This window comes from Comamonas sp. CMM02 (genome assembly GCF_014851485.1).
Classification (GTDB): domain Bacteria; phylum Pseudomonadota; class Gammaproteobacteria; order Burkholderiales; family Burkholderiaceae_C; genus Comamonas; species Comamonas avium.
This window is the reverse complement of sequence record NZ_JACUZW010000002.1, coordinates 56,159-517,531: the sequence shown is the minus strand read 5'-3', so window position 1 is coordinate 517,531 and position 461,373 is coordinate 56,159. Positions and strand designations below refer to the sequence as shown.

Genomic DNA, 461,373 nt, shown 5'->3' with positions numbered 1-461,373 from the left:
AGCTGGCGGCCCAGTTGCGCCTTGCTGGCGCGTGGCAACTCGCGGTAGCCATTGGCATCTACCAGCAGCAGCGCATTATCATCCTGCCCAAAAGTGGCGGGGCCGATATTACCCACCAGCAGCGGCACCCCCTTGCGCACACGCTTGACGGTGGCGTGCTGGAGCAAATCATGGCTTTCTGCAGCAAAGCCCACGCAATACAGCTCACCATTTTGCGCACGTGGCAGCTTGGCCACCGTGGCAAGGATATCGGGGTTTTCTACAAAGGCCAGCGCAGGTACATCGCCAGAGCCGTCTTTTTTGATCTTCTCGTCCGCCGAACTGGCAGGGCGCCAGTCGGCCACAGCGGCCGTGGCGATAAAAATGCTGGCGTGCTCTATCTGGCTTTGCACAGCCTGCAGCATTTGCTCGGCCGACTGTACGTTGATACGCCGCACACCACGCGGTGTCGCCAAGTGCACGGGGCCAGCCACCAAGGTAACGTTAGCACCTGCAGCCCTGGCCGCTGATGCAATGGCAAAACCCATCTTGCCGCTCGACAGATTGGTAATGCCGCGCACCGGGTCAATCGCTTCAAATGTGGGGCCTGCAGTGATCAGCACGCTTTGCCCAGCCAGTACTTTGGGGGCAAAAAAGGCGGCAATATCCTCCAGCAGCTCTTCGGGCTCGAGCATGCGGCCATCGCCAGTCTCGCCACAGGCTTGATCGCCCACGCCAACGCCCAGCACATGGGCACCGTCGGCGCTAGCCTGCGAGAAATTACGCTGCGTGGCGGGGTGAGCCCACATTTCGCGGTTCATGGCCGGAGCCAGCAGCAAGGGCACACGGTCAATGGGGCGAGCCACACACATCAGGCTGAGCAACTCATCGGCACGGCCCTGAGCCAGTTTGGCCACAAAATCGGCACTGCACGGGGCAATGACAATGGCATCGGCCTCGCGGCTGAGGTTGATGTGGGGCATGTTGTTGCCCTCGCGCGCATCCCATTGCGAGGTATAGACCGTGCGGCCCGACAGGGCCTGCATGGTGACCGGGGTGATGAACTGCTCGGCAGCCTCCGTCATCACCACTTGCACAGTGGCCCCTGCCTTGGTCAGCAGACGGCACAAATGTGCCGTCTTATAACAAGCGACGCCTCCTGAGAGGCCCAAAACGATGTGTTTGCCAGCGAGTTCTTGCATGGCGCGAATGTAGCAGAGGGACACGGGCCAGCGACGCTTATGACCGCACTACCCCTGGTTGCACAGCCCGCTTGCCAGGCCAGATGGCGACACGGGCAGCCATCGCTGCCGAACTTCAGGGCCGGCAGCAACAAAGTTGGGCGCCCAAAAGCTTCGTCTTTACGGGGGGTAAGGACTAGGACTTACAATCTCGGATTCAAACTACCTGAGAACGGTGTTGTGTTTGAGCCAGATGCGATGAAAGTCGAAAGTTCAGCTCTTAGGGTGTGGTCAGATTCAGCAATGAACAAGGCCGCCTCTCCCACCACCAAGCAAATAAGATGACCAAATTCGTCTTCGTCACAGGCGGTGTGGTGTCTTCCCTGGGCAAGGGAATCGCCTCTGCCTCCCTTGCTGCGCTGCTCGAATCGCGCGGCCTTAAGGTCACCCTCATCAAGCTGGACCCGTACATCAACGTGGACCCCGGCACGATGTCTCCCTTCCAGCACGGTGAAGTGTTCGTGACGGACGACGGCGCCGAGACCGATCTGGACCTGGGCCACTACGAGCGTTTCATTGAAACGCGCATGAAGCAGTCCAACAACTTCACCACAGGTCGCATCTACCAGACCGTGCTGGAGAAGGAGCGTCGCGGCGACTATCTGGGCAAGACCGTGCAGGTCATCCCCCACATCACCAACGAAATTCAGGAATACGTCAAGCGTGGCGCAGGTATCGGCACCGATGACGCTGTGGACGTGGCCATTTGCGAAATCGGCGGTACTGTCGGTGACATTGAATCGCTGCCGTTCCTGGAAGCCGTGCGCCAGCTGGCACTGAAACTGGGCCAGAACAACGCCGCCTTCGTACACCTGAGCTACCTGCCGTTCATTGCTGCGGCAGGCGAGCTCAAGACCAAGCCCACACAGCACACTGTGCAAAAGATGCGCGAAATCGGTATCCAGCCCGATGCACTGCTGTGCCGCGCCCAGTACGCAGTACCTGCTGAAGAGCGCGAGAAAATTTCGCTCTTCACCAACGTGCAAGAGTGGGGCGTGATCTCCATGTGGGATGTGGACACTATCTACAAGGTGCCCCGCATGCTGCACGAGCAAGGTCTGGACGGCCTGATCTGCGACAAACTGCGCCTGAACACGGCTCCTGCCAACCTCAAGCGCTGGGACGATCTGGTCTACGAAACCGAGCACCCCGAGGGCGAAGTCAACGTGGCCATGGTGGGCAAATACGTGGAGCTGTCGGACGCCTACAAATCGGTCAACGAAGCCTTGAAGCACGCTGGTCTGCGCAACCACACCCGCGTCAAGATCACCCACATCGACTCTGAAACCATCACCGACGACAACGCCAAGCAAGAGCTGTCCAAGTACGACGCTATCTTGGTGCCCGGCGGTTTTGGTTCGCGCGGCGTGGAAGGCAAGATCTCGACTGCCAAGTTTGCCCGCGAAAACAAGGTGCCCTATCTGGGTATCTGTCTGGGCATGCAGGTTGCAACCATCGAGTACGCACGCCACATGGCTGGCCTCAAGGGCGCCAACTCCACCGAGTTTGACCCCCACACCCCCAACCCCGTGATCGCCTTGATCAACGAGTGGAAGGACGAGGACGGCACCATCAAGACCCGTGACGAAAACTCTGACCTGGGCGGCACCATGCGCCTGGGTGCGCAGTCTTCAGACGTACAGCCCGGCACACTGGCCCACAGCATCTACGGCGACGTGGTCACTGAGCGCCACCGCCACCGCTACGAAGCCAATGTGCAATATCTGGACAAGCTGCGCGAAGCAGGTCTGGTGATCTCTGCGCTGACTCAGCGTGAGCAGCTGACTGAAATTGTCGAGCTGCCCGCCAAGGTGCACCCTTGGTTCATCGGTGTGCAATTTCACCCCGAGTTCAAGTCCACACCCTGGAATGGCCACCCTCTGTTCAACGCCTTTATCAAGGCGGCCATGGACGGCCAGAAAAAATCGGGCAAGAAGGCTTAATTTTTCGTTTATCGAAACAAGCCAGAAAAAGGAGCTGCCAGCGCTTGAAAAATAAAGACAACAGCATCAGATGGATGTGCAAGTCTTTAAAAAATCAACGCTAGCAGCTTCAGTTTTTGAAGCATGCGCGCATGCAATGAAGGAACACCATGAAACTCTGCGGCTTTGACATCGGTCTGGACAAGCGCTTTTTCTTGATTGCTGGCCCCTGTGTGGTCGAGTCTGAACAACTGCAGATGGACGTGGCCGGCCAGCTCAAGGAAATCACTTCCGAGCTGGGCATCAACTTCATCTTCAAAAGCAGCTTTGACAAGGCCAACCGCTCCTCGGGCACCAGCTTTCGCGGCCCCGGCATGGAAAAGGGCCTGGAGATTTTGGCCAAGGTGCGCAAAGAGCTGAACGTGCCCATCCTGACCGACGTGCACACCGTGGAAGAAGTGCCTTACGTGGCCTCCATCGTGGACATGCTGCAAACACCCGCCTTCCTGTGCCGCCAGACGGATTTCATCCGCGCCGTGGCCCAGTCGGGCAAGCCGGTAAATATCAAGAAAGGCCAGTTCCTGGCACCGCATGACATGAAAAATGTCATCGACAAGGCACGCGCTGCCGCCAAGGAAGTGGGCCTGCCCGAAGACAGCTTTACCGCCTGCGAGCGCGGTGTCAGCTTTGGCTACAACAACTTGGTCAGCGACATGCGCTCGCTGGCCATCATGCGCGAGACCGGCGCCCCCGTGGTGTTTGATGCCACGCACAGCGTGCAGTTGCCCGGCGGCAACGGCACCAGCAGTGGCGGCATGCGCGAGATGGTGCCCGTGCTCTCGCGTGCGGCTGTGGCCGTGGGCGTGGGTGGCCTGTTCATGGAAACCCACCCCGATCCCTGCAATGCACTGAGTGACGGCCCCAATGCCGTGCCCCTCAAGCACATGAAGACTTTGCTGGAAACTCTGGTGGCGCTGGACGATGTGACCAAGCGCAACGGTTTCCTTGAAAACAGTTTTTCAGCCTAAGTTTGCGTAAGATGCGCAGCGCGCGACCTGTGAACCCGCTTTAATGCCAAACAAGCACGCTCCGTGGGGCGTGCTTTTTCACATGTGTGCAAAAGATGCCCGGCAACCTGAGCAACAACACAACCAAACCGCTTGCGTTGCCCACCCGTTTTAAAAAACCTTCATAGGAAACACCATGAGTGCAATCGTTGACATCGTCGGACGTGAAATTCTGGACAGCCGTGGCAACCCTACCGTCGAATGCGACGTGCTGCTGGAGTCGGGCGTAATGGGCCGTGCAGCCGTGCCATCGGGCGCATCGACCGGTTCGCGCGAAGCCATTGAGCTGCGTGACGGCGACAAGAGCCGCTATCTGGGCAAGGGCGTGCTCAAGGCCGTGGATCACATCAACGGCGAAATCGCCCAAGCGGTGATTGGTCTGGACGCTGCTGAGCAAGCGTTCCTGGACAAGACCATGATTGATCTGGACGGCACCGACAACAAGAGCCGCCTGGGTGCCAACTCCATGCTGGCTGTATCGATGGCCGTAGCCCGCGCCGCTGCTGAAGAAGCCGGCCTGCCTCTGTACCGCTACTTTGGCGGCATGGGCGGCGTGCAGCTGCCCGTGCCCATGATGAACGTGATCAACGGTGGCGCCCACGCGAACAACTCGCTGGACCTGCAAGAGTTCATGATCATCCCCGTAGGGGCACCCACCTTCCGCGAAGCCGTGCGCTGGGGCGCTGAAGTGTTCCATGCACTCAAGGCCATCATCCACCACAAGGGCATGTCCACAGCTGTGGGCGACGAAGGCGGTTTTGCACCTTCCGTTGAAAACCACGAAGCAGCCATTCAGCTGATCATCGAAGCGATCGAAAAGGCTGGCTACAAGCCCGGCGAGCAAATCGCTCTGGGTCTGGACTGCGCCGCTTCCGAGTTCTACAAGGATGGCATGTACGTGCTGGAAGGCGAAGGCAACATGACGCTCAACGCCGTTCAGTGGACCGACATGCTTGCTGGCTGGTGCGACAAGTACCCCATCATCTCCATCGAAGACGGCATGCACGAAGGCGACTGGGATGGCTGGAAAGTGCTGACCGAGCGCCTGGGCGACAAGGTGCAGCTGGTGGGTGACGATCTGTTCGTGACCAACACCAAGATCTTGAAGGAAGGCATCGACAAGCGCATTGCCAACTCCATCCTGATCAAGATCAACCAGATCGGCACCTTGACCGAAACGTTTGCCGCCATCGAAATGGCCAAGCGCGCTGGCTACACCGCCGTGATTTCGCACCGCTCGGGCGAAACCGAAGATTCGACCATTGCTGACATTGCCGTGGGTTTGAATGCTGGTCAAATCAAAACCGGTTCGATGAGCCGCTCTGACCGTATCGCCAAGTACAACCAGTTGCTGCGCATCGAAGAAGACCTGGGCGAAGTGGCCGTGTACCCGGGCCGCGACGCGTTTTACAACCTGCGTTAATCTTCTGGCTCGCGCCTTGAACAAAAACCGGGGCTTGATTGCCCCGGTTTTTTAAATCTCAGTCATGGTTTCTCGCATCGTCACCGTCGTTTTGCTTTGTCTGCTGGCCATCACGCATGCCCAGCTGTGGCTGGGTGCAGGCAGCATGGACCGCGTGGCAGAGCTGCACGGACAAATCAATGAACTGCACGCGGCCAATGATGCTGCGCGCAAAGAAAATGAGCGCATGTCCTCCGAGATCAACGACCTGCGCGAAGGCAAGGACACGGTCCAGGAAAAAGCACGCAGCGAGCTGGGCATGCTCAGACCCAATGAGATTTACGTGCAAATCATGCGCCACTGATCACTGATCTGCGCACACCCCCGTTTTTTGCACTCTCTTGCGCAGCACGCACCATGCTGAACCATTGCCGCATCTTGCTGTGCGCCAGCCCCGGGCACTGCGCCCAGATCCTGCAGGCGGCCGCCCAGAGCCGCGTGAACTTGCACGGCTTGCAGCCGAGCACCCAGTGGCCGCAAGGTGACACGGCCCACAACGCTATCGTGCTTTGGGCCTTGCTGCCCCCCCAAGCCCAAGCCGTTGAATCCGCCCTGGAGCTACGCTGGCGCGAGCAATGGCTGCAAAACCCCGGCCCTTTGACCATTCAGATACTGTACGGCAGCGCCACCCAGCAGGCCGAGCAATTAAAGCCCTGGATTGCGCAAAAAAGGGGCAGTGAAAGTGCAGACATCGGCTCTGATTGCTTCGAGTGCCTGGATGCCTCCAGCGAGCAAAAGCTTTTCCAGCACTTGCTGCAGCGCACATAAAAAATGAGCTGCCAGCGCTTATCTGTACTTGATTTCAAATAGAAAACACTTTGAAATCAAGCAACCATCAGCGCTAACAGCTCTATTTATAAGAGCACAGGTACGCGATTACTGTACCGATGACGACCCAGGCGCCTGGCTTGGCGCATCCGTAAACAGCTGGGCAGCATCCACCGCATCAAAGCGGTATTGCGCCCCGCAGTAGTCGCAACCCACTTCCACACGGCCTTGCTCTTCGATCACGTGCGCCACTTCTTTTTGTCCCAGATTGCGCAGCATGTCTTGCACACGGGTGCGGCTGCAGGTGCAGGCAAAATGCGGGCCATTATCGCCATCCTGCGGCACAAAGCGCAGCAGCTTTTCTTCCCAGAACAGGCGGCGCAAGATGGTATCCACATCCAGCGTCAGCAACTCATCGCGCTTGAGGCTGGAGGCCAGTGTGGCAATGCGGTTGTACTCTTCGTTCAAACCGATGTGGTCGTGCTCGTCCTGCGCGCTTTCGGTCGCGCCGGCCAGATTGTCCTGTCCCTTCAGCGGCATGCGCTGAATCATCAGACCCGCTGCAATCTCGTCATTGGCCGCCAGCACAATGCAGGTATCGAGCTGCTCTGACTGGCGCATGTAGTGCTGCAGGACCTGAGAAATCTTGCTCAGCGGCTCGCCCTCTTCATCATTGAGTGGCACCACGCCCTGGTAAGGCTGCTGGCCGGGCAGGCGGTCTTTAGGGTCCAAGGTGATGGCGCAGCGCCCCAATCCATTGGTGTTCACCAGCTCTGCCAGCGTTGCACCTGCAGGCACCTCGCCATGCACAGACGCCGTGGCGCGCAAGCCCAGATCGGCCTGCACTTCTGCCACGATGACCTTGACAGGGCCTTCGCCAAAAATCTGAAACACCAGCGCACCATTGAACTTGATGTTGGACTGCATCAGCACACTGGCAGCGGTCATCTCGCCCAGCAATTCGCGCACGGCAGCCGGGTAGGCCCCCGTGTCGGTGTTGCTGGCACGGCGCTGAAGAATGTCTTTCCAGGCATCGGTCAGTCGCACGATCATGCCGCGCACAGGCAGGCCATCGAAAAGGAATTTATGGAGTTCAGACACGCTGTGTGTATCCCAGTCAGTGATTGCTAAATGCCGGGCAATCAACCCAGCTTGCGCAAACCCGCTTTGAAGCGGTGCGCGTTATCGATGTAGTGCTGCGCACTCTGGCGCAAGCCTTGCATCTGCTCAGGAGTCAGCTGCTTGACCACGCGGGCAGGGCTGCCGATGATCATGGAACCATCAGGGAACTCTTTGCCCTCGGTCACCAGTGCCCCTGCACCCACCAAACAGTTTTTACCAATTTTCGCCCCGTTCAGCACAATCGCGCCAATGCCAATCAAGCTTTCATCACCGATCGTGCACCCATGCAGCATGACCTGATGCCCTACCGTGACGTGTCGGCCAATGACCAAAGGCATGCCCAGATCGGCGTGCAAAACGCTGGCGTCTTGCACATTGCTGCCCTCGCCAATGGTGATGCTGGATGTATCGCCGCGCACAACCGTGCCAAACCAGATGCTTGCATCGCCGCCAATCTTCACCTCACCCATTACCTGGGCACTGTCCGCAACCCATGCGCTTGCGGCAATTTCAGGGGAAATGCCATCTAACTCATACACGGCCATCTTGTCTCCTTTTTTTTGTGCGTTCGGGAAAATACAATTGTAAATATGGAGCTACGACAACGCGCCCTTGAGGTTTTATGCCTCTGCGATCCCATTCATAAAGCCACCGCAGCCATGCAGATGCAACAGCAAGCTGCACAGTTTGCCATTGCGCCTTGCGCTCCCGTCCTTGAGGCAGGCATTGAGCTGCCCGGGCATCCCCAACGCCCTGCGCTGCTGCGCCACTCCGAAGTGGCCCGCCGCTCCCCGGCAACCCTGCAAGGGCGCATCATCTTGATGCACGCCATTGCACACATCGAATTTAACGCCATCAACCTGGCACTGGATGCCATCTGGCGCTTTGACGACATGCCCGTGCAGTACTACCTGGACTGGCTGCAGGTGGCAGGTGAAGAAGGCAAGCACTTCCTGCTGATCCGCGACTGGCTTTTAGCCCAGAACCATGACTATGGAGACTTTCCTGCGCACCAGGGGTTGTGGACCATGTGTGAAAAAACGGCACAAGATGTCACAGCACGTATGGCCCTTGTCCCCAGAACCCTGGAAGCGCGCGGACTGGACGCCACACCGCAGATCCAATCCAAGCTGCGTCAGGTCGGCACGCCAGATGCTTTATCTGCCGTCGATATCCTTGACATCATCTTGCGCGAAGAAGTGGGGCATGTAGCAATTGGAAACCTTTGGTACCGCTTCTTATGCCAGCGCAATAATCTGGAACCACAATCGCACTACACTGCACTTGCACACAAATATGAAGCACCACGCCCGCGCCCGCCTTTCAACACACGGGCTCGCCAGGCAGCAGGTTTCACGGAAGAAGAAATAGCCTGGCTGGAACAGCACTGACTTTCTCGTACTGATTCCACCGACAACGCACATCCCCAGACGCTCCGCAGACATGCTCGCTAATTTACCCACTTTGTCCTCCGTCACACCTGCAGCAAACGCGGCCAGCTCCATGATTGCGCGCCAAGCCATCGTGGACGTAGACAAAGAGGTCATTGGCTATGAGCTGTTCAACCGCTCCCGGGCCCCTGCCGAGCACACAGCAGCCACTGATGTCATTTTGCTGTTCACTGCGCTGTCTCACGCTGGCAGCGAAGACCTGGTGGGCACCAAGCTGCTTTTTGTCAACAGCACCCATGAAAGTCTGGCGGGCGGGCACCTGGAGCTATTGAACCCTGAAAAGGTCGTGCTGGAAGTGGAGTCTCTGGGTCACGTTGCAAGCACCGAAGCTGTCGCACGCCTGCCCATCTTGCGCGCGCTGCGTGAGCGCGGTTTCAAGCTGTCGTTCAACCACACTGTTTTGGAGTCGGCCTATGCCACGTGGATGCCGCTGGCAGACTACATCAAGCTGGACCTGACCGTCCTGCGCCCTGAGCAGCTTGCCGTGCTGGTCAGCTACGCAGCGCGCCACACCAAAGCGCAGCTGATTGCCACCAAGGTAGAGACGCAGCAGCAGTTTGACATGCTCAAAAGCATTGGAATTTCTCTGTTCCAAGGCTACTGGTTCTCTCGCCCATCGGTGGTGGAGGCGAAATTGCTGGCCCCCAACCAGGCCAGCATCATTCAGCTCATTAATCTGCTGCGCCGACAGGCCAGTACCGATGAAATTGAAGAGGTGCTCAAAAAAGATGCAGGTCTGGCCTTCAATCTGATGCGCCTGATCAACTCTGCCGGGTTTGCCACCTCGCGCGAAGTCACCTCATTTCGCCAGGCCGTGATGATCATGGGCCTTAAGAAACTCTTTCGCTGGGCAGCCTTGCTGCTGACAGCATCCAAATTTGGCACCACCAGCGCAGCCATCGGGCATACCGCCGTCATTCGCGGACGCCTGATGGAATTACTGGCTCGGGAGTTCATGAGCGAGGACGATGCCGACCAGGCCTTTGTGGTCGGTATTTTTTCGCTGCTCGATTCCATGCTCAGCATCCCCATGGAAGATGCACTGCACCTTATCAACGTTCCCACGCCAGTGCGGCTTGCCCTGGTGGAGCACGAAGGGGTCTTTGGTGAATTACTGCGTCTGGCTGAAGCCTGTGAAAACAGCAATGACCAGGCTTTTGACCATTCGGCTTCTGCCCTGCAGCTGACCAGCCAGCAAATCAACTGGGCACACCTGCAGGCCCTCGCCTGGTGTGACCAAATCACGCAATAGCTCGGCAGGTTTCACCACCAAAGAGACAGCTGGGCAGATTCGCTGACCCAAAGGGTACATGTGTATAGCGCGCATCACGTTACATTTACACACCTGCAGACTGCCCCGCGATCGCCTACATGAATTCTGTCAACAAAACCGCTACCTCCGCCCCCAGCTTGCCTGAAGGGATTCCCGACGCATCGGTTTCCATGATTGGGCGACAAGCCATCTTGAACGAGAGGCGCGAGGTCTATGGCTATGAACTCTTTGACCGTTCAACGGCCATCGATGCACATACGGCGGCCAGTGATGCCGCCATGCTTTTCAATGCCTTGTCTTATGCAGGTACGGAAGCGCTGGTTGGCCGCAAGCTCGTGTTTATCAACTGCACCCACGAAAGCCTGGCAGGCGGTCATCTGGAATTGATTCACCCAGACAAAGTGGTGCTGGAAATCTCTACCTTGGGTGAAAACGTCACACCCAACGAAATTGCGGCATGCATTCCTATTTTCGAAAGCTTGCGCCAGCGGGGGTTTCGCCTGGCTTTTGACCAGAATCTGCTGCGCCGTGCCTATGTGAACTGGCTGCCCATGGCCAGCTATATCAAGCTGGACATGCTCACCTTCCCGATAGACAACGCACAAGCCTTGGTGAAGTTTGCACGCACCCACACCATTGCCCAGATCATTGCGGAAAAAGTAGAGACCCAGGCACAGTTTGAACATATGCACGCGCTGGGCGTCAAACTCTTTCAGGGTTTTTGGTTTGCCAGGCCTGATGTCGTGCAGGCAAAAATGGTGCGCCCCTCGCAGGCGACCATCATGCAACTGCTCAATCTGGTTCGCAGCCAAAGCTCCACCGCTGAAATTGAAGAGCTCCTCAAGAAAGACCCCACGCTGTCTTTTAACCTGCTGCGCTTCATCAACTCTTCGGGGTTTGGGCTGTCGTGCGAAATCACATCGTTTCGCCATGCCGTGATGATCCTGGGCCTGAAAAAGCTGTTTCGCTGGGCGGCGCTCTTGATGACCACATCACGCGCTGGTGGCAGCGCTCCAGCCGTGGGTCAGACCGCCGTGGTCCGGGGCCGCCTGATGGAGCTTTTGGCAACAGAAATGCTGCCACCCGAAGAGTCTGACAACGCTTTCGTGGTGGGGGTGTTTTCGTTGCTGGATGTCATTTTGGGCATTCCCATGGAAAAGGCGCTGGAGTCCATCGCTCTGCCGCAATCGGTCGCTGAGGCGCTCTTGCACCGAACTGGGCCCTATGCCCCGTTTCTGGAGCTGGTGCTGGCCTGCGAGACAGGCGATGAAGTGACATTTGCCCGCAACTCTGATGCACTGCACCTGTCCAACCACCAGGTCAACTGGGCGCATTTACAAGCACTGGCGTGGGCTGACAACCTCAGCAGCGATAACGGATAGGCACGTGCGTGCGGCGCCTCTGTCACCAGAGGCTGAGTGGTACGCAGCGCAGCGACACCTGATAGCCCCGCGCCTTACTGGCTGGCAGCAAACGCCGCTGCTATGCGCCGCTAGCCTGCCCAATGCCCTCATCAATGCGGCTATCCACGCGGATGGTGCTGGGCATGCAGCTGCTGCAGGCGCTCCCTGGCAACGTGGGTGTAAATGGTGGTGGTGGAAATGTCTGCATGGCCCAGCAGCATCTGCACGACGCGCAAGTCCGCTCCGTGATTGAGCAGGTGCGTCGCAAATGCATGGCGCAATGTGTGCGGCGACAAGGGCGCTGTCACGCCGGCCAGCGTGGCGTATTTTTTCACCAGCATCCAGAACATCACCCGCGTCATGCCGCTGCCGCGCTGCGTGACAAACAAATCATCCGTTGACTGCCCTGCCAAGATGGCTGGACGCGCTTCTTGCAAAAAGCGAATCAGCCATGACTGCGCCTCCTCGCCAAACGGCACCAGGCGCTCCTTGCGGCCCTTGCCTTCGGTACGCAGCACACCGCTTTTAATGTCCAGCTGGTGCACCTTCAAACTGACCAGCTCGCTCACGCGCAAGCCACTGGCATACATCAGCTCCAGCATGGCACGATCGCGCAGCCCCAGCAGGCAGCTGTCATCAGGTGCCTGCAGCAAAGCTTCAACCTGTGCCTGCGTCAATGTGTGCGGCACCCGCAGCGGGCGCTTGGCTGCCAGCAATCGAACAGTGGGGTCGTGCTCTACACGTTTTTCGCGCAGCGCCCAGTGATAAAAACGTCGCAAAACACTGAGGCTGCGGTTGCTGGAAACCGCTTTCACGCCTTGCTCATGGCGCTGCTGGCCATACGCCTGAAGTTGCAGCTCCTGCGCGCTGAGCAGCGAACGCCCCTCCTCGTAGCCGGCAAGAAACTGGGCACAGCCTGACATATCACGCCGGTAGGCCTGCAAGGTATTGGCAGACAGGCCGTCTTCCAGAAACAAGGTTTCAATGAAGTCATCAATGGCCGAAAGGCTGCTGTGTAGTGCTGCGTCATTCATAGATGGATTGTTGCCATAAAAAAGGCGCTGCACCTTGCGATGCAGCGCCTTTTTGAGGCCACGGGCCAATTACTCCAGCGTCAGCTTCTGCTCCATCACGACCTTGCGGTAGACGTCATATTCAGCCTTGATCTGCTGCGCAAACTCTTCGGGCGAATTGCCGATCACCAGGGAGCCCGTGTCCTCGATGCGCTTGCGCACGGCAGGGTCCTGCAAGACCTTCTTCACCGCCGCGTTCAGCTTGTCCACGACCTCTTTGGGCATGCCTTTGGGGCCCAAAATGCCATAAAAGGCCATGCGGTTGACGGGCTCCAGGCCCACTTCCTTGAACGTGGGCACGTCAGGCAGAACTTCCAGACGCTGAGGCGCTGCCACCGCAATTGCCAGCAGACGCTTGTCTTTGATAAACGGCAGTGCCGAGGGCAGGTTGTCCAAAATAATCGGCACCTGACCAGCCACCGTGTCATTGAGCGCCGGGCCAGCACCGCGGTAAGGAATATGGGTGATGAAAGTGCCGGTCAGGTTTTTGTACAGCTCCATCAGCATGTGCTGGATACCGCCGGTACCCGACGATGCATAGGAGTACTTGCCTTGCGATGCCTTGAGCATGGCCAGAAAGCTTTTGTGGTCTGTCGGTCCAAATTTAGGATTGATGGCCAGCACATTGGGGGTGGCAGCCACATTGATCACCGGGGTGAAATCCGTCAATGTGTTGTAGGGAATCTTGGGATTGATGGCGGGGTTGGTGGCCGTCGAAGAGACGGTGGCAATACCCAGGCTATAGCCATCTGGTGCAGCGCGTGACGTCTCCAGAGCACCCACAATGCCGCCGCCACCGCCCTTGTTTTCCACAATCACGGACTGCCCCAGCTCGCGCCCTAAAGGCTCTGCAATCACGCGAGCGATGATGTCCGTCGTGCCGCCCGGAGCAAAAGGCACCAGCAACTTGATGGGTTTGGTGGGATAGCTCTGTGCAAAAGCAGTAGAGCCGGCGATGGCAAAAGCAAGACCCAGGCAGATACGACGTTTCATGCTGAATTGATCCCTTGTCAATTGTAAGTTTTAGTACAGAAATCGATGCTAATGGCGAAGCGCTTTTTCTGCGCCGCCCAATTCACGCTTTTTTCTCAGTGCATTCCCTATGCATAGAAATTTCGCAAAACGTGTCGCTAGGGTGCCAATTTCGTGACTAGCACGCCGCAAACGCGGGAAAAAAGGCAGTAGCCTCTGCACCCGTGAACTACGCCCAGCTCCTTTTTCCAGACTTCGCCCTGATCCTTCTGGGCTATCTGCTCTGCCGCTTCAGCCCACTCAACCGCCCAGTCTGGCAAGGCGCAGAAGCCTTGGTGTACTACCTGCTGTTTCCAGTACTGCTGTTTCACTCCATCGTCAAAAGCCCGCTGGACTGGGCAGCCACCTCCAGCCTGATTGCAGCGGGTGTCACTTCAGGCCTTGCAGGCATTGCACTGGCCTACAGCTTGCCCTGGTGGCCAGGCTTGCGCAAAAACGTGGCGGCACGTGACCACGCCAGCGCTGCACAGGTGGCTTTTCGCTTTAACTCCTTCATTGGTCTGGCACTGGCAGACCGGCTGGCTGGCGCTCAAGGGCTGTTTTTCATCTCGGTGCTCATCGGCTTTTGCGTGCCGATGTTCAACATTGCCGCAGTGTGGCCAATGGCACGTGAGAGCAAGCAAAGCTTTTTGGGTCAGCTGGTACGCAACCCCTTGATCGTGGCCACCGTGTGTGGCCTGACGGCCAACCTGCTGGGCTTTCGCATGCCGTCCTGGCTGGAGCCACCCGTGGCACGCATTGGTGCAGCATCGATTGCGCTGGGCCTGATGTCTGCAGGCGCAGGCATGCAACTGGGCCTGCTGACACAGGCCAAACGCCTGAGCGTGGGTGTGCTGGGTATTCGCCACCTGATTCAGCCACTGATTGCGCTGGGCGCAATCCATGTGTTTGGCCTGCAGGGTGACCAGGCGCTCATCTTGCTGCTGTTTTCTGCGCTGCCCACGGCATCGACTTGCTATGTGCTGGCCGCACGCATGGGCTATAACGGGCCCTATGTGGCAGGACTGGTCACGCTGTCCACGCTGCTGGGCATTGTCAGCCTGCCCTACGCCCTTTCCCTGGTGCCTTGAATTCACATGCACATGATTAATCGCCGCGCTGGTTTGCTTGCCCTGCTCTGCCTGCCATTGTTTACCGCATGTGGCGGCAAAACACCGGCTGCGCAACCGGTTGCGGCAGGCTCTGTGGTTGTCGCTCTGGGCGATTCACTCACTTCAGGCGTAGGTGCCAAGCCGGGCGAAGATTGGCCCAGCCTGCTTGCCGAGCTGACCGAGTGGGACGTCATCAATGGCGGCATCTCGGGCAATACCAGCGCACAAGGCGCGCAGCGCTTGCCAGAGCTGCTGAGCGAACACGCACCCAGCCTCGTGATTGTGGGTTTAGGAGGCAATGACTTCTTGCGCAGGCAATCTCCTGACATGACCCGGCAATCGCTCACACAGAGTGTGCGCAACGCACAAGCTGCGGGGGCTCAGGTGGTCTTGGTGGCTATTCCAGAACCCAGCTTGATGGCTGCCGCCGGTGCCGTGCCCAGTGATCACCCGCTGTATGCAAGCCTGGCCAAAGAGCTGAGCGTGCCGCTGATATCGGGTTTGTGGGGGCCTATCCTGGGCAATCCAGACTTGCGTGCCGACACCGTCCATGCCAACGCACAGGGCTATGCGGCATTTGCGCAAACCTTAGTACAAGCGCTGCGCAGCGCAGGTTTTTTGCAGCACTGAAATATAAAAATAGCTACCAGCGCTTGACACCAAACACTTTCAATATCTTTTCATATTGAAAGTGTTTAAAACAAAGCGTTAATAGCTCTCTTTTTAATTAGCCTGGCCTTGCGCCAGAGCCCATTGCACATGTTCACGCACCACTTCATGACTGTGCGCCGCCTGCCCCTGCAAGGCCGCTCGAATGGACGCATGCATGTGCGTATCTGCCAGATTGTTAAGCGCATTGCCCATGGCCACCGCAATGTTGCGCAACCAGCGCACATGCCCAATGCGGCGAATCGGACTGCCCTCGGTACAGCGCAAAAATGTGGCCTCATCCCAGCTGAACAGCTGCACCAGCGTGCTGCCTGCCAGACCGGCGCGCGCATCAAAGTCCGGCAAGGTGCTGCTTTGCGCAAACTTGTTCCAGGGGCAGGCCAGCTGACAGTCATCACAGCCATAGATGCGGTTGGCCAGCAGCGGGCGCATCTCCAGCGGAATGGCGCCATCGTGCTCAATGGTCAAATACGAAATACAGCGGCGTGCATCTACGCGGTACGGCGCAACAATGGCCCCCGTGGGACAGGCATCCATGCAACTGGAGCAACTGCCGCAGTGCGCAGTCACCGGCGCGGTCTCCGGCAAGGCCATGTCGATATAAATCTCGCCCAGAAAGAACATGGAGCCCGCATCGCGGTTGAGCACCAGCGTGTGCTTGCCGCGCCAGCCCTGACCGCTGCGCCGTGCCAGCTCGGCCTCCATCACCGGGGCTGAATCGGTAAATGCACGGTGGCCCAGAGCCCCTACTTCCTGGGCAATGCGCTCGGCCAGTTTTTGCAGACGGCTGCGCAGCACCTTGTGGTAATCGCGCCCACGGGCATACACCGAAATAATGCCTTCCTGCGGCCGCTGCAAACGCGCCCATTCCACGCACTGCCAGTCTTGCGGGGTGCTGCGCGGCAAATAATCCATGCGCACCGTGATCACACTCACCGTGCCCGGCACCAGCTCCGCCGGGCGCGCACGCTTGAGGCCATGTGCCTCCATGTAATGCATTTTCCCATGGAAACCCTGAGCCAGCCACTGCAGCAGCCCGTCCTCACAAGACGACAAATCCACACCGGATACGCCAATTTGGGAAAATCCCAATTCGCGGGCCCAGTCCTGCATCGAAAGAACCAATTGACTGCTGCAAACCATAACCCCCCGATTGTAGAAAGCGCAGGCGCTGCGCAACGTGTGCTGACCTGGCAAGACGAGTCAGACACTGAGGCCTTTGCAGCACAGCTGGCCGCTATGGCTGAAACACGCAACGCCTACATCACCCTGCACGGGGATTTGGGCGCTGGAAAAACCACCTTCGTGCGCCACCTGCTGCGCACTCTGGGGGTGCAAGGGCGTATCAAAAGCCCCACATATGCCGTGGTCGAGCCCCACGAAGTGCCGGGTCTGACGGTGTGGCACTTTGACTTTTACCGCTTCGAAGACCCCCGAGAGTGGGAAGATGCAGGTTTTCGTGACATTTTTGCCAGTGAAGGGTTGAAACTGGCAGAATGGCCGGAAAAGGCCGCTGCGTTGACTCCACCTGCGGACTTAGCTATTCATATTGAAGCAATTGACGAAACCCAGCGCCACGTCACTCTGCGCGCCAGCACAGAGCGAGGTCGGCGCATGCTGCAGCACTGGCCACAATGAGCGACGACGCCCCGTCCCCTATCTTTACCGCTTACCGTCCCAACCGCCGCACTTTGCTACAAGCAGGTAGCTTGGCCCTGCTGTTGGCTGGCAAACACCAGATTGCGTATGGCGCCTCCATCATGGCAGTGCGTGTGTGGCCCGCTGAAGATTACTCGCGCGTCACTCTGGAGTCTGACGTTCCGCTGGTTGCCAAGCAAACCCTGATCGAGTCCCCTCCCCGTCTGGCTGTGGACATTGAAGGCCTGCAACTGAACGACGCACTCAAGGAGCTGGTCGCCAAAGTACGGCCTGATGACCCCAATATTGCGGCCATCCGTGTCGGACAAAACGCGCCCAACGTGGTGCGTCTGGTCATCGACCTCAAGCGCGATGCCGTGCCCCAGGTCTTTACGCTCAAGCCCGTGGCGGCCTACCAGCACCGTCTGGTGTTTGACCTCTACCCGGCAAAAACAGTAGATCCACTGGAAGCGCTGATCCAGGACCGCTTGCGCGATGCCACCAGCAACCCGGACATTCCCGCAGCGCTGACGCCTCCCACACAGCAGGCCACGGCACCGCACGATCCTCTGGGCGATCTGATTGCCAAACACAGCAGCACAGCGCCCTCTGCCCCAGCAGTCTCGCCCCCTGCTGCCACCCCTGCTGCCACCCCTGCGCCACCCCAGACTGCTTCAAAAACGCCGGGCCCGCGCACGGAGGCATCCGCGCCCAAACGCACCGACCGCATCATCATCGTGGCACTGGACCCCGGACACGGCGGAGAAGATCCGGGAGCGATTGGCCCCAGGGGCACGTACGAAAAAAACGTGGTGCTCAAAATTGCCCAGTTGCTGCGCGACCGCATCAACAAAAGCTCCATCAACGGCAGCCCCATGCGTGCCTACCTCACGCGCGATGGCGACTATTTCGTCCCCTTGGGCCAGCGTGTGGCCAAAGCCCGGCGCGTACAGGCAGACCTGTTCATCAGTATTCACGCCGATGCGTTCACCAGGCCCTCCGCCAATGGCGCCAGCGTGTTTGCGTTGAGCCAAAAAGGAGCATCCAGCACCGCAGCGCGCTGGCTGGCTGACAAGGAAAATCAGGCCGACCTGGTCGGTGGTATCAATGTGCGCAGCCAGGATGCCGGCGTACAAAGCATGCTGCTGGACATGAGCACAACGGCCCAAATCAATGACAGCCTCAAGCTGGGCACAGCGCTGCTCACACAGATCGGCAGCTTTGCCAAGTTGCACAAGCCACGGGTCGAGCAAGCAGGTTTTGCGGTGCTCAAAGCCCCCGATATTCCCAGCGTCTTGGTCGAAACTGCCTTCATCAGCAACCCGCAGGAAGAGCAAAACCTGCGCAGCGCGGCCTACCAGACCAAACTGGCAGACGCCATGATGGAAGGCATCCGCCAGTACTTCATCAAGAACCCGCCGCTGGCACGCTCGCGCACCGTTTAAAAACCTCACTGTAAGTTTTCACAACTACTGAGAGGTTTTGCAAACGCCCCCTGCGCCTACAAGGGCACACTGGCCTCCCCGACGCGGGATCTTGCTCAGCCTTTGCATACTGCAAGTACTTCCAACCACTGGAGCAAAGGACTGGAGCAACGTATGAAAAAAGCAAACACCTATATTGCGGCAACCGTACTGGCCGCCACATTCGTATTGACAGGATGCGCCAACAATCAGCAACTGGGTACCGGTGTCGGTGCCGTTGCAGGTGGTGTCATCGGCGATGCGGTGCTCGGTGGAACCTTGGGCACACTGGGTGGTGCAGCAGCCGGGGCGGTAATTGGTAATCAGGTTGGTAAAAGCCAAGACCGCAAATAACGCATGCTTTCACACAAAAAAATGCCAGCAACTGCTGGCATTTTTTTTATGCTCTAAAGCTTCGCACTCAGCGATCAGCGATCTCAATCTGCTGGTCTTTACGGCCCGTTTTCCAGCCCCCATAGATCGCCAGCAATCCCGGCACCAGAATCAATGCCCAGATGATTTTTTCCAGGTGCTCTTTCACCCAGGGCAGGTTGCCGAAGAAATAGCCCGCTGACACGATGCCCAGCACCCAAAGAATGGCCCCGCCCACGTTAAACATCGTGAATTTTCCGCGTGACATATGGGCAACACCCGCAACGAACGGCGCAAAGGTACGAATAAAAGGCATGAAGCGCGCCAAGATGATCGTCACCCCGCCATAGCGTTCATAGAAGGCATGCGCCTTATCGAAAGCACGCCGGTTGAACCAGCGTGAATCGTCCCACTGAAACACCTTGGGCCCTATGTAGCGACCAATCGCGTAGTTGCACTGGTCGCCCGCAATGGCAGCCACCAGCAGCACCACACAAGCCAGCGAAAAGTCCATCATGCCCACACCGCACATGGCACCCACAATGAAGAGCAATGAATCGCCGGGCAAAAACGGCATGACAACCACGCCAGTTTCCACAAACACAATAATGAACAGCAACGCGTAAACCCAGGGGCCATATGCCACGACAAACGCCTGCAGGTGCTTGTCAATATTCAAAATGAAGTCGATCAAAAACGTGACGATTTCCAAAACCCAGCCCCTTGCAAATAAAACTTGCTGCACCACACACCAGCGCAGCCAGCAATTAATGTAGCGCCACAGACAGCAGCGTTCTTGCAGCGCTGAAGCCGGACAACACCTTTCTTCTCACATTCCGCAACACCGCCAACAAAAACCGGGTTTCACCAACAATTGCTTTCAAAGTCATGAACAACTTTGCACGCAATTCATCTGCCACCCGCTGCAGTGCAGGCACAGTCACCCCCGTCTTACTACATAGATATAAGCAGGTACATATGACACGAACACGCAGCACACTTTTGATAGCAACACTCTTGGGTAGCGCCCTCATGCTGGGTGGTTGCGCCCACCGTCCCAACAATGCCCAGCTGGGCACTGGCGTGGGCGCGGTCGCCGGCGGATTGCTGGGCGATGCCCTTTTCGGCTCTACGCTGGGGACTGTGGGCGGTGCTGCCGCTGGTGCCTTGATTGGCAACCAAATGGGGCAAAACAGTGACGGCAACCGCCGAGGACACCGCCACCACCGTTAATTGGTTTGTTGTGCCACCTCCCGCAGTGGCATGAACGGCTGCATACAATGAGGTCGATGACCTCTTTCGCACCAGCGCCGCAGCGCCGCGCCATCCAAGACCTTCCTGATGAACTGATTAGCCAGATTGCTGCTGGCGAGGTGGTGGAACGCCCTGCCTCGGTCGTGCGTGAACTGGTCGATAACGCGCTGGACGCCGGCGCAACACAGATTACCGTGCGCCTGCTGGCAGGCGGGGTGCGCCTGATCAGCGTCGAAGACGACGGCTGCGGTATTCCCCGCGAAGAGCTGCCCGTGGCGCTGCGCCGCCATGCCACCAGCAAAATCAGAGACTTGCAAGAGCTGGAGCACGTGGGCACCATGGGCTTTCGTGGTGAAGCGCTGGCAGCCATTGCATCGGTTTCTGAAACAGCCATCCTCTCGCGCCTGGATGGTGAAGACAATGGCTGGCTGCTGGAAGCGCGCAGTGGCGAGCTGCGCCCCGCAGCGCGCAGCCGTGGCACCACGCTGGAAGTCAAGGAGCTTTTTTTCAGCACCCCCGCACGCCGCAAATTTCTGAAAAGTGATGCCACAGAACTGGCGCACTGCATTGAATCTGTGCGCCGCCACGCTCTGGCGCGGCCCGATGTGGGGTTTTCCATCTGGCACGAAGGCAAGCTGGTTGAACAGTGGCGTGCAGTTCCCATGGGTGAAGGCACCGACCGCAACGAAGCACTGGCCCGCCGCCTCAGCGATGTACTGGGCGCTGACTTTGTCGCCAGCTCCATTGCCGTGCTGCGCACCTCGGCCTCCAGCGGCATCACGGTCTATGGCCGCGCCGGCCTGCCCGATGCTGCGCGCAGCCGGCCCGATCAGCAGTACTGCTACGTCAATGGCCGCTTTGTGCGTGACAAGGTGCTCACCCATGCGGCCAAGAGTGCCTATGAAGATGTGCTGCATGGCCACAAGCAACCCATCTACGCGCTGTACATGGAGATCGATCCTGCGCGGGTGGACGTGAACGTACACCCCACCAAGATCGAAGTGCGCTTTCGCGACAGCCGCGAAGTGCATCAGGCCATCAAGCATGCCGTCGAAGATGCGTTAGCTGCCCCACGTGCAGCCCTGCTGGCGCAGGCCGCCGGGCACACGGGCGCAGGCACGGCAGAGTCTGTGCCACTGCCATCTTCTGGTTCTGGCCATCCACTGCCCAGTTCAGCAACCAGCACAGGCTGGCAACCCGCAGTCAGCGCGCCGCGTCCGGCAATGCCAGCGCAAGTGCAATTTGCAATGCCACTGCAAGAAGCCGCGGGCCACAAGGTCAGCGACATGCAGGCACTGTGGGCACCCATGCGTGACAGTCAGGTTGCAGCAGCAACGCCACCGTCGACACCCGGCAACCCCGCAACTGCCAGCTCATCGCCGCAGGGCCAGAGCGCACCGCCCGTAACCTCAGATTCGTCCGTTGATGCTGCCGCCACCTGGCCCTTGGGCCGTGCCGTAGCGCAAGTGCATGGCGTCTACATACTGGCTGAAAACGCTCAGGGCATGGTGATTGTGGACATGCATGCCGCGCATGAACGCATCGTGTATGAGCGACTGAAAGACCAGCTGGGCAATGACCAGCCGATTGCCAGCCAGCCTCTGCTGATTCCGGCCACTTTTGCTGCAACCCCGCAAGAAGTCGCCACTGCCGAAGCACATGCAGACACCCTGCGCGTGCTGGGACTGGAGATCTCGCCGTTTTCACCCAAAACGCTGGCCGTGCGCGCAGTGCCTGCCACCTTGGCACAAGGCGATGCCGTTGAGCTGGCACGCAGCGTGCTGGCAGAGCTGGAGCAACAAGATGCCTCCGGCGTGATTCAGCGTGCACGCAATGAGATTTTGGCCACCATGGCCTGCCATGGTGCCGTGCGTGCCAACCGCCGCCTGACCATTGACGAGATGAACGCCTTGTTGCGCCAGATGGAAACCACCGAACGCTCTGACCAGTGCAACCATGGTCGCCCTACCTGGCGCCAGCTCAGCATGAAAGAGCTGGACGCCCTGTTCCTGCGAGGTCGCTAATCCATGGCCAGCGCCACCCCACCAGACAAAACCATGTCCGTACCTTTTTTTGCCCGCGTGCGCGCCGCGCTGGATACGTTCTCTCCCACTGAGCGCAAGCTTGGCCAAGTGGTACTGGACTACCCCATCAACCTTGCCGGCTACAGCGCCAGCGAACTGGCGCAACTGACAGGCGTGTCCAACGCCACGGTCACACGCTTTATTCGCCGTCTGGGCTATGACAGCTACGAAGAAGCGCGCCGCACAGCGCGCATGGAAGCCAGCACCTCGGGCCTGCCACTGCCCGGGGCTGGCATTGCCATCTCTTCCAGCACACCCAATTGCGCGCTGCTGTGGCAGCAATTGCAAGACAACCTGACGGCCACGCTGGCACAAATTCCCCCCAGCACCATGGATGCCATGGCCTCAGCGCTGCACCAGGCCCCGGCTATCTTTTGCGTGGGCCTGCAGCACAACCACATGCTGGCTCGTTCGCTGCGCGGACACCTGATGAGCGGGCTGGATAAACCCATCTACGGCGCACCCGCCGCCGGTGAAACCATTGAAGACGTGCTGGCACGCATTGCGCCGCGCGACATGGTGGTGCTGTTTGCCCTGGGCGGTATTCGCAGTGACATGGCCGACCTGTCAGAGCGTGCACGCAAACTGGGGGCCAAGCTCATTTGCATCACCGACCCTGCCAGCCACGCCCCCCCGTCTGACTGGTTGCTGCGCTGCCACACCACGCCCCATGCTGCTGACGTACGCCACCTGTGCGATACCAGCGCCGCGCAGGCACTGGCCTATGGTCTGGCGGCCCACACCATCCAGTGGGGAGCCATTCCGTTTGAGCTGATCTAGCCAATCATTTTTTTATAGCTGCTAGCGCCTGAGGTTGTTGAACTTCAGGCGCTTTTTTATTTGAAAACAAGCATACACAAGCGCAAGTCGCTATCAATCATGCAACCCTCATGTTGCGCCCAACCTCGCAAGACACCACCACCAGCATCTCCGCATACGACGTCGGTTTTACGAGACGCCACACACGCTATCAATTCACAAGCAACCAAAGCTTGAACAGCAATGCACCAAATACAAACAGAGCAAACCTCTTTTTGGTGCGCAATAGCACCAAGCCAAGGCATCTATGCACCAATCTTCTACAAGTCATGCTCAATTTGGTGCATACAGGTATACATTTTTGGCATAATTGTGAACATGCGCTGCTGCGCTTTTGTTTTGTGCCCTTGAAAGACTAGCCCTCCATGAAGTACGCCAACCTCGACCAATTTCTGCAAGACGTTGCTGCCCGCAACCCTGGCCAACCTGAATTTTTGCAAGCCGTCACTGAAGTGATGGAGTCGTTGTGGCCCTTCATCGAGAAAAACCCCAAGTACGCCGACAACGCGCTGCTGGAACGCCTGGTCGAGCCTGAGCGCATCATCCAGTTCCGCGTCAGCTGGATGGACGACAAGGGCCAGGTACAGGTGAACCGGGGCTTCCGCATTCAGCACAGCATGGCGATTGGCCCCTACAAGGGCGGCCTGCGCTTTCACCCCTCGGTCAACCAGTCGGTACTGAAGTTCCTGGCTTTTGAGCAGACCTTCAAGAACGCCTTGACCACACTGCCCATGGGCGGCGGCAAGGGTGGCTCTGACTTTGACCCCAAGGGCAAGAGCCCAGCCGAAGTCATGCGCTTTTGCCAGGCTTTCATTCAAGAGCTGTTCCGCCATGTGGGCCCAGATACCGACGTGCCTGCTGGTGACATCGGCGTGGGTGGCCGTGAAGTGGGCTTCATGGCAGGCATGTACAAAAAGCTGTCGAACAACGCCGCCTGCGTGTTCACTGGCAAGGGCCTGACCTTCGGTGGCTCGCTGATCCGCCCTGAAGCCACTGGCTACGGCACCGTGTACTTTGCCCAGGAAATGCTGGCCACTCGCGGCCAGACTTTTGAAGGCAAGACCGTATCGGTTTCCGGCTCTGGCAACGTGGCGCAATACGCCGTAGAAAAAGCCATGCAACTGGGTGCCAAAGTGGTGTCGGTATCTGACTCTTCGGGCACCGTGTATGACAAAGATGGCTTCACCACCGAGAAGCTGGCCATCCTCATGGACATCAAGAACCACAAGTATGGCCGCGTCAACGAATACGCCCAGCTGGTGGGTGCCGAGTTCTTTGCTGGTCAGACACCTTGGCACATCAAGGTAGATGTGGCCCTGCCTTGCGCCACACAGAACGAATTGAACCTGGACGATGCCAAGACCCTGATCGCCAACGGCGTGCTGTGCGTGGCAGAAGGTGCCAACATGCCTTCCACCATCGAAGCGGCCAAGGCCTTCGAAGCCGCTGGCGTGCTGTACGCACCGGGCAAGGCCTCCAACGCAGGTGGCGTGGCCACCTCCGGTCTGGAAATGTCGCAAAACGCTGCCCGCCTGAGCTGGCCTGCTGAAGAAGTGGACGCCCGCCTGCTGCAAATCATGCAAGGCATCCACGCCGCCTGCGTCAAGCACGGCAAGCGCGACAACGGCTCGGTCAGCTACATCGACGGTGCCAACATTGCTGGTTTTGTGAAGGTGGCAGAAGCCATGCAGGCTCAGGGCGTGATCTAAATCAGCCGCTTTAAGCTGCACATCAAAAAAGGAACCTCCGGGTTCCTTTTTTTGTTTCGCGCAATGAAAAGCCCAACCTCCTTGAGTGCTTGAATCGCCTTGCTGGAGCGCTACCAATGTCCTAGCAGCAGCAAGGACTGCCACAGGGCGCTATAACTGCGCCCCCCGGAATGCATGGGCATTCCAAAGCAAGTGCCAACCTGTGGTGGTGCTTACTGGCGCAACCCAAAAGGCTGTGCTTGCAGCGTAGCGACCTTCTTTGACAGCGCTTTTGACAGCGCTTTGAACGTGAAATTTTCTCTGAACAACATAGTGGCCGCTCTCGGCCTGCTCGGCGTTTGTGCCACCGCTGCAGCTGCTGACTCCAGCGTGACGATGTACGGCCGTATCGATACCGCCATCGAATCCGTCAAGACGGGCAATGACCGCATCAACGGCGTAAACAACAGCAGCTCTTACTTTGGCTTCAAGGGCCAGGAACACCTGGGCAATGGCCTGAAGATGGGCTTCATCCTGGAAAGCGCCATCAACTCCGATGACGGCAGCATCAGCAACACCGAGTTTTTCAGCAACCGCAGCGAGCTGAATCTGGAAGGTGCCTTCGGTACTGTGCGCATGGGCCGCTTTTTCAACCCCTCGTACTACGCTGTGGCTGACCGCACCAGCCTGCACAACGAGGACTACGGCATCACCGCCGATGCGCTGTACGCAGGTGTTGAAAACGCCAACAACCGCCTGGCTTACAAGTCACCCGCCATGGGCAGCCTGACCGTGGAGTCCTCCGTCAGCTTCCACGAACGCTCCGCTGGCAATCTGGGCAAGAACGCCTATGACATGGCCGCCAACTATGACCATGGCAACTGGTCGTTCGGTGCTGGTTACGGCGAATGGGCGCAAGCCAGGCAATACGCACTGCGTGCAACATGGTCAGAAGGTGGCTGGACGGTCTCCGGCTACCACCAGCGCAGCCAGGACGTGGTGGCTGGCGTGACACAAAAGGCCAACGCAAGCCGCATCGCCGTGGCATACGCGGTGGGCGCGGGCGACATTCAGGCCAACTTTGGCCATGCCAATGGTGCAGGCCCGGCACAAGCGCAGCAATGGACCGTGGGCTACAACCACCACCTGAGCAAGCGCACCAAGCTGTACGCCTTCTACACCGTGCTGCAAAACAGGCACGGTGCCAGCTTTGGCTCTGACGACATGGTGGCCAACGAAGACCTCAAGGCCGTGTCCGCGGGCATTCGCCACAGCTTCTAAAGCCCGGGCTTGAAAAGCACACAAAAAAAGCAGCCCTCTGGCTGCTTTTTTCATGGCCATTGAGTGCCCTGTGGCCTAGCCCTTGGCCCGCATTACTGCCGCATCACACCAGCGCTGTGCCACTTTGGGCGTGGTGATGCACACCGCCTCGTGCGTCACCGTTGTGACCGCACGCTCCAGCAACTGAATGTCGGCCTCGTGCTGGCGGGCCACGTGCGGGTCTTCAAAGAAGATAGCCCGCTGGCAGCGGCGCTCCAGCACCAGATCCGCAATCTGCGCATCACCGCCCAAGGGGCCGCTGTTGTAGCGATCCACCCAGGGCTTATCGGCCGGCCAGCCCTTGCTCCACGCCATTTCATTGAGTTTCTGGCCCGTAGTACCCGTGCCCACCCGGCGCTTGAAGCGCGAGAGCAGCTCAAAGTTGTGTGCCGCAAACTCCAGCATGGCGGGCTTCATGGCATCGTGGGCAATCAGTGCCAGCGTGTGGCTGGCATAGTCATGAAAGCGGTCTGCATGCCGGTCGCGCACCAGGCCTGCATGGATGCGCTCCATCTCTATCCAGTCGCGTGCACTGGCTACGGTCGACAAAAAGGGCTTGCCATGAATGACGCACTGGCGCTTCAAGGCCAGCGCTTCCGGAAAAATAGAAGACGGGTCGACCGGGTCAGTCAGGTAAATGGCACCATCGAGCGTGCGCCCCTCACCCATTCCGACCACCTCGGCCACCAGCTTCATCAAGCCGCCCTCGCGGCCATAGGGGTAGCGCACCAGCCCCGGGTAGCGGTGCATCATGTCTGCTGCAGCAATGGCATCGTAAGTGCGCCCCACAGCGTGCAGGCCCAGGTTCAATTCACGAATGCCTGACTCACACGCCCGCAGCAAATCAAACAGGGCGGCGTCTTCGGTCTGGTGATGGAGCCGGTTGGCGGCAAGGCCTAAAAGCATGGTCTGATTCATCCTTAACAACACAGGCACTTGGTCGTGCACACTTGCCGGCAAGCATAGACCCAAAATACCAACCTATGAAACTGTCCGGGATGACTTCGCCTCCAGCACTGCGCACCTTGGCGTGGACCTGCGCTGTTGCGCTGGCACTGACGATTGCAGGCTGCTCGGCCCTCGATGCCAAGCAGCGCGAGATGATCTTTCAGCCCAGCGACCGCATCTGGCAACGCGCCAATATGCAGGGCATGGACGATGTGTGGATCAGCTTTCGCAGCCAGCACGCACAGCAGGACGTGCGCCTGCATGGTTTGTGGCTCCCCCACCGCAACCCCGAAGCACCCGTGATGCTGTATCTGCACGGTGCCCGCTGGAACGTCACAGGCTCTACGCTGCGCATGCGCAATATGCACAGCTTGGGCTTTTCGGTGCTGGCCATTGATTACCGGGGCTTTGGCCAGACCAAACCCAAAGAGCTCCCCTCTGAAATCACCGCACGCGAAGATGCCTTGGCCGCATGGCAATGGCTAGCGCAGCATCACCCCGATCAGCCTCGCGTTATCTTTGGCCACTCGCTCGGTGGCGCCATTGCGATTGACCTGGCCACGCGCGTCAACGATGAGCAAGCGCTGATTGTGGAAGCCACTTTCACCAACATTCGTGACATGGCGCGTGGTTTTCAATGGGGCTGGCTGCCTGTGGGGCCGCTGATCACGCAAAAGTTCGACTCGCTGTCCAAAATCAAGCAAGTGGGCAGCCCCGTGGTCGTGGTGCATGGCAGTGCCGACGCCCTGATACCGCAGGCGCAAGGGCAGCAGCTGTATGAAGCCGCCATCGGGCCCAAGCAATGGGTTTTAGTAGATGGCGGCACCCACCACAGCACCAACAGCGCAGGCCTGCCCCAGTACCGCGCTGCATTAAGCCAGCTGCAAAGCTTAAAAAATCCATAGCTGCTGGTGCTTGCCAGACAAGCATCAACAGCATTTTTGGCATCTGTTCTATCCAAGCGACACCACGCCCAGGTGGTTCTGCTAGCCTGCGCAAGACCGTTGGTCGACGGTCTTTTGTTTGCTACCTGGTACGTGTCTCTGTGTCATCTTCTCCTGCTTCGGTTACCGCATCTACTGCGGCCATGTCCCCGCTTTTCATCATCGGCTTGCTGGCCCTGCTGCTGGGCTTTCAGCCGCTGACCACCGATTTGTACCTGCCCGCCATGCCACTGCTGGCGCAGCAGCTCGATGCCTCCGTGTCACAGACACAAACCACGTTTTATGCACTGATTTTGGCCTTTGGCTGCTCACAGCTGGCATGGGGCCCTGCGTCTGACCGCTGGGGCCGTCGCCCCATCTTGCTGACAGGCATTGGCTTGTATGTGCTGGCAGCTCTGGGCTGTGTTTTCGCCCCCGACATGGATGCCTTGATCGCTTTTCGCGCACTGCAGGGCGCGGCCATGGGGGCGGTTGTCATGGCCGCACGCGCCATCGTGCGTGATCTGTACCAGCCTGTGCAAGGCGCTCAGGTCATGTCCAAAGCCTTGTCTGGCCTTGGCGTGCTGGCCTGCTGCAGCCCTTTGATTGGCAGCTGGCTGGCCATTCATGTGGGCTGGCGCTCCACCATGGCGGTGCTGGCTGTGGTGGGTATTGCCACCTGGCTGCTGGTGTGGCTGCGCTTTCAGGAAAGCATGCAGCACTTCAATCCACACGCACTGCAGCCACAGCGGCTGTGGCACAACTGGAGCGCCATTGTGCGCAACCGCACCTTTTTAGCCTACACCGCCACCACCACCTGCTCCTATGCAGGGCTGGTCGTCTTTCTCACCGGCTCGCCCTTCACGTTCATCGATGCACTGGGCTGGACAGCCACCGACGTAGGCTGGCTGCTGGCTGCCAATGGCGTGATCTATATCGGCGGCACCATGCTGTGCCGCAAACTGCTGCCACGCATGGGCGTGCGCAATACCGTGGCTGTGGCCGGTGCGCTGGCCATGCTGTGCGCCGTGCTGCTCATCGCGCTGGCTTTGGCCGATGTACGCAACGGCATGGCCTACGCCTGCGTGTGCCTGCTGTTTCCCATTGCCCACGGCATTCAGCAACCCTGCGGGCAAAGCGGTGCTGTCAGCACCTTCCCCAAAGCTGCAGGCATGGCCTCTGCCCTGAACGGCTGCATCATGATGCTGTTTGCCTTTGCCACCGGGCAAATTCTGGGACGCAGCTTCAATGGCACTGTGTACCCCTTGGTTTTCGGACTGGGATTCTGGTGTTTGGCCGCAGCCTTGGCATCATGGACGCTGGTGCGCCGCCACGGTGCCCCCAGCGCGCATTAAGGCACGCTGGTTTGGTTTGAACCGCTTTTCGTTTGCTGATCTTGACTGCCTCCACCCACACACTGCCCTGCATTGCCATTGCAGGCCCGACCGCCTCTGGCAAAACCAATGCTGCACTGGCGCTGGCCGCCGTTCTTGCTCAACGCGGCCAGGCCAGCGAAATCATCAGCGTGGACTCTGCACTGGTCTATCGCACCATGGACATCGGCACTGCCAAGCCCTCCGCCCAAGAGCAGGCGGCGGTGCCCCACCACCTGATTGATATTCTGGACCCCCTGCAGTCCTACAGCGCTGCGGAGTTTGTTCAAGACACCCAGCGTCTGGCTGGTGAAATCCGTGCACGCGGCGCAATTCCACTGCTGATAGGTGGCACCATGCTGTACTTCAAAGCCTTGCTCGATGGCATAGATGACATGCCTGCCGCAGACCCCGAAGTACGCGCCCAGCTGGATGCGCAGGCTGCAGAAATAGGCTGGCCAGCCATGCATGCACAGCTGGCCAAGGTAGACCCGGAGACTGCAGCACGCCTGGCCCCAGCAGACAGCCAGCGCATTCAGCGTGCGCTGGAGGTGTGGCATGTCTCCGGTCAACCGCTGTCCAGCTTTCATCAATCCAAAAAAAGAGCTGAAAACGCACAGCCTGCGTTCGATTGCACCCTCTTTTCTTTAGAACCCAATAACCGCGCCTGGCTGCACGAGCGGATTGCCCAGCGCTTTGACGACATGCTGCAAGCCGGCTTTCTGGACGAGGTCAAGGCCCTGCGCGCACGCGGCGACCTGCACCTTGATGTCTCCAGCATGCGCTGCGTGGGCTACCGTCAGGTGTGGGAAGAGCTGGACTGGCAAGAACGTCAGGGCAAGCCGAGCATCAACATGCATCTGGTGCGTGAAAAAGGCATTGCCGCCACCCGTCAGCTGGCCAAGCGCCAGATCACCTGGCTGCGCAGCATGCCCCAGCGCCACACCATTGCCTGCGATGACCCCATGGCCACCATGCATCTGGTGCAAGCAGCCTTGTCTGTGGTGCAGGCTGCCCAGGCACCCTCCAAAGCCTGAATGACCTCATGTGCAGGGTGCTCAACCTACGTTCTGACACACGGCTGCGCCTTGTGCAGGCCTAGGATGCATGTATTTGCTGGATCAAGGAGCCGCCCATGCCAAGCCCCCGCTTTTCGTTATTACCGCGCTGTCTCAGCTATGCAGCGCTGGCTGCCAGCCTGCTGATCTTGTCTGGCTGCGCGCAGGACCATTACTACCAGCCCTCTGAAACATCAGCCAGCCAGAAAAGTGGCGTAACGGTGTACGGTGAGATTGACACCAGCGTAGTGCGTACACGCTAGCTAGCCCTAGAGCCTGCAGCTACAGGCCGTCAGCATTGCGCTGCGACGGTTACCAAACGCTACGTTATCATTCACTAACTGCTCCCAATAGGGAGCAGTTTTTACGTGATCGGTGCCCACAAGCTGTTCTAGCAAGGGTTAAACGGGAAACAGGTGCGCTACACCCACTGGTGCCAGCCATGCCTGTGCTGCCCCCGCAACGGTAAATGCGATTAACTGCGTCATCAAACCACTGGAGCCCTGGCTCTGGGAAGGGGACGCAGCTGCCTGACCAGACAACGCATGAGCCCGGAGACCGGCCGAAACGTACTTGAGCGGATGTGCTGCGGGGTAGCTCAGACGCGCACAGCATCCGCTGTGCGCTGAGCACCGGCCACGCAGCCCATCCATGTGCGGCACACCACATCTTGCGGGGACGCAAGCCGTGGTCAGATGGGTCTTCTTCATGTCATTCCGTTTTTCCCGGTGCTCACTGGCTGTGAGCGCCGCCTTGTCCGTGCTTGCGCACGGTGCCAGCGCCCAAGAAACTTTCAACACCCCGGTGACCGTGTCTGCTACCCGCATAGACATGAGCGACCAAGATGCGCCCTACGCCTCTGAAGTCCACACCCGCAGCGATATTGAACGCTCTGGCGCCAGCTCGCTGTTTGATTATCTGGCCCAGCAAACCTCGCTGCAGGTCACACCCAGCTACGGCAACCGCTACGCCCCCCAAATCAGCATGCGTGGCTACGGCAACGATGGCTTTCAGAACCTCGTCATCTCCGTCAATGGCCGCCGTCTGAACAATATCGACATGGCACCGCAGCTCATCGGATCGATTTCCCTGAGCGACATTGAACGCATTGAAATCACCAAGGGCAGCGGCGCTGTCATGTTCGGCGATGGCGCTACTGCCGGCACCATTCAGATTTACACCAAACCCCACAACGGCGTCAGTCTGGAGACCTATGCCGGCAATTACGGCAACCGTGGCGCGATTGCCACTGCAGGCCTGGTGCGTGAAAAGTTTGACCTCTCAGCCACGCTGGACCACAGCAAGGCCGGCGGCTTCAGCGACAAAGATCCTTCGGGCCACAAAGACCAGTCAGAAGCCAACACCTGGCGTTTCGCCGCTGGTGTCAAGCCCGTCGACAACCTGCGCTTGGACTTTGAAGCTGGCTCCTCGCACATTGATACGCGCTACCCCAGCTCACTGACACTCAAAGAGTTCAATGCCACGCCGGGCATGAACAAAAACAGCCTCTATACCCAGCAAAAACTGCAAACTGACCACTGGAGCCTGGGCGCTGACTACCAGCTCAACACGCAATGGAAGCTCTCTGCGCGCCACCACGCCGAGGACAAGTCTTCGCTGTACCCAGCCTCTAAGTTCGCCTCAGACTACCGCTACATCTCCAACGAGCTGGCCTTGCAATACCAAAATGATGCTGTGGTCATCAACGCAGGTTTTCAGGATTTTGATGGCGTGCGCTCACAAGTGGACAACCGCACGACCAAAGACAATCGCGCACTCTTCCTGCAGGGCCAGTACATGCTGGATGCGCTCACGCTGTCGGCGGGTGTTCGCCGGGAACAGGTCACATACCGCTACAGCCCAATCGCAGGCCAGTCCATTGAATCCGACAAACGCCTGACCTCTTGGGAGCTGGGCGCCAACCACCGCCTGTCGCCCCAGCTGGCCTTGTTCGCCAACTACAGCGATGCCTTTGTTACCCCCGATGTGGATCGCTTTTTCACCACAGACTGGATGACCGGCATCACATCCTTTAATGGTTTCATTGAGCCAGCCAAGGTACGAACGCTGACCGTGGGCGCCAACCACAACACCGAGCGCAACCGTCTGAAGTTGTCTGCTTTTTACGCGAAGCTTTCCGATGAAATCTATCTGGAACCCTTCTCGTTCAAAAACACCAACATCGACAAATCGCACAAATACGGTATTGAGCTGCAAGACCGCCTGCAAATCTCGCCCCGCGTGACTGGCCATATCAACTACGCATGGACGCGCGCCATCATTGACCGCGAGAACGATGGCGCCGGTGCATTCAACGGTAAGGAGCTGCCTGGCGTCTCCCGCCACAGCATTGTTGTGGGCCTGAATGTGCGTGTGGCAGAGCACGGCAACCTGCACCTGTCGCACACCTGGCGCAGCAGCACATGGGCAGCGGGTGACTTTGACAACAACAACGTGCAAAAACAGCGTGCGTTTCAAAGCACTGATGTCACCTACCGCCACCAGCTGGCCAAACACTTTGAGATGTACGCAGGCATCAGCAATCTGTTCGATCGCAGCAACGGCATCTGGGTGCGTGACGACGCCATTTACCCAGTGAACTTTGAACGCACCTGGAAACTGGGTGCGCGCATTCAGTTTTAAGCACCTTCACACAGGCTGATGTGCATGTCGCAATCCATGCAACATGCATAAAAACAGCTGCCAGCGCTTATGAAAAAAAGCACTGGCAGCTGTTTTTTTTAGCTCATTGCTTTGCCAGAGAAACTTCAGGGCAACGCAGCAGGCCTGCCTGCCAAAGCGGTCTCACTGCCCGTGCAGCGCCACTTCCTGCTCCACCTCGGCATGCATTTGATGCATGCGGCTCGAAGGTGCTTTGCCCAGCAGGCTGAACACCACCACCGAGATCGATGACAGCACAAAGCCGGGGATGATTTCGTACATGCGAAAGATCGGATACACCTCTTTGTGGGGCACGCCATACATCTTCCACAGCAGCACCGTGACGGCGCCCACAATCATGCCGGCCAACGCGCCATTACGCGTCATGCGGCTCCACAGCAGCGACAGCAGCACAATCGGGCCAAACGCGGCACCAAAACCGGCCCATGCATAGCTCACCATGCCCAGCACCATGGACTTGGGGTCTTGCGCAATCACAATCGCAATCACCGCAATCGCAAACACCATGGCACGGCCAAACCACACCAGTTGCTTGTCACTGGCTGTCTTGTGCAAAAAGGTTTTGTAGATGTCTTGCGTGAGGGCGCTGGAGCACACCAGCAACTGGCACGACAAGGTAGACATCACCGCCGCCAGCACAGCAGCCAGCAGCACGCCCGCAATCCACGGGTTAAACAGCAGCTTCACGGCCTCCAGAAACACCGTCTCTTCATTGGCATTCACCATGCCCGCCACATCAGGGCGCTGGCCAAAAAAGGCAATGCCAAAAAAGCCCACGGCCACCGCACCGCCCAGGCACAGCATCATCCACGTCATGCCAATGCGGCGTGCCTTGGGAATGGTCTTGACCGACTCAGCGGCCATAAAGCGCACCAGGATGTGCGGCTGACCAAAGTAGCCCAGCCCCCACGCCAGCAACGAGACAATCGCCACCACGTCCAGCTTGCCCACCATGTCAAACGCACCGGGGCGTGTGACCTCAATCACCGCTGCCGATGCAGCCACACCGCCATCGGCGTAAATCACCATCAGCGGGGCCAAAATCAGCGCCGTAATCATCAGCGCAGCCTGAATCGTGTCAGTCCAGCTCACGGCCAGAAAGCCACCAATGAACACATAGGCCATGGTGGCCAGCGCCCCCACCCACAGCGCAGTCTGGTAATCCATGCCAAACATCGACTCAAACAGCCGCGCCCCAGCCACCACACCGGAGGCGCAGTAAATGGTGAAGAACACCAAAATCACCACAGCAGTGACGATGCGCAGCAAGCTGCTGGTGTCTTCAAAACGGTTGGTAAAGTAGTCGGGCAAAGTCAGCGCATTGCCCACCTTCTCGGTGTACACCCGCAGCCGGGCCGCCACAAAGCGCCAGTTCAGCCACGCCCCCATACACAGACCTACGGCAATCCAGGCTTCTGACAGGCCTGACAGGAACACCGCACCGGGCAAGCCCATCAGCAGCCAGCCACTCATGTCAGATGCACCGGCCGACAAGGCCGTCACCACACTGCCCAGGCTGCGCCCGCCCAGAATGTAATCCGAAAGATTGGTGGTAGCGCGGTAGCCCATCCAGCCGATCAGCAACATGCCAATCAGATAGATGGCAAACGTCACCAGCGTCGGTAAGTTGGCTGTCATTCGAATCTCTCCTCCAAGTCTTATCAATGGCGACAGGGCTGCCGCACACGTTCACGGCACTGCAACCGTGCTGACACCCAGATACAGCCATCCAACTGGCACAAGGAATCCGAACGGGCGCTCACCACAGCCCCGTGCACCAGGCATTCAAACCTAGTGCAAACCCTTAATTTAAACAGGTGTTGCCACCGCCCGACGAATGGTCACTCCTATGCCGTCCGTCGCCGGTGGACATTGCTGCGACAGTCAACTCCCCATTGCCAAAGCACCCTTGCTGCACCTCAGCTTGCCGATTTGGGTACAGTAACCCCCCTTGCCAAGCCCGGCCCGCGCATCCGCGCATGCACACAAGAACACCATGACCCAAGATAACGACCGCATCAAAGAACTCAAAAAAATTGAAATGTGCGATGCCTGTGCAGGTATCCAGCGCAACTGGCGCAAGACCCCCGGCCATGTGGAACTGGCTCAGGGCACCAACTACACGCGCGAGCGTGAAACCGGCAAAGTCACCGTCACCCGCTATGTGTGCGAGCGTTGCGGCACCAACTGGGAATACGAAAACGACAAGAAGAACCAGCACGCAGGCTGGTCGCTCACCGGTCGCCGTGCCACCAAGAACTAAAAGCTATGGCTGCTCGCGCTGACTGCATCAGCGCCCAGTGCCAAAAGCCAAAAGCACCTTGAAAGCTGCCCTGCACACGCCAAGGCAGCTTTTTTTGCGCGCTGGCGCACCCAGCGGCAGTCACTCAGCCCACTCAACCTGCTTGGCAGGCTTTGACGGCGGCAGCCAGCCCTGCACAGGCACTGCTCAAAGGGCGTGGCCCGGCAGTCACCAACTGCGCCGCGCCCCCCATTGACGCCTGTGCCAGCACCACCTGCGCTGCCCCCTGCGCATACGCTGCATCTGCGGCACGGGCCACACAAACCCAGTAGGCTGACAGTTGCCCTGCTTTGAACAAGGCCCAGGCCCCCTCCACCAGACGCACATCCACTACCGCCAGGGGGTGATGGGCCGCAGCGTGCAAAAACAGCTCTGTGGTGGGCTGCACGGTGGTGGCCACTGCACACAGAACCACTACACGACCATTCACACGGGCCGCCGCTTGCGCCAAGGCAGCATCGGTGCGCAATACCGGCACCCGCGTTTGCGACAGCATGGTATGGGCCACCGGCCCCAGCGTAGAACACGTCAGCAGCACTGCGTCGGCTGAAAAAGCCAGCTCCATCAAGGCACGCTGCGTGGCATCCTCAATCTGAGCTGTCACCCCGCCAGCCGCTTCGGCATCAGCCAATAAATCGGGGCGCACGCCATGGCAAAGCACCCCGGCTGGCAGGCCCAGTTGCAGGGCCGCATCTTCAAAAACAGCCACATTGCTGTGTGCAGTATGCAGGCAGGCAATACGCATGAATGTTTCCTGTTTTTTTCTTAACAGCAGACATAAAAAAGCTGCCGTGCCACATGGCACAGGCAGCCTTGGTGCAGACCTGTCTTCAGTGCTTAAAAACCTGCGCCTGGCTGGCTCAGGTATTCTTTTTCTGCAGGGGTGCTTGCACGGCCCAAAATGCTGTTGCGGTGCGGAAAGCGTCCAAACTGCTCAATCACCACCTGGTGCTTGCGCGCGTAATCCAGCGTCATGCCAAAGAACTCCTGCAGCTCAGGGCTGGCCTCCAGTGCCAGTTGCTCAAACGCCACCACACTGTTTTCCTGCATGCCCGCATCTTCAGCATGCTCCAGCGGCAGGTACAAAAAGATGCGTGCCACGGTTGGAATGCTGTCATCCACATCCCAGCCCCGGTCAATCCCCTTCAAGGTCAATTGCAGCGCCTTGGCATCGCCTGCAAAGCTCTTGGGCGTGCCGCGATAGGCATTGCGCGTGAACTGGTCCAGCACAATCAGCACCGAAAGCAGCCCCAATGGCGACTCCATCGCCTCACCATCGAGTTTGCCCGCCAGCGCCTCCTGCAGCACTGCGCCAAACAGGTGGCGGATCTCTTCATCCGTGGTTTCCGACTTGGTGAACCACAACGATTTGCGCGACAGCGCACTCTCGTTGGTCGGCATTTCTGCGCCCAACCAGTACTCCAGCACCTGCGACAGGCGCGGGTCCAGCGCGTGTGCAATCGGCAAAGACAGTGGCTTGGGGGTGTCAGACATGGGCAATCCCTTTTCTCAGTAACTCAACCTATCTACTACGCCGACTGAGCAATCACAGTACGGCAGCCTGTGCGGGCATGGTGCATGGCTGTGTCACAAATGGCAAGGCAAGCAAGCCATAGGCGCACCCCAGCCAAGGGTTGCCACTTTGCTACACCAGCAGCGGCCAGAAGCAACGGCCTGTCGTGAGCATGCAACAACGTCATTTTAAAAAAGCAATAGCTGCCTGCGCATGCTGCCAAAGCGCTAACAGCCGAAAACACCATCAAACGCGGACAACACAAGTCAGACAGCCCACTCGACTATGACAGGGCACATCCATGCATTCCCCTATAAACCGAAACCAATTGATACAAACTGCGATCCAGCCTGCACACCCAGGGTTACACACACCACAGATACATGGCAACGCTGCTGATACCTGCACTGGGCACTTGTGCCAACCGCATGGCAACAGGTGAAAACAACAGAAGAAATAAGCCATGGAAACGCTGATCTCACCCATCCCGCTGCTCACGGCTTGCCTCTTCGTCATTGCAATTCTCGGCATTGCCTATCTGTGCTGGCGCGCTCAGTCGCTGCACTTTCTGTTGCGTCGTTTCTGGCTGCTGGTTCATGGCAACAAAGACATTCCAGACCCACGCATTCAAAGCTTCACGCAAGACCAAACCAGCCTCTACGCCTTTCGCCTTTTCAGCGGCACACAGGTACAAAGTCTGGCGCAAGCACACCAGTTGATTGCGTGGAGCGAAAAGCAGCTAGTACCCATGACCACCATCAGCGCTTGTGGTGACTACTTTGATTTAGAAAACCACCTAGTGCTCATTGACAAACTGCCGGGCAAGTTCTTCAGAGCTGCACTTGCCTTGTGGCTTGCAATACTCATTGTCGCCATTGGGGTGAGTATCTTTGTTGCCATCGCTAAACCTGGGCTGGCCACCCTCAAAGCCACTGACAGCTGGATTGTCTTGAATGAAGACAGCGTGGAACGCGTATTCGCATGGCCTTTGGTCACGCCTTCATTGGAGCGCGGTGATTGCCAAAAGCAAAACCCAGCCCGCTTACAAGCCACCGGTTTTACCCCACCAGAAATTCAAACCATCTGTGAATTGTTTGAAATCAAAGAATGGCGTAAACACATTGCACAAATCAAAAAAGACCAGCGCAACACTTTTCTAATGATGGCGTTCGTACTTGTGGCTTTTTTTTACATGCATGTGCGAAATGCCAACAAGCACTTTTACGCCAGAGAACTTCACAAAAAACTGACACTAACTAAGGAGAGAGAAATTGGAAACACAACACCTTGAATATGCAGGTTTCTGGGCACGCACCGGTGCTGGATTAATTGACGGATTTTTGCTCTTGCTCATCACCATGCCTGTTCTGATCTCTATTTACGGGTGGGAATATTTAGAAGCTGAAGACCTAGTGATGGGCCCGGCAGATTTCTTAATCAGTTGGGTGTTGCCCGCACTTGCTACTGTGCTTTTTTGGCTCTACAAAAACGCGACCCCGGGCAAGATGGCCATTAAGGCACAAGTGGTCGATGCCCAAACAGGTCACAGCATCAGCGTAGGCCAAGCCATGCTGCGTTACCTCGGTTACTTTCTTGCAATCCTTCCGCTGGGTTTGGGTATTTTCTGGGTCGCCTTCGACAGCCGCAAGCAAGGCTGGCATGACAAGATCGCAGGGACTGTCGTCGTCAAACGTACCAATACAGGGCCTGAGCCAGTGCGATTTCACTAGCTCTTAAATAAAATTCTGAAGTGACCGATGGTGGCGGTACTCACTTCAGAACTAAATGCGGGTCGATTCACTTCAAGTCACTCTTAGAAGAATTTTCTGTAGCTCACCGATAGCCCCATATTGAACTCACTGGAAAACGCATCCCGCTCAGCGCCAATGTCAACGGCCACTGCACTGGCAGCGTCCAGGTGGTAAACGTATCCGGCAGAGACGTATGGGCGCAGCGCTTTGCGCTTCAAAGCACTTTCCAGATTAAAGGTCTCGGCCCCTGGCACATCTGAGGTGCCAGCAAACTTCATGCGCTGAACGCTCAGGTCCTGCTCAACCCCCGCCGCCAGCCGAAGCTGTGTCTTACTGCCCACGGCCTTTTGCGCCGTCACACCCAGCCCCAGCACCGTGGCCTTGAGGCTGGCTTTTTGATAAGAGGCCCGGAAATCGCCATGGGCCTCGTCATAGGCGGCAAACTTGCTGCGCTGCTGCGTCAGGGCCACTTCTGGCGTGACCAGCCAGCCGTTTGCATGGCGCATGCCAAAGCCCAGCGCCACGCGGGCAGCCAGCGCATCTAAGTTTGCAGAGCCGCTTACCAGCTCAACGTTGCTCAGAGCCTGTCCCCGTGTAATGGTGTTTTTTTGCTGGCTGTATCCCAGCGAAGCTTGCAGCTGCCAGCCGTTGCCCGCCTGCCCAGACTGGCTATAGGCCAGCCAGCCGCTGAGGCCATAGGTGCTATCAGGGTTCACCGCGCTATGGCGCAAGCTGGCGTGCCCCAGCAGCAGGTTGCCGCCCCAGGTCCACTGCTCACTCAGGCCGTAGCCCAGCGTCACCACCCCCTGTGTCTGCTGCCGCCGGCCAATGCCTGCATCAGCGCCCACCGTATCAAAGGAGCCAGTCACTTTAAAACAGCTCACGCCGGCCTTGCCAGTGGCGCACTGCGTTTGCAGCAGATGGTCCATGCGCATTTGCTGCCGGGCTGCGGCCAGCTCTTTATCTGCCGCCAGCTTTGGCAGCGAAGACTGCAAATTACCCGTGTCTTGCATCTTTGTGCGGTAGATAAAGGCACGAGCTAGCCCTTGATCATTGAGCGAACTTCCCACCACAGTGCGGCCATCGGCACTGACCGCACTGGCCGTACTCCAGCCCGTGCCATCGGCTGTTAAATCGCCCAAGTCTTGTATGCCGCCATCACTGCTCCAGCGAAAAGCATGCTGACCTGCGCTGTAATTGCTCGCATCCCCCACCACCACACTGCCATCGGCACTGGCCGCAGTGGCCACACTCCAGCCCGTACCATTCGCTGTTAAATCGCCCAGCTCTTGCATGCCGCCGTCGCTGGTCCAGCGAAAAGCGTGCATATTTACTCCAGAGCCATAATCTGCGCTACCCACCACAACGCGGCCATCGGTGCTGACTGCATAGGCCTGACTCCAGCCCGTGCCGCTGGCCGTGAAATCACCCAGGTCCTGCATGCCGCCAGCGCTGGTCCAGTGAAAGGCGTGGTACTTCACGCCAGAGCCGTAGCCAGCCTGCCCCACCACCACGCTTCCATCGGCACTGACTGCGGAGGCCGAACTCCGCCCCGTGCCACTGGCCGTCAAGTCGCCCAGGTCCTGCATGCCGCCGGCGCTGGTCCAGCGAAAAGCGTGCGAATTGGCACCAGTGCCGTAATCAGCTCCACCCACCACGGTGCTGCCATCGGCGCTGATCGCATTGGCATAACTCATCCCCGTACCACTGGCCGTCAAATCGCCCAGGTCCTGCATGCCGCCGGCGATGGTCCAGCGAAAGGCATGCGGCCTCCAGTTTGAGCCGTAGCTAGCATTGCCCGCCACCACGCTGCCATCGGCACTGACCGCAGTGGCCACACTGATGCCCGTGCCGCTGGCTGTTAAATCGCCCAGGTCTTGCATGCCGCCAGCGCTGGTCCAGCGAAAAGCGTGTGCACCAATGTTGGAGTAGTCCGCCTGCCCCACCACCACGCTTCCATCGGCACTGACCGCACTGGCCACACTCCAGCCTGTGTTATTGGCTGTGAAATCGCCCAAGTCCTGCATGCCGCCATCAATGGTCCAGCGAAAGGCGTGGTAGTTCCCCCTTGAGCCGTACTCCACCCGCCCCACCACCACACTGCCATCGGCACTGACCGCATTGGCATAACTATCTTCCGTCCCGGCTGATGGGACGCCAGCCAAGTCTTGCATGCTGCTTAAACCTGCGGCATATACCTGCGCATGAGCAGTTGCTGCAAGCAGCGGTAAAAGAAAATTGGATAAAGTTAGTTTTTTCATAAGAAATAAACCTTCGCTCAATGAGCGCTGTATTTATGAAAACCTCTCTCAAATATGTATTGCCGCTACGGCAGCCATTAGCAGGAGAGAAAAGATAAAAATTCAAAGATGCAGCAGGGCATCAATCAAATTTGAGGTAAACGCCCTAAAAAAACCCAGCGGCTGCTATGCAACGGCTGGGGTCAGGGTGACGGCATTAATCACTGAATGAATTCAAGATGACTGCTCCAACAACAACAGCAGCAGGAGATGCATGCCATAACGCCATCAATGCCCACGTAGTGCAGGGAGCTGCCGCAAAAGTCTTCAATGTCTTACTGAATCAGGGCGTTCTGAAAATTCGCTTTTATTAGCGAGCCAAAATTCTACAAATATGAAAACAATTAATAAACAAGAAATTTCTTGATAACTAGCAAGAAATTTCCTAAATGCAAAAAACAAATATTTATTTGATTTTCTTTAATTCTTATTCATTAAAAATAATTTCATTAATTAATGAGGTTTTTAAAAATTTCAATATTAAACAGTTAAATATTTGGCTTCTACCGATCGATATCCAATTTGGCGAACCGTGGCACTAAATATTCAATCATTCGCAATGCATCAATTCCATCGTTTGTCACACCTGTGGCCCCAAAGCCAATGGCCAAAAAAGCTTGGCAAATGGCCTCGAAAATCAACGGATGATCATCAACAATCAAGGCTTTCTTCCTCATGGTTCATTGAAACCTTAAGAGGTACCTCTTTTCTCTAACCGCAAAGAGCATTAGGCGTGCCATGACCGGCTCAGCCGTGTCAATCGGCGTATCCGTCATAACTTAAATTTTGAAGAAATGCGGGTCGATTCACTTCAAGTCACTCTTAGAAGAATTTTCTGTAGCTCACCGATAGCCCCATATTGAACTCGCTGGAAAACGTATCCCGCTCAGCGCCAATGTCCACGGCCACTGCACTGGCAGCGTCCAGGTGGTAAACGTATCCGGCAGAGACGTACGGGCGCAGCGCTTTGCGCTTCAAAGCACTTTCCAGATTAAATGTCTCGGCCCCTGGCACATCTGAGGTGCCAGCAAACTTCATGCGCTGAACGCTCAGGTCCTGCTCAAGCCCCGCCGCCAGCCGAAGCTGTGTCTTACTGCCCACGGCCTTTTGCGCCGTCACACCCAAAGCCAGCACCGTGGCCTTGAGGCTGGCTTTTTGATAAGAGGCCCGGAAATCACCCTTGGCCTCGTCATAGGCGGCAAACTTGCTGTGCTGCTGCGTCAGGGCCACTTCTGGCGTGACCAGCCAGCCGTTTGCATGGCGCACGCCAAAGCCCAGCGCCACGCGGGCAGCCAGTGCATCTAAGTTTGCAGAGCCGCTTACCAGCTCAACGTTGCTCAGCGCCTGTCCCCGTGTGATGGTGTTTTTTTGCTGGCTGTATCCCAGCGAAGCTTGCAGCTGCCAGCCGTTGCCCGCCTGCCCAGACTGGCTATAGGCCAGCCAGCCGCTGAGGCCATAGGTGCTATCAGGGTTCACCGCGCTATGGCGCAAGCTGGCGTGCCCCAGCAGCAGGTTGCCGCCCCAGGTCCACTGCTCACTCAGGCCGTAGCCCAGCGTCACCACCCCCTGTGTCTGCTGCCGCCGGCCAATGCCTGCATCAGCGCCCACCGTATCAAAGGAGCCAGTCACTTTCAAACAGCTCACACCGGCCTTGCCAGTGGCGCACTGCGTTTGCAGCAGATGGTCCATGCGCATTTGCTGCCGGGCTGCGGCCAGCTCTTTATCTGCCTCCAGCCTTGGCAGCGAAGACTGCAAATTACCCGTGTCTTGCATTTTTGTGCGGTAGATAAAGGCACGATTTACTCCTTGATCATTGCTCGCAGTACCCACCACCGTGCGGCCATCGGCACTGACCGCATCGGCCTGGCTCCGGCCCGTGCCGTTGGCCGTCAAGTCACCCAGGCCTTGCATGCCGCCGTCACTGGTCCACAGAAAGGCGTGATTCTTTGAGCCGTCGCCGTAGTCAGCCCGCCCCACTACAGCGCTGCCATCGGCGCTGGCCGCCAAAGCCATACTGGAGCCCGTGCCGTGGGATGTAAAGTCGCCCAGGCCCTGCATGCCACCATCACTGGTCCAGCGAAAAGCGTGGTATTTGACTCCTGAGCCATAGTCAGCCCGCCCCACCACAACGCGGCCATCGGCGCTGACTGCATGGGCCTGACTCCCTCCCGTGCCGTTGGCCGTCAAGTCACCCAGGTCCTGCATGCCACCGCCAGTGGTCCAGCGAAACGCGTGGTCCTTAGCTCCCGAGCCGTAGCTAGCCCAGCCCACCAGAACGCTGCCATCTGTACTAATCGCCTTGGCCTGACTTTTCCCCGTATTGCTGGCCGTTAAATCACCCAAGCCCTGCATGCCGCCCTCGCTGGTCCAGCGAAACGCGTGATACCTGCTGGAGTCATATGCAGCCCGCCCCACCACGACATTGCCATCAGCACTGACCGCAGTGGCCGTACTCCACTCAGTGCCAGTGGCCGTCAAGTCGCCCAGGTCCTGCATGCCACCCTCGCTGGTCCAGCGAAACGCGCGGTACTTACGTCCTGAGCTGGAGGTCGCCTCCCCCACCACAACACGGCCATCGGCGCTGACTCCAGAGGCAAAACTCCCGCCCATACCGTTGTAAAAGTCGCCCAGATCCTGCATACCACCGGCGCTGGTCCAGCGAAAAGCGTGTGAAACTATGGGGGAGTAGCTCGCCCAGCCCACAATAACGCTGCCATCGGCACTGATCGCATTGACAACACTTTGCCCTGTCCCGCCGACTGTTAAATCGCCCAGGTCTTGCATGCCACCGTCAATGGTCCAGCGAAAGGCGTGATGCATCCAACTAGAACCAAAGGTAGCCCCGCCCGCAACAACGCTGCCATCGGCACTGACTGCGTTGGCATAGCTCCACTCCGTGCCCGTGCCGCCGACTGTTAAATCATCAAAATCTTGCATGACATTCCACCCCTGGGCATGTACCTGTGCATGAGCAGTTACTGCCAGCAGCGGTAAAAGCAGGTTGGCTAAGTTTAGTTTTTTCATAAGAAATAAACCTTCGCTCAATGAGCGCTGTATTTATGAAAGTCCCTCTCAAATGTGTATTGCCGCTACGGCAGCCATTAGCAGGAGAGAAAAGATAAAAATTCAAAGATGCAACAGGGCATCAATCAAATTTGAGGTAAACGCCCTAAAAAAACCCAGCGGCTGCTATGCAACGGCTGGGGTCAGGGTGACGGCGTAAATCACTGAATGAATTCAGGATGACTGCTCCAGCAGCAGAAGGCGATGCATGCCATAACGCTATCAATGCCCACGCAGCGCAGGGAGCACATGGAGCGCCGCAATAATCGTCAATGTCTTACTGAATCAGGGTGTTCTGACTATTCGCTTTTATCAGCGAGCCAAAATTCTACAAAAACGAGAAGAACTAATAAATAAGAAATTTCTTAATAACTAGCAAGATTATTCTTGAATGCAGAGAATAAATATGGATTTTAAAATATCCACTTTTCAGCAACGTGGTTGCATCCATCACTGTGCAATAGATTGTCGGCTCGCAGCATGGGTGCTGAGCTAGCGGCTTCAGTTTGCGGCACTAGCCACCGGAGGCAGCACGACACGGCGCTTAAAGCTCGTGGATCGAGATCAATAAAAGGGAAAAGCTCAAAGCGCCGCGAGGCACGGCATTTGATTTTATTTACTTTACCAAAAAATGTTTGGTTTGCAAAATCAAATAAATGCTTTAACAGCAAACATGATTTTTAAATCAATCCGGTCTCTCATATTTACAAGATGAATAACCCATACAAGAATAAAACACCGAATAATGTGCAGCTTAAATAACATCAAACCCTCACAATAAAAGATAAAAATCATCTGATATGCTGCAATCTGGATTGAAATGCAGGGTAGCAAGCAGCCAAAGCAATTAAATATTTGGGCTTTGACGAAGCATCAGCCGCATCTCAATGCTCTTCAGAAATTTTCAGAAGCAAGGTACCCATGCTCTCCCACCTTCTCCTTGGCACCAATAACCCCCAAGCCAGCCGCCAGTTCTATGACGCCATGCTGGGCGTTTTGGGCGCAGCCCCCAGCATTCACTTGAATGTGAATGGTTTTGAACGCTATGTATGGGACCACGATGGCACGCGCCTGATGGTTGCTACGCCGCGTGATGGCGAGGCTTGCACCCACTACAACGGCTTTACGCTGGGGTTCAAAGCCACGTCGATTGCGCAGTTGCACCAGGCGCTCGACGCCGCACTGGCCCACGGCGGCGTCGCTGTGGAAGATGCCCCGGGCTGGCGCAAAGCGCCGGGCAATGACCGCTATCTGGCCTATGTGCGTGACCCGGCAGGCCACAAGCTGTGCCTGATGTTCCGTGAGGCATGGGCAAAATCTGCATAAAACAGAGCAGCTAACGCTTGCTGCATTAATGCCAGAGGTCTATTTGGCTCTCGAGCTTGTACACCTGAGAGCAGACCAGCCAGCCATCGCAGCGGACGCCAGAGTCCTTCATTGCTGCGGCAACTGTTTGAACGTAACGGCCAAGCCGCGCAGTGCGTTTTGCCGGACAGCCGTCGGCAGACACGCTTGTTTGGTGACTTTGTTGTCGCGCACAACAAAGTTACTCGTCCGCCGGTGCGACAAACTGGCTCGAGCCCTGAGCGCAGGCATGGCGTGGTTACGCATAAAGATGATAGACAAATCAGCCTGCAGCGCAGGTACAGAAACCGCTGACTGCTATCAAATATAAAACCATCCATCACCTGCGCGACGCGGCTGCGCCGATTGCGCCACTAGCATGTTGCACGGGCAGCAGCCTTTAAAAAACCAAAGGAGACAGACACCATGTTCAGCCACATCATGCTCGGCGCCAATGACCTTGATGCATCCGTGAAGTTCTACAACGCGCTGCTGGGCGCAGTGGGCGGCAAGCCCGGCGTGCAAGACCGCCACCGCTATTTCTGGCGCCATGCAGGCAGCACCTTTAGCGTGACCACGCCCATCAACGGCGAGCCCGCTACGGTATCCAACGGCTTTACGCTGGGTTTTTCCGCTGATTCGGTCGAGCAAGCGACGAAAGCCTATGAAGCAGCACTGGCCGCTGGCGGCACCGCCATTGAAGACGCCCCAGGCTGGCGCGGCGATGAGCGCATGAAGCTGTATCTGGCTTATCTGCGCGACCCATCGGGCAACAAGGTGTGCCTGATGCACCGCCCACCTAAACCTCAATAAATCAAAGCGCCCAAGCACCTGCTGCACCACGCAGCTTGTGCCCCAGGCCACTGCCCAGCAGTGGCCTTTTTTGACTCAGCAACCAATTCAAGGTCCTTGACCATGGGCACTTGACCGCAGGCAGCGGCATGTCATATGCACGGCACCCTTTAAGACGTATCGCGCACAGCAAGCACTGCGCATGCACGCCAGATGCCCTATGGGCCAGCGGTTGCGCCGCAGGGGTGGCTTCTCCTTAGCGCATTCAGAACAAACGACAGGAATTTTTATAAATCAAACTGTCAGTTTCTAAAAATTATCGAAATATCATTTCTATCTGCCATCACAGATATTTATCTGAAGCTATGGCTTTGCTGAGTTTTTGCAATTTATAAATGAACATTTTGTTTTTTTGATTGCAAAATGTGCCAGTTCGCCAGTGCAATACCCGCACAACCGGGCACTGTCACAGCGTTGAGAGGCTTGCGTGGATTGGCGCCATCCACGGCATTTCATTAATCGCAACCCCTTTGGTGGGCATTTATGAATGAAATCGTAGTCACCGCTTACAACCCCTTCTATGTGGCGCTCTCTTTCTTTTGTGCATTCATGGGGGCCTATACCGCCTTGGCCTGTGTGTACAAATTGCTGGCCTACCAGAAGGCTCACATCAATCACCGCCTGGATCAGCTGACCGGCAAGCGCACGCAGCTAGCGGCGGTGCCCACCCCCAAGATGTACTTTGCCACCTTGCTGGTGGCGGGCATTGCATTTGGCGGGCTGGGGGTGTGGTCGATGCACTTCATTGGCACGCTGGCTTTGCGCATGCCGATTGCGGTGGATTACTCGATCGGCATCACCTTGCTGTCATTGCTGGCCGCCGTAGCTGCGGCCACATGGGGGCTGGGCATTGTGGCCGAGAACCCGCACAGCAAAACCCGGCTGGTATTAGCCGGTGCTATTTTGGGGCTAGGGGTGAGCGCCATGCACTATCTGGGCATGTACAGCATGAACTTTGATGGGTTCTTTTTATGGAATCTGGGCATGGTGGCGCTGTCGTGCCTGATTGCGTTTGTAGCGGCAACGGCTGCCTTGTGGATGGCTTTTGCCGCTTCATCCAACTACGCACGCTTGTTTGCGGCGGCGTTGATGGGTGTGGCCGTGTGCGCCATGCACTACACAGGCATGGCTGCGGCCGATGTGGTGTGCACCACCAGCACACCGCTGCTGCCACTGAACAGCGCCCGCGCCATTAGCGTGCCGCAACTGCCTGTGCTGCTGGTGATGCTGATTGTGGTGATTACCTTTATCGTTGCGCTGAACCGCATGTATACACGCCAGTTCAAGACTTAGCGCCGCGCATGCAGGCTGGCAGCCACGCACAGACAACAAAAAAGCCCGCTACGTAAGCAGCGGGCTTTTTTATTTGGAATTGGACGGCGATTCTTACGCGATCACCGTGTTACGGCAGAACGTCTCTGCAGCTGTCACTTTAATTTTTTTCGTCGAAGTGCACGACGTACTGGCGTGAGATACAGCATTGTTTGCGCAAACAACCTCGAAATTATAACTTAATTCTCAAAATTAAGCAATCGTACTAACTTTCAATGCTAAAGAGCGCTGTCTGTTGTGCAGAGGCCAGGCATGCAAGCTGGCTCAGCCTTCGGCCTTAAAGCCAGTACTTTTCACGACCGGGCCCCACTTTCCAATATCAGCTTTAAGCATTTGGGCAAATGCATCACGCGAAGATGGAGTGACGCCGAATGCCATTTCGGCCAAAGCTTTTTGCACTTTGGCACCCGAAAAACTGTGGGTGGCGGCCGTATGCAAGCGAGCCAGCACTTCCGGTTTGGTGCCCCTGGGGGCCAGCAAGCCAAACCACTCCTGTGATGTCATGTCACCCATGCCCAGCTCTGCAAAGGTGGGCACATTCGGAAGCTGGGCGATGCGCTTGGCGCTGCTGACTGCCAGTGTGCGAACCTTGGGGCTGTCTGCGTAGGGGATGGCTTCGCTCACGACATTAAAGCTGGATGAAAGCTGCCCACCCATGACATCTTGCAGGGCCAAGGCTCCGCCTTTATAAGGCGCATGCACATAGTTAGCACCCACTCTTGAAGCAAACATGGCACCCAGAAAGTGCGGCGTAGTACCTGCACCGGGTGAACCATAGGAGGCTTGCTGCGGATTGGCCACCAGCCACGCGCCAAACTCTTTGAGTGAGCGAACACTGTCTGGCACCAGAGAGCCAACATTCACGCTATAGGGCAAAGCGCACAAGGAGGCAATGGGGGCCAAATCGGTCAGCGGGTTGTAGCTGAGCTTGTCGTACACATGGGGATAGATGGTGAGGATGGAGCCGGGGGTGAGCAGCAGGGTCAGCCCATCGGGTTTGGCGTTCTTGACGGCGTCCACGGCAATGCGCCCGCCTGCGCCGGGGCGGTTGTCTACCAGCACAGGCTGGTCAATTTCATCGGCAAGGTATTGCGCCAGCTGGCGCGCCACGTAATCGGCAGAACCCCCAGCTGCAAAGCCCACGACAAGACGAACCGCTTGTTTGGCATGGCTGGTGTTGAGCATCCAGGGAGAAACGCTGAGCGCTGCGGCAGAGGCAGCAAGAAAATGGCGGCGCGAAGTCATGGTGAATGCTTTGTCTGGAATTATTCAAAATGCAATGAGAATTAAATGCAGAGAAATGGCATCGGACTGATGGCATTGCATCGGTGGCAGAAAAACATGCCCGGTGAAGCCCCCCATCACCGCCCTGCCCCATTTTTAGCTTCTCATTGTGATTGGGCGCGATTTTAGAAAGCGTTCTCGCACGTTCTTGCTCAATGAGGTCCAAGAGCAGCTAGGGATTACCAGCTTGCGGCATTGACATGAATAGATTAGGGTTAACCATTAATGCGCCATTAATACTGCATTCAGTTAAAACCTGCACCAGCCTCTGTCCGCACAACGATTTCATGCTTCATCAGGGCCAACCCACACGCAGGAAAAATGCACCAAATTCATCAAAAGCCCCTGAATTAGTCAAATATTGCGCAGCTGCTCACGCCACATTCAAATAAAAATCAAAGAAATGGGCTCGCACAGCCCATGAATAAAACGATATTCGCTATCTTTTAAATAGCATTTTTGCGACCCATATACCCGCTATGTTCAGCCGCGCCCGGTGGGCAGTGCTATGCCGCACTGCTGCATGCCGAAAAAGACTGTGCCCCATACTTGGGCCGTCTTTCAACCCTCGCCTGCCTGTAGAGCAGGTGGCGCACACAGGAGAATGCGTGCAATCAGCAAGCGACCAATGGTTCGACGAGGCGTACTACCAGCGCTTTTACTTTGACAAAAAGACCAGCGTGGTGGACCCCGAGCACATTGAGCGTCTGGGCACTTTTGTGTGCAGCTATTTGAAGTATTTGCGGGTTCCCGTTGCACGCGTACTGGATGTGGGCTGTGGCATTGGCCTGTGGAAGGATGTGGTGCAAAAGCAGTTCCCCGGCTGCAGCTACCAGGGAGTGGAGTTCAGCGAGTACCTGTGTGGCCGCTTTGGCTGGGAGCGCGGCTCTGTGGTGAATTACAAGTCCAGCGAACCCTTCGATCTGGTCATTTGCCAAGGCGTACTGCCCTACCTGAGCCCTGCCGATCTCAAGCTGGCACTGCACAACCTGGGCCAGCTCTCGCGGGGGGCGCTGTATCTGGAGGCAGTGGCACGCGAGGACTATGAGCGTGACATCATCGATGAAGACCTGACGGACCCCCGCCTCTTTCGCCACCGTGCAGCGCTGTACCGCCAGGGGCTGGCGCAGAACTTCAATGAACTGGGCGGCGGGCTGTGGCTCAGCCGCAAGGCGGCAGTGCCCGTGTTCGAGCTGGAGTGTGCAGGCGGCGGGCACTAAGACCTGCAAACGCCACGCTGGATACGTCGCTGCTTGGCCTTGTCGCACGCCTGTACTGCCTGCGGCTTCGCGCATCGCCTTCAAGGCAAATCAAAGATTTGCTCGATGGTGTGAACGGCTCTAAACGCTGCAGCCCCCACCCAGCAAGCCGCTGACTGGCGTTTGAGGCAAAGCAGCAATGCATCAGCTCCAAGCAGGGCAAGCACTTTGGTCTGCACCCCTGTGGGTAAGCAGCGACAATCCATCGCTTGCCCATGTCTGCTTTACCCCCACTCTTTCCTCATGCTGTTGCGCGTTTGCGTGCCGCACGCCTTGCGCTCAGCACACGGCCATTCTTGGCCCGTGGCGGCCCCAAAGGTGAGCGCTGTGACGGCTGCCGCCTGCGCCCCAGCCATTGCCTCTGTGCTCTGCGCCCTGACTTGAACACCCACGCAGGCATGTGCCTGCTGATGCACGATGCCGAGCCCATGAAGCCCAGCAACACAGGCTGGCTGATTGCCGACGTTGTGCGCAGCACCTTTGCCTTTGGCTGGAGCCGCACCGAAGTCAGCGAAGAGTTGATGGCTTTGCTGCAAGACCCGCAATGGCAGCCATATGTGGTCTTTCCCGGAGAATTTGTGCAGCCCCCAGAGCGCGTGATGCACGCACTGCCTGCAGCCTCTGCGGCGTCTGCGGGCTACGCTCGACGCCCTTTGTTTATCTTGCTGGACGGCACATGGTCCGAGGCCCGCAAGATGTTCCGCAAAAGCCCATATCTGGACGGTCTTCCGGTGCTGAGCCTCAAGCCTGAACAGATTTCGCGCTACCGCCTGCGACGCTCCAAACGCGAAGACCACTTTTGCACCAGCGAAGTGGCTGCACTGTGCCTGGAGCTGACGCAGCATCCGCAGGATATGCACGCAGGCCATGTGCTGGAGCACTACCTTGAGGTGTACACCCACCACTATCTGCAGGCCAAAAATCAGTTGCTGCCAGATACCAACAGCGTGGCACACACCGCTTTTCGCGCAGCACAGCAGCCATCGTGAATACAGCGGGCAGGCATGCCCGTGACCATAATTTGCATAACACCGGGATGTCTTAAGCCAGTGGGACAATTTGCAGCAACGGCTGCTGGATGTGCATGGCGGCCCATGTGAATGCGAACCCCCATGAAGTCTGTTGCGAAGTTCTCCCTGACATCGGTGGCTGTTTCTGCCGCCTTTTTTGCGTCTGCTTTAACGGCCGTGGCTGCCACGCCTGACTCCCCCACGCTGCAGCGCTGGCAAGCCGGTGGCACCGTAGTGCTGGGGGTTCGTGAAAGCGCAGCGCCCATGTCATATGCGCTGGGGGCCAATGAAAAGTTTGTGGGCTATCACACGGAGTTGTGCGAAAAAGTGGTGCATGCCATTGCGCCCAAGGCCAAGCTGAAATATATGGTGCTGACGGCGCAGAACACCATGCCCTTGATCCACAACGGCACGGCAGACTTCAATTGCGCCAGCATGACCAACAGTCTCAAGCGCCAGGATCAGGTAGCGTTTGGACTCACCACTTATGTCAGCGAAGTGCGCATGGCTGTGGCCAAGAGCAACCCCATCAGCAGTTTCAAGCAACTGGATGGCAAAAAGGTGGCAGCGATTACCGGCACCACGGCCGTACAGATTTTGCGCCGTTATGCGGCGGACAACGGCATTCAGTTTCAGACTTTGATGGCCAAGGACCACTTTGAAGCCTTCTTGCTGCTTGAGTCTGGCCGCGTGGACGCTTTTGTGCTGGACGACAACATGCTGGCCGGTGTGATTGCGCAAAGCAAAAACCCGCAAGACTACAAAATTGCGGGTGAAGTCATTGGCGCAGAGCCGATTGCCATTCAATTTAGCAAGAGCGACCCGGCAATCAAGCAGGCCGTGGACGATGTGATCCGCCAGTTGATTGCCAACGGAGAGATAGAGCGCCTGTACGCCAAGTGGTTTACGCAGCCGATTGCCCCCAAGAACATGAACTTGAATTTGCCGATGGGCATTACGCTCAAGAAGATGCTGGCTCAGCCCAATGATGTGCCGGTGGAGCAATTTGACAGCGTGCGATAAGCCAGTCTCTTGCAACGCAGTGGCCCGCAGTGCCCGCATTGCAGGCTCACAGTGCCCCAACAAAAAACCGCCTGCAAGGCGGTTTTTTGTTGCTTATTGCGCAGCCTTACAGCGACTTGCCACTGCCTCTTCGACGCGCCAGCCAGGCAATGATTTCTCCCATCACACCACGGCGGAATGCCAGCACACAGACGACAAAGATAAAGCCGGTGACGATGGTCACAGACTCGCCCAGCGTGCTGAACCACTCCACGCCAGTGAGCTTGGACAGGAAGCTGCCAAAGTCGCCAATCTTGTTTTCCAGCGCCACCACAATGGCAGAACCCACGATAGGACCCGACAAGGTGCCCATGCCGCCCATCAAGGTCATCAACACTACGTGACCTGACGATGTCCAGTGCACATCAGAGAGCGTGGCAAAGCCCAGAACCACGGTTTTGAGCGAACCGGCCAAGCCTGTGATGGCGGCAGACAACACAAACACCAGCAGCTTGAAACGGTTCACGTCATAGCCCAAAGAGATAGCACGTGGCTCGTTCTCTTTGATGGCCTTGAGCACCTGACCAAATGGCGAGTGCACGGTGCGCACGATGACCAGAAAGCCCAGCACGCAGATGACGAGCGCCACGTAATACATGGTCAGGTCGCTGCTCAAATCAATCACGCCAAACAGCTTGCCACGCGGCACGCCCTGCAAACCATCTTCACCACCGGTAAACGGAGCCTGCAGCGCCACAAAGAACAGCATTTGCGCCAGTGCCAGCGTGATCATGGAGAAGTAAATGCCCTGGCGGCGAATGGCCAGCCAGCCTGCGAGCAAGCCCAGGGCTGCACCACCCAAGGTGCCCAGCAGCATGCCCAGCTCTGGCGTAAAGCTCCACACCTTGATGGCATGGCCCGCCATGTAGGCCGCACCACCCAGAAAGGCAGCATGGCCAAAAGAGAGCAGCCCGGTGTAGCCCAGCAGCAAATTGAAGGCTGAAGCAAACAGTGCAAAGCACATGAGCTTCATGACGAACACAGGATAAGCGCCAAAGAAGGGGGCGAAAATCAGAGCCAGCAGCAACAAGCCGTAGCCAAAGAATGCAAGTTTCTTGGAAGTCATGGTGTGTGCCCCTTCTTATTTCTCTTTGCCGAACAAGCCGGCGGGGCGAATCAGGAGAACGATGACCATGATGACAAACACCACGGTGGACGAAGCTTCGGGGTAGAACACCTTGGTCAGGCCTTCAATCACACCCAGACCAAGGCCCGTGAGGATGGAGCCCATGATGGAGCCCATGCCGCCAATGACCACCACAGCAAACACCACGATGATCAGGTTCTGCCCCATGAGCGGTGTCACCTGGTACACCGGCGCTGCCAGCACGCCAGCAAAAGCGGCCAGCGCCACGCCAAACGCGTACGTCAGGGTGACCATCAGAGGCACGTTGATACCAAAGGCTTCAACCAGACGCGGGTTCTCGGTGCCTGCGCGCAGGTAGGCTCCCAGACGGGTTTTCTCAATCACGTACCAGGTGGCAAAACACACCACCAGCGATGCCACTACAACCCATGCACGGTAGTTGGGCAGGATCATGAAACCAAGGTTGGTCGCCCCCTCCAGCAGCTCGGGGGTGTCATACCCAAGGCCCGAAACACCGTAGATCGAGCGAAACACACCTTCAATCAGCAGCGACAACCCAAGCGTGAGCAACAGGCCGTAGAGGTGATCGAGTTTGTAGATCCAGCGCAGCAAGAACCGCTCAATCAAAACCCCAAATGCCCCCACAACGAGCGGAGCCAATATCAGCATGGCCCAGTAGTTGATACCCAAATAGCTCAAGCCCATCCAGGTGACCATGGCCCCCAGCATGAACAGTGCGCCATGCGCAAAGTTGATGACGTTGAGCAAGCCAAAGATGACGGCCAGCCCAAGGCTCAATATTGCATAAAACGAGCCATTGACCAGCCCCAGCAATAGCTGGCTGAGCAGGCCCGGCAATGAGACACCGAAGATTTCCATGAGAGAGACGCTAGTGATTGGACAGGTGTGCCCTGGTAGATGTGGAGCGCACGCCTGCGCAATGCAGGCGTGCTGCGGTCACATCACTTCCAGAGCGCGCATTTGGTGTCGGCCTTGGTCGTCCAGACGGTGTCTGCAGGCAATGTCTGCAGCACTTTCAGGTAGTCCCAGGGTTTTTTGGATTCGGCAGGTGACTTGGCTTCCACCAGGTACATGTCGTGGGCGTAGGTGCCATCAGGGCGAATGACACCCTTGCCGTAAAAGTCTGACAGCGGCGTGCTCTTGAGGTAGGCCATGACCTTCTCAGAGTCGGTGCTCTTGACTGCATCAACGGCCTTGAGGTATTGCATGACTGCGGAGTAATCCGCAGCCTGTACATCTGTAGGCATGCGCTTGGTCTTGGCAAAGAACTTGTCAGCGAACTTGCGTGACTCGTCATTCATGTCCCAGTACCAGCTGGTGGTGTGCAGCAGGCCTGCCGTGTTCTTGAGGCCCAGCGAGTGAATATCTGTCAGGAAGACGAGCAAACCAGCGGTCTTCATGCTCTTGTCGATACCGAATTCTTTGGCCGCCTTGATGGCATTGATGGTGTCGCCACCTGCATTGGCCAGCCCGAGAATGTGCGCTTTGGAGCTTTGTGCCTGCAGCAGGAAGCTGGAGAAGTCCGAAGCATTGAGCGGATGGCGCACGCTGCCCTTGACGGTGCCGCCCTTGGCCTTGATCACGGCAGTGGTGTCGGTTTCCAGTGCCTGGCCAAATGCATAGTCCGCCGTCAGAAAGAACCAGTCTTTGCCACCACGGTCCACCACAGCACCACCCGTACCCTTGGCCAGCGCCACGGTGTCATATGCATAGTGAATGGTGTAGGGGTTGCACTGCTCATTGGTCAGTGCAGAGCTACCCGCACCATTGTTGATGTGCAGGCGTTTTTTCTCATTGGCCACTTGCGAGACCGCCAGTGCGGTGCCGGAGTTGGTGCCACTGAAGATCAGGCTGATGCCTTGCGTATCAATCCACTCACGCGCCTTGCTGGCGGCAATGTCAGCCTTGTTCTGGTGATCGGCAGACAGCAGCTCAATGGGCTTGCCCAGCACCTTGCCACCAAAATCATCAATCGCCATCTGCATGGCCACTGCGCCGTTCTTGCCCTCTACGTCTGCGTACAGACTGGACATGTCCGTCACAAACCCGATGCGCACCTTGTCTTGGGGCTGCGCATGCGCCGTTGCTGCCATCAGGCCTGCGGCCCCCAGCATTAAAGCTAGTTGGGTGAAATTGCGTTGCTTGCTCATTGCCTTGTCTCCTTGGTGGATGTGGTGGCTTACGCCTTATGAAAACCATGCCCTGACACACTGCGTATACGGGCGGCAAACACTTGAGAACGCGAAACATTTGCGGCAAGGCGCAGATCCAGCCAGATCAGCACCCTGCCAGCATTCAGAGGGTTACTTCCACAGAGCGCACTTGCTCTCTTCCTTGGTGGTCCAGACCTGATCGGCCGACAGCTTGCTCACTACCTTGTAGTAGTCCCATGCTTCCTTGGATTCGGCCGGTGCCTTCACCTGCATCAGGTACATGTCGTGCGCGAAGCGGCCGTCCGGGCGAATCACGCCCTGGGCGTAGAAGTCCTTGATCGGGGTGCTCTTGAGTACAGCCATCACCTTGTCTGCATCGGTGGTGCCGGCCTTTTCAATGGCTTTCAGATACTGCGTTGTGGCCGAGTAGTTGGCGGCCTGAATATCGGTAGGCATGCGCTTGGTCTTGGCCTGGAACTTGCGGCCAAAGGCGCGCGTTTCGTCATTGAGGTTCCAGTCCCAGCTGGTGGTCAGCAGCAAGCCTTCGGTGTTCTTGAGGCCCAGGCTGTGCACGTCGGTAATGAACACCAGCAAACCAGCCATCTTCATGGTCTTGTTGATGCCGAATTCACGCGCAGCCTTGATGGCGTTGATGGTGTCGCCACCGGCATTGGCCAGACCCAGAATCTGAGCTTTGGAGCTTTGCGCCTGCAGCAGGAAGCTGGAGAAATCCGATGCGTTGAGCGGGTGGCGCACGCTGCCCTTGACGGTGCCGCCCTTGGCTTTGACGACCTTGGCGGTATCTGCCTCCAGGGCGTGACCAAAGGCGTAGTCTGCTGTCAGAAAGAACCAGTCTTTGCCACCGTTTGCCACCACCGCTGTGCCTGTGCCCTTGGCCAGAGCCACGGTGTCATAAGCGTAGTGCACGGTATAGGGGCTGCATTGTTCATTGGTCAGCTGCGATGCACCGGCACCATTGACAAAGTACACGCGCTTTTTCTCTTGCGCGACCTTGGCGAGCGCCAGGCCCACGCCAGAGTTGGTGCCACCAAACAGCATGGTGAGGTTTTGCGTATCGATCCATTCACGCGCTTTGGTCGCAGCAATGTCTGGCTTGTGCTGGTGATCTTGTGTCAGCAGTTCGACGGGCTTGCCCAGCACCTTGCCACCAAAGTCATCAATGGCCATCTGAATGGCCAGTGCACCGTTCTTGCCGTCCACATCCGCGTAGTTGCTGGACATGTCAGTGATGAAGCCAATCTTGACCTTGTCAGGCTCTTGCGCATGGGCCATGCCGGCCATGGTCAAAGACAGGGCCAAGGCGGTCAAGGGGGAAGTCATTGCGTGCATGTTGTCTCTTTGTCTTTATGAATGGGAGCAGGAAAAGCGAGCGTCTTGGTGCGGTTACACACCCAAGAGTTCATTGAGCACCGGCATCTTTGCGTCGAGCTGGGATGCAGAGAAAGTTTCCACAATGCGGCCGTGTTCCATGACGTAGAAACGGTCGGCCAGGGGCGCTGCAAAACGGAAGTTCTGCTCCACCATGACAATGGTGTAACCCTTGGCACGCAGTGTGTGAATCATGCGAGCCAGCGCTTGCACGATCACCGGGGCCAAGCCCTCGGAGATTTCATCGAGCAGCAGCAAACGCGCGCCTGTGCGCAAAATGCGCGCTACGGCCAGCATTTGCTGCTCACCGCCGGACAAGCGTGTGCCCTGACTGTGGCGCCGCTCGGCCAGATTGGGGAACATGGCGTAAATTTCTTCAACGCTCATGCCTTCATGGCCAGTCTTCAGCTGTGGGGGCAGCAGCAGATTTTCTTCGCACGAAAGGCTGGAGAAAATGCCGCGTTCTTCAGGGCAGTAGCCCACGCCGAAATGCGCGATCTTGTGAGTGGGCAAGCCGATGGTCTCTTGGCCATGGAGCTTGACGGAACCTTTGCGCGCGCCCGTCAGCCCCATGACGGCACGCATGGTGGAAGTGCGCCCTGCACCGTTGCGCCCCAGCAGCGTCACGACTTCACCCGGCTGCACCACCATGTCGACGCCATGCAGGACGTGCGATTCACCGTACCAAGCTTGCAGATTGCTAATTTCCAGCGCTGGGGCCGTGTTGTTCTGTTCGGCCATGGTTAGTGCGCTCCCTGCAGTTGACCGTCGGTGGTGCCCATATAGGCTTCCATCACCTGTGCATTGCTGGAGACTTCGGCGTAATTGCCCTCTGCCAGCACTGCACCGCGTTGCAGCACGGTGATGCGGTCAGCAATGGTGGAGATGACTTTCATGTTGTGCTCCACCATCAAAATGGTGCGGCCTGCCGAGACTTTTTTGATGAGCTGGGTGACGCGGTCTACATCCTCGTGGCCCATGCCTTGCGTGGGTTCGTCCAGCAGCATCAGCTCAGGCTCCATCGCCAGCGTGGTGGCAATTTCCAGCGCACGTTTGCGGCCATAAGGCAGGTTGACGGTGACTTCGTCTGCCATATCAGCCAGCCCTACCTCATGCAGCAACTCCATCGCACGGCCATTGAGCTGGTTCAGCGTGCTCTCGCTCTTCCAGAAATGGAACGCTGTGCCCAGCTTGCGCTGCAGCCCCACGCGTACGTTCTCCATCAATGTCAGGTGGGGAAATACGGCAGAAATCTGGAACGAACGAATCACACCACGGCGGGCGATCTGGGCCGGTGCCTCACGGGTGATGTCATGGCCGTTAAAGCGGATTTCACCCGACGTTGGCTCCAGAAACTTGGTCAGCAAGTTGAAACAGGTGGTTTTACCCGCGCCGTTTGGGCCGATGAGCGCATGGATGCTGCCGCGCTGCACCGAGAGATTCACATGGCTGACTGCCGTGAACCCTTTGAACTCTTTGGTGAGATTGGTGGTTTGAAGAATAACGTCGCTCATTGCGCCCAAGCTGCTCCGTGGTGGAGGTGCGGCGCTGGCAGGCTTTTGGCCTGTTCCAAGCATGCACCGAGTTCTATGTTGCGGTGCATCGTATGTGGGAGATTTCCGGCAACACACTAGGAGTTGTGCCTAAGCCTTACAACCTAAGCACTTACCCTATTGGGTGCGTATTGAGCATTAAATTCTTTTAAATCAAGCACATAAGCATTGACCATCGCGGCGGTCGAAGTCTCGCATGCTGTCGTCCTAGAACCTTCTCGGCAGCTTTTTGTCAGCTTCAGCGGTGCTGAAATGACCTGCATCAACCGGCTTTCAATAAAAATAGCTATCAACGCTTATCAGTAAACGACTTCAGATACAAAACTATCTGAAACGCTTGCTACATAAGCGATAATCGCTCATTTTTTAAATTAACTTATTGCAATGTTTCTTTACTGCCCTGGGGCAAGGCCAAAGGCATGACAGGCACGCCCTCTTCCAGCAGTTCCATCGCTTGTCTGGGTGTGGCTTGACCACGGATGGGCCGCTGCGGCTCTTCACCCTTGTGCATGCGCAAGGCTTCGTCGGCAAAACGATCGCCCACATCTTCGGTTTTTTGCGCAATCTCGCGCGAGGCTTGCAGCCAGGCAGCTTGCAAGGCTTGCTGCTTGCGGCGGTCGTCAGCGTTGATAGCAGGCGTTGGCGCTGGAGCAGTTGCCCCCACCACCGCGTTCGCTGTCGCTGCCGGTGCGCTGGCAGGTGCTTTGGCACCAAAATTCAAGCGCGGAGCACTCAGCCCTTTGCGCAGCTGCTGGCTGCCGCACATGGGGCATTGCACCAGACCCTTGTCCATCTGGTTGCGAAAATCAGCTTCAGAGCCAAACCAGCCTTCAAATACGTGGTCCAGCGGGCAGTGCAGGTCAAACACCTTCATGGCATCAAATCAAAAGGAGACGTTCAGGAGGAGACGTAAAAAAAGCAGAGACTAAGCTCTGCTTGATAGAAATGCACGCCAAGTTTAGCGGCTGCGGCGCTTGGTCAGGTAGCGCCAGACAAAGCCCGGAAAGGCCAACGTCACAAACAGCGTTGCTGTAATGGCGTAGAACTCCCAGCCTTGCGGATAGATCTGCCCCAGGCGGCGCTCCAGCGCCAAAGCCAGCAGGCCGACCAGAAAGTACAACAGCACCAGCTCAGCCAGCCTGCCCCACATAGGCTTCTCTTTAGAAGATGCCATGGGGCCAGCAGCAAGCCAGCGTTCATTCATAAAAGGCAAATTGGCGGCCACAAGGGCCACCAAAATTACAAGCCAGATGGAAGCGGTTTGAGTCACGCTTCACATTATGGGTCAGGATGCCAGGGCGCGGACAATGGCATCCGCACACAGCGACATCAAACCACCAGGAACAATGCCCAAGATCAAGACCAGTGCACCATTGACGGTCAGTACGGCACGCACATCCCATGGTGCCGAGATGGTGGCAGCGGTCACAGGCTTGTCAAAGTACATGACCTTGACCACGCGCAGGTAGTAGAAGGCGCCAATCAGCGACATCACCACGGCAAAGATGGCCAGACCAATGTAGAAGGTCTCACCCGAAGCAATCAGCGCTTGCAGCACGGACAGCTTGGCGTAGAAACCCACCAGCGGTGGAATACCTGCCATGGAGAACAGGCACGCGGCCATGATGCCGGCGTACAGGGGGCTGCGCTGGTTCAAGCCTGCCAGATCCGAGATTTCTTCGCTCTCAAAGCCTTCGCGTGACAGCAGCAACACCACGCCGAACGATGCCAGCGTTGTGAGCACATAGGTCACTACGTAGAACATGGAAGAGCTGTATGCATTGGCAGCGCGTGCAGGATCAATCTCGCCGTCAATCACGCCCGACAGCAGACCCAGCAGCACAAAGCCCATCTGCGCAATGGTGGAATAGGCCAGCATGCGCTTGAGGTTGGTCTGCGCAATAGCGGCAAAGTTACCCACCAGCAAGGAAGCAATCGCCAGCACAGCCAGCATTTGCTGCCAGTCAAACGCCAGCGGCAGCATGCCATCCACCAGCAGACGGATCACGATGGCAAACGCTGCCAGCTTGGGCGCGCCACCAATGAGCAGCGTCACGGCAGTTGGAGCGCCGTGGTAGACGTCCGGAATCCACATGTGAAACGGTGCAGCACCGAGCTTGAACGCCAGACCAGCCACGACAAAGACCAGACCAAATACCAGAATCTGGTGCTTGATTTCGCCGGAGCTGATGGCCTTGAAGATTTCACCGATGTCCAGCGAGCCGGTTGCACCGTAAACCATGGACAGGCCGTACAGCAAGAAGCCGGACGCCATCGAACCGAGCACAAAGTACTTCATGGCCGCTTCTGTGGCCAGCGTATGGTCACGGCGCAGCGCCACCAGTGCGTAGCTCGACAGGGTCAGCAGCTCCAGACCCAGGTAGATCAGCAGCAGGTTGTTGGCACTGATCATGATGAACATGCCCAGCAACGCAAAAGTGGACAGGCTGAACAGCTCGCCGCCGCGCAGCATGTCGCGATCCGCGGCATAAGGGCGGGCATAAACCAGCGTCACCATCATGGCCACGGTGGCAAAGCACTTGAGCCAGTTGCCCATGGCGTCAGAGACGACCATGTTGCCCCAGCCATAGAAGGTGTTGCCGCTGAGCGCGTAGTTGGCCTGCAAAACAGCTACCACTGCCAGCGTCAACATGGTCAGCACATAGGTGCCGGTGCGGCGGGCGCTTTTCACGCCCAGGTCCACCAAGGTAATCACGCATCCCATGACCAGGAGCACGATCTCAGGGTAGATCGAAAGCCAGCTGATGTTGTCAATCATCTCAATCTCTCAGTTCAGTCTGGTCAAGGAAGCTTGGATTGGGCGACGTGCTTGAGCAGCTCAGTCACCGACGGATCCATCACATCCGTGAACGGCTTGGGATAGATACCCATGGCCAGCACGGCAATCGCCAAAATGCCCAACACCAAAAACTCACGGCAACCGATGTCGTCCAGGTTCTTCACGTTGTCGTTGCCAATGGGGCCCAGATACACGCGCTTGTACATCCACAGGGTGTAAGCCGCGCCAAAGATCAGCGCAGTAGCAGCCAGCAGGCCCACCCAGAAGTTAAATTGCACGGCACCCAAAATCACCATCCACTCGCCCACGAAACCAGCGGTAGCAGGCAGGCCGCAATTGGCCATGGCAAACAGCAGCGCAAACGCAGCAAACTTGGGCATGGTGTTGACCACACCGCCGTAAGCGGCAATTTCACGCGAGTGCACACGGTCGTACAGCACGCCAATACACAGGAACATGGCACCTGAGACAAAGCCGTGGGCAATCATTTGCACAATGCCGCCCGAGACGCCCAGATCATTGAAGATGAAGAAGCCCAGTGTGACAAAGCCCATGTGCGCCACCGACGAGTACGCCACCAGCTTTTTCATATCCTTTTGCACCAAGGCCACCATGCCCACATAGACCACAGCGATCAGTGACAGGGCAATCATCAGCCATGCGTATTCACGCGCAGCATCCGGGGCGATAGGCATGGAAAAGCGCAGGAAACCGTAAGCGCCCAGCTTGAGCATGATGGCCGCCAGCACTGCAGAGCCGCCTGTAGGCGCTTCCACGTGCACATCGGGCAACCATGTATGGAATGGGAACATGGGCACCTTCACTGCAAACGCAGCAAAGAACGCAAAGAACACCAAGGTCTGAGGCAGCATGCCCAGTGGCAGCTTGTGCCATGTCAGGATGTCAAAGCTGCCACCCGACTGGTTGTACAAGTAGATGATGGCCACCAGGGTGAGCAGCGAGCCCAACAAGGTGTACAGGAAAAACTTGAACGCAGCGTAGATCTTGTTGGGGCCGCCCCAGATACCAATGATCAGGTACATGGGGATCAAGGTGGCTTCAAAGAACACGTAGAACAGCAAGCCGTCCAGCGCACAAAAGACACCAATCATCAGACCCGACAGCACCAGGAACGCACCCATGTACTGGTTAACGCGCTCGGTGATGTTTTCCCACGATGCAAGCACCACGATCACCGTGATGAAAGCCGTCAAAGGCACGAACCACATGGACAAACCGTCCAGGCCCAGGTGGTACTGAATGCTAAAGCGCTCAATCCACATGAACTTCTCTACGAACTGCATGTTCGCGGAGGTGGTATCAAAACCCGTAATCAACGGCACCGTGACCAGCAAGCCCAAGATGGAGCCAATCAACGCTACCCAGCGCACGCCACGTGCGCAGCTGTCCTTGCCAAAGGCCAGCAGGAGGACACCAAAGATGATGGGTGTCCAAATGGCAAGACTCAACAAACCCATTTTTGTTCTTCCTTACTTGTTGAGCCACACGAAGTAGGTCATGAGCAAGAAGATGCCCAAAATCATGACCAACGCATAGTGGTAGATGTAGCCCGACTGGAACCAGCGGATCACCGATGCGATCTTGCCTACCAGCTTCCAGGAACCGTTCACAACGAGACCGTCGATCACAGCCTGGTCACCGGCCTTCCAGAACACCGTGCCCAAGACACGCGAACCGCGGGCAAAGATGTTTTCATACACCCAGTCCACGCCGTACTTGCCTTCCAGCACTTGGTACAGACCAATCTTCTTGGAGAACGCCATGATGGCAGCAGGAATCTGTGGCTTGACCATGTAAAACACATAGGACACCACCACACCCGCCAGCGCCAGCCAGAACGGAGCAGTCTGGAAACCGTGCAGCGCCATGGGCAGCCAGCCGTGAATCTTCTCAGCCAGCTCAGTCATTGCGCCGTGCTTGGCATGGTCAATAAAGATCACACCATTGAAGAAGTCACCAAACAGCATGGGCATCAGCGCAATCGCGCCAATCACCACCGAAGGAATGGCCAGCAGCACCAGCGGAGCAGTCACCACCCAAGGCGACTCATGCGGCTTGGCATCGTGACCATGACCGTGGTCGTCGTGACCGTGGTGGTCATCGTGGTGCGCATCCGGATTCTGGTCGTAGCGCTCTTTACCGTGGAATACGAGGAAGTACAGACGGAAAGAGTAGAACGCCGTAATGAACACACCCGCGAGCACTGCAAAATTTGCAAAGCCAGACGCAGGCAGGTTCGATGCGTGAACCGCCTCGATGATGGCGTCCTTGGAGTAAAAACCCGAGAAGAACGGCGTGCCGATCAGCGCCAGATTACCCAGCAAGAACGTGATCCAGGTGATGGGCATGTACTTGCGCACGCCACCCATCCAGCGAATGTCTTGGTTGTGGTGCATGCCCATGATCACAGAACCGGCCCCAAGGAACAGCAACGCTTTGAAGAAAGCATGCGTCATCAGGTGAAACGTTGCCACGGAGTAAGCAGACACGCCCAGTGCAATCGTCATGTAACCCAGCTGCGACAGCGTGGAGTACGCAATCACGCGCTTGATGTCGTTCTGGATGATGCCCAGGATGCCCATGAACAAGGCAGTAATGGAGCCGATCACCAAGATGAAGTTCAACGCCACATCCGACAGCTCATACAGCGGAGACATGCGCGAAACCATGAAGATACCGGCCGTCACCATCGTTGCCGCGTGAATCAGCGCAGAAATAGGTGTGGGGCCTTCCATGGAGTCTGGCAACCAGGCATGCAGCGGAAACTGCGCCGACTTGCCCATCGCACCGATGAACAAGCAAATGGCAGTCACCGTGACCAGCAACCAGTCAGTTCCAGGCAAAGTGGTCGCCTGAATCTCTGGCAGCTTGGCAAAGATTTCGCTGTAGTTCAGCGTGCCTGTGTAAGCAGCAATCAAGCCAATGCCCAGGATAAAACCGAAGTCACCCACACGGTTGACCAAAAAGGCCTTCATGTTGGCAAACGTGGCCGAGGGCTTCTTGTAATAGAAACCAATCAGCAGGTACGACACCAGGCCCACCGCTTCCCAGCCGAAGAACAGCTGCAGCAGGTTGTTACTCATCACCAGCATCAGCATGGAGAAAGTGAACAGCGAGATGTACGAGAAGAAACGGTTGTAGCCGTCATCTTCTTCCATGTAACCCATGGTGTAGATGTGCACCATCAGCGACACAAAGGTCACCACGCACATCATCATGGCGGTGATGGAATCGATCAGAAAACCGATTTCCATCTTCAGGCTGCCCACGGTCATCCACTCATAGATAGTGGCATTGAAGGTTGCACCTTCAAACACCACGGCCTGGAATGTCAGCGCCGACAAAATGAAAGAAACCACCACGCCCAAGATGGTGAGCGAATGGCTCACCCCACGGCCGAATTTGTTGCCACCAAAAGCGGTGCCAAATATGCCCGCCAAAACAGAACCTGCCAGCGGAGCCAGAGGTACTGCCAGGAGCATGGATGCAGAAAGTGTTTGACTCATTCTTCAGAACCTTGCAAATACCGGCGACTCAACCCTTGAGGGTATTGAGATCTTCCGCATTGATACTGGACTTGTTACGGAACAGCAGCACCAGAATGGCCAAGCCAATCGCTGATTCTGCGGCCGCAACCGTCAGGATGAAGAACACAAACACTTGACCATGCATATCTCCCAGATAGTGAGAGAAAGCGACAAAGTTGGTGTTAACCGCCAAAAGCATCAGTTCAATGCACATCAACAGAACGATCAGATTTTTCCGGTTCAGAAAAATACCAATCACCGAGATGGCGAACAGCATGGCTCCCAGCGTTAGGAAGTGCCCGAGTGTGAGCGTCATTTTTTCTCCTCCACGGCAACCTCACCCTCAGCTGCTGGTGCAACTGCTGTTTGTGTTGGCGCCATCTTGACCAGACTCACACGGTCTTTAGCACGCACACGAACCTGAATGGCTGGGTTGATTGCCTTTGTGTCTTTGCGTTTGCGCATCGTCAGCGCAATGGCTGTGATCATCGCTACCAGCAACAAGATGGCTGCGATTTCAACGGGGTACAAATACTCTGTGTACAGCAGGCGACCCAAAGCCAGGGTGTTGGAATAAGGGATCACTTCACCGTGCTTATTCAACAACTCTGCCACCGGACGCGCTTCGTCCACCGAGCCAAAGCCTGCCATCAGTACCAGCGCCATCTCCAGTGCAACAACAGCACCCACAAAGGCAGCCACTGGAAAATGCTTCCAGAAACCCTGGCGAACGCGGTCAATGCGGATGTCCAACATCATGACCACGAACATGAAGAGCACCATCACAGCACCCAGATACACCACCACCAGGGCGATGCCCAGGAACTCGGCTTTGAGCAGCAACCAAATACCTGCGGCTTGTGAGAACGCAAGAATCAGGTTCAACACTGCGTGCACGGGGTTACGCGATGTGATGACTCGGAAGGCTGCAAAAAGCATCACCGCCGAGAAAAGATAAAAGAAACCAGTTTTGGCATCCATGATTCGAATCTTTCTGGATCAGGAGCCGCTTTAGCGGTACTTGGCATCCGCAGCCTTGGCTGCAGCGATGTCGGTTTCGTAGCGGTCACCCACAGCCAGCAACATGTCCTTCGTGAAGTACAAGTCGCCACGCTTTTCGCCGTGGTACTCAAAGATGTGCGTTTCCACAATCGAATCGACCGGGCAGCTTTCTTCGCAGAAACCGCAAAAAATGCACTTGGTCAAGTCGATGTCATAGCGCGTCGTACGGCGTGAGCCGTCATCGCGCACATCTGACTCGATGGTGATGGCCATCGCAGGGCAAACGGCTTCACACAGCTTGCAGGCAATGCAACGCTCTTCGCCGTTTTCATACCGACGCAGCGCATGCAGACCACGAAAACGTGGAGACAGAGGTGTTTTTTCTTCAGGAAACTGAATCGTCACATGCGGCGCAAACGCCTTGCGACCTGTCAGGGCCATGCCCTTGAACAGTTCCACGAGCATGAAGCTCTTGAAGAAATCCTTGATCGAAAAAGGTGTAGCAGCAACAGCAGCCATTGGTGTCCCCGCTTAATTCCAAATGTTCCAAGGCGAGTGCAACCAAGCACCCACGATGACCAGCCACACCAAGGTGACAGGGATAAAGATCTTCCAGCCCAGACGCATGATTTGGTCATAGCGAAAGCGTGGGAAGGTCGCTCGAATCCAGATAAACAAGCTGACCACGAAAGCTGTCTTTGCAGCCAGCCAGATCCAGCCGGGAATAAAGGACAAGGCTTCCACCGGTGGCAACCAGCCGCCCAAGAACATGGTGACGGCCAAAATGGACACCAACCACATGCTGGCGTATTCAGCCAGGAAGAAGATCGCAAAGCCCATGCCCGAGTACTCGACCATGTGACCCGCCACAATTTCCGACTCGCCTTCCACCACGTCAAACGGGTGACGGTTGGTTTCGGCAACGCCCGAGATCAGGTACACAAAGAAAATCGGCAGCAGCGGCAGCCAGTTCCAAGACAGGAAGCTCAGGCCCAGGTCTGCAAACTGCCCTTGACCCTGGCTCAGCACAATCTGTGTCAGATTCATGCTGCCAGTCACCATGATGACCACCAAGAAGCAAAAGCCCATGGCAATTTCATAGCTGATCATTTGTGCCGAGGCACGCAGCGCGCCCAAGAAGGCGTACTTGGAGTTGGAAGCCCAGCCCGCAATGATCACGCCATACACTTCAATAGAAGTAATCGCCATGACCAACAGCAAACCTGCGTTCACGTTGGCCAGTGCGACTTCGGGGCCGAAAGGCACAGCCACCCATGCCGCCAGAGCCGGCATGATCGCCATCACGGGACCGACATAGAACAGTCCCTTGGATGCCACTGTGGGCATGATCAACTCTTTGGTCAACAGCTTCAAGCCATCAGCCATAGGTTGCAGCAAGCCCCACGGACCCACGCGATTAGGGCCTGGACGCACCTGCATCCAACCAAGGAACTTGCGCTCCCACAGCGTGAGGTAAGCCACCGCAATCATCAGCGGGGCAACAATCGCGATGATGCCCAGCAGCACCCAGATAACGGGCCAAGCAGCCTCTGTCCACCAGGCAGCGTCCACCAGGCCAGCGCCTGAAATTTTGAGTGCATCAATCATGCTGCACCTCCCACTTGTGCCTGGCGCGCATCTGCCGTCAGTTGCAGCGAAGTTGCACGACGGACAAGGCTGTCCAGTTGATAAATGCTAGCCACGGCAGGTTCAGCCACGACTTCGCTGGGCACTTGCACTGCCACCTTGGTCACGTTGCTCAGTGCCTGGGCAGGCACCACCTGGGTGTCTGCACCAATCGCCATTGCCAGCACGTCTTGTGAAGACTCGTAATCGACGCCTTGCACGCCCAGCAGGTTGGCCAGTACACGCAGCACTTTCCAAGCTGGACGAGTTTCCGCCAAAGGCTTGACCACGGCATGGAAGCTTTGCACACGGCCCTCAGCGTTCACAAACGTACCTGAAGTCTCGGAGAAAGGCGCGATCGGCAGCAGCACGTCGCTGATTTCCATGTTGGCCTTGAAGGGACTGAGTGTCACGACCATCTCGGACTTGTTCAGACCCTGAAGTGCTTGCTGGCCAGCAGCCGAATCAAAAGCAGGCTCAGTGTTCAGCAAAATCGCAGCTTTGAGTCCGCCAGCAATCATCTGTGCAGCATTCAAACCGCTGGTCTGAGGCTGCGCCTTGACCCATTGCGCACCGACGGTGTTGGCCGCCTCGCTCAGATAGCCAACGCTGGCTCCTGTCTGCTCACCGATCCAGTTGGCCAGGGCCAAAAGCTCATCAGCGTGCGCATGGTGGGCTGCAGCATTACCCAGCAAAACGGCTTTACGCTCGCCAGCCAAAAGTGCATGTGCAATGGCGTCAGCTTCCACGTTGCTCTGCGCTGCTGCTGGTGCTTGCACACCCTTGATTTGCGCCACAGCTGCCGCAATGTCAGCCAAAGCTTGCGCCCAATCCTGAGCAGCCACGACAGATGCTTTAACGGGCATGGCCCAGTCATAGACCTTGCTGTTCAGTGCGAAGACCTGGGCACCCTTTTTCGCAGCTTGGCGAATACGTTGTGCAAACAGTGGGTGGTCTTTACGCAGATTGGAGCCGACAACCAAAACGGCCTGAAGCTCAGACAGCGATGCAATCGATGTGCCCAACCAGCGCACACCTTCTGCCGCGTTGAACTGCGCATTACGCAAACGCCAGTCAATGTTGTCGCTGCCCATGCCGCGCAACAGCTGACCCGTCAAGAACAGCTCTTCCAATGTGCTGTGCGGGCTCACCAAAGCACCAATGCTCTGCGCACCGTGCTGGTCTTTCACTTGCTTGAGGCCGTTGGCAACGTACTCCAGCGCAGTTTGCCAATCCACCGTCTTCCATTCGCCACCCTGCTTGATCATGGGCTGCGTCAGGCGCTCTTCACTGTTGAGCGCTTCATAAGAAAAACGATCACGGTCAGCAATCCAGCATTCGTTGATCGCCTCATTCTCAAAAGGAACGACACGCATCACCTTGTGGTTCTTGACCTGAACAATCAGGTTCGAACCGGTCGAATCATGCGGAGACACCGACTTGCGGCGTGACAACTCCCAAGTACGAGCGCTGTAGCGGAAAGGCTTGCTGGTCAAAGCGCCCACAGGGCACAAATCGATCATGTTGCCCGACAGCTCGGAGTCAACGGTGTCGCCAATCACAGTTGTGATTTCGGAATGCTCACCGCGGTTCACCATGCCCAGCTCCATCACCCCGGCCACCTCTTGGCCAAAGCGCACGCAGCGGGTGCAATGAATACAGCGGGTCATCTCCTCCATGGAGATCAGTGGCCCGATATCCTTGTGAGCGACAACACGCTTTTCCTCTTCATAGCGTGAACCAGTACCGCCATAACCCACGGCCAAGTCTTGCAACTGGCACTCACCACCCTGATCGCAGATAGGGCAATCGAGCGGGTGATTGATGAGCAAAAACTCCATGACTGACTGCTGCGCCTTGATAGCTTTTTCGCTCTTGGTGCGCACAATCATGCCTTGCGTCACTGGCGTGGCACAGGCAGGCATGGGTTTAGGGGCCTTCTCCACTTCTACCAAGCACATACGGCAATTGGCAGCGATGGAAAGTTTCTTGTGGTAACAGAAATGCGGAATGTAAGTGCCGGCCTTCTCCGCAGCATGCATCACCATGCTGCCAGGAGCGACCTCCACTTTCTTGCCGTCTAGTTCAATTTCAACCATATGTCTCTCGCGATCAGGCGACTGTGGAGTCGGTCTTTGTAGCCGCGGCAATCTTGGCTTCAAATTCGTGGCGGAAATGCTTGATCATGGCGCGCACAGGCATTGCTGCTGCATCACCCAGCGCACAAATCGTGCGGCCCATGATGTTGACGGACACGGAGTCCAGCAACTCGATATCTTCGGGACGTCCTTCGCCTTCCTGGATGCGTTTAACCACGCGCCATAACCAGCCCGTGCCTTCACGGCAAGGCGTGCACTGACCGCACGACTCGTGCTGGTAGAAATAGGACAAACGCAACAGACTCTCAACCATGTCGCGCGAATCGTCCATCACGATCACAGCCCCGGAGCCAAGCATGGAGCCTGCCTTGGAGATGGAGTCGTAATCCATCGTGCATTCCATCATGATGTCCGCTGGCAGCACAGGCGAGGACGATCCACCAGGAATCACAGCCTTAAGCTTGCGCCCAGTGCGCACACCACCGGCCAGCTCCAGCAACTTGCTGAAAGGTGTACCCATCGGAACTTCATAATTCCCGGGCAGGTTCACATCACCACTGACCGAATAGATCTTGGTGCCGCCATTGTTCGGCTTGCCACACGCCAGATACGCTGCGCCGCCATTGCGAATGATCCAAGGTACAGCAGCAAAAGTCTCTGTGTTGTTAATGGTCGTAGGCTTTCCATACAGACCAAAACTTGCAGGAAATGGTGGCTTGAAACGGGGTTGACCCTTCTTGCCTTCCAAAGACTCCAGCAAAGCAGTTTCTTCGCCGCAGATGTAAGCGCCAAAACCATGGTGAGCATGCAGCTGGAAACTGAAGTTGCTGCCCAAGATGTTGTCACCCAAATAGCCAGCAGCACGAGCCTCTTGCAGTGCTTCTTCAAACCGCTCATAGGCCTGGAAGATTTCACCGTGGATATAGTTGTAACCCACATTGATGCCCATCGCGAAAGCGGCAATCGCCATGCCTTCAATCACGATGTGGGGGTTATGCACCAAGATCTCACGGTCTTTGCACGTACCCGGTTCGCCCTCATCTGAATTACAGACCAAATACTTTTGACCGGGGAATTGGCGAGGCATGAAGCTCCACTTGAGCCCCGTAGGAAAACCTGCGCCGCCACGACCACGCAAGCCCGACTCTTTCAGCGTAGCAATGACTTCATCTTGCGTCAGGCCATTGCCACCATCCATACCCAGCAATTTGCGCAGCGCTTGGTATCCACCGCGTGCTTCATAGTCCTTGATAGACCAGTTGCTGCCATTGAGGCCCGCATAGATTTGAGGATCAATGTGACGGTCATGGAAACAGGTTTCCTTGCCCGAGGCCACGAACTTGGCCAAGACGTCTTGTGCAGAGATAGTCATGCTTGTCCCTCCGCAGCGCGCAAACCGTCAACCAGCTCGTCCAGCTTGTCATTGCTCATCAAGCTGCACATGCATCGGTCATTGACCAGCATCACAGGAGAGTCAGCGCAGGCGCCCAGGCACTCAGACTGCTGCAATGTGAACATGCCATCTGCTGTGGTCTCACCCATCTTGATGCCCAGCTTGGACTCAAGGTGATGCAAGGCTTTATAGCCATCACGCAACTGGCAAGGCAAGTTGGTGCAGACATTCAGCTTGTACTTGCCCACAGGCTTTTGGTTGTACATGTTGTAGAACGTAGTGACTTCATGCACTGCGATCTCAGGCATGTCCAACACGTCGGCGATCACCGCCTCGCTTTCAGGGCTTACCCAACCCAGCTCTTGCTGCACGATAGTCAAACATGCCATCACTGCAGATTGCTTCTGGTCAGCCGGGTACTTGGCCACTTCACGCGCAAAACGCGCTTTGGTCGCTTCAGTAATCATCGGTCAATCTCTCCGAACACGATATCCATGGTGCCAATGATGGCCACCACGTCGGACAGCATGTGGCCACTGACCACTTCGTCCATCATCGCCAAGTGGGCGAACCCAGGGGCGCGAATTTTCAAGCGATAAGGCTTGTTTGCGCCATCACTTACCATGTAAATACCGAATTCACCCTTGGGATGCTCAACCGCAGCATAAGCCTCGCCTTCCGGTACACGGAAGCCTTCGGTAAACAGCTTGAAGTGGTGAATCAACGACTCCATGTTGGACTTCATGTCCTCGCGGGCTGGCGGCGCAATCTTGTGATTTTCAGTAATCACCGGCCCGGGGTTGGCACGCAGCCACTTGATACATTGCTTGATCAGTTCATTGGATTGGCGCATTTCTGCGACACGCACCAAATAACGGTCATAGCAGTCACCGGTTTTACCCACTGGAATGTCGAAGTCCAGCTCGCTGTACACCTCATAGGGCTGCTTCTTGCGCAGATCCCAGGCAACGCCAGAACCACGCAGCATGGGTCCTGTGAAGCCCATGTTCAAGGCGCGCTCAGGCGTCACTACCCCAATCCCAACCATACGCTGCTTCCAGATACGGTTGTCAGTGAGCAACGACTCGTACTCATCCACGCACGCGGGAAAGCGATTGGTAAAGTCTTCAATGAAATCCAGCAACGAACCTTGGCGGTTGGCATTGAGTTTTTCAATTCCCTTGGCATTGCGCACCTTGCTCGCTTTGAACTGCGGCATGGTGTCAGGCAAATCGCGATACACGCCACCCGGACGGAAGTAAGCTGCATGCATGCGTGCGCCAGAAACCGCCTCATACATGTCAAACAGGTCTTCGCGCTCACGGAATGTCCACATCAGCACCGTCGAAGCACCGCAGTCCATGCCGTTTGAGCCCAGCCACATGAGGTGATTGAGCAAGCGTGTAATTTCGCTGAACATCACTCGGATGTACTGCGCACGCTTTGGCACTTCCAGGCCCAGCATCTTTTCGATAGCCAGGCAATATGCATGCTCATTGCACATCATGGACACATAGTCCAGCCGGTCCATATAAGGCAGCGACTGGATATACGTTTTGTGCTCAGCCAGTTTTTCAGTACCGCGGTGCAGCAGACCCACGTGCGGATCCGCGCGCTGTACCACTTCGCCGTCGAGCTCGAGAACCAGACGCAGCACACCGTGGGCTGCCGGGTGCTGAGGACCGAAGTTGATGGAATAGTTTTTAATTTCAGCCATGATCGTCAACCAACAGGCGCAATGCGCTTGTTAGTGCAGTCCTCCGTAGTTCTCTTCACGGATGATGCGTGGAGTGATCTCGCGCGGCTCAATCGTGACAGGTTGGTAGACCACACGTCGCTGCACAGTGTCATACGTCATTTCAACGTGACCCGACAGCGGGAAGTCCTTGCGAAATGGATGACCGATGAAACCGTAGTCTGTCAAAATTCGACGCAGATCCAGGTGGCCTTCGAAAATGATGCCAAACAGGTCGAAAGCTTCACGCTCAAACCAGTTAGCACTGCTCCACAGATCACACATAGAAGCGACCACAGGCATGTCATCGTCTGGACACATGACACGCACTCGCACGCGCTGGTTCAAACTTACAGACAGCAAATGGCAGACCACGGCAAAACGAGCGCCGTCACGACCTGTTTCTTGGTAGGCAGAATAATCCACACCGCACAGATCAATCAATTGTTCAAATTGGCAGCCGGGAGCATCACGCAATGTGCGCATGACATCCAAGTAATTGGCTGCGTTCACTTCAACAGTGACCTCATCCAACGTTACAGCGATGCTGCGAACCCGGTCGCCCAAAGCGGCAGACAGCAAACCCCGAAGCTCTTCGGGCTGAATAGCAAAAGCGGACATCCTCTCGGCTCCTTAAACGCGGGCGATGGTGTTCGTGCGGCGAATTTTCTGCTGCAACTGAATGATGCCGTAGATCAGCGCTTCCGCTGTGGGGGGGCACCCAGGCACATAGACGTCTACCGGAACGATACGATCACAACCACGTACCACAGAGTAGCTGTAGTGATAGTAGCCACCACCGTTGGCGCAAGAGCCCATAGAGAGCACCCAGCGAGGCTCTGACATCTGGTCATATACCTTGCGCAACGCCGGAGCCATCTTGTTGCACAACGTGCCCGCCACAATCATCAAGTCAGACTGGCGGGGCGACGGGCGAAACACCTCTGCTCCAAAGCGCGCCAAATCGTAGCGAGCGGCCGCTGAATGCATCATCTCTACAGCACAACAGGCCAGACCAAAAGTCATGGGCCAAATCGAGCCAGTCTTTGCCCAGTTCACCACAGCGTCGTAGCTGGTGGTGACAAAGCCTTCTTTCATCACGCCTTCAATCATCGTGTGTCCTTATTTGAGGAGTGCGTGTACTTATTCCCAATCCAGGGCGCCCTTTTTCCATTCGTAAGCAAAACCTACGACAAGAACGGTCAGGAAAATGAGAACAGCGACGAAACCAGCCATGCCGACGTCTTGCAGCGCAACGGCCCAAGGCAACAGGAAAGCGATTTCCAGATCAAACAAGATAAACAGAATGGCGATGAGATAGAAGCGCACATCGAACTTCATGCGCGCATCTTCAAAGGCTTCAAAGCCGCATTCGTATGGGGAGTTTTTGGCGGCATCAGGGCGATTTGGGCCCAGTACATAGCCAAGAATGAGTGGAACGACTCCCACAGCGATGCCTACTAAGATGAAAAGCAGGACCGGGAGATATTGCTCGAGGTTCATGTGAGGTCGCGTTTTCCGCTTGTTGACCTTGCCCTCGACCACTGCCTGATCATGGGCAGGCTGTATTTTGATGGTGCCGTCGGCGAGACTCGAACTCGCACAGCTTTCGCCACTACCCCCTCAAGATAGCGTGTCTACCAATTCCACCACGACGGCATTTTTAAGTCTCAAATCACCTGGATAGCATGAGGAGCCCCCTCTAACAGGGCTATCGCTTTCCAAGCAACCTTTGGATTCTAGCCTGAAAAATGCTGCGCCACAGCATTCATCAGGCGTTTGATCCAATTATTTAGCAGGAACCTGTTCCGCACCTTGCACGGGAGCAACAGGTATCGTGCTGTCCACCGCGGGCGCTGCAGGAGCAGTCACCGCAGGAACTGGAACACTTTCCAAAACACTGCCAGTGCTCACAGGGCGAGCGTTGCCCAGATAGGCCAGCGCAAGTGTCGCCACAAAGAATACCGTCGCCAAAACCCCTGTACTGCGCGACAGGAAGTTTGCACTGCCGCTAGCACCAAACAAGCTGCCCGATGTGCCGCTGCCAAACGCAGCCCCCATATCCGCACCCTTGCCGTGCTGAATCAAGATCAAGCCAATCATGGCCAAGGCTGTCAACATCTGCACAGCCAAAATCAATGTCGCAAACGCGCTCATTTTTACTCCTCAGTTAAACGCACTCAGCACGCCAATCAGTTGGCGGCCGCAATTATCTGCAAAAAGTCAGCGGCCTTCAGTGAGGCGCCGCCCACCAAACCACCATCAATGTCCGCCTGCGAAAGCAGCTGTGCGGCGTTGGCTGCATTCATGCTGCCGCCGTAAAGCAGTGGCATGCGCGCAGCGTGTTCAGTCGCTGCAGCAAGCTGCGCACGCAACACCGCATGCACGGCCTGCGCCTGCTCTGGCGTTGCTGTCTTGCCAGTACCAATCGCCCACACAGGCTCGTAGGCTACAACCAACTCACTGGTGCAATGGCCTACATGGTGAATGACCGCGGCCAGCTGACGCTTGACCACTTGCTCGGTTTGCCCGGCCTCACGCTCGTCCAGGGTTTCACCCACGCACACAATGGGTGTCACACCCTTCGCTAGCGCAGCCTGGGCCTTGGCCGCAACCATGGCATCCGTCTCGCCATGATATTGGCGGCGCTCAGAGTGCCCGACCAAGACATAACGAACCCCTACATCCTGCAACATGCTGGCGGACGTTTCACCCGTATAGGCGCCCTTTTCATGCTGCGAGACATCTTGCGCCGCCAACGCCACACCGGTGCCCTGGACCAGTGCTTGCACTTGCGCCAAATAGACGGCCGGGACCGCCACACCAACACCACAGCTCAAGGGCGAGGGCAGCCCCTGAAGCACTGCCGAAACCAAGTCTGCATTAGCCTGCAGACTGCCATTCATTTTCCAATTGCCAACAATCAGTTTCTTCATGGAGTCACAACATCATCAAGATGGATTGATCACAGTATCAGGCAGCAAGCCCATTCACCTTGCACAAAAAGGATTTAAACCAAGTACGGCTTAAATCCTTTTCAGAAAGCACTAGAGGCTCACTGTCCAACAGCACTGCTACAGATTACAAACATTGCCTGTAACCATGTAGCAATTGCGCACTAAAGCCTAGACTTTATTGCTGCTGCTGTTGCTGCTGGTCAACTTCGTCACCACCGTTTTGCTCGGCACGGGGCGCACGCTGCTCGCGTGGCTGACGTGGTTCACGGAACTGACGCTCTGCAGGTGCAGGACGATCACCGCGCTGCTGCTGCTCGCCAGCTGGGCGCTCGATCAAAGCCTTCATGGACAGCTTGACACGGCCCTTGTCGTCAGTCTCTAGCACCTTGACCTTGACCACTTGGCCTTCTTGCAGGTAGTCGGTAACCTTCTCTACACGCTCGTGGGCGATCTGGCTGATATGCAGCAGTCCATCCTTGCCGGGCAGCAGATTCACCAGAGCACCGAATTCCAAGATCTTGACGATCGGGCCTTCGTAGATCTTGCCGATCTCCACTTCAGCGGTGATCTGCTCGATACGCAGCTTGGCAGCTTCAGCCTTGGCACCGTCTGTCGCAGCAATAGTGATCGTACCGTCTTCCGCGATATTGATTTGTGTGCCGGTTTCTTCGGTCAGTGCACGGATAGTGGCACCGCCCTTACCGATCACATCACGAATCTTCTCTGGGTTGATCTTCATGGTGAACAACTTAGGAGCAAAGTCAGAAACTTCGGTCTTGGCTTCACCCATAGCTTCTTGCATCTTGCCCAGGATGTGCATGCGCGCTTCCTTGGCCTGCGCCAGCGCCACTTGCATGATCTCCTTGGTGATACCTTGGATCTTGATGTCCATCTGCAGAGCTGTAATACCGTTGGTAGTACCTGCCACCTTGAAGTCCATGTCACCCAGATGATCTTCGTCGCCCAGAATGTCGGTCAGCACGGCAAATCGATTGCCATCCTTGATCAGACCCATGGCGATACCAGCCACGTGCGCCTTCATGGGCACGCCCGCATCCATCATGGACAAGCAACCGCCACACACCGATGCCATCGACGATGAGCCGTTGGATTCAGTGATTTCCGACACCACGCGGATGGTGTAGGGAAACTCTTCCTTGCTAGGCAAGCAAGCGGCCAAAGCGCGCTTGGCCAGACGACCATGGCCGATTTCGCGGCGCTTGGTCGACCCCATGCGACCCACTTCACCAGTGGCAAAGGGAGGCATGTTGTAGTGGAACAAGAAGGTATCTTCAAACTCACCTGCCAGCGCATCAATACGCTGTGCGTCGCGCTCGGTACCCAGTGTGGAGATCACCAGGGCCTGGGTTTCGCCACGCGTAAACAGGGCCGAACCATGGGTACGGGGCAGCACCGAGTTACGAATTTCGATAGGACGCACCGTGCGTGTATCACGACCGTCAATACGAGGCTCACCAGCCAAAATCTGCGAACGCACAATGTTGGCTTCGATGTCGAACAGCATGCTCTCGACCTTGACGCCATCAAATGCCACACCTTGCTCAGTCAGGCCAGCCTTCACTTCAGCATAAGCCAGACGACAAGCGTGCGTGCGCACTTGCTTGTTGCGCTCTTGGTACGCGGCGCGCAGCTTGGCTTCACCCAGTTCAGCCACCTTGGCAATCAGTGCATCATCCTTGGCGGGAGCAGTCCACTCCCAGGCGGGCTTGCCGCCTTCACGCACCAGATCGTGAATGGCGTTGATGGCAATCTGGCTTTGCTCGTGGCCATAAACCACAGCACCCAGCATCACTTCTTCAGGCAGCTGCTGCGCTTCGGATTCCACCATCAGCACGGCAGACTCAGTACCTGCGACAACCAGATCCATCAGCGAATCCTTGCGCTGGGTCTGACCGGGGTTCAGTACGTATTCGCCATTGATGTAACCCACGCGGGCTGCACCAATAGGACCATTGAAGGGCAGGCCCGACACAGACAGTGCAGCAGACACAGCGATCATTGCAGCAATGTCGGCATCCACTTCCGGGTTCAACGAGATGGTGTGGATGACCACATGCACGTCGTTATAGAAGCCTTCGGGGAACAGAGGGCGAATAGGACGATCGATCAAACGCGAAGTCAGCGTCTCCAGCTCCGAAGGCTTGGCTTCGCGCTTAAAGAAGCTACCGGGGATCTTGCCGGCGGCGTATGTCTTTTCGATGTAGTCAACCGTCAGGGGGAAGAAGTCCTGGCCCGACTTGGCAATCTTGGAACCCACAACAGTAGCCAGCACCACGGTGTCGTCAATATTGACCAACACAGCGCCGGAGGCTTGGCGAGCGATTTCACCTGTTTCCATCGTGACCGTGTGCTGGCCCCACTGGAATGTCTTTGTTACTTTATTGAACATTGTCATGTGTTTACTCCTAATGGAATAGCTGGCAGCGTATGTCCAGCAATGTTTTGGAGGTTAAACAGAACACGATGCCATTCCAGAAACGCGTTGATAGCTACAAATAACGCAGCATTCATATTTAAAAACGCTTCTGGAATGACACAGCTTCGCTCTGTTTTAACAAACTCCAAAGTAAAAAACGCCTGAGCTAGGTGTACTAACTCAGGCGTTTTGATCTTGCACCGTGCTTACTTACGCAGGCCCAGCTTAGCGATCAAAGCAGTGTAACGATCTGCGTCCTTACCCTTCAGGTAGTCCAGCAGCTTGCGACGACGGCTCACCATGCGCAGCAGACCGCGACGACCGTGGTGGTCTTTAGCGTTAGCCTTGAAGTGGGGAGTCAGTTCGTTGATGCGGGCTGTCAGCAGTGCAACTTGCACTTCTGGGCTACCAGTGTCGTTTTCGGAACGAGCGTTGGCTTTAACAACTTCAGCCTTGATAGAGGCAGCGATCATTTTGATTTCCTTATCTGTGGTGGTATCTGAACCCGTCAGAACCACCTAGGTGACTTGCGCCGTGGGCTGGAACGGCCTGCGGCGTGCGTCTTGCACCATGCAAAACTCTTTTATTGTAGCCGATTCCATATTCACTACTGCCCCAGTGAATTGCTTATGCTCTCGCCGGGCCCCTCAGGCCAGGCATACACCGCATGCTTTTTGACCGCTCATCTCCTTGCATGCATCCATCAGTCTGCTGGCGGGCATTTTTTTTCTTTCAACAGCTAACCTTCCAACCATGTTCACACCCTTGAAGCGCCCCCGCGCGAGAAAAAAGTGCTTGCCGCAATTGGGCTTAACGCTTGTGGAGCTCATTGTGTGCATTGCTTTTGTCGCCATATTAATGGGGCTTGCGCTTCCCAGCTTTACGCCATTAATTGAACGCTGGCGCGCCAGCCAAGCAACCTCTGACCTGGAATCGGTACTACTGTTTGCCCGCAACGAAAGCATTCGCAGAGGCGGTGGCATCTCTTTGATTCGCAATGCGCCAGATGAAAACTGCCCCGCGGCTGACAATGAATGGCAATGCGGCTGGGTACTGACTCTTGATAGCGATCAAGACGGCATCACCGACACAGGAAGCGAGCCACTTCAAATAGTTAATGCCTTAAGCAATCTCACTGTCACAGCCTCCGCAGATAGCTCCGCCATCATCGTGGACCGCTGGGGCGGCATGCAGCTTCTTGGTGACAGCAATAGTTTCAATCTGGCTGTCCGGCCATCTTCTCAGCCTGAGACGCAAAGCCAAATACTCTGTATCAAGCCAGGCGGCCACCTGCAAAAAATCAAACCTTCTTCCAACTGTTAAAGCCAACCAGCAGCCACCAATCAGAAAAACACGTTTGCTATAGATAAAGGATCTGACATGAATTTCGACCTCGTCATGACAAATTCCTACGCATCTGCATTGCGCGGTGTGACCATGGTTGAGATTCTTACTATTTTATCGATCACATCGATATTGATCGGATTAGGAGCTCCTCAGTTTTTTGAGCTCTACGAACGCTGGCAAGTATTGGAAGCAGCCCGCAGCCTGAAATCAACGTTACTGTTTGCACGCACCGAAGCCATTCAGCGCGGAGGCAATATTGGCATTCGCAAAAGAAATAACACTGCCCAAGGTTGCCAAAATGCCAGCACCAATCAAGCATGGGGCTGCGGATGGTTCGTTTATGCCGATCTCAATGGCAACGGTTCCTGGAATGCAAAAGAACCAAAGCTCTCAGAAGTTTCACTCACCGGAAATATCAACGTCATGCACACATCAGGCGGCATCAACATCAAAGTAGACCGTTATGGCATGGCCAGTGGGTTGAATACCAAGAGTTTTACTTTCTCTCCCAAAGACTCAGGAGTTAGCTCTTCCAACACCTATACGCTGTGCATGAGCTCAGGGGGTCGAATCCGTATCATTAATGAAGCCAGTTGCCAGAAATAATGGAAAAGACAACTTTACCCCCTGTCCAACGTGGCTTTGCGCTGCTTGAGTCGCTGATTGCGATTGTGGTTATGGCATTGGGCATCTTAGGAATCTTGGGCCTGCAAATGCGCACACTGACCAATACTCAAACCAGCCTGTATCGAGCGCAAGCGATTCGTCTGACTGAAGACCTTAACGAACGGTTAATGGCCAACCCCAACGCTTTTCTTAGCGCAAATGACTACCTCACAGGGTGGGAAAACACCCCCACATCCCAGATCGACTGCAACACTACCGCGTGTGGACATACTGAACTTGCCAGCTTTGATATCGAACAATGGAAAGCACAAGTGCGCAACACTCTGCCAAATGGTGACGCAAGCGTTTTTTACGCAGAAGACGAAGTCCTGGCAGATAACCGCCGACAGTTAGGCATCATGATCAGTTGGCGTGAAAACGAAATTATCGATAAAGAAAGCAAAGATGCAGGCAGTTATCTCAATCCCTTAAATGCAAGCACAGGCAGCGGTAAAGCCATGAGCTGTCCAGACAATCAAACGTGTCATTTGCAATTTATACCCGTGGTAGCCCGTTGCGCCCCCTATTTCGCGGGTACCAATGTACAAATATTCTGCCCTGGTTCTTAAATATTCACCATATCAGCCTCTAAAAAGCATTCTTATGTCAATCTCGCTTGTTTCACTGCCCCAGCAATACCGGCACATTGAACGACGCAAGCAAAGCGGCCTGTCTCTGATTGAGCTGCTAGTTGGTCTATCTATTGGTCTTTTGACCATCGCTGTGGCAATGGGGGCATTAATGACTTCGCGCAGTGTGACTGCCACGGTCACAGACTCAAGCCAGTTGCAGCAGCAGTCAGCTTACGCTTTTCGTGTTTTCGCTCAGCAATTAAGGCAAACAGGCTCAATGCGCCTTAATCTTGCTGCGCAAAAAACTGAAGATGCTGTCATCGATATTACGGACCCGGTGGCCTTTGAAACCAAGGCTGAGGGGTTCGATCCAATGCTCGATATTTTGAGTGGTAAAGATTCACCAAACGAGAACGAATTCAGCCTTTCAGTCGGCTACCGCAATTACACAGAACAGCTTCATACCGCAACTGCAGCGAACAAACGCGCATCCTTGCTACGCAACTGTCTTGGAGAGAATGGTAGTGCCACCCTAATTCAAAGTCACTTCGTTTTGCGCAACAACGAATTACTCTGTGCAGGGCAAGGAGATGCTCAACCTATTGTGGATAACGTAGCTAATTTTCAAACACGCTACCTGCTGCAGACAACCCCACACGGGGATCCAAAAATGCAATATGTCAACGCAGCCACTGTTGGCAGTCAATGGAACAACGTATTTGCCATTGAAGTGTGTTTGGTGCTTTATGGCAATGAAGTCATTGATATGCCTGCAGGCAGTTCTTATTCAGACTGCCCTGCCGCTGATGGCTCTATTGCCGAAATCGACATGACGACGCTGGATGCTCCGCGCACACACCGCATTCACAAGACTTTCCGCACCGTGTTTCAGCTGCGTAGCCAAGGGCTATTACAGGCAAGCAACTAACCCACGCATCACCATGCGCCATATGCATTCCCCACCTCCTTCACAGCAGCGCGGCGTAGCCCTGTTTATTGTGATCATTTTTGTCATGCTTTCGATGCTTTTGGCACTTTGGGCATCACGCACGGCATGGTTTAACGAAATGATTGTTGGTAACGATGCCGATTACCAGCGTGCTTTTGAAGCAGCACAAGCATTATTACAAGACGCAGAATTAGATATTCGCCGAGAGCAAGCCAATGGAAGTGCATGCGAGAGTAATACAGATCAACCCACGCTCTGCCGCAAAGGCGATGAAGTTACAAAGATTCCCTCCGAAGAGCAAGACATCGGCATTTTGCTTGCGCAACTAGACAGCAATGGTGGCGCAATGAAATGCCGCTATGCACTGTGCGCCAAACGCACAGCGGAACAAGACTTCTGGAACAACACCGATGAAAAGAAGGGCATCACCCTGGCGCAAATGGAAAGTTTGCACAGCGACGGAACGCCTATTGGTGCGCGCTATGGCCAGTACACCGGCGCTGCTACCGGTGACGCAAGCAACCCCATTCTTGCTGAAAAAGCTGCAGGGCGTGGCGGCTGGTACTGGATTGAAGTTTTGCCCTACTTACAAGGCGCAGGCGGCTCCGGACTCCTTCCAAATGAAGCCAATAACCTTTTAGACCTGAGCCTCGATATCTATGTGGTGTACCGCATCACTGCCTTGGCACATGGGCTCAAGCCCAATACCTTGGTAGTACTGCAGCAAACCTATGCGCGCCAGAGGCGAAAAGATTAGTTCCACTGCTTTCTTTATCTGCCTATATTCATCGATCAATTGTTTAATTTATAAAAAATTAACAGGAAAGTGCCATGTCCCGTCAGCATATCAACAGAAAAAAATTTCAAAAAACGCTGCTGGCTTTGGCTGCAACCCCCTGCAGTGTGTTTGCACTGGATTTAGCCCAATCTCCCCCTGGAACCATCGACCCTTATGTTGCGCCGAATGTCATTATTTCAATCGATGACTCAGGGAGTATGGGGTTCCGTTTAGATACAGGAACTGCTACTGGTGCAGTAAACAATACATCACCCAATGCAGATGGAACTTGGGACGACAGAAGCCGCCGAATGAATGTTCTAAAACATGCACTCACCCAAGTGTTCAACGATAAAGAGCTACTTGCTAATGGAAAGATTCGCCTTGGCTGGCAAGCCATGTGGAACAATGGGAGTGATTTATCCAAGTACAGCTCACTTGCATCTTCACAATGGTATATAACCAGCGGAAATAATCCAGGCTATAACAAATCCGTTGGCGCAGATAATATTGGATCCTCTGGAAACGATGTAAAAAATAATATTAAAAGTCTTACTGATGCACATAGAAACAATTTTTTAGATTTTGTTAAATACCTTCTTCCAAAAAATGGAACCCCCTCCCACCTCATGTTTAAGCAAGCAGATGACTATTTGCGCGCACAAAGCAACGGCAAGCCTGTAGATGGAGGTCCCTGGGCCACAAACCCCGGTGGAACAGACAAGTTAAGCAAAGAATTTCTAGGCTGCCGCCGCAATTATCACATCATGATGACGGATGGCCGCTGGAATGGAACGGCTTCTGGCGGGAACCTTGTCAGCACATCATTTACGCTCCCAGATGGCACAACATATACCGCCAACTCTGCCCAGACTCGTGTTTATTACGACAACTACAAAAACACACTTGCAGACTGGGCATTTTACAGCTGGGCGACGAATTTGCAGCCATCCATCTACAGCGCCACCGACTCAAAAAAACAAATATCATTGACCAGTGAATACCGCAAAGCTCCAGAAAGCGAAACTATAGGCGGCACTTCCATCAATAAATATTGGAATCCAAAATATAACCCAGCCAACTGGCCACACCTTGTTACTTACACGATTGGCTTCAGTGATGAAGCGGTTACATGGCCCGGCGCATCGAGTATACAAAAGCCAACTGCAACGACTCCATTTGGTTATGACGGCAGTTTTCCGGACTTTGTTTCTGGAAACAAAAAATGGCCAACAATGGATAATGAAAACAAACGCGCACTGGATTTGTGGCATGCTGCCATTAATGGCCGTGGAAGTTTTTATGCCGTAACCAAAGGCGAAGACCTGGAAAAAGCCTTTAGAGAAATTATTGGCGTAATTAACTCACAAGCAGAGCCTGACCGCAGCTCAGCGGCCGTGAGCGGTACATCCTACGAAGACAAGCCTGTTGGACTTTACATTACATACAATGAACCCAAAGAAGCATGGAAAGGTGAAGTCAAAAGTTATCAAGTAACGAATAAAGGCCAAACTCCATTGTGGGATGGAAAAAGCACGGCCAGCATACTGGATGCAACGCAACCCACCAGCCGGGTGATTTTGACTTGGCATGATGGCGTTAAACAGGGAAGACCATTTCGCTGGACTAGCACAGAAGCCAACCTCAGCACTGCACAAAAATCATGCTTCAATATAAAACCTGATAGCGCGACAACCGCAGATTGTGCAAGCAATACATCGACCGACAAATTAGGCGAAGACCGTTTAAATTACATTCGAGGTGAAAGAGGAAAGGAATTATCCTCAGGAGGTACTTTCCGCAACCGCCAAAGCAGACAGGGTGATATCGTCAACTCTAATGTCTGGTATGTGAAAGCCCCTGTCAGTAACTATGCATTGAAAGGTTATGCAAAATTTACATTGGATAATAAAGAAAGATTACCGATTATTTATGTTGGCGGCAATGACGGCATGCTGCATGGCTTCTCAGCTGACGATGGTAAAGAAAAAATAGCTTATATACCAAGAGGAACCATTCCCAATTTAACGCGGTTAACCTGGCCGTCTTTTGACGACAATCACCGTTACTTTGTAGATGGTTCGCCCATGACCGGAGATGTTGACGTCAGTGACCGCAGCAGCGCGCAATACACACCCGACTGGCGCACGATGCTGGTTGGCACTCTGGGCGGCGGTGGAAAAGGTTACTTTGTGCTGGATGTCACCAACCCCGACACAGATTTTGCGGAATCCAAGGCTTCCAAGCTGGTGGTTATGGACCAAACGCTGCACAGTAGCGAAACCATTAACTGCGTAACCACCACACCCAAAAAGGGAGAGACCTCCTGCCTTGATCACGCACCAGCAGATCTTGGCCATATCTTTGCCACCCCCAGCACAGACGACAGCAACCCTTTGCGCAGCGGCCAAATTACGCTCTTGAATAACAATCGGTGGGCGGTTGTCATGGGCAATGGCTATAACAGCAAAAACGGACGTCCAGTTTTATTGATTCAATATCTGGACGGCGCCAAAGAGCTGTTGCGTCTGTCTGCAACCAGCGCCACAGCCACTGGCGACAACGTGAATGACAACGGCTTGTCCGCGCCACGTTTGGTCGATATCAATAGCGACGGACGCCCTGATGCTGTCTACGCCGGTGACATCAAAGGCAATATGTGGAAGTTTCTGATTAGCTCTAAAAATGCCACTGAGTGGCACACTGCGTTTAACGGGCAGCCTCTCTTTACGGCAAAGGGCGGCACTGCGGGCTCTCCAGAGACTCGCACGCTTGCGCAATCAATCACAGCACCTCCTACCGTACGCGCGAATGACCGGACCAAAGTTACTGGCACAGGCACTTCTCAGAAAGTACAGACAGTTGGAGGCATGATGGTGGCCTTTGGTACAGGTCGCAACATCACCACCTCAGACCCAGAAAGTACTGACACACAAACTTTGTATTCGGTGCTGGACAACACGCGTTACACCGTCCAGTTTGACACGGATACTAACCAGCGCTATGTTGAAGTGCACCCAGGAGACGCCAGCAAGTCGATTCCAGCGCCAACCCCTCTTGGCACAGGACTTGACGCGAAGTCCAAACAAACCCAACTTGCACAGCAAAAGGTTGGCAAACAATTCAACGGTGAAAACAACAGCGAAGGGCGCGAGTATTGGCAAATCGACCAAACTACAGCCGCCAATACGCCTTCCGTCGACTGGAATACCAAGAGCGGCTGGTACTTAGATCTGCCAGCCACTGGTGAACGCCTGCTTAAACAGATGAATTTGTACGATGGCAGCAATATTTTGGCAGCCTATACCCAAGTACCGGCCAAGGGCTCAGACATCAATTCCGCCTTGGAAAGCTGTGAATCGTCTGCCGTTGATGAGGAGCGTCAATACCTGACCATGCTCAACATCATGGATGGCATGCGCCCATCGGTGCAGTTGATGGACCTCAATGGCGACGGCTTTTATGATCTTGCGGCCGATCATGGCGTTTCGCGCATGGGTATTGTCAAAGGTGCTCACCGCATTATTAAGGGCGACAATGAAGGCACTGATTGCGGCAAGGGGGACTGCTTTATGCTTGCGCGCATGCCAGAACAATCCATGCGCCCCAGCTGGCGCCAGCTTAAATAAATGCAACTCCTAGCGCTATGAAAAACAACAAAGGTTTCACTCTGATTGAGATGATGATTGTGGTGGCAATCATCGGTATCTTGGCTGCTGTTGCCTACCCCAGCTACACCGAATACGTCATGCGTGGGCATCGTGCAGATGCACGCGCCGGGCTACTTCAAACTCAGCTTTGGCTGGAGCGTGCTGCAACTGCCAATGGCGTCTACCCCACAGAACTGCCAGCTGCGCTGACCTGGGCCAATGACAACAACAAGCGCTACACCATTGGCTTTGGGGCAAACAACACCAACGCGACGTTCACTCTCACAGCAACGCCTAAAGCTGGGGCCCAGAGCACTGACCGCTGTGGAACACTGACGTTGTCACACGCTGGGGCGCGCGACGTCATCAATCTACCGACGGGAAGCACAATGACTGCTGCTGACTGCTGGAGCCGTTAAGACTCCCCCGTGCGTTACCATTCAGTCGCCATGACTGAAGTAATGCAACCTACTAGCTATATGCAACAAGCGCTTGACCTGGCCCGTCAGGCGCTTTTTATTTCCAATCCCAACCCGCGCGTAGGCTGCGTTCTGGTATCGGCCTGCGGGCAAATTATTGGACAAGGTTTCACCCAGCAAGCGGGTGGGCCGCACGCGGAAGTGATGGCGCTGCGTGATGCAGCCGCTCGTGGCAGCAGCACCCAGGGTGCAACGGCCTATGTGACGCTGGAGCCTTGCTCGCACACTGGCCGCACCGGCCCTTGCTGCAATGCATTGATTGAAGCAGGCATTACGAAGGTGGTTGCAGCCACGAGCGACCCGAACCCTCAGGTTGCAGGACAAGGTTTTGCCCGACTGCGTGCGGCCGGCATTGAGGTGCAAGTGGGTGAAGGGGCCAGCGCTTCAAGGGAGCTGAATATCGGTTTCTTCAGCCGCATGGTGCGTGGTACGCCATGGGTACGCATGAAGGCGGCTACCTCACTGGACGGCGCCACAGCCCTGCACAACGGGCAAAGCCAATGGATTACAGGGCCTGCGGCCCGTGCCGACGGACACGCATGGCGCGCTCAGGCATGCGCCGTCCTCACTGGGATAGGTACGGTGCTGCAAGACAACCCCCGGCTGAATGTGCGAGATGTTGAAACACCACGTCAGCCCAAAGTGGTGGTGATCGACAGCAAGCTGGATATGCCACTGGATGCTCATGTTTTAAAAGCACCTAGCGGCTGCACCATATACACTTCAAGCAAAAATATATCTAAAACCGAATCACTGCAAGCGCTTGGCGCTACAGTTATTGCGATACCTAACGCACATGGCAAGGTGGATCTGGCGGCCATGCTGCGCGACTTGGGTACACGGGGTACCAACGAACTGCATGTTGAAGCGGGGTTCAAACTCAACGGTTCTTTCATGCGTGAAGGCTTGGTGGACGAGCTGCTGCTTTATATGGCCCCCAAACTCCTGGGTGCAGGCACCATGGGCTTGGCCAGTTTTGGGCCGTTAGAGCAGTTGTCCCAAGCCATTTCCTTGCAGGTACACGATGTCAGCCGCCTGGGTGAGGATGTGCGCCTTGTGGCACGCGTAGCTGGACGTGACCAGTTTTAGCCGCTTGCCGCAGCCTAAACCCTCTGGCGTCTGACACCTTTACTCCATTCGTTTCGCTATACCCAGGTTATGCCCAATTTCACGCAGGCACACACTCCTTCGCGCCAGCCTGGTTATGGGCTGCGGGCACTGCTGTGTGCCACCTTGCTGGCATTGAGCGCTTGCGGCAGCTTGCCTCCGCTGCCACCACGCACCGCCAGCACCGCATTGAGCACACCGCAGGAAACTGATCTGGGCCGCATGGTGCAGAGCCAGCGCAAGGCGGCCAATACGGCTTATGTCTCTGGCTTTACGCTGCTGGGCGGCGCACAGGCTGCGTTCACCAGCCGTCTGGCGCTGGTGCATGCTGCGACGCAGACATTGGACTTGCAGTACTACGCCATCCACGCAGATGCCAGCACGGCGCGCCTACTGGAAGCTGTAGTGCAAGCCGCACAGCGCGGGGTACGTGTGCGCGTACTGCTGGATGACTTTCATGGTGCCGGCAAGAACGCCCAGGTCATGCGACTGGCTTTTGTGCCTGGCATTGAAATGCGCATGTTCAACCCCTTGACCGGACCACGGGGATCTACAGTTTTGCGGGCGCTGTCTACTCTGACTGATTTTCAGCGCACGCAGCAGCGCATGCACAACAAACTGTTTATTGCCGATAACAGTGTTGGCATTACCGGCGGTCGCAATCTGGGCGATGCCTACTTTGATGCACTGGACAGCGACAACTTCATTGATCTGGACATCATGGCTGCAGGTGCATCGGTACGCCAGCTGTCTGCCAGCTTTGACCGATACTGGAATGACTCACGTGCCTACCCGGTCAGTGCACTGATCTCAGAACAAGAGCTGCTGCGCCTGCGCGCCCACACCTCAGCACCAAAAAACGAGAGCGAACTGGTTCAGGACGCCATAGCAGCCAGCAAGACCGCGCAACTGGCGCCCATGGATTTGCAGTCTATTGACTGGATTTGGGCACCCGCGCTGGTGCTGGCGGATGCGCCTGGCAAGATTCCACCCCCACCTGAAGATGACATTGCATCGAGCATGGAGACCTTGGAAACACCTGCGGATGCCAAACCGGGTGAAGACATTCCTCATTTGCTGAGCATGCGTTTGCCTTCCAGCTTGAACGCAGCCTCACCACGCCCCAGCAACTCAGCCAACCAGCAGGCTTTGCGCAACGTACTGATGCCGGTCGTAGAGCAAGACAATGTGGTCAGCGGCCTGCTGGCACTGATTGACCAGGCCACCACCGATGTGCTCATTGTCTCCCCCTACTTTGTGCCCGGCGATGACATGAAACAGGCTTTTGCCCGTGCCCGGGCACGCCATGTGCGTCTGCGCATTCTGACCAACTCGCTGGCATCCAACGACGCGCCGCTGGCCCATGCCGGTTACGCACGCCACCGCAAAGAGCTGCTGCAGCAAGGCATTGAGCTGTTCGAGCTGCGCAGCCTGCAAGACGGCAAAGCTGACACCGGCACGCTGCGCAGCACAGCGGGAAGCATCACGGGTTCCCAAGGTGGTTCGCGTGCCATGCTGCACTCCAAGATGCTGGTGCTGGACCACAAACTCACGGTGGTTGGCTCCATGAATCTGGACATGCGCTCGCAGCTGCAAAATACAGAAATTGCCCTGCTGATTGCATCTCGGCAACTGGCGCAGGAAGCCACCGACAACATTGAAGCCAGCCTGCGCGAAGCGGCGTGGCTGGTGGAGGACACCCCCAGCGGTTTGGTATGGCGCGCCCCTCAGGGCAGTGACTGGGGTGACCGCACCACTGAGCCAGATGCCAGTGTGCCACTACGCCTGATGATTCACATCATTGGCCCGTTCGCTCCCGATCACTTGCTTTGAAGCGCCGAATGCACTGAGACAATTCGCTCTGACAAAGAGAGCTGCTCGCGCACTGCTACGCTTTAATCCAAAATGCAAGCACCTTCAGGCATGCGGTTTTCATACGCCAGTAGCTCATCTTTGTGCAGCACAAATGCAGCACCATAACGCTCGCACTCCTGCTCCAGCCAGTCCACCACCAGGCCTTGCTGCGTAAGCACACGCACGCATTGAAAGGCAGTTTCAGCCTCGGGATAGCGGCGGCGCATCAAATTCAACCACTGCTTCAAACGCCCGGCGCGCTGGTTGGGCGTTAAATCACGGCACACCAGCAACCAAAATCGCTGCAGATGCGGCAACATCTGCGCCCATGTCACCACCGGTGTTAACTCTGCCTGCACATCATCCGGACGCGGTGTGCCGCGTGCCATGGCAGCGCGCAAGGCCAGCGCCAGACCTGGGTCGGCCACGCTGCCGCGCCCCAGCATCAGATCGCTGCATCCCGATTGCTCGCGGCAGCGCAGCGCTTCTTGCACAGTCCAAATCTCGCCATTGGCGACCACAGGCACATTGACCACCGATGCGATGTCCGGAATCAGCTCCCAGTAGGCGGGTGGACGATAGCCTTCCACCTTGGTGCGCGCATGCACGACCAGCTCACAGGCACCGTTTTCCACCATGGCCAGCGCACATTCGCGCATCAGGCTTTTGTCGTTAAAACCCATGCGCATCTTGGCAGACACAGGCAAATGTGCAGGCACCGCCTTGCGCACAGCGGCCACCAGCCTGGCAATCGATTCGGGGTCTTGCAGCATGGAGGCCCCACCGCCATGGCGGTTCACTGTTTTGGCGGGGCAGCCAAAGTTCAGGTCAATACCTTCGGGGTTCAGCCGCGCCAGATTGGCCGCATTCTCAGCCATGCAGGCGGGGTCAGAGCCCAGTAACTGCGCTCGCACAGGCACGCCCGACAAGGTTTTACTGCCATTGAGCAGCTCCGGCATGTAACCCAGAAACACGCGATCTGGCAGCACCGTGCCGCTGACACGGATGAATTCCGAGACACAGCGGTCCACTCCGCCCACACGGGTCAGAACATCGCGCAGCACAAAATCGAGCAAGCCCTCCATTGGGGCCAAAAGCAATCGCATGAAATGTTTACCGAGCCAGTCGCTGGCGCATTGAATGGAAAAAAACGGTTTTAGTACTGCTGCGCATAACTTTGCAGCAATGCCGGGTCTGTGATTGTCGCAAGGCTGCTGCGTTTTTGCACAGGCTTCACAGGGCTGTCACACGTTTTGTGTGCAATGCCTGCCATGTACCTGTACCGAACGCCCAAAGCCCTGCTTGAGCTAGCGCCTGGTCAGCGTCAGCTGGGCTTGCGTGAGCGCTCTGTACTCCTGCTGGCAGAAAACACCCCGGCCTCCACACTGCACGCCATGTACCACGGTCAAGGCCAGGCGCTGGTGCAGCAACTACTCAATGACGGCTATTTGCAGCATCACACTGCGCACTCCCAGTGTGAGCCGTGCCCTGCTGGGCCTGACAACGTCAGTCTGGCTGGCGTGCGCATGCACCTGTTTGACCTGTGCGAGCGCTTGTTTGCCAACCGCCTGCACGACACTTGCGCACACCTGCGCCACTTGCTGCGCGAGGCCCGCGACGCTGACAGCATGCTGCACGCCAGCGAGCAGCTGCTGCAAGCGGTACACCGGCATGCAGGCCTGGAGCGGGCCGAAGTCTTGCGCCGGCAGCTGGCGCTGATGCTGCCGGAGCGCAGCCTTGAAAACGGCGATGAAAGCGCGCTTTCGTAACCATCTCAAGCAAGCTCAGACCTTGGCCTTCAAGCGCCACAGGGAAGTGACTTCAGCCGAACGCGCCGCGTGCAGCGGGTCGGAACTGTCTTGCGCCTTGCCATGGGTGGGCTCAGCATCCATGCGGTAGACCACGTACAGGCCTGCTGCATCAATCCAGCCCATCAGCTCATCCCGGCTACGCAGACCCAGGTGCTCCGCCAAGTCCGACAGCACCAGCCAGCCTTCACCATCAGGCGAAAGATGTTCACGCAAGCCGCTCAGAAAGCCGCGCAGCATGGTGCTGTTTTCGTCGTACACCGCTTGCTCCAGCGTAGTCACGGCTCGTGCTGGCACCCATGGCGGGTTGCAGACAATCAAAGGCGCCTGACCTTCAGGGAACAGGCTGGTTTGTTGCAGCTCAACCTTGTCACTGACACCCAGACGTTCGATATTTTCTTGGGCACAGGCCAGAGCCCGGCTGGATGTATCGGTAGCCACCACCCGCTTGACACCACGCTTGGCCAGCAAAGCGGCCAGCACACCAGTGCCCGTGCCGATATCGAATGCCAGCTCGCGCATGCCGAAAGCCAGAGGTGCTTCATGCACCATGGCTACATACTCGCCGCGCACGGGCGAAAACACGCCGTAGTGCGGGTGAATGCGCGCATTCTTGCCCAGCAAAGGCATGTCCACGCCCTTTTTGCGCCATTCATGGGCACCCACCACCCCTGTCAACTCACGCAGCGTCAGCACCTGCACGCCAGCATCTGCCGCTGGAGCGCCCCATGCTTGGGTGCAAGCTTCACGCCAGTCCGGGGCGCGGCGCAGCTTGATGGAGTAATCAGGCTGCAAAGCCACCAGCACGCTGTTGAGCACACGGGCCCGCTGGCCCTGTGCCATGCGGTGCATGTGGAAAGCCTCTGCTGCAGTCGGTGCAGGCTTGTTGCTGGACGAGCGCAACTGCTTGCGCGCCTTGGCAGTGCTTTTGCCTGCAGGCTTGTCCAGACGGCGCTTGAGCGCATCAATGAGCAAGCGCGCGTTGTGAAAATCGCCCTGCCAGAGCAATGCCGTACCTTCACACGCCAGACGGTAGGCGGTGTCGGCGGGCATGGTGTCATCTGCCACTACCACACGGCGTGGCGCGGGCAGGCCGCTTTCGCTGCGCCATGCAGCTTGGTGGTCAGTGCCTTGGTGTTGCCATTGCAGCATGTGGAATTCCTGAGATATGGAGAGACAAAAAAATCGGCCCGCCGAAGCGGGCCGTTGGGCAGTAGTTAGTTTAAAGGACGCTTTAAGCGCACTTCCTCAATCTTGATACCGCCAATGAGGGAAGTTTTGGCTGTGGACATTTCACGCTTGAAACCTGCCAGCTCATGAAAGCGCAAAGCGCGCTCATTACGCAGAGGCACCCAAACAGTGACGTTGTTACAACCCTCTTCCTGCAGGCCTTCACGGGCTGCATCCCATAGCGTCACGCCGACACCCTTGTTCCAGTGCGAAGGGGCTGCATAAATAGCCCATACCTCACCAGTGGTTTGGCGAGACTTCTCATCACGGGAACGGTCAAAACCAACAAAGCCTACGATCTTGTCGCCATCGAGTGCAACTTGCACTTGTGGCTCACAGTATTCAATGGCTTCACGCCAGTAAGCTTGACGCTTCTCGACGGAGGACATGGCTTTCAATTGGTCGTCAGGCACGATGCCACGGTAGGCGTCCAGGGCGGAAGCGGTGTGGATTTGTGCAATCGCCTTCGCATCGCGAAGGGTTGCAGGACGAACCTGGTAATTGGACATGGGAAAACCGAAACTGAAAACGAGGTGTTGAAAACGAAAGTCGGCAATTGTCAGTGAAATCGCGTTTTCCGCTTACGCCTAGTCTGTGTAGCCATTTAGGCAAGTACGGCTGTCAAAGGTTTCTTGCCCGCAGAAAAAGGATGTGCTAGGCCATTGAAATGGCCTGAAACGATTGCTTATTGCAAGCAAATTAATAGCAGCAAGCGCTTAGCCCAAGCGCTTGATCAGCGCCATGATGCGCTGAAATTTGGCTCCGTACGGTGGGTACAGCCAAGAGGCAGGGCTCCATTTTGCTTGCAAAAACACCGCCTTTTGATGAGAAAAGCGTAAAAAACCATGCTTGCCGTGGTACGCCCCCCAGCCACTGGGGCCAACCCCACCAAAGGGCAAATTGTCATGCGCCACATGCATCAGGGTGTCATTCACCGTAACGCCACCACTGACAGTACGGCGCAACACACTGTCGCGCAGCTTGTCATCATGACCAAACCAGTACAGCGCCAGCGGGCGCTCCCCGGCATTGATGGCATGAATGACATCATCCAGGCGGTCATAAGTAATCACTGGCAGCAGCGGGCCAAAAATCTCTTCTTGCATGATGGCCATGCCTGAGTGCACGTTCCACACCAAGGCAGGTGTCATCTGGCGCTGTACCGCATCGCCCCAGCCCGGTGCAGCAGAGCTGCTAGGTTGCGCTGCCGATTCCAGCCATTGCACCTGTGCGCCTTCAGCTTCGGCCTGCTGGGCCAAATTGCGCAAACGGTTGAAATGTTTCTGGTTGATGATGGCTGCGTAATCGGGGTTCCCAGAAAGCGTGGGAAACAGCTGCGCAACGGCTTTGCGAAAGGCTTGCTCAAACGCCTGCTCTTGCCCGCGCGGCAACAGCAGATAGTCCGGGGCAATACACGTCTGCCCCGCATTGAGGAGCTTGCCATGCGCTATGCGCAAGGCTGCAGCGTCCAGGTCGCAGTCATTGCTGATGATGCAGGGTGATTTCCCCCCCAGCTCCAGCGTGGTAGGTGTCAAATGCTGTGCAGCAGCCATGGCCACTTTGCGGCCAACAGCTGTAGAGCCGGTAAACACCAGGTGGTCGAACGGCAGACCAGAGAAATGACTGGCGACCTGCGTATCGCCCTGAATCACACAAAATTCTTCCGGGGCAAAGAATTGACCAATGACATGGGCCAACTGCGCCGAAGTGTGCGGGGTAAGTTCACTGGGCTTGAGCATGACGCGGTTGCCGGCGGCAATGGCCGCAATCGCTGGCCCCAGAGCCAGCTGCAAAGGGTAATTCCAGGGGGAGATGATGCCCACCACACCCAAAGGCTGGTACTCAATGCGCCCGGTTCCCGGCAAAAGATGCACAGGTGTCCATACCCGCTGCGGACGCATCCATTGATTCAGATTGCGCAGCGTATGGCTGAGCATGGTGCGCAGCACCATGAGGTCAGCCATCTCCGTGAGCTGCGGCGATCGCACTCCGAAGTCTGCCTGCACTGCAGCCGCCAAGGTGGTGCCGTGTTCGTGCAGGATTTTCTGGATGCGCAACAAGCGCTCTTTGCGCACCAAAGCAGGCACATCGACCTGCTGGCGGCTGGCCTGATGCTGCAGATCAAACACTTGTTGTAACGTGGAAGGCAGGTGCATGCTGAGTGGATCTCCTCGGTGTATTTTTTGTCGTCTGCCCCTCCTGCCCTGCTTGGGCAGGCACGCTGTCAGCGCTCGTGCACTTCTCGGGGCTGTACGTCACTCACCTCAGCAGCAACCGTAGACAAAATACCTCCGCGCTTGCTTCCTGCTGCGGGGGTAAAGGGAGCGGCATTGTCCTGCGCTGCAGCTGCGGTGCTGGCCATGCCACCACCAAAGCCACCAGAGCGCTGGTACATGCTGGCCCAGCTACTGGCTGCACGCATCGGCATTACCCACGGTATGACGGGTTGCCCGGTGATCTTGGCCCACAGCATGCGCACTGCCCACACAGCGGCCAGTACACACGCGACGGCCAGCAAGCTCAGGAAGAACACGGCGCCGATGGCGAGCATCACAATACGCACCATCCAGCGGGTCATCCAGTTTAAAAACTCGTTCAAAGCAATGCCTTTCTCAGTGCTGCCAGCACAAAGGCTGGCAGCCCGGACTTAAGCTGCGCTGGCAGCGCTACCCAAGTCAAAGTTAAAGACTCCGGGGGCCTGCACAGGGTCCACCGAAACCTCAATGCGGCTCTTTGGCGGGAACTTGCCCTCCAGCAACGCCCGAGACAATGGATTCTCGATACGCTGCTGGATAGCCCGCTTGAGCGGACGTGCACCAAAGACCGGATCAAACCCTACTTTAGCCAACTCTGCCAAAGCAGGTTCGCTCACGTGCAATTCCAAGTCCATCTTTTCGAGACGACGTTGCAACAATTGCAACTGAATCCTTGCGATCGACTCGATTTGCGCCGCATCAAGACCATGGAAGACCACGGTTTCGTCGATACGGTTCAAGAATTCGGGGCGGAAATGTGCTTTTAGTTCCCCCCACACCGCTTCTTTGATGTCCTCGCTGTCCTGGCCCACCATTGCCTGAATGAGGTGCGAGCCCATATTGCTGGTCATCACGATCACAGTGTTCTTGAAGTCCACGGTGCGGCCCTGGCCATCAGTAAGGCGGCCATCGTCCAGCACTTGCAACAGCACGTTGAACACGTCCGGATGGGCTTTTTCCACCTCGTCAAGCAACAGCACGCTGTAAGGCTTGCGACGCACAGCCTCAGTCAGATATCCACCTTCTTCGTAGCCCACATACCCTGGAGGGGCGCCAATGAGGCGCGCCACAGAGTGCTTTTCCATGAATTCGCTCATGTCAATGCGAATCAGGTGGTCTTCGCTGTCAAACAAGAAACCAGCCAGCGCCTTGCACAGCTCAGTCTTACCCACACCGGTGGGGCCCAGGAACAAGAAACTACCCAGTGGCTTGTTCGGATCGGACAGACCCGAGCGCGAGCGGCGGATGGCGTTGGCCACCGCAGCAATGGCTTCATCCTGCCCCACCACGCGCTGGTGCAATTTGCCTTCCATTTGCAGCAGCTTGTCTTTTTCACCCTGCATCATCTTGGACACAGGAATGCCCGTGGCACGGCTGACCACCTCGGCAATCTCTTCGGCACCCACGTGCGTGCGCAGCAGCTTGTGCTTGGGTGCGGCACCATCGGCTTCGCTGTCTTGCGCTTCTTTGAGCTGTTTTTCCAGAGCAGGCAGCTTGCCGTACTGCAACTCGGCCACCTTGTTGAAGTCGCCCTTGCGTTTCAAGTCTTCAATCTGTGTACGAATGCTGTCCACTTCCTTGCGAATTTGCTCCGAGCCCTGGGCGCTGGCTTTTTCAGCCTTCCAGATTTCTTCCAAATCGGCGTACTCGCGCTCCAGCTCGCCCAGTTCATCTTCAATCAGCTGCAAGCGTTTTTGCGAAGCCTCGTCCTTTTCCTTCTTCATGGCTTCACGCTCAATCTTGAGCTGAATCATCCGGCGCTCCAGCTTGTCCATGACCTCGGGCTTGGAGTCGATTTCGATCTTGATCTTGGCCGCAGCCTCGTCGATCAGGTCAATAGCCTTGTCGGGCAGGAAACGGTCCGTGATGTAGCGGTGGCTCAACTCTGCTGCGGCAACGATAGCGGGGTCGGTAATGTCCACCCCGTGGTGTGCCTCATAACGCACTTGCAAACCGCGCAAGATAGCGATGGTGTCTTCCACCGATGGTTCATTGACCAGTACCTTCTGGAATCGACGCTCCAGCGCCGCATCTTTTTCAATGTACTTGCGGTATTCATCCAGTGTGGTGGCGCCAATGCAGTGCAGCTCGCCCCGCGCCAAAGCAGGTTTGAGCATGTTGCCGGCGTCCATGGCACCTTCGGCCTTGCCGGCACCCACCATGGTGTGGATTTCGTCAATGAACAAGATGATGCGGCCTTCTTCCTTGGCTACATCGTTGAGCACGGCTTTGAGGCGCTCTTCAAATTCACCCCGATATTTGGCACCTGCCAGCAAGCCGGCCATGTCCAGCACCAGCACGCGCTTGTCCTTGAGGGTTTCGGGTACTTCACCTTCCACAATGCGCTGGGCCAGGCCTTCCACAATGGCGGTCTTACCCACACCGGGCTCACCGATGAGTACAGGGTTGTTCTTGCTGCGGCGTTGCAGCACCTGAATGGCGCGGCGGATTTCATCGTCGCGGCCAATCACTGGGTCCAGCTTGCCCATGCGGGCACGCTCGGTCAGATCCATCGTGTATTTTTTCAGGGCTTCGCGCTGGCTTTCACCTTCTGCGCTGTCCATGGTCTGTCCACCGCGCACGGCATTGATGGCAGATTCCATCGCCTTGCGGGTCAGGCCATGTTCCTTGGCAATTTTGGCCGCCTTGGTGTCGCTGTCAGCCAATGCCAGCAGGAACAGTTCGCTGGCGATGAACTGGTCACCACGTTTGATGGCTTCCTTTTCAGTGGCTTGCAGCAGCTTGCCCAGATCCGGGCCAATGGTGACCTGATCTTGGCCCTGCACTTCGGGCAATTGCTTGACCGCGTTTTCAGCGGCAGCCGCCATGGCAGCCACATTGGTACCCGCACGCTGCAACAGCGCTTTGGGCCCATCACTTTGGCGCAGCATGGCGGTCAGCAGGTGCAACGGGTCGATATAAGCGTGGTCATTGCCCAACGCAAGACTTTGGGCGTCTGCCAGGGCTTCTTGGAATTTTGTTGTGAGCTTGTCTATGCGCATGAATTTTTTCCCTTCAACGGCAAATCTATAACTGCTTCACACATAAGGGCTTTGGGCCATTTTTCAAGAGTTCGCAGCACATATACAACCGTCTGGGCAACAGCCGGTATCTGAGCGATGCGCTGGGTGGTGCAAAGTTCCTTGCAATCTTTTGAATCTTGTCATCAAGCGGATTGAACGAAATGTCGGATGAGCGCTCCTAGACTGAGTACTTTTGCCGCGTTCACTCCCTTTTTCTATGTCTGTTACACCTTCCCCGCGCTACACCACCACCGCCATCGCCTTGCATTGGCTACTTGCCGTGGCCTTGCTGGGGCTGCTGGCCTTTGGCTGGTACATGGTCGGGCTGCCGTTTTCACCCACCAAACTCAAGTACTACAACTGGCACAAGTGGGCGGGCGTCACCATTTTGGTGCTGAGCGCACTGCGCCTGCTGTGGCGCCTCACCCACCGTCCTCCCGCTTTGCCAGCACGCATGGCGGCAGCCATGCCCCGCTGGCAGCATGTGGCGCACCACGGCGTGCACCATCTGCTGTACGTGCTGTTTTTTGCCGTTCCCCTGCTGGGCTGGGCCTATAGCTCGGCGGCTGGTTTTCCGATTGTCTGGCTGGGTATGTGGCAGTTGCCAGACTTTGTGTCACCCAGCCCTGAGCTGGCAGAAGCCCTCAAACCCTGGCACATGATTGCGGCCTACACCCTGGCGGCTCTGGTGGCCCTGCACATTGCCGCTGCGCTCAAGCACCAGCTGATTGACCGCGATGCGCTGCTGCGCCGCATGTGGCCCGGGCGCACCGCCTGATTTTTTTATTTGTACGCTGACAAGGACCTTGACCATGACGACCTTCACCACCACCTTGCGTTGCGCCGTTCTGGCCAGCGCTGCCTTGCTGGGCAGCGCAGCCATGGCCGCTCAGGCTTTGGTGCCTGCACAAAGCAGCATCCAGTTCACTGCCAAGCAGCTGGGCGTGCCACTCAGTGGCCACTTCAAACAGTTTGATGCGCAGGTGCAGTTTGATACGGCCAAGCCCGAGACCAGCAAAATCCACTTCACCGTGGACACGGGCAGCGCCACCATGGGCTCCAAAGAAACCGACAGCAATCTGGTGAACGCCGACTGGTTCAACGTTGCCAAGTTTCCCAAGGCCACGTTTGACTCCACCGCCGTCAAGGCGCTGGGCGGAGGCAAATACCAGGTAGACGGCACACTGACCATCAAGGGCAACGCCCAGAAGGTGTCTGTGCCCGTGCAACTGACGCAATCGGGCACCACCACCTTGGCCACCGGCAGCTTGCCGCTCAAACGCCTGCCTTTCAAAATTGGCGATGGTGACTGGGCCGACACATCGATGGTGGCCGACGAAGTGACCGTGCAATTCAAGCTGGCGCTGACGGGCGTGGGCAAGCTGTAAAGCCACATTCACCTTTTTAGAAGCAGCTTGCGCTTATGCATCAAAGTTTTCAATAACTTTTCATTTGCAAATGCTTAGTGCATAAGCGCTAACCGCTCCTTATTTGTTCAACCCTGCAAACTCTTTTCACTTCACTCTGGAGATTTTCCCCATGCGCACTACCTTGTTTGCTCTGGCCGCCGCAGGCCTTCTGGTCACTACTGCCCACGCTGCACCCGCCGCTTACACCATCGACCCGACCCACACTTTTGCCACGTTTGAGATCGATCACTTTGGCGCCTCTACCAACCGCGTGCGTTTTGACAAGAAAAGCGGCACTGTCCAATTCGACAAGGCTGCAAAGACTGGCAAAGTGGAAGTGACGCTGGACATGAACTCCGTGAACTCCGGCACCGCTGGTTTTGACAAGCACCTCAAGAGCGCAGACATCTTCAACACCGAAAAGCACCCTGAAGCCAAGTTCGTTTCCGACAAGTTCGTGTTCGACGGCGACAAGCTCAAGGAAGTGACAGGCCAGCTGACCATGAACGGCCAGACGCACCCCATCACCATCAAGTCCAACAAGTTCACTTGCTACGAAAGCCCCATGCTCAAGCGTGAAGTGTGCGGCGGCGACTTTGAAGCCACGATTGACCGCACCCAGTGGGGAGTGAATTACGGCGTGGACTGGGGTTTTGCCAAGAACGTGCGTCTGGTACTGCAAATGGAAGCAGTCAAGCAGTAAATCTGCCTTGATGCGCATAAAAAAACGGGCCTGGTGCCCGTTTTTGCATGGGCCGCCGCCTTTTGCAGCTTACGCCCAGCGCGCCAGCGCCTGCTCGTCGCTCACACGGGCGTCCACCCAGCGGGCCCCTTGGGGGGTTTGTTCTTTCTTCCAGAACGGTGCTTCGGACTTGAGAAAGTCCATGATGAATTCACAGGCCTGAAAGCTCATGCCACGGTGGGCCGAGGTAACCGCCACCAGCACAATCTGATCCATGGGCTGCAGCGGCCCCACACGGTGAATCACCTTGGCCGCATAAATGCCAAAGCGCTCAGTGGCACGGTCAATGATGGCTTCGATGCTTTTTTCCGTCATGCCCGGGTAGTGTTCCAGCTCCATGGCAGATATATCAGCGCCTTCATTGCGGTCACGCACTGTGCCCACAAAGCTGCACACCGCGCCCACCCGCGCATCACCGTGGCGCAAAGCGGCCAGTTCGGTAGAAACATCAAAATCTTGGGTCTGGATCAAAACGCGTGCAGTGGTCATAGCGATGATTGTCGCAGCCCGTGATCGCCCAGATGTCCACACACGTGCGAAAACCGCCCCCTCCGCGTTAGCATTGCTCCCCGCTTGACATTGCACCTACCCACAGCACCCAGCATGGCCACCCTCACCATTGACACCACGGAGTACATGCTCTACCCATCGCCACGCAACGAGCACCGCGTGGTTTTTGAGCACCAGTGCTTTGTGCCCTATCCCTATTCCATCATCCATCTGCCGGATTACGACTTTGAAGGCCCAGCCACACTGTTCTCGGCCCGCCGCAAGGCGGACGACAAAAACGGTCAGTTGGTGACTTGCGAGCTGGAAACCGACATTCTGCGTTTTGAGCGCCTGTTCGACCCCGAATAAGATCGCCGCGCCATGGATGACACCAGCCAGATTCAGCCCCCCAGCAGTTTTGCCGAGCTGTTTCGCAGCCGTGCGGGCATTTTGAAAACCCCGATTGCTGAGGTGGTAGCGCGTTACGAACTGTGCGAAGACCTGGCCTGCCACCTGGTGGAGCAGGCGCAAACCATCTACCACTCGGGCAACGCGTCTGAAGAAGGCGTGCTGCTGGGTTTTTACGCAGCTATCTCGGGTGAGGCGTCGGCGGTCACCCCCCGCGAAGCGGGCTGGATCATTCAGCGGCTGGCCGAATTGCTGGAGTGGAAAGCCCCCAAGCTTCCCGACGCACCAGAACAGACCTGAAATCAGTGGCCGGCAACTTGCAGGCAAAGCGCCAGCAGCTCACCCCAAAAAAAGCCGTGACTGCTTGACGCATCACGGCTTTTTGCTGACCTTCCATTGCCCCCCGGTTTTACGTGGCTGCTTTCGCGGCATCCGCATAGCGGTTCAAGATGCGTTGCACTTGCCCATGTGTCCATGGCCCGCCCTTGGCCGCAGTAATGCCGCGCTCATTGAGCACTTGAGCCATCTTGCGGTGCGTCAGGCCCAGAGCAACCAGCTCGGCAAACAGTGCCTCGTGCTGCTTGGCAAAGCTATCGGCTGCACTTTTCCGCTTTTCCACCGTAGCGCGAATATTGTCCGCCCCGGCCTTGCCCAGCTGCACGCCACGTGCCTTGGCCTCGCTCAAGGCCAAGCGCGTGCGAGTGCTGATGGCAGCGTCTACCTCAGGTTTGTCTGTGCTCATGGCAAGCCCTAGCCACCAGTGACAGGGGGAAAGAAAGCCACTTCGTCACCCGCCTTCAGCAGGGCATCGTCTTGGCACATATCCTGATTGAGCGCCATGCGCACGGCTTTGCCATGGGCCAAGGCAGCAGCAGCTGCTGCACTGCGTGCCATCAATTCTTCGCGCAGCACCCCTACGCTGGTCGCACTGGTTTGCAGTGTTTCGCTGCCCTGCCCCATGGCTTCACGGATCGAGGCGAAATAACGCACGGTGATATTCATAGATGTACTCATGGCGGCACTCACATCAATTCACTGAACGGGATAAAGCGCACGGTGTCACCCGGCTGGATGGGCGTAAGGGGCGGGTTGTCAATGATGCCATCGCCCCATACCGTCGAAGTCAGCACACCCGAGCCCTGGTTACCAAACAGTGCCAGCCCCCCTTGCCCATCATGCCGGGCGCGCAAGAATTCACGCCGTTTTTCCAGCTTGGGCCAGTCAAACTGTGCGGTTACGCTGATGGCTTTGGGAGCCACATCATCCATGCCTTGCAGGCGCAGCACAAACGGGCGCACCAGCAGCAAGAAGGTAATGAAGCTGGAGACCGGGTTGCCCGGCAGCCCCATGAAGTGCGCCACACCATTGGAGGCATCTTTTCCATTGCGAAACACCTTGCCGTAGGCAAAGGGTTTGCCAGGCTTCATGGCAATCATCCACAGGTTCAGCGCGCCCTGCTGCTCTACCGCAGGCTTGACGTGGTCTTCCTCGCCCACAGACACGCCAGCGCTGGAAAGCACCAGATCGCAGTCCTGCGCCACACGATGGATAGCCTGGGCCGTTTGCTCCAGGTTGTCGGGCAGGATGCCGCCATCCACCACTTCGCAGCCCAGGCGCTGCAGCAGCGCACGCAAGAAGTAGCGGTTGCTGTTGTAGATGCTGCCAGCAGGCATGTCTTGAGGGGCCACGGTTCCGGGCAGTACGAGCTCATCGCCCGTTGAGAACAGTGCCACGCGGGGCTTGCGCCCCACTGGCAGTTCGGGCATACCAATGCTGGCGGCCAAGCCAATGGCTGCTGGTGTCAGGCGCATGCCCTGGGCCAGCACGGTGCTGTTCAAGGCGATGTCTTCACCACCGCGGCGAATGTTTTGCCCATGCTTGGGCACGGCGTTAAAACGCACCGTACCGTCTTGCAGCACCTGGGTGTCTTCCTGCATCAGCACGGCATCGGCACCAGAAGGCACAGGCGCACCAGTGAAGATGCGGGCCACAGTGCCTGGCTGCAATGGCGTGCCCACATGCCCGGCGGGAATGCGCTGACTCACAGTCAGCGCCACACCGGCAGCGGTGATCTCTGCCGCACGGACGGCATAGCCGTCCATGGCGGAGTTGTCTTGGGGAGGCACTTGCAGCGCCGAGATGCAATCGGCACGCAGCACACGGCCATCCGCATTGAACAGATCTACGTGCTCTACACCCAAGGGCTGGGCCTGGGCCAGCACATGCTGCAGGGCTTCATCCAAAGGGGTCATCATCAGGTGTTACTCCTCGTGGCCCTGTGGGCCTTGGTATTCAAAACGTGCGGCGTTCGCCAGCATCCAGTGCGCAATCTGCGCGGGCTGATTCAAGTTAAGCAACTGCACATGGGCAGGCAGCGCCTCGGGCAGGCCACCGGCATCGTCAGTGGCCAGTGCTACGACATGGCTGTCTGTCATAAAGCGCAGGGGCCTGGCCGTCTGGCCTGCTGCAGGCTGGCGCCAGATTTCTACCTTGGGCAGGTCTTCGTGCTTGAAGCCTTCCACCAGCACCCAGTCCACGCGCGCATCCAGCTCAGACAGCATGGCATGTACATCCAGCTCTTGCTCGCACGCGAACTCGCGCACCAGTGCCAGACGTTTGTCGCACACCAGCAGTACCTCTGAAGCGCCTGCCTGGCGATGGCGCCAGCTGTCTTTGCCCGGAATGTCGATGTCCACATCGTGGTGGGCGTGCTTGACAGTAGACACACGCTGACCCTGCGCGCGCAAAGCGGCAATCAATTGCTCCAGCAACGTGGTCTTACCCGCGCCGGAGTAAGCGACAAAGCCCAAAACCTTCATGCGTTTTACTCTCTTGCAAATAGCAATCGGCGCTTGGTAGACAAGCGCCGATTGCCAATTTCACCCATCAACCAGAGGCGGCGCGTTAGTCGCAGTGCTTTTGAATATAGGCCTTGACCTGCTCTACATCCGATGCCATTACGACCACACGCTTGGGCAAATCTTCAATGCCTTCAAACTTGGCCGGGCGCTCGGGCTGGCGGTTCAGCGCTTCTTCAATCGTGGCCGCAAACTTGATGGGCAAGGCGGTTTCCAGCACGATCATGGGCTCTGCACGCAAGTGCTCGCGCGCCACCTTCACGCCGTCGGCGGTGTGCGTGTCGATCATCTGGCCAAAGCGTTCAAACGTGTCTTTGATGGTTGCCAGACGGTCTGCGTGTGTGCTTTTTCCGCTGACAAAGCCGTACTTGGTGGCCGCGTCCTGAAAGCAGACGTCCGCGCTTAAATCAAACTTGCCTTGCTGGCCCACACCTTGCGTAAACAGCAGCTTGGTGCGCTGACCATCGCGGCCCACCAGATCAAATACAAAGCGCTCAAAGTTGCTCGCCTTGGAGATGTCCATCGAAGGGCTGGACGTCTCGTAGGTATGGGCTGCGCCACGCACCTGGTAGACGCCTGTGCGGAAGAACTCGTCCAGCACATCATTTTCATTGGTGGCCACCACCAGCTTGGCAATTGGCAGGCCCATCTGGCGCGCCACATGGCCTGCGCAGATATTGCCAAAGTTACCGCTGGGCACGGTAAAGCTCACCTTTTCTTCGTTGCGCGAGGTGGCTTGCAGATAGCCCGCGAAGTAATACACCACTTGGGCCAGCAGCCGCGCCCAGTTGATGGAGTTGACGGTACCAATCTTGTACTTGGCCTTGAAAGCGTGGTCGTTGCTGACCGCCTTGACGATGTCCTGGCAGTCATCAAACACGCCTTCAATAGCGATGTTGTGGATGTTTTCATCCTGCAGACTGAACATTTGCGCCTGCTGGAAGGGGCTCATGCGCCCGTTCGGGCTGGTCATGAACACGCGTACACCCTTTTTGCCGCGCATGGCGTATTCCGCCGCGCTGCCGGTGTCACCGCTGGTGGCACCCAGAATGTTCAGTTCTGCGCCACGGCGAGCCAACTCGTATTCAAACAGGTTGCCCAGCAGTTGCATCGCCATGTCCTTGAAGGCCAGCGTGGGGCCATTGGACAGGGCTTCAATCAGCAAATTACCGTCGAGCGTGCGCACAGGCACGATGGCTTTCGTGCCAAACACTTCTTCGGTGTACGTCTTGGCGCACAGCGCACGCAGATCATCAGCGGGAATATCGTCGATGTACAGCGACAGAATTTCAAACGCCAGCGCAGCGTAGCCTTGAGAGGCCAGAACTTCGCGCAACTGGGTCAGTTTGGCATCGTTGATCTGGGGGTACTCGACAGGCAGGTACAGGCCACCATCAGGGGCCAGTCCTTCGAGCAAGATGTCGCAAAAGCGTTTGCGGTCTGCATGACCACGGGTGGACAAATACAACATAAAAATTCCTTGTCAGTTGCCACAAAGCGCTGCACATGAAACCGGCGCGCTGCAACTCAAAGACACCGCGCAAGGGCTGCCCCGCAGCGCTGATGTCGTCCCCCTCGCGCACAGCGAGAGAGGGGTGAAGCGGCAAAGCCGCTCAGGGGGTGCAATCAGTTCAACTCTTCTTTGCGAATCCGCGTGATGGGTGTCAGCACCGTGGACAACGCCTGGATCTCCGCCAGTGCCTTGTCCATATCGCCTTCACGGGTGTCATGCGTCAGGATGATCAGATCCGTCTGGGTTGAGCCCTCACCACCGACTTCATCGGCTTCGCGCTGAATCACAGCATCAATGCTGATACCGGCATTTGCCAGCAGCGTTGTGATTTTGGCCAGTACACCGGCCTCGTCCGCCACGCGGATACGCAGGTAATAGCTGGTCACCACATCGGCCATTGCCAGCACAGGCAGTTCGTGGCCAGCAGCGGCCAAGGTATGGCTCTGGAAAGCCAGTGCAGGCACGCTGTAGGCTGGATCAGCACCGTGCAGGCGGGCAATATCCACCAAGTCCGCAATCACGGCCGAGGCCGTGGGCTCGGAGCCCGCGCCCTTGCCGTAGTACAGCGTGGTGCCCACAGCATCACCATTGACCACCACAGCGTTCATCGCGCCTTCAACATTGGCGATTAGGCGCTTGGCTGGAATCAGCGAAGGGTGAACACGCAGCTCAACCCCTTTGTCGGTGCGCTTGGTGATGCCCAGCAGCTTGATGCGGTAGCCCAGTTGCTCGGCGTACTTGATATCTGCACCAGCCAGCTTGGTAATGCCTTCCACGTAAGCCTTGTCAAACTGCACCGGAATGCCAAAGGCAATGGCGCTCATCAGCGTGACCTTGTGCGCTGCATCGACCCCTTCGATGTCGAAGGTGGGGTCCGCTTCGGCGTAGCCCAGACGCTGTGCTTCCTTGAGCACCACGTCAAAGTCCAGACCCTTGTCACGCATTTCGGACAGGATGAAGTTGGTTGTGCCGTTGATGATGCCAGCCACCCACTGGATGGAATTGGCAGTCAAGCCTTCGCGCAGCGCCTTGATGATCGGAATGCCACCGGCCACAGCCGCTTCGTAGGCCACGATCACACCCTTGTCGGCCGCAGCCTTGAAAATTTCTGTGCCGTGTACGGCCAGCAGCGCCTTGTTGGCCGTTACCACGTGCTTGCCAGCGGCAATTGCTTCCAGCACCAGTGCCTTGGCAATGCCATAGCCACCAATGAGCTCCACTACCACGTCAATTTCAGGGTTGGCAATGACTTCACGGGCGTCGCCCACCACTTTGACAGCATCACCCACGACTTGCTTGGCGCGCGTCGTGTCCAAGTCGGCCACCATGGCAATCTCAATGCCGCGACCCGCACGGCGGCGGATCTCTTCCTGGTTGCGCTGCAGCACGTTGAACGTGCCACTGCCTACGGTGCCAATGCCCAGAAGGCCTACTTGGATCGGTTTCATAAGTCTCTTACGCTTGTACGTCAAAAAGGGCTGTAGCGCTTATGGAGTCTGCGCTTACAGCTATCAGAAAAATTTAGGCAGCCACTTGCAGTTTGGCTTTGCCTTTGCTTGCCGCTGCTGTTGCACTGACCACCAGCTTGTCGGTGTCGTGACGCTGGCGGTATTTGGCCAAGAAGGCGGCCAGGCGATTGATCGCCTCGCGCAGATCAGCCTCATGCGGCAGGAACACAATGCGAAAGTGGTCTGGATTGGGCCAGTTAAAGCCGGTGCCCTGCACCAGCATGACCTTGGTTTCCTGCAGTACTTCCAGGAAAAACTCCTGGTCGTTCTTGATCGGATAAATCTCAGGGTCCAGCCGCGGGAACATGTACAGCGCGCCCTGTGGCTTCACGCAGCTCACCCCGGGAATCGCGTTGATCAACTCCCACGCCAGGTCACGCTGCACGCGCAGGCGGCCGCCTTCGCACACCAAGTCGTCAATACTCTGGTGACCGCCCAGTGCCGTCTGCACAGCCCACTGACCGGGCACGTTGGCGCACAGACGCATGTTGGAGAGCATGTTCAGGCCCTCGATGTAGTCCTTGGCAGGCTTCTTGTCACCCGAGACCACCATCCAGCCTGCACGGTAGCCGCAGCTGCGGTAGGCCTTGGACAGGGAGTTGAAGGTCAGCGTCAGCACGTCTTGCGACAAGCTGGCCAGCGGGGTGTGCTTGGCGCCGTCATACAAAACCTTGTCATAGACCTCGTCGGCAAAAATCACCAGCCCGTGCTCACGCGCCAGCGCCACAATCTCCAGCAGCAACTCGGTGGAATACAGCGCACCCGTGGGGTTATTGGGGTTGATCACCACAATGCCCTTGGTACGGGGTGTGATCTTGGCGCGGATATCTGCCATGCTGGGCATCCAGCCATTGGCTTCATCGCACATGTAATGCACAGGAGTGCCGCCCGACAGGCTGGTAGCCGCCGTCCACAGTGGGTAATCGGGTGCAGGCAGCAGCATTTCATCGCCGTTGTCCAGCAAGGCATTGGTGGCCATGCTGATCAGCTCAGAAGCCCCATTGCCCAGGTAAATATCATCCAGCGTCACGCCTTTGATGCCCTGGTGCTGGGTTTCATGCATGACAGCCTTGCGTGCGGCAAAAATACCTTTGCTGTCCGTATAACCGGCCGAGTTGGGCAGGTTGCGAATCATGTCCTGCTGGATTTCTTCTGGCGCATCAAAACCGAACACGGCCAAATTACCAATGTTCAGCTTGATAATTTTGTGCCCGTCTTCTTCCATCTGTTTGGCCGCATCCATGATCGGCCCTCGAATGTCATAACAAACGTTTGCCAGCTTTGCAGATTTTTGGACAGTCTTCATGGAAATATGCCACCTATATGCTTTAACAGCGCCAAGGCACGCCCGCGCCTCGGTGAAACCTATAATTTGACCACACTTCGGGCCCACGCCCTCCCCGCATAATACGGTGCCATGCTGCTGGTATTCAGAGCCATCGCTGCGGGGTAGTTCAAGCACAAGGAACAAGCCCCATGAAACTCCACGCTGATCCCTCTGACGTTCAAATGGTGACCGCTTATGGCCCGGGCTGGATAACGATCAACAAGCAAGAGCACAAAGGCAATCTGCTGGTGGGCTCCACCGGCTTTCTGCGCCCCTGGAACTGTGCCAATTTCGAGTCGCTCACGGCCGAGCACTTTGCAGAGCTTGCGCAGTTGAATGCAGAGCTCATCATCTTTGGCAGCGGCAGCAAATTGCGCTTTGTTCACCCCTCATGGCTGCAGCCCCTGATGCAAAAGCGCATAGGCCTGGAAACCATGGATACCCATGCAGCCTGCCGCACTTACAACGTTTTGGCAGGAGAAGGCCGCATCGTGATAGCCGCACTCATGTTGGAGTAATATCCGCATGGGGGTCGTCAAATTTTACGTTTCAGGGTAAAATCTCAGGTTGCGGTCGGGGGCGTACTTATCCATAAAAGCAATACTCCTACACCCCTCGGCATTCCAACGACTACTCCCGAGAGATAAAAGCGCATGGCGATCGTTGTCAATAAAGCCCTTCCCGAATTTGAAGCCAATGCTACAGGTGGCGTGAAGGTATCCAACACCTCGCATACAGGCCAGATTCTGATCTTGTACTTCTACCCGAAGGACAACACCCCTGGATGCACTACCGAAGCCATGCAGTTCCGTGACAAGTTCAAGGACTTCGAAAAGGCAGGCGCTGTGGTGTTCGGCGTTTCTCGCGACAACATGAACTCGCACAACGACTTCAAGACCAAGCTCGAGTTGCCGTTTGAGCTGATCGCAGACACCGAAGAAAAGATGTGCCACATGTTTGGCGTAGTCAAGAACAAGATCATGTACGGCAAGAAGGTCAAGGGCATTGAGCGCTCGACTTTCCTGGTCGACACCAATGGTCTTTTGGCCCAGGAGTGGCGTGGTCTGAAAGTACCTGGCCACGTGGACGAAGTACTCAAGGCCGTCAAGGGCCTGAAGGCTGCAGCCAAGAAGGCAGCTTAAACCCCACACACTTGGTGCCGCCTCCTTGGCGCGTACCAAGACATGCATAATGGGCCGCATGCCTTTGCGCGTTTTCACCCAGCATTGCAATTCTTATCTCCAAAGCCGCTCGGGCCTGTGCCCAGCGGCTTTGTGTTTTTTACAGCCCTAAAAACAAGGACTGAATCACGTATGCCACTGCCTCCAGCCCCCACCAAGCGTGCTGCACGCGTTGCCAAAGAAGCTTTTGATGTGACCGCCCGCGCCAGCAAGCGCGCCGCCGCAGCCAAGCCACCTGTGATTGAGCTGGACGATGAGCCCGTTGCAATCAGCAGCGCCTCCATGGTCGATACCAGCACCCCAAAAGCCTCACGCAGCAACAAGAAGACAAGCGCTGCACCGTTGGCCAGTGCCGCAACCACGGCAGCAGCCCAAAGTCTGGCCCGTCAACGCGCTGCGGTTCAGGCCAGCGCACCCCAGCCCCTGCCCAAAACCGCACGCCAGCAACCAGCAGCACCCGCTCCTGTTGCGGCTGTCGCAGCAACTCAGTTGCCTGCAGCCACAGCACCTGCAGCGCCTAAACACGCGCGCAAAGCATCTGCCGCCACCACTCCTGCCGCAACACCAACAGCGGCGCCAGTGCGCAGCAGTAAAAAACGCAGCGCCCAGTCGTGCCTGTTTGTGCTGGACACCAATGTGCTGCTGCACGACCCCACCAGCATCTTCCGCTTTCAAGAGCACGACATCTTCCTGCCCATGGTGGTTCTGGAAGAGCTGGATGCTCACAAGCGCGGCATGACCGAAGTGGCCCGCAATGGCCGTCAAGTCAGCCGCACGCTGGATGCCCTGGTTGATGCCCAGCAAGAAGCTGATCTGGCTGCAGGCTTGCGCCTGGATGCCAGTGGACACAAGGGGGCGACGGGTCATTTGTTTTTCCAGACCGTGCCACTGGACTACAAATTGCCCTCCAGCTTGCCGCAAGGCAAGGCTGACAACCAGATTCTGGGCGTGGTGCAGGCGCTGCGCGAAGCCAAGAAAAACCAGCAAGAAGTGATTTTGGTGTCCAAAGACATCAATATGCGCGTCAAGGCGCGCGCTCTGGGTTTGCCTGCCGAGGACTACCGCAACGACAAGACGCTGGACGATGGCGACCTGCTGTACACCGGCAGCCTAGCACTGCCCGCAGATTTTTGGCGCAAGGCCAAGAATGTTGAAAGCTGGCAAGAGGCTGGCCGCAGCTTCTACCGCTTGAGCGGCGCCATCACCAACCAGATGCTGGTGAACCAGTATGTCTATTTTGAAGCGCCCGGCGAGACCAGCCTGCACGCACGTGTTGCCGAAATCCGCGATACCACCGTGGTACTGGAGACGCTGCGCGACTACAGCAGCAGCAAGCACAGCGTGTGGGGGGTGAGTGCACGCAACCGCGAACAGAACTTTGCCCTGAACCTGCTGATGGACCCTGATGTGGACTTTGTCACGCTGACAGGCACCGCCGGCACTGGCAAGACCTTGATGGCCCTGGCTGCCGGTCTGTCTCAGGTACTGGACGAGCGCCGCTACACCGAAATCATCATGACCCGGGCCACCGTCAGTGTGGGCGAGGACATCGGCTTTCTGCCCGGCACGGAAGAAGAGAAGATGGGGCCCTGGATGGGCGCGCTGGATGACAACCTGGAGTTTCTGGCCAAGGGCGACGGCGGCAACCCCGGTGAATGGGGCCGCTCAGCCACCAATGAGCTGATTCGCAGCCGCATCAAAATCAAGAGCATGAACTTCATGCGAGGCCGTACGTTCTTGAACAAGTACGTCATCATCGATGAAGCGCAGAACTTGACACCCAAACAGATGAAGACACTCATCACGCGCGCGGGCCCGGGCACCAAGATCATCTGCATGGGCAATCTGGCACAGATCGATACACCGTATCTGACGGAAGGCAGCTCAGGTTTGACGTTTGCGGTGGACCGCTTCAAGGGCTGGCAGCATGGCGGCCATATCCAGCTGGCACGCGGCGAGCGTTCGCGTCTGGCTGACTTCGCCAGCGAGGTGCTGTAAATGGCGATCAGCTGGGTTACTGCCCTCAAACTGGTGCCCTGGGGGGATGTCATTCAAGCGGCACCCTCAGTGCTCAAGGCCGCCAAGGGCCTGATGAAAAAGAGCCCTGAAGAGGAAGCTGCCTACATTCACGCCACAACGCCTGCACCGAACGCACAAGCCCTGCCGGGCAGCGCCGGTGAGCTGGCGCTGCAGCAGGTGGCACAGCTGGAGGCACGCATCCAGCAGCTGGAGAATGCGCAACGCGCCTCTGCCCTGGTGCTGGAAAAGATGGCCGAGCAGCAGGCGCAAATCGTCAAGACCGTGGGCTTGCTGCGCACGGGTGCCACACGCCTGGCATGGGCCTGCGGCATTCTCAGCGTTTTGGTGGTGGGTTTGCTGATTGCCGTTATTCGCATGTAAATAAAAAAAGAAGCTACCAGCGCAGGACCAGCAACGATTTCAGATACAAAAGTATCTGAAATCTATGAACAGCAAGCGTTAGCAGCTCACTTTAAAATCACTAAACAAAAAAGGCCTTGTCATGCAGACAAGGCCTTTTTTCTTTTTCCCACTCAGATCTGTGCGCAGCAAACACCACCGACCTGCCCCCCCCCCCACAGGAACACCTTGGCGACTAGACACGAAGGCCATCCCTGGGCAACGGTGCAACAAAGCCCGGCACGGCATATCCACCGCCACCTGGGCAGTGTTAGTAATCGTCGCCCGCGCCCATCGCCAGGTTTTCAAAGCGCGTCTGGTTCTTCTGGAAGTACAGCTTGACCGAGCCTGTGGGGCCATTACGCTGCTTGCCGATGATGACTTCGGCCACATTGGGCTCTTTGGAGTCTTTGTTGTAGTAGTCGTCGCGATAGATGAACATGATGATGTCGGCATCCTGCTCGATAGCGCCTGATTCACGCAAGTCAGACATCATGGGTCGCTTGTCGGTGCGCTGCTCCACCGAGCGATTGAGCTGCGACAGTGCAATCACTGGGCACTGCAGCTCCTTGGCCAGCATCTTCAAGCCCCGGGAAATTTCACCCAGTTCGGTGGCACGGTTGTCACCGCCACCGCCGCTGGAGCCACTCATCAACTGCAAGTAGTCGACCACGATCAAGCCTAGCTTGCCGCAGGTGCGCGACAGACGGCGTGCATTGGCCCGCAGCTCTGACGGTGTCAGACCCGGGGTTTCATCAATGTGCAGCGAAATCTGGCTGAGCTTCTCCACAGCTTCGGTCAGACGGGCCCACTCATCGTGCTCCAGCTTGCCGGTACGCAGGTTCGCCTGATTGACACGCCCGATCGAGCCCACGATACGCACCGCCAGTTGGGCGGCACCCATTTCCATCGAGAAGATGGCGACTGGCAGGCCTTCGTTGAGCGCCACGTGCTCGGCAATATTCACCGCAAACGAGGTCTTGCCCATGGAAGGTCGCGCCGCCAGCACCACCAGGTCACCCGCCTGCAGGCCCGATGTCATGCGATCCAGATCGGCAAAGCCCGTGGGCACGCCCGTCACATCCATGGGGTTGTCAGCCATCTCTTGCACGCGGTCCAGCAAGTCCCCCACCAGGGTGTCCATGCTCTGGAAACCCTGCTTCATGCGCGAGCCTTCTTCGCCAATGGCAAAGATTTTTTGCTCGGCCTCGTCCAGGATGCGCTCCACCGGGCGCCCCTGCGGGTTCAGCGCATTGGTGGCGATTTCATCGCTCACCGTCAGCAGCTTGCGCAAGATGCCCTTCTCGCGCACGATTTCCGCATACCGGCGAATGTTGGTCGCACTGGGTACGTACTGCGCCAGCTGATTCAGGTAAAGAATGCCCCCTACCTCGTCCGCCTTGCCCATGCCCTGCAAATGCTCAAACACCGTGATCACGTCAGCCGGCTTGCTTTCGTTGATCAGCTTGCCAATCGCGGTGTAGATCAACTGGTGTTCGTGGCGATAAAAATCCCGGTCAGTGAGCAAATCCCCCACACGGTCCCAGGCGTTGTTGTCCATCAACAACCCACCCAGCACGCTGGATTCCGACTCCATGGAGTACTGCGGCAAACGCAGATTGGCAACCTGCTGATCTTGCGCAGCGGGCATGCCAAAAACATCATCATCCAACGGAGGCATCACTGAAGACATGGTCGACCTACAAAAAGACAAGCCCATGATCGTAGCGTCGTCGCTGCACGCCGTCATCCATAGATGCACGCAGCCAGCCGCCAGCAAGGGCATCGCAACACAGGCTTGAGGCCTTATGTTGCTTCAATAAAAAGAGCTAAAAGCACAGACTCAAAGAACGATAGAGCCTGTTTTTATGCATAAAACACAAAAGCCGCCCTAAGGCGGCTTTTGGGGTGTCGGAAATTTTCCGAGAAGGGCTTAGGCAGCTTCGCCAGCCACTTCCACAGACACTTCGATCACAACGTCAGTGTGCAGAGCCACTTCAACGGTGGAAGCGGACACAGTCTTGATAGGACCGTTAGGCATGCGCACTTGTGCCTTGGACACTGTGAAGCCTTGAGCCTTCAGAGCTTCAGCGATGTCAGCATTGGTCACGGAACCAAACAGACGGCCATCCACACCAGCTTTTTGCGACAGCTTCAGGGTCAGACCGTTCAGCTTAGCGCCTTCAGCCTGGGCTTCTGCCAACTTGGCAGCAGCAGCCTTTTCCAGTTCAGCGCGCTTGGCTTCGAACTCAGCCTTGGCAGTTGCAGTAGCACGACGTGCTTGACCCGAAGGGATCAAGAAGTTACGTGCGTAGCCGTCCTTAACCTTGACGATATCGCCCAGGTTACCCAGGTTCACAACCTTTTCGAGCAGGATAATTTGCATGGTTGTGGCTCCTTAGATCTTGTGCTGGTCGGTGTACGGCAGCATGGCCAGGAAGCGAGCACGCTTGATGGCAGTGTTCAGCTGACGCTGGTAAATGGCGCGCGTGCCGGTCAGGCGTGCGGGGATGATCTTGCCGTTTTCGGCGATGAAGTCACGCAGAGTGTCAACATCCTTGTAGTCGATTTCGACAACGTTAGCGACTGTGAAGCGGCAGAAACGCTTGCGCTTGAACAGCAGCGACTGGGTGTTGCGCTTTGGGCGCTTGTCTTTGTTGAATTTCTTGAACGTGGCCATTGCTGGACCTCTTGAAAATTAATTTTGTTGAACATCCTGGATGTGCAGCACCACGGTTTTGCTGTTACGCGGTGTGGCCAGAAAACCTTGGAACGTCCAAGTGCTTCCTGGTGCCTGGCGGGCTAAACGCTCAGCCAACGCACCAAATGCCACCGCTTTCACAGCTGCCGAGACTTTGCGTGAGCTACCTGCTTCCGTTTGGGAGGATTCGTGCACGAGGCGCAAATCCAAGGCAGGCAGTCCAGCGGGCGTGTATCTCAAGGGTTGAAGCTCTTCGATACAGGCAGTCAGGACAACGTGGTTTTCCACTCCAAGCGAAGTCTATGAATTAGGCTTCAGCAGCTTGGTTGGCCTTGCGGGCTTCTTCACGCTCGACAGTCTTCATCATGGAAGAAGGTGTAGTGTCAGCCTTCTTCTTTTGAACTGTCAGGTGACGCAGCACTGCATCGTTGAACTTGAACGCGTGTTCCAGTTCAGCCATCACAGCCTGGTCGGCTTCGATGTTCAGGCAGATGTAGTGAGCCTTGGCGAGCTTGTTGATCATGTAAGCCAGCTGACGACGGCCCCAGTCTTCTTCACGGTGCACTGCACCACCGCCGGCGGTGATCATGCCCTTGTAGCGCTCCAGCATGGCTGGAACTTGCTCGCTTTGATCCGGATGGATCAACAAAATGATTTCGTAATGACGCATGAAAACTCCCTTTTGGGTTAGGCCCCCCGCTGCGCCTGTAGCGGTGGAGCAAGGCAAAACGCAAGATTATAGACACTCCCTCAGGCCTTGTACACTCTTGGCTCTGCAATAACCCTTAGCAAGACAGCCCTTGAAAGGGGCCAAGCTGCCCCCATGTGAACTGGCAAGGTTCATTCTTTAGAGACGCTATCCACATGACAGAACAAACAAATATGCCCCACGCAGCCCCTATCGACGCTTCGCCCGAAGAAGTCGAAGCTGCAATGGCCGCTAATGTGGCCGACGAAATCTCTCGCTTGCAAAACGAGTTGAACGAGCTCAAGGCCAAGAACGCCGAGATGGCAGACCAGTATCTGCGCGCCAAGGCAGACACGGAAAACATGCGCCGTCGCGCGGAGGAAGAAGTCAGCAAGGCTCGCAAATTCGGCATCGAAAACTTTGCCGAAAGTCTGCTGCCCGTCTGCGACAGCCTGGACGCAGCCCTGGCCATCCAGAACGCCACTGCCGAGCAATTGCGTGAAGGCTCTGACGCCACATTGCGCCAGCTGCAACACGCTCTGGAGCGCAACAAGGTGATCATCGTCAACCCTGCTGCCAACGACAAGTTCGATCCGCACCAGCACCAGGCCATTGCTGTGGTGCCTGCCGAGCAAGAGGCGAACACCATCGTTTCCGTGCTGCAAAAGGGTTACCTGATTGCTGACCGTGTATTGCGCCCGGCCCTGGTGACCGTTGCGGCACCAAAGTAAATCTAAAAAATATCGACCACTTGGCTTGAAACTCTAATAAACACCCTGACTTACAAGCCAATCAAACAAACATTATTCGGAGAATTCAAATGGGAAAAATCATTGGTATTGACTTGGGTACAACCAACAGCTGTGTCGCCATCATGGAAGGCAACACAACACGCGTGATTGAAAACAGCGAAGGTGCACGCACTACGCCTTCGATCATTGCGTACCAAGAAGATGGAGAAATCCTGGTGGGCGCTTCTGCCAAGCGCCAGGCTGTAACCAACCCCAAGAACACCATCTACGCGGCCAAGCGCCTGATCGGACGCAAGTTCGACGAAAAAGAAGTACAAAAAGACATCGACCTGATGCCTTTCACCATCACCAAGGCTGACAACGGCGACGCCTGGGTAGAAGTGCGCGGCCAAAAGCTGGCACCTCCTCAAATCTCCGCAGAAGTGCTGCGCAAGATGAAGAAGACCGCCGAAGACTTCCTGGGCGAAGAAGTGACCGAGGCCGTGATTACCGTGCCTGCGTACTTCAATGACGCTCAGCGCCAAGCCACCAAGGACGCTGGCCGTATTGCTGGCCTGGACGTCAAGCGCATCATCAACGAACCCACTGCTGCTGCACTGGCTTTTGGCCTGGACAAGGTTGAAAAGGGTCAGGACCGCAAGATTGCCGTGTATGACCTGGGTGGCGGTACGTTTGACGTATCCATCATCGACATTGCTGACGTGGACGGCGAAAAGCAGTTCGAAGTGCTGTCGACCAACGGTGACACGTTCCTGGGCGGCGAAGACTTCGACCAGCGCATCATCGACTACATCATTGCCGAGTTCAAGAAAGAACAAGGCGTGGATCTGGGCAAAGACGTGCTGGCTCTGCAGCGCCTGAAGGAAGCGGCAGAAAAGGCCAAGATTGAACTGTCGAACTCTGCACAGACCGACATCAACTTGCCCTACATCACTGCTGACGCATCGGGCCCCAAGCACCTGAACATCAAGCTGACACGCTCCAAGCTGGAAGCTTTGGTGGAAGACCTGATCGAGCGCACCATTGCGCCTTGCCGCACGGCCATCAAGGATGCTGGCATCTCCGTGTCTGACATTCAGGACGTCATCTTGGTTGGCGGTATGAGCCGCATGCCCAAGGTGCAGGAAAAGGTCAAGGAATTCTTTGGCAAGGAACCCCGCAAGGACGTCAACCCTGACGAAGCCGTGGCCGTAGGCGCTGCCGTTCAAGGTCAGGTTCTGGGCGGTGACCGCACCGACGTGCTGCTGCTGGACGTGACACCGCTGTCTCTGGGCATTGAAACCCTGGGTGGCGTGATGACCAAGATGATCGCCAAGAACACGACCATCCCGACCAAGTTCGCACAGACCTACTCGACCGCTGAAGACAACCAGCCTGCCGTGACCATCAAGGTATTCCAGGGCGAGCGCGAGATGGCTTCTGGCAACAAGTTGCTCGGTGAGTTCAACCTGGAAGGCATTCCTGCCGCTCCTCGCGGTGTGCCTCAGATTGAAGTGGCCTTTGACATTGATGCCAACGGTATCTTGAATGTGTCGGCCAAGGACAAGGGCACCGGCAAGGAAAACAAGATCACCATCAAGGCGAACTCGGGTCTGTCGGAAGAGGAAATCCAGCAGATGGTCAAGGATGCGGAACTGAACGCAGCCGACGACAAGAAGAAGCTGGAACTGGTGCAAGCGCGCAACCAGGGTGAAGCCGCGGTGCACAGCGTCAAGAAGAGCCTGGGCGAGCACGGCGACAAGCTGGACGCTGCCGAGAAGGAAGCGATTGAAGCTGCCGCCAAAGACCTGGAAGAAGCGCTCAAGGGCGAGGACAAGGACGCCATCGAAGCCAAGACCACGGCTTTGATGACTGCCAGCCAGAAGCTGGGCGAGAAGGTGTATGCCGAATCGCAAGCTGCAGCCGCAGGCGGCGCTGCTGAAGGTGGTGCAGAGACTGCACAAACCCAGTCCAAGCCCGCAGGCTCCAGTGACGACGACATCGTTGACGCTGAAGTCAAGGAAGTGAAGAAGTAATTTGGGTGCAGCGGCATTCGTGACCGCTTGCCGCCGCGCTGCCCCCTGCAAAGGGGTCTTGCGCGGCGTTCCTGTTTATTACTGGCACTAAATACCAATGTCCAAACGCGACTTTTACGAAGTCCTCGGCGTCTCCAAGACAGCCTCGGACGATGAGATTAAAAAAGCCTACCGCAAGCTGGCTATGAAGCACCACCCTGACCGCAATCAGGGGGAAAAGTCCAAAGAAGCTGAAGAGAAATTCAAGGAGGCCAAAGAAGCCTACGAGATGCTCTCGGACAGCCAAAAACGCGCTGCCTATGACCAGTATGGCCATGCAGGTGTTGACCCCAATATGCGCGGCGGCATGGGTGGTGGCGATATGGGCGGCGGCTTTGCCGAAGCCTTTGGTGATATTTTTGGCGACATGTTTGGCGGCCAGCGTGGCGGCCAGCGCGGCGGTCGCCAGGTGTACCGTGGCAATGACCTGAGCTATTCCATGGAGATCACCCTGGAAGAAGCGGCCAAGGGCAAGGATGCGCAAATCCGCATCCCCAGTTGGGATGCGTGCGACACCTGCCACGGCAGTGGCGCCAAGCCTGGCACCAGCCCCAAAACATGTACCACCTGTGGTGGCCAGGGCTCGGTCCAGATGCGCCAAGGCTTTTTCAGTGTGCAGCAAACCTGCCCGCACTGCCGCGGCACAGGCAAGATCATTCCCGAACCCTGCACCACTTGCAGCGGCCAAGGCAAGATCAAGCGCCAAAAAACGCTGGAAGTAAAAATCCCTGCCGGTATCGACGACGGCATGCGCATTCGCTCTACCGGCAACGGTGAGCCCGGCATGAATGGTGGCCCTCCCGGCGACCTGTACATTGAAATCCGCATCAAAGAGCACGACATCTTTGAGCGCGAAGGCGATGACCTGCACTGTCAGGTGCCCGTGAGCTTCATCACTGCGGCGCTGGGTGGCGAAATTGAAGTTCCCACGCTGCAGGGCAAAGCGGCCATTGATATTCCTGAAGGCACACAAGCGGGCAAACAATTCCGCTTGCGAGGCAAAGGCATCAAGGGCGTGCGCTCGAGCTACCCCGGCGACTTGTACTGCCACATCGTGGTGGAAACACCCGTGAAGCTGACGGAGTACCAGCGCAAGCTGCTGCGTGAGCTGGAAGAATCGCTCAAAAAAGGTGGCGGCAAGCATTCGCCCAGCGGAGAAAGCTGGACCGACAAGCTCAAGCGCTTTTTCAGCTAAGCCGCCTTCGGCCTAAGCACCAAAGCCCTGCCATGCAGGGCTTTTTTATGTGCTTACATGAAAAAATGGAAGCGTCTTCAACCTTTTCTTCATAAGGTTTTAGCGCCATTACTGAACATTCAGCCATTACAGAATAATGGATTAAATTTATAAAACAACAACTTACAAGAGTACGCAAATGCATTCAAACCCAAAATAAGGACAGCAGCAAAAAAAGAACATTGCGTTCAATTCATGCACAAGAGTCAAAAGTTGAAAAAAACGTTACAGCCTAAAATTTGACTTACTTCAATCCGAATCTGTGTATGGATATGTCAACCTCTCACGCATCTACTCCCACGCCAGTGTGGACACGCATTTATGGCGTGATCCTGGCTCTGGTGGGCCTGGCCCTGCTCGTCGGCGGTATCCGCTTGGCTTCGCTGGGCGGCTCCTGGTATTACCTTTTGGCGGGCGCTGCAACGTTGGTCGCCGGTGCTTTGCTAGCCCGCGCCAAGATTCAGGGCGCGCAGCTGTATCTGGCCGTTGTCGTTGGCACCGTGATATGGGCGCTGGCTGAAGCTGGCACCAGCTTCTGGGCTCTGGTTCCCCGCCTGGCCCCTGTGCTGGTGCTAGGTCTGGTTGCAGCCTTGGCGATGCGCACTCTGCGCCCTGCCTCCAAAAAGATTGCAATGCCTGCCGCTGCCATTCAAGCGCTTGTGTTGCTTGCAGGCGCGGCCTCCATCTTCACCCCCCACGGCGTGGTTGAGAACACGGCCAACAAGGGCACTGAGATCGTCAACGACATTGCCGTTGTCACCGATGCCAAAAGTGAAGCCAACAGCTGGACCCATTACGGCCGTGACGCTGACAGCACCCGCTTTGCCCCCTTTGACCAGATCAATGCAGGCAACGTCAACAAGCTGGAAGTGGCCTGGACTTACCGCACCGGCGCACAAACCGGTGGTGGCAACGAAGACCAGAACACCCCCATTCAGGTGGGTGACTCGGTCTACCTGTGCACACCGCAGAACAAGGTCATTGCACTGAACGCTGAAACCGGCGAAGAAAAGTGGGTGTTTGATCCCAAAACCCGCGAAAACAAGTGGTGGAGCCGCTGCCGTGGCGTGGCTTACTACGAAGTGCCCGCATTCAAGGCTGCCAAGTCTGAAGGCAAGGCACCGGCCAAGTGCGAAGCTCGCATCATCACCACCGACAAAGACGCACGCCTGTGGGCGCTGGATGCGCAGACGGGTGAAGTCTGCGATGGTTTTGGCGATACCGGCAAAGGCTATACCGACCTGAGCGTGGGTATGGGCCAATATCAGGACTTCTACTACATGCCCACATCGCAGCCACTCGTGGCTGGCGAGCGTGTCGTCATCGGTGGCTGGGTCTGGGACGGCAAAAAGACTGAACAGCCTTCTGGCGTGGTTCGTGCCTACAGCCTCAAAGATGGTTCGCTGGACTGGGCATGGGATCTGGGCAACGCAGACATCACCAAGCTGCCACCTGAAGGCGAGACTTACACCAAGGGCACGCCCAACTTCTGGTCGCATGGGGCCTACGACGCCAAGCTGGATCTGATTTACCTGCCTTTGGGCAATGCCACGCCTGACTTCTGGGGTGCACACCGCACCGAAGCCATGAACAAGTACGCGACCACTGTCGTGGCCTTGAAGGGCGCAACTGGCCGTGAAGCCTGGAACTACCAGACGCTGCACATGGACACCTGGGACTACGACAACGGCACCCCTCCCACCTTGGTAGATGTGCCTGACGACAAGGGCGGGGTCACTCCAGGCCTGGTGCTGGCCACCAAAACACACCAGCTGTTCCTGCTGGACCGCACCAACGGCAAGCCTTTGGCCAGCGTACAAGAGCGTGCCGCGCCTCAGAACGTCATGCCAGGCGATGCCCCCGCATCTGCCACACAGCCTTGGTCGGTGGGCATGCCCCAAGTGGCCAAGATGGACATGACTGAAAAGGACATGTGGGGCGCCACCATGTTCGACCAGCTGTACTGCCGCATCAAGTTCAAGCAACTGGCGTATGACGGCCCGTTCACCAAGCTGACCGACAAGATGACCCTGATCTACCCCGGCTACTACGGTGGCTTTAACTGGGGTGGCCACACTTACGACAAGCGCACCGGCATGCTGATCGTCAACGACATGATCATGCCGCAGATCGGTTTCCTGCACCCCCAGGAAGGCGCAGCGCAAAAGCTGGCTGAACTCAAGGAAAACGACATCACCAACGCATCGTGGGCCACCCACCTGCAAGAAGGCACGGGCTACCAAGCCATCCGTGGTGCATTCAACTCTTTCCTGGGCCTGCCTTGCCACCAGCCATCATGGGGCAACCTGACTGCGATTGACCTGAACACCAAGACCATTGCCTGGCAAGTTCCGGTCGGCACCGTAGAAGACAGCAAACTCAAGGGCATTCGCGCCAGCTTGCCTGTGCCTGTGGGCATGCCATCACTGTCGGGCCCGTTCTCGACTGCAGGCGGCTTGACGTTCTTTGCAGGTACACAGGATTACTACCTGCGTGCTTTTGACAACAAGTCCGGCAAGGAACTGTGGAAGGGCCGTCTGCCCGTGGGTGCACAAGCCACCCCCATGACGTACCTGTCACCAGAAACTGGTCGCCAGTTTGTTGTGGTGTCTGCCGGTGGTGCACGCATGACGGCTGACAAGGGCGACTACGTGATCGCCTACGCTTTACCTAAAAAGTAAAGCAGACCGACAAAAGGTGGCCCAGGCCACCTTTTTAGTTTGCTAGTCACAAAGCAACGGTCAGCGCATGGACTCTTTCTGTTGCTTTGTCATTGATCGCTTGCAAACACATAGCATTTAGCACTGATCAATTCTGAACCTTGTCGTATTTTGACTGCCGGATTTCGCATGCCTGTTTTTACCCATTCCGCCCAGAGCCAAGCCATTGCTGTACTGCTCAGCACCATCGTTTTTGCCGCACACGCCCAGACAGCCACTCCCACACTGAACACCATTGAAGTGCGCTCGGCCACCGGCTCGCCCAGCCTGCAGACGCTGCCCGCCTCGGCCACCGTGCTGGATGGCGAGCAAGTGCGCGACCGTCAGATGCAGGTCAACCTGTCTGAGAGCCTGGGCGGCGTGCCCGGCCTGCAAATTAAAAACCGCCAGAACTACGCCCAGGATTTGCAGCTGTCCATCCGTGGCTACGGTGCACGCTCCACCTTCGGCCTGCGCGGTGTGCGCCTGTATGTGGATGGCATTCCCGCCACCATGCCGGATGGACAGGGTTCCCTGTCACACATCGACATCAGCAGCATTGACCGCGTAGAAGTGCTGCGCGGACCTTACTCGGCCCTGTATGGCAACTCCGCTGGCGGCGTGGTCAGCGTATTTACAGAAACACCTGAGGGCCGCCCCTTTGCCGAAGGCGGCGTGTCATTCGGTAGCGATGGCCAGCAGCGTTTTGCAGCCAAAGCCGGCGGACAGACAGCGCAGGGCCTGAGCTACGTGGTCAGCGCCAGCCGCTTCCTGACCGATGGCTACCGCGACCACAGTGCAGCCGACCGCAACGTGGCCAATGCCAAGCTGAGCACGGCCATAGGAGAGGACGCGCGCCTGACCATCACCGCCAACACCATGAAGACGGATGCACAAGACCCCCAAGGGCTGACTTGGGCGCAATACCAGGCCAACCCACGGCAGTCTTCCGGTGTGGCAGAGCAGTACAACACCCGCAAATCACTAGAGCAGACGCAGGTAGGGGCTACGTACGAGCGCCGCCTGAACGCCAACCACAGCGTGGCGTTGACGGCCTATGCAGGCCACCGCTCGATGGAGCAGTACCAGTCCATTCCCCCCGGCCCGCAAGCAGCGGCCAGCCACGCGGGTGGTGTGATTGATATGTCGCGCGATTACGCAGGCCTGGATGCACGCTGGACCGGCAAGTTTGACGGTGCGGCGGTTCCCGTCACCGTCACTGCGGGTCTGGCGCTGGACACCGTGCAAGAAGATCGCAAAGGGTACAAAAACTTTATTGGCAGCCAGCTGGGAGTCAAAGGTAGTTTGACCCGCGATGAAAAAAACACCATCACCAACACCGATCCCTATGTGCAAGCCACCTGGAAACTGGCCCCCACATGGACGCTGGACACCGGCCTGCGCTACAGCCGCGTGAAGTTCAAGGTGGAAGATGACTTCATCAACGGCCCCACCAACCCTGATGACTCCGGCACGGCAACGCACCACCAGTTTTTGCCCGTTGTTGCACTGTCACACCAGCTGACCAGCAATGACACGGTGTACGCCAGCGCAGGCCGTGGCTTTGAAACCCCCACCCTGGCTGAAATGTCTTACCGCGCAGATGGTGGCAGCGGCATGAACACGGCACTGCAACCCAGCGTCAGCACCCAGTACGAGCTGGGCTACCGCCAGCGCCTGACCGGCGACATCAAGGGCATGTGGAGCGCAGCGGTGTTCCATTCCAGCACCGACGACGAAATCGTCAGCGACACCAGCGGTGGTGGCCGCACCACCTACCGCAACGCAGGCAAAACCCGCCGCTATGGCGCAGAGCTGCAAGCCGACATCCAGCTGTCGCGCCAGTGGGATGTACAGGCTGCCTACACCTACCTGAATGCCACATTCCGGCAGGAATCGGGCAAGGCAACGGCAGGCAATATGCTGCCTGGCCTGTCCAAGCAAAACCTGTTTGTGGGCGTGAACTACCGCCCCACCGCTGCATGGCGCTTGGGCATATCGGCCCAGCACGCAGGCAAGGTCTATGTCAACGATGCCAACAGCGAAGCTGCACCGTCTTTTGCCATTGCCTCGGCCAGCGTCGGTTACACCAAAAATCTGGGTGACTGGACGCTCAACGCCTTTGCCCGCGTGGACAACCTGTTTGACCGCCAGTACGTCGGCTCTGTCATCGTCAACGATGGCAACAACCGCTATTACGAAAGTGCCCCCGGCCGCAACTGGAGCACAGGCGTCAACCTGCGCTACAACTTCTAAAGCAGCGTTCACCCGTTAGCTTTACGCAAAAGCGGCACCCGCTTCTATAAAAGGAGCTGGTGCCGCTTTTGCTATCTGGCTTTACAAGTTAAAAGCATTGCAAAGCCATTAAAAAATGGGCGACATGCACTCATCTTTTCTTTAATTCCACCCGAACCATCGTGAAAAACGATGGCTGGGTTGGTGCTTAGATACCCTGAGACTTCGCATTGCACGATGACAAGCGGGTGAACATGGTGGGAAAATCCATTTAACTTCTCAAAACGAGAAGACTGAAAAATGATCCCCCGCCATGAAGAATTCCGAGCGCAGTTTTGCACGCCGTATCGATTTAACCTCTTTGCAGCTGTTTGTAGCTGTGTGCGAGCTGGGTAGCATTGGCCGCGCTGCCGAGCGTGAGTACATTGCCGCCTCTGCAGTGAGCAAACGCTTGTCCGATCTGGAAGCTGCAGTAGACACCGCCCTGCTGTACCGCCACAGCCGCGGCGTCACGCTGACGCCCGCCGGCGAGAGCCTGCTGCACCACGCACGCAACGTGCTGTACGGACTGGAGCGCATGCAGGGCGAGCTGTCGGAATACGCAGACGGGGTGCGCGGACATGTGCGTGTACACGCCACCATCTCGGCCATCGTGCAGTTTCTGCCTGAAGACCTGGGCGCTTTCAGCAAGGAACACCCGCAAATCAAGATTGACCTGCAAGAGCACCTGTCTGCCGACGTGCTGCAGGCCGTGCAGGAAGGCACGGCCGATATCGGTATTTGCAACATGGGCCAAGCCAGCTCCAACGGCTTGCAGATTCGCCCCTACCGCACCGACAACCTGGTGCTGGTCGTGCCACAAGAGCACCCGCTGGCCACACGCGAATCGATTGCGTTTGAAGAGGTGCTGGAGTGGGACATCGTGGGCCTGCACGGCGGCAGCTCCATCAGCCTGGCCATGCGCGGTGCAGCAGCACGCTCAGGCCACCCCTTACATCAGCGCATTCAGGTCACAAGCCTGGATGCCATGTGCCGCATGATCGACAACGGCCTGGGCGTTGGCCTGATCCCCGATCGTGCGTTTGAGCTCATGCACGGCGTGGGCAATTTGAAGAGTGTGCCTTTAACAGACGCCTGGGCGCAGCGCTCGCTCAGTCTGGTTGCCCGTGACTTTGACGCGCTGCCCGTGACATCGCGGTTGCTGGTGGAACACCTCGGCAAAGGCTGGGAGCAGACCCCCAAGGCGTCTGCCTAAAATTTCAAGAGACAACCTCCCACCCCACAAAGAAGAGAACACTATGGGACGCACCCTTTACGACAAGATTTTTGATGAGCACGTCATCCACACCGAGGAAGACGGCACCTCCATTTTGTACATTGACCGCCACCTCGTGCATGAGGTGACCAGCCCACAGGCCTTTGAAGGTCTGCGGGCGGCGGGCCGCAAGCTGTGGCGCATCAGCTCTGTGGTGGCCACTGCCGACCACAACACGCCCACCACCGGCTGGGAACATGGCTACGACGGCATTGCCGACCCCATCAGCAAAGAGCAGATCGTCACGCTCAACACCAACATTGCCGAGTTTGGTGCCGCGGCCTTCTTTCCCTTCATGGACAAGGGCCAGGGCATTGTTCATGTGATGGGCCCTGAGCAAGGCGCCACCCTGCCCGGCATGACGGTGGTGTGCGGCGACAGCCACACCTCCACCCACGGAGCATTCGGTGCGCTGGCGCACGGTATTGGCACCTCCGAGGTCGAACACGTCATGGCAACGCAAACGCTGCTGGCCAAAAAGGCCAAGAACATGCTGGTGCAAGTCAATGGCAAAGTGGCACCCGGTGTAACCGCCAAAGACATTGTGCTGGCCATCATTGGCAAGATTGGCACCGCTGGCGGCACGGGCTACACCATTGAGTTTGCTGGGCAGGCCATCCGTGACCTGAGCATTGAAGGCCGCATGACCGTGTGCAACATGGCCATCGAAGGCGGTGCGCGTGCTGGTCTTGTGGCTGTGGACGACAAAACCATCAACTACGTCAAGGGCCGCCCTCTGGCACCCACGGGTGCTGAGTGGGATGCCGCCGTCGCCTACTGGAAGACGCTGCACTCAGACGCAGGCGCCAAGTTTGACGCCGTGGTTGAGCTCAACGCTGCCGACATCGTGCCGCAAGTGACATGGGGCACCTCCCCCGAAATGGTGCTGGGCGTGGATGACAGCGTGCCCGATCCCGACAAGGAAAAAGACAGCAACAAGCGCGGAGCCATTGAGCGCGCGCTGACCTATATGGCGCTGGAGCCGGGCAAACCTTTGAGCGATATTTTTGTCGACAAGGTGTTCATTGGCTCATGCACCAACAGCCGCATTGAAGACATGCGCGAAGCCGCAGCCGTGGTGAAAAAGCTGGGCCAGAAAGTGGCCAAGAACATCAAGCTGGCCATGGTCGTGCCCGGTTCTGGCCTCGTAAAAGAGCAGGCCGAGCGCGAAGGCCTGGACGTCATCTTCAAGGCCGCAGGCTTTGAGTGGCGCGAACCGGGCTGCTCCATGTGCCTGGCCATGAACGCTGACCGGCTGGAGCCCGGCGAGCGCTGCGCCTCCACCTCCAACCGCAACTTCGAAGGCCGTCAGGGCGCGGGTGGCCGCACCCACTTGGTCAGCCCCGCCATGGCAGCGGCAGCCGCCATCCACGGCCACTTTGTGGACATCCGCAAGTTCGCCTAAACACCTGAAACAACAGATTCAACGAGACCGGGAGACACCTCCATGAAGCCTTCCTTCACGATTCTTTTGATCGGCCTGGCCTTTACCCTGGGTGCCTGCAACACCATGCAGGGCATTGGTCAGGACGTGCAAAAAGCCGGCAACGCGATTGAACGCGCTGCCCGTTGATCTGACACCAGAACACCTTCGAACGTCATGCAAAAATTCACCGTACACAAGGGCCTCGTGGCCCCCATGGACCGCGAAAACGTCGACACCGACGCCATCATCCCCAAGCAGTTTCTGAAGTCGATCAAAAAAACCGGCTTTGGCGTCAACGCCTTTGATGAGTGGCGCTATCTGGACCAGCCCGGCCAGCCCGGCGTGCCCGAGTCCGCACGCAAGCCCAACCCAGACTTTGTCCTGAACCAGCCACGCTACAAGGGTGCCAGCATCTTGCTCACGCGCAAGAACTTTGGCTGCGGCTCCAGCCGCGAGCATGCGCCCTGGGCACTGGACCAATACGGCTTTCGCGCCATTTTGGCCCCCAGCTTTGCAGACATCTTCTTTAACAACAGCTTCAAGAATGGCCTGCTGCCCATCGTGCTGCCCGAGGCCACGATTGACCTGCTGTTCCACGAAGTGCAGGCCTTCCCCGGCTACGAGTTGACGATTGATCTGGAGCGCCAGGTCATCGTTCGCCCCCAGGGCGAGGAAATTGCGTTTGACGTCATTCCATTTCGCAAGTACTGCCTGCTCAACGGCTTTGACGACATTGGCCTGACCATGCGCCACGCCGACAAGATCAAGGCCTTTGAAGCCGAGCGTCTGGCACAAAAGCCCTGGCTGTCGCGTTCGCTGGTGCAAGCCTGAGTTATTTACACACATCTATAAATAAATGAGCTATCAGCGCTTATCACATATACGTTTCAAATAGTTTTCTATCTGAAACGTAAGCACATCAAGCGTTGATAGCTATCAAAAATCCTAGGAACAACATGAAAATCGCAGTCTTGCCCGGCGACGGCATTGGCCCAGAAATCGTTGCTGAAGCCGTCAAAGTGCTCAACGCACTGGATCTGAACTTTGAGATGGAAACCGCTCCCGTCGGCGGTGCTGCCTACGAAGCCGCCGGCCACCCCCTGCCCGAGTCCACCTTGAAGCTGGCGATGGAATCTGACGCCGTACTGTTTGGTGCCGTGGGCGACTGGAAGTACGACACGCTGGATCGCCCCCTGCGCCCCGAGCAAGCCATCCTTGGCCTGCGCAAGCACATGGGCCTGTTCGCCAACTTCCGCCCAGCCATTTGCTACAAAGAGCTGGTGGATGCCTCCAGCCTCAAGCCCGAGCTGATCTCCGGTCTGGACATTCTGATCATCCGCGAGCTGACGGGCGACATCTATTTTGGCCAGCCCCGTGGTCGCCGCGTGGCCACTGACGGCCACTTTCCCGGTGCACAAGAAGCGTTTGACACCATGCGCTACTCCAAGCCCGAGATCGAGCGCATTGCCCACGTGGCCTTTCAGGCAGCGCAAAAACGCAGCAAGCGCGTCACCAGCGTCGACAAGGCCAACGTGCTGGAAACCTTCCAGTTCTGGAAAGATGTCGTCACCGAAGTGGGCAAGCAGTACCCCGACGTGGCACTGGACCACATGTATGTGGACAACGCCGCCATGCAGCTGGTCAAAGAACCCAAGCGCTTTGACGTCGTAGTCACCGGCAACATGTTTGGCGACATCCTGTCCGACGAAGCCTCCATGCTGACCGGCTCCATTGGCATGCTGCCTTCGGCATCGCTCAACAGCAAGGGCCAGGGCCTGTATGAACCCAGCCACGGCTCGGCCCCTGACATTGCTGGCAAAGGCATTGCCAACCCACTGGCCACCATTTTGTCGACCGCCATGATGCTGCGCTTCTCGCTCAACCAGGAAGCCGCCGCACAGAAAATTGAAGCTGCCGTGCAAAAGGTGCTGGCCGATGGCCTGCGCACCGCCGACATCTACAGCGCAGGCACCACCAAGGTCACCACCCGTGAAATGGGTGATGCCGTCGTGGCCGCACTGGCTGCGGTGTAAACCAGCTTCAGCCGCGTGTGCCTCAGCGCCACGCGGCTGGCATCAAGCTGGCTGAAGCCAGCCAAGCAACTTTCATGTGCAACGTCGCGCATTCAGCGCCACAATGCAACTTTGCAATCCATGTGGTGATTGGAGATTAGATTCTCTAACGCCGCATTAGTTAAGCTACAATCCATCTCCATGTTTGCCGCCCGCCCCCACACCGTCCCCATGACAACTGCCTTGCCGGCAGCCGTGGCCGCGTGCGCGACAACCATTACGACGATTAAAGGCTGACCCAGCCCGGTTCGTCGCGCGCCCTTTCCCGGCCAGACGAGCCGGGTGCAAGAAGCCAGATTGAGCACATTCACATCTGTTTTTCGCAACTTCGTTAAGGGCGTTTCAAAATGAGCAAGCAATTGGTAGGTTTGGTTGGCTGGCGCGGTATGGTCGGCTCGGTGCTGATGGACCGCATGCAGGCCGAAGGTGACTTCGCACTGATCGAGCCCGTGTTCTTCTCCACCTCCAACGCAGGCGGCAAAGCCCCCGCAATGGCCACTGTGCACACCACCCTCAAAGACGCCAACGACGTTGCCGAGCTGTCCAAGTGCGACATCATCATCACCTGCCAAGGCGGCGACTACACCAAGGAAGTGTTCCCCAAGCTGCGCGCAGCAGGCTGGAGCGGCCACTGGATTGATGCCGCATCCTCGCTGCGCATGGAAGACGACGCCGTCATCGTGCTGGACCCTGTCAACAACGACCTGATCCAGACCAAGCTGGCCGCCGGCGGCAAGAACTGGATTGGCGGCAACTGCACCAACTCCATCTTGCTGATGGGCCTGGGCGGCTTGTTCAAGGCTGGCCTGGTGGAGTGGGTCTCTTCCATGACTTACCAGGCGGCATCGGGCGGTGGTGCCAACCACATGCGCGAACTGCTCAAGGGCATGGGCGTAGTGCACGCAGCCGTGGCTGACGAGCTGGCCACCCCCGCATCGGCTATTTTGGAAATCGACCGCAAAGTGGCCCAGACCATTCGCACCGATGTGCCCACCGAATTCTTCGGTGCGCCGCTGGCTGGCGGCCTGATCCCCTGGATCGATGCGCAGCTGCCCAACGGCCAGTCCAAGGAAGAGTGGAAGGGCCAGGCTGAAGTCAACAAGATCCTTGGCACCGAAGCCACCATTCCAGTCGACGGCCTGTGCGTGCGCATTGGCGCCATGCGCTGCCACTCACTGGCTTTGACTTTGAAGCTCAAGAAAGATCTGCCGCTTGCTGAAATCGAAGCACTGATCAAGGGCGGCAACAACTGGGTCAAGTTCGTAGCCAATGACCGCGCAGAAACCGTCAAGGAACTGACCCCTGCAGCCACCACCGGCGGTCTGCAAGTGGCCGTGGGACGCGTGCGCAAGCTGAACATGGGCCCCGAGTACCTGTCGGCCTTCGTCATTGGTGACCAGTTGCTGTGGGGCGCAGCCGAGCCACTGCGCCGCATGCTGCGCATCTTGCTGGCCAAGTAAGTATTCATTCTTCGCTCAAAGGAGGAAGCTTAGGCTTCCTCTTTTTTTTGGCCGGGTCTGCACCGCAGCAGGCTTGTCGTTCAGCGGCAACGCCGCAGCCCCACTGTGCGCAAAGAACTATCACACTCCTGTACAGCTAGAAATGTCCCCCTGCGTAGTCAATGGATGCGCTCAGTTGCAAGTTCAGCACTTTGGCTTGTCATAATCTCCCCCATCCAGCTCCCAGCACGGCACAACACATCCTTTTCGTGTTTTAAGCTTGCTTGTCACCCCCTGGCAATGCTGCTATGGTCTTTATCAGTGCCTTGCCAGCGGGAGAGACTGGTCTTGCCATACCGAAAAGACACTCACCGCAAGCTATGCGGTGCAACATTATTTTGAACGTGACCGCAAACATGCATCGTTGGAAACTTTCAGCTCTGGCCGCAGCCGCCTTCGTCTCTGCTGCACTGACACCCACCGATGCCGCCGCCTTGGCACTAGGCTCTATCCGGGTGCAATCTGCCCTGGGTGAAACACTGCGTGCCGAAATTGCCATTCCACAAGCCACCACCGCTGAGCTCAATAGCTTGGCGGCTCAGATTGCATCGCCTGAAATTTTCCGTGCACAAGGCATGGACTACAGCAACGCTGCACGCTCCATCCAGGTACAGCTGCACCGTAACGCCGATGGCACTGCCAGCCTGCGCCTGAGCAGCAACACACCGCTTCAGGATCCGTTTATTGATCTGGTGCTTGAGACACAGTGGAGTACCGGGCACTTGGTGCGCAGCTACACCGTACTGCTCGACCCGCCTTCCAGCCAGCGTACCGCCGCAGCCCCTGCGCAGGCTGCGCAGATCGCGGCCCCGGCACCTGCTTCAGTTGCGGGCCGCAGCTATGCATCCAGCAGCACAGCTCCTCAGCGGGCCACACGCCCTGCACCCGCCCCAGCGGTCAGCGCGCCAGCAGCAGAGCCCGCTGAAAAATCAACGCGCGTGCGCTCTGGCGATACCGCAGGCCAGATTGCCAACGCCAACCGCCCCACAGGGGTTTCGCTGGACCAGATGCTGGTGGCCATGCTGCAAAGCAACCCCACTGCCTTTATCAATGGCAACGTGAACCGCATCCGTGCAGGCGCTGTAGTGCAAATGCCCAGCCGCGAGCAGGCGCTGCAAACGTCTGCAACAGAAGCACGCAAGATCGTCGCGGCACAAAGCCGTGACTTCAATGCCTACCGCCGCAGCCTGGCCTCCAAGGCTCCACAGGCCGCCGTCCAGGCCGCCGATCGCAGCTCTGGTGGGCAGGTCCAGGCCCATGTCGAAGATGCCAGCCCCGCAGCCGGCACACCTGACAAGCTGACTTTATCCAAGAGTTCCGTACAAAGCGCTGCAGCTTCAGACGAAAAACTGGCCGCGCAAAAGCAAGCCAATGACCAGAGCAATCGTCTCAATGAATTGCAGCGCAATTTGGCAGAACTCAATGAACTGACGCAAAACACCAGCACCACGGCTGCCAGCACGCCACCGGCCTCTGCTGCAGACAGTGCACCAGCACCTGCCACACCCCCAGCACAAGCAGACGCAGCCGATTCTGCGTCTGCTGCGCCCACCATCGAAGTGGCCACCCCTTCGGTCACTGAGCCATCCAGCTCGGCAACTGATAGAACTGATAGCCCCACAGAGGCCACAGCGCAAGCTGAGCCTCAAGCTCCAGTGGCAGCCGCTGACAGCGCAGCAAAGCCTGCTGTGCAAAAGAAACCAGCTCCGGCCATCACTCCCGCACCGGCTGCACCGTCTTTCGTTGACGATTTGCTGGACAACCCGCTGATCCCCGCAGGCGGTGGCCTGATCGCTTTGTTACTGGGCTTTTTGGGCTACAGCGCCTGGAAGCGCCGTCGTGCTGCGCAAGCTGCTGCAGACCCAAGCATGGGCGATAGCCAGTTGCACCCGGATTCTTTTTTCGGTAGCAGCGGCGGACAGCAGGTAGACACCAACAATGCCGACACAGGCGCCTCTACCATGGCCTACGCCCCGAGCCAGCTGGATGGCGGCGGAGATGTTGATGCCGTGGCTGAAGCGGATGTTTATTTGGCTTATGGCCGCGACGTTCAAGCAGAAGAAATTCTGAAAGAGGCCTTGCGCAACCAGCCTGAACGCTTGTCTATCCATGTCAAGCTGGCAGAAATCTACGTCAAACGCAACGACATCAAAGCACTGGAAAGCATCGCGCAGACCATGCAGCATGTCAGCCAGAGCCACGATCCAGAGTGGCAACGCGTGGTTGAGATGGGCCGCAACATGGACCCGACCAACCCATTCTTTGCAGCCGCCAGCTCTGCTGCGGGCACTGCGGCCAGCAAGCCAACGTCTGCATTCGCGGCTGCCTTGAACACCATCAAGCCAGATACCGCAGGCAGCGCAGTTGCCACCACTGCGGTGGCCGCTGCCGCTGCAAACACGATCCCTGATATTGATCTGAATCTGGACCTGCCTGATGACGGTTTGGCCAGCCAGACCAGCGCAGCAGACATACCTGCTGCCGCGCCTTTGCCCTCTGATGATGACTTTGCTGCGCTGGATCGTCCAAACACCTTGGACAGCCAGCTGGATGTAACTGATCTCACCGATTTGGAGCCGCCCACCCTGGTGCAAGACACCCTGATGGCTGAGGACAATACGGCGCAAGAGCTGGGTGATCTGGATCTGGACTTGTCCGGCTTCGAAATACCTCCTGCATCCACCACCACCCCTGCAGCAGCAGATACGCACCAGGACGACGGTCTGGATTTTGATCTTGACAACCCTGCTGCCGCCAAAGACCCCCAGGCTCCTGCCACACCAGTGGCTGAAGTACCTGCCGCTGCCGCTGTCGCAGGCGATGAATTTGACCTTGGCTCTCTGGATCTGGACCTGGGTGCAACCCCTGAATCTGCAGCACAAGCCGAGCCGGTGCACAATCTCGCCGATGACCCCCTGTCCACCAAGCTCGACTTGGCTCAGGAATTCAACGCTATCGGCGACAGCGAAGGTGCGAGATCTCTGATTGAGGAAGTTCTGGCAGAAGCCAGCGGCCCGCTCAAGGAACGCGCACAAAAGATGCTGTCTGAAATTGATTGAACTACTGTATTTTTTCTGAAGCGGCACAGCCGCTTGCCCAGGAGCCGCCATGCGCATAGCCCTAGGGGTAAGCTACAACGGCCAGACCTACAACGGCTGGCAAAGCCAAACGAACGGCAAAACCGTTCAAGACAAACTCGAAGCGGCCCTAGGCCGCTTTGCTACGCATGCTGTGTCTACTTTGTGCGCAGGGCGCACGGACTCAGGGGTGCACGGACTTATGCAAGTCGTGCACTTTGATACGGAGCTACAGCGCCCTGAAAGCTCGTGGGTGCGCGGCACCAACACCTTTTTGCCACCTGACATTGCCGTGCAGTGGGCGCGCGAGGTGCCTGCAGCTTTCCACAGCCGCGCATGCGCTACCTCTCGCCGCTACGCCTATGTGCTGCTGCAGTCGCCTGTTCGCCCCAGCGTAGAAGCGGGCCGCGTGGGATGGGTGTTCAATGAGCTCAATGGCGATGCCATGCGCCAAGCCGCCTCTTACTTGATCGGCGAGCACGATTTTTCTTCCTTCCGTGCCGCAGCCTGTCAGGCCTTAACGCCCGTCAAAACCCTGCACCGTATTGATATCACGCGCCGTTCCGTGGTGTCATCCCTGCACCGCGAGATGGAATGCTGCTATTGGCATTTTGAGTTTGAGGGCACAGCGTTCTTGCATCACATGGTGCGCAACATCATGGGCTGCCTGATTGCTGTGGGCGAGGGCTCTTATCGGCCTGAATGGATGTTAGAAGTACTGGCAGCCCGCTCACGTGATGCGGCAGCACCCACCTTCTCGCCCCATGGCCTTTATTTCATGGGCCCCGTGTACGATTCGAAGTGGAATCTGCCTGACCGCGTCCCCGGCTTTGACTGGCTACCTTAAGCAAAAAACTGCCCCAATCGCATATGCATCAAGCGCTAAACGCTCCTATTTCTCGCACGCGCATCAAAATCTGCGGCCTCACCCGCGCATGCGATGTGGATGCAGCAGTTGCCGCTGGCGCAGATGCTGTGGGTTTTGTGCTGTATGCACCCAGCCCTAGGGCCGTCAATCTGCAGCAGGCTGTCCAATTGGCACAGCGGTTGCCACCGTTCGTCACCCCTGTGCTGCTTTTTGTCAACGCAGCCATCACCGAAGTTAATGCCGCGTTAAACGCTATTCCCCATGCTTTACTGCAATTTCACGGGGACGAAACGCCACAAAGCTGCGCCACGGCCACACAAAATGGACGCCATCGCTTTGTGCGCGCAGCACGCATTCCCCTAGGCGACGACGCCAAGGGCTTTGACCTCGTAAAATACGCAGATCAATACTCTCAGGCCCAGGCCATTTTGTTAGACGCCCATGTGGACGGCTACGGTGGTGCAGGCAAAGCATTCAATTGGTCACTGCTTCCAACAAGCGTCAACGCTCACCTCGTTTTGTCTGGTGGGCTTACGCCTGCAAACGTGACCGATGGCATCCGTCAAGTACGACCCCGCTGCCTGTCTTTGGCAGTTGATGTCAGCTCCGGCGTAGAAGCCACCAGCCCTGACGGACTACCGCTCAAGGGCATCAAGGATGCTGAAAAAATCCAACGCTTCGTTGCTGCCGTACGTGCCGCCGATGCTCAAATTGCCCCCTAATCCTGATGTTCGAATATTCCTACCCCGATGCCAACGGCCATTTCGGCTCCTATGGCGGCAGCTTTGCCAGCGAAACACTGACCCATGCTCTGGTCGAGTTGCGCCAAGCCTATGCCAAGTACCAAAACGATCCTGAATTCGTTGCTGAATTCAAATCAGAGCTGGCCCACTTTGTGGGTCGCCCATCACCGGTCTATCACGCAGCCCGCATGTCCCGTGAGATGGGCGGTGCGCAGATCTACCTCAAGCGCGAAGACCTCAACCACACCGGCGCGCACAAGATCAATAACGTAATTGGTCAGGCCATGCTAGCCAAGCGCATGGGCAAGCCCCGCATCATTGCGGAGACAGGCGCTGGCCAGCACGGAGTTGCAACAGCCACCATCTGCGCCCGCTACGGCCTGGAATGCGTGGTGTACATGGGAGCCGAAGACGTCAAGCGCCAAAGCCCCAATGTCTATCGCATGAAGTTGCTGGGAGCCACCGTGATTCCTGTGGAATCCGGCTCCAAGACACTCAAAGACGCACTCAACGAAGCCATGCGCGACTGGGTGGCCAACGTGGACAGCACTTTCTACATCATCGGCACGGTGGCTGGCCCTGCGCCCTACCCGGCCATGGTGCGAGATTTTCAAAGCGTGATTGGCACCGAGTGCCTCACGCAGATGCCTGAAATCTTCCAGGAATTGAAGATGGCCAATGAGCAGCCTGACGTCGTGGTCGCCTGCGTCGGTGGTGGCTCTAACGCCATGGGCATCTTCTACCCCTACATTCCGTTTGAAAACACCCAGCTCATTGGTGTGGAAGCGGCAGGCGAGGGGCTGGACACCGGCAAGCATTCGGCCTCCTTGCAAAAAGGCAGCTCTGGCGTGCTGCACGGCAACCGCACGTTCATCATGCAAGATGACAATGGGCAGATTCTGGAGACACACTCCATCAGTGCTGGTCTGGACTACCCCGGCGTGGGCCCCGAGCATGCATGGCTGCAAGAACTTGGTCGCGCCACCTACGTGGGCATTACCGACCAGGAAGCGCTGGAAGCGTTCCACTACCTGTGCCGCGCTGAAGGCATCATTCCTGCGCTGGAATCGAGCCACGCAGTGGCTTATGCCATGAAGTTGGCAAAAACCATGAAGCCCGAGCAGTCCATCCTGGTCAACCTGTCTGGTCGTGGTGACAAGGACATTGGCACCGTGGCAGACCTGTCAGGTGAAGATTTTTATGACCGCCCCTCCATGCGCGGTCTGACCGTGAAGGGAGGGCCAACAGCATGAGCCCGAACACAGGCCGTATTGCCGCCACCTTTGAAAAACTGAATGAAGAAGGCCGCAAGGCATTGATTCCTTTTGTGACTGCGGGCTTTCCGTTTGCAGCCATTACCCCTTCCCTCATGCACGGCATGGTGGAAGCTGGCTCAGACATCATTGAGCTGGGCGTTCCCTTTTCCGACCCCATGGCTGACGGCCCTGTCATCCAAAAGGCCGGAGATCGTGCAATTGCCAATGGCGTAGGTCTCAAGCACGTACTGGGTTATGTGCGTGAGTTCCGTCAAAAGAACCACACCACGCCTGTGGTGCTGATGGGCTACGCCAACCCTATCGAGCGCTACGACCAGGTGCACGGAGATGAAGCTTTCATCAACGATGCATCTGAAGCTGGCGTAGATGGCATCTTGGTGGTGGACTACCCCCCCGAAGAAAGCGAAGTATTTGCAGCCAAACTGCGCGCCAAACAGATGGATCAAATCTTCTTGCTGGCTCCAACCAGCACGGATGAGCGCATCCAGCAAGTGGCGCGTATTGCCAGTGGCTATGTTTATTACGTCTCGCTCAAAGGCGTAACAGGCTCTAATGCTCTGGACATTGAGGCTGTGGCTGAAATGATGCCTCGCATCAAAAAGCATGTGGCTTTGCCTGTTGGTGTTGGCTTTGGCATCCGTGATGCCCAGACAGCCCATGCAGTGGCCCAAATCGCCGATGCTGCCATCATTGGCAGCAAGATCATCCAGTTGCTGGAAGATCAACCCCACGAAAAAATTGTCCCGCTTGCCATTGATTTCTTGCGCGGTGTGCGCAAAACGATGGACGCATAATGCGACCCTTGGCTGCGCGTGCCCTTCTCGCGCAGTCTGATCGCCTTGAAGAGGAAACCGTATGTCCTGGCTCGAAAAACTTCTGCCTGCCAAAATTCAGCAAACCGAACCCAAGGATCGCATCCAGCAGATCCCTGAAGGCCTGTGGGTCAAGTGCCCCAGCTGTGAGTCGGTGCTCTACAAGACCGATCTGGAAAGCAACCAGAACGTATGCCCCACCTGTGGCCATCACCACCGCATTGGTGCGCGCGCCCGCTTGAACCATTTCCTGGACGGCGAAGGCCGCTATGAAATTGGTCAAGAAGTCATTCCCGTTGACCCATTGAAGTTTCAAGACAGCCGCAAGTACCCCCAGCGCCTGAAAGAAGCGCTGGAAAACACAGGCGAAACCGATGCTCTGATCGTCATGGGTGGCGCAGTCAAGGGCATTGAAGTGGTTGCAGCCTGCTTTGAGTTCGACTTCATGGGCGGCTCTATGGGTTCTGTCGTTGGCGAGCGTTTTGTGCGCGGTGTAGAGACTGCCATTGAGCAAAAAGTGCCTTTCCTGTGCTTTACCGCCACCGGTGGTGCGCGCATGCAGGAAGGCCTGTTGTCACTGATGCAAATGGCCAAAACCAATGCAGCGCTGACACGTCTGGCCAAAAAGGGCCTGCCCTATATCTCCGTGCTGACCGACCCCACCATGGGTGGTGTGTCTGCCGGTTTTGCGTTTGTTGGTGACATCGTGATTGCAGAGCCCAAAGCACTGATCGGCTTTGCAGGCCCTCGTGTGATTGAAACCACCGTACGCGTCAAGCTGCCCGAAGGCTTCCAGCGCTCAGAATTCCTCAAGGACAAGGGTGCCGTGGACATGATCGTAGATCGCCGCGAGCTGCGCAGTACCATTGCCAGCAGCCTAGCCATGCTGCAACGTCTGCCTGCCGATGCAGTCGTGCAAGACTAAATAGTTCCTCTACAAAAAAAGGCTCCTTGTCAGGAGCCTTTTTTATTGCCTGCTTTCAGGTTCGCGCCTGCACTGCAGGCGCATGGAGCTTAAAAAGCGCTCAGACCCGCCAGCGCGCTGAACTGCAGATTACCGAGAATCATCAACAGCACCTGCAGCGCGATGATGGCCACCAGTGCCGAAAGGTCAACGCCTCCTAGCAAAGGAATCACTTTGCGCAATGGTCGCAGCAAAGGCTCGCTCAGACGGTGCAACACACCTGCAATGGGCGAATGCGGCTGCACCCACGACAAGATGGCGTACACAATCAAAATCACGATCAGACCGGTCAGCACCATGCGCAGCAAGCCAAACAAGGCCAGCAATGGCACCACAGCAATATTGCCGCCAGCTCCCATCAGCAACCACAGCAGCACGTATTGCACCAGCACGACCACCACAGCAGCGATCAGGCTGGACAGATCGTATCTACTGCGATTGGGTATGACTTTGCGCAACGGCATCACGATCCAGTCGGACAGCGCAAAAACCAGCTGTCCCACGGGGTTGTTAAATGGTATGCGCTGTGCCTGCATGTACACCCGCAACAGGCATGCACCTGCAATCAGACCGCTGATGACTTCCAGCAAAAATTGAAGAATTTGAACAATCATGTAGATCGATAAGGTTGAAGAACTACGTGGATAAAAACACCCCACATGCAAGTGCGCGCGGCGTCAACCTACGCAACCCCATGTGCACTGCAAGTCATCATAGCCAGCGTACAGGTATCTGAAACCATGACCTCTTCGCTCACACTCGTTTCTCTGCCACTTTTTCCGCTGCATACGGTGTTGTTTCCTGGTGGCTATCTGCCGTTGCGAGTGTTTGAGCTACGTTACCGCATGATGGTGCGCTGCTGTCGTGAGCAAGGTGCGCCATTTGGTGTCGTCACACTGCGCAGTGGCCATGAAACACGCCAGCACGATCAGCCGCTGGAGACATTCCACGCTGTGGGCACCATTGCCCATATTGATTCGGTAACACACCTCAGCAGCGGTCTGGAGCTGATTGAATGCTCTGGCAAAGACCGGTTTCGCCTGACCCACGCCCGCCCCCTGCCCAGTGGCCTGTGGGTGGCAGATGTGCAGCTGCTGGCCGCCGATGCCCCCGTGCCCATTCCAGCAGACCTGCGCCACGCAGCCACCGCGCTTGAGCAAGTGCTGCACAAGCTGGAGCAACCCCATTTAGACAATGTGAGCGAACAGCATTTTCTCGATTGCGGGTGGGTGGCCAACCGCTGGTGTGAGTTGCTGCCCATGAATGACCATTTACAGCTGCAGATGCTGGAGCTTGACAGCCCGCTGTTGCGGCTGGAGCTGGTGACAGATGCACTGGAGCGGGCTGGCATTGCCTCTCAATGACTTATTAAAAATATAGCTACCAGCGCATACACAGCAGCACTTATAGATACTTTTATTGCTAAAACCTTTTAAATACAAGCGCTTACAGCTATACATTTAATAAATAACGCCATGTCACAACGTGCTTTCACACAGAAAGTGCCGAGATTGTGGCAACGGCATGCTGAAACAGCGCAAAAAAACTAAAATCATTGGTTTTGGCTTGCCTCCTCAGCCTTAGCGCTGCGCTCATCCATGTCTGAACATCCAAACACTCCCGAGGCAGAAGTTACTGCCCCCCAAGACGAAAACAAACTGATCGCTGAGCGCCGCGAAAAACTCAAAGCCTTGCGCGAGTCTTCCAAGGCCAGCGGTAGCGTGGCGTTCCCCAACGATTTCAAGCCTGCCAACCGCGCACTGCCTTTGGTTCAAACCTATGGCGACAAAGATGCTCAAGCGCTGGACGCCGAAGCGGTCACCGTCTCCGTAGGCGGGCGCATGATGCTCAAGCGCGTCATGGGTAAAGCCAGTTTTGCCACCGTGCAAGATGCCACAGGCCGTATTCAGGCCTACATCACCCGCGATGCCGTAGGTGAAGACGTATACGCCGACTTCAAGAAGTGGGATCTGGGCGACATCATTGCCGTTGAAGGCGTGCTGATGAAAACCAAGACCGGCGAGCTGTCGATCAAGGCCACCAAGATTCGCATGCTCACCAAGAGCCTGCGCCCCATGCCCGACAAGTTCCACGGCATGGCAGACCCCGAGCAAAAGGTGCGCCAGCGCTACGTGGATTTGATGATGAACGAAGAAGCGCGCAACCGCTTCATGGCCCGCAGCAAGGCGGTGGCCGGTATTCGTGACTTCATGGTGCAGCACGGTTTCCTGGAAGTGGAAACCCCCATGCTGCACCCTATCCCCGGCGGCGCCAATGCCAAGCCCTTCGTCACGCACCACAATGCGCTGGACCAGGAGATGTACCTGCGCATTGCGCCCGAGCTGTACTTGAAGCGCCTGATCGTTGGTGGATTTGAACGCGTGTTCGAGATCAACCGCAACTTCCGTAACGAAGGTATCTCGGTGCGTCACAACCCCGAGTTCACCATGATGGAGTTCTATGCGGCCTACTGGAACTATCAGGACCTGATGGACTACACCGAGCAACTGGTACGCGACGCAGCCATGAAGGCAGTGGGCACACTGGAATGCACGTACGGCGGCAAGCCTGTCGATCTGGCCAAGCCTTTCGAGCGCTTGACCATCCCTGAAGCTATCGTCAAGTTCACCGAAGCCGGCGACAACGTCACCAGCCGCGAATGGCTGACCAATGCCCTCAAGAAGCTGGGCATGAGCGAAGACAAGGACAAGCTATCGACCCGATCGCTGGCCAGCCTGCAGGTGTTTTACTTCGAAGAAGTGGTCGAAGAGAAGCTGTGGAACCCCACCTTCATCATGGAGCACCCCACAGAAATTTCCCCGCTGGCCCGCGCCAACGATGAGCGCCCCGAAGTGACCGAACGCTTTGAGCTGTACATCACAGGCCGTGAATTTGGTAATGGCTTCTCGGAGCTGAATGACGCCGAAGATCAGGCTGCCCGTTTCAACGCCCAGGTGGAAGCCAAGGACAGCGGTGACGACGAAGCCATGTATTTCGACCACGACTTTGTGCGCGCCTTGGAATATGGCATGCCCCCTACCGGCGGCTGCGGTATCGGTATTGACCGCCTGCTGATGCTGCTGACCGACAGCGCCAGCATCCGTGATGTCATCCTGTTTCCCGCACTGCGCCGCGAGCAAGTCTGACGCTGACGCGGTACAAGATGTAACGGTATACCCGGCCTCGGCTGGGTATACTTTTTTTTACACCTTGTTTTTCAACGCAACCAGAGCGTGACAGGCCTTTTTCTCTGCGCAGCCCATGAATACCCCGACTATCCCTCCACCGGCAATCCTTGGTTCAAAAGGTCTGGCTCCCGGAACTATCCACATTGCCGGGCAAGGAATATCCAACATTCGTGTGCTGGTGGTAGATGATCAAAACTCAGTGCGCCAACTGATTGCGTACGAGCTCAAGCGCAGCGGTGCCACCGAAGTCTACCAGGCCAACGATGCAGACAGCGCTTTGGAGTTGTTTCAAAAACACCGTCCCGATCTGGTGTTGCTGGATATACGTCTGCCAGGCAAAGATGGCTACTGGGTGGCAAGGCGACTGCGTGAAAGCGAGAACGGAGACTGGACACCAATCATCTTCCTGTCAGGTCTGGACAGTGATCTGGACGTCTGGCAAGGCATTGAATCCGGTGGCGACGACTACCTCGTCAAACCTGTCAAACCGATTGTCTTGATGGCCAAACTGCGTGCCATGCAGCGGCTGCTGGATATGCGTCGCCGCCTGGTCAGCATGTCTGCCGAGCTGCGCCAGGCCAACCAACGCCTGAATCACATGGTGGAGATAGATCCGCTCACCGGTCTGGTCAACCGCCGGGGACTGGAGCGCATCTTGCACTCTGAAATTGATGCAGCGCGCCGGGAGCAGCAACCCATGACGTTGATGCTGTGTGATCTGGATTTTTTCAAAACCTACAACGACAGTCTGGGCCACCTCAAGGGTGATGACTGCCTGCGTGAAGTGGGCCGTTTGCTGCAGGACGTCTGTGTGCGCCCGCGCGATGTGGCTTTTCGCTATGGCGGGGAAGAGTTTGCTCTGCTACTGCCCAGTACCCCGCGCTCTGGTGCGATGACTTTTGCCCGGGCTCTGGGCAACGTCTTGCGCAAACGGGCCATTCCGCATCCGGCCAGTTCGGTTTCGGAGTTCCTGACGATCTCCGGTGGTATCACCACCTGCATTCCAGACAGCAACACCGACCAGGAAAGCCTGATCATGCGCGCAGACCAGGCGCTCTACACCGCTAAAGCCCAAGGCAGAGACCGGTTTTTTAGCTTTGAAATGCAGATGGATACCATTGAGCAATTGCGTACGCGCTAGCCTCAGGCGCATGCTGTCCACCCAGGGCACCCCAAGGTGCCCTTTGCTTTTATTGAATTTGGAATTTTTGTTGTGACTTTGATTGATCGTTTTGCCACTTTGCGTGCCCATCTTCCGGTATGGATGCAAGACTGGCTGGAGGTTGCCATCCCCGTGCTGCAAATGCTGCTGATCATTGTTGTGGCCTGGGTATTGCATCGCCTGTTCAGGCGTGTGATCAAGCGTGCCAGTGACCACTATGAATTCCCGCATGAGCTGCTCATGCCCATCAACACCGTGGTGCGCTGGCTCATTATTGCCGGCTCGGTGCTGTTGATCTTGGAGCGACTGGGCGTTTCGGCCAGTGTGCTGTGGTCAGCCTTTACGGGGTTTGCCACTGTTGGTGCCGTTGCCTTCTTCGCCGCATGGAGCGTGCTGTCCAACCTGTTTTGCGCTTTCCTGATTTTTACGGTGGGGCCTTTTCGCGTCGGCGACCACATTGAAGTGCTGGACACAGCAGAAAAACCAGGGGCACTGGGCCGCGTGGTAGACATCAATCTGCTCTACACCACGCTGGAAGACGCGACGGTGGCCGACCCCGGCACACTGATTCAAATCCCCAATTCGCTGATCTTCCAGCGCGTGGTGCGCCGCTGGCGCATGGGCACTCCCGTGCCAGCCGACAAACTGCATCAACCAGCACCTGCGGCGAACAATGCGGCTTCTGAACCTTCACCCGCCCCAAAAAGTGCCACCTTTCCTTAAGAACTAACAATCGGTCATCCACACCCAAGGCCCTGTTGCACTACGACAGGGCCTTTTTGCATGCTGCCGTGAATGCTCGTATGCATGCGCGCGTCCATGTGCGCATGCACTCATCTGTTTGGCAGGCTGAAAAACAAGCCAGAAGACACCTCTCTTGGCTTGGCTTGGCTTGGTCTGTTTCACCAGCAAACGCTGCACACACAAGGTGGTCTTGAGCGCCCACCAGAGCCTTTTGACTTAACTGTTTTTTGCAGAAGCTCATCTGTTTTCCTTCGTTGGAAAGCCGTTGCACCTGGCTCACCATGACTGCTATCGCCATCAATCTTTGAAGCAAAGACTGGAACCTAGCAGCATGACTGACACCGCAATCCCAACGCTGCCCCCCGCCCTGCAGCAAGCCCAAGCACTGGCACAGCAACACAACCTGCCGTATGCAGGTTCAGTCCCTCCCCAGCAGGCCTGGCAACTGGTGCAGCAAGGTCTGGCCCTGCTGGTTGATGTGCGCACCACCGAAGAGCGTCAATTCGTAGGCCGTGTGCCTGATAGCTTGCACGTGGCATGGGCTACCGGCACCGCGCTGAATCGCAACCCCCGGTTTGCGCGTGAACTGGCGGCTTTGCAGTTGCGTCAGGCGGCTGCGCCCGACCAGTTACCCGCCGTGCTCTTGCTGTGCCGCAGCGGTAAACGCTCGGCCCTTGCTGCGCAAGAGGCGACTAAAGCCGGCATTGCCCACGTCTTCAATGTCAGCGAAGGGTTCGAAGGCGATCTCGACGATGTGCAACAGCGCGGCCACTTCAATGGCTGGCGTTTTTACGGACTGCCCTGGGTGCAGGACTGAGCCCCTCAATCCTTGAAGACCCCATCATGAGCACTTACAACATTTCTGAAATCGTTCAGCAACTGCGCCAGGTTCGGGATCAATGGCGTGAACAGCAAAACCGCACGGACCAAAGCCACCGCGAGTTTCCCTCGCGCGATGCCATAGCTCACGCTGTCGATGCCCTCAAGGGCGCCCTTTACCCGCTACGTCTGGGGCCACCCGATCTGCGCCACGCGGGGGAAGACTTTTATGTCGGCCACACACTGGACACCGCCTTGCAGGCTTTGCAGACGCAGGCGCTGACCGAGCTGCAATATCGCCAGCGCGGCGAAGGCCAGCCCGCCCATGAGATTGCGGCACAGGCCCAGCAAGCTGTGCTCACCTTTGCGCGCAACTTACCCAGTCTGCGCCGCTTGCTGGATACCGACGTGCTGGCTGCATTCCAGGGTGACCCGGCAGCACGCAGTGTGGATGAAGTGGTGCTCAGCTACCCGGGCGTGCTGGCTTTGATTCACCACCGCATTGCCCATGTTTTCTACCAGCTCCAGCTGCCGCTGCTGGCACGCATCATCTCTGAGCTGGCACATGGGCAAACGGGCATCGACATTCACCCCGGTGCACAGATTGATGCAGGCTTTTTTATCGACCACGGCACCGGCGTTGTGATTGGGGAGACCACCGTGATTGGCCGCAATGTGCGGCTGTATCAGGCCGTGACGCTGGGAGCCAAACGTTTTCCCAAAGATGCACAAGGCCACCTGCAAAAGGGCTGGGCACGCCATCCCATCGTGCAGGACGACGTGGTGATCTACGCCGGAGCCACCATTTTGGGCCGGGTCACTATTGGCCAAGGCGCAGTGATTGGCGGCAATGTCTGGGTCACGGACGATGTGCCTGCCGGTGCCCACGTCAGCCAGGCCAGCTTGCAGCAGGCCCACCATGTGGCCCATGTGCAAACGGCCACTGCCCACGCAGTGGTGTAAGCATGCTGTCCCAGCACTTTGTTCAAGACTTTGGCATGGCGGTGCGCCAGTTACGCGAGGTGCGCAACTGGTCGCAGGAGCAGCTGGCCGGGCACTCCGACCTCAACCGCTCTTACCTGGGCGAGATTGAACGTGGCCAGGTCAGCCCCTCCCTGATCACCCTGCACAAATTGGCGCAAGCCTTTCAGATGAGCGCCACCGAACTGATTGTGCAGACCGAGCGCATCAGCCTGTTGCGCGAAAGCCAACGCTTGCGCTTGGCGGCTATAGCAGGTTGAGGCCACGCGCCACCCATTGAAAACTCTGGTTTTCTCCCCGACATTCATCCCTCAGGAGCTTCGTTCATGACAGCAACCGTTGGCGGTACTACCGCTTTGGGCGACAACGCCGCCCGTCAGCTAGCCAATGCCACCAAGACGGCCCCCCAGCTGTCCACCATCACTCCCCGTTGGCTCACTCACCTGCTGCAATGGGTACCTGTGGAGGCGGGCATCTATCGTGTCAACCAGGTCAAGAACCCGGAGGACATCAAAGTCACCTGCACCGCCAAGCAGCATGAAAACCAGCTGCCACGCACCTATGTTGACTATGACGCCAAGCCACGCGAGTACTTTCTGAACGCTGTCTCTACGGTACTGGATGTGCACACCCGCATCTCTGACCTGTACAGCAGCCCGCACGACCAGATCAAAGAGCAGCTGCGCCTGACGATTGAGACCATCAAGGAAAACCAGGAAAGCGAGCTAATCAACAACCCCGACTACGGCCTGCTGGCTCAGGTGGGTGACGAGCAGCGCATTTTCCCCTTGACCGGAGCGCCCACACCCGATGATCTGGACGAATTGCTGACCAAAGTCTGGAAAGAGCCCGCCTTCTTTCTGGCCCACCCGTTGACCATTGCCGCTTTTGGCCGCGAAGCTACGCGCCGTGGCACACCGCCGCCTACGGTGAGCCTGTTTGGCAGCCAGTTCATTACCTGGCGCGGTGTGCCGCTCATTCCGTCTGACAAAGTGCCAGTGGCCGATGGAAAAAGCAAAATTTTGCTGCTGCGCGTGGGCGACCGCCGACAGGGCGTGGTCGGCCTGTTCCAGCCCGGTTTGCCCGGTGAGCAAAGCCCCGGTCTGTCGGTGCGCTTCATGGGCATCAATAACCACGCCATTGCGTCCTACCTGATCTCGCTGTACTGCTCGCTGGCCGTCCTGACACCCGATGCAGTGGCCGTGCTGGACGATGTAGAGATCAATAAGTACCACGACTATTCGGCGCTGGATACCTACAAATAAGCCACAGGCAGCAGTCATTAATAGAGCCGCTCACACCAACAGCCTTAATACGTCGTCGCCTTGCCTTGTCGTACCTCTGTACTGCCAGCGGCTTTGCGCTTCGCATCCCGTGCACATCTTCGGTTGGCAGGGCCACTCGAGCAGCTCTTTCAAACAATGACCGCTGATGCAGATAAAACTGCGCAGTCAGCTACTTACTCAATAGCTGCACGCACAACAGGAGATGGGGTTTTGAGCACCACTACCGCGCAAGCGCATACCCAACCGGCAGCCTTGCCCGCCGGCCCACCACCACCGCTGGACACGGGGGCGCTGGCACGCATTGCCAGTGAGCTGTTTCGCAGCCTGCCTGGCGCAACCGCACCCGCTTTTGGTGCACAACCGCCTGTCAACTTGGCACCGGGTGGCTCGCCACTGGCCGGCCCTTCCGGCCTGTCGCCCAATGTTCCAGGCACACCGATTGTGCAAGGGCAGATTCCGGGTGCCAACTTCACTCCCAGCAGCCCCAGCTATGTGCTGTCGCTGGGCAACCGTGTGGGCGTCGTCATTCCGCACGCCAGTGCCGGCAACGGCGTGCCCGACAAGGCATTCACTGCACTGCCCGCCTATGAACCGCGTCTGGCAGGCGCAACTGACGGTGCCCCACAAGCCCCCGCAGCGGTGGATGTTCCTGCATTCATTGACCAGCCACCATCCAGCACATCTGGCGCAGTCCCCATCCGCACGGGCGAAGGTCTGGATGCCTTGAGCCATCAGGCACTGGTAGCTCTGGGCACCCCGCAATCAGGAGCAGCTGCCTTTCCTGATGTACCGCCCCGCCTTGGCGCTGCGCCTGTCACCAGTACTGTCCCAGACGCAACGATCACAGCTGACGCCCCAGCAGCCCCCCAGTTTTATTTTGTGGATTCCGTCACGCTGCCCAGCGGTTTTGTCACCCCGGCCAAACCGCATCCACACGGTGCCCATGCTGCACCCACAGCGGACCAGCAAGACCGCCATCCCGGATTTGACGTACAGGCCGTGCGTCGTGATTTCCCCATCCTGCAAGAGCGCATCAACGGCAAACAACTGGTGTGGCTGGACAACGCCGCCACAACCCACAAGCCACGCCAGGTGATTGAGCGCATCAGCCACTTCTATCAGCACGAGAACTCCAACATCCACCGTGCGGCGCATGAACTGGCTGCCCGCGCCACCGATGCCTACGAGCATGCGCGCGAGGTGGTGCGCCGCTTTATCAACGCCCCCGATGTGCGCGAAGTGATCTTTGTGCGCGGCACCACCGAAGCCATCAATCTGGTGGCCAAAAGCTGGGGCGGCAAGCACGTGGGCGAAGGAGACGAAATCATCGTCAGCCACCTGGAGCACCATGCCAACATCGTGCCGTGGCAGCAGCTGGCTGCGGCCAAGGGCGCTAAGCTGCGCGTGATTCCGGTTGATGACCAGGGACAGATTCGCCTGGATGCCTACGAACAACTCATCAACGACCGCACCAAGATTGTCGCGATTGGCCATGTCTCCAACGTGCTGGGCACGGTCGTGCCTGTCAAGCAGGTGGTGGAGATTGCCAGACGCCGCGGCATCACCACACTGGTAGATGGCGCGCAGTCGATTGCGCACACTCCCGTAGATGTGCAAGACATTGGCGCAGACTTTTTTGTCTTCTCGGGCCATAAGATTTTTGCCCCCACCGGCATCGGTGCGCTGTGGGGCCGCCGCCAAGTGCTCGAAGACATGCCGCCCTGGCAAGGTGGCGGCAACATGATTGCCGATGTGACGTTCGAGAAAACCGTGTTCCAGCCGCTGCCCAACACCTTTGAGGCTGGCACCGGCAATATTGCCGATGCCGTGGGCCTGGGTGCGGCGCTGGAGTATGTAGAGCGCTTGGGCATTGCCAACATCAGCCGCTATGAGCATGCCTTGGTGGACTACGGCATGCAGCAACTGGCGAGCATCCCCGGTTTGCGCCTGATTGGCACCGTACCGGGCAAGGCCAGCGTGCTGTCTTTCACTCTGGAGGGTTACACCACCGAAGAGGTAGGCAAGGCACTGAATGCCGAAGGCATTGCCGTGCGCACCGGCCACCACTGCGCCCAGCCTATCTTGCGCCGCTTTGGCGTGGAAACCGCCGTGCGCCCTTCGCTGGCGTTCTACAACACGTTCGAAGAAATCGACCAACTGGTGACAGTGGTGCGCAGACTGGCCGGGCAGCGACGCTGAGCACACCCGTTCAAAAAAAGCGACGCCCATGAGCACATGGCCGTCGCTTTTTTATAGTCTTTTCGGCCTCCAGCGCTTACTGGCTCAGCGCTGTCAGCTATTTTTTATCAAGGCTTGCGCGGTTTGACCTTGCTGGCGGCCAGCTTGGCGGTGGTACGGGCTTGCTGCACATCGGCAGCACGTGCAAGTGCCACACCCATGCGGCGTTTCACAAAACTCTCAGGCTTGCCAAACAAACGCAGGTCTGTACCGGGCAGAGCCAGCGCTTCGTCCACGCCGTCAAAAACCAAGCCTTCAGCATCTTGGCCGCCATAGATCACCGCGCTGGCACCGGGATTGCGCAGGCTGGCATCCACCGGCAACCCCAGAATGGCGCGGGCGTGCAGCTCAAACTCGCTTTGCCACTGTGTGGCCAGCGTGACCAGACCCGTGTCGTGCGGGCGTGGCGAGACTTCACTGAACCACACCTGCTCGCCCTTGACAAACAGCTCCACGCCAAACAGGCCCAGTCCGCCCAGATCATCGGTCACGGCCTTGGAGATTTGGCGGGCTTTGTCCAGCGCAGCGGGATGCATGGGATGGGGCTGCCAGCTTTCCACATAATCACCCGCTTGCTGGATGTGGCCGATGGGGTCACAAAAATGGGTTTCAAACTGACCGTCCTTGCCCTTGGCACGCACGGTCAGCTGGGTGATTTCGTAGTCAAAATCAATAAAACCTTCAACAATCACACGGCCCTTTGCCACACGACCCCCAGCCATGGCGTAGTCCCACGCGGAGGCCACATCAGTGGCACCATCGATCTTGCTCTGGCCTTTTCCAGAGCTGCTCATTACCGGCTTGACCACGCAGGGGTAGCCAATGGCAGCTTGGCCATCTGTGCCATCAATGGCGGCCTGCAGCTCTTGCAGCGAATCACAAAAACGGTAGGGACTGGTGGGCAAACCCAAGGTTTCGGCAGCCAGCCGGCGGATGCCTTCGCGATCCATGGTCAGGCGCGTGGCACGCGCTGTAGGCACCACCGTGACAACACCTGCGGCCTCCAGCTCTTCAAGCATGGGGGTAGCGATGGCTTCAATCTCAGGCACCACCAGATCAGGCTGCATCTTCTCAATCAAGGCCTTGAGCTGGGCCGGATCGCTCATGGTGATGGTGTGCGCATGGTGTGCCACCTGGTGGCCCGGTGCGTTGTCGTAGCGGTCAACGGCTATGGTTTCAACGCCCAAGCGCTGCAGCGCAATCAAGACCTCTTTACCCAGCTCGCCACTGCCCAGCAGCATGACTTTGGTGGCGTGGGGGGTCAGAGGTGTTCCTAAGGTGGTCATACAAGCATCCAGAAAATGTGGCATCCGCACCTAGGCAGCAGCCATAAAAACGGGTTGCCATTGGTGCCGGGGTGTTGATCATAGGCCAGTGGTGGCACCCAAATGGCGCTGAAACAAGCGCCAGCGCCCTGCTTTTTTAATTCATAACCGCTATCAAGCGCCTGAGGCAACGCGCTCTTCACGCCCAGTACATCGCATGCAGCGCTTGTTGATTCAGTGTGCTCAACTGATGAAATCCATACTCACGCTGGCCATCACCCAAGCGCACAAAGGGATGCAACACCTGACAGCCCAGCAGCACGTGCTACATCTCAATCGACAATGAACAATTTAGCGCCCACGGTGGTACTTGAGCGGTGTGCCTCGGCCTGATCGGCAACCTGATAGCTCATGCCCGGGTGCAAGGTGAAAGTGCGCCCATCGTCCAGTTCCGTCTGCAGCTCTCCAGCCAGGCACAGCAGAATGTGCCCCTTGCTGCACCAGTGATCGGCCAGATAGTCCGGGCTGTACTCCACCATGCGCACACGGATAGTGCCAAACCGGCAAGTGCGCCACCACGCAACACCTGTTTCACCTCGGTGTTCTGTGGGCGCGATGCTGGCCCAATCCGTGGTGCCAAAGGGGATGTCTGTCATCTGCATGGGAATGTGCCTTGTGATTGCCAAAAATGATACGCACCATGCACAGCTTGGGCTGTGCTTAATGTGTAAGTGCAGGGCCTGACGTTGCCTCATCTTTGCGAGGAATTGCGCCTGCAGCAAAGTCTACGTCTTCGGTCCATACGCTGCTGTGCCACGTCCAGGGGCTGCTGGCTGTTTCTAGACTGAGCACATGCACCCCAGACCAGTCTTTCACACGGCCCTTGAGCCATTCGACCTGGTCGTTACGCACAAAAATCAGCAAGCCAATGCTCCAGTCGCCTTGCACCACCTTCAGTCGCTGCAATTGCTTCAGCAAGGGGGCATACCACTTTTCAATGCGCTGATTGATCCTGTCAACCAGACCCAGCGGGTAGCCAGAGGCTGAGACCTCTGCCACCCATATTTGCTTTCTGGCGGGGCGCAGCGCCACCAAGCTGGGGCACACCCATCCGGCAGCCACTTCATAGTGGGGAGCAATGAACGTGTCGCCATTGGCGGTCAAAAATTGCATCACCGCTTCTTCATGTCGATCCATGTTGAGCCTTTTAAAGATTTTTATAGCTATCTGCGCTTGCCGCATGAACGCCAGCACTTATTTTGCTGATAAAAAAAGGAGCCGCAATGGCTCCTTGGTATCTGCCCGTCACAGGGGTCAGAAAGATTCCCAGTCGTCCTCATGGCTGCTGGCAGGGGCTTTGCTGTTCAAAGGCGCGGGCCTGATCAGCTTAGGTGCAGGTGCGGGCTGAACTGCAGGTTTGTTCACAGCAGGCTTTCTGGCCGTACTGGTGCTGACAGCCGCTACTTTGCGCACTGCTGCCGTATGCGTTGCTGCAGGTACAGCAGGTGCAGTAGCTACCGCCACCGGGCGACGCAGTGGTGATGTCTGCGCTGCAGACTGCTGACCTACATTGAACACCGCCACCACTTCAGCCAGACGCTGTGCCTGGTCATGCATGGAAGTGGCGGCTGCGCTGGACTCTTCCACCAACGCTGCGTTTTGCTGGGTCATCTGATCGAGATTGCTGATGGCTTGGTTGACTTGTGCAATGCCATCGCTTTGCTCATTGGCCGATGCGGAAATCTCACCAATCAAATCAGTCACGCGGCGCACGCTGGCTACAATTTCCTGCATGCTCTCACCGGCCTGTGCCACTTGCTCTGCTCCCAGGTCCACGTTGTTTACGCTGGTGTTGATCAAGGCTTTGATCTCTTTGGCAGCCTCGGCACTGCGCCCCGCCAAGCTGCGAACTTCTCCAGCAACTACGGCAAAACCACGGCCTTGCTCACCAGCACGCGCTGCTTCAACTGCGGCGTTCAGTGCCAGGATATTGGTCTGAAAAGCAATGCCATCAATCACCCCGATGATGTCGCTGATCTTGCGGCTGGAGGTATTGATCTGATCCATGCTCATCACTACCTGGCTGACCACTTCACCACCACGCTCGGCAGCCTGCACCGCTGTTGCAGCCAATTGATTGGCCTGCCGGGCAGTGTCTGCGGACTGTGTCACGGTGGCGGTCAACTCTTCGATGCTGGCGGCAGTTTCTTCCAGGTTGGCCGCAGTTTGCTCGGTGCGTGCAGACAGATCCTGATTGCCCGTGGCAATCTGTGACGCAGCGGAAGAAACAGAATCTACGCCGTTGCGCACTTCACCCACCACGGTGCTGAGCTTTTGCGTCATGGCATTGAGACTGCGCAGCAACTGGCCCAGTTCATCCTTGCGATCGTCATGCACATTGCGTGTCAGGTCACCCGAGGCAATGGCATTGGCCAGATCGACAGCGCGCGCCAATGGCGCTGTGAGCTGACGCACCAGCCACATAGCCAGCAGCAGACCCGCCAGCACAACCACGGCCAGCACAGTCAGGCCAACCACAAAACCTGCGGTGCGCTCAGTGCTGGCATCTTCCAAAGCTTCCGTGCGCATTTGCTCTTGCAGACGGACCAAGGCATTCAAGTCCTCCATGAAGTCATCCACGGCAGGTGCCAAATCTGCACGTACCAAACGTACGACATCACCATCGTTGCGACGCTCCATTGCGACCTGCTCAGCCAAAGCATTGAGCTTGCTACGCTTTCCCACAATCTGGTTAAACAAGGCACGTCCTGCCTCGCTTTTCAATCGAGCCTCGGTTTCGTTCATCAACGCCGTCATACGGGCTGAGCCTTGCTTATATTTGCTCTCAAAGAACTGCATTGAATCGCTGTCTTGCGCCAAATTTCCAGCAATCAAATACCCAGCGGTGGCTTCCACGCTGCCGCGCAACTCAACAACCAGCCGGATATGTTCCTCTGTGTCTCGAACCTTGTCCCGTAAATGAGATTCCAAGCTCTTCATATGGTTAGTCATGCCTAACCCCGCGAGCAACATAGCGGTCATCACCACCAGCATCAACAGCCAAATCTTTTTGGCAACCGACAAATTCTTGAACTGCATATCCACCCTGAAAAGCGAAAAGCCGCGATGAAAACATCGCGGCACCAGAATTCTACAAACAGCAACAATTACACCGGGTTTACCCGAAAAAACCAACACTACCTAACAAACAGTTACATTGAAGTTACACATTGTCTACGGACACAAAAAAAGGCCGCACAGTGCCTGCATCTGTACGGCCTTGTTTGCAACAACGCAGCGTTTTAAGCGGAACGCTCGCCCAGACAAATACCGATATCACGCGCCATCGTCAGCAATGGGTGGTCTGGCGCAATTTTTCGCTGAGTATTGGCAACCGTGGCAATTTCTACGCTGCCAATCTGCCCGTTCTGTAGCGTTACCATTCGGCCAAACTGCCCGGCCAGCACCAATTGCGCAGCATGGTGCCCAAACTGGGTGGCCAACACCCGGTCAAATGGCGTAGGGTCTCCACCACGCTGCACATGACCAAGGACGGTGGTGCGCACTTCGCTTTTCAAATGTGGCTGCAACCGCTCTCGCAGCACATGGCCTACGCCGCCCAGGCGCACGGGGTCAGGGCTGTGTGCAATGGTTTCCCGTACTGTCAGGCTTTGCCCGCTTTCCTTGGCACCCTCACCAATGCAGATGATGGTGTAACGCTGGCGCTGCTCACGGGCCTTGCATACGTCAATGATGGCTTGCAGGTCATAGTCGATTTCAGGCAGCAAGATGATGTCGGCCGCACCGGCCACACCAGCTTCCAGAGCCAGCCACCCCGCATTGCGGCCCATGGTCTCCACAATCATCACGCGGTGGTGGCTGTTGGCCGTACTCTCGATGCGGCGCAGGGCTTCGGTAGCGGTGGCCACAGCTGTGTCAAAACCAAAGCTGCGCTCGCAGTTGGCAATGTCGTTGTCAATGGTCTTTGGCACGCCGACGCACTGCATGCCCACCGCATTCGCCAGCCCGTAGGCCAGGCTCATGGTGCCGTCGCCCCCGATAGCGACCACCACATCCAGACCCAGCGACTGCACATTGCGCTTGACCTGTGCCAGCGTCTCTGTGCTTTTGAGTGGATTGGCGCTGTTGCTGGTACCCAAAATGGTGCCGCCAATGTGCAAGATGCCAGAGACTTCATCCCAAGACAGAGGCTTTACACGGGGTGTTTCCCCCATCAGACCTTCAAAACCGTCTGCAATGCCAATAACGGCACATTGACCTTGGCTGATCAGTGATTTGGTGACCGCACGGATCACCGCATTCAAACCGGGGCAATCGCCCCCCCCAGTCAGCACACCAACGCGCATGAGCTTCTCCTCGTTCTTGCAGACTTGACCTTCAGGCTGTTTGCCTGAAACCAAAAAATCGGATCATCCCACGTTCCCTCGGGCAGATAGTTCCCCATCCATAAAAAAAGGCCAGACTCGATGTCTGGCCTTTATGAGTGGCAGCGTTACCGCTGAAGCTCATCTATCACGCGCTTGCAACAACTCAATGTGCAGCAAGCGATTGCACTTTTTGGCGCACCTTAGCCACATCGCGGGCACTGACCTGCGACGCCTGGTTGCCCCAGCCCTTGCGCAGGAAGCTTGCCAACTGAGCCACTTCGTCGTCGGTGAGACGATCGGCGTAGCCTTGCATGACCAGATGCATGGGGCGGCGATCCGTTGCAGGAGAAGAAGCACCCTTCAAAATCACCGAGATCAGCGGGCTGGCATCTTTGCCCAGCACCATGGCATTGCCTTGCAGCTCAGGAAAAATCTCAGCGGCACCCTTACCGCTGACAAAGTGGCAGGCAGCGCAATTGTCCAGATACAGGCGGGCACCCAGAGACATATCTGGTGATGCAGAGGTCAGTAGTTTGGCGGTAGCTTGACCAGCTTCGTCCGCAGGCAGTGGCGGCATGCTATGAGGCCCGGGTGTAGCCACTTGTGCGGATACTGCTTGCACGGACTGGCCATCCATGCTCTTGAGGAACACGGCCATGGCATTCAAGTCCGCATCGCTCATGTACTGCATCGAATGTTCGACAACCAAAGCCATCTCACCATTGGCCACAGCGTGCGCATTGCGACCTGCGCCCAGATAGGCTGCAATTTCTGACGCTGGCCATGTCTGGACCCGGGCATCTTTGCCACGCAGCGCTGGGGCATTCCAGCCATCCACCATGCCGCCTGTCAGGAAGTTGGCGTCAGACACAGTAGTACCGTTTTGCGCCATGAGCGGCGTGCGTGGACTGTGGCAGGCCGCGCAGTGACCCGCACCTTCCACCAGGTACTGACCACGGATCTGCTGATCATCCCCTGCCATGGGCTTGAAGTCAGCTTGGCCAGACAGCGCCAGCCAGTTCCATGCACGGATACCAAAGCGCATGTTGAAAGGAAAGCTGAGGCTGGTGGCCTGTACTTCGTTCTTCACCGGAGCCACTTCGGTCTGCAGGTAGTCGAACAACGCTCGGATGTCGCCTTCCTTCATGAAGCGGTAGTTCTCATACGGCATGGCTGGGTACAACTGCTGACCGTGGCCACCCACGCCATCCACCATCGCAGTGCGGAACTGCTCCAGTGTCCAGTTGCCGATACCAGTTTCTTTGTCTGGCGTGATGTTGGAAGCCCAGATGGTTCCCATGGGGCTTTCAATGCCACGCCCTCCTGCAAAAGGCTCACCGCCTTTGGCTGTGTGACAGGCAAAGCAGTCACCGGCGCGCATGACGTACTCACCGCGGCCGGCCTCTGCCTTCCAGTCAGCGGGCAAAACTTCGTTCGCGCCCGAGGGCTTGAACGGGGCATAGGCCAGCGCTAGCGCCGCGATGATGCCAAGAACAATCAATGCAATCAGAATGCTGAGGTATTTTTTCATCGTGTGCTCCCCCTCAGACCAGCGGACGTGGGTTTTTCAGATACATCGTGCGGATGGCGTGCAGCGTCCAGTACGCCAGGCCACCCACCATGCCGGTGGGGTTGTACTGGGTGTTCTGTACAAAGTTCCCGGCACCAAAGACAAACACGTTGTGCTTGTCCCAGGCCTGGCAGTAACGGTTCACCACACCTTCGCGAGGGCTCTCAGACATGATGTGTCCACCAGTGTTGTGCGTGGTCTGGTAGGGGCGCACGTCAAACTTGGCACCAATGTTCTTGAAGCCCGACTGCAGCAGATCCGGCTTCATCGCATGACCGACTTCCTCGGCCTTGCTCTTTTGGTACTGGGTCATCTTCAGGTCGTTGTCCTGCCAGTTGAAGGTCATGCGCATCAGTGGACGGCCATGCGGATCCTTGTAGGTGGGGTCCAGATCCAGGTGATTGACGCGGTAGGACATGTGCGATCCGTGGGTACCGATCGACATCGAGTGGCCATACCACTCGCCAATGCCCTTCTTCCAGCCTGCACCCCAGCCCGGTGTGCCCTTGGGCAAAGGCATGGAACGGATAGGCTGACCATTCATCGCGCCAACGCGCCAGTAGGCGCCACCGATGAATCCCAGCTTGCCGAAGTCGTTCTGGTTGACACCGTAGTCATCGATGCACATACCGTTGGAGCCGTGCGCAATGAAGGGGTTGAAGTTGTCTTCCTTGAAGAACAGGGTCACACCACCATTCATCTGGTAGGCGTAATTCTTGCCAGTGACACCCTTGTTAGTCTTGGGATCGTAGGGTTCACCAATGCCGGACACCAGCATCAGGTGCACGTTGTTCAACTGGTAAGACGACAAAATCACCAGATCTGCAGGCTGGAACACTTCTTCTTGCTTGACAGCGTCAAAGTACGTCACACCGGTCGCCGTCTTGCCGTCGGCAGCGGTTTCCACACGCAGCACTTCGCAGTGCGTGCGGTAAGAAAAATTAGGCTTGCGCTTGAGGGCATCCAGCACCGCAGTCTGGGGCGATGACTTGGAGTACTGGTAGCAACCGTAGCGCTCGCAGAAACCACAAAAGTTGCAAGGCGCCATCTGCATGCCGTAAGGGTTCACATACGATGTGGATGCAATGCCTGCCGGTGCGGGAAATGGGTGCAGCCCCATGTTCTTGGCTGTGGCTGCAAACTTGCTGGAGTCATAAGTCGTACCCAGTGCAGGCATGGGGTACTCTTTGGAGCGCCAGCCTTCAAACGGATTACCGCCAGGCTGAAGCTGGCCCTTGAGATTACCTGCCGTGCCAGACACGCCTGCCACTTCGTCAAACTGGGTGAAGTAGGGCTCCAGTTCATCGTAGGTAACGGGGTAATCCATCAGGTTCATACCTTCCGGAATGATGGACTCACCCCAGCGCTCCTTCACATAGGAACGCAGTCGAATCTCCTGAGGCTGCGGGCGCCACAGCAAACCGTTCCAGTGCGTACCCGCACCACCGACGCCGTTGGCAGGCAGGAAGGAGCCCATGGAACGGTAAGGCAAAGCAATTTCGCCATCGTTACGGCGCACCGTCACTGTCGCCTGACGGGGGTGCTGCATGTTCTTCAAGCGCACGCCATAGGTCAGCTCGTCAATCTGATTGGGGTACTTGAACTCAGGCACCGTGTTCTGGTCGCCGCCGCGCTCCAGTGCCACGATTTCCAGGCCTTCAGCTGCCAGCTCCATCCCGGCAATCGAGCCGGTCCATCCGAGGCCAACAATGACCACGTCTTTCTTTTTTTCAATGCGTGCCATGGTTTAAGCCCTTTCGCCCTTGATCGATACCGGACCCAGTGGGTACTTTCTGTTGTGCTGATCCACCCATTCGGCATAGCTGGCGCGTGCGCCGGGAAAACCGATGTACTTCCATGACTGCATGCGGAAATTTCCGCCATGCTGCGGGTCGGCGAAATAGCCTTCCTTGGTATTGGCCAGCAGGGTGGTAAAGAAGATGCTGAGCTCTGGCTCCAGCTTGATCTCGCCCTTTTGCAGAGCAGTCAAGGCTTCGTCCTGCTGCTCAGGTGCCAGGCTCTTGAACTCCTTGCCAAAGCGCTCTTTGCATGCAGCGTTGAACGCGGGGATCGCCTTGCGATACAGCTGCGCAGGGTTGAGCGGTGTTTGCCAGCCACGATCGGCGGTGGCTTGCGGATCGTGCGGACCTTGCATGTACCAGATGTCAGCATTCCCGTAGTAACCCACCAACTGGCGGTCAATGAACACTGGCACATGGGTTTCCAGGGCACCGGGGCCATCACCTTCAGACGGAATCAGGCGCGCGGTAGCCGCAAGCACGAAGTTCCACTCCTCGGGGGTAAAAAATTCAGGCTGGTACTTGTCCAGCTGAATCGGAGCTTCTTTGGAGTTGGCGTGAAAGGTCATCGCCATGCCAGTGAGTGCCACTCCTGCACCAGACGCCATCAAGAAAGTTCTACGACTTGGTGGGGAAAAGTTAGACATTTTTCTATTCCTACATCACGTAAATATCGATCCAGCACGCCCATGTGTTTGAGGACTTCAAAATAAAAATCCCTCTTTAATTCAGTGCATTGCATCGAATCAAAAAGGGAAATACTTTAAAAAACGGACATGCATCAACACAAAGTTCAAGCTTTTATTGAGCTATCTCACAATGTCTTAATGTTTCGATGCTATGGATTTAGGTAAAGATTTGTTGGTCATCCCACACGCAACTGCAAGTGAGCCATGGTCTTTTATTGGAGCAAAAACATAGGGTTTACCATTAGATATAAGACCTAAGACTCCCGACTCCCAACTGCTTGAAAAACTTGGGAATTCAATGAACGAATAACAAAAAAAAATGCTCTATAGATTGCTACCAACCCACCACTTTTGTAGCTAGCGCTCTCTCAGATGGCTGTACAACGACACAACCTGCATGTCACACCTGTAGCAACGCAAACAAAATGCATATGCCTTGCGGACATGCACCCTTCAGTCACTGAGGCGGATTGAAACCACCCTGCCACCATGTGAGCCGCGAGCCCTGCGTACACAGAAGGGATGTAAGGCTTGCACCCACCTAGTCATGCAGACGAGCGAACAAAGTGTCCAGTCAAAGTTTTAAAAAGCTGGGCAACATAAAAAATCCGCCAGCAAACAGTCGTTTGCGGCGGATCTTGAGGGGGCGTTTTATCCGGTGTATCAGGGCAGCATGTCCAGCGCCTGCAGGTATGCCGGCTGCAGCATCAAATCTTCCCAAGGCTGGGGGACTGTCTCAGGCAATAGCGAGACGCGGCGCGATTCAGAGTCCACATCCGGCACCCAGCGCCCAGAGCGCAGGGCGTCATCCATACCATCGAGCAATTCGTCCACATGCTCGCCAAGACCCAGGCTCTGATTGCACAGCAGCACCATATCGCAGCCAGCATCCAACGCGCGCAAAGCGGCTTCCGTGTAGCTGATGACCTGGCCATCAATGCGGCGTGCAGCTTCCATGCTCAGGTCATCACTGAAGATAGCGCCGTCATAGCGTAGCTCGCCGCGCAAAATGTCTTGCAACCAGGTTTTAGAAAACCCCGCAGGCAAGGCATCCACCTTGGGGTAAATCACATGGGCAGGCATCACGGCGGTCAGAACGCTTGAGAGCCAGGGGTACGGCGCAGCATCTTCCGACAAAATCTTTTTGAGCTTGCGCTTGTCAACAGGCATGTCGACATGCGAGTCCGCTTTCACATGGCCATGCCCCGGAAAATGCTTGCCGCAATTTCCCATACCGGCTTGCAGCAGGCCGTGCATCAGGCTTTTGGCCAAGGCCGCCACCACCCGGGGGTCACGGTGAAAACTGCGGTCACCAATGACGCTGCTTTCGCCATAGTCCAAATCCAGCACAGGAGTAAAGCTGAAATCCACACCACAGGCGCGCAACTCGCTGCCCAGCACATAGCCAGCAGCAGTGGCAGCGTTCATGGCACGCATGGCACCACTGCCTTTACGGCGTTTTTTACCGCTGCCATCATTCATCCACGTCTCGCCAAATGCACGCATGGGTGGAATGTGTGTAAACCCATCGGTGCGAAAGCGCTGCACGCGGCCACCCTCGTGGTCCACACAGATCAGCAAGTCATCTTTGACTGCCTTGATGTCAGCACACAGCTGCACCAGTTGGCCACGATCTTCCCAGTTGCGTGCAAACAAGATGATGCCGCCGACCAATGGGTGTGCAAGGCGGCTACGGTCCACATCGGTCAGGGCCTTACCTGCGATGTCGATGATGAGAGGCGCATGAAGTGCGGTCATAGGTGCTTACCTTGTTGAAGGAGGCATTCCTGCCTCCTCAATGCTGCAAAACCACAAGTATGACCGCGATGCGTGACTCGCTATTTGTGCGATGTGCACAAGCTGCCAATTTCACACACCTGCCATGTGATGCCGCGCCACTCAATCTGCCTTGCGCTCCACCACGCAAAAGCTGGCGGCATATTCGCTTTCATCGGTCATGGTGATGTGCACGCTCAAACCACGCGCTTCAAACCAGTCACGCATCGCACCGTAGAGCACGATGGTTGGCTGCCCACTGGGCAGATTGGCAATTTCGCAACTGCGCCACGTCATGGGCATTGTCATGCCCAAGCCAATCGCCTTGCTGAAGGCCTCTTTGGCAGAAAAACGGGTCGCCAAATACTTAACGCCCCGCTCAGGCCAGCGAGCACTGCGCAAGCGCCATATGGCCAGTTCGTTGGTGGTGAGCACTTTTTCAGCAAAGCGATCACCATGGCGCTCCAAGCTGGCGCGTATGCGGCGAACATCACAGATGTCGGTGCCAATACCGTAAATCATAATTACAAGCCGAATCAGGCTCTACCGCTCACACAGTAAGCGTTAGTAGCTCACCTTTTAAAATCAACCGCGTTGCGCCATGCCTTGATCAATGCACGCTTGGTAGGCTTTGACCGTAGCGGCATATCCGAGTTCCAAAGCGTCAGCAATCAACGCGTGACCAATAGAGACTTCAGCCACACCGGGCACCTGCGCAACAAAAGCAGCAAGGTTTTCGCGGTTCAAGTCATGCCCGGCATTCACCTGCAGCCCGGCATCCAAAGCCGCTTGCGCTGCCTGCGCATAGATGGACAGCTGGTGGGCTTGGTCTGCAGTGCCCCATGCGGCGGCAAAGGGTTCGGTGTACAGCTCAACACGGTCAGCGCCAATGTCTTTGGCTGCAGCCATTTGCGCAGGTATGGGGTCCATAAAAAGGCTGACACGCACACCCAGTGCCTTGCATTCGGCAATCAGTGGCTGCAGACGCTGAGCATCTTGCGGAAAGCTCCAGCCATGGTCACTGGTGAACTGGTCTTCGCTGTCGGGCACAAACGTGGCCTGGTGAGGCTTCACATTGCGAATGAAGTCCATCAGGTTCTGCGTGGGATTGCCTTCAATATTGAACTCAGCCTGCGGCCACGCTTTCATCAGTTCGGCCAGCTCATACACGTCGGCACCACGAATGTGGCGCTCATCGGGACGGGGGTGAATGGTGATGCCCTGCGCACCCGCCTGTAGGCACAGCAGCGACGCACGCGTAACTGATGGGATCCCCAAGTGACGCGTATTGCGCACCAGGGCGACCTTATTGACATTCACGGACAGTGCCGTGCGCTGGTAGACGTGGGAAGAAGTAGAAGCGGTCATAGCGTTTGCAAATCCATCATCAACTGTCGGGTTCGAAGCAGCGGGCTGCCGCAATGGTATTGCAGCAAATGGCGCAGCTGCGGCTTCAATGCCGATGCCACTGCAGCACAGGCACGCACAGCGGCTGGGTAAGCACCATCACTCTGATCCAGCGCATGCATCAGTTGCGTCCACTGAAGACCAGTAAGCGCAGCACGATCGACCTCCAGCGCTGGGCGAAGCCCCATCTCGGGCACCAGCACATAGCTGGCGTCAGGCTGCAAGGGCTGCAGAGTTAATGTTTCCTCATGAAGTGACGGCAGCAGGCCTAGCTCACGCAGCAAAATCAACTCAAACGCACGCAGCACAGGCTCAATCACTTCACCTTGCTGTGTGGCCAGCAGTTTGACTACGGCACCGTACACATCAAACAGGTAGGTATACGGATCATCTCTCGCCAGCAGGCGCATGAGCAATTCGTTGAGATACATGCCTGTGAGCAAGTTGTTGCCCATGGGCATGATGTGCCCGCCAGCCCACTCAGCGCCCTTGAGCACATGAATGTCTGCATTGCCATCGCCCGATAAGGTGTAAGTCACATTCAGGGGCTGCAGCGCCAGCAGCACCGGCCGAAAGTTGGACGTGTGCTTTTTTGCACCCTTGGCCACCAGCGCAACCCGCCCTCGGTGGCGTGTGAAGACTTCCAGAATCAGACTGGATTCGCTCCAGTCATATCGATGCAGGATGAAAGAGGGCTCTTCGCCCACACGCTTGGCGGCCATAGGTGCTTAAAAACGGGAAAAGGCCTCAGAGAGACCTTTTGAAAAATCACGAGGCTTGAAGTGTCGCATAGCAACTGCCAAGACGCAGCGCAAGATCACAGTCAGTGCCAGCGCCACGGCAAGACCTTGCAGCCGAGTACCGGTAATTCCAGCCGGCACGACTTCGCACTTACTCGTAGCCGAATGACTTGACGCGCGTTTCATCGTCGGCCCAACCCGACTTGACCTTGACCCACACCTCCAAGAACACCTTGGCATCAAATAACTTTTCCATCTCTTGCCGGGCTTCAGTGGAAATGCGCTTGAGGCGCTCGCCACCTTGGCCAATCACCATGGCCTTGTGACCATCGCGCTCCACAATGATGGTCGAGGACACACGCATGAAGCGCTTGTGCTGCTTGCTGGCTTCTTCCTCAAACTTATCGATCACCACTGTCGAGGTGTAGGGCAGTTCATCACCTGTAAAGCGGAACAGCTTTTCACGCACAATCTCTGCAGCCATAAAGTTTTCGCTGCGGTCAGTCAGTTCATCTTCTTTATAGAACCACGGCTGCTCAGGTAGGTACTTGGCGCAGATACCAAACAGACGCTGAATGTCGTCCCGTTTTTTGGCCGACATGGGCACAAATTCAGCAAACGGATGACGCTCTTGCATGCTTTTGAGCCACGGAGCAATCTCATGGCGGCGGCCCACCATGTCCAGCTTGTTGGCCACCAGCAGTGTCGGAATACCGGGCTTGAACAGGCTCAGCACCTTGGCATCGGCCAGCGTAAAGCTCCCAGCTTCCACCACAAACAAAATCAAATCCACATCGGTGATGGCACCCATCACCGTCTTGTTGAGCGACTTGTTCAGCGCCGTGGAGTGCTTGGTCTGGAAACCGGGCGTATCCACAAAAATGAACTGAGTCTCTTCCTTGGTACGAATGCCTGTAATGCGGTGGCGCGTGGTTTGCGACTTACGCGATGTAATGGAGATTTTTTGCCCCACCAGCGCATTCATCAGCGTGGACTTGCCCACGTTGGGCTTGCCGACAATGGCAATCAGGCCACAGCGCTGCTCCTCGGGTGCATAGACACGTACAGGAATGGCTGCTTCAGCGGCTTTTTCCGCTTCAATTTCCGCAGCACGAGCCACCAAAGAAGGGGTCGCACCCGGCTTGGCCGCTGCCAGCATGGCATCCAGCTCAGCCATGGATTGGCCTGCAGGCGTCACCTCTGGCAAAGTATTGGAATTCTTTGGGCCTTTAGCGCCCTTGGCGCCTGCGGTGCTAGCTACTTTTTTCGCAGCATCGTTCATGGGTGTTTCGCTTTCAAAATTTCGAGCATGGCCGCTGCTGCAGCCTGCTCACCTATGCGACGCGAGCCGCCTTGGCCTCGCGCGCCCAGGCGCAGTTCGGGTATTACGCACTCCACATCAAAGGTCTGTTTGTGTGCAGCACCAGTAATGTTGGCCACACTGTATTGCGGCACGTTCATGCGTCGGCCTTGCAGCCATTCTTGCAACGCAGTCTTGGGGTCTTTCTCTGCGGCGCGCATATGGGGATTGATGTCTACGCCTTCAAACAGGCGATGCACCAGCTTCTCTCCGGCAGCAAAGCCCGCGTCGAGGTACACAGCCCCCAAAATGGCTTCTACCGCATCCGCCAAAATAGAAGGGCGGTTTTTACCGCCTGATTTGGCCTCACCCTCCCCTAACCGCAGCAAATCTGACAATTGCAGCTTCACGGCGATTTGATGGAGTGTGCCTTCCTTGACCAAGTTGGAGCGCACGCGTGACAAATCACCTTCTGGTAACTCACGCAAGCGCTGGTACAACAAACTGGAAATGGCAAGGCTCAGCACTGAGTCACCCAGAAATTCCAGGCGCTCATTGTTATCTGCCGAAAAGCTGCGGTGCGTCAGCGCACGCTGCAACAAGGCAGGGTTTTGAAAATCATGCTGCAGCTGTTGCTGCAGATCTTGCAGGGTGATTGGCACCTATTTGGTCTGGTATGTAAAACGATAAACAAGGTAGGCAGGGCCTACCAACGGCAAAGAGCGCTCGTACTCAAACTCAACAACCACACGTTCATTGATTTTGGAGATTTCCAGATCTGCACCAGTGATGGTCTTGATGTCGTCAATTTGTGCGGCACGATCAAATATGGCGCGCACTTCTGGCATCGTATTGCCTTCATTGGCAGCTTTTTGTGCGGCTTTCTTTGCGGCCTGATATTCCAAAGCTATCGGCAGTGATTGTCCGCCAATCGCAAAGACCGCGATGGCCAGCAGAGCAATCAGTACAAATCCAATGAAGGACACGCCCTTTTGATGATGACGAGACGCAGAACGCATGATTTCCCTCTCTTCTTATAAAAAATGGCCGCTCAAAGCGGCCATCAGTTAAGGCGCAAAGCCCTTAGTTAAAACCGCCGATACGCTTGAGGTTACCGAAATTCATCCAAACGAAAAAGGCTTTTCCGACAATGTTTGCTTCGGGAACAAAGCCCCAGTAACGGGAATCCAGCGAGTTATCACGGTTATCGCCCATGGCGAAGTAATGCCCCTCGGGCACCTTGCACGTCACCCCTTCAACAGAGTATGTGCAGTTGTCACGGAAGGGAAACTCTGATGCACCCTGAACAAAAGCAGGCATTCCCTTGGTATTGAGCAGCTTGTGCGGCTTCTCGCCCAGCGTTTCTTCGAACTGCTCAAAGTAGCGCATCGCATCCGTATCAAAAAAGTCAGGCAACTGCTTAATTGGAACTTCTTGCCCATTGATAGTCAGGCGCTTGTTCAAATAGGCCACAGTATCACCGGGCACACCGACTACGCGCTTGATGTAATCCAACGTGGGCTGTGGCGGGTAGCGAAAGACCATCACATCACCACGCTGAGGGGCGTTGCCTTCAGTGACTTTCGTGTTGAGCACAGGCAAACGCACTCCATAAGTGAACTTGTTCACCAAGATCAGGTCACCCACCATCAGCGTCGGAATCATTGAACCCGATGGAATCTTGAACGGCTCAAACAGGAAAGAGCGCAGTACAAACACCACAAACAGCACCGGAAACAGGCCCGCCGTCCAGTCTAGCCACCATGGCTGACGCAGGATGCGGGTTTCGCCTTCCTTTGTATCTGCCATGTCATGGCGCAACCCCTGACGCTCCAGCTCAGCACGGCGTGTTGCAGCTTCGCTGTTTAAACGCTCCGCTTCCTTCTTGCGCTGCGGCCAGAAGTAAAAACGTTCCGCCAGCCAGTAGATGCCGGTGACAAAGGTGGCCAAAAACATCAGCAAGGCAAAGTTGCCTTCGATGACCCCGGTGTACCAAGCACCGATGTAACCCACAAATGCGGCCAAGATGACCGCGGTGATCCATTGCATGGCTTGCATGGGCTCCCTCGTTTTAGTCTTCAACTTGCAAAATGGCCAGGAAGGCTTCTTGCGGCACCTCCACAGAACCAATTTGCTTCATGCGCTTCTTACCGGCCTTCTGCTTTTCCAACAGCTTGCGCTTGCGGCTCACGTCACCGCCGTAGCACTTAGCCAGCACGTTCTTGCGCATGGCTTTCACGGTCTCACGCGCAATGATGTTGCCACCAATGGCGGCCTGAATGGCTACATCAAACATCTGGCGACTGATGATTTCGCGCATCTTGGCCACCACCGCGCGACCACGGTATTGGGACTGACTGCGGTGGACGATGATGGACAGTGCATCCACCTTCTCACCATTGAGCAAAATATCTACCTTCACTACGTCTGAAGCGCGGTATTCCAGAAACTCATAGTCCATCGAGGCATAACCGCGCGAGACCGATTTGAGCTTATCGAAGAAGTCGAGCACGATTTCACCCAACGGCATCTCGTAGGTCAGCATCACCTGGCGACCGTGGTACTGCATGTTCATCTGCACGCCGCGCTTTTGGTTGGCCAGCGTCATCACAGGCCCCACATATTCTTGCGGCATGTACAAGTGCACGGTCACGATGGGCTCGCGAATTTCCTCAATACGCCCGATGTCGGGCATTTTGGAAGGATTTTCCACATCAATGACTTCACCGCCACCCTGCACTACCTGGTAGACCACGCTGGGCGCGGTAGTGATCAGGTCTTGATCAAATTCACGCTCCAGGCGCTCTTGCACGATCTCCATGTGCAGCAGGCCCAAGAAGCCACAGCGAAAGCCAAAGCCCAGCGCCTGAGACACTTCGGGCTCATAACGCAAAGCAGCATCATTGAGCTGCAGCTTCTCCAGCGCATCGCGCAGCTGGTCGTATTCAGAAGCTTCCGTGGGGTACAAACCTGCAAAAACTTGGGGCTGTACTTCCTTAAAGCCAGGCAATGCCGTTTCGGCAGGGCCTAAATTGTTTGGAAGCTTTTTTTCCAAAGTGATGGTGTCACCCACCTTGGCAGCCTTGAGCTCCTTGATCCCCGCAATGATGTAGCCCACTTCACCCGCTTTAAGGGCCTCCCGCGGCGAGTTGGCAGGAGTGAACACACCGAGGTTGTTGGCTTCATAAGCCGCACCCGTTGCCATCATCTTGAAACGCTCGCCTTTTTTGAGCTGGCCGTCCACCACCCGCACCAGCATCACGACGCCGACATAAGGGTCAAACCAGCTGTCCACGATCATGGCCCGCAAGGGAGCATCGGGGTCCCCTTTCGGGGCAGGCACTTTGGCCACAATGGCTTCCAAAATGTCATCAATGCCCATGCCTGTTTTGGCCGAGCAAGGAATGGCATCGGTAGCATCGATTCCGATAACGTCTTCGATTTCTGCCTTTGCGTTGTCAGGATCTGCATTGGGCAGATCCATCTTGTTGAGCACCGCTGTGACCTCCACGCCCAAATCGAGTGCGGTGTAGCAATTGGCTACAGTCTGAGCTTCAACCCCCTGGGATGCATCAACCACCAGCAATGCGCCTTCACAGGCCGAAAGCGAGCGAGAAACCTCGTAAGAGAAGTCTACGTGGCCAGGGGTATCGATCAGATTCAGGTTGTAGACCTGCCCATCTTTTGCCCTGTAATGCAACGCGGCTGTTTGCGCCTTGATGGTGATGCCACGCTCTTTCTCGATGTCCATCGAGTCCAGCACTTGCGCCTCCATCTGGCGATCGGCCAAACCGCCACAGCGTTGGATCAGGCGATCGGCCAGCGTCGACTTGCCATGGTCAATATGCGCAATGATGGAAAAATTTCGAATGTGCTTCATCAACGATAAGCGTTTGTAATTGAAGGAAAAAGTGTGCTCAAGGCAAGAAAAAAGGGCGCGTCTACTGCGACGCGCCCCGAACCAACAATCTCTGGCAACTGCGATTGGTTGGATGCTCGATTGTAGGCAAAATCGCCCAAAAACCAAGCATCCATTTACTATGGCTCAGGCACTCGCCTAGATCGCCAAGCAACTTATCCACAAGTTAACCACAATCCGATTGAGGATTCACAGACACTACCTTCAGCACCCAGCAGCGCCGTATCTACAGCAAGTACTTGCTTGTACAAACCCGTGACCGCGCTCATCAAGCGGGCATTCTACCCAAGCCCCTAGACAAAGCCCTGCAATGCTGCAGTAGGTCATTCCTACACAAGGATTAGAGCCTTGCGCAGGAATTGTGTGCTGGCACTTTACTTGCCGTTAGGGCGAATAAGAATGTACTGCGTCCAGTCTCCACGGCGTACCAGCAAGTTGACTGGCTTGCTCTTGTCAGCCTTGGCCAGAGCGGCTTCAAAGCCCTTGACATTGGTCACCTCGCTATTGGCCACCGCCAACACGACATCCCCTTCTCGCAACCCTGCACGTGCAGCAGCTTCCGTGGCCGACAAAACGCGTACACCACCTTTGATTGCCAGTGATTTCTTTTGTGCCTCAGTCAACTCGCCGACTACCAGGCCAAGCTGCTTGGCGGTTGCCGTCGCACCAGAGGCTGGTTTGCCATCTGCACGCGCCGTGGCAACCTCGTCCGGCTCCACTTCTGCGACCATGATGGACAGATCGCGTGTTTGACCACGACGGAACACCGTGATCGTGCTCTTGGTGCCAGGCTTGGTATTACCCACCTGACGAGGCAGGTCAGCCACCTTGTCGATGTCTTTTCCATCGTATTTCACGATGATGTCGCCCGGCTCGATCCCGGCCTTAGCAGCAGGTGAATCTGGCTCTACTGCAGAAACCAGGGCACCACGCACCTTGCCCAGACCAATCGACTCAGCTACTTCCTTGGTCACCTGGCCAATTTGCACGCCAATACGGCCACGTGTCACCTTACCAGTCTTGCGCAGTTGATCACTTACACGCACAGCCTCATCGATCGGGATGGCAAAAGAGATCCCCATAAATCCGCCGGAACGCGAGTAGATCTGGCTATTGATACCCACGACCTCCCCGCGCATATTCAGCAGCGGGCCCCCTGAATTTCCAGGGTTGATCGCCACGTCGGTCTGAATAAAAGGCAAATAGTCGCCTGTATCACGCTGCTTGGCTGAAACGATGCCGGCCGTCACTGAGTTCTCCAATCCAAAGGGAGAGCCGATAGCCATCACCCACTCACCCACCTTCAAGCGGCCTACATCTCCAATCTTGACTGCAGGCAGGCCCTTGGCATCAATCTTCACGACAGCCACGTCAGTGCGCTTGTCTGCGCCAATGATCTTGGCTTTGAATTCACGCTTGTCCGCCAGTGTGACGATCACGTCACTAGCCCCTTCAACCACGTGAGCGTTGGTCATGACATATCCGTCAGAGCTCAGGATAAAACCGGAGCCAACACCGCTTGGACGCTCTTCACCCTCACCTTCTGGCTGGGGGCTTCCTTGGCGTGGAATATTAGGAACGGGCACACCAAAACGCCGGAAAAACTCCAGCATGTCCTCATCCATTCCACTCATAGATGGCTGGTTAGAAATTTTCTCTGTGGTCCGGATATTGACCACTGCTGGACCCACCGCATCAACCAACTGGGTGAAGTCGGGCAAGCCCGTCACCAAGGGAGCACTAGGCACAGTGACAGATTGAGTTTGTGCATGCGCTGCAGGCAACACGTCCCGTGCAGCATCACTCCATCCTACGGCCGTTGCGCCTGCGGCAATGCCGAGCGCCAGAACCACGGTGTGAATGGGCTTAAATTGCATTGATGGCATTTCAACATCCTTTCCAAAATCACAGTCTGCGCACCGCGCAGTTACATATTCAGAAAAAGGAACCGTGATTTGGTTCCCTAATTTCTCATCAATGCCCATGTAAACACATGCACATTCACGGGATGACGTATTGCCAAAAAAAAGAGCGCATTGCATGCGCTCCTTCTTTACTTCAAAGTGTTTTAACCATGATTGCATTGAAATGCAAGCGCTGATAGCTCACTTCTTTGCCAGCCAATATCGCCAGACGATCAATGGCTACGGGCGAGCACCACCACTACTGCGAGCTTGAAAGCTGGCATTACGCAAAAAGTCTGCCGGCGTCTGCAACGATGCCCGGCTGAGGTATTGCTGATGAGAGTCCAGCAATGCATCCAAGCGTGGATCACGCAACACATCACCACTCTCCGTCGCTACCAGCACCGGCGAACTCACTGCACCTTGTACGCTGGCCATCTGCGCCCCTTGCCCACTGGCAGGATTTCCCATCAAATTCCACCCCAAAGCAGCCACAGCAGCGACCGAGGCAAAACTGGCCGCAACCTTCCAGCGAAAAACAGCGCCATTGGCGGCCGGATCACGCAATGCCACTACAGGACCATTCGCAGGCACCAATCCCGCCGTCACTTGCTTGATCTGCGCAGGCTCAAGCATCAACGCTGGCTCATTGGCCAGCTGCGCACGCAAGCCGCTGAGCAAATCATGCTGGCTATGGTGCGCCAAATCAGGTGATCGCAGCACATCTCCGACCAAATGGTAAAGCTCCCAACTGGCACAGCCTTCTGGGCCTTCGGCACACGCCAAGGCCTGCTCTAGCTCTTCGCCATGCAACTCACCATCCACCAAAGCAGACAGTAATTCCTTGTTCATCTGTTGTTTCATCATGGGTTCACCTACTCACTGGCGTTGTACCGATGCTCTTGCACATCACCACCGCTTACCGCCTTGCCGCTCTAGCAAAGGCTTCACGCGGGCCGAAATCGCTTCGCGTGCGCGAAAAATTCGTGAACGCACTGTGCCAATTGGACAATTCATGGCAGAGGCAATCTCCTCATAGCTCAAACCCTCAATTTCACGCAGCGTAACCGCTTGTCGCAAATCCTCAGGCAAAGCCTCCATGGCTGCATTCACCGCTGCAGCTATCTCTTGTGCAGCCAGCACTGTTTCAGGCGTTTCGTCAGTGATTGGTTCATGGCGGGGACGGAAAGTTTCATCCTCGTCATCGGAAATATGTAACGCACTCTCAAACACCACCGGATCGCGTCGCATTTCCACCAAGGCCTTCTTAGCGGTGTTGACGGCAATGCGATACAGCCACGTGTAGAACTGTGCCTCACCTCGAAATTGATGCAAAGCCCGGTATGCACGCAAGAACGTCTCTTGCGCAATGTCCTGCACCAGATCCTGGTCACGCACCATCCGGCCAATCAGACGCTCTATACGGCGCTGGTACTTGATGACCAGTAATTCGTAAGCCCGCTGATCTCCAGCGACGGTACGCTCGACCAATTGCAGATCGCTGTCAGAAGAGGAAGAAGGCGCTGGGGCTGATGTCATGAAGGCGAAGGGACGCGGTGGCTCCAGACCACAGTGCATCTAAAGCTCAAAGCGCTTTAGATGAAGAACTGTTCTGTGGCGGATGAGCAGATGAATATACAGCACGCCGCAAGTCCATCCACGCATGGGGTGCCCAATTCCTTTGCAGTACAAAGTGCTGCGTACGTTTGTGCCCATCCACAAAGCCAACAATCAGCAACCGCTGCAGATCCAAAATCACCACTGGCACACCCTGCAAAGGCCTCGCCTGCCCGTTGATCTCCCACAGCCAGCCGCAACCGCTCCAATGCAGAGCACCTTGCGGCAAGCGATGCTGGGCTTGCCAGCCCAGCATCGCACACAACAGCCACAGCAAGGCTGCTGCACCCACGCGCAGCCATAACTCATGGCCAACGCCAGCCCCTTGCCAGCTCCATAAAAGTAAAAGCAAGCCACTGCCTACAACTACCGCAGCCCACAGAATCCGCAGTTGCCGGGAATGTCGCAGGGGGTAAAGTACTGCCGGACTATGTCGCTGTGACACATCCATCACCCAAAAAACAAAACCCGCTCACTGCATACACAGGAGCGGGTTGCGCAGCGTGAGAAGGAAGCGAACAGCCCTCCCGCTTCATGATCTAGATTCGCTTGAAAATCAGCGAGCCATTGGTTCCGCCAAAGCCAAAATTGTTCTTCAGCGCGATGTCGATCTTGGCATCACGTGCCACGTTGGCACAGTAATCCAAATCACAACCTGGGTCTTGATTGAGCAAGTTGATGGTGGGAGGGATCTTCTGATCATGAATAGCCATGACCGTAAAAATACTCTCAATTCCACCTGCACCACCCAGCAAGTGACCAGTCATGGACTTGGTTGAGCTCACTACCGTTTTATAGGCAGCGTCACCCAATGCAGCCTTGATGGCGTTGCTTTCGTTCTGGTCACCCAAAGGTGTCGATGTGCCGTGTGCATTCAGATAATTAATCTGATCTGCGTTCACGCCAGCATTGCGCATGGCATTCAACATGGCACGGCGTGGGCCATCCATATTGGGTGCAGTCATGTGCCCAGCATCAGCACTCATACCGTAGCCCGCCAACTCTGCGTAAATCTTGGCGCCGCGTGCCTTGGCATGTTCGTACTCTTCAAGCACCATCACGCCTGCACCTTCGCCCAGTACAAAGCCATCTCGATCACGATCCCAAGGGCGCGATGCAGCCTTAGGGTCGTCATTGCGTGTCGACAATGCGCGCATGGCAGCAAAACCACCAACACCCAAAGGTGAAACGGTCGATTCAGTGCCTCCAGCAACGACGATGTCGGCGTCACCATATTCAATCATGCGCCCAGCTTCACCAATGCAGTGCAAGCCGGTAGTACAAGCAGTCACAACCGAAAGGTTCGGACCCTTGAAACCATGGCGCATGGAAACGTGACCAGCCACCATATTAATAATGGAAGCTGGTACGAAAAATGGAGTAATGCGGCGGGGGCCGCGATTGGACAGTTCGATCTGGGTGTTCTCGATCAGGGGCAAGCCCCCGATACCAGACCCGATCACGCAACCGATACGGGTAGCAAGATCATCAGACAAGGCCTCGCCCGAAGGCAGACCTGCGTCTTTGACCGCTTGTTCCGCAGCCGCAATGCCATAGTGAATGAAGGTGTCCATGGCGCGCGCATCTTTGGCGCTCATGTAATCCTCCACGTTGAATCCCTTGACTTCACCTGCAATCTGGCAGGAAAAATTCGAGGCATCAAACTTGGTGATGCGGTCAATACCGGACTGGCCGGCCAAAAGATTGGCCCAGGAATCAGCCACCGTGTTACCCACGGGGCTAATACATCCCAGGCCGGTCACGACAACGCGACGACGGCTCATGCGTTCAAACCTTATTCTTATCGCTCGGTGCGTAAAGACCTATTAGGCCTTGTGGTGGGTATTGGCGTAGTCGATGGCGTTTTGCACCGTCGTGATTTTTTCAGCATCTTCATCAGGGATTTCGATGCCGAATTCATCTTCCAGGGCCATTACCAGTTCGACCGTGTCCAGGGAGTCAGCGCCCAGGTCAGCCACGAAGGCCTTTTCGTTGGTTACTTGAGACTCTTCAACGCCGAGTTGTTCAGCAATGATTTTTTTGACACGTGCTTCGATATCGCTCATGGTTTCCCTCAGGGGGTTGTGAATGAACCCGCGATTCTAGCCGCTTCAGGGAATCCCCCTTCAATCGGCCTGCCGTCGCGAGGAAACGGCATTCATTTCTTCAAATTACATGTACATGCCGCCATTGACATGCAGCTCGTGACCGGTAATGTACCCAGCCCCTTCCGAGGCCAAGAAAGCCACGGCATTTGCAATGTCAGACGGCTGACCCAATTGGCCCAGCGGAATCTGCGCAGCCAAGGCTGCCTTCTGCTCCTCAGGCAGATCCGCTGTCATATCTGTAGCAATAAACCCAGGAGCCACGCAGTTTACAGTAATGCCTCGGCTGCCAAGTTCGCGCGCCAGCGCACGGCTCATGCCGGCAACGCCAGCCTTAGCCGCAGCATAGTTGGCTTGACCGGGGTTGCCCATGGCTCCGACCACACTGGTAACACTGATAATGCGCCCAAAACGCTGTTTCATCATGGGACGAATAGCCGCACGGCTGAGTCGGAAAACAGCCTGCAAATTCGTGTCAATCACCGCAGACCAGTCATCGTCCTTCATGCGCATTGCCAAGGTGTCACGGGTGATGCCCGCATTATTTACCAAGACATGCAGGCCACCTTCGGACTTCAAGATGCCGTCCATCAAGGCATCTACGCCCGCTGCGTCGTTCACATTCAGATTCACGCCACGCCCCCCCATAGCAGCCAATGCAGCGCTGATACGCTGTGCACCGGCATCTGTGGTGGCGGTACCAATCACGGTATAGCCGCGTTCTGCCAGGGTTTGGGCAATCGCGGCACCAATTCCGCGTGTCGCGCCAGTTACCAGCGCAATTTGTTTCTTTTGTTCGGTCATGCGAGCAATTCTTTCACTTCTGCCAAGGTGACGGAGTCGTACATAGGAGCGCCAACCAAATCAGCATCAATACGCTTGGTCATTCCCGCCAGCACTTTGCCTGGGCCGCACTCTACCAAATGCGTAATGCCACGGGCCTTCATGGCCTGCACACACTCCACCCAGCGCACGGGGCCAAAGGCTTGACGATACAGCGCGTCACGAATAGCTGCAGCATCGGTTTGCACCGTCACATCAATATTGTTGATCACAGGGATCTGAGGCACGCCCAGCTGCAATGCATCCAACGCGACCTTGAGCTTTTCAGCGGCAGGCTTCATCAGGCTGGAGTGGAAAGGCGCAGACACTGGCAGTGGCAACGCACGCTTGGCGCCAGCCTCTTTGACTGCAGAACTGGCCGTTTCCACGGCCAGCTTGGAGCCAGCAATGACTGTTTGGCCTGGATCATTAAAGTTCACCGCTTCAACCACTTCAGTGCCACCCAGTTGGGCCGTCACCACCGCGCAGACTTCCTTGACTTTGTCTGAGGACAGACCCAGTACAGCAGCCATGGCACCAACACCCACAGGCACGGCTTCTTGCATGGCAGCAGCGCGCAAGCGCACCAGAGGCGCCGCTTGGGCCAGCGTTAACACCCCGGCGGCTACCAAAGCGCTGTACTCCCCCAGCGAGTGACCAGCCACGGCATCAGGCATTGCCCCACCTTCAGCCAGCCACACACGCCACGCAGCCACCCCTGCCACCAGCATCACTGGCTGGGTGTTAGTGGTCAGTGCCAAATCTTCCTTGGGGCCGTTTTTGATCAGCGCACCAATGTCTTCGCCCAGGGCTTGAGAAGCTTCTTGCAGGGTTTGAACCACTGCTGGGTGATCACCCCAAGCATCCAACATACCGACAGACTGAGAGCCTTGTCCAGGGAAGACGAATGCGAATTTCTTCATATCACGGTCACTCGTTATTAAAAAAACTGGCTCTAGCGCTTATATAAAAACGCTAGCTGCTACATATTCAGAAGTACGGCACCCCAGGTGAAGCCACCGCCTACACCTTCGAGCATGACGGTGTCGCCCTTCTTGACTTGACCATTGCGCACGCCATAGTCCAAAGCCAAAGGAATGGAGGCCGCCGAAGTATTGCCGTGCTGATCCACGGTCACAATCACTTTGTCCATCGACAGCTTCAGCTTGCGAGCAGTACTTTGCATGATGCGAATGTTTGCCTGATGCGGGATCAGCCAATCAATATCCGCCTCGGTTTTACCTGCCTTGGCCAGAGCAGCATGCGCGGCCTTCTCAAGCACGCCCACCGCCAGCTTGAACACCGCCTGACCGTCCATGGTCAACAAAGGCGAACCCAAGACTTCACCGCCAGAGACATGTCCCGGCACGCACAAGATGCCGACATGGCGGCCATCGGCATGCAAATCACACGCCAAAATTCCCGGCTCTTCCGAGGCTTCGAGCACTACAGCGCCAGCACCATCACCAAACAGGACACAGGTGGTGCGATCATTGAAATCCAGAATACGGCTAAATACCTCGGCACCCACCACCAGCGCACGACTTGCCGCGCCCGAGCGAATCATTGAGTCCGCCACTGTCAGCGCATAGACAAAGCCACTGCACACTGCCTGCACATCAAAGGCAGGACAGCCATGGACACCCAATTTATTTTGCAAAATGCAGGCCGTCGACGGAAAGACCATATCCGGCGTCGACGTTGCCACAATGATCAGATCAATATCTGCTGCGGTCACTCCCGCTGCCTCAATGGCTTTGCGCGAAGCTTCCAGCGCCAGGTCACTGCTGTTTGTGTGCGCATCCGCAAAGTGGCGGGCCTCAATGCCTGTGCGCTCCACAATCCATTCGTGGGAAGTTTCAACCCCACGCTCGGCCAGCTCTGCTGCCAGATCGTGGTTGGTCAATCGACGTTCAGGCAAATAGCTGCCTGTGCCTGTAATGCGTGCGTAGCGTGTCATGTAGTCTCAAGCCGCCGTGGCACCACCGGTGGAAGTACTGTCAGCAGCCACCAGCAAAGTGGCCGCCTGAGCAATTCGCCCCTGCACACGGTCTAGAAGGTTATTTCGGGCTGCATCATAAGCGCGGTTCAGGGCGTGCTCGTAACCAGTGGCATCTGCAGAGCCATGACTCTTGAACACCAAACCACGCAAACCCAGCAAGGCTGCACCGTTATAACGGCGATGATCCATACGACTCATTAGCGCTTTAAGCACTGGATAAGCCAAAATGGCTGCAAATTTAGTGAAGATGTTGCGTTTGAACTCGGTTTTCAATCCACCGACAATCATTGAAGCAACGCCCTCTGAGGCCTTGAGCGCCACGTTGCCCACGAAACCATCGCACACGACGATGTCAACGCGCCCCTTGAAAATATCATTGCCTTCAACATTGCCCACAAAGCGTATGGCGTTCGAGTCACCGGCCTGGCGCAGCAACTCGCCCGTGCGCTTGATCACTTCGCTGCCCTTGATGGCTTCTTCGCCAATATTGAGCAAGCCCACCGAAGGCTCTGCGTTATGGGCATCCAGCGAAGTCACCAAGGCTGAACCCATCACCGCGAACTGCAGCAAATGTTCGGGCTGGCAATCTACATTGGCACCCAAATCCAGCACCGTGGTCGCGCCGCCTTGATCATTGGGCAATTGCGAGGCAATCGCCGGGCGATCAATACCATCCATGGTTTTCAACAAATAGCGTGAGACAGCCATCAAAGCGCCGGTATTACCCGCCGACACTGCCGCCTGCGCCTTGCCATCTTTAACCTGCTGAATAGCCACACGCATCGAAGAGTTTTTCTTGCGACGCAAAGCCACTTCCACAGGGTCGTCCATGGTGACCACTTCCAAAGCATGCACCACTTCAGCACGCTCATGCGTCTGCCAGTTCACAAAAGCCTCTGGCAGGCCTACCAGCAACAACCGGGCATCCGGGTGGGTAGAAAGAAATTGGCGACACGCAGGGAACGTGACACCGGGGCCATGGTCGCCCCCCATGCAATCAACTGCCAGTGTGATCATGAATGACTTACCGGTCCGCTGCAGACCAAAAAACTGGAAAAAGCAGCATTAAAAAAACAAAAGCCCGAGCTACAAGACTAGTAGCTACGGGCCTTAAGTCAGTTGAAGCTGATTAAGCTTCAGACTTGTTCTTCAGCACCTGGCGACCACGGTATACACCGTTGGGGCTGATGTGGTGACGCAGGTGAACTTCGCCAGAAGTGGCTTCCACAGCGATTCCGGGCACATTCAGTGCATTGTGCGAACGGTGCATACCGCGCTTGGAAGGAGATTTTTTGTTTTGCTGAACAGCCATGATGGCTCCTGAGTCTTAAAAGGGTTGGTAAAAACGCGATCAGCCCATTAAAGACACGAGGGGGTTTCGCGTGAAGCCCCCGATTATAACGCAAACTGTGAAAACAAAGAGAACCGATCCCAACTCACTGGAATCAGCCCTGCTTGCTCAGGATGAGCGCCGTGTCTTTTCAAGGTGTGTGCAATACAGCTACCCGTAGCACACACGCCTCAAGCCACCCAAAAGATGGCTTGCAACTAATCACTGATGGAAATCAATCTTGGCCTGCATTCTTGCGCAGCCCGGCCAACACTGCAAACGGATTGGGTTTTTCCGTACTGGCTTCTTCGAAATCATCGTCACTTGAGGCCATGGGCATGACTTCAGGACACTCATCGTGCATAGGCACCAAAGGCAGCTCCATCAGCAACTCGTCTTCAATCAGCGCACGCGCATTGAAGTCTTTGCTCATGGCCAACAAATCCTCTTCAGCCTCATCATCCATCGCTTCTGCTGCAGCCTCATCCTTCACAAAGCGGAAGGAACGGTCTACATACAACGCGATGTCTGCCATGTTCAAACAGCGCTGGCAGGTCATCGGCACATGACCTTCAGCTTGCACATGCAGCCAGTAGTGGCCTGCGCCACCGGTTTCAGGTACGTGCTCGCCTTGCGCAGACCAAACCACAGCCATACCTTCGGAAGGGGCTTGTGCTTCTTGCTGCAGACGCTCAAATGCAGATAACGGGTCTTGTCCCTCAATGAGTGCGCCTGCCTTAGCAAACGCGGCTACATCAAGGTGATCCAGAGAAAAATCCTTGCTCATGGCGGCAGTGTAAGAGAATCCCAGCATGCTTGAATCAGTCACTCCACAGCGCCCCTTGATTCTGGGGTCAACCTCCCGCTACCGCCGTGAATTGGTGGAACGTTTGAACCTGCCATTCACCACCGCCGCCCCTGACGTGGATGAAACCCCCGCACCCGGCGAAGCCCCGGGAGATTTGGCCCTGCGTCTGGCGCTGGCCAAGGCACACGCCGTAGCCGCACTGCACCCTGATGCCATCGTGATCGGCTCTGACCAAGTCTCAGACCTTAACGGCCAGCCCATGGGCAAGCCGCTGGTACACGAGCGGGCTGTTCAACAATTGCGATCGATGCGCGGACAGACAGTGATGTTCCACACCGCCGTGGCCGTGGTCTGCAAGGCCACAGGCTTTGAGCAGAGCGATATCGCCGTCATCAAAACCGTTTTCCGCGATCTGACGGACGATGAAATTGAACGTTATTTGCGCGCTGAGCAGCCTTACGACTGTGCAGGCAGCGCCAAGAGCGAAGGCTTGGGCATCAGTTTGCTGGACGCCATCCACAGCGATGACCCTACTGCATTGATTGGCCTGCCCATGATTCGCACCTGCCGTATGGTGCGTGCCGCCGGGATTCAACTGCCATGAGCGCAAAAGGCAAACTATATTTAGTGCCCGCCCCACTGGACTTTGGCTGCGCCACCCAATCGCCCATCACCGATGTGCTGCCTGAACTGACGCTACGCACCGCTGCACGCCTGCAGCACTGGGTGTGCGAGAACGCAAAGAGTACGCGCGCGTATCTCAAGCGTGTCGACGAGCACGTGCCACTGGCCGTACCCATTCAGCAGATGCAGCTGCAAGAGCTACCCCGTGAAGCCCATAAAAAAGGGGACCACGGTGGCAAAGGTGCTGCCGTATTTGATGCCAAGGCGCTACTGGCTGCGGCACTGGCTGGTCATGACATGGGCCTGGTGAGCGAAGCGGGTATGCCTGCGGTGGCCGACCCCGGCAGCTCCATCGTGCGTGCTGCGCACAATGCAGGTATTGCCGTCATCCCACTGGTTGGCCCGGTCTCGCTACTGATGACTTTGGCTGCCAGCGGCCTCAACGGCCAAAATTTTGCTTTTGTGGGCTATTTACCGCAAGACGCAGCGCAGCGCATACAGCGCATCAAAGAGCTGGAGCAACTGGCGCAGCGTTACAACCAGGCCCAGCTTTTTATTGAGACGCCCTACCGCAACGCTGCTCTGTGGCAGGCATTGCTGCACAGCCTGCAACCCACAACGCGTATCGCTATGGCCAGCGGCTTGACGCTGGAGAACGCCAGCATTCAAAGCCGCAGCGCCAAAGACTGGAAGAAGCTGGGCACAGAACCCGACAACCGCACCCCCGTGGTGTTTGCCATCGGCCAATAAGCAAAAAACCACAAAAAAAGAGCGCCTTGCGCTTGATTCATCAGGAGTTCAGATACAAAAGCATCTGAAACTCAAGTTAGATCAGCGCAGGACGCTCTTTTAATTGACAGCTGCTAGCTGTCAATAATTAACGAATGGCAGGCAACATGCCGTGCATAGCATCTACCGCACCACCACCAATGGCTGCGCCAAAACGCTTGGCAAAGCGCTCCGCCATGTTTTCGCTACGCGTGTAATCAATCACCTCTTCGGCCTGCACCACATCGCGTGCCACGCTATCCAAGGTACCAAATTTATCAGCCAAGCCCAACTCCACGGCTTGCTGCCCCGTCCAGAACAAGCCGCTGAAAGTGTCAGCATTCTCTTTTAAACGCTCACCACGGCCAGCGCGCACTACGTCAATGAACTGCTGGTGAATCTGGTTCAACATGGTCTGCGCGTGGGCACGCTGCACCTCTTCCAGCGGACTGAACGGATCCAGCATGCCCTTGTTTGCCCCCGCAGTCAGCAGGCGGCGCTCCACACCCAGTTTTTCCATGGTGCCGGTAAAGCCAAACCCGTCCATGAGCACGCCAATGCTGCCTACGATGCTGGCCTTGTCGACAAAAATCTCGTCCGCAGCCGCGGCAATGTAGTACGCAGCAGAAGCACAGGTTTCTTCAACTACCGCGTAAATCGGTTTTTGATACTGGGCCTTCAAGCGCACGATTTCATCGTTGATCATGCCCGCCTGCACAGGGCTGCCCCCGGGCGAATTGATCAACAGCACCAAGGCGCGTGAACCTGGATCTTCCATGGCACTGCGCATGGCCGCAATCACAAACTCTGCACTGGCGTTGGCGTCCCCGGCAATCGCGCCTTTGATATCAACCACCGCAGTGTGCGGCCCGCTGGTGGCTGAACTGGCACTGTCGCGCCCCATCCACCACAAGCCAGCCACGATCAAGCTCACCCATACAAACCGCCAAAAAATGCGCCAGCGACGCGCCGAACGCTGCTCGTTCACTGTGGCGAACACCAGACGCTCCAGCACATCGCGCTCCCAGCCTGCAGCAGCGGGCTTGGCAGCATTGGGGGCTCCAGAAGCGGCACGCGCCCACAAGTCTTGGCCCGGCAGCGGCTCTGAGCCAGCGGCACCCTGGTTGTCAGGAGTGGAATGGGGGTTCATAGAAGCTTTACTCTCTCAAAATCAAGCCAGTACGCCAGTATGCCAGCGGGCCCAGCAATCAACGGTGACAAAACCATCAGGCGTTGGTGCGCAACCACTGGTGCAAATCCTCAACATCGCAAGCCACATGCAAAGGCGTACATGCAGCCAGCTCTGCACCAGCATGGGCGCCATAGGCGACGCCCACGCTGGCACAACCGGCGTTTTGTGCCATTTGCAGATCGTGCGTGGTGTCGCCAATCATCAGCAGCCGTTCAGGCTGCACGCCCAGCTCAGCCATCAACTCTTGCAGCATCAAAGGATGCGGCTTGCCCGCCGTTTCGTCAGCCGTTCGCGAGCTGTCGAACATGCCTCGCAAATCGACGTGCTGCAGCGCTTCATTCAAGCCTCTGCGGCTTTTCCCCGTAGCCACCGCCAGCCAATGCCCGCGTTCACGCAAGCCCTCCAGCATGGGAAGCACCCCTTTGAACAAGGTAATCAACTCTTGCTGCTTGAGATAGTGATAGCGGTAACGACTGGCCAAATCGTTGTATTTGTCTTTGGGAACATCAGGCGCTGCATGCGCCAAGGCTGGCAGCAGCGCCATGCCGATCACATACGAAGCTTGCTCGTCAGTGGGAACTGTCCCCCCCACATCGGCTACTGCCAGCTGAATGCTGCGAGCAATCGCTGCGGTGGAATCAAACAAAGTGCCATCCCAATCGAAGGCAATCAAGTCAAAGCGTCGCACAGTCACGTCAAAAGGCTTTCCAAGTAAAAGAGAGTGCAACTTCAGGCAACAAAGCCTGCCAGCTCCACAGGCAACTGCGAATGCAACTCAATGCGCTCCTGCGTGGCGGGATGGTTGAACTGCAAACGCCAGGCATGCAAGAACATGCGTTTCAAGCCCTGCTTAGGCAAGCGCTTGTTCAAATCAAAGTCACCGTACTTGTCATCGCCAGCGATTGCATGGCCCTGCGAAGACAAATGCACCCGGATCTGGTGCGTACGCCCGGTCTTGATAGTCACTTCCAGCAAGCTCATCGCAGGCAGACCCTGCATGGCACGCGGCGCAAAGTGCGACCGCACCTTGACCAAAGTCAGCGCGCGCATGGCATCAGGATCGTCCACCGTGGTGACGCGCACTCGGCGTTCGCCATCTGCCTGAAGATATTTGTGCAACGGTGTGTCAATGACCTTCTTGTTGACAGGCCACGCCCCGTTCACCAACGCCAAATAGGTCTTGCCCGTTTCACGCTCCCGAAACTGATCTTGCAGCTTGGTCAGCGCCGAACGCTTCTTGGCAACCAGCAAGATGCCAGAAGTTTCACGATCCAGCCGGTGCACCAGCTCTAAAAATTTGGCCTGAGGGCGGGCTTGGCGCAACTGCTCAATTACGCCAAAGCTCACCCCTGAGCCACCATGCACAGCCACGCCCGCAGGTTTATCCAGCGCAATCAGATGATCGTCTTCAAACAGGACAGGGAACTCACGGGCAGGAGCGGGACGTTCGGCTTTTTCTTGCACCTTGTCGGAAATACGGACAGGCGGCAGGCGCACCATATCCCCCATCTCCACCCGGGTATCGGCTTGGCAGCGCCCTTTGTTCACACGTACCTCACCACTGCGAATGATGCGGTAAACGTGTGTCTTGGGCACACCTTTGAGATGGCGCATCAAGAAGTTATCCAGGCGTTGTCCGGCGCTGTCTTCATCCACCTCGATTAACCGCACAGCCACAGCAGCGGAGTTCTGGGTAGGTTCTTGGGGCAGTTTGCCCTCTATAATGTGTTTCACCTGCGCTAATTTATGTGTAAGTGGTTGATTTGTTTGGATTTTAGTCCACCCAGCCATTTCCCCTACGCAGGCAGGTCGATGCCACAGATGCCGTGCCCAAGGAAAAACTGCCCGATTGTCGGTGCTAGCGGGGCGGAATTTGTCTGGTTGACGCATTGAAACACTGAACGGAATCTTCACGTGGATGGTGGTGTTTGGAGCCAGTTGCTCCATGCCATCCGCGCATTAGAAAAACAGCGAGCATGTGGGTACTTCTTTCTTGGTTGCTAGGTATGACGCAGAGGCCAAAGCCTCTGCTGCGTACGCCTGCGCCAAGCACCCACCCCGTAATTTCCGCTGACTCAGGCCGTCGCCATTCGGTGCCGGATCTGCCCACAGCGTCGCTCGCTCCCTGCCCCCTGCCCTTGCCCCCATTGCTGACTTAACGCAGCACGGACGCAATCAGGCCCAGGTCTCGGATTCCCTTTCTTTTTGTTTCAGCGCGACAACCCGGCATTAAAGGCTCCTACAGAGCCTGTCTTTGATCAAGAGTCAAAGGCGTGTCGGCTAGGCAGCGCTGTCGCTGCCAGCCGGTCGCCGCACAACGAAAAGGATACGCATCATGAAGCGGATGCTGATTAACGCGACACAGGCTGAAGAACGCCGTCTGGCGATTGTCGACGGCCAAAAACTGCTCGACTACGAAATCGAAATTGAAGGCCGCGAACAGCGCAAGGGCAACATTTACAAAGCCGTGGTGACACGCGTAGAGCCCTCTTTGGAAGCTTGTTTTGTGGACTACGGCGAAGACCGCCACGGTTTCCTGCCCTTCAAGGAAATCTCCAAGCAATACTTTGCCGAAGGCATTGCCCCCAGCCAGGCGCGCATCAATGATGTGATCAAGGAAGGCCAAGAGCTGCTGGTTCAGGTCGAAAAAGAAGAACGAGGCAACAAGGGCGCAGCCCTGACCACCTTCATCTCGCTGGCTGGCCGTTATGTGGTGCTGATGCCCAACAACCCCCGGGGTGGTGGCGTTTCGCGCCGCATTGAGGGTGAAGAGCGCGCAGAACTCAAAGAAGCCATGGACCAGCTGGACTACCCCAAGGGCATGTCCATCATTGCGCGCACCGCAGGCATTGGCCGCACAGCCCCTGAACTGCAATGGGACTTGAACTACCTGCTGCAACTGTGGACAGCCATTGACGGCGCTGCCAAGTCGGGCAAGGGTGCTTTCCTGATTTACCAAGAATCTAGCTTGGTGATTCGCGCTATCCGTGACTACTTCCACAATGACATCGGTGACATCCTGATCGACACCGACGACATTTACGAACAGGCCCAGCAGTTCATGGCCCACGTCATGCCTGAGCACGCCAACCGTGTGAAGCGCTACCGTGACGATGCACCGCTGTTCAGCCGCTTCCAGATCGAGCACCAGATCGAGTCGGCCTACGCACGCACCGTACAACTGCCTTCTGGCGGTGCCATCGTGATTGACCACACCGAAGCTTTGGTGTCTGTCGACGTGAACTCGGCCCGCGCCATCAAGGGCGGCGATATCGAAGAAACAGCTACCCGCACCAATTTGGAAGCCGCTGATGAAGTGGCACGCCAAATGCGTCTGCGTGACTTGGGTGGTCTGATCGTGATCGACTTCATCGACATGGAGGAATCCAAGAACCGTCGTGAAGTGGAAAACCGCCTGCGCGATGCACTGCGCCAAGACCGCGCCCGCGTGCAGTTTGGCACCATCAGCAAATTTGGTCTGATGGAGATGAGCCGCCAGCGCCTCAAGCCCGCTTTGAGCGAAGGCGCGCACATCAACTGCCCACGTTGCGGTGGCTCTGGTCATATCCGCGACACGGAGTCGTCGGCACTACAAATTCTGCGCATCATTCAAGAAGAGTCCATGAAGGACAACACAGCCGCGGTGCACTGCCAAGTGCCAGTGGAAGTGGCCTCTTTTCTGCTCAATGAAAAGCGCACTGAAATCGCCAAGATTGAACTCAAGCAACGCGTCTCGGTGCTCATGGTTCCCAACAAGTCGCTGGAAACCCCGCACTACAAGCTTGAGCGCCTCAAGCACGACGATCCACGCCTGGAAAACCTGGATGCCAGCTACAAGCTGGCTGAAGAAGTGGAAGATGTGACCAAGGTCACACGCCGCTCGCAAGAACCCACCAACAAGCAAACACCTGTCATCAAGGGTGTGCTGCCTGATGTTCCGCCCGCACCAGAGGCACGCCCACAGCCCGCCCAGCGCCCAGCTGCCGTGGCCAAAGGCCGCAACAACAGCCAGCAGCAAGCTGCCGCACCCCGGATCGAAGTGCGAGAGCAAGGCTTCTTTGCATGGCTCAAGAGCCTGTTTGGCTTCGGCACACGCCCTGCAGCCATCGAACCTGTTGCACCTGCCAAGCCAGAAAGCGCCCGCGAAGGCCGCAGCGGTGAACGCGGTGGACGTAACGGCGAACGCAACGGTCGTGGCCGCAATGGTCGCCGTGACGAACGCAGCGAACGTGTTGAAGGCGGCGATCGCCCCAACCGCGAAACCAACGGCATCGAAAACCGCAACCGCCGTGGCGAGCGCAACGAACGCACAGAGCGCAATGAGCGTCCAAGTGAAAATGCGCGCCCGCAACGCGAGCCACGCAATCGTGAGCGCCAGCCCCGCAACACCGAAGCTACAGAGCAGCGCAATCTGCAAACGGCCAATGCCCAAACCGGTGTGGAACAGGTGTCGCTGGCGCCGGAAACCGAGCGCGCTGAGCGTCAGCCGCGCCGTGAACGCGGTGAGCGTGGCGAGCGCCGTGAGCGCCAGCCGCGCAATGCTGAAATTCAAAATCCAGCAACCGCAGAGCCCACTGCCCAATCGGTGCAAGAAGCTGTGAATGACATTCCAGCCTCGGATGCACAGAGCAATGCAGAGGACGCACCACGCAATGGCCGTCGCTCACGTGACCGCTATGGCCGTGACCGCCGCAATGGCCGCGATCGCAATGGCGCGCCACGTGATGACGAGCAAGCGATGGACACCAGTGCCTCTGAAGAACAAGGCGCAGTCCAAGCTACCGTGGACAACGCTGTGGCCGCCACTCCTGCTGATGACACGACGCAAGAAGCACCACGTCGCAGCTACTTCAGTGCAGCAACTCCAGCGGCTGAAGCAGCCGCTGTAGCGAACGTCGCACCTGTGACTGATGCTGCACCTGAGCCAAGCCAGCCCGTTGCCGTGGCCGCAGCACCTGTCGTTGCGCCAGCGCCAGTCGTCGTTGCCGCACCAGCCGTATCGGCCTCTGCTTCCCCAGCGGTTGCCCCCAAAGCGCCTGCAAGCACTGGCATGCCCCGCATTGCCAGCTACAGCCTGCCCATGGATGCGTTACAGCAGGTCGCGCACGATGCAGGCCTGGAGTGGGTGAACTCGGACGCTGACAAGATTGCAGCAGTACAAGCTGCGATTGCTGCTGAGCCCAAGCCTGTGCGCATTCCCCGCGAACGCCCCCCTGTGGTCGTTCTGGACGAAGGCCCATTGATCTTGGTTGAAACCCGCAAAGACCTCAGTGAGATGGTGCTGCCCTTTGAGCAGCCTGCCAATAACGCCTAAAGCGTAACCAAACAACCGGGGGCCTAGCGCCCCCGGTTGCATCTGTAGCCCTGTATTTCTATGACGGATCGAGCCCATGCTGTTTTTGCTCTCCCCCGCCAAATCGTTGGACTATGAGCGTCCGCTGCCCGCAGGCCTGAGCCACACCCTGCCACCGTTTATTCCACAATCCGCCGAGTTGATTGCCATCCTGCGCCAGCTGGCACCGCACGATGTGGCAGCGCTGATGACCATCAGCGACAAGTTGGCCCAACTGAACACCGCGCGTTACGCATCCTGGCGTACATCCTTCACAGCAGATAACGCACGCCAAGCCCTGTTTGCCTTCAATGGAGATGTATATGAAGGCCTGGACGCTTATTCCTTGCAGGCCCAGGACGTTGTCTGGGCACAGAGCCACCTGCTTATGCTCAGCGGCTTGTACGGTGCTTTGCGCCCGCTGGACTTGATGCAACCGTATCGTCTGGAAATGGGTACCCGCCTGGCCAATGCGCACGGCAGCAACCTGTATCAGTTCTGGGGTACGCGCATTGCCCAGTTGCTCAACGAGCGCCAGGCACAAGACACCCAGCCCGTGGTGGTCAATCTGGCCTCGCAGGAGTATTTCAAATCCGTCGACCTCAAACACCTGAAAGCCCGCGTGGTCGAATGTGTGTTTGAGGACTACAAGGCAGGCAAGTACAAAATCATCAGCTTTCACGCCAAGCGTGCACGGGGTTTGATGGCGCGTTACGCTATCCAAAACCGCCTGACACAGCCGCAACAGCTGATGACTTTTGAGGCTGACGGCTACGCCTATGCACCCGAAGCGTCCAGCCTCAACCGTTTGACTTTCCGGCGCAACGCGGCGTAAAGCAGCGTTGGGTGGTACCTTTGCAACGTTGCGCTAGGAGATTGCCTTGTCACAGTCCTTGGAACAATTGTCTGCCCAGGTCCCCGGCAGCACGCCAGCATTGATGCAATGGCTGCAAACACAGCTGGCTGCAGGGCATGCACCCGCCACACTGCACAAAAGCTTGCTGAAAGCTGGCTGGGCACCTCACATTGCACAAGCGGCACTGGTGGCATGCACCCAGCCCACGCCCAACCCTGCGCGCATTGCACCCATGCCCGAACCCGACCTCAGCCAGCACAGCAACCAAATTGATGTGGGCGACCGCCAGGTACAAGTACTGCTTTCCATGCAGAAACCACGCTTGGTGCTGTTTGGCAATCTGCTCTCGGATACGGAATGTGAGCAGCTGATTGCCGATGCACGCCCTGCCATGGCACGCTCCAGAACCGTAGCCACGCAAGCCCATGGGGAAGAGATCAACCCCGACCGCACCAGCAGCGGCATGTTCTATACACGCGGGCAAACACCCGTGGTCGCACTGCTGGAAGCACGCATTGCCAAGCTGCTGCGATGGCCACTTGAAAACGGCGAGGGGTTGCAGGTACTCAGCTATCGCCCAGGTGCCGAGTACAAGCCGCACCACGACTACTTCAACCCCCAAGAGCCCAGTAGCGCAGCCATCTTGCAGCATGGTGGCCAACGCGTGGGCACACTTGTTATCTATCTGAGTGATGTAGCCGCTGGAGGCTGCACGTTTTTCCCTGAATCTCAGCTGCGCATCCACCCTTGCAAGGGACACGCCGTGTTTTTCAGCTACCCCAGCCCTGAGATACACACCTTGACGCTGCACGGCGGCGACCCCGTGCTGCAGGGCGAAAAGTGGATTGCCACCAAGTGGCTGCGCGAAGCCCCATTTCTTTGAATTGAACTTACAAGCCAAATCAGCTTTTGACGCATATGCAGAAAACGCTGACAGCTATGAATATCTATAAATATTTATGAATACACCTGAACAATCTCAACTGGGCCAGCAATCTGCCTATGCAGACCATTACGACCCCAGCCTGCTCTTTCCGATTCCCCGCACCAGCAAGCGCGAAGAAATTGGCATCACCAGCCAATTGCCTTTTTTCGGTGCCGATTTGTGGACGGCGTTTGAGCTGTCATGGCTCAACCAGCGAGGCAAGCCCCAAGTTGCGCTGGCGCATTTCACCATCCCGTGCGAAACGCCCCACATCATTGAAAGCAAGTCGTTCAAGCTGTACCTCAACAGCTTTAACAACAGCCGCTTTGACAATCTGGAAGCGGTGCAAGAACGTCTGCGCGAAGACGTGAATGAAGCCCTGTGGCGTGGCGCACCTGCGCGCCAATCCTCCGCCGGAGTGCGCGTGATTGCGCAGGAAAGTTTTGAGCTACAAAAAGTGCAGGAACTCGATGGCCTGAATCTGGACCGCCTGGACATTGAATGCGATGACTACACACCGCGCCCCGACTTGCTCAAGGCTGACCACGACAACCCACCAGTGACAGAAATCTTGGTCAGCCACTTGCTCAAAAGCAATTGCCTGGTCACCGGCCAGCCTGACTGGGGCAGTGTGCAGATCAGCTATACGGGTGCCGCTATCGACCAGGAAAGCCTGCTGCGCTACATCGTGAGTTTCCGCAACCACAACGAATTCCATGAGCAATGCGTTGAGCGCATCTTCATGGACATCATGCGCCAGTGCACCCCCCTCAAGCTCAGTGTGTACGCGCGCTACACACGGCGAGGAGGCCTGGACATTAACCCGCTGCGCACCAGCCACCCGATGCCCATACCCGCCAATGTGCGCACCGCGCGGCAATAAAAAAGGAGCCTGATGGCTCCTTTTTTATGACTGACTTCCTTTAGCCTTCAAACGTTGCGGGATCAAAGTCCAGCACGTAATTTTGCGGGCCTTTGCTGGCTACCTTCAGCGCCCCCACACGGCTGCCCAGCGCTGCGCACTTGGTCAAAGGCCAGCCCTTTTCCAAACCAAAAAGGAATGCGCCACGCCATGCGTCGCCGCAGCCAGTAGGATCGACCACGCTTAGCGCTTTGACCGACTTCACCAAAGTCGCCTGTCCTTGCTCCCAGACCTGGCATCCCTCGGCACCCAGAGTCACAACCAAGCCTTGCACCTTCATGGACAACGCGGCCAGGTCCAAGCCGGTGCGGTCACACAGCATTTTGGCTTCGTAGTCATTCACAGCAATCCACGTTGCCTGCTCCACGAAAGTCAGCAGCTCTTGGCCATTGAACATCGGCAGGCCCTGGCCTGGATCAAATACAAAAGGAATGCCTGCTGCCTTGAACTGCGCGCAATGCTCAATCATGGCGTCGCGGCCATCAGGGGAAACAATCCCCACAACAGCACCTTCGCTGCCATCAATCACATTCACATGCGCTTGAGTCATCGCACCAGGGTGAAACGCTGTGATCTGGTTGTTGTCGCTGTCCGTCATGATCATGGCCTGTGCGGTGTAGTTGTCACCCAACTGCTGCACATAACGTGTATCAATACCCATTGCCTTCATGCGACCGATATAGGAAGCGCCATCTTCTCCCACTGTCGCCATTGGCAGAGGGTTACCACCCAGCAACTTCAAGCTGTAGGCAATATTGCCTGCGCAGCCACCAAAATCGCGGCGCAGTGAGGGCACGAGGAACGACACATTCAGAATGTGCAGTTGCTCAGGCAAGATTTGGTCGGCAAATTTGCCTTCAAAACTCATGATGGTGTCAAAAGCCAAAGAGCCGCAGATCAGTGCTGCCATAGTCGAAATTCCGTTTTCTCAATAAAAATCAGGGATAAAAAGCCATCACCCGGTAGCCTGACACCTGCAGATGCAAACCCTGCGTCATGACTGGCAAACTGCCATTCCACTCACTGCGCGCAGCCAGCTCTGCCGGCGCCCCAATCTCTTCGGGGCTAAAGACCTTGCGCACCAGCACCTGATCCTGGGCATCGGTCAGCGTCAGCTCAACAGCAGGCGTGGCCACCAAAGTGGGGGCCTGATTTTGAATACTCAGCCCCAAACGATAGTGATAGGGCTGGGTATCTTGGTTAAAAGAAGAACCTGTCAGCACCACCGACGCAATGCTCTTGCGCGGGGCCAGTTCACAGCGCAAAGCCACGCACATATTCTCAAAAGCAGTGCGCCACTCAGGCTTCCAGGCCACCAAGGTGTTGCGCTCATGCATGGCAATTTGCAGCAGTAATGTGAGCGGTAAAAAAATCACCAGCATGCCCATCACAAAGCGCACTGCGGGCTGGCTCCACCATGCCTTGCGCTGCGCTTGTCTGACGAACGAAGGAATGGGGGCACCAGCGTCATCTTCTTCGTGAACATGCCCTTGCGCCTCTTGCGAGGCATTCACCGCATCAAGGTCTGAATCGGCTGGCTGTTGAGGCTGTGCAAAAGGCTCTGTCAAAGGCTCTGCCAAAGGTGGCTCCCAGTCAGCCTCTGGCACCTCAGAGGCGCCTTTCAGACCGTGAGTTTCCGTGGGCTCTTCGCCTAACGAGGACTCTCGAGGCTCGATGACGCTGTGCATGCGCTGTGCGATCGAATCTGCACGCGCCTGCTGCTGCCCCGCTGTCAGTGCTGGCTGATCCAGCCACGTTTCATCCACCTCCTCAGGTGGCACCGGCAGCTCGTACCCCACCTGAGGCTCTGGCTCTGGCTCTGGCTCTGGCTCTGGCTCTGGCAAAGCTTCGCTGATTGGTGCGTGCTCCTGGCTAGAAACGTCAGGCACCTGAACGGCTTCCGCAGCACTTTGCTGTCCAGCCACTGGAGTAGCCACTGCCTGAACCTCTTGCAGGGACCGCGCAGCATCAAACACTTCCTGGCAACGGCCACAGCGCACCCACCCTTCGGAAATGCGCAATTGATCGGCCACCACTCGAAATTTGGTGCCGCAAGAAGGACAGCAGGTAATGAGGCTCATCGAGCGAAGATTGTAGGAGCAAGCCCTGCGCACTGTGCGCAGGCGTGTTGCACAAAGTGGATTAAGTACGTACTGCCGTCATCAAAATCCAGCCATCCTGGCTGTCAGCCACTTCCAGCTTCAGATAGGGGGCATAAGCCTCTTTCAGCTCATCGGCCTGCTGGGCCAAGATACCCGCCAGCACCAGATGGCCGCCTTCTTGCACATGCCCGCACAGCAGCGGTGCCAGCATTTTCAGTGGTGTCGCCAAAATGTTGGCCAGTACAGTCTGATACTGGCCTTGTGCCAGCTCGGGCAGACCGGCGTGCAGTTGTACCCCATTGGCCTGCGCATTCAGCTCGCACGATGTGACGGCATCTTCGTCAATATCCACGGCATCAATGTCCAGCGCACCAAACTTGGCGGCACCGATGGCCAAAATTCCCGAGCCACAGCCATAGTCCAGCGTGCGGCCCAAACTATTCGCCGGTTGCGTGGCAATCCAGCGCAGGCACATGCGCGTGGTGGGGTGGGTGCCCGTACCAAAGGCAAGACCTGGATCGAGGCGGATACTGACCCTGGCCGCTTCAGGCATCTCATGCCAAGTGGGCACTATCCAAAACTCAGGCGTGATGTCCACGGGCTGAAATTGCGATTGCGTTAGCCGTACCCAGTCCTGTTGCTCAAGTGCATGAATACCCAGCACTTGGCACCCGTCAAAAAAGTCTTGCAACTGCAGCAAGGCTTGGGCTTGCTGGGCTGCGGCCTCATCCGGGAACAACGCCACAATGCGACTGCGGTTCCAGCCTTCTTTAGGCGCAGGCATACCGGGCTCACCAAACAAGGCTTGCTCCGCATCGGTTTGCGCGTCCATATCTTCGACCGATACGCTCAGCGCATCCAGGGCATCGAGCGCATCACTCACATCTTCGACCCGCACTTCTGGGCACATCAGGCTGAGTTCATGCATGTGGCTATTCCTTCAAGCTTTTAAAAAACGAAATGCTGGCCCCCGTTTCCAAGGGCCAGCATGGCTGGTCGTCAATGACTAGAAATTAGCGCTTTTTGCGCTGCTCCAGCCAGTGTTCCAGGTAATGAATATTGGTGCCGCCTTCAGCAAACTTGGCATCCACCATCAAGTCTTGGTGCAAGGGCACATTCGTCTTGATACCTTCAACCACCACTTCAGACAAAGCCGTGCGCATACGTGCCATGGCTTGCTCGCGGGTGTCTCCATAGGTGATCAGCTTACCAATCATGGAGTCATAGTTGGGTGGCACAAAGTAGTTGTTGTACACGTGGGAATCCACACGCACGCCTGGACCACCAGGCATGTGCCACATGCTCACACGGCCAGGCGAGGGCATAAAGCTGTACGGATCTTCTGCGTTGATACGGCACTCAATGGCATGGCCGCGCATCTGGTTGTTGACTTCACGCTGGGTGAAAGGCAACTTCTCGCCAGCGGCAACCATGATTTGCGTGCGCACAATGTCCACGCCCGTGATCATTTCTGTCACAGGGTGCTCGACCTGTACACGGGTATTCATTTCAATGAAATAGAACTCACCGTTTTCGTACAAGAACTCGAACGTACCGGCACCGCGGTAGTTGATTTTCTTGCATGCTGCCACACAGCGTTCGCCCACCTTCTCCACCAGACGGCGGGGAATGCCCGGTGCAGGAGCTTCTTCAATCACCTTCTGGTGACGGCGCTGCATGGAGCAGTCGCGCTCGCCCAGATACACGGCGTTCTTGTGCTTATCGGCCAGCACTTGAATTTCGACGTGGCGCGGGTTCTGAAGAAATTTCTCCATGTAGACCGCAGGATTGCCGAAAGCAGCGCCAGCTTCAGCCTTGGTCATTTGCACAGCATTGACCAAAGCAGCTTCGGTGTGCACCACGCGCATGCCACGCCCACCACCACCGCCAGCGGCCTTGATGATGACGGGGTAGCCCACTGCCTTGGCAATGCGCTTGATTTGTGCTGGATCGTCAGGCAATTCACCGTCCGAGCCAGGCACGCAAGGCACGCCAGCCTTGATCATGGCTTGCTTGGCCGAAACCTTGTCACCCATGATGCGGATGGACTCGGCAGTTGGGCCAATAAACTGGAAACCGCTTTGTTCTACACGCTCTGCAAAGTCAGCGTTTTCAGACAAGAAGCCGTAACCCGGGTGGATCGCCTCAGCGTCTGTCACTTCTGCCGCCGAGATAATGGCTGGCATGTTCAGGTAGCTCAGGGGCGATGCCGCTGGACCGATACACACGGCCTCATCAGCCAATTTGACGTACTTGGCGTCACGGTCAGCCTCGGAGTAGACCATTACGGCCTTGATGCCCATCTCACGGCAAGCGCGCTGGATGCGCAGAGCAATTTCGCCCCGGTTGGCAACCAAAATTTTCTTAAACATGGAAGTCCTCGTTGTTCACCACCCCTTGCGGGGCGAATCGTTCAATCCGTCAAACCCGCGGCTATGGCGCAGGCTCAGGCAGATCTCACTCAATCACGAACAGCGGTTGTCCGTATTCCACGGCTTGGCCGTTGTCGGCCAGGATACGGGTTACGGTACCCGACTTGTCAGCCTCAATCTCATTCAAGATCTTCATGGCTTCGATAATGCAGATGGTGTCGCCTTCTTTGACCTGGTCACCCACTTCAACGAATGCCTTGGCGCCAGGGCTGGCAGCGCGGTAGAAGCTACCGACCATGGGGGACTTGACCTGGTGGCCTGTCACTGCGGCTGGTGCGGCAGCTTCAGCAACCGGAGCGGCAGCGGCAGGGGCGGCTTGCACGGGGGCAGCGGCTTGCATGGGAGCTGCAACAAATTGCTGCACCACGTTACCACCGCTTTTAACGATGCGGACTTTGCCCTCAGCCTCGGTGATTTCCAGCTCCGAGACATTCGATTCGGACACCAAGTCGATAAGGGTTTTGAGTTTACGCAGATCCATGGAAGCTCCAACGGCTAAAAACTAAATAAGGGCGCGAATTTAACCTAAATTCACCCTTCTGCGTGCTTCGCAGAATATTTTTCGCCATCGCCAGCACGGTTTTTTGATCCAAACACTGGCTTTTGTCTCCGTACAGTCAGGTCCATGCAGCCCACTGCTCCAGGTCTTGCTGCGAAAGTTCACCGATTTTACGCTGTTGCGCTTTTCCTTTCGCATCCAACAAGATGGTAAAGGGCAAACCACCGTTAATGTTGCCAAGGCTGCGTGTCAACGTCACGCCACCAGCACCGGCCAGCACCACCGGAAAATCCAGAGGCTGGCGCGCCAGCCATTTGTTGACTGCCGCTGCTTGATCGACGGCAATCCCCAGCACCTGGATGGCATGCGCACCACGCGCAGCCTGCTCTTGGGCAAAGCGGTTAATCATGGGCAGCTCTCGTACGCAGGGAGGGCACCAGGTGGCCCAGAAATTCACCAGCAGTGGTTTTCCGCGCAACGACGCCAAATTCAGTGGCGCGCCATCGGGCTGTGCCAGCTGCAAGCCCCAGAAAGCGGCAATGGCTTCTTCATTGCCAGTCGCGCCTTCCAGTTGACTCCAGCCCACCCAAGCACCGCCAGCCGCGGCTGCCAGAGCCACGCCACCGGCCATCCAGCGGCGGCGGTCTTTAGAAAATACCTGCCCCTCGCTCATACCTCATCCTCCGCCAACAACAGCTGCCGCAACGCATCGATATCCCCCCGTGGGCGACGACCCTGAGCATCAGGCTTGAGTGCTCCACGCAGATCGTCATAGTCATACACCATCAGATGCACGCCCACGTTTTCACCCAAGGGCTTGCACAGACTGCTGATGCTCAGTGCATCGACCATCTCGCCATTAAAGCCCGAGGTTTGTGTCACGTCGTACTGAACGTTGCGATTGATCAGCGCAATTTCGGCAGACTTGGAATCATCGCAAAACAGCTGGATATAAATATCAGACATGCGGGTGGCCGTGCCGCGCCAGACAGCGCCGGTCAGGTGGGGGCGAAACTCTTGCACGCGCTCCATCCACACCAGCGCCAGCTCGCGCAAAGCGTGCAGCTCTTGCGGCTGGGTGTCAGCGCAAAAAATTTCAATGTATTCGCGCACAGCCTCTTCCAGCGCATCGTTGTCAGGCAGTTGCGTACGGGCAGGCAAACCCAATTGTTTGACCGCACGACGCTTGGCAGCCGCCCACTCCAAACCCTCTTCCACCACCATCCGGGCTGCGGTCTGGGCAATTTCCTGAGTTGCAGAAGATGAATACATACTTTGCTCTGTTCCTGAATCGCTCAAGCTGCCATTATGAGAACACCGCAGCCAGCGGCAGCGGCAGCAACACGTGCAGCGCACAGGTTTATTTATAACAAGAGCTGCTTGCGCTTATGCAGCAACACTCTCCAATAGATATCACTTCGAAATCCTTATAAACGCTACGTAATAAGCTCCTGTTTTGCATGAGCAGCAGTTTTGCAAATGCTTGCGTGCTGCAATACACGCCAAGCGCAGGTGCCACCTTAGAATGCCCTTCCATGCATATTCATATCTTGGGCATTTGTGGCACCTTCATGGGCGGCGTGGCCGCCCTGGCACGCGAGGCAGGCCATACCGTAACTGGCTGCGACGCAGGTGTTTACCCCCCCATGAGCGATCAACTGCGCGCACTGGGCATTGAACTGATTGAGGGATTTGGCACAGAGCAACTCAGCCTCCAGCCTGACATGTACGTGGTGGGCAATGTGGTCAGTCGCCAGCACCTGGAAGACGGCACACCCAAATTCCCGTTGATGGAAGCCATTCTTGACCAAGGCCTGCCCTACACCAGCGGCCCGCAATGGCTGAGCGAACACGTGCTCCAAGGCCGCCACGTTCTGGCTGTGGCCGGCACCCATGGCAAAACGACCACCACGTCCATGCTGGCTTGGATCCTGGAGTGCGCCGGCTTGACGCCCGGCTTTTTGGTCGGCGGTGTGCCACTGGACTTTGGCGTATCAGCACGACTGGGCCAGCAAGCCACAGGCCAAGAGCGCCCCTTGTTTGTGATTGAAGCCGACGAATACGACACGGCTTTCTTCGACAAGCGAAGCAAGTTCGTGCACTACCGCCCCCGCACAGCGGTGTTGAACAACCTGGAGTTCGATCACGCCGACATCTTTGCCGATCTTGCAGCGATTGAGCGTCAATTTCATCATTTGATCCGCACAGTGCCCGCATCGGGCCGCGTGGTGTTCAATGGCATTGAACAAGCGCTTGTGCGCGTACTGCACCAAGGCTGCTGGAGCGAACAGCGCAGTTTTGGCGCAGCAGTCAGTGATTTCACGGCAGAAGGCGTGCACCACGCATTCGATGTTATGCAGCAAGGCAAAAAAGTGGGCCGCGTGGAATGGGCGCTGAGTGGAGAGCACAACCAGCTCAACGCCCTGGCAGCCATTGCTGCTGCCGAACACGTAGGCGTCAGCCCCGCTGTGGCTGCTGAAGCTCTGGGCCGTTTTCACAACGTCAAACGCCGCATGGAACTGCGCGGCTCCGTCGCTGGCATTGCCGTCTATGACGATTTTGCCCACCATCCCACAGCCATTCGCACAACGCTGGACGGTCTGCGCCAGCGCGTGGGCCAGCAGCAACGCATCCTTGCAGTGTTCGAGCCACGCAGCAACACCATGAAGCTGGGCACCATGAAGGCACAGCTTCCGTGGTCGCTCAAAGAGGCCGACCTGGCGTTTTGCCACACTGCCGGCCTGGACTGGAATGCGGCCCAGGCGCTGACCGACCTGGGCGAGGCTGCCTTTACCTCTGACAACGTGGACACCGTGGTGGCACAGGTCATGGAGCATGTTCGCCCCGGCGATCAGATCGTCTGCATGAGCAATGGCGGCTTTGCGGGCATCCACGGCAAACTGCTGGCAGCGCTGCAATACAAATTTGCGACGGCCTGACTGGCCCGCACCTCCAACAAAAAAACCGACTGCATGCAGTCGGTTTTTTGCGTAGCGCCTGAAGCGCTCTGTTCATGTTCAATAAGTCATTGTCATCGTACCGACATCGACCTTGATTACAGGGCGGCCCAGCACTGCATGGGCCGCACGTGCGTAGGCATGAAACCACGCTTCATCAGTCAGACGGCGAGCCCCCGCTTCGCGTGCGACCACCAGCACCTTGTCGGCCAGCAGCACCTTGCCGCTGGGGCGCAGAGGCTCACAATCCAATGCGGTGAACTGATCGTCCAGCCAGCGCCGTGCTTCCTCATTACCCATGGGTGGCAGGCGGCTGAGATCCGCCCGAAATTGCTGCTCAGCACTCAACTGCACAATGACTTCACTGATCATGTGGGACCTTTCTGCAAAGCGCGCGCTTTGATCAAAATATTGCTACAGCTTACCTACAGGCGCATGCGAAGTTAAGAGGCTATGTACCTGAAGCGCTACAAAAACTCTTAAAAAAGAAGAGCTGCCTGCGCAATACCAACAAGCGTTTGGGGCAAAAGTCACCACAAAGACAATCATTGTGCGAAGCGCGGCGCAAAAGCAGCGCTACGCACAGTGATTTCAGGCTACCAGCGCTTCTTGCTCAGCAGACTGATGACTGCGGCGCGTCTGTACTGCAGTGGACAGCTGCTCCAAGACATCCAGCGTGTCATTCCATCCAATGCAGGCATCGGTAATGCTCTGGCCATAGTTCAGACCGCTGGCTTGGTCCTTTCCGGGAGTGAATTTTTGTGCACCCGCCACCAGATGGCTCTCCAGCATCACACCAAAGATGCGCTTGGAGCCGGCTGCCATTTGTGCAGCAATATCGGCTGCCACGTCTTTTTGGCGCTCGTGCTGCTTCAGGCTGTTGGCATGGCTGCAGTCCACCATCAAGCTGGCAGGCAAGCCTGCTTTTTCCAAATCAGCGCAAGCCGCGGCGACGCTGCCTGCATCGTAGTTAGGCGTTTTCCCGCCACGCAAAATAACGTGGCAATCAGGATTGCCTGCGGTATGCACAATGGCAACCTGGCCATTTTTGTGCACTGACAGAAAGTGGTGACCATTGCTGGAAGACTGGATGGCATCGGTGGCAATGCGGATGTTGCCGTCCGTGCCGTTCTTGAAACCAATCGGTGCCGAAATACCCGAAGCCAGCTCGCGGTGAATCTGACTCTCGGTGGTACGCGCGCCAATGGCACCCCAGCTGATCAGATCGCCAATGTACTGGGGGGAGATCACATCCAGAAACTCGCTGGCCGCAGGCACGCCCAGACGGTTGATGTCAATCAGCAACTGGCGGGCAATGCGCAGACCCTCGTCAATGCGGTAGCTGCCATCCAGATAGGGGTCGTTGATCAAGCCCTTCCAGCCCACCGTGGTGCGGGGCTTTTCGAAGTACACGCGCATCACCACTTCCAGCGTATCTTTGTACTGCTCACGCACATCAGCCAGACGGCGGGCGTAATCCAGCGCGGCAGCAGGATCATGAATGGAGCACGGCCCCACGATAACCAGCAGCCGGTCATCGTCTCGCCCGTGCATGATGTTGCGAATAGCGTGGCGTGTGTCTGCCACCAGGGATTCCACAGATGTACCTTGGATGGGGAAGAAGCGGATGAGATGCTCAGGAGGGGGCAGCACGGTAATGTCCTTGATACGTTCGTCGTCGGTTTGGCCTGTTTTCTCTACCGAGCTGCGATACCAAGCTTCGCCATAAGTCTGTGCGTTCATGTCAGCCTCTTCGTCCTAAGAAATCGTGGGTATAAAAAAACCGCCGGGCTTTTCAGCTTCGGCGGTTTTTTTGGGAGGGGTGTTCGTTTGTGCGAGCGCTTGCCTCTCATCCGCCAGGGATTGAGAACCAAAAGTAAAAATAGAAAGCGCTACGTACTTGCATAGCGGATGACTTTAACACCGCGCATCGTGCACTGCAACACGCCGCAACCGCAACTTTCAAGAAATCTCCAAAAAACAAAACAAAAAAGGCTGATTCACACAAATGAATCAGCCTTTTAAAATTTTCACGCAGGAAAACTGCTTGACTTGAAAAATTAAGCAGTACCACCAACGGTAAGGCCATCAATGCGCATAGTGGGCTGACCGACGCCAACCGGCACGCTCTGGCCTTCCTTGCCGCAAGTACCTACGCCGCTATCGAGGCGCATGTCATTGCCAATCAGACTGACCTTTTTCATGCACTCTGGCCCATTGCCCACGAGGGTTGCGCCCTTGACGGGGTATTGGATCTTGCCGTTTTCCACCCAGTACGCCTGGCTGGCCGAAAACACAAACTTGCCACTGGTGATGTCTACCTGGCCACCGCCGAAGTTGGTGGCGTACAAGCCCTTTTTGATGGAGGCAATGATTTCCTGCGGATCTTTGTCACCACCCAGCATGTAAGTGTTGGTCATGCGAGGCATGGGCAAGCTGGCGTAGCTTTCGCGGCGGCCATTGCCTGTTGGCTGTACACCCATCAAACGCGCATTGAGCGAGTCTTGGATATAGCCTTTCAAGATGCCGTCTTCAATCAGCACGTTGGCCTGTGTGGGGCAGCCTTCGTCGTCCACGTTCAGTGAGCCACGGCGATCTGGCAAGGTGCCATCATCCAAAATAGTGACGCCCTTGGCCGCTACGCGCTCGCCAATGCGACCACTGAATGCACTGGAACCCTTGCGGTTGAAGTCGCCCTCCAGGCCATGACCCACCGCTTCATGCAGCAGCACGCCAGGCCAGCCGGGGCCAAGCACCACGACCATTTCGCCAGCAGGTGCCGGGCGCGAATCCAGATTGATCAGCGCCTGCTCCACAGCTTCATTCACGTACTCGGCAATTTGTGCATCGCTAAAGTAAGCCAGCCCAAAACGGCCACCGCCACCAGACGAGCCCACTTCACGGCGATCACCTTGCTCAGCGATTACCGTGACAGATAAGCGCACCAGGGGGCGAACGTCTGCAGCCAGCGTGCCATCGGCACGCGCCACCATGACCACGTCGTACTCGCTGGCCAAGCCGGCCATCACTTGCACTACACGGGGGTCTTTGGCACGGGCCAGTGTTTCCACCTTGCCCAGCAGCTCCACCTTGGCGGTGCTGTCCATCGTGGCAATGGGATCGATACCGGGGTACAGCGTGCGTGAAGGCGCAATCGTGGTTTTAGGAATGCGCACTTTGCGCTGCTGACTGCTGCCAGAGATGGCGCGTACTGTGCGCGCAGCATCCAGCAGCGAAGCCTCGGAAATATCGTCGGAATACGCGAATGCGGTTTTTTCACCGCTGACGGCGCGCACACCAACCCCCTGGTCAATAGAGAAGGAGCCTGTTTTTACAATGCCTTCTTCCAGACTCCAGCCCTCAGCACGGGTGTACTGAAAGTAAAGGTCAGCATCATCCACCTGGTTGGCGCGGATTTCCGCCAGCGCACGCGACAGGTGGGATTCATCCAAGCCAAAAGGCTCAAGCAACAGTTGCCGGGCAGTGGCCAGGCGCTCGATGGTGGGTTCGCGAGAGATCATGGCAGCAATTGTAGGCAGGCTGCCATGTCCCCGTCACGAGATGGCTTGAGCGGCAGAGGCGTTACGCCGTCGCTGCGCTTTGATCGTCCAGCACGGCGTCAGCCGCATTCTTCATGACAGAAGCGATACCGTTGTCGCGTGCAGCAACCGCGGTGTACATCTCACTTTGGCCAATGACCTGTCCGTTGGTGGCCTTGAGGGTGAAGTAGGGGGAGCCATCTTTGGCGTTGAGCTTGTCAAAGCGTGCTTCAACCACACCATTTTTTCGCACCGATTCAATGCCATTGAGGGCACTGGCTTTGGTTTCATACATTTCGCTGGCCAAAATGGCTTGGCCATTCGTGGCTTGGAGATTGAAAAAGAATTTACCGTTCTTGGATTTCTTCAACACGTACTTGGCTGCCATGGCAAGGACCCTTCAATAAAGATAAGAGCAAGCCACCATGGTTTGCTCCGCCCTCGTTTGTACGCCAACTCGGTCACTTCACACCAGCGCGCCAACCCGCCTGCTGCAACATTACAAGGTGTGTTTAGGCTCTGAAATGGACAGACGCTGTGAACGGGCCACCGACATGAGCACCCCCAGCGCCAGGCCCAGCGTCACCATGGCCGTGCCGCCATAGCTGAGAAACGGCAAAGGAACCCCCACCACCGGCAAGATGCCGCTGACCATGCCCATATTCACAAAGGCGTAGGTAAAGAAAATCATGGCCACTGCCGTGGCCATCAGGCGGCCAAACAAGGTCTGCGACTTCGCTGCAATGGCCAGCCCTCGCCACACGAGCAGCAAAAATCCCAGAATGAGCAGCAGATTGCCCGCCAGGCCGAACTCTTCGGAGAAGGCTGCAAAAATAAAATCAGTGGTGCGCTCTGGAATAAATTCCAGGTGGGTTTGCGTGCCGGCCATAAAGCCTTTCCCCCAGAGCCCGCCAGAGCCAATGGCGATCATGCCTTGAATGATGTGAAAACCTCGCCCCAGCGGATCGCGCATGGGGTCCAGCAAGGTGCAGACACGGGTGCGCTGGTAGTCATGCAAGAAATACCAGCTCATGCCGTCCTGGCACAGCCAGGGTTCGTTCCAAATCAACCAGCCAATAGCCACCACACCCAGCAATACGGGTGGCACCACCAGCTTCCAGGGCAAGCCTGCAAAGAAAATCACCGACAGGCCTGCCGCCATCACCAGCAGCGACGTTCCCAGATCAGGCTGTTTCATGATCAGCGCCACAGGCACGATCAGCAAAGCAAACGCGATCACAAAATCCACCGCCCGCAGCGCGCTCTCTCTGCGGTGAAACCACCACGCCAGCATCAAAGGCGCAGCAATTTTCAAAATTTCTGAGGGCTGAATCACCACACCGATGTTGACCCAGCGCTGCGCGCCCTTGCGTGTAATGCCAAACAGCAGCACAGCAATCAGCAAGGCCACGCCCAATGCATACAGCGGCACAGCAATGGCCATCAGTTTTTGCGGCGGAATTTGGGCCACCACAAACAAAATGCCCACAGCCAGCAACATATTGCGCCCATGGTCTACAAACCGTGTGCCATGGTCGTATCCTGCGGAATACATAGCCATCAGCCCTATGCTTGCCAGCCAGCCGATCAGCAGCAGCAAAATAGGATCAAAGCCGCGAAACATCGGCAAGATACGTTGAAGAATGTTGGGTTTGTCAAATTCGGCGGGCATAGCGTGCAATTATCTGCTGAGCGCTCTGCCTGCTGTTATCACTGATGCACCTGCACCCAGGATTTGTGAGGAACCTCCGGAATATGCCCACCACCCATTTGCTGTATTTGCACGGTTTTCGCTCATCGCCGCAGTCCAACAAGGCGCGCACCATGGCGCACTACGTGCAGGGCCAGCACCCCAGCGTGACCTGGTATTGCCCTCAGCTGCCCCCCTCACCCAAAGCCGCGATGGACATGGTGATGGCCCACGTGCAGGACTGGCCCAGCGCGCAGATGGCCGTGATTGGCTCTTCGCTGGGGGGCTACTACGCCACCTGGGTGGCGCATCAAAAGCACTGCAAATCAGTGCTGCTCAACCCCGCGGTGTATCCAGACCATTCGCTGGAACACCACATTGGCCAGCAAACCAGCTGGCACAACCCGCAAGAAGCCTTCTTCTTCAAGCCCGAATACATTCAGCAGCTGCGCGACCTGGCGCTGCACGATCTGGCTGCCCCGGCACCACAACTGGGCATTTTTGCCAAGGGTGACGAGGTCCTGGACTGGCGCCAGATGGTGGCGCGCTATCCCGAGGCTGAACAAGTCATTTTGGAAGGCGGCGACCACGCCATCAGCGACTTTGACAGTCACATCTCGCGCATTCTGGATTTTCTGGATTTGGCCTGACATCAAAACAGAATCAAAAACCAGAGCTGCCTGCGCTTTTTATAAGGCGTTTTCAGATAGTTTTCTATCTAAAAACTAGCACTGACAAGCGCTGACAGCTTCTTTTTTAAAAGCACATACTGCCCAAGTGCCGCGTAGGATGCAAACACCCTCTGGGGGAAATCCACGGCGTGGGACAATCGACTCTATGCACGCATTGTTTGAAGATGCCGGTAAATTTTTGGCCGGCCGTATCCTGTCCGAGGCCGATGCCTCCTCCCAAATTGAGCTTGGTTCCGGCAAACGGGTCAAGGTCAAGGCCGCCAACATTCTGCTCAAGTTTGAAAAGCCCGAACCCGCAGCTCTGATGGAGCAAGCCGAAAGCGTGGCAGCCACGATTGAGCTGGACCTGGCCTGGGAGTTTGCACCCGATGAAGAATTTGGCTTTGCCGACATTGCACGCGACTATTTCTCGGACAGTGCCCCGCTGACACAGCAAGCCGGCATGCTGTTTGCGCTCTACGGCGCGCCGCATTACTTTCGCCGTGCAGGCAAGGGCCGCTTCAAGAAAGCGCCTGCTGAAATCCTGCAGCAAGCGCTGGTGGCCATTGAAAAGAAGAAACAGCTGCAGGCGCAGATTGAAAGCTGGGCGCAAGAGCTGGTGGCAGGCACAACGCCCCAGGCCATTCGCGATGAGCTGTACAAAATTCTGTTCAAGCCCGACAAAAACGCGCCTGAATACAAGGCCGTGGTCGAGGCCAGCCGCAACGCGCACAAAGCGCCACTGGAGCTGCTGCAAGCCGCTGGTGCCATTGATTCGGCCTACCAGTTCCACTGGAAGCGTTTCCTGTTCGAGAACTTCCCCAAGGGCACGCGCTTCCCCGACGTGACTGCACCGCAGCCTCCGTCCGATTTGCCGCTGGCCGATGTGCAGGCCTACTCCATCGACGACTCCATGACCACGGAAATCGACGATGCACTGTCTGTACAAGGCCTGGGCAGTGGCACTGTCACGCTGGGCATTCACATTGCAGCGCCAGGTCTGGCCATCCAGCCCGGCTCTGACCTGGACAAGCTGGGCCGTGCTCGCCTGTCTACGGTCTACATGCCTGGCTACAAAATCACCATGCTGCCCGATGAAGTGGTGCAGATCTACACGCTGGACGAAGGCCGTGCCAATCCCGCCGTTTCGCTGTATGTGACCTACGACGAAGCCACGCTGGAAGTCAAAGACAAAGTCACCAAGCTCGAGCGCGTGCCCGTGGCGGTCAATTTCCGCCACGACAAGCTGGACCACATCGTCACCGAAGAATGGCTGGCCAACCCACAGCTGCAGGTACAAGACACTCCCGCCAATCTGCTGGAACGCCGCCAGGAGCTGATGTTCCTGCACCGCCTGGCCAAGCACCTCAAGGCGGGCCGCGAACAGGTGCGCGGCAAGCCCGAGAACTTCTCGCGCCCTGACTACACGTTCCGTCTGGAAGGCAATGACGACGCAGAACCCCAGGGCAACGAGATTGTCAGCATCACCACGCGCAAGCGCGGTGCACCGCTGGACCTGATCGTGGCCGAGGCGGCGATTGTGGCCAACAGCACCTGGGGCAGCTGGATGGCTGAGATGGGCGTGCCCGGCATCTACCGCAGCCAGGCCAGCATGGCCCCCGGCGTCAAGGTGCGCATGTCGACCAAGGCGTTGCCCCATGCCGGTATCGGCGTCAAGAGCTACTCATGGGCCACCTCGCCCCTGCGCCGTTATGTGGACTTGGTCAACCAGTGGCAAATCATTGCCTGCGCACGCCATGGCGCAACCGCAGCGCTGGCGGCTCCCTTCAAGCCCAAGGATGCCGAGTTGTTCGGCATCATCAGCAGCTTTGACGGTGCCTACAGTGCCTACAACGGTTACCAGGCAGGGATGGAGCGTTTCTGGACGCTGAAGTATCTGGAGCAAAACGCCATCACCGAGATCGACGGCGCCGTCATCAAGGACAACGGCCCCAACGGGGTGCTGGTGCGCGCCGATACGCTGCCTCTGGTCATCAGCGTGGCCGGTGCCCAGGCACTGCCACGTGGAGCGCGTGTGCGTGTGAAATTGGGCGAGATTGACGAAATCACGCTCGATATTCACGGCACAGTGACCGAGAGGCTGGACGATCCCAACGATGACAGCGATGATGCGCCACTTGACGATGCCGCCGAGGACGATGATGCCGAAGCCGGCCCCATCGCCATTGCGGTGGATGTCAATGAAACCGACAGCCCCAGCGCCGATACCCCTGCACCGTGAAACTGCCCGCCGCGTTCCGCTCCATGTCCACGCTCACCCTCACTTTGGGGGTGTCGATAGCCATTCATGCCGTATTGCTGACCGTGCGCTTTGTCGCACCTGAGCAGTTCAACCGCGTTTTCCAAGACACCCCCTTGGAAGTGATTTTGGTGAATGCGCATACGCAGGAGCGGCCGGAAAAAGCCCAGGCCATTGCCCAGGCGGCTTTGGCTGGCGGCGGGGATGCCGCACAGGGCCGGGCCACCAGCCCGATGCCTTATTCCGCGCTGACGGCCATTGGCGATGATTTTGAGGAGCGCCAAAAAAAGCTGGACAGCCTGCAGGAGCAGCAGGCCGTCATGCTCACGCAGGTGCGCAAGCAGCTGTCCAGCATGCCCCAGTTTGACCCGCGCGAGGCAGCCAACAAACAAGACCGCGAGCAGCAAGATGAAAAGCGCAAGCAGCTCATCAAGCTGCTGGCTGAGATTGAAAAGCGCATCAACGAAGAAAACGCGCGCCCCAAGAAACGCTACATCAGCCCGGCCACGCGCGAAGAGGTGTATGCCGTGTATTACGACGGTCTGCGCCGCAAGGTGGAAGACAAGGGCACCGAAAATTTCCCCGAGCATGCGGGTAAAAAACTGTATGGCGAGCTGGTCATGGTGCTGACCGTGAACCACGATGGCCGAGTGGTGGAAACCGAAATTGTGCAAGGCTCAGGCAACCGCCAGCTGGATACCCGTGCGCAGGCCATCGCCCGCGCAGCAGGACCGTTTGGCCACTTTGGCCCCGCCATGCGCGCCCGCGCCGATCAGATTGCCGTGGTTTCCCGCTTTAATTTCACCCGTGAGCAGACGCTGGAAACCAACGTCCGCTAAATCAGCCGCATTTTCTGCATTGCAGCGGCGCTTTTGCAGCCCTACCCTATGCCGTCTTCTATCCCCAGCACCGATTTGTACTGCGTCTTTGGCAACCCCGTGGCACACAGCCGATCGCCGTGGATCCATGCGCGCTTTGCACAGCTGACCCAGCAGCCCATCGTGTATGCGCGCCGTCTGGTGCCACTTAGTGGCTTTACCCAAGACCTGCAATGCCTGATCGATCAGGGCGGCAGAGGCTGCAACATCACGGTACCTTTCAAGCTCGATGCCGCGCAGGCCGCCCACAGCCGCAGCCCGCGCGTAGAGCTGGCTGGCGCAGCCAACACTCTGGTCATTGATGCGCAAGGCCGCATTCATGCGGACAACACCGATGGACTGGGTCTGGTGGCCGACATCACCCGCAACGCTGGCGTAGCCATCACTGGCAAAGACATCTTGCTGATTGGCGCTGGTGGTGCCGCTGCCGGTGTGCTGGGGCCGCTGCTGGAGCAAAACCCGCGCAGCATCACCGTGTGCAACCGCACGTTCAGCAAAGCCCAGGCTTTGGTCGATCAGCATGCTGATTTGGCCAAGACACAAAAAGTCGCGCTGCTTGCCCAGGAGCAGCAAGCGCTGCAAGGCGATTTCGACATCATCATCAACGCCACCGCTGCCAGCCTGCAAGGCGCAGGCATTCCTGTACCCGCCAGCGTATTGCGTGCAGGCAGTCTGGCCTACGACATGATGTACGGCCCCGCAGCCGCCGCTTTCCTGCAATGGGCACAGGCCCATGGCGCCGTAGGCCGCGACGGTCTGGGCATGCTGGTTGAACAAGCGGCGGAGTCTTTTGCACTGTGGCGTGGCGTACGCCCGCCCTCCAGCCAGGTATTGCAAGAACTGCGCGAAGTACTCGCGCAAGAAGCCCAGGCATGAAAGCCTTTGGCCGCTGGCTGGCCATTGTTCTGTGTGCCTTGCTGGCGCTGCAGGCGTTCTTTGTCGCGCGCATTGCCCTGGCCGTCTGGTGGGACCCCCAATCCACCACTTTTCAGCGCTCAGAGATGTGGCGCATCTGGCACCAGTCGGCCCAGCATCGCCCCTGGCAGCAGCAATGGGTGGACTACGCCCAGATCTCCCCCCATCTCAAGCGCGCCGTACTCACGTCTGAAGACGATGGTTTCATGGACCACGACGGTGTGCAGTGGGATGCCATTGAGCGCGCCTGGGAGCGCAACCAAAAAGCGCTGGAACGCGCACAAACCCGGCCCAATGCCAAACCCGTGGTGATCTATGGCGGCTCCACCATCACACAGCAACTGGCAAAAAACCTGCTGCTCTCTGGTGAACGCAGCTTTTTGCGCAAAGGCCAGGAGCTGCTGCTGGCGCACACGCTGGAGCTGTTCTTGAGCAAGCAGCGTATTTTGGAGATTTACCTGAACAACGTCGAATGGGGCCAAGGCATTTTTGGTGCAGAAGCGGCGGCACGCTTTTACTTTCGCAAAAGTGCGGCGCAACTGACGGCACCCGAAGCAGCCCGTCTGGCTGTCATGCTGCCGCGCCCACGCTATTACGAGCAAAATCCCAATTCACGCTACCTGCATGCGCGCACCAGCACCATCTTGCGCCGCATGGGTGGCACGGCGTTGCCGTGATGGCACGCGTATCATGCAGGCACGTTGCACCTGCTTGCACCAGCGAACATCGCCTTCAAGACTTCAACCCCAAGCGCTGACAGCTCACTTTATTCATGCGAATTCTTGGCATTGACCCCGGCCTGCAAACCACAGGCTTTGGCGTAATTGAACGCGATGGCCAGCACCTGCGCTACGTGGCCAGCGGCACCATCCGCACCACACGCACCGAAGGGGTGGAGCTGGGCAATCTGCCTGCACGTCTGAAGATTTTGTTCGAAGGCATCAATGAAGTCGTAGAGCGCTATCAGCCCGAAACGGCTGTCATTGAAATCGTGTTTGTCAACGTGAACCCGCAATCCACGCTGCTGCTCGGCCAAGCCCGCGGCGCGGCGCTGACGGCCCTGGTCACCAACAATTTGCCCGTGGCCGAATACACGGCGCTGCAAATGAAAAAGGCCATCACCGGCCATGGCCGTGCAGCCAAGTCGCAAATTCAAGAAATGGTCAAACGCATGCTGCAGCTGCCCGGTCTGCCAGGCACTGACGCGGCAGATGCCCTGGGCCTGGCCATTACGCACGCCCACGCAGGTGCCATGCTGCACAAGCTGGGCCAGGAATCCACCCTGAACCGCAAGCAGCACGCCATGCTCAAGGGCGGCCGGGCCTATTAAGCAGCCCTGCGCCACCAAGAAAAAACGACCCGCGCGGGTTGTTTTTTTGTGAAGAAATATCTATAAATAATAGCTACCTTCGCTTGTGCACCATACATTTCAGGTACAAATCCACCTAAAAACGTTTATACAACTGCGTTAACAGCTCTTATTTTTAACGTACGCCATTGATAAGCAACTGGGCAATCACACCCGAAGCAATGGCCACCAGCATGTAATCACCGCCATAGCGCACCCAGTGGTATCCACGTGGTGGCTGGTGCAGGCGGTGTCTGCGCCAATCGTTAACCACATAGCGTGAGCCACGATAGTGGGGCGGAATGCGCGAACCCTGCACCCAGTTGTACTGCGGCCCAGCACCCCGGTAGTAATGCGCCACCGGCGGTGGAGGTGGGCGGTGCCCATGGTGCATACGCGGGCCAGGGCGATGCCCGTGCTGCCAACCCGGGTGCTGCCCGTGCTTAGGTCCTTGAGCATGCGGTGGTGGCCCATGGTGGCGTGGCCCGCCGTATGGCTGAGCGTGTGCCTGCGTGCTGGTAGCCAAAGTCAAAAATGCTGCGACAGCGACGGCAAAAGTCAAACGATGGAGTTGCATGACGCGCCCTTTCTACGAAAAAGACTGCAGCCACAAGGGCTGTTACAGGCTCCATCATGCGAGTGAAAACAAGAAAACGATGCTGCCAAAACGCGGCTTTACCGAACTTTGCGCAGTCCTGAGCAGGCTTTGCAAGCGCTTTACAGATGCAAAAACCTGCACCGCTGCGGCTTTTGGATCAGCGCCCCTACACCACCATGAAACGAGACAGGCCCAGCACGGCAAAAAATGCCAATCCAGCAATCACCGCCCATTTCAAAATGACGAGGCCCCAGCGGCGGTAATACACCCTGCCTGTGCCCAGATAAAAGACAAAGCACAGCGCAGAACTGATCAACAAAGCAAAAAGCAGCCAGCGAAAAATCAACATGGCTGCTTTATACCGTGATTCAACGGGTGAATCACTACCAGGCCAGCGTTGTCTGCGTAAAGCCTGCAGGCGCCTTGCGCTCACTGTCGAAAGTGACAAATTCCCAATTGGCACCATCGGCCAGCACAGCCCTGATCAACTGGTTGTTCATGCCATGGCCTGAGCGAAAAGCGCTGTAAGCACCCAAGATGGGGTGGCCAATCACGTACAGGTCCCCGATGGCATCCAGAATTTTGTGTTTGACAAACTCATCGTCATAACGCAAACCGTCACTGTTCAGGACCTTGTAGTCATCCATCACGATGGCGTTGTCCAGACCACCACCCAAGGCCAGTCCGTTGGTGCGAAGCATCTCTACATCGCGCGTAAAGCCAAAGGTACGGGCACGCGCGATATCGCGCATGTAGTTGCCTTCGCCCATATCGAACTCAAACGACTGCCCGGTGGAATCCACCGCAGGGTGCGAGAAATCGATCTCAAACTTGAGTTTGAAGCCGTGGTAAGGATCAAAGCGCGCCCATTTCAGGTTGGCACCTTCACCTTCCCGCACTTCGACGGGCTGCTTGATGCGGATGAACTTTTTAGCGGCATTTTGAAGCTCGATGCCCGCGCTTTGCAGCAGAAAAACGAACGATGAGGAGGAACCATCCAAAATTGGAACTTCCTCAGCCGTGATATCGATGTACAGGTTGTCAATGCCAAGGCCGCACAGAGCCGACATCAGATGCTCAATGGTGTGCACCTTGGTGCTGCCTACGCCAATGGTCGAGGCCATGCGGGTATCCACCACAGCCTGGGCCGTGATCGGAATATCCACCGGCTCGGGCAAGTCGACCCGACGGAACACAATGCCCGTGTCAGGCTGCGCCGGGCGCAGCGTCATCTCGACGCGCTGGCCGCTGTGCAGGCCCATACCGACGGCACGGGTAATAGTCTTGATCGTACGTTGCTGAAGCATGTTGCAATTTTACTGGGCGAGGGGCTTTGGGTGCCCTTTTAAGGATATGGATTTATCTATAACGCCCATTGATGTACTTTGTTGACGTCATCGAGACCGCCACCGCAGCAGACATAAAAAAACCGAGCCAAACTGGCTCGGTTTTTTGTGACAGAACGCAGTCGCCTTAGTCAGCTTGCTTGCGCAGAAACGCTGGAATTTCCAGGTCATCCATACCACCCGAAGACAGTGCATCCACACGCGCAGCTGCCTGGGTACGGTTGGTGCGCCACACGCTGGGCACGCTCACGTCGCCGTAGCCTCCGCCCATGCCACCGCTGGCAGCGCCCACCGAAGGTGCGGCACCACTTGCGTTACCCATAGCGACACCGCCCATGGCTGCCGTGGTCGCCCCTGCATATGCAAAGTTACCATCGGTACCTGTGCGCAAGCCGCCTTGCACCACCGACATGGCCTGGCGACGCGCCAAAGGACGCGACAGGCCTGTGGCCACCACGGTCACGCGGATGTCATCGCCCAGCGAGTCGTCATACGCAGCGCCGTAAATCACATGGGCCTCTTGCGAAGCATAGGCATTGATGGTGGACATGGCCAAACGAGATTCGGCCAGCTTCAGGCTGCCCTTGGCTGCGGTCACCAGCACCAGTACACCCTTGGCACCCGACAAATCGATACCTTCCAGCAATGGGCAGGCCACCGCTTGCTCGGCAGCAATGCGTGCACGGTCAGGGCCTGAAGCACGGGCCGTACCCATCATGGCCTTGCCTGGCTCGCCCATCACGGTGCGCACGTCTTCAAAGTCGACGTTCACGTGGCCGTATTCGTTGATGATTTCAGCAATACCGCCCACGGCGTTCTTGAGCACATCGTTGGCCTGCGCGAAAGCTTCTTCCTGGGTGATGTCATCGCCCAGCACTTCCAGCAGCTTTTCGTTGAGCACCACGATCAGTGAGTCGACGTTGGCTTCCAGCTCGGTCAAGCCACCATCTGCATTGGTCATGCGACGGCCACCTTCCCATTCGAAAGGCTTGGTCACGACACCCACAGTCAGAATGCCCATTTCCTTGGCCACACGTGCGATCACAGGTGCAGCACCCGTACCTGTGCCGCCGCCCATGCCGGCAGTAATGAACAGCATGTGCGCGCCTTCAATGGCTGCACGAATGTCATCCACCGCCGCTTCTGCTGCTTCACGGCCCTTGTCAGGCTTGCTTCCTGCGCCCAGGCCGCTCAAGCCCAACTGAATGGTGCGATGTGCATTGCTGCGAATCAATGCTTGAGCGTCTGTGTTGGCGCTGACGAATTCAACGCCCTGCACATTGCTCGCAATCATGTGTTCAACGGCGTTGCTGCCGCCGCCGCCAACACCGATCACCTTGATCTGTGTGCCCTGATTGAATGTTTCGGCTTCGATCATTTCGATGGTCATGATGGTGCTCCTGGAGATTTTTTAAATAGGTTCGCTTGTGCCGTATTGGTGGCTTCTCTTCGGTGTCGAAAATCAGTGGGGGGACCCGTGATGCGCATGCGTCGAGAGTTCATGGTTAGAAGTTTCCCACAATGAAGTCTTTAAATCGACCAAAAGCCGTCTTCACAGACCCACTCTTTTGTGCCACCTTGAAACCGCGCAATCTTCCTTGTCGCGCTTCTTCCAACAAACCCATGACCGTGGCAGAGCGAGGCTGGGCCACCATATCGGCCAGTGCACTCGCATATTTCGGCACGCCCCGGCGTACAGGCTTGAGGAAAATGTCCTCACCCAACTCGACCATCCCTGGCATCACTGCACTGCCACCGGTCAGCACGATGCCCGAAGAGAGCACCTCTTCGTAGCCCGACTCACGGATGACTTGCTGTACCAACGAGAAAATTTCTTCGACACGCGGCTCAATCACACCTGCCAGCGCCTGCTTGCTGATCATGCGCGGCGCACGGTCACCCAGACCAGGCACTTCCACCTGACTGTCTGGGTCTGCCAGCATTTGCTTGGCGTAGCCGCTTTCCACCTTGATGTCTTCGGCATCCTTGGTCGGCGTGCGCAGTGCCATTGCAATATCACTGGTGATCAAATCACCGGCAATGGGAATGACGGCTGTATGGCGGATTGCACCGCCGGTGAAAATGGCCACATCAGTCGTGCCTGCGCCAATATCCACCAAAGCAACGCCCAGATCGCGCTCGTCATCGGTCAACACGGCTTGGCTGGCTGCCAAGGGATTGAGCAGCAGTTGCTCCACCTCCAGGCCACAGCGGCGCACACATTTGATGATGTTTTCCGCAGCGCTTTGCGCACCCGTGACGATGTGCACCTTCGCTTCCAAGCGGATGCCGCTCATTCCCACGGGCTCTTTGACGTCTTGGCCGTCAATCACAAACTCTTGCGGCTCAACCAGCAGCAAGCGCTGATCCGAGGAAATGCTCACCGCCTTGGCGGTCTCAATCACACGCGCCACATCCGTGGGCGTCACTTCCTTGTCCTTGATGGCCACCATGCCACTTTGGTTCAAGCCGCGAATGTGGCTTCCGGTGATGCCGGTATACACGCGCTGAATCTTGCAATCGGCCATCAGCTCGGCTTCTTTGAGCGCCTGCTGAATGCTTTGCACAGTCGCCTCAATGTTCACCACCACACCACGCTTTAAGCCATTGCTTGGTGCAACGCCAAGACCTGCCAGCTTGAGCTCGCCGCTGGGCATGACTTCGGCGACCACGGCCATGACCTTGGCGGTGCCAATGTCCAAACCGACGACGACGTCTTTGTACTCTCTTGCCATATCAGTGCCTGCCCTCAGTAGGTCGTGTTTTTTTACTGTCCTGTTGCTGCCGCGCTGCGAGGCGCTTGGCCATCTCCAGCGCTTTCTCGCGCGACACCGTGGTCACGCCGCGCAGTCTCAAGGCATAGCCGTCTGGATAGCGCAAATCGGCATACTCCAAAGCATCGGCCGTCCGTTGGTACTGCTGTGCAATTTGCGGCAGTGTGCGTACAAAACGTTGAATACGCTGCAGCACTTCCTGCTCTTTTCCGCCACCGAGCTCAATGCTGGCACCGTTTTCCAGCTGCACCAGCCAGCTGCCACGGTCTCGCAGTACCAGCGCATCAATCGGAGTGCTCATGTCTTCAAAGGCTGGCTCCAGGGCGTAGTACATGCGCAAGACATCCACTGCCGAGCCCTCAGGACCAGAAAGACGAGGCAAGCCTTCACGCTCCACCTCGCCTACGTTTGCCTCAAAGACTTCACCCATGGTGTTCACCATGGCGGTGCCTGTATCCGGGCCCCAATATGCCTGCGCCTCATGCTCACGCAAAATCACACGCAGACCATTGGGGTACTCACGGCGCACCTCCGCCTCTCTCACCCAGGGCACTTGTTCGAAGGCCTTGCGCGCATCTTTCAAATCCACAGTGAAAAAATTGCCGGTGAGGTGCGGAGCCACATTCGCGCGCAGCGTGACGGCATTGTTATGGACCAGTTCACCCTCCACCACAATGCGCGCAATCGAGAAAGCGGGGTGGCGCAAAGCCCACCAGCTCACCACCGCCAGCAACAAGACAGCCACACCCGCGAACATGGCCGTTGCGGTCACATTCATGAGTTTGACGTCAAATGGTGCTGACATGGAGTAGCTCATCAGATTGCCGGCTCCTGCGGTGAAGTGTTATCCAGCGCAGCTGCTGCCAGGATCGTCAGGCACAGCTGCTCGTAGCTCATCGCCTGCGCACGCGCAGCCATCGGTACCAGCGAGTGGCTGGTCATGCCCGGAGATGTATTGATTTCCAGCAAGAAGGGCTGGCGATCGCTCTTGCGGATCATCACGTCGGCACGGCCCCAGCCACGGCAGCCCAAGGTGCGAAACGCTTTTTCCACAATCTGCTGAATACGCACTTCTTCATCTGCAGGCAGACCACTGGGGCAGTGGTACTGCGTGGTGTCAGTGAAGTACTTGTTCTGGTAATCGTAGTTGCCGCCGGGTGCCTCAATACGGATCACGGGCAAGGCCGCAGCACCGGAGCCAGAGCCCAAGACAGCGCACGTGGTCTCATCGCCGGCAATAAATTGCTCGCACAGCACTTCTTCGTCGTACTGGGCTGCCAAGGCATAGGCTTGAGCGCACTGACCGGCATCCGTCACCTTGGTCAGGCCCATGCTGGAGCCATCACGTGCGGGCTTGACGATCATGGGTGCGCCCAAGGCGGCAAACGCCTGACTGGTTTCTTGTGCGCTACCGACCATGCGCCAATCGGGCGTAGGCAAGCCTTCAAAACGCCAGATGCGCTTGGTCATGACCTTGTCCATGGCAATGCTCGACGCCATCACCCCAGAGCCGGTGTAAGGAATACCCAGCAACTCCAAAGCGCCCTGCACCGTACCGTCTTCACCGAAACGACCGTGCAAAGCGATAAAGCAGCGGTCAAAACCCTGCTTTTTCAATGCATCAAGACTTTGCTGCGCAGGGTCAAATGCATGTGCATCTACACCTTGAGAGCGCAAGGCATCCAGAACACCCTGGCCTGACATGAGGGAGACCTCACGTTCGGACGAGCGCCCGCCCATCAGTACGGCAACCTTGCCCAGGGCGTGCACATCTATATTTTTCATATTCATGCTCATCACGCAGACCCTTTCTGCGCTTGTAGCTCTTTTTTCTCTAGCATTTCAACCAGTTGCGACGGCACAGCGCCGATCGATCCCGCCCCCATACAAAGCACCACATCACCTGACTGCGCATTGTCCGCAATTACTTGCGGTAAATCACCAATTTTCTCAATAAAAATTGGTTCAACGCGGCCTGCCACACGCACAGCACGCGCCAGTGCGCGGCCATCTGCGGCAACCACGGGTGTTTCTCCTGCGGCATACACTTCGTTGAGCAAGACAACATCCGCGTCGCCCAAAACCTTTACAAAGTCTTCAAAGCAATCGCGTGTACGGGTGTAGCGGTGGGGTTGAAAAGCCAGCACCAGGCGATGCCCCGGGAAAGCGCCCCGTGCAGCAGCCAAAGTGGCGGCCATCTCTACAGGGTGGTGGCCATAGTCATCAATCACGGTGAAAGTGCCGCCTTGCTTGCATGGCAAATTGCCGTAGCTCTGAAAGCGCCGCCCCACACCCTTGAAACCTTCCAGGGCACGCAGCAAGGCGTCGTCCGCAATTTCCAGCTCCATGGCAATTGCGACAGCAGCCAGCGCATTCAGGACGTTGTGCTCGCCCGCCAAACTCAGGCGGACATCCAGCTCAGGATAGATGTGGCCGTTTTGTCGCAGCACCTTAAAGCACATTTGCCCATGCTCAGCGCGCACGTCAACAGCACGCACCTGCACATCCTCAGCAAAGCCATAGGTGGTCACTGGGCGGGCCAGCGTCGGCAAGATATCGCGCACAGCCGGGCTTTCGGCGCACACGATGGCACGGCCATAGAAAGGCATGCGGTGCAGGAAATCGACGAATGCCTGCTTGAGCCTGCCGAAATCGTGACCGTAAGTCTCCATGTGGTCAGCATCAATGTTCGTGATCACCGCCATCACTGGCAGCAAATTCAGGAACGACGCATCGGACTCGTCGGCTTCCACCACGATGTAGTCGCCTTGCCCCAGCTTGGCATTGGCACCCGCACTATTGAGCTTGCCGCCAATCACAAACGTGGGGTCCAGCCCGGCCTCAGCCAGCACACTGGTCACCAGGCTGGTTGTCGTGGTCTTGCCGTGTGCACCGGCAATGGCAATGCCTTGCTTAAAGCGCATCAACTCCGCCAGCATCAAAGCACGGGGGACAACGGGAATTTTGCGTGCGCGCGCTTGCAGCACTTCGGGGTTGTCTGCCTGCACTGCCGTCGAAGTCACCACCACATCCGCTGCTTGCACATGCGCTGCGTCGTGGCCCACAAAGGTGTGGATGCCCAGCGCCTGCAAACGCTGCAAGGTGGCACTCTGCGCTAAATCTGAGCCGGAGACGGCATAGCCGAGGTTGTGTAAAACCTCAGCAATACCACTCATCCCGGAGCCGCCCAGGCCCACAAAGTGGATGTTTTGAATGGCGTGTTTCATGCGGCGAGCTCCTCGCACGCGGCAACCACTTCACGGGTTGCATAAATCTTCTGCATCGTTTTCGCTTTAAGAGCAACGTTCAAGAGCGTTGAACGCTGCATATTCTGTAGCATTTTTGCTAGTTTTTGTGCATTCAATGCATCTTGTTGCATTAACCACCCACCACCAGCGTCCACGATGAAGCGGGCATTGGCGGTCTGGTGGTCATCCACCGCATGGGGAAACGGCACATAAATGGCCGCCGCACCAATGGCTGCAATCTCCGTGACGGTGCTGGCCCCCGCACGGCAGATCACCAAATCTGCCTCTGCAAAGGCTTGCGCGGTATCTTCAATGAACGGCGTCAGCTCTGCCTGCACACCGGCTGCGGCATAGTTGGCACGCAGCGCTTCAATTTGTTTGGCCCCGCTTTGGTGAACGACTTCAGGACGCTCTTCGGCTGGCAACAAGGCCAGAGCCTGAGGCACGATGTCATTCAACGCCTTGGCACCCAAACTGCCGCCCACTACCAATACTTTGAGCGGACCGGTGCGGCCTTCAAAACGCACCGCTGGCTCAGCCTGCTGCAAAAATGCGGGGCGCAAGGGATTGCCCACCCACTGGGCTTTGACAAGCGCATTGGGAAATGCTTCAAACACACGGTCAGCCACGCTGGCCAGCACCTTGTTGGCAGTTCCGGCCACAGAGTTTTGCTCGTGCAAGACCAGTTTCTTGCCTGCCAGCACGCCCATCATTGCACCCGGAAAAGTGATGTACCCACCAAAACCGACCAGCACATCAGGCTGAACCCGGCGCACCACAGCCAGTGCCTGCCAAAAGGCTCGCAGTAATCGCAATGGCAGCAATGCCAAAGTCTTCAGCCCCTTGCCACGGACACCGGAGAACTCAATCGTTTCCAGTTCAAAACCCTGCACGGGCACCAAGCGCGACTCCATGCTGCCCGGGGCGCCCAGCCAGTGCACGCGCCAACCTTGCTCACGCAATGCTTGTGCCACGGCCAAGCCCGGGAAGATGTGCCCCCCCGTGCCGCCCGCCATGATCAAAGCAACTTTTTCTTTCATGACTTTCTCATCCTCGGACTGAGGAGCTTGTTCTCGTAATCAATTCGCAAAACCACCGCAATCGCGATCAAATTCATCAAGATTGCGGATCCCCCAAAACTCATCAGCGGCAAGGTCAGCCCCTTGGTAGGCAAAGCCCCCAGGTTCACACCCATGTTGATAAAAGCCTGGAAGCCAAACCACAGCGCCACGCCTTGTGCGACCAGGCCTGAGAACACACGGTCCAGCGCGATGGCTTCGCGGCCAATCTCGGTGATACGTCGGGCGATCCAGACAAACGCAATGATCAAGATGAGGATGCCGACAAAGCCGAACTCCTCACCAATGACAGACAGCAGGAAGTCGGTATGCGCCTCTGGCAGCCAGTGCAGTTTTTCCACACTGCGCCCCAGACCCACGCCAAACAGCTCTCCGCGCCCGATGGCAATCAAGGCATGCGAGAGCTGGTAGCCCTTGCCCAGGGCGTGGTCGACAGAAAATGGATCCAGATAGGCAAAGATGCGCTCACGCCGCCATGGTGAAAACGCGATCATCATCACGAAGGCCCCCACCACCAGCGCAGCCATCAGGAAGAACATGCGTGCGTTCACCCCGCCCAGAAACAAGATGCCCATGGAGATCACGACGATCACCATGAAAGCGCCCATATCAGGCTCGGCCAGCAGCAACACCCCGACAAAGAACACGGCAGCAGCCATGGGCAGCACGGCTCGGAAGAAGCGCTCTTTCACGTCCATGCGCCGCACCATGTAGTCCGCCGCATACACCAGCACAGCAAACTTGGCCAGCTCTGACGGTTGAAAATTCATGATGCCCAGTGGCAACCAGCGCCGGGCACCATTGACCACCAGACCCACGCCGGGCACCAGCACCATCACCAGCAAGAACAGCGCCAGCAAAAACATGGGGATAGCCAGGCGCTCCCAGGTTTTCATCGACACCTGAAACGCCAGCAGTGCAGCCACAAAGCCCACGCCCAGTGCCATCGCATGGCGCAGCAAAAAGTGATAGGGCTCAATTTTGCCGAAACGCGGGTTGTCCGGCATCGCAATCGATGCGGAATACACCATCACCAGCCCCCAGGCCAGCAAGGCAATCACGACCCAGATCAAAGCCTGGTCCAGACCCAAGGCCGTGGCCGGCAAAGCACGGGTATTGCGATATTCCGTGCCCCCAACACGCACAGGCAAGACGTCGACCGGCTTGTCCGCAGCACCGCGGAACCAGCCTTGCAGACGATCGCGTACATGGGTCAGCGTATTCATCCGCCGTAGCCCTCCAGCACCTGGCCGGCTTCGTCGGCCAGTTCTTGTACCGCAGCCACAAAGGCCTGTGCGCGGTGGGCATAGTCACGGTACATGTCCATGCTGGCGCAGGCAGGTGACATGAGCACCGCATCGCCTGCCTTGGCATGGGCCGCCGCCGATTGCACGGCCTGGTCCATGTCGATGGCGTCCAGCAGCGGCACGCCTGTCTCTTGCAGCGCTTGCTTGATCAAAGGCGCATCACGGCCGATCAAGACCACGGCACGCACATAGCGCGAGACCGGAGAGGCCAAAGGCCCAAAGTCCTGGCCCTTACCCAGACCACCCAAAATCAAAACAATGCGGCGATCGGCCCCCAGCCCCGTCAGAGCGGCGACCGTGGCACCCACATTGGTGCCCTTGCTGTCGTCAAAATACTCCACGCCATGCACCATGCCAATGGGCTCAACGCGGTGGGGCTCACCCCGGTATTCACGCAAACCGTAAAGCATGGGTGCCAACGATGCCCCAGCCGCTTGCGCCAGCGCCAGTGCTGCCAAGGCATTGGTTGCGTTGTGGCGGCCACGAATGCGCAGCGCATCGGCGGGAAGTAGCCGCTGCATGACCAATTCTTCTTGCGGATCGCGTGCGCGGCGGCCGGCGTTGTCCACATCCATGGCGCGCACCAGCCAGGCCATGCCTGCCACCATCTCGATGCCAAAGTCACCAGGATTGCGCGGCATGTCAGCCCCGAACGTCAGGTGGGCACGCAGTTGAGGCTTTTGCAGCTTGACCTTGACGGGCGGAGGCAGCATGTCCATGACGACAGGGTCTTCGCGGTTGAGCACCATCAACCCGCTTTGACCAAAAATGCGTGCCTTGGCTGCTGCGTAGCCAGCCAGACTGCCGTGCCAGTCCAAATGGTCCTGCGTGATGTTGAGCACGACAGCTGCGGTGGGCTCGAAACCTTGCACGCCATCGAGCTGAAAGCTGGACAGCTCCAGCACCCAGACCTGGGGCAAATGCTCCGCATCAATGCGGGCACTCAAGGTATCGAGCAACGTAGGGCCGATGTTGCCCGCCACGGCGGCGTGCATGCCGGCGTGCTCCAGCAGCTTGCCTGTGAGCGAAGTGACCGTGGTCTTGCCATTGGTACCCGTAATGGCCAGCACTTTGGGCTGGTAGCCGTGCGCTGTGTTCAGCCCTTGCAAGGCTGCGGCAAACAAATCCAGCTCACCGCCTACTGGCAGCCCAATGGCGCGCGCCGCATCGACGACGGGGGCGATGGTGTCGGGCGTCAGGCCGGGAGAGCGATAGACCGAGGTCAGATGCTGGCCATCGACCAAAGCGCGGCTGAGCGGACCGCCGACAAACCGCGCCTCAGGCAATTGAGTGCGCAGCAGCTCCAGCTGGGGCGGTGCTTCGCGTGTATCGGCCACCGTCACCTGTGCGCCCGCACGTGTGCACCAGCGCGCCATGGAAATGCCCGATGCGCCCAGGCCCAAAATTAAGACATGCTGACCTTGCAGGTGCTGCGCCTGGCCCAGCGGCCACTGCGCAGGCACGGGGGGCCAATCTACAGCGGGTACATCGTCTACAGGCTGCGCCGTCGTGACTTCGGCATCGCCTGCATCAGACATGCTGGGGTCCGTAAAAATTTGCGCCACAAAGGCGGCTGCATCTTTGGCGGCAGTCAGTGAAGCCACATCCGGCACAGGCTCTGCCCACGCAGGCGTCACCCCCACCTCAATTTCAGGAGCTATCAGCGCTTGCCCATCTTGCGTTTCAGATACATTTATATCTGAAACCTTTGACTCATCTACGCTGATAGCTCCTAAATTTTCATTGACAACCACGGCCTCTGCCACTGCATCGGTGGTGGTCGATGTGGTGTGTGGCATATCCTGTGGATAGTCTTGGGCGTGCATGGTGCTTACCTCAACTTCAGCGTTGTGAGGCCAATCAGGCACAGCAGCATGGTGATGATCCAGAAACGAATCACGACCTGCGTCTCTTTCCAGCCGCTCTTTTCAAAGTGGTGGTGCAGCGGTGCCATCTTGAGCAAGCGGCGGCCTTCACCGTAGCGTTTTTTGGTGTACTTGAACCACACCACCTGCAGCATCACCGAGACGGCTTCGGCCACAAAAATGCCGCCCATGATGGCCAGCACAATCTCCTGGCGCACGATCACGGCAATGGTGCCCAGCGCAGCGCCCAGGGCCAGCGCGCCCACGTCACCCATGAATATCTGGGCCGGATGTGCGTTGAACCACAGAAAAGCCAGACCCGCGCCCGCCATGGCACCGCAAAAGATCATCAGCTCGCCCGTGCCGGGAATGCTGGGAAAGTGCAGGTATTTGGCGTAATTGGCGTTGCCTGTCACGTAGGCAAAAATGCCCAGTGCAGTGCCCACCATGATCACGGGCATGATGGCCAGACCATCCAGACCATCGGTCAGGTTGACCGCATTGCTGGCACCGACAATGACCAGATAGGTCAAGATCACAAAGCCCAGCACGCCCAGTGGGTAGCTGATCTCCTTGAAGAAAGGCACTTGCAGCCCAGCCTGTGGCGGCAAATCCATCGAAAAGCCCGACTGCACCCACGTGACGAGCAGTTCAAACGAGCGGCTGTTGGAGTTTTCAGACACGCTGAAAACCAGGGCGATGGCTGCAATCAAGCCAATCACCGATTGCCAGAAATACTTCTCGCGCGAGCGCATGCCTTCCGGGTCTTTGTTGACCACCTTGCGCCAGTCATCCACCCAGCCAATCGCACCAAAGCCCAGCGTCACGATCAGCACAATCCAGACAAAGCGGTTGCTCAGGTCAAACCACAGCAAGGTCGAAACGGAGATGGCAAACAAAATCAGCACGCCCCCCATGGTGGGTGTGCCGCTTTTAACCAAATGGGTCTGCATGGCGTAGCTGCGCACGGGCTGCCCCATCTTCAGCGCAGTCAGCATGCGAATGGCTTTGGGGCCTACCCATAAACCAATGCCCAAAGCGGTCACCGCAGCCATGACCGCACGGAACGTGATGTACTGCACCACGCGCAAAAAACTGAAATCAGGCGACAAAGTCTGCAGCCACTCGGCCAAGATCAGCAGCATGTTGCGCCCTCCTTGCAAGCGCTTTCCAGCGCTTGCACCACTTGTTCCATCTTCATACTTCTCGAACCCTTGACCAGCACGCTGCCGGTCTGCCCCATACGGGCCTGCACCGCAGCAATCAGCGCGGCCATATCTTCAAAATGCGCAGCTCCATCACCAAATGCTGCAACCGCTTGCTTCATTTGAGGACCTAACGCGAGGAAACTTTCAATCCCAGCTTGCTGGGCACATGCGCCGGCTTCTGCATGAAAAGCAGGTCCCTGGTCACCCACCTCACCCATATCACCGAGCACCAGCAAACGCGGAGCGGGTAGCTCGGCCAGCACGGCAATGGCTGCCTGAACCGAGTCTGGATTTGCGTTATAGGTGTCGTCCACCACATCCACACGGCGGCCGGCACACACCACCGATGTCGAGCGAGAACGCCCCTTGACTGGCAAGAAAGCACTCAGCCCCTGGGCAATAGCAGCCAAAGGCACACCTGCTGCCAAGGCACAGGCCGTGGCCGCCAAGGCATTGCGCACGTTATGACGGCCTGCAATATGCAGCGCGCAGTCAAAGTTGCCTTGCGGTGTTTGCACCTGCACCTGCCATGCGCTGTGGGCCCAGCTGGCAGACAGCGCCGTAACATCCGCCGCGGCACCTCCAAAGGTCACCACCTTGCGCGAGCCAGCCAGTTCACGCCACAAGGGCGTGAACGCATCATCAGCCGGCAATACCGCCGTGCCATCGGCTGGCAGATGCGCAAAGACGCTGGCGTTCTCTTCGGCCACGGCCTGCACGGTGTGCATGAACTCCTGATGCTCACGCTGGGCGTTGTTCACCAGCGCCACGGTTGGTTGTGCCACACGTGCCAGCTCAGTGATTTCACCGGGATGGTTCATGCCCAGCTCCACCACCCCAAGGCGGTGCGCTGCAGTCATGCGAAACAGAGTCAAAGGCACGCCAATGGCATTGTTGAAATTGCCTTGCGTGGCCAATGCGGCATCGCCCGCCTGTTCGGACAAAATGCTGGCGATCATCTGAGTCACCGTAGTCTTGCCATTGCTGCCAGTCACTGCAATCAAGGGCAGCTGAAACTGGCTGCGCCAGCCTGCAGCCAAGGCACCCAGTGCTACCGTGGTATCTGGCACTTCAATACCCTCAAGGCCCAGAGCCTCTAGGCCGCCATGCGCAATCACCGCTGTCGCAGCGCCTTGCGCCTTCACCTGAGGCAAGAAGTCATGGGCATCCATGCGTTCGCCCTTGAGCGCCACAAACAAATCACCAGCCTGAAGCGTTCGGCTGTCGGTATGCACACGCAGCAAAGGCGTTGTGGCACACCCCACCAGCCGCGCTTGCGGTTGGAAGGTGCGAATCCACACCAGCGCCTGTTGCAAAGTCATCATCACTTGTTCTGTCCTTCTCGCTGGGCCAAAGCCTCACGGGCTTTGTCCATGTCCGAAAACGGGTGTTTCACACCCATGATTTCCTGGTAATCCTCGTGGCCCTTACCCGCCAGCAGCACTACGTCGCGGGCATCCGCCTTTGCAATCGCCTGCGCGATCGCCTGGCTGCGATCCACCTGCACATGCACGCCCTGCAGCTGCATGCCAGCAGTAATCTGGTTAACGATAGATTCGGGTTGCTCGCCACGCGGGTTGTCACTGGTGACCCACACCACACCTGCCTGACGCTGGGCCGCCTGCCCCATCAATGGCCGCTTGGTGGCATCGCGATTGCCACCACAACCAAACACGCAGTGCAGCTTGCCGCCACGCACTTGGGCCACCGGCTGCAAACCTTTGAGGGCTTGCTCCAAGGCGTCTGGCGTGTGGGCATAGTCCACCACCACCAGAGGCTGGTTTTGCAGCGCAATTTGCTGCATCCGCCCGGGCACAGGCTCTAGATCGCCGCAGATAGCCACCGCATCAGCCAGCGCAATACCCAGCGTACGCAACGTGGCCAGCACACCCAGCATATTGCTGACGTTGTACTGGCCGATCAGGCCGGTCTCCATCACATACGTTTGTGTGCCTTCTTGCACGTCAAACGCCAGACCACGCAAACCGTGGCGCACATTCAAGGCCCGCAGGCGGGCAGCGCCGTCGACTGCCACCGTCCAGACATCCAACTGGCCAGCAGCCTGCAGCTGCAGCGCTAAAGTCTGGCCGTAGCCATCATCGACATTGATCACCGCAGCCTTCAGCCCTGGCCACGCAAACAGCTTGGCCTTGGCCTGCCAGTAGGCATCCATGCTGCCGTGGTAGTCCAGGTGATCTTGGGTGAAGTTGGTAAAAATAGCGGTGTGAACGTCGACCCCGTCCAAGCGATGCTCTTCAATGCCAATCGAAGACGCTTCCAGGGCACAAGCCGCCAGGCCTTGCTGTACATAGCTGGCCAGCGCATATTGCAGGCGCACTGGGTCAGGGGTGGTCATTCCTGTCACCACCAGATCGGGCGGCACTCCGATGCCCAGCGTGCCCACCATGGCACACCCGTGGCGCGCCCCGCTTTGGTACTGCGCCAAAGCATGGGCCAGCCACCACGCTGTCGTTGTCTTGCCGTTGGTGCCTGTCACTGCCAGCACTTGCAGTGCCTTGGAAGGCAGGCCATACCACTGCGCAGCAATTTCAGCCGTTGCCGCCTTCAGACCTTGGTAGCTAGCCACCGGGCCATCCAGCTCAAAGGCATGGATGCCTTCATGCTCGACCAGGCAGGCAACAGCGCCGCGCTCAATCGCAGATGCCACGTGTTGCCGGCCATCCGTCACGCCGCCAGGCCAGGCAATAAAACCATCGCCTGGCTGCACTTGCCTGCTGTCTGTTTGCAGCTGGCCAGTCACTCGGGCACGCAACCAGGCCACAGCCTGCTGCAGGTCATTCAAAAATGCGGGCGCTCGGCTCATAGCGACTCCTCCACAGGATTCGCAACGATTTGGGGCTGCACCGCCATGTCAGGAGCCACACCCAAGAGGCGCAGACTTTGCTGCACAACCGTACTGAAGACGGGCGCCGCCACCGTACCGCCGTAGTAGGTGCCATTGCTGGGCTCATCGACCATCACAGCCACAATCACACGGGGGTTTTCAATAGGTGCCATGCCCGTGAACCAGGCCCGGTACTTGCCTGCAGCATAGTTTTTACCCACTTGTTTGCGGGCAGTACCCGATTTTCCACCCACGGAATACCCCACAGTCTGGGCACGCTGACCGGTGCCGCCTGGGCCTGTGGCCAGTGCCAGCATCTTGCGCACCTGCTCTGCGGTACGTTCAGAGAACACAGGTACGCCCACCGGAGGCCTGTCCAGCTTCAGCATGGTGGCCGGAATCACTTTTCCACCATTCGAGAACACCGTGTATGAGCGTGTCATCTGCAGCAAGCTGGCAGACAGGCCGTAGCCATAGGACATGGTGGCCTGCTCAACAGGACGCCAGGTTTTGTAGGCGCGCAAACGTCCACTTGCAGCCCCGGGGAATGCAATTTGCGGTTTTTGTCCAAAGCCGACGGCAGAGAATGTCTCCCACATTTCTTTTGCCGTTAACTGCTGCGAAATCTTGGTGGTTCCCACATTGCTGGACTTTTGAATCACACCTTCCACCGTCAGCAATCCATAATTTTTAGTGTCTGAAATGGTGGAACCCGTAACGTTGATGCGCCCGGGAGAAGTATCAATCTGCGTAGTTGGGCGAACCTTGCCACTTTCCAAAGCAATCCCGACGGTAATGGGTTTGATGGTGGAGCCTGGCTCAAACACATCCGTAATGGCGCGATTGCGCAGTTGCTCGCCCGTTAACCGCTTGCGGTTTGACGGGTTAAAGCTGGGGTAGTTGGCCAGCGCCAGCAACTCGCCCGTTTTGGCATCCATCACCACCACAGTGCCTCCCAGGGCCTTGTGCGCAATCACCTGGTCCTTGAGCTTTTGATAGGCAAAAAACTGAATTTTGCTGTCGATAGACAGTTGAATATCTCGGCCGTCAATGGGCGGAATTTCTTCTCCTACCCCCTCAACGACACGCCCCATCCGGTCCTTGATGACCCGGCGTGAGCCAATCTTTCCGGCCAGATCTTTTTCAAAGGCCAGCTCCATGCCTTCTTGGCCTTTGTCCTCGACATTGGTGAAGCCCACAATGTGCGCCGCAGCCTCGCCTTCAGGGTATTGGCGCTTGTATTCACGGGATTGATAAACCCCCTTGATACCCATCGCCTTGATTTTCTGCCCCACTTCCCAATCCAGCTGACGCTTGACCCAGACAAAGCTTTTGTCTTCCTCCAGCTTTTTCTTGAGCTGGTCCAAAGGCATATCCATCAACTTGGCCAGTTGCGGCAGCTTGGCCAGATCCTCTGGCGTATTCTTTTCAACGTCCTCAGGGATCGCCCAAATACTGGCTGCAGGCACGCTGGAAGCCAGAATCAAACCATTGCGATCGAGAATTCGGCCCCGGTTGGCCGAAAGCTCCAGCGTGCGTGCAAAACGCACTTCCCCCTGCCTCAAGAAGAAGTCGTTATCAATCACCTGTACCCAGGCAGCACGGCCTGCCAGACCCGTAAATGCAAACACGACGCAGGCCATGACAAACTTGCTGCGCCAGGCTGGCGTTTTGCTCGCAAGCAAGGGGCTGGAGGTGTAATTCACGCTGCGCCTCACTGTGCGCCTCCTGCTTGCTGCGAATCACGCACATAGTGCGTTATCGCCGGTGATGCGCCTTGCAGACCTTGCGCAACCGCCAGTGCCTCAATGCGGGCAGGAGTTGACTGCGCCCGCAGCTCTACCTGCAGACGCTGGTACTCTGTTTCCAGATTGCGGGACTCATTGGTGGCGCGGTGCAGCTCGGTGAACAGGCGGCGCGATTCGTACTGGGTTTGCACCAGATACAACGCACTGAGCATGACGGCGACCAGCAGCAAGAAGTTCAGGCGAAGCATGGCCCTCTCCTTGCGTGATGCAGCCGTGAGGGGGCTGTCATGCAGGCACCTCTGTACGCTGCGCCACACGCATTACGGCGCTGCGTGAACGGGGATTGCCTTCAACCTCTGCTTTACTGGGCTTGATACGCTCCAGCGCTTTCAAACGCATGGGCTTGGGTACCGCAAATGGAGTGCGGCGGTCGAACACCTCTTTGGAGTGTTCCGCAATAAATTGCTTGACGATGCGGTCTTCCAGCGAATGAAAGCTGATGACCACCAACCGCCCGCCAGGCTTGAGTACGCGCAAGCTGGCAAGCAGCGCCTCTTCCAGCTCCACCAGCTCAGCATTGATAAAAATACGCAGCGCTTGAAAAGTGCGTGTGGCGGGGTTCTGACCGTCACGCGTCTTCACCACCTTAGCCACCAGATCTGCCAAGTCGGTCGTGGTTTGCAAAGGGCCATGGGCCTCACGGTGTGCAACGATCGCTTTGGCAACCGGGTATGCAAGGCGCTCTTCACCGTAGTCGCGAATGACATCGGTAATTTGCTGCACCTCTGCTTCGGCCAGCCATTGGGCCACGCTTTGGCCACGCGTGGTGTCCATGCGCATGTCCAGCGGACCTTCGAAACGAAAGCTGAAGCCACGGTCTGCCTGGTCAATCTGCGGCGAGCTCACACCCAAGTCCATCAAGATACCGTCGGCACTGGCTTCTGGCAGCTCGCCGATATTGCGAAAACCTTCATGGCGGATAGAAAAACGGGCGTCTTCAATACGCCCGGCTTCTGCAATTGCCAATGGGTCTTTATCGAAGGCTATAAGCCGCCCCTGCGGGCTGAGCCGGGACAAAATCAAACGCGAGTGGCCGCCACGACCAAAGGTGCCATCCACATAGCAACCACTGGTCGCAGACGGCGAATCCCCCAGCAAGGCGTCCACGGCCTCGTTGAGTAAAACAGTTATGTGTTGGAGGGGCTGGTTCAACGCTCGCCCTTTTCAGAAAGCAAAATCTTGGAATACATCGGGCATGGGCGCCTGCATTGCCTGCGCCTCATGGGCTTCATAAGTGGCTTTGTCCCAAAGCTCAAAGTGATTGCCCATACCGAGCAGGATCACCTCTTTGTCCAAAGCAACAGCTTGACGCAACTCAGGGGCAACCAGTACACGACCAGTTCCATCCATATCGACGTCCATGGCGTTGCCAAGAAAAATGCGTTTCCACCATTGCGCAGACATGGGCAATTGACCGATTCGGTCACGGAACAGCAGCCATTCAGAGCGTGGGAACAACATGAGACACCCGTGTGGGTGCTTGGTGATAGTGACCTGACCTTGTGCTTGCGAAATCAGGGCGTCGCGATGCCGGGTCGGTATAGATAACCGCCCCTTTCCATCGAGATTCAGCGCTGAAGCCCCTTGAAACACGATCATTCACCCCGTTTGTTTGGCCCTTGAGCACCCTTTTCCGGGAGCTTGAGGCAATTTTCACCACTTAATTGCACTTTTTTGCACTGTAGCAGCAAATTCAAGGATCGCCACTAGCAGCCCCACGTCCGCAGGCAATGAAATCAATGACTTAGAAAGAATTAATGGATTAAAAAATCACAAAAAACACTTTGAAATCATTCACTTAACCGCTCATCGGGCGCGCGCATGCGTCCTACGTTCCATTTACGATCTTTATCAAAACAAATCCCCCTTGGCGGTGAAGCACCGCCAAGGGGGATGAAGTGGCTGATTTTGAGTTACAGAATGTATCTTGATAAATCTTCGTCCTGGCTGAGCAACTGCAAGCGCTCATCCACGTAGGTAGCATCAATCGTCACTGTTTGACCGGCCAGTTTGACCGCATCAAAGCTGACCTCATCCAGCAAGCGCTCCATCACCGTCGACAGACGACGCGCACCAATATTTTCCGTACGCTCATTCACCGTAAACGCAGTGTGTGCCAGACGTGTAATGCCGTCTGGAGTGAATTCCAGCTTCACGCCTTCCGTCTCCAGCAAGGCCTGATACTGCTTGACCAGCGACGCGTGGGTTTGCACCAAGATCGCCTCAAAGTCCTCCACCGACAGTGACTGCAGCTCCACACGGATCGGGAAGCGGCCCTGCAACTCCGGGATCAAATCGCTGGGCTTGGCCAGGTGGAATGCACCCGAGGCAATGAACAAGATATGGTCAGTTTTGACCATGCCGTACTTGGTGGACACGGTCGTGCCCTCCACCAAGGGCAGCAAGTCACGCTGCACACCTTGGCGCGACACGTCAGAGCCACTGGCCTCCTGGCGGGTGGCCACCTTATCAATTTCATCGATAAAGACAATGCCGTTTTGCTCGAGATTACTCAGTGCGCGGGTTTTGGTCTCTTCCTCGTTAACAAGCTTGGCGGCCTCTTCATCCACCACTTGCTTGAGTGCATCTTTGATTTTGAGCTTGCGGGTCTTGCGCCGCTCTTGCCCCATCTGGCTGAACATGCCGCGCAACTGCTCAGCCATCTCTTCCATGCCCTGGGGCCCCATGATTTCCAACTGAGGCTTGGCGTCCAGCAGCTCAATTTCAATCTCTTTATCGTCCAGTTGGCCTTCCCGCAACTTCTTGCGGAAAATCTGGCGTGTATTACTGCCTTCTGTTGCCACATCACCTGTGCGCGCTGGGGGCAGCAGTACATCCAAGATACGCTCTTCTGCTGCGTCTTCAGCCCGGATGCGCAGCTTTTTCACCTCGCTCTCGCGCGCTTGCTTGACCGCGATTTCTGCCAAGTCGCGGATGATGGAATCCACATCCTTGCCGACGTAGCCCACTTCAGTGAACTTGGTGGCTTCCACCTTGATGAAAGGCGCATCCGCCAGCCGCGCCAAGCGACGCGCAATCTCGGTCTTGCCGACACCTGTGGGGCCAATCATCAGGATGTTCTTGGGCGTTATTTCCTGGCGCAGTCCATCAGCCACCTGCTGGCGACGCCAGCGATTGCGCAGCGCAATCGCTACCGCACGCTTGGCACCGGCCTGGCCCACGATGTGGTTGTCCAACTCAGAAACGATTTCCTGGGGGGTCATGGAAGACATATTCAAATATCAATCAAATCAGCGTCTAGCACATACGCAAAAAGGGCTAGCAGCTATAAATTCTTAGAACGCAGACTTACAAAGTCTCAATGGTGTGGTTCATGTTCGTGTAGATGCACAGCTCGCCAGCGATCTCCAGCGACTTCTTCACGATCTGCTCAGCAGTCAAGTCGGTGTTGTTGAGCAGCGCCTTGGCTGCCGAGTGGGCATAGGCACCGCCAGAGCCAATGGCAACAATCCCCTGCTCGGGTTCGAGCACATCACCATTGCCCGTAATGATGAGCGAAGCGGTGTGATCAGACACTGCCAGCATGGCTTCCAGCTTGCGCAGCACGCGGTCGGTGCGCCATTCCTTGGTCAGCTCAATCGCTGCGCGAGTCAGGTGGCCCTGGTGCTTTTCCAGCTTGGCTTCAAAACGCTCGAACAGCGTGAATGCATCAGCAGTGGCGCCAGCAAAACCTGCCAGCACTTTGCCGTGGTAGAGCTTGCGCACCTTGCGTGCGGTGCCCTTGACCACAATGTGACCCAAGGTCACCTGTCCGTCGCCGCCAATAGCGACCTGAATGCCTTCGGGCGTCTCGCGACGCACGCTGATGATGGTTGTGCCGTGATACTGTTCCATAGCCTCAGCAGATGGGGTCTGCGCCTGTGAATGCAAGCGCACATTCTGCATTTTTTACCCCATCAAGCGAATGTTGCCTGCAGCGTCGCGTGCTCGTGAATGCCGATCACGTGAAAGAACGTTGCCACCAATTGATGCAACTGCGTAAATCGCAAGGCGTAACCTTGATTTTGCATATCAGCAGCCCAGTTCAAGATGCTGCCGGCCGCTACAAAATCCAGACGAATCAGGTTGCCACAAGCGATGTCCAGCACTTGCCCGCGCTTAGCCTGCGCCGCCAGTGCATTCAACCAGTCTTGAGGGTCACCCTCGATCACGCCAGCCAGACCTTTGCTTCTATCTGGCAGCAACGCTGGCTGCGCAGCGGCACCTTGCTGCTGCAGCATGGAATGCGCAGAAGCCTCTTGCAGCACGGAGATATCGGCCTCCCCCTCTTCCTGCACAAGGCAATAGGAAGCTGGCTCCATCCAGGGCGGTGGAGATACCTCATAGGTGACGCAATAGTCCAGCGCAACCTGCTCGTAGGCATCCATGCGATGCATCAAACGCAGCACCGCCAAGCGCAGCAGCCACCATGGCGCTGGGTTTGAATGGTCCTGGGCAAGGGTGTGCTGCTCCAGCACTTGCAGCAACCTGCACGCATCAGAGAACACGAACTGCCCGCGCCCATTGGCCCATTCATCCAGCAACCGGGTCAGCGCTGGCAAAGCCGCTTCATCGATGGATGCCAGGCGCGTCCAAGACATGCTCCAAGGCTGTGGAGCTTGTGCTTGCGCTGTGCGCAAGGCTGTGACAGCTCCAACGGTCAACATGGCAGGACTTCGCCATTGGAACTGGCGTTTCTGCACAGCCTGGCGTGAAGTGCCGTGCAAGGCAGGCTCACCAATGCGATCTGGAATGGATGCCCACAGGGGTGCAGAGCGGCCAAAATGCTCTGCATAGTCAATCGCCAGAGGCTCGAATGCGTCCTCATCGCCAATGGCGCGGCACAGATCCAGCACCGCATGCCAGATCACAGCGACTTTCTCTTCATCCACAGGCTGGGCACCGAGAGACTGCAGCAGTTGCTCCAGCAAACGCGTGCGGGCACCCTCCACATCCCCGTGGGCAAACAAAATCGCAGCCTCCTCCAAGTCCGGATGCGGTTTAAACGTGCGCATAGCTGCCACCATAGAGGCAGAAGCAACCGGCGGCGGTGCTGAACTTTTTGGTACAGGCTGCTTTGCAGGCTGCACAGCCGCTACAGATGGCTGCACTACGCTGTCTTCGCCCAATATGGGAAGGTCACTCAGTTGCCTGGAATTGAGCTTGTGATGGGTCAGAGGTTTGCCAACTTTGGCTGCCAGATGGGCTGGCGATCGCCACCACTGACCCGACATTTGCGCTTCGATGGCATCAATCTTTTGCAGCGTTGAGGTGCTGCGGGTCTCCTGGCCGAGCAAAGAAGACAGCGCATCTTCTGGGTGTGCCTGGGCGGCCACCGTATGGACATCTGTCTCATGCCGCTGACGCAGCAGACGCAGTTGTGCAAATTCTTTCTGGCGAATGGCTTCGTTGCGGCGCTTGCGAACCATCGCCTCTTGCAATACCTCACGGGCACTCAGACTGTCTGGGTCTGCAGTGCCTGCTGCACCGGTGGTGGCTGCGCTGCCACGCACCAAGTGCATCACCTTGTTCAAAAAACCGCCTGATTTTCCGCTGTCTGGCTGCATGTGCTGTATTTAAAGCCGTGCGTGAAGCACGGCCCTCCCTCAATCTCCGAACATTTTCTGTTTGAGCTCGCGGCGTTGCTGCGCTTCCAGCGACAAAGTGGCTGTGGGGCGTGCCAGCAAACGAGGGACACCGATTGGCTCTCCCGTCTCATCGCAGTAACCATAGTCACCTGCGTCGATTCGAGCAATCGATTGTTCGATTTTCTTGAGCAATTTGCGCTCACGGTCGCGTGTACGCAACTCCAGCGCATGCTCTTCTTCAATCGTGGCACGGTCTGCAGGGTCTGGCACGACCACGGTGTCTTCGCGCAGGTTTTCTGCAGTTTCACCCGCGTTTTGGTGCATGTCTTGCTTGAGCTTGACCAGCTTGGCGCGGAAATACGCCAGCTGCACATCGTTCATGTATTCGTCATCGGACATGGCCACGATTTCAGCGTCGGTCAGCTCTTCCAAAGGCTTGGTCTTCCAGTTGTTGGCAAGCTTGGGATCACGTTTGGTCACGAAGGAAGTAGGCGCAGAAGTAGTCGTTGGCATAGTTGTGTTGGAAACGGCCTTGGTAGCTGCAGCAGGGGCTACAGGGGCCTTGGTGGGTTCATGGGTTACTGCACGGGGCTTGCTGCCCGCAGTGGTTTTGGCAGCAGCAGTGCTGGGCTTGGCCGCAGTTTTCTTGGCTGCTGGCTTGCCTTTCTGCTCGACGGTGGTGGCAGCCACTTTGGCTGTGGCTTTTTTCTTGCTCGTTTCGACTGCTGTCACTTCCTGTCTCCTCACAGTACTAGCACGGCCCAATCGGTTCACCCTCACGGCATGAAACTACCGGGTTCTTGTCAGGGGCGCGATTGTATCTATCAGATGCGACCTAGCCCCTAAAGTTGTACATAACGCACAAACTTACCCGGTTAAACCAGTATCAATGCGAAACATTGACCAGGTTCAACCTATTCAAACTAGGCACTGATCCAGACCCTGGCGCAGGATGTCTTGCGGCAGGTCAATGCCGATGAATACCATCTTGCTCTGGCGCTTTTCATCGCCCGCCCATTCTGGGCCCAGATCGCTGCCCATCAACTGGTGCACGCCCTGAAAAATCACCTTGCGGTTGGTGCCATGCATGTTAAGCACACCTTTATAGCGCAGCATCTTAGGGCCATAAATATTGACGATGGCACCCAGAAAGTCTTCCAGCTTGGCAGGGTCAAAAGCTTTGTCAGCACGGTAGACAAAGCTCTTGACGTCATCGTCATGGTGGTGATGGTGTGCATGGGTGCAGTGCTCGCCATGCGCATGCTCGTGCCCACAGTCAGGACCATGCTCGTGGTGCTCATGCTCATGTGCATGGTCGTGATCGCAGTGACCGTGGTCATGGTCACACGCGCTGTGGTCGTGGTCGTCTTCCTTGAGAAAATCAGGATCGATGTCCAGCTTGGCATTCAGATTGAAGCCACGCAGGTCAAATACCTCGTTCAGAGGCACATCACCAAAATGCACAGCCTTGATGGGGGCACGTGGGTTCATGTGCTTGAGGCGGTGGATCAGCGCGTCCTTGTCAGCCTCTGTCACCAAATCGGTTTTGGACAGGAAGATCTGGTCTGCAAAACCCACCTGCCGACGCGCTTCCTGGCGGTCATCCAGCTGTTTGTTGGCATGCTTGGCGTCCACCAGCGTCAAGATCGAGTCGATGAGATAGGTCTCGGCAATCTCGTCGTCCATGAAGAAGGTTTGCGCCACGGGGCCGGGGTCGGCCAGACCGGTGGTTTCGATCACGATGCGGTCAAACTCCACCAAGCCCTTGCGGCGTTTGGCGGCCAGCATTTGAAGGGCTTCACGCAGGTCCTCGCGAATGGTGCAGCAAATGCAGCCATTGCTCATCTGCAGAATTTGCTCCGTCGATTCAGTGCGCAGAATGTCGGTATCGATGTTTTCTTCACCAAACTCGTTCTCGATCACGGCAATCTTCATGCCGTGCGACTCGCTGAGCACACGCTTGAGCAGCGTGGTCTTGCCCGCACCTAAAAAGCCGGTGAGGATGCTGACGGGGATGAGTGCCATAGAAATACAACCTTGTCGCAATGCGCAGGCTGCGGTGAACACAGCCTGCTTAACAGTCAAACATTGGCGCCCAGCAGCCAGTGGCTGCACGCCAGAGGCGGCAAGTGTAGCCATGCCATGAAGCACCTGACCGCACCAGGGCTAGACACGTTGAATATGCCACATATGTTTTTTGTCTTCAGCACTTATGCACAAAGCGCTGACAGCTATCAATATTCATGGCTTTACTATGCAGCTACACGGTTTTCCAGCAAGCTGGCCATGGAAGCCAGATTCAGGTCTCCCACCAAAACGCCTGCAAACCGCCTGGCAGCGCCATAAATGGGGACAGCAATCGTCAGGCAAAAATCTTCCGTCGCACTGGACAGGTAAATCGGAGAGACGAAAGGCTGGCCACTGTCGCGCACATGGGCAAAGTACGACTGCCCACTGCGGTTGGCTCCGGCACCACCGGCACGAATCCGTCCGTACATGGCGGGGTTGATCCAGTTGGCATAGGTTTGCACGCCCTCGGCATCCAGCTCGAACAGCACCTCAAAGAAAGGATAGGCTTTGAATACATGGTCCAGCGCCCGGACATCACGCCCCCTTGGCGCTTGCAGCAGGCGCTGCAAGATGTCCAGCACATGCTCCTCCCAGCCCGCCATGCTGGGGTTGCAGCCCTCGGGCTGAATCACACGCGCAGCGCTCACCGCTTCAACCACAATGACATTGCCGCCCGCCGTTTTACCCACCTTTTTAAGCTTGGCCGCACGCGCCGAGGCTTCCACACTGTCTTGCGGCATGCCTGTGCTGCCGTTGACGCACGAGACCGACATGCTGGCCACCGGGTGCGTCTCTCCGTCTTCGGTCACAAAGTAGCCGCGCTGCAGGTCTTCCGTGTCGTACAGGTGGCGCGCCAGGGTGTAAAACTGCGCCATGGCGCGTTGCAGCTGCGGGATCAGCAAGGGGTCTGGCTGGTCAAAAAGCACGATGAAATCGTCACCGCCAATGTGCCCCAGCATGCACTCCGTGCTCATGGCGAACACGTGGCGCAAAATTTCTGCCAGCGTGCGGATCATGGCGTCACCGCGCACAAAACCATAGCGATCGTTGAAGGCCTTGAAATGGTCCAGGTCGATATAGACCAGTTCCAGACAGCCATGTTTGCGCGCAATGCGCATCTCAATGGCTTGCCGCAGCGTAGGGCCGGTGGACAACTGTGACAGCGGATGCAAGCTGGCGCCGTGCTCTTGCCGCGCCAGCAGGTGCGAGACCAGCATCATCGGCTCCAGCGTGCCGATGTAGCAGCCTTGCTCATCCACCACCGCCCACGGCGTGGCCTCTACCCGCTCCAGATACAGGCTGCGCGACAGCGCCGTCAGCCCTATGTTGAATGGCAGTGTGCGGTGCAACGGCTGCGCGCCCTGCGCCACCGTGCGAACGTTGCGTGCCAGCGCCTTGCCCCGGTGCAGCACACCTACGGGGCGGTCTCCATCAGTCAGTACGCACCAGGGCAGCTCAGGCGCTTCGCGAAAAGCCTGACGTACCAGGGTCAGTGGAGCCTGTATGTCGAAAGCAGGCGGAGACTCGATCACATCGGTGATGCAAAAGCGGTCCACGCGCTGCATCTTGATTGTTTTTTCGCTGGGGGGCACCCCCAGCTTGCCCGTTAACGGTGCATACGAGGGTTTGGCCAGCAGGAAACCCTGCACCAAATTGATGCCCAGTGCACGGCAAAACGTCACGTCTTCCTGCCGCTCCAGACCTTCTGCAATGACTGTGGCACCCAGCCTCTCGGCCATGGAGACCAGTGCCTCCAGCAACACCGAGCGCACTCTGCTGCCACGTGCCTCATGCACCAGCCCGCGGTCAACCTTGATGAAGTCCGAGCGCACCATGGCCAGCACAGACAGACAGTTAAAACCCGCCCCCATGTCGTCCAGCGCAATGCGCAGGCCTTGGGAGCGCAATTCATCACAGCGCTGCGCCAGCCCACCCGGGTCGACTTTCTCGCTTTCAACCACTTCAATCACCACTTCATGGTGATCCACGCCATAGTCACTGAGCCATTGGAAAAACTGCGACGGCCATTCTGGCTGCATGAGCGTAGAGGGCAGAACGTTCAGAAACAGTGTTACGCCGGGCTCAAAGTCGCTCACCTTGCGCTGCAGCGCCTTTTGCTGCAACGCCATATCCAGCGCATCCACCCGCCCAAGATGGCGCGCCAAGGTGAAGGTTTCGTAGCCCGTGAGCAGCTGCCCTTCAGGGGTGCGCAAACGGCACAGAGCCTCATGGGCATAAATGCGCCCGCCATCTGACAGATCAATGATGGGCTGAAAGTGCACTTCCACGTACTTTTCCATGCCACTGTGCAGCCATGGATAGCGCAAACGCGTCAGCAGCACCATGAAGGGGACTGCCGTATCCAGCAGCATGGCCGCAGACTGCTGGGCCGCCACATCGACCACGGCCACCAGCGTCAGTGCCAGCACCTGTGCGTCTGTATCTTGGGCCAGCTGATGCATAAGCGGCAGCACATCATCTTTATGACCCAGCTTGAACACCCAGACATTGCGCCCCATGCGCATGCCGTGCAGGCGCTTCCAACTGACTGGAATGTGGTGACCTTCGAATTTGAGGAGTAGCTCCATGGCACCTGGCTTGCGCTGATTGACTTGTATGCATCCGTAACAAGCAATAAATGCACCATCTGCACTCGTCAAAAAAAGTAGCTGTCAGCGCTTAATAAACAATGAATTCAGCATTAAAAGTATCTGAAAAGATTATGGAATATGCGATAGATGCTCTTATTTAAAAATCAAACTAACCTGGTTTTTTTCGCGCTCGCGGGTGTGCCAGGTCATATGCCTGCGCCAGATGCTGAAAATCCAGCCGTGTATAGATCTGGGTGGTGGCAATGTTGGCGTGCCCCAGCAACTCCTGCACGGCGCGTAAATCACCGCTGGACTGCAGCACGTGGCTGGCAAACGAATGGCGCAGTACATGCGGGTGCACCGCGGCAGGCAAGCCCGCTTGCTGACTGCGCTGGCGCAGGCGCAGCCAAATCGTCTGCGCTGTAATGCGCGCACCGCGCGTACCCACAAACAACGCAGGTTCTGCCCAATGCGCAGAAAAGCGAGTGCCACGCACTTCAATCCAGCGCTGCAGCGCCTGTTTGGCTGCGCTGCCTACAGGCACACTACGGCGTTTACCGCCTTTGCCTGTCACATGCACCAGCCCCGCCTGCAAATCCAGCCAGCCCAGGCCTGAGCCCGCCTGCACATCCAGCTGTGCCAGCTCGCTGACCCGCAGGCCACTGCTGTAGAGCAGCTCTGTCATGGCTGCATCGCGGGCTTCGTCCCAGGGGTCGGCATCAGGGTTCACAAAGGCGGCCAGTTGCACGGCCTCATCCACCCCCAGCGCTTTGGGCAGCGGTTTGGCTGTTTTGGGGGCACGAATACCCTCCACCGGATTGCGCTCTACCCAGCCCTGCCAGGCCGCCCAGCGAAAAAAACCACGCCAACACGACAGCCACAAGGCAATGCTGCGCCCGTGCCTGCCCTGGGCATGCAAGGCAGCCACAAAGCGACGGATATGCGGGGGCTGCAGGGCCAGTACTTCATGGCCCGCTTGTGCGGCCATGGCCTGCAATTGCTGCAGACCTTCGGTGTAAATAGCTACCGTTCGCACGGCCAGCCTGCGCTCGCTGGCCACATGCTGCACATAAGCTTGCAGCGGTGGCGCTAGCGCAGCGGTGTCTGGCATGCGCGCAGATTAGTTGCCCGAAGGCAGCACACGCAAGCGCCCCAGCGCTGCGCTGGCTTGCTCGGCAATGCGAGAGAGAAACTCGGTGCCCATGGTGGCGTCAAAACGCAGCGGATCGGGAGAGCCCAGCACCAGCAGCCCGAAAGCGGCGCTCTGGCTGTCGTTCTGACCGTCGCGCAGCGTCAGCAGCGCCATGGATTGCACTTCTTCGGGATTGGGCAGCCACGCTGTGGGCTCAAAGCCCAGATTGGGGCCACAAAACGGCATGGTCAACGATGTAGCAAAGGCCTTGGCATCTTCACTGACCCCCATGGTGAACAGCGAACCCATATAGGGGCCGGCCACATCCCACACACGAATACCTACCTGAGGAACATCAAACTCCGTCTGAATGCCCGTAGCAATGGCACGTGGCAGCTGACGCACGTCCTGCACCGCAGACAGGCCACAGTTCCAGCGGTGAATCTTGTGCGCAATCGCAGAGTTCTCACTGCTGTTGCGCACCATCTCCATGATGCGCTGCTCCAGACCCTTGATCTTGTCACGCAGCATTTCTGCCTGGCGCTCTTGCAGGCTCACTGCGCGCTGGCCATGGCCACTGCTCAACTGCACGCTGGACAGCATTTCAGCGTGGCGCTCAAAAAATTCCGGGTGTTGCAGCAAGTACTCGGCAATGCTGGAGTCATTCATGGCGTGTGTTTCTATGCTGTTCATAGTTCTTCAGGAATGTGAATTTGGCCTTCAAAGACCGTGGTCGCTGGCCCCGTCATCATGACGGCGTCTTGGGCGCCACCGGCCCATTCAATGGTCAGCAGGCCCCCGCGAGTATGCACGTCAACGCGGTGATCCAGCACCCCCAGAAGGATACCGGCAACCACCGCCGCACAGGCCCCGGTTCCGCAGGCCAGTGTTTCCCCCGCACCGCGCTCATACACGCGCAGCTTGATGGCCTGACGCGACAGCACCTGCATAAAGCCTGCGTTGACGCGCTGCGTAAAACGTACATGGTTTTCAATCAGAGACCCCACAACGGCCACCGGCGCGGCCTCTACATCAGCGACAAGCTGCACCGCATGCGGATTGCCCATGGACACGGCAACCACTTCAACCTGTGGCTGTAGTGCAGGCGCCTGCAACTCCAAAGGCCATGTCAAGGCCTGCGCCTTGCGCTGCTCTGGCAGGCCCGATGCATCAAACGGTACACGGGCAGGCTCCAGCACCGGCGCTCCCATGTTGACCGTGACACGCCCATCGTCAGTGAGCCTTGGAGCAATCACACCGGCTTGTGTCTGCACGCGAATTTCGGTTTTGGCCGTCAAGCCCTTGTCATGCACAAAACGTGCAAAACAACGCGCTCCATTGCCGCACTGCTCCACTTCGCCGCCGTCGGCGTTGTGGATCACATATTCAAAGTCCACCCCGTCGGTGGGCGCAGGGCGCACCGTCAGAATCTGATCGGCACCCACGCCAAAGTGGCGATCCGCCAGAAAACGGTAGTGCGCGGGCGTCAGACCCAGACGGCCCTGGGTTTCATCCAGCACGACAAAGTCGTTGCCAGCGCCTTGCATTTTGGTGAATCGAATTTGCATAGCAGTGCAGTTGTGGAAAAGTTGAAAGCTTAGAACTTTTTAATGAAAGCCCACTGCTTTAGTAAAAACCTACGGCTTTGCAGCGCGCAGCTTGTCCAGCGCACGCTCGACAAACATCAAACGGTCCTGCCCCCAGAAGCGCTCGCCGTTGAGCACGAAGATAGGCGCGCCAAAAATGCCTTTTTCTACAGCTTCTTCGGTGTAGGCCTTGTATGCAGCCTGCACAGGGGCAGATTCTTCCAGCGCCTGCAATGCAGCGCCGTCATAGCCCGCTTCGTTGGCAATGGCGATGCGTACATCGGCATCCGAGGTCTTGCGCTCTTGCGCCCACAGGGCACGCAGCAGAGCATGCGACAGGGGCAATGCATCCAGACCTTGGAGCTGGGCCGCAATCACCATCCATCCGGGCTTCTTGTTCCAGTTCACATCGTCGGCAACGCCCTGAGGGTAGTGCGCAGGCTGCAAATTCATGGGCATGCCCAGATAGTCACGCCAGCGCGCCAGCTCCAGCGCATGGTAAGTCTTGCGAGGCTCAGGACGGGTCTTCAGGGGAACGCCACCGGTTTGAGGCACCACCAGCTGGAAGTCATAAGGTTTGAGCACCAGCTTGACGTTGTGGCGACGCACGATGTCTTGCAGCTGGGGCCCCGCGAAATAAGCCCAGGGGGAAGAAAGGCTATAGAAACAGTCAAGTTGGGTCATAGATGGATTATCTTCGCGGCTGTGAGCTACGAAACCAATTCCCCAATCGTTGACCGGGCGCTGGCGCCAGTCCCCCTGCAAACCATCAGCAGTTCGCGCAACCATGACGCCTTGACTGCACTGAGCCAGCAAGCGCGGCGTGACCTGCAGCGGCTGAACTACCCTGCCCCCAATTGGGTCATCGCCCCCCACGCTGACAGCGTGCTGGATGTCCTCATCGTCGGGGCTGGCATGTGCGGCCAGACCGCTGCGTTTGCCTTGCAGCGCGAGGGTTTGCGCAATATTCGCATCATTGATGCCGCTGCACGCGGCGGCGAAGGACCATGGGCAACCTATGCCCGCATGCTGACGCTGCGCAGCCCCAAGCAACTCACCGGTCCCGATCTGGGCGTGCCCAGCTTGACCTTCCGGGCCTGGTATGAAGCCCAGCACGGCAGTGGCGACATCTCTAATTTCGATGCCAGCATGCCCGGTTGGGCAGCGCTGCACAAGATTGGCCGAGTGGACTGGCGCGACTACCTGCTGTGGGTGCGCGATACGGCAGACATTCCCGTGGAGAACCTCACCCGGCTGGACAGCCTGACCGACGAAGACAGCGTAGCGGTTGCCCGGATCACAGGCCCGCACGGCAGCGAGACCGTACGCGCCCGCAAAGTCATTCTGGCGCTGGGGCGCGATGGCAGCGGTGCACCGCGCTGGCCCAGCTTCCCCAGCCTGTCCATGCAAGACCCGCTGGCCAAGGGCCGCGTCTTTCACACCATGGATGAGATGGACTTCACAGCCATGCAGGGCAAAACCATTGCGGTGCTGGGTGCTGGTGCCTCCGCTTTTGACAATGCGGCTTGCGCACTGGAAGCAGGCGCCACTGTGCAGCAATTTGCACGCCGCAAGCTGATGCCGCAAATCAACAAGAGCAAGGCAGCATCATTTCCTGGATTCCTGCGCGGCTATTCGCAGCTGGACGACCAGCGCAAATGGCGTTTTTATACGTATATTTTTGACGAGCAGGTGCCACCGCCATGGGAAACCGTGCGCCGCTGTGATGCGTTTTCTACGTTCAGTCTGCAACTGGGTTGCGGCTGGAAAGATGTGCAGCCCATGCAAGACAGTGTGCATGTCACCCTGTCTGATGGCAGCATCAAGCATTTTGATGCCGTCATTTTTGGCACCGGCTTTGATGTCGACATGCTCAACCGCCCAGAGCTGGAGCGCTACAGCGCCTACATCGACACCTGGGCACACCACGTTTCGCCCCAGCAGGCGGCCTCCAGCATCGAAGCCGCGCGTTTTCCATACCTGGCGCCCAGTTTTGCACTGCAAAGCGTGGACGGCACACACGCTGAGGCCATGGGTCGCATTCACCTGTTTAACTGGGGTGCCACCATGACGCATGCTGCCGTGGGCAGCGACATTCCTGGCCTGGGCGTTGGCTCAACCCGCCTGGCCCACGCCATCGCGGCAGACCTGTTCGTCCAGGATGCGGATCTGCACTGGCAGCACCTGCAGGAGTTCGACGAATCAGAACTGCTGGAGACACGCTGGCACCAGGCTGGTGAAGCTTGAATGAAAAATAGCCAGCTGCGCCTTGTTCACAGGCGTTGCAAGCCCATTGCACATAAAAAAAGACCAGCAAGCGCTGGTCTTTTTTTTGAGGCAGGGAAGTACCAATTACATCTTGATCTTGGAGATCTTTGCGCCCTGCACCGAAACGCCGGCTTCCAGGCCAGTGTTCGTCAGCACATAGCTGCTGATGGGTGCGTTGGCTGTGGCCGTATCAACACTGCCATTGGCTCCGGCCTTGCCCACCGCCACCGTGGCATCGGCGCCCACCGACCAGCCATCGCTGTTGACAAACTTGTTGTAGGCATCCTGCGTATTAAAGACATAAATGACGGCCTTGGACTGGCCACCGGCTTGCCAGCCCACCGAAGCTGCTGTGGTGCTGTAGTAACCGCGGCTGGTGCCGTTGGAGCGCAGTACACACTTGCCATGCTCAGCGCCGATCACAAAGCTGCCCCCGATCACAGCCGGGCATACCAGCACACCCTTGGACTTTGCTACCAGTTCGCGGGTGCCGGGCATGGCGCTGTACAAGCGAGTCAAAGCAGCCGTAGCTTGAGATTCCAGCTCAGCACGACTGTCTGGTGCCGAGCCCTTGCCTTGTGTATTACCCGTCGTGGTACAGCCGACCATGGCCACAGAGGCCACAACAGCGGCAGCCAGAACGGAAGAGCGCAGAGAGAAAGACTTTTGCATAGTTGGAATCCTCTTTGAATGAACCTGAAAGGGCACACTCCGTACGCGCCATCGGGCAGCCTTTGGAATGTGGCTGAAACCATCCTAGGGGGCAAATCACCACCAAGGTGCACTGTTCAGGCATGTCTCAATGCAAGCCTACAAAGGCCGCGCGCCTTGTCTGCCATATATGCAGGATTTCTACGCACAAGCAATGGTTTACGATGGTGTTCGCCCTGTTTTACCCGCTACCATCGCGGGCAGTCACCACTTAAGCTTGACCCTATGAGCGTTTGGAAAAACTTTCACCATCCCCGAGCCGCCATGGTGCTGCTGCGCGTCACTTTGGCCATATTGGTTCTGTTTCACGGCTGGGCCAAGATCACGAATGGCATTGGCGGCATTGAAGCCATGGTCGTCAAGGCCGGACTGCCCGCCTTTGTGGCCTATGGCGTGTTCATTGGCGAAGTGATCGCCCCCCTGTTCCTGCTGGTGGGCCTGTTTGTTGTTCCCGCAGCACTGGTGATTGCCATCAACATGGTGGTGGCTCTGGTGCTGGTGCACGGCAGCCACTTTTTGCAGATCAGCAAATCTGGCGGATGGGCACTCGAGCTGCAGGCTTTTTTCCTGATTACGGCCATTGTGGTGGCCATGGGGCACAGCCGCAGCAAGTAGGCCCCGTACAAAGACAACAAAAAAGGCGCGAAATTCGCGCCTTTTTTGTTGCCTGAGCGACAGCGTTTAAAAGCGCTCCCAGGGCATGGCATAGCGCCACTGACCTTCTTCCAGTTTGGCCATGGAGATACGGCCCACGCGCAAGCGCTTGAGACCTATCAACTGCAGCCCCACGCCACGGCACATGGCGTCTATCTCTTCCGGAAAGATACCCTTGAGGGCAAAACGCAGGCGATTGTCACTTTGCCAGCTGACCTTGATACGTGGCAGACGCTTGCCTTCAATGGATGTGCCCTCACACAAGCGCTCCAGTCCGTCCTCATCCATGGTGCCTTGGACATGGGCAATGCATTCTTGCTCTATGTACAGCGCCTCTTCAGTCAGCTTGCGCACCATGCGGCGATCTTGGGTAAAGATCGTCAATCCACTGGCCGGCACGGGAATAGGCGTCAGGCATTCCAGATTCTGAAAATGCTTTTGCAACATGCGAATGGGGGCAGGCGTATCGCCTTGATTCCAGTTCGAAGGCAGCAGCAGCTCCAGCGCATTTTTGGCCCCTCGCCCTCCAGCATGCACGGTATAGCCCGCTGGCTTGTGCAAGAAGATGGTGACAGGGGGTACGGCTTGTGCCTTGGCGCCTTGCTGGACCGTCACTTCCTGCTCGGGTCGCACGCGCGCACCCAGCGTTTCGACGGTGACGCCGTCCACTTTGACGGTGCCGTGTTCAATGTACAGCTCGGCCTCGGCGCGCGAGCATTGCAGTTGCTCTGCCAGTCGCTTGGACAGGCGGACGCTGTTGTCGTTGTTCTTGGGTTGTTCAGTCTGAGACATGGTGCAAGCCTAAAGCACGAATGCGTTCCACGTGCGCGATCAGGCTTCTTTCCGCCAGCTTCCACAGGGCTTGTGGCGTATCGGCGTAGGCCAGCGCCACCCAGTCTTGCGTGGTGCCCGCAGGTTTTTGCTGCATGGCGGCAAGCACCCTGGCCTCACGCGCCAAACGGTGGGCCTTGAGCCTGGCAATCACACCAGGGGCATCACCCAGCGCATAGCCATGCGCAGGCAGCACGAACTCGACACCTTCTGTTGTGCACAGATGGGCCAGCTTGTCCAGGCTGGCAAGGTAGTCATGCATGTTGCCGTCTGGCACATCAATGATGGTTGTGCTTCCATTGAGGATGTGGTCGCCACTGAACAGCAAGGCATCTTCCTGCAGCAGCAGGCACAGATGGTTGGCGGCATGACCGGGCGTATGCACGGCACGCAAGGTGTGCGTCTGGCCTTGCATGCTGCGGGCCTCTGGCACTTGGGGTGACAGCGTTAGCTGCTGGCCATCTTCAAGCACTGCATCAGGCACAAAATGGCTGTTGGCCCGGGCTGTCGGAGCAGAAGGCAGGCCGTAGATCAACGGTTTGACCTGGCCTTGCTGCACGCAATGCGCCTGCAGCAAGAATGCACCGGGCGAATGATCGGCATGCGAATGCGTGCAGACGATGGCGCGCACATCCCGCCCAGCAGCCTCCCACAGACGGGCCACGTGCGCTGCATCGGCGGGGCCGGGATCGATAGCGATATAGCCTGTGCTGGCCTCACCTACCAGATAGCTGTTGGTGCCGGGGCCCGTCATCACATTGGCGTTGGGAGCAGTGAGCCGCAACAGGTTCTTGCGCAATGGCACGGCACGTTCGCTTTGCCACGCCAGTTCATGCAGGATCTGTCCATCAGGACACACCATGGCCAATTCGCCATAAGCGCCATCGTGCTCCATGCACCGAAACTCTTTGCCCAACATACGCCCGGCGCGTGGTGCACTGATCCACAGCGGCCCCTGCGCCACCGCATCCAGCACCGACTGCGCAGTAGGAAAGCCTGACAGCCGCTCCAGCGTACGCAGTGTCGGAAAAATCATCGGCATCTGGCCCGCTTCATAACGCGCCAAGGCTTCCTGGGGGTTGACCCAGACAGGTTCAAATTGCTCTGACTCATCGGCCACCGGCGTTTGCCCCTGAGGCATTTGCGCCACAAAAAACGGGACGGCGAAACGCTTGGGCAAATTGCGGTCAGCCGTCCAATGCGCCAGTTGCCAAACACTGCGTACATCCAGCTGCAGCCCTCTGCCCGCCAGCTGGGGCCACAAAGGGGCACACCGGTCTATGGCGTCCACATCTGCCTGGGTGGCAGCCCGGCCATCGGCATGCACAGCCAGCAGCACGCCCATTTCTTCCATTGTCTCGCGTACTGCGGCAATGGCCTCGGTCAACCCATCTGCAGGCGCGCCTGCCCGGTGCGCCACCTGTGCATGGGACTGCGCGTCTTGCGCCTCTATGCCGCCCCCAGGGAACACATAGGCACCCGGGACAAAACTGGCCTTTTCAGAGCGGCGCGTCATCAGCACCTCCCAGCCACCTTCCGCGCGGTCTCGCAGCAGCAGCAAGGTAGAGGCATGTAACGGTGTGACAGGCACACGCTGGGGATGGAGCAATTGTTCAGGACGCAGCATGGTGCGCATTATTCCGCGCTCTTGGGCAACAGCTTGTCACCAAGCTTAACCACGCCTCATACCCAACCTGCATAAGCAAGCATATAGACATACATAAATCTTATGAAGATGCATTCACAATGCAGGTACTTGACACACATCAGAGACACCACCGCCATGTCACCCATCGCTCACCGCATCCTGCTTTGCACCGCTGCTGCTTTTGCATTGACTGCTGCACCTGCCGCTTTCGCCCAAGGCGACTGGCCCACCCAGCCCATCACGGTGATGATGACTTTCAACGCGGGCTCTGGTGTGGATGTTGTGGCCCGCCTGATTCAAGAGCCGGTCTCAAAAATTCTGGGCCAGCCCGTGATTATTGATTACAAGCCCGGTGCCGCAGGCAATATCGCCAGCGAATACGTCTCGCGTGCCAAACCCGATGGCTACACCCTGGTGTTTGGCACGGCCGCCACGCATGGCACCAACGCAGCGCTGTACCCCAAGCTGCCCTTTGATGTTGAAACCGACTTCGTGCCCGTCACCCCGGTGGTCACCGTCTCTAACGTCCTGACCATCAATCCTGAGGTCATCAAGGTCAACAACCTCAAAGAGTTTGTCGCCGAGATCAAGGCCAACCCAGGCAAATACAACTTTGCCTCGACCGGCAACGGCACTGGCACACACATGGCGTTTGCCGAGCTGAACTGGCGCCTGGGCCTGGACATGGTGCATGTGCCCTACAAGGGCGGCCCCGATGCGATCACCGCCGTGTTGCGTGGCGAGACCTGCTGCATCATGAATCAGGTGCAGACCGTGCTGCCACATGTCAAATCCGGCAAGCTCAAGCTGCTGGCTGGCAGCACCGCCGAGCGCATTGCTGCGGTACCTGATGTACCCCCAGTGGCTGACAGCGGCTTGCCGGGCACCAAGGGTTTTGACAGTGCCATCTGGTTTGGCATCTTTGCCCCCAAGGGCACACCCGCCCCCATCGTGGCCAAGTTCAATGCAGCGGTACAGCAAGCGCTGCAGCAGCCACAAATTCGCGAACGCCTAGAAAGTACCGGCAACAGCCTGCGCCTGGAAAGCCCGGAACAATTCAAGAAGACTGTGCATGAAAACCGCAAGAATCAGGCAGAAATTGTCAAGGCTGCGCATATCGTGATTCAGTAACGAAGGATTGAATTGCGCATAAAAAAACCGCGTACGGAGCGATCCGTAGCGCGGTTTTTTTATGGCCTGCTCATGGTGAGCCAGCCGCAATCAAAAGTGTGAAGTCCGCCGATAAGCCGGATTCTGTGCACATGGTTGCCCATGCGTGACTGCCATTACTCTGGGCTGGGAGTCGCCCCACCAGCTCGATGCTACCTACCCGCACACTCCGGGGGCCCCGTCAACGTGTGCCTACTTGGTATTGCTGCGCGTAGAGATTGCCCGTTTCACCCCCGGTGGTTTACCTTGCGGTACGCCCCCGAGACTCGTCTCTGTTGCTCTGATCCTCACCTCACGGTGGACAGCTGTTAGCTGCTACGCTGCCCTATGCAGTCCGGACGTTCCTCCAGTGCCGTGTTTCCACGATTGCACCAGCGACAGTCTGGCGAACTTCACGGGCGCAATTATCGCTCAGGAACCCACATCTTTCAGGAGCCTGCGGAAAGCACCCGAACGTCATAGACGATCACACACATCACCGCCAGCACGCCCAACATCATGCAGCCCCCGCCCCAGCGGGTGTCGCGGTAGGAAAAACCAACCAGCAACGAGACGCAGGCGATGGACATGGCGATCATGTTGAAGTAAAGCAGAGACATGTGTGATTCCTATAAACAATGCAATCAGAAGTATCTGCGCAGTATGCGCATTTGCATTTTGCGCAGCGCATGTCCTAATCAAACAGTGCACTTATCTGCTTTGGACATATCGATATCGCTGCGGGTATGAACAAGTACGCCAGAATGTGTTTTTTAAGCTTTACCCCTCAAGGAGATGCTATGAAATTCGACAACATCTTGCAGACCATTGGCAACACCCCCGTTGTACGCATGAACCGTGTGTTTGGCAGCAGCGCAAACGTGTGGATCAAGTCGGAGCGCAGCAACCCCGGAGGGTCGATCAAAGACCGCATCGCCCTGTCGATGGTGGAAGCCGCCGAAAAATCTGGCGCTCTGGTTCCCGGGGGAACCATCATTGAGCCCACCAGTGGCAATACCGGTGTGGGTCTGGCTTTGGTGGCCGCTGTCAAAGGCTACAAGCTGATCTTGGTCATGCCTGAGAGCATGAGCATTGAACGCCGTCGCCTGATGCTGGCCTACGGTGCCAGTTTTGATCTGACGCCCAAAGAAAAAGGCATGAAAGGCGCCATCGCCCGTGCTGAAGAGCTGGCCGCACAGACCCCCGGCGCATGGATTCCACAGCAGTTTGAAAACCCCGCCAACGTTGAGGTGCACGAGCGCACAACGGCACAGGAAATTCTGGCTGACTTTCCCGAAGGCATTGATGCACTGATTACCGGTGTGGGCACAGGTGGCCACCTGTCTGGTGTAGCCAGAGTGCTCAAAGCCAAATTTCCCCAGCTGAAAGTCTTTGCCGTTGAGCCTGCGGCATCGCCTGTCATTTCGGGTGGCGCTCCTGCGCCCCACCCCATTCAGGGGATTGGCGCTGGTTTTGTACCCAAGAACCTGGACACCAGCCTGCTGGACGGCGTCATCCTGGTTGAAGCAGAACCCGCGCGCGAATACGCCCGCCGTGCTGCAGCCGAAGAAGGCCTGCTGGTGGGCATTTCATCGGGAGCCACTTTGGCTGCCATTGCCCAGAAACTGCCCGAGCTGCCAGCGGGCGCCAAGGTACTGGGCTTTGCCTACGACACGGGCGAGCGTTATTTGTCGGTCGAAGGCTTTTTGCCCAACGCGTAAATACAGCCACCCCCATCAAAAAAGCCGCGGCACAAAGCCAGCGGCTTTTTTTATAGCTGCCAGCGCTTACAGACAAACGCTTTCAAATAGTTTTATATCTGAAAACAAGCACACATAAGCGTTAGCAGCTCTTATTTTAGAAAAGCATTCTCCTTATCCTGTCGAGGGCATGGCTGTCACCTACCATCGGCAGCACAAGGAGTAACACCATCTTGTTTGGCTTTTTCGAAAAACGCATCCCTCCCTATCCCACCGCAGAGCCCACTCTGCCCCCCACGGGTTTCGTCGCCTTTCTGTGGGCGTGCACGCGCGGCATGCGCGGCTGGATTTTGCTGCTCACGCTGACCAGCGCCGCGCTGTCCGTGTACGAAGCTTTCTTGTTCGGCGTCATGAGCCACGTGGTCAACTGGCTGTCGACCACGCCGGCAGCAGGTTTCTGGGAGCTGCAGCGCGGCAGCCTGCTGGGAATTGCCGCCATCTTGCTTTGCAGCATTGGTCTGCTGGCACTGCACACCATGGTCATGCACCAGGTGCTGGCCATCAACTTTCCGATGCGCATGCGCTGGGTGTTTCACCGGCTGATGCTGGGGCAGAGCATGTCGTTCTACGCGGACGAGTTTGCAGGTCGCATCACCACCAAAATCATGCAGACGGCACTGGCCGTGCGCGAGGTGGTGTTCATCGTCGTTGACGTGCTGGTCGGCGTGGGCGTGTACTTCATCAGCATCTTGCTGCTGGCGGGCAGCTTTGATGTGCGCCTGCTGCTGCCGTTCGGGCTGTGGCTGCTCAGCTATGCGGCAGCCTGCTGGTTCTTTGTGCCCCGCCTTGGAAAGATTGGCAAGGCACAGGCCGATGCACGCTCGCTGATGACGGGCCGCGTGACCGATGCCTACACCAACATTGCTACGGTCAAGCTGTTTGCCCATACCCGCCGCGAGGCCGAGTACGCGCGCAACGCCATGGACGATTTCAAGCGCACCGGCTATGCACAGATGCGTCTGGTCAGCCTGTTTGAGCTGACCAACCACGCCATGATCACGCTGCTGATTTTGAGCAGCAGTGGCTTGTCACTGTGGCTGTGGATGCAGGGTCAGGCCGGGGCCGGTGTGGTGGCTGCCGTCATTGCCATGGCGCTGCGCATTGCAGGCTATTCGCACTGGGTGATGTGGCAGATGACGGGGCTGTTTGAAAACGTGGGCACCATCCAAGATGGCATTACAACGCTGACCAAGCCACGCACCATCACCGACATTCCGGGCGCCCAGCCTCTGCACGTGACACAAGGTGCGATTGCCTTTGAAAACGTCAGCTTTGGCTACAAGGATGGTGGCAAGAAAGTGATTGACGGGCTGAACCTGCAGATTCGCCCCGGTGAGCGCATTGGCCTGATTGGCCGCTCGGGCGCTGGCAAATCAACGCTGGTCAACCTGCTGCTGCGCTTTCACGAGGCCCAAAGCGGGCGCATCACCATCGATGGGCAAGACATCACACAGGTCACGCAAGACAGCCTGCGCGGCGCCATTGGCATGGTCACGCAAGACACATCGCTGCTGCACCGCTCCATGCGCGAGAACATTCTGTATGGCCGCCCGGATGCGAGCGAAGAGCAGATGCGCGCTGCGGCTCAGCGGGCACAGGCGGCCGAGTTCATTGACACGCTCAGTGACCGCCATGGCCGCAGCGGCTATGACGCACAGGTGGGCGAGCGCGGGGTCAAGCTCTCGGGTGGCCAGCGCCAGCGCGTAGCCATTGCGCGGGTGATGCTCAAAGACGCGCCCATCTTGCTGCTCGATGAAGCCACCAGCGCGCTGGACAGCGAGGTCGAATCCGCCATTCAGCAAAGTCTGGACAGCTTGATGGAAGGCAAAACCGTGATTGCCATCGCCCACCGACTGTCCACCATAGCCGCCATGGACCGCCTGATCGTCATGGACAAGGGCCACATTGTGGAAGAAGGCACCCACCAGCAATTGCTGCAGCTGGGCGGCATCTACGCCAAGCTGTGGGCGCACCAAAGTGGGGGGTTCCTCAGTGAGCCAGAGGAAGGTCAACTTTGAGTCATGCGCAAGAATTGATCCAACACAAACAGTACGTAACTGACTGCTGGATTACAAGATAAACGGTTCGTCATTTAGACCGGGTCTACCTAGCATGTGAAGCCATTTTGTGCGGGCCTATCGTCCGCCCAATCAAGGATTCACACCAAGGCAAGCACCATGCACCCCACCATCGAACGCACTTCGGCCAAAAAACCCAGCGTTCCTGCAGCCCATGCTGCGACCAAGACCACCAGGCAGACACCGCCCCCCAAGCCGGTGTTTGAACCTGCGCTTCGCACCGTTGCCCCCCCTGCCATGGCCGCACTGCGTGACGAAGAATTTGTGGTGCCAGACAGCGAGCTGCTCATGTCCACCACGGACCGCACAGGCCGCATTACGCATTGCAACGCTGCCTTTACCCACGTCAGTGGCTTCAGCATGGATGAGTTGATGGGCCAGCCCCACAGCATCGTGCGCCACCCCGACATGCCTGCAGAAGCATTCAAGGACCTGTGGGCCACCATTGGCCACGGACGCGCATGGTCTGGCGTGGTAAAAAACCGCCGCAAGGATGGCCGCTACTACTGGGTGCGCGCCTATGTCACGCCCATCATTGAGGGCGGCAAGCCGGTGGGCTACATGTCGGTGCGCGTCAAGCCCTCAGAGGGCGAAGTACGTGCCGCCAGCGCCCTCTATGCAAGCTTCAAAAACGGCGCACAGGGCAATATCTACCTGCATGCAGGACGTGTCCGTAAAAATGGCTGGCTCAACCAGCTGGGCAAGCTGCAACGCGCCAGTTTTACCCAGCGCCTGCTGGCATTGCTGGCGCCCATGTTGCTGGTGGCCATGCTGTTCCCGCTGATGGGCTGGAACGCCGGGTGGCAGCTGGGCTTGCAGGCGGGTCTGCTGGCTGCACTGACGGCGCTGACGCTCTACCGCCAGCACATCCGTGTGACCCAGCCGTTTCATGCCGTTACCTTTCTGGCACGCGATATTGCAGGCTGCAAGCTGGACGGGCCTTTGCCTGAATATCTGGGCCGCCACCCCATGGCGTTTTTGCTGGAACGGCTCAAGCAGGTGCACATCAACCTGCGCGCCGTGGTGGGCGATGCCCGCCATGAGATTGAAGGCTTCACGATGCTCTCGGGCAACCTCACGCAAGGTGCCACCAACCTGGCCCAGCGCACAGACCGCCAGGCTCAGGACCTGCAAGAAACCGCCGCCGCCATGGAAGAGCTGTCGGCCACCGTTGCCAACGCCCAGCAGGCCACGGAAGAAGTCAAGGTACACAGCGAGCAAAGCGCCAGCCTGGCCGTACAAGGCGGCAAAGCCATGGACGAGGTGGGCACGCTGGTGCAAGACATGCACAAGTCTTCACAGCAGATGGGGCAAATCATCTCCACCATCGAAAGCATTGCCTTCCAGACCAACATCCTGGCCCTGAACGCGGCGGTTGAAGCTGCCCGTGCGGGCGAGCAGGGCCGTGGCTTTGCCGTGGTCGCCAGCGAGGTGCGGGCTCTGGCCAAGCACAGTGCGCAGGCGGCGGGAGAGATTCGCCATCTGATTGCCGAATCCAGCGAGCAAATGAACCAGAGCGCGCGCCATATGCAGCACGCGGGGCACACGATCACCCAGGCCGTGTCTTCAGTGACACAAGTGAGCGATTTGATCAGCAGCGTGGTGACTGCCACACGTGAGCAGACGCTGGGTATTTCGCAAGTCAATGATGCGCTGAACGATCTGGATGCCGTCACTCAGGACAACGCGCGCCTGGCCGAAGAATCTGCCCACTGCGCACAAGACATGAACACCAATGCCGGCATCCTGCGCCGCACTCTGGACGTGTTCCGCATGTAATGCAGCCACCGGATCTCACACCATCTCAAGCCCCTTCAGGGGCTTTGTTCTTTATAGCTACTGGCGCTTGCCAGATGGTCACTTCAAATACATTGAATGCTTAAAGCAATAGTGCATCTGCGCTAGCAGCTCTTGTTTTTGAATTCTGTTGCACGACCACGACGCAAACAGTCTCCCATCGCTGTGGTGCATCAAACAGCGTGCAGGCTGCAGTACACACGGCCACAGACCTTGATGTGCATCGCTGGACAGGCGTGGCTGATGTTTTCTATGGTGCTGGCATTCACACCATTGGGCACACACCATGAATGCAACCCCTACCCTGCCGGAATACCTGCAAATTTTTGGCGAAGAAGGCCCGGTCACTGTAGAAGTGCACGGCCCTTGCGGCCCGCTGCCCCTGCCTGCACGCCGCATCTGCGCCGAAGACATCGTCTGGCTGGTCAGCCTGGATGGGCAGTTGCTGCGCCAGGAGATGTGCTTTGACGGGCAGGTGATGCAGCTGCTGCGCTGCGAGCTGAACCCCACGCTGCAGCGCATCCATCTGTACGTGAAGTAACCAGCCCGGCTGCCTGGCCTTTACTCCAGGCCAATGCCCTGAACAATGTCCTTTTCCTGCGCAAACGCCTGCTTGGCGAAGGCAGCGTAGGCTTTGTGGTCGCGGTAATCGGTGCGGATGCCATAGTTGGCAATCACCTGGCGAAACGCAGGATCATCCATCGCAGCCTTGATGGCGGCATCCAGCTTCTGCACCACTTCCTGCGGCATGCCTTTAGGCCCTGCAATGCCCAGCGGAGACGGCACATCAAAGCCATAGCCGGCCTCCAGGAAGGTAGGGACATCTGCAAAAGCTGCCGGGCGTTTGTCGGCTGCCGTTGCCAAAGCGCGCACCTTGCCTGACTGCACCATGGGCAAGATGCTGTTGGCAAAAATTGCCGACTTGATGTGGTTGCCCGACAAGGCGTTGATGGCATCGGCATCGCCCTTGAACGGCGCGTGGTTCAGGGTAATGCCCGTTTTCTTCTCCAGCAGCGCCATGGCCACATGGTTGGCCGTGAACTTGCCCGGTGTGCCGTAATCCATCTCGCCCGGGTGCTTCTTGGCCCACGCCACATAGTCCTGCAGGGTTTGAATCGGCGAATTGGCCGGCACCGTGAGGATGAAGTCATACGTCATGAACGAGGCGATGTAAGTGAGATCGCGCACCGGGTCATACGAGACTTTCTGGATATAGGGCTGGCGAAAAATGCCCACGGGTGCCAGCGTCAGGCGGTAACCATCGGCCTTGGCCGTCAGCATGTCCACCACGCCCATGGCCCCGGCAGCGCCCGCCTTGTTCTCCACCACCACGGTCTGCCCCAGTGTCTTGCCCATGCCCAAACCCAGAGCCCGCGCAATCACATCCGTCACCCCGCCCGGCCCATACGGCACGATCAGCGTGATCGGCTTATTGGGAAAACTGTCACCCTGCGCATGCGCAGAACCGATGGCCATACCCATTGCCGTGGCCAGTGCGCTCAGGGCCAGAATTCGTCGCTGCATGCTTGCCTCCTTGTGATTTGCCGTAGAACATGGTTTGAATCTAAAAGGCATTGCGCAGTCCGCTGTGCGGGTCTGCCCTGAAGCGTTACAAACTAGGACAAACCACATCGTGCGCTGCAGCATGCCGCTGGCAATGGCGTGCAAGCCGCGCCCACAGCGGCTTTGCGTGCAGGCACACAGCCCAGTAGCGATGGTGCAGCGCCGTCTTGGCCGTCCCACGCGCGACTGTGCATGGCACATGCCGGGCGGCAATTGCATGCATCAGCGCCACCCACACCGCCCCAGCCAGTTGCACCCAAGCACCAGCACCCGGGCCAAAGGGTTGATAGCATCGCTGCTTGCTCCTTTACACCGCCGTCTGAACACCTTCCATGCGCATCCTCCATACGTCTGACTGGCACCTTGGCCAAAGCTTCATGAACCACAGCCGCGAGCGTGAGCACACGGTGCTGATCGACTGGCTGCTGGATCAGGTCGATGCCCAGTCAGTGGATGCCGTGCTGATTGCCGGTGATATTTTTGACACCGGCACCCCCCCCAGCTACGCCCGCGCGCTGTACTACCGCTTGATTGCGCAACTGCACCAGCGCAAGGTGGCCCTGCTGCTGCTGGGCGGCAACCATGACTCGGTCAGTGTCCTGACCGAAAGCTCCCCGCTGATGCACCACCTCAACACCACAGTGATTGCTGCCACAGGCAATGCCGCGCAGCACGTGGTCACACTGCCCCGGCGCGGCAGCGCCACGCCCGGCTGCATCGTCTGCGCTCTGCCCTTCATCCGCCCGCGCGATGTACAGCAAAGCCAGGCGGGCCAGAGCGCGCAAGACAAGCAGCGCAGCCTGCAAACTGCCATTCAAGAGACCTATGCACAGGTGTTTGCCGCCGCCCAAGCCCAGCAGGCTGCCCATGAAAACGCACACGGCCTGCGCCTGCCCATCATTGCCACCGGCCACCTCACCACCGTTGGTGCCAGCAGCAATGAATCAGTGCGTGAAATTTATGTGGGCGCTCTGGAGGCCTTTCCCACCAACGCATTCCCCCCGGCTGACTACATTGCGCTGGGCCACATCCACAAACCGCAGAAAGTGGGTGGGCTGGAGCACATCCGCTACAGCGGCTCGCCGATTGCGCTGGGCTTTGATGAAGCCCGTCAAAGCAAAGAGGTGCTGCTGGTGGATGTGAACGCCAGCGGCCTGCAAGCAGTCACGCCCCTGCCCGCACCGCTGTGCCAGGTGCTGGCCAGCGTCAGCGGCAACCTCACCAGCCTGCCTGCAGCTTTGTCAGCGCTGTCTGCGCAAGGCACACCAGAGCACCCCGTATGGCTGGAAGTGACCGTACAAGAAGATGATTATTTGCCCGACCTGGCCCCCCGCATCGAGGCCATGGTGCAAGGTTTGCCCCTGCAAGTGCTGCGCGTCAAGCGCCAGCGCAGCACGGCCATGCCCCAGTTGTTTGCTGATACGGGGGAATCACTCGATGAGCTCTCGCCCACAGAAGTCTTTGCGCGCCGACTGGCGCAAGAGACGCTGGAGCCTGCGCTGAGCCAAGCTTTGACGACGCGTTACGCACAGGTGCTGCGCCAGCTGCAAGCCGGAGATGCGGCATGAAAATTCTGAGCCTGCGCCTGAAAAACCTGAACGCACTCAAAGGTGAGTGGACGATCGATTTTCGCAAGCCACCATTTGCCGACAACGGTCTGTTTGCCATCACGGGTCCGACGGGCGCGGGCAAGTCCACGCTGCTCGATGCCATCTGCCTGGCGCTCTACCACGAGACACCGCGCCTGGGCGGCCTGAGCACCACCAGCAACGACTTGATGACCCGCCACACCAGCGACTGCCTGGCAGAGGTGGAGTTTGAGGTGCAAGGCACCACCTACCGTGCGTTCTGGAGTCAGCGCCGCGCGCGCGACAAAATCGATGGTGCCCTGCAAGCCCCCAGGGTCGAGCTGGCGCAAATTCATGCAGACACCGGTGAGGGAGTCATTGTCACCACCCACCTCAAAGAAAAAACCAAACGCATCGCCGACATCTCGGGGCTGGACTTTGGCCGCTTTACCAAATCCATGCTGCTGGCCCAAGGTGGTTTTGCGGCATTCCTGAACGCCAATGCCAACGACCGCGCCGAGCTGCTGGAAGAGCTGACCGGCACCGAGATTTACGGCCAGATTTCACAAACCGTGTTCGAGCATGCACGTGCCGCACGACAAGCGCTGGAGACACAGCACGCGCAGGCGCAAGGCATGCAGCTGCTCGACGAGAGCACGCGCACCGCCCTGCTGGCACAGGCCAGCGCGTTGCAAGCCACGCTGAATGATTTGCAGGCGCAGCAGACACAGCTGCAGGCCGTGCAACGCTGGCAGGCACAAACTGCACTGACCGCGCACGAAGTCACCCAGGCCCGGAGTGCCCAGAGCAGTGCCCAGCAAGCCTTGCAAGACGCTGCAGCGCACTTGCAGCGCCTGCAGGCCCATGGCCCTGCGCAGGCAATTGCCCCCCTGCACGGGCTGTGGCAACGTGCCCACAACCAGCATGCAGCACAGCTGCAGCAACTGCAGCACCTGCAAGCCCAGGCGCTGCAGACACAAAGCGAGCAATGGCTGCAGCACCAGCAGCTGCAGCAACTGTCCGCACAGTCCCACCACGCTGCAAAGCAGCAGCTGCAGGCCGCCTTGGCACAGCAAGATGACTTGAACACTTGGCTGCACACCCATGCCAGTCACGCCCATTTGGGTGAAAGCCTCAGCGGCTGGCGTGAGCAGCTGCAACAGCACCAGCAACTGCAGCAGCAATGCCAGCAAGCCGGCAAGCTGCTCACCCAGCTGCAAGAAAGTGCCCGGCAGCTACAGCAACAAACCGCCGCACAAACCCAGCACGTCAGCCAGACTACGCAGCACACAGAACACGCCCTGCAGGCACAGCAAGCTGCGCAGCATGCCCAGCACCTGCGGCTGTCCGCCCACAGCGCTGGGCTGCCCGGGCTGCGCCACCACTGGCAAGCCGCACAGCGCCAGTGGCAACACTGGCAGCAACTGCAAAGCCACGCAGCCTTGCGTTCGCCGCTGGCGCAGCAGCTGCAAGACAACGCACGGGCGCTCAGCAGCATTGCCAGCCTTGTCCAGCAGCAGCTGAGCCAGCGTGAAGACCTGCGCAGCCGCTACAAGGCGCTCAAAGACAGGGTGCAGGACAAGCAAACGTTGCTGCTGCAAGAGCAGCGCATTCAAAGCCTGCAAGCGCACCGCCTGGCCCTGCAACCCGGCCAGGCCTGCCCGCTGTGTGGCGCACACGAGCACCCTGCCATCACCGCCTACGCGGCGCTGGACATCTCAACCACCCAAACGGCCCTGCAGGAGGCACTGGCCAAGCGCGATGCCCTGCAGCAGCAAGGCGAGCAGCTCAATACGGCACTGGCCACCCGCCAAACGCAGCACGAGACGCTGCAAACACAGCGCGAGAGCCTCACCACCCAGATTGCCCAGTGGCAAACCCACTGGGAGGCCTTGCGTGCGCAGGCTGCAACGCAGGTGGATGACAGCGCCTGGCAGCAGCCCGAACAGTTGCACCTGGGTGGCCAGCAGGCCCAAGCGCAGATTGCAGCGCTGGAACAAACGCTGGCTGAGGCAGAAACCGGCGAACGCCAGTTGCAAACCTGCAAAGAGGCCTACCAGACAGCGCTGCAAACCCAGCAGCAGGCAAGCTTTGCTCTGGCTGGCACCCAGCAGGCGCTACAAGACAATGCCGGGCAGCAGCAACGCACCAGCGCCACACTGCACGACCTGCAGCAGCAAGCCAGCAACCTGCACACCAGCTTGAACAACGCCGTGCAGGCTGTGGGCTATGACTTGCCAGCCACAGCAGCAGTCAGCGACTGGCTCACCGCGCGCCAGCAAGAATGGCAAACATGGCAACAGCAGCAGCGGACACTGCAAGCACTGGTGCAGCAACTGCAAGGGCTGCACCAGCATTGCCAGCAAGCGGCGCAAGATGCCGCGCATTGGCTGCAACGCAGCCAAGCCCTGCCCGCCCTGCCTGCTGACGCCCCCAGCGCCACGGGCGCTCTGCCCGCCAGCTTGGCCGAGGCAGTGGCGCAACTGGCGCAAACCGAGCAAGCACTGACATCCATACAGGGGCAGATCACCCAGGCCAAAACCAGCTTGCAGCAGTTGCAACTGGCCTGCGAACAGGCCCAGACCGTGTGGCTGCAAGCCCTGCAAGCCAGCCCGTTTACCGATGCAGCCGCATACGCCGCGGCCTTGCTGCCTGAAGAGGAGCGCAGCCGCCTGCAAACGCTGAGCGAGCAGCTGCACGCCGCCGCGCAGCGCACGGCCACCGTATGCACGGACGCCAGCCAGCGGCTGGCCACACTGCAGGCGCAAGCACTGAGCGAAGACACCCCCGAGGCCGTGAACGCACACATCGCGGCACTGGAAACCGAACGCACCCAGCAGGCCGAACAACTGGGTGCCCACCGCGCCCGACTGGCTGACGATGCGCAGCGACGTGCCGGACAGCAAACGCTGCTGGCCCAGATTGCCGAGCAGGAAAAAGACAGCGAGCTCTGGCAGCGCCTGAGCGGGCTGATCGGCTCCAAGGAAGGCGATAAATTCCGCAAGTTCGCACAAGGGCTGACGCTGGACCATCTGCTGCATCTGGCCAACCAGCATTTGGCGCGCTTGCACGGCCGCTATCTGCTACAGCGCAAATCCACGGGCGAGCTGGAGCTGGACATTGTGGACAGCTGGCAGGGCGATGCCGCCCGCGACACGCGCACACTGTCAGGGGGCGAGTCGTTCCTGGTCAGTCTGTCGCTGGCTCTGGCTCTGTCGGACCTGGTCAGCCATAAAACGTCGATCGACTCGCTGTTTCTGGACGAAGGTTTTGGCACGCTCGATGGCGACACCCTGGAGACGGCACTGGCCGCGCTGGACAGCCTGAACGCCAGCGGCAAGATGATTGGCATCATCAGCCACGTCGAGGCACTCAAAGAGCGCATTCCCGTGCAAATTCGTGTCGATAAAGCCGGCGGCGTGGGGCATTCCAAGCTGTCCTTTTAAGCACCACCCAGCAGGCTCTGGCGCACACACAGCCTTGCTCGCAATCTCAGCAAGATAAAAGGAAAAGCAGGTGCTGTTCAGCGCCAGCCTTGCCTTCCTTAATCTGCGTGCCGACGTGCCAGTGTGCGCTCGTGCTTGAGCCACTGCTTGAGGGCGTCTGGCTCCTCGTCCAGCGCCTTGAGCAGCTGCTGCAGGTAATCGATGCCGCCTTGCAGTTGCTGCAAGCGCTCGCGCACCTGGGACATCAGCTTTGCAGGCTGTAAACGGGTGGTGGCATCCAGACCAAACTCACGGGCAAATGCCTGCATGCGTGCTTGCGCGTCGCGCTGCAGATCACTCCATTGCTCTTGCAGCATGCGGTTGTACGGTGCCAGGCGTGCATCGCTGAGCTGCGCCAGCCGTGCCGGGTCCATCTGCTCGGCTTCCCACTGCAGCTCCAGCAATTCCATCAAACGCCCTGCTTCATACGCAATGTTCACGCGCTGCATCAAGGCCGTTTTGCGCTCGCGCTCTTGCGGGTCTTGTTCGCGGTCAGGGTGCAAGCGGCTGGCCAAACGCCGGTACACCTCGCGCAGTGACTGCGTGGCCAGCTCTGCGGCTGTCGGCCCTTTGGTCTTCTGGGCTTGCTGGGCCTTGCGCTGCTGGCGCTTGGCCTGATGCTGGCCACGGGCGCGTTCAGCCTGCGCTGCGCCAGCCTGGGCCTGGGCTTCCAGAAACTGCGCCACCGCTTCCATGTCTTCCCAGTCAATGTCCTGACTGGCTGACTCTGGCGCAACCGCCTGCGCAGCAGCACCGGTTGCATCGCCCGCGTCGTCGTCATCTTCTTGTTCAGGCGTATACCGCCGCACCAGTTCTTGCATGGCCGCCTGCTGGGCGGGGGTGTCACTCAAGTCCGCCACTTGCTGGGCAGACTCCAGAAGGCAGGTCTCCAGCAACTGGCGCTCTAATTTGGAGAGTTTGCGACCCGCTTGCTGATCCAGGTACTGCGCCAGATCTGCTTGCAAATCAAGATAACGGGTGCGCAGCGGCGCGCCATCGCGCGCAAAGCGCGTGCGGCAGGCTTGCACGGCCTCGTCCCAGGCTTGCAGCCAGGCACGCTGCTGTGCAATGCGCTGCACCCAGGTGTTAAAAAGCTGCTGCTCGGCACTGAGCGGCACTTGCGAAGCGGTTGCATCAATACGCAACAAAGAAGAAGCCACAACGGGCACGAAAGAAGGTGCATTCACCCCCGCATTGTGCGCCAGGGCCCGCACCCCGTGGTGAGCGGGGGCGTTAATAATTAACGATCAAATCCGTCTTTATCGCTTACGCAGATTACATCTGTCGCTCACTTTTCAAAACCGTGAAGCCCGCCCAAGCACCCCAGTCAGCCCAAGCGCTGATGGCCGCTTCACGCTAGGATGGCCGGCTTCTTCTTGCTTGATCACTACAAGCCATGATTCGCCTCGCAGAACTCAAACTCCCCCTCTCGGCACTGGAATACCACCCCGAGAACCACACCGAATTCCTTCCTGAAGCCCAGTTGCGCACGCTGGCGGCTGAACGCCTTGGCATTGCGCCTGCGGCCATTGCCCAGCTGAACGTGTTCAAGCGCAGCTTTGATGCGCGCCAAAAGGCCGAGTTGCTGGCCGTGTACATCGTGGATATCGGCCTGGCAGATGCCAGCCAGGAAGCGGCCTTGCTGGCGCAGTTTGCAGAGCACTCGCATGTCAACCCCACGCCCGATATGTCGTGGACAGCCGTTGGCCAGGCCCCGGCAGACTTGCAGCACCGCCCTGTGGTTGTGGGGTTTGGCCCCTGCGGCATGTTTGCAGCACTGGTGCTGGCGCAAATGGGTTTCAGGCCCATCGTGCTGGAGCGCGGAAAAACCGTGCGCGAGCGCACCAAAGACACCTGGCGTCTGTGGCGCAAGCGCGAGCTGACGCCCGAATCCAACGTGCAGTTTGGTGAAGGCGGGGCAGGTACGTTTTCAGACGGCAAGCTTTACAGCCAGATCAAAGACCCTCGCCACCTGGGCCGCAAAGTGCTGCAAGAGTTTGTGACCTATGGCGCCCCCGAAGAAATTCTGTACGCAGCCCACCCGCACATCGGCACCTTCAAGCTGGTCAAGCTGGTAGAGGGCATTCGCGCAGAAATTACCCGTCTGGGCGGCGAAATTCGCTTTGAGCAGCGCGTCACTGACATCACCGTGGCGGGCGAAGGCGATGCGCGCCACGTTACCGCGCTGCAGGTTCTGAACCAGGCCAGCGGTGAAAACTACGCGCTGCAGACCGACCAGGTGGTCATGGCGCTGGGCCACAGTGCGCGCGACACCTTCACCATGTTCTATGAGCGTGGCGTCTACATGGAGGCCAAGCCCTTCTCCGTGGGCTTTCGCATTGAGCACCCGCAAAGCGTGATCGACCAGGCGCGCTGGGGCAAGCACGCCGGCCACCCGTTGCTGGGTGCCGCCGACTACAAGCTGGTGCACCACGCCAAGAATGGCCGTGCGGTGTACAGCTTTTGCATGTGTCCCGGCGGCACCGTGGTGGCAGCCACCAGCGAGCCCGAACGCGTGGTGACCAACGGCATGAGCCAGTACTCGCGCGCCGAGCGCAATGCCAATGCCGGCATGGTCTGCGCCATTGAACCCAGCGACTACCCGCAGGATGTGAAGTCGTTTGCCTGGGCTTTTGAGGGCAAGACCTATGGCGTAGAAAACCTGCCCGCAGGCCAGTACCACCCGCTGTCTGGCGTGGTGCTGCAGCGCCAGCTGGAATCCAAGGCCTATTTGCTGGGCGGGCGCAACTACAACGCCCCGGGTCAGCTGGTGGGTGACTTTATTGCCGGCACTGACTCCAGCGCCGTGGGCGATGTTCCGCCCTCCTACAAGCCCGGTATTACCTGGGGCAGTCTGCACCATGCCCTGCCAGCCTATGCCATTGAAGCCATGCGTGAAGCCTTGCCGGTATTTGGCAAAAAACTGCGCGGCTACGACATGCACGAAGCGGTGCTGACGGGGGTAGAAACGCGCACCTCCTCGCCCGTCAAAATCACACGGGGTGCCGACTTTCAAAGCGTGAACACACGCGGCCTCTACCCCGCTGGTGAAGGTGCCAGCTACGCAGGAGGCATTTTGTCTGCAGGTGTCGATGGCATCAAAGTGGGTGAAGCCGTTGCCTGCGCAGTGCTGGGCCTGCCAGTGCCCTCATCGGGAGCACGCAATTCAGGCGGCATGGCCTAATCCGGATCTTCAGGTTCACCATGCGCTATCCATCTCCTACCCCATCCCAGCTGTCCGTGGCCGTACTGGCCATGGGCATGGTCGTGCTGTCATCCAACATCCTGGTGCAATACGCCATCAACGACTGGCTGACGTGGGGCGCCATCACTTATCCATTCGCTTTTTTGGTAACCGAGCTGGTCAACCGTGCCTTCGGCCCCGCACAGGCCCGCCGCGTGGCATGGGTAGGCTTTGCCGTGGCTGTAGCTGCATCAGCCATGCTGGCGCCTGTACGCATTGCTGCGGCATCCGGTTTGGCATTCTTGCTTTCGCAAATGCTCGACATTTCTGTGTTTGACCGCCTGCGTCAAAGCCGCTGGTGGCGCGCACCGCTCATCGCCACCATGCTCGCTGCTGTACTGGACACCTGCGTATTTTGGGGTGTCGGTTTTGCAGGCGAGGACCTGCCTTGGGTCACCTGGGCGCTCGGCGATCTGGGCGTCAAGCTGGTCATGGCCGTCTGTCTGCTTTTGCCTTTCCGTTTGCTGATTGGCAAACACGCAACCACCAATGCAGTTCCCCGCACCTGAGTCACAACTGCCGTGACTTTTTGATCACATGCTTGCAAGCCATCTGCAAGCATGTGTGAAAAAAATTCTTCATCATCCCTACTTGGGTATTGCCGGGCCCGTGCATGCGCACCGTGCCACTGACTAACAAATGATCGGAGACCAGCGTTGACCCCCACCACACCAAACCCTCGCTTGCGCATTGCAGTGCTGGGCTGCGGCCTGATGGGCCTGCCAATGGCACGTCGCCTGCTGGCCGCCGGCCATGAAGTACACGCATGGAACCGCACCCGCGCCAAAGCCGATGTCTTGGCCGCTGACGGGGCTTATGTGCACGACACACCGCGCCAGGCCTGTATCAAGGCGGATTACATCGTCAGCATGCTGGAGAACGGCAGCGTCGTCGGCGAAGTGCTGTTTGGCATGGGCCAAGATGGCGCCATCCATGGCATGTGCCAAGGCACGCTGGTGGTGGACATGGCCTCCATCCAGCCCCGGGAGGCACGCGACCACGCAGCACGGCTGTCGGAACGCGGCCTGCGCCATCTGGATGCCCCCGTCTCTGGCGGCACCGTTGGCGCAGAAGCTGGCACCTTGGCCATCATGGTCGGCGGCAAGGCCGAAGACTATGAAGCGGCACAGCCCCTGCTCGCACCTTTAGGCCGCGCCACACACGTGGGGCCGCATGGCGCAGGCCAGCTGACCAAACTGGCCAACCAGATGATTGTGGGCATCAGCATTGGTGCGGTGGCAGAAGCTTTGCTGCTGTGCGCCAAAGGTGGAGCAGACCCGGCCAAGGTGCGCGAAGCCATTACTGGCGGTTTTGCAGACAGCCGCATCTTGCAGTTGCACGGCCAGCGCATGGTGGAGCGCGACTTTGCCGCACGCGGAAAAATGACCGTTCAACTCAAGGATATGCGCAATGCCCTGGCCACCGCTGCTGAGGTTGGCTTTGATGCCCCCATCACCCAGCTGTTCGAGCAACTGTACGCCGATGGCGTCAAGCACGGCCTGGGTGAGCTGGACCACAGCGGCCTGTTTGTCGAGCTGGCCAGCCGCAACGCCATGCAATAAATTTGCAATTCCCACCAGGGAAAAAGCACGTACTTTCCCGTAGCAATAAAAAAATTGATGCATAATAGCGGTCTTGCTTGATTGCCAGGCAAGAAAAGTGGGCTCTTAGCTCAGCTGGTAGAGCAGCGGACTCTTAATCCGTTGGTCGAGTGTTCGAATCACTCAGGGCCCACCACTTTTTTTACTGGTTTGTTTTTTCAAACAAACTGGTGCTTCGGTTTGAGACCGAAGGGCTCTTAGCTCAGCTGGTAGAGCAGCGGACTCTTAATCCGTTGGTCGAGTGTTCGAATCACTCAGGGCCCACCAAACATTCTTTTCATTGCCATCGCGCAATCATCTTCTGGTTACAGAAGGGCTCTTAGCTCAGCTGGTAGAGCAGCGGACTCTTAATCCGTTGGTCGAGTGTTCGAATCACTCAGGGCCCACCAAACAAAACCCGTCTTGTTACCAAGACGGGTTTTTTGTTGTGCGCATTGCAAATATTCATAGCTTGCAGCGCAATAGATACAAGCACTTCAGAATGAAAACTATCTAAAGTTATTAGCGGACTTACGTTAGAAGCTATATTTTTAGACAAACACACATACTCCCCACAACAAATGTGCAGTCCAGACGCAAAAAAAACCGGCCAATGGCCGGTTTTTTTACTGAGCAACTGGCAACGAATCAACGCTGCCAGCTTTGCCCATTATCGGTCGCGCGAGAAAGTCTTGCGACCACCGCCGAAACCGCCACGGTCTTCACGAGCACCGCCAAAGGACTTACCTTCACGACGCTGACCACCACCAAAGCCGCCACGGTCGCGATCACCGCCACCAAAGCCACCGCCAGCAGGGCGCTGCTCACCGCCGCCAAAGCGAGGGCGATCACCACCAAAACCACCGCGGTCACCACGGTCTGCAAATGCAGGCTTGCGGTCGCCACCACCAAAACCACCACGATCGCCGAAAGCGGGCTTGCGGTCTGCACCGCCAGCAAAACCACCTTCACGACGCTGGCCGCCACCGAAACCGCCACGGTCGCGATCACCGCCACCAAAGCCACCGGCAGGACGCTGCTCACCGCCGCCAAAGCGAGGGCGATCACCGCCACCAAAACCACCTTCGCGGCGCTGACCGCCACCGAAGCCGCCACGGTCACCGCCAAAGCTTGGCTTGCGACCATAACCATCACCGCCACGGCTGTTGCCACCGCCAAAGCTACGGCCACCACCACCGCCGCCGCCACGACGACCATCACGCTCGCCGGCTGCTGGGAAGCGCTGCTGGGGCTCCAGACCTGGAATCACTTCAGCAGTGAACTGCTGGCGTGTGTAGGCTTCAATATCAAAAATACGGCGACGATCACGGAACTCACCAAACGTCACAGCAATACCACTGCGACCAGCACGACCGGTACGGCCGATACGGTGGGTGTAGTCTTCGGCCTTCATGGGCAGGCCGTAGTTAAACACGTGAGTGATCGTGGGCACGTCAATACCGCGAGCAGCCACGTCAGTCGCTACAAGCACTTGGATTTGACCGTTACGCAACGCCATCAGACGACGGTTACGCAAGCCCTGGCTCAGCGCGCCATGCAAAGCAGCAGCAGAGAAGCCCGCTTCTTGCAAGTCGGTCGCCAGACCGTCGCACTCCACCTGGGTGGATGCAAATACGATGGCCTGGTTGATGGACTCGTCACGCAGCCAGTGGTCCAGCATCTTGCGCTTGTGCTGGGCGTTGTCAGCCCAGAACAGCACTTGCTTGATGTTGGAGTGCTTTTCCTGGGGCGAGTCGATCGTGATCTTCTTCACGCCAGCGCCGTTGTCGTGCATCACGCGCATGGCCAGCTGCTGCACACGGGGTGCAAACGTAGCGCTGAACATCATGGTTTGCTTGCGCTGCGAAGTCATCTGATTGACTTCAGCCAGATCATCCGAGAAGCCCAGATCCAGCATGCGGTCAGCCTCATCCACCACCAAGAACTGAACCTTGTCCAGCTTGATTTGCATGGAGCGCTGCAGATCCAGCAAGCGACCTGGCGTTGCCACCACCAAGTCAGCGTTTTGCAACTTGGCAATTTGCAGCTGGTAAGGAATACCACCCACCACATTGGCAACACGCAGACCACGGCAGTGCTTGACCAGCTCGATGGCGTCATGCGCCACTTGCTGAGCCAGTTCACGTGTCGGGCACAGAATCAAAGCACCAGGTACGGCAGCCTTGAAGTTACGGGAATTGGTTGGGTCCTTACGCTTGGCACGCTTAGGCAAGGGCTCACCCTTGGCAGCAGCTTCAGCACACTGGCGATCAAACTCAGCCTTGGCTTCAGCTTCTGCCTCAGCGCGCTGCTGAAGAATCGTGTTCAGCACAGGCAGCAAGAAAGCAGCCGTCTTGCCGGAACCAGTCTGGCTAGACACCATCAGGTCGATAAAACCATTGGCATCTGCACCTTCACCCATGGCCAAAGGAATGGCCTTGAGTTGCACAGCAGTTGGCTGGGTGTAACCCAGATCTGCAACAGCCTGCACCAGCTCAGGCGCCAGGCCCAGCTCAACAAAGCCGTTAGGTTGTACTTCAACAGCCTCTTGCTCGATTTCAGCAGCGGTGTCGATAGATTCGATAATTTCAGCAACTGCCTCAGCAGCAACATTCAAAGTGGAAGCGTCCAAAGCAGTATCCGCAGTGGCCAGTTGGCCCTGCTCATTCAAAGAGTCGTTCATGTTTTCTCACGCGAAAAGCGGCCCATGAAAGCGGGCAACGCTTTTTTGACGGTTATGGAAACATCAACCGTCAAACGATACCAGCGGCGCGCATAAGGGCAGCTGGTGGGCCATTCATTGCTACGGCGCTAGCGATAACCTAAGTTTTCGCAATAGCGGGTGGCGGGCCCGGTGAGTGATGGGAGATGCACAATTGTTGCATCGCTACGTAAGCGCTAAGGCTTCAAACGTGCAAGACGGCAATTATCACACGTTCTTGTTTTTTCTGCTGAGCTGCAGGGTTAATACCACCAGCAAAGCCAAGGCTGCGTGTATTCAGACCACCAAAAAGCGGCTGCGATAGTGCTGCAGCTCGTCGATGGACTCAATCACATCCGCCAGCGCCGTGTGACGTTGCGCTTTCTTGAAGCTGGTCACCACCTCTGGCTTCCAGCGGCGCGCCAGCTCCTTGAGCGTGCTGACATCCACATTCCGGTAATGCAGGTAAGCCTCAAGCTTTGGCATGTAACGCGCCAAAAAACGGCGGTCTTGTCCAATGCTATTGCCGCACAGCGGCACCTTCCCCTTGGGCACATACTTGCTCAGAAACGCAGTCAAAGCAGCTTCTGCCTGCGCCTCAGAGATCTCAGAAGCCTTGACCCGCTCGATCAAGCCACTGCGGCCATGCGTACCCTTGTTCCAGGCATCCATGCCGTTGAGCAATTCATCGCTTTGGTGAATGGCAAATACCGGCCCTTCCACCCGGATGTCGAGGTTGGCATTGGTAATGACCACAGCAATTTCAATGATGCGATCGTGCTCAGGATTCAAACCAGTCATTTCGCAGTCAAGCCAAACAAGGTTCAAGTCAGACTTGGGCAACACAGGGGTTTCAGAAGAGGGGGCTAAAGACATGCTTAAATTGTCGCCTACACTCGCCGCCAATGCCGACCACGAATGAACTTTCCCCCTCGATGCTGCTGACACTGGCATTTGCCATTGCATTAGCCCTGCAACTGCTGGTGCAACTGTGGCTCAACACGCGCCAAGTGCGTTACGTGGCCCAGCACCGCCATGAGGTTCCTCAGAGCTTTGCCTCGCACATCTCCTTAGCAGCCCATCAAAAGGCTGCCGACTACACCCTGGCAAAAGCCCGCTTTGGCTTGCTGCACATGGCGTGGGGGGCAGTCATTTTGCTGGGCTGGACCCTGCTGGGCGGCTTGAATACCCTGCAAAACACCCTGCTGCAATGGATGGAGCCGGGCATGGTGCAGCAGCTGGCCTTGCTTGCCGCGTTTGCAGCCATCTCTGGCTTGCTGGATCTGCCTTTCTCGCTCTACCAGACCTTTGCGCTTGAAGCGCGCTTTGGTTTCAACAAGAGCACGCCAGCGATATGGCTGGGTGATTTGCTCAAGTCCACTTTGCTCGCTGCCATCATTGGTCTGCCGATTGCGTGGATCATCCTCTGGTTCATGGGCGCTACAGGCAGTCTGTGGTGGTTGTGGGCCTGGGGAATCTGGACGGGTTTTCAGCTGCTGCTGATGTGGATTTTCCCGACCTATATTGCCCCCCTGTTTAACAAGTTTGAGCCCTTGGCTGATGAGTCCCTCAAAGCCCGTGTCACCAGCCTGATGCAGCGCTGCGGTTTTGCTGCCAAAGGTTTGTTTGTCATGGATGGAAGCCGCCGCTCCGCACATGCCAATGCCTACTTCACGGGTTTTGGCGCCTCTAAGCGTGTGGTGTTTTATGACACCCTGCTCAAGCAATTGAGCCCTGACGAAGTAGAGGCCGTACTGGCCCACGAGCTGGGGCACTTCAAGCACAAGCACATTACAAAACGCATGATTGGCATGTTTGTGCTGAGCCTGATTGGCTTTGCCGTGCTGGGCTGGCTGTCACAGCAGGTTTGGTTCTACACAGGCCTGGGCGTACTCCCCAGCACTGCCCTCGCTTTTGGTCAGCCTTCGCACGATGACGCACTGGCCCTGCTGCTGTTCATGCTGGCCCTGCCCGTGTTCACCTTCTGGATCTCTCCGGTGATGGCACACTTTTCACGCCGTGATGAGTTTGAGGCCGATGCCTACGCCATGCAGCAAGCCAGTGGCGCTGCCCTGGCCAGCGCACTGCTCAAACTGTATGAGGACAATGCCTCCACCCTCACGCCCGACCCGGTGTATGCGCGCTATTACTACTCCCACCCTCCTGCGGTAGAGCGTCTGGCGCGCATGCCCCTGCCTGCAACCTCCAACCCTGTGAGTGCCACATGAGCCGCAGACATAGCAAATCCGCTGTCGCCTCGGCAGCGGCCTCCACCGAAGGCCTGATCGTTGGCAGCCACGGCCGCCACTGCATTGTGGAAACCGATGATGGCGTACGCCGCATCTGCCACCCGCGCGGCAAAAAAAGCCAAGCCGTAGTGGGCGACCGCGTGCTGTGGCAAGCACCGCCGCCCGGTCAAGGTGAAGAAGGCACCATCGAGAAAGTGCTGGAACGCCGCAACCTGCTGTATCGCCAGGACGAAATCCGCACCAAAACCTTTGCAGCCAATCTGGACCAGGTGCTGATCGTGATTGCGGCTGAGCCCGTGTTCTCTGAAAGCCAACTGGCACGCGCCCTGATTGCGGCTGAAGACGCAGGCATCACCCCCATCATCGCGCTCAATAAATACGACCTGCAAGAGCCATTTGCAATGGCTTGGGAGCGCTTAGAGGCCTACCGCAATATCCTGAATGAAGACGGCAGCGACCACTACCCCATCATTCCGCTGAACCTGACCAGCGACGATCCTGAACAAAAAGAAGCCTTGATGGCTTTGCTCGAAGGCAAGCGCACCTTTGTGCTCGGTCCTTCAGGCGTGGGAAAAAGCACGCTGATCAATCTGCTGGTACCCGGCGCACAGGCGGCCACCAACGAAATTTCGCGCGTTCTCAACACCGGCAAGCACACCACCACCACCACCAGCTGGTACTGGATGGATGCAGAGCGCACCACGGCCATCATCGACTCGCCCGGTTTCCAAGAATTTGGCCTGTACCACATCAAGGCCACCGAGCTACCCAAGTGCATGCCAGACATCGGTGCATTGGCCAACCAGTGCAAGTTCTACAACTGCACGCACCTGCATGAGCCGGGCTGCGCGGTCATGGCAGAAGTCGATAACGAAGGCAGCCCGCACTACATCCATCCCAATCGCTACCGCATCTACACCGAGCTATTTGAAGAGCTAAACACCGACTTCAAGTACTGAACCGAACCAGCCTTGCATAAAAAAACCTGCTCGATTACGGCAGGTTTTTTTACATGAAACGGGCTTAAAGCACTGGTACTGAAAAAGCTAAAAGGTATTCAGTTAGCCCAGCAAACGCGCCAAGCTGAGCAGCGCCAGCAGCAGCATCCAGACCACCACACTGCGCCACACCAAGCCCACCACCGAACGCAAATGGCCCAACTCTGCCTCTCGCCCTGGCGTTACCCCAGGCTCTTGCCAGGCATCTTCATCGTCATAGATGGGCGCAGTTTTCAGCTCTTGTCGCATCTTCAAAGCACTGCCGCCCAGCCGTACATTGATAGCACCTGCCGTGGCCGCCAAGATCACGCCATCGTTGTCATTCGGAAAATGCTTGGTGTGAAAGCGCCAGCCATCAATGGCTTCTTCAAAGCTGCCCACAATGGCAAAGCTCAGCGCAGTCATGCGTGCAGGCAGCCAATCCACCAGCAACCACGCTTGCTTGGCCGATTGCTGCAGACGCTCACTCACCGGGGCTGCGCCTGCCACCGACTTGCGCGACCAGTAGCGCGACAAGTACTCCGTCAACCGGTAGAACACGGCACCTGCTGGCCCCAGGCCCAAAGCAGCCAGTACCGCAAACCAGAACAGCACGCCAAACACATGGCGATGGGCGCTGAGAGCGGAGTATTCAATGACATGGCGCACCACTTCGCTGCGTGGCACTTCGGTGGTTTCAACTTGTTGCCACTCGGCCAACGCTTCGCGGGCAGCATGCTCGTCACCACTTTCCAAGGCATCACGAATCCGGGTGAAGTGGTGGCTGAACTGGCGAAAGCCCAAAGTGACGTACAGCACCACCACGTTCCACAGCATGGCTGCAGGCCAGCCTACCCAGCGCATCAGCAGCCAGTAAACACCCACCGTAAAAAGCACTGGGGGCACAATGGCCAGCCCCCAGGCCACCCATCCATGGTGTTCCTTACCTGCGTCAAAATTGCGACGAACAGACACGGTCCAAGCCCGAATTCCTGCATGCACAGGGTTGTCCCGCGACAGTGGTCGGGCTTGCTCCAGCAACAGGGCAAGCATGATGGCGAAGAAACTCATGTCCAGATGATACTGGCAAGCATTCCGAATGCCACACCGATGCCGTGGACTTTGGCTCAAGCGACCATAAAACGATAGAAATTGCGCAGCATGCCAGCGGTTGCCCCCCAGATGTACCGCTCACGTCCCGCATCGTCATAAGGCATGGAATACCACTGACGCTCCATTCCCTGCCAATGCAGACGATGGCGCAGGTGATTGCGAGGATCCAGCAAAAACCGCAGCGGCACTTCAAACACATCCGCCACCTCATACGGATTGGGCTGAAGCTGCATGTTCGGCTGCACCAAAGCCACCACCGGGGTCACAAAGAAAGCGGTGCCTGTTTCATAGACAGGCAAGCTGCCCAAGACCTCAACCTGATCAACTGCCAGCCCAATTTCTTCCTGTGCCTCACGCAAGGCAGTGGCAGTGGCATTGGCATCTTCGGGATCTTGTTTGCCCCCCGGAAATGCGACCTGCCCAGAGTGGGTGGACAGATGCTCGGTACGCTGCGTCAAAAGTACCGTCAGCTCATCGCGCATCACCAGAGGAATCAACACCGCTGCCTGCGTCGGTGCACGCTCACTGAAACGATCTTCACGCCGCACCTCTGGCTGCCACACAGGTGGTCGCGCGAACCGTGCGCGCAAGGCTTGCGGCGTTTGATTCGTCAACGCCACTGCAGGCAAAAGCCTGTCAACGCCAATGACTGGCACCTGGCGTGGATCAAAGTTGGGAATACTGGCGGTCAGAGACACCGGCCGCAACTGCTCTGAATGGGAAGACAAACGACATCTCCGCAGGCATAAAAAAAGCCGCTACAGCGAACTGTAGCGGCTTTTGCCTGAAAGGCTGAACGCGAATTACGCAGCTGCGACAGCAGCCTTCTTAACGCGTTGTGGCAGCTTTTCCTTGATACGTGCCGACTTACCGCTGCGCTCACGCAGGTAGTACAGCTTGGCACGACGCACGTCACCACGGCGCTTGACTTCAACGCCAGCAATGATGGGCGAGTAAGTCTGGAACGTACGCTCCACGCCTTCACCCGAAGAGATCTTACGCACTGTAAAAGCGCTGTTCAGACCACGGTTACGCTTAGCGATCACCACGCCTTCAAAGGCCTGCACACGCTTGCGTGCGCCTTCAACCACGTTCACAGACACGATCACTGTATCGCCAGGAGCGAAAGCAGGGATGGTCTTGTTCAGGCGAGCAATTTCTTCTTGCTCAAGAGTCTGGATCAGATTCATGATTTCATCCAACTCGATCGTGTCCGCGCCAAAATTGGCAGGCACCGGGATTGGTGCTATGGCTGCATTCAAACCGATGCAGCGGCCGGATATAGGATCGAAGAACCGGGGATTATAGCTTGCCCGCGTTTTTTGCCAAAAACCCTTCGTCTTTGGCGTTCAGCAGCCCTTGCGCACGAGCCTGATCAATCAGTTCAGGACGGTGACTTGCCGTAATGCGCAAGCGCTGGTCGCGGCGCCAACGCTCAATGTTGGCATGGTGACCCGACAGCAGCGCGCCGGGCACCTCCTGCCCCTCCCACACTTCAGGGCGTGTGTAGTGGGGGCAATCGAGCATTCCATCCAGCGCAGGATTAAAGCTGTCCTGCTGAAAGCTGCCCTCATCGTTGAGCACGCCGGGCTGCAAGCGCGCAATGGCATCGAGCATCACCATGGCGGCCAGCTCTCCGCCAGAAAGCACAAAGTCACCCAAACTCACCTGGTGCGTGACATGCTTATCAATAAAGCGCTGGTCAATGCCCTCGTAGCGGCCGCACAGCAAGACGGCACCTTGGCTGTCCGACCATTGCGCCACCACCTCGTGCTTGAGGGTAACGCCAATGGGTGAAAACAGCAGCACGGGTGCAGGCTGCACCTCGCCAGCTTCTGCGCGCGCAGCACGAATGGCGTCCAAGCAATGCTGCAATGGCTCCACCATCATCACCATGCCGGGGCCGCCACCAAAGGGGCGGTCATCTACACGGCGATAGTTGCCTTGCGCGTAATCACGCGGATTCCACAAATGCACCGCCACCTGCCCCGAGGCATAGGCACGGCGTGTCACGCCGCTTTCAAGGAAAGCAGCAAACATCTCGGGGAACAAGGTGATGATGTCAAAACGCATGCGCTGCACTCAATAGTCCAGCTGCCAGTCAGCAATGATGGTTTTGCCAGCCAGGTCGACCTTGTCGATATACGCATCCACAAAAGGGATCATGCGCTCGAGTTCTTTGCCATCTACTTCATAGCCCAGCACCAGCGTGGTTTGCGGCCCCGTAGCCAGCAGGTCTTTGACCACACCCAGGTTTTCACCTTCGCGGTTATGCACCTGCAAGCCCATCAGGTCGACCCAGTAAAACTCGCCGTCATCTGTCTTGGGAAAGTGCTCGCGCGAGACAAAAACGCGCGAACCGCGCAAAGCTTCGGCTCCATTGCGGTCCAGCACCGCTGGTGAGGTAGCCACGATGGTGTCGGAGTGAGGGCGCACCTGCTTGATCGGCAGCAGACGCGTACCCGTGAAATTCTTGGCCCCTTTTTCGGCTGGCAACAGAAACCATTGCTTGGCGGCAAACAGGGCCTCAGGGTCTGCGCTGTGCGCAATGACCTTGAACCAACCCTTGATGCCCCAAGCGTCCGCAATGCGCCCCACCTCCACGGCATCTTCAGGCAGCGCGGCAGATTCGAGTTCAGGCATGTGACTCATGGATATTTACAAATGGCAAGTGACAGAAGAAAAAGAAAAAACGGGCTCCGTCAGACTAGCCAACGGAACCCGTTTTCAATGGGGGTGCTGATTAAGCAGCAGCCTTAGCGGCAGCTTGCTTGAGCAGGCGTTCGACAGTGTCGGAAGCCTGGGCGCCAACGCCCTTCCAGTAAGCCACGCGGTCCAGCGCAACGCGCAGACCTTCTTCAGCGCCACGGGCGGTAGGGTTGTAGAAACCCACGCGCTCGATGCAGGCACCGTCGCGGCGAACGCGCTTATCGGCAACAACAATGTTGAAAAACGGACGAGCCTTAGAGCCGCCGCGGGAGAGTCGAATGACGACCATGATTTATCCTTCGGGTGGTTGCAGCGAAATTTGCTGCAATATTTTCACGACGTTTGAGACACGCGACATGGCCACCCGGCCAGCGACACGTCGAAAAACGTAGATTATATAGGCTTCTGATTTCCATGCCCATTCTTCGCGCCAGCCAGCCTTTGGATATACCGGCCATTACCGCCATTTACCGCCACCACGTGCTCAATGGCACCGGCACTTTTGAAATCGATCCCCCTTCTGTGGCAGACATGTCAGGCCGCATGCAGGACGTACTGAGCAAAAACCTGCCCTGGCTGGTGGCCGAGGGAGAAGACGGCACCATTTTGGGCTATGCCTACGCCAACTGGTTCAAACCACGCCCGGCCTACCGGTTTTCGGCGGAAGACTCGATCTACGTGGCCGAACACGCACGCGGGCAAGGCATTGGCCGCTTGCTGCTGGATGCTTTGTGCCGTGAGTGCGAGGCCCTGGGCGTGCGCAAACTGATTGCGGTCATTGGCGACAGCACCAATGCGGGTTCTGTCGGCGTGCACCGTGCGGCGGGGTTTGCCGATGTGGGCACCTTGCGCGGAGTGGGTTGGAAGTTTGACCGCTGGCTGGACGTAGTGATGATGGAGAAGTCCCTAGGTGCAGGCACCAGCACCTCGCCCGAATAATGGGTGCATGAAAAACAAAACGGTTGCTGCGTGGCTGGCATTCATCGGCGGGCCTTTGGGCTTGCACCGGTTTTACCTGTATGGTCTGGGTGACACCCTGGGCTGGCTGCTGCCCATCCCTACAGCGCTGGGGCTGTATGGCATTCAGCGTGTGCAGCAGTTTGGGCAGGACGACCAGCTCAGCTGGGTGCTGATTCCTCTGCTGGGTTTCACCATCACCGGCTGCGCCCTGGTGGCTATTCTTTATGGGCTGAGCAGCCCCGAAAGATGGAACAGCCGCTTTAACCCGCAGGCCCCGCAAAATGCAGTCCCCGGCACAACCAACTGGTTCACCATTGCTGCGATCGCGGTGTCACTGATGGTGGGTGCAGCGGTGCTGATGGCCAGCCTGGCCTATAGCTTTCAGCATTACTTCGAGTACCAGATCGAAGAAGCACGCAAGATTTCTCAATGAAACGCTTTCTTTAATAAGTGAGCATCCAGCGCTTAAACAAAAAGGACTTCAAAGTGTTTTCACCTTGAAGTCCTTTGTTTTCAAGCGCTATGCGCTCATTTATTACTCAGCGGCTTAATAAAGCTGCAGGCTCACCCAGTAAGCAACAGCGGCCACAAACGCACTGGCGGGAATGGTCAAAATCCAGGCCCACACGATATTGCCCGCCACGCCCCAACGCACAGCGCTCATGCGCTGCGTTGAACCGACGCCAACAATGGCACCAGTGATGGTGTGCGTGGTTGACACAGGAACGCCCAGAAACGTTGCGAAAAACAGCGTGAACGCACCACCTGACTCGGCGCAGAAACCACCCACCGGCTTGAGCTTGGTGATCTTCTGGCCCATCGTTTTCACAATGCGCCAGCCACCCATCATGGTGCCCAGGCCAATCATGGCGTAGCAGCTGACAATGACCCACATGGGGGGCGCAGCCTCTTCGCTCGACATGTAGCCAGTGGCCACCAGCAACAGCCAGATGATGCCGATGGTCTTTTGCGCATCGTTACCACCGTGGCCCAGCGAGTAGGCACCGGCAGACACCAGCTGCAAACGGCGGAACCACTTATCGACCTTACTGGGCCGCGAGCGACGGCAGATCCAGGCGACGATCACCATCATCAGCGAGCCAAACAGGAAGCCCAGCAAAGGCGAGATCAAAATGAACGCCACCACCTTCAAGATGCCGCTGGCAATCAGCGAGCTGGTGCCTGCCTTGGCAATCACAGCACCCACAATGCCGCCAATCAGCGCATGCGACGAGCTCGATGGAATGCCGTAGTACCAGGTGATCAGGTTCCAGACAATCGCGCCGGCCAGTGCGCCGAACACCACGTGGGTGTCTACCACCTCAGACTGCACGATACCCTTGCCCACGGTGGCAGCCACACTCAGGTGAAAGACAAAAATCGCAATGACGTTAAAGAACGCGGCAAACAAAACGGCTTGCCCGGGCTTGAGCACGCCAGTAGAGACAACAGTAGCGATGGAGTTAGCGGCATCATGAAACCCGTTCATGAAGTCAAACACCAGCGCCATTGCCACCAGCAAAATGACCACCCACAGGGCGGCTTGTACGGTTTCCATGGTCAGGATTCCCAGTGCTGGTCGATCAGGAGTTCTCGAGGACGATGCCCTCGATGATGTTGGCCACGTCTTCGCACTTGTCGGTGATGGTTTCCATCAGCTCGTACACGGCCTTGAGCTTGATCAGCTCACGCACATCGTGCTCTTCGCGGAACAGCTTGCTCATTGCAGCACGCAGCACACGGTCAGCGTCCGACTCCAGACGGTCGATTTCTTCGCAAGTCTTCAGCGCCGCTTCAGCAGTGGCTTGGTCGGCAATATGGTCAAGCAACTTGACGGCATCGCGCAGGCGTTCGCAGCACTTGAGACTCAGGTCGGCCAGACGATGGATTTCATCGTTCATGCTGCGAATGTCGTACAGGGACATGGCTTCGGCAGAGTCCTGAATCAGGTCGGCCACATCATCCATGCTGTTGATCAGGCTATGGATGTGTTCGCGGTCAATCGGCGTGATGAAGGTCTGGTGCAGTGTTTTGCTCACTTCATGCGTAACGCGGTCCGCAGCGCGCTCGGCGTTGTCCACGTCACTGTTGTATTTGTCGCGCAAGTGCGGGTCGTTGTAGTTCGCCACCAGTTGCGAGAACGCACGGGCTGCTTCAACAATGCGATCCGCGTGTTGATTGAACATTTCGAAAAAATTGCCTTCGCGCGGCAAGAGCTTGCCAAACAGCATGGGCGCCCCTTCAGAGGATATTGCTTGTGAAAGTTGAACAGCCCACACGCGAACAGCGCGCAGGCAGCAGAAAATCTTGTTTGCCAGGTCACAGTGCCAGAGCAGATGTCAATCCGCACAGGCTTGGGCTACGTCACGTATCGCCCAGACTTGCACGCAACGGCTGAACACATCAGCCGCCGCTGGCTGCCGCGATTTTCCATGACAACGGCATGAAGATTTAATTAAATTTTTATGACAGTCTCGTGACATCACTTGTAACAAAACCAATGGACGTGAGCGCACGCTCTGAATCTGGACTTTTGCAGTCAACCATCGTAAAAAAACCTTAACGTGCTGCGAACCTGCCTGCGGTTTGTTGCAGCGCAACAACAATCACGCCACCCAAAAACCCTCTAGGACTTGCGGCGCTCAGCTGCCGCCGCGTTCAACTGCCGCAAGCGCTCAAGCTTTTCTCCGATTTTGATCTCCATCCCCCGGGCTACTGGCTGATAGAAATGGGGGTTGTCCATGCCATCAGGAAAGTAATCCTCGCCTGCCGCGAAGCCGCCGTCTTCATCGTGGGCGTAACGGTAGCCCTTGCCCCAGTCCATATCTTTCATCATCTTGGTGGGTGCATTGCGCAAATGCATGGGCACTGGCTGCGTGCTGCCAGACTTCACCAGAGCCTTCATCTGGTTGTAGGCCTTGTAGCCGGCATTGCTTTTGGGCGCTACGGCCAGATAAATCACGGCCTGCGCCAGGGCCAGCTCCCCCTCGGGGCTACCCAATCGCTCATAGGTGGCGGCGGCATCATTGGCCATTTGCATGGCGCGCGGATCTGCAAGGCCAATGTCTTCCCATGCCATGCGCACAATGCGCCGCGCCATGTAGCGCGGATCAGCTCCACCATCGAGCATGCGCACCAGCCAATAAAGTGCAGCATCGGGGTCTGAGCCGCGCACCGATTTGTGCAGCGCGCTGATGGTGTCGTAGAACTGCTCGCCCCCTTTGTCATAGCGCCGCATGCGCTCGCCCAGCACTTGCAGCAGCCATGCATCGGTCATCACCTCGATCTTGGCCTGCTCGGCCGTAATCGACAGCGTCTCCAGCGTATTGAGCAAGCGGCGGGCATCGCCATCGGCATAGGCGATCAAACGCTCAACCGCCTCATCTTCTATCGCTGGAACCGCATGTATCGCCTGGGCTTTCGCCACAATGTTCTGCAAGTCCTCAGGCGTCAGGCTTTGCAGCACATACACAGCAGCACGAGACAGCAGCGCCGAGTTCACCTCAAACGAAGGATTTTCGGTCGTGGCACCAATAAAGGTGAACAGCCCGCTCTCAACGTGTGGCAAGAAGGCATCTTGCTGACTTTTGTTGAAACGGTGCACCTCATCGACAAACACGATCGTGCGCTGCGGCATCAGGCCACTGCGTGCAGCTTCGGCTTTTTCTACTGCTTCACGAATATCTTTGACACCGCCCAGCACGGCGCTGATGGCAATGAACTGCGCATCAAACGCATCGGCCATCAGCCGGGCGATGGTGGTTTTGCCCACACCAGGTGGCCCCCAGAGAATGCAGCTGTGCGGGCGTCCGGATTCAAAAGCCAGCCGCAAAGGCATGCCTTCTCCCAGAACATGCTGCTGCCCAACGACCTCACCCAAAGTGCGTGGACGTAAACGCTCTGGCAACGGCTGGTGCAGTGCAGCATTGCCACCTGTATTGACGTTGGACAAATCGACTTCGCCTTTCAGGGTTGTTTGAGATTTGGTCATATAACAGAACTTCAGATGCGGCAAAATAAGTACTTCAGCGGATCTATGCTCTTCTTGTGCGATGGCTACCCCCATCGCCTTTGAGGACTGCATCACCTGACCAGCAAGCCACAAGCTTAACGGTACGATGCCCCACACCGCTTGCCGGCGCTGCAATCCACGCTTGGCAACGCTTCTAAATCCTGATTGCACTGAATTTTGTAATTAGTGAGCACCCACTAGATTCCGCAATCCCTTGATTTGCAACACACCTACCGCGTGCACTGACCTTGCTGCGGTGAATGAGGTATTTCGGTTTTTCCCATGAAGACACTCAAAACGCGGGACATTGTCGCCCTCGGTTTCATGACCTTTGCGCTCTTTTTGGGCGCAGGCAACATCATCTTTCCTCCTAGCGTGGGCCTGGCTGCTGGTGAATTTCAGTGGTCGGCAGCGCTGGGCTTTTTGCTGACCGGCGTGGGCCTTCCCCTGCTTGGCGTGGTGGCGTTGGCGCGCGTAGGCGGTGGCCTGGACACCCTGACCAGCCCCATCGGCCGTGCCGCCGGCACACTGATGGGCTTGTCCATTTACCTGACCATTGGTCCTTTCTTTGCTACGCCGCGCACAGCCACGGTTTCTTTTGAAGTGGGCATGGCCCCCTTCACCGGGAACACGCCTGAAGCACTGCTGATTTTCACCATCGGCTACTTCGCTTTAGTGATGATGCTGTCGCTCTTTCCGGGCAAGCTGATGGACAACATCGGCAAGGTCATAACACCCGCACTCATCGTCGTGCTGGCCGTTCTGGGAGGGGCAGCCGTGGTTGCACCTGCCGGAGCCATCGCGACACCCGCCGCTGAGTACGCATCATCCGGTGCAGCCTTGGCCCAAGGCTTCTTGCAGGGCTACCAGACCATGGATGCACTTGCCTCTTTGGTGTTTGGCATTGTGATTGTGGCCTCCATCAAGGCCGCAGGAGTGACCGACACCCGCCTGCACACCCGCTACACCATCATTGCCGGCACTATTGCCGCTGTCGGGTTGGGATTGGTTTACCTGTCACTGATTTATCTGGGCGCCATGAGCGGCTCCGTGATTGACCCCAACGCCAGTGGCGTGCAAATCTTGACCACCTACGTCGAGCACACTTTTGGCACCGGTGGCATTTTGCTGCTGGCCGCCGTCATTTTGCTGGCGTGCTTGACCACAGGCGTAGGCCTGGTCAGCGCCTGTTCTGCCTATTTCAGCGCGTTGCTGAATGTGCCGTACCGCACCGTGGTGATTGTGATGTCGGTGTTCAGTGCTGCCGTAGCAAACCAGGGCCTGGCACAGCTGATCGCTGTGGCTGTCCCTGTGCTGGTGTGCATTTATCCGGTAGCGATTGCCTTGATCGCTCTGGGCCTGCTGTCCAAGCTGTGGAAGCATCCATCTCGCGTATTCATTCCTGTCATGAGCGTGGCCCTGTTATTTGGCATTGTGGATGCCATCAAGGCCACAGGTTTTACCCAGATCGTGCCCGCCATGCTTGATGCAATGCCTGGCAGCGCCATGGGTCTGGGCTGGCTGCTCCCCGTGAGCATGGTTTTGGTCGTCGCTGGTACGCTGGACCGTATCCGCCCACTGCCGGCTATCGCACGCGCTTAAACGCACCTTCATAAAAAAGCCCCACTGACCTACGGCCAGCGGGGCTTTTTTAATGGAGCGCCATCGCGCTTATTGCGTCATGACATCTGCCCCCATGGGCACTTCAAATTTGAAGTTCGCAGCAGGCAGCGCAGGCAGCACTTTCAGATTTTGAAAGCGAATCACCGAACGCTGCCCAAAACCGTCCAGGATGTCCATCGCAGCCAGGCTCTCACCCTGAAACCCTACGCGTACATTCTTAAGCTGGCCATCGGCTGATTTGGGCGTTGCCTCCACCCACTGCAGACCGTCGGCATCCGCAGCTGCCTTGAGTGTGAAGTCCTTTTTCAGGCTCGCCAAGTCATTGGCTGACGCCAAAATAGCCGCAGGTGTACTACCCAGCGCCTGCGCTTGGTTACGTTGCGTCACCTGATTCAAATCCACGTCGTACAGCCACACCGTTTTGCCATCCGCCACAATGGTTTGTTCAAACGGCTTGGTATAGACAAACTTGAACTGACCCGGGCGTTGGAACGAAAAATCACCGCTGCTGGTTTTGGAGCGCACAGGCTGCCCCTCTTTGGCTGGCGCTGTTACCGTCTGCGTAAATTGCGCCTGACCCGCTTTGGCATTGCGCATGAATTGCTCCAAGCTTTGCAGCCCATCAGCCCATGCAGCCAAGGGCAAGGCCGCCAACACTGCGCATACACCTAAAGTCTTTTTCATCCAGATATTCCTTTCAAGGCATGGACTTGCGCCCACCTCATGCTGGAGGCGCGAACTTATGTCCCGCCTCTTTACTCCGGACGCGCTGGCACCAGTACTTCTCGCTGACCACTGCTGGTGAGCGAACTCACCAAACCTGCTGCCTCCATCTGCTCGAGCAGATTGGCCGAGCGGTTGTAGCCGATGCGCAATTTGCGCTGCACATACGAAATACTCGCCTTGCGGTCCTTCAAAACAATTTCCACCGCTTGGTCGTACATCGGGTCTTTTTCGCCCCCGTCACCACCATCACCATCAGCGCCACCATCTTCCGACGTTGCCGCCTCAAGTACTCCTTCGATGTAATCGGGCTCGCCTTGTTCCTTCAAATAACTCACCACACGATGTACTTCATCGTCTGACACAAAGGCACCGTGCACACGGATAGGCAAGCCTGTGCCGCTGGCCATGTAAAGCATGTCCCCCATGCCCAGCAGGCTTTCCGCCCCCATTTGATCTAGAACGGTTCGGCTATCAATTTTGGATGACACCTGAAAAGCGATTCGTGTCGGAATGTTGGCCTTGATCAGGCCTGTAATCACATCCACGCTGGGCCGCTGGGTGGCCAAAATCAGATGAATGCCAGCAGCGCGCGCCTTTTGCGCCAGGCGGGCAATCAGCTCTTCAATCTTCTTGCCAACCACCATCATCAGGTCGGCCAGCTCATCAATCACGATAACAATATGCGGCAGGCGATCCAGCGGCTCAGGCGCTTCTGGCGTAAGGCTGAAGGGGTTACCAATAATTTCACCCTTGACCTTGGCTTCACCAATCTTCGTGTTGTAGCCCGCCAAGTTGCGCACACCCAGCTTACTCATCAGTTTGTAGCGGCGCTCCATCTCGGCCACACACCAGTTCAGGCCATTGGCAGCCTGCTTCATATCCGTCACCACAGGGCTCAGCAAGTGCGGAATGCCTTCGTAAACGGACATTTCCAGCATCTTGGGGTCAATCATCAAGAGGCGCACATCCTTGGCCTCTGCCTTGTACAGCAGCGACAAAATCATGGCGTTGATACCCACCGACTTACCTGAGCCCGTTGTTCCCGCCACCAGCACGTGGGGCATTTTGGCCAGATCGGCAACCACGGGCTTGCCTTCAATGTCTTTGCCCAGACCCATCGTCAACATGCTCTTGGCCTCGTGATAGACCTGAGAGCCCAGCACCTCTGACAGCCGGATGGACTGGCGCTTGGCGTTGGGCAATTCCAAGGCCATGTAGTTTTTCCCGGGAATGGTCTCGATCACCCGCACCGATATCAGCGACAGTGAACGCGCCAGGTCCTTACCCAGGTTCACCACTTGTGAGCCCTTCACGCCCGTGGCCGGCTCAATCTCATAGCGAGTGACCACCGGGCCCGGCGTGGCCTGCACCACACGCACTTCCACGCCAAAGTCTTTGAGCTTTTTCTCAATCAGACGGCTGGTCATCTCCAGCGTATCGGGCGAGACGCTCTCCTGTTTGGCAAGCGGTGCATCCAGCAAATCTACCTGCGGCAGCCCACTTTCGTGCATTTGAGAGTCTTGAAACAAAGGCTTTTGGCGCTCTTTCAGAACACGCTCACTGGGCACTGCAGGTGCTGCCTGCGGCGTCACGATCAGTACGGGCTCATGGTGGGTCTCTTCAATTTCAATGCGCTCTTCTTCCACCACCTTGGCACGCTCTTGAGCAGCCTTGCGGCCTTGCGCCACATCTTTGCCTTTTTCACGATTTTGCTGACTAAGGCGCACCAGCCCTTCGATACGAGCACCCAGTTTTTCGGCCGCTTTGCCCCATGAAAAACGAAACACCAAGGCCATGGCCAGCACCATCAGCACAATGCCAATCAGGCCTGAGCCTGTAAAGCCCAGCCAGCGGACGCCCCCCAAACCCAGAGAGTAGCCCACCACCCCCCCGGCATGTCCGGGTAAAAACGATTCAAAGCGATACAGGCGCGACCATTCCAGTGCGCAACTCACACCCACCAGCAAAAAAACACCAGCCCACCACTGCAAGCGCTCTTTCAAAGGAGTGTCCAGCATGCTTTGGCCACGCACCCAGCGCAAAGATGAGCGCGCCAAGGTGTAGGCAGCCAGCAGCACCAGCCACCAGACAGACAGGCCGAAACCGAAGTAGCACGCATCGGCTATCAAGGCACCCAGGCGCCCCATCCAGTTGTTCATCAGCGCCACATCGTTACTACCTGAGGTAGACCATGCAGGGTCCATGCTGGAGTAACTGAGCATCGCCAGCAGCCAGAAAAACAGGCCAAGCGAGCCAGCGATCAGGCAAATTTCATGACCAAACCGTGCCAAACCATTACGGGGCACTGTTTTAGCGGAATTTGCATTCAAGGCATTCGAGGAATAAGTCATACGCAGGCGGAAGCTTACCTTAGGCCCACCACTCTCCAACAAACGGTTGCAAACACCAATGCAAGCACTTGCAACATCCGATGAGTGACAAGGGTTCCGCCAGCTTTCTACAATGATCAATCGACCCGTGCAAGCGTCGGCAGTGATTCATTGGCCGACAGAGTAGTCCACCGTACTGCCACACTGCTGTGGCAGCTTCCAAAGAAAAGCAACGATGTCCACCAACCAACACGCCAAAGTATTGATTCTGGGTTCCGGCCCTGCCGGCTACACCGCCGCCATCTACGCCGCACGCGCCAATCTCAGCCCCATGCTGGTCACAGGCATGGCCCAAGGTGGCCAGTTGATGACCACAACCGAAGTGGACAACTGGCCCGCAGACGTCAATGGCGTGCAAGGCCCGGAGCTGATGCAGCGCTTCATGGAGCATGCAGAACGCTTTAAGGCCCAGCTTGTGTTTGACCACATTCACAGTGTGGACCTGTCCAAACGTCCGTTCACACTCACCGGTGACAGCGGCACTTACACCTGCGACAGCTTGATCATTGCCACAGGTGCTTCTGCCAAGTACTTGGGACTGCCCTCCGAAGAAGCCTTCATGGGTCGTGGCGTTTCAGGCTGCGCAACGTGCGACGGCTTCTTCTACCGTGACCAGCCTGTATGCGTCGTGGGCGGTGGTAACACTGCAGTAGAAGAAGCGCTGTACCTGTCCAACATCGCCAGCAAAGTCACTGTGGTGCACCGCCGCGACAAATTCACGGCTGAGCCCATCTTGGTCGACCGCATGATGGAAAAGGTCAAGGAAGGAAAAATTGAACTCAAGACCCATTTCACACTGGAAGAGGTCCTGGGCGATCAATCCGGCGTAACCGGCATCCGCATCAAAAGCACAAAGGACGGGCACAGTGAAGATGTGGCTCTGCAAGGCTGTTTTATTGCCATCGGCCATGCCCCCAACACAGAGATTTTCCAGGGTCAACTGACCATGGAAAACGGCTACATCGTCACGCAAGGCGGTCACAAGGGGTTTGCCACCCAAACCAGCGTACCCGGCGTATTTGCTGCTGGTGACGTACAGGACCACGTGTACCGCCAAGCCATCACCAGCGCAGGCACAGGCTGTATGGCAGCGCTGGATGCCCAGCGTTTCCTGGATCAATAAACTGCCACTGCAAGGGGTATTGGAGGCTAAAACCCTGCCATGCCCCGCCTTTTTTCACAAAGCCCGTATAATCGCTGGCTTTGCTGCAATTGGACGGTGTTTTTCACTGCGCCTGCTGTAACAAATTTGGGCTACCGCCACCCTTTATCTGGCGAGGTGAGGTTATCGACACATCTTTGTATCTGCAAAGATCCGGCGTCGGTGACCGTTTCAAATATCGGAGTGTCCAAATGGCACGCGTATGTGAAGTTACGGGCAAGAAGCCCATGGTGGGCAACAACGTTTCCCACGCCAACAACAAGACCAAGCGTCGTTTCCTGCCTAACCTGCAGTACCGTCGTTTCTGGGTTGAAACAGAAAACCGCTGGGTGCGTTTGCGCGTTTCCAGCGCTGCTCTGCGTTTGATCGACAAGAACGGCATCGACTCCGTGCTCGCAGACATGCGCGCCCGTGGCCAAGCTTAATTTCCACTGAAGGAGAATCAACATGGCTTCCAAAGGCGGACGCGAAAAGATTAAGCTGGCTTCTACTGCCGGTACAGGTCACTTCTACACCACAACCAAGAACAAGAAGACGATGCCTGAAAAGATGTCGATCACCAAGTTCGATCCCAAGGCTCGCAAGCACGTCGAGTACAAGGAAACCAAGCTGAAGTAATTCAGCCGTTTCTTCGGACAATAAAACCGCCACTGCGCAAGCTCTGGCGGTTTTTTGTTGCTCGCCGTTTAGCTCCCCCTCAGGAACGCGGCGCTTGTCCCAACTGTGCGCAAGCCATGCTACCCAGCAGTTGCATGGCTTGCTCCATCACTGCATCGACCGGCTGTGTGCAGGCCAAACGCAGGCAATGCTCATAGCGCCCGGAGTTGGAAAACATGCTGCCCGGAGCAATCCGGATGCCTTGCTCCAGCGCCTGCCCAAACAAGGCAGCACTAGAGAAACCATCTGGCAGCTCAACCCACAGGCACAAACCACCAGCAGGCAAGCTCATACGGGTTCCCACAGGGAAAGTACGCGCAACCAGACGGGCCATCGACTCGCGCTGATTTTTCAGCTGCATTTTCAAACGCTCCAAACTGCGCTGGTGCGTGGGTGACCCTAACACCTCGGCCACCACCAGTTGGCCCAATGTCTGGGTGTTGCGACTTTGCGCAAATTTGAGCATTTGCACCCGTCCATGCCATTGACCACCATTCATCCAGCCCTGACGCAAGCCAGGCGCAAGGCTTTTGTTAAAGGCCTGGCAGTAAATGACCTGCCCCAGACCACTGTCCCACGCTTTCAACGGCTTGACCGGTTGCGCACCCTCTACAAACAGCCCGTAAGAGTCATCCTCAATCAAGGCTGCCCCGTAGCGCGTGCACAGCGCAACCAGCCGCGCCTTGTGCGCATCGGGCATGCGAGTACCCAAAGGCATCTGCAGCTCCGGCACCACGACCACGGCCTTCAGCCGGGGCTGGGTTTGAAAAGCCAGCTCCAGGGCCTCGATCGACAACCCCGTGCGCGGGCTGCACGGAATCTCCAGGGTCTGCAGCTGGAGCGACTCCACCACCTGCAGCAAACCATAGTAAGTCGGCGATTCCACTGCCACCATATCTCCCGGCACAGCTACCGCAGCCAGCGCCAGGCTCACTGCCTCCGAATTGCCAGTGGTTGCCAGTACATCTGCAGGGGCCACCCGAATGCCAGTGGCCAAAGCCCGCCTTGCCATGGCTTGCTGAAACACCGGATGGTTACCCTGATTGGCCAGCAAGGAGCGCCCCTGCACCAGCAAGGTCGGCTGCTCCCGCAACAGGCGCGCCACCAGCTGGTTCAGATAACGGTGATCGAACAGCGCAGCAGGCGGTGTGCAGCCTCCAACATCCAGGTCCACCTGCGCCTGCCGTCCTCGCTCCAGCAGCAACGAAATATGCTCATTGATCCCCACGAAGTGGGCTTGAGCATTGGGCTGCACGGGCTGACTTAAATCTGGCTCACTGGTCAACGCCAGGCTGCCACTTAACGGCGTGCGTGCATCACGCACAAAGTAGCCGACTCGGGGTTTGGCCTCCAGATAGCCTTGCTCTTCCAGATAACGCAACACCTGCAAAGCAGTGGAGAGACTGACTTGATGGCGCCGCATCAATTCGCGCACCGAGGGCATCTTCTCCCCCAACTGCAGCGTTCCAAGACCCATGGCCTGCACGTATTCAGCCGCCAATCGGCGGTACAGGGGGCGCGAAGCCGTCGATACAGAAGTCAACATGGGTCTCATTGCCAAGCAAACACAGGAGGCGTCCATCATGCCCTAGGCTTCTGTTGTGCAACAGATACAGATAGATCACACAGAGACCAGAACAGGCTGCCAACTTCTTGCACTGCTGCGGTGCAACAAGGCGATCTCTGTGTCTGGTGAGACCAAGGGTTCATCCCTAAGCTAATCCGTCTGTTTTGCCTGATTGCAGCTCTGTATGAACACCCTGACACAGCACCTCCCCCTTTCCACCTCCCTGCGACTGACCACCGGTCACAGCCATGCCTTAATGCTTGCCCGTGGTGATGAACTGTTCTGCATCCACGGCCCACTACTGCTGAGCACCTCCCCCATGAGTGGCATTGAAGGCACGCCCAACCTGCAGATACGCCTGCACTCCGGTCAAAGCTGGCGTGCGCCGTGCATGCTGACTGCGCAAGTGACCGCGCTGCAAAGTTCAGGACAACTGCGTTACTACCCAGCTCCAGCAGCGATGAAAGCAGGTATTGCCAGCACCACAACCCCTTGGTGGCTCCGCCTGCACGCTGGCATCACCCGCGTCTGGCCCCGCCGCTTGCTGCGCTAACCCTTTTCATCTCTTGTCAGGCCATGGCGACTGCAGACGCACTGCCATCGTTCTACAATCTGTTTTGTCGCCTCATCGAAAGATGGGCGACATACGTTCTCAGGGCGGGGTGAAATTCCCCACCGGCGGTAAGCAGCTTTAGCTGCAAGCCCGCGAGCGCTTGGATGGCTCTGCCATCCAAGGTCAGCAGATCTGGTGCAAATCCAGAGCCGACGGTCACAGTCCGGATGAAAGAGAAACGTGAAGACCTGTTCTCCAGCCCACGGCTGGACGTGCGCCTGCACGTCCTGTTTTGTGCTGTGCCTGCCTTCGCGCGCCCTGATTCATTTGTTGCACGTCTTTGAAAGACACATCCCATGAATCAGACCATGACCAAAACTTCCTCCAATGCCGCATTGGCACAAGCCCGTATCGCCATCATCAGTGCCAACTGGCACACCGATGTGGTGCACCAGGCCCGTGACGCTGCCGCACTGCGCCTGCAACAGCTTGGCGCCGCACCTGCCCGCATTCACCAGGTTGAAGTGCCTGGTGCCTTCGAGATCCCGCTGATGGCGCAGAAACTGGCCGCCTCCGGCAAGTTTGACGCAGTCATTGGCTGCGCAGTGATCGTCAACGGAGGCATCTACCACCACGAGTTCGTTTCAGCCGCCGTGGTCGACGGCCTGATGCGTGTGCAACTGGACACCGGTGTGCCTGTTTTCTCGGTGGCCTTGACACCCCACAACTTCCAGCCTTCCGAGGATTTACTGGGCTTTTTCCACGCGCACTTTGTCAAAAAGGGCGAGGAAGCGGCAGATTCCTGTGCGCAAACACTGGCAGCGCATGCAGCAGTAGATGCGCTGCTGGACGAAGCTGTACCCGCTTAAGTCTTTGCAGGTTTTAGGGCCCTATTACCTTCAGACGTTGTGTAAGCAACATTTAAAACCTTCTTATCCACCCTGAGCTGCAACCGAGCAATGGATGGCAGGACTTACGACATTGCTCAAACAGTCGCCAGAGATTCGAAGGTCACCCATGGCATATGCAACGCTTGCGTATGCCATGGGCACGCGAATGCGTGGCGCTGAAAAGAGTTTTACGTAATTCCTCTCTGGATACCCCCTTATTCAGCCTCCAGAGGCAAAGTCAAATCAGCCTCTAACACCCATCTTGAAAGCACTGACAGCTATCAAAAACAAAAGCCTGCTGCTAAAGCATTGCAACAGGCTTTTCTGCTTTCCAGATACAGCACGGCAGCTACAAGCGCACACGCCTGTCAAAGCAATCGGACAGCGACCACCCCCATCTATGCAGCATGCTGGCGCAACTTGCAGGCACACCAGCGTAGCGCCATACGGGGCTGCTGCGCTAGCCGACTAACTCATCGCAGCTGTCTGAGCGAAGCGCCACAGGTGCATAGCAATGTCCATCGAAGGACTTCCACAGCGCTTCGTTGGCTACTACTTGAGCGCGATAAGAGAGTGATTCTCCAGCGGGTGCGACGAGCCGCCTCCTGCCACACAACTTGCAGCAGCAAAAAAAGAATTAAATCAACGTCTGACGCCCACTCAGCAAACACCAGCAGTTATCGCAATAATCAATCCAGCCATCCCTTTGGCTTTTTATCTTGTTTGTTCTCCACCGGATTGGCCAGCATCCAGTTAGCGGGATAGGCCCGCATGAATTCGCGCGCTTTGTCTTGGCGAGCTGTCAACCAAGCGTCGTACGTGCCCTCACCCAAAATGGCCGGCATGCGCTTTTCACTGCCTTCATGGCCGTAACGGCGCATCAGGGCATGGCTGTTGGCATTAATAGTCAACAGCGCGTAGCTCATCAGCTCTTGGCCTGTTTCAGGATCTTTCCAGCTATTCCACACCCCTGCCACGCCCATCGGCTGGCCATCCACGCGCGCAATACGTGTAGGAATGGCTTTTTTTCCGCTGCGCATATCGTCTTCATAAAACGCCTGCATGGGAATGATGCAGCGCTGCCCCGCCAGCCACGCATCACGAAAAGCTTGCGTGGTGCTCACGGTTTCGTTGCGTGCTTCCTGCAGTTTGATGGATCGCAGCCGGGCATCGGAGAGCGATTTGGAGGCGTTCGGCACAAAGCCCCATTGGGCAGGCACCCACTCCCGAATCACACGGGGTGCAGCTTTTTTGCCCACGGGAAGCTCTTCAGTGCCCGCGTCGACTGCGGTATCCACGGCAGGCGTTACAGCATTGCTGGGCTCCAAGCTGGCAGCTTCGGCCACAGGCTCTGCCGTACCGCGGATGAACCCGCTCATGCGGCGTGCGCGCATCTGCCGCTCAGGCAGTTCATGGGGGGTAACTTTGAAAAAGTCGGTCCACAAATCCAGTGTGGCGAGGTTTTCGTATTGGATTGTCATGCCGACATGGTACGAAGATGCAAGCCCCCCCGGAGCTTGCCAAGTATTGCCCGCAGTAAAAATTAAGAAAATGCTGGAAATCCAGGCGAGAAATGCACTTTTAACGCTGAACAGCCCATTCTTCTTGAGTGTGTCAGCAGCTACAAAAAAGCCCCATTAGCTTGCGGCTATGGGGCTATGGACTGCTTGCAGCAGTGGCAGCGCCGGTACGCCAGCACTGTCAAAACTTTGGAAAGCCTTACTTACGTTGCCATGCGGCTGCAAAGAAACCGTCGGTTTGATGAGCATGGGGCCACAGACGCACGTACTGCGTGCCTGTTTCGCCACCGGCGCAAAGGCTGGCGGCGTTATCGACCTTGAGTTGGGCCAGCGTTTCGCCTGCATCCAGAGGCACGAAGTCGGGGTTCGCTTGCTGAAACGCTTGCGCAATCAGCTCATTTTCTTCAGGCAGCACGGAGCAGGTGGCGTACACCAAGCGACCGCCGGACTTCACCATGCGCGCAGCGCTGGCCAGGATGGCCGTTTGCTTGGCAGTCAGCTCGGCAATAGCCGTCTGGTCCTGGCGCCACTTCAAGTCAGGGTTGCGGCGCAAGGTGCCCAGGCCCGAGCAAGGGGCATCCACCAGTACCCGGTCAATCTTGCCGGACAGGCGTTTGACCCGCTCATCGCGCTCGTGCGCCAGAGCTGCGGGGTGCACGTTCGACAGACCACTGCGTGCCAGACGGGGTTTCAATGCCTCCAGACGGTGGGCGGATACGTCAAACGCATACAGGCGACCTGTGTTGCGCATTTGGGCACCAATGGCCAGCGTTTTACCGCCCGCGCCAGCACAAAAATCCACCACCATTTCGCCACGCTTGGCATCCAGCAACAAAGCCAGCAGCTGCGAGCCTTCGTCTTGCACCTCGATGCGGCCTTCCTGAAAGGCTTCCAGACGGGTCAGCGCAGGCTTTTCATCAATGCGCAGGCCCCACGGCGAGTACGGCGTGGGCACAGCCTTGATGCCAGCCTTGGCCAGCTCTTTCTGCACGGCTTCGCGCTTGGCATTCAAGGCATTGACACGCAGGTCCAGCGGGGCAATTTCCAGCATGCTGGCGGCCAATGCTTCAAATTGGTCACCCACCTGGGCTTGCAGGGCATCGGCCATCCACTGGGGCAGGTTATGGCGGTGCTGGGGCATCAGCTCTTCGGGCTTGATGGCATCGCACTCGTCCACCCACTTGATTTCTTGCTCGCTCAACGCGCTTTTCAAGAAATTCCGGGGGCCGTGAAAACCCAAGATGGCCAGACGGCGTTCTTTAGGGCCGGAGCCAGAGCGGGCCAGCGATTCAAACAAGGTCTTTTTGCGCAGCACCGTGTACGCGGTCTCAGCCAGCGTGGCGCGCTCGCGCGGCCCCAGGTTGCGATGGTCGCGAAAATAACGGGACACCACGGAGTCGGCCGGGTGTTGGAATTGGAGGGTCAGCTTGACCAGTTCGGAGCAAGCGTCCAGAAGGGCTTTGGGATGCATAGCCTGTATTGTCCCACTGCGCACAAATCCCGGTGGCGCGCTGGCTGCTGCGGCTGTGCAAAATCATTGCTGACGCACAGTGCAACCCTTGCGATCAAAGTCTTTTACGCTGCCAACTCAATGCCAAAAAGCGCTGGCAGCTCTCTTTTTTACAAACCCTCTATGTCTGACGAAAATCTACCCCCCTTGATTACCACCCCGCCCGGCCTGTACCGTCACTACAAGGGCATGCTGTACGAAGTGATCGACACAGTGCGTCACAGCGAAACACTGGAGCCGCTGACGTTGTACCGCGCCCTGTATGGCGAACGCGGGCTGTGGGTGCGCCCGGCAGCCATGTTCAATGCAACAGTGGTGATAGATGGTGTGGCCCAGCCACGCTTTGCCAAGACAGATATCGCCTGACCAAGGTCTGTCTGAGACTGCTGCCAACCTGCGCTACTTTGGCATGATGAACCCGCTTGTTACCCACGAACCACTATGTACACACCTGCCCACTTTCATGCCAGCGATGCAGACGCTTTCCATCTGATTCGCACCCATCCTCTGGGTGCGCTGGTGCATGCACATGCCAGTGGTCTGGATGCAAATCACATTCCATGGGAGCTGGAAACGCCAGATCAAGCGCCTGCGCGGCTGATTGGCCATGTCGCCCGCGCCAATCCGCTATGTACACAACTGCAGGACGGTACGCAGGTGCTGGTGATTTTTCAGGCGGAACAAGGCTATATCTCGCCCAACTGGTACCCCAGCAAACACGAACACCACAAACTGGTGCCCACCTGGAATTACCGCGTGGTGCACATCCACGGAACGGTGCGCCTGCACGATGACAAAAAATGGCTACTGGCAGCCATTGGCAAGCTCACACGCACCCACGAGCAGCGCACCCACCATGCACTGCCCCATGCTGCGGGCCCATGGAAGATCAAAGACACGCCACCCGAGCACCTGGAAAGCCTGATTGCGAACATCGTCGGCATTGAAATTGCCGTGCAACGCGTTGAGGCCAAGTTCAAACTCAGCCAAAACCGCAGTGAAGCAGACATGCACAGCGCAGCTACGCAAGTCAGTGCAGCGGGCAACCCCGCCCTGGGCACCGCCATGGGCCAGGCCTGAGCCGCTTACTCAGTGCTTTTGCAGGAAAGCTGCTACGGCGCGCGGATAGATCACATGCTCTTGTGTAAGCACGCGCGCGGCCAGTGTCTGTGCAGTATCGTCTGGCAAAACAGGAACGGCGGCCTGATCCAGAATGGGGCCCACATCCAGCTCGGCCGTCACGCCATGCACACTGCAGCCGGCAAACTTGCAGCCCGCATCAATCGCCCGCTGGTGGGTATGCAAACCTGTAAAGGCTGGCAGCAATGAGGGGTGGATGTTGACCATTCGGCCTTCAAAGTGCTGCACAAAGCCCGGCGTCAGAATACGCATGAAGCCGGCCAGCACCACCAGCGTGGGGGTGTAGCGGTCTACCACCTGCGCCAGTTGGGCATCAAAAGCCTCACGGCTTTCAAACTGCTTGTGGTTCAACACCTCGGTGGCAATGCCGTGGTCCTTGGCAAAAACCAAGCCCTGTGCATCCGCCTTGTTACTCACGACAGCCGCCACACGAGCGCCATAGCGGCGCTCCCAGTCCTGCTGTTTGGCTGCCTTCACAATGGCAGCCATATTGGATCCGCCGCCAGAGATCAAAATCACGATGTTTTTCATTGCGCCGCAATTATCCCTGCCATGACCTTCGACCATCAGAACCATCCCCTGTCTCCGACTGAAGCACGTGTGCTTGCCACCCTCATGGAGAAAGCGCGCACCGTGCCAGACAGCTACCCCATGACACTCAACAGCTTGGCCAGCGGTTGTAACCAGAAAACCAGCCGTGACCCAGTGATGCAGCTGAGCGATGCGGACATTCTGGCCACGCTGGACAGTCTGCGTGACCGCCATCTGGTGATGGAAGTCAGCGGCCAGCGCGCCATGCGCTGGGAGCACAACTTTGAACGCGTGCTGGGCGTGCCCAGCCAGGCCAGCGCCCTGCTGGGGCTGCTGATGCTGCGTGGCCCACAAACCGCAGCCGAACTGCGCACCAACGCCGAGCGCTGGCACCGTTTTGCCGACACCGGATCAGTGGAAGCTTTTCTAGAAGAGCTGCAAGAGCGCAGTGAAGAAAAAGGCGGTGCACTGGTGCAGTTGCAGCCCAAGGCCCCCGGTGCCCGGGAAGCACGCTGGGCGCATTTGCTGTGCGGCACCCCCGTTGTGCCCGTACACAGTGGTAGCAATGCCACAGTAGGTCCATGCACAGATGCATCGCGCATTGAAACCCTGGAAGCGCGCGTGACCGCTCTTGAAGCACAGGTACAGCGCCTGTGCACGGCATTGGGTGATTCCGCCTAACGGAACCAGAGGCACCTAAGCGACAAGTTCTCCGCGTTCCCCCTGTTGCTGCGCAGCAGCAGGCCGCTGCAAGCTCTCTGTCATGGCGGACTGGATGTCCGTCTTGCTAACTAGGAGAGCACCTGCATGGACTTGGCATACACGCCCGAAGAACAGGCCTTCCGCGAAGAAGTACGCGCTTGGCTCAATGACCACCTCGACCCCGCACTGGCCACCAAGGTGCGCGAAGACCAACGCCTGAGCCGTGATGACATTCAAGGCTGGGCCAAGGTGCTTGGTAAAAAAGGCTGGCTGGCCTATGGCTGGCCACAGGCATTCGGTGGCCCCGGTTGGGGGGCTGTGCAAAAGCACGTATTTGCCGAAGAACTGGCCCGCGCAGGCGCTCCCGCCATCGTGCCGTTTGGCCCCGTGATGGTGGCCCCGGTCATCATGGCATTTGGCACCCCTGAGCAGCAAAAGCGCTTCTTGCCCGGAATTGCCAGCGGTGAAGTCTGGTGGAGCCAAGGCTACAGCGAACCCGGTTCGGGCTCTGACCTGGCCAGCGTCAAAACCCGCGCCGAGCGCGTGGGCGACCACTACATTGTCAACGGCCAAAAGACCTGGACCACACTGGGCCAGCATGGCGACTGGATGTTCAATCTGGTGCGCACCAGCAACGAAGGCAAGCCGCAAACCGGCATCAGCTTCTTGCTGCTGGATATGAAAAGCCCCGGCGTAACGGTACGCCCGATCAAGTTGCTGGATGGCGAGTGCGAAGTCAACGAAGTCTTTTTTGACAACGTGAAAGTGCCCGCTGACCAGCTGATTGGCGAAGAAAACAAGGGCTGGACCTACGCCAAGCACTTGCTGGCCCACGAACGCACCAACATTGCCGATGTGAACCGCAGCAAGCGCGAGCTGGAGCGCCTCAAACGCATTGCCAAGCAAGAAGGCGTGTGGGAAGACCAGCGCTTTCGCGACCAGATCGCCCTGCTGGAAGTGGACATCGTGGCGCTGGAAATGCTGGTGCTGCGCGTGCTGTCGGCTGAGAAAAGCGGCAAGAACTCGCTGGACATTGCAGGCCTGCTCAAGATCAAGGGCAGCGAAATCCAGCAACGTTACACCGAGTTGATGATGCTGGCCGCCGGACCCTACAGCCTGCCTTTCATCCAAGAGGCCATGGCCGCAGGCTGGCAAGGTGACTTTCCCGGTGGCGAGGTGGCCAACGCGCCGCTGGCCAGCCGCTACTTCAACATGCGCAAAACCACCATTTACGGTGGCAGCAATGAAGTTCAAAGAAACATCGTCGCTCAGACGCTGCTGGGTTAAGACAGGGAGACAAGCACATGGATTTCGATTTTTCTGACGATCAGCAGCAACTGCGTGATGCTGCCCGCCGCTGGGTAGATAAGGCCTACAGTTTTGAGCACCGCCGTGCAGCGGTGGCCGCTGGCGGTTTTAGCCGCGATACCTGGAATGCCCTGGCCGAGCTGGGCCTGACCGCCTTGAACGTGCCCGAAGAGCACGGTGGCATGGGCATGGGCGCCGTGGAAGCCATGGTGGTGATGGAAGAGATGGGCCGCGGCATGGTGCTGGAGCCACTGGCGCAAAGCTTGATAGCCGCCAAGGTACTGGCCAATTACGGCACCGATACCGTGCAAGCCGATTGGCTGCCCCGCATTGCCAGTGGCGAAGCGCTGGTGGTGCTGGCACACCAGGAACGCCGTGCGCGCTATCGCCTTGATAAATGCGAGTCAAAAGCAACCAAAACGCTCACTGGATATACGCTGACAGCTCACAAAAGCTTAGTTCCTGCAGGCGATCAGGCCGATGCCTTCTTGGTACCAGCCCTGCTCAATGGCACACAGGCATTGTTTCTGCTGGAGCGCAGCGCGCCGGGCGTAACCACACGCGGCTATCTCACCCAAGACGGTAGCCGCGCAGCTGAAGTCGAAGCCGAACACAGCCCCGCCACGCTGGTTACACCCGAAGGGCTGGCTGCGCTGGAGCTGGCTGTCGATATCGGCAGCGCCGCAGTCTGTGCCGAGGCTGTGGGGGTGATGGACCAGGTGATGACCATCACCGCCGACTACCTGAACCAGCGCAAGCAGTTTGGCGTGGCGATTGCCAGCTTTCAGGCCTTACGCCACCGCCTTGCCGATATGAAGATGCAGCTGGAGCTGGCACGGTCCATGAGCTACTACGCCAGCCTGCAGCTGGAGCAGCCCGCCGAACAGCGCCGCCGCGCCATTGCTCGTGCGCGCGTGCAGCTAGGCCAATCCATGCGTTTTGTCGGACAGCAAGCCGTGCAACTGCACGGTGGCATTGGTGTAACGGATGAGTACATCGTTTCGCACCAGTTCAAAAAGCTGACACAACTGGAGATGACCTACGGTGACAGCCTGCACCATCTGGGCGAAGTCTGCGCACGTATGCAAGCCACCGCAGGCGTAGCTGATACATAACCTGCACCCACAATGAGCAAAAAGGCCACCTTACGGTGGCCTTTTTTTCAGCTCCAGTCTGCGCTGTGCGTCTTCAGGTCAGCCTGCACTCCACAGGTTGCATGGGCGCTGGCAAATCTGGGTCGCCCAGTAATTGCAGCAGATTGATTTCCATACTGCGGCACATGGCATCGAGTGGCAGATCGTTGTTCTCTGTACCAAAAGGCTCCTCCAGTTCATCGCCCAGCGCATCCAGGCCAAAGAAGGTGTAAGCCACAATGGCCACCACAAAAGGTGTCATGAAACCTGTCACATCCACCAACCCGAAAGGTAGCAAAAAACAGTACAGGTGGGCTGTACGGTGCAACAACAAGGTGTACGAAAACGGAATGGGGGTGTAGCGCAGGCGCTCGCACGAGGCTGCGGCAAATGTCATGTGCGTCAGCGTTTCATCCATCTTGGTGGCGGTGCAGGGGTCCATCAGCCCTTGACGCAAACACTCTGCCAGGTCATTGGCATTCGCTTGCACGATGGCATCGCCTCGATAGGGCAAAGGCAGGTTGCGCACTTTGTCCCAATCTGCAGCGGTCAGCCAGCGCTCCAGGGAACGGTCATCTACGTGGTCACGCAACTGAGCGCGCAAGGCATGGGCATGGGCAATCGCGCGGTGCACGATGCGCACGCGCACGTCCCCTTCGCGGTTACTCGGATCCAGTGGCTGATCCAGACCAATCAGGCTCAGACACTGGCGCGCCAAAACCCGGGCTCGAATGTTCAGATCCCCCCACAGCTTGCGCCCTTCCCAGTAACGGTCGTAAGCGGTGTTGTTCCTGAAGCCCAGAAAAATGGCCAGCGGCAAACCAATCAGTGTGAAAGGAATAGGGGTGACCGTGATCTTGATATCGAACAGGTTGCCGTGAGCCAGAGTCACCAGTGCTGCCAGCAAGATGTTGAGGCTGAGCTTCCAACGGATGCGCTGCAGAACGGACCCTCTCGAGATGAGAAATAAGGTCAGCCCATTGGGTCGCTCTTGAACAATCATGGCGGCATGTGCAATTAAGGGAAAACCCTATATTTCACCACGCAGCCAGAGCTGATTTCAGGCATCGCTGCAATTTTCAAACTCTAAAGCATGGTCTTTGCTCTGTGCCTGCCGCGATGTCTTAGGCACATGCATGCGCAAAAACTCCATTTGATCGGCCAGGATGCGGCGGTTGCGAAGAATGAAGTCCTCCCAGATGCTGGGTACATAGGGTGCATATAGCAGCGGCATGCGCGCCTGCTCAGGAGTACGAGGGCCTTTGCGGTGATTGCAGCCTTTACAGGCCGTGACCAGATTCATCCAGGTGTTCTGGCCCTGCTGACAGATGGGCAAGATGTGCTCGCGCGTCAGGTGCTCCACCGCCAGGGTCTTGCCGCAATAGGCGCACACATTGCAGTCGCGGGCGAAGAGCTTGGTATTGGTCAAGCCCGGTTTCATGCCATGGGGGTTGACACGGGGCACGCCACGCGTGCCGATGATGCTGTGCACTTCAATGCACGACTGCTGGCCTGTTGCAGCGTTATGTCCACCGTGAAATACAGCCACAGAGGAGCCCATGGTCCAGCGCACATCATCTGCGGCGTAGTGCAGCACGGCATCTTCCAGCGTGATCCATGACTGGGGCAAGCCATGGGCGGACAGCTTCAAAACTCTCACGTTCGGCCTCCTTGCATAACGGCAGGCAATGCTGTGTCACCCGCAGTCGGGCTAAGCGCGCCGTCCATCTTCAGAGCAATATACTTGCTTTCGGTGACAACCTGCCACCACGACACATACGGCAGGTTTTGCAAGCTATAAAAACCCAAGCACACAATGAAGATTTTTCGCGGATTCAAGCACCCGGGATTGGCCCCACATTGCGCCGTCACGATCGGCAACTTTGACGGCGTACACCGGGGACACCAAGCCATGCTGGCATTGCTGTCCGCCGAAGCTGCGCAGCGCCATATTCCCACTTGCGTCCTGACGTTTGAGCCGCACCCGCGCGACTACTTCGCTGAAAAATTCAAGAAACCTGAGCTGGCACCTGCCCGTGTAGGCACGCTGCGCGACAAGCTCTCGCAACTGGAGTTTTGTGGTGTGGACCAAGTGGTGGTTCTGCCCTTTAACCAAGCCTTGGCCAGCCAGTCACCAGAGGCATTTATTCAGCAAGTCCTTCTGGATGGTCTGGGTGCCCAATATATTTTGGTGGGCGATGACTTCAAGTTTGGCTCCCAGCGTGCGGGTGACTACGCCATGCTGGATGCCGCCGGTCAAAAGCTGGGATTTGATGTGGCGCGCATGAACAGCTACGAGGTACATGGCGAGCGTGTCTCCAGCACCACCGTGCGTGCTGCCCTGGCGCAGGGAAATATGGCGTTGGCCGCGCAGATGCTGGGACACCCCTACACCATCTCCGGTCATGTGGTTCATGGCCGCAAGCTGGGGCGCCAGTTGGCCGAATCAGCCCCCGGTGCCATGGACGGATTTCGCACCTTGAACCTGCGCTTTAACCACTGGAAACCCGCTGCCAGCGGCATTTTTGCCGTACTGGTGCATGGCTTGACCGAAGCGCCGCTGCGCGGTGTCGCCAACCTGGGGGTGCGCCCTTCCATTGACCCCAACGATGTCAATGGCGGGCGCGTCTTGCTAGAGACCCATTGCCTCGATTGGCCGCCTCAACTCGGTGGCGAAGGGGGCTACGGTAAAATCATCCGCGTGGAACTTTTGCACAAACTGCACGACGAGCTGAAATACGACAGTCTGGCCGCCCTCACTGAAGGCATTGCCAGGGACTGCGATGACGCGCGCGCGTTTTTCGCAACCTATACCGAAACGCATCGCCAAACCACGCGCGACCGAATTTGACGCTCGCCTTCGTCAGCTCGGGTGCCGGCTGCGCCCGGTGCTCCTCCCCCGCTTTTTTAGCCCGGCCCTAAAGCCCGGCATGCCTTCAAGGTTCCCCCATGTCTGAATCGAAATCCAACAAGCCCGAAGCGTCCGTGTACCGCGCCACGCTGAATATGCCTGACACGCCATTCCCCATGCGCGGCGATTTGCCCAAGCGCGAGCCCCAGTGGGCCAAGGACTGGGATGAGCAAGGCGTCTACAAGAAATTGCGTGTGGCCCGTGCGGGTGCGCCCAAGTTCATCTTGCACGACGGCCCACCGTACGCCAACGGACAGATCCACATCGGACATGCAGTGAACAAGGTGCTCAAGGACATGATCGTCAAGAGCCGCCAGCTGGAAGGCTACGACGCGCTGTACGCACCCGGCTGGGATTGCCACGGCCTGCCCATCGAAAACGCCATTGAAAAGCTGCATGGCCGCAACCTGCCCCGCGACGAGATGCAGGCCAAGAGCCGCGCTTTTGCCACCGCGCAGATCGCACAGCAAATGGTGGACTTCAAGCGCCTGGGTGTCCTGGGTGAATGGGATCACCCCTACAAAACCATGAACTACGCCAACGAGGCCGCCGAGTTGCGCGCCTTGAAGAAGGTGATGGAGCGTGGCTTTGTCTACCGCGGTCTCAAGCCCGTGTACTGGTGCTTTGACTGCGCGTCGTCGCTGGCCGAGTTTGAGATCGAATACGCAGACAAGCAGTCACAGACGCTGGATGTGATGTTCCCTGCCGCCGAGCCCGCCAAGCTGGCTGCCGCCTTTGGCCTGCCTTCGCTGAACAAAGAAGCCTTTGTGGTGATCTGGACCACCACTGCGTGGACCATTCCTGCCAACCAGGCGCTGAACGTCAACCCCGATCTGGAATACAGCCTGGTGGACACCGAACGTGGCCTGCTGGTGCTGGCCTCTGCGCTGGTTGAAAAGTGCCTGGCACGCTGGAAGATGGAAGGCACCGTGGTGGCCACAGCCCAGGGCAAACAGCTGGACCACATGCCCTTCAAGCACCCGCTGGCGCACGTGGACAAGGGCTTTGACCGCATCTCGCCCGTGTATCTGGCGGATTACGCCACCGCCGACGACGGTACCGGTATCGTGCACTCGGCCCCCGCCTATGGTGTGGATGACTTCAACTCCTGCATCAGCAATGGCATGGAGTACAAGAACATTCTCAACCCCGTGCAAGGCAACGGCGTGTACGCAGCCGATCTGCCCATGTTTGGCGGCCAGCACATCTGGAAGGCCGTGCCCGTCATTCTGGACGCCCTGAAGGTAGCCAATCGCCTGATGGACACCACCAGCCTGACGCACAGTTACCCGCATTGCTGGCGCCACAAGACGCCGGTGATCTACCGTGCCGCTGCGCAGTGGTTCATCCGCATGGACGAAGGCGAAGGCGTGTTCACCGACCCTGCGCAAAAACCTGCGCAAACGTTGCGCCAGATTGCGCTGGATGCCATCGAGCAAACCAGCTTCTACCCCGAAAATGGCCAGGACCGCCTGCGCTCCATGATCGCTGGCCGCCCGGACTGGTGCATCTCGCGTCAGCGCAGCTGGGGTGTGCCCATACCTTTCTTCCTGCATGTGGATACGGGCGCTTTGCACCCCCGCACCATGGAGATCATCGATCAGGCGGCGGCCATGATCGAGACCGGCGGTATCGAGGCCTGGAGCCGCGTGACCACCGAAGAAATTCTGGGTACCGAAGAAGCCAAGCACTACACCAAGAGCACCGACATTCTGGAAGTGTGGTTTGACTCTGGCTCCACCTTCTGGCACGTGCTGCGCGGCACGCACCCTGAGCATCACCACGACAAAGGCCCCGAGGCCGACCTGTATCTGGAAGGCCATGACCAGCACCGTGGCTGGTTCCACAGTTCGCTGCTGCTGTCCTCGGCCATCTTCGGCCGTGCACCGTATCGCGGTCTGCTAACGCACGGTTTCACCGTGGACGGTCAGGGCAAGAAGATGTCCAAGTCCGTGGGCAACACCGTGGCCCCGCAGGACGTGTCCAACAAGATGGGCGCAGAAATCATCCGCCTGTGGGTGGCTTCGACCGATTACTCGGGCGATCTGGGTATCGACGACAAAATCTTGGCCCGCGTGGTGGACAGCTACCGCCGCATTCGCAACACGCTGCGCTTTTTGCTGGCCAATACCAGCGACTTCGATGCCGCCACCGAATCGGTGGCCTACGCCGACATGCTGGAGATTGACCAGTACGCACTGGCACGTGCGGCTGAGCTGCAAAAAGACATCCTTGCGCACTACAAGGTGTATGAATTCCACCCCGTGGTTGCCAAGATTCAGTTGTTCTGCTCGGAAGACCTGGGCGGCTTTTATCTGGACGTGCTCAAGGACCGCCTGTACACCAGCGCACCCAAGAGCCTGGCCCGCCGCTCGGCACAAACCGCACTGCACCAGATCACCCACGCGCTGCTGCGCTGGATGGCTCCGTTTTTGTCGTTCACCGCTGAAGAAGCGTGGAAGATTTTTGGTCACAGCGAATCCATCTTCCTGGAGCAATTTACCGATCTGCCCGAAGGCAGCGAGGCCTTGCTGGCCAAGTGGAAGCGTCTGTGCGAAATCCGCAATGTGGTCAACAAAGACATCGAAGTGGTGCGCGGCACCGGCGCTGTCGGCTCTTCTTTGCAAGCTGAAGTCACTTTGACGGCCGAGCCCGAAGACCTGGCCCTGCTGCAAAGCCTCAGGGATGACCTGAAGTTTGTCTTCATTACCTCTGCAGCGACTGCCGTGGCCGGCGATGCACTGAGCACAACTGTGAAAGCCAGCGAGCACGCCAAGTGCGAGCGTTGCTGGCACTACCGCGACGATGTGGGCGTGAACCCCGCACACCCCACACTGTGCGGCCGTTGCGACAGCAACCTGTACGGTGACGGCGAAGTGCGCACCAAGGCTTAAACATGCTGGCAAACGCTGGGATCGCTCTTACAAAAAGAGCGACCAGCGCTTGTATTCACTAGATTTCAAATATATTTCATATTGAAACTTAGTATTCACGGCGTTAAACGCTATTGTTTTAAAACGACTTCACCTTCAAAGGCACGCCATGCGCTCTTCGGCAACTCTCCCCAGTGGTGCAATCCGCAAGCCTGCTTATTGGCCCTGGCTGTTATGGGCAGCATTGCTCATTGGGGTGGATCAGTTCACCAAACAGTGGATCTTGAGCTTCTACCAATACGGTGACTGGACGCCCATCACCAGCTTCTTCAACATTGTGCGCGCGCACAACACCGGGGCAGCCTTTTCATTTCTGGCCAGTGCCGACGGCTGGCAGCGCTGGCTGTTTGTGGGCATTGGCGCGGTAGCGACCGTGCTTATCGTCTGGCAGCTGCGCAAGCACCCCGAACAAAAGTTCTTTTGCTTTGCCATCTCGTGCATTCTGGGCGGCGCCTTGGGCAATGTGATTGACCGCCTGCAGCACGGCTATGTGGTGGACTTTCTGGATTTTCACTGGCGCGGTTCGCACTACCCCGCCTTCAATGTGGCTGACATTGCCATCTGTATCGGGGCCGCCAGCCTGATTCTGGATGAAATTTTGCGCGCCAGACGCACCAAAGCAGCCCGTTAAACACAGGTCTGCCCTGCGCACCCTCAACCCGCTGATCCGTTGTGGCAGCGGGTTTTTTCTTTTTTGCACTCGACGTGTCGGCGTTTTCATGCGCCCAGCCGTTGATCAGGCTTGTGAAGCTCCATGGCTGTCGTGGCTCGTGGCATAGGCCACCGTGCCATTCACTTCGCAACCCGCAGCCGCTGCAAGACTCAGGGTATTCCCTTTAGCGTATGAAAAATTTTAGATCCAGTCTAAAAAGAACAGAAACGAAAACTATATTCACTCAATCCGCACTGAAATGTGCGTCTTGGAGCGTACCCCAGAGCCATGCATGGGCGGTCAGGGGTATATTCGATCGCTTCCTCGCTTGCCGCACATGAAGCACTTACTGAATCTTTTAGCCGCCATCGCCCTGCTTGTCTGGGGCACCCAACTAGTCCGAACCGGCGTTTTACGCGTCTTCGGGGCTAATTTGCGCCAATTTATTTCGCGTGGGGTCAGCAACCGGCTCAAAGCAGTTCTGTCCGGCGTTGGCGTGACAGCCATCGTGCAGTCAAGCACCGCCACTGCGCTCATCGTTTCATCGTTTGTCGGCCAGGGCATGATTTCGCTGACGGCTGCACTGGCGGTCATGCTGGGCGCCGATGTGGGCACCAGCGTGATGGCCGTGGTGTTCTCGCTGGACCTGTCGTGGCTGTCGCCGCTGTTTATTTTTGTTGGTGTCGTGATGTTCATCTCGCGCCAGGACAGCACCGTCGGCCGCGTGGGACGCGTATTCATCGGTCTGGGCCTGATGCTGCTGGCGCTGCGCCTGATTACCGAGTCCACGACGGTGCTGACCCAAAGCCCCACCATGCTGACGCTGCTGGAAGCCTTGACCAGCGACATCACCATGGAAGTGCTTACGGGCGCCATCATCTCCATCATTTCGTACTCCAGCCTTGCCACCGTGCTGCTGGTGGCAACCTTGGCTGCATCGGGCGGTATTCCGGTTGACGTAGCGCTGGGCCTGGTGATCGGTGCCAATCTGGGCAGCGGCTTGCTGGCCGTACTGACCACTTTGAAGGCCAATGTTCAGACCCGCCAGGTGCCTCTGGGCAACCTGATGTTCAAGATGGTGGGTGTCGTGCTGATGATTCCCTTGGTGACCCCATGGCACCAGCACATGCGCGGTATTGCGCCCGACGTAGGTACGTTGGTAGTCATGTTCCACCTGGCTTTCAACACGGTGGTGGCACTGGTGTGCATTTTGCTGACCGGCAAGGTGGCATGGCTGGTTGAAAAAATTCTGCCTGTACAAGTGGCCTCCCCGTCCACCTCGCGGCCGCACCATCTGGATGCTTCAGCCCTGAGCACCCCGTCGCTGGCAATTTCATGCGCTGCGCGCGAGGCACTGCATCAGGCTGACGTGGTGGAATCCATGCTCATGGGGTTGCAAAAAGTGTGGATGACGGATGACCAGAAACTGGCCGAGCATTTGCGCAAGCTCGATGACGAAGTGGATGACCTTTACTCCGCCATCAAGTACTACATGACCAAGATTTCACGTGCTGAGCTCGATGAAACCGAAGGCCGCCGCTGGACAGACATCATCAGCTTCACCATCAATATGGAGCAGGTGGGCGACTTGATCGAGCGCATCCTGCAGGATGTGGAAGACAAAAAGATCAAAAAAGGCCGCCAGTTCTCGCAAGCGGGCCTGGAAGAAATCAACCTTTTGCACGCGCACCTGGTCTCTAACCTGCGTTTGGCCATGAGTGTGTTTCTGAACGGCAATGTCCGTGACGCCCAGAAACTGCTGGAAGAAAAGGCACGTTTTCGCGACCTGGAGCTGGCCTACTCTGCCACCCACCTGGATCGCCTGTCTGACAACACGGTGCAAAGCATTGAGACAAGCTCGCTGCATATTGACCTTATCAGCGACCTCAAGCGCATTAACTCGCTGCTGTGCTCGGTGGCCTACCCCATCCTGGAGTCGGCCGGTGCGCTGGCACACAGCCGCCTTCGTGAGCCCTCGGTCACTCGCTGAGTACGCCAGCTAGCAACACCCACGCACGAAAAAAGCCGCTGATTCAGCGGCTTTTTTCGTGCACTCGCTTGGCTAAAGCTTGAGATAGTCAGCCAGTACCAAAGAGGCCTCTGGCGTGAACTTGCCCTGCACCAGCCATTCCATCAGCGTGGCCTGGTCAATGCACTGGAACTGCTGCACTTCCCCATCCTGGTTTTTAGGCTCCATTCCTTGCGGCACAGTGGCTGTGAACCAGTCAATACGCTCGCGCATATAGGCCACGCCACCCGAGACTTCATCGCTAGGGCAGGCAAACGTAACCTGCCCCCCATGCTGCAACTGCAGCAGCTGCGCCAAGTCCAGTCCCGCTTCTTCCTGTGTTTCACGCGCCAGCGCTTGCTCCAGCGTATCTGCGGCGGAGACCATGCCTCCCATCAGGGTGTCCCACTTATTAGGGTGGTTGGGTTTTTTCTTGCTGCGCTGCTGCACCCACATGCGTCCATCAGGCGTCAAGCCAATCAGATGCACGGCATGCGTGTTGACGCCCAGCAAACGCACGGCCCCGCGCTCCACCGTAGCTACGCGCTGGCCCTGAGGGGTACACACGGCAATTTGCTCATTGCGCCAAGGGCCGCTGCGGCCTTTTTCACGCATCAGCTGAGCCAATGCGTTCAGACCAAAACTGGCATCAGGTGCCGTGAAGCTCCACGTTTCACCCAGACCCGGGGTTTTCTTGTGCGTAAAGGTAATGCGTTGTCCGCGCAGAAAATCTACGTCCACACTCTCCAAAAAGCCTGGGGCCACCGTACCGATGACCTGCCCGCTCCACAGCAACAGCATGCGCGGTTGTGCGGGTGGGCGCTGTGCTTCGTCACGTAGTTTTTCCAACCAATTCATCATCTCTCCTCTGGGGCTTACACGGTCAAGATTGTTGACCCCGTGGTTTGCCGTGCTTCCAAGGCCTCGTGCGCTGTGCGCACCTGCTCCAGTGCATAGCGCTGGGCAATATGAATATTGACCTTACCGCTGGAGACCACATTGAACAAGTCATCAGCCATCGCTTGTGTTGCGCTGCGGCTATGGGCATAGACAAACACGCTGGGGCGTGTCACATACAGACCTTTGGGGGCCAGCGCGGCCAAACTCAGGGGCGGCACTGGACCTGACGCATTGCCAAATGAAACCATCAGACCAAAACGACGCAAGCTGGCAATGGAGCCCTCCCAAGTGTCTTTGCCCACACTGTCATACACCACTTTCACGCCTTGCCCGCCCGTAATGGCTTTGACCTTGGCGGCAAAGTCTTCAGTTCTGTAATTGATCGCGTGTGATGCACCATTAGCTAGAGCTAGCTGACATTTCTCATCAGATCCTGCGGTGGCGATCAACTGCAGTCCCAGTGCTTTGGCCCATTGGCAGGCAATCAAGCCGACGCCACCGGCAGCGGCGTGAAACAGCACAAAATCACCAGCCTGCAAACCTTCGGCAGGCAGGCATTGCTTGAGCAGATACTGCACCGTCAGGCCCTTGAGCATCATGGCTGCACCGGTATCAAAGCTGATACTGTCCGGCAGCTTGCACACGTGCGTGGCGGGCATTACCCGGCGCTCGCAATAACTGCCTGGAGGGTTGCTGGCATACGCCACTCGGTCACCTGTTTGGAGATGGGTCACACCGTCTCCTACGGCCTCGACCACACCGGCACCTTCCATGCCCAGCTGTAAAGGCAACGGCAGGGCATACAAACCAGAGCGCTGGTAAACGTCAATGAAATTCAAACCCACGGCGTGATGGCGCAGCAAGATTTCACCAGCGCCGGGCTGTCCAACATCCCGTGTAACCAGCTCTAGAACTTCGGTGCCGCCATTGCGTGAAATTTGCACGCATTTACTCGTTGTGGTGACCATGCTTGTCCGTCTCCTTGTGTGTTTACATGCAGGCAAGTCGTCTATCGTGCCATGTCCGTGCCGCTACACAATGACACAGCCACGCTACCATTCGGGCAATGAGTTCCCCATTGACATTCGGCACAGCAGCCATGCTGACCGCAGCGCCCCTGCTCTGGGCAGGCAATGCCATTGTTGGCCGCCTGGTCCACGACTTAATCTCGCCCTTCACTCTCAATCTGATGCGCTGGGGCCTGGCCTTGCTAGTGCTGCTGCCACTGGCTGGCCATGTACTACGCAAAAACAGTGCCATCTGGCAGTGCTGGAAGCAGTACGCCTTGCTGGGCGTGCTGGGCATTGGCAGCTACAACGCACTGCTGTATCTGGCGCTCAAGACCTCGTCGCCCATCAATGTGACGCTGGTGGGCTCCAGCATGCCCATCTGGATGCTGCTGATTGGCCGCTTCGTGTTTGGCAGCACAATCAGCGGGCGACAGGCAGTGGGTGCTGTGCTGTCTATGCTGGGGGTGGCCTTGGTACTCAGCCGTGGCAGCCCACAGCAGCTGCTCAGTCTGCAGCTGGTGCCTGGTGACTGGTTTATCTTGATGGCCGCCATTGTCTGGTCGCTCTACAGCTGGCTGCTGGCGCGCAGCGCGCAAACCATGCCCAGCCAGGCACAGGTACGCAGCAATTGGGCGGCATTTCTGATTGCCCAGCTTATTTTTGGTATTGGCTGGTCTGCCGTCTTGGCTGGAGGTGAAGTTGTCACCGGCCATTTTGTCTGGGTGCCCCGCGCAACGCTGGCTGCCGCCATGCTCTTCATTGTGATTGGCCCGGCCATTCTGGCCTACCGGTTCTGGGGTGAAGGCGTCAAACGCGCGGGTCCGGCAACAGCGGGCTTCTTTGCCAACCTGATGCCGCTGTTCACGGCCTTGCTGTCTATCCCCATCCTGGGTGAGATGCCTCAGCTGTACCACGCGCTGGCGTTTGCACTGATTGTGGGCGGCATTGTGGTGTCGTCACGGCGCTAAGCACCTGCACACAGTCATCAGCAGAACCATAAAAAAAAAGGCAGCCGTGGGCTGCCTTTTTTCTTCAACGATGCGCCTGCTGCAGGCGGCCACTTAGAACGTACCGTTGTACAAACCGCCATCGGGCAGGATGTTCTGGCCTGTCATATAGCCTGCGTGCACACTGCACAGGAAGGCGCAAATGGCACCAAACTCATCGGCATTTCCAAAGCGCTTGGCGGGAATTTGCGCCGCTTGTGCACTTCGGATGTCGGCCACCTCTTTGCCACTTTTACTGGCCGCTGCCTGGTGGGTAGAGGCCAGACGGTCAGTGTCAAATTTACCGGGCAACAGCGAGTTGATGGTGACGCCATGACCGGCAATACCAGAGCGTGCCAAGCCTGCAACAAAGCCTGTCAGGCCACTGCGTGCACCGTTGGACAGACCCAGAATGTCGATAGGTGCCTTTACGGCGCTGGATGTGATGTTGACGATGCGGCCAAAACCACGTGCAGCCATGCCATCCACCACCGTCTTGATCAGCTCAATGGGGGTGAGCATGTTGGCGTCCACCGCCTTGATCCACGCATCGCGGTCCCAGTCGCGAAAATCGCCGGTAGGGGGGCCGCCTGCATTGGTCACCAGCATGTCAAAGGCAATGCCGGGGCCACCCGCCACGCCAAACACCGCCTCGCGCCCGGCAGGCGTGGTGATGTCGCAGGCCACCGCTAGCACTTGCGCAGGCTTTTTACCGCCAGTGCTGGCTGCATCAGCGCTGATAGCTCTCAATTGTGCAGCTGCTTCTTGCAAGGCTGCATCGCCACGCGCATTGATGACCACGTTCACACCTTCCTGCACCAGGGCCTTGGCACAGCCATAACCCAAACCCTTGCTGGCGCCACATACCAGCGCCCACTTGCCCGCGATTCCCAGATCCATGGTTTCTCTCCTGCTTTTTTAGGTTGCTACTTCGCTGCGCCCGGTTTTCTGGCCCAGCGCGTGAATACAAAAATGCCCACCATGACCAGACTGGTGCCGGCCACCATCCAGACATTGAGCTGCTCATCGAGCAGCCACACCCCCATCAAGATGGTGGACAGCGGCCCAATCATTCCGGTCTGTGCCGTCATTCCCGCGCCAATGCGCTCAATGGCCATCATCACCATCAGCACGGGGGCCACAGTGCACGCAGTGGAATTGAGCAGCGACAGCCACAGCACCTGCGGTGCAACGTGCATGGCCGACAGCGGATGGGTGATCAGAAACTGCGCAATGCAAAAAAAGCACGCCACGCTGGACGCCAGACCAACCAAGCGCATGGAGCCCAGGCGTTTGACCATCTCGCCGCTGTAAACCATGTAGATGGCATAGCTGATAGCGCTGCCAAGCACCAGCAGTGCGCCCCATACGGCGTTACTGCCTTGCGCACCCACCTCATGGCCAAACACCAGCAACACGCCGCAGTAGCTCACCAGCATGCCCGCAAACTGCCCCCAGGTGATGCCGCGCTTGTAGACCACCCAGCCAAAGATCACCACCAAGGTGGGGTTGAGGTACAAGATCAAGCGCTCCAGCGCTGCCGAGATATAGGCCAGCCCGGCAAAGTCCAGATAGCTGGCAAGGTAGTAGCCCGAAAAGCCCAGCCCCACCACGCCCATCCAGTCCTTGCGTGTCAGCGCCGCTTTGCCGCGCCCCGCCCACCAGGCCATGATGAGAAACACCGGCAAGGCAAACAGCATGCGGTACATCAGCAGCGTGACCGCATCCACGCCATAACGGTAGGCCAGCTTGACAATGATGGCCTTGCCACTAAAAGCGATGGCCCCGAGCACGGCCAGCGTCAAGCCAATCGCTACACCTTTCTGAGCAGCTTGCGCTGATGAATTCTTAACTTCAGACACTTTTCTCTTTCAAACCCAGCACAAACAAGCGCTATGCGCTCTTATTCTTTAAGAAGCTGTTTCAATGCTTGTCGCCAAACAAGCGGTGGTGCAGACGGCGCAATGACCACCAGACGCTGAACGCCACCACCGGAATGGCAATGGCCGCAGTGACTTCTGGCGACAGCGGCCAGCCCACTTTTTGCGCACCTTTGCTCAGGTAGGCAATCAGGCCGGTGATGTAGTAAGTAATGGCAGCCACCGACAGGCCTTCCACCGTGGACTGCAATTTCAGCTGCATGCCCTGACGGTCATTCATGGTGGCTAAAATTTCCTGGTTGCTTTGCTGCTGCTCAATCTCGACACGGGTGCGCAGCAAGTTGCTCACACGCGATACGCGCTGTGACAGCGCATTCTGGCGGTGCGTGGCCCATTCGCAGGTGCTGCGTGCCGGAGACAGGCGCCGCTCCATGAACTCCTGAATCGTCAGCAGCCCCGACAGGCGCTCTTCGTGCAGATCGTGAATGCGTTTGTCCACCAGCTCAAAGTAGGCCTTGCTGGCCGAAAAGCGCGAGTGCGTGGCTGCATATTCACTCTCTACCTGCCCGGCCAGACGCGTCAGCCGGTCCAGCAGCACAGGCTCGTCTTCACGCCCGGCTTCACGAATAGCATGCGCCAGCTCGGCCAGCTCTTTCTCGGCAGAGCCCAGCACCCCGGCCGCTTTGCGCGCTGCAGGCAAACCCAGCAACGCAGCCATGCGATAGGTTTCAATCTCCAGTACCCTCTGCACCAGACGCCCCAGACGGCGTGCACTGATGCTGTCCGAGGGCTTGACCAAGATGCGCGAGTAACCATCGGCATGGATCGCAAAATCAGTGCACACCTCTGTATGGCCGATATGCACTGTCGAGCCTGCCAGCGTCTCATCATTGAGCATTTGCTGCACCAGATGCCTGATGCCATGGCCCTCGCACTGCGCGTCTTTGATGATCCACAGGTGCACGCTGCTCAGGCACAGACCGGGCAGATTTTTCAGCCACTGCTGGGGCACCTCTTCAATTGCTGTCGCAGGGGAGCGAGCATTCAAAACGCCCTCTGCGGGCAGCGGCACCATGAAAGTCCAGCACACAAACTCAGTGTGCAGCTCCCAGCGCAGGCGGAATGCGCCAAAGTCCATGCGCAAATGCGTGCAATCAGCATCCGGCCCCGTGCGGTGGTGGTCATGCATCAATGTCGCCAGATGACGCCGGCTGGCTTCGCGCTCGGCCGGGTCGGTCAGCATCACCAGATGCGTAATGGCGGCGGGCCCTTGGACGGGTTCTGCGGGACGGGCGTGCACCTCGTTGTGTAGCAAGGCGCGCAGGGGGTGCTGGGTAGGCTGGGGCAAAACGGGCATGGAGCGGTGCGGAACAACGGCAAATAGGTGCTTATTGTGGGGCTTTGTCTGCATGGGCGACAGCACAAACAAAGTGGCCCCGCATCGCGGGGCCACACCAAAGCATGACAGCACCTGCATCCACACTGCCTGACAGCACCATGCATGTGCCCCTGAAAATGCCCAGCAGCAACCAGCTAATCAGAGCTTGACAGCCAAGACGCTGTGCCAAGCAGCAGCTTGCACGACACTGCAAAGCATCAATGCCTCCACACATCAAGGGTGGTGCAGGCGGTCTTTAGAAAGACTCCCATTCGTCAGTCTGGAGGGCTGCAGGCTTTGAAGCGGCAACGAATGCGGGCGCAGCCACAGGCTTTGGCACCCTGGCCGCTTGCTGGGTGCGGGTGACTGGGGATGCGGGCAGTTTCACTGAGGCTGCAGTGGGAGGCAAAGCGGGCTCAACACCCGCAGCTGCCGCAGAGGTCCATGCTGTCTGCCCCACCTTGAATACCGCCATGGCCTGAATCAGCCGCTGCGCCTGTTCACTCATGGCGTTTGCCGCTGCGCTGGACTCTTCGACCAAGGCCGCATTTTGCTGGGTCATCTGGTCCAGATTGCTCACTGCCTGATTCACCTGCACAAAACCATCACGCTGCTCATTGGTTGCCGCAGTGATTTCACCGATCAGATCAGTCACCCGGCGCACACTGGCCACAATCTCATGCATGCTGGCGCCTGCTTGGCTGACCTGGGTGGAGCCAGCGTCCACATTGCTGACACTGGCTTCAATCAGGCCCTTGATTTCCTTGGCCGCTTCTGCACTGCGGCCAGCCAGACTGCGCACCTCGGCGGCCACCACCGCAAAACCGCGGCCTTGCTCACCGGCACGTGCCGCTTCAACGGCGGCGTTCAGTGCCAGGATGTTGGTCTGAAACGCAATACCATCAATCACGCCAATGATGTCGCCTATCTTGCGGCTGGAGGTGTTGATCTGCTCCATGCTGAGCACCACCTGCTGCACCACCTGACCACCGCGCTCTGCTGCCTGCACAGCCGTTGCCGCCAGCTGATTGGCCTGGCGCGAGGTATCTGCCGACTGATTGACGGTGGCTGTCAGTTGCTCAATGCTGGCAGCTGTCTCTTCCAGATTGGCGGCTGTCTGCTCTGTGCGCGCCGACAGATCCTGGTTGCCGTTGGCAATTTCAGCAGCTGCCGTAGACACTTCATGCACACCACCACGAACGTTCAGCACCACATCCCGCAAGCGCTGTGCCATGGCATCCAGGGCCTGCATCAACTGACCAAACTCATCCTTGCGCTGACTGGCGGCGTGAATGGTCAGGTCGCCCCCACCGATGGCTTCCGTCATCTTCACCGCCTCGCGCAGCGGCACCGTAATGCTGATCACCAGCCAGCGTGCAAGCAACACACCCAGCAACAGCAGCACTGCTGTGCTGAGCCAGCCCATCCAGATGCTGCTGCGGCGCACGGCATCAGAATTTTGCATCAGTGCACTGAGCTGCTGGCGCTGCGCACCAATGAAGTCTTCAATCTTGCTGCCGTAAATTTCGGACAGATTGGTGTACTCACCAAACGCATAGTTGGCCCGCGCGTTGTAGTCATCCAGATCCATGGTGTCCAGCGCCGTCTCGCGGCTGTTCTTCAAATCCTCAAAGGCTTTGAGTACGGATGCAAAGGACGCACGCTCCTGCTCGGACATCAGCGAGTTTTCCATCTCGGCCAACGCTGCCAAGGCAATGTCATGCTGCCTTTTAAAGCGCGCTTCAAACTCGTTTTGAAGGCGGTTTTCATTCGTCGCCATCAGTGCTGTCCCAGCCTCAATGCTGCGCAGTATCTTGCCGCGCATGGTCTCGGCCAGCGCAATCTTGCGCTCAATACGCTGCACGTCTTCCCGGGAAGTTTCCAGCGTCTGCATCGTGCTTTGCTGCACCCAGAAGTTCGACAAAGTCATGATGACCAGCAAACCCAAAATAGTAGTCCATAGCTTTGGAGCTACCCGAATGTTCGAAAAATTCATGATGGATATAAGACTTCACACAATTTGGCCATGCGCGCCCATCAGCAGTGGTTGCGCGCGTCAGAGGATGCCAAGATGCCTGCATGGCCTAAGCCACGGGCTCTGTGCTAGACAGGAAACAGCAAAACGTCTCCTCCAAGACGCTCACAGGCAACCCGGCGACCATGACTTGCAGGACAAGCGTTAGGCCCGTGGCTTTGCGACGCTGGCTTTCGCGCAGGTGTGCTTCGGCATAAAGCCATTATCCAGTAACTTTTATTTACAAATAATGGTTTACACCAATAACCTTGGTTGGCAACTTTCCATAAAAAAAGCGCCCCGCAGGGCGCTTTTCACAGTGCAACAGCAAGCTCTGTCATTCCTCAACAAAAGCTTCTTCGCGTTTACTTTTCACTGCTGGCAAGCATACGATCACCAGCAACACCACAGCCAGGACCAGCATCACAGCCGAGATAGGACGTGTCACGAACACAGACCAGTCACCACGCGACAGCAGCAGAGCACGGCGCAGGTTTTCTTCCATCATTGGGCCCAGGATGAAGCCCAGCAACAACGGTGCGGGTTCGGTGCCCAGCTTGTAGAACACATAGCCAATGAAACCGAAGATACCGACCATCCAGACGTCGAACTCGGAGTTCTTCGTGCCGTACACGCCCACTGCACAGAACAGCACAATGGCGGGGAACAACCAGCGGTAAGGCACTGACAGCAGCTTGATCCACATGCCAATCATGGGCAGGTTCAAGATGATCAGCATGGCGTTACCAATCCACATCGATGCGATCAGACCCCAGAACAGTTCTGGGTTGCTGGTCATCACCTGAGGGCCAGGCTGGATGTTGTGAATGGTCATCGCGCCCACCATCAGTGCCATCACGGCATTCGGTGGAATGCCCAGTGTCAGCAAAGGAATGAACGATGTCTGTGAACCAGCGTTGTTGGCCGATTCAGGAGCCGTCACACCACGGATATTGCCTTGACCGAAAGGAACTTCACCAGGACGCAGCTTGGTCTTCTTTTCCAGTGTGTAGGAGGCAAAGGCCGACAGCATGGCACCACCACCGGGCAAGATACCCAGTGCAGAACCCAGCAACGTACCGCGCACCATGGCGGGGAACATCAGTTTGAAGTCCTGCTTGGTGGGCATCAGGCCCGTGACCTTGGCCGTGAACACTTCGCGCTCGTCGTCAGGCTTGGACAGGTTGGCAATGATTTCACCGTAGCCGAACACACCCATGGCGATCACGACGAAGTCGATACCGTCGGTCAACTCAGGAATGTCAAAGCTGTAACGTGCCACACCGGAGTTCACGTCCGTACCGATCATGCCGAACAGCAGACCCAGCACGATCATGCCCACAGCCTTGAGCAAGGAGCCGGAAGCCAGCACCACAGCACCGATCAGGCCCAGAATCATCAGCGAAAAGTATTCCGCAGGGCCGAACATGAAGGCGACTTCTGTCAGCGGAGGAGCAAAGGCAGCCAAGATGATCGTGCCCACGCAACCTGCAAAGAACGAGCCAATGCCCGCAGCGGCCAGCGCAGGGCCAGCTCGCCCCTTTCGCGCCATCTGGTAGCCGTCAATCATGGTCACAACGGACGACGACTCCCCAGGCAAGTTCACCAAAATGGCGGTGGTCGAACCACCGTATTGCGCACCGTAATAGATACCGGCCAGCATGATCAGCGCAGCCACAGGAGGCAGCGAGTAAGTGGCAGGCAGCAACATGGCGATGGTCGCCACTGGGCCCAGGCCAGGCAAGATACCAATCAGCGTGCCCAAGACACAGCCGATCAGGCAGTACATGAGGTTTTGCGCTGTAAACGCAACGCCAAACCCCAGCGACAAATGTTCAATCAATTCCACGATGCAAGTCTCCTGGGGGATTAGCCAACGATGAAGGTAGGCCAGACGGGGAACTGCAGGTTCAAGGCCCACACGAACACCGCATAGCTGCCAGCTGCCAAGATCAGGGAAAGCACGAGCACTTCCTTGTAATTGACCTTGCTACCAGCAGTACTGGCGATAAACACCAGAGCAATGATGGCAACCATCAGACCCAGGCCAGGAATACCCAGAGCAGGCACACCAACCAGCAACAGACCAAAAGCGAAGTTGGCAGCCAAGACAAAGAACACTTGTTTCCAAGCCCACTTGCCCACTGGATCACCATCGCCAGGGCCATTGACCGTTGCCTTGAATGCGATCATCAGACCGATCAGCGACAAGATCACACCCAGAATCAACGGAAAGTAACCAGGACCCATACGTGCTGCAGTGCCGACGTTGTAGTCAATAGCACCAATAGCAAAAGCAAGGCCGACAACCAGATACATCAATCCGGCGAAGAAGTCTTTTTGACTCTTAATTTTCACGAAACGTCTCCCATCAGAGGATTTGCGACTGGTGGGATTCTGTAAGCAAAGTGAAGGCAAATTCATGTGGATTCCACCTACTGAGATGCCTTTTACGCACCCTGTCAGCAGGATTACCCAGTGTTTACCCTCGAATAGCGCCCAATGCAGCGCCATCGCCATGCATCAGTGGATGCGCGCCTGAGCTGGGCTGGGCAGCATGGATTGCACTGGAGAAAACGCCTTAGCGCAGTGGTGGTGTTGCGGCCATCACTTCAGCCAAAGTGGTCAGCCCTTCTGCCACGCGCAGGGCACCAGCCAGTCGCAGTGGTCGCATGCCGTCTTTCACGGCTTGGCGGCGCAGCGCGTCCATCGATGGACTGTGGTTAATGTGCTGCTGCAAACTCTCGCTGCCAAGCAGCAGTTCATACAAGCCCATTCGCCCTTTGTAGCCTGTCATGCGGCAAGCCTCGCACCCTACGGGCTGATAGGGTTTGAAGCTGCCACTGAATTTCCAGGGGCTCATCACCTCGGCCAGACTTTCTGGCGTCAACTGCGTATCCGGCTGCTTGCACTGAGGGCACAGCACCCGCACCAGTCGCTGCGCCAGCACCCCCAGCAAAGTAGCATTGAGCAAGTAAGGCGGCACACCCAGCTCCATCAAACGGCTCACAGCACTGGGCGCGTCATTGGTATGCAGGGTGGAGAACACCAGGTGCCCGGTCAGTGCGGCCTGCACAGCCATCTCTGCCGTGGCCGTATCGCGGATCTCACCCACCATGATGATGTCCGGGTCTTGTCGCATCAGCGCACGCAGGCCTTCGGTAAAGCCAAAGTCCAGCAACGGCTGCACCTGTGTTTGATTGAAGGCAGGCTCAATCATTTCGATGGGGTCTTCCACCGTGCTGACGTTCACCTCCTCGGTGGCCACGCGCTTGAGGGTGGAGTACAGCGTGGTGGTCTTGCCCGAGCCCGTAGGGCCTGTCACCAAAATGATGCCGTGGGGGCGCTGCACCAACGCCTCCCAGCGCTGGGCATCGTGCGGCATAAAGCCCAGCTGATCGAGCTGCTTGATGGTGTTGTCGGGATCAAAAATGCGCATCACCATCTTCTCGCCAAAGGCCGTGGGCAAGGTCGACAGGCGCATTTCAATTTCTTCACCACGGGGATTACGCGTTTTGATACGGCCATCCAGAGGGCGCCGTTTTTCCACGACATCCATACGCCCCAGCAGTTTGATGCGCGCAATCATGGCGTTGAGCACGCCCATAGGCATTCGGTAGACCGAGTGCAGCACACCATCAATGCGAAAACGGATCACACCCTGTTCGCGCCGTGGCTCCAGATGGATGTCGCTGGCGCGCTGGTCAAAGGCGTATTGCCACAGCCAGTCCACCACACGGATCACACCCGTGTCGTTCGCATCCAGCTGTTTGTTGGTACGCCCCAGCTCCACCAGTTGCTCAAAACTGGCGGTTGATGTCCCCCCCAGCTTTTGCGCTGAACGCACAGAATTGGCCAGTGCAAAAAATTCACTGGTGTAGCGCTGAATATCCTGCGGATTGGCCAGCACACAGCGCACTTTGCGACGAGTCTGGCGCTCAACTTCTCCCACCCATTGCATGACAAATGGCTCAGCAGTAGCCACCACAATGTCGCTGTTGCTGATCTGTACCGGCAGGACTTTATGGCGCTGTGCGTACTGGACACTCATGGCGTCACCCACCCGGCCCACATCGACCTTGAGCGGGTCAATGCGCAGATACGGCAAGCCCGTGCACTCTGCGACAAAGGCAGTCAATGCTTCAATATCCAGCGTCACGCCATCCGCCAATCGGGTAACGCCCACACTTGCCAGCCTGATCAGCGGGTGCTGCGTACTGTGAGCAGTAGAGCAGCGTGCGCGAATGCGTGCACATTCGGCCGTATCGACAATACCTTTGGCCTGCAGCCATTGCAGCACCTGCACCCAGTCCAAAGGGTGATCGATAGAAGCCCCGGCGGGGGAAGAAAAAGGTGCAGTAATTTCTAAAGACATAGCAGGCAAAAAAAGTCAACAAGGCCGGTGCATTGTGCAGCTTTGCCCAGATATTGAGCGTGCGCTCAATCAGGCGTAGGTATCCACCTGGCTACCCAATGTGCTCAGATTGCTGCGGCGCGCAGCAACGCTCTCTTCACTGCCCAGCACGGCCTTGTTCAGCGCACCGTCATTGCTCTGGATTTGCTGCTGAGTTTGCTGCTGTTGCAAGGCCTGAATCTGCGACTGAATGGCTGCAATCTGGGCCTGCAGCATTTGCAGCATCTGGGTCTTCGCCTGCGCTTCCATGTCAGAGTCGCTCGTTGCCTTGAGCTTTTGCGTCAAGTCCTTGAGCTGGCCCTGCAACTGCGAGATCTGACCCGAGACATTAGGCTTGGAGGAACTGGCAGCGCCAGCGCTGCTGGAAACGGCAGGAATAGACATAAAAGTGCAGTGCGTTCATTGTCAGAATAAATGCCAGTGTATGCCTGCTTAATGCCGCGGGCCTGTATTAAGTACTGGGTGTAACTTCTACCTGCTTGAACACCTTGAGCCATTTACTGGCGGGCAAATCCCAGCGGGCCTGCACAGCCTCAGCCCGCGCCACCAGCTCATCGCGTGTCAGTGGTGTGGACACACGCTGAGCCAGCACAATCGTGTTGCCTTCGCGCGTTGGCTTGAAGGCCCAGACATGGCCTTCACCAAACGCTTGCATGATTTTTTCCAGACTGCGCTGGTAACTGGATGCCCGTCCAAACAGGTTCACGGTCATCGCGCCTTCCGGCGTGAGCATATTGCGGCAGTCGTTATAGAACTCCACGCTGTCCAGCACAGGCGCTGCAGCATTGTGGTCATACAGATCTACCTGCAAGGCATCAACCACACCCTGCCAGCGGCTCTTGAGGATTTCCATGGATGCATCACCCAGCACGACCTCCAGCATGTCGTTATCAGGCGGCAGCTTGAACCAGTTGCGACAGATGTTGACCACCAGCGGATTGATCTCAATGGCGGTGGTGTGCATCTTGAGCTTCTTGTAGTGAAACTTGGTCAGCGCAGCGGCCCCCAGGCCAAGCTGCACGGCATGCCGTTCGGCCACACTTTCTGGCTCGACAAACAACAGCCACGCCATCATGCGCTGCACGTACTCCAGATCAATCTCAAACGGTGCTTTGAGCTTCATCGAGCCTTGCACCCATGGGGTCCCCAGGTGCAGATAGCGTGAGACACCGTCGTCCGAGACACTCACCTGAGGCATCTCTTCTTCGGTAAAAGCGCTGGAGTTTTTCTTGCGTGCAGCCACGGTTTAATCTTCTTTCTTCAAAAGGCCTGCGGCCTGCATCACATCACGCCAGGCGTTGAGCTTGCGCTCAAAGCTCCACCCGGCATTGGCCGGGCTGGTCGAGGGAAGCTTGTAAGCCTGCAGACCCAGACCTTGCAGCGCGCTGGCGTGCTTGTAGCTTTCTGCGCCGTTGTGCGCAACAGCCTGCAGTTGCGGGCAATGTGCTCTCAACGCCTCAAAATTATTGACCTGCGGTGTGCGGATGGCACTGTCCAGGCTACCTTGACGCTCACAGCTGTCATAGACATCCCACAACCCCAGCCCACGTGCCAGCAGCCATTCGCACCGCGCCGCATAGTCGCTGTGCGCAGGCTGAGGATGCTGCGGCCACAGTGTCGCCAAGATGGGCCACAGCTTGTTTTGCGGGTGTGCGTAGTACTGCTGCGCACGCAGCGAAGCTGCACCAGGAAAACTGCCCAAGATGATCAGGCGGGTGCGTGCATCAGCCACGGGCGGCAAGCCTTGCAAACGCAGTGATTCATCCAAGGTTGGCGCAGACATGGCTGAGCATTGTCCGTGCAAACCTGTGCCGCTTGCCGCAGGTGGAGTTTTAAGAACCATAGCTTCGCCCGCAGTACTGCTGCGCACTGGTACGTTAAAGCAATGGAAATGCTGGCAGCCCTCGCAATGCGGCGCGCGCATTGCGGCCCGTCGCTTGTGCCAGCTGCTCAGGGGCAATGCCACGCAAAACTGCGATTTCAGCGGCAATACGGGGCAACTGGGCAGGGCTGTTGCGGCCCTGCGCTTTACCAGCGGCGCGTGCCTGTGCTGTGGTGTAGAGCCAATGGGGCTGAATGTCTGGCGCATCGGTTTCTACAACGATGCTCTCCAGGGGCAGCGTCGCAGCCAGTTCACGCAATTTGAGCGCGCGGTCATAGGTGACGGCACCGCCAAAGCCTAATTTAAAGCCCAGATCTATGAATGCATGAGCCTGCTGCGCGCTGCCATTGAAGGCGTGGGCAATGCCCCCCACAACAGGCCATGCACGCAAGGTTTTCAGCAAACGATCACTGCTTTTGCGTACATGCAAGATCACGGGCAGCTTGAATTGACGCGCCAGCATGATTTGCTGCTCGTAGAACCAGATTTGCTGGTCCCCATCTAAATCTGGCACAAAAAAATCCAGTCCGATCTCCCCCACCGCAACCAGATGCGGGTCGTCCTGAACTTCGAGCAATAACTCACGCAGCGCTGCGATGTCTGCTTCCTGCGCACGCGGGGTGTACAGGGGATGGATGCCCAGCGCGTAGCTGTCTCCATGGCGGTGCGCCAGCGCGATGACCTCACGCCAATGCGCCCGCTGCACAGCGGGAATGACGATGTGCCCCACACCAGCTTCACTGGCTGCCGCACGCACGGCATCGCGATCCGCATTGAATTCAGCGGCATCCAGATGGCAGTGGGTATCAATCCAGCAAGTCATGCGGGCCATCATGCCACCGACTGCGCATGAAATGACCAACGGTCTCAGCTCCTTTCAGCCAATCTCCCGCGCTTATGACGACACTCCTCCTACAAACAATTACTCACACTTAATCACAATTTGTAGAAATTTTTCACCCGGCTGCAAGGAGTTTCCTATGCCGAGCTTCAATTGGTCATGGTTACGAGCAAGTGGTGGTCAACGCCAAGCCGCAGAACTGGAAGGGCAACTGGCCGCCATTCAAAAATCGCATGCGGTGATTGAGTTCGACCTGCAGGGCAACATCCTCACAGCCAACCAGAATTTTCTGGACACCATGGGCTATGAGCTGGCAGAAATTCAGGGCCAGCACCACCGCATGTTTGTGGATGAAGAAACGGCAGCTTCTGCGCAATACGCAGATTTTTGGCAACGCCTCGGACAAGGCTCTCACGATGCAGGCCGCTACAAACGCATCACCCATGACGGCACTGAGGTGTGGCTGCAGGCCAGCTACAACCCCATATTCGACCGCCGCCACCGTCCCTGCAAAGTCGTGAAGTACGCCACCGACATTACAGAGCAGCAACGTCGCAACGCCGATGCACAAGGCCAGCTGGCAGCAATTTCCAAGGTTCAGGCCATCATTGAATTTGACCTTGAGGGCTACATCCTGGCTGCCAATGACTTGTTCCTCAATGCCATGGGCTACCGCATCGATGAAATTTTAGGCAAGCACCACAGCATGTTCGTTTTGCCGCAAGAGCGGCAAACCGCCGCCTATGCACAGTTTTGGCAAGCGCTCAGCCATGGCATCAACGATTCCGGGCAGTACCTGCGCATTGGCAAAAATGGCCGCCAAGTCTGGATTGAAGCCAGCTACAACCCCATCCTGGATGCAAACGGGCACCCCTTCAAGGTCGTGAAATTCGCCACTGACATCACACGCCGCTTCACCGCAGCCCAGACCCTGCGCGTCACCGTGCAAGGGCTGACGGAAAGCGCAGAGCGCGCTGGCCACGCCAACCAGCTGGCACAAAACGCCTGCCGCGTGGCTGAAACCGGCGGCGATACCGTGCGCGAAGTCATTCACACCATGGAGAACATCTCCAGCAGCTCACGCAAGATCAGCGAAATTATTGGTGTGATGGACACTATTGCGTTTCAGACCAATATTTTGGCACTCAACGCCGCGGTTGAAGCGGCTCGCGCGGGCGAGCAAGGCCGGGGCTTTGCCGTGGTGGCTGGCGAGGTGCGCACGCTGGCACAAAACAGCGCATCGGCCGCCAAAGAAATCAAGCAGCTGATTCAGGCATCCGTCAATCAGGTCTCGCAAGGCGCTGAGCAGGTGCGCAAGGCGGGCACAACCATGGAAGACATTGTCAATTCATCCCACCAGGTGACGACCATCATGTCCGAGGTGGTGCAGTCTTCACTGACTCAGTCGGCCGAACTTCAAGCCGTCACCCAAGACCTGACCGCACAGGATGTTGCGGCTTCGCCTGCTGGCCAGCGCCACGCCACACACTCGCCGGGCCAGACACCTGCGCGTTCCATGCCTTCATTGCACAGTTCGCAGGCCGTTGCATAGCTGCTGCAAGAGAAGCAATGGGGCTGTACGGATGCGGGTGGGGTTTAGCCCTCTATTTACTCAAACACTGATGTGGCGCTGCTGCATCCACCGGATTGCAACGAGATTTCGACTCACCACAAGCGCCGCTACCGTAGCATCAACTGCAAGCGATGCATTGCATCAATCCAAGCACCAGGGTCAGTGAGGCCATATGAGCAATGCTTCAGTGCTGCCAGATTGAATACAGCCGTTGCCCGAGGATGAAACACTTGAGAGCGTGACGGGCGATGGAGCGTTGTGCCGCCTCAATCATTCCTCCTCACAGGGCTGCGCGAATACACAAAGACAAAGCCTTTGAACGCCCAGTCACTGCGCTGCATATCCGAGCGCAGCTATCTGCAATCGTTTAACTGACCTGGTCCGTTCTCAGACGATGGTCATGGCATAGCAGCAGCTGGGGTTTGGGGCAGCTCGCCTCAAACTGGATTTATCCAGCGACGCCGGGACTGCATATTGAAAGACGTCGTTAAACTTACCGTCTACATGGCAGACCTCAGTGGTTTCGCCACAGTCAATGATGTGATGGCTGCCACCTTCACTGCCCCTGACCCTGCTCGTGCCACCGTTGAAGTTGCCGCTTTACCCAAAGCAGCAGGTATCGAAATCGAGGCAGTTTTAGCCCTCCCAGTCTGCCTAGGATAACCATGCATCACTCTAATTCCTGGACCTCTGCCGCTGTTAAGCGCATCTCTCGTGACTTTCATCGCTCAGCCGATACACACATGATTCCGCTGGAGTTGCCGGGCTTTGCAGACATTCCGATGTACATCAAAGACGAGTCCACCCACCCCACTGGCAGCCTCAAGCACCGCCTGGCGCGTTCGCTGTTCTTGTACGCACTGTGCAACGGCTGGGTACGTGAAGGCTCCACCATCATTGAAGCGTCGTCAGGCAGCACGGCGGTCTCTGAGGCCTACTTCGCACGCATGCTGGGCTTGCCTTTTATCGCAGTCATGCCACGTTCTACCTCCCCTGCCAAAGTGGGCTTGATCAAGTTCTATGGCGGCCAGTGCCACTTTGTGGACCGTGGCGACCAGGTGTATGAAGAGGCTGCAAAGCTGGCCATTCAAACCGGGGGCCACTACATGGACCAGTTCACCTACGCCGAGCGGGCCACCGACTGGCGCGGCAACAACAACATTGCGGAATCCATCTTCAGTCAGCTGCAAGCAGAGCAGTACGCTGTGCCGCGCTGGATTGTCACGGGCGCTGGCACAGGCGGCACATCGGCCACGATTGGCCGCTACATCCGCTACCACGGTCATGCCACGCAGTTGTGCGTCGTTGACCCCGAGAACTCCGTTTTCCTGGATTACCACCAGTGCCGGGACAGCTCGCTGTGCAATGCACAGTCGTCAGGCGTGGAAGGCATTGGCCGCCCCCGGGTAGAACCGTCTTTCATCCCCGATGTGATTGACCGCATGCTGCGCGTGCCGACGGTGGACTCGTACGCCGCAATGCGCTATCTGGCCGAACTCACTGGCAAACGCTTTGGAGGCTCCACGGGCACCGACTTTTATGGCGCACTGCAGCTGGCCAGCGAAATGAAGGCCGCGGGCGAGAAAGGCTCGATCGTATTTCTGGCCTGCGATGGCGGTGACCGCTATCTGGACACCTACTACGACGACGCCTGGATGGCTGCGCAAGGGCATGATCTGCAACCGCATATTGCAAAAATAGAGCACCTCTGCGCCACAGGTCAGTGAATAAAAATACGCAACTTGGCAGCAAGTGCTGACCGCTTCAGGCGCAGCCCCCGGGGGGGGGCCTGAAAGCAGCCACCCCGGCAAGGCGCTGCATGCAAGCTTTGCTTGATGGCGTTGCTGAATAATTAATCAATAAAAATAGCACCCATCGCTTTGTATTCAACGCTTTCAAATAGTTTTCACTTTGAAATGCTTTACATACAAGCGATGGGTGCTATTTTTTTAACCACAGTCCGGTTAAGAGCCGTTAACACACACCATGCTGTAAATCTTTCATTTGCGTTGGAGACGGGGCGCGAAGCCACTGGCAGTACAGGTGTACAACAAAACCAAGCAACAGCGTATTGCACAAGGCGTGTGAGTGGGTCTAAGTCAGTTGCCCCTTGACCAGGCGCACCACGCGGTCGCACTTGGCGGCCAGCGATTCATCGTGCGTCACCATCACAAAAGCGGTACCGTTGGTGCGCGCCAGCTCCAGCATCAAGGCGAACACGGTGTCAGCGGTGGAGCGGTCCAAATTGCCGGTTGGCTCATCGGCCAGCACACACGCCGGGTGCGTGACCAGAGCACGTGCAATGGCTACGCGCTGGCGCTCGCCGCCTGACAGCTCCGCAGGGCGGTGCGCCATGCGCTCTTTCAGTCCGACGGACTCAAGCATGTGCGCGGCCTGCTCCAGCGCCTGTTCTTTGCGGTCACGGCGAATGCGCAGCGGCATGGCCACATTGTCCTGTGCGCTGAACTCGGGCAAAAGGTGATGAAACTGGTAGATAAAGCCCAAGTGCTGGTTGCGCAGTTCGCCCTGGCGTTTGGGACTGAGCGTATGCAGGGGCTCGCCCTTCAAGTGCACGCTGCCTTGTGTGGGGGCATCCAGCCCGCCCAGCAAATGCAGCAAGGTGCTTTTGCCCGAACCCGATGCACCCACAATGGCCAGCGTCTCACCGGCATGCACCTGCAAATCCACATCGTGCAGCACCTGCACGTTCAGGTGCCCATCTTCAAAGCGCTTGGAAATACCGCGCGCCTCCAAAACTACTGGATTACTCATAACGCAGCGCCTCTGCAGGATTCACGCGGCTGGCACGCCAGCTGGGGTAAATGGTGGCCACAAAAGCCAGAATCAAAGAAATGATGGCAATTGGCATGATGTCGCTGTACTGCGGCTCGCTGGGCATCTTGCTGATCAGGTAAATATCCTTGGGCAAGAAGGTGGCCCCCAGTGCGTGCTCGATGGCAGGCACGATGACGTCGATATTCAGCGCCACACCCAAGCCCAGCAGCAACCCGGCGAACGTGCCTATAACGCCCACCATGGCGCCTTGCACCATGAAGATGCCCATGATGGACGCGGGCGATGCGCCCAGCGTACGCAAAATGGCAATGTCAGCACGTTTGTCTGTCACCGTCATCACCAGCGTGGAGACCAGATTGAATGCCGCAACGGCCACGATCAGCGTGAGGATGATGAACATCATGCGTTTTTCCAGCTGCACGGCCGCAAACCACGTCTTGTTTTGCTGTGTCCAGTCACGCAGGTACAAGAACTCTGTGATCATGCCCGCCAGCTCCTTGGCTACGCGTGGAGCCTCGTGCAAGTCTTTGAGCTTGAGACGAATGCCTGTAGGGCCTTCCAGACGGAAGATGCGCTGGGCATCCTCAAAATGCAGCATGACCATGGCCGAGTCGTACTCGTAGTGGCCCGAGTCAAACGTTCCGGCCACCGTCATCTGCTTAAGGCGCGGCACCACCCCGGCAGGCGTGACCTGCCCACTGGGAGCAATCAGCGTGACCACATCGCCCACGCCCACGCCCATCTGCCGGGCCAGCTCCTGCCCCAGCACAATGTTGAAAGCGCCCGGCGTCAGGCGTTGGAGCACATCGGCATTCGCTGCGGCCAGATCGGTCACTTCGCCCTCGCGCGCAGGATCAATGCCGCGCACCAAAGCCCCCTTCATGTCTTCACCGCGCGCAATCAGGCCCTGCGCAGCCACAAAGGGCGCAGCGCCAATCACTTCAGGGTGCTGCTTGGCCTGCAGCATGGTGGTGTCCACGTCCTGCATGGCCTGACCATTGGGTGCAAAAATTTCAATGTGCGAAACCACACTGAGCATGCGGTCACGCACTTCTTTCTGGAAGCCATTCATCACGCTGAGCACGATGATGAGCGCGGCCACGCCCAAGGCAATGCCCAGCATGGACACCCCAGAAATGAATGAAATAAAGCCATTGCGCCTTGTGGCGCGGCCTGCGCGCGTATAGCGCCAGCCTAGAGCGAGTTCGTAAGGAATTTGCATACTTGGGCGCCATTGTGGCACTGGCCGCAGCACTGCCATGTCATACAAGGCTGACGCGGTGCAGCGGTTTAGGGACAATACGCGCTTATGCCCACTTCTTCGCCTGTCCTGCCTTTGCCTTTTGCGGCCTCGCCGATTGCGCCAGCCCCCCACCACCATCTCGTCTTGCCTTACGCTGCCATGCAAGACGCCAGCTGCCAGCATGTGCTGCAAAACCTGTCGCTGCCGCATCTGGACCAATTGCTCCAGACACTGAGCCCAGCGCAAACCGATGAAGGACAGCAAGACCACCCCATTCCACCGCACGAACGTGCAGTCGCTGCTGCCTGGGGGCTGAACCCTTTGCAGCCTGCCTGGGCTGCACTGGCACAGGGCATGACGGACACTGCCTGCGCATGGCTCACGCCCTGCCACTGGACGGCAGGCCCCGATCAGGTGCGCATGGATGACCCCGCTGCTTTGCAGCTGGACATGGACGACGCCCAGGCTCTGCACGCCCTGCTGCAACCGTGGTTTGCTGAAGATGGACTGACGCTGGAGATCGTGCACCCACATCTGTGGTGCGTCAGCGGCACTGCTTTGGCGCAGTTGCAGACAGCCTCTGTGGACCGGGTCTTGCTGCGCGACGTCACGCCCTGGATGCCCTCTGCGCAAACGGCACGCAGCCTGCACCGCCTGCACAGCGAAGTGCAGATGCTGCTGTACACCGACCGTTTTAACGAGCACCGCGCCGAGCGTGGCTTGCAGCCTATCAACGCCTTCTGGCTGCATGGCGCAGGGCTGCTTGACCCCGCAGCACTGGCGCATGCCCACCAGTGCCAATCGCACATGCAGGTGCAGCTGTGGGACGAATTGCGCCAGACCGCCTTGCGCCAGGACTGGCCGGCCTGGAAGCAGGCGTGGCTGGCCGCCGATGCTGGCCCTGTGGCTGCCCTGGTGCAGCACATCGCCCAAGGCGGGAAAGCCGCGCTCACGCTGTGTGGCGAGCACCATGCCCGCAGTTTTGACACCGCACCGCGCAGTCTGCGCGACAAGATCAAGAACATTTTCAGACCCCAGCGCTTTGCGGGACTGCACCAGGTGCTATGAAGATTATTGAAAGAGACATTCCCGAAACCACGGTGCAAGCCCTGGTGCAGTCGGGCATCAGCCCACTGCTGGCACGCCTGTATGTGGCGCGTGGCGTTCAATCCTGTGAAGAGCTGGACACCGGGCTGGGCAAATTGCTGCCTCCTTCGGGGCTGATGGGCATCCAGACTGCCGCGTGCGTACTGGCCGATGCCATTGCCGCGCAAAAGCGCATCTGCATCGTGGCCGACTACGACTGCGACGGCGCCACCGCCTGCGCCGTGGGCGTGCGCGGGCTGCGCATGCTGGGCGCACAGCATGTCACGTACGAAGTGCCTGACCGCATCACCGACGGCTATGGCCTGTCTGCCCCCATCGCCCGCCGAGTACACGACAAAGGGCACGAGCTGCTGCTGACCGTAGACAACGGCATTGGCAGCGTAGAGGGCGTGGCCGAGGCCAAGCGCCTGGGCATGACCGTGGTGGTGACCGACCACCACCTGCCCGGCGATCAACTGCCCGCACCGGATGCCATGGTCAACCCCAACCAGCCCGGCTGCAGCTTTGCCAGCAAGCACATGGCTGGCGTGGGCGTGATGTTTTACGTGCTGCTCGTGCTGCGTGCCGAGCTGCGTGCGCGTGGCGTATTTGAGGCGGGCAACCAGCCCAAGCTCGATACGCTGCTGCCCCTGGTGGCACTGGGCACCGTGGCCGATGTGGTCAAGCTCGATGCCAACAACCGCCGTCTGGTTGCGCAAGGCCTGCAGCGCATTCGCAAGGGCCACATGCAGGCGGGCATTCGCGGCCTGTATGAGGCGGCAGGCCGCTCTTACAGCCAGGCGGCCACCTCTGACTTTGGCTTTGCACTGGGCCCGCGCATCAACGCTGCCGGGCGACTGGCCGATATGACCATTGGCATTGAGTGCCTGCTGACTGACAACGACGCCCTGGCGCTGGAGCTGGCGCGCACGCTCAACAGCATCAACCGCGAGCGCCAGGAAATTGAAGGCGGCATGCGCCTGCAAGCCTTTGCATTGGCCGATGAGTTGTTTGAAGACGGCGTCACACCGCCCGCAGCGATTAGCGTGTTTGACCCGGAGTTCCACGAGGGCGTGGTCGGCATCGTTGCCTCGCGCGTCAAAGACCGGCTGCACCGCCCCACCTTTGTGTTTGCCGCCAGCCAGGCAGAGGGCAAAGCGCACGAGCTCAAAGGTTCGGGCCGCTCCATCCCCGGGTTTCACCTGCGCGATGCGCTGGATTTGGTGGCCAAGCGCCACCCCGGCGTGCTGCTGCGCTTTGGGGGCCACGCCATGGCCGCAGGTTGCACGCTGGTGGAAGAACACTTTCACACCTTTGAGCAAGCCTTTGCCCAAGTGGCGCAAGAGTGGCTGGATGCCAAAACGCTGACCCGCTGCGTAGAAACCGATGGCCCGCTGGACCCGGCCTTTCGCCACTCTGAAGTGGTCGAGCAACTGAATCTGCAGGTGTGGGGCCAGGGCTTTGCCTACCCCACCTTCAGTGAAGATGTGGAAATCCTCTCGCAGCGTCTGGTGGGTGAAAAGCACCTGAAGCTGCAACTGCGCCACCGCGGCGATGTGGTGGATGGCATCTGGTTTGGCCGCACCGAGCCACTGCCCGACTGGGTGCACATGGCGTTTCGCCTGGACATCAACGAATTCCGTGGCGAGCGCAAGGTGCAATTTCTGGTGGAAGGCACCGAAGGCTAAACACCAACAACAATTAAAAAAGTAGCTACCAGCGCTTAATACACCATCACTTCAGCATGTTTTCACTTTGAAGTCATTGATGGGCAAGCGCTACCAGCTATCAAAAAAAACAAAGGCCTGCAATGCAGGCCTTTGTTTCATGGAAACACCTCACGCGCCGTAAGCACCGCGTCTGCCCCCCCCCACAGCCCCCTGTCAACTGCAGGCTTGCGCTGAAAACGCGCAGCAAGCACGCAATCAAGGGCAGTGTCAGCGGGGTTTTAAAAGCTCTCCCAGTCGTCTTCTGCGCCCTGTGCCACGGCTTTTTTGGGGACTGCAGCTGCAGGCTTGGCAGGTGCCACCAACTTGGTTGCTGCTGCGGGTTTTTCAGCCTGCACAGGCTGCCCTTTCGCCCGGCCCAGCGACGCAGGGCTGCCCGACGGCTGTTGCGCTGGGGCTGGCTTTGCGGCTGCAAAGGTGCTGGCCACCGCCGGCGCTTTGACGGCTGCGGCCTTGACCGCCGTAGTGCCCACGTTGAACACGGCCACCACTTGCGCCAGACGCTGTGCCTGCTCATTCATGGCCATGGCGGCCGCGCTGGATTCTTCAACCAGGGCCGCGTTTTGCTGCGTCATCTGGTCCAGATTGCTGACCGCCTGATTCACCTGCGCAAAGCCATCGTGCTGCTCGCCCGAAGCGGCGCTCAACTCACCAATCAGGTCAGTCACGCGGCGCACACTGCTCACAATCTCCTGCATGCTCTCGCCGGCCTGCGTGACCTGTGCCGAGCCGGCATCCACATTGCTCACGCTGGCGGTGATTAAGGTCTTGATTTCCTTGGCCGCCTCCGCGCTGCGCCCGGCCAGACTGCGCACCTCCCCGGCCACCACGGCAAAACCACGGCCTTGTTCGCCTGCGCGGGCGGCTTCTACCGCCGCGTTCAGCGCCAAAATATTGGTCTGGAAAGCGATGCCGTCAATCACGCCAATGATGTCGCTGATCTTGCGGCTGGAGCTGTTGATTTGCGCCATGCTCTGCACCACTTGCTGCACCACCGCGCCACCGCGTTCTGCCGCCTGTACCGCCGTGCCTGCCAGCTGATTGGCTTGCCGCGAGGTGTCTGCAGACTGCGTGACGGTGGAGGTCAGCTCTTCCAGGCTGGCAGCGGTTTCTTCCAGATTGGCAGCCGTTTGCTCGGTGCGTGCCGACAAGTCATGGTTGCCCGTAGCAATCTGGCTGGCCGCCGCAGATACAGATTCAACACCACTGCGCACTTCGCTCACCACAGTGCGCAGCTTGTGGGTCATGGCGCTCAGGCTGCGCAGCAAATGGCCCAGCTCGTCCTTGCGATCGTCATGTACATCGACCGTCAAGTCACCCGCCGCAATGGTGTCTGCCAGATCCACGGCACGGTCCAGAGGGCGCGTAATAGAGCGCACGATCATGCCCGCCAGTCCCAGCCCCATCATGACCAGCAACAGGCTGATAGCGCCCACCCACCAATACGCTTGCTGGCGCTGCACCATGGCCTGCTCGCGCATTTCATTGCGCAAGCGCTCTTGCAGCTGCAGCAAATCTTCTTGCGACTGCACATAGACCGCCACCGCCGGACGCAGCTGATTGGTGGCGATATCCATCGCCAGCAGAATGTCACCTGCCTCACGCGCCTGATTAATTTTGGCCACCGCTGCCAACGCCTGCGCCCGGTTGGCCCCGACTTTGGCCAGTTGCGCTTTTTCCTCATCGGTCTCGGCCATCGCCTCCACCTGCTTTTGCAGCTCTGTCACACCGGCAATGCCTTTGCTGCCCAGCTGCGTCATCTCATGAACCAGCGCGGCCTCCGAAGACATCGCGCTGACCACGATGCGCTCTACCGTCAGCTCTGTCAGCGCCTTCCAGCGCATCGTGGTGGCAATACGTTGATCGGCTTGCTCTGTCTTTTGGTTCACGGCGCTCGCACGCTGCTCAGCCAGCATGGTCAAGATGACCGCCAGCGTGAGCATGGATGCCATAGAGCCCAGCACCACACCCCAGAGCTTGAAAGCGACTGGCAGGTTGTTCAAACGCATGATTGCTCCCTCTTCCTTATTGTTCTTGCTGGCCTCAGCAAGTGAAATCGCTACACGGTTTTGCGCAACACGAACATGCAAAACACCCTCTTGGTGCACTGCAACCAAGAGGGTGATTGATTTTTTCACTGCTGTTGGGCGACAGTTGCTCTCGCAAACCCTTGGTCGGCAAAGGTCGCTTAAAAACTCTCCCAGTCATCTTCTGTCGCGGCTGTGGTTTTTTTTGTAACAGCACTCTCTAACTTGGCTGATACCGGCCTGGGAGTGGCCGCTACAGGCCGGGCCACCTGCCTGGCGACTGCCTTCGCTGGGGTGTTTGCTGGTGTGTTTGCTGGCGCAGCACTTTCACGGCTGGCAACGGGCGCCATGGCCTTGGGCTGTGCATGTGTCTGCATGGGCCGCACCGGCTGCATGGCTGCCATCTGCCCGACTTTGAACACAGACACCACCTGGGCCAGACGCTGCGCCTGCTCGTTCATGGCTGTAGCTGCCGCGCTGGACTCTTCCACCAAGGCCGCGTTCTGCTGCGTCATCTGGTCCAGATTGCTCACCGCTTGATTGACTTGTACAAAGCCGTCTTGCTGCTCATGGGTTGCGGCGCTGATCTCGCCAATCAAATCCGTCACACGGCGCACGCTGGCCACAATCTCATGCATGCTTTCACCAGCCTGCGCCACCTGACCAGAGCCCGCGTCCACATTGCTCACGCTGGTGGAGATCAGCGCCTTGATCTCTTTGGCCGCTTCTGCGCTGCGCTGTGCCAAAGAACGCACCTCAGCTGCCACCACCGCGAAACCGCGGCCTTGCTCACCTGCGCGGGCAGCCTCTACCGCTGCATTGAGGGCCAAGATGTTGGTTTGAAAAGCAATGCTGTCAATAACGCCAATGATGTCGGCAATCTTGTGGCTGCTGCTGGTGATTTGCTGCATGCTGCTGACCACCTGCTGCACCACCTGGCCCCCACGCTCGGCCGCTTGCACGGCCGTGCTGGCCAGCTGGTTGGCCTGGCGCGCCGTATCCGCAGACTGGGACACCGTAGCCGTCAGCTCCTCAATGCTGGCGGCGGTCTCTTGCAGATTCGCCGCAGTCTGCTCGGTGCGCCCGGACAGGTCATGGTTGCCCGTGGCAATTTGCGATGCAGCCGAAGACACGGCATCCACACCATTGCGCACTTCAGAGACCACATCGCGCAAGCGCTGCGCCATGGCACCCAAACTGCGCAGCAGGTTGCCCAGCTCGTCCTTGCGCTCGTCTTGCACATGCACCGTCAAATCGCCTGCAGCAATTGTGTCAGCCACGGAAACGGCGCGTGCCAAAGGAAGGGTGATCTGGCGCACCACAAGGATTGACAGCAAAAGCCCCACCAGCACCACCCCAGCCAGCGCCACACTGCCCCACAGCATGGCCGTAGCCCGCGCTTCAGCGCCCTCTTGCTGAGCCTGGTCACGCAGGCGCTCTTGCAGCGTCACCAAATCAGTTTGCGCCTGGTTAAAAAGCGCAACACCTGGCAGCAACTGGCTGTCCAAGAGCGCACGTACGCCAGCAAGGTCAGAATCTGCGCGCAGCTTGTTGATGGTGCCAATAATGTCCAGCACCCTGGCGCGTGCCTGTGCAATTTTTTCTAACTGCTGACGTCCTTGTGAGTCGGTCAGGGAACGCTCCAGCTGCCCTTGCAAGGCTGTCGCAGCCTCAATACCTTCTTTGGTCTTTTCCTGTGCGTACCGGCTCAGCCCATCTTCTGCCGACATCGCGCCCATCACCACGTGGGCGACCGAGTAATCCGTCACACCGCGCCACTGCACAGCCAGGCGAATGCGCTTTTCGTAGTCCTGCAACGCCATCCGCTCCCGGTCTTGCACGCTGCTGATGTAGTTGGTCATGCCAAAGCCTGCCGTCAGGGTCAGCACCAGCACCCCCAGCAGCAAGGCCCATATTTTTTTAGACACCGACAGGTTCTTTAATTGCATATAACTCCCTTTATCTTTCATATTTTTAATACTTCCCTCAGTGGCACTACGTGGCGTACACGCGGGCCTGCAAAGTATCTAGAAGTGTCAAGAAATGCGAATGACAGACCCGCCGAAACTTGCGGAAACTCAAACAGGGTTAAAAAGGCCTTCTCTCTCATTGACTTTTAAAGCCTGCTGCCCACGCTCTTGCGAGCTGCCGCACATGGCTCCATTTCTTTTCTATGTCTGACACTTTCTGCGCCGATCTTCATTGCCATTCCACGTTCTCTGATGGCACGCTCTCGCCCACCGCATTGGCGCAACGTGCCCAGCGCAGCGGGGTCACGCTGTGGGCATTGACCGATCACGACGAAACGGCCGGTCTTGCTGAAGCACAGATGGCTGCCAGCGCACAAGGTCTGGATTTTTTAACGGGCGTAGAAATCTCTGTCAGCTTTGCCAACACCACGGTGCATATCGTGGGCTTGGGGTTTGATGCGCAAGACCGCCAGCTGCTCGAAGGTCTGGGCAGCCTGCGCAATAGTCGTGGCCCGCGCGCACAGGAGATGGGGCGACAGCTGGAAGCTGCCGGTATTGCACATGCCTACGAAGGGGCCCTGAAATACGTCGGCAACCCGGCCTTGATTTCACGCACCCACTTTGCACGCCATCTGGTGGAGGCTGGCATCTGCAAAGACACCTATGAAGTGTTTCGCAACTACCTGGTTGAAGGCAAACCAGGCTTCGTGCCCCAGCGCTGGGCTACGCTGGAGGAGGCTGTGCGCTGGATCAGCGCCGCCCAGGGGGTTGCCGTCATCGCCCACCCCGCGCGTTACGGGTTCACGGCCAATGAGGAGTACGCTTTTTTCAGCAGCTTCAAAGCCTATGGCGGACAGGCTGTCGAAGCCGTCACCGGCAGCCATGCCCCGCACGAGTACCTGCACTACGCGGATTTGGCCAAAGAGTTTGGTTTTGCCATCTCGCGTGGCAGCGATTTCCACAGTCCCCAGGAATCCAAGATGGACCTAGGTGCCCTGCCCAGCGACCCTGCCGGCTACGTCTGCATCCACGAGCTGCTGGCCCATCGCATCCACAAAGCACCCGGCCGTTCGACATAAATTGAGCCAGTGGCTGCGTTGCGCAGCACAATGCAGGCACAGCGCAAAACAAAGGACACCCCATGGCACAGTACTTTGAAGTTCATCCGGATAACCCCCAGCCTCGATTGCTCAAGCAGGCAGTGGCCATCTTGCAAAAAGGCGGGGTACTGGCCATTCCGACGGACTCCAGCTACGCCCTGGTTTGCCAGCTGGATGATAAAAATGCCGTCGACCGCCTGCGCCGCATTCGTCAGGTCAATGACAAGCACCACCTCACGCTGCTGTGCCGCGATTTGTCAGAGCTGGCCAACTATGCCGTGGTTGACAACAAACAGTACCGCCTGATGAAGCTGGCCACCCCCGGCCCCTACACCTTCATTTTGGATGCCACCAAGGAAGTGCCACGCAGGGTCAGCCACCCTTCGCGCAAAACCATCGGCCTGCGTGTGCCTGACCGCAAAGGCACCCAGCTGCTGCTGCAACTGCATGGCGCACCATTGCTGGCCACCACCTTGATCGCCCCGGGGGAAGACATCCCCATGAATGATCCGCAAGAGATTCGAGAGCGGTTTGAGCACGAGATCGACGCCGTGGTCGATGCAGGAGCCTGCCCGCTGGAGCCAACCACCGTGCTTGACCTCACGCCCATGGCAACGGGTGGCGAACCCAGCTTGATGCGACAGGGTGCAGGCAGCTTGCCCGCGATTGGTTTGTAGCAACTTCCCCTAGTACAAGGACAGTGGCACTGATGTTTGCGACAATCACCGGGTGAACGAACTCATACAAACTGTACTCATCTACGCCCTGCCCGTGCTTTTCGCCATCACGGTGCATGAGGCCGCGCACGGCTACGCTGCCCGCTACTTTGGCGATCACACGGCCTCCATGCTTGGTCGCATCACGCTCAACCCCCTCAAGCACATTGACCCCATCGGCACAATACTGATGCCCTTGCTGCTGTACTTTTCGACCTCAGGGGCCTTCTTGTTTGGCTATGCCAAGCCCGTGCCCGTGAACTTCGGCAATCTGCGCCACCCAAAGCGCGACATGATCTGGGTGGCGCTTGCGGGCCCTGCCTCCAACTTCATTCAGGCCATCGTGTGGGCCGTCGTACTGGTGGTCTTGGTGGCCACCCGTACCGACGAACGCTTTTTTCTTGAAATGGCGCGTGCCGGCATTCTGGTCAATCTGGTCATGTGGGCCTTCAACCTGTTTCCGCTGCCACCTCTGGATGGCGGACGCATCCTGGTCGGGCTGCTACCGACCAAAGCAGCCATGACCGTCTCACGCATAGAGCCCTATGGCTTCTTTATCGTTTTGGCGCTGGTGCTGCTGGGCATTGTCGGCACCATCTGGCTGCGCCCTCTGATGAACCTGGGCTACAGCGCCATCGATTTCATCATCACGCCACTGATGGCTGTGCTGAGATAAAGAAAAAAACACGCATTCAGGCTGCTCCAAGACGCAGTCCACCCCTTAGAACTTGGTTTGAGATATGAGCAACACCCGCTTTCTGACAGGCATTACCCCCTCCGGCACACCCCATCTGGGTAACTATGCAGGCTCCATCCGCCCCGCAATCGCTGCCAGCCAGACATCCGACGTTGAAAGCTTTTACTTTCTGGCGGACTACCACGCACTGATCAAGTGCCAGGATCCAGCACGCATACAGCGCTCCACCCTCGAAATTGCAGCCAGCTGGCTGGCTTGCGGGCTGGAGCCAGAAAAGGTGGTCTTCTATCGCCAGTCTGATATCCCCGAGATTCCTGAACTCAACTGGTTTTTGACCTGCGTGACCGGCAAAGGCGTGCTCAATCGCGCACACGCCTACAAAGCCTCTCAGGACAAGAACGCAGAATCAGGCCGTGAACTGGACGACGGCGTGACTGCCGGCCTGTTCATGTACCCCGTGCTGATGGCTGCCGACATCTTGATGTTCAACGCCAACAAAGTGCCTGTGGGCCGCGACCAGATCCAGCACATAGAGATGGCGCGCGACATGGCCTCCAGCTTCAACCACCTGTATGGCGAGCACTTTGTTTTGCCTGAAGCCGCGATTGAAGAGAGCGTTGCCACCTTGCCCGGCCTGGATGGCCGCAAGATGAGCAAGAGCTACGACAACACCATCCCCCTGTTCTCTACCCGCGAGCAGCTCAAGAAGCTGATTGGCAGCATCGTCACCGACTCGCGTGCGCCAGGCGAGCCCAAGGACACCGAAGGTTCGGCCCTGTTCCAGCTCTACCAGGCCTTCTCCTCCAGCCAAGAAACCGAGACCATGCGCCAGGCCTTTGCCAGCGGCATTGGATGGGGCGATGCCAAGCACATGCTGTTTGAGCGCATTGATGCAGAACTGGCCCCCAAACGTGCGCGCTATGAAGACCTGATGGCACACCCCGAAAAGGTAGAGGCCGCGCTGCAACTGGGTGCCCAGCGTGCACGTGCACTGACCCGCCCATTCATCACCACCTTGCGTGCAGCTGTGGGCTTGCGCAGTCTGTCCAGCCAGGACAGCGGTGCCAAAAAATCCAAATCCGCCAAAATCGCGCTGCCCAGCTTCAAACAGTACCGCGAAACCGACGGCAAGTTCTACTTCAAGTTCATGGCTGCCGATGGCAGCCTGCTGCTGCAAAGCACCGCTTTTGACCAGCCCAAACTGGCCGGACAAAGCATTGCCCAGCTGCAGCAGCAAGGTGCTGATGCCCTGGCCGCTTTGGCAGCCGTGGTGCAGCCCGCCGATGGTGTGACGCAAGAAGACATCGTGCAAGCTTTGCATCTGCTGCAAGAGGCAGCCAAGGCCTAGCATTCCAAATCAATAAAAAGAGGGAGACCGCTGAATGCGCATTGCCGTTTTGGACGACGATCGACTGCAGCTGGAGCTGATGGAGCGTGTTGCCCATGAAATGGGCCACACGTGCAGCCTGCACACTACGGGCCAGTCTTTTCAGCAAGAGCTGCGGCGCGAAACTTTCGACATGCTCGTTGTGGACTGGGTATTGCCAGACACCAGCGGCCCCGAGGTGATCCAGTGGGCACGCACCAACCTGGAGCATGCCCCACCTATTTTGTTTATTACACACCGCAGTGAGGAAAGCGACATTGTCGAAGGCCTGCAGTGCGGTGCAGATGACTTCATGGTCAAGCCACTGCGCCTGGCAGAGCTCAAAGCGCGCATCCATGCACTGCTGCGCCGCGCCTACCCGCTGTGCACGGACGATGTGCAGCGTTTTGGCCCCTACACGTTCACCCGCTCAGCCCTGACCGTGGGTTTTGAAGGCCAGGAAGTGCTCCTGACCCACCGTGAATTTGCGCTGGCCATGCTGCTGTTCCAGAACGCAGGCCGCCTGATGTCTCGCGATCATTTGCGTGAATCGGTATGGGGACAAAACCCGGATGTCCTGTCCCGCTCGCTGGACACCCATGTCTCGCGCTTGCGTCAGGTTTTGCAATTGCGCCCGGGCAATCACTACTCGATTGCAGCGGTGTACGGTCTAGGCTATCGCCTGGATGCGCACGAGAACTAGCTTTTCCTCACTACTTTTTTGTGTATGCACCCTATCGCTGCGAACCATCTCCCATTGCCCAGTTTGCACGTTGCGGCCATCGCGCTGGTGACACTGGTTTGCAGCATGGCCGCCACGCCTGCAGTTGCACAGCAAATACCTTTGCACCCCACGGCAGTTACCCACCGCATCACCCCGGGCGATACGCTGGAGCAACTGGCACAGCGCTACCTCGGTGATGCCGCTTTGTGGCCCGCACTGCAAAGCCACAACAGTGTAGGCAGCCCTTACCGCTTGAAGCCGGGCTCCGTGCTGGAGATCCCCCTGCAACTCATGCGTGCCGCCACAGCTTCGGTGGACTATGTCCACGGCACCGCCCATGTCAGCCGCAGTGGCGTTGCAGCCCCCGCTGCACGCGGCATGTCTTTGCAAGAAGGCGATCAGATCAAGCTGGACCCCAACGCTTTTGTGGCCGTGCGCCTGGCCGATGGCAGCACCGTACGCGTACAAGCCACTTCCCAGGTGGAGCTGAGCCAGCTGCGCCGCCGGGGCCGTTCGGGCAGCCTGCAATCGGTGCTGCAAGTGCAGCAAGGTGGCGTGCAAGTGCAAGTGCCCGGGAAACCTGATGCACAGCGTCGTCTGGACATCATCACGCCAGTGGCCTCTACCAGCGTGCGCGGCACAGAGTTTGATATGCAGCTGCTTGCCGATGGGCGCACGACCTCGGCCGTCTTGAAAGGCCGCACAAATGTGCAGGCGCTGGCAGATGCAGACAAAGCATCGCCCACTGCTGTCTTGCTGGCCCGTACAGGCATTGCCGTGAGTGCCGACGGCCATGCCGGGCCGGTGGCCCACTTGCTGCCAGCCCCTGCGGCTGGTGAGCTGCCCTCGCTCAACGAAGACGCGCAGTGGCTGAACCTGCCGCTGCCGCAATGGGACAACGCACAGGGCTGGCGCGTCAGCGTCAGTGAAGATGCGCAGGGCCACCATGTGCTGCGCAACGGCCAGTTTGCTGGCAGCGATGCACGCTTTGCAGCCCTGCCCGATGGAGCATATTTTCTGCACGTGCGCGCCATGGATACCCAAGGCATCAGTGGCATGCCTGCCGTGGCACCTTTGCGCGTTAAAGCCCACCCCGTACCACCCCTGACACAGAACCCGGCGCCAGGCGGCGTGCTGGCACAAGGCGAGGCCCAGCTGCAATGCACCCCGGTGGATGGAGTCAGCAGCTATCGCCATCAGGTCATTGCGCTGGAAAGCCTGGAATCTCCTGCCCCTGCAGCAGCGTTTGCACAGGCCTTGCTGCAAAGCACCAGCCAGGCGCAGTGCGCCATGGATTTGAACGCGTTGCCACAAGGCACGTATGCATGGCGCGCAGCCAGTGTGCGCATGGTCAAAGGTCAGGAAGACCAGGGCCCATTTGCAGCAGCGCAAACGTTCCGGATTGCACCCAAGCCAGCAGCACCATCGCTGGATGATCTGAAGGTGCAGACGCAAGCAGGCTTGTCCACCATCCACTGGCCTGCCGAATCCGGTCAGCGCTTTCGCTTGCAGGTTTTCTCCACCCCTGCTGGCACCGAGCCTGCACTGGACACTACGCTGGACACCCCACGCTGGACTGCCGCAGGTTTGCCTGCCGGAACGTGGCACGTTCGCATTCAGGTGCAAGACCCCTCAGGTCTGAACAGTGCGTTCTCTCCGCCTCGCAGCGTGCAGGTACTGGCTTTGCTGCACGACAGTGACGGCAACCCTGTCAGCTCGGGAACGGGCTTGGGTGTTGAGTACCGCTAACGCATTCATGCACAAAAACAAGCTGGCATGAAGCGCTCACTCTCGCTGGAATGGCTGCTGATGTCGCTGGGCCTGCTGGCCGTGGTGTTCTGGCTCTCCGGCCCCCAGCAGCTGTCGCGCGCCAATCTGTGGCTGCAAGATCTGACGCTGCCACTGCAACGCCACCAGCCCTCACCCAACGTGGTGCTGGTACTGGCTGATGAACGCAGCCTGAGCAGCATTGGCCGCTGGCCCTGGCGGCGCGCCCTGCACGCCCACCTGATCAACCACATCAGCAGCGGCCAGCCCCAATCCATCGGCCTGGATTTTTTACTCTCAGAGCCTGACCTTGATTACCCCGAAGACGACGTTGTGCTTGCGCAAAGCATGGCCCGCAGCGGCCGCGTCGTACTGCCCGTTGTGCGTGGGTTTGGCGATCAGCCCGCCAGCTTGCCTCTGCCCATGTTCACACAAGCTGCCGCACGCCTGGGCCACGTGCACCTGCCGATGGACGACGATGGTGGCGTGCGCAGCTTTTACGCTCGTGAGGGTGTCAGTGATCAGCTGTGGCTGCATCTGGGCCTTTCCATGCTGTGCATCAGCCAGCCTGAGCGCCCCGCCTGTGCAGACACCAACTCCAAACAAATACCCAGCTTCGGCACGTGGCAGCGCGATGACCGCACCTACATCGCCTTTGCCCAGGGCCGCCCGCCGTTTGCCATGTACGCCTACATTGATGTGCTGCAAGGCCGCATTCCGGCACAGGCATTTCGCAACAAGCATGTGCTGATCGGCACCGCAGCCACGGGACTGGGCACAACCCTGCCCACCCCCAGCGGCGCCAGCCAAGCGGCAACCTACAGTGTGGAGCTGGTTGCTCACATCGCCAGTGGAGCCTTGCTCAATCAGCATGCGGTCAGCGCCAGTTCCTGGGCCAACCGTGCCTTTAACCTGGTGCCTGCCGCTTTGGGCCTGGCGGCGCTGTCCGTGCTGGGCCCCTCCGCCGCTTTGCTCGCCTGCATGGGTCTGGGCCTGCTCACCCTGATTGCCAGTGCCCTGACCCCAGGATGGGCGCACACGGTTTTCAGCCCTGCTGCGGCCTTGCTGATATTGACACTGGCCTACCCTCTGTGGAGCTGGCGACGCCTGAATGCGGCTGCACGTTTTTTGAATCAGGAAATGCAGGGGCTGCGTATTCAAGGACTGCAGATCAACACACAGGCTCCCCACAAGCGGGGCGATTTTTTGCAGCACCGCATTGATGCTGTCGAGCAAGCCTCGCAGCAGTTGCGTCAGCTGCACCAGTTTGTGACGGAAACACTGCTGCAACTGCCATCCCCCACGCTGGCATGCAATCGCCATGGCCACATCTTGCTGGCCAACAGTGCAGCCCACCGTTATGCGCACAGTCTGGGGCGCACACTGCAGCCTCAGCAGCCCCTGGCCGACCTGCTGGACGGTGCCATGGAGCGCGGCAGCTTGCAGCCGCTGTGGGACAGCAGCTGCCCTCCGCCGCTGGATCACACCATTCAGCGCGAAGGCATTGATCTGCAAAAGAACAATCTTTTGATGCTCAGCCAGCCCTTTACCGTTGCCGATGAAATCGGCTGGCTGGTCACTCTGGTGGACATCAGCGACCTGCGTCAGGCCATGGCACAGCGCGATCAGGCCATGCATTTCATCTCGCACGACATCCGCGCACCTATTGGTGCCATCCTGACGGTGATTGAGATGGAGCAGCACTTTGGCTCAGAGCCCGTCTCTGCGCTGCTCATTGAACGCATTCAGCGCTACGCCCGTACGGGCCTGGCTCTGGCCGATGACTTTGTGCATCTGGCACGCGCTCAAAATGCACTGGCACAGCGCACACCTGTGGAGCTTGGAGCCGTGATTGACCAGGCTCTGGATGACACTTGGGCAGCCGCACACGCGCGCTTTATCAAGCTGGACTGGATGCCGCAGGAAGAAGAAGCCTGGGTGCTGGGCGACGCCAGCATGCTGCGCCGCGCCTGCGGCAACCTGATCGGTAACGCCATCAAGTACGGCCCGGTAGAGGGCACTGTGTTTTGCAGCCTGGCACTGCAGGATGGCCACTGGTGCATTTCTGTGCGCGATGAGGGCGATGGCATCAGCCCTCAGGAACAGGCGCGCCTGTTTGCCCCATTCACACGCCAGCACCAGCACGCGGGCAGCACCATCCCGGGCATTGGTCTGGGCCTGGCCTATGTGCATTCGGTAGCACAGCAGCACGGCGGCAGCATTGAGGTGCAAAGCGAAGCAGGCCAAGGAGCCTGTTTTACGCTGCGGCTGCCACAGGCTGCGCCACCCCCCATGCACTAAGCTGAGCGCGAGCATTCACAGCTAGCAGTGCTATCTAGCATCCACGCCGCGCACTGCCAGACAAAAGCAGCAACAACGAAAAAGCCTCAGAACTTTTCAGTTCTGAGGCTTGTCGTTTGGTGCGGCTGGCAGGAATTGAACCCACGACCCCTTGGTTCGTAGCCAAGTACTCTATCCAACTGAGCTACAGCCGCTAAGCCACGATTATATGCACAGTTTTGGATCACTTTTTTCAAACTGCGCAAATTCCCGGAATATTTACGCCTTGCCCAAAGACACTGTAATTGCATACAGTTTATCGCAATAAAAAACGCAATATCACCTTAGAATTCATGGCTTGCATGCTATCAGCGCACTAGCAGACGGCGGCTGACCAGCATGTTCCATGGCTACGCGTAAAAAAAACAAATCCCTTCCCCCTGTCACCTGGTTGCGCCGGCTGCGCCAGCGCCTGACCAGCCGCATGGCCTGCTTTGTCTGGGGGGCCATTTTTGGCAATGCGGTATTGAGCCAGCCCATCAATCCGCTGAACCTGATTTTGCAGCCTCCAGAGAGCATGCTCAGCGCAGCCTCCAGGCAATGGCTGCAAGAGTTTCGCAGCGTAGTACGCAGCATCAGCACCCACTTCACGGGCAGCGCGCTGGATGTACTGCGCACTCAGGCCGCAGATCTGGTGCCTGTCCCGGCAGCAGCCCCTGCGCCACCAGCACAGACTGGCGGGGGGGCATTTGCAGCCTGCCTCGACCAGTTTCCACAGCAGCGGCCTTTGCAGGTCACCACCATCAGCAGCCAATGGGCACCACTGCCACTGTGCTCAGACGCATTTGCGGTGCTGTACTCCGGGCTGACCAAAACGCCCATGGTGGTGGTGGAAAAACTCAATCGCCAGCGCATGCAGAAAGCGGCGGGGCTGGAGCGCACCGATAAATTCTTTGCAGACACACGCGTGCCCGAACAATGGCGCGCAGCCCTCACTGACTACCAGGACAGTGGTTTTGACCGTGGGCATCTGGCCGCAGCAGCCAACCAGCCCAGCGTACAAGCGATGGCCCAATCCTTTGCACTGACCAACATGGTGCCGCAAAACCCCACGCACAACCGCAAGCTGTGGTCCAAGCTGGAGGCCGATACCCGCAAGTACGCACAGCGGGCTGCAGGCAATGTGTATGTGTTTTCTGGGCCTCTGCACGAAGGGCAGACACATACGCTGGGGCGCAATGCGGTCTGGATACCCAGTCACCTTTTCAAGCTGGTGTATGACGAATCACAGCAGCGTGCATGGGCCTATGTACTGCCCAACCGTGCCGATGCGCTTATCACCCGCCCCATGGATTACGCCAGCTTTGTACAGCGAACGCAGTGGCCGCTGCTGGAAGGCTCTGCCGTGCTGGGCACGATCCGCTAAGCCTCAAAAGCCAAACACCAGACGTCAAAAAAGCACCACTGGGGTGCTTTTTAAAAACCGGACAGCCTGCCCCGTAATGTCAATGCTGCTCAGACAGTTCATCTTCAGAACGGACACGCACATGCATCCAGAAACCACGGGGCTCGCCTTGCTTGACCAGACGGGTCTCCAGCTTCATGCGGTTGAGCAGTGGTGTGGGAATCTCGTAGAGAGAGGGGGTGCGCAAAATAGCTTCTTGCGAAGGCATTTTCCAGTACTGGTCGTAGCCTGCGTGGTACGCAATCTCTTCACACCAGCCAAGGCGATGCAGGTCTGCTGTCATCTTGGCGGTCAGCTCCTGCCCAGTTGCCACACCCAGATCAGACACCAGCAGCAAGCGCTGGGTGGTGGGCTGCACATGCAGCCAAATGCTGGAAGGCCCGCCCGCAAGGCCCTGTTCCACCACAGGCTCAGGCTGGGATTCCGCACCTGAACGGCCCATGAAACGCTGACGTTTCTCGTCACCCTCAGGGGTTGGTGTCTTAGCAGGTGGCTGGGCTGGGGTCCCATCGCCACCCGTCAACGTCGAAATCAACCGGTCAAAAATGCTCACTGCGTTTTTCTTTCAGATCAGCCCGCGGCTGCAGACCATCACCACTCCATCAAAGTCGTTATTGTGGCAAAAAGCCGGGCGCTATGACTTTCTTGAAGCCTTGATAACCCTGGGTTGCCCACCCTTCTTTTTGCAATTGGACACTATGACCGCCAATCATCCCGCAAGGCTTGAGCTTGATCAATAGCGTACGGCCTTATGCCAGCAATGCCAACACCAAGGCAGATTCCGGGATGTGTACGCTGACTTTTCGCCCTGCACGCAGGCCGCTTCCAGCCGGCGCAAATCCCACCCACTGCACACCCGCGGCCATCTGCATAGCCACCTCATCGCCCATGGCACCCTGAGTCACTCGCGTGACTTTTCCCGGCCAGGTATTGGCTGCGAGCGTCTGGCTCCAAGCACGCACGTCCACCGCAGTGGCTTTGCACATGGCCAGCACCGGCATGCCAGCCTGCAGCCCCAGCAACTGCGCACTTTCCGCCGTAATACGGGCCGTCAGCTGCAAATCCCCGTGCTGACTTTGGACATGCACCAAGGCCAGCGCCCCGGCAATATCAACGCGCTGCACCTGGCACGGCCACTGATTGCGCATGCTGGTCTGAATCCCCAGGCGCTGCAGCGCAGCGGGCGACTGCAATTGCTGCATGACCGCACCACGCGCTTGCGCCATGGCCTGGGCGGCACGCAGCAGCTCCTGACCCGCAGCAGTCAGCTTGGCACCGCCGCCACCGGCACCGCCCACGGTTTTTTCCACCACCGGCACCCCCGCCAGATTGCCCAGCGTATCAATGGCCTGCCATGCGGCCTTGTAACTCACTCCCACCTCGCGGGCGGCTTGCGAGATGGAGCCACATTCACCCAAGGCCCGCAGCACCTGCAAGCGGCGGTCAGACAGCGGGTGCCCCAGCGCCTGCATCAGGGAGGGGGCAGGCGTGGACGTAACAGCGGCAGCGGCAGTTGCAGCGGCTTGGGTGGCTGCGGTGATGACATTGGAACGAGACTGGGGCATCTGCCTATCATGCCGCCAACTGCGCGACAGTTTGAGCCAGTGTGGCTATACTTTCGTTATTCACAAAAGGAATAGCGATTATGTTCACATCTCCCTCCGTGCGTGCCTGCGTCCTCATCGCCGCCCTGTTTACAGGTGCTGCCCACGCGGAAACCATTTCGGTCGCCGTCGCCTCCAACTTCACTGCACCCATGCAAAAGATTGCGGCGCAGTTTGAAAAGGACACGGGCCACAAGGCTGAACTTTCGTTTGGTGCAACGGGCAAGTTCTACGCCCAGATCAGCAACGGCGCACCCTTCGGCATCTTGCTGGCGGCTGATGACAAGACCCCGGCCAAAATTGCGCAAGAGGGCAAGGGCGATGCGGCTTCACGCTTTACCTACTCCATTGGCAAGCTGGTGCTGTGGAGCAAACAGGACGGCTATGTGGATGCCAACGGTGAAGTACTCAAGACTGGCAAGTTCCAGCACGTAGCCATTGCCAACCCCAAGCTGGCCCCTTACGGTCTGGCTGCCGAGCAGACCCTGACCAAGCTGAACCTGCTGGATGCCATCAAGCCCAAGTTTGTGCAAGGTGAAAACATTGGCCAGACCTACCAGTTCGCAGCCACTGGCAACGCAGAGCTGGGTTTTGTGGCGCTGTCGCAAGTGATGGAAGACGGCAAGATCAAGTCCGGCTCGGCATGGGTAGTGCCCGCCGAGATGCACGAGCCCATCCGCCAGGACGCCATTGTGCTGAACAATGCCAAGGACAATGTGGCGGCCAAAGCACTGATGGATTACCTCAAAGGTGACAAGGCACGCGCCATCATTACTGCTTACGGCTATGATTTTTAAAGCATCTAACGCTTAACTACCAAGCACTTCAGCATCAAATGATGCTGAAGTGGCCGTTTCACCTGCGCAAGCAGCTCACTCTTTCTTAGACCTTGTCCATCCTTTCCTCTGAAGACTGGGCCGCCATTGCCCTGACGCTGGAGCTGGCCGCAGTCACCACCGTACTGCTACTGGTTCTGTGCACGCCGCTGGCATGGTGGCTGGCCCACACCCGTTCACGCTGGAAAGGGCCGATTGGTGCTGTCGTGGCGCTGCCTCTGGTGCTGCCTCCCACCGTGATCGGCTTTTACCTGCTGGTCACCATGGGCCCCAATGGCCCTGTGGGGCAATTTACGCAATGGCTGGGTCTGGGCAGGCTGCCCTTTACCTTTCCCGGTCTGGTCATCGGCTCACTGATTTACTCCATGCCGTTTGCCGTGCAGCCACTGCAGCGCGCATTCGAGAGCCTGGGCAGTCGCCCGCTGGAGGTGGCCGCCTCTTTGGGAGCCAGCCCGCTGGATCGTTTTTTCACTGTCGCCCTGCCCATGGCACGCCCCGGCTTCATCACCGCTGCGGTACTCAGCTTTGCGCATACGGTGGGTGAGTTTGGCGTGGTGCTGATGATTGGCGGCAACATCCCTGGCGTAACGCGCGTGGTATCTGTGCAGATTTACGACCACGTAGAAGCCATGGAATACGCCAACGCCCACCTGCTGGCCGGCGGCATGGTGGTGTTTAGCTTTATCGTGCTGATGCTCTTGCACTGGCTGCAACCCAAGGAGCCACGCACATGATCGAAGCCCAACTGCATGTCAAACGTGCGGACTTCACACTGGATGTCCATCTGCAACTGGCTGGCCACGGCATTACGGCACTGTTCGGGCCGTCGGGCTGCGGCAAGACCACCTGCCTGCGCGCAATTGCCGGTCTGGAGCGTGCCCAGGGCCGCGTCATGGTCAACGGCCAGATCTGGCAAGACGACGCCACCCAGCAATGGCTGCCCACGCACCAGCGCGCACTGGGCTATGTGTTTCAGGAAGCCAGCCTGTTTCCCCACCTGGGCACACGCGCCAATCTGGAATACGGCCTCAAGCGCACACCCGCAGCGCGCCGCAAAGTGGCGCTGGAGCAGGCGGTCGAGCTGCTGGGCCTGTCTCATCTGATGGATCGCAGCGTGCAGACCCTGTCGGGGGGGGAGCGCCAGCGCGTGGCCATTGCCCGCGCTCTGGCTACCAGCCCGCAGCTGCTGCTGATGGATGAGCCTCTGTCAGCGCTGGATGCAGCACGCAAAGCTGAAGTGCTGCCCTATCTGGAACGCCTGCAGCGCAGCCTGGAGATCCCCGTGCTTTACGTGAGCCACTCGCAAGATGAAGTGGCGCGCCTGGCCCACCATGTGGTGCTGCTGCAAGCCGGCAGCGTGGTCACTCAGGGCAGTACCGCCAGCACCATGGCGCAGCGTGATCACCCCATGGGCCCTGCCGCAGATGCCGCCAGTCTGGTGCAAGGCCATATCACTGCTTATGACGCACAGGACCACCTGAGCACCGTGGCCTTTGAGGGCGGCGAGCTGTTCATCTCTGGAGCGTCACAGCGCACAACGGGCGAGCCTGTGCGCCTGCGCGTGCTCGCCCGCGATGTCAGTGTGGCACTGCAATCGCCCACCTGCAGCAGCATTTTGAACCGCCTGAGTGCACGCATTACTGCGCTGCGCGAAGACAGCCCAGGCCACGCCATGCTGACCTTGCAAGCGGGCAACACCACGCTGCTGGCACGCGTTTCAGCCCGCTCTGTGCGCGAGTTGAACCTGCACGAGGGTTTGAGCGTGGTAGCCCAGATCAAAAGCGTGGCCCTGCTGGATTAACGCCGCAGCCCTATCATGGCGCGCTATGACTGACGCCAGCGCCTGCTCCATGACACCCTCAACCCCAGCCGCCCTCACCACCTGTGAGGTGCGCTTTCACCACGCTGAGCGCGCTGTGGTTGCTCAATCACGCGTGCTGGCCAATGAAGTGCCCATTGCACTGGTCTTCAACGGCATCTCCCACGCCGTGATGATGGGCACGCCGCTGGATCTGGAAGATTTCGCCATCGGCTTTGCGCTCAGCGAAGGCATCATCGACCACGCCAGCGATTGCTATGGCATAGACGTACGCCCTGTCGATGCCGCAGCGGCGGGCTTGCCGGCAGGCATGAACGGCATGCAGGTGCAGGTCGACATCTCCTCGCGCTGCTTTGCACGCCTTAAAGACCACCGCCGCAGCATCAGCGGGCGCACCGGCTGCGGCGTGTGCGGCGTAGAGAGCTTTGCCGCGCTCGATCTGTCGTTTGACGCATTGCCTGCACGCGACTGGGTATCGCAAGTGGATTTACCCACCGTGCTGACTGCCATCAACAACCTGCCCGCCCTGCAAACCCTCAATGCCCAGGCTGGCGCCATCCACGCTGCAGGCTGGGCTACGCTCAATGGACAGGTGCACGAGGTCATTGAAGACGTGGGCCGCCACAACGCGCTGGACAAATTGCTAGGGCGGCTGGCACGCACAGATCGGCTGGGGCAACCCGGCTTTGTCGTGCTCTCCAGCCGAGGCAGCCATGAACTGGTGCGCAAATGCGCCAAGCTGGGCATTGGCGCACTGGCCACTATTTCTGCACCCACCGCCATGGGTGTACAAATGGCCCAGCTGACGGGTTTGCGCTTTTGGGGCCTGTGCCGCCCCCCGCAAGCCACGCTCTACGCAGCGGGCGCAGGCTTGCCACTGGCCTAAGGCAGGTCTAACTTGAGCACAGCGCCGCACCACCCACACTTTCGTAGAATGCTGCATCTGTCAGCCCCTGGATGAACACCATGAATCGCTGCGTGCTTGCTTCTTTGATTGCTGCGCCACTGCTGGCCACCGCAGTAACCAGTGCAGCCCAAAACACATCGCCATCGACGCCCACCACGTTGCCGTCGGTGCAGACCGTGCTGCCTGTTGCACAGCCCGGTCACCGCAATTTCCCACACACCGCCCAGCTGGGTGTGCTGCGCATTGACCAAATCCCCAATGCGCAAATCAATGGCCAAGCCATCCGCACCGCGCCCGGTTTTCGCCTTTTCAGCGCAGACAACCGGCTGATATTTGCCCACACCGTGCAAAGCAAAGAGCTGCGTGTGGCCTATCTCAAAGAAGCCAGCACCCAATGGCTGCTGACAGCATGGGTCCTCACCCCTGAGGAACTGGCCAGCTTGACTGCCAAGCGCTAAAACCACTGCGCCGCAACACGACCACTGCGCCCCAGGCGCTCTGTTCTTCTTTCCCACAACGACCGTCCAGCTTGGCCTGGCAGGCGTTTTTATTGAAAGCGACCGCAACTTCAAAGCTGCGGCGCTGCGAACACGATGAGCAAAAAAGTATTTATCAAAACCTTCGGCTGCCAGATGAACGAGTACGACTCGGACAAAATGGCCGACGTGCTGGGCGCAGCCCAAGGCTACGAGCCTACCCAGAACATGGAAGAGGCCGACCTGATCCTGTTCAACACCTGCTCGGTGCGCGAAAAAGCCCAGGAGAAAGTGTTCTCTGACCTTGGCCGCGTCAAGCACCTCAAGGAAAAAGGCGTTTTGATCGGCGTAGGCGGCTGCGTGGCCAGCCAGGAAGGCGATGAAATCATCAAGCGCGCCCCCTATGTGGACGTGGTGTTTGGCCCCCAGACCTTGCACCGCCTGCCCGAGCTGCTGAACGCCCGTGCCGCCAAGGCCAAGCCCCAGGTCGACATCTCGTTTCCTGAGATCGAAAAATTTGACCACCTGCCGCCTGCGCGCGTGGAAGGCGCTTCGGCTTTCGTGTCAATCATGGAAGGCTGCTCCAAATACTGCAGCTACTGCGTAGTACCCTACACCCGGGGCGAAGAAGTCAGCCGCCCATTTGAAGACGTACTGGTAGAAGTGGCAGGTCTGGCCGACCAGGGCGTCAAAGAAGTCACGCTGCTGGGTCAGAACGTGAATGCCTACCAGGGCAAGATGGGCGAGACAGCCGAGATTGCCGACTTTGCCCTGCTGCTGGAATACGTGGCCGAAATCCCCGGCATCGAACGCATTCGCTACACCACCAGCCACCCCAATGAGTTCACACCGCGCTTGATCGAGGCCTACGCCAAGATCCCCAAGCTGGTCTCGCACCTGCACCTGCCTGTGCAGCACGGCTCCGACAAAATCTTGATGGCCATGAAGCGCGGCTACACCGCTATGGAATACAAGAGCACAGTGCGCAAGCTGCGCGCCATCCGCCCCGATATGGCGATGAGCTCGGACTTCATCGTGGGCTTTCCTGGCGAGACCGAGGAAGATTTCCAGAAAATGATGAAGCTCATCCACGATGTGCGCTTTGACAACTCGTTCAGCTTCATCTTCAGCCCTCGCCCTGGCACCCCGGCAGCCAACCTGCACGATGACACTCCGCATGAAGTCAAGCTGCGCCGCCTGCAAGAGCTGCAAGCGGTGATCAACCAGAACATCAAAGACATCAGCATGGAGCGCATGGGCACTGTGCAGCGCCTGCTGGTGGAAGGTTTCAGCAAACGCGACAACGGCGAGCTGATGGGCCGCACCGAATGCAACCGTGTGGTGAACTTTCCGGGCCACGAGCGCCTGCTGGGCCAGCTGGTCGACGTCAAGATCACCGAAGCCATGACCTATACCCTGCGCGGTGAAGTCCTCATCCAGAACTAAGTTTTCACACCCTCACAAAAAAAGCCTGCCGTTGTTAACAACGGCAGGCTTTTTCAATGGCTTCGGCAGGCTGTGGGCTACCTGCGGAGCGCTGAAAGCTTTTGTTGTCAGAGAAAAATCTCAGTTCGCCTCTGCCCCCGAGATCTTCACGACCTTGGCCCACTTCTCGTTCTCAGACTTCACATACGCCAGAAACTCATCGGGCTGCGATGTCTTGATGGTCACCCCGCGCTCCTCCAGCTTGGCGCGGATCTGCGGGTTGTCCAGACTCTTGGTCAGTGCGTTGTGCAGCGTTTGCACTATGGGCTTGGGCAGGTTCTGCGGAGCCATCATGCCCACCCACGCATCCACCACCATATCGGGCAGACCGGCTTCGATGGCGGTAGGCACATCGGGCAGCTGGCTGATGCGTTCGCGGGAGGTAATGGCCAAGGGACGTAATTTGCCGCCCTTGACCAGCCCAAGTGCAGAGGGCAGATTGTCGAACATGACGTCGATTTGACCGCCGACCAGATCCGTGAGTGCCGGGCCACTGCCCTTGTAGGGCACGTGGCTGAGATTCACGCCAGTCAGTATCTTGAAGTACTCACCCGTCAAGTGCGGCGAGGTTCCTGTGCCTGGCGAGCCAAAGTTCATCGGGCGTCGGGTTTCCTTGGCATAGGCAATCCACTCGCCCAGCGTCTTCACCGGTATGCCAGGGCTCACCAGCACGAGATTGGTGTAGTAACCAATCTGGCTGATCATGGTGAAGTCCTTGATGTGGTTGAACGGCAGTTTTTTCTGCAGCACAGGGTTGATGCCATGCGTTGCCAGCGTTCCCAGGTAGATGGTGTAGCCGTCCGGGGGTGAACCCGCGACAAACTGCGACGCAATGTTGCCCCCTGCCCCAGGCTTGTTCTCCACGATGACGGGCTGCTTGAGCTCCTCAGCCATTTGCGCAGCGACAATGCGTGTCACCAGATCCGTGGAGCCTCCGGGCGGGAAACCCACAACGAATTTGATGGGACGGCTTGGATAGCTGTCCGCCATGGCTGCAGGGGCCAAGGCGGTAGCCAATGCGCCAGTAGCTACGGCTGTAAGCGCGAATCGAATCAGCGTGCGTTTTTTCATGACCATGTTGTCTCCTTAGTATTGTGCTGGTTGATTGCCTGGGGTCGAAAACAGAGAGCGCCGGTTTCAGGTCTTTCCAAACTTGCTGACGAGTTCGTCTCGCAACTGGCGCTTTTGAACTTTGCCCAGCGAATTGCGAGGCAGATCGCTGATCAGGTGAATGGCTTTGGGTGTACGCACAGCGCCCAGCTTCTCCCGGATATGAAGGCGCAATGCTTCAGGTGCAATGCTGCGCCCGCGCTTGAGCTCCACCACCGCTTCAACGCGCTCACCCCAATGCGCGTCGGGGATGCCAAACACAACGCTTTCGGCCACGTCATCGTGTCTGGCCAGGGCCTCTTCCACATCGGATGGATAGATGTTGAACCCTCCGCTGATGATCACATCCTTGGAGCGCCCTTTGATGTACAGATAGCCACGCTCATCAAGATAGCCCACGTCACCGGTCTTGAGCCAACCATGGCTCATCACCTGCGCGGTCTCCTTGGGCATGTCCAGGTAGCCACTCATCAGCAAGTCACCGCGCGCCACCACTTCGCCAAGCTCGTTGGGCGCGCAGAGCATGCCCCCTTGCCCCATGATGCCAAGGCGCGTCAGCGGCCCGCAGCGGCCGGCGCTGCCCAGATTGACATCGTGCGCACTGTCGCTGCCGGGCATGCCAGCAATGATCACTGGTGCCTCAGTCAAGCCGTAGGTCACGCCAATCACAGGGCCAAGCAGGGTACGCGCCTGCAGCAGGCGCTCCATGGTGGAGCCTGCGCCGCCATACAGCAGGTTGCGCAAGCGGGGCACAGCGCGTGGTTTGACCTGCTGCGCATCGAGCATCTGATACATCAGAGTCGGGGGTACCCATATGCCCGTTACTTCTTGGGCAGACATCGCGTCCAGCAGTGGTTCGGCCCGTACACCGTCCATGATGACCAGAGCCCCGCCGCTGGCAAGAACCGGCAACACGAACGCGCCAGCACCGTGAGTCATGGGCGGGTTCAGCAGGAAGCGGTCAGTGGCAGAGAACGCATAGACCTGCTGGATGGAGGAGATCATCGTGTTCAGGCAGCGCACGGATTGCAGTACCGCCTTGGGACTCCCGGAAGAGCCACCCGTGAATTTGAGCGCGATGATGTCTTCGCCCTGCGCCTCCGGTACCTGAGGCATGGCATCGGCAAAGCGCGTGAGCAAGGCCTCAAAAGAATCCACACCTTCCTGCGCCGCTCCAATCTGGACGACAGGCACTGAATGCCCGCTGCTCAGGCTTTGCACCGTATCGTCGATGACGATCACATCCGCCTTGGCCACGCCAATTTGCTCACGCAGTTCCGCTTCCGGGTTGTTGGGCGTGAGCGGAATCAGTACGCCACGGCACAGATAGGTAGCCAAAATGGCCGTGAGCATAGCCATGCCGTTGTGGCACACCAGCACCACCCGCGGACGTTGCTGGCCCGTCAGGTCTTGCAGCGCGGCCGCAAAACTCAGCACCTTGCGCTCAAGCTCTTTGAAGCTGGCGCGCTCAAGTACCTCGCAGTTGCCTGAGAGCACCACGGCAGCCTCAGCATCTGGGTAGCGCAGTACCGCGCTCTGGAAGAAATCGAAAGGAGTCATGTCAAATTTCCCTTCAAGCCCTGTCCAGCACCGTAACCACGGCGGCGGCATCTTCAATGCGGATGAAGCCCCCGCCGTTTTCTGCCACAGCAATGCGTGCTCCGCTCACCTGACGCGCGCCCGCTTCACCGCGCAATTGGGTGACCAGTTCATGCATCTGAATCAGTCCGGTTGCGGCAATGGGGTGGCCTTTGGACACCAGGCCGCCGGACACGTTGACCGGGCATTGCCCACCCAGCGAAGTGGAACCGCTGGCTGTGAAGGGGCCGCCTTCTCCGCGAGCGCACAGGCCTAAATTTTCGATCTGCAAAATTTCAGCAAAGCTGGATGCGTCATGCACTTCCACAACGTTGATCTCTTTGGCCGAAATTCCCGCTGCCGAATAGGCTCGGCTGGCCGCCAGCGCTACGCAATGCGATTCAAGCGCTTGTGCGGCGCGGTGTACGGTGCTCGAAACCCCCATGCCGCGAATGCGCACAGCGCGTGCGCGATTGAGCTGTTTCAGTCCATTTTCATTGCACAGCACGGCAGCAGCAGCGCCATCTGAAATGGGCGCGCACATAGCTCGCGTGAGTGGCCAGGCAATGGTGGGGGTCTGCAGTACCTCTTGCAGCGTCATCGGCGTGTTGTACTGAGCCAGTGGATTGAGCGCAGAGTGCGTATGGTTCTTGGCAGCTGCAAAGGCAATCTGCTCTTGCGTGGTGCCGTAGAGCTTCATATGCATGCGCGCCAGTGAGGCGTATACATCCATGAAAAAGCTCTGCTGCTTCCAGTCGCCGCCAATTTCCTGCTCAGGCCCGATGCCCGCACCAATGCTCTGCAGACCATTCCAGGTGTTCTGCATCTCATGGATATCGGTGCCGCCAAAGAAGGCCTCCATCATGGCCTGGCGCTTTTCCGGATAGAACATCTTCTCCGTGCCTGCCACCAGCACAACATCAAACAGCCCGGCCTTAAGGGCTGCATAAGCCTGATACACCCCTGAGCTGCTGCTGGCACAGGCGTTTTCCACGTTGAAAATGGGCAGCCCGCCAAACCCCATGGCCGTCAGAGCACATTGCCCTCGAATGGAGTTCTGCGCCTCCATCTGGCCCTGTCGAACGTTGGAAAACCAGGCAGCGCCTACAGCATCTTGCGCTACGCCTGCATCCAGCAGCGCGCCGGTGACGGCCTCGCGCGTCAGGTCCTTGACGGATTTCTGTACATGGCGCCCGAGCTTGGTATGGGAAATACCGGCGATGAAAACATCCATTTTTAATCCCCGAATCAATGCGTATTAGTTTTTCCGAAATATGGAAACAATTCATAAGACTGAATAGTTTTCCCCTTTGCTTTCAGCATAGAACTTAGAATCAGCTCCACAATTAATTTCCATCTATCGGAAAAATGGCACAAGGATCGCAAACTCTGGAACGCGGGGTGGAGCTGTTGAAGCTGGTGGCAGCACACCATCCGGAAGGGCTTCGACTCACAGATCTGGTACAGCTGTCGGGGCTGGAATTTCCCACCGCGCACCGCTTGCTTACAAGCCTTTTGCGCGAAGGTCTGGTTGCTCATCAGGAAACAGGCAAGCGCTATGTGCTGGGCCAGTACTGCCAGCAGCTGTCGCTAGCCGCACACAACAAAGCGCCTGTGCAGAACATCTACGCCCCACTGCTGGAGGACATCGCCAGCACCACGACCGACGCCACATTTCTTGTCATTCAAAGCGGCCTGGACACCCTGTGCATCGCACGCGCATTAGGTACCTACGTGATCCAGGCACTGGCCGTGAACGTGGGGCATCGCCAACCCATCGGCGTAGGCGCAGGCGGTCTCGCCATGCTCGCGGCCATGCCGCACAAAGATGCCGATGCGCTCATCCGCACCAACAGTGATCGGCTTCCTTACTACCGCAATCTATCGACGACAGAGCTGAAAAAAATGGTCTCGCAAGCCCGCGCAGATGGCTATGCAGTCATCGGCAACTACGCAGTTTCGGGTGTAGTGGGCGTTGGTGTTGCACTGCATGACGCCATGGGCAACATCATTGGCGGCGTGAGCGTGGCGTCCATCAAGTCACGCATGAACAAGGAACGCCAGCAACAGGTAGCTGAGCAGATCAAGCGGAGCATGAGTTTGTTTCTGGACAGAGGCTGATTGGGGTGCTGGCTGTGCGTAGATCAGTGCCGCCTCAGTGACTCATGGACATAAAAACTGCCGTTGCCCGCTGAAAAGCGGAGTTCTTAGTGCTGTTCAAAACGCAGACTTGAAGCTAAGAAATGGTGGCCAAGCAAGAACGAGCTGCTGCAAAAACCTTTAGTTATCGGAGCTAGACCATTTGTTTGCCCCCTGAAGGAAAGCAGCGCTTCAACCAACCAGCCCCACCAAACCCGGCCTGATTCACAAGCAGGTGCAAGCCAGCTTGACTGCAGGTGTACGGCATCTGCACCTGCCAATCCAACTGCCGCCTGCACCAGGTGCTGAAGTCCGGAGCAGCCCAAGCAAGGCCGCAAAAATGCTATACGGCGTTCACCCAACCCGCCGTTTGTCGCAGTGGACTTTCCCTGCTCGGTGTTGCTGCTGATTGGCTGATTGGCTGATTGGCTGATTGGCAATTCGACTGGTAATGACACCGCATGGACGCAAAAGGACGAACTGCGCAATTCAAACTCGGACCATGACTGCGTACTGAGATGTGAGGCAGAAGTCGGGTGTTGCGAAGAATTCAAAACGCCTGAACAACTGTTTTTCTCACTGCGTTTTCCATAATTTCCTGATGATTGCTTGCTGATTTTCTAGATTTAATTTCCTAGAGAGGCTGTTGCGTGAATCTCGTGGATATATATGGTTCTGAGAAAATCTCCTATTACCCAAGAATGATCTGTCCAATAGAGCGCATCGGTTTCATCTTCAGGAAGATCACCAGAAATATGAACGATAGATCAATAAGCAGGACGGATATACTTCCCCCTGAAATTAATCATCAATAATGACTTCCAAGGACCTGAGGTGTCGTGCAGGCGCTAAGCAGGTGATTGATGTGCAAAGTCGAATCTATATTGTTCATGAATGGCAATATTTGCCGTTTCAGTACAAATCAGGCACCCATGCCTGGTTTTTCAGATGCTGAAGATTACTGCCAGAGCATTGATTTATATGGTTATTCATCCTTGCAAGAGCAGCGATTTTTTGGGTGCTTGTCAGGACTGAATGTGAATGATCTTCTTGGCTTTGGCAATTTCTTTTCTCTTTTGTGTTTTGGCTTGCATTCGCCGTTAACGTAATGGCTTATCGCTGATCAAGAAATTGCAGCAAAGTGAATGTCGCCTGACTGAAACCTGCATATCTCACATGTTCCGCAGTAGAGAAGGCATGTATTTCTTGATTCTATTGGGTGTCGTTGCTTCAGTATTGAAGTTCATGCGGTTTGAGCCAGTTGTGGATTGGTCGCTGCACCCATTACGTATGTTTTTTTTATTTTTATTGCTGTGATCGGTTTGGCAAGCATTCGCAGAAATCGTAAAAAAACAAATAGCGCAGCGTGTAAATAAAAAATTTATCAACTTAAATCACCCGAAACAATCGAAAGCACACGCCTTGGAAAATATTCCTGAACTTCTATAAGAATTTTCTTGTTTTGATATTTTGCTGTGGGGATTTTCTGGGTTTCCGCCTAAATTCGCACTTTGAATTCAATAAAAACTGAGTATCAATGCATAAGAGTGGGTGTGTAAGAGGCTTCACGCTGATTGAAATTCTGATCGTCATAGCCATGATGGGCATCCTGATGGCAATCGCCGTGCCTAGCTATAGCGACTACCTCAAGCGTGGCCGCATCGTCGATGGCCTGGTGCCTCTTGCGGACATGGGAGCCAAGCTGGAGCAGTATTTCCAGGATCACCGCAAGTACACCGGTGCCTGCTCGGCGGACTCGATCGCGCCGTTGCCTGCGGAAACCAGCCATTTCAAGTACACCTGTGCCCTGGACGAAACACCCCCGACGGTCACCGCCTCGGGCAAGGGCGGCATGAGCGGCTTTGTCTTCACCCTTGACACACAGGGCGTGCGCAAGACTGCCCAAACGCCTGCTGGCTGGACGAAGCCTGAAGCCAACTGCTGGTCTTCACGCAAGGATGGAAGTTGCTGATGCGCCGTGCCGTACAGGGCTTCACCCTTGTCGAGATGCTCGTGGGCCTGGGTCTCACAGTCTTCTTCATGATGATGACGCTGCCCAGCGCCAGCGCCTATCTGACCGACGCTCGCATTCGCGCAGCGGCGCAGGCCTATTACAGCGGCGCGCAACTTGCGCGCGCCGAGGCCGTACGTCGCAATGCCGAGGTACGGCTCCTGCTGACCGATGATCCCCGCGCTTCACCGCCCACTGCCAGCGTGAATGCCCTCGGCTGGGTCATGCTGGCAGGTGGTTTGCAAGGAGTCGACTGGAGCACGCTCGAGGGAGCGGAATGGGTTGACAGCAAAGATCCGCAGGAAGCACGAACAACGGGACTGAGCGTTGCGGCCAACGAGGCCGTCGTGCAGTTCGACGGCCAGGGGGCGGCCTCCGTCAACCAGGTCGTCAAATTTCTGGGCCCCGCAGCGGACACCTGCTATCCGCAGGGTCCCCGCCGCTGCCTGCATGTCGTCATATCGCTTGGCGGACAGGTTCGTTTGTGCGATCCAGGCATTTCAGACAATGGAGACAACCGCAAATGCTGACCTCACCCGCCAGTACAGGCGCAAGACAGGGTCGCAACCAGCACGGCATTGTGCTGCTCGAGTCACTCGTATCCATCATCATCGTCATGACCGGCATTCTCGGAATTGCCGGGCTGACCATGAAGTCCGCGACCTGGGCCGGCCATGCGCAGTACCGCACGGAGGCGGGCATGTTCGCTTCGCAGATCGTGCGGCTGATCGAACTCAAAGTAAGCCGCAGCTCGCCAGACAATCTGGCGAACTCGCTCACCGCGTTCCAGCACCAGCCCGATGGCGAGATGTGTAACTTCAGCGGCAATAGCGCAGGAGACTCCACGTTCAAAGGCGTGCTCAAAGCCGCACGGGGCGAGCAACCCAACGTACATGGCCTGCCGGGCGCCACGGCTGCCATGCAGCAAGTCAGGGTGGATACGGCGGACGACAACCGGATCACGGTCACGCTGTGCTGGCAAGGGCCCAATGACCCTGCTGTGCGCAACTACCAGATCCAGGCCTTCGTGCACTAGGGGGCATGCCAATGCACAAACGCAAGCTCCCATGCGCAACGTCACCGGCGATGGGTCGGTCCCTCGGTTTTTCCCTGATCGAAATCATGGTGGGATTGGCCATAGGTCTGGCCAGCATGCTGGCCATCTACCAGTTGTATGCAACGTCCGAAGGGCGGCGGCGCACCATCGTCTCGATCAGTGAAGCGCAGACGGCAGGCTCCATGGCATTGTTCGCCATTGAACGCGACATTCGCTCGGCAGGGCTGGGGTTTGCAGGCATCGACTCCCGACATCTCAACTGCTCAGTGAAAGCGTACAACAGCGGACGCAGCACGGCCGCTTTCGACTTCCCGCTGCTACCTGTGCGCATAGCAGACGGGAGAATCTGGGTGCTGACTGGCTCTTCCAGCAATATGTTTGCTGGCGCCCGCTATGTGGGCAGCAGTGGCGGTGAATTCAAGATGGAGAAATCCAATGCGGGCTTTCAGGCCGGTGATGTGATCCTGGGCACCAGCGACAGCTTCACCGATAGCTGCCTGCTGATGGAAGTGACCGCCGGCGCTGACCCGACATCCACCACGGCAGCCGCCAACAAAAACAAGGTCCATCGAAAGACCGGCTCCTACCAGGATTTTTACCAAGGCAAGGAGGTCGATGCCACGCGCAATGGTGGCGCTCACACCAGCCTCCTGGATTCGAGCCAAAGCAATCTGGGCGAAGGCATGCTCTACAGCCTGGGGCCGCAGCCCACCCTCACCGTCTGGAGCTTGGACGACAAGAGGCAACTGACCCGCTACAACCATCTCAATGAAACCGAGACGGGCAAGGTCGCCGTGGCCCAAGACATATTTCAACTTCAGGCCGAATACGGCTATGACGCCAACGCCAATGGCGCGATCGATGAAGAAGCCGAATGGACTGCCTCGCTTTCTCCTGATACGACCAGTTGGGAGCAGGTTCTTGCCGTGCGTATCGCCGTACTGATGCGCATTCCGCACTACGAAAAAGACAAAGTCACCAACTCCGCACCCCGCTGGGCCAACGGCACCAAGCAATTCAGCATGGGAGACGGGGAGGAATGGATGCACTACCGCTACCGGGTATACGAAAGCATTGTCCCGCTGCGCAACACGCTATGGGGGCAGCAGTTATGAAAGCCGTGCATCCACCTACACGTCATCGCGCCAGGCCCCCCAGGCAGGCCCCGCAACGCGGTGTCGTCCTTCTGGTCGCACTGATCGTGCTGCTGGTGATGACGCTCACCGGCCTGGCCGTGGTGCGCACCGCCACCCAGGGCGCCAGCATGGCGGGCAGCCTTGCACTCAAGCAAGGGGCCACATCAGGTGCCGACTTGGGGCTGGAGAAAGGCATGGCCCAGCTCGATGCGCTGTATTCCGCTGGCAGTGCGACGCTGGAGGCCGACGCTGACGGTGGCTACTTCGCCAGCCATGACCCCAGGGCACCGCTGGACTGGAGCCAGGCCGAGTTGGTCACCGAAGACGATGGCCTGGGCAACAAGGTGGAATTTCTCATTCACCGGCTGTGCAGAGATGCTGGCCGCTGGGATGCGGCTGGCCAAAGCTGCGTGCTGCCGCACGAGCTGGAGTGCCCGGGCTCCTCAGAGACGGCAGGCAGTGTTTCCTCTTGCAACGCCCGTCCCATGTACCGCATCACGGCACGAGCCACGGGCCCGCGCAGCACCCTGAGTCTGGTGCAGATGACCGTGTATTGACCGTGGTGGCCATGAATGGCGGCAAAACGCAGGCCGTAGGCAGCTCGGCATGCATGCAGACCAACAGACAGACAGGCACTCGGATTGCCCGAGATTAGAAAAGGGAGGCTTGAGATGCACCAGAAACTGACATATAGGCTGCGGCCATTCGTAGCGGCGTCGCTGGCAGGGGTCGTCAGCTTGGGCATGCTGGTCTTCGCTGGCCGCATGGCCGTGGCCGAAGCTCCGGCGCAGGATGTCGTGCAGATATCGGACACGCCGCTGGGCATCATGGCCGATCAGAACAAGCCGAACGTGATGCTGCTGCTGGACACCTCTGACTCCATGAAGTGGACCCACATGCCCGACGACTGGGAGCAGGACACCACCACCTACTTTCCCGTCGGCTACAAAAGTGCGCTATGCAATACGCTGTACTACAACCCGCAAACTACTTATGAGCTGCCCAAGAGGCCTGATGGCCGGGATATGGACGCGCCTAGGTTTGAGAACGCCTGGAAGGACGGCTACGACCAGTCTCTGGGTACGGTGGACCTGTCCAAGAACTTTCAGGCCTACGACAACGACACCCGCCGCAGGGCGCTTTATGAAGATCCCGCCCAGCCAGCCTATTTCTTTGAATGGCGTAATTACTACGCTGCTGGCATAAGGCCGGAACCTCACTTTGAGGAGCCGTCCGAAAAGGTCGGTGTTTGCAACAAGATCAGCAGCAGTTCGAGCTATTACTCATTGCGCGTGGACGACGGCACACTGCGCGTCAACGTGCAAAGCCCCAACGTCTATGGGGATGGTGGCCCAGACGGATGGTGGACACGCCGAGCCATACCAGCTGCCCAGAGGCAAAATTTCGCCAACTGGTATAGCTATTACCGCACGCGCATCAACATGGCCAAGTCGTCGGTCAACCTGGCTTTTTCCACGCTGAACGACAATTTCCGCATCGGTTTTCTGACCGTAGCCAATCCTGGTACCGGGCCGCACAGCAAGTTTCTACCGGTAACTGACTTCAACACAGAGGGCAAGCAGCAGTGGCTCGAGGCCATACAGACGATCAAGACTGGCGGTTCCTCGCCCGCCCGCGAGGCGCTGGCTCGCGTAGGCCGCTACTATGCAGGCCAAAGCGACAGCATCAATGCCAGCATGACGCCTTTCGTCGACCCCGTGGTGTCGGCCTGCCAGCGCCATTACGCCATTGTTACCACTGATGGGTACTGGAACATCGGACAAGAGAGCGCAGGGCCTGTGAAGATTGATGGCAAAACCCTGGTAGGCCAGCAGGACGGCCCGCCAGCATCGCTGACCGATGCCGATGGACTGCGCCCGCGGCCTATTTTCGACGGCTCGGTTGGCGGCACCAAAGACGTACACGATGCCAGCGTCAGCTATCAGTGGGCACAGTGCGAACTGGGCTGGAAGGTGACGACGCCAGGCGGCGGCACCAAGACCGAGACCACCTACAAAAAGATCGTCAAGAAGGACGTTCTCAAGAAACAGTGGAGCACCGCCACTCTTCGATGGGCGAAGAAAAGCACGAATACGCTGCTGGAGAGCTTCGGAAAAATCAGCAACAAAGAGGAGGAGCTGCAATGGCTCAAGCGTGTCCGCACCTACTGGCATTCACAAAGGACAGACAAGGTCACCAGCAAGCGCTACAGGCAATTGCTTACCTGGGACTATGTCACTAAGGCGCAATACCGCTTCAGAGCGACAACTACCTGGAGTACGGAAACACAGACGCCCTGGGCTTCGGCCCTGGCCATACAGACCCGGCAAAAGCGCTATTTTTACTGGTACAAGAACCCTGCCGTGGGCGAGCAGGACCTCAAGACCACCGACAAAACGGTATGCAGTCAATTTGCAGGCGGTTGCAGGCTGGAGGGCAACGACCAGTGGAGCGTGGTGCAGTCCTGCTCTGCCGGCACAGACGGATTCTTCAAGGTCGAGTGCGAGACCTCGTCCGAGCCCGTCAGTGCAAAGGATTTTTGTGGCAGAAATGGCCAGTATGTGGAGGGACTGGGGCTCATCAAGTGTGACGGCACCTGGGTCGCACCTTATTCCGGGCCTGTTGCCTCTTGCGGGGCCATTCACCCGGACCTGCGGGACAACATTCTGGCTGCATCGCAAGGCCATGCCGGCAATCCTCTTTCAATGGTGCAGTTCTCCAACTGCAACACGGGGCACAGGGAAGAAAAATTCGTCACAGCCGACGAGTGCAAATCGGTTTCGCCCACCAAGGACAACGGATTCAAGACGACCAGTTGCATGAAAGTGATGGCCGGATCGGTCACGGACAATAGCTGCCAGATTACGACCACCCCCGTGCTGGATGCATCCAGCAACAACCTGTATTCGGAATGCACAAAGTCTTCTGGCCAGGAGTGGACTGCAGTCTGTACCCCGGGTCCCATTGCCGACACACCGCTGCGCATGAATACCCAGTGCGGCAGCCGTGGGGACCCTGTGGTCACGACTGTTCCTCCGAACTCTTGCACAGCCGGCGCCACGAACGGATATTTCTATGAATGCACGCCCTTGCCGAGCACTTGGAGCGGTCCGGTTCAGCCGGACTCCTCCACCTGCCGGACAAATACTTCGGCGGGCCTGACCTGCGAGGAAAAAAGCAGTAGCTGGCGCCCTGCGAAGACCTGCGCGGCTGACGAGACTCCCTCGGCGAGCAACGGCTGGATCGGCCGCCAGTGCAAAAACAAGGGCGAAGTCACAGACCCGCCATCGTGCAAGCCAGTGCCAGGCAAGGAGGGCATTGCCATCCCGGAGGACCGTCCCATGGCTCCAGGCACCTGCACACCACAGGCTGCCACGGCAGAAAATGGCTGTATTTACAGCAGTTGCACTGTTGATGCCCCCGATCCGATTGACGTTGCAACGAGTCAGTGCACTCCCAGCGCCCCTTCGGCGGCCAATGGTTGGACGCAGACCACATGCACCAGTGTCTCCGAGCCAGGCAAATCGGTGCCTTCGTGCTCGGAATCAACGATAGGTTTCCAGAGCGTTTCAGGCTGTAAAAGCAATTCCGATGCCACGGACATGGCCTTCGGCACCTGCGAATCTTCACTGCTTGGGCTGGATGGGGGCGGGAATCCAACGCAAGCCAATGGCTGGACCACCAGCAGCTGTCTCAAGATCGATGAAGGGGCGGGCGGACTGAGCTACTTGCAATCCGAAGCGGACTTTGCGGCTTGCGAGGCCAGCAAGGGAACGGCTGAAAATGGTGTCGAAATCCAGTGCATCAAGGACGGCCCCCACACCGTCGCAGTGCTCCAGGGCGAAGCCTGTATCCCAGGCTACAACGCGAGCACGCAAAAAGTGACGGACTGCGCAGGCGTGGACCAGCCCACAAGCGAAATCGTGTCCGAAAAACCCGCCAATTGCCCTGCGGCAACCTGCGAGAAAGTTTTTGGCAGGAAGAAGACCTACGAGGGCAGGTATTGGTCCGACAAGAAGGTGATGACCGGCACGGTCGAGACGGAAACGTCGACAGGTAACCGAATTGCCTTCAGCGGTGACTTGGAGTCCCCTGCAAGATGCTATGCACCTGAGGAATGGGTTGCACTGGATCCGCTTGAACAGCCCCCGGGAGGGCAACCGCAGCCAGGAACGCCGCCATGGACACAGCTTCCCGCGACCCACACGGCCTGTGGCAAGCTGCCCTGCGAAGAATTGAATATGCAGGACGCCAAAGGGGGAAGCACCAACTCGCTGGCCGACGTGGCCCAGTATTACTATGCGACCGACCTTCGCCCTGACAGCGACAACGTGGTAAAGCCCGCAGGTAACGGTGCGGAGGACGATAAGGCTACTTGGCAGCACATGAGCACCTATGTCATTGGCATGGGCGTTTCAGGGACGCTCAAGTACGACAAGAACTACAAGAATGGTGCGGGTGATTTCGCCGACCTGCGCACGGGCAAAAAGACCTGGCCGATCTGGCCCATTGAGGGCACGTCAAACTACGAGCAGCGGCAATCCATCGATGATTTCTGGCATACCGCCGTGAATGGCCGGGGCCTGTACTTCAGCGCCAATGATCCCAAAGCCATCGAGGCCGGCCTGAGCGAGGTGTTTACAGACATTCGCGCCGTCATGGGTTCGGGGGCCGGCGTGACGGTTTCCTCTGCACTGGTCAGTGCCGACAGCCACTACGCCTATGGTGCCACTTACAAGACCGGCCGATGGTCTGGCGATATGCTGGCCTACGAGATCGATCCGCAATCGGGCCAGCGTACCCAGATCGACGGCTGGTCGGCACGGGCCAGGCTCGATGCCCGTGATCAGGCCAGCGACCCCCGTACGATTTACTTCATGGACGGCAGGACGCGAAAGCCTTTCACATGGAGCGAGCTGGGCAGCCTGCAAAGCAACTTTAACGGCACCAATGCCTCAAGCCGTCTGGCACAGTACGACCAGATGTCGGCAGCGCAAAAGCAGGCCGCCCTGGGCCAGAATCTGGTGGACTTCATTCGTGGCGACCGGAGCAAGGAAGGCTTCACCAAGGACCAGATTGGCAGGCTGTACCGTACGCGCGAGAGCAGGCTGGGCGACATCATCGGCTCCCAGCCACTGTATGTGGGGGAGCCACTGCGCAAGTACCGGGATGCAGGCTATAGCGCCTTTCGGCTGGCCCAGCGTGGCCGCACGCCGATGGTGTATGTGGGTGGCAACGATGGCATGCTGCATGCCTTCTATGCCGAAGTGGACCCGCGTGCTTCCGGCACCGAAGGCCGCAAACAGGTGCTGACGGCTGCACGCGAGGCCTGGGCCTTTGTGCCAGCGACCGTGATGCCAGAGCTGCCCAGACTGGCAAGTGTCAGCTATGAAGGCGGTCACCGCTACTTTGTGGACGGCTCTCCGGTGATGGCCGACATCCAGGCCGGCAGCACCTGGAAAACCATCCTGGTGGGCGGATTCAACAAGGGTGGCAAGGGCTACTATGCGCTGGATATCACCGACCCGCAGGACCCCAAGCCGCTATGGGAAGTCAACAGCACGAGCATAGCCACCATGGGTCATAGCTTTGGGCGGCCACTGGTGTCCAAGTTGCCTGACGGCCGCTGGGCAGTGTTCCTGACCTCGGGCTACAACAATACGGATAACAACGGGTATCTCTATGTGCTTGATGCCAACGACGGCAGCATCATCCACACGATTGCCACGGCAGGCAGCGGCCTGAGGGAGATCAACAACTACGCACGCAACCCAGCCATCGACAACACTACGCAGCTGCTGTATGGCGGCGATCTGCAAGGCAATGTCTGGCGCTTCGAGTTCAACAAGGACGGCTCAGCCAAGGGCGCAAAGAAGGTCGTTCAACTAGTGGACGAACGCAGCAATCCTCAGCCCATTACCACGCGCATGGAACTGGTACCCACCTCTGCGGCATCCGAGAGGCCGCGCATCCTGGTGGGAACCGGCAGGCTGTATGCCGCATCCGATCTTGCGGACAAGAGTACGCAAAGCGTCTATGGCTTTGATGACAAGATGGACAACATTTCGGGGGAATCGCTGCGCAGCCGGCTCAATAAGATGCTGCTGAAGCCAAGTACTGGAGCGGGCGGCCAGCGCACACGCACGATAGAGTGCTTGGGTAGTTCGACTGACTGCAAGGATGATGCCAAAGGTTGGTACGTAGATTTGCCCGACTCAGGTGAACGCGTGAATATCGACATGCGGCTGGCCAACTCAACCCTGGTCATCGCCAGCAACGTGCCTTCACCCGATATATGCCTGGCAGGCGGCTATGGCTGGATCAATTACCTGAACTTCAACACTGGTCAGGCCATCAACGAAGGGCCGGATGGCAAGGGCGATGTATCGACCATGGTGGATGGCTCAACGATTTCGGGACATGCCACCACTACCACGGGCGATGGCAAGGTAACCGATCACATATCGACGACCGGCGTCGGGGACAAGCCTTTGGACATTGACATTCCCTATGCCGCACCCAAGCCGCTGGGTAGACGCATTAGCTGGCGTGAACTGGTGAAATAAGCATGAGGGAACCTTCTGCATAACTCCCGGCACGCATGTGCTTGCACATGCGTGCCGGGTGCGGCTGCATCGTGGCCCATGCAGCAATCTGATCTCGGCCTGAGCCTTTCCACCAGGAAGACCGGCAAGCGTGAATTCCTTGAGCAGATGCAGCAAGTCGCCCGCTCGCCCTGATCACACCTTACGCGCCAGAAGGTCGCAAGAGCCGCCCTCCCGTTCCTGTCGATATGCTGCTGCGCATTCATTTATTGGGGTGCTGGCTGTGCGTGGATCAGTACCGGCTCAGTGACTCAGGGACATAAAAACTGCCGTTGCCCGCTGAAAAGCGGAGCTCTTAGTGCTGTTCAAAACGCAGACTTGAAGCTAAGAAATGGTGGCCAAGCATGAACGAGCTGCTGCCTGCACAAGGTGCTGAAGTCCGGAACAGGCCAAAGCGGATCGATCCGCATGATCCTAATGATCCGTCTTAGCGACGAATGACGGCCCGGTAAGTGAACTTGTCGGGTCGAAAATACATCTGCGCATATATCAGCGGCTGGTTTTCGATGTCATGCGGCACAAAGCTCACATACAAGAGCGGCGTATCAGGTGCCACGTTCAAAATTTTGCCGCGCTCCACGCCAGCGGCCACAGCGCTGGCTTCGATGTGCGTGCTTTCCAGCCGATACCCCAAATTGGCTTCCAGCACGCTCATGGTGTCCGCTGTCTCCAAGTCGTGAGCCAGCAGTGCCTCTGCCATGGAGGGAGGTGCAAATAGCTTGCCGCAGACGATCGCCTCGCCGTCAACAAGGCGCACATGAGAAATGCAGGTCAGCGGTGCGCCTACCGCCAGCTTCAGACTATGTGCGACACGTATCGACGCTTTCACTGTGCGCACCGAAAGCGTTTTGCCCTGCGCGTGATAGCCCTTGGAACGCATGTGCTCATAAAAGCCGGTGAGCATTCCAAGCTGCGGCGCATTCGAGGGACGGGTGACAAAACTCCCCTTGCCATTAAAGGTTTCCACCAAACCTTCCGCCTGAAGCGCTGATAACGCCTGCCGCACCGTGATTCGGCTAACGCCAAACTGCGCTTGCAGCTTGGATTCGGAAGGAAGTTTTTGCCCTGGTGCGAGCTGCTTTTCCAAAATGCTTTGGCGCAGGCTTTGCTGCACCTGTGCAAACAGTGGCAGATCGGTTTGAATTTTTTGTTCTTGCTGCGCCGCTGATGCGCTGGCGACAGATTTTTCGGTCTTGGTTTTAGGCATGTCTGACGTGCACTATATCCGCTAGATATTGGGTTGGCAGGCAGAACTTGATCACCCTTGCAACCATGCGCTGTCATAACAGGTATTGCTAGATCTTCGCATGCAACCTATTATGACAGGTGTGTGCAGTGGAGTTTTTCCATTGCACATAAAAATGGAGACAAGACATGCAACGCAGAAAAATCATGAGCGCGCTGCTAAGCGGCGCGGCTGCCTTGGGTGCCAGCACCTTTACGGGTAATGTGCTGGCCGCGCCGGATGGCGACTATCCAAAACGCCCTATCCACGTCATCGTGCCCTATGCTGCCGGTGGCGTGGTTGATGTGCAGACTCGGGCGCTCACTCAAACGCTGCAAGGCATCCTCAAACAACCTATCGTGGTGGAAGCCAAGCCCGGTGCGAGCGGCAGCATTGCCGCTGAAACGGTGGCACGTGCAGCGCCAGACGGCTATACCTTGCTTGTGTCGGCCTCGTTTCTGATCAACACGCCGCTCATGGAAAGCAATCTGCGTTGGAAAATGCAGGATTTCACGCCAATTGGCCGCTTTTCGCTGTCCACCAGCTACTTCACCGTGCCGATGACATCGCCCGCAAAGACTGTGCGCGAATTCGTCGACATGGCCAAGAAGGCTTCACCGCCGCTGCAATACGCCGATGGTGGCATCGGCACGCCGCAGTCCATGTCCACGATGATGTTCCGCACGGCTGCGGGCATTCCGCTGGAGATGGTGATGTACAAGGGTGCTCCGCCCGCGATTCCGGATCTCATCAATAACCGCGTGTCGATGTCGATCCTTCCGTCTGCCGTGGCAATTCCGCAGATCAACGGCAAGAAGCTGCGTGTGCTGGCCAACATTAGTGACACGCGCTCCAATGAGTTGCCGGACGTGCCAACGTTCGCAGAAGCCGGTTTTCCTGAAGCAACTGCTGTGTCTTGGTACGGCTTACACGCGCCCACAGGCACGCCGCAAGTCATCATTCAAAAGCTCGAAGCCGCAATGCGCGAGGCCACTTCCACAGAAGAAGTGAAGAAGCGCCTCATTGCCGCCGCTGGCGAAGAAGCCTTCATGGGCACCAAAGAATTCACCACATTCATCGAAACAGATGTCCAGCGCTGGACCAAAATGATGAAGGCGATTCAGCGATGAGAACGCGCCCCGAACACGAGTTTCAAATCCTGATCGGCGAGCTGCGCGAATTCATCGCCAGCGAAGTCGTTCCGCAAGAGCATTTGCTTCAAGCTGGTGATGCCAAAGCCTTGCAAGAAACCACGCGCGCGTTGCAACGCAAGGCCGTTGCACGCGGCTTTGGCGCAGCACGCACAGCGCGGGAGTATGGCGGCCTCGCGCTGAGCTGGGAGGAATGCTGCCGCTATCTGGAAGAAGCGGGCCGCAGCTTTTTGGGCCCTGCGGTTTTGCAATGCGCTCCGCCAACTCAGCCAGACATATACGCGCTGGAAAAGTTGGGCTCGCCCGAGCAGCAACAACGCTATCTGGAGCCGCTGCGCACGGGCGATCTGCATTCCTGCTTTGCAATGACCGAACCCGCGCCTGGCGTAGGCTCTGACCCGCGCATGCTCAGCGCCACGGCCAAGCGTCTGCCTGAAGGGGGCTGGGAAATCAATGCCCACAAATGGTTTATCACCGGTGCCGTGCGGGCCGACGTAGCGATTGTTGTGGCACGCACCGAAGCCGGTGTTTCCTGGTTTCTGGTGGACACAGACACCCCGGGTTATCGCCTGGTGCGCGACGTGCCGACGATGGAGCCGTTTGATGCCGGTGGCCACGGCGAGATCACGCTCACCAATTGCCGCGTGCCTGCGAGCGCATTGATCGGCGAAGAAGGCCGTGGCCTCGAATACGCACAGCTACGCCTTGAAGGCGCACGCCTGTTTCACTGCATGCGCTTTATCGGCATGGCGTCTCGTGCGATGGATATCGCGCAAGAGTACGCATCACGCCGCGAATCTTATGGAGTGAGGCTGGGCGAGCACCAGATGGTGCAGGCCATGATTGCCGATGCGCATATCGAGCTTTACGCCGCACGCCTGATGACGCGCGATGTAGCGCGAATGCTGGATGCGGGCGAATCGATTCGCCATCACTCCTCCATGGCCAAGGTGTTTGTCTCCGAAGTGGTCTGCAAAGTGGCGGACTCAGCGGTGCAAATTTGCGGCGCACTTGGTATCTCCGAGGACACGCCGGTGTCGATGATTTATCGCCAGATGCGGCCTTTCCGTATTTATGACGGTGCGTCCGAAGTCCACCGATCGGCGATTGCCAAACGTGCGCTGCGCCATCGCATTTGCGCCTGATGCAGGCTGATCCCGCTTGAATTTCACTCTAGGTTTTTACACCCATGCAAGAGACCACCGAACTTGCGGCATTCCGCAAAAAAATACGCCAATTTGTCGGCGAACACCTTCCCCAGGACGTTCGCGAAACCACGCAGCGCGGCCAGCAGCACACGCGTGAGCAAATGGTGCGTTGGCACAAAATCCTTACCGCCGATGGCCTGCTCGTGCCGCATTGGTTCAAGCGCTGGGGCGGTCAGGAATGGAGCGTCGAACAGCAAATGGTGTTTGACGAAGAAATGGCGCAAGGCCACGCGCCGGAGCTCAACAGCGTGACATTCGACATGCTCGGCCCGGTGATCATGCACTACGGCAGTGAGGCGCAAAAGGAGCGCTTTTTGCCTGCGATTGCCGCTGGCGATCAATGGTGGTGCCAGGGCTACTCGGAGCCCAACGCGGGCTCGGATCTCGCGTCGCTCGCTACCCAGGCCAAGCGTGATGGCGATCACTACGTGGTCAACGGTTCGAAGATCTGGACTTCGTATGCGCAGTATTCCGACTGGATGTTCTGCCTCGTTCGCACAGCCCAGGGTGGCAAGCCGCAAGAGGGCATTTCCTTTTTGCTGATCGATATGAAATCGCCCGGCATCACTGTGCGCCCCATCGTCGGCATTCACGGTTGGGTGGTCTTCAACGAAGTGTTCCTCGACAACGTGCGCGTGCCCGTGGATCAAATCGTAGGCGAAGAAAACAAGGGCTGGACGGTGGCCAAGTCGCTGCTGGAATTTGAGCGGCTGAAGCTTGCGCGCATCGGTGAGAACAAGCGCCGCATGACACGTGCGCGTGAGATTGGGCTTACGCACATGCATCTGGGCAAACCCGTTGGCGAGCAGCACTGGTTTCGGGAACGCTTTGCCGATCTGCAATCGCGCTTGCTGGCGCTCGAAGCCAACGCGGGCCGCTTCATTCAACGCCAGCAGGCGGGCGAGTTGCTTGGCGCGGAAGTCTCCATGCTCAAGATGCGTGGCAGCCGCTTGATTCAGCTGTGGGAAGAACTCATCGTCGACGGCCTCGGCGCCGATGCGTTTGCACTCAGCCCCGCCTGGCTTGCTGGCAAAAGCGATGCCCCGCAGATGGGGCGCATTGCGGGCACAGCATCCTCGCGCCGCTTTCTTGCGCGGGGCTACACCATCGCCGGTGGCTCCAGTGAAATTCAACACAATATTCTCGCCAAACAGGTACTCGGACTATGAGCGACACCCAGCAACAAGAGCAGCAAATGATTGCCGACAGTGTTCGGCGTTGGGCAACGCAAACCAGCTCGCCCGCACAACGCGAAGCCTCGGCCGCACACAACAACGGCTGCCCGCCAGAGCGCTGGGGCGAAATCGCCGAAATGGGATGGCTGGCCTTCCCTATTCCCGCCGAAGACGAAGGCCTTGGCGGCAGTCTGGAAGACCTGTGCGTGCTGGCCGAAGAGTTGGGCCGTGCGCTACTGATCGAGCCCTTTGTCGCCAACGCCATCGTCGCCAGTCATTTGATGGTGCAGACCGCCGAAGGTGCGCTGCGCAGCCAATGGCTTGGCGATCTTGCAAGTGGTCAAAAACGTATGGCCTTTGCGATGTGGGAGCCGCAATGCGAGGGCCTCGTGATGCCTGCAAACGCCACGGCTCAACAGACGCCTGACGGCTTTGCAATCAGCGGCGCCAAAGGACTTTCGCCCGGACTTGCGGGTGCGGATGCATTGCTGCTGGTTGCACGCATTGCCGACGACGACTACGGCCTATTTTTCGTCAACGCCGATGCGGCTGGCCTCACGCTCGGCAACCAACGCCTGTACGACGGTCGCCACGCTGCCTCTTTGCAGCTAGAGAAATCACCGGCAACGCTGCTGCGCAAGGCCCCTTGGGCGCAAATGCAAGTGTTGGTGCAATCGGCTATTGATCGCGGCATCATCGCGCATTGTGCGGAAACGGCTGGCGCGGCCAGCGTGGCGCTGGCCACCACCATTGAGTATGTGAAGACCCGTAAGCAGTTTGGGCGCAGCATTAGCAGCAACCAAGTGGTGCAGCACCGGCTGGTTGATCTTTATGTAGAAGTGCAAGAGCTCAAAGCCTTGTGGCGCTACGTCGCCAACGAGCCATCGCCAGGCAATGTGTCGGCGCTTGCCATTCGCTGCATCGACGTGGCCCGTCACGTGTGGGAAGAAACCCTGCAGTTGCACGGCGCGATCGGCATGACTGAGGAGTACGAACTGGGCGAATACCTGCGCCGCCTGGCGCTGGCTACATCGCTGTATGGCGGCGCAGCCGTGCATCACGAGCGCCTTGCCGCTCTTTCTTTTAAGGCAGGCTACGCATGACAAATACGCAAGAGCATCCATCGCTCATCACCACACGCGAAACGGGCGTGCTGTGCATGACCATCAATGCGCCGCAAGTGCGCAATTCTTTGCAAGCGCCCGGTGTGCTGGACGGTTTGCTAAACGCACTCGAAGAGCTGGAGCAAGACCCCACGCTGCGCGCTGCCGTGCTGACGGGCGCGGGTGGCGCGTTCTGTTCGGGCGGCGATCTGCGCCAGCTCTCGGAAAAAAACGAGGCCGAAGTGCGTCGCAATATGACGAGGAATGCTTGGCTGTATCGACGCCTTGCGCTCAGCGACAAGCTCATCATCGCTGCGGTCGATGGCCCGGCCTATGGTGCGGGGCTGGGTCTGGCGCTGGCCTGCGATTTGGTGGTGGCGGGAAAAGACGCAATGTTTTGCAGCGCCTTCACCCGCGTCGGTGCGATGCCGGATGCCGCGCTGTTTTGGTCGCTGCCGTCACGCGTCGGTACTACGCAAGCCCGCCGCATGATGCTGCTGGCCACCGAAGTGAACGCCGAGCGCGCCTTGCAAACCGGCCTTGCCGATGAGCATGTGGCGGATGGCAGTGCGCTGCCCACAGCGCTTGCGTTGGCGCACAAGATTGCACGTGGGCCGCAGCGCCCGTTTGGCCGCATCAAGGCCGGCTTGCGCCGCGCGCCAATGTCGCTGGAAGATGCGCTCGCGTTCCAGCTCGACAATGCGCCCGGACTCTTTGCGGGAGCAGACTTCAAGGAAGGCGCGAATGCTTTCTTTGAAAAGCGTCGGCCCGTTTTTGGACAGCAGGATCAGTAAGCGCCATGACATCTGCCATCAACTCTGTACCAAACGACGCGCCGCTGGCAGGCGTGCGCGTGGTCGAATTCGGCCAATACATTGCCGTGCCCGCCGCAGCCCAATCGCTCGCGGACCTGGGCGCGGAGGTCATCAAGATCGAACCTTCAGCAGGCGATGCAGCCCGTCAGCTCGGCTGGACCGACGACGACTGTGGCCCCATGTTCACCGCCTACAACCGCGGCAAGCGCTCAGTAGTGCTCGACTTGCGCAGCGATGCGGGGCGCGCCGCTGCGCTCAAGCTGGTTGCCAGTGCCGACATCGTCTTGCAGAACATGCGCCCCGGTGCCATGCACAAGCTGGGCCTGAGCGCCGAACAACTGATGTCGCAGTTCCCACGCCTGATCTATGGACAAGTCAGCGGCTTTGGCCAACGCGGTCCTGCCAGCTTGCGGGCAGGCCTTGACATCGCTGCCCAGGCCGAAAGCGGCATGATGAGCCTGAACGGCGAGGCCGGGCGCGATCCCGTTCGTGTTGGCTTCACCGCTGTCGACATACTCACCGCGCAATCGCTCACCAGTGGCGTGCTGGCAGCGCTGTTTCGCCGCAGCGTGAACGGGCGCGGTGCGCTCATTAATCTCTCGTTGATCGATATTGCCGTGGCGTCGCTCGCCAACGCTTGGGCAGAGTACCGCATGTTCAACAAAGTGCCGCTGCGCCGCGGTAACGGCCAGCCAACCGTGGCACCCGCGGCCGAGGTGGTGGCGACGAGCGACGGCATGGTGGTGGTTTCTGCCTATACCGAGGAGCATTTCCCGCGTCTGTGCAACGCCATCGGCAGCCCGAAACTCGCGCAAGACGCACGTTTTGCGACCAATCGCGCACGCGTGGAAAACCGAGGGGCATTGCTTGCGGCGCTCAACGCTGCCTTCAACCACCACAGTACCCATGCGGTTTGTGAGCTGCTGAGCAACGCTGGCGTTGTAGTCGGAGCCATCCGCACCATGGACCAGATTCGCGCCGGGCAGGAAGGTGTTTCCAAGGATTTGTTCGTTGGAACCCAGGCCGGTGAACGCGCGCCTGCCGATATTCCAGGAGTCGTCTTAATCGACGACTACAAACACCGCCCTGGCCGCGTGCCATCGCTGGGCGAGCACACTCGCCAAGTGCTTTCCGAACTGAACCAAGCCAACTGATCAAGAGACATGAAAACCCGAATCACAGAACTCTTCAACATCGAACGCCCCATCATTCAAGGCGGCATGCACCATGTTGGCTTGGCCGAGCTGGCGGCTGCGGTCTCCAATGCCGGCGGCCTTGGCGTCATCACCGCACTCACCCAGCCATCGGCTGAGGCCCTGTCCAGGGAAATTGCGCGCTGCCGCGAGATGACGGACAAGCCTTTTGGTGTGAATCTCACCTTTCTGCCTGTGGTCAATGCCCCAGACTATCCCGGCTATGTGCGCGCCATCATCGAAGGCGGCGTGAAGATTGTGGAGACCGCTGGCAACAATCCACAGCAATGGCTACCGGCACTGCATGAGGCTGGCATCAAGGTCATCCACAAATGCACCTCGGTGCGCCACGCGCTGAAGGCACAAAGCATTGGCTGCGATGCGGTGAGCGTAGACGGTTTTGAATGCGCGGGCCACCCCGGCGAAGACGACATCCCCAACTTCATCCTGCTGCCGCGCGCGGCGGAAGAATTGAAGGTGCCTTTTGTGGCCTCTGGCGGCATGGCCGATGGCCGCTCACTGGTCGCAGCGCTGGCGCTGGGCGCTGACGGCATCAACATGGGCACACGTTTTGTCGCCACGAAGGAGGCCCCCGTTCACGACAACGTCAAGCAGGCAATTGTGCGGGCTACCGAACTCGACACGCGCCTTGTGATGCGCCCGCTGCGCAACACCGAACGCGTGCTGAACAACCCCGCCGTCGAGCGCCTGATTGCCAAGGAGCGTGAGCTGGGCGAAAAGATCAAGTTCGCAGACATTGCCGCCGAGGTCGCGGGTGTTTACCCGCGCGTGATGAAGCAAGGCGATGTCGATTGCGGCGCTTGGTCCTGCGGCCAGGTGGCCGGACTGATTCATGACGTTCCGAGCGTGCAAGAGCTGCTGGACCGCATCATGCGCGAGGCACATGAGATCGTGAATGAGCGGCTGCTCAAGCGCTTTGGGATCTAAAGACAGGGTCCAAGCCAACACACAGGGACCCTTGCCAGTCACCTTGTTCCCGCCCGAACCTGCGCTGTCACGTGTGACCTTACCCCTCAAAAGTGGAGTTCTTAGCTTTGTCCAAAATGTAGACAAGGAGCTAAGGATGCTCTGCATAAAGCGGTTTCAGCCGTGGTAACGACAACCTGAGCTGCTCACACGAATTTCACAGCTCGCTTGGCTGCTCAAGATGCCCGCGTCTCGCGGGCATCTTGTCTTTCAGGCCTTCACCACAGCCGTCAAGGCCGTGAATCCTAGCAAGCGCCCACGGATCATGCATAAGTTCGCCGGCAAACAAAGTGTGCAATTGCAGGGTGCTCCTCTTCGAGCCTCGGTAGCGTGTCTTGACATGACCGAACTGGTGTTTGATGACTCTGAATGGGTGTTCGACCTTGCCCTGATGCTGGACTTGACCTGCTCGAGTTGCTCTTGCAAAGCTGCAATCGGTTTGAGCAACTCCAGAGCCTTGCGCTTGCTGCGCTTCATGGTGGTATGCCACTTCAGGACATCGGCTCGCTTGTCTACGCCCTGGTAACCCGCATCGCCGTAGCCATCGGCTTCCTGTCTGTGCAGCAGACTATGGCCACCACGACATCGCTGACATCGGCGGCTGTGCCGCGCACGGTGTGAGCCAAACCTGAATCTGCATCCACTCCCGCATAGTCCGCGTGTACGTGGGGACTCCAAACAAGCAGGAGGAGGCTCCCTAATGCATCCCAGCGCTGACTAACTAATTATTTTTTAAGCTGAATGCCAGCTTACGACCCGTTGCTGTCGTTCGTGATTTTCCAGCGGGTGCCTGCTTTGCAGCGATTGCCGACAGCCATGCCTGCAAGTCCAAGTTCCGGTTACGGGCAGATAGTAGCCATCACGTGTGTCATTGCTACACGTTTTCAACGTGTTGATTGACGATGAGAAGCTGATAGTGGGGAGCAGTATTTCAAAGACGAGTCTCAATGCTCGCGCTCACGGAGCATCAAGTAGCGTTAACGATCCAGAGCAGCCCTGGAAGCCTCTCCGAGCACCGACTACTGTGCAGTGGATTGCTGCCTATGGAGTCAAGCAACGTGAATGACTGCGATTTGCCGACCAAAAGTCGCTCAGTGAAAATGACTAAAGAGTTCTACGAAGTCGGAATCCATCTAGGAAATTTTGGTCGATTCAGTTACAGCGATTAGCATCAGCTCACCAAAACAAAAGAACGACGAAAGCTTGGAGATATGGCTCGCATAGAAAACCACAAATACAGCATCGAGGAAGCCTTTAGGGAGTGCTACTACATCGTTCCAGATTACCAGCGTGAATACGTATGGACTGATAAGGAAGTGCATCAACTGCTTGAAGACATTGGAGAACAGATTGATGCAAGCACCACGCGTGAATACTTCATTGGTACGGTTCTCGTGTCGCCAACGGATCAAAGAAATCATTACGAAGTGATCGATGGCCAACAGCGCTTGACTACATTCTTTCTACTGCTGTGCGCGCTCCATCACCTATTTAAGGGCGAGCCACAGGAGCAGATGATTGCAGGACTCATTTCGACAAGCTACGTAGACAGTAGTGGGGAGGTTTGCGCCACGCTAAAACTGGAGCCGCGCTACGAGAGTGCAGGTGAAGTGATGGCTAAGCTTGTGAAACTTAATGCCGACCCACAAACGGTGCGAGGTGGTATCCAGGCCGCGGGCATCGCGAGCTTCGGTTCTCTGGAAAACCTGATCAACTCCTACAGTACGCTGTATCGTTATTTGAGGGATAACTACTACGATTTGGCTAAGTTAAAGAAGTATTGGGGCTATCTAGCCAACAACGTAGTATTTATCCAGATCTCCACAGACATCAGCAGCGCGCTGAAGATTTTCGAGACTATCAACGAGCGTGGAGTCGGCCTGAATCCGATGGACTTGCTTAAAAACCTGCTCTTCACGCAGGTCAAATCAACACAGTTCACGCAACTCAAGGACGAGTGGAAAAAGGTTACCAAGCCACTGGAGAAAGCAAAGGAAAAGCCATTGCGTTTCCTGCGCTATTTCCTGATGGCCAATTATGTGATCAAAAACGAACGCGGCGACGCGGTAGTGCGCGAGGACGAGATCTACGACTGGTTCACTGCCAAGAACAACGCGGCGTTGTGCAACTACGAAGCCAAGCCATTTGAGTTTGTTCGCAAAGTGATTCGTAACGTCGAACACTATCTAGCCTTTGCGAACGGTCTGGGCAATGATGGCAAACCCAGTCTGGTTATGGATAGCCTTAAGCGATTGACCGGTGGGGCGTTCAGTTTGCACTACGTGCTGCTGCTGGCGGCGGCGGGTCTACCCAAGCCACTCTTCGATCACTTCGTGGCACAACTCGAGAGCTTCCTCTTCTACTACATATTCACGAAGACTCCGACCAAAGATCTGGAGCGAAACTTTTCGCAATGGGCCGATGAGTTACGTGCGATTGGTGAGACGATCGATCTGGCGCAACAGAAGATGATGCTTAACGCATTCGTTGCCGATCACTTCGAGAAGAATATGGCAGGAAAATCGCAGGAGCTTGTCGACGCTCTTAAACGTTTCACTCTGTACTCGATGCAGCAGTACCGCACGCGCTACTTGCTGGCGAGGTTAACGCAGAACGTCGAGATGGCGTTCAGCGGTTTGAAGGTGCCGGGCAGTCTAGAGCCGTTTACCAAGTTGGAAATCGAGCATATCCTTCCCGATAATCCGAAGGCGGCACTGCGCGCTTCATGGGCGTCAGAGAATCCCAATACGGAATATGACGACTACAAAAACCGCCTTGGCAATCTGACCTTATTGGAAAAGCCGATCAACATAGTCGCAGGCAACGATTTCTACCCTGCTAAGCAGGCCGAGTACAGCAATAGTGGCAACTACTTGACTCGCAGTCTTGTGGCACTTGCCGATGTCGGGAAGAACACATCTGTATCGCGGATCAATACCAAGTTGAAGGCTTTTTCTGTATGGAATGCCGCTGCTATTGAGGAGCGCCACGCGCTCCTCATAGCTATGGCAAAGGAAGTCTGGAAAACAAAAGCCATTGATGTCTGATCACCGTTTGGACGGCCGATCTACGACTGCTTTGGGATGTAGCAGTCGTTAACTCTGTTGAGTTGACCGACTGCAACCAGCCTAAACGTGCCGCCGGCGGTTTTGACCCGAAGGACTGCTTGTAGCCGAAAGCAGAGATAGCTACTTGTAAAAAATAAACCGTGAGCCTTCCAAACTAGCTCGGCGCACTATCCACGAAACACCAGAACCACGTGCAAGAATTCACGTGGAAAAGTCTCCAAAGGCATGAAAAACAAAAAGCCTGCTATGCAAAACATAGCAGGCTTTTCTTTATCCATATGGTAGGGCGTGACAGACTTGAACTGTCGACCAAAGGATTATGAGTTCGACAACCTCATGCGAACTCTAACGAAGTACAGCGTAATCGAGCTTAAAGTACAGTAGTTTAAATTACTTTAATATCAACAGCTTACCTGAATTTAGCGAAATTCAGCGAAGTCTATAGATGTACTTCTACTGTACCGCAGCACACAGCGATCGGTAGCAGCGAAAGCCGCCACTTCATCCGGAAAGGTGACTCACGGCCTCCCGATCTTCTTCTAAACCGTCAAAACCCAGAGTCGGCTTTCATCACCTCGACGCGCGAGGACACTAAACTGCATGTTGAACTCGGCTGTGCCTTGCACGGACGAGAAAAACAACAGAGAGACTGAGCATGGCGAATCGACAAATCACAGGAAAGACGGAGATCAACGGCGAGGGGATCAAGAAACACTTTCGAACCACCGATCCGTGGCGTGCAATCGCCGAGCTAGCTTGGAATGGATTCGACGCCAAAGCGCCAAACGTCGAAGTGCTGGTGGACGAAGGGTCGATGGGCGGTGCGACGAGAGTGGAGATCTTCGATGATGGGGAAGGCATCGATCTTGAAACGCACGCAGATACATTTGGCCGGTTCAATGACTCCAGTAAAAAAGAGGACGTGACAACGCATGGTTCGCATGGCCGTGGTCGACTGTCCTTTCACAGGCTCGCCGAACGGGCCGTTTGGTGGACAAATTCCGCTGGTTCGGGGCCCGCAAAAATCGAAGTAAACGGCACGTCGCTCACGAACTATGAAGGCCAATCAATAGAGCCATCGACATTGCCCTCAAGGATGCACTTAGGCAAGACTGGCACAACCGCAGAACTGCTCAACCTGCATGCAGCACTGCCGACCATCTGCGAACTTCACAACCTTCTTTCCATAGAGTTCGGCTGGTTTCTCGCCCTGAACCCCATGAAGAGGCTCCGCCTTAATGATGCAGAGGTAGCTGTACCATCGCACGACCTAACCCAGCGCAAGCTTTCCATCGATGGCTATGACTTTGACGTGTCCGTCCTTCGCTGGGACCTCAGGCCAGGCTCAGAGAAATCATACGTATACCTCTTGAACTCCTCGGGCAAGAATGTCGATAAGAAGCTGAGTACCTTCAACCACAAGGGAAATTTCCATACCAGCATCTATGTGAGCTCAACGTGGATTGATACCTTCAAGCCGACCGGAGGTGACTTGGCTAGCCCAGACGCAACGGGCTTCGATTCAGAGACGTGGCGAAAGGTAATACGCGAACTCAACAAGATCACCAATTCTGTCTATGAAGACTTCCTGCGCAAGCAGTTCGAGCGGGAGATTGAAGGTTACGTTACCGATGGCGTTTTTCCGACCTATGCAGGCCTGCCCGAGGATTACAAGAACTGGCGATTTGAGAACACCAAAAGCATCCTGCGTGCTATTTACACCGCCGATCCGACGGTATTGAAATCACTTAAGCAGAAGCAGAAAAAGATCATCGTGCGGCTCCTCGACAAGCTAGCGGTTTCAAGCGAAAACGACGCTATCTTCGAGGTACTCAACAGCGTTCTAGAGCTCGACGACGTATCGACTAAGCTGTTTGCCAAGCAGCTGAAGAGCGTGTCGCTACAAAGCATTGTGTCGGCCATTGAAGTCCTTCGCCGTAGACACGAAGTAGCCGAAAAACTGCGAACACTCATGAACGACCACTATATGGAGACGCTTGAAACTCCCGATCTGCAGGGCATCATCGAGGCAAACACGTGGCTGTTCGGTAGTTCATACGAAACGCTTGGCGCGGAGGAAGACACGTTTACCAAGATTGCAAAATCGCTCCGAGACGCGGTCAAGGGGATTGACGAGATCTCCCTAGACGACTTGGACGCAGATGAACCTACAGCCGTCGAGGGCGCGAACAAACAACCGGATTTATTCCTCGCACGCAAGGTTCTACACCATGACTCGATGGGTCGTAAAATTTATCGCTGTATCGTGGTGGAGATCAAGCGACCAAGCCTCGCGCTCAATTACAAGCATCTCCAGCAGCTCGATGGCTATGCACAACTCATCAAAAAGCACGCAGAGTTTGCCAGTAGCGATGCAATGCACTTCGAGCTCATTTTGATCGGACGCAAGATATCGGAAATGGATACGGAAATTCGCAGTCGCATGCAGGGCCAGGTCGCCAAGGGCTTGCCTGGTCTCGTTAGCGACGATCCACAAATGAAGCGCTTCGTTCTCAGCTGGTATACGTTGCTAGACAACTTTTTGCTGACTAACCACGCCATGATTGATGCACTTAAGTTAAAGCGCGACACTTACGCCGACTCTTCGCGACTTGAGCTGATCGACGACATGCAAAAGTTGGCTGCCTGAGGAAGGTCTGAGGAAAGCCCGCTTGCGCAAGCAAGCGAGGTCAGATGCGTTCGATTCCATCAAGAAACTCTATGACTCGATGCTTGGGAACATCAATCCGATAAGCTTCTAGAACCTTAGGTCGGTGTCTACAAGACCGACTGCTGCCTAGACAGCTCGTTTTCGCCAGCAAGCCTCAACGCCTTGCTAACAGCTTGACGGCTTACGCCGAAATGTCTGCCTATCTCCGCACCAGAAAGCCCCATTTCGGCCATCTGCCGCATTTTTTGCACCCGTGGCGACCAACCCCCGCGGACCTTCCAGTAAGCCGCGTAGCGAGCCTCAGACTCGCTTGGAATCACACTTACCCCCAAAGACGTTGCTCGCCAAGACTTCCAGAAGTCATCAATGGCTATCCTGAACTTCGTTCGATTCCGATGGTCAGATCGATATCGCGATGAAGGATCTTTTGGGTTGTGATCCTCACAAAATCGTGCACTGGCAAAGACAGCCAACTCAGCACCAGTCTCAAGAGCACACGCCTTCATGGTATTTCTCCAGCACAGCTCGCAGAACGGATAGTCTGGACTCTGCACCCTAGAAAAATTGATAGGCTTAGTAGCTTTCTCCGCTGATGGTCCAACTGATTTCTCCGGCCTCTTGAGGTGCACGAACAAGCCAATTTCGTAGGCAACCTCGATAAGTGCAAAGGCTTCCGCTTGACCGGAGTGGAGCCGTTGAAGAGTTGAGCGTGCCCGAGACAATCGACTCAATCGAACACCGCGCTCGTTTGGAGCTAGCCCCATGTGAAGCCAGGTCGACAGCGGAGAAGAAATCAGATGATCAATTTGGTGTTCCGCCAAGGCTCGCCTAAAAGGCTCATCGAGTACGTTGCGCACCAAAGACCAGATCGAGTAGCGGCGCGAACCTGTCGTATACGAAGGTGTGCATTGGCGCTCAAAACTAGCTATGGCATCTCGGACGTAAGCCGGGCACCGATCCCGCACGTAAATCTTGCTTTGCTGAGACATCGCCATTGCTGTGGAACTCATGTCAACTTATTTGTCATATTCCATTGCTTTCAATTTAACAACATTCCAATAACTTCGCTACCTATCGGAATCATTCGAAGGAATAGCAAATGGACTCTCCGGAAACAAAGGCTCAGATAAGTGCACTGGAAGAATCTCTAACCAAAACTTACGGACCTCTTCTCAACATTCCTCAGCTTGCAGCGTTGCTTCACCGCAGCCCAGAAGGACTTCGCGTTGCACTTAACTCATCGCAACCATATGCAAGAGGCTTTCAAAACGCACGCATTCGCATTGGCAGGCGCGTGTATTTCAAAACAGCAGAAGTAGCTGCCTACCTGAACCGTGCAGGCATGTGATGTTCAACCGGGTTAAGTGGGTTTTTGAGCTGGAGCTCAAGCCTGTCGAGAAGTTGATCTTCCTTGCGCTGTGCTCGATGGCGAATGAACAAGGTGATTGCTATCCACGTGTGGAACTCTTAGCCAAGTACTGCGGAGTTTGTACGAGAACAATCCAACGCGCCCTTAAAAGGTTCGAAGCGAACCATTGGCTAGTCGTGACTCCTCGGTTCAGAGCAGACGGTCAGCAGACGTCGAACAACTACCGTTTATCGCCTCCCCAAACCACCCAATCCGACATCAAGCAAGCCCCAGACCACCCTGACAATTTGTCACCCCCACCCCGACAAATTGTCACCCCGGGGGTGACACAGCTGTGTCAGGGTGGTGGTGACACAGCTATGTCACCCCAAGAAGTACATACAGAAGAATCAATTAACTATGTAGTACGGAAACAAGTTGTGGATAAGTCTGTTACCCCTCCCCGGCTGGTATGGACAGAAGACGATTTGAGAACAGCAAAACAGCTTTTAAAAGCGATGGCACCAGATACCAGAGATGCGCTCTTTGCAGAAGTAAATGAAGCGATGAGAAAACCAGGAGTGATAAAAACGACTCCAATTAGATATCTAAGAGGACTAATTTCAAAACACCAAAAAGGAGAGTTCAACCCATATTATTCAAAAAATAAGATAAAAAACATCAATAGCAACAAAACTATAAATAAAAGTGAATATCAAACCTCAATAGCCGATATATTAAAGAAATACATTCACTTAACTTAGAAAATTATAAAAATCAACAGAAAACTACCAAGCAGAAATCAATTAACCTCAATGAAATATCAAAATATTATTAAATTTATTTAAAACCAAAGGTCAAAAAACAGCGCCCTACACACAACAACGCAAAACTATGCACAGAAATGCAAACTAATGCACAGAAATGCAAACTGACGCGCAAGAATGCAAAATATCAAAAAAAGGCCCTGCCAACCTTAGTGGAGTGCCTGAATAGTGACAACACTGGATGGCAAGATGTGTGCTGTAGGCCTGCGCAGCTTCGCTACTCTGCCTCCATCACCTCCCCTTACTCGCCTTAGGCTCGACGAAATTCAAAATAAATTAGGATGTTCATGCACTAGAGAAAATTAGTTCTAGATATTTATAGAAAATGTATTTAATGCCATCTGTAAATTAATTTCCTAATTTTCGATGGAGCTAACGAGCATCAGCTTTCGACCGAGGTTGTGTGAAACCGTATCGAGCGCTGGCATCAGCAAAAAAGCGACCTCTCAGATCGCTCTGTATGCGTTTTTCTTGACCGAGGCAAGGGTGAGACCCCTTAATTTGATGCTTAAACGAGTTTTCACACGGCCTCGGTCCAGAGCAGACGACCACTAATATTGGAGTTAAGCGGCTCACTTTAGTGGACATACTTGAATGACTCTTATATTCCACTTGCGCAGAACTCCACTACAACACCTACGAAGTTATGGATAGTATCCGCATTTATCTCTTGATATTCACCATTATCTATTACTTCACCCATTAGGTCTTGGCTAATCCGATGGACAGAAACCGTCTTACGAATTTCTGGAGTTTGGGTGAGCTCAGAAAGCCAATTTACATACGTACTCCTAAGATTTTCAGCCTTTATTTCCTCTTCGCTTTCAGTTCCAACTTTAGGCCAAGCGTGGAGGGCACCAAACAGGGTTGAGCCAAGCACACTGCTTCCGGTATTTCCTTTTATTGAAAAGTATTCTAAATTTCGTTTGAGGTCTTCCAGCACAAGGGCTCTTGCAGGATTGAAGGCCTTTAATTCGATAGCGCAGATCGGTTGATGACCCAGATAACCGTTGTTTGAAATATCCTCATAAACCGAGATATCTATACGGCCATTTCTGGATATTTTGGGTGTCCCATTTCGAATAGAGGTATTACCCTTGCGCAAAGGATTTCCAAATTTTACGGGAAGCAGGCAATCTTGTGCGAATTCTCGAGTCTTCTTTTCCAAATGAATACGATACGGATCTCCATAGTATCCGTTCAAGCCATCAATTTCTTTTGCGACGGCAACGGTAAATAGATACTCCGCATTTAGTCGTTTAGCAGGCTCACCCGAGAATCGAAGCATATCTTCACATGCGCGTTTCATGGCTTTGACAAGAGGATCACGAAAACTGGTTGGCATAAAAATCCAAGTAAATTAAAGCAGAAATCAAACGCGGGCGTCGATTGGATAAAAAGCTTTATGAATGGGATGACAGGAAAGCCTAAAAACTCGACGGCTTCAGAAAGCCAATGATCGACTGTCCGCTGTTTAACGAACTGTGACAGTCCCTGATTGGCCAAGGAGGTTAGTGATTAAATCCGAACAAAAACGACCATGAGCGCCCGGGACACCGACTGCAGAAACAAGAACCTCCTGCCCTAATGGAATAAGGGCTAGAGGCCCAAGCAGGATTAATAAGTTTATTAATGCGAACCACGCCATTATTGGCCTCATGGATGAGGCTTGTTAAAATTCTACTTATATTGATAAAGATCTGAGATCTTATTTTTATTTAATTCTTGACAGATCTTTGACAATTGATCGGACATTGTATATATCTCTTTTAAAGAGTTCGTTAGCTCATTCTCCAATATGGTTTTTATTGACATCTCGTTATTTGGGATGATATGCCTACTTAATCTCATTCCCGTGCAAAGCTCTTCATCATCAAAATAATCAAAAACAAATTTCACATACCTTTGTATTGAGCCGTCAATCTGCAGACCTAGATCCATTAATTTTTTTAGAGTTTGATTATTTTTTTTAGATAAGTAGTAGCTAAGCTTTCCTAATTCAGAGTCGAGCCTCATGAGAGCGTTAACATTTCTACATATTGATTCCCCTGCACGTTGTGATGATTTCATCCTATGGATTACGCCCTCACGAAACCGATCTTTGGTTCTATACTCCAAAAATTTCCCGTAATCAGGTGTAATGTTAATTCCCCCTATGGTCAACCTCGATACCGAAAACAAAGAATTTTCTATATTATTTAATGAATTGATGAATTCTTGTGATTTATTATAGGCATCCGACATTAGACTTTCTTTGAAAGTATCATTTCCTTTTTTTTGTTGGCGATAACCAAAAACACTTACGCTTAGCGCGCAGAATGCAATGATGTCACTAATAGACACTTTGGATATAATTTCTCGCAATTTAATATTTGTCCAAAAATCTTCCATCATTAATAATTCTCCAAATAATATTTTCAATCTATTGTTTGTAATTGTAACTTAAAAAGTTATGCAAGCTGCTGGAAAAGATTTATCGCATAAACAGATGCTATTTCATCAAACTCATTAGGATAAATCTTTTGCTATCGTTTAGACTAATCTAAAAATCTGAATATGAAAGGATCGTCCGCTCTTGGCTGTGTGAAAACGCATTACGCACTGACCTCGGTAAAAAAATGACCTCTCAGATCGCTCTGTATGCGTTTTTCTTTAGCAGGGTAATAGTGAGAATACCCCTGAATTTTAAGCTTGGACGAGTTTTCACACAGCCTCGGTCGAAAGCAGTCTTTTAAGATGAATTAAGCACTACAGAACCTGTGATGCTCAATTGCATGACATAGAGACGATAAAAAGAATGTTTTCTCAAACTGGAAAACTCACGTCTCTTACATCCGCGCAGATTTGATTAAATCCAACTCAGCTACTAAATCTTCTGCTCTCAGATGCGTATAGCGCCTAAGCATCTGCATCGACTTGTGTCCGCTTATAGAAGCAACCTGCTGATCACTCAACCCACCCTCAACCAGTCGACTAACTGCTTCATGGCGCAGATCATGAAACCGCAAGTCCTTCAAACCCAGCTTCGTCTTTAAAACTGTCCAAACTCGATTGAATTCATAGGGCCTGCGGGTCCCATCACGACCTGGCTCTCCAAAGAACACCAATGCGGTATCGCCTGGCCTTACAGCATTCGCTAATGCCTGTCGAAATGCTTCCGTAGCCCTTAAGCTTAGTGGCACAGACCTCGCACTGTCATTTTTGGTGTCTAGAAGGCGGACTACCCGACGCCCAAGATCGACCTGCGACACGCGCAGACTTGTAATCTCTGAAGAGCGCATTCCTGTCTCAATTGCTATGGTTACGATCCAGCCCAGCATTGGATTGCTGTGACTGTTAACCGCCGCCATCAACTTCCGCTCTTCCCCAGGCTGAAGCCTACGATTTCGTCCCTCTCCAGGACTGGGCTTTCGAATGTTCAGCACCGGGTTGAATGTCAGCCCCAACCCCCACTCCTGAATAGCGACTGTGTATAGGTGACTGAGCAAAGCAAGCTCGAGCCGTACGGTGTTGTTGCTTGTCACGCCACCACGCGACGTAAGAGTAGCCAAACGCTCGTCTCGATAACCAGCCAAGACATCTGCAGACAAGGCAGCAAGAGAATACTTTCCCAAGCCTTTAATGAGCTGCTTGGCCTTCGTATGCTCAGCTTTTTGAGTTGAAGGCTTCTTCGTTGGAGTGATGTCGCTGAGATAGCGCTTCAGTGCGACCTCGACCGTAGTTCGTTCTGATCCACTGCGGTGGATGTAGACACCACGCACCATTTCATCTTCGGTGCGACGCGCCCAATCTTCAGCGTCACGTTTGATGCGGAAAGTTTTGATCGTCGAAGGCCAGCCGGTTTTTCGGATGACCGCCTTCCATGTTCCGGAAGGCGTTTTGACGATAGTAGGCATAGAAATGATCCTCAAATTGCACCGTACTCGCTGAGCACTGTACTGAATTTGTACCTTTGGACCGTAGGACTAGCGCTGCCAATTCGCTAAGTCATTGAATTTAATGGTAGGGCGTGGCGGACTTGAACCGACGACCAAAGGATTATGAGTCCTCTGCTCTAACCAACTGAGCTAACGCCCCAACCTGACTTCCCCGGCCCGCTAGGACCAGAGAAACCTTCGCATTGTAACGGCTAGCGGTGGTGGCTCAGCGCATTGCTGACCAACTTGGACGTTATGTCCACGATTTGAATCATCTTGTCGTAGTGCATGCGTGTGGGGCCAATCACGCCCAGGGTGCCCACAATCTGGCCGTCGACTTCGTACGGGGCGCTCACCACCGACAGCTCCTCAAAAGGCACGACCTGGCTTTCGCCGCCAATATAGATACGTACGCCTTCGGCTTTGCTGGAGAAGTCCAGCAGGCGCAGTATCTGGGTTTTTTGTTCAAACAGCTCAAAGGCCCGGCGCAGGTTGCCCATGTCGCTGGAGAAATCACTGACGGCCAGCAAATTGCGCTCGCCAGAGATGATGACTTGCTCTTGGGGGGCTTGCGACATCACTTCTGCGCTGACGTTGACGGCTGCCTGCATCAGGTTGGCCACCTCTCCGCGCAGCTGGTCGACCTCTTGTTTGATGCGCTCGCGCACTTGCTCAATATCCAGCCCTGCGTAGTTGGCGTTGATGAAGTTAGAGGCTTCAATCAGTTGCGACGCAGAAAACTCTGCGTCTGTAAATATCACCCGGTTTTGCACATCGCCCTGCGGCGAGACGATGATCACCAGCACGCGCCGTTCTGAGAGTTTGACGAATTCGATGTGCTTGAACACCGAACTGCGGCGCGGTGCCATGACCACGCCCACAAACTGCGACATGTTGGACAGCAGCTGCGCCGCGTTGGCAATCACCTTCTGTGGTTGTTCTGCAACCAGCTCGGGGGCCACCAGCCCGCCGCTTTGCACCGTGAGCATGGTGTCTACAAACAAGCGGTAGCCACGGGCAGTGGGAATGCGCCCTGCAGAGGTGTGGGGGCTGACAATAAGCCCCAGCTCCTCCAGGTCCGACATGACATTGCGAATGGTCGCAGGTGACAATTCCAGGCCTGAGGCGCGCGACAAAGTACGCGAACCTACAGGTTGGCCGTCCGAGATATAGCGCTCGACCAGCGCTTTCAACAACAACTTGGAACGTTCATCGAGCATGTGATGATTTTAATGATGTAATTTCCGTTATGACGTCCAAGTTTCGCCACGTAGCGCTGGTTGGCAAATACCAGTCTCCTTCTGCCTCTGGTGCTGCCACCGAGCAGTCTCGCCAAATCCTTTTTGAGATTGCAGGTTTTCTGCAACAGCAGGGCTGCGAGGTGGTTTTAGAAGAAGAAACGGCCACCCAAACCGGCTTGCACCATAGTTTTCGGTCCATGCCTGTCGATGACCTGGGCCAGCACTGCGATCTGGGCATTGTGGTGGGCGGCGACGGCACCATGCTGGGCATTGGCCGCCAACTGGCCAAGTATGGAACACCCTTGATTGGTATTAACCAGGGCCGCCTGGGCTTTGTCACCGATATTCCGCTGGATGATTACCCACAGGCCTTGCTGCCCATGCTGCAGGGCCAATACGAACAGGAAGCCCGCCCCTTGATGCACGCGCGCGTGGTGCGTCAGGGCGAAACGGTTTTTGAGGCACTGGCCATGAACGATGTGGTGGTCAACCGTGGCGGCACGTCGGGCATGGTGGAGCTGCGTGTGGAGGTTGATGGACAGTTTCTGTCCAACCAGCGTGCTGACGGACTGATTGTGGCCACGCCCACAGGCTCTACGGCTTACACCTTGTCGGTGGGCGGGCCACTGATGCACCCCTCGATTCCCGCCTGGCTGATGGCGCCGATTGCACCGCACACGCTGTCCAACAGGCCCATCGTGCTGTCGGACCAGACCGAAGTGATGATGGAAGTGGTCAGTGGGCGCGACATCAGCGCCAACTTCGACATGCAGTCGCTGGCCTCTTTGCTGCATGGCGACCGTATTTTTGTCCGCCGCTCTGAATACAGCGTGCGGTTTTTGCACCCCGTAGGCTGGAACTACTTCGCAACGCTGCGCAAAAAACTCGGCTGGAACGAAGGGGGCTACTGACCATGGCGCTCAAACGCATCACCTTGCGTGACTTTGTCATCGTGCAGCAGCTGGATCTGGATTTGCACACAGGTTTTACCGTGCTGACGGGCGAGACCGGGGCAGGTAAATCTATTTTGATTGATGCCCTGCAGCTGGCGCTGGGCAGCCGCGCCGATGCTGGTGTGGTGCGTGAAGGTGCTACGCAGGCCGATATCAGCGCAGAGTTTGATGACCCCGCCCACTTGCATGCCTGGCTGGAGGAAGGCGGCTTTGCGCTGGAAGACACGCTCTTGCTGCGCCGCGTGATCGACACACAGGGCCGCAGCCGCGCCTGGATCAATGGCGCGCCGGCCACAGCCACCCAGTTGCGCGCACTGGGTGAAGCGTTGCTGGATATTCACGGCCAGCACGCCTGGCAGAGCCTGACGCGCGCCGACGCCGTGCGTGAGCTGCTGGACGCTTATGCGGGTGTCTCCACCCACGGCCTGCACCAACACTGGACAGCGTGGCGCGCTGCCTCCAAAGACCTGGAGCACGCAATCGCCGCGCAAGACACCCTGCAGCGTGAACGCGAGCGTTTGCAATGGCAGATTGGCGAGCTGGACAAGCTCAACCCCGGCATGGACGAGTGGGACGAGCTGAACACCCAGCACACCCGCCTGTCGCACGCGCAGGCACTTCTGGAAACTGCACAGAACGCGCTCTTCCTGCTGGAAGACGATGAAGCCGGCATCAGCAGCCCGCTGGGGCGTGCGCAGGACATGCTGCAGGACAACGAGCACCTGGAGCCCGAGTTTCAGGCGATTGCCGATGTGCTGGCATCCAGTCTGGCACAGATCAACGATGCCCAGCATTCGCTGCAAATCTACCTGCGCCGCACCGAGCTAGACCCCGAGAAACTGGCCGAACTAGACCAGCGCCTGTCGCTGTGGATGCAGCTGGCACGCCGCTACAAGCGCACCCCGCAAGAGCTGCCTGCACTGCTGCAGTCGTGGCGCGAAGAGCTGCGCCAGCTGGATGCGGTTGTTGACATTGACCGCTTGCGCAAAGCCGAGCAACAAGCGCAAGAGGCATTTCAGACATCGGCACGCGCACTGTCGCAGCAGCGCGCCAAGGCGGCGCCCAAGCTCTCGCGTGCCATCACCCAGGCCATGCAAGGCCTGGGCATGCAAGGCGGCAGGTTTGAAGTGCAGCTGGACAAGCTGGCCGAGCCCGGCGCGCATGGCCTGGACAGCGTGCAATTTTTAGTGGCTGGCCACCCCGGTGCCACGCCCAAACCGATTGGGAAAGTGGCCTCGGGGGGTGAGCTTTCGCGCCTGTCGCTGGCCATTGCCGTCACCACCAGTGAGCTGGGTCATGCTGGCACCCTGATTTTTGACGAAGTCGACTCTGGCGTGGGCGGAGCCGTGGCCGAGACCGTCGGCAAGCTGATGCGCGCTTTGGGCAAAGACCGCCAGGTGCTCGCCGTTACCCATTTGCCGCAGGTGGCTGCGTGCGCCGACCATCACTATGTGGTGGCCAAAAAACGTGACAAAGCAGGCACCAGCAGCACCGTCACCCCGACCGATACCAGCCAGCGTGAGCGGGAGATTGCGCGCATGCTGGGCGGAGAAAAAATCTCAGCCACTACCATGGCCCATGCGCGTGAAATGCTGGTGCAGGCAACGCAAGAGATAGGCTGACAACACAGAGGGCAGAAATGACAGATTTGGAAATTGTGCTGATCACCGGAATGTCTGGTTCTGGCAAGTCCGTGGCCTTGCACGCTCTGGAAGATGCCGGCTATTACTGCGTTGACAATCTGCCGCCCGAACTGCTGGAAGACTTTGTGCGACTGCAGCATGTGCACCATGGCAAGCGCGTAGCCATTGCCATTGATGCACGCAGCGCCACCAGCCTGCCCAACCTGCCGCGTGAGCTGGACAAGCTGGAGCGGCTGAAAGCCTCGGGCCTGCATTTGCATGTGCTGTTTCTGGATGCCTCCACCGGCACTTTGGTGCGCCGCTTTTCGGAGACACGACGCCGTCACCCGCTCTCAAAATCTGAAACCCCCGATGGCCGCCAGGCGCTGATGCAAATCATCGAGCAAGAACGCGAGCTGCTGGGTGATCTGCGTGAGCACGCCCACGTCATTGACACCAGCAACATCCGCGGCTCACAGCTGCAAAGCTACGTCAAAGCGCTGCTCAAGGCACCAGCCAACCAGATGACGCTGGTGTTTCAGTCCTTTGGGTTCAAGCACGGCATTCCAGTCGATGCTGACTACGTATTTGACGTGCGCATGCTGCCCAATCCGTATTACGACACAGAGCTGCGCCCGCTGACTGGCAAAGACGAAGCCGTGCAAAGCTTTCTGCGCCAGCAGCCCGACGTAGCCGCCATGCAAACGCATATTGCGCAATTTCTGGACCACTGGCTGCCGGTGCTCAACGCCAACCACCGCAGCTATGTGACCGTGGCCATTGGCTGCACAGGCGGGCAGCACCGCTCGGTGTACCTGGTCGAACAGCTGGCCGAGCGCTACCAGAGCCAATGGTCCACCTTGCGCCGCCACCGTGAGATGGACAGCCGGGCCTGGGCTGCCATCACAGCCGTATCCCATTAAAAAGAGAGCTACCAGCGCTTACTAGGACTAACTTTCAGATACCAAAGTATCTGAAAGCCTTTGTACATAAGCGTTAAGCGCTCCTTTTTTACAAAGACTCCAGCAACTTGCGCACTGGCGCTGGCAAACCCAGCTGCGGCCAGGCTGCACCAGCGTGCCAGCCCCAGTCCGCCAATGCGGGGGGCAATGCAGGCAGCACACCCGCCACATCCACCACCACCGGGTGCAAAAACAAGTCTCGGTGCGTCAATACATGCAGTTGCGCGGGCCAGTCCTGTCGCGCCACCACGGTCAGATCGAGCGACTGCAGGCTGGCACCCGCCTCAGCCAGACTGGCATAGACCGGCGGGCTGAACAAACCTGCCCAGATCCCTGTATCGCCCCCGCTGGACGGCCTGCGCTGCAAGCACACATGGCCTGCGGCATCACGCAGCACCAGCAGCCACCACGCCTGAGAGCTGCGCTTGGTCTTGCGCGTCTTGACCGGATAGCTTTGCGGATTGCCGTGCTGCGCCGCCCGGCACTGGGTTTGCAGCGGGCACACCAGGCACGACGGATTGCGCGGCACACAAAGCGTGGCCCCCAAATCCATCAGACCTTGCGTATAGCGCGGCATGGCGTTGTGCAGATCGTGCGTGGGCAACAAATCTTCGGCCAGCTGCCACAGGGCCTTTTCATTGCGGCTGCTGGACAAATCTTCGCCATAGGCCAGCACGCGCGTCAGCACGCGCTTGACGTTGGCATCCAAGATAGCCACGCGCTCTGCAAAGCAAAACGAGGCAATCGCCGCCGCCGTCGAGCGGCCAATGCCAGACAGCGTAGCCAGCACAGCGGCGCTGCGTGGGAACACGCCGCCATGCTCGGCCACCACTGCCTTGGCGCATTTGTGCAAATTGCGCGCGCGGCTGTAGTAGCCCAGGCCGCTCCACAGCGCCATCACCTCGTCTTCTGGGGCCGCCGCCAAGCTGGCCACATCGGGGAACTGCTGCAAGAAGCGGTCGTAATAACCCAAGACCGTGCTGACCTGGGTTTGCTGCAACATGATTTCAGACAGCCACACGCGGTAAGGATCGCGCGTTTGCTGCCAAGGCAAATGATTGCGGCCATGGCTGGCCTGCCACTGAACCACGTTCGTGGCGATTGAAGGAAGCAAGGAACTCAAGGGAAGGAGAAAAAACGGAGGCTGAAGAAAAGCAGAACGCAGCTTTCAAGTCGCCTGGCCCTCGGCCACCAGCTCCTGCGGTTGCACTGCATAGGGCTGCACCAGCTGCTGCATCCACTGGGCCAGACGCTGCTCCAAAGCCGAAAGCTGCTGCTCAGCGGATTCAATTTCAGCAATCCGCTCCATCAGGCCACTGGCGGCTTCGTTGATGCGATCCACAGCCTCAATACGCCGTGCAAAGCTGCGTTTGCGCTCCTTCAATTGTGCATCCAGCTGCGAAGTGGCGCTTTTGCTCCATAAATCCAGGTCATTGGCTGCGGACTCAAAGACTGCCCGCAAACGCATGCCCAAGGCATTGACCATGCGCTGGCCAAACAACGGATTTGCCAGCTTGAGCGAATGCCCAAATCCCAGATATTGCAGGTAACTTTCTTCAATCTGCGCCAACTCACGATCAAAGTCATGCAGTTGCAAATCACTGGGCGGCTGCAGAGAAAAGCCGAATTCGGTGTTCAGGTCTCTGAAAGTTCCCCCCAGCATGGCTTGAATCTCTGCTGCAGTAGCTTTGCAATGCGCACCCAAGCCGCGCAGTTGCTCGAACGTAGAGGCATACACCTTGCGCACCCCCATCTTCAGGCCCGACTGCGCCAACGCACCCGTCAGCTGCTCCAGCTCCCGGCGCAAAGACGTTGCACCCAGAAACTGAAAGGCCTGGTTCATCAATTTCAGGTGCACGGAGCGCACTGCCAAAATCTTGGTACTGCTGGCTTCAAACGTGCGCTGCTCCTGCCGTATGCGCTGGCGCATGCTTTCGATCACCGTGGAATTTTTGCCGCGCAAACTGCGCAGCTCCAGCATCTGCTCGTCGAGGTCGCGGCGCCGAATATGAATCGATCGCAGCACCTGCGCTTGCAACTGCATGACCCCTTCACCCACCACGCTGCACAAAATGCTCTGGCGATGCGCCAGGATGCCCTGCGCCAGCAAATCCTCAAACAACGGCAAACCACTGTTTTTGAGCAAGCTGGCATTGCTTTCAATTTTGGCCATCAGGCCTTTTTGCGCAGACAAAGGGACGATGCGCGCCGGGTCAATCTCCAGAACCTGCGCACTGTGCGCGCGTTGCCGGTTGAGCTGGGCCTGCACCTCGGTGCCAGAGTCCAGGCTGCCCCATAAAGTATCAATTTTATTGAGCACCACCAGGTGCGCATTGCCTTCACGGTGGCAAGGCAGCAAGTGTTCTTTCCAGATAGCCAGATCAGATTTGGTCACCCCGGCATCGGCCGCCAGCAAAAACACCACCGCGTGTGCCTGGGCAATCAGGTTGACCGTCAGCTCAGGCTCGGTTCCCACCGCATTCAAACCCGGTGTATCCACAATCACCAGACCTTGCTTGAGCAAAGGGTGCGACAGATTGAGCAGTGCGTGGCGCCATCTGGGAATCTCCACCATGCCCAGGGCATCGCACACCGGGTTGTCAGCCCCGGCCTCATCGCTCCAAAAACCCAGCAACTGTGCTTCTTGCACTGACACTTTGCGCACTTGGGCCACATAGGCCACGTTGTGTGCCAGCTGATCTGGGTCATTCACATCCAGTGGCAATTGCACCCAGGCCGCAGGGCGGTTGCGCCATTCCGCCAGACTGTGCGGCTGCGAGCGCGACTCTACGGGCAAAAGACGCAAACTGGGCGGCAGAGCTGGGTCGTAGCCCAGCTCTGTGGGGCACATGGTGGTGCGCCCCGGGGTAGCCGGCATGATGCGGCGACCGTAATGCGCAAAAAAGACCGCATTAATCAGCTCTGACTTGCCGCGAGAAAACTCCGCCACAAAAGCCACGCACACCTTGTCATCGCGCAGCAGGTTTTCAAGGCGCTGCAAATGATCTTGTACAGCCGCATCCAGCAAATCCTGCGCGGCCAGCCACCCTCTGAAGCCTGCCATCTGCCCCGCAAAGTCTCTGCGCCAGTGGCCAAACCGGTCAAATTGCTCGCTAAATGAAGGACCCACGTCTCCCCCCTCGTTGCATTGTTGTACCGACCGTACTGAATATACCCCCCCTGCTTTTTGCAGGAAGTGCCATAACGCAGTGGATTGACTATGTCTTTTGGCAGTGTGGGCAGTAGTAAGTGCTGCGCTGGCCTTGGCGCAGCAAAGCAATTGCGTTGCCACAGCGCATGCAAGGCAAGCCGTTACGCCCATACACCTGAGCTTGTAACTGGAAGTGTCCAGGCATGCCATCAGCGCTGGAAAAGTCACGCAACGTGGTGCCGCCACGCTCTACAGCCAGCGCCAAAATCTCACGAATCGACTGGTAAAGACGCCTGGCTTTGAGCGTACTGATGCTGTTAGCCGCAGCGGTTGGCGCTATGCGGCTGGCAAACAGAACCTCAGAGGCATAGATGTTGCCCACCCCCACTACCAGCTTGCCACTGAGCAGCAGGGGCTTGATAGGTGAGCGGCTGGCCTGCAGCCCCGCATGAAAAGCTTCCCACCTGAAATGGCTGGCGTCCAGCGGCTCCATTCCCAAACCATCTAGCAGCTTGCGTGCGACGGGGTCGTTTTCGCCGCTGGTTGCAATCACTGCGCCAAAGCGCCGGGGGTCATGCAAGCGCAAAGTCCCCCTGTCGGTACGCATATCAAAATGGTCATGCACGCCCAGTGCGGGCAAGTCGCTGGCAAAACGCAAGCTGCCGGACATTCCCAAATGCACCATGAGCATGCCGCGGTCCAGATCAATCAGCAGGTACTTACCGCGACGGCGCACTTGCTGCACCTGAGAGCCGACCAGCTTGTCAGGCACGCACCCCAAGGCCCAGCGCAAAGGCTTGCCCATGGTGACGGCCAGAATGCGGGCCCCTTCAATCTGGAGGGCAAAGCTGCGACGGGTGACTTCGACCTCTGGAAGTTCTGGCATCTGATGGTTTCGCTCACAACAGTGAAATGCTTGGATTATTATGGTTCCATGGTTTCCAAACTTCGCAATTTCCGCTTGGCCTTGATGTCCGCACTTGTTCTCGGAACATTGCCTACTTTGGCGCAAGAAGCACCCTCCCTCGACAGCACGACGTCAGAGGCCCTCCCCCCATCAGCAGCCGACACAGCGGCAGCTTTGAGCGCCGAGCTTTTCTACGACCTGCTGGTCGGAGAGATGTCGGCCTCTCAAGGAGATGCGGTCAATGCTGTGGCATTGCTGATGGAAGCAGCACGCCAGAGTCACTCGCAGCAGCTGTATCAACGCGCAGCCGAGCTTGCGCTGCAATCGCGTTCAGGCCAACGTGCGCTGATGGTGGCCGATGAGTGGCAAAAAAACTTCCCGCAGTCTCGCGAAGCCAATCGCTTCATGCTGCAGGTTCTGCTGATGCTCAACCGGGTCTCCGAATCCCAGGACGCCTTGAGCCGCGAAGTTGCATGGACACCAGCAGCCGCCAAGCCAGCCACCTACCTGTCGATTGCGCAGCTTTACAGCCGCGCTAGCGATAAAGCACTGGCTGCCGCCGTCGTCGAGCAAGCTTTGCAGCCAGATCTGAAAAACGCCAGTCTGGCCCCTGCAGCCTGGGCCACCATTGGCCATTTGCGCATTGCGGCCAATCAAAAAGACTTGGCCCTCCAGGCCTTGAAGCACGCTTATGCACAAGGCCCCCGCAGCGGAGCTACGGCCTTGCTGGCCCTGGAGTTAATGGAATCAGGCGTCTCTTCCGCAGAGCCAATGGTGCAGGAATATATGCAGCACCAGCCTGCACCGACCATACAGATGGCCTATGCCCGCGTGCTCATGGCTCAAAATCGTCTGGACAACGCCCTAGAGCAGTTAACCCGGCTGCTCAAGGGCAAGCCGGATATGCCCGATGCCTGGATGGCCCTGGCCAGCCTGCATGCCCAGCAAGCCAACTGGAAGAAAGCGCAAGAGGCATTGCAGCGCCTGGAAAGTCTGGTTGAAAAAATGCCGGCACTGGCTCAGCGCACCCAGGCCCTCACCCAGGCTTACATGCTGGGGGGGCGCATTTCTTTGCAGCAAAAAGACTATGCGCAGGCGCTGAACTGGCTGGAAAAAATTCCAAGCGGCATTGACACCTTGAACGTGCAGAGCCTCAAGGCGCAAGCGCTGGCCAAGCTAGGCAAGCTGGCCCAGGGCCGTGCCTTGATTCGTGCCGTACCAGCCGACAGCGAAGAGCAAGAGGTGCAAAAACGCCAGGCAGAAGTCATTTTGCTGCGTGACAACGACGCACCCCAGGAGGCTTACTTGCTGCAGCGCACCTTGTATGAACAATTGCCTGACGACGCCAACATTGCTTACGAAACGGCCATCCTGGCTGAGCGCGCAGGAAAGATCGATGTCATGGAAAAGATCCTGCGCGAGATCATCCAAAAACATCCCGATCACCACCACGCCTTCAATGCGCTGGGTTACTCGTATGCAGAGCGCAATATTCGACTGCCAGAAGCCAAAGAACTGATTGAGACAGCGCTGCAGCAAGCACCCAACGACCCTTTCATCCTCGACAGTCTGGCCTGGGTGGAGTTCCGCATGGGCAACAAGGACCGTGCCTTGGCCCTTCTGGAAAAGGCATACGCACTGCGCAATGACGTGGAGATTGCTGCCCATCTGGGAGAGGTGCTGTGGAGCACTGGCAATCAGGAGCGTGCCCGCAGTGTTTGGCACCAGGCGCTGATCCAGGATGCAGACAACGAAACCCTGCGCACCACACTTGAACGCCTGCAGGTCAAGCCCTAATAAGCCATGTCACATCGATTCACACGCATGACTGGCTGGCAGGCGGCCCTGGCGCTAGGCCTTGCGCTGGCACTCACCGGCTGCAGCACCCCGCACATCCCCAAGCCCGACCCAGCAAGTTCTTCGGGCATGGCCTGGAGTGGCCGCATGGGCCTGCAGGTACAGGACCCCTTGGAGCAGGAGCAGTCATTCAGCGCCTCTTTTCACCTGCAGGGCAGTCCAGAACAAGGCAGCCTGGACGTTTTCAACCCTCTTGGCTCGCAGATTGCCAAACTTCAATGGCAGCCGGGTGCAGCACTGCTACAGCAAGGCGATCGCATCACCCAGTCCGATTCTTTGCAAGAGCTGTTGCGCCAAAGCCTGGGCACGGCTTTGCCTGTTCAAGCGCTTTTTAGCTGGTTGCAAGGGCACAATGCCAGCGCCGAAGGATGGCAGGTGGACCTAAGCCGTCACAGTGAAGGCCGTATCACAGCGCAACGCATCACACCTTTGCCACACGCCACCCTGAGAGTTGTTCTTCAGCCTGTTGACTAAAAGCAGTGCGCAAAGCTTTGCCACGTATTTCTTGCTCTTCACACATGCATAGCCTCTACGACGTGCCGGCCCCGGCCAAACTCAACCTGTTTTTGCACATCACAGGGCGCAGGGCGGATGGCTATCACCTGCTGCAATCTGTCTTCATGCTGATTGATTGGCAAGACACCTTGCACTTTGAACACATCCAGAGTTCAGAAATTTCGCGGCAAGACCTCAACCCGGACGCCCCGCAACTTCCCGCAGATGATTTGTGCGTTCGGGCCGCACAAGCCTTGCAAGCCGCCACAGGCTGCACCCAGGGCGTGCGCATTGCGATTGACAAGCACATCCCCTCTCAAGCGGGCATGGGTGGAGGCTCTTCAGATGCGGCATCTACATTGATCGCCCTGAACCGGCTCTGGAACCTTAACCTCACCCGTGCACAGCTGGAAGGTATCGGCATCCGGCTGGGTGCTGACGTGCCCTTTTTTATTCGCGGGCACAACGCCTGGGTAGAAGGCATCGGCGAGAGCATTACGCCTTTATGTGGCGCTCACGCCTTGCCTTCCCGGCTTTTCTGGGTCATCAAGCCACAAGCGGGCCTTAACACCCAAAGCATTTTTACTGACCCGCGCCTTCAACGCGATACAAAGCGTGCTAAAATCGAAGACTTTGCTGCAGATCACTACGGCTTTGGCCACAACGACCTGCAGCCGGTTGCTGAAGCTTTGTGCCCCGATGTAATGAAAGTCAGAAATTGGCTGAATGCATCTGGAATGCATGCTACAATGACTGGCTCTGGAAGTGCGGTATTTGCACAAGCCAGCAAAGAGATTGATTTTTCACATGCGCCTAGCACATGGAAAATCAGGCTTTGCAAAAATCTGGAAAATCATCCATTGATCCAATGGATTCCAGAATAACAAGCTACCGGTTAATTGTTATCGACGACAATTGACCTGTGTAGGGGAGTCGCCAAGTTGGTTAAGGCACCGGATTTTGATTCCGGCATGCGAGGGTTCGAGTCCTTCCTCCCCTGCCAAATATCTTTATGCGTTTAAGCAAACCCAATACTGGGAAGCTCATGCAATCCAATAATTCTGAATTCGTGGTTTTTACGGGCAATGCCAATCGCAGCATGGCCGAAGAAATCGCCAAGCATCTTGGCGCATCTTTGGGCGCTGCTGATGTTGGTCGTTTCTCTGACGGTGAAGTCACCGTAGAAATTAAACAAAACGTCCGCACCCGCGATGTGTTTGTGGTGCAGCCTACTTGCGCCCCCACCAATGACAACCTGATGGAGTTGCTGGTGATGGTGGACGCTTTGAAGCGCGCCTCCGCACAAAGCATTTGCGCGGTCATTCCCTACTTTGGCTACGCCCGTCAAGACCGCCGCGTGCGCTCTACCCGTGTAGCGATTACCGCCAAAGTGGTTGCCAACATGTTGCAGGCCGCTGGTGTAAACCGCGTGCTGACCATGGATTTGCACGCTGACCAGATTCAGGGCTTCTTCGACATTCCCGTCGACAACATCTACGCTTCGCCCATCCTGCTCAAGGATCTGAACGAAAAGAAATATGACGACCTGATCGTTGTATCTCCAGACGTGGGTGGTGTGGTGCGCGCACGCGCACTGGCCAAGCAGCTGGGTTGCGATCTGGCCATCATCGACAAGCGCCGGCCCAAGGCCAACGTGTCGGAAGTGATGCACGTGATCGGTGACATCGATGGCCGCAACTGCGTGATCATGGACGACATGATCGACACGGCTGGCACTTTGGTCAAAGCCGCAGAAGTGCTCAAGCAGCGCGGTGCCAAGAAGGTGTATGCCTATTGCACACACCCCATTTTCTCTGGCCCTGCCATCCAGCGTATTTCCGAAGGCGATGCTCTGGACGAAGTGGTAGTGACCAACACCATTCCTTTGAGCCCCGCAGCTCAGGCGTGTGGCAAGATTCGCCAATTGTCCGTGGCACCTCTGTTTGCAGAGACCATCCAGCGCATCTCTACCGGTGACTCGGTAAGCAGCCTGTTTCAGGACTAAGTTTTTCCTTCGGGACATTGCACAACCTCCTTCGGGAGGTTTGCGTTTTCCGAAGTTTCATCCAGGGCACAAGCCTTGGGTTTTTAACCGAGTGGAACTGGTCGCGGTCCACTCATATTGGAGTTAGTTATGCAAATCGCTGCAACAGCACGTAATCTGCAAGGTACGGGTGCGAGCCGCCGCCTGCGTATTTCCGGCAAGGCACCTGGTATCGTTTTTGGCGCTGGCCAAGACGCACAAAAGATCGAAATCGATCACAACAGCCTGTTCCACGCTCTGAAGAAGGAATCTTTCCACACTTCGATCCTGGACCTGGACATCGACGGCCAATCTTCCAAGGTTGTGCTGCGCGACGTGCAATACCACCCCTTCCGTGCTCAGATCCTGCACATCGACTTCCAGCGCGTGGACGAGAACACCAAGATCGAATCCAAGGTTGCTCTGCGTTACGAAAACGCTGACAAGTCGCCTGCTGTAGTGACTGAAGAAGGCACTGTGACGCCTCTGATCACCGAAGTATCGGTGCTGGCTGCTCCTGCCAAGACTCCTGAGTTCATCTCCGTGGACCTGTCCAAGCTGTCCTCCAAGGCCATCCCCGGCCTGCAGACCGTGAAGGCTCCTAACGGCGTGAAGATCATCGCTCGTGGCGCAAACAAGAACCCCGTTCTGGTTTCCGTGAAGCTGCCTGAGGCTGCTGTTGTTGCTCCCGTGGCAGCTGCTCCTACCGACAAGAAGAAGAAGAAGTAATTTTTCTCCTCTTGCCGCCGCAGCCCCTGGGGGCTGCTGGCAAAACAAATGGCCCGCCTTGTGTGGGCCATTTGTTTTGCTGAACATGCATTCCCTGCATGCAGCCCTGACTGGATAATCCTCGCATGATCAAACTGTTTGTGGGCCTTGGCAATCCTGGCCCGGAATATGAAGACACTCGCCACAATGCCGGCTTTTGGTGGATTGATGGCCTGGCCCGTGAGCTCAAGGTGCATTTGCAGCCAGAGCGCAGCTACTGGGGCCTGATGGCACGCACCAGCGTGCAGGGCCAGCCCGTGTGGCTGCTGCAGCCACAGACGTTCATGAATCTGTCTGGCAAGTCCGTAGGCGCACTGGCACGCTTTTTCAAGATCAAGCCCGAAGAAGTGCTGGTGGTGCATGACGAGCTGGATTTTGAACCTGGTCAGATCAAGCTCAAGCGCGGCGGCAGCCACGGCGGTCACAACGGTCTGCGAGATATCCATGCACAGCTGGGCAGTCCTGACTACTGGCGTCTGCGTGTGGGCATTGGTCACCCCGGCCAAAAAGGGGATGTCGCCAGCTGGGTACTCAAAAAACCGCCGCAAGAACAGTGGAACGCCATTCACGAGCAGATTGACCGCAGCCTCAAGGCCTGGCCTTTGCTGGCCGCCGGAGAGATGGAAAAGGCTACCGTGCTCATCAACACCAACAAGCCGCCACGCCCCAAGCCACCGCGTAAACCGCTGCAGGATGCAGACAGCACACCAGCCTTGCCGAATCAATAAAAAATAGCTGCTAACACTTACCCAAAGAAGCGTTAGCAGCTACATGACTGGTTTGACTGGTGTTTTTATATCTTCAGTGACAGTGCCTGCAGGCGTTCAAATTTCTGCAGCAAGGTTTCCTGACTCTCCACAAAGTCCGGATTCACAGGAATGCACGAGACAGGACAGACCTGCATGCACTGAGGCTCATCAAAGTGCCCTACGCACTCTGTGCATTTGAGGGGGTCAATCTCATAGATCAGCTCCCCCATGTAAATGGCGTCGTTCGGGCACTCTGGCTCACACACATCACAATTGATGCATTCTTCCGTGATCATCAGCGCCATGGCATGCCTCCTCGGCGCAAGGCCGTACACAGGCAAACGGCTCGGTCATAGGTGTTCAGCACAGGGGACATGGCGCAATTATCGTGCGCCCGCCGCCAAACCCGATTCAAGGACACACACTTCCATGCTTTGCACTGTGGGATTTACCGCTATGCTCGGAGCCCGCAAAACCTTGACTGTCTTGACTTCATGAGTGTTTTTCTCGCCAAACGCCTGCTTACATTGATAGCCACCTTGCTGGGTGCATCCATGCTGGTGTTTGCTGTGCTGGAAATTTTGCCGGGCAATGCCGCACAAGTGCTCATGGGGCCTGACGCCGATCCTCAGGCCGTGGCGGCCATGACTGAGCAGCTGGGCCTGAACCAGCCCGCACTGCAACGCTATGGCGACTGGTTGCTGGGCTTTTTCACTGGCAATCTCGGCAACAGCTACGCTTATGGATCGCCGGTCTGGGATCTGGTCACCGAACGGTTGGCTCTGACCCTGCCCCTGGCAGTATTGGCCATGCTCATCACCACCGTACTGGCCTTGCTGGCCGGTGTTTATGCAGCATCGCGCCACAACAAGCTCGGTGATGTGGGCATCATGGGTCTGGCCCAGCTGGGTATTGCCATACCGAATTTCTGGTTCGCCATTCTTTTGATCTTGCTGTTTTCAGTCAAGCTGCAGTGGTTCTCTGCGGGCGGCTTTCCTGGCTGGAGCCGTGAATTTGGCGGTGGCTTCTGGCCTGCCCTGCAATCGCTGCTGCTGCCGGCCATTGCGCTGGCTGTCGTACAAGCGGCAATTTTGGCGCGCATCACCCGCTCTGCGGTGCTGGAGGTGCTGCGCGAAGATTTTGTGCGTACTGCACGCGCCAAGGGCTTGAGCCAGCGCGCCGTTCTCTGGGGCCATGTGCTGCGCAACGCCATGATTCCGGTCATCACGGTCATGGGCCTGCAGTTTGCCAACTTGCTGGCTGGCACTATCGTGGTGGAAAACGTGTTTTATCTGCCCGGGCTGGGCCGTCTGATCTTCCAGTCCATTGCCAACCGCGACCTGATCGTGGTGCGCAACTGTGTCATGCTGCTGGCCGCCATGGTCATCATGGTGAACTTCATTGTCGATGTGCTGTACGCCATCATTGATCCCCGTGTGAAAGCCAGCGACTTATGAGCCAGCCCCGCACCTTGCTGCAGCGCGGGCTGCATCACCCCAGCTTTGTCGTTGGTGCTGTACTGACACTGGCCCTGGCTGCCTGCGCCCTGCTTTCTTTCGTCTGGACACCCTGGAGCCCTTATGAGATGAACATGCAGGCCAAGCTGCTGCCTCCCAGCGCGCAGTTCTGGATGGGCACCGACGCTTTTGGCCGCGATGTGCTGTCTCAAATCATGGTGGGTGCGCGCAGCTCCATTGCAGTGGGCGTAATTGCCGTCAGCATTGGTCTGTGCTTTGGCGTGGCTCTGGGCCTGATCGCAGCCGCTTTGCGCGGCTGGGTCGAAGAGGTCATCATGCGCATGTCTGACTTCACCTTTGCCTTCCCTGCCATCTTGTCGGCCATCATGATGACCGCCGTTTTTGGCCCCGGCATGGTCAACGCCATCATTGCGATTGGCATCTTCAACATTCCCACCTTTGCACGCATCACCCGTGCTTCGGCCAACGCGATCTGGTCGCGTGAATACGTGATGGCTGCGCGTGCCTGCGGTAAAAACCGTTTCAGCATCACACTGCAGCATGTGCTGCCCAACATCATGGGGGTGCTGATCGTTCAGGCCACCATCCAGTTCGCGCTGGCCATTTTGGCTGAGGCTGCGCTGTCCTACCTGGGACTGGGCACACAGCCTCCGCAACCGTCTTGGGGCCGCATGCTCAGTGATGCACAGACATTGATGTTTCAAGCCCCTTTGCTGGCCGTGTTCCCCGGCGTAGCGATTGCGCTGTCGGTGCTGGGCCTGAATTTACTGGGCGACGGCCTGCGCGACCTGCTGGACCCGCGCCTGAGCCGCCAGCGCTGAGCGACCGGAGAGACACGAATGCCCTTGCTTGAAGTCACTGGCCTTAATCTTTTTCTGCGTGGCAGCCAAGGCACGGTGCAGGCGCTGCGCCACCTTTCGTTCAAACTGGAGCGCGGCAGCGCGCTGGGCATTATTGGTGAGTCCGGTTGCGGCAAATCCCTGACCGTGCAGACCCTGATGGGTTTGCAGCCTGACAACGCAACGGTCACGGGCAGTATTTTGTGGAACGGACAAGAGTTGCTGGGTCAGACCGAGCGCCAGTGGCAAAGCCTGCGCGGCAATCGCATGGCCATGGTGTTTCAAGAGCCCATGACGGCCTTGAACCCTGTACATACGGTAGGCCGCCAGGTGGCAGAACCCATGCTCTATCACAAGGGGCTGGACAGGGCCAGCGCGCTCAAGGCCGCCACAGCCTTGCTCGAGCGCGTGGGCATTTCCAATGCCAGCGCCCGTGTCCATGATTTCCCGCACCAGTTCTCTGGCGGACAGCGCCAGCGCATCACCATTGCGATGGCGCTGGCGTGTGAGCCTGATGTACTGATCGCTGACGAGCCGACCACGGCGCTGGATGTGACCGTTCAGCAGCAAATTCTGGATTTGATCAACGATGTGGTGGCCGAGCGCGATATGGCACTCATCCTCATCTCGCACGATTTGGGTGTTATTTCACAGAATGTGGACGACATGCTGGTCATGTATGGCGGGCAGATTGTCGAAAGCGGGCCCACGGGCGCGCTCTTTCGCCACATGGGTCACCCCTATACGCGCGGGCTGATGGCGGCGCGCCCGCGGCTGGATGCACCGCGCCAGCCCAGCGGCAAACCCCACGATCTGTTCACCATTGCCGGCACAGTCCCGGCCTTGGCAGACTTGCCACGCGGCTGTACCTTTGCCGGTCGATGCACATTCACGCAAGAGCGCTGCTATGAAGACAAGCCTGCGCGTGTTGGCATCCCCAGCTTTCAGCCGCATGAGGCTCAACACAGCAGCCTGGGGGTGCACCAGGTGCGCTGCCTGCGCCCGGAAGCCATGCGCCCTGGCAACACTGAGGCCTGGAAATGACGCCTGACAACCTGCGCCCCCCTTTGCTTCAGACGATTGGTCTGGGCAAAACCTATGCGCTGCCACGCCGCCAGCTGTGGCAGGCACCGCCGCAGGTTATCGCCTTGCAAGATGTCGATCTGACGGTCTACGGCGGGCGCAACGTAGGCATTGTGGGTGAATCTGGCTCTGGCAAGTCCACGCTGGCGCGCTTGGCCATGGCACTGGACAAGCCCACCACAGGCCAGGTGCTGTGGAATGGGCAGGCACTGAGCGCCATGTCCGGCGCGGCCTTGCGTGCCGCTCGGCGTGACTGTCAGATGGTGTTTCAGGACCCCTATGGCTCACTGGACCCACGCATGACCGTGCAGCGCATTGTGGCCGAGCCACTTCAGGCCCTCAGCCACACCAGCCGCGCCGAGCAGCGTGAGCAGGCCGCCGAGGCCCTCACCCAGGTGGGGCTGCACCACAATGATCTGGACAAGTACCCCCATGAATTTTCAGGTGGCCAGCGCCAGCGCATTGCCATTGCGCGCGCGCTGATTACGCGCCCCCAGCTCATCGTTGCAGATGAGCCCGTCAGCGCACTGGATGTCTCCATTCAGGCCCAGATACTCAATCTGCTGCTGGATTTGCAGCAGCGTTTTGGCATGACGTACCTGCTCATCAGCCATGACCTGGCTGTCGTCAATCATTTGTGTGATGAAGTGCTTGTCATGCAGCAAGGCCGGGTGGTGGAGCAAGGCTCGCCCAGACAACTGTTTAGCCACGCCCGCCATCCCTATACGCAAACTTTGCTCAATGCAGTGCCGCAGATTGCCCCCGGCCGCGCACGCGCGCTGCGTAACCTGCGTGCGAAAGCAAGTTCTAACTTGGTGTAAAAAGCGGTCTGCTTCTTGATCGTGCGGTACAGCATGGAAAGTTGCTGCCTGCCCTACCCACTGAGACATATCGGAGACCCTGAACCATGATTGACCGCCGCAATTTGCTTGCATCTGGCGCTTTGGCCGGTTTGACCGCGCTGTTGCCGCTTCACAGCATGGCGCAAGCGAAAAAAGAGACGGTGAACCTGGCCCTGACGCTGGAGCCCCCGGTACTGGACCCGACGGCCAGTGCCTCCTCCTCGATTGCCGAAATCACGCAATACAACATCTTTGAGACGCTCACCAAGATCAATCCCGACGGCAGCGTCTCTCCCCTGCTGGCGGAAAGCTGGGAAGTCTCGCCAGATCTGAAGACCTACACCTTCCGCCTGCGCAAGGGGGTCAAGTTTCAAAACGGCCAGCCTTTTAACGCAGAAACCGTAAAGTTCTCGCTGGAGCGCGCTGGCAGCGAAAAAAGCACCAACAAGGACAAGCGCAGCTTCAGCGGCCTGAAAATCCGTGTGATCGACGCCTTCACCATTGAAGTCGTGACGCAGGAGATTGACCCTGACTTTCTGTTTGTCATGGGCCAGGGCACATCCATCATCGTTGAGCCCAAGAGCGCCGCCACCAACACCACGCAGCCAGTGGGCACCGGCCCCTACAAGCTGGGCCAGTGGCAAAAAGGGGCCTCTATCACCTTGGTGGCATGGCCTGAATACCGCGACGCCAACAAGATCCGCATCAAGCGCGCCACATTCCGCTTTATTCCCGACTCAGCGGCCCAGGTGGCCGCCCTGATGGCGGGCGATGTGGACGCCTTCCCCCGCGCCACACCACGCAGCGTGCCGCAGTTCCAGAAAGACCCACGCTTTCAGGTCATCGTCAGCGGCTCACGCGCCAAAACCATTTTGGCCATCAACAACGGCCGAAAGCCCCTGAACGATGTACGCGTGCGTAAAGCCATTGCCGCCGCCATTGATCGCAAAACCATCATTGAAGGGGCCGCAGAAGGCTACGGCGTGCCCATTGGCAGCCATTACGTACCCGGCGCCTTTGGCTATGTGGACACCACCGGCATCAACCCGCACAACCTTGACAAGGCCAAGGCCCTGCTCAAAGAAGCGGGCGTGCAGCTGCCGCTGAAGCTGACCATGACGCTGCCCCCGGCCCCCTATGCACGCCAGGGCGGCGAGATCATTGCCGCGCAGCTGGCCAAGGTGGGCATTGAGGTCAAACTGCAGAACGTGGAATGGGCGCAATGGCTGTCTGGCACCTACGGCAACAAGCAGTACGACCTGACCATGATCAGCCATGTAGAGCCTTTTGATCTGGGCAACTTTGCCAAGCCCGATTACTACTGGGCCTACGACTCGCAAGAGTTCCGCGATCTGTTCGAGAAGATCAAGAACACCCCCAAGTCCACCGACCGCGCACGCCTGCTGGGCGAGGCACAGCGCATGCTTGCCAGCGACGCAGTGCACGGCTTCCTGTACCAGCCCCAGTGGGTCACCATTGCCAACAAAAACCTGCGCGGGCTGTGGAAAGACATGCCTGTCTTTGTGAATGACCTGTCGGCCATGTACTGGAGCGACAAGAACTAGCGGTTTTTAGAAAAATTTAGAAAAAAGTAGCACTTAGCGCTCATCCACAAAGGGTTTCAGATAGTTTTATATCTGAAACCCTTTGTTCATATGCGCTAGCAGCTCTTATCTTTGCACCGTCAGTAAACGCACTGCCAGCCCTAAAAACACCACGCCCGCCAGCCGGTTCAACCACCACTGCGCACGTGCAGAGCGCTGCAAGATGCCGCCAAACACGCCCGAAAAACAGGCAATGGCACCAAATACCAGCAACGTGGCCAGTACAAACAACAGGCCAAAACACACGATCTGCAGCGCCACGCTGCCGCGCGCCGGGTCTGCAAACTGCGGCAAGAAAGCCAGAAAGAAAATCAGCACCTTGGGGTTGGTGATGTTCATCACCACGCCGCGCCCCACCATGCGCAGCGCTTGCTGCCATGGCAGCGACTGGGCCGTGCTGCTGGCTTGTGGCGTATCACTGGAGCTGACTGGCGCACGCAAAGCGCCCCATGCCAGCCAGGCCAGATAAGCAGCACCACACCATTTCAAAGTGATGAACGCCGTGCTGGATGCCGCAAACAAGGCCGCCAGCCCCAAGGCCACCGCCGTGGTGTGCACCACAATGCCCAGGCACAGCCCTATCACCACGCACATGCCCACGCGCCAGCCACGCTGGATGGACTGCACCAGTACAAACAGGTTATCGGGCCCGGGCGTCAGCGCCAGCAGCACCGCCACGCCCAAAAAGGCCACCAAAGCATTCCACGCAGGCATCTGTCCATCGCTTTCACAGGGCTTGAATAAGCCGCCATTGTGCGGCGGCTGCAAGCACGCTGCCAAGCCAACGGGCGACGTCAAGGCCACACCACAACGCACCAAGCGCAGCGTGCGCAGCCTTAGAGTAAGCAAAAGAGGAAGCAGAAAAATTCAGCGCGAGGGTGGCAGCAACGTTGGCTGAGGGCGGCACTGCGCATTGCGAAACGGCCCATCCCCCCTGCTCCAGCCCTGGCTGGGCATGACCTGGGCGCACACCCGGTGCCCATCCAGCTTGCTCACCCACCAGTACCACGGCGCAGGCTGCGCCCACGCGGCATTGGCCCATGCCAGCACCACCGCCACACCACCTGTCAGGCACACCGTACGCAACATCATGGTCTGCACTTTATCCCAGAGCCAGTGCCGTCACGCCGATCGCAATCAATACGGCTCCGCCAATGCGCACCATGCGATCGCCTTCACGCAGCAAATGCCCGCCAATCAGGGCAGCAAACAGCATGGACACCTCGCGCGCCGGGGCCACATGTGAAATGGGCGCGCTTTGCATGGCAAACAGCACCAGTACATACGCAATCGGGCTGACCACCGCCACCAGCAGCGCCCAGCGCCACTGCTGCTGCCACAGCGACCTGGCCTCAGCCACATTGCGCAGCACCACAGGAGACAGCAAGATCACGCGCAGGCAACTGCCCAGATAATCAATCAGGATGGGTGACAGCAGCAGCACCTTGACGCCGTAGCCATCTACCACGGTGTAGCCTGCAATGAAAACGCCCGTCAGCACTCCATAAAACAGCCCTTGGTGCAAGCGATGGCGCGCTGCAGGATCGCTGCGCTGGCGAAACAATCTGGGGCCGCCGGCAATCAAAAATACCCCCAGCACCACGCCAGCCACCCCCAGCACACCCAGCTGCGAAAGCTCCTCGCCCAGCAGCGTGATGGCCACCAGGGTACTGATTAACGGGCCGCTGCCCCGCGCCAGAGGGTAGACCACGGTGAGGTCGGCCTTGCGATAGCCGCGCAGCAAGATCACGTAATAGGCCAGATGCAGCACGCCACTGACCGCCACCAAAGCCCATGGCTGCCAGCCCCATTGCGGCACAACGTCACGCCCTACCCACCACGCCAGCGGGGCCCAGACAATGATGAGCAAGATGGAGGTGAAAAAGGCAAACCGCGCATCGCCACCGGCTTTCTTGGCGGCAATGTTCCAGCCTGCATGGATGATGCCGGCCAAAATAATGAGTGCAAAAGCTTGCAGTGACATGGGGCAGTCAAACGGCCATAAAAAAGGCTGCGCAGTGCGCAGCCTCTGGGGCCTGAGCGAGGGGGTTAATCGTTGCGGCGGCCGGGAATGAGCGCCAGAAACTCACGGCGCAGTGTGGGGTCCTTCAAAAACGCACCACGCATGACGGAGTTGAGCATCTTGCTGTCCTTTTCGCGCACACCGCGCCAGGACATGCAAAAGTGCGAGCACTCCATGACCACGGCCAGACCGTCAGGGCGGGTCTTTTCCATGATCAAATCAGCCAGCTGAATGATGGCCTCTTCCTGAATCTGCGGGCGCCCCAGCACCCAGTCCACCAGACGTGCGTACTTGGACAGGCCAATGACGTTGGTGTTCTTGTTGGGCATGACACCAATCCACACCTTGCCCATTACAGGGCACAGGTGGTGACTGCATGCGCTGCGCACCGTAATGGGGCCAACGATCATCAGCTCATTGAGGTGCTTGCCGTTGGGGAACTCCGTGATCGAAGGCGGCTTGTGATAGCGGCCTGCAAACACTTCCTTGAGATACATCTTGGCCACACGGCGGGCTGTGGCCTGGCTGTTGTGGTCATTGGCCGTGTCGATGACCATGCTGTCGAGCACGCCCTGCATCTTGACTTCCACCTCGTCGAGCAATTGCTCCAGCTCACCGGGTTCGATGAAGTCGGCAATATTTTCGTTCGCGTGAAAACTGCGGCCAGCCGCCTGCACCCGCTCGCGAATCTTCACGGAGACAGGGGTGCCGTGCGGGTCAAAACCTGCGGGCTGTTTGTCGGATGCGGCAACCAAATCTTGAAACATGGGCGCGATAGTAACAGTGAATCATCAGGCCGACAGGGGCTATGGAATTGGCAGGCGGCCTACAGTTTGAACTCTGCGATCAACGGCAAATGGTCTGACATGCGCCACCAGATACGGCCTTGCGGAACCGTCAGGCTGATGGGGTCCAGACCACGCACGTACACATGGTCCAGTTGCGCCAGCGGCAAACGTGCCGGATAGGTGAAGGTGCTGCGGTCACCGTCGTACTCATACAGGCCAAAGCCGGCAAGCATGCGCTTGATATGGTTGCCCCAGTCATTGAAATCCCCGGCCACCACCACCGGGACTGCCGGGGGCACTTCGCGCTCAATGAATTGCTGCAGCTGATATATCTGGCGCACACGGCTGCCAGCAATCAGGCCCAGATGCACCACCACGGTGTGCACGGAACGCCCGTGGAACATGACCTCTGCGTGCAGCAGACCGCGCTGCTCAAAACGGTGGTCCGATACGTCCAGGTGCTTGATATCGCGCACCGGCCAGCGCGAGAGCAAGGCGTTGCCATGCTCTCCATCGCGTGTATAGGCATTGGTGTGATAGACGGCCTCGTAGCCGTCCGGTGCCAGAAACTCTGCCTGCGACACTTCAGGCCAGTTGGCAAAGTACGCGGCCTCGCGCCGGTTCATTTTGCGCACTTCCTGCAGACAGACGATGTCGGCATCGAGCTGCTCTACGGCCAGCCCCAGGTTGTGAATTTCCAGCCTGCGTGTGGGCCCCAGACCCTGCACACCTTTGTGAATGTTGTAGGTGGCCACACGCAAAATACCCTGCTCGGCGGGCACCAAGAGGCCAGAGGGCGTGGTTTCCATGGGCGGCAGTGGTGGCGTGGTCTCAGGCGTCATGCAGGCAATGGAAGAAAAACAGGTAGATGAAGAATAGCTTCAGCATTCGAGGGCGCGTAGCAACGGTCTGCCGCTTCGCGCCAAGCATGCCAAGCAAATGCGGTGTGTTCGCGCGGATTCAAGGTGACTTGGGCGTAGGACGCAACCTCCAGCCCAAACACACGCTCGGTATTGACAAAGGTTCCGGGCGCGTAGCGATGCAGCCACTGGGGGTAAATGGTGTAGATGTTCTCCAGCCCCCAGTCTTGCAGCTTGCAGCCTTGCGCGTGCACATCAATGCCCGCCTCCTCCCACACCTCGCGTGCAGCCACCTGCTCCCAAGGCTCATCGTGCGTGTCTTTGCTGCCGGTGACGGACTGCCAGAAATCGCCCCCGTGGCCATCACCAAGGGTGCGCTGCAACAGCAGCACCTGACCTTGCGGGGTGTAAATCACCACCAGAACCGACTGCGCAATTTTGTAAGGGCCTGCGTGCATGCGCCCTATCTTCACACTGAAAGCATGCCCAAGACGTAAAAAAAGCCTTTGCGCTGCCGCAAAGGCTTTTTGTGTTTTAAGCCTCTAGCCCTTGCGCACTAAGCGCAAGAAGCTATGACTTTAAGAGCCATCGATTTACGATGCCTTGACCGCATCGATGTTGCGCAGGCGAATGTGCAGCTCGCGCAGCTGCTTTTCATCGACAGGCGAAGGCGCTTGCGTCAGCAAGTCTTGTGCACGCTGTGTCTTGGGGAAGGCAATGACGTCACGAATCGACTCAGAGCCTGTCATCAGCGTGATCAGACGGTCCAGACCGAAGGCCAGGCCACCGTGGGGAGGTGCGCCGTACTGCAGTGCATCGAGCAGGTAGCCAAACTTGGCGCGCTGGTCTTCAGGGCTGATGTTCAAGGCAGCAAATACCTTGGCCTGCACGTCAGCGCGGTGGATACGCACCGAGCCGCCACCCAGCTCCCAGCCGTTCAAGACCATGTCGTAGGCCTTGGCAATGCACTTGGAAGGGTCGGTCGCCATCAGCTCTTCATGGCCATCCTTGGGCGATGTGAAGGGATGGTGCACAGCCACCCAGCGGCCGCTTTCTTCGTCATGCTCAAACATGGGGAAGTCCACCACCCACAGCGGGGCCCACTTGTCTTCAAACAAGCCGCTTTTCTTGGCGAAATCGCTGTGGCCCACCTTCAGACGCAACGCACCGATGGAGTCGTTGACGATCTTTTCCTTGTCAGCACCGAAGAACAGCAGGTCGCCGTCCTGTGCGCCTGTGCGCTTCAGGATTTCGGCAATCGCCGCGTCATGCAGGTTCTTGACGATGGGCGACTGCAGGCCTTCGCGGCCCTTGGCCACTTCGTTGACCTTGATCCATGCCAGACCCTTGGCACCGTAGATCTTGACGAACTCGGTGTAGCCATCGATCTCGCCACGCGAAATGGAAGCACCGCCGGGCACGCGCAGGGCCACCACACGGCCACCCTTGGTGGTAGCAGGCGTAGAAAACACCTTGAAATCCACATCGCCCATGCAGTCGGTCAGTTCGGTGAACTCGAGCTTGACGCGCAGATCGGGCTTGTCCGAACCAAAGCGGAAAGCCGCATCCTGGTACGTCATGACGGGGAATTCGCCCAGGTCCACGTTCAGTTGCTGCTGGAACACTTCTTTGATCATCTGCTGGAAGATGGCGCGAATTTCTTCTTCGTTCAGGAACGAAGTTTCGCAGTCGATCTGCGTGAATTCGGGCTGGCGGTCAGCGCGCAAGTCTTCGTCACGGAAGCACTTGGTGATCTGGTAGTAGCGGTCAAAGCCCGAGACCATCAGCATCTGCTTGTACAGCTGGGGCGACTGGGGCAGCGCAAAGAACTGGCCGTCATGCACGCGCGAAGGTACCAGATAGTCGCGAGCGCCTTCGGGTGTGGACTTGCCCAGCATGGGGGTTTCGATGTCGATAAAGCCCAGCTTGTCCAGGAAGTTGCGCACCTGGATCGAGGTCTTGTAGCGCAGCATCATGTTGCGCTGCATCACCGGGCGACGCAGGTCCATCACGCGGTTGGTCAGGCGCACGTTTTCCGACAGGTTCTCGTCGTCCACCTGGAAGGGCGGCGTCACTGCTGCGTTGAGCACGTTCAGCTCATGGCACAGCACTTCAATCTGGCCGCTCTTGAGCTTGTCGTTGGTCGTGCCAGCAGGACGGGCACGCACAATGCCCTTGACCTGCACGCAATATTCACCGCGGATTTCTTCGGCCACCTTGAACATTTCAGGGCGGTCGGGGTCGCACACCACCTGCACATAGCCTTCACGGTCACGCAGGTCAATAAAGATCACGCCACCGTGGTCACGACGACGATTCACCCAGCCGCACAGGGTAACGGTTTCGCCCATCAGGGCTTCGGTCACAAGACCGCAATATTCAGAGCGCATGGCCATGGTCTATCTTCCTGCGCCCCAGGGGACGCGCTTTTTGGGTTGTTTATCGTTCTTCGTCAGGGATGGGCAGTGGCGGCGGTGCCACCACACCCATGGAGACGATGTACTTGAGCGCAGCTTCCACGCTCATCTCTAGTTCCACGCAATCGCTCTTGCGCATCATCACAAAGTAGCCCCCAGTGGGGTTGGGCGTTGTCGGCACAAATACGCTCACGTATTCGTCGCGCAAATAACGGGCCACTTCCCCGGCTGGGCTGCCAGTGATGAAAGCCACGGTCCACACGCCTTCACGGGGCCATTGCACCAGCACGGCTGTGCGAAACGCATTGCCACTGTCCGAGAAGACGGTATCCGAGACCTGCTTAACGCTGGAATAAATCGAGCGTACCACCGGGATGCGGGTAATGAGGGCATCGCCCCAGGACACCAGCTTGCGGCCAACGAAGTTACTGGCAATCGCACCGATGGACAGCAGCACCACCAGTGTCAGCAGCACCCCAAAACCCGGAATATGCAAACCCAGCAGATAGTCAGGCTGCCACTGAGCGGGCAAAAGGTTCAGGGTCTGATCCAGCGTGCTGATGATCCAGTGCAGCACCCACACGGTGATGACACCGGGCACGATGACCAGCAATCCGGTGAACAGCCATTTACGCAATGCAGACATGGCCAATCTCAGACCTCAGAGGCTGCAGCGCAGCCCGCTGCTGCACAGGCACTGCCACCGGCATCACACGCTGCGGCAGGTGCTGGGGCTGAGGTGCTGCTGCTCGAGGAGCCACCCTTGAAATCGGTGGCATACCAGCCCGAACCCTTCAACTGGAATCCAGGTGCAGTCAATTGCTTGGAAAAGGCCGCAGCACCGCAAGCCGGGCAATCGGTCAGCGGGGCATCGGACATCTTCTGGAGAACATCCTTGGCGTGGCCACAGGTGCCACACTTGTACGCATAAATCGGCATAGCTTTGGGTCAGCGTGCTTAAGGCTAAGAAGAGGAAATTCGCAAAACCTTAGATTATAGGCGGCCATGCCCTTTTGGCTTGTGCAAGCGGGCATCCGCCTGAAAAGACAAAGGGCGCTTTTTGCGCCCTTTGTCTGCCGTGCACGACCTGTTAATCGAGCTGAGAGCCCTGATAGTGCTTGACCTGGCCCTGGGTGTTGGCCATCCACTGCGGCAGCAGCGAGCCAAAGACCATACCGATGAGCGCACCTATCAAGCCCGCCAGTTGCTGCGGGAAAGCATCGGCCCAGCCGGGCACAGCCCAGAAAATCAGCCATGTACCAATGCCAAGCACCACGGCGGCCAAAGCGCCTTGCGTGGTAGCGCGCTTCCAGTACAGGCCAAATACCAAAGGCACAAACGCGCCAACCAATGGCACCTGGTAAGCACCCGAGACCATTTCATAGATGGAGCTGTCTTGCATGGTAATGGCATAGACCAGCACACACACAGTGAAGCCCACCACCGCCAGCCGCATGGCCTTGAGCGTGGCCGCATCCGACATGCCGGGTTTGATGTTGCGAAGAATGTTTTCGACAAACGCGGTCGAAGGCGCCAGCATGGTGGCCGATGCGGTGGACATGATGGCCGACAGCAGCGCGCCAAAGAAGGCAATTTGCACAGCCAAAGGCATGTGCTCCATCACAAGGCGGGGCAAGATTTTCTGCGGGTCATCGCCCATCAGGGCTTCAGAGGCCTCCGGCATGATCAGCACAGCCGCCGTCACCACAAACATCGGAATAAAGGCAAATGCGATGTACAGCGCCCCGCCAATGATGGGACCCAGACACGCCACCTTCTCGTTTTTGGACGACATTACGCGCTGGAACACGTCTTGCTGCGGAATCGAGCCCAGCATCATGGTGATGGCAGCGGCAAAAAAGAAGAGCCAGGTTTTGCCATCCGCGTTCTGAGGCAGGAACTGCATCTTGCCTTCGGTCACGGCGTAGCCAATCACTTTGTCAGAGCCACCGGCCAAATCTGCGGCAAACCAGGCAATCACAATCAGGCCACCACAAATGACCACCATTTGCACCAGATCGGTCATGGCCACCGACCACATGCCCCCGAACAGGGTGTAGATCATCACGATCAGGGTGCCCAAAATCATGCCCGAGGTAACAGACATCGCGCCATCGGTCAGCATGTTGAACACCAGCCCCAGCGCAGCCACCTGCGCCGCCACCCAGCCCAGATAGCTGAAGATGATGATGATGGAGCACAGCACCTCCACCGTCTTGCCGTAGCGCAGGCGGTAGTAGTCGCCAATGGTGATGAGGTTCTTCTTGTAGAGCTTGTAGGCAAAGAACAGGCCCACCAGGATCAGGCAAAAGCCTGCGCCAAAGGGGTCTTCCACCACACCGCCCAGGCCTTCTTTGACAAATTCTGCCGACACGCCCAGCACCAGCTCGGAGCCAAACCAGGTCGCAAACGTGGTGGCTACCACCACATACAGCGGCAGATTGCGCCCTGCGACAGCGTAGTCCGCCGTGTTGTGCACGCGGCGTGCTGCATAAAGGCCAATGCCGATCGAGACCAGAAGGTACACGGCGATAAAGGTCATCAGCATGTGCGCTGCTCCCCTGTCAAAGAAATAAATGGGTTGTAAGAAAATTCGAGGCGCGATTATGGGCATTTGTGATGCCCCCACACGGAAAAAACCTGTGCTGTGTTCTACAAGCGACAAAAAAAGAAGAGCGCCTGACGCTTTGTTCTTCAGAACCTCAAAGTCAAAAGACATTGAAAGTTTTAAAGAACAAGCGCAAGGCGCTCCTCTTTTATTTCAACTTAGTACCTGCTTACGCAGCAAGCACTGTATTGGGCCAGCTTTAGAAAATCCGGATTCGCGTAAGGACTTGCATGGCCAGCATGCCCAGTACAAACCCGAGTCCCCCGTAAATCAGCCCTTGCAGCAAACGATTGGTACGCCGCTGTTCACGTAGCAACTCCTGTACCAATTGCTGATCGCTGCCATTTTTTTGCTGCAGATAGCCATAGACCAGCCGAGGCAGTTCAGGAATCAGCTTGGCGTAACGCGGGGCTTCGGCCTGCAGCTCGCGCCAAAAGCGCTGTGGCCCCATTTGCTCGAGCATCCACTTTTCCAGAAACGGCTTGGCGGTGCTCCACAGATCAAGGTTCGGATCGAGCTGGCGACCCAGGCCCTCGATGTTGAGCAAGGTCTTTTGCAACAGCACCAGCTGTGGCTGTATCTCCACCTGAAAGCGGCGTGAAGTCTGGAACAGGCGCATCAGCACCATACCCAGAGAGATTTCAGCCAGCGGGCGGTCGAAATACGGCTCGCACACCGCACGAATCGCCGCTTCCAGCTCCTCCACCCGCGTGGTGGCTGGCACCCATCCGCTTTCGATGTGCAAGGCAGCTACGCGCTTGTAATCGCGGCGAAAGAACGCCAGGAAGTTTTGCGCCAGGTACTCTTTATCGAACTCGGTGAGCGTGCCCACAATGCCAAAGTCCAGCGAGATATAGCGCCCAAACGTGGCTGCATCCAGGCTCACCATGATGTTGCCGGGGTGCATGTCCGCGTGGAAAAACCCATCACGAAACACCTGCGTGAAAAACAGGGTCACGCCATCGCGTGCCAGCTTCGGGATGTCCACCCCCGCTTCGCGCAGTCGATCCACCTGGCTGATGGGCACGCCTTTCATGCGCTCCATCACCATCACTTCAGCGTGGCAGTAATCCCAGAAGATTTCTGGAATCAGCACCAGGTTCAGCCCTTCCATATTGCGGCGCAGCTGCGCAGCATTGGAGGCTTCGCGGATCAGGTCGAGCTCATCGTGCAAGTAGTTGTCAAACTCAGCCACCACCTGCAATGGCTTCAAGCGCTTGCCCTCGTTGGAGAGCTTTTCCACCCAGCCCGCCATCATGTACATCAGGGCGACGTCTTTGTCGATCACCTTTTTCATGCCCGGGCGCAGCACTTTGACGGCAACCTCACGCTCCTGACCATCGCGGTCACGCACGGTGGCAAAGTGCACCTGGGCAATAGAGGCGCTGGCCACGGGTGTGCGCTCAAAGCTGACAAAGATCTGGTCCAGCGGTTTGCGGAAATTGCGCTCAATGGTTTCGATGGCAATTTGCGAATCAAACGGGGGGACACGATCTTGAAGCTTGGCCAGCTCCTGGGCCACATCCGGTGGCATCAAGTCACTGCGCGTGGACAGCACCTGCCCAAACTTCACAAAAATCGGCCCCAGTTGCTCCAGTGCTTCTCGCAGGCGCTCGCCGCGTGGAGCCTCCAGCTTGCGGCCAATCGTCAGCACACGGCGCAGCGTGTTCAGCGACGGATGCTTGAAGCCCGAGAGCACCAGCTCATCCAGACCATAGCGCAGCACCACCCAGACGATGGTCAAACCTCGGAAAAATCGGCTCATTGCGGCAGGCGATCTGCATCGCTGGCGGGTTTGCCATCGGCCTGGGTCATGCGGCCACCCACAAACTGGCGCACCGCAGCGGCCACCGTGCGACCGATATTGGCCAGGGTATGCGCTGGCACATCACCCATGATGCGGGCCATGTCTTCTTCGACATCCCACTGCACGTTGTCCACCAGCCAGTTGATATCAGCGGCCAGCTGCACATCACCTTCGATGCGCAGGGAAGGCTTGTCACCACGCAGCGCCACCTGCGCCAGGGCCAGCGGGTTGCTGTCCATGATCTCCAGTTGCAGATCCGGTGTTGCACCTTCAGCAGCCACATTCAGCAGGCCTGCAGGGGTGACCACCAGTGCCATATTGAAATTGCGCCACTGCACACGGGCCACACGCCCTTTTTGGCGCACCAGCCGCTCCATGGCTTCGCGCTCCTGCATCAACACATGGTTAAGAAACAGCACGGCGCGCTGCTGGGTTTCGTGGACGAGCCAGCTTGGTGGCTGCACGACTTGCACCGCGCGTTCCACTAAACCGTTCAGGAATGAAAAAGGGGACTGTGTTGCCATAGTCCCCTGATTATTCCTGAAGTGGAGCGTTTTTTAGCCTAAGGCTTGTAAACCCGCAACCAACCAGCCGCTGGAGTTGTTTTTAGGCTTGGCCATATTCCATACTTCACGGAAGGGGCTAGGGCCCGAAGAGACATCTTCGCGGATCAAGCCCGAGAACTCCACGCTGGCCATGTAAGAGCCGCCAACGTCTTCAATACCCAGCAGTTGCGCGTCAATCATGACGACATCCGTCTGATTGGGCTCGCCACTGCTCTGGCTTTCGCGCTCTTCCAGCTGGCTTTGAATTTCAGCCAGCATGTCATCCGTCATCATGGAGCGCAGGGTGCTGATGTCGCTCTTGTCCCATGCAGCCTGCAGGGTCACAAAGTTGCGCTTGGCAGCATCCAAAAAGCCGTTGGCATCAAAGTCTGCAGGTACATCCCAGGTTGACGCAGCAGCGGCAACGCCCGAACCAATCATCGAGCCTTGCGCGCCAGGAATCTGCTCCCAAGGGCGGGCTGACGCATCATTGCCCACGTTCTGGGGCTTGTACTGCGGTGGGGTTGCAATGGCCTCAGGTGCCACCGGGGCTCCTGCACCCTGAAAAGCAAACGGCGATGGTGCGGCGTGCGATGCAGCAGGTTTCTTGTTAGCGCGGGCACGCAAGATGGCTCCGATCACCACCATGACGACCATGGCCAGCAAACCGAACATCAGCATGTTGGCAAACGCCTCACCCAAGCCCAGTGAGTTGGCCAGCCATGCCAGACCCAGACCTGCAGCCAAGCCACCCAGCATGGCGCCCCATGGCTTCTTGGGTGCTGCAGCAGCAGGTGCTGCAGGCTTGGCGGCTGCATTGTTTTGTTGCGCATTTTGCTGCTGCGCAGGACGTGCAGGCGGAGCGGCTGGAGGTGTGGCTTGGCGCTGCGTCACATTGCTGGACTGTTTGCCAAAGGATCCGCCACCGCCCATGCGCTTGGCTTCTGCCAGGGGATGGATGACGACCAACGCCGCCGCCAATGTCACTGCCCACACCTTCTTCATCGTTGTATCTCCGCTTAAGTTTGAAAGTAACCGCTGATCAGCCAAAACCGGCAAAAAAACTATGCATGGGGAAACGCTCCCTGTTTAGCACTTGATACCCATGTGCAGCGCGACGATGCCGGCTGACATGTTGTGATAGTCCACGTGGCCAAAGCCGGCCTCATGCATCAGGGCCTTGAGCTCTTCCTGACCTGGATGCATGCGGATGGATTCAGCCAAATAACGGTAGCTGTCTGGATCACCCGCCACCATCGAACCCATCTTGGGAAGGATATTGAACGAATACCAGTCATACACTTTTTCCAGGGGCTTTGCGACCTTGGAGAACTCCAGCACCAGCAGCTTGCCGCCGGGCTTGAGCACGCGATTCATTTCTTTGAGCGCCACGTCCTTGTGCGTCATATTGCGCAGGCCAAACGCCACGCTGACCAGGTTGAAGTGGCCATCGGGGAAGGGCAGCTTTTCTGCATCACACACCAACGTAGGCAGCAAGATGCCCTTGTCGGTGAGGCGGTCGCGCCCCACACGCAGCATGGCTTCGTTGATGTCGGTGTGCACCACGGTGCCGCTTGCGCCCACCTTTTTGGAAAAGGCCATGGACAAGTCGCCGGTTCCGCCCGCAATGTCCAGCACCTTATCGCCCTCTTTGAGGTTGGCCACCATCAAGGTGTAGGCCTTCCAGGCGCGGTGCAAACCACCCGACATCAGGTCGTTCATGACGTCGTACTTGGACGCCACCGAGTCAAACACGCCGCGCACGCGGCTGGCTTTTTCTTTCTCGTCGACCGTCTGGAATCCAAAGTGTGTGCTGCTCATAAGCTTCAAATGTAAGCAGGACGCTGCGCTGAGACCAGCGACAACCCCGTATGGTCACAGGGCATACAGTGCCTGCAGTCAAAAGTCTGTACTGCCAAAGGTGCTCTAAAAGCCTGCCTTTACAGCTACGGTAAATATAGCATCGCACCAGGAAAAAAGGCGAAAACCCGAGGATTTCACCTGTGACTGCGATGCATCACATGCATTGTTTGCCAGCGGCGCCAACACCGCACTGACAAGCTATGCGGCAAAAACCTTGCACTTAGCTGGCGCAGCCGCAGGAGCCGCTGCCGCAGCCACCACCACTGCTAGCGGCGCTGGATTCCGGCGCGGGGGCACTGCTGCCACACCCGCCACCCGTACCGCAGCTTGAGCCGGCCTTTTGCGGCATGGGCGCGTCACGATCGACACCGGCAGCTTGCAGGCGCGCCTCGTACTCTTTCCACAGCGCATCCTGCTTTTCGCCCAGCTCGTACAAATAGTGCCAGGTGAACAAGCCGCTTTCATGGCCATCGCTAAAGAAAGGCTTGATGGCGTAGTTGCCCACTTGCTCAATGTTGTCGATGCCGACGTGGCGCTTGCCGGTCTGCAGCACTTCCTGGCCCGGGCCGTGGCCTTGTACTTCGGCCGAGGGCGAGTACACGCGCATCAGCTCAAAAGGCAGGCGAAAGGTCTTGCCGTCGGAGTAACCGACCTCCAGCATGCGCGAGGCTGCATGCACGGTCAGCGATTGGGGAAGAGGCATGTCTGCCATGGAGTGCCACCTATCTAAACAATAGCTACTTACGCTTATAAACAGGCGTTTTCAGCATTAAACATACCTGAAACGCGCGTGTAGTCAGCGCAAGCAGCTTATCTATTCATTAAGCCCACGGTGCCAGCGCCTGAGCAATGGCGGCATCGCAGGCTGCGAGTTCTTGCAGCAATTGTGCTTGTCTGTCCAAAGCACGCGCACGCAAGGGGCTTGCCCAGACGGGGGCTGGAAAATGGCTGTCCCATTCATAGCGCGCAATCACGTGCCAGTGCAGGTGGGGCACCATGTTGCCCAGCGCTGCTAGGTTGATTTTGGTGGGCTGCAGCTGAGCGCGCAGCACGCGTTCTACCTCGGCCACCACCGCCATGCAGGTGAGGCGATCGGCTTGTGACAGATCAGAAAACTCGGCCACATGGGCTGTCCAGATCACGCGATAGAAAGCGGGAAAGCCATCTTCTTGCGCACGGATGACACGCAGCTGCGCGCCCTGCCAGACGGGCAGGCCACCCGCCTCGCGGCACAGCACACAGTCGGCCTGTGCGCCGCTCACAGCAGCACCCGCTCAATGCCGCCCGCGTTGGCACGCTGCACGTAATCGGGCATCCAGTTGTCGCCCAAGATCTGCTTGGCCATCTCCACGACGATGTAGTCGGCTTCCAGCAGGCCGTTTTGCAGGTCATTGCCGTAGCGGTTCAGGCCCTGCAAGCAGCTGGGGCAGCTGGTCAGAATTTTGACGTTGTCGTTGGCACCTACCGAGCCGTTGGCGCGCAGCTCGGCTTCACCCTTGAGCAGCTCGCCTTCCTTGCGGAAGCGAATTTGCGTGGAAATGTCCGGACGCGTCACGCCCAGCGTGCCCGATTCACCGCAGCAGCGGTCGCTCTTGATCACGCCCTCGCCCACCAGGGCCTTGACGGTCTTCATGGCGTCTTGCTGCTTCATGGGGCTGTGGCAAGGCTCGTGGTACAGGAAGCCACCCTGGCCCGCAGGCAAAGTGACACCCTTTTCGAGCAGGAACTCGTGGATATCAATGATGCGGCAGCCGGGAAATATCTTGTCAAAGCTGTAACCCTGCAACTGGTCAAAACATGTGCCGCAGCTCACCACCACGGTCTTGATGTCCAGATAGTTCAGCGTATTGGCCACGCGGTGAAACAGCACGCGGTTGTCCGTGATCATCTTGTCGGCCACGTCCATCTGGCCCGAGCCGCGCTGGGGATAGCCGCAGCACAGGTAGCCCGGGGGCAACACGGTTTGCACGCCGGCGTGCCACAGCATGGCCTGTGTGGCCAGGCCCACCTGGCTGAACAGGCGCTCAGAACCACAGCCGGGGAAATAAAACACGGCTTCCGTGTCCGCATGCGTGCTCTTGGGGTCACGGATGATGGGCACGTAGTCCTTGTCTTCAATGTCCAGCAAAGCACGCGCTGTCTTCTTGGGCAGACCGCCGGGCAGCTTCTTGTTCACAAAGTGAATCACCTGCTCCTTCAGTGGCGCCTTGCCTACAGAAGCCGGGGGGCGCTTCATCTGGGGCTTGGCCACGGCGTGCAGCAAGTCCGATGCCATGCGCTGCACCTTGAAGCCCACGCCCACCATGCCCTTGCGCAGCAAGTTGATGGTGTCGGGGTTGGTGGCATTGAGCATGGCCATGGCCATCTTGTTGCCCGGATTGAAGCTTTTCTTGCCCATCTTGCGCAGCAGGTTGCGCATGTTCATGGTGACATCGCCAAAGTCGATCTTGACGGGGCAAGGCGTAAAGCACTTGTGGCAGACGGTGCAGTGGTCGGCCACGTCTTCAAACTCTTGCCAGTGCTTGATCGAGACACCACGGCGGGTTTGCTCTTCGTACAGGAAAGCTTCCACCAGCAGCGAGGTGGCCAAAATCTTGTTGCGCGGCGAATACAGCATGTTGGCGCCCGGAATGTGCGTGTTGCACACGGGTTTGCACTTGCCGCAGCGCAGGCAGTCTTTGACCGAATCGGCAATCGCGCCAATGTCGGACTGCTGCATGATCAGCGACTCGTGGCCCATCAGGCCAAAGCTGGGCGTGTAGGCGTTGGTCAAATCCGCGTACATCAGCGCCTCGCGCGGCGATTCGGCGGGCACCAGGCCGTTCTTTTCACGGATCAGCTTGCCACGGTTAAAGCGGCCCTGCGGGTCAACGCGCTGCTTGTAATCGGCAAACGGCTGCAGCTCTTCGTCGGTCAGAAACTCCAGCTTGGTAATACCAATGCCGTGCTCGCCCGAGATCACGCCATCCAGACCCCGCGCCAGCTGCATGATGCGCGCCACGGCTTCGTGGGCGGTCTGCAGCATTTCGTAGTCGTCAGAGTTGACGGGGATGTTGGTGTGCACATTGCCGTCACCGGCGTGCATGTGCAGCGCCACCCACACGCGGCCCTTGAGCACGCGCTGGTGAATGGCGACTGTCTCGGCCAGGATGGCATCAAACGCTTCGCCGCTGAAAATTTGCGCCAGAGGCTGGCGAATCTGTGTTTTCCAGCTGGCGCGCAAGCTGTGATCTTGCAGCTGCGGGAACAGTGTGGCCACATCGGCCAACCAGCCGGCCCACAGGTCGCGCACGTCCTGCACCAGCTCAATGGCCTGGTGCACGCGGTCTTCCAGCAGCTCGGCGGCGGGAATCTCGCCCGCATCGTCTTGCTTGCCCAAAGGCAGGTTGCCCTTTTCAAAGAAGGCCAGCAGGGCGTCACAGAACTTGAGCTTGTTGCGCAGGCTCAGCTCAATGTTGATGCGCTCAATGCCGTCGGTGTACTCGGCCATGCGTGGCAAAGGAATCACCACGTCCTCATTGATCTTGAAGGCGTTGGTGTGGCGCGAAATGGCGGCTGTGCGCTTGCGGTCCAGCCAGAACTTCTTGCGCGCTTCCGCGCTGATGGCCACAAAGCCTTCACCGTTGCGTGAGTTGGCAATGCGCACCACTTCGCTGGTCACGCGCGCCACTTCGTCGGCGTTGTCGCCCACGATGTCGCCAATCAGCACCATCTTGGGCAGCTTGCCATTGCCTTTTTTGGACTTGGTGGCGTAACCCACGGCCTTGAGGTAGCGGTCATCCAGATGCTCAAGGCCAGCCAGCAGCACGCCGCTGCGCTTTTGCTCCTCGAACATGTAATCTTTGATTTCCACGATCGAGGGCACGGCATCCTTGGCATTGCCAAAGAACTCCATGCACACCGTGCGGGTGTGCTCTGGCATGCGGTGCACGATCCAGCGCGCGCTGGTGATCAGGCCATCGGTGCCTTCTTTTTGCACACCGGGCAGACCCGACAGGAACTTGTCGGTCACATCCTTGCCCAGGCCCTCCTTGCGGAACTTGTGGCCCGCAATGTCCAGACGCTCGGTGCGCAGCGGTGTTTTGCCGTCGGCGGCAAAGTAGCGCAGCTCAAAGCTGGCCATCTCTGCGTCGTGAATCTTGCCCAGGTTGTGACCAATGCGCACCACCTCCAGCCACTCGGCATCGGGGGTGACCATGCGCCAGCTGGCCAGATTGTCCAAGGCCGTGCCCCACAGCACCGCTTTTTTGCCGCCTGCATTCATGGCAATGTTGCCGCCAATGCACGACGCCTCAATCGAGGTAGGGTCCACCGCAAACACATAACCGGCACGCTCGGCCGCATCGGCCACGCGCTGGGTGACCACGCCGGCTTCGGTCCACACCGTGGGTACGGGCTGGTCCAGGCCGGGCAGCATCACTTTTTCTACTTCGGTGATGGCTTCGAGCTTTTCGGTATTGATCACCACGGAACGCCAGGTCAGCGGAATCGCGCCCCCGGTGTAACCCGTTCCGCCCCCACGCGGAATGATGGTCAGCTCCAGCTCAATGCAGCCCTTGACCAGCAATGCCATCTCTTCTTCAGTGTCTGGCGTCAGCACCACAAACGGGTATTCCACGCGCCAGTCGGTCGCATCCGTCACATGACTGACACGCGAGAGGCCATCAAACTTGATGTTGTCTTTGTGGGTGAGCTTGCGCAGCGTCTTGCGCACACGGCTGCGCAGCAAGGCAGCCTCGACAAACATGCGGTCAAACTCTTGCACGGCACGGTTGGCCGCGGCAATCAGCTCGCACACCAAGGCATCGCGCTGGGCGTTGTCATCGGGCATGCGGCGCTTTTCCACATCGGCCATGCGGTGCTGCAGCGCCTCCACCAGCAGCTTGCGGCGGTCAGGGTTGTCCAGCAGGTCGTCTTGCAGATAAGGATTGCGCTGAACCACCCAGATATCGCCCAGCACTTCATACAGCATCCGGGCAGATCGACCCGTCTGGCGCTCTTGGCGCAATTGATTAAGCACACCCCAGGCGGATGTACCTAACAGGCGGATCACGATTTCTTTGTCGGAAAACGAGGTGTAGTTATAGGGGATCTCACGGAGACGGGCGGGTTCGGCAGCGTGGTTCACCAGTGCTGTCAGCGCAATCGGTGCATTCATGGATGTAGACCGGGTTGGGCGCTCAAGGCGCACCTTAAGTCATGGGGACCGCAATTTTATGTCAGCGCCCAAAGTCTGCTCAGAGCGCACCAAGAGACCCGCCCCGTGGATTGCCAAAACTGTTGCGCTATCAATTAGTGAGTTTTTCGCAACTACGCAAATCCCACAATTGCGCAACGAATTACTCAAAAAAGAAAGAAAAACGCAAATATCCTTATTCACAAAACCGAGTCCGCTCCTAGAATTCGAGCCACCGTTCTTACCCCATGCGCTGCTTTGGCGTTAAGAGGTACAAAGCACGGTACGGCAAGTCCTCTTTAGCCCTTTGGGCTCAATGACTGTCATAAAAGTGCCTCATTCCTTCTTAGGATGAGAGGCACAAGTTTCTACACGTAGAGGAGTTTCCCATGCAATTCAAGCAACTGGCCCTGTCTGCTGCCCTCGCGGCAACCACCCTGAGCGCAGCCAATGCCGCCACTGAAATCCAGTGGTGGCATTCGATGACTGCCGTGAACAACGAGTGGGTCGGCGATCTGGCCAAGCAGTTCAACGAAAGCCAAAGCGAATTCAAAGTGGTACCCACCTTCAAGGGTGTGTATGACGAAAGCATGACAGCTGCTATCGCTGCGTTCCGTTCGGGCAACGCGCCCCACATCCTGCAAGTGTTTGAAGTGGGCACCGCCACCATGATGGCCTCCAAGGGCGCGACCGTGCCAGTGGGCAAGGTCATGACCGACGCTGGCGCCAAGTTCGATCCCGCAGCCTACATCCCCGCCGTGGCCGGTTACTACACCGCCCCCAATGGCCAGATGATGAGCTTCCCGTTCAACAGCTCCACCACCATCTTCTATTACAACAAGGACGCCTTCAAGAAGGCCGGCCTGAACCCCGACCAAGCGCCCAAGACATGGCCTGAAGTGTTCGCTGCTGCCAAGAAGCTCAAGGAATCTGGCCACAGCTGCCCCATGACGCTGGCATGGCAAGGCTGGACCCAGCTGGAGTCGTTCTCCACCTGGCACAACGTGGAATTCGCGACCCACCAAAACGGCCTGGGCAAGGAAGGCTACAAGGCACGCATGAAGGTCAACTCGCCTCTGCACGTCAAGCACATCGACAACCTGGCTGCTGCAGCCAAGGCCGGTGAATTTGTCTACAAGGGTCGTGCTTCTACTGCCCAGGCTTCGTTCACCGCCGGTGAATGCGCCATGATTCAGACATCGTCGGGCTTCTACGGTGACGTGGCCAAGAACGCCAAGTTTGCCTATGGCCTGGCACCCTTGCCTTACTACGACGACGTCAAGGGCGCACCACAAAACACCGTGATCGGCGGCGCTTCGCTGTGGGTCATGGCTGGCAAGAAGGCTGAAGAGTACAAGGGCGTAGCCAAGTTCTTCGAATTCCTGTCCAAGCCTGAAGTGCAAGCCGCTTCGCACCAGCGCACTGGCTACCTGCCTGTGACCATGGCTGCGTTCAAGCTGACAGAAGATGCGGGCTTCTACAAGAAGAACCCTGGCACCGATGTGGCTGTGAACCAGATGATCCGCAAGGTCACTGACAACTCGCGCGGTATCCGTCTGGGCAACTATGTACAGATCCGCACCATCGAGGACGAAGAACTCGAGCAAGTCTGGGCCGGCAAGAAGAACGGCAAAGACGCGCTGGACAGCATCGTCAAGCGTGGTGATGAGCTGCTGACACGCTTCGAACGCGCTAACAGCAAGTAATCCAAGTTGAAAATTACGGGGGAATTCCTAGTAATTCCCCTGTAACTCGCCTTGAACCCACTGGTTTTTCTGGCAGATAGCCCGCGCGCTAGGCACAATACGCGCACATTTCACTCAATTTACTCTTTCGAGTCGCTTCGTTTTGACGCGATTCGGGCAAGTTACTTGAGCTGGTCCCCACTATCCTCCAAGGCCATTTGAAGGTCTCGGCGGTTTTTTTATTTGTGACCCCCATGGAAAAACGCGTACTTTTCCGATCGCAATGGCTGCCTTGGGCATTGATCCTGCCTCAGCTGCTCATCATTGCCATTTTCTTTTTCTGGCCCGCCGGCCAGGCTGTATTGCAATCTTTCCAGATGGAAGATGCTTTTGGCCTGAGCACCGAATGGGTAGGACTGGAAAATTACCGCAACCTGTTCAATGACGCCACGTATCTGAACGCCTTTCAGCGCACAGCCCTGTTCTCTGTGCTCGTCGCTGGTATTGGCATTGCAGCGTCTTTGGGTCTGGCCATTTTTGCCGACCGCATCATCCGCTTTGCAATGATCTACAAGACCTTGCTGATCGTGCCCTACGCTGTAGCGCCCGTGATTGCAGGCGTGCTGTGGGTGTTCATGTTTTCGCCCTCCATTGGCGTTGTGACCCATTACCTGGGCAAGCTGGGCTACGACTGGAACCACCTGATGAACGAAAACCAGGCCATGGCCCTGATCGTCATCACTTCGGTGTGGAAGCAGATCTCGTACAACTTCCTGTTCTTCCTGGCAGGCTTGCAGTCCATCCCCAAGGCACTGATTGAAGCGGCTTCGATCGATGGTGCAGGCCCATGGCGCCGTTTCTGGAATATCCAGCTGCCGCTGCTCTCGCCCACCACGTTCTTCCTGCTGGTGATCAATATCGTCTACGCCTTCTTTGACACCTTCGGCATCATTGACGCAGCCACCCAAGGTGGTCCCGGCCAATCGACGTCGATCCTGGTCTACAAGGTCTACCAAGACGGCTTCAAGGCGCTGGACCTCGGCGGCTCTGCTGCCCAGTCCGTGATCCTGATGATGATCGTTGTCGTGCTGACCGTGATCCAGTTCCGCTATGTTGAAAAGAAAGTGCAGTACTGACCATGGTTGACCGTAACCCCTGGCTCACTATCATCTCGCACGCCGTACTGATCTTGGGCGTGGCCATTGTGGCCTTCCCGCTGTATCTGGCACTGGTGGCGTCCACCCACACGGCCGACGCCATCGTGCAGTCGCCCATGCCGCTGCTGCCCGGCGCCCACATGTGGGAAAACTACAAGCAGGCGCTGCTGGGCTCCGGCAAGCTGGGCTCCAACACCAATGTGGTGCACATGATGTGGGTGAGCTTTGTCACCGCCATGATCATCACCGTGGGCAAGATTGCCATCTCGCTGCTGTCGGCGTTTGCCATCGTGTATTTCCGCTTTCCCTTCAAGATGCTGTGCTTCTGGGCCATCTTCTTGACACTGATGCTGCCTGTGGAAGTGCGTATCTTGCCGACCTACAAGGTCGTTGCGGATCTGGGCTTGCTCAACAGCTATGCGGGTTTGTCGCTGCCGCTGATTGCTTCGGCCACGGCCACATTCCTGTTCCGTCAGTTCTTCTTGACCGTACCTGATGAACTGGTCGAAGCCGCACGCATTGACGGCGCTGGCGCCATGCGCTTTTTCAAGGACATTCTGGTGCCCTTGTCCAAGACCTCGATTGCTGCGCTGTTTGTGATTCAGTTCATCTACGGCTGGAACCAGTACCTGTGGCCGCTGCTGATGACCACCTCGGAAGACATGTACCCCGTGGTGATTGGTATCAAGCGCATGCTGGCCGGTGGCGAAGCCGCCGTGGACTGGAACATCGTGATGGCCACGGCTATTTTGGCCATGCTGCCCCCCACCGCTGTGGTGATGCTGATGCAAAAGTGGTTTGTTAAAGGTCTGGTGGATACCGAGAAGTAACGCTCGCTCCACAGCCACTCACCATCTTCTTTTGCCCCATTGAACGAATACTTGGAATACCTCCCATGGCATCCATCTCTCTGAAAAACATCGTCAAACGCTACGGCACCGGCAAGACTGCTGTGCCTGTCATTCACGGCGTCAACATCGAAATCAAGGACGGCGAATTCGTCGTGCTGGTCGGCCCTTCGGGCTGTGGCAAGTCCACCTTGCTGCGCATGATTGCCGGTCTGGAAGAAATCACTGGCGGTGATCTGATGATTGGCGACAAAGTCGTCAATGATCTGGAGCCCTCCAAGCGCAATATCGCCATGGTGTTCCAGAACTATGCGCTGTACCCGCACATGACCAACTACGAGAACATGGCCTATGGTCTGAAGCTCGCCAAGGTGCCTGAAGACGAAATCAAGCAGCGCGTGGACAAGGCTGCCAAGATTTTGGAGCTGGGCCACCTGCTGGACCGCAAGCCCCGCCAACTGTCGGGCGGCCAGCGCCAGCGCGTTGCCATGGGCCGCGCCATCGTGCGCCAGCCTCAGGTGTTTCTGTTTGACGAGCCGCTGTCCAATCTGGATGCCAAGCTGCGCGGCCAGACCCGCATCGAAATCCAGAAGCTGCACGCCGAGCTGGGCATTACCAGCCTGTTCGTGACCCACGATCAGGTGGAAGCCATGACGCTGGCCCAGCGCATGGTCGTGATGAACGGCGGTAACGTGGAGCAATTCGGTACGCCCGAAGAGGTCTACCACACCCCTGCATCGACCTTTGTGGCCAGCTTTATTGGCTCGCCCCCCATGAACTTGCTCAATAACGCCCCGGGTGGCCAGACCGGCCTGATCATGGGTATCCGCCCTGAGCACATTGACCTGGTCAGCGAAGGCGGCTGGGAGTTCAAGGTGGACACGGTGGAGCTGCTGGGTGCCGAGCGCCTGCTGTACGGCACCGTGGGTGGTGAAATGGTCACTGTGCGCGTGGAAGAAGGCAAGCCCTATCCCAAGCCCGGTGAAACCACCCGCATCACGGCCCGCGATGACCGACTGCACTGGTTCAACGCCGAAACCGGCAAACGCATCTAAACCAACCCCACCAAGGGCCGACGTCTCAAGCGATCGGCCCTTGTGCCAAGCACATGCCTGCACTGATCCACGCCACCGTTCCTGTCCTTCCCTCTTTAAATCTTGCACAGAGTGAAGCGTTCTACGTTCAGCGGCTGGGCTTTGCTGTGCTGCTGCGCATGGACGAGTATTTGATTGTGGCGCGCGAAGGCTGTGAGCTGCATTTTTGGCCTTGCAACAACCCAGAGCTGCCCCGCAACAGTGCCTGCTACGTGCGCGCAGACACCCGCTCCCTGCACACTGAATTCACCCAGAACGGCTTGCTCCTGCCCCCGCCCCAGGCGCGTGAGTGGGGCATGCGTGAGCTGTATGTGACTGACCCACACGGCAACCTGCTGAAATTTGGAGAACCTGTCCAATGACCTCCCTGGCAACCTGGCCCTACCCTATGTGGGTGGCCCACCGTGGCGCTGGCAAGCTGGCCCCAGAAAACACCATGAGCGCGTTCCGCCTGGGCGCAGCGCACGGCTATCGCATGTTTGAGTGCGATGCCAAGCTGTCCAAGGACGGCGTGCTGTTCCTGCTGCATGACGCCACGCTGGATCGCACCACCAATGGCCGCGGCACTGGCGGCGCACTGACCATGGGCGACATCGCCCAGCTGGATGCAGGCAGTTGGCATTCGCGCGCTTTCGCGGGTGAAGCCCTGCCCACGCTGGAGGCACTGGCGCGCTGGTGTCTGGCCAACCACCTGTTCCTGAACGTGGAAATCAAGCCCACGCCCGGTCAGGAAGAGGCCACCGGCCGCGCCTGCGGTGCGCTGATGAACCGCATCTGGCCGCAAGACATCGTGCAGCCGCTGTTCACCTCCTTCAAGCCTGAGGCTTTGAAAGGTGCCATGGATGTGGCCCCCCACATCCCGCGCGGACTGCTGGTCGACAAGTTTGCCGACGGCACCGGCGACGCTGATTTGAAGATTGCTACCGGCCTGGGCTGCAGCGCGATGGTGCTCAACCATGCACTGTGGAACACCGAGCTGGTGGCCAAGGTACACGGTGCAGGCCTGCGCTGCAGCAGCTATACCGTCAATGATGAATGGGCCGCGCAGCGCCTGATCGATCTGAACACTGACGGCATCATCACCGACCGCGTAGATCTGTTCAGCCCCGCACAAACAGGCCCCACACGCTGAGAAAAAACAAAAAGCTAGCTATCAGCGCTTACCACGAGCTGTTTTCAGATACAAAACATACTAAAAAGCTTTAAATACAAGCGCTGAGTGCTCCTTTAAATAAAAAAGGCCTTCCAATACTGGAAGGCCTTTTTTGCATGTGCAAGCACTGCAGCGTCAGTCCATCTTGGTGCCGGATTGCTTGACTGCATCGGCCCAGCGGGGCATTTCACTGGCCAGAAACTTGGCAAAAGTGTCTGCCCCCATGAAGTCGGGGTTTGCGCCCTGGCTGACCATGCGCTCGCGCAGCTCTGGGTTCTCCATCACTTTCTGGAACGCTTTGCTCAGGCGATCCACCACGGGCTTGGGTGTACCTGCCGGAGCCAGAAAACCGTAAAAGCCCACCACTTCAAATCCCTTGAGGCCACTTTCAATGGCTGTGGGCACCTCAGGCAGTGCCGGATTGCGCTCTTTGCTGGTTACGGCCAGAGCGCGCACCTTGTTTTGCTTGTGGTAAGCCGCCGCCTGCGGAATGCTCTCCGCCATGAACTGCACCTGCCCGCCAATCAGGTCCGTGAAAGCGGGCGCGCTGCCCTTGTAGGGGATGTGCATCATGTCAATGCCCGCCGCGCTCTTGAGCATCTCTGGCACCAGATGGCTGATGCCACCGTTGCCCGCCGAGCCAAAGTTCACCTTGCCGGGATTGGCCTTGGCGTAGCTGATCAGCTCAGGCAAGGTTTTGGCGGGCATGCTGTTGCTCACCAGCAGCGCCAAAGGCTGCATGGCAGTGCGCGCAATGGGCGTGAAGTCACGCAGAGTCTGGTATGGCAGTTTGGGGTAGATGGCGGGGTTGATCACCATCACGCCGGTGTTGGCAATCATCAGCGTATGGCCATCCGCTGGGGCCTTCATCACATCTTGCGCGCCCAGCGTGCCACCCGCACCCGGCTTGTAATCCATGATGATGGGCTGGCCCAGCTCTGTTTGCAGACGGTCCGACAGCAGCCGTGCATGCTGGTCCAGCGGCCCCCCGGCCGGAAAACCCATGACGATGCGAATCGGTTTGCTCGGAAAGTCTTGCGCTTGCGCGCCCACCACTGCCATCAGGCAAGCTGCCGCTGCCAAGCATGTACGCAAGGTTGTTTTCATGAAATGCTCCTCGTTGTTGGAATTTTTACGTGCAGCCCTCACCGCACGAAGTTTTGGCAGATTCTAGGCAGCCGCCCTGACGCATTGCGCACGCAGGCGACAGTGGCGCTGCCTGTAGCGAAGGCACATAAAAAAACGGGATGGCCGCCAGTGCCATCCCGTTGCATGTCCGCTCTGGCGCCGCTCTAGCCGCGGGGCAGATGGCGCATGGCATCGCGCACATAGTCCGCCACGCGGGCCATCACTTGCTGCAAGTGCCGCTGCACCTGCGCGAAGTTGTCACTGGGCTCGCGCGTGTCTTCATGCATGTAGATGCGGCGGTTGATTTCAATTTGCAGACTGTGCCGCTGGTAGGCCGGCTGGCCAATGCGGCCAATCAGCGCCACCCCTTTGTAGGGCTCGTTGTAGGCCACGCTGTAACCCTGCGCCTGCAAGGTCTGGCCAATCAGGCCAATGAACGCGGGGTCGCAGGTGGTGCCATCGCGGTCGCCCAGCACAAAGTCAGCCAAGTGTTTGTCGGGCGTGCCCAGCCGCTGGTAGACATCGCTGGGCATGGAGTGCAGGTTGATGTGCCATACGCCGCCAAAACGGTCCATGCTCCACTCAATCGCCTTGGCCAGCTCAGCGTGGTAGGGACGCCAGTAGCGCGCAATGCGCTGCTGCACCTCAGCCACGCTGAGCTGGCGGTCATACATGGCCGTGGACTGACCCGCCTGGTTGATTTTTTCCCAGATCAGACCCAGCCCCTGCTGCGTCTTGATGCTGGGGGTCAGCGGCGCCGGCCAGACACCATCGAGCATCGCAGGATTGAGGTCTTCTTCCTCGCGATTGGGATCGATGTAGGTGCGCGGAAATGTGGCCTCTACCAGCGTGGCTCCGTACTGCGGAAATTGCTCCCACAGCGTGTGCACATGCGTGTCTTCCCCCCGGCGCAGCAGCGCCATGGGTACAGCCACACCAAAATCTGCCGGGTAGGCTGTGCCACTGTGGGGTGAGTCACACACCAGCGGCAGCACCACGCCCTGGGGCGGGTGCACCCGCACAGGGGCATCCGGGCAGGGCTTCAGGAAATCAGGCAATGCTTGCATTAATCAATCTTGATGTTGGCGCGCTTGGCAACTGCGGTGTAACGGGCAATGGCAGCATCAATTTGCTGGGCAAACGCCTGCGGCGTATTGGCCATGCCTTCACCGGCAATGTCTTTTTGCTTGGCCTGGTAGGCCGGGTCTTGCATCACTTTGTGGGCTGCGGCGTTGAGCTTGTCAATGATGGGCTTGGGGGTGCCTGCAGGTGCCACCAGACCAAACCAGCCGCCATCACCCATCTGGGGGTAGCCCAGTTCGGTATAGGTGGGCACATCGGGCAGCAGCTCTGTGCGCTTCAAGGCCAGCACAGCCAGAGGGCGCAGCTTGCCTGCCTGAATGTTCGTCAGCGAGGAAGACAGGTTGTCCGTCATCGCATTGACCTGACCGCCCAGCGCATCATTGAGCGCCTGACCGGCCCCTTTATAAGGAATGTGCAGCAGCTCCACGCCTGCCAGATTCATGAAGTTTTCAATATTGGCATGGCCCAACGAACCGGTGCCTGGCGAGGCAAAGGTGTACTTGCCGGGGTTTTTCTTGGCCAGTGCAATGAATTCCTGCATGGTCTTGGCAGGCACGCTGGGGTGCACCACAAACACGCTGGGCACGCTCATCACGTTGGTGATGGGGGCAAAGTCTTTCTTGGCGTCATAGGGCAGCTTGCTCATGATGGCCGGGTTGGCCCCATGGGTCGATACGGTGGCCATGCCAATCGTGTAGCCGTCCGGTGCCGAGCGGGCAATTTCTGCCGCACCGATCGAGCCACCCGCCCCGCCCTTGTTCTCAATCACCACGGCCTGACCCAGGATAGGGCCCATCTTGTCAGCCAGCAGCCGGGCCACGATGTCGGTGGAGCCTCCTGCGCCAAAGGGCACGATCAGCTTGATCGGGCGACTGGGATAGTTATCAGCCGCCACAGCAGCAGGCGCCACGCAGGCCAAAGTAGCAGCGGCAGCAACGGTCGATAGCAAGGTACGGCGCAAGAACATGGGGTTTCTCCTAGGGAATCTTTGGTTTATGAGGAATGTGCACGCATTCTTTTCGAGAGAGCAGACGGAGAAAAGCGACAAAAAAACAAGCAGCCATTACCAATGCTCATAATTGCACCGCTATGCGCTTGCAGTCCCCCTCCATCTCCGAACTCCACGCCTTTGCCCAGGCGGCCCGCTTGGGCAGCTACACCCAGGCCGCCGATGCGCTGCAGGTCACACAAGGGGCCATCAGCCGCGCCATTGCCCGGCTGGAAGAACATCTGGGCTTTGCCGTGTTTGAGCGCCAGGGCCGGCGCAGCGTTCTGACCACTGCGGGGCGCCAGTATCTGGATGCGGTAGGCCCGGCAATTTTCACCATTGAGTCGGCTACACAGGCCATGCGCCGCAAACGCGAGGGGCGGCATGTGCGCTTGTCCATGCCACCTACGTTATTCAGCCACTGGCTCATCCCGCGCCTGCCTGACTTCACTGCGCACCACCCGGGCACCGTGCTTTCCTTTGCCCCTTACCGGCGCGACGATCCCGTCACGTCCCCAGACATCGACGCGTGGATCCGGATTGGCAGCATGCCCTTTCCAGACACCCTGCACGCCAGCTATCTGGTGGGGCGTGATCTGGTGCCCATTTGCCTGCCCCACGATGCCTTGAGCATCTGCCGCCCACAGGATTTGCTGCGCCGTCCCTTGCTGGCCCATACCAACTACCCCGACAACTGGGCGCGATGGTTTGAAAAAATGGGCTGCGAAGGCCCCTGCCCGGCACCCGCGGCAGACTTTGAACTGGTGGGCATGCTGGTGCAGGCGGTGATTGCGGGCATGGGCGTGGCCGTGGTGCAGCGCTGCCTGATTGAAGATGATTTGGCAGCAGGCCGTGTCGCCATCCCCGTGCACCGCCCTTTTCAAATTGAGCGCGGCTACTTTTTATGCCAGCCGGCATCGCGTCCGGCCTCGCATGCACTGCAAGATTTCCAGCGCTGGCTGTTGCAGCAAGCGCAAGTGGACTGTGCACGCTACGCAAGCACCTGACCCGGTGAAATCAGAAAAAATGCCTACCAAGCCTTTGCTCTACGCCCCGCTCTGGGTGGGCCAAGGCTGTGAATACCTCTGCTGGCCTTAGTGCCGCCAGCCACCAGACATCAGCCACTGGCAAGTGGACATGCCCAGCACCAAGACCGCATACGTACCCATGCGGCCATCCTGGCCGGTGAGCACCAAGCCCAGAGCCAGTACCAAAATTCCTAGCAAGAAATTGATGCTGGCCATGTGATACCAAGGCAGCAGGTGAGATTTTTTTCGCCAAACCAGACGCGCGCCTCCCGCCAGCAGCACTGCCAGACAACCAGCAGGTGCCGCAAAGTTGAGCAGGTGATTGAGAAAGTCAAGGATGGGCATGGAAATGACGCAGATCAAGGCTTTGCCCTGTAGGACAACACAAAGCGGCCAGCAATTTTATAATCAGCGACTATGGCAGTCTGGGCACTTGGCATCAATCACAACACGGCACCGTTAGATTTACGGGGCCGTTTCGCGTTTGCGATTGACCAGATCGCTCCCACGCTGCATGGCCTGCGCGATGCACTGAGCAGCGCCACCCGCCACCCGGAGGTGGAAACTGCCATTCTCTCCACCTGCAACCGCACCGAGATTTACTGCGCAGCTGGCGCTCCGGCGCTGGACCACACCCTGGGCTGGCTGGCCCATTCGGGCGGTGTCAGCACCGATGTTCTGCGCTCGCACTCTTACCTGCTGGAAGAAGGCTCGGTGGCACGCCATGCGTTCCGCGTAGCTTCGGGTCTGGATTCCATGGTGCTGGGAGAAACCCAGATTCTGGGGCAGATGAAAAACGCCGTGCGTGCCGCAGAAGAAGCCGGCGCACTGGGCTCAACACTGAACCAGCTGTTTCAGCGCAGCTTTGCCGTTGCCAAGGAAGTGCGCTCGTCCACCGAAATTGGTGAGCATTCGATTTCCATGGCTGCCGCTGCCGTGCGTCTGGCCGGCCAGCTGTTTGAAGACCTGTCCAAGATTCGTATTTTGTTTGTGGGCGCTGGCGAGATGATCGAGCTGGCCACCACGCACTTTGCAGCCAAGAACCCTGCCCACATCACGATCGCCAACCGCACCATGGAGCGCGGCGAAAAGCTGGCGGCACGCTTTGGTGCCAGCGTGATGCCTTTGGCCGAGATTCCCGAGCACCTGCACGAGTACGACGCCATCATCAGTTGCACGGCCTCTAGCCTGCCCATCATTGGCCTGGGAGCGATTGAGCGTGCACTGAAAAAACGCAAGCATCGCCCCATGTTCATGGTGGACTTGGCCGTGCCGCGTGACATTGAACCTGAAGTCAAAGACCTGCGCGACGCCTACCTGTACACCGTGGACGATCTGGCCACCGTGGTGCGCACAGCCCAGGCCCAGCGCCAAGCCACCGTAGAGCAGGCTGAAACCATCATTGACGCAGGCGTGCTGAACTTCATGCAGTGGCTGAACCAGCGCGCTCAGGGGGGCGTAGTGCCCTTGATTCAGCAGCTCAATGCCCAGACCGACGAATGGCGCGCTGCTGAAATCAGCCGTGCCAAAAGACTGCTCGCCAAGGGTGAAGATGTGGATGCCGTGCTCGAGGCACTTTCGCGCGGCCTGACCCAGAAAATGATGCACGGCACCTTGTCAGCCCTGCACAAGGGCACGCCTGAAGAGCGTGCCCACACCGTCGATACGGTCTCCAGACTTTTCCTGCGCCCCGGCAGCAAGCCCGGCCAGCGTTAGCGCTGCTGTCGTTACTGGCTTTTCAGCCAGACCAGCCCTTGGCGCTGACTGAGCCAGCGCAATTAGCTACCTTTCTTGTAGCACATCATTTTCTCTGACTGACCATGAAACCATTCCTGCGCACCCAATTGGAGCGCTATGCCCAGCGCCTTGAAGAGCTGGACTTCCTGCTGTCGCGCGAAGACATCATGGGCGACATGCAAAAGTACCGAGCCATCTCGCGCGAGCATGCCGATGTAACCGCTGTCGCCGGGCGCTACCAGCGCTACCTGCAGTGCGAGGCCGACATTGCCACCGCCCGCCAAATGCTGGACGACCCCGACATGGCCGAGATGGCGCAGGAAGAAATCACGGTGGGCGAGCAAGAGCTGATCAAGCTCGAAGACGAGCTGCAGCGCCTGCTGTTGCCCAAAGACCCGGACGATGAACGCCCCGCCTATGTGGAAATCCGCGCAGGCACCGGCGGTGACGAATCTGCCCTGTTTGCCGCAGACCTGGCGCGCATGTACACCCGCTATGCCAGCAACGTGGGCTGGAAGGTGGAAGTAATGAGCGCCAACGAAAGTGAAATCGGCGGCTACAAAGAAGTAGTGCTGCGTATTGAAGGCGAGAACGCCTACGGCGCGCTGCGCTTTGAATCGGGTGGTCACCGTGTGCAACGCGTACCAGCCACCGAAACGCAGGGCCGCATCCACACCAGCGCCTGCACCGTGGCCGTGATGCCCGAGCCCGATGAAACCGTCGCCATCACGCTCAACCCTGCCGATTTGCGCATCGACACCTTCCGCGCCAGCGGCGCAGGTGGCCAGCACATCAACAAGACAGACTCCGCCGTGCGCGTGGTGCACTTGCCCACAGGCATCGTGGCCGAGTGCCAGGATGGCCGCAGCCAGCACAGCAACAAGGCCAAGGCCCTGCAGGTGCTGCAGGCGCGCATTCAGGAAAAGGAACGCAAGGAGCGCGAAGCCAAGGAAGCCGCTCTGCGCAAAGGCCTGATTGGCTCGGGCGACCGCTCTGACCGCATTCGTACCTACAACTTTCCGCAGGGACGTTTGACCGACCACCGCATCAACCTGACGCTGTACAAGCTGCTCAGCATCATGGAAGGTGACCTGGGCGATGTGATTGAGGCCTTGAAACAGGCCCGTGAAGCCGAATTGCTGGCCGAGCTGGAAGTCAATGCCTAGAAGGCAAAGCGTCCCTTACCCCAATAACGTCAACCACCAGTCCAAGTGAATACACCGCACACCCTGCAGCAAGCCTTGCTCCATGCGCACCACCAAGGCATGCAGCGCATTGACGCGCAGATGCTGCTGCTGCATGTACTGGGCCAGCCCCATGCCGGGCGGGCCTGGCTGCTGACGCACGACAGCGATGTACTCACGCCCGCGCAGCAAACGCAGTTTCAGTCGCTGTGCGCACAGCGACTGGATGGTGTGCCTGTGGCGTATCTGACGGGCTGCAAAGAATTTTTCGGTTTGCCACTGCACGTCGATGCCCGCGTGCTTGACCCCCGCCCCGACACAGAGACACTGGTGCAATGGGTGCTGGATGTGGTTGAAAAAACGGTTTCACCCTCCATCCTCGATCTAGGCACCGGCAGTGGAGCCATTGCGCTGGCCATTCAAAGCCAGCGCAAAGATGCCACAGTCACCGCAGTTGATTTCAGCCAGGACGCGCTGAATGTCGCCTCTGCCAACGCCAGACAGCTGCAGCTGCCTGTGCAGTTTGTGCAATCTTCGTGGCTGCATGCGGTAGATGGGGTGTTTGATGTCATCGCCAGCAACCCGCCCTACATCCGTGAAGACGACGAGCACATGCACGCCCTGCGCCACGAACCGCGCCATGCGCTGACCAGTGGTGCCGATGGGCTGGACGATATTCGCACCATCATCGTGCAAAGCCCTGCCCACCTGAAGGCCGGTGGCTGGCTGCTGCTGGAGCACGGCTGGGACCAGGCCGAAGCGGTGCAGCAACTGCTGCGCGATGCGGGCTTTGTGCAGGTACACAGCCGCCAGGATTTAGCGGCAATTGACCGCTGCACAGGCGGGCAAATTCCAGCAATCGCCAATTGTGGCAAGACAATGAAATAATCACAGGCATTGCCAGGTGTGAACAACACCGGCTCCCCTGCAAGGAGAACCCCATGAGCGACACCCAACAACGCATCGACCAACTGGTCAAAAACAACGACATCCTGCTGTTCATGAAGGGCAGCGCCAGCTTTCCCATGTGCGGCTTCTCGGGCCGTGCCATCCAGATTCTGAAGGCTTGCGGCGTTGACCCCAAGGCGATTGCCACCGTGAACGTACTGGAAGACCAGGAAATTCGCCAGGGCATCAAGGACTACAGCAACTGGCCCACGATTCCCCAGCTGTACATCAAGGGTGAATTCATTGGTGGCTCGGACATCATGATGGAGATGTACGAGTCCGGTGAACTCAAGCAAGTCATTGACGGCGAAGCCTGATTGCAATGCACACCCTGGGACCCATGCCGACCCCGATGACCAGTCCTACTGGCATGGCCCCTGCTTTATCTAAAACCGCCCCCTATGGGCGGTTTTTTTGTCTCCGCCCGCTTGGCCGCGGGCTGGAAATTTTGAAGGGTTGACCCTATTTCTTGAATGACCACTGAGCGCTGAACGCAGAACGCGGTGCCTTGTACCAAGGGCGCACAGCGCTGGCAGACCGTTCAAGAACATTCAGGCAACTCACAATGCCGGCATGCGAAGGAGGCATGCAAAATGGTGACATTCGGCCGTCACCGGCCACCCCACTCACTTATGACGTTGACACAAAGCCTGTTCATCATTGCCTGCCTGATTGCCGCCAGCGGCTTCTTTGCCGTGGCCGAAATTTCTCTGGCCGCTTCACGCCGTCTGCGTCTGCGCCAGCATGCCGACGAAGGCGACCTGCGTGCAGACAAAGTACTCAAAATGCAGGAGCAACCCGGTGACTACTTCACCGTGGTGCAAGTTGGGCAAAACGGCATTGCCATTTTGGGCGGTATCGTTGGTGAAGGAGCCCTGAGCAGCACCCTGACCAGCCTGCTGATCTTGTGGCTGCCTGAAAGCACGGCCCAGTCACTGGCATCGGTGTGCTCGTTCCTGATCATCACTTCGCTGTTCATTTTATTTTCCGACCTGCTGCCACGCCGCCTGAGCATGGTCAAGCCTGAATACTGGGCCGTGCGCGTGCTGGGCCCCATGCAGCTGTGCATGACCGTTTTTCGCCCTATCGTCTGGTTTTACGCACGCACGACCGACGCGCTGTTCAAGATACTGGGTCTGCCCGACAAGCGCGACGAGAGGATCACCTCTGACGACATCCTGGCCATGACCGAAGCCGGCGCGCGCGCCGGCGTACTGGCCCGCCGTGAGCAGCAAGCCATTGCCAACATTTTTGAGCTCGATTCACGCACCGTGTCTTCGGCCATGACGCCGCGCGACCGCATTGCCTACTTTCTGCGCGACGATCCTGACCATGTCATCCGGGCCCGGATCGCTGAAGAGCCCTTTTCCACCTACCCTGTGTGCGATGGTGATATTGATCACATCGTTGGCTATGTGGATGCCAAGGACCTGTTTCAGCGTGTGCTGAACAACCAGCCCATTTCGCTCAAAGATGACAGTCTGATCCGCAAAATCCTCATCGTGCCCGACAAGCTCACGCTGGCCGAGGTGCTGGACCAGTTTCAGCAAGTGCATGAAGACTTTGCAGCCATCCTCAACGAATACAGCCTGATGGTCGGCGTGGTCACGCTCAACGATGTGATGAGCACCGTGATGGGCGACCTGGTATCGCCCGACGATGAAGAGCAAATCATGCGCCGCGATGAACATTCATGGCTCATCGACGGTGCGACCCCGATCGATGACGTACAGCGCGCACTGGGCATTGACGAGCTGCCGCACGACGAAGAATACGAAACCCTTGCGGGCTTCCTGATGGTCATGCTGCGCCGCATTCCCCGGCGTACCGACAGCGTGAACTGGGGAGGCTACAAGTTCGAAGTGATGGACGTGGACAGCTACCGCATTGATCAGGTGCTGGTACTGAAGCTGGACCCCGACGCACCCGTGGTGGGCGATAGCAACGGCGCCGTGGCCACCCAGCCCATTCCCACCATGCCGGTTGCCGCCATTGCGGCCATTGCCGCAGCAGTCACTGTTGACGATGAAGAGGCCACCACCAGCTCCGCACCGCCCGAGCCTCCAGCACCTAGCGTCCCTTAAGAAATTAATAAACAATAGCTACCAGCGCTTATAAAACAAAGGTTTCAGATATAAAACTATCTGAAACCTTTTTAAATAAAGCGCTGACAGCTATCTTTTCATTAATCTTTAGCCTCAGGCTTTGCGTGGCGCATTGGCATCAAACAGCCATTGGCGCTGGGCGCCCAGCACCAGATTGGGGTATTTGTCTTTGCCCCGGCTGCCGTTGTAGCGCCCCAGTGCCATGAACAAATCACCGCGTTCACGCTCCAGATAGTGGCGCAAGATCACACAGCCAAAACGCACATTGGTCTGCATGTGAAACAGCTTGCCCGCATCTCCATCGCCAATCACCCGTGTCCAAAACGGCATGATCTGCATATAGCCGCGTGCACCAGCCACTGAAACAGCGAATTTGCGAAACCCGCTCTCCACCTGAATCAGCCCCAGCACCAGAGACACTTCCAGCCCCGAGCGCTTGGCCTCATACCAGACGGTTTGCAGAAAATCGCGCCGGACCTCCCAGTCGGGCATGCGGCGGTGCAGCCTGTCACTCATGCTGGTCAGCCAGCGCAGGTATTCCATCCGTGCATCGGTCGAGGCAAACAACGGCTCTGGCGGAGCCAAATCACTGACGGCTGCACTCAACGCACTGCGCACCGCATCGGCCAGAGGCTCTTCCAGCTGTGCCCCCGCATACGCAGGGGCTGCGCCCACAGCCATGCTGGCCAAGCCAAAGCCCAGCCAGCAACGACGTGTCATATCTGCAGTCAGAGCCCTCATCCCTCTCATCCATCAAATTGGTCTAGTGCCAAGTTAGCAGTGTGGACCACGCGAACCACTTTCAACAAGCAAAAAGGCAGCCGCCGCTGCCTTTTTGCACCTGACGCAAGATTTAGTGCAAGCCCAGCTTGCCCTTGAGGTGTGCAAGCACATCGGCGGGCGCAATCTTGGTGGCCTCCGTGTCACGGCGGGCCTGGTATTCCACCACGCCCTCCTTGAGCCCGCGATCACCCAGCACCACGCGGTGCGGCACGCCAATCAACTCCCAGTCGGCCAGCATGGCGCCGGGGCGCTCATCGCGGTCGTCCAGGATCACGTCCACGCCCAGCGCCAGCAAGGCTTCATACAGCTTGAAGGCTTCTTCCTTGACCGCCTCGCTGCGGCCCATGCCAATGGGGCAGATCACAACGGTGAACGGCGCAATCGCATCGGGCCAGATCATGCCGCGCTCGTCGTGGTTTTGCTCCACGGCGGCAGCTGGCAGGCGCGTAACGCCAATGCCGTAGCAGCCCATTTCAAAGTGCTGCGGCTTGCCGTTGTCACCCAGGAAGGTGGCGTTCATGGCTTGCGAATACTTGGTGCCCAGATAGAACACGTGGCCAATCTCAATGCCACGCTCAATGGCCAGCTCGCCCGCGCCGTCCGGCGACAGGTCACCCGCCACCACATTGCGCAAGTCAGCAATCAAGTCGGGCTCAGGCAGATCACGGCCAAAGTTCACGCCGGTGATGTGGAAATCCACCTCATTGGCACCGCACACCCAGTCAGCCATCACGGCCACTTCGCGGTCCACCACCAGCTTGACGGGCTGCTTGAGATTGATGGGCCCCAGGTAACCGGGCTGGCAACCAAAGTGCGCTTCAATTTCACCCACGGTCGCAAAGCGGAAATTGGCCAGTCCAGCGACCTTCGCCGCCTTGATTTCATTCATGTCATGGTCACCGCGCAGCAGCAGCAGCCAGACCTGGCTTTTGACGACTTCACCGTGCTCATTGGTCTCGTCCGTAGCCAGCACCAAAGACTTCACCGTCTGGCTCAAGGACAGACCCAGCTGCGCAGCCACCGCTTCGCAGGTGCTATTGCCCGGTGTTGCCACCTTTTCCATCGCCTTGCCTGCCGCAGGACGAGGGCCGGCGGGTGCCAGGCACTCGGCCTTTTCAATATTGGCCGCGTAATCGCTGTGGGGGCAGTAAACAATGGCGTCTTCACCCGTGGAAGCGATCACCTGAAACTCTTCGCTCAGGTCACCACCGATGGCACCGGAGTCCGCGCGCACAGCGCGGTACTGCAGGCCGAATCGGTCAAAAATGCGCTTGTAGGCTTCGCGCATGGTCTGGTAGCTGATCTGGGCCGTGTCGCGGTCTTTGTCGAAGGAGTAGGCATCCTTCATGATGAACTCGCGACCGCGCATCAGGCCAAAGCGCGGACGGCGTTCGTCGCGGAATTTGGTCTGAATCTGATAGAGGTTCTTGGGCAACTGCTTGTAGCTCTTGAACTCCTGGCGCGCGATATCCGTTACCACTTCCTCAGAAGTGGGCTGCACGATGAAGTCGCGGCCATGGCGATCCTTGATGCGCAGCAACTCGGGGCCCATTTTTTCAAAACGGCCAGTTTCTTCCCACAGCTCAGCGGGCTGCACCACAGGCATGGTCACTTCAATGCCGCCTGCGCGGTTCATTTCTTCACGCACGATCGCTTCGACCTTGCGGATCACACGCAGACCCATGGGCATGTAGTTGTAAATGCCAGCCCCCAGCTTTTTGATCATGCCAGCCCGTGTCATGAGCTTGTGGCTGACCACTTCAGCATCGGCAGGAGCTTCTTTGAGGGTGGAGATGAGAAATTGGGAAGCTTTCATGAGCGGGAGAGCGTGGGATAAAGCCGCGGCAGTTTGGCTGGGCCCGGACTGCCGTGCATAATGAACGCAATATAGAAAATTGGGGTTCGATTATGCTTGACCGGGACGGATTTCGCCCGAACGTCGGCATCATCCTGCTCAACCAGAAAAACCAGGTGTTCTGGGGCAAAAGAATTCGTACCCACAGCTGGCAATTCCCGCAAGGCGGCATTGATCGGGGAGAAACACCCGAACAGGCCATGTTCCGGGAGCTGCATGAAGAGGTGGGTCTTATGCCCGACCACGTACGCGTGGTTGCAAGAACAAGGGACTGGTTGCGCTACGAGGTGCCGGATCGTTACATACGTCGCGATGCGCGAGGTCATTACAAAGGCCAGAAGCAAATCTGGTTTTTGCTTCAACTCCTCGGCCAAGACTGGGATTTGAACCTGCGTGCCACCGACCATCCTGAGTTTGATGCCTGGCGATGGAACGACTACTGGGTCCCACTGGATGTCGTGGTGGAGTTCAAGCGCGGTGTCTATGAAATGGCGCTGACGGAGTTGGCCCGCTACATTCCGCGCTCAGAACTACAGCGCAACCGCTATCTGCGCAGCGGCATGCGACCACGCGACGGGCAGCCGGAGCAATCCAGCATGATCCAGCGCCCAGCCCCCATGCTGCGCAGCCACGGACTGATTCAAAACCCCGGCATGGAACTGCCTCCCGGCGCCAGCTTTGATCCAGATCCGCAAGGTGATAACAACAATCGCTGAATAAATAAAAATCCCGCTCGCGTTATAGCTGCAGCGGGATTTTTCTATCTATTGGGTCTTTGCGCGCCTGCTAGTGCAGCACCACCATGTTGTCGCGGTGCACCATCTCGGGCTCCCCTCGATAACCCAGCAATTGCTCCACTTCAGACGATGCGTGCCTGCACAGCAATCGCGCTTCCGAGCTGGAGTAGTTAGCCAGGCCACGCGCAATCTCTACGCCCTGGGCATCACGTACTGCGATCACGTCCCCACGCGAGAAATCGCCTTCCACCGCCACCATGCCCACCGGCAAGAGGCTCTTGCCCTCATCGCGCACTTTGAGCGCCGCCCCCGCATCGATGGTGACTGCACCATGCAACTGCAGGTGATCCATCATCCATTGCTTGCGCGCCTGGTTCTTGTGCGTAGGTGCAACCAGCAAGGTGCCAATCGATTCACCCCGCGTCAGACGCAACAGCACAGCGTGCTCACGGCCCCATGCAATCACGGTCGATGCGCCAGAGCCAGCGGCACGCTTGGCCGCCAAAATTTTGGTCAGCATGCCTCCCTTGCCGATGCTGGATCCCGCACCACCTGCCATGGCTTCCAGCGCCACATCGCCCGCTTGCGCTTCGTGCACAAACTGCGCGTGCGGATTGCTGCGCGGATCAGCCGTGTAGAGCCCCTTCTGATCGGTCAGGATGATCAATGCATCGGCGTCCACCAAGTTCGCAACCAGTGCGCCCAAGGTATCGTTGTCGCCAAACTTGATTTCATCGTTGACCACGGTGTCGTTTTCATTGATCACCGGCACTACACCCAATTGCAGCAAGGTCAGCAGCGTCGAACGCGCATTGAGATAGCGCTCCCGGTCCGCCAGGTCAGCATGCGTCAGCAGCACCTGGGCACTGCCAACGTTGTAGGTACGCAGCTTGGTTTCATACATCTGAACCAAGCCCATTTGGCCAACCGCTGCAGCGGCTTGCAATTCATGGATTTCCTTGGGGCGCGTTGCCCAGCCCAGCCGCTTCATGCCCTCAGCGACAGCACCGCTGGAGACCATGATCACTTCACGGCGGATGCCATCATCACCATGCACGAGGGCAGCCAACTGGCGCGACCATTCTTCAATGGCCCCTTCATCGAGGCCACGCCCCTCATTGGTCACCAAACTGGAGCCGACCTTGACGACGATGCGGCGCGCATCTTGCAAAACACGGGAAGACATGATTGAGAGCTTTTTTGGCCTCTAGCGCTTACTGCAAAGCGCTAGCAGCTATGAATCAAGAAGCAGCAGAACTGCGTTTTAGTCCGGCGCGTTGCCAGCAAAACGTGGATCGTACTCCGCTTCCTGAGGCTGTTCTGTCTTTTGTACCACTTGGACGTGCTTGTAGATGTCTTTGATCAGCCTGTCGGTGCCTTCGCGCGCCAGGGCCGAGATTTCATAGACCGGCCCCTTCCACTTGAAGCGTTTGACGAAATCCTTGACCTTGGCTGCACGCTCTTGCTCGGGCACCATGTCCATCTTGTTGAGCACCAGCCAACGCGGTTTGTTATAGAGCTCGTCGTCATACTTCTTCAGCTCTTGCACGATGGCCTTGGCCTGCTCCACAGGGTCGACGCCATCGTCAAAGGGAGCCATGTCAACGATATGCAGCAGCAAGCGTGTGCGCTGCAGATGGCGCAAGAACTGGTGGCCCAAGCCTGCACCATCCGAGGCGCCTTCAATCAAGCCTGGAATGTCGGCAATCACAAAGCTTTGCTCAGCCGCCACACGCACCACACCCAGATTGGGGTGCAAGGTCGTGAAGGGATAGTCCGCAATCTTTGGCCGCGCATTGGACACCGCCGAGATAAAGGTGGACTTGCCCGCATTGGGCATGCCCAGCAAACCCACATCGGCCAGCACCTTCAGCTCCAGCTTCAGCGCAAAGCGCTCGCCCAGACGACCGGGTGTTTTTTGGCGAGGCGCACGGTTCACGGCGCTCTTGAAGCGCAAGTTTCCAAAGCCACCGTCTCCGCCCTTGGCCAGAACAATTTTTTCGCCAGGCGTGAGCAGCTCAAACAACACTTCGCCGGTTTCCTGGTCCGACAAAATCGTGCCGACTGGCAAACGCAAGGTAATGTCTTTGCCCGCAGCACCGAACATGTCATTGCCCATCCCGTTTTCGCCGCGCTCAGCCTCATGGCGGCGCGAGTAGCGGTAATCAATCAACGTATTCAGATTCACATCTGCCACGGCATAGACGTGGCCGCCGCGGCCACCATCGCCACCATCGGGTCCGCCGAATTCCTTGTATTTTTCGTGCCGGAACGTAGCAGCACCATTGCCGCCATCACCGGCAGCAATTTCAATATAGGCTTCATCGACGAACTTCATGAGGCATCCCGTAATTCATTAGTAGACCAGCACCACTGGTGCCGGCAAAGCATAAAGCAAGCACGTGCTTGCTATGCAGTACGGGGCTTGCATAACCCCTTAAACAGTAAAGCCCCGACAAGTCGGGGCTTTACTGGAGTCAGTGAACGCGACGCTTAGGCAGCGGGCGTGATGCTGACAGTGTGCTTAGACAAAGCGCCCTTTGTGTCAAAAGACACGTGGCCCTCTACCAGAGCAAACAAGGTGTGATCCTTGCCAATACCGACGTTGGTGCCGGGGTGGAACTTAGTGCCACGCTGGCGAACAATGATCGAGCCTGCGCTGATCAGTTCACCACCGAAAGCCTTCACACCCAGCATTTTTGGCTTGGAATCACGTCCGTTGCGCGTAGAGCCGCCGCCTTTTTTCTGTGCCATGACTTAGCTCCTTCGGAATTAAGCAGCAATCGCCACGATTTGCAGTTCGGTGAACTGCTGACGATGGCCTTGGGATTTAGCGTAGTGCTTGCGACGGCGCAGCTTGAAGATACGCACTTTGTCGTGCTTGCCGTGGGCAACAATTGTTGCCTTCACAGTTGCGCCGGACACCAGGGGTGTGCCAACCTTGAGTTCAGCGCCGTTGCCGACTGCCAAAACTTGGTCGATCACGATTTCCTGGCCTACGTCCGCAGCAATCTGTTCTACCTTGATTTTTTCGCCGGCGGCAACACGATACTGTTTGCCTCCGGTTTTTATGACCGCGTACATGTAAACCTCTTTCGAATCTGAGAGTCCCGCAGACGAATTTCTACGGAAGCCGGCTATTGTACGCACAAACGCCTTTTCCTGCCTGCGCGACAACCTTATTTACCCCTAGGACATCCGGCAGCTCTTCTTATAATCGGCCACTCTCTTGGCGGCATTATTTTGACTACAGCAAATCACACCCCCAATCCACTCGCTCTGATTGCAGACGACATGCAGGCCATGGACCGCGTTATTGCGCAACGCTTAACGACCAGCGTCCCTCTGATCGGCCAGATTTCCCACTACATCATTGCTGCAGGCGGCAAGCGCCTGCGCCCCGCACTGCTGCTGATGGTGAGCAATGCTCTGGGCGACAGCAACCCCGTCAAGCACTCTCTGGCCACTGTGGTGGAATTGATCCACACCGCCACACTGCTGCACGACGATGTCGTGGATGAGTCCACGCTGCGCCGTGGCCGCCCAACCGCCAACGAGTCCTTTGGCAATCCAGCCAGCGTCTTGGTCGGCGACTTTCTGCATACCCGCTCCTTTCAGATGATGGTGGAAGCAGGCAACATGCGCATCCTGCAGGTGCTCTCAGATGCCACCAACATCATTGCCGAAGGCGAAGTCCAGCAACTGATCAATACGCACGATGCCTCGCTCGATGAAGCTGGGTATCTGCACGTCATCCGCTCCAAGACCGCCAAGCTGTTCGAAGCCAGCACGCAAATTGCAGCCATCCTGGCCCAGGCATCTCCCAGCGTTGAAGCTGCATGCGCAACCTATGGACAGGCGCTGGGCACCGCGTTCCAGATCATTGACGATGTTCTGGATTACGATGGTGATGCCCACGAAATGGGGAAAAATCTGGGTGATGACTTGCGCGAAGGCAAGTGCACCCTGCCTCTCATCATTGCCATGCAACGCGCCAGCGCTGAAGACGCACGCATCATCCGTGAGGCCATCGAACAAGGCTCAACCGATCAATTACAGAGCATTTTGCAGATCGTCAAAAGCACAGGCGCGCTGGATGCTACGCGCCAAGCGGCACATGATGAAGCTGTGCGCGCAATGCAAGCGCTGGAGGCATTGCCTGCAAATGCCTACACACAAGCCATGCAGCAGCTGGCTTCGCAGTTATTGCTGCGCCGCACCTGATGACTGACTAAAGCGCAGTTACGTGCTGTTTATGCGTGCCGCATCAAAATAGATGCAAAAAGCCTGCTCAAGCAGGCTTTTTGCATCTGTACAGTTAGGTTTTGATCAGAGATGATCATGACTAGAACAACCTTTCCCTGCTCGGGTACATGACCGCTGCTCCTCACATCGCCTCTACTGCCCCCCCTCCACTTGCTGGCCTGGCTCGCGCCTTAGTCAGTGCAGGTCAATTGACTGAGAGCATTGCGGCAGATATCTCTCGCAAAGCTATTGCCAGCAAGAGCAGCTTTGTTGCACAGCTGGTTGCAAGCGGACACTTGCCCGCGGCAGAGCTGGCCTATCAGATTTCCCTGATTTTCAGCACCCCTTTGCTGGATTTAAATACGGTAGACAGCACGCGCTTGCCCAAGGATTTGCTGGACACAAAACTGTGCACTACACACAAGGTGCTGCCGCTGCACAAAAGGGGCAACCGGTTGATCGTGGCAACAGCAGATCCATCGGACAAAGAGGCCTCTGAAAAAATCAAGTTCTCCGCCCAGGTGGGGGTGGACTGGGTGATTGTGGAATATGACAAGCTCATCCGCCTCATTGAAGCATCGTCTAAAAGTATTTCTGAAACACTGGACACGTTCACCACAGACGGTGATTTCCAGTTTGACGACATCAAAGATGCCCCGGAAACGGAAGAAAAAGACACCGGAGCGGCAGAAGTAGAGGATGCGCCAGTCGTCAAGTTCCTGCACAAGATGCTGCTTGATGCATTCAATATGCGCGCCTCGGACTTGCACTTTGAACCCTACGAACACACTTACCGCGTGCGTTTTCGAATTGATGGGGAATTGCGTGAAATTGCAGCCCCGCCGATCGCCATCAAAGAAAAACTGGCCTCACGCATCAAAGTCATTTCGCGCCTGGACATCTCGGAAAAACGCATCCCTCAGGATGGCCGGATGAAGCTCAAAGTCGGCGCGAACCGCGTCATTGACTTTCGCGTATCAACGCTTCCAACGCTGTTTGGCGAAAAGATTGTGATCCGCATCTTGGATCCTAATAGCGCGAAAATGGGCATTGATGCGCTGGGCTATGAGGCCGACGAGAAGAAACGCCTGCTGGATGCCATCGAACGCCCTTACGGCATGATTTTGGTCACAGGCCCCACGGGTTCGGGCAAAACCGTCTCGCTTTACAGCTGCCTGAACTTGCTCAACAAACCCGGTGTCAATATTTCCACGGCCGAAGATCCATCGGAAATCAACATGCCTGGCGTCAACCAGGTCAATGTCAACGAAAAAGCGGGCCTGACCTTTGCCGCTGCACTCAAGTCTTTCTTGCGCCAGGATCCTGACGTGATCATGGTCGGTGAAATCCGCGATCTGGAAACTGCTGACATTTCGATCAAAGCCGCCCAAACCGGCCACCTGGTGCTATCTACCCTGCACACCAACGACGCCCCGACCACACTCACGCGCATGCGCAACATGGGGATTGCACCTTTCAACATCGCCTCTAGCGTGATCTTGATCACGGCACAGCGCTTGGCACGCCGGCTGTGCCCTCAATGCAAACAGCCGCACGATGTTCCACAAGAAACGTTGCGAGAAGCGGGCTATGCAGAGCACGACCTCGACGGTTCCTGGACACCCTACAAAGCCGTTGGATGCAGCGCCTGCAACAATGGCTACAAAGGCCGCGTCGGCATCTACCAGGTCATGCCCATCTCAGAGGAGATTCAGCAAATCATCCTGCGCGATGGAAGCGCGCTGGATATTGCCAACCAGGCCAAACTTGAAGGTATCAAATCTTTGCGCGAATCGGGTTTGGACAAAGTCAAACTGGGCGTAACTTCCTTGGAAGAGGTACTGGCAGTTACCAACTTATAAGTACCGTAGCCCTGCATAGGCTGCGTGCAATCGAAACACAACAATACTGACAGCAGAGGGAGCAGCGGCATGGCAAACGCAGCAACAGGCAAAACCAATCCCAAAGAATTCATATACGAGTGGATAGGGAAAGACCGCCAAGGCAAAGAGTTGCGCGGAGAGATGCGCGCAACTGGTGAGGCGCAAGTACAAGCTTCGCTGCGCCGCCAGGGCATCTTCATGACCAAGCTCAAAAAACGCAGCATGCGTTCGGGCAAAAAGATCAAGCCCAGGGACATTGCGCTGTTTACCCGCCAGATGGCCACCATGATGAAAGCTGGTGTGCCGTTGCTCCAATCATTCGACATCGTGGGGCGAGGCAACCCCAATATCAGCGTAACGAAGTTACTCAATGACATCCGCCAGGATGTTGAAACCGGCACATCACTCAGCGTGGCATTTCGCAGACACCCGCTGTACTTCAATACGCTTTACTGCAACCTGATTGAAGCGGGTGAAGCTGCAGGTATTTTGGATACGTTGATGGACCGGCTGGCCACTTACATGGAGAAAACCGAGGCAATCAAAGGCAAGATCAAATCCGCCTTGATGTACCCCATTTCCGTGGTCATCGTTGCATTTGTGGTCGTCGCCGTCATCATGATTTTTGTTATCCCGGCGTTCAAGGAAGTCTTCAGCTCCTTCGGCGCTGACTTGCCTGCCCCGACTTTACTGGTCATGGCAATCAGTGATTTTTTTGTCCAATACTGGTGGCTTATTTTTGGAGTAATTATTGGTGGTTTTTATTTCTTCATGCAGGCATGGCAACGCAGTCCAAAGGTGCAACGTGTGATGGACCGCATCTTGCTAAAAATACCTGTGTTTGGCCCTCTGATCGACAAATCCTGTGTTGCGCGCTGGACACGGACGCTTTCCACCATGTTTGCAGCAGGTGTGCCGCTGGTGGAGGCCCTTGACTCTGTGGGCGGTGCCTCAGGCAACACGATTTACCGCGAAGCTACTGAGCGCATTCAAAACGAAGTGTCAACGGGAACCAGTTTGACCGGTGCCATGAGCAACGCCAATGTTTTCCCCTCCATGGTCTTGCAGATGTGCGCCATTGGAGAAGAATCAGGCTCTATTGATCACATGCTGGGCAAGGCGGCCGACTTTTACGAACAGGAAGTGGACGAAATGGTGGCGGGCCTGTCCAGCTTGATGGAGCCCATCATCATCGTTTGCCTGGGCGGCCTGATTGGCGGCATTGTGGTGTCGATGTACCTGCCGATCTTCAAATTGGGACAAGTAGTTTGATGGATTTTTTCTTCCAGAGTGATATCGCCCTAGCGTGCCTGCTGGGCCTGCTGATCGGTAGCTTTTTGAATGTTGTTATCCACCGCCTGCCACAAATCATGGAGCAGCAATGGGATGCTGAATGTGCGCATCATCTCGCAGCCAAAGCAGGTTCAGCCTATGTCCCAGCCCCCCCTTCCATCACGCTGAGCCGGCCACGCTCTCGCTGCCCGCATTGCGGTCACGCCATCAGGTGGTTTGAAAACATTCCAGTGCTCAGCTGGCTGCTCCTGCGCGGCAAATGCAAGCAATGCAGCCAGCGCATTAGCGTGCGCTATCCCCTGGTCGAAATTGCTACAGCAGCTTTGTTTGCATGGTGTATTGCCCGCTGGGGCTTTACCCCTGCAGGCTGGGCATGGTGCGGCTTTAGTGCGGCATTGCTGACCCTGGCATTGATTGACTGGGATACCACATTTCTTCCAGACGACATCACCCTGCCTCTGGTTTGGGCTGGCCTGGTGGCTGCTGCTTTGGGGTGGACTGGCATCGCGTTGAACAGCGCTGTGTGGGGAGCTGTCGCTGGTTACCTGTCGCTGTGGAGTATTTACTGGCTATTCAAGCTGCTCACAGGCAAAGAAGGCATGGGCTACGGAGACTTCAAACTGTTTGCAGCTCTGGGGGCCTGGTTTGGCTGGCAGGCCCTGGTTCCCATCATTTTGATGGCCTCTGTCATTGGTGCCATCATTGGTATCGCCATGAAATTGCGCAGCAATCTGCGCGAAGGTGGCTACATCCCTTTTGGGCCGTTCCTGGCTGGTGCAGGTTTTACCGCCATGTTTTTTGGTGCTGAAAATATTTTGCTCACTCTGTTGCACGCACTCGGCTTATGAACATGCACCGCGCTAAACGTTTGGGTCTCACAGGTGGCATCGGCAGCGGTAAAAGTACCGTAGCGCGCATGCTGGCTGAGCGCGGCGCGGCCATCGTCGATGCCGATGCCATTTCGCGCAGTCTGACGACAGCCGGTGGCCTGGCCATGCCACAAATCGAGGTGGAGTTTGGCAACAATGCGGTGGGCGCTGACGGCGCGCTAGACCGCAGTTTCATGCGCAATCTGATCTTTCAAGAGCCACAAGCACGGTTGCGCCTGGAAGCCATCGTTCACCCTTTAATCAGCAGCTTGACTGAACGCCAGGCACTGCAGGCCGAGGCCTGTGGTGCGCAGCTATTGGTATTTGACGTGCCGCTGCTGGTGGAATCTGGACGCTGGCGCCAGCAAGTGGATGCGGTGGTGGTGGTCGACTGCGAGGAAGAAACTCAAATCCTGCGAACAATGGCGCGCAGCAATTTAGAACGCCCGGCAGTCACGCACATCATGGCTGCGCAGGCCTCCAGACAGCAACGCAGAGCTGCTGCGGACTGCGTCATCTACAACGATGGACTAGATTTAGCTGCATTACGTCAAGAAGTGCTATCAATTTCGGCATGGTTACAGCTATGATGGCATCTGGCGCTTCTGTAACACTTGGCGAGCCTAGCGTTCAGAGGCTGCAAACACCCATTTATTGGCCTGCGCCTACCGGGATACTGCCAGCGTGATTCTTTACGAGTACCCTTTCAACGAACGCCTACGCACGTATTTGCGTCTGGAACAATTGTTTCGGCGTTTGTTCGAACTCGTCACGCGCGAATCACCCGTTGATCACCATTTCGCGCTGGCAACCATCTTTGAAATCATGGACGTGGCTGCGCGTGCCGACCTCAAGTCGGACCTGCTGCGCGACTTGGAGCGCCACAAAAGTCTGTTTGAAGGCCTGCGAAACAATCCCGCCATTGCCCAGGACATGCTGGACAACATCATTGCCCAGCTGGACCAGTGCTACACCCAGCTGCACGCCCAAACCGGAAAAACCGGCCAGCCACTCACCGAGATTGACTGGCTGATGGCCATCCGCAGCCGCATTGGCATTCCTGGTGGCACCAGCAGCTTTGACTTGCCCGCTTACCACCGCTGGCAAAACAAGCTGCCCACGCAGCGTCAGGCCGACCTGCAGCAGTGGACGCTGTGCCTCAAGCCCTTGGCCGACGCACTATCGCTGCTGCTCAGTTTGCTGCGCGAGACAGGCTCCCCCCAAAAAGTGGCGGCCAGCAATGGACAGTTTCAACAATCGCTGCCCGCTGGCAAGGCCTACCAGTTGCTGCGTCTGCGCATAGATGCGGATTCAGGGCTGATTCCTGAAATCAGTGCCAACCGCTTGATGGTGTCTGTGCGCCTGGTGCGCCCCAACGAAAGCGGCAGCCTGCAATCGACCACGGAAAACGCGGCTTTTGAATTGACCTTGTGTGCCTGAGGGCGCCCTTGTGTCAGACTTCAAACGATGAGCGACAACACCTCCCACGCCCCAACCGTTCAGTGCCCCACCTGTGGTGGCCCCAGTGTGTTTGAACCGGCCAATGCATGGCGCCCGTTTTGCAGCCAGCGCTGCAAAAACATTGATCTGGGTGCCTGGGCTGCAGAAGAATTTCGTGTGCCTGCACAAACACCACCGCAAGATGCGCAGTATGGTGACCCGCGCACGGAAGATTAATTAGCCAATTTCATAGCTATCAAGGCATAAAAACAAAGGGTTTCAAATAGTTTTCTATTTGAAACCCTTTGTTTTTAAGCGTTAGCAGCTCTACTTTTTACCTCTGCCGTTACATAGGTACTGGCATCAAAAGGCAATCCACGCTCTTGGCTGAGCCACTGCAGCGCAGGCAGCGCCCCTTCCAGCACAGGCTGCACCTGCAGTGGCAGTTGCTGCCACACCATTTGCTGGCCTTCACGCATTTCAAATTCACCCGACCATTGCGTCACCTTGCACCAGTGCAGGCGCACAAGGGCATGGCTGTAGGCATGCTCCGTCACCTGCCAGGCGATGCAGTTTTCGATGGTGATGCCAATCTCTTCCTGCAGCTCGCGGCGCAGGGCCTGCTCCACGGTTTCGCCGGCTTCCAGCTTGCCGCCAGGGAACTCCCACCAACCCGCACGCGGTTTGCCTTCAGGGCGGCTGGTGATCAGTAAAGCGCCATCGCTTTGGCGAATCAGCACGCCCACGGCAACTTCGGTATGTTTGCGCTCGGCAGTCGTTTCAGCAGTCACAGTCACTTGTTTTCTCGTTGAACTTCAAATTTCAGCGCCATCGGCCAGACCATCAACATCAGCAATGGGCTGCACTGCGGCAGGCTTGTGGTTGTCACGGCCGGCGTAGTCGCGCGCAAACTGCTGGGCAACACGACCGCTGCGCGAGCCACGCTCGAGCGCCCAGATCAGCGCTTCAGGGCGCGCTGCCTCAATGGCTGCGGGCGATAGGCCCATGCTGGACAGCCACTGCGCCACCACACGCAGGTATTCGTCCTGGCTGAAGGGGTAAAAACTCACCCACAGGCCAAAACGTTCAGACAGAGAGATTTTCTCTTCCACCACCTCTCCGGGGTGAATCTCGCCGTTGTCACCCTTTTGCGTGCTCAGGTTGTCCGTCATGTATTCGGGCAACAGATGGCGGCGATTGCTGGTGGCATAGACCAGCACATTGGGCGTGGCCGCGCTGACCGAGCCATCCAAAATGGATTTCATCGCCTTGTAGCCGGGCTCGCCTTCTTCAAAGCTCAGATCATCACAATAGATGATGAACTTTTCAGCCCGGCCAGCAACCACGTCCACGATGTCGGGCAGATCGGTCAGATCGACCTTGTCCACCTCAATCAGGCGCAGCCCCTGCGGGGCATAGGCATGCAAGCAGGCCCGAATCAGCGAAGACTTGCCCGTGCCGCGCGCACCTGTCAGCAGCACATTGTTGGCTGTGCGGCCTTGTACAAACTGCGCAGTGTTGCGCGCAATCTTGTCTTTTTGGCCATCGATGTTTTGCAGATCTGACAGCTCCATTGCGCCCACATGGCGCACCGGCTCCAGCACACCACAGCCATTGGCGCGCTTACGGTAGCGCCAGGCAATCGCCACACTCCAGTCGGCAGGCGCTTGCAGAGCCTGGGGCAGCACGGATTCAATGCGCTGCATGAGCTGCTCGGCACGCTCGACCAAACGCTCCAACGGGTTCATCACATCTTGCACAGCGCTGTCTCCATTCATTATTTCGATAGCTATCAGCGCTTTATTTATAAAGACTTCAGATAGAAAAGTATCTGAAAACCAATAAACACAAGCGCCATTAGCTCCTAAAACCAAAAAGAAGTCTGACTACAGGCTCCCCTTGCTGATGCACGCCACCATCTGGTTGTGCAAACGGCCCCGCCCGCAGGGCAAGCGAGACGAGGCGCAGAACCAAAGACAGTAGCAGCGCTACGGCGAGGTTCGGCAACGACGTATCGAGGGTCGTATGCACAACCACCCAATTAAGAGCGGTAGTCGGCGTTGATCGTCACATAGTCATGGCTGAAGTCACACGTCCACACGGTCTGGCTGGCCGTGCCACGGCCCAGACCCACGCGCACGGTGATCTCAGACTGCTTCATCACGCGCTGGCCGTCTTCTTCCTTGTAAGAAGGATTGCGCCCGCCATCCACCACCACATGCACATCGTCCAGATGCAGGTCAATCTTGCTTTGGTCCAGGTCATCGATGCCTGCGTAGCCCACGGCAGCCAGAATGCGGCCCAGATTGGGGTCCGAGGCAAAGAACGCCGTCTTGACCAAGGGCGAATGCGCAATCGCATAGGCGGCCAGGCGGCATTCCGCTTCGGTCTTGCCGCCATCAATTTGCACGGTGATGAACTTGGTGGCACCTTCACCGTCACGCACAATGGCTTGCGCCAGCAGGCGTGAAACCTCCAGCAGCGCTGCCTTCAGCGCCTGGGCGTCTGCGCTGTCCCAAGCGGTAATCTGTGCATTGCCCGCCTGGTGCGTAGCCACCAGTACGAACGAGTCGTTGGTCGACGTATCGCCATCAATCGTCACGCGGTTGAAAGAGCCATCGGCCAGCTCCTTGACCAGGCTTTGCAGCAACGCAGGCGCAATCGCGGCATCGGTGGCCACATAGCCCAGCATGGTGGCCATGTTGGGGCGAATCATGCCCGCACCCTTGCTGATACCCGTGACCGTCACGGTCTTGCCACCCACCTGCACCTGGCGGCTGTAGGCCTTGGGCTGCGTGTCGGTGGTCATGATGCCCTCTGCTGCCACCGCCCAGTTGTCGGCCTTGGCGTTGGCAATGGCTGCAGGCAGGCCCGCAACAATGCGCTGCACTGGCAGCTCTTCCATGATGACACCCGTGGAAAACGGCAGAATTTGCTCGGCCTTCAGGCCCAGCTCCTTGGCCAGCGCAGCGCAGGTAGCACGGGCATTGGCCAGGCCGGCAGCCCCCGTACCGGCATTGGCATTGCCGGTGTTGATCACCATGGCACGAATGCCCTGGCCAGCGGCCAGATGCTCACGGCTGACCTGCACCGGTGCAGCACAAAAACGATTTTGCGTAAACACACCCGCCACTGTGGCACCTTCGTCGAGCAAGAACACGCTCAAGTCTTTGCGGTTGGCTTTGCGCACACCGGCTTCGGTCACACCAATGCGCACACCGGCGACTGGAAACAGGTTTGCGGCGACGGGAACAGGCAAATTCACAGGCATTGCAGGGCTTCCTACAGAGAAACAGTTAGACGGCAATTATGGAGACAAACCACGGCGCACAACGAAAAACACGGGCCTGCGCCCGTGTTCTTTGTGTATGGCGGTGTTACCCGCCACGCGATACATCTCAGGCCAGCTTGCCGTGGCAGTTCTTGAACTTATTGCCACTGCCGCAGGGGCAGGGGTCATTGCGACCCACGCGTGTGCCGGCTGGCAGCTCAAAGCTGTCGGACTTGTCACCATCCGCGCTGGCATATTGCAAGGCACTCTGCGCACTTTCGGCGTGGTGTTCAATGCTCTGTGCCACCTCATCTAGCTGCTCAGGCTGCTGGATGCGCACTGTCAGCAGCACGCGCGTGACTTCATTCTTCACCGAATCAATCAGCTGGCGGAACAGCTCAAACGCTTCGCGCTTGTACTCCTGCTTAGGTTGCTTTTGGGCAAATCCACGCAGGTGAATGCCCTGGCGCAAATAGTCCAGAGCCGCCAGATGGTCGCGCCAGTTGGTGTCAAAGCTTTGCAGCAGCACAGCGCGCTGGAAGTTCATGAACTGCTCAGAGCCCACCTGATCGAGCTTGCTTTGGTAGACGTCGTTGGCAGCCTTCACGCAGGTTTCGAGAATTTCTTCATCGGTGATGCTGTCTGAATCCTTGACCATGGCCTGCAAATCGACATGCACATTCCATTCGGCCAGCGCCTTTTCCAGCGCAGGCAGGTTCCACTGCTCTTCCATGGATTCGGCAGGCACATACTGGCGCACCATGTCGGCCACGCAGTCTTCGCGCATGATGTTGATCATGTCGACCAAGTCTGCAGTGTCCAGAATTTCATTGCGCTGCTGGTAGATCACCTTGCGCTGGTCGTTCGACACATCGTCGTATTCCAGCAGTTGCTTGCGCATGTCAAAGTTACGCGCTTCCACCTTGCGCTGCGCCGATTCAATCGAACGGGTCACGATGCCCGCTTCAATCGCTTCGCCCTCAGGCATCTTCAGGCGGTCCATGATGGCGCGCACGCGGTCACCCGCAAAAATGCGCATCAACTGGTCGTCCAGGCTCAGGTAAAAACGCGAAGAACCTGGATCACCCTGGCGGCCAGAACGACCACGCAGCTGGTTGTCAATACGGCGTGACTCATGGCGCTCGGTTGCAATGATGCGCAAGCCACCCAGAGCCTTCACTTCATCGTGATCTTTTTGCCACTGGGCATGCAGCTCATCCAGCTGCTGTTGCTTGGCCGCATCATCCAGTGTGGCATCTGCAGCAATCGCCGCTTCCTGCTTGCTGATATTGCCGCCCAGCACAATGTCGGTACCACGGCCAGCCATGTTGGTGGCAATGGTGATCATGCCCTTGCGGCCTGCCTGCGCAATGATGTCCGCTTCCTTGGCGTGCTGCTTGGCGTTCAGCACCTGGTGGGGCAAGCCCACCTTGGTCAGCATCTGGTCGATGATTTCCGAGTTCTCGATCGACGTTGTACCCACCAGCACTGGCTGACCACGCTCGTAGCATTCGCGGATATCTTCAATGGCTGCGTTGTATTTTTCTTGCGTGGTCTTGTAGACACGATCCAGCTGGTCTTCACGCTTGCTGGGCTTGTTGGGCGGAATCACCACCGTTTCCAGGCCATAAATGCTCTGGAATTCAAACGCTTCCGTATCCGCCGTACCCGTCATGCCCGACAGCTTGTTGTACAGACGGAAATAGTTTTGGAAAGTGATCGAAGCCATGGTCTGGTTCTCCGCCTGAATGGCGACACCTTCCTTGGCTTCTACCGCCTGGTGCAGGCCATCGCTCCAGCGGCGGCCTGACATCAAACGGCCCGTGAACTCATCCACGATCACCACCTCACCGTTTTGCACCACGTAATGCTGGTCACGGTGATAGATGTGGTGGGCGCGCAATGCCGCATACAAATGGTGCACCAGCGCAATGTTCGAGGGGTCGTACAGCGACGCACCTTCGGGCAGCAAGCCAGCGGCAGACAGAATCTGCTCGGCCTTTTCATGCCCATCTTCCGTCAGAAAGACCTGGTGACTCTTTTCGTCCACCGTAAAGTCGCCGGGCTTGGTGACGCCTTCGCCGGTACGAGGGTCAGCCTCGCCTTCTTGTCGCACCAGTTGAGGGGCCAGTTGATTGATGGTCTGGTACATGGCCGTGTTGTCGTCAGCCTGGCCAGAAATGATCAAAGGCGTGCGCGCCTCGTCAATCAAGATCGAGTCCACCTCGTCAACAATGGCAAAGTTCAGGCCACGCTGCACGCGGTCTGCTGCGTCATACACCATGTTGTCGCGCAGATAGTCAAACCCGTACTCGTTGTTGGTGCCGTATGTAATGTCGGCCAGATACGCCAGCTGCTTTTCATCGCGTGGTGCCTGGGGCAGGTTCACCCCAACAGCCAGACCCAGGAAGTTGTACAGCGGGCGCATGGTTTCTGCGTCGCGGCTGGCCAGGTAGTCATTCACGGTCACCACATGCACACCTTGGCCTGTCAGCGCATTCAGGTACACAGGCAGCGTAGAGGTCAGCGTCTTGCCTTCGCCCGTACGCATTTCCGAAATCTTGCCTTGGTGCAGCGAGATACCACCCATCAGCTGTACGTCAAAGTGACGCATCTTCAGAACGCGCTTGGAAGCTTCACGCACCACGGCAAAGGCCTCTGGCAACAAGTCGTCCAGCGACTCCCCCTTGGACACACGTTCCTTGAACTCTTGGGTCTTTGCCCTCAACGCCTGGTCATCGAGCTTTTCCAGCTCTGGCTCCATCGCATTGATTTGAGCCACCGTCTTGCGGTACTGCTTGAGAAGCCGATCGTTGCGGCTGCCGAAAAGTTTGGTAAGAAAGTTGACCATGCGAACGGAAGCCGCTCCACGATGCCGGTACAGCACCGAAAGCGGCCAAATCCCTAATGTAGAGTTGCCATGCAGATGGGCTCACTCAGCAGCAAAACAAGAGCCTAGACCGCTGGAAGCCAAAAATTGATTCTAACTGCCGCTTGCGCTTTGGCACTAGCAGCCTGCCCCTGCAAGCACACAAGCAACAGGGTGCGCTGATAATGAGCCATTCACTCAGAGCTCAAAAATCATGCAACGGCGCCGCCATTTAGCCATCTCGCTGGAACAAGCAGCACAGTCTTCGCCTGCGTTATCGTTGCTGGTCAGCCAAGCACGCGAAGCCAATGCGCGCATGAAGGCCATTGAACCCTTGCTCCCACCAGGGCTGCGCCACAGCGTGCAGCCAGGCCCCATTGAAGGCAGTACTTGGTGCTTGATCATCAAGAACAACGCGGCCGCCAGCAAAGTGCGCTACCTGCTACCCAGCTTTGAAGCACATTTGCGCACAAAAGGATGGGATGTGGCGCGCATTCAGCTCAAGGTACTCAGCACTTCGCCATGACAAAGCCCGCTCTAATTCATTCAAAATAAATTAAAAGCTCTAGAAAATTCAGGGGGGGGGATGGTGCCGGTTGTCGGATTCGAACTGACGACCTACCGCTTACAAGGCGGGTGCTCTACCAACTGAGCTAAACCGGCGATCCGCTTCGCAGGCCAGAGGCTGCTGAAGGGACAAGATGCAACAAAAAAAGAAGCACCAAAATTGGTGCCGGTTGTCGGATTCGAACTGACGACCTACCGCTTACAAGGCGGGTGCTCTACCAACTGAGCTAAACCGGCGAAGACCGCGATTCTAATACAAGTTTCGCAGTCAAAAAACGAAATCTGATTATTTCACGCGCTTAAAAGCGGGTCGACCGCCGCCACCCGGGCTTGGTGGCCGTGGCTGATCATCGCCAGACTCAGAAATTTTGGTCGTCGAAGTGACCAGCTGCATGACCTGAGACGCGCGCTCTTCGTCCTGTGCTGGCACTTCAGACAACCCATCCTCCGCAGCGTCACTCAGGCCAAGATCTGTCGCAGCATCAGAAAGCTCAGACAACAGGTCGTCCACCACGGGGAAAGACATGCCCTGCCCCGATTCACGCGCATAGATCGCCTGCACACGCTCAACAGGCACCATGATTTCACGCGGTTTTCCACCAAACCGGGCCTTGAATTCAATGTATTCATTGCCCAGCTGCAGATTGCCTGTGGCGTCATAGCCCACGTTCAGCACAATCTCGCCATCCTTGACAAATTCGCGAGGAACTTGCACTGAACGATCGACCTTCACAGCCAGATAAGGCGTCAGACCATTGTCCGTACACCATTCATGGAGGGCGCGAATCAAATACGGCCGCGTTGAAGTGGTGGTGGGCTCGTTCATGTACAAATTCCAGCGACAGCAAAAACAGAAGACTCAGGCACTCACGCAATTACTTGCGCATCACCTTCTCAGAAGGCGTCAGCGCTTCAATGTAGGCAGGACGCGAGAAAATGCGCTCAGCGTACTTCAGCAAGGGCGCAGCATTTTTGCTCAGCTCAATGCCGTAGTAATCCAGACGCCACAGCAAAGGTGCAATCGCCACGTCCAGCATCGAGAAACCCTCGCCCAGCATGTACTTGTTCTTCAAGAACACCGGTGCCAGTTGCGTCAGGCGGTCACGGATGTGCTGACGCGCCTTCTCAACTTCCTTCTCATTGCCCTTGACGTTGCGCTGCTCCAGCGTGTTCACGTGCACGAACAATTCTTTTTCGAAGTTCAGCAAAAACAGACGCACGCGTGCGCGATCGACAGGGTCACCGGGCATCAACTGAGGATGAGGAAAGCGCTCATCAATGTACTCATTGATGATGTTCGACTCATACAGGATCAAATCACGTTCGACCAAGATCGGCACTTGGCCATAGGGATTCATGGCCGCGATCTCTTCGGGCTTGTTGTACAAGTCCACGTCACGGATTTCGAAATCCATTCCCTTTTCGAACAGCACAAAGCGGCAACGGTGGGAATAAGGGCAAGTCGTTCCCGAATAAAGCACCATCATGGCGGAAGCTCCTAAAAATCAAAAAGAGTGGGACGCTCAAAAAGCGCCCACTCCACCAAGACCAGACCGCTTTGCACCCAGGTGCAAAGTGGCAACAGGCTGTCTATTTATTTGACGTCTTTCCAGAAGGCGGCATTCAATCGCCAGGCGATCAAAATAAA

At 57.5% G+C, this 461,373-nt stretch carries 419 protein-coding genes, 9 tRNA genes, 1 other RNA gene, 4 pseudogenes and 3 riboswitches (2 of these 436 only partly in view); of the genes and pseudogenes, 201 read left to right on the top strand and 232 right to left on the bottom strand.

Annotation, left to right across the window (positions count from 1 at the left end; all coding sequences use genetic code 11):
- Positions 1–1,181 carry the 5' portion of a bifunctional phosphopantothenoylcysteine decarboxylase/phosphopantothenate--cysteine ligase CoaBC gene (coaBC, locus tag IB213_RS07555; protein ID WP_192405870.1) on the bottom strand. 49 nt of this gene lie to the left of the window's left edge, so only the first 1,181 of its 1,230 coding nucleotides appear in the window; it begins with the start codon at positions 1,179–1,181; its stop codon lies beyond the left edge, outside the window.
- 320 nt (positions 1,182–1,501) lie between these two features.
- Here coaBC and IB213_RS07550 point away from each other — a divergent pair, with 320 nt between their 5' ends.
- The 5 genes from IB213_RS07550 (at position 1,502) to IB213_RS07530 (ending at position 6,439) form a co-directional block, all read left to right on the top strand.
- Positions 1,502–3,163, top strand: a complete 1,662-nt coding sequence (locus tag IB213_RS07550) for a CTP synthase (protein ID WP_191722956.1) — start codon at positions 1,502–1,504, stop codon at positions 3,161–3,163.
- 149 nt (positions 3,164–3,312) lie between these two features.
- Positions 3,313–4,170 (top strand): 3-deoxy-8-phosphooctulonate synthase, encoded by an 858-nt coding sequence (kdsA, locus tag IB213_RS07545; protein WP_191722957.1) that lies wholly within the window; start codon positions 3,313–3,315, stop codon positions 4,168–4,170.
- Positions 4,171–4,345: 175 nt separating this feature from the next.
- Positions 4,346–5,632: a phosphopyruvate hydratase gene (gene eno, locus IB213_RS07540; protein ID WP_191722958.1), complete on the top strand. Its 1,287-nt coding sequence runs from the start codon at positions 4,346–4,348 to the stop codon at positions 5,630–5,632.
- Between the two features lie 64 nt (positions 5,633–5,696).
- On the top strand, positions 5,697–5,975 hold the full coding sequence (locus tag IB213_RS07535) for a septum formation initiator family protein (protein ID WP_192405869.1): 279 nt from the start codon (positions 5,697–5,699) through the stop codon (positions 5,973–5,975).
- Between the two features lie 53 nt (positions 5,976–6,028).
- Positions 6,029–6,439 carry a hypothetical protein gene (locus IB213_RS07530; RefSeq protein ID WP_192405868.1) on the top strand — a complete coding sequence of 137 codons (411 nt, stop codon included), beginning with the start codon at positions 6,029–6,031 and terminating at the stop codon, positions 6,437–6,439.
- 108 nt (positions 6,440–6,547) lie between these two features.
- Here IB213_RS07530 and IB213_RS07525 read toward each other — a convergent pair whose 3' ends face one another.
- Entirely contained in the window at positions 6,548–7,540 is a 993-nt protein-coding gene (locus tag IB213_RS07525; protein ID WP_191722961.1) for an Hsp33 family molecular chaperone HslO, read from the bottom strand.
- A gap of 41 nt (positions 7,541–7,581) precedes the next feature.
- Positions 7,582–8,106: a gamma carbonic anhydrase family protein gene (locus IB213_RS07520; RefSeq protein ID WP_191722962.1), complete on the bottom strand. Its 525-nt coding sequence runs from the start codon at positions 8,104–8,106 to the stop codon at positions 7,582–7,584.
- A gap of 45 nt (positions 8,107–8,151) precedes the next feature.
- Here IB213_RS07520 and IB213_RS07515 point away from each other — a divergent pair, with 45 nt between their 5' ends.
- The 3 genes from IB213_RS07515 (at position 8,152) to IB213_RS07505 (ending at position 11,667) form a co-directional block, all read left to right on the top strand.
- A complete protein-coding gene (locus tag IB213_RS07515) occupies positions 8,152–8,952 on the top strand; it encodes a ferritin-like domain-containing protein (RefSeq protein ID WP_192405867.1) in 801 nt (266 codons plus the stop codon).
- A 52-nt stretch (positions 8,953–9,004) separates the two neighbouring features.
- The gene (locus IB213_RS07510) at positions 9,005–10,264 is read left to right on the top strand and encodes an EAL and HDOD domain-containing protein (protein WP_191722964.1); all 1,260 of its coding nucleotides are present in this window, start codon (positions 9,005–9,007) and stop codon (positions 10,262–10,264) included.
- A 119-nt stretch (positions 10,265–10,383) separates the two neighbouring features.
- Entirely contained in the window at positions 10,384–11,667 is a 1,284-nt protein-coding gene (locus tag IB213_RS07505; RefSeq protein WP_191722965.1) for an EAL and HDOD domain-containing protein, read from the top strand.
- Between the two features lie 140 nt (positions 11,668–11,807).
- Here IB213_RS07505 and xerD read toward each other — a convergent pair whose 3' ends face one another.
- Both xerD and IB213_RS07495 read right to left on the bottom strand, forming a co-directional pair.
- Positions 11,808–12,722, bottom strand: a complete 915-nt coding sequence (xerD, locus tag IB213_RS07500) for a site-specific tyrosine recombinase XerD (protein WP_192405866.1) — start codon at positions 12,720–12,722, stop codon at positions 11,808–11,810.
- 69 nt (positions 12,723–12,791) lie between these two features.
- Entirely contained in the window at positions 12,792–13,754 is a 963-nt protein-coding gene (locus tag IB213_RS07495; protein WP_192405865.1) for a tripartite tricarboxylate transporter substrate binding protein BugE, read from the bottom strand.
- A 203-nt stretch (positions 13,755–13,957) separates the two neighbouring features.
- On the opposite strand from IB213_RS07495, the gene IB213_RS07490 reads away from it, so the two are divergent.
- Both IB213_RS07490 and IB213_RS07485 read left to right on the top strand, forming a co-directional pair.
- Entirely contained in the window at positions 13,958–14,863 is a 906-nt protein-coding gene (locus IB213_RS07490; protein ID WP_191722968.1) for an AEC family transporter, read from the top strand.
- 12 nt (positions 14,864–14,875) lie between these two features.
- Entirely contained in the window at positions 14,876–15,514 is a 639-nt protein-coding gene (locus IB213_RS07485; protein WP_192405864.1) for an arylesterase, read from the top strand.
- 93 nt (positions 15,515–15,607) lie between these two features.
- Here the strand turns inward: IB213_RS07485 and queG are convergent, their stop codons facing one another.
- Complete coding sequence (gene queG / locus IB213_RS07480; protein ID WP_192405863.1) at positions 15,608–16,666, bottom strand: tRNA epoxyqueuosine(34) reductase QueG; 1,059 nt, start codon at positions 16,664–16,666, stop codon at positions 15,608–15,610.
- A 12-nt stretch (positions 16,667–16,678) separates the two neighbouring features.
- Between queG and tsaE the strand changes: the two genes are divergently transcribed.
- The 3 genes from tsaE (at position 16,679) to IB213_RS07465 (ending at position 19,008) form a co-directional block, all read left to right on the top strand.
- Entirely contained in the window at positions 16,679–17,191 is a 513-nt protein-coding gene (gene tsaE / locus IB213_RS07475) for a tRNA (adenosine(37)-N6)-threonylcarbamoyltransferase complex ATPase subunit type 1 TsaE (protein WP_225214073.1), read from the top strand.
- Complete coding sequence (locus tag IB213_RS07470; RefSeq protein ID WP_192405862.1) at positions 17,188–18,636, top strand: N-acetylmuramoyl-L-alanine amidase; 1,449 nt, start codon at positions 17,188–17,190, stop codon at positions 18,634–18,636. Before tsaE ends, IB213_RS07470 begins: the two co-directional genes overlap by 4 nt.
- Positions 18,637–18,789: 153 nt before the next feature.
- Positions 18,790–19,008: a glycine zipper domain-containing protein gene (locus IB213_RS07465; RefSeq protein ID WP_191722973.1), complete on the top strand. Its 219-nt coding sequence runs from the start codon at positions 18,790–18,792 to the stop codon at positions 19,006–19,008.
- A 67-nt stretch (positions 19,009–19,075) separates the two neighbouring features.
- Here IB213_RS07465 and IB213_RS07460 read toward each other — a convergent pair whose 3' ends face one another.
- Together IB213_RS07460 and IB213_RS07455 are read right to left on the bottom strand one after the other, a co-directional pair.
- Positions 19,076–19,738 carry a DedA family protein gene (locus IB213_RS07460; RefSeq protein ID WP_191722974.1) on the bottom strand — a complete coding sequence of 221 codons (663 nt, stop codon included), beginning with the start codon at positions 19,736–19,738 and terminating at the stop codon, positions 19,076–19,078.
- 55 nt (positions 19,739–19,793) lie between these two features.
- On the bottom strand, positions 19,794–19,970 hold the full coding sequence (locus IB213_RS07455) for a hypothetical protein (protein ID WP_192405861.1): 177 nt from the start codon (positions 19,968–19,970) through the stop codon (positions 19,794–19,796).
- Positions 19,971–20,004: 34 nt separating this feature from the next.
- Between IB213_RS07455 and IB213_RS07450 the strand changes: the two genes are divergently transcribed.
- The 5 genes from IB213_RS07450 (at position 20,005) to IB213_RS07430 (ending at position 26,152) form a co-directional block, all read left to right on the top strand.
- Positions 20,005–20,259: a glycine zipper 2TM domain-containing protein gene (locus IB213_RS07450; protein ID WP_191722976.1), complete on the top strand. Its 255-nt coding sequence runs from the start codon at positions 20,005–20,007 to the stop codon at positions 20,257–20,259.
- Between the two features lie 56 nt (positions 20,260–20,315).
- Positions 20,316–22,304, top strand: a complete 1,989-nt coding sequence (gene mutL, locus IB213_RS07445) for a DNA mismatch repair endonuclease MutL (RefSeq protein WP_192405860.1) — start codon at positions 20,316–20,318, stop codon at positions 22,302–22,304.
- 33 nt (positions 22,305–22,337) lie between these two features.
- On the top strand, positions 22,338–23,144 hold the full coding sequence (locus tag IB213_RS07440) for a MurR/RpiR family transcriptional regulator (RefSeq protein WP_191722978.1): 807 nt from the start codon (positions 22,338–22,340) through the stop codon (positions 23,142–23,144).
- Positions 23,145–23,548: 404 nt separating this feature from the next.
- Positions 23,549–24,892, top strand: coding sequence for an NADP-specific glutamate dehydrogenase (gene gdhA / locus IB213_RS07435; RefSeq protein WP_191722979.1), 1,344 nt, complete (start codon positions 23,549–23,551; stop codon positions 24,890–24,892).
- Between the two features lie 288 nt (positions 24,893–25,180).
- Positions 25,181–26,152: a porin gene (locus IB213_RS07430; protein WP_192405859.1), complete on the top strand. Its 972-nt coding sequence runs from the start codon at positions 25,181–25,183 to the stop codon at positions 26,150–26,152.
- Positions 26,153–26,227: 75 nt separating this feature from the next.
- Here the strand turns inward: IB213_RS07430 and IB213_RS07425 are convergent, their stop codons facing one another.
- Entirely contained in the window at positions 26,228–27,097 is an 870-nt protein-coding gene (locus IB213_RS07425; RefSeq protein ID WP_192405858.1) for a methylglyoxal synthase, read from the bottom strand.
- A gap of 92 nt (positions 27,098–27,189) precedes the next feature.
- Between IB213_RS07425 and IB213_RS07420 the strand changes: the two genes are divergently transcribed.
- From IB213_RS07420 to IB213_RS07400, 5 genes are all read left to right on the top strand, one after another.
- Entirely contained in the window at positions 27,190–28,044 is an 855-nt protein-coding gene (locus IB213_RS07420; RefSeq protein WP_192405857.1) for an alpha/beta hydrolase, read from the top strand.
- A gap of 182 nt (positions 28,045–28,226) precedes the next feature.
- On the top strand, positions 28,227–29,417 hold the full coding sequence (locus IB213_RS07415; RefSeq protein ID WP_192406083.1) for a multidrug effflux MFS transporter: 1,191 nt from the start codon (positions 28,227–28,229) through the stop codon (positions 29,415–29,417).
- Between the two features lie 41 nt (positions 29,418–29,458).
- Positions 29,459–30,472 (top strand): tRNA (adenosine(37)-N6)-dimethylallyltransferase MiaA, encoded by a 1,014-nt coding sequence (gene miaA / locus IB213_RS07410; protein ID WP_225561014.1) that lies wholly within the window; start codon positions 29,459–29,461, stop codon positions 30,470–30,472.
- Positions 30,473–30,570: 98 nt separating this feature from the next.
- A complete protein-coding gene (locus IB213_RS07405; protein ID WP_191722984.1) occupies positions 30,571–30,756 on the top strand; it encodes a hypothetical protein in 186 nt (61 codons plus the stop codon).
- A gap of 93 nt (positions 30,757–30,849) precedes the next feature.
- A riboswitch (cobalamin riboswitch) is annotated at positions 30,850–31,075 on the top strand.
- Between the two features lie 126 nt (positions 31,076–31,201).
- Positions 31,202–33,136 carry a TonB-dependent receptor gene (locus IB213_RS07400; protein WP_192405856.1) on the top strand — a complete coding sequence of 645 codons (1,935 nt, stop codon included), beginning with the start codon at positions 31,202–31,204 and terminating at the stop codon, positions 33,134–33,136.
- A 162-nt stretch (positions 33,137–33,298) separates the two neighbouring features.
- Here IB213_RS07400 and putP read toward each other — a convergent pair whose 3' ends face one another.
- Positions 33,299–34,813 (bottom strand): sodium/proline symporter PutP, encoded by a 1,515-nt coding sequence (gene putP, locus IB213_RS07395; protein ID WP_192405855.1) that lies wholly within the window; start codon positions 34,811–34,813, stop codon positions 33,299–33,301.
- A 358-nt stretch (positions 34,814–35,171) separates the two neighbouring features.
- Here putP and IB213_RS07390 point away from each other — a divergent pair, with 358 nt between their 5' ends.
- Positions 35,172–35,438 (top strand): hypothetical protein, encoded by a 267-nt coding sequence (locus tag IB213_RS07390; RefSeq protein ID WP_191722987.1) that lies wholly within the window; start codon positions 35,172–35,174, stop codon positions 35,436–35,438.
- 133 nt (positions 35,439–35,571) lie between these two features.
- Here IB213_RS07390 and IB213_RS07385 read toward each other — a convergent pair whose 3' ends face one another.
- On the bottom strand, positions 35,572–36,222 hold the full coding sequence (locus IB213_RS07385) for an aspartate/glutamate racemase family protein (RefSeq protein WP_191722988.1): 651 nt from the start codon (positions 36,220–36,222) through the stop codon (positions 35,572–35,574).
- Between the two features lie 92 nt (positions 36,223–36,314).
- Positions 36,315–36,971 carry a DUF924 family protein gene (locus IB213_RS07380; RefSeq protein ID WP_191722989.1) on the bottom strand — a complete coding sequence of 219 codons (657 nt, stop codon included), beginning with the start codon at positions 36,969–36,971 and terminating at the stop codon, positions 36,315–36,317.
- Positions 36,972–37,453: 482 nt separating this feature from the next.
- Here IB213_RS07380 and IB213_RS07375 point away from each other — a divergent pair, with 482 nt between their 5' ends.
- The gene (locus tag IB213_RS07375; protein WP_225561013.1) at positions 37,454–38,281 is read left to right on the top strand and encodes a DUF6216 family protein; all 828 of its coding nucleotides are present in this window, start codon (positions 37,454–37,456) and stop codon (positions 38,279–38,281) included.
- On the top strand, positions 38,262–38,720 hold the full coding sequence (locus tag IB213_RS07370) for an RDD family protein (RefSeq protein WP_192405853.1): 459 nt from the start codon (positions 38,262–38,264) through the stop codon (positions 38,718–38,720). Before IB213_RS07375 ends, IB213_RS07370 begins: the two co-directional genes overlap by 20 nt.
- Positions 38,721–38,803: 83 nt before the next feature.
- Here IB213_RS07370 and IB213_RS07365 read toward each other — a convergent pair whose 3' ends face one another.
- The 3 genes from IB213_RS07365 to IB213_RS07355 all read right to left on the bottom strand — a co-directional run bounded on the left by IB213_RS07365 (position 38,804) and on the right by IB213_RS07355 (position 44,065).
- Complete coding sequence (locus IB213_RS07365; protein WP_192405852.1) at positions 38,804–40,915, bottom strand: autotransporter domain-containing protein; 2,112 nt, start codon at positions 40,913–40,915, stop codon at positions 38,804–38,806.
- Between the two features lie 629 nt (positions 40,916–41,544).
- Complete coding sequence (locus IB213_RS07360) at positions 41,545–41,703, bottom strand: hypothetical protein (protein ID WP_192405851.1); 159 nt, start codon at positions 41,701–41,703, stop codon at positions 41,545–41,547.
- 160 nt (positions 41,704–41,863) lie between these two features.
- Positions 41,864–44,065, bottom strand: a complete 2,202-nt coding sequence (locus tag IB213_RS07355) for an autotransporter domain-containing protein (RefSeq protein ID WP_192405850.1) — start codon at positions 44,063–44,065, stop codon at positions 41,864–41,866.
- Between the two features lie 960 nt (positions 44,066–45,025).
- On the opposite strand from IB213_RS07355, the gene IB213_RS07350 reads away from it, so the two are divergent.
- The 3 genes from IB213_RS07350 (at position 45,026) to IB213_RS07340 (ending at position 47,593) form a co-directional block, all read left to right on the top strand.
- On the top strand, positions 45,026–45,430 hold the full coding sequence (locus IB213_RS07350) for a VOC family protein (protein ID WP_192405849.1): 405 nt from the start codon (positions 45,026–45,028) through the stop codon (positions 45,428–45,430).
- 444 nt (positions 45,431–45,874) lie between these two features.
- The gene (locus IB213_RS07345) at positions 45,875–46,261 is read left to right on the top strand and encodes a VOC family protein (RefSeq protein ID WP_191722992.1); all 387 of its coding nucleotides are present in this window, start codon (positions 45,875–45,877) and stop codon (positions 46,259–46,261) included.
- A gap of 522 nt (positions 46,262–46,783) precedes the next feature.
- Entirely contained in the window at positions 46,784–47,593 is an 810-nt protein-coding gene (locus tag IB213_RS07340) for an MHYT domain-containing protein (protein WP_192405848.1), read from the top strand.
- Between the two features lie 303 nt (positions 47,594–47,896).
- On the opposite strand, the gene IB213_RS07335 is transcribed toward IB213_RS07340, so the two are convergent.
- Entirely contained in the window at positions 47,897–48,877 is a 981-nt protein-coding gene (locus IB213_RS07335; RefSeq protein ID WP_192405847.1) for a tripartite tricarboxylate transporter substrate binding protein, read from the bottom strand.
- 647 nt (positions 48,878–49,524) lie between these two features.
- Between IB213_RS07335 and IB213_RS07330 the strand changes: the two genes are divergently transcribed.
- The 3 genes from IB213_RS07330 (at position 49,525) to IB213_RS07320 (ending at position 52,208) form a co-directional block, all read left to right on the top strand.
- A complete protein-coding gene (locus IB213_RS07330; protein WP_191722995.1) occupies positions 49,525–50,136 on the top strand; it encodes a trans-aconitate 2-methyltransferase in 612 nt (203 codons plus the stop codon).
- A gap of 254 nt (positions 50,137–50,390) precedes the next feature.
- On the top strand, positions 50,391–51,164 hold the full coding sequence (locus tag IB213_RS07325) for a tRNA-uridine aminocarboxypropyltransferase (RefSeq protein ID WP_192405846.1): 774 nt from the start codon (positions 50,391–50,393) through the stop codon (positions 51,162–51,164).
- A gap of 123 nt (positions 51,165–51,287) precedes the next feature.
- A complete protein-coding gene (locus tag IB213_RS07320) occupies positions 51,288–52,208 on the top strand; it encodes an amino acid ABC transporter substrate-binding protein (RefSeq protein WP_225214075.1) in 921 nt (306 codons plus the stop codon).
- A 106-nt stretch (positions 52,209–52,314) separates the two neighbouring features.
- Here IB213_RS07320 and IB213_RS07315 read toward each other — a convergent pair whose 3' ends face one another.
- The 27 genes from IB213_RS07315 to rpsO all read right to left on the bottom strand — a co-directional run bounded on the left by IB213_RS07315 (position 52,315) and on the right by rpsO (position 78,520).
- A complete protein-coding gene (locus tag IB213_RS07315) occupies positions 52,315–53,313 on the bottom strand; it encodes a branched-chain amino acid ABC transporter permease (RefSeq protein ID WP_191722998.1) in 999 nt (332 codons plus the stop codon).
- A 15-nt stretch (positions 53,314–53,328) separates the two neighbouring features.
- Positions 53,329–54,213: a branched-chain amino acid ABC transporter permease gene (locus IB213_RS07310; protein ID WP_191722999.1), complete on the bottom strand. Its 885-nt coding sequence runs from the start codon at positions 54,211–54,213 to the stop codon at positions 53,329–53,331.
- An 83-nt stretch (positions 54,214–54,296) separates the two neighbouring features.
- The gene (locus IB213_RS07305; RefSeq protein WP_191723000.1) at positions 54,297–55,505 is read right to left on the bottom strand and encodes an ABC transporter substrate-binding protein; all 1,209 of its coding nucleotides are present in this window, start codon (positions 55,503–55,505) and stop codon (positions 54,297–54,299) included.
- 153 nt (positions 55,506–55,658) lie between these two features.
- On the bottom strand, positions 55,659–56,849 hold the full coding sequence (locus IB213_RS07300; protein WP_191723001.1) for an ABC transporter substrate-binding protein: 1,191 nt from the start codon (positions 56,847–56,849) through the stop codon (positions 55,659–55,661).
- Between the two features lie 63 nt (positions 56,850–56,912).
- Entirely contained in the window at positions 56,913–57,638 is a 726-nt protein-coding gene (locus IB213_RS07295; RefSeq protein ID WP_191723002.1) for an ABC transporter ATP-binding protein, read from the bottom strand.
- Positions 57,639–57,640: 2 nt separating this feature from the next.
- Complete coding sequence (locus tag IB213_RS07290) at positions 57,641–58,411, bottom strand: ABC transporter ATP-binding protein (protein WP_192405845.1); 771 nt, start codon at positions 58,409–58,411, stop codon at positions 57,641–57,643.
- 415 nt (positions 58,412–58,826) lie between these two features.
- Positions 58,827–59,324: a DUF1178 family protein gene (locus IB213_RS07285; RefSeq protein WP_192405844.1), complete on the bottom strand. Its 498-nt coding sequence runs from the start codon at positions 59,322–59,324 to the stop codon at positions 58,827–58,829.
- A gap of 84 nt (positions 59,325–59,408) precedes the next feature.
- Positions 59,409–59,720 (bottom strand): DUF2818 family protein, encoded by a 312-nt coding sequence (locus IB213_RS07280; RefSeq protein ID WP_191723005.1) that lies wholly within the window; start codon positions 59,718–59,720, stop codon positions 59,409–59,411.
- A 15-nt stretch (positions 59,721–59,735) separates the two neighbouring features.
- On the bottom strand, positions 59,736–61,229 hold the full coding sequence (nuoN, locus tag IB213_RS07275) for an NADH-quinone oxidoreductase subunit NuoN (protein ID WP_191723006.1): 1,494 nt from the start codon (positions 61,227–61,229) through the stop codon (positions 59,736–59,738).
- 23 nt (positions 61,230–61,252) lie between these two features.
- Positions 61,253–62,728, bottom strand: coding sequence for an NADH-quinone oxidoreductase subunit M (locus tag IB213_RS07270; protein WP_191723007.1), 1,476 nt, complete (start codon positions 62,726–62,728; stop codon positions 61,253–61,255).
- 12 nt (positions 62,729–62,740) lie between these two features.
- On the bottom strand, positions 62,741–64,777 hold the full coding sequence (nuoL, locus tag IB213_RS07265) for an NADH-quinone oxidoreductase subunit L (RefSeq protein WP_191723008.1): 2,037 nt from the start codon (positions 64,775–64,777) through the stop codon (positions 62,741–62,743).
- A 28-nt stretch (positions 64,778–64,805) separates the two neighbouring features.
- The gene (gene nuoK / locus IB213_RS07260) at positions 64,806–65,114 is read right to left on the bottom strand and encodes an NADH-quinone oxidoreductase subunit NuoK (protein ID WP_191723009.1); all 309 of its coding nucleotides are present in this window, start codon (positions 65,112–65,114) and stop codon (positions 64,806–64,808) included.
- Positions 65,111–65,779, bottom strand: a complete 669-nt coding sequence (locus IB213_RS07255) for an NADH-quinone oxidoreductase subunit J (protein ID WP_191723010.1) — start codon at positions 65,777–65,779, stop codon at positions 65,111–65,113. The genes nuoK and IB213_RS07255 overlap by 4 nt, the downstream gene beginning before the upstream one ends.
- A gap of 30 nt (positions 65,780–65,809) precedes the next feature.
- A complete protein-coding gene (nuoI, locus tag IB213_RS07250; protein WP_191723011.1) occupies positions 65,810–66,319 on the bottom strand; it encodes an NADH-quinone oxidoreductase subunit NuoI in 510 nt (169 codons plus the stop codon).
- Between the two features lie 12 nt (positions 66,320–66,331).
- The gene (nuoH, locus tag IB213_RS07245; protein WP_191723012.1) at positions 66,332–67,408 is read right to left on the bottom strand and encodes an NADH-quinone oxidoreductase subunit NuoH; all 1,077 of its coding nucleotides are present in this window, start codon (positions 67,406–67,408) and stop codon (positions 66,332–66,334) included.
- The gene (gene nuoG / locus IB213_RS07240; protein ID WP_191723013.1) at positions 67,405–69,525 is read right to left on the bottom strand and encodes an NADH-quinone oxidoreductase subunit NuoG; all 2,121 of its coding nucleotides are present in this window, start codon (positions 69,523–69,525) and stop codon (positions 67,405–67,407) included. Before nuoG ends, nuoH begins: the two co-directional genes overlap by 4 nt.
- Positions 69,526–69,538: 13 nt before the next feature.
- Positions 69,539–70,897, bottom strand: coding sequence for an NADH-quinone oxidoreductase subunit NuoF (gene nuoF, locus IB213_RS07235; protein ID WP_191723014.1), 1,359 nt, complete (start codon positions 70,895–70,897; stop codon positions 69,539–69,541).
- Positions 70,894–71,385, bottom strand: coding sequence for an NADH-quinone oxidoreductase subunit NuoE (nuoE, locus tag IB213_RS07230; protein ID WP_191723015.1), 492 nt, complete (start codon positions 71,383–71,385; stop codon positions 70,894–70,896). Before nuoE ends, nuoF begins: the two co-directional genes overlap by 4 nt.
- Positions 71,382–72,635, bottom strand: coding sequence for an NADH-quinone oxidoreductase subunit D (locus tag IB213_RS07225; RefSeq protein ID WP_191723016.1), 1,254 nt, complete (start codon positions 72,633–72,635; stop codon positions 71,382–71,384). The genes nuoE and IB213_RS07225 overlap by 4 nt, the downstream gene beginning before the upstream one ends.
- Before the next feature lie 30 nt (positions 72,636–72,665).
- Positions 72,666–73,274: an NADH-quinone oxidoreductase subunit C gene (locus IB213_RS07220; RefSeq protein ID WP_191723017.1), complete on the bottom strand. Its 609-nt coding sequence runs from the start codon at positions 73,272–73,274 to the stop codon at positions 72,666–72,668.
- 12 nt (positions 73,275–73,286) lie between these two features.
- Positions 73,287–73,766, bottom strand: coding sequence for an NADH-quinone oxidoreductase subunit B family protein (locus IB213_RS07215; RefSeq protein WP_191723018.1), 480 nt, complete (start codon positions 73,764–73,766; stop codon positions 73,287–73,289).
- A 30-nt stretch (positions 73,767–73,796) separates the two neighbouring features.
- Complete coding sequence (locus IB213_RS07210; protein ID WP_191723019.1) at positions 73,797–74,156, bottom strand: NADH-quinone oxidoreductase subunit A; 360 nt, start codon at positions 74,154–74,156, stop codon at positions 73,797–73,799.
- A 71-nt stretch (positions 74,157–74,227) separates the two neighbouring features.
- A tRNA-Leu gene (locus IB213_RS07205) sits at positions 74,228–74,312 on the bottom strand.
- Between the two features lie 129 nt (positions 74,313–74,441).
- On the bottom strand, positions 74,442–74,810 hold the full coding sequence (gene secG, locus IB213_RS07200; RefSeq protein WP_192405843.1) for a preprotein translocase subunit SecG: 369 nt from the start codon (positions 74,808–74,810) through the stop codon (positions 74,442–74,444).
- Between the two features lie 35 nt (positions 74,811–74,845).
- A complete protein-coding gene (tpiA, locus tag IB213_RS07195) occupies positions 74,846–75,589 on the bottom strand; it encodes a triose-phosphate isomerase (protein WP_191723021.1) in 744 nt (247 codons plus the stop codon).
- Positions 75,590–75,785: 196 nt separating this feature from the next.
- A complete protein-coding gene (gene pnp, locus IB213_RS07190) occupies positions 75,786–78,026 on the bottom strand; it encodes a polyribonucleotide nucleotidyltransferase (protein WP_192405842.1) in 2,241 nt (746 codons plus the stop codon).
- Between the two features lie 227 nt (positions 78,027–78,253).
- Positions 78,254–78,520 (bottom strand): 30S ribosomal protein S15, encoded by a 267-nt coding sequence (gene rpsO / locus IB213_RS07185; RefSeq protein WP_191723023.1) that lies wholly within the window; start codon positions 78,518–78,520, stop codon positions 78,254–78,256.
- 280 nt (positions 78,521–78,800) lie between these two features.
- On the opposite strand from rpsO, the gene IB213_RS07180 reads away from it, so the two are divergent.
- The 9 genes from IB213_RS07180 (at position 78,801) to IB213_RS07140 (ending at position 89,428) form a co-directional block, all read left to right on the top strand.
- Positions 78,801–79,370 carry a GspH/FimT family pseudopilin gene (locus IB213_RS07180; RefSeq protein ID WP_192405841.1) on the top strand — a complete coding sequence of 190 codons (570 nt, stop codon included), beginning with the start codon at positions 78,801–78,803 and terminating at the stop codon, positions 79,368–79,370.
- Between the two features lie 57 nt (positions 79,371–79,427).
- Complete coding sequence (locus IB213_RS07175) at positions 79,428–80,000, top strand: GspH/FimT family pseudopilin (protein WP_192405840.1); 573 nt, start codon at positions 79,428–79,430, stop codon at positions 79,998–80,000.
- Complete coding sequence (gene pilV / locus IB213_RS07170; protein WP_192405839.1) at positions 80,000–80,629, top strand: type IV pilus modification protein PilV; 630 nt, start codon at positions 80,000–80,002, stop codon at positions 80,627–80,629. Before IB213_RS07175 ends, pilV begins: the two co-directional genes overlap by 1 nt.
- Positions 80,630–80,663: 34 nt before the next feature.
- Positions 80,664–81,560, top strand: a complete 897-nt coding sequence (locus IB213_RS07165; protein WP_192405838.1) for a PilW family protein — start codon at positions 80,664–80,666, stop codon at positions 81,558–81,560.
- A gap of 22 nt (positions 81,561–81,582) precedes the next feature.
- The gene (locus tag IB213_RS07160; protein WP_370551186.1) at positions 81,583–82,338 is read left to right on the top strand and encodes a PilX N-terminal domain-containing pilus assembly protein; all 756 of its coding nucleotides are present in this window, start codon (positions 81,583–81,585) and stop codon (positions 82,336–82,338) included.
- A 74-nt stretch (positions 82,339–82,412) separates the two neighbouring features.
- Entirely contained in the window at positions 82,413–85,988 is a 3,576-nt protein-coding gene (locus IB213_RS07155; RefSeq protein WP_192405837.1) for a pilus assembly protein, read from the top strand.
- A 17-nt stretch (positions 85,989–86,005) separates the two neighbouring features.
- Positions 86,006–86,428 (top strand): type IV pilin protein, encoded by a 423-nt coding sequence (locus tag IB213_RS07150; RefSeq protein WP_192405836.1) that lies wholly within the window; start codon positions 86,006–86,008, stop codon positions 86,426–86,428.
- A 30-nt stretch (positions 86,429–86,458) separates the two neighbouring features.
- On the top strand, positions 86,459–87,577 hold the full coding sequence (gene ribD / locus IB213_RS07145; RefSeq protein WP_370551185.1) for a bifunctional diaminohydroxyphosphoribosylaminopyrimidine deaminase/5-amino-6-(5-phosphoribosylamino)uracil reductase RibD: 1,119 nt from the start codon (positions 86,459–86,461) through the stop codon (positions 87,575–87,577).
- 69 nt (positions 87,578–87,646) lie between these two features.
- On the top strand, positions 87,647–89,428 hold the full coding sequence (locus IB213_RS07140) for a phospholipase D family protein (protein ID WP_225561012.1): 1,782 nt from the start codon (positions 87,647–87,649) through the stop codon (positions 89,426–89,428).
- 62 nt (positions 89,429–89,490) lie between these two features.
- Here the strand turns inward: IB213_RS07140 and IB213_RS07135 are convergent, their stop codons facing one another.
- Positions 89,491–90,555 (bottom strand): tRNA-dihydrouridine synthase, encoded by a 1,065-nt coding sequence (locus IB213_RS07135; RefSeq protein WP_191723030.1) that lies wholly within the window; start codon positions 90,553–90,555, stop codon positions 89,491–89,493.
- Between the two features lie 165 nt (positions 90,556–90,720).
- Here IB213_RS07135 and IB213_RS07130 point away from each other — a divergent pair, with 165 nt between their 5' ends.
- A complete protein-coding gene (locus tag IB213_RS07130) occupies positions 90,721–91,218 on the top strand; it encodes a hypothetical protein (RefSeq protein WP_191723031.1) in 498 nt (165 codons plus the stop codon).
- Between the two features lie 15 nt (positions 91,219–91,233).
- On the opposite strand, the gene IB213_RS07125 is transcribed toward IB213_RS07130, so the two are convergent.
- The 5 genes from IB213_RS07125 to clpB all read right to left on the bottom strand — a co-directional run bounded on the left by IB213_RS07125 (position 91,234) and on the right by clpB (position 97,744).
- Positions 91,234–92,409, bottom strand: a complete 1,176-nt coding sequence (locus tag IB213_RS07125) for a class I SAM-dependent methyltransferase (RefSeq protein ID WP_191723032.1) — start codon at positions 92,407–92,409, stop codon at positions 91,234–91,236.
- Positions 92,410–92,474: 65 nt separating this feature from the next.
- On the bottom strand, positions 92,475–92,996 hold the full coding sequence (locus IB213_RS07120; protein WP_191723033.1) for a GNAT family N-acetyltransferase: 522 nt from the start codon (positions 92,994–92,996) through the stop codon (positions 92,475–92,477).
- Between the two features lie 207 nt (positions 92,997–93,203).
- Positions 93,204–94,643, bottom strand: coding sequence for a coniferyl aldehyde dehydrogenase (locus IB213_RS07115; protein WP_192405835.1), 1,440 nt, complete (start codon positions 94,641–94,643; stop codon positions 93,204–93,206).
- A gap of 68 nt (positions 94,644–94,711) precedes the next feature.
- Positions 94,712–95,086 carry a hypothetical protein gene (locus tag IB213_RS07110; RefSeq protein WP_192405834.1) on the bottom strand — a complete coding sequence of 125 codons (375 nt, stop codon included), beginning with the start codon at positions 95,084–95,086 and terminating at the stop codon, positions 94,712–94,714.
- Between the two features lie 48 nt (positions 95,087–95,134).
- On the bottom strand, positions 95,135–97,744 hold the full coding sequence (clpB, locus tag IB213_RS07105) for an ATP-dependent chaperone ClpB (RefSeq protein ID WP_191723036.1): 2,610 nt from the start codon (positions 97,742–97,744) through the stop codon (positions 95,135–95,137).
- A gap of 238 nt (positions 97,745–97,982) precedes the next feature.
- Here clpB and IB213_RS07100 point away from each other — a divergent pair, with 238 nt between their 5' ends.
- The 3 genes from IB213_RS07100 to IB213_RS07090 all read left to right on the top strand — a co-directional run bounded on the left by IB213_RS07100 (position 97,983) and on the right by IB213_RS07090 (position 99,877).
- Positions 97,983–98,543, top strand: a complete 561-nt coding sequence (locus IB213_RS07100; protein ID WP_192405833.1) for a cytochrome b — start codon at positions 97,983–97,985, stop codon at positions 98,541–98,543.
- Positions 98,544–98,577: 34 nt separating this feature from the next.
- Positions 98,578–99,153 carry a YceI family protein gene (locus IB213_RS07095; RefSeq protein ID WP_192405832.1) on the top strand — a complete coding sequence of 192 codons (576 nt, stop codon included), beginning with the start codon at positions 98,578–98,580 and terminating at the stop codon, positions 99,151–99,153.
- Between the two features lie 151 nt (positions 99,154–99,304).
- Positions 99,305–99,877 (top strand): YceI family protein, encoded by a 573-nt coding sequence (locus IB213_RS07090; RefSeq protein ID WP_192405831.1) that lies wholly within the window; start codon positions 99,305–99,307, stop codon positions 99,875–99,877.
- Positions 99,878–99,946: 69 nt separating this feature from the next.
- Here IB213_RS07090 and moaE read toward each other — a convergent pair whose 3' ends face one another.
- Positions 99,947–100,405, bottom strand: a complete 459-nt coding sequence (moaE, locus tag IB213_RS07085; RefSeq protein WP_191723040.1) for a molybdopterin synthase catalytic subunit MoaE — start codon at positions 100,403–100,405, stop codon at positions 99,947–99,949.
- 114 nt (positions 100,406–100,519) lie between these two features.
- On the opposite strand from moaE, the gene IB213_RS07080 reads away from it, so the two are divergent.
- Both IB213_RS07080 and IB213_RS07075 read left to right on the top strand, forming a co-directional pair.
- Positions 100,520–100,774: a hypothetical protein gene (locus tag IB213_RS07080; protein WP_191723041.1), complete on the top strand. Its 255-nt coding sequence runs from the start codon at positions 100,520–100,522 to the stop codon at positions 100,772–100,774.
- A 12-nt stretch (positions 100,775–100,786) separates the two neighbouring features.
- Entirely contained in the window at positions 100,787–101,113 is a 327-nt protein-coding gene (locus IB213_RS07075; protein WP_191723042.1) for a hypothetical protein, read from the top strand.
- 109 nt (positions 101,114–101,222) lie between these two features.
- Here the strand turns inward: IB213_RS07075 and IB213_RS07070 are convergent, their stop codons facing one another.
- From IB213_RS07070 to IB213_RS07040, 7 genes are all read right to left on the bottom strand, one after another.
- Entirely contained in the window at positions 101,223–101,555 is a 333-nt protein-coding gene (locus tag IB213_RS07070; protein WP_192405830.1) for a recombinase family protein, read from the bottom strand.
- An 8-nt stretch (positions 101,556–101,563) separates the two neighbouring features.
- Positions 101,564–101,815, bottom strand: coding sequence for a molybdopterin converting factor subunit 1 (gene moaD, locus IB213_RS07065; protein WP_192406079.1), 252 nt, complete (start codon positions 101,813–101,815; stop codon positions 101,564–101,566).
- Between the two features lie 20 nt (positions 101,816–101,835).
- Positions 101,836–103,065: a gephyrin-like molybdotransferase Glp gene (glp, locus tag IB213_RS07060; protein WP_192406078.1), complete on the bottom strand. Its 1,230-nt coding sequence runs from the start codon at positions 103,063–103,065 to the stop codon at positions 101,836–101,838.
- 9 nt (positions 103,066–103,074) lie between these two features.
- Positions 103,075–103,632 carry a molybdopterin-guanine dinucleotide biosynthesis protein B gene (mobB, locus tag IB213_RS07055; RefSeq protein WP_192405829.1) on the bottom strand — a complete coding sequence of 186 codons (558 nt, stop codon included), beginning with the start codon at positions 103,630–103,632 and terminating at the stop codon, positions 103,075–103,077.
- Between the two features lie 85 nt (positions 103,633–103,717).
- On the bottom strand, positions 103,718–105,142 hold the full coding sequence (gene thrC, locus IB213_RS07050; protein WP_192405828.1) for a threonine synthase: 1,425 nt from the start codon (positions 105,140–105,142) through the stop codon (positions 103,718–103,720).
- 155 nt (positions 105,143–105,297) lie between these two features.
- Positions 105,298–106,632, bottom strand: coding sequence for a homoserine dehydrogenase (locus IB213_RS07045; protein ID WP_191723046.1), 1,335 nt, complete (start codon positions 106,630–106,632; stop codon positions 105,298–105,300).
- 73 nt (positions 106,633–106,705) lie between these two features.
- On the bottom strand, positions 106,706–107,998 hold the full coding sequence (locus IB213_RS07040) for a pyridoxal phosphate-dependent aminotransferase (protein WP_191723047.1): 1,293 nt from the start codon (positions 107,996–107,998) through the stop codon (positions 106,706–106,708).
- Positions 107,999–108,168: 170 nt separating this feature from the next.
- Between IB213_RS07040 and IB213_RS07035 the strand changes: the two genes are divergently transcribed.
- The 4 genes from IB213_RS07035 to IB213_RS07020 all read left to right on the top strand — a co-directional run bounded on the left by IB213_RS07035 (position 108,169) and on the right by IB213_RS07020 (position 111,600).
- A complete protein-coding gene (locus IB213_RS07035; RefSeq protein ID WP_191723048.1) occupies positions 108,169–108,537 on the top strand; it encodes an Mth938-like domain-containing protein in 369 nt (122 codons plus the stop codon).
- Between the two features lie 135 nt (positions 108,538–108,672).
- Entirely contained in the window at positions 108,673–109,161 is a 489-nt protein-coding gene (locus IB213_RS07030; RefSeq protein ID WP_191723049.1) for a peroxiredoxin, read from the top strand.
- 171 nt (positions 109,162–109,332) lie between these two features.
- Positions 109,333–111,198, top strand: a complete 1,866-nt coding sequence (locus IB213_RS07025) for a PhoH family protein (RefSeq protein ID WP_192405827.1) — start codon at positions 109,333–109,335, stop codon at positions 111,196–111,198.
- The gene (locus IB213_RS07020) at positions 111,199–111,600 is read left to right on the top strand and encodes a hypothetical protein (protein ID WP_191723051.1); all 402 of its coding nucleotides are present in this window, start codon (positions 111,199–111,201) and stop codon (positions 111,598–111,600) included.
- 289 nt (positions 111,601–111,889) lie between these two features.
- Here the strand turns inward: IB213_RS07020 and dnaB are convergent, their stop codons facing one another.
- The 5 genes from dnaB to rpsF all read right to left on the bottom strand — a co-directional run bounded on the left by dnaB (position 111,890) and on the right by rpsF (position 114,989).
- The gene (gene dnaB, locus IB213_RS07015; protein WP_191723052.1) at positions 111,890–113,311 is read right to left on the bottom strand and encodes a replicative DNA helicase; all 1,422 of its coding nucleotides are present in this window, start codon (positions 113,309–113,311) and stop codon (positions 111,890–111,892) included.
- Positions 113,312–113,551: 240 nt separating this feature from the next.
- Positions 113,552–114,004, bottom strand: a complete 453-nt coding sequence (gene rplI, locus IB213_RS07010; RefSeq protein WP_191723053.1) for a 50S ribosomal protein L9 — start codon at positions 114,002–114,004, stop codon at positions 113,552–113,554.
- Positions 114,005–114,016: 12 nt separating this feature from the next.
- Positions 114,017–114,298, bottom strand: a complete 282-nt coding sequence (rpsR, locus tag IB213_RS07005; RefSeq protein WP_191723054.1) for a 30S ribosomal protein S18 — start codon at positions 114,296–114,298, stop codon at positions 114,017–114,019.
- 18 nt (positions 114,299–114,316) lie between these two features.
- Positions 114,317–114,607 carry a primosomal replication protein N gene (gene priB, locus IB213_RS07000; RefSeq protein WP_191723055.1) on the bottom strand — a complete coding sequence of 97 codons (291 nt, stop codon included), beginning with the start codon at positions 114,605–114,607 and terminating at the stop codon, positions 114,317–114,319.
- A 19-nt stretch (positions 114,608–114,626) separates the two neighbouring features.
- Positions 114,627–114,989 (bottom strand): 30S ribosomal protein S6, encoded by a 363-nt coding sequence (rpsF, locus tag IB213_RS06995; RefSeq protein ID WP_191723056.1) that lies wholly within the window; start codon positions 114,987–114,989, stop codon positions 114,627–114,629.
- Positions 114,990–115,201: 212 nt separating this feature from the next.
- On the opposite strand from rpsF, the gene grpE reads away from it, so the two are divergent.
- The 17 genes from grpE (at position 115,202) to accD (ending at position 137,995) form a co-directional block, all read left to right on the top strand.
- Positions 115,202–115,738 (top strand): nucleotide exchange factor GrpE, encoded by a 537-nt coding sequence (gene grpE / locus IB213_RS06990; protein WP_370551199.1) that lies wholly within the window; start codon positions 115,202–115,204, stop codon positions 115,736–115,738.
- 89 nt (positions 115,739–115,827) lie between these two features.
- Entirely contained in the window at positions 115,828–117,774 is a 1,947-nt protein-coding gene (gene dnaK, locus IB213_RS06985) for a molecular chaperone DnaK (RefSeq protein ID WP_192405826.1), read from the top strand.
- Between the two features lie 97 nt (positions 117,775–117,871).
- Positions 117,872–119,008, top strand: coding sequence for a molecular chaperone DnaJ (gene dnaJ, locus IB213_RS06980; RefSeq protein WP_191723059.1), 1,137 nt, complete (start codon positions 117,872–117,874; stop codon positions 119,006–119,008).
- A 305-nt stretch (positions 119,009–119,313) separates the two neighbouring features.
- Positions 119,314–121,728 (top strand): membrane-bound PQQ-dependent dehydrogenase, glucose/quinate/shikimate family, encoded by a 2,415-nt coding sequence (locus tag IB213_RS06975; RefSeq protein ID WP_225561011.1) that lies wholly within the window; start codon positions 119,314–119,316, stop codon positions 121,726–121,728.
- Positions 121,729–121,896: 168 nt separating this feature from the next.
- Positions 121,897–124,002 (top strand): TonB-dependent receptor, encoded by a 2,106-nt coding sequence (locus IB213_RS06970; protein WP_192405825.1) that lies wholly within the window; start codon positions 121,897–121,899, stop codon positions 124,000–124,002.
- A 292-nt stretch (positions 124,003–124,294) separates the two neighbouring features.
- Positions 124,295–125,236 carry a LysR family transcriptional regulator gene (locus IB213_RS06965; RefSeq protein ID WP_191723062.1) on the top strand — a complete coding sequence of 314 codons (942 nt, stop codon included), beginning with the start codon at positions 124,295–124,297 and terminating at the stop codon, positions 125,234–125,236.
- A 43-nt stretch (positions 125,237–125,279) separates the two neighbouring features.
- Entirely contained in the window at positions 125,280–126,701 is a 1,422-nt protein-coding gene (gene leuC / locus IB213_RS06960; RefSeq protein ID WP_192405824.1) for a 3-isopropylmalate dehydratase large subunit, read from the top strand.
- A gap of 42 nt (positions 126,702–126,743) precedes the next feature.
- Positions 126,744–126,869: an entericidin A/B family lipoprotein gene (locus IB213_RS06955; protein WP_192405823.1), complete on the top strand. Its 126-nt coding sequence runs from the start codon at positions 126,744–126,746 to the stop codon at positions 126,867–126,869.
- A gap of 27 nt (positions 126,870–126,896) precedes the next feature.
- The gene (gene leuD, locus IB213_RS06950) at positions 126,897–127,553 is read left to right on the top strand and encodes a 3-isopropylmalate dehydratase small subunit (protein WP_192405822.1); all 657 of its coding nucleotides are present in this window, start codon (positions 126,897–126,899) and stop codon (positions 127,551–127,553) included.
- Between the two features lie 125 nt (positions 127,554–127,678).
- Positions 127,679–128,755 (top strand): 3-isopropylmalate dehydrogenase, encoded by a 1,077-nt coding sequence (leuB, locus tag IB213_RS06945; protein ID WP_192405821.1) that lies wholly within the window; start codon positions 127,679–127,681, stop codon positions 128,753–128,755.
- 386 nt (positions 128,756–129,141) lie between these two features.
- Positions 129,142–130,254 carry an aspartate-semialdehyde dehydrogenase gene (gene asd / locus IB213_RS06940; protein ID WP_191723068.1) on the top strand — a complete coding sequence of 371 codons (1,113 nt, stop codon included), beginning with the start codon at positions 129,142–129,144 and terminating at the stop codon, positions 130,252–130,254.
- Positions 130,255–130,649: 395 nt separating this feature from the next.
- Entirely contained in the window at positions 130,650–133,352 is a 2,703-nt protein-coding gene (locus tag IB213_RS06935; protein ID WP_192405820.1) for a FimV/HubP family polar landmark protein, read from the top strand.
- Between the two features lie 49 nt (positions 133,353–133,401).
- A complete protein-coding gene (truA, locus tag IB213_RS06930; protein ID WP_191723070.1) occupies positions 133,402–134,217 on the top strand; it encodes a tRNA pseudouridine(38-40) synthase TruA in 816 nt (271 codons plus the stop codon).
- 23 nt (positions 134,218–134,240) lie between these two features.
- Entirely contained in the window at positions 134,241–134,960 is a 720-nt protein-coding gene (locus IB213_RS06925; protein WP_191723071.1) for a phosphoribosylanthranilate isomerase, read from the top strand.
- 5 nt (positions 134,961–134,965) lie between these two features.
- A complete protein-coding gene (gene trpB, locus IB213_RS06920) occupies positions 134,966–136,234 on the top strand; it encodes a tryptophan synthase subunit beta (RefSeq protein ID WP_191723072.1) in 1,269 nt (422 codons plus the stop codon).
- Positions 136,231–137,052 carry a tryptophan synthase subunit alpha gene (gene trpA / locus IB213_RS06915; protein ID WP_191723073.1) on the top strand — a complete coding sequence of 274 codons (822 nt, stop codon included), beginning with the start codon at positions 136,231–136,233 and terminating at the stop codon, positions 137,050–137,052. The genes trpB and trpA overlap by 4 nt, the downstream gene beginning before the upstream one ends.
- 61 nt (positions 137,053–137,113) lie before the next feature.
- The gene (gene accD, locus IB213_RS06910) at positions 137,114–137,995 is read left to right on the top strand and encodes an acetyl-CoA carboxylase, carboxyltransferase subunit beta (RefSeq protein WP_191723074.1); all 882 of its coding nucleotides are present in this window, start codon (positions 137,114–137,116) and stop codon (positions 137,993–137,995) included.
- Positions 137,996–138,084: 89 nt separating this feature from the next.
- On the opposite strand, the gene IB213_RS06905 is transcribed toward accD, so the two are convergent.
- Entirely contained in the window at positions 138,085–138,648 is a 564-nt protein-coding gene (locus IB213_RS06905; protein WP_192405819.1) for a YggT family protein, read from the bottom strand.
- A gap of 126 nt (positions 138,649–138,774) precedes the next feature.
- Here IB213_RS06905 and IB213_RS06900 point away from each other — a divergent pair, with 126 nt between their 5' ends.
- The 9 genes from IB213_RS06900 (at position 138,775) to IB213_RS06860 (ending at position 148,413) form a co-directional block, all read left to right on the top strand.
- Positions 138,775–139,398, top strand: coding sequence for an LON peptidase substrate-binding domain-containing protein (locus IB213_RS06900; protein WP_192405818.1), 624 nt, complete (start codon positions 138,775–138,777; stop codon positions 139,396–139,398).
- Positions 139,399–139,632: 234 nt separating this feature from the next.
- Positions 139,633–141,180: a lysine--tRNA ligase gene (lysS, locus tag IB213_RS06895; RefSeq protein WP_192405817.1), complete on the top strand. Its 1,548-nt coding sequence runs from the start codon at positions 139,633–139,635 to the stop codon at positions 141,178–141,180.
- 115 nt (positions 141,181–141,295) lie between these two features.
- Positions 141,296–142,363 (top strand): diguanylate cyclase domain-containing protein, encoded by a 1,068-nt coding sequence (locus IB213_RS06890; protein ID WP_192405816.1) that lies wholly within the window; start codon positions 141,296–141,298, stop codon positions 142,361–142,363.
- Between the two features lie 123 nt (positions 142,364–142,486).
- Complete coding sequence (locus tag IB213_RS06885) at positions 142,487–143,107, top strand: mechanosensitive ion channel family protein (protein ID WP_191723268.1); 621 nt, start codon at positions 142,487–142,489, stop codon at positions 143,105–143,107.
- Between the two features lie 352 nt (positions 143,108–143,459).
- Positions 143,460–143,945, top strand: a complete 486-nt coding sequence (locus IB213_RS06880) for a rhodanese-like domain-containing protein (protein ID WP_192405815.1) — start codon at positions 143,460–143,462, stop codon at positions 143,943–143,945.
- 26 nt (positions 143,946–143,971) lie between these two features.
- On the top strand, positions 143,972–144,910 hold the full coding sequence (epsC, locus tag IB213_RS06875) for a serine O-acetyltransferase EpsC (RefSeq protein ID WP_191723080.1): 939 nt from the start codon (positions 143,972–143,974) through the stop codon (positions 144,908–144,910).
- 2 nt (positions 144,911–144,912) lie between these two features.
- Positions 144,913–145,188, top strand: a complete 276-nt coding sequence (locus tag IB213_RS06870) for a helix-turn-helix domain-containing protein (RefSeq protein WP_191723081.1) — start codon at positions 144,913–144,915, stop codon at positions 145,186–145,188.
- Between the two features lie 66 nt (positions 145,189–145,254).
- Complete coding sequence (locus tag IB213_RS06865; protein WP_191723082.1) at positions 145,255–146,193, top strand: family 2A encapsulin nanocompartment shell protein; 939 nt, start codon at positions 145,255–145,257, stop codon at positions 146,191–146,193.
- A 231-nt stretch (positions 146,194–146,424) separates the two neighbouring features.
- Positions 146,425–148,413, top strand: coding sequence for a family 2A encapsulin nanocompartment cargo protein cysteine desulfurase (locus tag IB213_RS06860; protein WP_370551183.1), 1,989 nt, complete (start codon positions 146,425–146,427; stop codon positions 148,411–148,413).
- A gap of 107 nt (positions 148,414–148,520) precedes the next feature.
- Here IB213_RS06860 and purT read toward each other — a convergent pair whose 3' ends face one another.
- From purT to IB213_RS06720, 28 genes are all read right to left on the bottom strand, one after another.
- Positions 148,521–149,738, bottom strand: coding sequence for a formate-dependent phosphoribosylglycinamide formyltransferase (gene purT, locus IB213_RS06855; protein WP_191723084.1), 1,218 nt, complete (start codon positions 149,736–149,738; stop codon positions 148,521–148,523).
- Positions 149,739–150,049: 311 nt separating this feature from the next.
- On the bottom strand, positions 150,050–150,379 hold the full coding sequence (locus IB213_RS06850; RefSeq protein ID WP_192405813.1) for a DHCW motif cupin fold protein: 330 nt from the start codon (positions 150,377–150,379) through the stop codon (positions 150,050–150,052).
- 58 nt (positions 150,380–150,437) lie between these two features.
- Positions 150,438–150,914 carry a hypothetical protein gene (locus IB213_RS06845; RefSeq protein WP_192405812.1) on the bottom strand — a complete coding sequence of 159 codons (477 nt, stop codon included), beginning with the start codon at positions 150,912–150,914 and terminating at the stop codon, positions 150,438–150,440.
- A gap of 117 nt (positions 150,915–151,031) precedes the next feature.
- A complete protein-coding gene (locus tag IB213_RS06840; protein ID WP_192405811.1) occupies positions 151,032–152,816 on the bottom strand; it encodes a methyl-accepting chemotaxis protein in 1,785 nt (594 codons plus the stop codon).
- A 203-nt stretch (positions 152,817–153,019) separates the two neighbouring features.
- Complete coding sequence (locus tag IB213_RS06835; protein WP_191723088.1) at positions 153,020–154,084, bottom strand: 6-phosphofructokinase; 1,065 nt, start codon at positions 154,082–154,084, stop codon at positions 153,020–153,022.
- 184 nt (positions 154,085–154,268) lie between these two features.
- On the bottom strand, positions 154,269–155,636 hold the full coding sequence (locus IB213_RS06830; protein ID WP_191723089.1) for a cytochrome c: 1,368 nt from the start codon (positions 155,634–155,636) through the stop codon (positions 154,269–154,271).
- Positions 155,637–155,649: 13 nt separating this feature from the next.
- Entirely contained in the window at positions 155,650–157,419 is a 1,770-nt protein-coding gene (locus IB213_RS06825; RefSeq protein WP_192405810.1) for a GMC family oxidoreductase, read from the bottom strand.
- Positions 157,420–157,422: 3 nt separating this feature from the next.
- Positions 157,423–158,121 carry a gluconate 2-dehydrogenase subunit 3 family protein gene (locus IB213_RS06820; protein ID WP_191723091.1) on the bottom strand — a complete coding sequence of 233 codons (699 nt, stop codon included), beginning with the start codon at positions 158,119–158,121 and terminating at the stop codon, positions 157,423–157,425.
- Between the two features lie 705 nt (positions 158,122–158,826).
- Positions 158,827–159,921, bottom strand: coding sequence for a beta-N-acetylhexosaminidase (nagZ, locus tag IB213_RS06815; RefSeq protein WP_192405809.1), 1,095 nt, complete (start codon positions 159,919–159,921; stop codon positions 158,827–158,829).
- Between the two features lie 141 nt (positions 159,922–160,062).
- On the bottom strand, positions 160,063–160,461 hold the full coding sequence (acpS, locus tag IB213_RS06810; RefSeq protein ID WP_191723093.1) for a holo-ACP synthase: 399 nt from the start codon (positions 160,459–160,461) through the stop codon (positions 160,063–160,065).
- Positions 160,462–160,524: 63 nt separating this feature from the next.
- Positions 160,525–161,307 carry a pyridoxine 5'-phosphate synthase gene (locus IB213_RS06805; protein ID WP_192405808.1) on the bottom strand — a complete coding sequence of 261 codons (783 nt, stop codon included), beginning with the start codon at positions 161,305–161,307 and terminating at the stop codon, positions 160,525–160,527.
- Positions 161,304–162,068, bottom strand: a complete 765-nt coding sequence (recO, locus tag IB213_RS06800; protein ID WP_192405807.1) for a DNA repair protein RecO — start codon at positions 162,066–162,068, stop codon at positions 161,304–161,306. The genes IB213_RS06805 and recO overlap by 4 nt, the downstream gene beginning before the upstream one ends.
- 169 nt (positions 162,069–162,237) lie before the next feature.
- Positions 162,238–163,368: a GTPase Era gene (gene era / locus IB213_RS06795; protein WP_225561010.1), complete on the bottom strand. Its 1,131-nt coding sequence runs from the start codon at positions 163,366–163,368 to the stop codon at positions 162,238–162,240.
- Positions 163,365–164,048: a ribonuclease III gene (gene rnc / locus IB213_RS06790; protein WP_191723096.1), complete on the bottom strand. Its 684-nt coding sequence runs from the start codon at positions 164,046–164,048 to the stop codon at positions 163,365–163,367. The genes era and rnc overlap by 4 nt, the downstream gene beginning before the upstream one ends.
- On the bottom strand, positions 164,049–164,405 hold the full coding sequence (locus IB213_RS06785) for a DUF4845 domain-containing protein (RefSeq protein WP_192405806.1): 357 nt from the start codon (positions 164,403–164,405) through the stop codon (positions 164,049–164,051).
- Positions 164,406–164,469: 64 nt separating this feature from the next.
- A complete protein-coding gene (gene lepB / locus IB213_RS06780; protein ID WP_192405805.1) occupies positions 164,470–165,444 on the bottom strand; it encodes a signal peptidase I in 975 nt (324 codons plus the stop codon).
- Between the two features lie 13 nt (positions 165,445–165,457).
- Positions 165,458–167,266, bottom strand: coding sequence for a translation elongation factor 4 (lepA, locus tag IB213_RS06775; RefSeq protein ID WP_192405804.1), 1,809 nt, complete (start codon positions 167,264–167,266; stop codon positions 165,458–165,460).
- A gap of 413 nt (positions 167,267–167,679) precedes the next feature.
- The gene (locus tag IB213_RS06770; protein ID WP_192405803.1) at positions 167,680–169,191 is read right to left on the bottom strand and encodes a DegQ family serine endoprotease; all 1,512 of its coding nucleotides are present in this window, start codon (positions 169,189–169,191) and stop codon (positions 167,680–167,682) included.
- A gap of 258 nt (positions 169,192–169,449) precedes the next feature.
- Positions 169,450–170,076: a sigma-E factor negative regulatory protein gene (locus tag IB213_RS06765; RefSeq protein ID WP_192405802.1), complete on the bottom strand. Its 627-nt coding sequence runs from the start codon at positions 170,074–170,076 to the stop codon at positions 169,450–169,452.
- Between the two features lie 42 nt (positions 170,077–170,118).
- A complete protein-coding gene (rpoE, locus tag IB213_RS06760) occupies positions 170,119–170,748 on the bottom strand; it encodes an RNA polymerase sigma factor RpoE (protein WP_191723102.1) in 630 nt (209 codons plus the stop codon).
- A 617-nt stretch (positions 170,749–171,365) separates the two neighbouring features.
- A complete protein-coding gene (gene fabF, locus IB213_RS06755; RefSeq protein WP_191723103.1) occupies positions 171,366–172,610 on the bottom strand; it encodes a beta-ketoacyl-ACP synthase II in 1,245 nt (414 codons plus the stop codon).
- Positions 172,611–172,652: 42 nt separating this feature from the next.
- Positions 172,653–172,892, bottom strand: coding sequence for an acyl carrier protein (gene acpP / locus IB213_RS06750; protein WP_019575021.1), 240 nt, complete (start codon positions 172,890–172,892; stop codon positions 172,653–172,655).
- A gap of 105 nt (positions 172,893–172,997) precedes the next feature.
- Complete coding sequence (gene fabG, locus IB213_RS06745) at positions 172,998–173,735, bottom strand: 3-oxoacyl-ACP reductase FabG (protein ID WP_192405801.1); 738 nt, start codon at positions 173,733–173,735, stop codon at positions 172,998–173,000.
- Positions 173,732–174,676, bottom strand: a complete 945-nt coding sequence (gene fabD / locus IB213_RS06740) for an ACP S-malonyltransferase (protein WP_192405800.1) — start codon at positions 174,674–174,676, stop codon at positions 173,732–173,734. Before fabD ends, fabG begins: the two co-directional genes overlap by 4 nt.
- Positions 174,677–174,735: 59 nt before the next feature.
- The gene (locus IB213_RS06735; protein WP_191723106.1) at positions 174,736–175,713 is read right to left on the bottom strand and encodes a beta-ketoacyl-ACP synthase III; all 978 of its coding nucleotides are present in this window, start codon (positions 175,711–175,713) and stop codon (positions 174,736–174,738) included.
- Between the two features lie 6 nt (positions 175,714–175,719).
- Positions 175,720–176,772 (bottom strand): phosphate acyltransferase PlsX, encoded by a 1,053-nt coding sequence (gene plsX, locus IB213_RS06730; protein WP_191723107.1) that lies wholly within the window; start codon positions 176,770–176,772, stop codon positions 175,720–175,722.
- 112 nt (positions 176,773–176,884) lie between these two features.
- On the bottom strand, positions 176,885–177,067 hold the full coding sequence (gene rpmF / locus IB213_RS06725) for a 50S ribosomal protein L32 (RefSeq protein ID WP_191723108.1): 183 nt from the start codon (positions 177,065–177,067) through the stop codon (positions 176,885–176,887).
- Between the two features lie 253 nt (positions 177,068–177,320).
- Complete coding sequence (locus tag IB213_RS06720; RefSeq protein WP_192405799.1) at positions 177,321–177,872, bottom strand: DUF177 domain-containing protein; 552 nt, start codon at positions 177,870–177,872, stop codon at positions 177,321–177,323.
- Between the two features lie 25 nt (positions 177,873–177,897).
- Here IB213_RS06720 and IB213_RS06715 point away from each other — a divergent pair, with 25 nt between their 5' ends.
- Positions 177,898–178,497, top strand: coding sequence for a Maf family nucleotide pyrophosphatase (locus IB213_RS06715; protein WP_191723110.1), 600 nt, complete (start codon positions 177,898–177,900; stop codon positions 178,495–178,497).
- A complete protein-coding gene (locus IB213_RS06710; RefSeq protein ID WP_192405798.1) occupies positions 178,494–179,267 on the top strand; it encodes an SAM-dependent methyltransferase in 774 nt (257 codons plus the stop codon). Before IB213_RS06715 ends, IB213_RS06710 begins: the two co-directional genes overlap by 4 nt.
- A gap of 127 nt (positions 179,268–179,394) precedes the next feature.
- On the opposite strand, the gene IB213_RS06705 is transcribed toward IB213_RS06710, so the two are convergent.
- The 3 genes from IB213_RS06705 to IB213_RS06695 all read right to left on the bottom strand — a co-directional run bounded on the left by IB213_RS06705 (position 179,395) and on the right by IB213_RS06695 (position 182,211).
- A complete protein-coding gene (locus tag IB213_RS06705) occupies positions 179,395–180,435 on the bottom strand; it encodes a S49 family peptidase (protein ID WP_192405797.1) in 1,041 nt (346 codons plus the stop codon).
- A 76-nt stretch (positions 180,436–180,511) separates the two neighbouring features.
- Positions 180,512–181,171: an HAD family hydrolase gene (locus IB213_RS06700; RefSeq protein WP_191723113.1), complete on the bottom strand. Its 660-nt coding sequence runs from the start codon at positions 181,169–181,171 to the stop codon at positions 180,512–180,514.
- 35 nt (positions 181,172–181,206) lie between these two features.
- Positions 181,207–182,211, bottom strand: a complete 1,005-nt coding sequence (locus tag IB213_RS06695) for an RluA family pseudouridine synthase (RefSeq protein WP_370551182.1) — start codon at positions 182,209–182,211, stop codon at positions 181,207–181,209.
- 601 nt (positions 182,212–182,812) lie between these two features.
- On the opposite strand from IB213_RS06695, the gene IB213_RS06690 reads away from it, so the two are divergent.
- From IB213_RS06690 to queF, 4 genes are all read left to right on the top strand, one after another.
- Complete coding sequence (locus IB213_RS06690; protein ID WP_192405795.1) at positions 182,813–185,791, top strand: Rne/Rng family ribonuclease; 2,979 nt, start codon at positions 182,813–182,815, stop codon at positions 185,789–185,791.
- A 76-nt stretch (positions 185,792–185,867) separates the two neighbouring features.
- A complete protein-coding gene (yaaA, locus tag IB213_RS06685; protein ID WP_192405794.1) occupies positions 185,868–186,644 on the top strand; it encodes a peroxide stress protein YaaA in 777 nt (258 codons plus the stop codon).
- Positions 186,645–186,690: 46 nt separating this feature from the next.
- Positions 186,691–187,548, top strand: a complete 858-nt coding sequence (locus tag IB213_RS06680) for a 2OG-Fe(II) oxygenase (protein WP_370551181.1) — start codon at positions 186,691–186,693, stop codon at positions 187,546–187,548.
- Positions 187,549–187,624: 76 nt separating this feature from the next.
- A complete protein-coding gene (gene queF / locus IB213_RS06675; RefSeq protein ID WP_191723117.1) occupies positions 187,625–188,473 on the top strand; it encodes an NADPH-dependent 7-cyano-7-deazaguanine reductase QueF in 849 nt (282 codons plus the stop codon).
- A gap of 40 nt (positions 188,474–188,513) precedes the next feature.
- Here queF and IB213_RS06670 read toward each other — a convergent pair whose 3' ends face one another.
- The 7 genes from IB213_RS06670 to IB213_RS06640 form a co-directional block, all read right to left on the bottom strand.
- On the bottom strand, positions 188,514–189,422 hold the full coding sequence (locus IB213_RS06670; RefSeq protein ID WP_191723118.1) for a carbohydrate kinase family protein: 909 nt from the start codon (positions 189,420–189,422) through the stop codon (positions 188,514–188,516).
- 28 nt (positions 189,423–189,450) lie between these two features.
- Positions 189,451–190,593: a zinc-ribbon and DUF3426 domain-containing protein gene (locus IB213_RS06665; RefSeq protein ID WP_192405793.1), complete on the bottom strand. Its 1,143-nt coding sequence runs from the start codon at positions 190,591–190,593 to the stop codon at positions 189,451–189,453.
- Between the two features lie 61 nt (positions 190,594–190,654).
- On the bottom strand, positions 190,655–191,542 hold the full coding sequence (gene prmA, locus IB213_RS06660) for a 50S ribosomal protein L11 methyltransferase (RefSeq protein ID WP_192405792.1): 888 nt from the start codon (positions 191,540–191,542) through the stop codon (positions 190,655–190,657).
- An 85-nt stretch (positions 191,543–191,627) separates the two neighbouring features.
- The gene (gene accC, locus IB213_RS06655) at positions 191,628–192,986 is read right to left on the bottom strand and encodes an acetyl-CoA carboxylase biotin carboxylase subunit (protein ID WP_191723120.1); all 1,359 of its coding nucleotides are present in this window, start codon (positions 192,984–192,986) and stop codon (positions 191,628–191,630) included.
- Positions 192,987–193,071: 85 nt separating this feature from the next.
- Entirely contained in the window at positions 193,072–193,527 is a 456-nt protein-coding gene (gene accB, locus IB213_RS06650) for an acetyl-CoA carboxylase biotin carboxyl carrier protein (RefSeq protein ID WP_191723121.1), read from the bottom strand.
- Between the two features lie 136 nt (positions 193,528–193,663).
- Complete coding sequence (locus IB213_RS06645; protein WP_192405791.1) at positions 193,664–194,218, bottom strand: TlpA disulfide reductase family protein; 555 nt, start codon at positions 194,216–194,218, stop codon at positions 193,664–193,666.
- The gene (locus IB213_RS06640) at positions 194,215–194,817 is read right to left on the bottom strand and encodes a hypothetical protein (RefSeq protein ID WP_191723123.1); all 603 of its coding nucleotides are present in this window, start codon (positions 194,815–194,817) and stop codon (positions 194,215–194,217) included. The genes IB213_RS06645 and IB213_RS06640 overlap by 4 nt, the downstream gene beginning before the upstream one ends.
- 263 nt (positions 194,818–195,080) lie before the next feature.
- Here IB213_RS06640 and mpl point away from each other — a divergent pair, with 263 nt between their 5' ends.
- Positions 195,081–196,484, top strand: a complete 1,404-nt coding sequence (gene mpl, locus IB213_RS06635) for a UDP-N-acetylmuramate:L-alanyl-gamma-D-glutamyl-meso-diaminopimelate ligase (protein ID WP_192405790.1) — start codon at positions 195,081–195,083, stop codon at positions 196,482–196,484.
- A 78-nt stretch (positions 196,485–196,562) separates the two neighbouring features.
- On the opposite strand, the gene IB213_RS06630 is transcribed toward mpl, so the two are convergent.
- From IB213_RS06630 to rodA, 5 genes are all read right to left on the bottom strand, one after another.
- Positions 196,563–196,874 (bottom strand): hypothetical protein, encoded by a 312-nt coding sequence (locus IB213_RS06630; protein WP_191723125.1) that lies wholly within the window; start codon positions 196,872–196,874, stop codon positions 196,563–196,565.
- A gap of 219 nt (positions 196,875–197,093) precedes the next feature.
- On the bottom strand, positions 197,094–198,245 hold the full coding sequence (locus IB213_RS06625) for a 3-deoxy-7-phosphoheptulonate synthase (RefSeq protein WP_191723126.1): 1,152 nt from the start codon (positions 198,243–198,245) through the stop codon (positions 197,094–197,096).
- Between the two features lie 317 nt (positions 198,246–198,562).
- A complete protein-coding gene (tldD, locus tag IB213_RS06620; RefSeq protein ID WP_191723127.1) occupies positions 198,563–200,023 on the bottom strand; it encodes a metalloprotease TldD in 1,461 nt (486 codons plus the stop codon).
- Between the two features lie 61 nt (positions 200,024–200,084).
- A complete protein-coding gene (locus IB213_RS06615; protein WP_191723128.1) occupies positions 200,085–200,429 on the bottom strand; it encodes a YegP family protein in 345 nt (114 codons plus the stop codon).
- Between the two features lie 111 nt (positions 200,430–200,540).
- Complete coding sequence (rodA, locus tag IB213_RS06610; protein WP_191723129.1) at positions 200,541–201,713, bottom strand: rod shape-determining protein RodA; 1,173 nt, start codon at positions 201,711–201,713, stop codon at positions 200,541–200,543.
- Positions 201,714–201,796: 83 nt separating this feature from the next.
- On the opposite strand from rodA, the gene IB213_RS06605 reads away from it, so the two are divergent.
- The 6 genes from IB213_RS06605 (at position 201,797) to ruvC (ending at position 207,785) form a co-directional block, all read left to right on the top strand.
- Positions 201,797–202,381, top strand: a complete 585-nt coding sequence (locus IB213_RS06605) for a YqiA/YcfP family alpha/beta fold hydrolase (protein ID WP_191723130.1) — start codon at positions 201,797–201,799, stop codon at positions 202,379–202,381.
- Positions 202,382–202,568: 187 nt separating this feature from the next.
- Entirely contained in the window at positions 202,569–204,644 is a 2,076-nt protein-coding gene (locus tag IB213_RS06600; RefSeq protein ID WP_192405789.1) for an RNB domain-containing ribonuclease, read from the top strand.
- Positions 204,641–205,501 (top strand): energy transducer TonB, encoded by an 861-nt coding sequence (locus IB213_RS06595; RefSeq protein WP_191723132.1) that lies wholly within the window; start codon positions 204,641–204,643, stop codon positions 205,499–205,501. The genes IB213_RS06600 and IB213_RS06595 overlap by 4 nt, the downstream gene beginning before the upstream one ends.
- 48 nt (positions 205,502–205,549) lie before the next feature.
- The gene (gene aroE, locus IB213_RS06590) at positions 205,550–206,416 is read left to right on the top strand and encodes a shikimate dehydrogenase (RefSeq protein ID WP_191723133.1); all 867 of its coding nucleotides are present in this window, start codon (positions 205,550–205,552) and stop codon (positions 206,414–206,416) included.
- Positions 206,413–207,132, top strand: coding sequence for a monofunctional biosynthetic peptidoglycan transglycosylase (gene mtgA, locus IB213_RS06585; RefSeq protein ID WP_191723134.1), 720 nt, complete (start codon positions 206,413–206,415; stop codon positions 207,130–207,132). The genes aroE and mtgA overlap by 4 nt, the downstream gene beginning before the upstream one ends.
- A 95-nt stretch (positions 207,133–207,227) precedes the next feature.
- Positions 207,228–207,785: a crossover junction endodeoxyribonuclease RuvC gene (gene ruvC, locus IB213_RS06580; RefSeq protein WP_191723135.1), complete on the top strand. Its 558-nt coding sequence runs from the start codon at positions 207,228–207,230 to the stop codon at positions 207,783–207,785.
- A 154-nt stretch (positions 207,786–207,939) separates the two neighbouring features.
- Here the strand turns inward: ruvC and IB213_RS18045 are convergent, their stop codons facing one another.
- The 28 genes from IB213_RS18045 to IB213_RS06440 all read right to left on the bottom strand — a co-directional run bounded on the left by IB213_RS18045 (position 207,940) and on the right by IB213_RS06440 (position 239,532).
- On the bottom strand, positions 207,940–208,380 hold the full coding sequence (locus IB213_RS18045) for an RcnB family protein (RefSeq protein ID WP_225561008.1): 441 nt from the start codon (positions 208,378–208,380) through the stop codon (positions 207,940–207,942).
- A 187-nt stretch (positions 208,381–208,567) separates the two neighbouring features.
- Positions 208,568–208,750, bottom strand: coding sequence for a hypothetical protein (locus IB213_RS06570; protein WP_191723136.1), 183 nt, complete (start codon positions 208,748–208,750; stop codon positions 208,568–208,570).
- Positions 208,751–208,784: 34 nt separating this feature from the next.
- Positions 208,785–209,708, bottom strand: coding sequence for a UDP-3-O-acyl-N-acetylglucosamine deacetylase (gene lpxC, locus IB213_RS06565; RefSeq protein WP_192405788.1), 924 nt, complete (start codon positions 209,706–209,708; stop codon positions 208,785–208,787).
- Positions 209,709–209,874: 166 nt separating this feature from the next.
- The gene (gene ftsZ, locus IB213_RS06560; RefSeq protein WP_191723138.1) at positions 209,875–211,137 is read right to left on the bottom strand and encodes a cell division protein FtsZ; all 1,263 of its coding nucleotides are present in this window, start codon (positions 211,135–211,137) and stop codon (positions 209,875–209,877) included.
- A gap of 115 nt (positions 211,138–211,252) precedes the next feature.
- Positions 211,253–212,482: a cell division protein FtsA gene (gene ftsA / locus IB213_RS06555; RefSeq protein ID WP_191723139.1), complete on the bottom strand. Its 1,230-nt coding sequence runs from the start codon at positions 212,480–212,482 to the stop codon at positions 211,253–211,255.
- Position 212,483: 1 nt separating this feature from the next.
- Positions 212,484–213,338 carry a cell division protein FtsQ/DivIB gene (locus IB213_RS06550; protein WP_191723140.1) on the bottom strand — a complete coding sequence of 285 codons (855 nt, stop codon included), beginning with the start codon at positions 213,336–213,338 and terminating at the stop codon, positions 212,484–212,486.
- Positions 213,338–214,318, bottom strand: a complete 981-nt coding sequence (locus tag IB213_RS06545; protein WP_192405787.1) for a D-alanine--D-alanine ligase — start codon at positions 214,316–214,318, stop codon at positions 213,338–213,340. The genes IB213_RS06550 and IB213_RS06545 overlap by 1 nt, the downstream gene beginning before the upstream one ends.
- Complete coding sequence (murC, locus tag IB213_RS06540) at positions 214,318–215,748, bottom strand: UDP-N-acetylmuramate--L-alanine ligase (RefSeq protein ID WP_192405786.1); 1,431 nt, start codon at positions 215,746–215,748, stop codon at positions 214,318–214,320. The genes IB213_RS06545 and murC overlap by 1 nt, the downstream gene beginning before the upstream one ends.
- On the bottom strand, positions 215,745–216,809 hold the full coding sequence (gene murG / locus IB213_RS06535; RefSeq protein WP_192405785.1) for an undecaprenyldiphospho-muramoylpentapeptide beta-N-acetylglucosaminyltransferase: 1,065 nt from the start codon (positions 216,807–216,809) through the stop codon (positions 215,745–215,747). Before murG ends, murC begins: the two co-directional genes overlap by 4 nt.
- Entirely contained in the window at positions 216,806–218,074 is a 1,269-nt protein-coding gene (gene ftsW, locus IB213_RS06530) for a putative lipid II flippase FtsW (RefSeq protein ID WP_191723144.1), read from the bottom strand. Before ftsW ends, murG begins: the two co-directional genes overlap by 4 nt.
- Positions 218,071–219,954 carry a UDP-N-acetylmuramoyl-L-alanine--D-glutamate ligase gene (murD, locus tag IB213_RS06525; protein ID WP_192406075.1) on the bottom strand — a complete coding sequence of 628 codons (1,884 nt, stop codon included), beginning with the start codon at positions 219,952–219,954 and terminating at the stop codon, positions 218,071–218,073. The genes ftsW and murD overlap by 4 nt, the downstream gene beginning before the upstream one ends.
- Positions 219,955–219,986: 32 nt before the next feature.
- Positions 219,987–221,165, bottom strand: a complete 1,179-nt coding sequence (gene mraY / locus IB213_RS06520; RefSeq protein WP_191723145.1) for a phospho-N-acetylmuramoyl-pentapeptide-transferase — start codon at positions 221,163–221,165, stop codon at positions 219,987–219,989.
- Positions 221,156–222,553 carry a UDP-N-acetylmuramoyl-tripeptide--D-alanyl-D-alanine ligase gene (gene murF / locus IB213_RS06515; protein WP_192405784.1) on the bottom strand — a complete coding sequence of 466 codons (1,398 nt, stop codon included), beginning with the start codon at positions 222,551–222,553 and terminating at the stop codon, positions 221,156–221,158. The genes mraY and murF overlap by 10 nt, the downstream gene beginning before the upstream one ends.
- The gene (locus IB213_RS06510; protein WP_192405783.1) at positions 222,553–224,052 is read right to left on the bottom strand and encodes a UDP-N-acetylmuramoyl-L-alanyl-D-glutamate--2,6-diaminopimelate ligase; all 1,500 of its coding nucleotides are present in this window, start codon (positions 224,050–224,052) and stop codon (positions 222,553–222,555) included. The genes murF and IB213_RS06510 overlap by 1 nt, the downstream gene beginning before the upstream one ends.
- Positions 224,049–225,791 carry a penicillin-binding protein 2 gene (locus IB213_RS06505; RefSeq protein ID WP_191723148.1) on the bottom strand — a complete coding sequence of 581 codons (1,743 nt, stop codon included), beginning with the start codon at positions 225,789–225,791 and terminating at the stop codon, positions 224,049–224,051. Before IB213_RS06505 ends, IB213_RS06510 begins: the two co-directional genes overlap by 4 nt.
- On the bottom strand, positions 225,788–226,069 hold the full coding sequence (gene ftsL, locus IB213_RS06500; protein WP_191723149.1) for a cell division protein FtsL: 282 nt from the start codon (positions 226,067–226,069) through the stop codon (positions 225,788–225,790). Before ftsL ends, IB213_RS06505 begins: the two co-directional genes overlap by 4 nt.
- 37 nt (positions 226,070–226,106) lie before the next feature.
- On the bottom strand, positions 226,107–227,033 hold the full coding sequence (rsmH, locus tag IB213_RS06495) for a 16S rRNA (cytosine(1402)-N(4))-methyltransferase RsmH (RefSeq protein ID WP_191723150.1): 927 nt from the start codon (positions 227,031–227,033) through the stop codon (positions 226,107–226,109).
- 12 nt (positions 227,034–227,045) lie between these two features.
- The gene (mraZ, locus tag IB213_RS06490; protein ID WP_191723274.1) at positions 227,046–227,474 is read right to left on the bottom strand and encodes a division/cell wall cluster transcriptional repressor MraZ; all 429 of its coding nucleotides are present in this window, start codon (positions 227,472–227,474) and stop codon (positions 227,046–227,048) included.
- A 320-nt stretch (positions 227,475–227,794) separates the two neighbouring features.
- Complete coding sequence (gene hslU / locus IB213_RS06485; RefSeq protein WP_192405782.1) at positions 227,795–229,114, bottom strand: ATP-dependent protease ATPase subunit HslU; 1,320 nt, start codon at positions 229,112–229,114, stop codon at positions 227,795–227,797.
- A gap of 76 nt (positions 229,115–229,190) precedes the next feature.
- The gene (gene hslV, locus IB213_RS06480) at positions 229,191–229,736 is read right to left on the bottom strand and encodes an ATP-dependent protease subunit HslV (protein ID WP_191723152.1); all 546 of its coding nucleotides are present in this window, start codon (positions 229,734–229,736) and stop codon (positions 229,191–229,193) included.
- A gap of 62 nt (positions 229,737–229,798) precedes the next feature.
- Positions 229,799–231,448, bottom strand: a complete 1,650-nt coding sequence (locus IB213_RS06475) for an STAS domain-containing protein (protein ID WP_192405781.1) — start codon at positions 231,446–231,448, stop codon at positions 229,799–229,801.
- A 39-nt stretch (positions 231,449–231,487) separates the two neighbouring features.
- A complete protein-coding gene (gene dksA, locus IB213_RS06470) occupies positions 231,488–232,201 on the bottom strand; it encodes an RNA polymerase-binding protein DksA (protein ID WP_287918370.1) in 714 nt (237 codons plus the stop codon).
- Between the two features lie 186 nt (positions 232,202–232,387).
- Complete coding sequence (locus IB213_RS06465) at positions 232,388–233,494, bottom strand: GTP-binding protein (protein ID WP_192405780.1); 1,107 nt, start codon at positions 233,492–233,494, stop codon at positions 232,388–232,390.
- A gap of 227 nt (positions 233,495–233,721) precedes the next feature.
- Positions 233,722–236,127: an EAL domain-containing protein gene (locus IB213_RS06460; RefSeq protein ID WP_192405779.1), complete on the bottom strand. Its 2,406-nt coding sequence runs from the start codon at positions 236,125–236,127 to the stop codon at positions 233,722–233,724.
- Between the two features lie 172 nt (positions 236,128–236,299).
- Complete coding sequence (locus IB213_RS06455) at positions 236,300–237,241, bottom strand: tyrosine recombinase XerC (protein WP_192405778.1); 942 nt, start codon at positions 237,239–237,241, stop codon at positions 236,300–236,302.
- Between the two features lie 9 nt (positions 237,242–237,250).
- Positions 237,251–237,955 carry a DUF484 family protein gene (locus IB213_RS06450; protein WP_191723157.1) on the bottom strand — a complete coding sequence of 235 codons (705 nt, stop codon included), beginning with the start codon at positions 237,953–237,955 and terminating at the stop codon, positions 237,251–237,253.
- Complete coding sequence (gene dapF, locus IB213_RS06445; RefSeq protein WP_192405777.1) at positions 237,952–238,830, bottom strand: diaminopimelate epimerase; 879 nt, start codon at positions 238,828–238,830, stop codon at positions 237,952–237,954. Before dapF ends, IB213_RS06450 begins: the two co-directional genes overlap by 4 nt.
- Before the next feature lie 69 nt (positions 238,831–238,899).
- Positions 238,900–239,532 carry a 2-hydroxychromene-2-carboxylate isomerase gene (locus IB213_RS06440; protein ID WP_191723159.1) on the bottom strand — a complete coding sequence of 211 codons (633 nt, stop codon included), beginning with the start codon at positions 239,530–239,532 and terminating at the stop codon, positions 238,900–238,902.
- A gap of 21 nt (positions 239,533–239,553) precedes the next feature.
- Between IB213_RS06440 and IB213_RS06435 the strand changes: the two genes are divergently transcribed.
- On the top strand, positions 239,554–241,095 hold the full coding sequence (locus tag IB213_RS06435; RefSeq protein WP_192405776.1) for an NAD(P)/FAD-dependent oxidoreductase: 1,542 nt from the start codon (positions 239,554–239,556) through the stop codon (positions 241,093–241,095).
- Positions 241,096–241,200: 105 nt separating this feature from the next.
- On the opposite strand, the gene IB213_RS06430 is transcribed toward IB213_RS06435, so the two are convergent.
- Positions 241,201–241,788 carry a YSC84-related protein gene (locus tag IB213_RS06430; RefSeq protein ID WP_191723161.1) on the bottom strand — a complete coding sequence of 196 codons (588 nt, stop codon included), beginning with the start codon at positions 241,786–241,788 and terminating at the stop codon, positions 241,201–241,203.
- A gap of 264 nt (positions 241,789–242,052) precedes the next feature.
- Here IB213_RS06430 and IB213_RS06425 point away from each other — a divergent pair, with 264 nt between their 5' ends.
- Positions 242,053–242,442, top strand: a complete 390-nt coding sequence (locus IB213_RS06425; protein ID WP_191723162.1) for a DoxX family protein — start codon at positions 242,053–242,055, stop codon at positions 242,440–242,442.
- A gap of 66 nt (positions 242,443–242,508) precedes the next feature.
- Here IB213_RS06425 and IB213_RS06420 read toward each other — a convergent pair whose 3' ends face one another.
- Both IB213_RS06420 and IB213_RS06415 read right to left on the bottom strand, forming a co-directional pair.
- Positions 242,509–243,273, bottom strand: a complete 765-nt coding sequence (locus IB213_RS06420; protein WP_192405775.1) for a S4 domain-containing protein — start codon at positions 243,271–243,273, stop codon at positions 242,509–242,511.
- A complete protein-coding gene (locus IB213_RS06415) occupies positions 243,260–244,939 on the bottom strand; it encodes an MBL fold metallo-hydrolase (protein WP_192405774.1) in 1,680 nt (559 codons plus the stop codon). Before IB213_RS06415 ends, IB213_RS06420 begins: the two co-directional genes overlap by 14 nt.
- 156 nt (positions 244,940–245,095) lie before the next feature.
- Here IB213_RS06415 and IB213_RS06410 point away from each other — a divergent pair, with 156 nt between their 5' ends.
- Positions 245,096–246,091: a tripartite tricarboxylate transporter substrate binding protein gene (locus IB213_RS06410; RefSeq protein ID WP_191723165.1), complete on the top strand. Its 996-nt coding sequence runs from the start codon at positions 245,096–245,098 to the stop codon at positions 246,089–246,091.
- 96 nt (positions 246,092–246,187) lie between these two features.
- Here the strand turns inward: IB213_RS06410 and rnpB are convergent.
- Together rnpB and IB213_RS06400 are read right to left on the bottom strand one after the other, a co-directional pair.
- An RNA gene (gene rnpB / locus IB213_RS06405) (RNase P RNA component class A) lies at positions 246,188–246,524 on the bottom strand.
- A 34-nt stretch (positions 246,525–246,558) separates the two neighbouring features.
- A complete protein-coding gene (locus IB213_RS06400) occupies positions 246,559–246,729 on the bottom strand; it encodes a hypothetical protein (RefSeq protein ID WP_191723166.1) in 171 nt (56 codons plus the stop codon).
- Positions 246,730–246,909: 180 nt separating this feature from the next.
- Between IB213_RS06400 and cysK the strand changes: the two genes are divergently transcribed.
- The 4 genes from cysK (at position 246,910) to IB213_RS06380 (ending at position 252,285) form a co-directional block, all read left to right on the top strand.
- On the top strand, positions 246,910–247,830 hold the full coding sequence (cysK, locus tag IB213_RS06395) for a cysteine synthase A (protein ID WP_191723167.1): 921 nt from the start codon (positions 246,910–246,912) through the stop codon (positions 247,828–247,830).
- A 212-nt stretch (positions 247,831–248,042) separates the two neighbouring features.
- A complete protein-coding gene (locus tag IB213_RS06390) occupies positions 248,043–249,887 on the top strand; it encodes an ABC transporter ATP-binding protein (protein ID WP_192405773.1) in 1,845 nt (614 codons plus the stop codon).
- Positions 249,888–250,046: 159 nt separating this feature from the next.
- Complete coding sequence (locus tag IB213_RS06385) at positions 250,047–251,726, top strand: methyl-accepting chemotaxis protein (RefSeq protein ID WP_225561005.1); 1,680 nt, start codon at positions 250,047–250,049, stop codon at positions 251,724–251,726.
- 304 nt (positions 251,727–252,030) lie between these two features.
- Positions 252,031–252,285 carry a hypothetical protein gene (locus IB213_RS06380; protein ID WP_192405772.1) on the top strand — a complete coding sequence of 85 codons (255 nt, stop codon included), beginning with the start codon at positions 252,031–252,033 and terminating at the stop codon, positions 252,283–252,285.
- 20 nt (positions 252,286–252,305) lie between these two features.
- On the opposite strand, the gene IB213_RS06375 is transcribed toward IB213_RS06380, so the two are convergent.
- The gene (locus tag IB213_RS06375) at positions 252,306–253,268 is read right to left on the bottom strand and encodes a tripartite tricarboxylate transporter substrate binding protein (protein ID WP_192405771.1); all 963 of its coding nucleotides are present in this window, start codon (positions 253,266–253,268) and stop codon (positions 252,306–252,308) included.
- A 371-nt stretch (positions 253,269–253,639) separates the two neighbouring features.
- Here IB213_RS06375 and sbcD point away from each other — a divergent pair, with 371 nt between their 5' ends.
- Together sbcD and IB213_RS06365 are read left to right on the top strand one after the other, a co-directional pair.
- On the top strand, positions 253,640–254,875 hold the full coding sequence (gene sbcD / locus IB213_RS06370) for an exonuclease subunit SbcD (protein ID WP_192405770.1): 1,236 nt from the start codon (positions 253,640–253,642) through the stop codon (positions 254,873–254,875).
- Positions 254,872–258,321, top strand: a complete 3,450-nt coding sequence (locus IB213_RS06365; RefSeq protein ID WP_192405769.1) for an AAA family ATPase — start codon at positions 254,872–254,874, stop codon at positions 258,319–258,321. Before sbcD ends, IB213_RS06365 begins: the two co-directional genes overlap by 4 nt.
- Positions 258,322–258,419: 98 nt before the next feature.
- Here IB213_RS06365 and IB213_RS06360 read toward each other — a convergent pair whose 3' ends face one another.
- Entirely contained in the window at positions 258,420–259,520 is a 1,101-nt protein-coding gene (locus IB213_RS06360; protein ID WP_192405768.1) for a J domain-containing protein, read from the bottom strand.
- A gap of 236 nt (positions 259,521–259,756) precedes the next feature.
- On the opposite strand from IB213_RS06360, the gene IB213_RS06355 reads away from it, so the two are divergent.
- The 6 genes from IB213_RS06355 (at position 259,757) to IB213_RS06330 (ending at position 263,594) form a co-directional block, all read left to right on the top strand.
- Positions 259,757–261,544, top strand: a complete 1,788-nt coding sequence (locus tag IB213_RS06355) for an NAD(P)/FAD-dependent oxidoreductase (RefSeq protein ID WP_192405767.1) — start codon at positions 259,757–259,759, stop codon at positions 261,542–261,544.
- Positions 261,545–261,564: 20 nt separating this feature from the next.
- Positions 261,565–262,113, top strand: coding sequence for a VUT family protein (locus IB213_RS06350; protein ID WP_191723175.1), 549 nt, complete (start codon positions 261,565–261,567; stop codon positions 262,111–262,113).
- Between the two features lie 147 nt (positions 262,114–262,260).
- Positions 262,261–263,166, top strand: a complete 906-nt coding sequence (locus IB213_RS06345) for an NAD(P)-dependent oxidoreductase (RefSeq protein ID WP_192405766.1) — start codon at positions 262,261–262,263, stop codon at positions 263,164–263,166.
- Positions 263,167–263,265: 99 nt separating this feature from the next.
- Positions 263,266–263,341: transfer RNA gene (locus tag IB213_RS06340), tRNA-Lys, on the top strand.
- Positions 263,342–263,396: 55 nt separating this feature from the next.
- Positions 263,397–263,472, top strand: a tRNA-Lys gene (locus IB213_RS06335).
- Positions 263,473–263,518: 46 nt separating this feature from the next.
- Positions 263,519–263,594 (top strand) — tRNA-Lys (locus IB213_RS06330).
- A gap of 260 nt (positions 263,595–263,854) precedes the next feature.
- Here IB213_RS06330 and IB213_RS06325 read toward each other — a convergent pair.
- Positions 263,855–265,867 (bottom strand): DEAD/DEAH box helicase, encoded by a 2,013-nt coding sequence (locus IB213_RS06325; protein ID WP_192405765.1) that lies wholly within the window; start codon positions 265,865–265,867, stop codon positions 263,855–263,857.
- Positions 265,868–266,182: 315 nt separating this feature from the next.
- Positions 266,183–266,761, bottom strand: a complete 579-nt coding sequence (gene orn, locus IB213_RS06320; protein ID WP_191723178.1) for an oligoribonuclease — start codon at positions 266,759–266,761, stop codon at positions 266,183–266,185.
- Positions 266,762–266,790: 29 nt separating this feature from the next.
- On the opposite strand from orn, the gene IB213_RS06315 reads away from it, so the two are divergent.
- Both IB213_RS06315 and rsgA read left to right on the top strand, forming a co-directional pair.
- Positions 266,791–268,113 (top strand): M48 family metallopeptidase, encoded by a 1,323-nt coding sequence (locus tag IB213_RS06315; RefSeq protein WP_225561004.1) that lies wholly within the window; start codon positions 266,791–266,793, stop codon positions 268,111–268,113.
- On the top strand, positions 268,110–269,093 hold the full coding sequence (gene rsgA / locus IB213_RS06310) for a ribosome small subunit-dependent GTPase A (protein ID WP_191723179.1): 984 nt from the start codon (positions 268,110–268,112) through the stop codon (positions 269,091–269,093). The genes IB213_RS06315 and rsgA overlap by 4 nt, the downstream gene beginning before the upstream one ends.
- A 102-nt stretch (positions 269,094–269,195) precedes the next feature.
- Here rsgA and IB213_RS06305 read toward each other — a convergent pair whose 3' ends face one another.
- The 6 genes from IB213_RS06305 to rpsP all read right to left on the bottom strand — a co-directional run bounded on the left by IB213_RS06305 (position 269,196) and on the right by rpsP (position 273,222).
- Complete coding sequence (locus tag IB213_RS06305) at positions 269,196–270,182, bottom strand: CobD/CbiB family protein (RefSeq protein WP_191723180.1); 987 nt, start codon at positions 270,180–270,182, stop codon at positions 269,196–269,198.
- A 56-nt stretch (positions 270,183–270,238) separates the two neighbouring features.
- Positions 270,239–270,952, bottom strand: coding sequence for a CoA pyrophosphatase (locus tag IB213_RS06300; RefSeq protein ID WP_225561003.1), 714 nt, complete (start codon positions 270,950–270,952; stop codon positions 270,239–270,241).
- Between the two features lie 75 nt (positions 270,953–271,027).
- The gene (rplS, locus tag IB213_RS06295) at positions 271,028–271,414 is read right to left on the bottom strand and encodes a 50S ribosomal protein L19 (RefSeq protein WP_191723181.1); all 387 of its coding nucleotides are present in this window, start codon (positions 271,412–271,414) and stop codon (positions 271,028–271,030) included.
- Positions 271,415–271,526: 112 nt separating this feature from the next.
- Positions 271,527–272,297, bottom strand: a complete 771-nt coding sequence (gene trmD, locus IB213_RS06290; protein WP_192405764.1) for a tRNA (guanosine(37)-N1)-methyltransferase TrmD — start codon at positions 272,295–272,297, stop codon at positions 271,527–271,529.
- A gap of 9 nt (positions 272,298–272,306) precedes the next feature.
- Positions 272,307–272,876 carry a ribosome maturation factor RimM gene (rimM, locus tag IB213_RS06285; RefSeq protein WP_191723183.1) on the bottom strand — a complete coding sequence of 190 codons (570 nt, stop codon included), beginning with the start codon at positions 272,874–272,876 and terminating at the stop codon, positions 272,307–272,309.
- A gap of 91 nt (positions 272,877–272,967) precedes the next feature.
- Positions 272,968–273,222: a 30S ribosomal protein S16 gene (gene rpsP / locus IB213_RS06280; protein WP_191723184.1), complete on the bottom strand. Its 255-nt coding sequence runs from the start codon at positions 273,220–273,222 to the stop codon at positions 272,968–272,970.
- A 125-nt stretch (positions 273,223–273,347) separates the two neighbouring features.
- Here rpsP and IB213_RS06275 point away from each other — a divergent pair, with 125 nt between their 5' ends.
- Both IB213_RS06275 and IB213_RS06270 read left to right on the top strand, forming a co-directional pair.
- On the top strand, positions 273,348–273,872 hold the full coding sequence (locus IB213_RS06275) for a GNAT family N-acetyltransferase (protein ID WP_191723185.1): 525 nt from the start codon (positions 273,348–273,350) through the stop codon (positions 273,870–273,872).
- A gap of 7 nt (positions 273,873–273,879) precedes the next feature.
- A complete protein-coding gene (locus IB213_RS06270) occupies positions 273,880–274,326 on the top strand; it encodes a TM2 domain-containing protein (protein WP_191723186.1) in 447 nt (148 codons plus the stop codon).
- Positions 274,327–274,440: 114 nt separating this feature from the next.
- Here the strand turns inward: IB213_RS06270 and IB213_RS06265 are convergent, their stop codons facing one another.
- From IB213_RS06265 to IB213_RS06255, 3 genes are all read right to left on the bottom strand, one after another.
- Positions 274,441–275,451, bottom strand: a complete 1,011-nt coding sequence (locus tag IB213_RS06265) for an inorganic phosphate transporter (protein WP_191723187.1) — start codon at positions 275,449–275,451, stop codon at positions 274,441–274,443.
- 25 nt (positions 275,452–275,476) lie between these two features.
- Positions 275,477–276,124, bottom strand: a complete 648-nt coding sequence (locus IB213_RS06260) for a DUF47 domain-containing protein (RefSeq protein ID WP_191723188.1) — start codon at positions 276,122–276,124, stop codon at positions 275,477–275,479.
- Between the two features lie 395 nt (positions 276,125–276,519).
- Positions 276,520–277,884 (bottom strand): replication-associated recombination protein A, encoded by a 1,365-nt coding sequence (locus IB213_RS06255; protein ID WP_191723189.1) that lies wholly within the window; start codon positions 277,882–277,884, stop codon positions 276,520–276,522.
- 303 nt (positions 277,885–278,187) lie between these two features.
- On the opposite strand from IB213_RS06255, the gene brnQ reads away from it, so the two are divergent.
- Entirely contained in the window at positions 278,188–279,507 is a 1,320-nt protein-coding gene (gene brnQ, locus IB213_RS06250; RefSeq protein ID WP_191723190.1) for a branched-chain amino acid transport system II carrier protein, read from the top strand.
- A gap of 69 nt (positions 279,508–279,576) precedes the next feature.
- Here the strand turns inward: brnQ and lolA are convergent, their stop codons facing one another.
- Positions 279,577–280,212: an outer membrane lipoprotein chaperone LolA gene (lolA, locus tag IB213_RS06245; protein ID WP_191723191.1), complete on the bottom strand. Its 636-nt coding sequence runs from the start codon at positions 280,210–280,212 to the stop codon at positions 279,577–279,579.
- A gap of 71 nt (positions 280,213–280,283) precedes the next feature.
- On the bottom strand, positions 280,284–282,605 hold the full coding sequence (locus IB213_RS06240; protein ID WP_191723192.1) for a DNA translocase FtsK: 2,322 nt from the start codon (positions 282,603–282,605) through the stop codon (positions 280,284–280,286).
- Positions 282,606–282,819: 214 nt separating this feature from the next.
- On the opposite strand from IB213_RS06240, the gene trxB reads away from it, so the two are divergent.
- From trxB to rpmG, 3 genes are all read left to right on the top strand, one after another.
- Positions 282,820–283,767 (top strand): thioredoxin-disulfide reductase, encoded by a 948-nt coding sequence (gene trxB, locus IB213_RS06235; protein WP_191723193.1) that lies wholly within the window; start codon positions 282,820–282,822, stop codon positions 283,765–283,767.
- 230 nt (positions 283,768–283,997) lie between these two features.
- Positions 283,998–284,231 carry a 50S ribosomal protein L28 gene (gene rpmB, locus IB213_RS06230; protein ID WP_066539714.1) on the top strand — a complete coding sequence of 78 codons (234 nt, stop codon included), beginning with the start codon at positions 283,998–284,000 and terminating at the stop codon, positions 284,229–284,231.
- A gap of 22 nt (positions 284,232–284,253) precedes the next feature.
- Positions 284,254–284,424 (top strand): 50S ribosomal protein L33, encoded by a 171-nt coding sequence (gene rpmG, locus IB213_RS06225; protein WP_191723194.1) that lies wholly within the window; start codon positions 284,254–284,256, stop codon positions 284,422–284,424.
- Between the two features lie 79 nt (positions 284,425–284,503).
- Here the strand turns inward: rpmG and IB213_RS06220 are convergent, their stop codons facing one another.
- A complete protein-coding gene (locus IB213_RS06220) occupies positions 284,504–286,009 on the bottom strand; it encodes a PLP-dependent aminotransferase family protein (RefSeq protein WP_225561002.1) in 1,506 nt (501 codons plus the stop codon).
- Positions 286,010–286,214: 205 nt separating this feature from the next.
- On the opposite strand from IB213_RS06220, the gene IB213_RS06215 reads away from it, so the two are divergent.
- Positions 286,215–286,583, top strand: a complete 369-nt coding sequence (locus IB213_RS06215) for a hypothetical protein (protein WP_191723196.1) — start codon at positions 286,215–286,217, stop codon at positions 286,581–286,583.
- Between the two features lie 91 nt (positions 286,584–286,674).
- Positions 286,675–286,827, top strand: a riboswitch (FMN riboswitch).
- Between the two features lie 112 nt (positions 286,828–286,939).
- Positions 286,940–287,452 (top strand): 6,7-dimethyl-8-ribityllumazine synthase, encoded by a 513-nt coding sequence (locus tag IB213_RS06210; RefSeq protein WP_225214089.1) that lies wholly within the window; start codon positions 286,940–286,942, stop codon positions 287,450–287,452.
- Positions 287,453–288,162: 710 nt separating this feature from the next.
- Here the strand turns inward: IB213_RS06210 and IB213_RS06205 are convergent.
- On the bottom strand, positions 288,163–288,954 hold the full coding sequence (locus tag IB213_RS06205) for an SOS response-associated peptidase (RefSeq protein WP_192405762.1): 792 nt from the start codon (positions 288,952–288,954) through the stop codon (positions 288,163–288,165).
- Positions 288,955–289,192: 238 nt separating this feature from the next.
- Positions 289,193–290,464, bottom strand: coding sequence for an RsmB/NOP family class I SAM-dependent RNA methyltransferase (locus IB213_RS06200; protein ID WP_191723198.1), 1,272 nt, complete (start codon positions 290,462–290,464; stop codon positions 289,193–289,195).
- 162 nt (positions 290,465–290,626) lie between these two features.
- Between IB213_RS06200 and IB213_RS06195 the strand changes: the two genes are divergently transcribed.
- Both IB213_RS06195 and IB213_RS06190 read left to right on the top strand, forming a co-directional pair.
- Positions 290,627–290,869: a DUF1653 domain-containing protein gene (locus tag IB213_RS06195; RefSeq protein WP_192405761.1), complete on the top strand. Its 243-nt coding sequence runs from the start codon at positions 290,627–290,629 to the stop codon at positions 290,867–290,869.
- 75 nt (positions 290,870–290,944) lie between these two features.
- The gene (locus tag IB213_RS06190; protein ID WP_192405760.1) at positions 290,945–291,583 is read left to right on the top strand and encodes an FMN-binding negative transcriptional regulator; all 639 of its coding nucleotides are present in this window, start codon (positions 290,945–290,947) and stop codon (positions 291,581–291,583) included.
- Positions 291,584–291,592: 9 nt separating this feature from the next.
- Here the strand turns inward: IB213_RS06190 and purN are convergent, their stop codons facing one another.
- Positions 291,593–292,174 (bottom strand): phosphoribosylglycinamide formyltransferase, encoded by a 582-nt coding sequence (gene purN / locus IB213_RS06185; protein ID WP_192405759.1) that lies wholly within the window; start codon positions 292,172–292,174, stop codon positions 291,593–291,595.
- Between the two features lie 21 nt (positions 292,175–292,195).
- On the opposite strand from purN, the gene IB213_RS06180 reads away from it, so the two are divergent.
- From IB213_RS06180 to IB213_RS06170, 3 genes are all read left to right on the top strand, one after another.
- Complete coding sequence (locus IB213_RS06180; protein WP_191723202.1) at positions 292,196–292,855, top strand: YceH family protein; 660 nt, start codon at positions 292,196–292,198, stop codon at positions 292,853–292,855.
- A gap of 126 nt (positions 292,856–292,981) precedes the next feature.
- Positions 292,982–294,163: an acyl-CoA dehydrogenase family protein gene (locus IB213_RS06175; protein ID WP_191723203.1), complete on the top strand. Its 1,182-nt coding sequence runs from the start codon at positions 292,982–292,984 to the stop codon at positions 294,161–294,163.
- A gap of 17 nt (positions 294,164–294,180) precedes the next feature.
- Positions 294,181–295,299: an acyl-CoA dehydrogenase family protein gene (locus IB213_RS06170; RefSeq protein ID WP_192405758.1), complete on the top strand. Its 1,119-nt coding sequence runs from the start codon at positions 294,181–294,183 to the stop codon at positions 295,297–295,299.
- Positions 295,300–295,372: 73 nt separating this feature from the next.
- Here the strand turns inward: IB213_RS06170 and IB213_RS06165 are convergent, their stop codons facing one another.
- Together IB213_RS06165 and IB213_RS06160 are read right to left on the bottom strand one after the other, a co-directional pair.
- The gene (locus IB213_RS06165) at positions 295,373–296,320 is read right to left on the bottom strand and encodes a bestrophin family protein (RefSeq protein ID WP_192405757.1); all 948 of its coding nucleotides are present in this window, start codon (positions 296,318–296,320) and stop codon (positions 295,373–295,375) included.
- A gap of 57 nt (positions 296,321–296,377) precedes the next feature.
- Positions 296,378–296,977 carry an HNH endonuclease gene (locus IB213_RS06160; protein WP_191723206.1) on the bottom strand — a complete coding sequence of 200 codons (600 nt, stop codon included), beginning with the start codon at positions 296,975–296,977 and terminating at the stop codon, positions 296,378–296,380.
- A gap of 156 nt (positions 296,978–297,133) precedes the next feature.
- Between IB213_RS06160 and IB213_RS06155 the strand changes: the two genes are divergently transcribed.
- From IB213_RS06155 to IB213_RS06140, 4 genes are all read left to right on the top strand, one after another.
- Positions 297,134–298,168 carry a bifunctional riboflavin kinase/FAD synthetase gene (locus IB213_RS06155; RefSeq protein WP_191723207.1) on the top strand — a complete coding sequence of 345 codons (1,035 nt, stop codon included), beginning with the start codon at positions 297,134–297,136 and terminating at the stop codon, positions 298,166–298,168.
- Positions 298,169–298,266: 98 nt separating this feature from the next.
- Positions 298,267–301,122: an isoleucine--tRNA ligase gene (ileS, locus tag IB213_RS06150; protein WP_192405756.1), complete on the top strand. Its 2,856-nt coding sequence runs from the start codon at positions 298,267–298,269 to the stop codon at positions 301,120–301,122.
- 148 nt (positions 301,123–301,270) lie between these two features.
- Positions 301,271–301,792, top strand: coding sequence for a signal peptidase II (gene lspA, locus IB213_RS06145; protein WP_192405755.1), 522 nt, complete (start codon positions 301,271–301,273; stop codon positions 301,790–301,792).
- A 358-nt stretch (positions 301,793–302,150) separates the two neighbouring features.
- Positions 302,151–303,803, top strand: a complete 1,653-nt coding sequence (locus IB213_RS06140; protein WP_191723210.1) for a Na/Pi cotransporter family protein — start codon at positions 302,151–302,153, stop codon at positions 303,801–303,803.
- A 72-nt stretch (positions 303,804–303,875) separates the two neighbouring features.
- Here the strand turns inward: IB213_RS06140 and IB213_RS06135 are convergent, their stop codons facing one another.
- Both IB213_RS06135 and IB213_RS06130 read right to left on the bottom strand, forming a co-directional pair.
- On the bottom strand, positions 303,876–304,679 hold the full coding sequence (locus tag IB213_RS06135; RefSeq protein ID WP_225561001.1) for an NUDIX domain-containing protein: 804 nt from the start codon (positions 304,677–304,679) through the stop codon (positions 303,876–303,878).
- Positions 304,680–304,696: 17 nt separating this feature from the next.
- Entirely contained in the window at positions 304,697–305,689 is a 993-nt protein-coding gene (locus tag IB213_RS06130) for a quinone oxidoreductase (RefSeq protein ID WP_191723212.1), read from the bottom strand.
- A 98-nt stretch (positions 305,690–305,787) separates the two neighbouring features.
- Here IB213_RS06130 and IB213_RS06125 point away from each other — a divergent pair, with 98 nt between their 5' ends.
- Positions 305,788–306,699: a DMT family transporter gene (locus IB213_RS06125; RefSeq protein ID WP_192405753.1), complete on the top strand. Its 912-nt coding sequence runs from the start codon at positions 305,788–305,790 to the stop codon at positions 306,697–306,699.
- A gap of 93 nt (positions 306,700–306,792) precedes the next feature.
- Here the strand turns inward: IB213_RS06125 and IB213_RS06120 are convergent, their stop codons facing one another.
- From IB213_RS06120 to IB213_RS06070, 11 genes are all read right to left on the bottom strand, one after another.
- On the bottom strand, positions 306,793–307,617 hold the full coding sequence (locus IB213_RS06120) for an SDR family oxidoreductase (protein ID WP_192405752.1): 825 nt from the start codon (positions 307,615–307,617) through the stop codon (positions 306,793–306,795).
- A gap of 26 nt (positions 307,618–307,643) precedes the next feature.
- Positions 307,644–308,579 (bottom strand): DMT family transporter, encoded by a 936-nt coding sequence (locus IB213_RS06115; RefSeq protein WP_318244912.1) that lies wholly within the window; start codon positions 308,577–308,579, stop codon positions 307,644–307,646.
- A gap of 61 nt (positions 308,580–308,640) precedes the next feature.
- Positions 308,641–309,954: a DUF3422 family protein gene (locus tag IB213_RS06110; protein WP_191723215.1), complete on the bottom strand. Its 1,314-nt coding sequence runs from the start codon at positions 309,952–309,954 to the stop codon at positions 308,641–308,643.
- A gap of 277 nt (positions 309,955–310,231) precedes the next feature.
- Positions 310,232–311,905: a methyl-accepting chemotaxis protein gene (locus IB213_RS18040; protein ID WP_304515601.1), complete on the bottom strand. Its 1,674-nt coding sequence runs from the start codon at positions 311,903–311,905 to the stop codon at positions 310,232–310,234.
- Positions 311,906–312,117: 212 nt separating this feature from the next.
- Positions 312,118–312,208: riboswitch (cyclic di-GMP riboswitch) on the bottom strand.
- 118 nt (positions 312,209–312,326) lie between these two features.
- A complete protein-coding gene (locus IB213_RS06100; protein WP_191723217.1) occupies positions 312,327–313,838 on the bottom strand; it encodes a tripartite tricarboxylate transporter permease in 1,512 nt (503 codons plus the stop codon).
- A 20-nt stretch (positions 313,839–313,858) separates the two neighbouring features.
- Positions 313,859–314,347: a tripartite tricarboxylate transporter TctB family protein gene (locus tag IB213_RS06095; RefSeq protein WP_191723218.1), complete on the bottom strand. Its 489-nt coding sequence runs from the start codon at positions 314,345–314,347 to the stop codon at positions 313,859–313,861.
- A gap of 223 nt (positions 314,348–314,570) precedes the next feature.
- The gene (locus IB213_RS06090) at positions 314,571–316,364 is read right to left on the bottom strand and encodes a GspE/PulE family protein (protein WP_191723219.1); all 1,794 of its coding nucleotides are present in this window, start codon (positions 316,362–316,364) and stop codon (positions 314,571–314,573) included.
- Positions 316,365–316,433: 69 nt separating this feature from the next.
- Positions 316,434–316,787, bottom strand: coding sequence for a FlxA-like family protein (locus IB213_RS06085; RefSeq protein ID WP_192405750.1), 354 nt, complete (start codon positions 316,785–316,787; stop codon positions 316,434–316,436).
- Positions 316,788–316,854: 67 nt separating this feature from the next.
- Positions 316,855–317,646, bottom strand: coding sequence for a spermidine synthase (locus tag IB213_RS06080; protein ID WP_192405749.1), 792 nt, complete (start codon positions 317,644–317,646; stop codon positions 316,855–316,857).
- A 3-nt stretch (positions 317,647–317,649) separates the two neighbouring features.
- A complete protein-coding gene (locus tag IB213_RS06075; protein ID WP_192405748.1) occupies positions 317,650–318,186 on the bottom strand; it encodes a DNA-deoxyinosine glycosylase in 537 nt (178 codons plus the stop codon).
- Between the two features lie 94 nt (positions 318,187–318,280).
- Complete coding sequence (locus tag IB213_RS06070) at positions 318,281–319,108, bottom strand: TatD family hydrolase (RefSeq protein WP_192405747.1); 828 nt, start codon at positions 319,106–319,108, stop codon at positions 318,281–318,283.
- Positions 319,109–319,265: 157 nt separating this feature from the next.
- Between IB213_RS06070 and IB213_RS18290 the strand changes: the two genes are divergently transcribed.
- From IB213_RS18290 to IB213_RS06055, 3 genes are all read left to right on the top strand, one after another.
- Positions 319,266–320,678, top strand: a complete 1,413-nt coding sequence (locus IB213_RS18290) for a methyl-accepting chemotaxis protein (RefSeq protein ID WP_304515600.1) — start codon at positions 319,266–319,268, stop codon at positions 320,676–320,678.
- Positions 320,679–321,173: 495 nt separating this feature from the next.
- Positions 321,174–321,362: a Rid family hydrolase gene (locus IB213_RS06060; protein WP_225561000.1), complete on the top strand. Its 189-nt coding sequence runs from the start codon at positions 321,174–321,176 to the stop codon at positions 321,360–321,362.
- Positions 321,363–321,364: 2 nt separating this feature from the next.
- The gene (locus IB213_RS06055; protein ID WP_192405745.1) at positions 321,365–322,426 is read left to right on the top strand and encodes a PLP-dependent cysteine synthase family protein; all 1,062 of its coding nucleotides are present in this window, start codon (positions 321,365–321,367) and stop codon (positions 322,424–322,426) included.
- A gap of 367 nt (positions 322,427–322,793) precedes the next feature.
- On the opposite strand, the gene lolD is transcribed toward IB213_RS06055, so the two are convergent.
- Both lolD and IB213_RS06045 read right to left on the bottom strand, forming a co-directional pair.
- On the bottom strand, positions 322,794–323,471 hold the full coding sequence (gene lolD / locus IB213_RS06050) for a lipoprotein-releasing ABC transporter ATP-binding protein LolD (RefSeq protein WP_192405744.1): 678 nt from the start codon (positions 323,469–323,471) through the stop codon (positions 322,794–322,796).
- Positions 323,464–324,717 (bottom strand): lipoprotein-releasing ABC transporter permease subunit, encoded by a 1,254-nt coding sequence (locus tag IB213_RS06045; RefSeq protein WP_191723230.1) that lies wholly within the window; start codon positions 324,715–324,717, stop codon positions 323,464–323,466. Before IB213_RS06045 ends, lolD begins: the two co-directional genes overlap by 8 nt.
- A gap of 87 nt (positions 324,718–324,804) precedes the next feature.
- Here IB213_RS06045 and IB213_RS06040 point away from each other — a divergent pair, with 87 nt between their 5' ends.
- Complete coding sequence (locus IB213_RS06040) at positions 324,805–325,806, top strand: phosphoglycerate mutase (protein WP_225560999.1); 1,002 nt, start codon at positions 324,805–324,807, stop codon at positions 325,804–325,806.
- A complete protein-coding gene (gene recJ / locus IB213_RS06035; RefSeq protein WP_191723231.1) occupies positions 325,803–327,512 on the top strand; it encodes a single-stranded-DNA-specific exonuclease RecJ in 1,710 nt (569 codons plus the stop codon). The genes IB213_RS06040 and recJ overlap by 4 nt, the downstream gene beginning before the upstream one ends.
- Before the next feature lie 260 nt (positions 327,513–327,772).
- Here recJ and IB213_RS06030 read toward each other — a convergent pair whose 3' ends face one another.
- On the bottom strand, positions 327,773–329,560 hold the full coding sequence (locus IB213_RS06030; RefSeq protein ID WP_192405743.1) for a methyl-accepting chemotaxis protein: 1,788 nt from the start codon (positions 329,558–329,560) through the stop codon (positions 327,773–327,775).
- A 179-nt stretch (positions 329,561–329,739) separates the two neighbouring features.
- On the bottom strand, positions 329,740–331,527 hold the full coding sequence (locus tag IB213_RS06025) for a methyl-accepting chemotaxis protein (protein ID WP_192405742.1): 1,788 nt from the start codon (positions 331,525–331,527) through the stop codon (positions 329,740–329,742).
- 224 nt (positions 331,528–331,751) lie between these two features.
- Between IB213_RS06025 and IB213_RS06020 the strand changes: the two genes are divergently transcribed.
- From IB213_RS06020 to IB213_RS05990, 7 genes are all read left to right on the top strand, one after another.
- Entirely contained in the window at positions 331,752–332,627 is an 876-nt protein-coding gene (locus tag IB213_RS06020; RefSeq protein ID WP_192405741.1) for a PHP domain-containing protein, read from the top strand.
- 62 nt (positions 332,628–332,689) lie between these two features.
- Positions 332,690–333,325: an L-threonylcarbamoyladenylate synthase gene (locus IB213_RS06015; RefSeq protein ID WP_192405740.1), complete on the top strand. Its 636-nt coding sequence runs from the start codon at positions 332,690–332,692 to the stop codon at positions 333,323–333,325.
- 52 nt (positions 333,326–333,377) lie between these two features.
- Positions 333,378–334,040 (top strand): site-2 protease family protein, encoded by a 663-nt coding sequence (locus IB213_RS06010; RefSeq protein WP_192405739.1) that lies wholly within the window; start codon positions 333,378–333,380, stop codon positions 334,038–334,040.
- Positions 334,041–334,104: 64 nt separating this feature from the next.
- Positions 334,105–335,409: a tryptophan--tRNA ligase gene (locus tag IB213_RS06005; protein WP_192405738.1), complete on the top strand. Its 1,305-nt coding sequence runs from the start codon at positions 334,105–334,107 to the stop codon at positions 335,407–335,409.
- 34 nt (positions 335,410–335,443) lie between these two features.
- Positions 335,444–336,130, top strand: a complete 687-nt coding sequence (locus IB213_RS06000; RefSeq protein WP_191723238.1) for a response regulator transcription factor — start codon at positions 335,444–335,446, stop codon at positions 336,128–336,130.
- 24 nt (positions 336,131–336,154) lie between these two features.
- Positions 336,155–337,900 carry a FecR domain-containing protein gene (locus tag IB213_RS05995; protein WP_192405737.1) on the top strand — a complete coding sequence of 582 codons (1,746 nt, stop codon included), beginning with the start codon at positions 336,155–336,157 and terminating at the stop codon, positions 337,898–337,900.
- Positions 337,901–337,927: 27 nt separating this feature from the next.
- On the top strand, positions 337,928–340,219 hold the full coding sequence (locus IB213_RS05990) for a CHASE2 domain-containing protein (RefSeq protein WP_192405736.1): 2,292 nt from the start codon (positions 337,928–337,930) through the stop codon (positions 340,217–340,219).
- 117 nt (positions 340,220–340,336) lie between these two features.
- Here the strand turns inward: IB213_RS05990 and IB213_RS05985 are convergent.
- Positions 340,337–340,413 (bottom strand) — tRNA-Arg (locus IB213_RS05985).
- 191 nt (positions 340,414–340,604) lie between these two features.
- Here IB213_RS05985 and IB213_RS05980 point away from each other — a divergent pair.
- Positions 340,605–341,624: a DNA/RNA non-specific endonuclease gene (locus tag IB213_RS05980; RefSeq protein WP_225560998.1), complete on the top strand. Its 1,020-nt coding sequence runs from the start codon at positions 340,605–340,607 to the stop codon at positions 341,622–341,624.
- A 79-nt stretch (positions 341,625–341,703) separates the two neighbouring features.
- Here IB213_RS05980 and IB213_RS05975 read toward each other — a convergent pair whose 3' ends face one another.
- Complete coding sequence (locus tag IB213_RS05975; protein ID WP_192405735.1) at positions 341,704–342,216, bottom strand: hypothetical protein; 513 nt, start codon at positions 342,214–342,216, stop codon at positions 341,704–341,706.
- A 196-nt stretch (positions 342,217–342,412) separates the two neighbouring features.
- Positions 342,413–343,228: a TOBE domain-containing protein gene (locus IB213_RS05970; RefSeq protein ID WP_192405734.1), complete on the bottom strand. Its 816-nt coding sequence runs from the start codon at positions 343,226–343,228 to the stop codon at positions 342,413–342,415.
- Positions 343,229–343,308: 80 nt separating this feature from the next.
- Between IB213_RS05970 and modA the strand changes: the two genes are divergently transcribed.
- The 6 genes from modA to miaB all read left to right on the top strand — a co-directional run bounded on the left by modA (position 343,309) and on the right by miaB (position 348,751).
- Positions 343,309–344,064 (top strand): molybdate ABC transporter substrate-binding protein, encoded by a 756-nt coding sequence (modA, locus tag IB213_RS05965; RefSeq protein ID WP_192405733.1) that lies wholly within the window; start codon positions 343,309–343,311, stop codon positions 344,062–344,064.
- Positions 344,065–344,156: 92 nt separating this feature from the next.
- Positions 344,157–344,837 carry a molybdate ABC transporter permease subunit gene (gene modB, locus IB213_RS05960; RefSeq protein ID WP_191723244.1) on the top strand — a complete coding sequence of 227 codons (681 nt, stop codon included), beginning with the start codon at positions 344,157–344,159 and terminating at the stop codon, positions 344,835–344,837.
- Complete coding sequence (gene modC, locus IB213_RS05955; RefSeq protein ID WP_192405732.1) at positions 344,834–345,904, top strand: molybdenum ABC transporter ATP-binding protein; 1,071 nt, start codon at positions 344,834–344,836, stop codon at positions 345,902–345,904. Before modB ends, modC begins: the two co-directional genes overlap by 4 nt.
- Positions 345,905–345,929: 25 nt before the next feature.
- A complete protein-coding gene (fdhD, locus tag IB213_RS05950) occupies positions 345,930–346,808 on the top strand; it encodes a formate dehydrogenase accessory sulfurtransferase FdhD (RefSeq protein ID WP_192405731.1) in 879 nt (292 codons plus the stop codon).
- Between the two features lie 80 nt (positions 346,809–346,888).
- The gene (locus IB213_RS05945; protein ID WP_192405730.1) at positions 346,889–347,287 is read left to right on the top strand and encodes a hypothetical protein; all 399 of its coding nucleotides are present in this window, start codon (positions 346,889–346,891) and stop codon (positions 347,285–347,287) included.
- A 135-nt stretch (positions 347,288–347,422) separates the two neighbouring features.
- Positions 347,423–348,751, top strand: a complete 1,329-nt coding sequence (gene miaB, locus IB213_RS05940; RefSeq protein ID WP_191723248.1) for a tRNA (N6-isopentenyl adenosine(37)-C2)-methylthiotransferase MiaB — start codon at positions 347,423–347,425, stop codon at positions 348,749–348,751.
- Between the two features lie 120 nt (positions 348,752–348,871).
- Here miaB and IB213_RS05935 read toward each other — a convergent pair whose 3' ends face one another.
- Genes IB213_RS05935 through IB213_RS05925 form a run of 3 tightly spaced genes read right to left on the bottom strand, consistent with a single transcriptional unit; the run spans position 348,872 to position 352,712 of the window.
- Positions 348,872–349,867: a tripartite tricarboxylate transporter substrate binding protein gene (locus IB213_RS05935; RefSeq protein ID WP_225560997.1), complete on the bottom strand. Its 996-nt coding sequence runs from the start codon at positions 349,865–349,867 to the stop codon at positions 348,872–348,874.
- Positions 349,868–349,927: 60 nt separating this feature from the next.
- The gene (locus IB213_RS05930; RefSeq protein ID WP_192405729.1) at positions 349,928–351,460 is read right to left on the bottom strand and encodes a class I adenylate-forming enzyme family protein; all 1,533 of its coding nucleotides are present in this window, start codon (positions 351,458–351,460) and stop codon (positions 349,928–349,930) included.
- Positions 351,461–351,473: 13 nt separating this feature from the next.
- Complete coding sequence (locus IB213_RS05925; RefSeq protein WP_192405728.1) at positions 351,474–352,712, bottom strand: thiolase family protein; 1,239 nt, start codon at positions 352,710–352,712, stop codon at positions 351,474–351,476.
- 134 nt (positions 352,713–352,846) lie between these two features.
- Between IB213_RS05925 and IB213_RS05920 the strand changes: the two genes are divergently transcribed.
- On the top strand, positions 352,847–353,599 hold the full coding sequence (locus tag IB213_RS05920; protein ID WP_192405727.1) for an IclR family transcriptional regulator: 753 nt from the start codon (positions 352,847–352,849) through the stop codon (positions 353,597–353,599).
- A 172-nt stretch (positions 353,600–353,771) separates the two neighbouring features.
- On the opposite strand, the pseudogene IB213_RS18380 reads toward IB213_RS05920, so the two are convergent.
- Positions 353,772–353,945, bottom strand: a pseudogene (locus IB213_RS18380) (hypothetical protein); the annotation flags it as partial.
- Positions 353,946–354,507: 562 nt separating this feature from the next.
- Here IB213_RS18380 and IB213_RS05910 point away from each other — a divergent pair.
- From IB213_RS05910 to IB213_RS18375, 8 genes and pseudogenes are all read left to right on the top strand, one after another.
- Positions 354,508–354,726: a hypothetical protein gene (locus IB213_RS05910; protein ID WP_192405726.1), complete on the top strand. Its 219-nt coding sequence runs from the start codon at positions 354,508–354,510 to the stop codon at positions 354,724–354,726.
- Between the two features lie 428 nt (positions 354,727–355,154).
- Entirely contained in the window at positions 355,155–355,589 is a 435-nt protein-coding gene (locus IB213_RS05905) for a type IV pilin protein (protein WP_192405725.1), read from the top strand.
- Positions 355,589–356,158, top strand: a complete 570-nt coding sequence (locus IB213_RS05900) for a GspH/FimT family pseudopilin (protein WP_192405724.1) — start codon at positions 355,589–355,591, stop codon at positions 356,156–356,158. Before IB213_RS05905 ends, IB213_RS05900 begins: the two co-directional genes overlap by 1 nt.
- Complete coding sequence (locus IB213_RS05895) at positions 356,152–356,664, top strand: hypothetical protein (RefSeq protein ID WP_192405723.1); 513 nt, start codon at positions 356,152–356,154, stop codon at positions 356,662–356,664. Before IB213_RS05900 ends, IB213_RS05895 begins: the two co-directional genes overlap by 7 nt.
- Before the next feature lie 50 nt (positions 356,665–356,714).
- Positions 356,715–357,800, top strand: coding sequence for a PilW family protein (locus IB213_RS05890; protein WP_192405722.1), 1,086 nt, complete (start codon positions 356,715–356,717; stop codon positions 357,798–357,800).
- Between the two features lie 5 nt (positions 357,801–357,805).
- Positions 357,806–358,378 (top strand): hypothetical protein, encoded by a 573-nt coding sequence (locus IB213_RS05885; RefSeq protein ID WP_192405721.1) that lies wholly within the window; start codon positions 357,806–357,808, stop codon positions 358,376–358,378.
- 114 nt (positions 358,379–358,492) lie between these two features.
- Entirely contained in the window at positions 358,493–364,387 is a 5,895-nt protein-coding gene (locus IB213_RS05880; RefSeq protein ID WP_192405720.1) for a pilus assembly protein, read from the top strand.
- A gap of 78 nt (positions 364,388–364,465) precedes the next feature.
- Positions 364,466–364,647 (top strand): annotated as a pseudogene (locus IB213_RS18375) (IS5/IS1182 family transposase); the annotation flags it as partial.
- 206 nt (positions 364,648–364,853) lie between these two features.
- Here the strand turns inward: IB213_RS18375 and IB213_RS05870 are convergent.
- A complete protein-coding gene (locus IB213_RS05870) occupies positions 364,854–365,540 on the bottom strand; it encodes a GntR family transcriptional regulator (RefSeq protein ID WP_192405719.1) in 687 nt (228 codons plus the stop codon).
- Positions 365,541–365,800: 260 nt separating this feature from the next.
- Here IB213_RS05870 and IB213_RS05865 point away from each other — a divergent pair, with 260 nt between their 5' ends.
- From IB213_RS05865 to IB213_RS05835, 7 genes are read left to right on the top strand one after another with little or no spacing between them, the layout of a single operon-like run.
- Complete coding sequence (locus IB213_RS05865; RefSeq protein WP_192405718.1) at positions 365,801–366,781, top strand: tripartite tricarboxylate transporter substrate binding protein; 981 nt, start codon at positions 365,801–365,803, stop codon at positions 366,779–366,781.
- Positions 366,778–367,947, top strand: a complete 1,170-nt coding sequence (locus tag IB213_RS05860; protein WP_192405717.1) for an acyl-CoA dehydrogenase family protein — start codon at positions 366,778–366,780, stop codon at positions 367,945–367,947. Before IB213_RS05865 ends, IB213_RS05860 begins: the two co-directional genes overlap by 4 nt.
- Positions 367,948–367,991: 44 nt before the next feature.
- Positions 367,992–369,179 carry an acyl-CoA dehydrogenase family protein gene (locus IB213_RS05855; RefSeq protein ID WP_192405716.1) on the top strand — a complete coding sequence of 396 codons (1,188 nt, stop codon included), beginning with the start codon at positions 367,992–367,994 and terminating at the stop codon, positions 369,177–369,179.
- Positions 369,176–370,288 (top strand): acyl-CoA dehydrogenase family protein, encoded by a 1,113-nt coding sequence (locus IB213_RS05850; RefSeq protein WP_192405715.1) that lies wholly within the window; start codon positions 369,176–369,178, stop codon positions 370,286–370,288. Before IB213_RS05855 ends, IB213_RS05850 begins: the two co-directional genes overlap by 4 nt.
- Positions 370,285–371,082, top strand: coding sequence for an enoyl-CoA hydratase/isomerase family protein (locus IB213_RS05845; RefSeq protein ID WP_192405714.1), 798 nt, complete (start codon positions 370,285–370,287; stop codon positions 371,080–371,082). The genes IB213_RS05850 and IB213_RS05845 overlap by 4 nt, the downstream gene beginning before the upstream one ends.
- A 5-nt stretch (positions 371,083–371,087) precedes the next feature.
- Positions 371,088–372,257 carry a CaiB/BaiF CoA-transferase family protein gene (locus IB213_RS05840; protein WP_192405713.1) on the top strand — a complete coding sequence of 390 codons (1,170 nt, stop codon included), beginning with the start codon at positions 371,088–371,090 and terminating at the stop codon, positions 372,255–372,257.
- Between the two features lie 9 nt (positions 372,258–372,266).
- A complete protein-coding gene (locus IB213_RS05835) occupies positions 372,267–373,244 on the top strand; it encodes a nitronate monooxygenase family protein (RefSeq protein ID WP_192405712.1) in 978 nt (325 codons plus the stop codon).
- Positions 373,245–373,493: 249 nt separating this feature from the next.
- Here IB213_RS05835 and IB213_RS18015 read toward each other — a convergent pair.
- A pseudogene (locus tag IB213_RS18015) lies at positions 373,494–373,936 on the bottom strand (transposase); the annotation flags it as partial.
- A 558-nt stretch (positions 373,937–374,494) separates the two neighbouring features.
- On the opposite strand from IB213_RS18015, the gene IB213_RS05825 reads away from it, so the two are divergent.
- Positions 374,495–376,330 carry a DUF262 domain-containing protein gene (locus IB213_RS05825; protein ID WP_192405710.1) on the top strand — a complete coding sequence of 612 codons (1,836 nt, stop codon included), beginning with the start codon at positions 374,495–374,497 and terminating at the stop codon, positions 376,328–376,330.
- A gap of 676 nt (positions 376,331–377,006) precedes the next feature.
- Entirely contained in the window at positions 377,007–379,001 is a 1,995-nt protein-coding gene (locus IB213_RS05820; protein ID WP_192405709.1) for an ATP-binding protein, read from the top strand.
- Between the two features lie 128 nt (positions 379,002–379,129).
- Here IB213_RS05820 and IB213_RS05815 read toward each other — a convergent pair whose 3' ends face one another.
- Entirely contained in the window at positions 379,130–380,032 is a 903-nt protein-coding gene (locus tag IB213_RS05815) for a hypothetical protein (protein ID WP_192405708.1), read from the bottom strand.
- 89 nt (positions 380,033–380,121) lie between these two features.
- Here IB213_RS05815 and IB213_RS05810 point away from each other — a divergent pair, with 89 nt between their 5' ends.
- From IB213_RS05810 to IB213_RS18225, 3 genes and pseudogenes are all read left to right on the top strand, one after another.
- Entirely contained in the window at positions 380,122–380,370 is a 249-nt protein-coding gene (locus tag IB213_RS05810) for a DNA-binding protein (protein ID WP_225560995.1), read from the top strand.
- Positions 380,370–380,543 (top strand): annotated as a pseudogene (locus IB213_RS18370) (helix-turn-helix domain-containing protein); the annotation flags it as partial. The gene IB213_RS05810 and the pseudogene IB213_RS18370, both read left to right, overlap by 1 nt.
- Positions 380,544–380,810: 267 nt before the next feature.
- On the top strand, positions 380,811–381,134 hold the full coding sequence (locus tag IB213_RS18225; protein ID WP_255501833.1) for a hypothetical protein: 324 nt from the start codon (positions 380,811–380,813) through the stop codon (positions 381,132–381,134).
- A 664-nt stretch (positions 381,135–381,798) separates the two neighbouring features.
- On the opposite strand, the gene IB213_RS05800 is transcribed toward IB213_RS18225, so the two are convergent.
- From IB213_RS05800 to hrcA, 5 genes are all read right to left on the bottom strand, one after another.
- Positions 381,799–382,542 (bottom strand): hypothetical protein, encoded by a 744-nt coding sequence (locus tag IB213_RS05800; protein WP_192405706.1) that lies wholly within the window; start codon positions 382,540–382,542, stop codon positions 381,799–381,801.
- A 335-nt stretch (positions 382,543–382,877) separates the two neighbouring features.
- Entirely contained in the window at positions 382,878–383,591 is a 714-nt protein-coding gene (locus IB213_RS05795) for a hypothetical protein (RefSeq protein ID WP_192405705.1), read from the bottom strand.
- Positions 383,592–384,025: 434 nt separating this feature from the next.
- The gene (locus IB213_RS05790) at positions 384,026–385,093 is read right to left on the bottom strand and encodes a site-specific integrase (protein ID WP_192405704.1); all 1,068 of its coding nucleotides are present in this window, start codon (positions 385,091–385,093) and stop codon (positions 384,026–384,028) included.
- 104 nt (positions 385,094–385,197) lie between these two features.
- A tRNA-Ile gene (locus tag IB213_RS05785) sits at positions 385,198–385,274 on the bottom strand.
- Between the two features lie 52 nt (positions 385,275–385,326).
- Complete coding sequence (gene hrcA / locus IB213_RS05780; RefSeq protein ID WP_192405703.1) at positions 385,327–386,334, bottom strand: heat-inducible transcriptional repressor HrcA; 1,008 nt, start codon at positions 386,332–386,334, stop codon at positions 385,327–385,329.
- A gap of 29 nt (positions 386,335–386,363) precedes the next feature.
- On the opposite strand from hrcA, the gene IB213_RS05775 reads away from it, so the two are divergent.
- Genes IB213_RS05775 through rapZ form a run of 3 tightly spaced genes read left to right on the top strand, consistent with a single transcriptional unit; the run spans position 386,364 to position 389,853 of the window.
- Positions 386,364–387,266, top strand: a complete 903-nt coding sequence (locus tag IB213_RS05775) for an NAD kinase (protein WP_192405702.1) — start codon at positions 386,364–386,366, stop codon at positions 387,264–387,266.
- 2 nt (positions 387,267–387,268) lie between these two features.
- Positions 387,269–388,930 carry a DNA repair protein RecN gene (gene recN / locus IB213_RS05770; RefSeq protein WP_192405701.1) on the top strand — a complete coding sequence of 554 codons (1,662 nt, stop codon included), beginning with the start codon at positions 387,269–387,271 and terminating at the stop codon, positions 388,928–388,930.
- Positions 388,931–388,947: 17 nt separating this feature from the next.
- Positions 388,948–389,853, top strand: a complete 906-nt coding sequence (gene rapZ / locus IB213_RS05765; RefSeq protein ID WP_191724084.1) for an RNase adapter RapZ — start codon at positions 388,948–388,950, stop codon at positions 389,851–389,853.
- An 88-nt stretch (positions 389,854–389,941) separates the two neighbouring features.
- Here the strand turns inward: rapZ and mutY are convergent, their stop codons facing one another.
- The 3 genes from mutY to mutM form a co-directional block, all read right to left on the bottom strand.
- Positions 389,942–391,015: an A/G-specific adenine glycosylase gene (gene mutY / locus IB213_RS05760; RefSeq protein ID WP_192405700.1), complete on the bottom strand. Its 1,074-nt coding sequence runs from the start codon at positions 391,013–391,015 to the stop codon at positions 389,942–389,944.
- 45 nt (positions 391,016–391,060) lie between these two features.
- Positions 391,061–393,022: a dynamin family protein gene (locus tag IB213_RS05755; protein ID WP_192405699.1), complete on the bottom strand. Its 1,962-nt coding sequence runs from the start codon at positions 393,020–393,022 to the stop codon at positions 391,061–391,063.
- 88 nt (positions 393,023–393,110) lie between these two features.
- Complete coding sequence (gene mutM, locus IB213_RS05750) at positions 393,111–393,929, bottom strand: bifunctional DNA-formamidopyrimidine glycosylase/DNA-(apurinic or apyrimidinic site) lyase (RefSeq protein ID WP_192405698.1); 819 nt, start codon at positions 393,927–393,929, stop codon at positions 393,111–393,113.
- Between the two features lie 48 nt (positions 393,930–393,977).
- On the opposite strand from mutM, the gene IB213_RS05745 reads away from it, so the two are divergent.
- The 7 genes from IB213_RS05745 to pth all read left to right on the top strand — a co-directional run bounded on the left by IB213_RS05745 (position 393,978) and on the right by pth (position 399,821).
- Positions 393,978–395,747 (top strand): tetratricopeptide repeat protein, encoded by a 1,770-nt coding sequence (locus IB213_RS05745; RefSeq protein ID WP_192405697.1) that lies wholly within the window; start codon positions 393,978–393,980, stop codon positions 395,745–395,747.
- Between the two features lie 6 nt (positions 395,748–395,753).
- Complete coding sequence (locus IB213_RS05740; RefSeq protein ID WP_225214227.1) at positions 395,754–396,281, top strand: lipoprotein insertase outer membrane protein LolB; 528 nt, start codon at positions 395,754–395,756, stop codon at positions 396,279–396,281.
- Between the two features lie 44 nt (positions 396,282–396,325).
- Positions 396,326–397,186 carry a 4-(cytidine 5'-diphospho)-2-C-methyl-D-erythritol kinase gene (ispE, locus tag IB213_RS05735; RefSeq protein ID WP_191724089.1) on the top strand — a complete coding sequence of 287 codons (861 nt, stop codon included), beginning with the start codon at positions 396,326–396,328 and terminating at the stop codon, positions 397,184–397,186.
- A gap of 42 nt (positions 397,187–397,228) precedes the next feature.
- Positions 397,229–397,305: transfer RNA gene (locus IB213_RS05730), tRNA-Gln, on the top strand.
- Between the two features lie 42 nt (positions 397,306–397,347).
- Positions 397,348–398,307 carry a ribose-phosphate pyrophosphokinase gene (locus IB213_RS05725; RefSeq protein ID WP_191724090.1) on the top strand — a complete coding sequence of 320 codons (960 nt, stop codon included), beginning with the start codon at positions 397,348–397,350 and terminating at the stop codon, positions 398,305–398,307.
- Positions 398,308–398,436: 129 nt separating this feature from the next.
- Positions 398,437–399,054 (top strand): 50S ribosomal protein L25/general stress protein Ctc, encoded by a 618-nt coding sequence (locus IB213_RS05720; protein WP_191724091.1) that lies wholly within the window; start codon positions 398,437–398,439, stop codon positions 399,052–399,054.
- Between the two features lie 125 nt (positions 399,055–399,179).
- Positions 399,180–399,821 carry an aminoacyl-tRNA hydrolase gene (gene pth / locus IB213_RS05715; RefSeq protein WP_192405696.1) on the top strand — a complete coding sequence of 214 codons (642 nt, stop codon included), beginning with the start codon at positions 399,180–399,182 and terminating at the stop codon, positions 399,819–399,821.
- Between the two features lie 65 nt (positions 399,822–399,886).
- Here the strand turns inward: pth and IB213_RS05710 are convergent, their stop codons facing one another.
- A complete protein-coding gene (locus IB213_RS05710; RefSeq protein WP_192405695.1) occupies positions 399,887–400,147 on the bottom strand; it encodes a YfhL family 4Fe-4S dicluster ferredoxin in 261 nt (86 codons plus the stop codon).
- A 189-nt stretch (positions 400,148–400,336) separates the two neighbouring features.
- Between IB213_RS05710 and IB213_RS05705 the strand changes: the two genes are divergently transcribed.
- From IB213_RS05705 to IB213_RS05685, 5 genes are all read left to right on the top strand, one after another.
- Positions 400,337–401,299, top strand: coding sequence for an ABC transporter permease (locus IB213_RS05705; protein ID WP_192405694.1), 963 nt, complete (start codon positions 400,337–400,339; stop codon positions 401,297–401,299).
- A complete protein-coding gene (locus IB213_RS05700) occupies positions 401,296–402,141 on the top strand; it encodes an ABC transporter permease (RefSeq protein ID WP_192405693.1) in 846 nt (281 codons plus the stop codon). The genes IB213_RS05705 and IB213_RS05700 overlap by 4 nt, the downstream gene beginning before the upstream one ends.
- A gap of 18 nt (positions 402,142–402,159) precedes the next feature.
- Positions 402,160–403,203 carry an ABC transporter ATP-binding protein gene (locus tag IB213_RS05695; protein ID WP_191724096.1) on the top strand — a complete coding sequence of 348 codons (1,044 nt, stop codon included), beginning with the start codon at positions 402,160–402,162 and terminating at the stop codon, positions 403,201–403,203.
- Positions 403,200–404,063 (top strand): ATP-binding cassette domain-containing protein, encoded by an 864-nt coding sequence (locus IB213_RS05690; RefSeq protein WP_191724097.1) that lies wholly within the window; start codon positions 403,200–403,202, stop codon positions 404,061–404,063. The genes IB213_RS05695 and IB213_RS05690 overlap by 4 nt, the downstream gene beginning before the upstream one ends.
- Before the next feature lie 86 nt (positions 404,064–404,149).
- The gene (locus IB213_RS05685; RefSeq protein ID WP_192405692.1) at positions 404,150–405,649 is read left to right on the top strand and encodes an ABC transporter substrate-binding protein; all 1,500 of its coding nucleotides are present in this window, start codon (positions 404,150–404,152) and stop codon (positions 405,647–405,649) included.
- Positions 405,650–405,754: 105 nt separating this feature from the next.
- Here IB213_RS05685 and IB213_RS05680 read toward each other — a convergent pair whose 3' ends face one another.
- The 17 genes from IB213_RS05680 to IB213_RS05600 all read right to left on the bottom strand — a co-directional run bounded on the left by IB213_RS05680 (position 405,755) and on the right by IB213_RS05600 (position 423,757).
- Positions 405,755–406,402 (bottom strand): LysE family translocator, encoded by a 648-nt coding sequence (locus IB213_RS05680; RefSeq protein WP_192405691.1) that lies wholly within the window; start codon positions 406,400–406,402, stop codon positions 405,755–405,757.
- A 153-nt stretch (positions 406,403–406,555) separates the two neighbouring features.
- Complete coding sequence (locus tag IB213_RS05675) at positions 406,556–406,780, bottom strand: hypothetical protein (RefSeq protein ID WP_225560994.1); 225 nt, start codon at positions 406,778–406,780, stop codon at positions 406,556–406,558.
- 10 nt (positions 406,781–406,790) lie between these two features.
- Positions 406,791–407,672, bottom strand: coding sequence for an EamA family transporter (locus tag IB213_RS05670; protein WP_192405690.1), 882 nt, complete (start codon positions 407,670–407,672; stop codon positions 406,791–406,793).
- Positions 407,673–407,737: 65 nt separating this feature from the next.
- Positions 407,738–408,478 (bottom strand): GTP cyclohydrolase I, encoded by a 741-nt coding sequence (folE, locus tag IB213_RS05665; RefSeq protein ID WP_191724100.1) that lies wholly within the window; start codon positions 408,476–408,478, stop codon positions 407,738–407,740.
- Positions 408,479–408,537: 59 nt separating this feature from the next.
- Complete coding sequence (locus IB213_RS05660; RefSeq protein ID WP_191724277.1) at positions 408,538–409,308, bottom strand: endonuclease/exonuclease/phosphatase family protein; 771 nt, start codon at positions 409,306–409,308, stop codon at positions 408,538–408,540.
- A 29-nt stretch (positions 409,309–409,337) separates the two neighbouring features.
- Positions 409,338–409,817: a dihydroneopterin triphosphate diphosphatase gene (nudB, locus tag IB213_RS05655; protein ID WP_192405689.1), complete on the bottom strand. Its 480-nt coding sequence runs from the start codon at positions 409,815–409,817 to the stop codon at positions 409,338–409,340.
- A 135-nt stretch (positions 409,818–409,952) separates the two neighbouring features.
- A complete protein-coding gene (gene aspS, locus IB213_RS05650) occupies positions 409,953–411,755 on the bottom strand; it encodes an aspartate--tRNA ligase (RefSeq protein ID WP_192405688.1) in 1,803 nt (600 codons plus the stop codon).
- Positions 411,756–411,798: 43 nt separating this feature from the next.
- The gene (locus tag IB213_RS05645; RefSeq protein WP_191724103.1) at positions 411,799–412,422 is read right to left on the bottom strand and encodes a DUF502 domain-containing protein; all 624 of its coding nucleotides are present in this window, start codon (positions 412,420–412,422) and stop codon (positions 411,799–411,801) included.
- Positions 412,423–412,430: 8 nt separating this feature from the next.
- A complete protein-coding gene (locus IB213_RS05640; protein ID WP_191724104.1) occupies positions 412,431–412,715 on the bottom strand; it encodes an FmdB family zinc ribbon protein in 285 nt (94 codons plus the stop codon).
- Positions 412,716–412,866: 151 nt separating this feature from the next.
- On the bottom strand, positions 412,867–414,324 hold the full coding sequence (locus IB213_RS05635) for a sodium:solute symporter family protein (protein WP_191724105.1): 1,458 nt from the start codon (positions 414,322–414,324) through the stop codon (positions 412,867–412,869).
- A 259-nt stretch (positions 414,325–414,583) separates the two neighbouring features.
- On the bottom strand, positions 414,584–416,149 hold the full coding sequence (gene ubiB / locus IB213_RS05630) for a ubiquinone biosynthesis regulatory protein kinase UbiB (RefSeq protein ID WP_192405687.1): 1,566 nt from the start codon (positions 416,147–416,149) through the stop codon (positions 414,584–414,586).
- Complete coding sequence (locus IB213_RS05625) at positions 416,146–416,715, bottom strand: hypothetical protein (RefSeq protein WP_191724107.1); 570 nt, start codon at positions 416,713–416,715, stop codon at positions 416,146–416,148. The genes ubiB and IB213_RS05625 overlap by 4 nt, the downstream gene beginning before the upstream one ends.
- A 33-nt stretch (positions 416,716–416,748) precedes the next feature.
- Positions 416,749–417,741 (bottom strand): Tim44 domain-containing protein, encoded by a 993-nt coding sequence (locus tag IB213_RS05620; protein ID WP_191724108.1) that lies wholly within the window; start codon positions 417,739–417,741, stop codon positions 416,749–416,751.
- A gap of 84 nt (positions 417,742–417,825) precedes the next feature.
- Positions 417,826–418,557 carry a bifunctional demethylmenaquinone methyltransferase/2-methoxy-6-polyprenyl-1,4-benzoquinol methylase UbiE gene (gene ubiE, locus IB213_RS05615; protein WP_191724109.1) on the bottom strand — a complete coding sequence of 244 codons (732 nt, stop codon included), beginning with the start codon at positions 418,555–418,557 and terminating at the stop codon, positions 417,826–417,828.
- 262 nt (positions 418,558–418,819) lie between these two features.
- Positions 418,820–419,311 (bottom strand): gamma-butyrobetaine hydroxylase-like domain-containing protein, encoded by a 492-nt coding sequence (locus tag IB213_RS05610; RefSeq protein WP_191724110.1) that lies wholly within the window; start codon positions 419,309–419,311, stop codon positions 418,820–418,822.
- A 109-nt stretch (positions 419,312–419,420) separates the two neighbouring features.
- Entirely contained in the window at positions 419,421–419,861 is a 441-nt protein-coding gene (locus IB213_RS05605) for an HIT family protein (protein WP_192405686.1), read from the bottom strand.
- Positions 419,858–423,757 (bottom strand): DUF3683 domain-containing protein, encoded by a 3,900-nt coding sequence (locus IB213_RS05600; protein WP_192405685.1) that lies wholly within the window; start codon positions 423,755–423,757, stop codon positions 419,858–419,860. The genes IB213_RS05605 and IB213_RS05600 overlap by 4 nt, the downstream gene beginning before the upstream one ends.
- A 407-nt stretch (positions 423,758–424,164) precedes the next feature.
- Here IB213_RS05600 and ugpB point away from each other — a divergent pair, with 407 nt between their 5' ends.
- The 6 genes from ugpB (at position 424,165) to ugpQ (ending at position 429,691) form a co-directional block, all read left to right on the top strand.
- On the top strand, positions 424,165–425,481 hold the full coding sequence (gene ugpB / locus IB213_RS05595) for a sn-glycerol-3-phosphate ABC transporter substrate-binding protein UgpB (protein WP_191724113.1): 1,317 nt from the start codon (positions 424,165–424,167) through the stop codon (positions 425,479–425,481).
- 233 nt (positions 425,482–425,714) lie between these two features.
- Positions 425,715–426,596 (top strand): sn-glycerol-3-phosphate ABC transporter permease UgpA, encoded by an 882-nt coding sequence (gene ugpA / locus IB213_RS05590; RefSeq protein ID WP_191724114.1) that lies wholly within the window; start codon positions 425,715–425,717, stop codon positions 426,594–426,596.
- Between the two features lie 2 nt (positions 426,597–426,598).
- On the top strand, positions 426,599–427,447 hold the full coding sequence (ugpE, locus tag IB213_RS05585) for a sn-glycerol-3-phosphate ABC transporter permease UgpE (RefSeq protein WP_191724115.1): 849 nt from the start codon (positions 426,599–426,601) through the stop codon (positions 427,445–427,447).
- 65 nt (positions 427,448–427,512) lie between these two features.
- On the top strand, positions 427,513–428,520 hold the full coding sequence (locus IB213_RS05580; protein WP_191724116.1) for a sn-glycerol-3-phosphate import ATP-binding protein UgpC: 1,008 nt from the start codon (positions 427,513–427,515) through the stop codon (positions 428,518–428,520).
- Positions 428,521–428,573: 53 nt separating this feature from the next.
- On the top strand, positions 428,574–428,921 hold the full coding sequence (locus IB213_RS05575; protein WP_192405684.1) for a VOC family protein: 348 nt from the start codon (positions 428,574–428,576) through the stop codon (positions 428,919–428,921).
- Positions 428,918–429,691 (top strand): glycerophosphodiester phosphodiesterase, encoded by a 774-nt coding sequence (ugpQ, locus tag IB213_RS05570; RefSeq protein WP_192405683.1) that lies wholly within the window; start codon positions 428,918–428,920, stop codon positions 429,689–429,691. The genes IB213_RS05575 and ugpQ overlap by 4 nt, the downstream gene beginning before the upstream one ends.
- A gap of 156 nt (positions 429,692–429,847) precedes the next feature.
- On the opposite strand, the gene IB213_RS05565 is transcribed toward ugpQ, so the two are convergent.
- The 3 genes from IB213_RS05565 to IB213_RS05555 all read right to left on the bottom strand — a co-directional run bounded on the left by IB213_RS05565 (position 429,848) and on the right by IB213_RS05555 (position 432,890).
- Entirely contained in the window at positions 429,848–430,819 is a 972-nt protein-coding gene (locus IB213_RS05565; protein ID WP_192405682.1) for a tripartite tricarboxylate transporter substrate binding protein, read from the bottom strand.
- Positions 430,820–431,004: 185 nt separating this feature from the next.
- Complete coding sequence (locus IB213_RS05560; protein WP_192405681.1) at positions 431,005–431,907, bottom strand: N-formylglutamate amidohydrolase; 903 nt, start codon at positions 431,905–431,907, stop codon at positions 431,005–431,007.
- Positions 431,907–432,890, bottom strand: coding sequence for a tripartite tricarboxylate transporter substrate binding protein BugE (locus IB213_RS05555; protein WP_192405680.1), 984 nt, complete (start codon positions 432,888–432,890; stop codon positions 431,907–431,909). Before IB213_RS05555 ends, IB213_RS05560 begins: the two co-directional genes overlap by 1 nt.
- A gap of 122 nt (positions 432,891–433,012) precedes the next feature.
- Here IB213_RS05555 and IB213_RS05550 point away from each other — a divergent pair, with 122 nt between their 5' ends.
- Positions 433,013–433,918, top strand: a complete 906-nt coding sequence (locus IB213_RS05550) for a LysR substrate-binding domain-containing protein (protein ID WP_191724122.1) — start codon at positions 433,013–433,015, stop codon at positions 433,916–433,918.
- Between the two features lie 87 nt (positions 433,919–434,005).
- Here IB213_RS05550 and IB213_RS05545 read toward each other — a convergent pair whose 3' ends face one another.
- The gene (locus IB213_RS05545; RefSeq protein WP_191724123.1) at positions 434,006–434,284 is read right to left on the bottom strand and encodes a hypothetical protein; all 279 of its coding nucleotides are present in this window, start codon (positions 434,282–434,284) and stop codon (positions 434,006–434,008) included.
- Between the two features lie 72 nt (positions 434,285–434,356).
- On the opposite strand from IB213_RS05545, the gene hemA reads away from it, so the two are divergent.
- The 5 genes from hemA (at position 434,357) to IB213_RS05520 (ending at position 439,892) form a co-directional block, all read left to right on the top strand.
- Positions 434,357–435,655 (top strand): glutamyl-tRNA reductase, encoded by a 1,299-nt coding sequence (gene hemA, locus IB213_RS05540; RefSeq protein WP_191724124.1) that lies wholly within the window; start codon positions 434,357–434,359, stop codon positions 435,653–435,655.
- A 104-nt stretch (positions 435,656–435,759) separates the two neighbouring features.
- The gene (gene prfA / locus IB213_RS05535) at positions 435,760–436,842 is read left to right on the top strand and encodes a peptide chain release factor 1 (protein WP_191724125.1); all 1,083 of its coding nucleotides are present in this window, start codon (positions 435,760–435,762) and stop codon (positions 436,840–436,842) included.
- A 45-nt stretch (positions 436,843–436,887) separates the two neighbouring features.
- A complete protein-coding gene (gene prmC / locus IB213_RS05530; protein WP_192405679.1) occupies positions 436,888–437,748 on the top strand; it encodes a peptide chain release factor N(5)-glutamine methyltransferase in 861 nt (286 codons plus the stop codon).
- A gap of 53 nt (positions 437,749–437,801) precedes the next feature.
- A complete protein-coding gene (gene grxD, locus IB213_RS05525; RefSeq protein WP_191724127.1) occupies positions 437,802–438,125 on the top strand; it encodes a Grx4 family monothiol glutaredoxin in 324 nt (107 codons plus the stop codon).
- Between the two features lie 315 nt (positions 438,126–438,440).
- The gene (locus IB213_RS05520; RefSeq protein WP_191724128.1) at positions 438,441–439,892 is read left to right on the top strand and encodes a hemolysin family protein; all 1,452 of its coding nucleotides are present in this window, start codon (positions 438,441–438,443) and stop codon (positions 439,890–439,892) included.
- 114 nt (positions 439,893–440,006) lie between these two features.
- On the opposite strand, the gene IB213_RS05515 is transcribed toward IB213_RS05520, so the two are convergent.
- Complete coding sequence (locus IB213_RS05515; protein ID WP_225214229.1) at positions 440,007–440,633, bottom strand: lytic transglycosylase domain-containing protein; 627 nt, start codon at positions 440,631–440,633, stop codon at positions 440,007–440,009.
- A 133-nt stretch (positions 440,634–440,766) separates the two neighbouring features.
- Positions 440,767–442,512, bottom strand: a complete 1,746-nt coding sequence (locus tag IB213_RS05510; RefSeq protein ID WP_192405678.1) for a proline--tRNA ligase — start codon at positions 442,510–442,512, stop codon at positions 440,767–440,769.
- 92 nt (positions 442,513–442,604) lie between these two features.
- On the opposite strand from IB213_RS05510, the gene IB213_RS05505 reads away from it, so the two are divergent.
- Positions 442,605–443,267 (top strand): RNA pyrophosphohydrolase, encoded by a 663-nt coding sequence (locus tag IB213_RS05505; RefSeq protein WP_191724131.1) that lies wholly within the window; start codon positions 442,605–442,607, stop codon positions 443,265–443,267.
- Between the two features lie 70 nt (positions 443,268–443,337).
- Here the strand turns inward: IB213_RS05505 and proB are convergent, their stop codons facing one another.
- The 4 genes from proB to rplU all read right to left on the bottom strand — a co-directional run bounded on the left by proB (position 443,338) and on the right by rplU (position 446,372).
- Positions 443,338–444,474: a glutamate 5-kinase gene (proB, locus tag IB213_RS05500; protein ID WP_192405677.1), complete on the bottom strand. Its 1,137-nt coding sequence runs from the start codon at positions 444,472–444,474 to the stop codon at positions 443,338–443,340.
- A 78-nt stretch (positions 444,475–444,552) separates the two neighbouring features.
- Complete coding sequence (gene cgtA, locus IB213_RS05495; protein ID WP_192405676.1) at positions 444,553–445,626, bottom strand: Obg family GTPase CgtA; 1,074 nt, start codon at positions 445,624–445,626, stop codon at positions 444,553–444,555.
- A 155-nt stretch (positions 445,627–445,781) separates the two neighbouring features.
- Positions 445,782–446,042, bottom strand: coding sequence for a 50S ribosomal protein L27 (rpmA, locus tag IB213_RS05490; protein ID WP_191724134.1), 261 nt, complete (start codon positions 446,040–446,042; stop codon positions 445,782–445,784).
- 18 nt (positions 446,043–446,060) lie between these two features.
- Positions 446,061–446,372 (bottom strand): 50S ribosomal protein L21, encoded by a 312-nt coding sequence (gene rplU / locus IB213_RS05485; RefSeq protein WP_174862979.1) that lies wholly within the window; start codon positions 446,370–446,372, stop codon positions 446,061–446,063.
- A gap of 210 nt (positions 446,373–446,582) precedes the next feature.
- Between rplU and IB213_RS05480 the strand changes: the two genes are divergently transcribed.
- The 7 genes from IB213_RS05480 to IB213_RS05450 all read left to right on the top strand — a co-directional run bounded on the left by IB213_RS05480 (position 446,583) and on the right by IB213_RS05450 (position 453,255).
- Positions 446,583–447,512 (top strand): polyprenyl synthetase family protein, encoded by a 930-nt coding sequence (locus IB213_RS05480; RefSeq protein ID WP_191724278.1) that lies wholly within the window; start codon positions 446,583–446,585, stop codon positions 447,510–447,512.
- Between the two features lie 149 nt (positions 447,513–447,661).
- Positions 447,662–449,395, top strand: coding sequence for a type IV-A pilus assembly ATPase PilB (gene pilB, locus IB213_RS05475; protein WP_192405675.1), 1,734 nt, complete (start codon positions 447,662–447,664; stop codon positions 449,393–449,395).
- Between the two features lie 69 nt (positions 449,396–449,464).
- Positions 449,465–450,688, top strand: coding sequence for a type II secretion system F family protein (locus IB213_RS05470; protein WP_192405674.1), 1,224 nt, complete (start codon positions 449,465–449,467; stop codon positions 450,686–450,688).
- Complete coding sequence (locus IB213_RS05465) at positions 450,688–451,557, top strand: A24 family peptidase (protein WP_192405673.1); 870 nt, start codon at positions 450,688–450,690, stop codon at positions 451,555–451,557. Before IB213_RS05470 ends, IB213_RS05465 begins: the two co-directional genes overlap by 1 nt.
- Positions 451,558–451,559: 2 nt before the next feature.
- The gene (gene coaE / locus IB213_RS05460) at positions 451,560–452,168 is read left to right on the top strand and encodes a dephospho-CoA kinase (protein WP_191724138.1); all 609 of its coding nucleotides are present in this window, start codon (positions 451,560–451,562) and stop codon (positions 452,166–452,168) included.
- 94 nt (positions 452,169–452,262) lie between these two features.
- Positions 452,263–453,018, top strand: a complete 756-nt coding sequence (gene zapD / locus IB213_RS05455) for a cell division protein ZapD (protein WP_191724139.1) — start codon at positions 452,263–452,265, stop codon at positions 453,016–453,018.
- 27 nt (positions 453,019–453,045) lie between these two features.
- Positions 453,046–453,255, top strand: a complete 210-nt coding sequence (locus IB213_RS05450; RefSeq protein ID WP_191724140.1) for a DNA gyrase inhibitor YacG — start codon at positions 453,046–453,048, stop codon at positions 453,253–453,255.
- Positions 453,256–453,329: 74 nt separating this feature from the next.
- Here IB213_RS05450 and IB213_RS05445 read toward each other — a convergent pair whose 3' ends face one another.
- From IB213_RS05445 to secA, 4 genes are all read right to left on the bottom strand, one after another.
- Positions 453,330–453,815 carry an NUDIX domain-containing protein gene (locus IB213_RS05445; protein WP_192405672.1) on the bottom strand — a complete coding sequence of 162 codons (486 nt, stop codon included), beginning with the start codon at positions 453,813–453,815 and terminating at the stop codon, positions 453,330–453,332.
- Positions 453,816–453,833: 18 nt separating this feature from the next.
- Complete coding sequence (locus tag IB213_RS05440) at positions 453,834–454,766, bottom strand: ATP-binding protein (RefSeq protein ID WP_192406066.1); 933 nt, start codon at positions 454,764–454,766, stop codon at positions 453,834–453,836.
- Between the two features lie 293 nt (positions 454,767–455,059).
- On the bottom strand, positions 455,060–456,289 hold the full coding sequence (argJ, locus tag IB213_RS05435) for a bifunctional glutamate N-acetyltransferase/amino-acid acetyltransferase ArgJ (protein WP_191724142.1): 1,230 nt from the start codon (positions 456,287–456,289) through the stop codon (positions 455,060–455,062).
- A 127-nt stretch (positions 456,290–456,416) separates the two neighbouring features.
- A complete protein-coding gene (secA, locus tag IB213_RS05430) occupies positions 456,417–459,140 on the bottom strand; it encodes a preprotein translocase subunit SecA (protein ID WP_192405671.1) in 2,724 nt (907 codons plus the stop codon).
- Positions 459,141–459,372: 232 nt separating this feature from the next.
- On the opposite strand from secA, the gene IB213_RS05425 reads away from it, so the two are divergent.
- Positions 459,373–459,684 (top strand): hypothetical protein, encoded by a 312-nt coding sequence (locus IB213_RS05425; RefSeq protein ID WP_192405670.1) that lies wholly within the window; start codon positions 459,373–459,375, stop codon positions 459,682–459,684.
- Positions 459,685–459,745: 61 nt separating this feature from the next.
- On the opposite strand, the gene IB213_RS05420 is transcribed toward IB213_RS05425, so the two are convergent.
- The 5 genes from IB213_RS05420 to IB213_RS05400 all read right to left on the bottom strand — a co-directional run.
- A tRNA-Thr gene (locus IB213_RS05420) sits at positions 459,746–459,821 on the bottom strand.
- A gap of 65 nt (positions 459,822–459,886) precedes the next feature.
- Positions 459,887–459,962, bottom strand: a tRNA-Thr gene (locus IB213_RS05415).
- 49 nt (positions 459,963–460,011) lie between these two features.
- Positions 460,012–460,551 carry a ClpXP protease specificity-enhancing factor gene (locus tag IB213_RS05410; protein ID WP_192405669.1) on the bottom strand — a complete coding sequence of 180 codons (540 nt, stop codon included), beginning with the start codon at positions 460,549–460,551 and terminating at the stop codon, positions 460,012–460,014.
- 49 nt (positions 460,552–460,600) lie between these two features.
- Positions 460,601–461,212 carry a glutathione S-transferase N-terminal domain-containing protein gene (locus IB213_RS05405; protein WP_054067369.1) on the bottom strand — a complete coding sequence of 204 codons (612 nt, stop codon included), beginning with the start codon at positions 461,210–461,212 and terminating at the stop codon, positions 460,601–460,603.
- 107 nt (positions 461,213–461,319) lie between these two features.
- Positions 461,320–461,373 carry the 3' portion of a cytochrome c1 gene (locus IB213_RS05400; protein WP_191724146.1) on the bottom strand. The gene runs 705 nt beyond the window's last position, so only the last 54 of its 759 coding nucleotides appear in the window; the start codon falls outside the window, past its right edge; the stop codon is at positions 461,320–461,322.

What these genes read in the sequence shown, in the direction of transcription:
- IB213_RS07550 (WP_191722956.1), top strand. Translation starts at nt 1,502, where the DNA reads ATGACCAAATTCGTCTTCGTCACAGGCGGTGTGGTGTCTTCCCTGGGC.
- kdsA (WP_191722957.1), top strand. Translation starts at nt 3,313, where the DNA reads ATGAAACTCTGCGGCTTTGACATCGGTCTGGACAAGCGCTTTTTCTTG.
- eno (WP_191722958.1), top strand. Translation starts at nt 4,346, where the DNA reads ATGAGTGCAATCGTTGACATCGTCGGACGTGAAATTCTGGACAGCCGT.
- IB213_RS07535 (WP_192405869.1), top strand. Translation starts at nt 5,697, where the DNA reads ATGGTTTCTCGCATCGTCACCGTCGTTTTGCTTTGTCTGCTGGCCATC.
- IB213_RS07530 (WP_192405868.1), top strand. Translation starts at nt 6,029, where the DNA reads ATGCTGAACCATTGCCGCATCTTGCTGTGCGCCAGCCCCGGGCACTGC.
- IB213_RS07520 (WP_191722962.1), bottom strand. Translation starts at nt 8,106, where the DNA reads ATGGCCGTGTATGAGTTAGATGGCATTTCCCCTGAAATTGCCGCAAGC.
- IB213_RS07515 (WP_192405867.1), top strand. Translation starts at nt 8,152, where the DNA reads ATGGAGCTACGACAACGCGCCCTTGAGGTTTTATGCCTCTGCGATCCC.
- IB213_RS07510 (WP_191722964.1), top strand. Translation starts at nt 9,005, where the DNA reads ATGCTCGCTAATTTACCCACTTTGTCCTCCGTCACACCTGCAGCAAAC.
- IB213_RS07505 (WP_191722965.1), top strand. Translation starts at nt 10,384, where the DNA reads ATGAATTCTGTCAACAAAACCGCTACCTCCGCCCCCAGCTTGCCTGAA.
- xerD (WP_192405866.1), bottom strand. Translation starts at nt 12,722, where the DNA reads ATGAATGACGCAGCACTACACAGCAGCCTTTCGGCCATTGATGACTTC.
- IB213_RS07495 (WP_192405865.1), bottom strand. Translation starts at nt 13,754, where the DNA reads ATGAAACGTCGTATCTGCCTGGGTCTTGCTTTTGCCATCGCCGGCTCT.
- IB213_RS07485 (WP_192405864.1), top strand. Translation starts at nt 14,876, where the DNA reads ATGATTAATCGCCGCGCTGGTTTGCTTGCCCTGCTCTGCCTGCCATTG.
- queG (WP_192405863.1), bottom strand. Translation starts at nt 16,666, where the DNA reads ATGCAGGACTGGGCCCGCGAATTGGGATTTTCCCAAATTGGCGTATCC.
- IB213_RS07470 (WP_192405862.1), top strand. Translation starts at nt 17,188, where the DNA reads ATGAGCGACGACGCCCCGTCCCCTATCTTTACCGCTTACCGTCCCAAC.
- IB213_RS07465 (WP_191722973.1), top strand. Translation starts at nt 18,790, where the DNA reads ATGAAAAAAGCAAACACCTATATTGCGGCAACCGTACTGGCCGCCACA.
- IB213_RS07450 (WP_191722976.1), top strand. Translation starts at nt 20,005, where the DNA reads ATGACACGAACACGCAGCACACTTTTGATAGCAACACTCTTGGGTAGC.
- mutL (WP_192405860.1), top strand. Translation starts at nt 20,316, where the DNA reads ATGACCTCTTTCGCACCAGCGCCGCAGCGCCGCGCCATCCAAGACCTT.
- IB213_RS07440 (WP_191722978.1), top strand. Translation starts at nt 22,338, where the DNA reads ATGTCCGTACCTTTTTTTGCCCGCGTGCGCGCCGCGCTGGATACGTTC.
- gdhA (WP_191722979.1), top strand. Translation starts at nt 23,549, where the DNA reads ATGAAGTACGCCAACCTCGACCAATTTCTGCAAGACGTTGCTGCCCGC.
- IB213_RS07425 (WP_192405858.1), bottom strand. Translation starts at nt 27,097, where the DNA reads ATGCTTTTAGGCCTTGCCGCCAACCGGCTCCATCACCAGACCGAAGAC.
- IB213_RS07420 (WP_192405857.1), top strand. Translation starts at nt 27,190, where the DNA reads ATGACTTCGCCTCCAGCACTGCGCACCTTGGCGTGGACCTGCGCTGTT.
- IB213_RS07415 (WP_192406083.1), top strand. Translation starts at nt 28,227, where the DNA reads ATGTCCCCGCTTTTCATCATCGGCTTGCTGGCCCTGCTGCTGGGCTTT.
- IB213_RS07405 (WP_191722984.1), top strand. Translation starts at nt 30,571, where the DNA reads ATGCCAAGCCCCCGCTTTTCGTTATTACCGCGCTGTCTCAGCTATGCA.
- IB213_RS07400 (WP_192405856.1), top strand. Translation starts at nt 31,202, where the DNA reads ATGTCATTCCGTTTTTCCCGGTGCTCACTGGCTGTGAGCGCCGCCTTG.
- putP (WP_192405855.1), bottom strand. Translation starts at nt 34,813, where the DNA reads ATGACAGCCAACTTACCGACGCTGGTGACGTTTGCCATCTATCTGATT.
- IB213_RS07390 (WP_191722987.1), top strand. Translation starts at nt 35,172, where the DNA reads ATGACCCAAGATAACGACCGCATCAAAGAACTCAAAAAAATTGAAATG.
- IB213_RS07385 (WP_191722988.1), bottom strand. Translation starts at nt 36,222, where the DNA reads ATGCGTATTGCCTGCCTGCATACTGCACACAGCAATGTGGCTGTTTTT.
- IB213_RS07380 (WP_191722989.1), bottom strand. Translation starts at nt 36,971, where the DNA reads ATGTCTGACACCCCCAAGCCACTGTCTTTGCCGATTGCACACGCGCTG.
- IB213_RS07375 (WP_225561013.1), top strand. Translation starts at nt 37,454, where the DNA reads ATGGAAACGCTGATCTCACCCATCCCGCTGCTCACGGCTTGCCTCTTC.
- IB213_RS07365 (WP_192405852.1), bottom strand. Translation starts at nt 40,915, where the DNA reads ATGCAAGACTTGGCTGGCGTCCCATCAGCCGGGACGGAAGATAGTTAT.
- IB213_RS07355 (WP_192405850.1), bottom strand. Translation starts at nt 44,065, where the DNA reads ATGAAAAAACTAAACTTAGCCAACCTGCTTTTACCGCTGCTGGCAGTA.
- IB213_RS07350 (WP_192405849.1), top strand. Translation starts at nt 45,026, where the DNA reads ATGCTCTCCCACCTTCTCCTTGGCACCAATAACCCCCAAGCCAGCCGC.
- IB213_RS07345 (WP_191722992.1), top strand. Translation starts at nt 45,875, where the DNA reads ATGTTCAGCCACATCATGCTCGGCGCCAATGACCTTGATGCATCCGTG.
- IB213_RS07340 (WP_192405848.1), top strand. Translation starts at nt 46,784, where the DNA reads ATGAATGAAATCGTAGTCACCGCTTACAACCCCTTCTATGTGGCGCTC.
- IB213_RS07335 (WP_192405847.1), bottom strand. Translation starts at nt 48,877, where the DNA reads ATGACTTCGCGCCGCCATTTTCTTGCTGCCTCTGCCGCAGCGCTCAGC.
- IB213_RS07325 (WP_192405846.1), top strand. Translation starts at nt 50,391, where the DNA reads ATGTCTGCTTTACCCCCACTCTTTCCTCATGCTGTTGCGCGTTTGCGT.
- IB213_RS07320 (WP_225214075.1), top strand. Translation starts at nt 51,288, where the DNA reads ATGAAGTCTGTTGCGAAGTTCTCCCTGACATCGGTGGCTGTTTCTGCC.
- IB213_RS07315 (WP_191722998.1), bottom strand. Translation starts at nt 53,313, where the DNA reads ATGACTTCCAAGAAACTTGCATTCTTTGGCTACGGCTTGTTGCTGCTG.
- IB213_RS07310 (WP_191722999.1), bottom strand. Translation starts at nt 54,213, where the DNA reads ATGGAAATCTTCGGTGTCTCATTGCCGGGCCTGCTCAGCCAGCTATTG.
- IB213_RS07305 (WP_191723000.1), bottom strand. Translation starts at nt 55,505, where the DNA reads ATGAGCAAGCAACGCAATTTCACCCAACTAGCTTTAATGCTGGGGGCC.
- IB213_RS07300 (WP_191723001.1), bottom strand. Translation starts at nt 56,849, where the DNA reads ATGACTTCCCCCTTGACCGCCTTGGCCCTGTCTTTGACCATGGCCGGC.
- IB213_RS07295 (WP_191723002.1), bottom strand. Translation starts at nt 57,638, where the DNA reads ATGGCCGAACAGAACAACACGGCCCCAGCGCTGGAAATTAGCAATCTG.
- IB213_RS07290 (WP_192405845.1), bottom strand. Translation starts at nt 58,411, where the DNA reads ATGAGCGACGTTATTCTTCAAACCACCAATCTCACCAAAGAGTTCAAA.
- IB213_RS07285 (WP_192405844.1), bottom strand. Translation starts at nt 59,324, where the DNA reads ATGAAGGTGTTTGACCTGCACTGCCCGCTGGACCACGTATTTGAAGGC.
- nuoN (WP_191723006.1), bottom strand. Translation starts at nt 61,229, where the DNA reads ATGATTGACAACATCAGCTGGCTTTCGATCTACCCTGAGATCGTGCTC.
- IB213_RS07270 (WP_191723007.1), bottom strand. Translation starts at nt 62,728, where the DNA reads ATGGGTTTGTTGAGTCTTGCCATTTGGACACCCATCATCTTTGGTGTC.
- nuoL (WP_191723008.1), bottom strand. Translation starts at nt 64,777, where the DNA reads ATGAGTCAAACACTTTCTGCATCCATGCTCCTGGCAGTACCTCTGGCT.
- nuoK (WP_191723009.1), bottom strand. Translation starts at nt 65,114, where the DNA reads ATGACGCTCACACTCGGGCACTTCCTAACGCTGGGAGCCATGCTGTTC.
- IB213_RS07255 (WP_191723010.1), bottom strand. Translation starts at nt 65,779, where the DNA reads ATGGATGCCAAAACTGGTTTCTTTTATCTTTTCTCGGCGGTGATGCTT.
- nuoI (WP_191723011.1), bottom strand. Translation starts at nt 66,319, where the DNA reads ATGGCTGCTGTTGCTGCTACACCTTTTTCGATCAAGGATTTCTTCAAG.
- nuoH (WP_191723012.1), bottom strand. Translation starts at nt 67,408, where the DNA reads ATGATTGATGCACTCAAAATTTCAGGCGCTGGCCTGGTGGACGCTGCC.
- nuoG (WP_191723013.1), bottom strand. Translation starts at nt 69,525, where the DNA reads ATGGTTGAAATTGAACTAGACGGCAAGAAAGTGGAGGTCGCTCCTGGC.
- nuoF (WP_191723014.1), bottom strand. Translation starts at nt 70,897, where the DNA reads ATGACTATCTCTGCACAAGACGTCTTGGCCAAGTTCGTGGCCTCGGGC.
- nuoE (WP_191723015.1), bottom strand. Translation starts at nt 71,385, where the DNA reads ATGATTACTGAAGCGACCAAAGCGCGTTTTGCGCGTGAAGTGGCCAAG.
- IB213_RS07225 (WP_191723016.1), bottom strand. Translation starts at nt 72,635, where the DNA reads ATGGCTGAAATTAAAAACTATTCCATCAACTTCGGTCCTCAGCACCCG.
- IB213_RS07220 (WP_191723017.1), bottom strand. Translation starts at nt 73,274, where the DNA reads ATGTCCGCTTTTGCTATTCAGCCCGAAGAGCTTCGGGGTTTGCTGTCT.
- IB213_RS07215 (WP_191723018.1), bottom strand. Translation starts at nt 73,766, where the DNA reads ATGATTGAAGGCGTGATGAAAGAAGGCTTTGTCACCACCAGCTACGAC.
- IB213_RS07210 (WP_191723019.1), bottom strand. Translation starts at nt 74,156, where the DNA reads ATGAACCTCGAGCAATATCTCCCGGTCCTGCTTTTCATCTTAGTAGGC.
- secG (WP_192405843.1), bottom strand. Translation starts at nt 74,810, where the DNA reads ATGAGCGCGTTTGCGACATTGATTTTGGCTGTGCAGATGTTGACAGCC.
- tpiA (WP_191723021.1), bottom strand. Translation starts at nt 75,589, where the DNA reads ATGAAGAAACTGATTGTTGGCAATTGGAAAATGAATGGCAGTCTGCAG.
- pnp (WP_192405842.1), bottom strand. Translation starts at nt 78,026, where the DNA reads ATGACAATGTTCAATAAAGTAACAAAGACATTCCAGTGGGGCCAGCAC.
- rpsO (WP_191723023.1), bottom strand. Translation starts at nt 78,520, where the DNA reads ATGATCGCTGCCTCTATCAAGGCTGAAGTTGTTAAAGCCAACGCTCGT.
- IB213_RS07180 (WP_192405841.1), top strand. Translation starts at nt 78,801, where the DNA reads ATGTTCACACCCTTGAAGCGCCCCCGCGCGAGAAAAAAGTGCTTGCCG.
- IB213_RS07175 (WP_192405840.1), top strand. Translation starts at nt 79,428, where the DNA reads ATGAATTTCGACCTCGTCATGACAAATTCCTACGCATCTGCATTGCGC.
- pilV (WP_192405839.1), top strand. Translation starts at nt 80,000, where the DNA reads ATGGAAAAGACAACTTTACCCCCTGTCCAACGTGGCTTTGCGCTGCTT.
- IB213_RS07165 (WP_192405838.1), top strand. Translation starts at nt 80,664, where the DNA reads ATGTCAATCTCGCTTGTTTCACTGCCCCAGCAATACCGGCACATTGAA.
- IB213_RS07160 (WP_370551186.1), top strand. Translation starts at nt 81,583, where the DNA reads ATGCATTCCCCACCTCCTTCACAGCAGCGCGGCGTAGCCCTGTTTATT.
- IB213_RS07155 (WP_192405837.1), top strand. Translation starts at nt 82,413, where the DNA reads ATGTCCCGTCAGCATATCAACAGAAAAAAATTTCAAAAAACGCTGCTG.
- IB213_RS07150 (WP_192405836.1), top strand. Translation starts at nt 86,006, where the DNA reads ATGAAAAACAACAAAGGTTTCACTCTGATTGAGATGATGATTGTGGTG.
- ribD (WP_370551185.1), top strand. Translation starts at nt 86,459, where the DNA reads ATGACTGAAGTAATGCAACCTACTAGCTATATGCAACAAGCGCTTGAC.
- IB213_RS07140 (WP_225561012.1), top strand. Translation starts at nt 87,647, where the DNA reads ATGCCCAATTTCACGCAGGCACACACTCCTTCGCGCCAGCCTGGTTAT.
- IB213_RS07135 (WP_191723030.1), bottom strand. Translation starts at nt 90,555, where the DNA reads ATGCGATTGCTTTTGGCCCCAATGGAGGGCTTGCTCGATTTTGTGCTG.
- IB213_RS07130 (WP_191723031.1), top strand. Translation starts at nt 90,721, where the DNA reads ATGTACCTGTACCGAACGCCCAAAGCCCTGCTTGAGCTAGCGCCTGGT.
- IB213_RS07125 (WP_191723032.1), bottom strand. Translation starts at nt 92,409, where the DNA reads ATGCTGCAATGGCAACACCAAGGCACTGACCACCAAGCTGCATGGCGC.
- IB213_RS07120 (WP_191723033.1), bottom strand. Translation starts at nt 92,996, where the DNA reads ATGTCCAATTACCAGGTTCGTCCTGCAACCCTTCGCGATGCGAAGGCG.
- IB213_RS07115 (WP_192405835.1), bottom strand. Translation starts at nt 94,643, where the DNA reads ATGCACCTGCCTTCCACGTTACAACAAGTGTTTGATCTGCAGCATCAG.
- clpB (WP_191723036.1), bottom strand. Translation starts at nt 97,744, where the DNA reads ATGCGCATAGACAAGCTCACAACAAAATTCCAAGAAGCCCTGGCAGAC.
- IB213_RS07100 (WP_192405833.1), top strand. Translation starts at nt 97,983, where the DNA reads ATGTCTGTTACACCTTCCCCGCGCTACACCACCACCGCCATCGCCTTG.
- IB213_RS07095 (WP_192405832.1), top strand. Translation starts at nt 98,578, where the DNA reads ATGACGACCTTCACCACCACCTTGCGTTGCGCCGTTCTGGCCAGCGCT.
- IB213_RS07090 (WP_192405831.1), top strand. Translation starts at nt 99,305, where the DNA reads ATGCGCACTACCTTGTTTGCTCTGGCCGCCGCAGGCCTTCTGGTCACT.
- moaE (WP_191723040.1), bottom strand. Translation starts at nt 100,405, where the DNA reads ATGACCACTGCACGCGTTTTGATCCAGACCCAAGATTTTGATGTTTCT.
- IB213_RS07080 (WP_191723041.1), top strand. Translation starts at nt 100,520, where the DNA reads ATGGCCACCCTCACCATTGACACCACGGAGTACATGCTCTACCCATCG.
- IB213_RS07075 (WP_191723042.1), top strand. Translation starts at nt 100,787, where the DNA reads ATGGATGACACCAGCCAGATTCAGCCCCCCAGCAGTTTTGCCGAGCTG.
- IB213_RS07070 (WP_192405830.1), bottom strand. Translation starts at nt 101,555, where the DNA reads ATGAGCACAGACAAACCTGAGGTAGACGCTGCCATCAGCACTCGCACG.
- moaD (WP_192406079.1), bottom strand. Translation starts at nt 101,815, where the DNA reads ATGAATATCACCGTGCGTTATTTCGCCTCGATCCGTGAAGCCATGGGG.
- glp (WP_192406078.1), bottom strand. Translation starts at nt 103,065, where the DNA reads ATGACCCCTTTGGATGAAGCCCTGCAGCATGTGCTGGCCCAGGCCCAG.
- mobB (WP_192405829.1), bottom strand. Translation starts at nt 103,632, where the DNA reads ATGAAGGTTTTGGGCTTTGTCGCTTACTCCGGCGCGGGTAAGACCACG.
- thrC (WP_192405828.1), bottom strand. Translation starts at nt 105,142, where the DNA reads ATGTTGTATTTGTCCACCCGTGGTCATGCAGACCGCAAACGCTTTTGC.
- IB213_RS07045 (WP_191723046.1), bottom strand. Translation starts at nt 106,632, where the DNA reads ATGAAACCGATCCAAGTAGGCCTTCTGGGCATTGGCACCGTAGGCAGT.
- IB213_RS07040 (WP_191723047.1), bottom strand. Translation starts at nt 107,998, where the DNA reads ATGAAGACTGTCCAAAAATCTGCAAAGCTGGCAAACGTTTGTTATGAC.
- IB213_RS07035 (WP_191723048.1), top strand. Translation starts at nt 108,169, where the DNA reads ATGAAACTCCACGCTGATCCCTCTGACGTTCAAATGGTGACCGCTTAT.
- IB213_RS07030 (WP_191723049.1), top strand. Translation starts at nt 108,673, where the DNA reads ATGGCGATCGTTGTCAATAAAGCCCTTCCCGAATTTGAAGCCAATGCT.
- IB213_RS07025 (WP_192405827.1), top strand. Translation starts at nt 109,333, where the DNA reads ATGCCACTGCCTCCAGCCCCCACCAAGCGTGCTGCACGCGTTGCCAAA.
- IB213_RS07020 (WP_191723051.1), top strand. Translation starts at nt 111,199, where the DNA reads ATGGCGATCAGCTGGGTTACTGCCCTCAAACTGGTGCCCTGGGGGGAT.
- dnaB (WP_191723052.1), bottom strand. Translation starts at nt 113,311, where the DNA reads ATGTCTTCAGTGATGCCTCCGTTGGATGATGATGTTTTTGGCATGCCC.
- rplI (WP_191723053.1), bottom strand. Translation starts at nt 114,004, where the DNA reads ATGCAAATTATCCTGCTCGAAAAGGTTGTGAACCTGGGTAACCTGGGC.
- rpsR (WP_191723054.1), bottom strand. Translation starts at nt 114,298, where the DNA reads ATGGCCACGTTCAAGAAATTCAACAAAGACAAGCGCCCAAAGCGCAAC.
- rpsF (WP_191723056.1), bottom strand. Translation starts at nt 114,989, where the DNA reads ATGCGTCATTACGAAATCATTTTGTTGATCCATCCGGATCAAAGCGAG.
- grpE (WP_370551199.1), top strand. Translation starts at nt 115,202, where the DNA reads ATGCCCCACGCAGCCCCTATCGACGCTTCGCCCGAAGAAGTCGAAGCT.
- dnaK (WP_192405826.1), top strand. Translation starts at nt 115,828, where the DNA reads ATGGGAAAAATCATTGGTATTGACTTGGGTACAACCAACAGCTGTGTC.
- dnaJ (WP_191723059.1), top strand. Translation starts at nt 117,872, where the DNA reads ATGTCCAAACGCGACTTTTACGAAGTCCTCGGCGTCTCCAAGACAGCC.
- IB213_RS06975 (WP_225561011.1), top strand. Translation starts at nt 119,314, where the DNA reads ATGGATATGTCAACCTCTCACGCATCTACTCCCACGCCAGTGTGGACA.
- IB213_RS06970 (WP_192405825.1), top strand. Translation starts at nt 121,897, where the DNA reads ATGCCTGTTTTTACCCATTCCGCCCAGAGCCAAGCCATTGCTGTACTG.
- IB213_RS06965 (WP_191723062.1), top strand. Translation starts at nt 124,295, where the DNA reads ATGAAGAATTCCGAGCGCAGTTTTGCACGCCGTATCGATTTAACCTCT.
- leuC (WP_192405824.1), top strand. Translation starts at nt 125,280, where the DNA reads ATGGGACGCACCCTTTACGACAAGATTTTTGATGAGCACGTCATCCAC.
- IB213_RS06955 (WP_192405823.1), top strand. Translation starts at nt 126,744, where the DNA reads ATGAAGCCTTCCTTCACGATTCTTTTGATCGGCCTGGCCTTTACCCTG.
- leuD (WP_192405822.1), top strand. Translation starts at nt 126,897, where the DNA reads ATGCAAAAATTCACCGTACACAAGGGCCTCGTGGCCCCCATGGACCGC.
- leuB (WP_192405821.1), top strand. Translation starts at nt 127,679, where the DNA reads ATGAAAATCGCAGTCTTGCCCGGCGACGGCATTGGCCCAGAAATCGTT.
- asd (WP_191723068.1), top strand. Translation starts at nt 129,142, where the DNA reads ATGAGCAAGCAATTGGTAGGTTTGGTTGGCTGGCGCGGTATGGTCGGC.
- IB213_RS06935 (WP_192405820.1), top strand. Translation starts at nt 130,650, where the DNA reads ATGCATCGTTGGAAACTTTCAGCTCTGGCCGCAGCCGCCTTCGTCTCT.
- truA (WP_191723070.1), top strand. Translation starts at nt 133,402, where the DNA reads ATGCGCATAGCCCTAGGGGTAAGCTACAACGGCCAGACCTACAACGGC.
- IB213_RS06925 (WP_191723071.1), top strand. Translation starts at nt 134,241, where the DNA reads ATGCATCAAGCGCTAAACGCTCCTATTTCTCGCACGCGCATCAAAATC.
- trpB (WP_191723072.1), top strand. Translation starts at nt 134,966, where the DNA reads ATGTTCGAATATTCCTACCCCGATGCCAACGGCCATTTCGGCTCCTAT.
- trpA (WP_191723073.1), top strand. Translation starts at nt 136,231, where the DNA reads ATGAGCCCGAACACAGGCCGTATTGCCGCCACCTTTGAAAAACTGAAT.
- accD (WP_191723074.1), top strand. Translation starts at nt 137,114, where the DNA reads ATGTCCTGGCTCGAAAAACTTCTGCCTGCCAAAATTCAGCAAACCGAA.
- IB213_RS06905 (WP_192405819.1), bottom strand. Translation starts at nt 138,648, where the DNA reads ATGATTGTTCAAATTCTTCAATTTTTGCTGGAAGTCATCAGCGGTCTG.
- IB213_RS06900 (WP_192405818.1), top strand. Translation starts at nt 138,775, where the DNA reads ATGACCTCTTCGCTCACACTCGTTTCTCTGCCACTTTTTCCGCTGCAT.
- lysS (WP_192405817.1), top strand. Translation starts at nt 139,633, where the DNA reads ATGTCTGAACATCCAAACACTCCCGAGGCAGAAGTTACTGCCCCCCAA.
- IB213_RS06890 (WP_192405816.1), top strand. Translation starts at nt 141,296, where the DNA reads ATGAATACCCCGACTATCCCTCCACCGGCAATCCTTGGTTCAAAAGGT.
- IB213_RS06885 (WP_191723268.1), top strand. Translation starts at nt 142,487, where the DNA reads ATGCAAGACTGGCTGGAGGTTGCCATCCCCGTGCTGCAAATGCTGCTG.
- IB213_RS06880 (WP_192405815.1), top strand. Translation starts at nt 143,460, where the DNA reads ATGACTGACACCGCAATCCCAACGCTGCCCCCCGCCCTGCAGCAAGCC.
- epsC (WP_191723080.1), top strand. Translation starts at nt 143,972, where the DNA reads ATGAGCACTTACAACATTTCTGAAATCGTTCAGCAACTGCGCCAGGTT.
- IB213_RS06870 (WP_191723081.1), top strand. Translation starts at nt 144,913, where the DNA reads ATGCTGTCCCAGCACTTTGTTCAAGACTTTGGCATGGCGGTGCGCCAG.
- IB213_RS06865 (WP_191723082.1), top strand. Translation starts at nt 145,255, where the DNA reads ATGACAGCAACCGTTGGCGGTACTACCGCTTTGGGCGACAACGCCGCC.
- purT (WP_191723084.1), bottom strand. Translation starts at nt 149,738, where the DNA reads ATGACCACCTTAGGAACACCTCTGACCCCCCACGCCACCAAAGTCATG.
- IB213_RS06850 (WP_192405813.1), bottom strand. Translation starts at nt 150,379, where the DNA reads ATGCAGATGACAGACATCCCCTTTGGCACCACGGATTGGGCCAGCATC.
- IB213_RS06845 (WP_192405812.1), bottom strand. Translation starts at nt 150,914, where the DNA reads ATGGATCGACATGAAGAAGCGGTGATGCAATTTTTGACCGCCAATGGC.
- IB213_RS06840 (WP_192405811.1), bottom strand. Translation starts at nt 152,816, where the DNA reads ATGCAGTTCAAGAATTTGTCGGTTGCCAAAAAGATTTGGCTGTTGATG.
- IB213_RS06835 (WP_191723088.1), bottom strand. Translation starts at nt 154,084, where the DNA reads ATGCGCGTTGGTGTGCTGACTGGGGGGGGCGATTGCCCCGGTTTGAAT.
- IB213_RS06830 (WP_191723089.1), bottom strand. Translation starts at nt 155,636, where the DNA reads ATGAAAAAATACCTCAGCATTCTGATTGCATTGATTGTTCTTGGCATC.
- IB213_RS06825 (WP_192405810.1), bottom strand. Translation starts at nt 157,419, where the DNA reads ATGGCACGCATTGAAAAAAAGAAAGACGTGGTCATTGTTGGCCTCGGA.
- IB213_RS06820 (WP_191723091.1), bottom strand. Translation starts at nt 158,121, where the DNA reads ATGTCTAACTTTTCCCCACCAAGTCGTAGAACTTTCTTGATGGCGTCT.
- nagZ (WP_192405809.1), bottom strand. Translation starts at nt 159,921, where the DNA reads ATGACCGCACTTCATGCGCCTCTCATCATCGACATCGCAGGTAAGGCC.
- acpS (WP_191723093.1), bottom strand. Translation starts at nt 160,461, where the DNA reads ATGATTTACGGTATTGGCACCGACATCTGTGATGTTCGCCGCATACGC.
- IB213_RS06805 (WP_192405808.1), bottom strand. Translation starts at nt 161,307, where the DNA reads ATGACCGCTTCTACTTCTTCCCACGTCTACCAGCGCACGGCACTGTCC.
- recO (WP_192405807.1), bottom strand. Translation starts at nt 162,068, where the DNA reads ATGGCCGCCAAGCGTGTGGGCGAAGAGCCCTCTTTCATCCTGCATCGA.
- era (WP_225561010.1), bottom strand. Translation starts at nt 163,368, where the DNA reads ATGAACGATGCTGCGAAAAAAGTAGCTAGCACCGCAGGCGCCAAGGGC.
- IB213_RS06785 (WP_192405806.1), bottom strand. Translation starts at nt 164,405, where the DNA reads ATGCGTTCTGCGTCTCGTCATCATCAAAAGGGCGTGTCCTTCATTGGA.
- lepB (WP_192405805.1), bottom strand. Translation starts at nt 165,444, where the DNA reads ATGCAAGCCATGCAATGGATCACCGCGGTCATCTTGGCCGCATTTGTG.
- lepA (WP_192405804.1), bottom strand. Translation starts at nt 167,266, where the DNA reads ATGAAGCACATTCGAAATTTTTCCATCATTGCGCATATTGACCATGGC.
- IB213_RS06770 (WP_192405803.1), bottom strand. Translation starts at nt 169,191, where the DNA reads ATGCCATCAATGCAATTTAAGCCCATTCACACCGTGGTTCTGGCGCTC.
- IB213_RS06765 (WP_192405802.1), bottom strand. Translation starts at nt 170,076, where the DNA reads ATGATGAAACAACAGATGAACAAGGAATTACTGTCTGCTTTGGTGGAT.
- rpoE (WP_191723102.1), bottom strand. Translation starts at nt 170,748, where the DNA reads ATGACATCAGCCCCAGCGCCTTCTTCCTCTTCTGACAGCGATCTGCAA.
- fabF (WP_191723103.1), bottom strand. Translation starts at nt 172,610, where the DNA reads ATGAGCCGTCGTCGCGTTGTCGTGACCGGCCTGGGATGTATTAGCCCC.
- acpP (WP_019575021.1), bottom strand. Translation starts at nt 172,892, where the DNA reads ATGAGCGATATCGAAGCACGTGTCAAAAAAATCATTGCTGAACAACTC.
- fabG (WP_192405801.1), bottom strand. Translation starts at nt 173,735, where the DNA reads ATGACCGAACAAAAGAAACAAATTGCGCTGGTAACTGGCGCGACACGC.
- fabD (WP_192405800.1), bottom strand. Translation starts at nt 174,676, where the DNA reads ATGAAGAAATTCGCATTCGTCTTCCCTGGACAAGGCTCTCAGTCTGTC.
- IB213_RS06735 (WP_191723106.1), bottom strand. Translation starts at nt 175,713, where the DNA reads ATGACACGCTACGCACGCATTACAGGCACAGGCAGCTATTTGCCTGAA.
- plsX (WP_191723107.1), bottom strand. Translation starts at nt 176,772, where the DNA reads ATGATCACACTGGCAGTTGATTGCATGGGGGGCGACCATGGCCCCGGT.
- rpmF (WP_191723108.1), bottom strand. Translation starts at nt 177,067, where the DNA reads ATGGCTGTTCAGCAAAACAAAAAATCTCCTTCCAAGCGCGGTATGCAC.
- IB213_RS06720 (WP_192405799.1), bottom strand. Translation starts at nt 177,872, where the DNA reads ATGAGCAAGGATTTTTCTCTGGATCACCTTGATGTAGCCGCGTTTGCT.
- IB213_RS06715 (WP_191723110.1), top strand. Translation starts at nt 177,898, where the DNA reads ATGCTTGAATCAGTCACTCCACAGCGCCCCTTGATTCTGGGGTCAACC.
- IB213_RS06710 (WP_192405798.1), top strand. Translation starts at nt 178,494, where the DNA reads ATGAGCGCAAAAGGCAAACTATATTTAGTGCCCGCCCCACTGGACTTT.
- IB213_RS06705 (WP_192405797.1), bottom strand. Translation starts at nt 180,435, where the DNA reads ATGAACCCCCATTCCACTCCTGACAACCAGGGTGCCGCTGGCTCAGAG.
- IB213_RS06690 (WP_192405795.1), top strand. Translation starts at nt 182,813, where the DNA reads ATGAAGCGGATGCTGATTAACGCGACACAGGCTGAAGAACGCCGTCTG.
- yaaA (WP_192405794.1), top strand. Translation starts at nt 185,868, where the DNA reads ATGCTGTTTTTGCTCTCCCCCGCCAAATCGTTGGACTATGAGCGTCCG.
- queF (WP_191723117.1), top strand. Translation starts at nt 187,625, where the DNA reads ATGAATACACCTGAACAATCTCAACTGGGCCAGCAATCTGCCTATGCA.
- IB213_RS06670 (WP_191723118.1), bottom strand. Translation starts at nt 189,422, where the DNA reads ATGGCAGCACTGATCTGCGGCTCTTTGGCTTTTGACACCATCATGAGT.
- IB213_RS06665 (WP_192405793.1), bottom strand. Translation starts at nt 190,593, where the DNA reads ATGAGCCTCATTACCTGCTGTCCTTCTTGCGGCACCAAATTTCGAGTG.
- prmA (WP_192405792.1), bottom strand. Translation starts at nt 191,542, where the DNA reads ATGCATGAACTCAGCCTGATGTGCCCAGAAGTGCGGGTCGAAGATGTG.
- accC (WP_191723120.1), bottom strand. Translation starts at nt 192,986, where the DNA reads ATGTTTAAGAAAATTTTGGTTGCCAACCGGGGCGAAATTGCTCTGCGC.
- accB (WP_191723121.1), bottom strand. Translation starts at nt 193,527, where the DNA reads ATGGATCTGCGTAAACTCAAAACCCTTATCGACTTGGTGTCCGAATCG.
- IB213_RS06645 (WP_192405791.1), bottom strand. Translation starts at nt 194,218, where the DNA reads ATGAGCGAGGGGCAGGTATTTTCTAAAGACCGCCGCCGCTGGATGGCC.
- IB213_RS06640 (WP_191723123.1), bottom strand. Translation starts at nt 194,817, where the DNA reads ATGTATTCATCTTCTGCAACTCAGGAAATTGCCCAGACCGCAGCCCGG.
- mpl (WP_192405790.1), top strand. Translation starts at nt 195,081, where the DNA reads ATGCATATTCATATCTTGGGCATTTGTGGCACCTTCATGGGCGGCGTG.
- IB213_RS06630 (WP_191723125.1), bottom strand. Translation starts at nt 196,874, where the DNA reads ATGATCAGTGAAGTCATTGTGCAGTTGAGTGCTGAGCAGCAATTTCGG.
- IB213_RS06625 (WP_191723126.1), bottom strand. Translation starts at nt 198,245, where the DNA reads ATGAACGCACAGACTTATGGCGAAGCTTGGTATCGCAGCTCGGTAGAG.
- tldD (WP_191723127.1), bottom strand. Translation starts at nt 200,023, where the DNA reads ATGATCTCTCGCGAACCCACCATCGAGCGCCTGGCCACTGCCCGGCAA.
- IB213_RS06615 (WP_191723128.1), bottom strand. Translation starts at nt 200,429, where the DNA reads ATGGCAGCCAAGTACGTGTTGAAGAAATCCAAGAACGGTAAATTCTTT.
- rodA (WP_191723129.1), bottom strand. Translation starts at nt 201,713, where the DNA reads ATGCCCGCCGAATTTGACAAACCCAACATTCTTCAACGTATCTTGCCG.
- IB213_RS06605 (WP_191723130.1), top strand. Translation starts at nt 201,797, where the DNA reads ATGCCCACCACCCATTTGCTGTATTTGCACGGTTTTCGCTCATCGCCG.
- IB213_RS06600 (WP_192405789.1), top strand. Translation starts at nt 202,569, where the DNA reads ATGCACGCATTGTTTGAAGATGCCGGTAAATTTTTGGCCGGCCGTATC.
- aroE (WP_191723133.1), top strand. Translation starts at nt 205,550, where the DNA reads ATGCCGTCTTCTATCCCCAGCACCGATTTGTACTGCGTCTTTGGCAAC.
- mtgA (WP_191723134.1), top strand. Translation starts at nt 206,413, where the DNA reads ATGAAAGCCTTTGGCCGCTGGCTGGCCATTGTTCTGTGTGCCTTGCTG.
- ruvC (WP_191723135.1), top strand. Translation starts at nt 207,228, where the DNA reads ATGCGAATTCTTGGCATTGACCCCGGCCTGCAAACCACAGGCTTTGGC.
- IB213_RS18045 (WP_225561008.1), bottom strand. Translation starts at nt 208,380, where the DNA reads ATGCAACTCCATCGTTTGACTTTTGCCGTCGCTGTCGCAGCATTTTTG.
- IB213_RS06570 (WP_191723136.1), bottom strand. Translation starts at nt 208,750, where the DNA reads ATGTTGATTTTTCGCTGGCTGCTTTTTGCTTTGTTGATCAGTTCTGCG.
- lpxC (WP_192405788.1), bottom strand. Translation starts at nt 209,708, where the DNA reads ATGCTTCAGCAACGTACGATCAAGACTATTACCCGTGCCGTCGGTATG.
- ftsZ (WP_191723138.1), bottom strand. Translation starts at nt 211,137, where the DNA reads ATGACCATCGAAATGATCGAAGCCGAAACATTCAATCAGGGCACACAG.
- ftsA (WP_191723139.1), bottom strand. Translation starts at nt 212,482, where the DNA reads ATGGCAAGAGAGTACAAAGACGTCGTCGTCGGTTTGGACATTGGCACC.
- IB213_RS06550 (WP_191723140.1), bottom strand. Translation starts at nt 213,338, where the DNA reads ATGAGCTACTCCATGTCAGCACCATTTGACGTCAAACTCATGAATGTG.
- IB213_RS06545 (WP_192405787.1), bottom strand. Translation starts at nt 214,318, where the DNA reads ATGAGCATGAATATGAAAAATATAGATGTGCACGCCCTGGGCAAGGTT.
- murC (WP_192405786.1), bottom strand. Translation starts at nt 215,748, where the DNA reads ATGAAACACGCCATTCAAAACATCCACTTTGTGGGCCTGGGCGGCTCC.
- murG (WP_192405785.1), bottom strand. Translation starts at nt 216,809, where the DNA reads ATGAAAGAAAAAGTTGCTTTGATCATGGCGGGCGGCACGGGGGGGCAC.
- ftsW (WP_191723144.1), bottom strand. Translation starts at nt 218,074, where the DNA reads ATGAATACGCTGACCCATGTACGCGATCGTCTGCAAGGCTGGTTCCGC.
- murD (WP_192406075.1), bottom strand. Translation starts at nt 219,954, where the DNA reads ATGCCACACACCACATCGACCACCACCGATGCAGTGGCAGAGGCCGTG.
- mraY (WP_191723145.1), bottom strand. Translation starts at nt 221,165, where the DNA reads ATGCTGCTGATCTTGGCCGAGTGGCTGCAGACTTTGTCGCCTGATTTC.
- murF (WP_192405784.1), bottom strand. Translation starts at nt 222,553, where the DNA reads ATGATGACTTTGCAACAGGCGCTGGTGTGGATTCGCACCTTCCAACCG.
- IB213_RS06510 (WP_192405783.1), bottom strand. Translation starts at nt 224,052, where the DNA reads ATGAGCCGAGCGCCCGCATTTTTGAATGACCTGCAGCAGGCTGTGGCC.
- ftsL (WP_191723149.1), bottom strand. Translation starts at nt 226,069, where the DNA reads ATGCTTCGCCTGAACTTCTTGCTGCTGGTCGCCGTCATGCTCAGTGCG.
- hslU (WP_192405782.1), bottom strand. Translation starts at nt 229,114, where the DNA reads ATGTCTTCCATGACCCCCCAGGAAATCGTTTCTGAGTTGGACAACCAC.
- hslV (WP_191723152.1), bottom strand. Translation starts at nt 229,736, where the DNA reads ATGGAACAGTATCACGGCACAACCATCATCAGCGTGCGTCGCGAGACG.
- IB213_RS06475 (WP_192405781.1), bottom strand. Translation starts at nt 231,448, where the DNA reads ATGCAGCCAGACAGCGGAAAATCAGGCGGTTTTTTGAACAAGGTGATG.
- IB213_RS06465 (WP_192405780.1), bottom strand. Translation starts at nt 233,494, where the DNA reads ATGGCACTCATCCCCGTCAGCATCCTCACCGGCTTTTTAGGTGCGGGC.
- IB213_RS06460 (WP_192405779.1), bottom strand. Translation starts at nt 236,127, where the DNA reads ATGGAGCTACTCCTCAAATTCGAAGGTCACCACATTCCAGTCAGTTGG.
- IB213_RS06455 (WP_192405778.1), bottom strand. Translation starts at nt 237,241, where the DNA reads ATGCCAGACACCGCTGCGCTAGCGCCACCGCTGCAAGCTTATGTGCAG.
- IB213_RS06450 (WP_191723157.1), bottom strand. Translation starts at nt 237,955, where the DNA reads ATGAACAGCATAGAAACACACGCCATGAATGACTCCAGCATTGCCGAG.
- dapF (WP_192405777.1), bottom strand. Translation starts at nt 238,830, where the DNA reads ATGCAAATTCGATTCACCAAAATGCAAGGCGCTGGCAACGACTTTGTC.
- IB213_RS06440 (WP_191723159.1), bottom strand. Translation starts at nt 239,532, where the DNA reads ATGACCCAACTTGACTGTTTCTATAGCCTTTCTTCCCCCTGGGCTTAT.
- IB213_RS06430 (WP_191723161.1), bottom strand. Translation starts at nt 241,788, where the DNA reads ATGCAAAAGTCTTTCTCTCTGCGCTCTTCCGTTCTGGCTGCCGCTGTT.
- IB213_RS06425 (WP_191723162.1), top strand. Translation starts at nt 242,053, where the DNA reads ATGAGCGTTTGGAAAAACTTTCACCATCCCCGAGCCGCCATGGTGCTG.
- IB213_RS06420 (WP_192405775.1), bottom strand. Translation starts at nt 243,273, where the DNA reads ATGTCTCAGACTGAACAACCCAAGAACAACGACAACAGCGTCCGCCTG.
- IB213_RS06415 (WP_192405774.1), bottom strand. Translation starts at nt 244,939, where the DNA reads ATGCTGCGTCCTGAACAATTGCTCCATCCCCAGCGTGTGCCTGTCACA.
- IB213_RS06410 (WP_191723165.1), top strand. Translation starts at nt 245,096, where the DNA reads ATGTCACCCATCGCTCACCGCATCCTGCTTTGCACCGCTGCTGCTTTT.
- IB213_RS06400 (WP_191723166.1), bottom strand. Translation starts at nt 246,729, where the DNA reads ATGTCTCTGCTTTACTTCAACATGATCGCCATGTCCATCGCCTGCGTC.
- cysK (WP_191723167.1), top strand. Translation starts at nt 246,910, where the DNA reads ATGAAATTCGACAACATCTTGCAGACCATTGGCAACACCCCCGTTGTA.
- IB213_RS06385 (WP_225561005.1), top strand. Translation starts at nt 250,047, where the DNA reads ATGCACCCCACCATCGAACGCACTTCGGCCAAAAAACCCAGCGTTCCT.
- IB213_RS06380 (WP_192405772.1), top strand. Translation starts at nt 252,031, where the DNA reads ATGAATGCAACCCCTACCCTGCCGGAATACCTGCAAATTTTTGGCGAA.
- IB213_RS06375 (WP_192405771.1), bottom strand. Translation starts at nt 253,268, where the DNA reads ATGCAGCGACGAATTCTGGCCCTGAGCGCACTGGCCACGGCAATGGGT.
- sbcD (WP_192405770.1), top strand. Translation starts at nt 253,640, where the DNA reads ATGCGCATCCTCCATACGTCTGACTGGCACCTTGGCCAAAGCTTCATG.
- IB213_RS06365 (WP_192405769.1), top strand. Translation starts at nt 254,872, where the DNA reads ATGAAAATTCTGAGCCTGCGCCTGAAAAACCTGAACGCACTCAAAGGT.
- IB213_RS06355 (WP_192405767.1), top strand. Translation starts at nt 259,757, where the DNA reads ATGATTCGCCTCGCAGAACTCAAACTCCCCCTCTCGGCACTGGAATAC.
- IB213_RS06350 (WP_191723175.1), top strand. Translation starts at nt 261,565, where the DNA reads ATGCGCTATCCATCTCCTACCCCATCCCAGCTGTCCGTGGCCGTACTG.
- IB213_RS06325 (WP_192405765.1), bottom strand. Translation starts at nt 265,867, where the DNA reads ATGAACGACTCTTTGAATGAGCAGGGCCAACTGGCCACTGCGGATACT.
- orn (WP_191723178.1), bottom strand. Translation starts at nt 266,761, where the DNA reads ATGTCTTTAGCCCCCTCTTCTGAAACCCCTGTGTTGCCCAAGTCTGAC.
- IB213_RS06315 (WP_225561004.1), top strand. Translation starts at nt 266,791, where the DNA reads ATGCCGACCACGAATGAACTTTCCCCCTCGATGCTGCTGACACTGGCA.
- rsgA (WP_191723179.1), top strand. Translation starts at nt 268,110, where the DNA reads ATGAGCCGCAGACATAGCAAATCCGCTGTCGCCTCGGCAGCGGCCTCC.
- IB213_RS06305 (WP_191723180.1), bottom strand. Translation starts at nt 270,182, where the DNA reads ATGAGTTTCTTCGCCATCATGCTTGCCCTGTTGCTGGAGCAAGCCCGA.
- rplS (WP_191723181.1), bottom strand. Translation starts at nt 271,414, where the DNA reads ATGAATCTGATCCAGACTCTTGAGCAAGAAGAAATTGCTCGCCTGAAC.
- trmD (WP_192405764.1), bottom strand. Translation starts at nt 272,297, where the DNA reads ATGCGTTTTGACATCATCACCTTGTTCCCCGAGATGTTTGCTGCTTTC.
- rimM (WP_191723183.1), bottom strand. Translation starts at nt 272,876, where the DNA reads ATGAGTCACATGCCTGAACTCGAATCTGCCGCGCTGCCTGAAGATGCC.
- rpsP (WP_191723184.1), bottom strand. Translation starts at nt 273,222, where the DNA reads ATGGTCGTCATTCGACTCTCCCGCGGCGGCTCTAAGGCTCGTCCGTTT.
- IB213_RS06275 (WP_191723185.1), top strand. Translation starts at nt 273,348, where the DNA reads ATGCCCATTCTTCGCGCCAGCCAGCCTTTGGATATACCGGCCATTACC.
- IB213_RS06270 (WP_191723186.1), top strand. Translation starts at nt 273,880, where the DNA reads ATGAAAAACAAAACGGTTGCTGCGTGGCTGGCATTCATCGGCGGGCCT.
- IB213_RS06265 (WP_191723187.1), bottom strand. Translation starts at nt 275,451, where the DNA reads ATGGAAACCGTACAAGCCGCCCTGTGGGTGGTCATTTTGCTGGTGGCA.
- IB213_RS06260 (WP_191723188.1), bottom strand. Translation starts at nt 276,124, where the DNA reads ATGCTGTTTGGCAAGCTCTTGCCGCGCGAAGGCAATTTTTTCGAAATG.
- IB213_RS06255 (WP_191723189.1), bottom strand. Translation starts at nt 277,884, where the DNA reads ATGACCAAATCTCAAACAACCCTGAAAGGCGAAGTCGATTTGTCCAAC.
- brnQ (WP_191723190.1), top strand. Translation starts at nt 278,188, where the DNA reads ATGAAGACACTCAAAACGCGGGACATTGTCGCCCTCGGTTTCATGACC.
- lolA (WP_191723191.1), bottom strand. Translation starts at nt 280,212, where the DNA reads ATGAAAAAGACTTTAGGTGTATGCGCAGTGTTGGCGGCCTTGCCCTTG.
- IB213_RS06240 (WP_191723192.1), bottom strand. Translation starts at nt 282,605, where the DNA reads ATGACTTATTCCTCGAATGCCTTGAATGCAAATTCCGCTAAAACAGTG.
- trxB (WP_191723193.1), top strand. Translation starts at nt 282,820, where the DNA reads ATGTCCACCAACCAACACGCCAAAGTATTGATTCTGGGTTCCGGCCCT.
- rpmB (WP_066539714.1), top strand. Translation starts at nt 283,998, where the DNA reads ATGGCACGCGTATGTGAAGTTACGGGCAAGAAGCCCATGGTGGGCAAC.
- rpmG (WP_191723194.1), top strand. Translation starts at nt 284,254, where the DNA reads ATGGCTTCCAAAGGCGGACGCGAAAAGATTAAGCTGGCTTCTACTGCC.
- IB213_RS06220 (WP_225561002.1), bottom strand. Translation starts at nt 286,009, where the DNA reads ATGTTGACTTCTGTATCGACGGCTTCGCGCCCCCTGTACCGCCGATTG.
- IB213_RS06215 (WP_191723196.1), top strand. Translation starts at nt 286,215, where the DNA reads ATGAACACCCTGACACAGCACCTCCCCCTTTCCACCTCCCTGCGACTG.
- IB213_RS06210 (WP_225214089.1), top strand. Translation starts at nt 286,940, where the DNA reads ATGAATCAGACCATGACCAAAACTTCCTCCAATGCCGCATTGGCACAA.
- IB213_RS06205 (WP_192405762.1), bottom strand. Translation starts at nt 288,954, where the DNA reads ATGACAATCCAATACGAAAACCTCGCCACACTGGATTTGTGGACCGAC.
- IB213_RS06200 (WP_191723198.1), bottom strand. Translation starts at nt 290,464, where the DNA reads ATGCATCCCAAAGCCCTTCTGGACGCTTGCTCCGAACTGGTCAAGCTG.
- IB213_RS06195 (WP_192405761.1), top strand. Translation starts at nt 290,627, where the DNA reads ATGTCTGACGAAAATCTACCCCCCTTGATTACCACCCCGCCCGGCCTG.
- IB213_RS06190 (WP_192405760.1), top strand. Translation starts at nt 290,945, where the DNA reads ATGTACACACCTGCCCACTTTCATGCCAGCGATGCAGACGCTTTCCAT.
- purN (WP_192405759.1), bottom strand. Translation starts at nt 292,174, where the DNA reads ATGAAAAACATCGTGATTTTGATCTCTGGCGGCGGATCCAATATGGCT.
- IB213_RS06180 (WP_191723202.1), top strand. Translation starts at nt 292,196, where the DNA reads ATGACCTTCGACCATCAGAACCATCCCCTGTCTCCGACTGAAGCACGT.
- IB213_RS06175 (WP_191723203.1), top strand. Translation starts at nt 292,982, where the DNA reads ATGGACTTGGCATACACGCCCGAAGAACAGGCCTTCCGCGAAGAAGTA.
- IB213_RS06170 (WP_192405758.1), top strand. Translation starts at nt 294,181, where the DNA reads ATGGATTTCGATTTTTCTGACGATCAGCAGCAACTGCGTGATGCTGCC.
- IB213_RS06165 (WP_192405757.1), bottom strand. Translation starts at nt 296,320, where the DNA reads ATGATTGTTCAAGAGCGACCCAATGGGCTGACCTTATTTCTCATCTCG.
- IB213_RS06155 (WP_191723207.1), top strand. Translation starts at nt 297,134, where the DNA reads ATGAAGATTTTTCGCGGATTCAAGCACCCGGGATTGGCCCCACATTGC.
- ileS (WP_192405756.1), top strand. Translation starts at nt 298,267, where the DNA reads ATGTCTGAATCGAAATCCAACAAGCCCGAAGCGTCCGTGTACCGCGCC.
- lspA (WP_192405755.1), top strand. Translation starts at nt 301,271, where the DNA reads ATGCGCTCTTCGGCAACTCTCCCCAGTGGTGCAATCCGCAAGCCTGCT.
- IB213_RS06140 (WP_191723210.1), top strand. Translation starts at nt 302,151, where the DNA reads ATGAAGCACTTACTGAATCTTTTAGCCGCCATCGCCCTGCTTGTCTGG.
- IB213_RS06135 (WP_225561001.1), bottom strand. Translation starts at nt 304,679, where the DNA reads ATGAATTGGTTGGAAAAACTACGTGACGAAGCACAGCGCCCACCCGCA.
- IB213_RS06130 (WP_191723212.1), bottom strand. Translation starts at nt 305,689, where the DNA reads ATGGTCACCACAACGAGTAAATGCGTGCAAATTTCACGCAATGGCGGC.
- IB213_RS06125 (WP_192405753.1), top strand. Translation starts at nt 305,788, where the DNA reads ATGAGTTCCCCATTGACATTCGGCACAGCAGCCATGCTGACCGCAGCG.
- IB213_RS06120 (WP_192405752.1), bottom strand. Translation starts at nt 307,617, where the DNA reads ATGGATCTGGGAATCGCGGGCAAGTGGGCGCTGGTATGTGGCGCCAGC.
- IB213_RS06110 (WP_191723215.1), bottom strand. Translation starts at nt 309,954, where the DNA reads ATGCCCGTTTTGCCCCAGCCTACCCAGCACCCCCTGCGCGCCTTGCTA.
- IB213_RS18040 (WP_304515601.1), bottom strand. Translation starts at nt 311,905, where the DNA reads ATGACTTTGTCGAACTTCTGGGTGCAGCAAAGCACGATGCAGACGCTG.
- IB213_RS06090 (WP_191723219.1), bottom strand. Translation starts at nt 316,364, where the DNA reads ATGTCTTTAGAAATTACTGCACCTTTTTCTTCCCCCGCCGGGGCTTCT.
- IB213_RS06085 (WP_192405750.1), bottom strand. Translation starts at nt 316,787, where the DNA reads ATGTCTATTCCTGCCGTTTCCAGCAGCGCTGGCGCTGCCAGTTCCTCC.
- IB213_RS06075 (WP_192405748.1), bottom strand. Translation starts at nt 318,186, where the DNA reads ATGTCTGCGCCAACCTTGGATGAATCACTGCGTTTGCAAGGCTTGCCG.
- IB213_RS06070 (WP_192405747.1), bottom strand. Translation starts at nt 319,108, where the DNA reads ATGACTTGCTGGATTGATACCCACTGCCATCTGGATGCCGCTGAATTC.
- IB213_RS18290 (WP_304515600.1), top strand. Translation starts at nt 319,266, where the DNA reads ATGCCGAGCTTCAATTGGTCATGGTTACGAGCAAGTGGTGGTCAACGC.
- IB213_RS06055 (WP_192405745.1), top strand. Translation starts at nt 321,365, where the DNA reads ATGCATCACTCTAATTCCTGGACCTCTGCCGCTGTTAAGCGCATCTCT.
- lolD (WP_192405744.1), bottom strand. Translation starts at nt 323,471, where the DNA reads ATGAGTAATCCAGTAGTTTTGGAGGCGCGCGGTATTTCCAAGCGCTTT.
- IB213_RS06045 (WP_191723230.1), bottom strand. Translation starts at nt 324,717, where the DNA reads ATGCAAATTCCTTACGAACTCGCTCTAGGCTGGCGCTATACGCGCGCA.
- IB213_RS06040 (WP_225560999.1), top strand. Translation starts at nt 324,805, where the DNA reads ATGCCCACTTCTTCGCCTGTCCTGCCTTTGCCTTTTGCGGCCTCGCCG.
- recJ (WP_191723231.1), top strand. Translation starts at nt 325,803, where the DNA reads ATGAAGATTATTGAAAGAGACATTCCCGAAACCACGGTGCAAGCCCTG.
- IB213_RS06030 (WP_192405743.1), bottom strand. Translation starts at nt 329,560, where the DNA reads ATGCGTTTGAACAACCTGCCAGTCGCTTTCAAGCTCTGGGGTGTGGTG.
- IB213_RS06025 (WP_192405742.1), bottom strand. Translation starts at nt 331,527, where the DNA reads ATGCAATTAAAGAACCTGTCGGTGTCTAAAAAAATATGGGCCTTGCTG.
- IB213_RS06020 (WP_192405741.1), top strand. Translation starts at nt 331,752, where the DNA reads ATGTCTGACACTTTCTGCGCCGATCTTCATTGCCATTCCACGTTCTCT.
- IB213_RS06015 (WP_192405740.1), top strand. Translation starts at nt 332,690, where the DNA reads ATGGCACAGTACTTTGAAGTTCATCCGGATAACCCCCAGCCTCGATTG.
- IB213_RS06005 (WP_192405738.1), top strand. Translation starts at nt 334,105, where the DNA reads ATGAGCAACACCCGCTTTCTGACAGGCATTACCCCCTCCGGCACACCC.
- IB213_RS06000 (WP_191723238.1), top strand. Translation starts at nt 335,444, where the DNA reads ATGCGCATTGCCGTTTTGGACGACGATCGACTGCAGCTGGAGCTGATG.
- IB213_RS05995 (WP_192405737.1), top strand. Translation starts at nt 336,155, where the DNA reads ATGCACCCTATCGCTGCGAACCATCTCCCATTGCCCAGTTTGCACGTT.
- IB213_RS05990 (WP_192405736.1), top strand. Translation starts at nt 337,928, where the DNA reads ATGAAGCGCTCACTCTCGCTGGAATGGCTGCTGATGTCGCTGGGCCTG.
- IB213_RS05980 (WP_225560998.1), top strand. Translation starts at nt 340,605, where the DNA reads ATGGCTACGCGTAAAAAAAACAAATCCCTTCCCCCTGTCACCTGGTTG.
- IB213_RS05970 (WP_192405734.1), bottom strand. Translation starts at nt 343,228, where the DNA reads ATGCCCCAGTCTCGTTCCAATGTCATCACCGCAGCCACCCAAGCCGCT.
- modA (WP_192405733.1), top strand. Translation starts at nt 343,309, where the DNA reads ATGTTCACATCTCCCTCCGTGCGTGCCTGCGTCCTCATCGCCGCCCTG.
- modC (WP_192405732.1), top strand. Translation starts at nt 344,834, where the DNA reads ATGATCGAAGCCCAACTGCATGTCAAACGTGCGGACTTCACACTGGAT.
- fdhD (WP_192405731.1), top strand. Translation starts at nt 345,930, where the DNA reads ATGACTGACGCCAGCGCCTGCTCCATGACACCCTCAACCCCAGCCGCC.
- IB213_RS05945 (WP_192405730.1), top strand. Translation starts at nt 346,889, where the DNA reads ATGAATCGCTGCGTGCTTGCTTCTTTGATTGCTGCGCCACTGCTGGCC.
- miaB (WP_191723248.1), top strand. Translation starts at nt 347,423, where the DNA reads ATGAGCAAAAAAGTATTTATCAAAACCTTCGGCTGCCAGATGAACGAG.
- IB213_RS05935 (WP_225560997.1), bottom strand. Translation starts at nt 349,867, where the DNA reads ATGGTCATGAAAAAACGCACGCTGATTCGATTCGCGCTTACAGCCGTA.
- IB213_RS05930 (WP_192405729.1), bottom strand. Translation starts at nt 351,460, where the DNA reads ATGACTCCTTTCGATTTCTTCCAGAGCGCGGTACTGCGCTACCCAGAT.
- IB213_RS05925 (WP_192405728.1), bottom strand. Translation starts at nt 352,712, where the DNA reads ATGGATGTTTTCATCGCCGGTATTTCCCATACCAAGCTCGGGCGCCAT.
- IB213_RS05920 (WP_192405727.1), top strand. Translation starts at nt 352,847, where the DNA reads ATGGCACAAGGATCGCAAACTCTGGAACGCGGGGTGGAGCTGTTGAAG.
- IB213_RS05910 (WP_192405726.1), top strand. Translation starts at nt 354,508, where the DNA reads ATGAATGGCAATATTTGCCGTTTCAGTACAAATCAGGCACCCATGCCT.
- IB213_RS05905 (WP_192405725.1), top strand. Translation starts at nt 355,155, where the DNA reads ATGCATAAGAGTGGGTGTGTAAGAGGCTTCACGCTGATTGAAATTCTG.
- IB213_RS05900 (WP_192405724.1), top strand. Translation starts at nt 355,589, where the DNA reads ATGCGCCGTGCCGTACAGGGCTTCACCCTTGTCGAGATGCTCGTGGGC.
- IB213_RS05895 (WP_192405723.1), top strand. Translation starts at nt 356,152, where the DNA reads ATGCTGACCTCACCCGCCAGTACAGGCGCAAGACAGGGTCGCAACCAG.
- IB213_RS05890 (WP_192405722.1), top strand. Translation starts at nt 356,715, where the DNA reads ATGGGTCGGTCCCTCGGTTTTTCCCTGATCGAAATCATGGTGGGATTG.
- IB213_RS05880 (WP_192405720.1), top strand. Translation starts at nt 358,493, where the DNA reads ATGCACCAGAAACTGACATATAGGCTGCGGCCATTCGTAGCGGCGTCG.
- IB213_RS05865 (WP_192405718.1), top strand. Translation starts at nt 365,801, where the DNA reads ATGCAACGCAGAAAAATCATGAGCGCGCTGCTAAGCGGCGCGGCTGCC.
- IB213_RS05860 (WP_192405717.1), top strand. Translation starts at nt 366,778, where the DNA reads ATGAGAACGCGCCCCGAACACGAGTTTCAAATCCTGATCGGCGAGCTG.
- IB213_RS05855 (WP_192405716.1), top strand. Translation starts at nt 367,992, where the DNA reads ATGCAAGAGACCACCGAACTTGCGGCATTCCGCAAAAAAATACGCCAA.
- IB213_RS05850 (WP_192405715.1), top strand. Translation starts at nt 369,176, where the DNA reads ATGAGCGACACCCAGCAACAAGAGCAGCAAATGATTGCCGACAGTGTT.
- IB213_RS05845 (WP_192405714.1), top strand. Translation starts at nt 370,285, where the DNA reads ATGACAAATACGCAAGAGCATCCATCGCTCATCACCACACGCGAAACG.
- IB213_RS05840 (WP_192405713.1), top strand. Translation starts at nt 371,088, where the DNA reads ATGACATCTGCCATCAACTCTGTACCAAACGACGCGCCGCTGGCAGGC.
- IB213_RS05835 (WP_192405712.1), top strand. Translation starts at nt 372,267, where the DNA reads ATGAAAACCCGAATCACAGAACTCTTCAACATCGAACGCCCCATCATT.
- IB213_RS05825 (WP_192405710.1), top strand. Translation starts at nt 374,495, where the DNA reads ATGGCTCGCATAGAAAACCACAAATACAGCATCGAGGAAGCCTTTAGG.
- IB213_RS05820 (WP_192405709.1), top strand. Translation starts at nt 377,007, where the DNA reads ATGGCGAATCGACAAATCACAGGAAAGACGGAGATCAACGGCGAGGGG.
- IB213_RS05815 (WP_192405708.1), bottom strand. Translation starts at nt 380,032, where the DNA reads ATGAGTTCCACAGCAATGGCGATGTCTCAGCAAAGCAAGATTTACGTG.
- IB213_RS05810 (WP_225560995.1), top strand. Translation starts at nt 380,122, where the DNA reads ATGGACTCTCCGGAAACAAAGGCTCAGATAAGTGCACTGGAAGAATCT.
- IB213_RS05800 (WP_192405706.1), bottom strand. Translation starts at nt 382,542, where the DNA reads ATGCCAACCAGTTTTCGTGATCCTCTTGTCAAAGCCATGAAACGCGCA.
- IB213_RS05795 (WP_192405705.1), bottom strand. Translation starts at nt 383,591, where the DNA reads ATGATGGAAGATTTTTGGACAAATATTAAATTGCGAGAAATTATATCC.
- IB213_RS05790 (WP_192405704.1), bottom strand. Translation starts at nt 385,093, where the DNA reads ATGCCTACTATCGTCAAAACGCCTTCCGGAACATGGAAGGCGGTCATC.
- hrcA (WP_192405703.1), bottom strand. Translation starts at nt 386,334, where the DNA reads ATGCTCGATGAACGTTCCAAGTTGTTGTTGAAAGCGCTGGTCGAGCGC.
- IB213_RS05775 (WP_192405702.1), top strand. Translation starts at nt 386,364, where the DNA reads ATGACGTCCAAGTTTCGCCACGTAGCGCTGGTTGGCAAATACCAGTCT.
- recN (WP_192405701.1), top strand. Translation starts at nt 387,269, where the DNA reads ATGGCGCTCAAACGCATCACCTTGCGTGACTTTGTCATCGTGCAGCAG.
- rapZ (WP_191724084.1), top strand. Translation starts at nt 388,948, where the DNA reads ATGACAGATTTGGAAATTGTGCTGATCACCGGAATGTCTGGTTCTGGC.
- mutM (WP_192405698.1), bottom strand. Translation starts at nt 393,929, where the DNA reads ATGCCAGAACTTCCAGAGGTCGAAGTCACCCGTCGCAGCTTTGCCCTC.
- IB213_RS05745 (WP_192405697.1), top strand. Translation starts at nt 393,978, where the DNA reads ATGGTTTCCAAACTTCGCAATTTCCGCTTGGCCTTGATGTCCGCACTT.
- IB213_RS05740 (WP_225214227.1), top strand. Translation starts at nt 395,754, where the DNA reads ATGTCACATCGATTCACACGCATGACTGGCTGGCAGGCGGCCCTGGCG.
- ispE (WP_191724089.1), top strand. Translation starts at nt 396,326, where the DNA reads ATGCATAGCCTCTACGACGTGCCGGCCCCGGCCAAACTCAACCTGTTT.
- IB213_RS05725 (WP_191724090.1), top strand. Translation starts at nt 397,348, where the DNA reads ATGCAATCCAATAATTCTGAATTCGTGGTTTTTACGGGCAATGCCAAT.
- IB213_RS05720 (WP_191724091.1), top strand. Translation starts at nt 398,437, where the DNA reads ATGCAAATCGCTGCAACAGCACGTAATCTGCAAGGTACGGGTGCGAGC.
- pth (WP_192405696.1), top strand. Translation starts at nt 399,180, where the DNA reads ATGATCAAACTGTTTGTGGGCCTTGGCAATCCTGGCCCGGAATATGAA.
- IB213_RS05710 (WP_192405695.1), bottom strand. Translation starts at nt 400,147, where the DNA reads ATGGCGCTGATGATCACGGAAGAATGCATCAATTGTGATGTGTGTGAG.
- IB213_RS05705 (WP_192405694.1), top strand. Translation starts at nt 400,337, where the DNA reads ATGAGTGTTTTTCTCGCCAAACGCCTGCTTACATTGATAGCCACCTTG.
- IB213_RS05700 (WP_192405693.1), top strand. Translation starts at nt 401,296, where the DNA reads ATGAGCCAGCCCCGCACCTTGCTGCAGCGCGGGCTGCATCACCCCAGC.
- IB213_RS05695 (WP_191724096.1), top strand. Translation starts at nt 402,160, where the DNA reads ATGCCCTTGCTTGAAGTCACTGGCCTTAATCTTTTTCTGCGTGGCAGC.
- IB213_RS05690 (WP_191724097.1), top strand. Translation starts at nt 403,200, where the DNA reads ATGACGCCTGACAACCTGCGCCCCCCTTTGCTTCAGACGATTGGTCTG.
- IB213_RS05685 (WP_192405692.1), top strand. Translation starts at nt 404,150, where the DNA reads ATGATTGACCGCCGCAATTTGCTTGCATCTGGCGCTTTGGCCGGTTTG.
- IB213_RS05680 (WP_192405691.1), bottom strand. Translation starts at nt 406,402, where the DNA reads ATGCCTGCGTGGAATGCTTTGGTGGCCTTTTTGGGCGTGGCGGTGCTG.
- IB213_RS05675 (WP_225560994.1), bottom strand. Translation starts at nt 406,780, where the DNA reads ATGATGTTGCGTACGGTGTGCCTGACAGGTGGTGTGGCGGTGGTGCTG.
- IB213_RS05670 (WP_192405690.1), bottom strand. Translation starts at nt 407,672, where the DNA reads ATGTCACTGCAAGCTTTTGCACTCATTATTTTGGCCGGCATCATCCAT.
- folE (WP_191724100.1), bottom strand. Translation starts at nt 408,478, where the DNA reads ATGTTTCAAGATTTGGTTGCCGCATCCGACAAACAGCCCGCAGGTTTT.
- IB213_RS05660 (WP_191724277.1), bottom strand. Translation starts at nt 409,308, where the DNA reads ATGGAAACCACGCCCTCTGGCCTCTTGGTGCCCGCCGAGCAGGGTATT.
- nudB (WP_192405689.1), bottom strand. Translation starts at nt 409,817, where the DNA reads ATGCACGCAGGCCCTTACAAAATTGCGCAGTCGGTTCTGGTGGTGATT.
- aspS (WP_192405688.1), bottom strand. Translation starts at nt 411,755, where the DNA reads ATGGCCATGCGCTCTGAATATTGCGGTCTTGTGACCGAAGCCCTGATG.
- IB213_RS05645 (WP_191724103.1), bottom strand. Translation starts at nt 412,422, where the DNA reads ATGTCTGCATTGCGTAAATGGCTGTTCACCGGATTGCTGGTCATCGTG.
- IB213_RS05640 (WP_191724104.1), bottom strand. Translation starts at nt 412,715, where the DNA reads ATGCCGATTTATGCGTACAAGTGTGGCACCTGTGGCCACGCCAAGGAT.
- IB213_RS05635 (WP_191724105.1), bottom strand. Translation starts at nt 414,324, where the DNA reads ATGCTGATGACCTTTATCGCCGTGTACCTTCTGGTCTCGATCGGCATT.
- ubiB (WP_192405687.1), bottom strand. Translation starts at nt 416,149, where the DNA reads ATGAGCCGATTTTTCCGAGGTTTGACCATCGTCTGGGTGGTGCTGCGC.
- IB213_RS05625 (WP_191724107.1), bottom strand. Translation starts at nt 416,715, where the DNA reads ATGGCAACACAGTCCCCTTTTTCATTCCTGAACGGTTTAGTGGAACGC.
- IB213_RS05620 (WP_191724108.1), bottom strand. Translation starts at nt 417,741, where the DNA reads ATGAAGAAGGTGTGGGCAGTGACATTGGCGGCGGCGTTGGTCGTCATC.
- ubiE (WP_191724109.1), bottom strand. Translation starts at nt 418,557, where the DNA reads ATGAGCAGCACACACTTTGGATTCCAGACGGTCGACGAGAAAGAAAAA.
- IB213_RS05610 (WP_191724110.1), bottom strand. Translation starts at nt 419,311, where the DNA reads ATGGCAGACATGCCTCTTCCCCAATCGCTGACCGTGCATGCAGCCTCG.
- IB213_RS05600 (WP_192405685.1), bottom strand. Translation starts at nt 423,757, where the DNA reads ATGAATGCACCGATTGCGCTGACAGCACTGGTGAACCACGCTGCCGAA.
- ugpB (WP_191724113.1), top strand. Translation starts at nt 424,165, where the DNA reads ATGCAATTCAAGCAACTGGCCCTGTCTGCTGCCCTCGCGGCAACCACC.
- ugpA (WP_191724114.1), top strand. Translation starts at nt 425,715, where the DNA reads ATGGAAAAACGCGTACTTTTCCGATCGCAATGGCTGCCTTGGGCATTG.
- ugpE (WP_191724115.1), top strand. Translation starts at nt 426,599, where the DNA reads ATGGTTGACCGTAACCCCTGGCTCACTATCATCTCGCACGCCGTACTG.
- IB213_RS05580 (WP_191724116.1), top strand. Translation starts at nt 427,513, where the DNA reads ATGGCATCCATCTCTCTGAAAAACATCGTCAAACGCTACGGCACCGGC.
- IB213_RS05575 (WP_192405684.1), top strand. Translation starts at nt 428,574, where the DNA reads ATGCCTGCACTGATCCACGCCACCGTTCCTGTCCTTCCCTCTTTAAAT.
- ugpQ (WP_192405683.1), top strand. Translation starts at nt 428,918, where the DNA reads ATGACCTCCCTGGCAACCTGGCCCTACCCTATGTGGGTGGCCCACCGT.
- IB213_RS05565 (WP_192405682.1), bottom strand. Translation starts at nt 430,819, where the DNA reads ATGAAAACAACCTTGCGTACATGCTTGGCAGCGGCAGCTTGCCTGATG.
- IB213_RS05560 (WP_192405681.1), bottom strand. Translation starts at nt 431,907, where the DNA reads ATGCAAGCATTGCCTGATTTCCTGAAGCCCTGCCCGGATGCCCCTGTG.
- IB213_RS05555 (WP_192405680.1), bottom strand. Translation starts at nt 432,890, where the DNA reads ATGTTCTTGCGCCGTACCTTGCTATCGACCGTTGCTGCCGCTGCTACT.
- IB213_RS05550 (WP_191724122.1), top strand. Translation starts at nt 433,013, where the DNA reads ATGCGCTTGCAGTCCCCCTCCATCTCCGAACTCCACGCCTTTGCCCAG.
- IB213_RS05545 (WP_191724123.1), bottom strand. Translation starts at nt 434,284, where the DNA reads ATGCCCATCCTTGACTTTCTCAATCACCTGCTCAACTTTGCGGCACCT.
- hemA (WP_191724124.1), top strand. Translation starts at nt 434,357, where the DNA reads ATGGCAGTCTGGGCACTTGGCATCAATCACAACACGGCACCGTTAGAT.
- prfA (WP_191724125.1), top strand. Translation starts at nt 435,760, where the DNA reads ATGAAACCATTCCTGCGCACCCAATTGGAGCGCTATGCCCAGCGCCTT.
- grxD (WP_191724127.1), top strand. Translation starts at nt 437,802, where the DNA reads ATGAGCGACACCCAACAACGCATCGACCAACTGGTCAAAAACAACGAC.
- IB213_RS05520 (WP_191724128.1), top strand. Translation starts at nt 438,441, where the DNA reads ATGACGTTGACACAAAGCCTGTTCATCATTGCCTGCCTGATTGCCGCC.
- IB213_RS05515 (WP_225214229.1), bottom strand. Translation starts at nt 440,633, where the DNA reads ATGACACGTCGTTGCTGGCTGGGCTTTGGCTTGGCCAGCATGGCTGTG.
- IB213_RS05510 (WP_192405678.1), bottom strand. Translation starts at nt 442,512, where the DNA reads ATGAAAGCTTCCCAATTTCTCATCTCCACCCTCAAAGAAGCTCCTGCC.
- IB213_RS05505 (WP_191724131.1), top strand. Translation starts at nt 442,605, where the DNA reads ATGCTTGACCGGGACGGATTTCGCCCGAACGTCGGCATCATCCTGCTC.
- proB (WP_192405677.1), bottom strand. Translation starts at nt 444,474, where the DNA reads ATGTCTTCCCGTGTTTTGCAAGATGCGCGCCGCATCGTCGTCAAGGTC.
- cgtA (WP_192405676.1), bottom strand. Translation starts at nt 445,626, where the DNA reads ATGAAGTTCGTCGATGAAGCCTATATTGAAATTGCTGCCGGTGATGGC.
- rpmA (WP_191724134.1), bottom strand. Translation starts at nt 446,042, where the DNA reads ATGGCACAGAAAAAAGGCGGCGGCTCTACGCGCAACGGACGTGATTCC.
- rplU (WP_174862979.1), bottom strand. Translation starts at nt 446,372, where the DNA reads ATGTACGCGGTCATAAAAACCGGAGGCAAACAGTATCGTGTTGCCGCC.
- IB213_RS05480 (WP_191724278.1), top strand. Translation starts at nt 446,583, where the DNA reads ATGCAGGCCATGGACCGCGTTATTGCGCAACGCTTAACGACCAGCGTC.
- pilB (WP_192405675.1), top strand. Translation starts at nt 447,662, where the DNA reads ATGACCGCTGCTCCTCACATCGCCTCTACTGCCCCCCCTCCACTTGCT.
- IB213_RS05470 (WP_192405674.1), top strand. Translation starts at nt 449,465, where the DNA reads ATGGCAAACGCAGCAACAGGCAAAACCAATCCCAAAGAATTCATATAC.
- IB213_RS05465 (WP_192405673.1), top strand. Translation starts at nt 450,688, where the DNA reads ATGGATTTTTTCTTCCAGAGTGATATCGCCCTAGCGTGCCTGCTGGGC.
- coaE (WP_191724138.1), top strand. Translation starts at nt 451,560, where the DNA reads ATGCACCGCGCTAAACGTTTGGGTCTCACAGGTGGCATCGGCAGCGGT.
- IB213_RS05450 (WP_191724140.1), top strand. Translation starts at nt 453,046, where the DNA reads ATGAGCGACAACACCTCCCACGCCCCAACCGTTCAGTGCCCCACCTGT.
- IB213_RS05440 (WP_192406066.1), bottom strand. Translation starts at nt 454,766, where the DNA reads ATGAACCCGTTGGAGCGTTTGGTCGAGCGTGCCGAGCAGCTCATGCAG.
- argJ (WP_191724142.1), bottom strand. Translation starts at nt 456,289, where the DNA reads ATGCCTGTGAATTTGCCTGTTCCCGTCGCCGCAAACCTGTTTCCAGTC.
- secA (WP_192405671.1), bottom strand. Translation starts at nt 459,140, where the DNA reads ATGGTCAACTTTCTTACCAAACTTTTCGGCAGCCGCAACGATCGGCTT.
- IB213_RS05425 (WP_192405670.1), top strand. Translation starts at nt 459,373, where the DNA reads ATGCAACGGCGCCGCCATTTAGCCATCTCGCTGGAACAAGCAGCACAG.
- IB213_RS05410 (WP_192405669.1), bottom strand. Translation starts at nt 460,551, where the DNA reads ATGAACGAGCCCACCACCACTTCAACGCGGCCGTATTTGATTCGCGCC.
- IB213_RS05405 (WP_054067369.1), bottom strand. Translation starts at nt 461,212, where the DNA reads ATGATGGTGCTTTATTCGGGAACGACTTGCCCTTATTCCCACCGTTGC.